391 protein-coding genes, 4 tRNA genes, 1 other RNA gene and 11 pseudogenes (1 of these 407 running past the window's edge) are annotated in these 461,373 nt (G+C 67.1%); 181 read left to right on the top strand and 226 right to left on the bottom strand.

Annotated elements, in window-relative coordinates; translation table 11 throughout:
• Window positions 1–100 precede the first annotated feature (100 nt).
• The 13 genes and pseudogenes from MTY59_RS19465 to MTY59_RS19405 all read right to left on the bottom strand — a co-directional run bounded on the left by MTY59_RS19465 (window position 101) and on the right by MTY59_RS19405 (window position 17,106).
• Complete coding sequence (locus MTY59_RS19465; protein WP_250160603.1) at window positions 101–1,099, bottom strand: cell division protein FtsQ/DivIB; 999 nt, start codon at window positions 1,097–1,099, stop codon at window positions 101–103.
• Window positions 1,096–2,580, bottom strand: coding sequence for a UDP-N-acetylmuramate--L-alanine ligase (murC, locus tag MTY59_RS19460; RefSeq protein WP_221042596.1), 1,485 nt, complete (start codon window positions 2,578–2,580; stop codon window positions 1,096–1,098). Before murC ends, MTY59_RS19465 begins: the two co-directional genes overlap by 4 nt.
• On the bottom strand, window positions 2,577–3,803 hold the full coding sequence (gene murG, locus MTY59_RS19455; RefSeq protein WP_221042595.1) for an undecaprenyldiphospho-muramoylpentapeptide beta-N-acetylglucosaminyltransferase: 1,227 nt from the start codon (window positions 3,801–3,803) through the stop codon (window positions 2,577–2,579). The genes murC and murG overlap by 4 nt, the downstream gene beginning before the upstream one ends.
• Window positions 3,800–5,488, bottom strand: a complete 1,689-nt coding sequence (gene ftsW / locus MTY59_RS19450) for a putative lipid II flippase FtsW (RefSeq protein ID WP_221042594.1) — start codon at window positions 5,486–5,488, stop codon at window positions 3,800–3,802. Before ftsW ends, murG begins: the two co-directional genes overlap by 4 nt.
• Window positions 5,489–5,495: 7 nt before the next feature.
• A complete protein-coding gene (murD, locus tag MTY59_RS19445) occupies window positions 5,496–6,965 on the bottom strand; it encodes a UDP-N-acetylmuramoyl-L-alanine--D-glutamate ligase (protein ID WP_221042593.1) in 1,470 nt (489 codons plus the stop codon).
• Complete coding sequence (mraY, locus tag MTY59_RS19440) at window positions 6,965–8,044, bottom strand: phospho-N-acetylmuramoyl-pentapeptide-transferase (RefSeq protein WP_221042592.1); 1,080 nt, start codon at window positions 8,042–8,044, stop codon at window positions 6,965–6,967. Before mraY ends, murD begins: the two co-directional genes overlap by 1 nt.
• Window positions 8,041–9,600 carry a UDP-N-acetylmuramoyl-tripeptide--D-alanyl-D-alanine ligase gene (locus MTY59_RS19435; protein ID WP_221042591.1) on the bottom strand — a complete coding sequence of 520 codons (1,560 nt, stop codon included), beginning with the start codon at window positions 9,598–9,600 and terminating at the stop codon, window positions 8,041–8,043. The genes mraY and MTY59_RS19435 overlap by 4 nt, the downstream gene beginning before the upstream one ends.
• A pseudogene (locus tag MTY59_RS19430) lies at window positions 9,597–11,185 on the bottom strand (UDP-N-acetylmuramoyl-L-alanyl-D-glutamate--2,6-diaminopimelate ligase). The gene MTY59_RS19435 and the pseudogene MTY59_RS19430 overlap by 4 nt, the downstream one beginning before the upstream one ends.
• Before the next feature lie 113 nt (window positions 11,186–11,298).
• Complete coding sequence (locus MTY59_RS19425) at window positions 11,299–13,374, bottom strand: peptidoglycan D,D-transpeptidase FtsI family protein (protein ID WP_221042590.1); 2,076 nt, start codon at window positions 13,372–13,374, stop codon at window positions 11,299–11,301.
• Window positions 13,371–14,648 (bottom strand): cell division protein FtsL, encoded by a 1,278-nt coding sequence (ftsL, locus tag MTY59_RS19420; RefSeq protein WP_221042589.1) that lies wholly within the window; start codon window positions 14,646–14,648, stop codon window positions 13,371–13,373. Before ftsL ends, MTY59_RS19425 begins: the two co-directional genes overlap by 4 nt.
• Window positions 14,645–15,898 (bottom strand): 16S rRNA (cytosine(1402)-N(4))-methyltransferase RsmH, encoded by a 1,254-nt coding sequence (rsmH, locus tag MTY59_RS19415; protein ID WP_221042588.1) that lies wholly within the window; start codon window positions 15,896–15,898, stop codon window positions 14,645–14,647. Before rsmH ends, ftsL begins: the two co-directional genes overlap by 4 nt.
• Window positions 15,873–16,304, bottom strand: coding sequence for a division/cell wall cluster transcriptional repressor MraZ (gene mraZ / locus MTY59_RS19410; protein ID WP_068072534.1), 432 nt, complete (start codon window positions 16,302–16,304; stop codon window positions 15,873–15,875). The genes rsmH and mraZ overlap by 26 nt, the downstream gene beginning before the upstream one ends.
• Window positions 16,305–16,704: 400 nt before the next feature.
• A complete protein-coding gene (locus MTY59_RS19405; protein WP_221042587.1) occupies window positions 16,705–17,106 on the bottom strand; it encodes an SCO2097 family morphological protein in 402 nt (133 codons plus the stop codon).
• Window positions 17,107–17,444: 338 nt separating this feature from the next.
• Here MTY59_RS19405 and MTY59_RS19400 point away from each other — a divergent pair, with 338 nt between their 5' ends.
• Both MTY59_RS19400 and lppM read left to right on the top strand, forming a co-directional pair.
• The gene (locus MTY59_RS19400; RefSeq protein WP_221042586.1) at window positions 17,445–18,053 is read left to right on the top strand and encodes a GNAT family N-acetyltransferase; all 609 of its coding nucleotides are present in this window, start codon (window positions 17,445–17,447) and stop codon (window positions 18,051–18,053) included.
• Between the two features lie 147 nt (window positions 18,054–18,200).
• Entirely contained in the window at window positions 18,201–18,851 is a 651-nt protein-coding gene (gene lppM / locus MTY59_RS19395) for a lipoprotein LppM (protein WP_221046533.1), read from the top strand.
• Here lppM and MTY59_RS19390 read toward each other — a convergent pair.
• Entirely contained in the window at window positions 18,848–19,741 is an 894-nt protein-coding gene (locus tag MTY59_RS19390) for a mycobacterial-type methylenetetrahydrofolate reductase (protein WP_221046532.1), read from the bottom strand. The two genes, lppM and MTY59_RS19390, sit on opposite strands and share 4 nt — an antisense overlap.
• Window positions 19,742–20,003: 262 nt before the next feature.
• Between MTY59_RS19390 and idsA2 the strand changes: the two genes are divergently transcribed.
• Together idsA2 and MTY59_RS19380 are read left to right on the top strand one after the other, a co-directional pair.
• Window positions 20,004–21,053: a bifunctional (2E,6E)-farnesyl/geranyl diphosphate synthase gene (gene idsA2 / locus MTY59_RS19385; RefSeq protein ID WP_221042585.1), complete on the top strand. Its 1,050-nt coding sequence runs from the start codon at window positions 20,004–20,006 to the stop codon at window positions 21,051–21,053.
• Between the two features lie 4 nt (window positions 21,054–21,057).
• Window positions 21,058–22,617, top strand: a complete 1,560-nt coding sequence (locus MTY59_RS19380) for an alpha-(1->6)-mannopyranosyltransferase A (RefSeq protein ID WP_221042584.1) — start codon at window positions 21,058–21,060, stop codon at window positions 22,615–22,617.
• Here the strand turns inward: MTY59_RS19380 and MTY59_RS19375 are convergent.
• Entirely contained in the window at window positions 22,611–23,015 is a 405-nt protein-coding gene (locus tag MTY59_RS19375; protein ID WP_221042583.1) for an Rv2175c family DNA-binding protein, read from the bottom strand. The genes MTY59_RS19380 and MTY59_RS19375 overlap by 7 nt on opposite strands.
• 200 nt (window positions 23,016–23,215) lie before the next feature.
• On the opposite strand from MTY59_RS19375, the gene MTY59_RS19370 reads away from it, so the two are divergent.
• On the top strand, window positions 23,216–24,421 hold the full coding sequence (locus MTY59_RS19370; RefSeq protein ID WP_221046531.1) for a protein kinase domain-containing protein: 1,206 nt from the start codon (window positions 23,216–23,218) through the stop codon (window positions 24,419–24,421).
• A gap of 148 nt (window positions 24,422–24,569) precedes the next feature.
• Complete coding sequence (locus MTY59_RS19365; RefSeq protein ID WP_221042582.1) at window positions 24,570–26,021, top strand: FAD-dependent oxidoreductase; 1,452 nt, start codon at window positions 24,570–24,572, stop codon at window positions 26,019–26,021.
• Here MTY59_RS19365 and MTY59_RS19360 read toward each other — a convergent pair.
• From MTY59_RS19360 to MTY59_RS19350, 3 genes are all read right to left on the bottom strand, one after another.
• Window positions 26,018–27,406 (bottom strand): class II 3-deoxy-7-phosphoheptulonate synthase, encoded by a 1,389-nt coding sequence (locus MTY59_RS19360; protein WP_221042581.1) that lies wholly within the window; start codon window positions 27,404–27,406, stop codon window positions 26,018–26,020. The genes MTY59_RS19365 and MTY59_RS19360 overlap by 4 nt on opposite strands.
• Before the next feature lie 84 nt (window positions 27,407–27,490).
• Complete coding sequence (locus MTY59_RS19355) at window positions 27,491–27,973, bottom strand: polyadenylate-specific 3'-exoribonuclease AS (protein WP_221042580.1); 483 nt, start codon at window positions 27,971–27,973, stop codon at window positions 27,491–27,493.
• A 22-nt stretch (window positions 27,974–27,995) separates the two neighbouring features.
• Window positions 27,996–28,865, bottom strand: a complete 870-nt coding sequence (locus tag MTY59_RS19350) for a hypothetical protein (RefSeq protein WP_415823251.1) — start codon at window positions 28,863–28,865, stop codon at window positions 27,996–27,998.
• Between the two features lie 108 nt (window positions 28,866–28,973).
• Here MTY59_RS19350 and MTY59_RS19345 point away from each other — a divergent pair, with 108 nt between their 5' ends.
• Window positions 28,974–30,254 carry a glycosyltransferase 87 family protein gene (locus MTY59_RS19345; protein ID WP_221042579.1) on the top strand — a complete coding sequence of 427 codons (1,281 nt, stop codon included), beginning with the start codon at window positions 28,974–28,976 and terminating at the stop codon, window positions 30,252–30,254.
• Here MTY59_RS19345 and MTY59_RS19340 read toward each other — a convergent pair.
• From MTY59_RS19340 to MTY59_RS19320, 5 genes are all read right to left on the bottom strand, one after another.
• A complete protein-coding gene (locus MTY59_RS19340; protein WP_221042578.1) occupies window positions 30,251–30,976 on the bottom strand; it encodes a lysophospholipid acyltransferase family protein in 726 nt (241 codons plus the stop codon). The genes MTY59_RS19345 and MTY59_RS19340 overlap by 4 nt on opposite strands.
• An 85-nt stretch (window positions 30,977–31,061) precedes the next feature.
• Entirely contained in the window at window positions 31,062–31,454 is a 393-nt protein-coding gene (locus MTY59_RS19335) for a hypothetical protein (protein ID WP_221042577.1), read from the bottom strand.
• Window positions 31,451–32,722 (bottom strand): ArsA family ATPase, encoded by a 1,272-nt coding sequence (locus tag MTY59_RS19330; protein ID WP_221046529.1) that lies wholly within the window; start codon window positions 32,720–32,722, stop codon window positions 31,451–31,453. Before MTY59_RS19330 ends, MTY59_RS19335 begins: the two co-directional genes overlap by 4 nt.
• Complete coding sequence (locus MTY59_RS19325; protein ID WP_221042576.1) at window positions 32,715–33,152, bottom strand: SRPBCC family protein; 438 nt, start codon at window positions 33,150–33,152, stop codon at window positions 32,715–32,717. Before MTY59_RS19325 ends, MTY59_RS19330 begins: the two co-directional genes overlap by 8 nt.
• 103 nt (window positions 33,153–33,255) lie before the next feature.
• Window positions 33,256–33,645 carry a polyketide cyclase / dehydrase and lipid transport gene (locus tag MTY59_RS19320; RefSeq protein ID WP_221042575.1) on the bottom strand — a complete coding sequence of 130 codons (390 nt, stop codon included), beginning with the start codon at window positions 33,643–33,645 and terminating at the stop codon, window positions 33,256–33,258.
• Window positions 33,646–33,822: 177 nt separating this feature from the next.
• On the opposite strand from MTY59_RS19320, the gene MTY59_RS19315 reads away from it, so the two are divergent.
• Window positions 33,823–35,625, top strand: coding sequence for an AMP-dependent synthetase/ligase (locus tag MTY59_RS19315; RefSeq protein ID WP_221046528.1), 1,803 nt, complete (start codon window positions 33,823–33,825; stop codon window positions 35,623–35,625).
• A 29-nt stretch (window positions 35,626–35,654) separates the two neighbouring features.
• Here the strand turns inward: MTY59_RS19315 and pimB are convergent, their stop codons facing one another.
• From pimB to MTY59_RS19295, 4 genes are all read right to left on the bottom strand, one after another.
• A complete protein-coding gene (pimB, locus tag MTY59_RS19310; RefSeq protein ID WP_221042574.1) occupies window positions 35,655–36,785 on the bottom strand; it encodes a GDP-mannose-dependent alpha-(1-6)-phosphatidylinositol monomannoside mannosyltransferase in 1,131 nt (376 codons plus the stop codon).
• Between the two features lie 64 nt (window positions 36,786–36,849).
• Complete coding sequence (locus MTY59_RS19305; protein WP_250160882.1) at window positions 36,850–37,692, bottom strand: DUF4157 domain-containing protein; 843 nt, start codon at window positions 37,690–37,692, stop codon at window positions 36,850–36,852.
• A 34-nt stretch (window positions 37,693–37,726) separates the two neighbouring features.
• Entirely contained in the window at window positions 37,727–38,863 is a 1,137-nt protein-coding gene (gene ripC / locus MTY59_RS19300; RefSeq protein WP_221042573.1) for a peptidoglycan hydrolase RipC, read from the bottom strand.
• Window positions 38,864–39,042: 179 nt separating this feature from the next.
• Entirely contained in the window at window positions 39,043–39,297 is a 255-nt protein-coding gene (locus tag MTY59_RS19295) for a hypothetical protein (RefSeq protein ID WP_221042572.1), read from the bottom strand.
• 123 nt (window positions 39,298–39,420) lie between these two features.
• Between MTY59_RS19295 and MTY59_RS19290 the strand changes: the two are divergent.
• Window positions 39,421–41,292: pseudogene (locus tag MTY59_RS19290) on the top strand (DEDD exonuclease domain-containing protein); the annotation flags it as partial.
• On the opposite strand, the gene trpD reads toward MTY59_RS19290, so the two are convergent.
• Window positions 41,230–42,309, bottom strand: a complete 1,080-nt coding sequence (gene trpD, locus MTY59_RS27440) for an anthranilate phosphoribosyltransferase (protein ID WP_250160881.1) — start codon at window positions 42,307–42,309, stop codon at window positions 41,230–41,232. The pseudogene MTY59_RS19290 and the gene trpD overlap by 63 nt on opposite strands.
• Window positions 42,310–42,454: 145 nt before the next feature.
• Between trpD and ctaE the strand changes: the two genes are divergently transcribed.
• Genes ctaE through qcrB form a run of 4 tightly spaced genes read left to right on the top strand, consistent with a single transcriptional unit; the run spans window position 42,455 to window position 46,858 of the window.
• Window positions 42,455–43,066, top strand: a complete 612-nt coding sequence (gene ctaE, locus MTY59_RS19285; RefSeq protein ID WP_064877534.1) for an aa3-type cytochrome oxidase subunit III — start codon at window positions 42,455–42,457, stop codon at window positions 43,064–43,066.
• A 29-nt stretch (window positions 43,067–43,095) separates the two neighbouring features.
• Window positions 43,096–43,953 (top strand): cytochrome bc1 complex diheme cytochrome c subunit, encoded by an 858-nt coding sequence (qcrC, locus tag MTY59_RS19280; RefSeq protein ID WP_221042570.1) that lies wholly within the window; start codon window positions 43,096–43,098, stop codon window positions 43,951–43,953.
• Window positions 43,950–45,161: a cytochrome bc1 complex Rieske iron-sulfur subunit gene (gene qcrA / locus MTY59_RS19275; RefSeq protein ID WP_221042569.1), complete on the top strand. Its 1,212-nt coding sequence runs from the start codon at window positions 43,950–43,952 to the stop codon at window positions 45,159–45,161. Before qcrC ends, qcrA begins: the two co-directional genes overlap by 4 nt.
• The gene (gene qcrB / locus MTY59_RS19270; RefSeq protein ID WP_221042568.1) at window positions 45,158–46,858 is read left to right on the top strand and encodes a cytochrome bc1 complex cytochrome b subunit; all 1,701 of its coding nucleotides are present in this window, start codon (window positions 45,158–45,160) and stop codon (window positions 46,856–46,858) included. The genes qcrA and qcrB overlap by 4 nt, the downstream gene beginning before the upstream one ends.
• A 36-nt stretch (window positions 46,859–46,894) precedes the next feature.
• Here qcrB and MTY59_RS27720 read toward each other — a convergent pair whose 3' ends face one another.
• The 5 genes and pseudogenes from MTY59_RS27720 to ctaC form a co-directional block, all read right to left on the bottom strand.
• Window positions 46,895–47,017: a hypothetical protein gene (locus tag MTY59_RS27720; RefSeq protein ID WP_284145224.1), complete on the bottom strand. Its 123-nt coding sequence runs from the start codon at window positions 47,015–47,017 to the stop codon at window positions 46,895–46,897.
• A gap of 47 nt (window positions 47,018–47,064) precedes the next feature.
• On the bottom strand, window positions 47,065–47,718 hold the full coding sequence (locus MTY59_RS19265) for a DUF2561 family protein (protein WP_221042567.1): 654 nt from the start codon (window positions 47,716–47,718) through the stop codon (window positions 47,065–47,067).
• Window positions 47,718–48,674, bottom strand: a complete 957-nt coding sequence (locus tag MTY59_RS19260) for an MmpS family transport accessory protein (protein WP_221042566.1) — start codon at window positions 48,672–48,674, stop codon at window positions 47,718–47,720. Before MTY59_RS19260 ends, MTY59_RS19265 begins: the two co-directional genes overlap by 1 nt.
• A 188-nt stretch (window positions 48,675–48,862) precedes the next feature.
• The gene (locus MTY59_RS19255; RefSeq protein WP_221042565.1) at window positions 48,863–49,282 is read right to left on the bottom strand and encodes a cytochrome c oxidase subunit 4; all 420 of its coding nucleotides are present in this window, start codon (window positions 49,280–49,282) and stop codon (window positions 48,863–48,865) included.
• Between the two features lie 8 nt (window positions 49,283–49,290).
• A pseudogene (gene ctaC / locus MTY59_RS19250) lies at window positions 49,291–50,405 on the bottom strand (aa3-type cytochrome oxidase subunit II).
• Window positions 50,406–50,561: 156 nt separating this feature from the next.
• Between ctaC and asnB the strand changes: the two are divergent.
• On the top strand, window positions 50,562–52,523 hold the full coding sequence (asnB, locus tag MTY59_RS19245; protein ID WP_221042563.1) for an asparagine synthase (glutamine-hydrolyzing): 1,962 nt from the start codon (window positions 50,562–50,564) through the stop codon (window positions 52,521–52,523).
• Window positions 52,524–52,600: 77 nt separating this feature from the next.
• Here the strand turns inward: asnB and MTY59_RS19240 are convergent, their stop codons facing one another.
• Entirely contained in the window at window positions 52,601–53,572 is a 972-nt protein-coding gene (locus MTY59_RS19240; protein ID WP_221042562.1) for a carbohydrate kinase family protein, read from the bottom strand.
• Window positions 53,573–53,755: 183 nt separating this feature from the next.
• Here MTY59_RS19240 and MTY59_RS19235 point away from each other — a divergent pair, with 183 nt between their 5' ends.
• Window positions 53,756–54,451 carry an Rv0361 family membrane protein gene (locus MTY59_RS19235; RefSeq protein ID WP_221042561.1) on the top strand — a complete coding sequence of 232 codons (696 nt, stop codon included), beginning with the start codon at window positions 53,756–53,758 and terminating at the stop codon, window positions 54,449–54,451.
• Between the two features lie 58 nt (window positions 54,452–54,509).
• Here the strand turns inward: MTY59_RS19235 and MTY59_RS19230 are convergent, their stop codons facing one another.
• Both MTY59_RS19230 and MTY59_RS19225 read right to left on the bottom strand, forming a co-directional pair.
• The gene (locus MTY59_RS19230) at window positions 54,510–54,869 is read right to left on the bottom strand and encodes a HesB/IscA family protein (protein ID WP_007770699.1); all 360 of its coding nucleotides are present in this window, start codon (window positions 54,867–54,869) and stop codon (window positions 54,510–54,512) included.
• A gap of 96 nt (window positions 54,870–54,965) precedes the next feature.
• Window positions 54,966–56,042, bottom strand: a complete 1,077-nt coding sequence (locus MTY59_RS19225; protein ID WP_221042560.1) for a glycerate kinase family protein — start codon at window positions 56,040–56,042, stop codon at window positions 54,966–54,968.
• 191 nt (window positions 56,043–56,233) lie between these two features.
• Between MTY59_RS19225 and MTY59_RS19220 the strand changes: the two genes are divergently transcribed.
• The 4 genes from MTY59_RS19220 to MTY59_RS19205 are packed head-to-tail and all read left to right on the top strand — an operon-like array spanning window position 56,234 to window position 59,315.
• A complete protein-coding gene (locus MTY59_RS19220) occupies window positions 56,234–56,926 on the top strand; it encodes a DUF3043 domain-containing protein (protein WP_221042559.1) in 693 nt (230 codons plus the stop codon).
• Between the two features lie 27 nt (window positions 56,927–56,953).
• Window positions 56,954–57,490 (top strand): bifunctional adenosylcobinamide kinase/adenosylcobinamide-phosphate guanylyltransferase, encoded by a 537-nt coding sequence (locus MTY59_RS19215; RefSeq protein ID WP_221042558.1) that lies wholly within the window; start codon window positions 56,954–56,956, stop codon window positions 57,488–57,490.
• Window positions 57,487–58,560, top strand: a complete 1,074-nt coding sequence (gene cobT, locus MTY59_RS19210; protein ID WP_221042557.1) for a nicotinate-nucleotide--dimethylbenzimidazole phosphoribosyltransferase — start codon at window positions 57,487–57,489, stop codon at window positions 58,558–58,560. The genes MTY59_RS19215 and cobT overlap by 4 nt, the downstream gene beginning before the upstream one ends.
• Window positions 58,557–59,315: an adenosylcobinamide-GDP ribazoletransferase gene (locus MTY59_RS19205; protein WP_221042556.1), complete on the top strand. Its 759-nt coding sequence runs from the start codon at window positions 58,557–58,559 to the stop codon at window positions 59,313–59,315. The genes cobT and MTY59_RS19205 overlap by 4 nt, the downstream gene beginning before the upstream one ends.
• Here MTY59_RS19205 and MTY59_RS19200 read toward each other — a convergent pair.
• Together MTY59_RS19200 and gcvT are read right to left on the bottom strand one after the other, a co-directional pair.
• Window positions 59,312–60,421: a branched-chain amino acid aminotransferase gene (locus MTY59_RS19200; RefSeq protein ID WP_221042555.1), complete on the bottom strand. Its 1,110-nt coding sequence runs from the start codon at window positions 60,419–60,421 to the stop codon at window positions 59,312–59,314. The genes MTY59_RS19205 and MTY59_RS19200 overlap by 4 nt on opposite strands.
• Before the next feature lie 55 nt (window positions 60,422–60,476).
• A complete protein-coding gene (gene gcvT / locus MTY59_RS19195; protein ID WP_221042554.1) occupies window positions 60,477–61,580 on the bottom strand; it encodes a glycine cleavage system aminomethyltransferase GcvT in 1,104 nt (367 codons plus the stop codon).
• Between the two features lie 50 nt (window positions 61,581–61,630).
• Here gcvT and MTY59_RS19190 point away from each other — a divergent pair, with 50 nt between their 5' ends.
• Window positions 61,631–63,178: a leucyl aminopeptidase gene (locus MTY59_RS19190; protein WP_221042553.1), complete on the top strand. Its 1,548-nt coding sequence runs from the start codon at window positions 61,631–61,633 to the stop codon at window positions 63,176–63,178.
• On the opposite strand, the gene MTY59_RS19185 is transcribed toward MTY59_RS19190, so the two are convergent.
• Complete coding sequence (locus MTY59_RS19185) at window positions 63,175–64,770, bottom strand: phytoene desaturase family protein (protein ID WP_221042552.1); 1,596 nt, start codon at window positions 64,768–64,770, stop codon at window positions 63,175–63,177. The genes MTY59_RS19190 and MTY59_RS19185 overlap by 4 nt on opposite strands.
• On the bottom strand, window positions 64,767–65,216 hold the full coding sequence (locus tag MTY59_RS19180; protein ID WP_221042551.1) for an SRPBCC family protein: 450 nt from the start codon (window positions 65,214–65,216) through the stop codon (window positions 64,767–64,769). Before MTY59_RS19180 ends, MTY59_RS19185 begins: the two co-directional genes overlap by 4 nt.
• A gap of 143 nt (window positions 65,217–65,359) precedes the next feature.
• Here MTY59_RS19180 and MTY59_RS19175 point away from each other — a divergent pair, with 143 nt between their 5' ends.
• Window positions 65,360–65,701, top strand: coding sequence for an aminopeptidase (locus MTY59_RS19175; RefSeq protein WP_221042550.1), 342 nt, complete (start codon window positions 65,360–65,362; stop codon window positions 65,699–65,701).
• A gap of 5 nt (window positions 65,702–65,706) precedes the next feature.
• On the opposite strand, the gene MTY59_RS19170 is transcribed toward MTY59_RS19175, so the two are convergent.
• Window positions 65,707–67,485, bottom strand: a complete 1,779-nt coding sequence (locus tag MTY59_RS19170) for an SDR family oxidoreductase (RefSeq protein ID WP_221042549.1) — start codon at window positions 67,483–67,485, stop codon at window positions 65,707–65,709.
• A 195-nt stretch (window positions 67,486–67,680) separates the two neighbouring features.
• Here MTY59_RS19170 and sucB point away from each other — a divergent pair, with 195 nt between their 5' ends.
• From sucB to MTY59_RS19145, 5 genes are read left to right on the top strand one after another with little or no spacing between them, the layout of a single operon-like run.
• Entirely contained in the window at window positions 67,681–69,492 is a 1,812-nt protein-coding gene (sucB, locus tag MTY59_RS19165) for a 2-oxoglutarate dehydrogenase, E2 component, dihydrolipoamide succinyltransferase (protein WP_221042548.1), read from the top strand.
• 16 nt (window positions 69,493–69,508) lie between these two features.
• On the top strand, window positions 69,509–70,432 hold the full coding sequence (locus MTY59_RS19160; RefSeq protein WP_221042547.1) for a TIGR01777 family oxidoreductase: 924 nt from the start codon (window positions 69,509–69,511) through the stop codon (window positions 70,430–70,432).
• Window positions 70,433–70,489: 57 nt separating this feature from the next.
• Complete coding sequence (gene lipB / locus MTY59_RS19155) at window positions 70,490–71,188, top strand: lipoyl(octanoyl) transferase LipB (protein ID WP_221042546.1); 699 nt, start codon at window positions 70,490–70,492, stop codon at window positions 71,186–71,188.
• On the top strand, window positions 71,185–72,108 hold the full coding sequence (gene lipA / locus MTY59_RS19150; RefSeq protein ID WP_221042545.1) for a lipoyl synthase: 924 nt from the start codon (window positions 71,185–71,187) through the stop codon (window positions 72,106–72,108). Before lipB ends, lipA begins: the two co-directional genes overlap by 4 nt.
• Window positions 72,109–72,165: 57 nt before the next feature.
• Complete coding sequence (locus MTY59_RS19145) at window positions 72,166–72,918, top strand: DUF4191 domain-containing protein (RefSeq protein WP_221042544.1); 753 nt, start codon at window positions 72,166–72,168, stop codon at window positions 72,916–72,918.
• 129 nt (window positions 72,919–73,047) lie between these two features.
• On the opposite strand, the gene MTY59_RS19135 is transcribed toward MTY59_RS19145, so the two are convergent.
• Window positions 73,048–73,470 carry an RDD family protein gene (locus MTY59_RS19135; protein WP_221042543.1) on the bottom strand — a complete coding sequence of 141 codons (423 nt, stop codon included), beginning with the start codon at window positions 73,468–73,470 and terminating at the stop codon, window positions 73,048–73,050.
• A 244-nt stretch (window positions 73,471–73,714) separates the two neighbouring features.
• Between MTY59_RS19135 and glnA (MTY59_RS19130) the strand changes: the two genes are divergently transcribed.
• Window positions 73,715–75,151, top strand: a complete 1,437-nt coding sequence (glnA, locus tag MTY59_RS19130) for a type I glutamate--ammonia ligase (protein WP_221042542.1) — start codon at window positions 73,715–73,717, stop codon at window positions 75,149–75,151.
• Between the two features lie 122 nt (window positions 75,152–75,273).
• Here glnA (MTY59_RS19130) and MTY59_RS19125 read toward each other — a convergent pair whose 3' ends face one another.
• Window positions 75,274–75,837 (bottom strand): TetR/AcrR family transcriptional regulator, encoded by a 564-nt coding sequence (locus tag MTY59_RS19125; RefSeq protein ID WP_250160602.1) that lies wholly within the window; start codon window positions 75,835–75,837, stop codon window positions 75,274–75,276.
• Between the two features lie 138 nt (window positions 75,838–75,975).
• Between MTY59_RS19125 and MTY59_RS19120 the strand changes: the two genes are divergently transcribed.
• The 4 genes from MTY59_RS19120 (at window position 75,976) to MTY59_RS19105 (ending at window position 79,841) form a co-directional block, all read left to right on the top strand.
• A complete protein-coding gene (locus MTY59_RS19120; protein ID WP_221042540.1) occupies window positions 75,976–76,545 on the top strand; it encodes a carboxymuconolactone decarboxylase family protein in 570 nt (189 codons plus the stop codon).
• 101 nt (window positions 76,546–76,646) lie between these two features.
• Window positions 76,647–77,627: a hypothetical protein gene (locus MTY59_RS19115; protein ID WP_221042539.1), complete on the top strand. Its 981-nt coding sequence runs from the start codon at window positions 76,647–76,649 to the stop codon at window positions 77,625–77,627.
• Between the two features lie 92 nt (window positions 77,628–77,719).
• Window positions 77,720–78,679: an NADP-dependent oxidoreductase gene (locus tag MTY59_RS19110; RefSeq protein ID WP_221042538.1), complete on the top strand. Its 960-nt coding sequence runs from the start codon at window positions 77,720–77,722 to the stop codon at window positions 78,677–78,679.
• A 148-nt stretch (window positions 78,680–78,827) separates the two neighbouring features.
• Window positions 78,828–79,841, top strand: a complete 1,014-nt coding sequence (locus MTY59_RS19105; protein ID WP_221042537.1) for a zinc-dependent alcohol dehydrogenase family protein — start codon at window positions 78,828–78,830, stop codon at window positions 79,839–79,841.
• Window positions 79,842–79,931: 90 nt separating this feature from the next.
• Here the strand turns inward: MTY59_RS19105 and MTY59_RS19100 are convergent, their stop codons facing one another.
• From MTY59_RS19100 to glnA (MTY59_RS19080), 5 genes and pseudogenes are all read right to left on the bottom strand, one after another.
• Window positions 79,932–80,423 (bottom strand): hypothetical protein, encoded by a 492-nt coding sequence (locus MTY59_RS19100; RefSeq protein ID WP_221042536.1) that lies wholly within the window; start codon window positions 80,421–80,423, stop codon window positions 79,932–79,934.
• A 107-nt stretch (window positions 80,424–80,530) separates the two neighbouring features.
• The gene (locus MTY59_RS19095; protein ID WP_221042535.1) at window positions 80,531–81,391 is read right to left on the bottom strand and encodes a TIGR03619 family F420-dependent LLM class oxidoreductase; all 861 of its coding nucleotides are present in this window, start codon (window positions 81,389–81,391) and stop codon (window positions 80,531–80,533) included.
• Window positions 81,388–82,032: a PaaI family thioesterase gene (locus tag MTY59_RS19090; RefSeq protein WP_221042534.1), complete on the bottom strand. Its 645-nt coding sequence runs from the start codon at window positions 82,030–82,032 to the stop codon at window positions 81,388–81,390. Before MTY59_RS19090 ends, MTY59_RS19095 begins: the two co-directional genes overlap by 4 nt.
• Window positions 82,029–85,053 (bottom strand): annotated as a pseudogene (locus tag MTY59_RS19085) (bifunctional [glutamine synthetase] adenylyltransferase/[glutamine synthetase]-adenylyl-L-tyrosine phosphorylase). The gene MTY59_RS19090 and the pseudogene MTY59_RS19085 overlap by 4 nt, the downstream one beginning before the upstream one ends.
• Window positions 85,054–85,103: 50 nt before the next feature.
• Window positions 85,104–86,444 (bottom strand): type I glutamate--ammonia ligase, encoded by a 1,341-nt coding sequence (glnA, locus tag MTY59_RS19080; RefSeq protein WP_221042533.1) that lies wholly within the window; start codon window positions 86,442–86,444, stop codon window positions 85,104–85,106.
• A 203-nt stretch (window positions 86,445–86,647) separates the two neighbouring features.
• Between glnA (MTY59_RS19080) and MTY59_RS19075 the strand changes: the two genes are divergently transcribed.
• Window positions 86,648–87,505 carry a class I SAM-dependent methyltransferase gene (locus MTY59_RS19075; RefSeq protein WP_221042532.1) on the top strand — a complete coding sequence of 286 codons (858 nt, stop codon included), beginning with the start codon at window positions 86,648–86,650 and terminating at the stop codon, window positions 87,503–87,505.
• A 38-nt stretch (window positions 87,506–87,543) separates the two neighbouring features.
• Here MTY59_RS19075 and MTY59_RS19070 read toward each other — a convergent pair whose 3' ends face one another.
• The 3 genes from MTY59_RS19070 to MTY59_RS19060 form a co-directional block, all read right to left on the bottom strand.
• The gene (locus tag MTY59_RS19070; RefSeq protein WP_221042531.1) at window positions 87,544–89,112 is read right to left on the bottom strand and encodes an alpha/beta hydrolase; all 1,569 of its coding nucleotides are present in this window, start codon (window positions 89,110–89,112) and stop codon (window positions 87,544–87,546) included.
• Window positions 89,113–89,203: 91 nt separating this feature from the next.
• Window positions 89,204–90,766: an alpha/beta hydrolase gene (locus MTY59_RS19065; RefSeq protein ID WP_221046526.1), complete on the bottom strand. Its 1,563-nt coding sequence runs from the start codon at window positions 90,764–90,766 to the stop codon at window positions 89,204–89,206.
• Window positions 90,767–90,818: 52 nt separating this feature from the next.
• Window positions 90,819–92,222: a WS/DGAT/MGAT family O-acyltransferase gene (locus tag MTY59_RS19060; RefSeq protein ID WP_221042530.1), complete on the bottom strand. Its 1,404-nt coding sequence runs from the start codon at window positions 92,220–92,222 to the stop codon at window positions 90,819–90,821.
• Between the two features lie 131 nt (window positions 92,223–92,353).
• Between MTY59_RS19060 and panB the strand changes: the two genes are divergently transcribed.
• On the top strand, window positions 92,354–93,202 hold the full coding sequence (gene panB / locus MTY59_RS19055; protein WP_221046525.1) for a 3-methyl-2-oxobutanoate hydroxymethyltransferase: 849 nt from the start codon (window positions 92,354–92,356) through the stop codon (window positions 93,200–93,202).
• A gap of 201 nt (window positions 93,203–93,403) precedes the next feature.
• Window positions 93,404–94,594: a glycoside hydrolase 5 family protein gene (locus MTY59_RS19050; protein ID WP_221046524.1), complete on the top strand. Its 1,191-nt coding sequence runs from the start codon at window positions 93,404–93,406 to the stop codon at window positions 94,592–94,594.
• A 10-nt stretch (window positions 94,595–94,604) separates the two neighbouring features.
• Here MTY59_RS19050 and MTY59_RS19045 read toward each other — a convergent pair whose 3' ends face one another.
• Window positions 94,605–94,985, bottom strand: coding sequence for a heme-binding protein (locus MTY59_RS19045; RefSeq protein WP_415823178.1), 381 nt, complete (start codon window positions 94,983–94,985; stop codon window positions 94,605–94,607).
• A gap of 184 nt (window positions 94,986–95,169) precedes the next feature.
• On the opposite strand from MTY59_RS19045, the gene MTY59_RS19040 reads away from it, so the two are divergent.
• Complete coding sequence (locus MTY59_RS19040) at window positions 95,170–95,415, top strand: hypothetical protein (protein ID WP_221042529.1); 246 nt, start codon at window positions 95,170–95,172, stop codon at window positions 95,413–95,415.
• Window positions 95,416–95,568: 153 nt separating this feature from the next.
• Window positions 95,569–97,107 carry a CYTH and CHAD domain-containing protein gene (locus MTY59_RS19035; RefSeq protein ID WP_221042528.1) on the top strand — a complete coding sequence of 513 codons (1,539 nt, stop codon included), beginning with the start codon at window positions 95,569–95,571 and terminating at the stop codon, window positions 97,105–97,107.
• 4 nt (window positions 97,108–97,111) lie between these two features.
• Here MTY59_RS19035 and rnpB read toward each other — a convergent pair.
• Window positions 97,112–97,511: RNase P RNA component class A (gene rnpB / locus MTY59_RS19030), an RNA gene on the bottom strand.
• A 77-nt stretch (window positions 97,512–97,588) separates the two neighbouring features.
• On the opposite strand from rnpB, the gene MTY59_RS19025 reads away from it, so the two are divergent.
• On the top strand, window positions 97,589–98,299 hold the full coding sequence (locus MTY59_RS19025; RefSeq protein ID WP_221042527.1) for a 2OG-Fe(II) oxygenase: 711 nt from the start codon (window positions 97,589–97,591) through the stop codon (window positions 98,297–98,299).
• 6 nt (window positions 98,300–98,305) lie between these two features.
• On the opposite strand, the gene MTY59_RS19020 is transcribed toward MTY59_RS19025, so the two are convergent.
• Complete coding sequence (locus MTY59_RS19020) at window positions 98,306–98,941, bottom strand: class I SAM-dependent methyltransferase (RefSeq protein ID WP_221042526.1); 636 nt, start codon at window positions 98,939–98,941, stop codon at window positions 98,306–98,308.
• 46 nt (window positions 98,942–98,987) lie between these two features.
• On the opposite strand from MTY59_RS19020, the gene MTY59_RS19015 reads away from it, so the two are divergent.
• Window positions 98,988–99,563 carry a helix-turn-helix domain-containing protein gene (locus MTY59_RS19015; protein WP_221042525.1) on the top strand — a complete coding sequence of 192 codons (576 nt, stop codon included), beginning with the start codon at window positions 98,988–98,990 and terminating at the stop codon, window positions 99,561–99,563.
• 92 nt (window positions 99,564–99,655) lie between these two features.
• Complete coding sequence (locus MTY59_RS19010; protein ID WP_221042524.1) at window positions 99,656–101,608, top strand: aconitate hydratase; 1,953 nt, start codon at window positions 99,656–99,658, stop codon at window positions 101,606–101,608.
• Window positions 101,609–101,611: 3 nt separating this feature from the next.
• Here MTY59_RS19010 and MTY59_RS19005 read toward each other — a convergent pair whose 3' ends face one another.
• The 4 genes from MTY59_RS19005 to cobC are packed head-to-tail and all read right to left on the bottom strand — an operon-like array spanning window position 101,612 to window position 105,679.
• On the bottom strand, window positions 101,612–102,751 hold the full coding sequence (locus MTY59_RS19005) for a bifunctional RNase H/acid phosphatase (protein WP_221042523.1): 1,140 nt from the start codon (window positions 102,749–102,751) through the stop codon (window positions 101,612–101,614).
• On the bottom strand, window positions 102,748–103,485 hold the full coding sequence (locus MTY59_RS19000) for a zinc ribbon domain-containing protein (RefSeq protein WP_221042522.1): 738 nt from the start codon (window positions 103,483–103,485) through the stop codon (window positions 102,748–102,750). The genes MTY59_RS19005 and MTY59_RS19000 overlap by 4 nt, the downstream gene beginning before the upstream one ends.
• Window positions 103,482–104,630: a Nif3-like dinuclear metal center hexameric protein gene (locus MTY59_RS18995; RefSeq protein WP_221042521.1), complete on the bottom strand. Its 1,149-nt coding sequence runs from the start codon at window positions 104,628–104,630 to the stop codon at window positions 103,482–103,484. The genes MTY59_RS19000 and MTY59_RS18995 overlap by 4 nt, the downstream gene beginning before the upstream one ends.
• Window positions 104,627–105,679, bottom strand: coding sequence for an Rv2231c family histidinol phosphate aminotransferase CobC (cobC, locus tag MTY59_RS18990; protein WP_221042520.1), 1,053 nt, complete (start codon window positions 105,677–105,679; stop codon window positions 104,627–104,629). Before cobC ends, MTY59_RS18995 begins: the two co-directional genes overlap by 4 nt.
• 81 nt (window positions 105,680–105,760) lie before the next feature.
• On the opposite strand from cobC, the gene MTY59_RS18985 reads away from it, so the two are divergent.
• Genes MTY59_RS18985 through MTY59_RS18975 form a run of 3 tightly spaced genes read left to right on the top strand, consistent with a single transcriptional unit; the run spans window position 105,761 to window position 107,815 of the window.
• A complete protein-coding gene (locus MTY59_RS18985; RefSeq protein WP_221042519.1) occupies window positions 105,761–106,474 on the top strand; it encodes an HAD-IA family hydrolase in 714 nt (237 codons plus the stop codon).
• Window positions 106,467–106,973: a low molecular weight protein-tyrosine-phosphatase gene (locus MTY59_RS18980; RefSeq protein ID WP_221042518.1), complete on the top strand. Its 507-nt coding sequence runs from the start codon at window positions 106,467–106,469 to the stop codon at window positions 106,971–106,973. Before MTY59_RS18985 ends, MTY59_RS18980 begins: the two co-directional genes overlap by 8 nt.
• The gene (locus tag MTY59_RS18975; RefSeq protein WP_221042517.1) at window positions 106,973–107,815 is read left to right on the top strand and encodes an SURF1 family cytochrome oxidase biogenesis protein; all 843 of its coding nucleotides are present in this window, start codon (window positions 106,973–106,975) and stop codon (window positions 107,813–107,815) included. The genes MTY59_RS18980 and MTY59_RS18975 overlap by 1 nt, the downstream gene beginning before the upstream one ends.
• On the opposite strand, the gene MTY59_RS18970 is transcribed toward MTY59_RS18975, so the two are convergent.
• The gene (locus tag MTY59_RS18970; protein WP_221042516.1) at window positions 107,797–108,753 is read right to left on the bottom strand and encodes a cobalamin biosynthesis protein; all 957 of its coding nucleotides are present in this window, start codon (window positions 108,751–108,753) and stop codon (window positions 107,797–107,799) included. The two genes, MTY59_RS18975 and MTY59_RS18970, sit on opposite strands and share 19 nt — an antisense overlap.
• A 163-nt stretch (window positions 108,754–108,916) precedes the next feature.
• Between MTY59_RS18970 and MTY59_RS18965 the strand changes: the two genes are divergently transcribed.
• Window positions 108,917–109,312, top strand: a complete 396-nt coding sequence (locus MTY59_RS18965; RefSeq protein WP_221042515.1) for a VOC family protein — start codon at window positions 108,917–108,919, stop codon at window positions 109,310–109,312.
• 5 nt (window positions 109,313–109,317) lie between these two features.
• On the opposite strand, the gene MTY59_RS18960 is transcribed toward MTY59_RS18965, so the two are convergent.
• The 9 genes from MTY59_RS18960 to MTY59_RS18920 form a co-directional block, all read right to left on the bottom strand.
• Window positions 109,318–110,436, bottom strand: coding sequence for an epoxide hydrolase family protein (locus tag MTY59_RS18960; RefSeq protein WP_221042514.1), 1,119 nt, complete (start codon window positions 110,434–110,436; stop codon window positions 109,318–109,320).
• A 101-nt stretch (window positions 110,437–110,537) separates the two neighbouring features.
• Window positions 110,538–111,551: a DUF732 domain-containing protein gene (locus MTY59_RS18955; protein WP_221042513.1), complete on the bottom strand. Its 1,014-nt coding sequence runs from the start codon at window positions 111,549–111,551 to the stop codon at window positions 110,538–110,540.
• 1,193 nt (window positions 111,552–112,744) lie between these two features.
• Window positions 112,745–113,710: a peroxiredoxin gene (locus MTY59_RS27715; RefSeq protein WP_221042512.1), complete on the bottom strand. Its 966-nt coding sequence runs from the start codon at window positions 113,708–113,710 to the stop codon at window positions 112,745–112,747.
• 144 nt (window positions 113,711–113,854) lie between these two features.
• Window positions 113,855–115,030, bottom strand: a complete 1,176-nt coding sequence (locus MTY59_RS18945; RefSeq protein WP_221042511.1) for a PP2C family protein-serine/threonine phosphatase — start codon at window positions 115,028–115,030, stop codon at window positions 113,855–113,857.
• A complete protein-coding gene (locus tag MTY59_RS18940) occupies window positions 115,027–115,827 on the bottom strand; it encodes an alpha/beta fold hydrolase (protein ID WP_221042510.1) in 801 nt (266 codons plus the stop codon). Before MTY59_RS18940 ends, MTY59_RS18945 begins: the two co-directional genes overlap by 4 nt.
• A gap of 181 nt (window positions 115,828–116,008) precedes the next feature.
• A tRNA-Val gene (locus MTY59_RS18935) sits at window positions 116,009–116,083 on the bottom strand.
• A 56-nt stretch (window positions 116,084–116,139) separates the two neighbouring features.
• Window positions 116,140–116,601 (bottom strand): peroxiredoxin, encoded by a 462-nt coding sequence (locus MTY59_RS18930; protein ID WP_221042509.1) that lies wholly within the window; start codon window positions 116,599–116,601, stop codon window positions 116,140–116,142.
• Complete coding sequence (locus MTY59_RS18925; RefSeq protein WP_221042508.1) at window positions 116,601–117,023, bottom strand: DUF3052 domain-containing protein; 423 nt, start codon at window positions 117,021–117,023, stop codon at window positions 116,601–116,603. Before MTY59_RS18925 ends, MTY59_RS18930 begins: the two co-directional genes overlap by 1 nt.
• Window positions 117,024–117,106: 83 nt before the next feature.
• Window positions 117,107–117,694: a hypothetical protein gene (locus MTY59_RS18920; protein ID WP_221042507.1), complete on the bottom strand. Its 588-nt coding sequence runs from the start codon at window positions 117,692–117,694 to the stop codon at window positions 117,107–117,109.
• Window positions 117,695–117,880: 186 nt separating this feature from the next.
• Here MTY59_RS18920 and aceE point away from each other — a divergent pair, with 186 nt between their 5' ends.
• From aceE to MTY59_RS18885, 7 genes are all read left to right on the top strand, one after another.
• Window positions 117,881–120,670, top strand: coding sequence for a pyruvate dehydrogenase (acetyl-transferring), homodimeric type (aceE, locus tag MTY59_RS18915; RefSeq protein ID WP_221042506.1), 2,790 nt, complete (start codon window positions 117,881–117,883; stop codon window positions 120,668–120,670).
• A gap of 176 nt (window positions 120,671–120,846) precedes the next feature.
• A complete protein-coding gene (locus MTY59_RS18910) occupies window positions 120,847–122,169 on the top strand; it encodes a PucR family transcriptional regulator (protein ID WP_221042505.1) in 1,323 nt (440 codons plus the stop codon).
• A 143-nt stretch (window positions 122,170–122,312) separates the two neighbouring features.
• Window positions 122,313–123,221 (top strand): ACP S-malonyltransferase, encoded by a 909-nt coding sequence (locus MTY59_RS18905; RefSeq protein WP_221042504.1) that lies wholly within the window; start codon window positions 122,313–122,315, stop codon window positions 123,219–123,221.
• 90 nt (window positions 123,222–123,311) lie between these two features.
• Window positions 123,312–123,659 (top strand): meromycolate extension acyl carrier protein AcpM, encoded by a 348-nt coding sequence (acpM, locus tag MTY59_RS18900; protein WP_221042503.1) that lies wholly within the window; start codon window positions 123,312–123,314, stop codon window positions 123,657–123,659.
• Window positions 123,656–124,906: a 3-oxoacyl-ACP synthase KasA gene (kasA, locus tag MTY59_RS18895; RefSeq protein WP_221042502.1), complete on the top strand. Its 1,251-nt coding sequence runs from the start codon at window positions 123,656–123,658 to the stop codon at window positions 124,904–124,906. The genes acpM and kasA overlap by 4 nt, the downstream gene beginning before the upstream one ends.
• A 26-nt stretch (window positions 124,907–124,932) precedes the next feature.
• A complete protein-coding gene (kasB, locus tag MTY59_RS18890; protein ID WP_221042501.1) occupies window positions 124,933–126,186 on the top strand; it encodes a 3-oxoacyl-ACP synthase KasB in 1,254 nt (417 codons plus the stop codon).
• A gap of 32 nt (window positions 126,187–126,218) precedes the next feature.
• On the top strand, window positions 126,219–127,640 hold the full coding sequence (locus tag MTY59_RS18885; protein ID WP_044486057.1) for an acyl-CoA carboxylase subunit beta: 1,422 nt from the start codon (window positions 126,219–126,221) through the stop codon (window positions 127,638–127,640).
• 21 nt (window positions 127,641–127,661) lie between these two features.
• Here the strand turns inward: MTY59_RS18885 and MTY59_RS18880 are convergent, their stop codons facing one another.
• The 3 genes from MTY59_RS18880 to MTY59_RS18870 all read right to left on the bottom strand — a co-directional run bounded on the left by MTY59_RS18880 (window position 127,662) and on the right by MTY59_RS18870 (window position 131,424).
• On the bottom strand, window positions 127,662–129,215 hold the full coding sequence (locus MTY59_RS18880; RefSeq protein ID WP_221042500.1) for an FAD-dependent monooxygenase: 1,554 nt from the start codon (window positions 129,213–129,215) through the stop codon (window positions 127,662–127,664).
• Between the two features lie 101 nt (window positions 129,216–129,316).
• Window positions 129,317–130,858, bottom strand: a complete 1,542-nt coding sequence (locus MTY59_RS18875; RefSeq protein ID WP_415822630.1) for a glycerol-3-phosphate dehydrogenase/oxidase — start codon at window positions 130,856–130,858, stop codon at window positions 129,317–129,319.
• On the bottom strand, window positions 130,855–131,424 hold the full coding sequence (locus MTY59_RS18870; RefSeq protein WP_221042499.1) for a TetR/AcrR family transcriptional regulator: 570 nt from the start codon (window positions 131,422–131,424) through the stop codon (window positions 130,855–130,857). The genes MTY59_RS18875 and MTY59_RS18870 overlap by 4 nt, the downstream gene beginning before the upstream one ends.
• A 47-nt stretch (window positions 131,425–131,471) precedes the next feature.
• On the opposite strand from MTY59_RS18870, the gene MTY59_RS18865 reads away from it, so the two are divergent.
• Together MTY59_RS18865 and MTY59_RS18860 are read left to right on the top strand one after the other, a co-directional pair.
• Entirely contained in the window at window positions 131,472–133,052 is a 1,581-nt protein-coding gene (locus MTY59_RS18865) for an FAD-binding oxidoreductase (protein WP_347881625.1), read from the top strand.
• Complete coding sequence (locus tag MTY59_RS18860) at window positions 133,049–133,987, top strand: diacylglycerol kinase (protein WP_221042497.1); 939 nt, start codon at window positions 133,049–133,051, stop codon at window positions 133,985–133,987. The genes MTY59_RS18865 and MTY59_RS18860 overlap by 4 nt, the downstream gene beginning before the upstream one ends.
• Window positions 133,988–134,051: 64 nt before the next feature.
• Here MTY59_RS18860 and MTY59_RS18855 read toward each other — a convergent pair whose 3' ends face one another.
• The 3 genes from MTY59_RS18855 to MTY59_RS18845 form a co-directional block, all read right to left on the bottom strand.
• Window positions 134,052–134,564: a DUF3145 domain-containing protein gene (locus MTY59_RS18855; protein WP_221042496.1), complete on the bottom strand. Its 513-nt coding sequence runs from the start codon at window positions 134,562–134,564 to the stop codon at window positions 134,052–134,054.
• Between the two features lie 152 nt (window positions 134,565–134,716).
• A complete protein-coding gene (locus MTY59_RS18850) occupies window positions 134,717–135,535 on the bottom strand; it encodes a serine hydrolase domain-containing protein (protein ID WP_221042495.1) in 819 nt (272 codons plus the stop codon).
• The gene (locus MTY59_RS18845; RefSeq protein ID WP_221042494.1) at window positions 135,535–136,593 is read right to left on the bottom strand and encodes a class I SAM-dependent methyltransferase; all 1,059 of its coding nucleotides are present in this window, start codon (window positions 136,591–136,593) and stop codon (window positions 135,535–135,537) included. The genes MTY59_RS18850 and MTY59_RS18845 overlap by 1 nt, the downstream gene beginning before the upstream one ends.
• 103 nt (window positions 136,594–136,696) lie before the next feature.
• On the opposite strand from MTY59_RS18845, the gene MTY59_RS18840 reads away from it, so the two are divergent.
• The 4 genes from MTY59_RS18840 (at window position 136,697) to MTY59_RS18825 (ending at window position 140,143) form a co-directional block, all read left to right on the top strand.
• A complete protein-coding gene (locus tag MTY59_RS18840) occupies window positions 136,697–137,782 on the top strand; it encodes an S-(hydroxymethyl)mycothiol dehydrogenase (protein ID WP_221042493.1) in 1,086 nt (361 codons plus the stop codon).
• Window positions 137,782–138,414: an MBL fold metallo-hydrolase gene (locus MTY59_RS18835; protein WP_221042492.1), complete on the top strand. Its 633-nt coding sequence runs from the start codon at window positions 137,782–137,784 to the stop codon at window positions 138,412–138,414. Before MTY59_RS18840 ends, MTY59_RS18835 begins: the two co-directional genes overlap by 1 nt.
• A gap of 47 nt (window positions 138,415–138,461) precedes the next feature.
• Window positions 138,462–139,556: a class I SAM-dependent methyltransferase gene (locus MTY59_RS18830; protein WP_221042491.1), complete on the top strand. Its 1,095-nt coding sequence runs from the start codon at window positions 138,462–138,464 to the stop codon at window positions 139,554–139,556.
• A 239-nt stretch (window positions 139,557–139,795) separates the two neighbouring features.
• Complete coding sequence (locus MTY59_RS18825; RefSeq protein ID WP_415822638.1) at window positions 139,796–140,143, top strand: hypothetical protein; 348 nt, start codon at window positions 139,796–139,798, stop codon at window positions 140,141–140,143.
• 27 nt (window positions 140,144–140,170) lie between these two features.
• On the opposite strand, the gene MTY59_RS18820 is transcribed toward MTY59_RS18825, so the two are convergent.
• Window positions 140,171–141,997: an Hsp70 family protein gene (locus tag MTY59_RS18820; protein WP_221042490.1), complete on the bottom strand. Its 1,827-nt coding sequence runs from the start codon at window positions 141,995–141,997 to the stop codon at window positions 140,171–140,173.
• Window positions 141,998–142,105: 108 nt separating this feature from the next.
• On the bottom strand, window positions 142,106–143,191 hold the full coding sequence (locus tag MTY59_RS18815) for an NAD(P)H-dependent amine dehydrogenase family protein (protein ID WP_221042489.1): 1,086 nt from the start codon (window positions 143,189–143,191) through the stop codon (window positions 142,106–142,108).
• Window positions 143,192–143,281: 90 nt separating this feature from the next.
• On the opposite strand from MTY59_RS18815, the gene MTY59_RS18810 reads away from it, so the two are divergent.
• The 4 genes from MTY59_RS18810 to MTY59_RS18795 all read left to right on the top strand — a co-directional run bounded on the left by MTY59_RS18810 (window position 143,282) and on the right by MTY59_RS18795 (window position 146,095).
• Complete coding sequence (locus MTY59_RS18810) at window positions 143,282–143,629, top strand: MmpS family transport accessory protein (RefSeq protein ID WP_221042488.1); 348 nt, start codon at window positions 143,282–143,284, stop codon at window positions 143,627–143,629.
• A 36-nt stretch (window positions 143,630–143,665) separates the two neighbouring features.
• Window positions 143,666–144,973 (top strand): cytochrome P450, encoded by a 1,308-nt coding sequence (locus tag MTY59_RS18805; protein WP_221042487.1) that lies wholly within the window; start codon window positions 143,666–143,668, stop codon window positions 144,971–144,973.
• Between the two features lie 91 nt (window positions 144,974–145,064).
• A complete protein-coding gene (locus MTY59_RS18800; protein WP_221042486.1) occupies window positions 145,065–145,607 on the top strand; it encodes an ester cyclase in 543 nt (180 codons plus the stop codon).
• Between the two features lie 83 nt (window positions 145,608–145,690).
• Window positions 145,691–146,095 (top strand): septum formation family protein, encoded by a 405-nt coding sequence (locus MTY59_RS18795; RefSeq protein ID WP_250160878.1) that lies wholly within the window; start codon window positions 145,691–145,693, stop codon window positions 146,093–146,095.
• A gap of 5 nt (window positions 146,096–146,100) precedes the next feature.
• Here the strand turns inward: MTY59_RS18795 and MTY59_RS18790 are convergent, their stop codons facing one another.
• A complete protein-coding gene (locus MTY59_RS18790; RefSeq protein ID WP_221042484.1) occupies window positions 146,101–147,588 on the bottom strand; it encodes a flavin-containing monooxygenase in 1,488 nt (495 codons plus the stop codon).
• Between the two features lie 278 nt (window positions 147,589–147,866).
• Complete coding sequence (locus MTY59_RS18785; RefSeq protein WP_221042483.1) at window positions 147,867–148,109, bottom strand: acyl carrier protein; 243 nt, start codon at window positions 148,107–148,109, stop codon at window positions 147,867–147,869.
• 235 nt (window positions 148,110–148,344) lie between these two features.
• Here MTY59_RS18785 and MTY59_RS18780 point away from each other — a divergent pair, with 235 nt between their 5' ends.
• Entirely contained in the window at window positions 148,345–149,103 is a 759-nt protein-coding gene (locus MTY59_RS18780) for a cutinase family protein (protein ID WP_221042482.1), read from the top strand.
• A 12-nt stretch (window positions 149,104–149,115) separates the two neighbouring features.
• On the opposite strand, the gene MTY59_RS18775 is transcribed toward MTY59_RS18780, so the two are convergent.
• Window positions 149,116–149,895: an Rv3717 family N-acetylmuramoyl-L-alanine amidase gene (locus MTY59_RS18775; protein WP_221042481.1), complete on the bottom strand. Its 780-nt coding sequence runs from the start codon at window positions 149,893–149,895 to the stop codon at window positions 149,116–149,118.
• 59 nt (window positions 149,896–149,954) lie between these two features.
• Complete coding sequence (locus MTY59_RS18770) at window positions 149,955–150,656, bottom strand: condensation domain-containing protein (protein WP_250160601.1); 702 nt, start codon at window positions 150,654–150,656, stop codon at window positions 149,955–149,957.
• Window positions 150,657–150,918: 262 nt separating this feature from the next.
• Here MTY59_RS18770 and MTY59_RS18765 point away from each other — a divergent pair, with 262 nt between their 5' ends.
• Window positions 150,919–152,088 carry an acyl-CoA dehydrogenase family protein gene (locus MTY59_RS18765; RefSeq protein WP_221042479.1) on the top strand — a complete coding sequence of 390 codons (1,170 nt, stop codon included), beginning with the start codon at window positions 150,919–150,921 and terminating at the stop codon, window positions 152,086–152,088.
• On the opposite strand, the gene MTY59_RS18760 is transcribed toward MTY59_RS18765, so the two are convergent.
• The 5 genes from MTY59_RS18760 to MTY59_RS18740 all read right to left on the bottom strand — a co-directional run bounded on the left by MTY59_RS18760 (window position 152,068) and on the right by MTY59_RS18740 (window position 155,675).
• On the bottom strand, window positions 152,068–152,604 hold the full coding sequence (locus MTY59_RS18760) for a TetR/AcrR family transcriptional regulator (RefSeq protein ID WP_221046520.1): 537 nt from the start codon (window positions 152,602–152,604) through the stop codon (window positions 152,068–152,070). The two genes, MTY59_RS18765 and MTY59_RS18760, sit on opposite strands and share 21 nt — an antisense overlap.
• A 124-nt stretch (window positions 152,605–152,728) precedes the next feature.
• Window positions 152,729–153,274 (bottom strand): carboxymuconolactone decarboxylase family protein, encoded by a 546-nt coding sequence (locus tag MTY59_RS18755; protein WP_221042478.1) that lies wholly within the window; start codon window positions 153,272–153,274, stop codon window positions 152,729–152,731.
• The gene (locus MTY59_RS18750) at window positions 153,271–153,822 is read right to left on the bottom strand and encodes a carboxymuconolactone decarboxylase family protein (RefSeq protein ID WP_221042477.1); all 552 of its coding nucleotides are present in this window, start codon (window positions 153,820–153,822) and stop codon (window positions 153,271–153,273) included. Before MTY59_RS18750 ends, MTY59_RS18755 begins: the two co-directional genes overlap by 4 nt.
• A 139-nt stretch (window positions 153,823–153,961) precedes the next feature.
• On the bottom strand, window positions 153,962–154,633 hold the full coding sequence (locus MTY59_RS18745) for a C39 family peptidase (RefSeq protein WP_221042476.1): 672 nt from the start codon (window positions 154,631–154,633) through the stop codon (window positions 153,962–153,964).
• Between the two features lie 202 nt (window positions 154,634–154,835).
• The gene (locus MTY59_RS18740; protein WP_221042475.1) at window positions 154,836–155,675 is read right to left on the bottom strand and encodes a GAF and ANTAR domain-containing protein; all 840 of its coding nucleotides are present in this window, start codon (window positions 155,673–155,675) and stop codon (window positions 154,836–154,838) included.
• A gap of 164 nt (window positions 155,676–155,839) precedes the next feature.
• Here MTY59_RS18740 and MTY59_RS18735 point away from each other — a divergent pair, with 164 nt between their 5' ends.
• Window positions 155,840–156,550: a cutinase family protein gene (locus MTY59_RS18735; RefSeq protein WP_221042474.1), complete on the top strand. Its 711-nt coding sequence runs from the start codon at window positions 155,840–155,842 to the stop codon at window positions 156,548–156,550.
• Between the two features lie 381 nt (window positions 156,551–156,931).
• Here MTY59_RS18735 and MTY59_RS18730 read toward each other — a convergent pair whose 3' ends face one another.
• Both MTY59_RS18730 and MTY59_RS18725 read right to left on the bottom strand, forming a co-directional pair.
• Complete coding sequence (locus MTY59_RS18730; protein ID WP_221042473.1) at window positions 156,932–157,564, bottom strand: DUF3761 domain-containing protein; 633 nt, start codon at window positions 157,562–157,564, stop codon at window positions 156,932–156,934.
• Window positions 157,503–157,955, bottom strand: coding sequence for a VOC family protein (locus MTY59_RS18725; protein WP_221042472.1), 453 nt, complete (start codon window positions 157,953–157,955; stop codon window positions 157,503–157,505). The genes MTY59_RS18730 and MTY59_RS18725 overlap by 62 nt, the downstream gene beginning before the upstream one ends.
• A 156-nt stretch (window positions 157,956–158,111) precedes the next feature.
• On the opposite strand from MTY59_RS18725, the gene MTY59_RS18720 reads away from it, so the two are divergent.
• Window positions 158,112–159,380: a cytochrome P450 gene (locus tag MTY59_RS18720; RefSeq protein ID WP_221042471.1), complete on the top strand. Its 1,269-nt coding sequence runs from the start codon at window positions 158,112–158,114 to the stop codon at window positions 159,378–159,380.
• A 37-nt stretch (window positions 159,381–159,417) separates the two neighbouring features.
• Here the strand turns inward: MTY59_RS18720 and MTY59_RS18715 are convergent, their stop codons facing one another.
• Together MTY59_RS18715 and MTY59_RS18710 are read right to left on the bottom strand one after the other, a co-directional pair.
• Window positions 159,418–160,842: a CehA/McbA family metallohydrolase gene (locus MTY59_RS18715; RefSeq protein WP_221042470.1), complete on the bottom strand. Its 1,425-nt coding sequence runs from the start codon at window positions 160,840–160,842 to the stop codon at window positions 159,418–159,420.
• 117 nt (window positions 160,843–160,959) lie between these two features.
• On the bottom strand, window positions 160,960–161,565 hold the full coding sequence (locus MTY59_RS18710; protein WP_221042469.1) for a TetR/AcrR family transcriptional regulator: 606 nt from the start codon (window positions 161,563–161,565) through the stop codon (window positions 160,960–160,962).
• 64 nt (window positions 161,566–161,629) lie between these two features.
• On the opposite strand from MTY59_RS18710, the gene MTY59_RS18705 reads away from it, so the two are divergent.
• Entirely contained in the window at window positions 161,630–162,058 is a 429-nt protein-coding gene (locus tag MTY59_RS18705) for a DUF1707 domain-containing protein (protein ID WP_221042468.1), read from the top strand.
• 28 nt (window positions 162,059–162,086) lie between these two features.
• The gene (locus tag MTY59_RS18700; RefSeq protein ID WP_221042467.1) at window positions 162,087–162,875 is read left to right on the top strand and encodes an SDR family NAD(P)-dependent oxidoreductase; all 789 of its coding nucleotides are present in this window, start codon (window positions 162,087–162,089) and stop codon (window positions 162,873–162,875) included.
• A 185-nt stretch (window positions 162,876–163,060) separates the two neighbouring features.
• On the opposite strand, the gene MTY59_RS18695 is transcribed toward MTY59_RS18700, so the two are convergent.
• Window positions 163,061–164,545, bottom strand: a complete 1,485-nt coding sequence (locus tag MTY59_RS18695) for a serine/threonine-protein kinase (protein ID WP_221042466.1) — start codon at window positions 164,543–164,545, stop codon at window positions 163,061–163,063.
• 260 nt (window positions 164,546–164,805) lie between these two features.
• Between MTY59_RS18695 and MTY59_RS18690 the strand changes: the two genes are divergently transcribed.
• Window positions 164,806–166,191: an FAD-binding oxidoreductase gene (locus MTY59_RS18690; RefSeq protein WP_221042465.1), complete on the top strand. Its 1,386-nt coding sequence runs from the start codon at window positions 164,806–164,808 to the stop codon at window positions 166,189–166,191.
• A 3-nt stretch (window positions 166,192–166,194) separates the two neighbouring features.
• Here MTY59_RS18690 and trxB read toward each other — a convergent pair whose 3' ends face one another.
• Complete coding sequence (gene trxB, locus MTY59_RS18685) at window positions 166,195–167,187, bottom strand: thioredoxin-disulfide reductase (RefSeq protein ID WP_221042464.1); 993 nt, start codon at window positions 167,185–167,187, stop codon at window positions 166,195–166,197.
• Between the two features lie 293 nt (window positions 167,188–167,480).
• Between trxB and MTY59_RS18680 the strand changes: the two genes are divergently transcribed.
• Window positions 167,481–169,148, top strand: coding sequence for a nitrite/sulfite reductase (locus MTY59_RS18680; RefSeq protein ID WP_221042463.1), 1,668 nt, complete (start codon window positions 167,481–167,483; stop codon window positions 169,146–169,148).
• A gap of 7 nt (window positions 169,149–169,155) precedes the next feature.
• Entirely contained in the window at window positions 169,156–169,872 is a 717-nt protein-coding gene (locus tag MTY59_RS18675) for a sirohydrochlorin chelatase (RefSeq protein WP_221042462.1), read from the top strand.
• On the opposite strand, the gene MTY59_RS18670 is transcribed toward MTY59_RS18675, so the two are convergent.
• Window positions 169,869–170,819, bottom strand: coding sequence for a LysR family transcriptional regulator (locus MTY59_RS18670; RefSeq protein ID WP_221042461.1), 951 nt, complete (start codon window positions 170,817–170,819; stop codon window positions 169,869–169,871). The two genes, MTY59_RS18675 and MTY59_RS18670, sit on opposite strands and share 4 nt — an antisense overlap.
• Window positions 170,820–170,921: 102 nt before the next feature.
• On the opposite strand from MTY59_RS18670, the gene fdxA reads away from it, so the two are divergent.
• The gene (fdxA, locus tag MTY59_RS18665; protein WP_065030936.1) at window positions 170,922–171,248 is read left to right on the top strand and encodes a ferredoxin; all 327 of its coding nucleotides are present in this window, start codon (window positions 170,922–170,924) and stop codon (window positions 171,246–171,248) included.
• 8 nt (window positions 171,249–171,256) lie between these two features.
• Here fdxA and MTY59_RS18660 read toward each other — a convergent pair whose 3' ends face one another.
• Window positions 171,257–171,613, bottom strand: coding sequence for a type II toxin-antitoxin system HicB family antitoxin (locus tag MTY59_RS18660; RefSeq protein ID WP_221042460.1), 357 nt, complete (start codon window positions 171,611–171,613; stop codon window positions 171,257–171,259).
• Between the two features lie 211 nt (window positions 171,614–171,824).
• Between MTY59_RS18660 and MTY59_RS18655 the strand changes: the two genes are divergently transcribed.
• Window positions 171,825–173,120 (top strand): alpha/beta hydrolase, encoded by a 1,296-nt coding sequence (locus MTY59_RS18655; protein ID WP_221042459.1) that lies wholly within the window; start codon window positions 171,825–171,827, stop codon window positions 173,118–173,120.
• A 2-nt stretch (window positions 173,121–173,122) separates the two neighbouring features.
• Here MTY59_RS18655 and MTY59_RS18650 read toward each other — a convergent pair whose 3' ends face one another.
• The gene (locus MTY59_RS18650; RefSeq protein ID WP_221042458.1) at window positions 173,123–173,557 is read right to left on the bottom strand and encodes a protease inhibitor I42 family protein; all 435 of its coding nucleotides are present in this window, start codon (window positions 173,555–173,557) and stop codon (window positions 173,123–173,125) included.
• Between the two features lie 102 nt (window positions 173,558–173,659).
• On the bottom strand, window positions 173,660–174,562 hold the full coding sequence (locus tag MTY59_RS18645) for a helix-turn-helix domain-containing protein (protein ID WP_221042457.1): 903 nt from the start codon (window positions 174,560–174,562) through the stop codon (window positions 173,660–173,662).
• Window positions 174,563–174,681: 119 nt separating this feature from the next.
• Here MTY59_RS18645 and MTY59_RS18640 point away from each other — a divergent pair, with 119 nt between their 5' ends.
• From MTY59_RS18640 to MTY59_RS18615, 6 genes are all read left to right on the top strand, one after another.
• Window positions 174,682–175,599 carry an alpha/beta hydrolase family protein gene (locus MTY59_RS18640; protein WP_221042456.1) on the top strand — a complete coding sequence of 306 codons (918 nt, stop codon included), beginning with the start codon at window positions 174,682–174,684 and terminating at the stop codon, window positions 175,597–175,599.
• Window positions 175,600–175,665: 66 nt separating this feature from the next.
• Complete coding sequence (locus tag MTY59_RS18635) at window positions 175,666–177,273, top strand: Na+/H+ antiporter (RefSeq protein ID WP_221042455.1); 1,608 nt, start codon at window positions 175,666–175,668, stop codon at window positions 177,271–177,273.
• A gap of 33 nt (window positions 177,274–177,306) precedes the next feature.
• Entirely contained in the window at window positions 177,307–178,497 is a 1,191-nt protein-coding gene (locus MTY59_RS18630) for an AAA family ATPase (protein ID WP_221042454.1), read from the top strand.
• 157 nt (window positions 178,498–178,654) lie between these two features.
• Entirely contained in the window at window positions 178,655–179,287 is a 633-nt protein-coding gene (locus MTY59_RS18625) for a TetR/AcrR family transcriptional regulator (protein WP_221042453.1), read from the top strand.
• The gene (locus MTY59_RS18620; protein WP_221042452.1) at window positions 179,280–180,803 is read left to right on the top strand and encodes an FAD-dependent monooxygenase; all 1,524 of its coding nucleotides are present in this window, start codon (window positions 179,280–179,282) and stop codon (window positions 180,801–180,803) included. Before MTY59_RS18625 ends, MTY59_RS18620 begins: the two co-directional genes overlap by 8 nt.
• Window positions 180,804–180,892: 89 nt before the next feature.
• Window positions 180,893–182,038, top strand: coding sequence for a glycosyltransferase (locus MTY59_RS18615; RefSeq protein WP_221042451.1), 1,146 nt, complete (start codon window positions 180,893–180,895; stop codon window positions 182,036–182,038).
• Window positions 182,039–182,059: 21 nt separating this feature from the next.
• Here the strand turns inward: MTY59_RS18615 and MTY59_RS18610 are convergent, their stop codons facing one another.
• Both MTY59_RS18610 and MTY59_RS18605 read right to left on the bottom strand, forming a co-directional pair.
• Complete coding sequence (locus MTY59_RS18610) at window positions 182,060–182,764, bottom strand: TetR/AcrR family transcriptional regulator (protein WP_221042450.1); 705 nt, start codon at window positions 182,762–182,764, stop codon at window positions 182,060–182,062.
• Complete coding sequence (locus MTY59_RS18605) at window positions 182,748–183,224, bottom strand: hypothetical protein (RefSeq protein ID WP_221042449.1); 477 nt, start codon at window positions 183,222–183,224, stop codon at window positions 182,748–182,750. Before MTY59_RS18605 ends, MTY59_RS18610 begins: the two co-directional genes overlap by 17 nt.
• A 133-nt stretch (window positions 183,225–183,357) precedes the next feature.
• Here MTY59_RS18605 and MTY59_RS18600 point away from each other — a divergent pair, with 133 nt between their 5' ends.
• The 5 genes from MTY59_RS18600 to MTY59_RS18580 all read left to right on the top strand — a co-directional run bounded on the left by MTY59_RS18600 (window position 183,358) and on the right by MTY59_RS18580 (window position 186,935).
• A complete protein-coding gene (locus MTY59_RS18600; protein ID WP_221042448.1) occupies window positions 183,358–184,212 on the top strand; it encodes a sulfurtransferase in 855 nt (284 codons plus the stop codon).
• A 205-nt stretch (window positions 184,213–184,417) separates the two neighbouring features.
• Window positions 184,418–185,146, top strand: a complete 729-nt coding sequence (locus MTY59_RS18595) for a sulfite exporter TauE/SafE family protein (protein ID WP_221042447.1) — start codon at window positions 184,418–184,420, stop codon at window positions 185,144–185,146.
• A gap of 54 nt (window positions 185,147–185,200) precedes the next feature.
• On the top strand, window positions 185,201–185,983 hold the full coding sequence (locus MTY59_RS18590; protein ID WP_221042446.1) for an SDR family NAD(P)-dependent oxidoreductase: 783 nt from the start codon (window positions 185,201–185,203) through the stop codon (window positions 185,981–185,983).
• Window positions 185,980–186,207 carry a hypothetical protein gene (locus tag MTY59_RS18585; RefSeq protein WP_250160600.1) on the top strand — a complete coding sequence of 76 codons (228 nt, stop codon included), beginning with the start codon at window positions 185,980–185,982 and terminating at the stop codon, window positions 186,205–186,207. The genes MTY59_RS18590 and MTY59_RS18585 overlap by 4 nt, the downstream gene beginning before the upstream one ends.
• Window positions 186,207–186,935, top strand: coding sequence for a hypothetical protein (locus MTY59_RS18580; RefSeq protein ID WP_221046519.1), 729 nt, complete (start codon window positions 186,207–186,209; stop codon window positions 186,933–186,935). The genes MTY59_RS18585 and MTY59_RS18580 overlap by 1 nt, the downstream gene beginning before the upstream one ends.
• A 13-nt stretch (window positions 186,936–186,948) precedes the next feature.
• Here MTY59_RS18580 and MTY59_RS18575 read toward each other — a convergent pair whose 3' ends face one another.
• Genes MTY59_RS18575 through MTY59_RS18565 form a run of 3 tightly spaced genes read right to left on the bottom strand, consistent with a single transcriptional unit; the run spans window position 186,949 to window position 189,214 of the window.
• Complete coding sequence (locus MTY59_RS18575; RefSeq protein ID WP_221042445.1) at window positions 186,949–187,362, bottom strand: ArsI/CadI family heavy metal resistance metalloenzyme; 414 nt, start codon at window positions 187,360–187,362, stop codon at window positions 186,949–186,951.
• 2 nt (window positions 187,363–187,364) lie between these two features.
• The gene (gene arsB / locus MTY59_RS18570) at window positions 187,365–188,867 is read right to left on the bottom strand and encodes an ACR3 family arsenite efflux transporter (protein WP_221042444.1); all 1,503 of its coding nucleotides are present in this window, start codon (window positions 188,865–188,867) and stop codon (window positions 187,365–187,367) included.
• Window positions 188,855–189,214, bottom strand: a complete 360-nt coding sequence (locus MTY59_RS18565) for an ArsR/SmtB family transcription factor (RefSeq protein ID WP_221042443.1) — start codon at window positions 189,212–189,214, stop codon at window positions 188,855–188,857. Before MTY59_RS18565 ends, arsB begins: the two co-directional genes overlap by 13 nt.
• A 129-nt stretch (window positions 189,215–189,343) precedes the next feature.
• Between MTY59_RS18565 and MTY59_RS18560 the strand changes: the two genes are divergently transcribed.
• Together MTY59_RS18560 and MTY59_RS18555 are read left to right on the top strand one after the other, a co-directional pair.
• Window positions 189,344–189,871 (top strand): lipoprotein LpqH, encoded by a 528-nt coding sequence (locus MTY59_RS18560; RefSeq protein WP_221042442.1) that lies wholly within the window; start codon window positions 189,344–189,346, stop codon window positions 189,869–189,871.
• 42 nt (window positions 189,872–189,913) lie between these two features.
• Entirely contained in the window at window positions 189,914–190,903 is a 990-nt protein-coding gene (locus MTY59_RS18555; protein ID WP_221042441.1) for an alpha/beta fold hydrolase, read from the top strand.
• 138 nt (window positions 190,904–191,041) lie between these two features.
• Here MTY59_RS18555 and MTY59_RS18550 read toward each other — a convergent pair.
• From MTY59_RS18550 to MTY59_RS18540, 3 genes and pseudogenes are all read right to left on the bottom strand, one after another.
• Window positions 191,042–192,399 (bottom strand): annotated as a pseudogene (locus MTY59_RS18550) (IS1380 family transposase).
• Window positions 192,400–192,533: 134 nt separating this feature from the next.
• Window positions 192,534–193,736 carry a cytochrome P450 gene (locus tag MTY59_RS18545; RefSeq protein ID WP_221042440.1) on the bottom strand — a complete coding sequence of 401 codons (1,203 nt, stop codon included), beginning with the start codon at window positions 193,734–193,736 and terminating at the stop codon, window positions 192,534–192,536.
• Between the two features lie 15 nt (window positions 193,737–193,751).
• On the bottom strand, window positions 193,752–194,402 hold the full coding sequence (locus MTY59_RS18540) for a TetR/AcrR family transcriptional regulator (RefSeq protein ID WP_221042439.1): 651 nt from the start codon (window positions 194,400–194,402) through the stop codon (window positions 193,752–193,754).
• Window positions 194,403–194,628: 226 nt separating this feature from the next.
• Here MTY59_RS18540 and MTY59_RS18535 point away from each other — a divergent pair, with 226 nt between their 5' ends.
• On the top strand, window positions 194,629–195,414 hold the full coding sequence (locus tag MTY59_RS18535) for a spirocyclase AveC family protein (protein ID WP_221042438.1): 786 nt from the start codon (window positions 194,629–194,631) through the stop codon (window positions 195,412–195,414).
• A gap of 202 nt (window positions 195,415–195,616) precedes the next feature.
• On the opposite strand, the gene MTY59_RS18530 is transcribed toward MTY59_RS18535, so the two are convergent.
• Genes MTY59_RS18530 through MTY59_RS18520 form a run of 3 tightly spaced genes read right to left on the bottom strand, consistent with a single transcriptional unit; the run spans window position 195,617 to window position 198,681 of the window.
• Window positions 195,617–196,591 (bottom strand): LLM class flavin-dependent oxidoreductase, encoded by a 975-nt coding sequence (locus tag MTY59_RS18530; RefSeq protein WP_221042437.1) that lies wholly within the window; start codon window positions 196,589–196,591, stop codon window positions 195,617–195,619.
• A gap of 45 nt (window positions 196,592–196,636) precedes the next feature.
• A complete protein-coding gene (locus MTY59_RS18525; RefSeq protein ID WP_221042436.1) occupies window positions 196,637–197,698 on the bottom strand; it encodes an NAD(P)H-dependent amine dehydrogenase family protein in 1,062 nt (353 codons plus the stop codon).
• 11 nt (window positions 197,699–197,709) lie between these two features.
• Window positions 197,710–198,681 (bottom strand): LLM class flavin-dependent oxidoreductase, encoded by a 972-nt coding sequence (locus MTY59_RS18520; protein WP_221042435.1) that lies wholly within the window; start codon window positions 198,679–198,681, stop codon window positions 197,710–197,712.
• Between the two features lie 252 nt (window positions 198,682–198,933).
• Between MTY59_RS18520 and MTY59_RS18515 the strand changes: the two genes are divergently transcribed.
• On the top strand, window positions 198,934–200,031 hold the full coding sequence (locus MTY59_RS18515) for an NAD(P)H-dependent amine dehydrogenase family protein (protein ID WP_221042434.1): 1,098 nt from the start codon (window positions 198,934–198,936) through the stop codon (window positions 200,029–200,031).
• A gap of 23 nt (window positions 200,032–200,054) precedes the next feature.
• Window positions 200,055–201,257, top strand: coding sequence for a MalY/PatB family protein (locus MTY59_RS18510; RefSeq protein ID WP_221042433.1), 1,203 nt, complete (start codon window positions 200,055–200,057; stop codon window positions 201,255–201,257).
• Window positions 201,258–201,291: 34 nt separating this feature from the next.
• Here the strand turns inward: MTY59_RS18510 and MTY59_RS18505 are convergent, their stop codons facing one another.
• Window positions 201,292–202,020: a DUF2652 domain-containing protein gene (locus MTY59_RS18505; RefSeq protein ID WP_221042432.1), complete on the bottom strand. Its 729-nt coding sequence runs from the start codon at window positions 202,018–202,020 to the stop codon at window positions 201,292–201,294.
• 111 nt (window positions 202,021–202,131) lie between these two features.
• Here MTY59_RS18505 and MTY59_RS18500 point away from each other — a divergent pair, with 111 nt between their 5' ends.
• Window positions 202,132–203,037, top strand: coding sequence for a haloalkane dehalogenase (locus MTY59_RS18500; RefSeq protein ID WP_221042431.1), 906 nt, complete (start codon window positions 202,132–202,134; stop codon window positions 203,035–203,037).
• Window positions 203,038–203,044: 7 nt separating this feature from the next.
• Here the strand turns inward: MTY59_RS18500 and MTY59_RS18495 are convergent, their stop codons facing one another.
• A complete protein-coding gene (locus tag MTY59_RS18495; protein ID WP_221042430.1) occupies window positions 203,045–204,076 on the bottom strand; it encodes an amidohydrolase family protein in 1,032 nt (343 codons plus the stop codon).
• Window positions 204,077–204,221: 145 nt separating this feature from the next.
• Here MTY59_RS18495 and MTY59_RS18490 point away from each other — a divergent pair, with 145 nt between their 5' ends.
• Window positions 204,222–204,662, top strand: coding sequence for a hypothetical protein (locus MTY59_RS18490; RefSeq protein WP_250160598.1), 441 nt, complete (start codon window positions 204,222–204,224; stop codon window positions 204,660–204,662).
• A 58-nt stretch (window positions 204,663–204,720) separates the two neighbouring features.
• Here MTY59_RS18490 and MTY59_RS18485 read toward each other — a convergent pair whose 3' ends face one another.
• Entirely contained in the window at window positions 204,721–205,449 is a 729-nt protein-coding gene (locus MTY59_RS18485) for a 3'(2'),5'-bisphosphate nucleotidase CysQ (protein ID WP_221042429.1), read from the bottom strand.
• Window positions 205,450–205,621: 172 nt separating this feature from the next.
• Between MTY59_RS18485 and MTY59_RS18480 the strand changes: the two genes are divergently transcribed.
• Window positions 205,622–206,188, top strand: a complete 567-nt coding sequence (locus tag MTY59_RS18480; protein ID WP_221046517.1) for a hypothetical protein — start codon at window positions 205,622–205,624, stop codon at window positions 206,186–206,188.
• 69 nt (window positions 206,189–206,257) lie between these two features.
• Here MTY59_RS18480 and MTY59_RS18475 read toward each other — a convergent pair whose 3' ends face one another.
• Window positions 206,258–207,433, bottom strand: a complete 1,176-nt coding sequence (locus MTY59_RS18475; RefSeq protein WP_221042428.1) for a thiolase family protein — start codon at window positions 207,431–207,433, stop codon at window positions 206,258–206,260.
• 238 nt (window positions 207,434–207,671) lie between these two features.
• Between MTY59_RS18475 and MTY59_RS18470 the strand changes: the two genes are divergently transcribed.
• The 5 genes from MTY59_RS18470 (at window position 207,672) to MTY59_RS18450 (ending at window position 213,112) form a co-directional block, all read left to right on the top strand.
• Window positions 207,672–208,064: a DoxX family protein gene (locus MTY59_RS18470; RefSeq protein ID WP_221042427.1), complete on the top strand. Its 393-nt coding sequence runs from the start codon at window positions 207,672–207,674 to the stop codon at window positions 208,062–208,064.
• 84 nt (window positions 208,065–208,148) lie between these two features.
• Window positions 208,149–209,045 carry a DMT family transporter gene (locus tag MTY59_RS18465; protein WP_221042426.1) on the top strand — a complete coding sequence of 299 codons (897 nt, stop codon included), beginning with the start codon at window positions 208,149–208,151 and terminating at the stop codon, window positions 209,043–209,045.
• Window positions 209,046–209,153: 108 nt separating this feature from the next.
• Window positions 209,154–209,906 carry a sensor domain-containing protein gene (locus tag MTY59_RS18460; RefSeq protein WP_221042425.1) on the top strand — a complete coding sequence of 251 codons (753 nt, stop codon included), beginning with the start codon at window positions 209,154–209,156 and terminating at the stop codon, window positions 209,904–209,906.
• Between the two features lie 192 nt (window positions 209,907–210,098).
• Complete coding sequence (locus MTY59_RS18455; protein ID WP_221042424.1) at window positions 210,099–211,433, top strand: magnesium transporter MgtE N-terminal domain-containing protein; 1,335 nt, start codon at window positions 210,099–210,101, stop codon at window positions 211,431–211,433.
• An 83-nt stretch (window positions 211,434–211,516) separates the two neighbouring features.
• Complete coding sequence (locus MTY59_RS18450; RefSeq protein WP_221046516.1) at window positions 211,517–213,112, top strand: NRAMP family divalent metal transporter; 1,596 nt, start codon at window positions 211,517–211,519, stop codon at window positions 213,110–213,112.
• Here the strand turns inward: MTY59_RS18450 and MTY59_RS18445 are convergent.
• Window positions 213,102–214,124 carry a TIGR03617 family F420-dependent LLM class oxidoreductase gene (locus MTY59_RS18445; protein WP_221042423.1) on the bottom strand — a complete coding sequence of 341 codons (1,023 nt, stop codon included), beginning with the start codon at window positions 214,122–214,124 and terminating at the stop codon, window positions 213,102–213,104. The two genes, MTY59_RS18450 and MTY59_RS18445, sit on opposite strands and share 11 nt — an antisense overlap.
• Window positions 214,125–214,393: 269 nt before the next feature.
• On the opposite strand from MTY59_RS18445, the gene MTY59_RS18440 reads away from it, so the two are divergent.
• The 5 genes from MTY59_RS18440 (at window position 214,394) to MTY59_RS18420 (ending at window position 219,016) form a co-directional block, all read left to right on the top strand.
• Window positions 214,394–215,158, top strand: a complete 765-nt coding sequence (locus MTY59_RS18440; protein ID WP_347881592.1) for a phosphonate ABC transporter ATP-binding protein — start codon at window positions 214,394–214,396, stop codon at window positions 215,156–215,158.
• Window positions 215,158–216,039: a phosphate/phosphite/phosphonate ABC transporter substrate-binding protein gene (gene phnD / locus MTY59_RS18435; RefSeq protein WP_221042421.1), complete on the top strand. Its 882-nt coding sequence runs from the start codon at window positions 215,158–215,160 to the stop codon at window positions 216,037–216,039. The genes MTY59_RS18440 and phnD overlap by 1 nt, the downstream gene beginning before the upstream one ends.
• Window positions 216,036–216,875: a phosphonate ABC transporter, permease protein PhnE gene (phnE, locus tag MTY59_RS18430; RefSeq protein ID WP_221042420.1), complete on the top strand. Its 840-nt coding sequence runs from the start codon at window positions 216,036–216,038 to the stop codon at window positions 216,873–216,875. Before phnD ends, phnE begins: the two co-directional genes overlap by 4 nt.
• Window positions 216,872–217,888, top strand: coding sequence for a phosphonate dehydrogenase (locus MTY59_RS18425; RefSeq protein ID WP_221042419.1), 1,017 nt, complete (start codon window positions 216,872–216,874; stop codon window positions 217,886–217,888). The genes phnE and MTY59_RS18425 overlap by 4 nt, the downstream gene beginning before the upstream one ends.
• A 132-nt stretch (window positions 217,889–218,020) precedes the next feature.
• On the top strand, window positions 218,021–219,016 hold the full coding sequence (locus MTY59_RS18420; protein ID WP_221046515.1) for a phospholipase C: 996 nt from the start codon (window positions 218,021–218,023) through the stop codon (window positions 219,014–219,016).
• Between the two features lie 119 nt (window positions 219,017–219,135).
• Here MTY59_RS18420 and MTY59_RS18415 read toward each other — a convergent pair whose 3' ends face one another.
• The 3 genes from MTY59_RS18415 to htpG form a co-directional block, all read right to left on the bottom strand.
• The gene (locus MTY59_RS18415) at window positions 219,136–220,428 is read right to left on the bottom strand and encodes an MFS transporter (protein ID WP_221042418.1); all 1,293 of its coding nucleotides are present in this window, start codon (window positions 220,426–220,428) and stop codon (window positions 219,136–219,138) included.
• 46 nt (window positions 220,429–220,474) lie between these two features.
• Entirely contained in the window at window positions 220,475–220,690 is a 216-nt protein-coding gene (locus MTY59_RS18410) for a hypothetical protein (RefSeq protein ID WP_221042417.1), read from the bottom strand.
• A gap of 68 nt (window positions 220,691–220,758) precedes the next feature.
• Window positions 220,759–222,696 (bottom strand): molecular chaperone HtpG, encoded by a 1,938-nt coding sequence (htpG, locus tag MTY59_RS18405; protein WP_221042416.1) that lies wholly within the window; start codon window positions 222,694–222,696, stop codon window positions 220,759–220,761.
• 83 nt (window positions 222,697–222,779) lie between these two features.
• Between htpG and MTY59_RS18400 the strand changes: the two genes are divergently transcribed.
• The gene (locus MTY59_RS18400) at window positions 222,780–223,400 is read left to right on the top strand and encodes a TIGR03085 family metal-binding protein (RefSeq protein WP_221042415.1); all 621 of its coding nucleotides are present in this window, start codon (window positions 222,780–222,782) and stop codon (window positions 223,398–223,400) included.
• 191 nt (window positions 223,401–223,591) lie between these two features.
• Here the strand turns inward: MTY59_RS18400 and MTY59_RS18395 are convergent, their stop codons facing one another.
• Together MTY59_RS18395 and MTY59_RS18390 are read right to left on the bottom strand one after the other, a co-directional pair.
• The gene (locus MTY59_RS18395; RefSeq protein ID WP_221042414.1) at window positions 223,592–224,434 is read right to left on the bottom strand and encodes a thioesterase family protein; all 843 of its coding nucleotides are present in this window, start codon (window positions 224,432–224,434) and stop codon (window positions 223,592–223,594) included.
• 121 nt (window positions 224,435–224,555) lie between these two features.
• Window positions 224,556–225,269, bottom strand: coding sequence for a VIT1/CCC1 transporter family protein (locus MTY59_RS18390; RefSeq protein ID WP_221042413.1), 714 nt, complete (start codon window positions 225,267–225,269; stop codon window positions 224,556–224,558).
• A 301-nt stretch (window positions 225,270–225,570) separates the two neighbouring features.
• Between MTY59_RS18390 and MTY59_RS27425 the strand changes: the two genes are divergently transcribed.
• Entirely contained in the window at window positions 225,571–226,302 is a 732-nt protein-coding gene (locus tag MTY59_RS27425; protein WP_250160596.1) for a chitin-binding protein, read from the top strand.
• 94 nt (window positions 226,303–226,396) lie between these two features.
• Here the strand turns inward: MTY59_RS27425 and MTY59_RS18380 are convergent, their stop codons facing one another.
• The 5 genes from MTY59_RS18380 to MTY59_RS18360 all read right to left on the bottom strand — a co-directional run bounded on the left by MTY59_RS18380 (window position 226,397) and on the right by MTY59_RS18360 (window position 231,560).
• Window positions 226,397–227,032 (bottom strand): class I SAM-dependent methyltransferase, encoded by a 636-nt coding sequence (locus MTY59_RS18380; RefSeq protein WP_221042411.1) that lies wholly within the window; start codon window positions 227,030–227,032, stop codon window positions 226,397–226,399.
• Window positions 227,029–227,961 (bottom strand): SAM-dependent methyltransferase, encoded by a 933-nt coding sequence (locus MTY59_RS18375; RefSeq protein ID WP_221042410.1) that lies wholly within the window; start codon window positions 227,959–227,961, stop codon window positions 227,029–227,031. Before MTY59_RS18375 ends, MTY59_RS18380 begins: the two co-directional genes overlap by 4 nt.
• A gap of 174 nt (window positions 227,962–228,135) precedes the next feature.
• On the bottom strand, window positions 228,136–228,567 hold the full coding sequence (locus tag MTY59_RS18370; RefSeq protein WP_221042409.1) for a nitroreductase family deazaflavin-dependent oxidoreductase: 432 nt from the start codon (window positions 228,565–228,567) through the stop codon (window positions 228,136–228,138).
• Window positions 228,568–228,633: 66 nt separating this feature from the next.
• Complete coding sequence (locus MTY59_RS18365) at window positions 228,634–228,987, bottom strand: STAS domain-containing protein (RefSeq protein ID WP_221042408.1); 354 nt, start codon at window positions 228,985–228,987, stop codon at window positions 228,634–228,636.
• Complete coding sequence (locus MTY59_RS18360) at window positions 228,987–231,560, bottom strand: SpoIIE family protein phosphatase (protein ID WP_221042407.1); 2,574 nt, start codon at window positions 231,558–231,560, stop codon at window positions 228,987–228,989. The genes MTY59_RS18365 and MTY59_RS18360 overlap by 1 nt, the downstream gene beginning before the upstream one ends.
• Before the next feature lie 238 nt (window positions 231,561–231,798).
• Between MTY59_RS18360 and MTY59_RS18355 the strand changes: the two genes are divergently transcribed.
• The 3 genes from MTY59_RS18355 to MTY59_RS18345 are packed head-to-tail and all read left to right on the top strand — an operon-like array spanning window position 231,799 to window position 247,305.
• Entirely contained in the window at window positions 231,799–244,953 is a 13,155-nt protein-coding gene (locus tag MTY59_RS18355) for an ATP-binding protein (protein ID WP_431190742.1), read from the top strand.
• Window positions 244,950–245,666: a Type 1 glutamine amidotransferase-like domain-containing protein gene (locus MTY59_RS18350; RefSeq protein ID WP_221042405.1), complete on the top strand. Its 717-nt coding sequence runs from the start codon at window positions 244,950–244,952 to the stop codon at window positions 245,664–245,666. Before MTY59_RS18355 ends, MTY59_RS18350 begins: the two co-directional genes overlap by 4 nt.
• A 37-nt stretch (window positions 245,667–245,703) precedes the next feature.
• A complete protein-coding gene (locus MTY59_RS18345; protein ID WP_221042404.1) occupies window positions 245,704–247,305 on the top strand; it encodes a bifunctional aminoglycoside phosphotransferase/ATP-binding protein in 1,602 nt (533 codons plus the stop codon).
• 57 nt (window positions 247,306–247,362) lie between these two features.
• Here the strand turns inward: MTY59_RS18345 and MTY59_RS18340 are convergent, their stop codons facing one another.
• Window positions 247,363–248,283, bottom strand: coding sequence for a TPM domain-containing protein (locus MTY59_RS18340; RefSeq protein ID WP_221042403.1), 921 nt, complete (start codon window positions 248,281–248,283; stop codon window positions 247,363–247,365).
• Between the two features lie 218 nt (window positions 248,284–248,501).
• On the opposite strand from MTY59_RS18340, the gene MTY59_RS18335 reads away from it, so the two are divergent.
• Window positions 248,502–249,908 (top strand): aldehyde dehydrogenase family protein, encoded by a 1,407-nt coding sequence (locus tag MTY59_RS18335; protein WP_221042402.1) that lies wholly within the window; start codon window positions 248,502–248,504, stop codon window positions 249,906–249,908.
• 89 nt (window positions 249,909–249,997) lie between these two features.
• A tRNA-Cys gene (locus MTY59_RS18330) sits at window positions 249,998–250,071 on the top strand.
• Window positions 250,072–250,094: 23 nt separating this feature from the next.
• On the opposite strand, the gene MTY59_RS18325 is transcribed toward MTY59_RS18330, so the two are convergent.
• The 8 genes from MTY59_RS18325 to MTY59_RS18290 all read right to left on the bottom strand — a co-directional run bounded on the left by MTY59_RS18325 (window position 250,095) and on the right by MTY59_RS18290 (window position 256,639).
• Window positions 250,095–250,478 (bottom strand): YchJ family protein, encoded by a 384-nt coding sequence (locus MTY59_RS18325; RefSeq protein ID WP_221042401.1) that lies wholly within the window; start codon window positions 250,476–250,478, stop codon window positions 250,095–250,097.
• 20 nt (window positions 250,479–250,498) lie between these two features.
• Window positions 250,499–251,221, bottom strand: a complete 723-nt coding sequence (locus tag MTY59_RS18320) for a hypothetical protein (protein WP_221042400.1) — start codon at window positions 251,219–251,221, stop codon at window positions 250,499–250,501.
• Window positions 251,218–252,141, bottom strand: coding sequence for a vWA domain-containing protein (locus MTY59_RS18315; protein ID WP_221042399.1), 924 nt, complete (start codon window positions 252,139–252,141; stop codon window positions 251,218–251,220). The genes MTY59_RS18320 and MTY59_RS18315 overlap by 4 nt, the downstream gene beginning before the upstream one ends.
• Window positions 252,138–253,118 carry a hypothetical protein gene (locus tag MTY59_RS18310; protein WP_221042398.1) on the bottom strand — a complete coding sequence of 327 codons (981 nt, stop codon included), beginning with the start codon at window positions 253,116–253,118 and terminating at the stop codon, window positions 252,138–252,140. Before MTY59_RS18310 ends, MTY59_RS18315 begins: the two co-directional genes overlap by 4 nt.
• Window positions 253,109–253,582, bottom strand: a complete 474-nt coding sequence (locus tag MTY59_RS18305; protein WP_221042397.1) for a hypothetical protein — start codon at window positions 253,580–253,582, stop codon at window positions 253,109–253,111. Before MTY59_RS18305 ends, MTY59_RS18310 begins: the two co-directional genes overlap by 10 nt.
• Entirely contained in the window at window positions 253,572–254,438 is an 867-nt protein-coding gene (locus MTY59_RS18300) for a DUF58 domain-containing protein (protein WP_221042396.1), read from the bottom strand. The genes MTY59_RS18305 and MTY59_RS18300 overlap by 11 nt, the downstream gene beginning before the upstream one ends.
• A 7-nt stretch (window positions 254,439–254,445) precedes the next feature.
• Window positions 254,446–255,447 carry an AAA family ATPase gene (locus MTY59_RS18295; protein WP_221042395.1) on the bottom strand — a complete coding sequence of 334 codons (1,002 nt, stop codon included), beginning with the start codon at window positions 255,445–255,447 and terminating at the stop codon, window positions 254,446–254,448.
• A 103-nt stretch (window positions 255,448–255,550) separates the two neighbouring features.
• Window positions 255,551–256,639 carry a hypothetical protein gene (locus tag MTY59_RS18290; RefSeq protein WP_221042394.1) on the bottom strand — a complete coding sequence of 363 codons (1,089 nt, stop codon included), beginning with the start codon at window positions 256,637–256,639 and terminating at the stop codon, window positions 255,551–255,553.
• A 658-nt stretch (window positions 256,640–257,297) separates the two neighbouring features.
• Between MTY59_RS18290 and MTY59_RS18285 the strand changes: the two genes are divergently transcribed.
• Window positions 257,298–257,975 carry a TylF/MycF/NovP-related O-methyltransferase gene (locus tag MTY59_RS18285; RefSeq protein WP_221042393.1) on the top strand — a complete coding sequence of 226 codons (678 nt, stop codon included), beginning with the start codon at window positions 257,298–257,300 and terminating at the stop codon, window positions 257,973–257,975.
• An 18-nt stretch (window positions 257,976–257,993) separates the two neighbouring features.
• Here MTY59_RS18285 and MTY59_RS18280 read toward each other — a convergent pair whose 3' ends face one another.
• Window positions 257,994–260,543 carry an excinuclease ABC subunit UvrA gene (locus tag MTY59_RS18280; RefSeq protein WP_221042392.1) on the bottom strand — a complete coding sequence of 850 codons (2,550 nt, stop codon included), beginning with the start codon at window positions 260,541–260,543 and terminating at the stop codon, window positions 257,994–257,996.
• 46 nt (window positions 260,544–260,589) lie between these two features.
• Between MTY59_RS18280 and MTY59_RS18275 the strand changes: the two genes are divergently transcribed.
• Window positions 260,590–260,796 carry a hypothetical protein gene (locus tag MTY59_RS18275; RefSeq protein ID WP_221042391.1) on the top strand — a complete coding sequence of 69 codons (207 nt, stop codon included), beginning with the start codon at window positions 260,590–260,592 and terminating at the stop codon, window positions 260,794–260,796.
• Window positions 260,793–261,608: an alpha/beta hydrolase gene (locus MTY59_RS18270; protein ID WP_250160595.1), complete on the top strand. Its 816-nt coding sequence runs from the start codon at window positions 260,793–260,795 to the stop codon at window positions 261,606–261,608. Before MTY59_RS18275 ends, MTY59_RS18270 begins: the two co-directional genes overlap by 4 nt.
• A 239-nt stretch (window positions 261,609–261,847) precedes the next feature.
• Here MTY59_RS18270 and MTY59_RS18265 read toward each other — a convergent pair whose 3' ends face one another.
• The gene (locus MTY59_RS18265) at window positions 261,848–262,864 is read right to left on the bottom strand and encodes an ABC transporter substrate-binding protein (RefSeq protein WP_221042390.1); all 1,017 of its coding nucleotides are present in this window, start codon (window positions 262,862–262,864) and stop codon (window positions 261,848–261,850) included.
• Between the two features lie 213 nt (window positions 262,865–263,077).
• Between MTY59_RS18265 and MTY59_RS18260 the strand changes: the two genes are divergently transcribed.
• Window positions 263,078–263,338, top strand: coding sequence for a DUF1918 domain-containing protein (locus tag MTY59_RS18260; RefSeq protein ID WP_221042389.1), 261 nt, complete (start codon window positions 263,078–263,080; stop codon window positions 263,336–263,338).
• A gap of 323 nt (window positions 263,339–263,661) precedes the next feature.
• On the opposite strand, the gene MTY59_RS18255 is transcribed toward MTY59_RS18260, so the two are convergent.
• Complete coding sequence (locus tag MTY59_RS18255; RefSeq protein WP_221042388.1) at window positions 263,662–264,462, bottom strand: SPFH domain-containing protein; 801 nt, start codon at window positions 264,460–264,462, stop codon at window positions 263,662–263,664.
• A gap of 122 nt (window positions 264,463–264,584) precedes the next feature.
• On the opposite strand from MTY59_RS18255, the pseudogene MTY59_RS18250 reads away from it, so the two are divergent.
• Window positions 264,585–264,950 (top strand): annotated as a pseudogene (locus MTY59_RS18250) (molybdopterin-dependent oxidoreductase); the annotation flags it as partial.
• Between the two features lie 4 nt (window positions 264,951–264,954).
• On the opposite strand, the gene MTY59_RS27420 reads toward MTY59_RS18250, so the two are convergent.
• The 3 genes and pseudogenes from MTY59_RS27420 to MTY59_RS18240 form a co-directional block, all read right to left on the bottom strand.
• Complete coding sequence (locus tag MTY59_RS27420; protein WP_250160594.1) at window positions 264,955–265,155, bottom strand: hypothetical protein; 201 nt, start codon at window positions 265,153–265,155, stop codon at window positions 264,955–264,957.
• 250 nt (window positions 265,156–265,405) lie between these two features.
• Window positions 265,406–265,583: pseudogene (locus MTY59_RS18245) on the bottom strand (IS481 family transposase); the annotation flags it as partial.
• 187 nt (window positions 265,584–265,770) lie between these two features.
• On the bottom strand, window positions 265,771–266,238 hold the full coding sequence (locus MTY59_RS18240; protein ID WP_221042387.1) for a glucose-6-phosphate dehydrogenase: 468 nt from the start codon (window positions 266,236–266,238) through the stop codon (window positions 265,771–265,773).
• 436 nt (window positions 266,239–266,674) lie between these two features.
• Here MTY59_RS18240 and MTY59_RS28075 point away from each other — a divergent pair.
• A pseudogene (locus MTY59_RS28075) lies at window positions 266,675–266,803 on the top strand (hypothetical protein); the annotation flags it as partial.
• Between the two features lie 145 nt (window positions 266,804–266,948).
• Here MTY59_RS28075 and MTY59_RS18235 read toward each other — a convergent pair.
• The 8 genes from MTY59_RS18235 to MTY59_RS18200 form a co-directional block, all read right to left on the bottom strand.
• On the bottom strand, window positions 266,949–267,584 hold the full coding sequence (locus MTY59_RS18235; RefSeq protein ID WP_221042386.1) for a hypothetical protein: 636 nt from the start codon (window positions 267,582–267,584) through the stop codon (window positions 266,949–266,951).
• 12 nt (window positions 267,585–267,596) lie between these two features.
• Window positions 267,597–268,325: a hypothetical protein gene (locus tag MTY59_RS18230; protein WP_221042385.1), complete on the bottom strand. Its 729-nt coding sequence runs from the start codon at window positions 268,323–268,325 to the stop codon at window positions 267,597–267,599.
• Between the two features lie 3 nt (window positions 268,326–268,328).
• The gene (locus MTY59_RS18225) at window positions 268,329–269,240 is read right to left on the bottom strand and encodes an NAD(P)H-binding protein (RefSeq protein ID WP_221042384.1); all 912 of its coding nucleotides are present in this window, start codon (window positions 269,238–269,240) and stop codon (window positions 268,329–268,331) included.
• Between the two features lie 9 nt (window positions 269,241–269,249).
• A complete protein-coding gene (locus MTY59_RS18220) occupies window positions 269,250–269,642 on the bottom strand; it encodes a hypothetical protein (protein WP_221042383.1) in 393 nt (130 codons plus the stop codon).
• Complete coding sequence (locus MTY59_RS18215) at window positions 269,642–270,028, bottom strand: hypothetical protein (protein WP_221042382.1); 387 nt, start codon at window positions 270,026–270,028, stop codon at window positions 269,642–269,644. The genes MTY59_RS18220 and MTY59_RS18215 overlap by 1 nt, the downstream gene beginning before the upstream one ends.
• Window positions 270,025–271,041: a nitrilase-related carbon-nitrogen hydrolase gene (locus tag MTY59_RS18210; RefSeq protein WP_221042381.1), complete on the bottom strand. Its 1,017-nt coding sequence runs from the start codon at window positions 271,039–271,041 to the stop codon at window positions 270,025–270,027. Before MTY59_RS18210 ends, MTY59_RS18215 begins: the two co-directional genes overlap by 4 nt.
• Window positions 271,042–271,307: 266 nt before the next feature.
• Window positions 271,308–272,273, bottom strand: a complete 966-nt coding sequence (locus MTY59_RS18205) for a zinc-dependent alcohol dehydrogenase family protein (protein ID WP_250160593.1) — start codon at window positions 272,271–272,273, stop codon at window positions 271,308–271,310.
• Between the two features lie 269 nt (window positions 272,274–272,542).
• Window positions 272,543–273,346, bottom strand: coding sequence for a helix-turn-helix domain-containing protein (locus MTY59_RS18200; protein ID WP_221042379.1), 804 nt, complete (start codon window positions 273,344–273,346; stop codon window positions 272,543–272,545).
• A 135-nt stretch (window positions 273,347–273,481) separates the two neighbouring features.
• Between MTY59_RS18200 and MTY59_RS18195 the strand changes: the two genes are divergently transcribed.
• Both MTY59_RS18195 and MTY59_RS18190 read left to right on the top strand, forming a co-directional pair.
• Window positions 273,482–273,940, top strand: a complete 459-nt coding sequence (locus MTY59_RS18195) for a hypothetical protein (RefSeq protein ID WP_221042378.1) — start codon at window positions 273,482–273,484, stop codon at window positions 273,938–273,940.
• A 38-nt stretch (window positions 273,941–273,978) separates the two neighbouring features.
• On the top strand, window positions 273,979–274,950 hold the full coding sequence (locus tag MTY59_RS18190; RefSeq protein ID WP_221042377.1) for a zinc-dependent alcohol dehydrogenase family protein: 972 nt from the start codon (window positions 273,979–273,981) through the stop codon (window positions 274,948–274,950).
• An 87-nt stretch (window positions 274,951–275,037) separates the two neighbouring features.
• Here MTY59_RS18190 and MTY59_RS18185 read toward each other — a convergent pair whose 3' ends face one another.
• The 7 genes from MTY59_RS18185 to MTY59_RS18155 form a co-directional block, all read right to left on the bottom strand.
• On the bottom strand, window positions 275,038–276,429 hold the full coding sequence (locus MTY59_RS18185; protein WP_431190725.1) for an ISNCY family transposase: 1,392 nt from the start codon (window positions 276,427–276,429) through the stop codon (window positions 275,038–275,040).
• A gap of 204 nt (window positions 276,430–276,633) precedes the next feature.
• Window positions 276,634–276,707, bottom strand: a tRNA-Ile gene (locus MTY59_RS18180).
• Between the two features lie 146 nt (window positions 276,708–276,853).
• On the bottom strand, window positions 276,854–277,228 hold the full coding sequence (locus MTY59_RS18175; protein ID WP_221046513.1) for a hypothetical protein: 375 nt from the start codon (window positions 277,226–277,228) through the stop codon (window positions 276,854–276,856).
• 377 nt (window positions 277,229–277,605) lie between these two features.
• Window positions 277,606–278,028, bottom strand: coding sequence for a hypothetical protein (locus tag MTY59_RS18170; RefSeq protein ID WP_221042376.1), 423 nt, complete (start codon window positions 278,026–278,028; stop codon window positions 277,606–277,608).
• 410 nt (window positions 278,029–278,438) lie between these two features.
• Window positions 278,439–279,296, bottom strand: a complete 858-nt coding sequence (locus MTY59_RS18165) for a carboxymuconolactone decarboxylase family protein (protein ID WP_221042375.1) — start codon at window positions 279,294–279,296, stop codon at window positions 278,439–278,441.
• 40 nt (window positions 279,297–279,336) lie between these two features.
• Window positions 279,337–280,710, bottom strand: coding sequence for a metallopeptidase TldD-related protein (locus MTY59_RS18160; RefSeq protein ID WP_221042374.1), 1,374 nt, complete (start codon window positions 280,708–280,710; stop codon window positions 279,337–279,339).
• Window positions 280,707–282,227 (bottom strand): TldD/PmbA family protein, encoded by a 1,521-nt coding sequence (locus MTY59_RS18155; protein WP_221042373.1) that lies wholly within the window; start codon window positions 282,225–282,227, stop codon window positions 280,707–280,709. Before MTY59_RS18155 ends, MTY59_RS18160 begins: the two co-directional genes overlap by 4 nt.
• Window positions 282,228–282,300: 73 nt before the next feature.
• Between MTY59_RS18155 and MTY59_RS18150 the strand changes: the two genes are divergently transcribed.
• The 3 genes from MTY59_RS18150 to MTY59_RS18140 are packed head-to-tail and all read left to right on the top strand — an operon-like array spanning window position 282,301 to window position 285,318.
• On the top strand, window positions 282,301–283,170 hold the full coding sequence (locus MTY59_RS18150; RefSeq protein WP_221046512.1) for a carbohydrate ABC transporter permease: 870 nt from the start codon (window positions 282,301–282,303) through the stop codon (window positions 283,168–283,170).
• Window positions 283,157–283,981, top strand: a complete 825-nt coding sequence (locus MTY59_RS18145; RefSeq protein WP_221042372.1) for a carbohydrate ABC transporter permease — start codon at window positions 283,157–283,159, stop codon at window positions 283,979–283,981. Before MTY59_RS18150 ends, MTY59_RS18145 begins: the two co-directional genes overlap by 14 nt.
• Window positions 283,978–285,318, top strand: coding sequence for an extracellular solute-binding protein (locus MTY59_RS18140; RefSeq protein ID WP_221042371.1), 1,341 nt, complete (start codon window positions 283,978–283,980; stop codon window positions 285,316–285,318). The genes MTY59_RS18145 and MTY59_RS18140 overlap by 4 nt, the downstream gene beginning before the upstream one ends.
• Before the next feature lie 7 nt (window positions 285,319–285,325).
• On the opposite strand, the gene MTY59_RS18135 is transcribed toward MTY59_RS18140, so the two are convergent.
• From MTY59_RS18135 to ddaH, 3 genes are read right to left on the bottom strand one after another with little or no spacing between them, the layout of a single operon-like run.
• On the bottom strand, window positions 285,326–286,780 hold the full coding sequence (locus MTY59_RS18135; protein ID WP_221042370.1) for an amino acid permease: 1,455 nt from the start codon (window positions 286,778–286,780) through the stop codon (window positions 285,326–285,328).
• Window positions 286,781–286,808: 28 nt separating this feature from the next.
• On the bottom strand, window positions 286,809–288,059 hold the full coding sequence (rocD, locus tag MTY59_RS18130; protein ID WP_221042369.1) for an ornithine--oxo-acid transaminase: 1,251 nt from the start codon (window positions 288,057–288,059) through the stop codon (window positions 286,809–286,811).
• The gene (ddaH, locus tag MTY59_RS18125; protein WP_221042368.1) at window positions 288,056–288,919 is read right to left on the bottom strand and encodes a dimethylargininase; all 864 of its coding nucleotides are present in this window, start codon (window positions 288,917–288,919) and stop codon (window positions 288,056–288,058) included. Before ddaH ends, rocD begins: the two co-directional genes overlap by 4 nt.
• A 122-nt stretch (window positions 288,920–289,041) precedes the next feature.
• On the opposite strand from ddaH, the gene MTY59_RS18120 reads away from it, so the two are divergent.
• Window positions 289,042–289,488 (top strand): Rv2324 family transcriptional regulator, encoded by a 447-nt coding sequence (locus MTY59_RS18120; protein ID WP_221046511.1) that lies wholly within the window; start codon window positions 289,042–289,044, stop codon window positions 289,486–289,488.
• Between the two features lie 85 nt (window positions 289,489–289,573).
• Here the strand turns inward: MTY59_RS18120 and MTY59_RS18115 are convergent, their stop codons facing one another.
• Both MTY59_RS18115 and MTY59_RS18110 read right to left on the bottom strand, forming a co-directional pair.
• Window positions 289,574–290,425: a CbiQ family ECF transporter T component gene (locus MTY59_RS18115; protein WP_221042367.1), complete on the bottom strand. Its 852-nt coding sequence runs from the start codon at window positions 290,423–290,425 to the stop codon at window positions 289,574–289,576.
• The gene (locus tag MTY59_RS18110) at window positions 290,422–292,467 is read right to left on the bottom strand and encodes an ABC transporter ATP-binding protein (RefSeq protein WP_221042366.1); all 2,046 of its coding nucleotides are present in this window, start codon (window positions 292,465–292,467) and stop codon (window positions 290,422–290,424) included. The genes MTY59_RS18115 and MTY59_RS18110 overlap by 4 nt, the downstream gene beginning before the upstream one ends.
• Window positions 292,468–292,575: 108 nt before the next feature.
• On the opposite strand from MTY59_RS18110, the gene MTY59_RS18105 reads away from it, so the two are divergent.
• From MTY59_RS18105 to MTY59_RS18095, 3 genes are all read left to right on the top strand, one after another.
• Window positions 292,576–293,064, top strand: a complete 489-nt coding sequence (locus tag MTY59_RS18105) for a MarR family winged helix-turn-helix transcriptional regulator (protein WP_221042365.1) — start codon at window positions 292,576–292,578, stop codon at window positions 293,062–293,064.
• Between the two features lie 117 nt (window positions 293,065–293,181).
• Window positions 293,182–295,632: an ATP-binding cassette domain-containing protein gene (locus tag MTY59_RS18100; protein WP_221042364.1), complete on the top strand. Its 2,451-nt coding sequence runs from the start codon at window positions 293,182–293,184 to the stop codon at window positions 295,630–295,632.
• A 102-nt stretch (window positions 295,633–295,734) separates the two neighbouring features.
• The gene (locus tag MTY59_RS18095; protein WP_221042363.1) at window positions 295,735–297,687 is read left to right on the top strand and encodes an acyl-CoA dehydrogenase family protein; all 1,953 of its coding nucleotides are present in this window, start codon (window positions 295,735–295,737) and stop codon (window positions 297,685–297,687) included.
• On the opposite strand, the gene MTY59_RS28000 is transcribed toward MTY59_RS18095, so the two are convergent.
• Both MTY59_RS28000 and MTY59_RS18085 read right to left on the bottom strand, forming a co-directional pair.
• Entirely contained in the window at window positions 297,677–298,033 is a 357-nt protein-coding gene (locus tag MTY59_RS28000) for a hypothetical protein (protein WP_415822657.1), read from the bottom strand. The two genes, MTY59_RS18095 and MTY59_RS28000, sit on opposite strands and share 11 nt — an antisense overlap.
• A 12-nt stretch (window positions 298,034–298,045) precedes the next feature.
• On the bottom strand, window positions 298,046–298,513 hold the full coding sequence (locus MTY59_RS18085) for an LppP/LprE family lipoprotein (protein ID WP_221046510.1): 468 nt from the start codon (window positions 298,511–298,513) through the stop codon (window positions 298,046–298,048).
• Between the two features lie 329 nt (window positions 298,514–298,842).
• Between MTY59_RS18085 and MTY59_RS18080 the strand changes: the two genes are divergently transcribed.
• From MTY59_RS18080 to MTY59_RS18030, 11 genes are all read left to right on the top strand, one after another.
• Window positions 298,843–303,084 (top strand): bifunctional nitrate reductase/sulfite reductase flavoprotein subunit alpha, encoded by a 4,242-nt coding sequence (locus tag MTY59_RS18080; RefSeq protein WP_221042362.1) that lies wholly within the window; start codon window positions 298,843–298,845, stop codon window positions 303,082–303,084.
• Between the two features lie 153 nt (window positions 303,085–303,237).
• Entirely contained in the window at window positions 303,238–303,507 is a 270-nt protein-coding gene (locus MTY59_RS18075; RefSeq protein ID WP_221046509.1) for a hypothetical protein, read from the top strand.
• Between the two features lie 210 nt (window positions 303,508–303,717).
• Window positions 303,718–304,521, top strand: a complete 804-nt coding sequence (stf0, locus tag MTY59_RS18070; RefSeq protein WP_221042361.1) for a trehalose 2-sulfotransferase — start codon at window positions 303,718–303,720, stop codon at window positions 304,519–304,521.
• Window positions 304,522–304,656: 135 nt separating this feature from the next.
• A complete protein-coding gene (locus tag MTY59_RS18065; protein ID WP_221046508.1) occupies window positions 304,657–304,809 on the top strand; it encodes a hypothetical protein in 153 nt (50 codons plus the stop codon).
• The gene (locus MTY59_RS18060) at window positions 304,803–305,933 is read left to right on the top strand and encodes a YeiH family protein (protein ID WP_221046507.1); all 1,131 of its coding nucleotides are present in this window, start codon (window positions 304,803–304,805) and stop codon (window positions 305,931–305,933) included. Before MTY59_RS18065 ends, MTY59_RS18060 begins: the two co-directional genes overlap by 7 nt.
• Window positions 305,934–306,561: 628 nt before the next feature.
• Complete coding sequence (locus MTY59_RS18055; protein ID WP_250160591.1) at window positions 306,562–306,957, top strand: hypothetical protein; 396 nt, start codon at window positions 306,562–306,564, stop codon at window positions 306,955–306,957.
• Window positions 306,958–307,890, top strand: coding sequence for a cysteine synthase A (gene cysK / locus MTY59_RS18050; protein ID WP_221042360.1), 933 nt, complete (start codon window positions 306,958–306,960; stop codon window positions 307,888–307,890).
• A 2-nt stretch (window positions 307,891–307,892) separates the two neighbouring features.
• Window positions 307,893–308,576: a serine O-acetyltransferase gene (cysE, locus tag MTY59_RS18045; RefSeq protein WP_221042359.1), complete on the top strand. Its 684-nt coding sequence runs from the start codon at window positions 307,893–307,895 to the stop codon at window positions 308,574–308,576.
• Between the two features lie 215 nt (window positions 308,577–308,791).
• A complete protein-coding gene (locus MTY59_RS18040; RefSeq protein ID WP_221042358.1) occupies window positions 308,792–309,913 on the top strand; it encodes an LLM class flavin-dependent oxidoreductase in 1,122 nt (373 codons plus the stop codon).
• The gene (locus tag MTY59_RS18035) at window positions 309,910–311,031 is read left to right on the top strand and encodes an LLM class flavin-dependent oxidoreductase (protein WP_221042357.1); all 1,122 of its coding nucleotides are present in this window, start codon (window positions 309,910–309,912) and stop codon (window positions 311,029–311,031) included. Before MTY59_RS18040 ends, MTY59_RS18035 begins: the two co-directional genes overlap by 4 nt.
• Window positions 311,028–312,413, top strand: a complete 1,386-nt coding sequence (locus MTY59_RS18030) for an NtaA/DmoA family FMN-dependent monooxygenase (RefSeq protein ID WP_221042356.1) — start codon at window positions 311,028–311,030, stop codon at window positions 312,411–312,413. The genes MTY59_RS18035 and MTY59_RS18030 overlap by 4 nt, the downstream gene beginning before the upstream one ends.
• A 23-nt stretch (window positions 312,414–312,436) precedes the next feature.
• Here MTY59_RS18030 and MTY59_RS18025 read toward each other — a convergent pair.
• Window positions 312,437–312,509, bottom strand: a tRNA-Asn gene (locus MTY59_RS18025).
• A gap of 147 nt (window positions 312,510–312,656) precedes the next feature.
• Between MTY59_RS18025 and MTY59_RS18020 the strand changes: the two genes are divergently transcribed.
• Window positions 312,657–312,935, top strand: a complete 279-nt coding sequence (locus tag MTY59_RS18020; RefSeq protein ID WP_221042355.1) for a hypothetical protein — start codon at window positions 312,657–312,659, stop codon at window positions 312,933–312,935.
• Here MTY59_RS18020 and dnaG read toward each other — a convergent pair.
• From dnaG to MTY59_RS18005, 3 genes are all read right to left on the bottom strand, one after another.
• On the bottom strand, window positions 312,919–314,874 hold the full coding sequence (gene dnaG, locus MTY59_RS18015) for a DNA primase (RefSeq protein WP_221042354.1): 1,956 nt from the start codon (window positions 314,872–314,874) through the stop codon (window positions 312,919–312,921). The genes MTY59_RS18020 and dnaG overlap by 17 nt on opposite strands.
• Before the next feature lie 29 nt (window positions 314,875–314,903).
• Window positions 314,904–315,521 (bottom strand): superoxide dismutase[Cu-Zn], encoded by a 618-nt coding sequence (sodC, locus tag MTY59_RS18010; RefSeq protein WP_221042353.1) that lies wholly within the window; start codon window positions 315,519–315,521, stop codon window positions 314,904–314,906.
• 66 nt (window positions 315,522–315,587) lie between these two features.
• Entirely contained in the window at window positions 315,588–316,853 is a 1,266-nt protein-coding gene (locus MTY59_RS18005) for a deoxyguanosinetriphosphate triphosphohydrolase (protein WP_221042352.1), read from the bottom strand.
• Between the two features lie 88 nt (window positions 316,854–316,941).
• On the opposite strand from MTY59_RS18005, the gene MTY59_RS18000 reads away from it, so the two are divergent.
• Window positions 316,942–318,933: a TPM domain-containing protein gene (locus MTY59_RS18000; RefSeq protein WP_221042351.1), complete on the top strand. Its 1,992-nt coding sequence runs from the start codon at window positions 316,942–316,944 to the stop codon at window positions 318,931–318,933.
• Window positions 318,934–318,977: 44 nt separating this feature from the next.
• On the opposite strand, the gene MTY59_RS27995 is transcribed toward MTY59_RS18000, so the two are convergent.
• From MTY59_RS27995 to MTY59_RS17985, 3 genes are all read right to left on the bottom strand, one after another.
• Window positions 318,978–319,196, bottom strand: a complete 219-nt coding sequence (locus MTY59_RS27995; protein ID WP_415822661.1) for a hypothetical protein — start codon at window positions 319,194–319,196, stop codon at window positions 318,978–318,980.
• A gap of 579 nt (window positions 319,197–319,775) precedes the next feature.
• On the bottom strand, window positions 319,776–321,002 hold the full coding sequence (locus MTY59_RS17990; protein WP_221042349.1) for a PPE family protein: 1,227 nt from the start codon (window positions 321,000–321,002) through the stop codon (window positions 319,776–319,778).
• 252 nt (window positions 321,003–321,254) lie between these two features.
• Window positions 321,255–322,646 (bottom strand): glycine--tRNA ligase, encoded by a 1,392-nt coding sequence (locus MTY59_RS17985; RefSeq protein WP_221046506.1) that lies wholly within the window; start codon window positions 322,644–322,646, stop codon window positions 321,255–321,257.
• Between the two features lie 191 nt (window positions 322,647–322,837).
• Here MTY59_RS17985 and MTY59_RS17980 point away from each other — a divergent pair, with 191 nt between their 5' ends.
• A complete protein-coding gene (locus MTY59_RS17980; protein ID WP_221042348.1) occupies window positions 322,838–323,263 on the top strand; it encodes an ArsR/SmtB family transcription factor in 426 nt (141 codons plus the stop codon).
• Window positions 323,263–323,658 carry a Fur family transcriptional regulator gene (locus MTY59_RS17975; protein WP_221042347.1) on the top strand — a complete coding sequence of 132 codons (396 nt, stop codon included), beginning with the start codon at window positions 323,263–323,265 and terminating at the stop codon, window positions 323,656–323,658. Before MTY59_RS17980 ends, MTY59_RS17975 begins: the two co-directional genes overlap by 1 nt.
• A gap of 4 nt (window positions 323,659–323,662) precedes the next feature.
• Here MTY59_RS17975 and MTY59_RS17970 read toward each other — a convergent pair whose 3' ends face one another.
• The 3 genes from MTY59_RS17970 to recO are packed head-to-tail and all read right to left on the bottom strand — an operon-like array spanning window position 323,663 to window position 325,798.
• Window positions 323,663–324,091 carry a hypothetical protein gene (locus tag MTY59_RS17970; protein WP_221042346.1) on the bottom strand — a complete coding sequence of 143 codons (429 nt, stop codon included), beginning with the start codon at window positions 324,089–324,091 and terminating at the stop codon, window positions 323,663–323,665.
• On the bottom strand, window positions 324,091–325,008 hold the full coding sequence (locus tag MTY59_RS17965; RefSeq protein ID WP_221042345.1) for a decaprenyl diphosphate synthase: 918 nt from the start codon (window positions 325,006–325,008) through the stop codon (window positions 324,091–324,093). Before MTY59_RS17965 ends, MTY59_RS17970 begins: the two co-directional genes overlap by 1 nt.
• Window positions 325,001–325,798, bottom strand: coding sequence for a DNA repair protein RecO (recO, locus tag MTY59_RS17960; protein ID WP_065027263.1), 798 nt, complete (start codon window positions 325,796–325,798; stop codon window positions 325,001–325,003). The genes MTY59_RS17965 and recO overlap by 8 nt, the downstream gene beginning before the upstream one ends.
• 61 nt (window positions 325,799–325,859) lie before the next feature.
• Here recO and MTY59_RS17955 point away from each other — a divergent pair, with 61 nt between their 5' ends.
• Both MTY59_RS17955 and MTY59_RS17950 read left to right on the top strand, forming a co-directional pair.
• Window positions 325,860–327,338 (top strand): amidase, encoded by a 1,479-nt coding sequence (locus tag MTY59_RS17955; RefSeq protein WP_221042344.1) that lies wholly within the window; start codon window positions 325,860–325,862, stop codon window positions 327,336–327,338.
• A gap of 28 nt (window positions 327,339–327,366) precedes the next feature.
• Window positions 327,367–328,536 carry an aminotransferase class I/II-fold pyridoxal phosphate-dependent enzyme gene (locus tag MTY59_RS17950; RefSeq protein ID WP_221042343.1) on the top strand — a complete coding sequence of 390 codons (1,170 nt, stop codon included), beginning with the start codon at window positions 327,367–327,369 and terminating at the stop codon, window positions 328,534–328,536.
• Between the two features lie 209 nt (window positions 328,537–328,745).
• On the opposite strand, the gene era is transcribed toward MTY59_RS17950, so the two are convergent.
• From era to hrcA, 8 genes are read right to left on the bottom strand one after another with little or no spacing between them, the layout of a single operon-like run.
• A complete protein-coding gene (era, locus tag MTY59_RS17945) occupies window positions 328,746–329,645 on the bottom strand; it encodes a GTPase Era (protein WP_221042342.1) in 900 nt (299 codons plus the stop codon).
• Window positions 329,638–330,948 (bottom strand): hemolysin family protein, encoded by a 1,311-nt coding sequence (locus tag MTY59_RS17940; RefSeq protein ID WP_221042341.1) that lies wholly within the window; start codon window positions 330,946–330,948, stop codon window positions 329,638–329,640. Before MTY59_RS17940 ends, era begins: the two co-directional genes overlap by 8 nt.
• Before the next feature lie 12 nt (window positions 330,949–330,960).
• Window positions 330,961–332,229 carry a hypothetical protein gene (locus tag MTY59_RS17935; protein WP_221042340.1) on the bottom strand — a complete coding sequence of 423 codons (1,269 nt, stop codon included), beginning with the start codon at window positions 332,227–332,229 and terminating at the stop codon, window positions 330,961–330,963.
• Window positions 332,226–332,759, bottom strand: coding sequence for an rRNA maturation RNase YbeY (gene ybeY / locus MTY59_RS17930; RefSeq protein ID WP_221042339.1), 534 nt, complete (start codon window positions 332,757–332,759; stop codon window positions 332,226–332,228). Before ybeY ends, MTY59_RS17935 begins: the two co-directional genes overlap by 4 nt.
• A gap of 20 nt (window positions 332,760–332,779) precedes the next feature.
• The gene (locus tag MTY59_RS17925) at window positions 332,780–333,838 is read right to left on the bottom strand and encodes a PhoH family protein (protein WP_221042338.1); all 1,059 of its coding nucleotides are present in this window, start codon (window positions 333,836–333,838) and stop codon (window positions 332,780–332,782) included.
• Between the two features lie 56 nt (window positions 333,839–333,894).
• Window positions 333,895–334,743, bottom strand: a complete 849-nt coding sequence (locus MTY59_RS17920; protein WP_221042337.1) for a 16S rRNA (uracil(1498)-N(3))-methyltransferase — start codon at window positions 334,741–334,743, stop codon at window positions 333,895–333,897.
• Between the two features lie 24 nt (window positions 334,744–334,767).
• Window positions 334,768–335,916 (bottom strand): molecular chaperone DnaJ, encoded by a 1,149-nt coding sequence (dnaJ, locus tag MTY59_RS17915; protein WP_221042336.1) that lies wholly within the window; start codon window positions 335,914–335,916, stop codon window positions 334,768–334,770.
• A 56-nt stretch (window positions 335,917–335,972) separates the two neighbouring features.
• Complete coding sequence (hrcA, locus tag MTY59_RS17910; protein ID WP_221042335.1) at window positions 335,973–337,004, bottom strand: heat-inducible transcriptional repressor HrcA; 1,032 nt, start codon at window positions 337,002–337,004, stop codon at window positions 335,973–335,975.
• Window positions 337,005–337,161: 157 nt separating this feature from the next.
• On the opposite strand from hrcA, the gene MTY59_RS17905 reads away from it, so the two are divergent.
• From MTY59_RS17905 to MTY59_RS17895, 3 genes are all read left to right on the top strand, one after another.
• The gene (locus tag MTY59_RS17905) at window positions 337,162–337,476 is read left to right on the top strand and encodes a type II toxin-antitoxin system VapB family antitoxin (RefSeq protein ID WP_007770254.1); all 315 of its coding nucleotides are present in this window, start codon (window positions 337,162–337,164) and stop codon (window positions 337,474–337,476) included.
• A gap of 77 nt (window positions 337,477–337,553) precedes the next feature.
• On the top strand, window positions 337,554–338,150 hold the full coding sequence (locus MTY59_RS17900; RefSeq protein WP_221042334.1) for a carboxymuconolactone decarboxylase family protein: 597 nt from the start codon (window positions 337,554–337,556) through the stop codon (window positions 338,148–338,150).
• A complete protein-coding gene (locus tag MTY59_RS17895; protein ID WP_221042333.1) occupies window positions 338,147–339,043 on the top strand; it encodes a sigma-70 family RNA polymerase sigma factor in 897 nt (298 codons plus the stop codon). The genes MTY59_RS17900 and MTY59_RS17895 overlap by 4 nt, the downstream gene beginning before the upstream one ends.
• Here MTY59_RS17895 and MTY59_RS17890 read toward each other — a convergent pair.
• The 10 genes from MTY59_RS17890 to MTY59_RS17845 all read right to left on the bottom strand — a co-directional run bounded on the left by MTY59_RS17890 (window position 339,037) and on the right by MTY59_RS17845 (window position 361,766).
• Window positions 339,037–339,561, bottom strand: coding sequence for an MTB12 family secreted protein (locus tag MTY59_RS17890; protein ID WP_221042332.1), 525 nt, complete (start codon window positions 339,559–339,561; stop codon window positions 339,037–339,039). The genes MTY59_RS17895 and MTY59_RS17890 overlap by 7 nt on opposite strands.
• A 314-nt stretch (window positions 339,562–339,875) precedes the next feature.
• On the bottom strand, window positions 339,876–340,412 hold the full coding sequence (locus MTY59_RS17885; protein ID WP_221042331.1) for an MTB12 family secreted protein: 537 nt from the start codon (window positions 340,410–340,412) through the stop codon (window positions 339,876–339,878).
• Window positions 340,413–340,631: 219 nt separating this feature from the next.
• Window positions 340,632–340,847, bottom strand: a complete 216-nt coding sequence (locus MTY59_RS17880) for an MbtH family protein (protein WP_221042330.1) — start codon at window positions 340,845–340,847, stop codon at window positions 340,632–340,634.
• Window positions 340,828–342,114 (bottom strand): NADPH-dependent L-lysine N(6)-monooxygenase MbtG, encoded by a 1,287-nt coding sequence (gene mbtG, locus MTY59_RS17875; RefSeq protein WP_221042329.1) that lies wholly within the window; start codon window positions 342,112–342,114, stop codon window positions 340,828–340,830. The genes MTY59_RS17880 and mbtG overlap by 20 nt, the downstream gene beginning before the upstream one ends.
• Window positions 342,111–346,547 carry a non-ribosomal peptide synthetase gene (locus MTY59_RS17870; protein ID WP_221042328.1) on the bottom strand — a complete coding sequence of 1,479 codons (4,437 nt, stop codon included), beginning with the start codon at window positions 346,545–346,547 and terminating at the stop codon, window positions 342,111–342,113. The genes mbtG and MTY59_RS17870 overlap by 4 nt, the downstream gene beginning before the upstream one ends.
• Complete coding sequence (locus MTY59_RS17865) at window positions 346,544–353,125, bottom strand: non-ribosomal peptide synthetase (RefSeq protein ID WP_221042327.1); 6,582 nt, start codon at window positions 353,123–353,125, stop codon at window positions 346,544–346,546. Before MTY59_RS17865 ends, MTY59_RS17870 begins: the two co-directional genes overlap by 4 nt.
• A 1-nt stretch (window position 353,126) precedes the next feature.
• Entirely contained in the window at window positions 353,127–356,168 is a 3,042-nt protein-coding gene (mbtD, locus tag MTY59_RS17860; protein ID WP_221046505.1) for a mycobactin polyketide synthase MbtD, read from the bottom strand.
• Window positions 356,168–357,487, bottom strand: coding sequence for a beta-ketoacyl [acyl carrier protein] synthase domain-containing protein (locus tag MTY59_RS17855; protein ID WP_221042326.1), 1,320 nt, complete (start codon window positions 357,485–357,487; stop codon window positions 356,168–356,170). Before MTY59_RS17855 ends, mbtD begins: the two co-directional genes overlap by 1 nt.
• Window positions 357,488–357,492: 5 nt before the next feature.
• Window positions 357,493–358,254, bottom strand: coding sequence for a thioesterase II family protein (locus tag MTY59_RS17850; RefSeq protein ID WP_250160590.1), 762 nt, complete (start codon window positions 358,252–358,254; stop codon window positions 357,493–357,495).
• A gap of 8 nt (window positions 358,255–358,262) precedes the next feature.
• The gene (locus MTY59_RS17845) at window positions 358,263–361,766 is read right to left on the bottom strand and encodes a non-ribosomal peptide synthetase (RefSeq protein WP_221042325.1); all 3,504 of its coding nucleotides are present in this window, start codon (window positions 361,764–361,766) and stop codon (window positions 358,263–358,265) included.
• A 106-nt stretch (window positions 361,767–361,872) separates the two neighbouring features.
• On the opposite strand from MTY59_RS17845, the gene MTY59_RS17840 reads away from it, so the two are divergent.
• Window positions 361,873–363,537, top strand: coding sequence for a (2,3-dihydroxybenzoyl)adenylate synthase (locus tag MTY59_RS17840; protein ID WP_221042324.1), 1,665 nt, complete (start codon window positions 361,873–361,875; stop codon window positions 363,535–363,537).
• Between the two features lie 28 nt (window positions 363,538–363,565).
• Here MTY59_RS17840 and MTY59_RS17835 read toward each other — a convergent pair whose 3' ends face one another.
• Window positions 363,566–364,627 (bottom strand): 3-deoxy-7-phosphoheptulonate synthase, encoded by a 1,062-nt coding sequence (locus MTY59_RS17835; protein ID WP_221042323.1) that lies wholly within the window; start codon window positions 364,625–364,627, stop codon window positions 363,566–363,568.
• A gap of 302 nt (window positions 364,628–364,929) precedes the next feature.
• Complete coding sequence (locus MTY59_RS17830) at window positions 364,930–365,790, bottom strand: LysR family transcriptional regulator (protein WP_221042322.1); 861 nt, start codon at window positions 365,788–365,790, stop codon at window positions 364,930–364,932.
• A gap of 107 nt (window positions 365,791–365,897) precedes the next feature.
• Here MTY59_RS17830 and MTY59_RS17825 point away from each other — a divergent pair, with 107 nt between their 5' ends.
• Window positions 365,898–366,608, top strand: coding sequence for an SDR family oxidoreductase (locus MTY59_RS17825; protein WP_221042321.1), 711 nt, complete (start codon window positions 365,898–365,900; stop codon window positions 366,606–366,608).
• A 37-nt stretch (window positions 366,609–366,645) separates the two neighbouring features.
• On the opposite strand, the gene MTY59_RS17820 is transcribed toward MTY59_RS17825, so the two are convergent.
• From MTY59_RS17820 to MTY59_RS17805, 4 genes are all read right to left on the bottom strand, one after another.
• Complete coding sequence (locus MTY59_RS17820) at window positions 366,646–367,263, bottom strand: TetR/AcrR family transcriptional regulator (RefSeq protein WP_221042320.1); 618 nt, start codon at window positions 367,261–367,263, stop codon at window positions 366,646–366,648.
• 99 nt (window positions 367,264–367,362) lie between these two features.
• Entirely contained in the window at window positions 367,363–368,109 is a 747-nt protein-coding gene (locus MTY59_RS17815; RefSeq protein ID WP_221042319.1) for a maleylpyruvate isomerase family mycothiol-dependent enzyme, read from the bottom strand.
• A 176-nt stretch (window positions 368,110–368,285) separates the two neighbouring features.
• Window positions 368,286–369,614, bottom strand: coding sequence for a PPE family protein, SVP subgroup (locus MTY59_RS17810; protein ID WP_221042318.1), 1,329 nt, complete (start codon window positions 369,612–369,614; stop codon window positions 368,286–368,288).
• 354 nt (window positions 369,615–369,968) lie between these two features.
• The gene (locus MTY59_RS17805; RefSeq protein WP_221042317.1) at window positions 369,969–371,633 is read right to left on the bottom strand and encodes an NAD-dependent malic enzyme; all 1,665 of its coding nucleotides are present in this window, start codon (window positions 371,631–371,633) and stop codon (window positions 369,969–369,971) included.
• A gap of 1,005 nt (window positions 371,634–372,638) precedes the next feature.
• On the opposite strand from MTY59_RS17805, the gene MTY59_RS17800 reads away from it, so the two are divergent.
• The 4 genes from MTY59_RS17800 to MTY59_RS17785 are packed head-to-tail and all read left to right on the top strand — an operon-like array spanning window position 372,639 to window position 378,288.
• Window positions 372,639–374,030, top strand: a complete 1,392-nt coding sequence (locus MTY59_RS17800; protein WP_221042316.1) for a condensation domain-containing protein — start codon at window positions 372,639–372,641, stop codon at window positions 374,028–374,030.
• A 36-nt stretch (window positions 374,031–374,066) separates the two neighbouring features.
• On the top strand, window positions 374,067–375,713 hold the full coding sequence (locus tag MTY59_RS17795) for an ABC transporter permease (protein WP_221042315.1): 1,647 nt from the start codon (window positions 374,067–374,069) through the stop codon (window positions 375,711–375,713).
• The gene (locus MTY59_RS17790) at window positions 375,713–377,041 is read left to right on the top strand and encodes a hypothetical protein (protein WP_221042314.1); all 1,329 of its coding nucleotides are present in this window, start codon (window positions 375,713–375,715) and stop codon (window positions 377,039–377,041) included. The genes MTY59_RS17795 and MTY59_RS17790 overlap by 1 nt, the downstream gene beginning before the upstream one ends.
• Window positions 377,041–378,288, top strand: coding sequence for a hypothetical protein (locus MTY59_RS17785; protein ID WP_221042313.1), 1,248 nt, complete (start codon window positions 377,041–377,043; stop codon window positions 378,286–378,288). Before MTY59_RS17790 ends, MTY59_RS17785 begins: the two co-directional genes overlap by 1 nt.
• A gap of 33 nt (window positions 378,289–378,321) precedes the next feature.
• Here the strand turns inward: MTY59_RS17785 and MTY59_RS27990 are convergent, their stop codons facing one another.
• Both MTY59_RS27990 and MTY59_RS17775 read right to left on the bottom strand, forming a co-directional pair.
• Window positions 378,322–378,414 carry a DUF2510 domain-containing protein gene (locus MTY59_RS27990; RefSeq protein ID WP_221042312.1) on the bottom strand — a complete coding sequence of 31 codons (93 nt, stop codon included), beginning with the start codon at window positions 378,412–378,414 and terminating at the stop codon, window positions 378,322–378,324.
• Window positions 378,415–379,041: 627 nt separating this feature from the next.
• A complete protein-coding gene (locus MTY59_RS17775) occupies window positions 379,042–380,331 on the bottom strand; it encodes a cytochrome P450 (protein ID WP_221042311.1) in 1,290 nt (429 codons plus the stop codon).
• 43 nt (window positions 380,332–380,374) lie between these two features.
• Between MTY59_RS17775 and MTY59_RS17770 the strand changes: the two genes are divergently transcribed.
• From MTY59_RS17770 to MTY59_RS17735, 8 genes and pseudogenes are all read left to right on the top strand, one after another.
• Window positions 380,375–380,902: a TetR/AcrR family transcriptional regulator gene (locus MTY59_RS17770; RefSeq protein ID WP_221042310.1), complete on the top strand. Its 528-nt coding sequence runs from the start codon at window positions 380,375–380,377 to the stop codon at window positions 380,900–380,902.
• A gap of 5 nt (window positions 380,903–380,907) precedes the next feature.
• Entirely contained in the window at window positions 380,908–381,648 is a 741-nt protein-coding gene (locus MTY59_RS17765) for a glucose 1-dehydrogenase (RefSeq protein ID WP_221042309.1), read from the top strand.
• A 28-nt stretch (window positions 381,649–381,676) separates the two neighbouring features.
• A pseudogene (locus tag MTY59_RS17760) lies at window positions 381,677–382,559 on the top strand (SDR family NAD(P)-dependent oxidoreductase).
• Window positions 382,560–383,025: 466 nt separating this feature from the next.
• Window positions 383,026–384,048 (top strand): alpha/beta hydrolase, encoded by a 1,023-nt coding sequence (locus MTY59_RS17755; RefSeq protein WP_221042308.1) that lies wholly within the window; start codon window positions 383,026–383,028, stop codon window positions 384,046–384,048.
• On the top strand, window positions 384,033–384,890 hold the full coding sequence (locus MTY59_RS17750; protein WP_221042307.1) for an SDR family NAD(P)-dependent oxidoreductase: 858 nt from the start codon (window positions 384,033–384,035) through the stop codon (window positions 384,888–384,890). Before MTY59_RS17755 ends, MTY59_RS17750 begins: the two co-directional genes overlap by 16 nt.
• A 23-nt stretch (window positions 384,891–384,913) precedes the next feature.
• On the top strand, window positions 384,914–385,834 hold the full coding sequence (locus MTY59_RS17745; protein WP_221042306.1) for a ferritin family protein: 921 nt from the start codon (window positions 384,914–384,916) through the stop codon (window positions 385,832–385,834).
• Window positions 385,835–385,836: 2 nt separating this feature from the next.
• Complete coding sequence (locus MTY59_RS17740) at window positions 385,837–387,333, top strand: flavin-containing monooxygenase (RefSeq protein WP_415822668.1); 1,497 nt, start codon at window positions 385,837–385,839, stop codon at window positions 387,331–387,333.
• Window positions 387,334–387,347: 14 nt separating this feature from the next.
• Window positions 387,348–388,262, top strand: coding sequence for a MerR family transcriptional regulator (locus MTY59_RS17735; RefSeq protein WP_221042304.1), 915 nt, complete (start codon window positions 387,348–387,350; stop codon window positions 388,260–388,262).
• Between the two features lie 35 nt (window positions 388,263–388,297).
• Here the strand turns inward: MTY59_RS17735 and MTY59_RS17730 are convergent, their stop codons facing one another.
• Window positions 388,298–389,650 carry a salicylate synthase gene (locus MTY59_RS17730; RefSeq protein ID WP_221042303.1) on the bottom strand — a complete coding sequence of 451 codons (1,353 nt, stop codon included), beginning with the start codon at window positions 389,648–389,650 and terminating at the stop codon, window positions 388,298–388,300.
• A 347-nt stretch (window positions 389,651–389,997) separates the two neighbouring features.
• On the opposite strand from MTY59_RS17730, the gene MTY59_RS17725 reads away from it, so the two are divergent.
• Both MTY59_RS17725 and MTY59_RS17720 read left to right on the top strand, forming a co-directional pair.
• Window positions 389,998–390,210, top strand: coding sequence for a hypothetical protein (locus MTY59_RS17725; protein WP_007769888.1), 213 nt, complete (start codon window positions 389,998–390,000; stop codon window positions 390,208–390,210).
• A gap of 278 nt (window positions 390,211–390,488) precedes the next feature.
• On the top strand, window positions 390,489–391,721 hold the full coding sequence (locus tag MTY59_RS17720; RefSeq protein WP_221042302.1) for a sodium-dependent bicarbonate transport family permease: 1,233 nt from the start codon (window positions 390,489–390,491) through the stop codon (window positions 391,719–391,721).
• 4 nt (window positions 391,722–391,725) lie between these two features.
• On the opposite strand, the gene hemW is transcribed toward MTY59_RS17720, so the two are convergent.
• Window positions 391,726–392,898 (bottom strand): radical SAM family heme chaperone HemW, encoded by a 1,173-nt coding sequence (gene hemW, locus MTY59_RS17715; RefSeq protein ID WP_221042301.1) that lies wholly within the window; start codon window positions 392,896–392,898, stop codon window positions 391,726–391,728.
• A 167-nt stretch (window positions 392,899–393,065) separates the two neighbouring features.
• Between hemW and MTY59_RS27985 the strand changes: the two genes are divergently transcribed.
• The 3 genes from MTY59_RS27985 (at window position 393,066) to MTY59_RS17705 (ending at window position 395,714) form a co-directional block, all read left to right on the top strand.
• Entirely contained in the window at window positions 393,066–393,191 is a 126-nt protein-coding gene (locus MTY59_RS27985) for an Ms4527A family Cys-rich leader peptide (protein WP_415822669.1), read from the top strand.
• 115 nt (window positions 393,192–393,306) lie between these two features.
• Window positions 393,307–394,974: a nitrite/sulfite reductase gene (locus MTY59_RS17710; RefSeq protein ID WP_221042300.1), complete on the top strand. Its 1,668-nt coding sequence runs from the start codon at window positions 393,307–393,309 to the stop codon at window positions 394,972–394,974.
• Window positions 394,971–395,714, top strand: coding sequence for a phosphoadenylyl-sulfate reductase (locus tag MTY59_RS17705; RefSeq protein ID WP_221042299.1), 744 nt, complete (start codon window positions 394,971–394,973; stop codon window positions 395,712–395,714). The genes MTY59_RS17710 and MTY59_RS17705 overlap by 4 nt, the downstream gene beginning before the upstream one ends.
• A 31-nt stretch (window positions 395,715–395,745) precedes the next feature.
• Here the strand turns inward: MTY59_RS17705 and MTY59_RS17700 are convergent, their stop codons facing one another.
• From MTY59_RS17700 to MTY59_RS17680, 5 genes and pseudogenes are all read right to left on the bottom strand, one after another.
• Window positions 395,746–396,843 (bottom strand): sulfate/molybdate ABC transporter ATP-binding protein, encoded by a 1,098-nt coding sequence (locus tag MTY59_RS17700; protein WP_221042298.1) that lies wholly within the window; start codon window positions 396,841–396,843, stop codon window positions 395,746–395,748.
• A gap of 8 nt (window positions 396,844–396,851) precedes the next feature.
• Window positions 396,852–397,670 (bottom strand): sulfate ABC transporter permease subunit CysW, encoded by an 819-nt coding sequence (gene cysW / locus MTY59_RS17695; RefSeq protein ID WP_221042297.1) that lies wholly within the window; start codon window positions 397,668–397,670, stop codon window positions 396,852–396,854.
• Window positions 397,667–398,490, bottom strand: a pseudogene (cysT, locus tag MTY59_RS17690) (sulfate ABC transporter permease subunit CysT). The gene cysW and the pseudogene cysT overlap by 4 nt, the downstream one beginning before the upstream one ends.
• 45 nt (window positions 398,491–398,535) lie before the next feature.
• Window positions 398,536–399,567, bottom strand: coding sequence for a sulfate ABC transporter substrate-binding protein (locus tag MTY59_RS17685; protein ID WP_221042295.1), 1,032 nt, complete (start codon window positions 399,565–399,567; stop codon window positions 398,536–398,538).
• Between the two features lie 332 nt (window positions 399,568–399,899).
• Window positions 399,900–400,103: a hypothetical protein gene (locus MTY59_RS17680; protein ID WP_250160588.1), complete on the bottom strand. Its 204-nt coding sequence runs from the start codon at window positions 400,101–400,103 to the stop codon at window positions 399,900–399,902.
• Between the two features lie 113 nt (window positions 400,104–400,216).
• On the opposite strand from MTY59_RS17680, the gene MTY59_RS17675 reads away from it, so the two are divergent.
• Entirely contained in the window at window positions 400,217–402,256 is a 2,040-nt protein-coding gene (locus tag MTY59_RS17675; protein ID WP_221042293.1) for a glycoside hydrolase family 15 protein, read from the top strand.
• 35 nt (window positions 402,257–402,291) lie between these two features.
• Here MTY59_RS17675 and MTY59_RS17670 read toward each other — a convergent pair whose 3' ends face one another.
• The 5 genes from MTY59_RS17670 to lepA form a co-directional block, all read right to left on the bottom strand.
• Window positions 402,292–403,062 carry a sensor domain-containing protein gene (locus MTY59_RS17670; protein WP_221042292.1) on the bottom strand — a complete coding sequence of 257 codons (771 nt, stop codon included), beginning with the start codon at window positions 403,060–403,062 and terminating at the stop codon, window positions 402,292–402,294.
• 168 nt (window positions 403,063–403,230) lie between these two features.
• Window positions 403,231–403,626: a sensor domain-containing protein gene (locus MTY59_RS27410; protein WP_250160587.1), complete on the bottom strand. Its 396-nt coding sequence runs from the start codon at window positions 403,624–403,626 to the stop codon at window positions 403,231–403,233.
• A complete protein-coding gene (locus MTY59_RS27405; protein ID WP_250160586.1) occupies window positions 403,623–403,973 on the bottom strand; it encodes a hypothetical protein in 351 nt (116 codons plus the stop codon). Before MTY59_RS27405 ends, MTY59_RS27410 begins: the two co-directional genes overlap by 4 nt.
• Window positions 403,974–404,009: 36 nt before the next feature.
• The gene (locus MTY59_RS17660) at window positions 404,010–404,768 is read right to left on the bottom strand and encodes a sensor domain-containing protein (protein ID WP_221042291.1); all 759 of its coding nucleotides are present in this window, start codon (window positions 404,766–404,768) and stop codon (window positions 404,010–404,012) included.
• A gap of 2 nt (window positions 404,769–404,770) precedes the next feature.
• Window positions 404,771–406,618, bottom strand: coding sequence for a translation elongation factor 4 (gene lepA, locus MTY59_RS17655; protein WP_221046503.1), 1,848 nt, complete (start codon window positions 406,616–406,618; stop codon window positions 404,771–404,773).
• A 140-nt stretch (window positions 406,619–406,758) separates the two neighbouring features.
• On the opposite strand from lepA, the gene MTY59_RS17650 reads away from it, so the two are divergent.
• Window positions 406,759–407,361 carry a type II toxin-antitoxin system PemK/MazF family toxin gene (locus MTY59_RS17650; RefSeq protein WP_221042290.1) on the top strand — a complete coding sequence of 201 codons (603 nt, stop codon included), beginning with the start codon at window positions 406,759–406,761 and terminating at the stop codon, window positions 407,359–407,361.
• 40 nt (window positions 407,362–407,401) lie between these two features.
• On the opposite strand, the gene MTY59_RS17645 is transcribed toward MTY59_RS17650, so the two are convergent.
• Entirely contained in the window at window positions 407,402–407,830 is a 429-nt protein-coding gene (locus MTY59_RS17645) for a CBS domain-containing protein (protein WP_221046502.1), read from the bottom strand.
• 167 nt (window positions 407,831–407,997) lie between these two features.
• On the opposite strand from MTY59_RS17645, the gene MTY59_RS17640 reads away from it, so the two are divergent.
• A complete protein-coding gene (locus MTY59_RS17640; RefSeq protein ID WP_221042289.1) occupies window positions 407,998–408,840 on the top strand; it encodes a ribonuclease Z in 843 nt (280 codons plus the stop codon).
• Window positions 408,841–408,849: 9 nt separating this feature from the next.
• Here MTY59_RS17640 and MTY59_RS17635 read toward each other — a convergent pair whose 3' ends face one another.
• From MTY59_RS17635 to MTY59_RS17620, 4 genes are read right to left on the bottom strand one after another with little or no spacing between them, the layout of a single operon-like run.
• On the bottom strand, window positions 408,850–409,554 hold the full coding sequence (locus MTY59_RS17635; protein ID WP_250160585.1) for a hypothetical protein: 705 nt from the start codon (window positions 409,552–409,554) through the stop codon (window positions 408,850–408,852).
• 53 nt (window positions 409,555–409,607) lie between these two features.
• Window positions 409,608–410,447: a transglutaminase family protein gene (locus tag MTY59_RS17630; RefSeq protein WP_221042288.1), complete on the bottom strand. Its 840-nt coding sequence runs from the start codon at window positions 410,445–410,447 to the stop codon at window positions 409,608–409,610.
• The gene (locus tag MTY59_RS17625) at window positions 410,447–411,424 is read right to left on the bottom strand and encodes an alpha-E domain-containing protein (RefSeq protein WP_221042287.1); all 978 of its coding nucleotides are present in this window, start codon (window positions 411,422–411,424) and stop codon (window positions 410,447–410,449) included. The genes MTY59_RS17630 and MTY59_RS17625 overlap by 1 nt, the downstream gene beginning before the upstream one ends.
• A complete protein-coding gene (locus tag MTY59_RS17620) occupies window positions 411,411–413,108 on the bottom strand; it encodes a circularly permuted type 2 ATP-grasp protein (protein ID WP_221042286.1) in 1,698 nt (565 codons plus the stop codon). Before MTY59_RS17620 ends, MTY59_RS17625 begins: the two co-directional genes overlap by 14 nt.
• Before the next feature lie 144 nt (window positions 413,109–413,252).
• Here MTY59_RS17620 and rpsT point away from each other — a divergent pair, with 144 nt between their 5' ends.
• Entirely contained in the window at window positions 413,253–413,513 is a 261-nt protein-coding gene (rpsT, locus tag MTY59_RS17615; RefSeq protein ID WP_221042285.1) for a 30S ribosomal protein S20, read from the top strand.
• A 28-nt stretch (window positions 413,514–413,541) separates the two neighbouring features.
• Here rpsT and holA read toward each other — a convergent pair whose 3' ends face one another.
• The 3 genes from holA to MTY59_RS17600 all read right to left on the bottom strand — a co-directional run bounded on the left by holA (window position 413,542) and on the right by MTY59_RS17600 (window position 416,991).
• Window positions 413,542–414,510, bottom strand: coding sequence for a DNA polymerase III subunit delta (holA, locus tag MTY59_RS17610; protein WP_284145223.1), 969 nt, complete (start codon window positions 414,508–414,510; stop codon window positions 413,542–413,544).
• Between the two features lie 64 nt (window positions 414,511–414,574).
• Window positions 414,575–416,071: a ComEC/Rec2 family competence protein gene (locus tag MTY59_RS17605; protein ID WP_221042284.1), complete on the bottom strand. Its 1,497-nt coding sequence runs from the start codon at window positions 416,069–416,071 to the stop codon at window positions 414,575–414,577.
• A 50-nt stretch (window positions 416,072–416,121) separates the two neighbouring features.
• A complete protein-coding gene (locus MTY59_RS17600) occupies window positions 416,122–416,991 on the bottom strand; it encodes a ComEA family DNA-binding protein (protein WP_221042283.1) in 870 nt (289 codons plus the stop codon).
• A 199-nt stretch (window positions 416,992–417,190) separates the two neighbouring features.
• Here MTY59_RS17600 and MTY59_RS17595 point away from each other — a divergent pair, with 199 nt between their 5' ends.
• The 3 genes and pseudogenes from MTY59_RS17595 to MTY59_RS17585 all read left to right on the top strand — a co-directional run bounded on the left by MTY59_RS17595 (window position 417,191) and on the right by MTY59_RS17585 (window position 419,899).
• Window positions 417,191–418,351 carry an acyl-CoA dehydrogenase family protein gene (locus MTY59_RS17595; protein ID WP_221042282.1) on the top strand — a complete coding sequence of 387 codons (1,161 nt, stop codon included), beginning with the start codon at window positions 417,191–417,193 and terminating at the stop codon, window positions 418,349–418,351.
• Window positions 418,352–418,358: 7 nt separating this feature from the next.
• The gene (locus tag MTY59_RS17590) at window positions 418,359–419,465 is read left to right on the top strand and encodes an acyl-CoA dehydrogenase family protein (protein WP_221042281.1); all 1,107 of its coding nucleotides are present in this window, start codon (window positions 418,359–418,361) and stop codon (window positions 419,463–419,465) included.
• A 3-nt stretch (window positions 419,466–419,468) separates the two neighbouring features.
• Window positions 419,469–419,899: pseudogene (locus tag MTY59_RS17585) on the top strand (PPOX class F420-dependent oxidoreductase).
• Window positions 419,900–419,911: 12 nt separating this feature from the next.
• Here the strand turns inward: MTY59_RS17585 and MTY59_RS17580 are convergent.
• Entirely contained in the window at window positions 419,912–430,990 is an 11,079-nt protein-coding gene (locus MTY59_RS17580; RefSeq protein ID WP_221042280.1) for a type I polyketide synthase, read from the bottom strand.
• 1,055 nt (window positions 430,991–432,045) lie between these two features.
• Here MTY59_RS17580 and MTY59_RS17575 point away from each other — a divergent pair.
• The 8 genes from MTY59_RS17575 to MTY59_RS17540 all read left to right on the top strand — a co-directional run bounded on the left by MTY59_RS17575 (window position 432,046) and on the right by MTY59_RS17540 (window position 444,897).
• Complete coding sequence (locus MTY59_RS17575; RefSeq protein ID WP_221042279.1) at window positions 432,046–433,467, top strand: condensation domain-containing protein; 1,422 nt, start codon at window positions 432,046–432,048, stop codon at window positions 433,465–433,467.
• Window positions 433,468–433,572: 105 nt separating this feature from the next.
• Window positions 433,573–436,608, top strand: a complete 3,036-nt coding sequence (locus MTY59_RS17570; RefSeq protein WP_221042278.1) for an MMPL/RND family transporter — start codon at window positions 433,573–433,575, stop codon at window positions 436,606–436,608.
• Between the two features lie 53 nt (window positions 436,609–436,661).
• Entirely contained in the window at window positions 436,662–437,789 is a 1,128-nt protein-coding gene (pe, locus tag MTY59_RS17565) for an acyltransferase PE (protein ID WP_221042277.1), read from the top strand.
• A 54-nt stretch (window positions 437,790–437,843) separates the two neighbouring features.
• On the top strand, window positions 437,844–439,583 hold the full coding sequence (locus MTY59_RS17560; RefSeq protein WP_221042276.1) for an AMP-binding protein: 1,740 nt from the start codon (window positions 437,844–437,846) through the stop codon (window positions 439,581–439,583).
• Window positions 439,584–439,613: 30 nt separating this feature from the next.
• A complete protein-coding gene (locus MTY59_RS17555) occupies window positions 439,614–440,264 on the top strand; it encodes a GAP family protein (RefSeq protein ID WP_221042275.1) in 651 nt (216 codons plus the stop codon).
• Between the two features lie 68 nt (window positions 440,265–440,332).
• Window positions 440,333–441,391, top strand: a complete 1,059-nt coding sequence (locus MTY59_RS17550) for an NAD(P)H-dependent amine dehydrogenase family protein (protein ID WP_221042274.1) — start codon at window positions 440,333–440,335, stop codon at window positions 441,389–441,391.
• A 180-nt stretch (window positions 441,392–441,571) separates the two neighbouring features.
• Window positions 441,572–442,000, top strand: a complete 429-nt coding sequence (locus MTY59_RS17545) for an MmpS family transport accessory protein (protein WP_415822677.1) — start codon at window positions 441,572–441,574, stop codon at window positions 441,998–442,000.
• Complete coding sequence (locus MTY59_RS17540) at window positions 441,997–444,897, top strand: MMPL/RND family transporter (protein ID WP_221042273.1); 2,901 nt, start codon at window positions 441,997–441,999, stop codon at window positions 444,895–444,897. The genes MTY59_RS17545 and MTY59_RS17540 overlap by 4 nt, the downstream gene beginning before the upstream one ends.
• Before the next feature lie 51 nt (window positions 444,898–444,948).
• Here the strand turns inward: MTY59_RS17540 and MTY59_RS17535 are convergent, their stop codons facing one another.
• The 10 genes from MTY59_RS17535 to MTY59_RS17490 all read right to left on the bottom strand — a co-directional run bounded on the left by MTY59_RS17535 (window position 444,949) and on the right by MTY59_RS17490 (window position 455,639).
• On the bottom strand, window positions 444,949–445,782 hold the full coding sequence (locus MTY59_RS17535) for a DegV family protein (protein WP_221042272.1): 834 nt from the start codon (window positions 445,780–445,782) through the stop codon (window positions 444,949–444,951).
• A gap of 4 nt (window positions 445,783–445,786) precedes the next feature.
• Complete coding sequence (gene octT / locus MTY59_RS17530) at window positions 445,787–446,530, bottom strand: diglucosylglycerate octanoyltransferase (RefSeq protein WP_221042271.1); 744 nt, start codon at window positions 446,528–446,530, stop codon at window positions 445,787–445,789.
• Window positions 446,520–447,194, bottom strand: coding sequence for a glucosyl-3-phosphoglycerate phosphatase (gpgP, locus tag MTY59_RS17525; RefSeq protein WP_221042270.1), 675 nt, complete (start codon window positions 447,192–447,194; stop codon window positions 446,520–446,522). The genes octT and gpgP overlap by 11 nt, the downstream gene beginning before the upstream one ends.
• Window positions 447,191–447,586, bottom strand: coding sequence for a ribosome silencing factor (gene rsfS / locus MTY59_RS17520; RefSeq protein WP_221042269.1), 396 nt, complete (start codon window positions 447,584–447,586; stop codon window positions 447,191–447,193). The genes gpgP and rsfS overlap by 4 nt, the downstream gene beginning before the upstream one ends.
• A complete protein-coding gene (nadD, locus tag MTY59_RS17515) occupies window positions 447,583–448,248 on the bottom strand; it encodes a nicotinate-nucleotide adenylyltransferase (protein WP_221042268.1) in 666 nt (221 codons plus the stop codon). Before nadD ends, rsfS begins: the two co-directional genes overlap by 4 nt.
• Before the next feature lie 107 nt (window positions 448,249–448,355).
• Window positions 448,356–449,804: a vWA domain-containing protein gene (locus MTY59_RS17510; protein WP_221042267.1), complete on the bottom strand. Its 1,449-nt coding sequence runs from the start codon at window positions 449,802–449,804 to the stop codon at window positions 448,356–448,358.
• A 10-nt stretch (window positions 449,805–449,814) separates the two neighbouring features.
• Window positions 449,815–450,690 carry an AAA family ATPase gene (locus tag MTY59_RS17505; RefSeq protein WP_007769847.1) on the bottom strand — a complete coding sequence of 292 codons (876 nt, stop codon included), beginning with the start codon at window positions 450,688–450,690 and terminating at the stop codon, window positions 449,815–449,817.
• Between the two features lie 37 nt (window positions 450,691–450,727).
• Window positions 450,728–451,987, bottom strand: coding sequence for a glutamate-5-semialdehyde dehydrogenase (locus MTY59_RS17500; protein ID WP_221042266.1), 1,260 nt, complete (start codon window positions 451,985–451,987; stop codon window positions 450,728–450,730).
• Between the two features lie 56 nt (window positions 451,988–452,043).
• Window positions 452,044–453,447, bottom strand: a complete 1,404-nt coding sequence (locus MTY59_RS17495) for a mechanosensitive ion channel family protein (protein ID WP_221042265.1) — start codon at window positions 453,445–453,447, stop codon at window positions 452,044–452,046.
• On the bottom strand, window positions 453,447–455,639 hold the full coding sequence (locus tag MTY59_RS17490) for an adenylate/guanylate cyclase domain-containing protein (protein ID WP_221042264.1): 2,193 nt from the start codon (window positions 455,637–455,639) through the stop codon (window positions 453,447–453,449). The genes MTY59_RS17495 and MTY59_RS17490 overlap by 1 nt, the downstream gene beginning before the upstream one ends.
• A gap of 155 nt (window positions 455,640–455,794) precedes the next feature.
• Here MTY59_RS17490 and MTY59_RS17485 point away from each other — a divergent pair, with 155 nt between their 5' ends.
• Window positions 455,795–456,673, top strand: a complete 879-nt coding sequence (locus tag MTY59_RS17485; protein WP_221042263.1) for a ribokinase — start codon at window positions 455,795–455,797, stop codon at window positions 456,671–456,673.
• Here MTY59_RS17485 and MTY59_RS17480 read toward each other — a convergent pair.
• Window positions 456,670–457,482 (bottom strand): GntR family transcriptional regulator, encoded by an 813-nt coding sequence (locus tag MTY59_RS17480; RefSeq protein ID WP_221046498.1) that lies wholly within the window; start codon window positions 457,480–457,482, stop codon window positions 456,670–456,672. The two genes, MTY59_RS17485 and MTY59_RS17480, sit on opposite strands and share 4 nt — an antisense overlap.
• Window positions 457,483–457,565: 83 nt before the next feature.
• Here MTY59_RS17480 and MTY59_RS17475 point away from each other — a divergent pair, with 83 nt between their 5' ends.
• The 4 genes in view from MTY59_RS17475 to MTY59_RS17460 are tightly spaced (at most 11 nt apart) and all read left to right on the top strand, a layout consistent with a single transcriptional unit that may run on beyond the window.
• Window positions 457,566–458,996: an MmgE/PrpD family protein gene (locus MTY59_RS17475; RefSeq protein WP_221042262.1), complete on the top strand. Its 1,431-nt coding sequence runs from the start codon at window positions 457,566–457,568 to the stop codon at window positions 458,994–458,996.
• A gap of 11 nt (window positions 458,997–459,007) precedes the next feature.
• Window positions 459,008–459,898: an isocitrate lyase/PEP mutase family protein gene (locus tag MTY59_RS17470; protein WP_221042261.1), complete on the top strand. Its 891-nt coding sequence runs from the start codon at window positions 459,008–459,010 to the stop codon at window positions 459,896–459,898.
• Window positions 459,889–461,136, top strand: a complete 1,248-nt coding sequence (locus MTY59_RS17465) for a 3-isopropylmalate dehydratase large subunit (RefSeq protein WP_221042260.1) — start codon at window positions 459,889–459,891, stop codon at window positions 461,134–461,136. Before MTY59_RS17470 ends, MTY59_RS17465 begins: the two co-directional genes overlap by 10 nt.
• A protein-coding gene (locus tag MTY59_RS17460) for a LeuD/DmdB family oxidoreductase small subunit (protein WP_221042259.1) crosses the window boundary here: on the top strand, window positions 461,133–461,373 show its start. Its footprint extends 320 nt past the window's final position; the window shows 241 of its 561 coding nt (coding positions 1–241); its start codon is at window positions 461,133–461,135; the stop codon falls past the right edge of the window. Before MTY59_RS17465 ends, MTY59_RS17460 begins: the two co-directional genes overlap by 4 nt.

Here is a 461,373-nt window from a genome sequence, read left to right as displayed (position 1 = left end):
CGCGCCGACACGCGTTCCGCAAATTTTGGGCAATTTTGCCGCGTCGCACGCCGTGCGCGCTGTTGACGGCGCATCGCGCGGCGCGACGTGATGAAGATCGCTACTTGACCGTCGGCAGGTCCGGGCTGGACACGTCGTAGGTCTTGCCGGGCTGGGTCAGCAGTGCCGCCAGCTTCTCGGCCTTCTCGTCGGTGCGGTCGGTGGTCCCCCAGATCACCACCCGGCCGTCGCCGAGCGTCAGGGTGATCGAGGCCACCGACGGGGCGGCGATACGGCCGACCTGGCCTGCGACCTCGGGACGCAGCGCGGTCAGCACCTGCAGGGCGGCCTTGGTCGCCGGGTCGTTCGGCCCGGGATCGGCGACGTCGAGGTACGGCAGCGCCGGCGGCGGCGGCCCGGTCGCGAAGTCCACGCCGTCGCGGTCGAAGAGATGCGGGCCATCGGGAAAGTCCTTGACCGCCACCGGGATTCGCTCAACGATGGTGATCCGCAGCGCCGACGGATACTGGCGCTGCACCCGCGCGCTGGCCACTCGCCGGATCGCCGCCACCCGGTCGGCGACCTGGTTGGTGTTGATCTGCAGCAGCGGCGTCCCGATCCGGACCCGGGCCGCGTCCAGCACCTCGTCCCGGGTCACCACGCCGGTGCCCACGACGACGATGTTGCGGGCCGACATCGCGGGGGTGAAGTAGAGGATCAGGGCCAGCCCGATGCCGACGATCACCAGCAGGATCGTTATCAGCAGCATCTTCAGGCCCCGAACCACGCCCCGCGCAACGGGTTTGGGCTCGTTGGCCAGCCGTCCCCCGGCGCGGCGCTTCGCCTCACGGCGGGCCTCTTCGATGGCGGTGGCCCGGGCCTGCGCGGCGCGGCGCTCGGCCCGCTCCCGGCGGGCGCGCCGGCGGGGCCCCTCGACCTCGGCCTGGTCGGCCTCCTCACCGTCTCCCGCGTCGGCACCCCGGCGGCCCCCACCCGTTCCGGCGGCGAGCGGTTCGGTGACCGCGTTGTCGCCGGCGTCGTCGTCAGCGTCGCCGGCAGGCCGACCCTGCGCCGGTTCGCCCACTGCGTTGGCCGGGACGGGGTGGTCCGGCTCCGTCATCGCAACGCCCCGGGGGCGCCGCGATTGGCGCGCACCCGCAACGCCGTGACGATCTCCGGCCCCAGCAGGGTCACGTCGCCGGCCCCCATGGTGACGATGACGTCGCCGGGCCCGGCGGCGGCCGCCACCTGCTCGGCGGCCGCGGCGAAGTGTGGGAGGTAGCGCACCGGCACGCTGACGTGCTCGGCGACGCTGGCCCCGCTGACACCGGCCAGCGGTTGTTCGCGGGCGCCGTAGACGTCGAGAACGAAAACCTCGTCCGCAGCGTCCAGCGCCTGCCCGAACTCCTCGGCGAAAGCCTTTGTCCGCGAATACAAATGGGGCTGAAACACCGCGATGCTGCGGCCGTCACCGCTCTGTTCGAGCAGGGTGCGGACCGCCGCCAGCGTGGCGACGATCTCCGTGGGGTGGTGGGCGTAGTCGTCGAACACCCGCACCGTGGCCGCGCTGCCGACCAGTTCGAACCGGCGGCGCACGCCCTCGAAGCCGGCCAGGCCGTCCAGCACCGCATCGACCGGGGCGCCGATCTCGATCGCCGCCAGCAGCGCGCCCATCGCGTTGAGCGCCATATGGCGGCCGGGCACCGACAACCGCATCACCCGCGGGTGCTGCTCCGGGTCCAGTTCGGGGGCCAGCTGGATTTGCGCGACGGCCTCGGTGCCCTGTTGTTGCCACGACAACAACGTCGCGGCGAGTTCGTCGCCGGCGCGCGGGGACCCGTCCGGCGCCGCGGATCCGTAGCGCAGCACCCGGATGCCCAGCTCGGCCGTGCGCCGTGCCAGCGCCTCGGCCCCCGGGTCGTCGACGCACACCACCAGCGCCCCGCCGGGCGCCAGCCGCTCCACGAAGGCGTCGAACACCGCGACATAGGCGTCGGCGCTGCCGTAGAAGTCCAGGTGATCGGTCTCGATATTGGTGACCACGGCGACGTTGGGGGTGTACTCCAGCAGCGAGCCGTCGCTTTCGTCGGCCTCCGCGACGAAGCAGTCGCCGCTGCCGTGGTGGGCGTTGGTGCCGGCCTCACCCATCTCGCCGCCGACCGCGAACGACGGGTCGCGCCCGCAATGCTGCAGCGCGACGATCAACATCGACGTCGTCGTCGTCTTGCCGTGCGTGCCGGTGACCATCAGCGTGGTGCGGCCGGCCATCAGCTTGGCCAGCACGGCGGGTCGCAGGATCACCGGGATGCCGCGCCGCCGCGCCTCGACGAGCTCGGGATTGGTCTTCGGGATGGCGGCGTGCGTGGTGATGACCGCGGTGGCACCGCCGGGCAACAGATCCAGCGAGGACGCGTCGTGCCCGATATTGATCTGCGCGCCCCGGGCCCGCAGCGCGTGAATGCCGCGGGACTCCTTGGCATCCGAGCCGGATACCAGGCCGCCGCGGTCGAGCAGGATGCGGGCGATGCCCGACATGCCGGCTCCGCCGATGCCGACCATGTGCACCCGCTGCAGCTCGGGCGGCAGCTGCTCGGTGTTCACCGGGTTCCCCCGGTCCACCGGCCGCTCGGGCGGCCCAGTTGCGCCTTCCTGGCGATGTCCAGTGCCGCCTGGGCGACCTGGCGCGCCGCGTCGGGATGCCCGACCCGCGCGGCGGCGGTGGTCATGGCCGCCAGGCGCGGCGGGTCGCCCACCAGCCCCGCCACTTCCCGGGCCACCAGCTCGGGCGTCAGGTCGGCGTCGGCGACGATCATGCCGCCGCCGGCGTTGACCACCGGCAGGGCGTTGAGCCGCTGCTCGCCGTTGCCGATCGGCAGTGGCACGTAGATGGCCGGCAGGCCCACCGCCGACACCTCGGCGACCGTCATCGCACCGGACCGGCAGATCACCAGGTCGGCGGCCGAATAGGCCAGGTCCATCCGGTCGAGGTAGGGCACCGCCACGTACGGCGGGTCGCCCGGCTGGGGTTCGCGCAGGTCGAGGGTGTTCTTGGGGCCGTGCGCGTGCAGGACGGCCACGCCGGCGGCGGCCAGCCCGGCGGCCGCCCCGGAGACGGCCCGGTTCAGCGAGGCCGCGCCCTGCGAGCCCCCGAACACCAGCAACACCCGGGCGTCGTCGGCGAAACCGAAGTAGCGGCGCGCCTCGTCGCGCAGCGCGGCACGGTCCAGCGAGGTGATTGTCTCGCGCACCGGCACCCCGACCACCTCGGCGCGCGGCAGCCCGCAGTCGGCCACCGCGGACAGCACCCGCTCGGCCGTGCGGGCGCCCACCCGGTTGGCCAGCCCGGCGCTGGCATTGGCCTCGTGGATCACCACCGGGACCCGTGGCTTGCGCGGCGAGACACCGCGAGCGGCCAGGTAGGCCGGCAGCGCCACGTACCCGCCGAAACCGATCACCACGTCGGCGTCGACCGCCCTGAGCACCGCACGGGTTTCCCGGACGGCCCGCCACACCCGCGAGGGCAGCCGGGCCAGGTCGCCGCTGGGCTTGCGCGGCAGCGGCACCGGCGTGATCAGCTCGAGGTCATAGCCGCGCTCGGGCACCAGCCGGGTCTCCAACCCGCGGGCGGTACCCAGCGCGGTGATCCTGACCTGCGGGTCGAGGGCGCTCAGCGCGTCGGCGACGGCCATTGCCGGCTCGACGTGACCGGCGGTTCCCCCGCCGGCGAGCACCACCGACAGTGGCTTAAAAGACGACAACGCGGCACCGGCGGGCGAAGGGTTTACCCCCCGCCCGCCGGTCGGCTTGTTGACCGTGTCGTTCACCCGTAACGCTGACCTTCCAGTGCGCGAGCGCGTCGTGGCTGACGCTGGCCGGCCGCCTGGCTGACGCGGCGCTGGCCAGATCCATGATGCCTCGCGCGTGATCGAGCGGTACCCCCAGTCTGGCGAGCCGGCCGCCCGCCCGTTCGCGGAAGCGCCGGCCGCAGCGGTGCGTCGGCCTTGCGGGGTGCCTTCCGCCCGGAAGCGCCGGCGCCCTTGCGCGGCGGCTCGGCCGACTTCGGGCGGGCACGCTTGCGGTCGCGGAACGCCTCCACGCGCGTCGGTGAGTAGGGCTCAGGCAGCGCCAGCCGCAGTATCCGGTTCACCTTGTCGTCGCGGCCGGCCCGCAGCGCGGCCACCGCCTCGGGTTCGTGACGAGCCGCGTTGGCCATGATGCCGATCATGAATAGCGTTGCCGCGGTTGATGTTCCACCGGCGGAAATGAGCGGCAGCTGAATACCGGTGACCGGGAGGATGCCGATGACGTAGCCGATGTTGATGAAGGCCTGGCCCAGCACCCACATGGTCGTGGTGGCGGTCACCAGCCGCAGGAACGGGTCCGCCGAGCGGCGGGCGATCCGCATACCGGTGTAGGCGAACAGCCCGAACAGCACCAGCAGCGCGAAGGCACCGATGAATCCGAGCTCCTCGCCGATGATCGCGAAGATGAAGTCGTTGTGCGCGTTGGGCAGGTAGTTCCATTTGGCCACGCCCTGGCCCAGGCCGTCGCCGAAGATCCCGCCGTGCGCGAGCGCGAATTTGGCCTGCCGGGCCTGGTAGCCGGTGTCCTGCGGGTCGTTCTCGGGGTTGATCCAGGACCGCACCCGGTCCGACCGGTAGCCGGCCGACATGGCCAGGACGGCGCCGGCGACAAAGACGGCCAGCAACGAGGTGACGAACACGCGCAGCGGCAGGCCCGCGTACCACAGCAGGGCCAGCAGGATGATGCCCAGCGACACCGTCTGCCCGAGGTCGGGCTGCGCCACGATCAGCGCCAGCGCGATCACCGCGGCCGGCACCAGCGGAATCAGCAGTTCGCGCAGGCTCGCCCGCTCCAGGCGACGGGCGGCCAGCATGTGCGCGCCCCAGATGGCGAAGGCGATCTTGGCCAGCTCGGAGGGCTGCATGGAAAAGCCCGCGATCACGAACCACTTGCGAGACCCGTTGGCCAGGTTGCCGATACCGGGAACGAGCACCAGCACCAGCAGGATGACCGTGACGACGTAGCCGGTGAACGCGACGCGGCGGATGAACCGCACCGACATCCGCAACGAGGCGTAGCAGGCGATGAGCCCGATCACGGTCCACAGCACCTGCTTGCCGAAGATCACCCAGGCCGATCCGTCGGCGTCGTAGGACCGCACGCCGGACGCCGAGAGCACCATGATCAGCCCGAGCGTGGTCAGCAGCCCGGCCACGGCGATGATCAGGTGAAACGACGTCATGGGCCGGCCCAGCCAGGCGCCGAACCGGCTGTGCGGACCGCCCTCGTTGGCGACGGCCTTGTCCTTCTTGGCCTTTTGCGGCTTGTCCGCCTTCTTCTCGGCCTTGGCTTCCGCGGACGTGGCTTGCCCGGACTTGGCTTCTTCGGTGGCGTCGGTGGCGTCGTCGGCCGGCCCCGGCTCGGCCGTGGGGGTTTCGGTGGCGTCTTTCCCCCGGCCCAGCAGCCGGGTCAGTGCGTTACCCACGCCCGCCCTACCGGAGCGCCGCGCGGACGGCGGCCGCGAATGCGTCGCCGCGGTCGGCGTAACCCGCGAATTGGTCGAACGATGCGCCCGCGGGTGCCAGCAGGACGGTGTCACCGGGCTGCGCCACCGTACGCGCCGCGGCCACCGCCGCGTTCATCACCGCCGAGCCCAGATTGTCACCCGTTTGTTTCACTTCTGTCACATCTGCCCCAAAGACCACAGCAGTCGCATCCATATCAGCATCCTCGCCTGTCACAACCTGCAGGACGGGGACATCCGGCGCGTGTCGCGATAACGCCTCTGCAACCTCTTGCCGATCTCGGCCGATCAGCACCGCTCCGACCAGCCGCGACGCCATCCGGGCGACCTCGGCATCGACCGACGCGCCCTTCAGCAGGCCCCCGGCGATCCACACGACGCGGGGGTAGGCCAGCACGGACGCCTCGGCCGCGTGCGGGTTGGTGGCCTTGGAGTCGTCGACGTAGGTGATGCCGTCGGCGACGGCCACGACTTCGGCCCGGTGCCGGCCCACCCGGAAGGAGGCGATCGCGGCCGCGATCGGCTCGGCCGGCACGTCGACGCAGCGCGCCAACGCCGCGGCGGCCAGGGCGTCGAGCACCCCGACCGGGCCCGGCACCGGGATGGAGCCGACCGGCAGCAGGGCCAGATCGTCGGCGAAGGCGCGATCGACCAGGTGGCCGTCGCGCACGCCCAGCTCCCCCGCCGCGGGTCCGCCCAGCCGGAAGCCGACCCGCATCGGCGCCCGGGCGGTGTCCAACAGGGCCGCCGCCCGGGCGTCGTCCAGGCCCACCACCGCCACCCGGCCATCGAGCACCCGCGCCTTGGCGGCCGCGTAGGCGGCCAGGCTGCCGTGCCAGTCCAGATGGTCCTCGGCGATGTTGAGCACCACACCGGCCTCGGGCCGCAGCGACGGCGCCCAGTGCAATTGGAAGCTGGACAGCTCGACGGCCAGCAGCTCGGCTGCTTGGTCGAGCACGTCGAGGACGGGGTCGCCGATGTTGCCGCACAGCAGGGCGCGGCGGCCGTCCGCGGTGAGCATGGCGTGCAACATCGACGTGGTCGTCGTCTTGCCATTGGTGCCGGTCACCACCAGCCAGCGCCGCGGCGGCCCGTACACGCCCGCCGCGTCCAGCCGCCAGGCCAGCTCCACGTCACCCCAGATCGGCACCCCGGCCGCCGCCGCGGCGGCCAGGACCGGCGCCGTCGGCTGGAAGCCCGGGCTGGTGACAACCAACGCGTAGTCGGCGATCCGCCCGATGGCGGTCGGCGGGTCGACGGTGGCGATGCCGCGCTCGGCGTACGGGCGCAGCATGGCCGGGTCGTCGTCGCACACGGTCGGTGTCGCGCCAAAGCGTGCCAGCGCGGCCTGCACCGCCCGGCCGGTCACACGTCCCCCGGCCACCAGCACCGGCGCGCCGGGCGCCAGCGGTTCCAGCGGGGCCTCAAGACCGCTCATCAGGCACCTATCGCGCCCAGCCACTCACCGTAGAAAAGGGCCACGCCCAGGCCGCAGGCGATCGCGGTGAGCAGCCAGAAGCGGATGATGACCGTGGTCTCGGCCCAGCCGGCCAGTTCGAAATGGTGATGAAAGGGCGCCATCCGGAACACCCGGCGCCCGGTGGTGCGAAAAGTCAAGATCTGCAACACAACCGAGCTGACCTCGGCGACGAACAGCGAACCCAGCACGACGGCGAGGATTTCGGTGCGGCTGGTGACCGAGAGGCCCGCGATGATGCCGCCCAGGGCCAGGGATCCGGTGTCGCCCATGAAGATCTTGGCCGGCGCGGCGTTCCACCATAAAAAGCCGATGCAGGCGCCCGCGGTGGCGGCCGCGACCAGCGCCAGGTCCAGTGGATCGCGCACGTTGTAGCAGCCCAGCCCGGGGGCGGTGACGCAGGCGTTGCGGTACTGCCAAAAGGTGATCAACACGTAGGCAGCGGTGACCATCGCCATGCTCCCGGCGGCCAGCCCGTCCAGACCGTCGGTGAAGTTGACCGCGTTGGACCAGGCGCTGACGACGACGACGCAGAACAACACGAACAGGCCCGGGGCCAGTGTGACGGTGGCGATCTCGCGGACGTAGGACAGGTCCGCGCTGGCCGGTGTCAGGCCGTTGTTGTTGTGGAAGTGCAGCGCCAGCACGCCGAACAGCACCGCGGCGGCGACCTGCCCGATGGTCTTGGCCGTCTTGTTCAGGCCGAGGTTGCGCGACCTGCGGATCTTGATGATGTCGTCGAGGAATCCGACGCCGCCGAGCACGGTCGCCAGGCCGAGCACCAGCAGACCGGAGATGGTGACGCCCTCGCCGTCGAAGGCCATCCCGGCCAGGTGCGTGCCCAGGTAGCCCGCCCAGATGCCGGCCAGGATGGCCACGCCGCCCATCGACGGCGTGCCGCGTTTGGCGTGGTGGGTCGGCGGGCCGTCCTCGCGGGTGTGATGGCCGAAGCCCTGCCGGGTGAACAGCCGGATCAGCGCCGGGGTCAGCAGGATCGATACGGTCAATGCGACGGCGACGGCGATCAGGATCTGCCTCATGCGCGCGTCCCGCCCTCGCGATCGTCACGGGCCAGCGCGTCGGCCAGCGCACCGAGCCCGGCGGAGTTCGACGCCTTGACCAGCACGACGTCGCCGGGTTGCACCTCGGCCCGCAGCAACGCCAGCGCTGCATCGCTGTCGGCGACGTTGACGGCCCCCTTGTCGGCTGCGCCCCAGGAACCCTCCATGACCGCTCCGTGGTGCATGGCGCTCATCGACCTCCCACTTCCCACGACAACGAGTCGAGACACATCTAAGCGCACCACCAGCCGGCCGATGCGATCGTGCTCGGCTATGGCGTCCTCACCCAGCTCAGCCATCTCGCCGAGCACCGCCCAGCTCCTGCGCTTTTCGGCGGGGCTTTGGCCGCCGCCCGCGCGCCCACCGTGGGCGATCCAGGCCAGCGCCTGCAACCCGGCCCGCATCGAATCGGGGTTGGCGTTGTAGGCATCGTCGATCACGGTAACGCCGTCGGCGCGGGTCGTGACCTGCATGCGGTGTCGCGACACCGGCCCCGTCCCGGCGAGTGCGGTCGACACCTGATCGAGGCCGGCACCGCATTCCAGCGCGACCGCGGCCGCGCACAGCGCGTTGCCCACCTGGTGATCGCCGTAGACACCCAGTTGCACCTCAACCTGCGTCACCCCGGACGCCTCGCGTCGGTACAGGGTGAACCGCGGCCGGGCCAGCTCGTCGAGCGACACCGGCCCGGCCCACAGGTCGCTGACGCCCGCGTTGGTGCGCTCGGCGCGGGCGACCCGGACCACCCGGGCCACGGTCACGCTCGCCATGGCCGCCACGGCCGGATCGTCGGCGTTCAGGATCACCACCCCGGACGCCGGAACGGATTGCGGCAGTTCGGATTTCGTCTGGGCAATGGCTTCGCGTGAGCCGAATTCGCCCAGGTGCGCGGTGCCGACGTTGAGCACCACCCCGATGGACGGTGTGGCGATCTCGGCCAGCGCGGCGATGTTGCCGGGATGCCGGGCCGACATCTCGAGGACCAGGTAGTCGGTGTCGGCCGTCGCGCGCAGCACCGTCCACGGATGCCCCAGCTCGTTGTTGAACGACCCGGGCGGCGCCACCACCTCGCCCAGCGGCGCCAGCCCGGCGGCCACCAGGTCCTTGGTCGACGTCTTCCCCGACGATCCGGTGATGCCGACGATGGTCAGCCCGCCGGCCACCAGTTCGACGGCCACCGCTTGGGCCAGCCTGGCCAGCGCGGCCAGCACCGCCGCGCCGGACCCGTCCGGGTCGTGCTCGAGCACCCCGGCCCGCGATCCCGAAGCCCCCTCTGGTGCCACGACGATGGCGGGGACCCCGACCGGCCGCGCGGCCAGCACCGCGACCGCGCCGGCGGCCACGGCCGAGGCCGCGTGGTCGTGCCCGTCCGAGCGCGCGCCCGGCAGCGCCAGGAACAGGCCACCGGGCTTGACGGCGCGCGAGTCGAATTCGACCGTCCCGGTGACGTGCAGTTCCGCGGCGTCCCGCGGCGAGATGTCGGCCAGGGTGCCGCCGACGATCTCGGCGATCTGGGCGACGGTCAGGTCGATCATCCGCGATCCTCCAACGCCTGCGCCAACTCGACGCGGTCGTCGAACGGGCGGACCACGTCGCCGGTGCGCTGCCCGGTTTCGTGGCCCTTGCCGGCGATCAGCACCACATCACCGGCGCCCGCCCAGCTGACGGCGTGCCTGATCGCGTCGCGCCGGTCGGCAACCTCGACAACCTCTGCCGCGCAACCACTTCCGGTTGCGCCGGCCAGGATTTCGCGGCGAATCGCCGCCGGGTCCTCACCGCGCGGATTGTCGTCGGTGACGACGACCAGGTCGGCCAGCTCGGCGGCCGTCGCACCCATCGGCCCCCGCTTGCCCGGATCGCGCTCGCCGCCGGCGCCGAACACCACCGCCACGCGGCGACCCGGACGCGCCAGCGTGGTCAGCACCGCGCGCAAGGCACCCGGCTTGTGGGCGTAGTCGACCAGAGCCAGGAAGTCCTGCCCGGCGTCGATCCTTTCCATGCGTCCCGGCACCCGGGTCTGCCGCAGTCCGGGCGCAGCCCGCTCCGGCGACACCCCCACCGCGTCCAGAAGCGCCAGCGCCAGAAGGCAATTGGCGACGTTGTAGTGCCCGGGTAACGGGATCTCGACCTGATGGGTCGCCCCGGCGGGGTCGATGACGGTGAACTGTTGTCCCCCGGCGCCCAGCGGAGCGACGTCAACGGCGCGCCAACTCGCGGGCCGCCCCTGGGCGCTGACGGTGATCGCGTTACCGGCCCGAGCCGCCATCGCCCGCCCCGCCTCGTCGTCGATGCACACCACGACGCGGCGCGCCCGCAGCGGCGAATTCGGGTCGAACAGCAAGGCTTTGGTGTCGAAGTAGTCTTCCATCGTCGAGTGAAAGTCGAGGTGATCGCGGGAAAGGTTGGTGAAACCGCCGACCGCGAAGCCGGTTCCGTCCACACGGCCCAACGCCAGCGCGTGGCTGGAGACCTCCATGACGACGGTGTCCACGCCCTGTTCGGCCATCGCCGCCAGCATCGCCTGCAGTGCGGGGGCCTCCGGAGTGGTGAGCGCGCTGGGGATGTCGGCGCCGTCGACGCGAATGCCGATGGTGCCGATCAGCCCGGCCGTGCGGCCGGCGGCGCGCAGACCGGACTCGACCATATAGGTGGTGGTGGTCTTGCCGGAGGTGCCGGTGATGCCGATGACGGCCACCCGCTCGGACGGGCGCCCGTACACCGTGGCGGCCAGGCCGCCGAGTACGCCGCGGGGGCCGGGGTGCACCAGCGTCGGCACGGTCGGGGCGCCGGCCGCGGTCATCTCGGCGACCCCGGCGGGATCGGTGAGCACGGCGGCCGCGCCGCGCTCGATCGCGTCGGCGGCGTAGCGGGCCCCGTGGGTCGTCAGGCCGGGCAGCGCGGCGAACAGGTCGCCGGGCCGCACGTCCTGAGCGCGCAGCGTCACGCCGGTGATGGTCACGTCGGGCACGATGGTGTCCTGGTCCGGGGTGTCGGCCGGCACCGCGCCGACCTGGTCGGCGAGCTCCGGTAGTCGTGCGCCCGCGGCGGCGCTGGGGCGTAACCCAGTGGGCACCGGCACCACGTCAGTCACACCTCCCTCCGACGCCGCGTTATCCTCATGATCGGCCCTGACACCCTACCTAGCCGCAACCGGCCAGGAGACGGTCCGCGCGCCGACGGGGCCGCCGGGGGCCCACGAAGGTCAGGGGCCTCGGCTGTCTGGCGGCGACCCGCTAGGTGGCCTGCAACGTCAGCGGCGGGCCGGGGTCGGGCGACAGCGGCACGTTCTCGCGCTGCATGAGCCAGCCGGCGATGTTGTGGAACAGCGGGGCCGCCGAGTGCCCGGGCGTGCCGTCGGCGTTGCGCTCCGGGTTGTCCATCATGATGCCCATGACGTACCGGGGGTTGTCCACGGTGGCCATCCCGGCGAACGTGATCCAGTAGACGTTGTCGAAGTAGCAGCCGCAGGCCGGGTTGATCTGCTGCGCGGTACCCGTCTTGCCGGCCATTTGGTAGCCCGTCACCGCGCCGGCCGAGCCGGTGCCCTGCTGGTAACCCATCGGGTCCTTCTGCACGACGGCCCGCAGCATGTTGCGCACGGTCTGCGCCGTCTGCGGCGAGACCACCCGCACGCCGTCCGGGCGCGGCTCCTCGGTACGGGTGCCGTCCGGGGCGATGGTGGCCTTGATGATCCGCGGCGGTATCCGCAGGCCGTCGTTGGCGATCGCCTGATACATCCCGGTCATCTGCAGCAGCGTCATCGAAAGACCCTGGCCGATGGGCAGGTTCGAGAAGGTGCTGCCCGACCACTGGTCGATCGGCGGCACCAACCCGGCGCTCTCACCCGGCAGGCCCACGTTGGTGCGTTGCCCCAGACCGAATTTGCGAACCATGTCGTAGAAGCGTTCGGGGCCGACGCGCTGGGCCAGCATCAAAGTGCCGACGTTGGAGGACTTTCCGAACACACCGGTGGTGGTGTAGGGCATCACGCCGTGATCCCACGCGTCGTGGATGGACACCCCGCCCATCTGGATCGTGCCGGGGACCTGCAACACCTCATCGGGATTGGACAGGCCGTACTCGATGACCGAAGACGCGGTGATCACCTTGTTCACCGAGCCGGGCTCGAACGGCGACGACACCGCCAGGTTGCCCAGCTGTTTGTCGGCCTGCCGACCGATGTCCTGGGAGGGGTCGAAGGTGTTGTCGTTGGCCATCGCCAGCACCTCGCCGGTCTTCGCGTCGAGCACGACGGCCGAAACATTATGCGCGCCAGACAAATCCTTGGCCTGCTGAACCTGCTGCTGCACGTAGAACTGGATATCGTCGTCGAGGGTCAGCTGGACCATCGAGCCGTTGACCGCCCGATGCCGGTTGCGGTAACTGCCGGGGATGACCACGCCGTCGGATCCGCGGTCATAGGTGACCGCGCCGTCGGTGCCCGACAGGACCGAGTCCATGGCCTCCTCTAGCCCGAGCAGCCCGTGACCGTCCCAGTCGATGCCGCCGACGATGTTGGCCGCCAGCGATCCGCCCGGATACTGGCGCAGGTCCTGGCGTTCGGAACCGACCTCGGGATACTTGTCCGAGATCGCGCTGGCAACAGCGGGATCCACGGCGCGCGCCAGGTAGACGAAGTTGTCGTCGGTTTGCAGCTTCTTCAAGACGGTCGCCGAGTCGGGCTTGTTGCCCAAGCGGCTCGAGACCTCCTTGGCGATATCGCGCAGCCGCTGCTGCGGATCGGGGACGGTCGAGTTCTTGGCTTTGGCCTCCTCCAGTTGCTTGCGGATCCGTTTCGGCTGAAACGTCAGCGCACGCGACTCGATGGTGAAGGCAAGCTGGTCTTTTCGGCGGTCGATGATGCTGCCGCGCACCGCTTTTTCCACATCGGTGACCTTGAGCTGGCCGGCGGCCTGGGCCCGCAGCGACGGGGCGCTGGTCACCTGCAGAACGAACAGCTGGGAGGCCGCCACCAGCATGAGCACCAGGATGACCAGGTTGCCTGCGCGGTGCCGGAAGACGAATGACCCACCGCGGCTGGTCAACTCCACGACCTTGCGGGTACGACGCTCCCGCGCCGAGTGCCCGGCCGTCACCGCCTCGGACCGCTGTGCCGCCCCGGCGCCCTTGGCCTGCTTGGCCTTCCGGAATCGCTTTGGTTCCCGCACGTCTCGGCCGACGTCGGCTTGCTGCTGTTTCGGGCGACGCTTGGGTTGCCGTACGCCCTTGCCCGCCAAGTCCTTACGGGGACCACGTTTCGGCCGTGCCGACTGTGACCGGCGTGCCCGCGGGGATTCTCCGCGGCTCACCTGGGCGCACCTGGCGGCGCGCCGACCGCCGGCCCGGGCAGGGCGTTAGCGGGCGCGGCGGGGGCCACCGGTTGGGCCGGTGCCGCCGGGCGGCCCAGCTGCAGCGGGACCGGAATCTCGGCGGGCAACGGCGGTGGCACCTGGCCAGGAGCCGGAATCGGCAGGCCGCCCAAGGGAATCGGCACCTCGGCCGGCGCTGGAGCGGTCGACGGTCCGGCCGGCATGGGCAGCCCCGGCGTCGGCAATCCCGGCAGTACACCGGGCGCGCGTCCGGTGACCGGGCCGGCGGACATACCGGGCAGCGCACCGGTGACCGGGGCCGCGGGCATGCCGGGCAATGCACCCGTCGCCGGTCCGCCTGGCATGCCGGGCAGAGTACCCGGCACCGGCCCACCGGGTGTGGCAGGCGCGCCGGGCACCGGGGACACCGCCGGCGGCAGGTGCTGACCGCCCACCGTCGACGCGCCGTCGGGAGCGCGCAGCAGCGCTTCGGGCCCGGACCTGGCCGGGGCGGGGCCACCGGGGGCGGGCTCCACCCGCATCGAGACCTCGGGCGGGGCGGCCGGCGGCTTGGGTGGCTGCGGAGCCTCGTCGGGGAGCTTGTTGTTCAGCGGCGGCGGCGGAACACCGTCGGCCGGCTTGGGGGTGCCGACCACCACCCAGTTCCCGGACGCGTCCTGGACCAGGTGTGCGGTGTCCCTGCTCGGGATCATGCCCTGCTTGCGGGCGGCCTCCGCCAGCGCCGGGGCGGCCTCGGCCTCGCGCACGTCGCGCTCCAGCGCCTCCTTCTGTTGCTGCAGCAGCCGGGTCCGCTCGCGGGCGTGGCTCAACTTGTAGGAGCGCTCGGCGGAGTCGGTGGACAGCCACAGCGTCAGCCCGAGCCCGACGCCCAGCGCGCCGATGATCAGCACGACGAACGGCACCTTGCTGGCCAACGTCCGCGGCCGCAGGTCGATCGCCGCCAGCCGGGCGGCCAGCCGTTCGGTCAGGCGAGGGCGAACAACCTTGGGCGCCTTGGCTTTCCGTGCCCTGGCCCGAGCCTTTGCCTGGCTGGTGCTTTTGGGCCGGGCCGGCCGCTCGACCGGCCGGGCGATGGGGCTGGTCTGCGGCCCGGACTTGGGCGCGCGGGCTTCACGGGTGGGCGCCGAGGACCGGGCACGCCGCGCCGAGCCGGATTCGGCGGTGGGCCTGCGGCTCCGCCGGGCAGAACCGTCACGTCCACCCCGGCGGTCGGTGCCGCCGCGCCGTTTGGACGTCTCGCGCTCTGCTCTCATGCGTCGCCTTTCCCGCTAGCCTGCTGTGATTCCATTCGTTGCAGCGCCCGTAATCGCACTGCGGCACTGCGTGGATTGCGTTCGACCTCGGTGGCGTCGGCGCGCCCGGCGCCGTGCGTCAAGGCCCGGAATCGCGGCTCGTGGCCGGGAAGCTCGACCGGCAGATCCACCGGGGTGCGCGACGCGACCGCCTGGGCGAAGAGACGCTTGACGATCCGGTCCTCCAGCGATTGGTAGGCCATCACCACGATGCGCCCGCCGACGTCCAGGGCGTCCAGGGCGGCCGGGAGCGCCCGGCGCAGCGTGTCCAGCTCGTCGTTGACCGCGACCCGCAGCGCCTGGAACGTGCGCTTGGCCGGGTGCCCGCCGGTGCGCCGGGCCGCGGCCGGAATCGCTTCGTAGAGCAGGGCCACCAGGTCCGAGGTCGACGTGAACGGCTCACGCGCGCGCCGGCGCACGATGTGCGCGGCGATGCGACGCGCGAACCGCTCCTCGCCGTAGCGGTGCAAGATGTTCGCCAGCTCCGCCTCGTCGTAGGTGTTGACGATGTCGGCCGCGGTCAGCGGCGACGAGGGGTCCATCCGCATGTCCAGCGGCGCGTCCTGGGCGTAGGCGAAGCCACGCTCGGCGCGGTCGAGCTGCATGGACGACACCCCGAGGTCGAACAGCATTCCGTCAACCGATTCGGTTGCCGCATAACCCGATTCGTCCAGCGCTGCAGCGATGCCGTCGTAGCGCGTGTGCACCAGCGTGACCCGGTCGGCGAAGCGCGCCAGCCGTGTCCGGGCGATGTCCAGCGCGCTGGGATCATGGTCCAGTCCGATCAGCCGCAGGCCCGGCAGGTCGGTGAGGAACCGTTCTGCGTGCCCGCCGGCGCCGAGCGTGGCGTCCAGCAGCGTCGCTCCCGACCCGTCGGGGTGGTGACGGATCAGTGCGGGCGTGAGCAGTTCGACGCAGCGTTCCAGCAGGACGGGGACATGCCCGTAGTCGTTGGAATTCGAATTGTCAGCCACCGCAACGCCTCCACGGATCTGCCGGCACCCGTCGGCCGCTCGGGCCCCCAAGCGACGGGCCCCCGCGCCGCTGCGGGTCTGTGCCGCCCGGACCTGCCTTAGCAGGTGCGGCGCCCCTGCATCGAGGCCTCTGACCGAAGTCGCGAACCTGGCGTTGGGGAAGTACGCCAGGGTCGGTTCGGGCAGAGGCCACGTTGCACGGGCATGCGCCTCAGATGATGTCGCCGAGTGCTTCATCGCTGGCCGCGGAGAAGTTCTCTTCGTGGGTCTCTTGGTAGTCCTGCCAGGCCTGCGCGTCCCAGATCTCGAGGTTGTCGATCGCTCCGATGACCACGCAGTCCTTGGAGAGGTTCGCGTAGCGCCGGTGGTCGGCCGACAGGGTGATCCGGCCCTGCGCGTCGGGATGCTGCTCGTCGGTGCCGGCGGCGAGATTGCGGAGAAACGCCCGGGCCTCGGGGTTACTCCGCGAGGCCTTGCTCGCGCGGCGGGCCAGTTGCTCGAATTCCGCCCGCGGGTAGACGGCGAGGCTGTGGTCCTGGCTCTTGGTGACCATCAACCCCCCTGCCAGCGCGTCACGGAACTTGGCGGGCAGCGTCAGCCGCCCCTTGTCGTCGAGTTTGGGCGTGTAGGTGCCGAGAAACACCAGCTCACCTCCCCTATGGGGTCACCCAAACACTGCAGCCACCATACCCCACAATCCCCCACTACGCCCCATTCTTTGGGTGTCGTCGTGGCGTTTTCAGGGTTATCCGTCGTCAGGACGCCGTCAGCACCCCAGATAAGGTGTGTCGAGTCCATCCCCGGGCGTGTTCCGGGCCCGCGGGCAAAGGATATCTACCAGGCAAAACGCTCGTTGTGGGCGTAGTGGGGAACTCTAGTGGGGCGCGGTGGGGCATAAATGTCGCAACGCGGCTCGGTTGGGGCTCGATTGGGCTGCAAAACGGCATCGACGGTTGCGCAGGTGTCAGCGGCTCGGCCGGCCGAACGGATCCCGGAAAAAGAAATCGGGGCAGCCGATGGCTACCCCGAGTGTGTTGACGCGCTCAGTCGTCGAAGCGGCGGCGGAACCGATCCTCCATGCGACTGGTGAACGAACCCCCGCCCTTGTTGCGGCGCTGACGCAGCGAAGTAGCGGCCGGGCCGGAATGATCGGGCCTGCCGGACAACCGGGGGCCGGTGATCGCGAAGATCACGCCGCCAAACATGACGATGAACCCGAAGACGCTGAGGATCGGGAAGTTTCCGATCATCGTCGCCTTTAACGCCACTCCGGAGACCAGCATCGCCAGACCGACGACGAACAACGCCACGCCCTGCAGCCGCCGACGGGTGGTGGGCGCGCGGAAACCTCCGCCACGGACACTCGACGCGAACTTGGGGTCCTCGGCGTAGAGAGCGCTCTCGATCTGATCGAGCATCCGCTGCTCATGATCGGAGAGTGGCATTCGTCCCTCCTTGCCGGCTGTTTGGCACGTGACTACCGGTAGCACGCGGATGCCCGTTACAGGGGCAACTAATTGAATGATACGAGGTCAATCTGCCCCATACCACTGGTTCGACGCCGATTCTATCCCGGCCGCCTTCCGACCCACCGCCAGACCGCAACGACCGTGCGCTACAACCGGCTTCCCGCACCGGACGGTGCGTCGGTCCGGTGCCACGACCGCCCGTCGGCCCGTCGCACACGGGTCCGATAATGGGCGATGGCGGCCCGGTCCACAGCTACCACATAGTGGCGAGGCGCCGCGCGAGCCTGGATCAGCGATGAGGAGGAGACCGCGAGTTGGCGATATTCCTCATTGATCTGCTTCCCGACGACATGGAGCGGCGCCTGGGTGATGCCCTGGCGGTGTACGTCGACGCGATGCGCTACCCGCGCGGCACCGAGAACCAGCGCGCCGCGATGTGGCTGGAACACATCCGGCGACGGGGCTGGAAGGGTGCCGGCGTCGTCGAAACTCAGGAAGCCGAAGACGCGGGCGCACAACCGCCCTCGGCGGAGGACCTGGCCGGCGCCCCGTTGCTCGGTGTCGCCTACGGTTACCCCGGCGCGCCAGGGCAATGGTGGCAGCAGCAGGTCGTGCTGGGCATGCAGCGCGGCGGCTCGCCGCCCCAGGAGATCTCCCGGCTGATGGACAGCTACTTCGAGCTGACCGAGCTGCACATCCATCCCCGCGCCCAGGGCCGCGGTCTCGGCGAGGCGTTGGTCCGACGGCTGCTCGCCGGTCGGGCCGAGCAGAATGTGCTGCTCTCGACGCCGGAAACCAATGGTGAGGCCAACCGCGCCTGGCGGTTGTACCGGCGCTTGGGTTTCACCGACATCATCCGCGGCTACCACTTCGCCGGCGACCCGCGGGCGTTTGCGATCTTGGGCCGCAAACTACCTCTGTAACACCCGAACCCGGCACACATCGGAAGACTCCACGAAGTGGCACATCGGATCTGGCACGATGACCTGGTGCGAGCCAGCTCCCCCCCGCCCCGCAGCCGAGGATCCCGAGCGTTTCGTGCTCGGCGGCGCCGCCTGACGACGATCGCGATGCTGCTGCTGCTGGTGCCGCTGGCCACCGGATGCCTGCGGGTCAGGGCCTCGCTCACCATCTCCCCCGACGACCTGGTGTCCGGCGAGATCGTCGCCGCCGCCAAGCCCAAGACCTCCAAGGACACCGGCCCCCAGCTGGACAGCAACAACCTGCCGTTCAGCCAGAAGGTGGCGGTGTCGAATTACGACAGCGATGGCTACGTCGGCTCGCAGGCGGTGTTCTCCGATCTGACGTTCGCGGAGTTGCCGCAGCTGGCCAACATGAACTCCGACGCCTCCGGGGTGAACCTGACACTGCGCCGCAACGGCAACCTGGTGATCCTGGAAGGCCGGGCGGACCTGACCTCGCTGACCGATCCCGAGGCCGACGTCGAGCTGACGGTGGCCTTCCCCGGCGTCGTGACCTCCACCAACGGCGACCGGGTCGAACCCGACGTGGTGTCGTGGAAGATGAAACCGGGCGTGGTGACCACCATGACCGCCCAGGCCCGCTACACCGACCCCAACACCCGGTCCTTCACCGGGGCGGTGGTGTGGCTGTGCATAGCGTCGTTCGCGGCGGCGGGCGTGGTAGGGCTGCTGGCCTGGGTCAGCCGGGACCGCTCACCGCGGTTGACCGCGCCGCGCGACCAACCGCCGCCCGACTAGTCCGGCGTCGGTGCCCAGTAGGCGAGCATCTCCGCGAACGTCTGGAAGGCCGGCCCGGAGTTCCCGTAGGTCGCCTCGAGGTGGATGCTCAGCGGGAAGCCCAGCTCGGCCACCCCGTCGATGACGCGCTTGTAGAGGTCGACCATCTGCCGGCGTTTCTGCGCCGGTTCAGCGGCGGCCAGCTCCTTGACGAACTCCTGCTCCGCGGCCACCGCCGGATTGCCCGGGTCCTGAATCAACCAGTTGATCAGTCCGACCCGGCTCTCCATCTTCGGTACGAAGCCGAACGACAGCAGGATCTCCGGCCGGTGATCGGTCTGGCGCGCGAACTCGGTCAGGAAGCCCACGATCGCGTCGGAGTACAACAGCTGGGTCATGCCGTAGGTGGCGCCCTGGTCGCACTTGAAGTTGAACCGGCCCTGTTCGCCGTCGCGGGTGGGGATCAGAATGACGCCGCGGTTGCTCAGCAGCTCGCGGTAGATCGACAGGGCGTCGGTGGGGGCGACGCCGGAGCCCTCGCCGTCGTTCATGGTGCGCGGCACGCCGACGAAGACCACGCCTTCCATGCCGGCCGACGTCAGCTCGGTCAACCGCGTGCGCAGCGACGGCTCGTCCATGAACGCGGTCACCTGCGTGCAGAGGCCGTTGATCCCCGGCAGTTCCGGCTTGACGACCGACCAGAACTCGAGCACGTCCAACTTGGGCTTCATCTGGATGGGACGGTCGTCGTCCTCGGCGATGATCCCCGGAATCATCACGTGCCGGATCCGGCCGTCCAGGCCGGCCTCGGCCGAATTCCGCACCACTTTCTGCGCCTCTTCGAGTGCCCGTTCCCGACCTTCGTCGGCGTTCGGCGGCACCAGCTCGAGCGCAATGGTGTTGAGGGTCACGCGGCTTCTCTCCATCTGACGACTGTCGGCCCGGGGGCGTCTGGTGGCCGCGCAGTCTGCGCGCGAGCCCAGCGCACCCGCCAGCATAGGGGCGGATTAGTGAGGCAGGCGAAGCAACTGGGTCCACCCGCCCCGGTCTACGTGCGGAGCGGCGCGGGTGATGCGGCGAATACACTGGTCGGGCCTGCAACACCTAGCCAGCCGAGCAGAAAGGGGAGCCGCGCTGAGCCTTGGAGCTTCAGAAGCAGCGGCAACCGTCGAGTTGACCGGCGCCATCACCGATCAATTGCGGCGGTACATGCACGACCGGCGCACCGAGACCGCGTACATCGGTGACGACTACAGCGGTCTGATCGCCGCGCTGGAAGATTTCGTACTCAACGGGGGCAAGCGGTTACGGCCCGCGTTCGCCTATTGGGGCTGGCGCGCCGTCACCACCGAAGCCCCCGATGAGCAAGCGCTGCTGCTGTTTTCGGCGCTCGAGCTGCTGCACGCGTGCGCGCTGGTGCACGACGACGTCATCGACGACTCCTCGACCCGCCGAGGCCGGCCGACCACCCACGTCCGGTTCGCGGCGCTGCATCGCGACCGGCACTGGCAGGGCTCGCCGGAGCAGTTCGGCATATCGGCCGCCATCCTGCTCGGTGATCTGGCGCTGGCCTGGGCCGACGATATCGTCTTCGGTGTCGAGTTGACGCCGCAGGCTTCCCGGCGGGTGCGGCGGGTGTGGGCCAACATTCGCACCGAGGTGCTCGGCGGGCAGTACCTCGACATCGTCGCCGAGGCCAGCGCGGCCGCCTCGATCGCCTCGGCGATGAACGTCGACACTTTCAAGACCGCCTGCTACACCGTGTCCCGGCCGCTGCAGCTCGGGGCGGCCGCCGCGGCGGACCGGCCCGACGTCCACGACGCCTTCAGCCAGTTCGGAACGGACCTGGGGGTGGCGTTTCAGTTGCGCGACGACGTGCTGGGGGTCTTCGGTGATCCCGCGGTCACCGGTAAGCCGTCCGGGGATGATCTGCGATCCGGCAAGCGCACGGTGCTGCTGGCCGAGGCGGTGGAGTTGGCGGAGCAGTCGGACCCGGTGGCGGCCAACCTGTTACGCACCTCGATCGGGGCTCAGCTGACCGACGCGCAAGTGGATCAGCTGCGCGACGTCATCGAATCGGTGGGCGCGCTGGCCGCCGCCGAACAGCGGATCGCCGCGCTGACCCAGCGGGCGCTGGCCACGCTGGCGGCCGCGCCCATCAACACCGCGGCCAAGGCGGGGCTGTCCGAATTGGCCAAGCTGGCCACGAACCGGTCCGCCTGAACCGATGACGACTCCCACGGACGCCCCGGCGGCGGATTCACCGGCCGCCAAACCCTCTCGCGGCGAATGGTTTTCCCAGCTGAGGGCGTTCGTCGCGTCCGGCGACTCCGGTCCGGCGAAGCTGGGGATGCTGGGATCGGTGCTGATCACCCTGGGCGGCCTGGGCGCGGGCAGCACCCGCCAGCACGACCCGCTGCTCGAGGCAATGCACATGTCCTGGTTGCGTTTTGGACACGGCCTGGTGCTGTCGTCGATCGTGTTGTGGACCGGCGTCGGCCTGATGCTGATCGCGTGGCTGGCCCTGGGCCGTCGGGTGCTGACCGGCGAGGCGAGCGAGTTCGTCATGAAGGCCACCACCGGCTTCTGGCTGGCGCCGTTGCTGGTGTCGGTGCCCGTCTTCAGCCGCGACACCTACTCGTATCTGGCTCAGGGCGCGCTGCTGCGCGACGGCCTCGACCCATACGCGGTGGGACCCGTCGCCAACCCAAACAGCCTGCTGGACAACGTCAGTCCCATCTGGTCGATCACGACGGCACCCTATGGCCCGGTGTTCATCCTGGTGGCGAAGGTCATCACCATCGTGGTGGGCAACAACGTGGTGGCGGGCACCGCGTTGCTGCGACTGTGCATGCTGCCCGGCCTGGTGCTGCTGGTCTGGGCGACGCCCCGGGTGGCGCGGCATCTGGGCACCGACGGCTCGACGGCGTTGTGGATCTGTGTGCTCAACCCCCTGGTGCTGATCCATCTGATGGGCGGGGTGCACAACGAGATGCTGATGGTGGGCCTGATGGCCGCCGGCATCGCGCTGACGTTGGGCGGCCGCCACGTCGCGGGCATCACGCTGATCACCGTCGCCATCGCGGTCAAGGCCACCGCCGGCATCGCGCTGCCCTTCCTGGTGTGGGTGTGGATGCGGCACCTGCGCGATAGGCGGGAATATCGGCCGGTGCCAGCCTTTTTCGCGGCCACGGCGTTGTCGCTGCTGATCTTCGCCGTGGTCTTCGCGATCCTGTCCGCCGTCGCCGGCGTCGGCCTGGGCTGGCTGACCGCGCTGGCCGGATCGGTGAAGATCATCAACTGGCTGACCGTGCCGACCGCCGCCGCCAACCTGATCCACGCGATCGGCAGCGGCTTCTTCCCAGTGAGCTTCTACCCGATCCTGCGCGTCACCCGACTGGTCGGCATCGCGATCATCGCGATCTCGCTGCCGCTGTTGTGGTGGCGGTTCCGCCGCGACGACCGGGCCGCGCTGACCGGCATCGCGTGGTCGATGCTGATCGTGGTGCTTTTCGTGCCGGCCGCCCTGCCCTGGTATTACTCGTGGCCGCTGGCGATCGTGGCGCCGCTGGCGCAGTCGCGGCGGGCGGTCGCGATCATCGGCGGCCTGTCGACCTGGGTGATGGTGATCTTCAAACCCGATGGCTCGCACGGCATGTACTCGTGGCTGCACTTCTCGCTGGCCACCGCGTGCGCGCTGATCGCCGGGTACAGCCTGTACCGGGCTCCCGCGCGCCAGCCCGAACGGGCCGACGTCACCGCCGGAATGAGCGATCGGGCTCAGTAGGCCATCGCCTGCGCCCGGCGCACGACTTCCCGCGCCTGGTGGGCGTGCAGGGCGTCGACGGGTCGGGCGTTGTTCAGGGCATCCCGGCTGCCGTCCCGGGTGACCGTCAACGAGGGGTCCCGGGTGAACAGCCAGCGCACGATCTCGGTGTTGTGATAGCCGCCGTCGTGCAGGATGGTCAGCAATCCCGGCAGGCTCTTGACCACCTCACCGGACTTGGTGAAGAACACCTGCGGTACCACCAGTCCCTCGTCGCGGCGAACTGCAACGAGGTGCCCCTCCCGGAGTTGCTGGTGCACCTTGGTGACCGACACCCCCATCAATTCGGCGACCCGCTTCAGGTCATAGATCGGCTCGTCGGGTTCTAGCACATCGTCGCCGGCAGGAATACTGCTCATCCGGGCAAGTGTAGGCCTAGATGGCCGCGTTGAGCCCGTGTTCTACCGGCCAATCACGGCCGCGCACCTACGATGGCCCGGTGGCCCAAGCTGAACCGCCCGGCCCTCCGCCGAGAGCGGGCGGGCCCCCCGCCTCGGGCGGGCCCGGCCCGCATCGTCGCCGACCCGGGGGCGGGTCGGTCGATCCGCTCGACAACACTTTGCTGGACGGTCGCTATCTGGTTCAGTCCAGGATCGCCAGCGGCGGGACGTCGACGGTGTATCGGGGCCTGGACACCCGGCTCGATCGTCCCGTCGCGGTGAAGGTGATGGATTCCCGCTACGCCGGCGACGAGCAATTCCTGACCCGCTTCCAGCGCGAGGCGCAAACCGTGGCCCGGCTGAAGGATCCCGGGCTGGTGGCGGTCTACGACCAGGGCCTGGATGCCCGGCACCCGTTCCTGGTGATGGAGCTCATCGAGGGTGGCACGCTGCGCGAACTGCTGGGCGAACGGGGACCCATGCCGCCGTACGCCGTGGCGGCGGTGCTTCGTCCGGTGCTCGGCGGGCTGGCCGCCGCCCACCGGGCCGGCCTGGTGCATCGCGACGTCAAGCCCGAGAACGTGCTGATCTCCGACGACGGCGAGGTCAAAATCGCCGACTTCGGTTTGGTCCGGGCCGTCGCGGCCGCCGGAATCACCTCAAGCAGCGTGATTTTGGGCACCGCGGCCTACCTGTCGCCCGAGCAGGTGCGCGACGGCGACGCCAGTCCGCGCAGCGACGTCTACTCCGCCGGGATCATGACCTATGAGCTGCTGACCGGGCGCACCCCGTTCACCGGTGACTCGGCCTTGTCGCTCGCCTACCAGCGGCTGGACACCGACGTGCCGCCGCCCAGCGCGGCCATCGACGGTGTGCCCGCGCAGTTCGACGAATTCGTCGAGCGTGCGACGTCCCGCGACCCGGCCGAACGCTATGCCGATGCCATCGAGATGCGCGGCGACCTCGACGCGATCGCCGAAGAGCTCGGGCTGCCGGACTTTCGGGTGCCCGCACCCCGCAACTCCGCACAACACCGGTCGGCGGCGCTGCAGCGCAGCCAGACCGCCCAGCGGCCGCCCACCGCCCAACGGCCCGAACCGGCCGGCCATGCGCCGGTGCGTCAGCCCACTCGCCAGATGACGCGGGGCCCCGAGGATTGGTCGGAGTCGGTGCGTCCGGCGCAGACCGACGACGAGGACGAGGACGATTACGAATACGAGTCGGTCGCAGGCGAATTCGCGGGAATCCCGATCAGCGAATTCGTCTGGGCGCGCCAGCACAACCGCCGCATGGCGCTGGTCTGGGTGGCGCTGGTCCTGGCGATCACCGGGCTGGTCGCCACCGCGGCGTGGACGATCGGAAGCAACCTGAACGGGTTGCTGTAGAAGGGCCGGGCGCAGGCGATGGCCCGACAAGAATGAGCCGCCCGGCGGCCGGCACCTCGGCGGGCCGGCCGCGCTCCCGACGACACGAATCTTAAAGTAATCACAAATTTCTCTTATTTTTCTTAATTTTGGTGTACCGTGCTTCTGCATGGGTTCGACAACGCATAGCGTCGACTCGCCGAACCGGCTCGGCGAGCACGCAGTCGTACTGGGTGCCGGAATGGCGGGTTTGCTTGCCGCGCGCGTACTTTCGGAGTTCTACGATTCGGTCAGTGTGGTCGAGCGAGACAGGTTGCCCGACCACCCGTGCCACCGCCGAGGCATCCCCCAGGGCCGGCACGTGCACAACTTCTACAGCCGCGGCCTGCAGGTGGTGGAGGAATTGTTTCCCGGCCTGCTGGACGACCTGGCCAGGGCCGGGGCGGTGGTCGTCGATAACGGGGATCTGTCGAATTTTTACGTACGCAGCGGGCGCTACGAGCTGAAACGTTCGGGCGCGTTCGCCGATCCGGACGCGTTGGCGCTCCATATGACGAGCCGGCCGTTCATGGAGTTTCACCTGCGCCGGCGCGTCAACGCCCTGCCCAATGTCACATTCCTCGACGGGCACGACGTGTCCGGGCTTCTCACCACCGCGGACATCGTCAACGGCGTACGAATCACCCGGCGCTACAACGGTTTTCTCACGACCCTGGACGCCGATCTGGTGGTGGACGCCATGGGGCGCGGGGCGCGCACCCCGGCGTTCTTGGAGAACCTGGGTTACGAACGGCCAACCGAGGACCGGGCGCCGGCCAGATCCGGTTACGCGAGCCAACAATTGAGCATTCCCGAGGGATCCATCGCCCAGCGGCTGGTGCTGTTCAATCCGGGGGGCGGCAGGCCTCGGGGCTTGCTGGTGGCCAACGAGCACGACACCTGGATGCTGGCGATCGGCGTGCCGACCGACACTGGCGAGCCGCCAACCGATTTCGATGCGATGCTCACGATGGCCGAGCCGTCCCTACCCACGGCAATCATCGAGGGCCTGCGCGGTGCGTATCCCATCGGGGAAGCCGTGATATATCACCACACCGCCGCAATCTGGCGACGCTACGACCAGTTGACCGAATTCCCTTCCGGCCTGCTGGTGACCGGCGACGCCTTGTGCAGTCTCGATCCCACCTACGGGCAGGGCATGACGATCGCCGCGCTGGAAGCGCTGACCCTGCGCGATTGCCTGCGCGCGGGCGATGCGCACCTGGCACAGCGGTTCTTCCGGGCGACGGCCCGGTACATCGGCGAGACGTGGGCCGCCAACCAGGCCAGAGACCGGCTCACGTCAGGCGTGCACCGCCCGGGCGGGATGCGGCAGCGGCTTGAACGCTGGATGTCCACGGCGGCACTGAACGCCTCGACTCAGGACGTCGTGTTGACCGAGCGCTTCTTTCGCGTCTCCAACTTCATCGACCCGCCGTCGCGACTCCGAGATCCCGCCCTGCTGCCGCGCATCGTGTGGGGAAACCTACGAGCCCGGTTCACGCGGCAGCGAAGCCGCGCAGCCACGGCTCCGGTCGCGCCACAGAGCCCATCAAGGGAGCGGCTTACGGTGCGCCGCTAGTCGCGCAGCATCTCGGCGACGAGGAAGGCCAATTCCAGCGACTGCTGGGTGTTCAGCCTTGGGTCGCAGGCGGTTTCGTAACGGCCGACCAGGTCGGTGTCCGAAATGTCTTGCGCGCCACCAAGACACTCGGTGACGTTGTCGCCGGTGATCTCTACGTGGATGCCACCCGGGTGGGTGCCCAGCGCGCGGTGCACCTCGAAGAAGCCCTGTACCTCGTCGACGATGCGGTCGAAGTGGCGGGTCTTGTAGCCATTGGACGACTCGTGGGTGTTGCCGTGCATCGGATCGCACTGCCAGATCACCTGGTGACCGGTGGCCTGGACCTTCTCCACGATCGGGGGCAGCAGATCGCGAACCTTGTTGTTGCCCATCCTGCTCACCAGCGTCAGCCGGCCGGGCCTGTTGTGCGGGTCGAGCCGCTCGACGTACTCGACGGCCAGCTCCGGGGTGATCGTAGGGCCGATCTTGACGCCTATCGGGTTGGCGATCACCTCGGCGAACGCGATGTGCGCGCCGTCGAGCTGGCGGGTGCGCTCACCGATCCACACGGTGTGCGCCGACAGGTCGTACAGCTGCGGTTCTCCGCTGTCGCTTTCGGACAGGCGCAGCATGGAACGCTCGTAGTCGAGCACCAAAGCCTCGTGGCTGGCGTAGATCTCGGCGGTCTGCAGGTTGCGGTCGGCCACCCCGCAGGCGCTCATGAAGCGCAGACCGCGGTCGATCTCGGTGGCCAGCGCCTCGTATCGGGCGCCGGCCGGCGAGGTCCGGACGAATTCGCGGTTCCAGTCGTGCACCAGGTGCAGCGAGGCCAATCCCGAAGACGTCAGCGCCCGAACCAGATTCATCGCCGCGCTGGCGTTGGCGTAGGCGCGCACCAAGCGCGACGGGTCGTGCTCGCGCACGGCGGCGTCCGGGGCGAAGCCGTTGATCATGTCGCCGCGATAGGATTTCAACCCCAGCGCGTCGATGTCGGCCGATCGAGGCTTGGCGTACTGCCCGGCGATGCGGGCCACCTTGACCACCGGCATGCTCGAGCCGTAGGTCAGCACCACCGCCATCTGCAGCAGGGTGCGCACATTGCCGCGAATGTGGGATTCGGTGTTCTCGGTGAACGTCTCCGCACAGTCGCCCCCCTGCAGCAGGAACGCCTCACCCCGCGCCACCTGGGCCAGCTGCTCTTGCAGCAGGACAATCTCCGACGGCACCGTCACGGGCGGCACGCTCTCCAGGACCGTGCGCATCGCCGTCGCCCGGTCGGCGGGCCAGCTGGGCTGCTGGGCGGCCGGTTTGGCCAGCGCGGCGTCCAACCGCGCCCGCAGATCGGTCGGCAGCGGCGGCAGCGGCGGCAGCTGATCGATCGGAATGTCCACGGTCCAGTTCATCGGTTCATCTTAGCTGGGGCACGCACGCCCCCGGTCGGTGTTGATCTGCGCGAACTCGACTCGGCGGCGGTCCCGCCCGCCGGCTCAATCCCCGGACATGATGAGCCGGTATCTACGGAGCTGATCGCGCGCGTCGACCAGTGCGTCGTGCGCATCGGACGGCCGCGGCGGCATCCGCGGGCTGCCCCGGTCTTCCCACAGTTGCCGCAGCTCGCGGGTGAAACGGGGGATGGACCGCGGCAACTCCGGCATGGTCCCCCACAGCTGGCACAAGGCCACGTGGTCGTAGGCCGCCACCCACGCCCACAGCTCGATCGGCTCGGCGCCGCCGATGCCGAGAAAGCCCTCCAGGTCTTCGCGGATCTGGCGGCGGGAGCGCCACAGCTGCGATGCCGGTGGCGGCAACTTGGGCAGCACGTTGGCGCGCACCCAGGGCCCGGCGCGCTCGGGATCGAATTCCGTGGACACCGCGTAGTACTCGCGGCCGTCTTCGGCGACCACCCCGATCGAGATCAGCTCGATGGTGCGGCCGTCCTCGATGAATTCGGTGTCGTAGAAATACCGCACGCGGGGAAGCTTAGGGAAAAGGTCAGCGGCCGATCAGGATGGGCCCGGTGGGCGCCGGCGCGGGGTGGACCTCCTGGTCGAGCGTGGCGTCAACCGTGCGTTGGTCGGGCAACCGCGGTGTGCCGGCGATGGCGCACTGCAGGTACAGCTTGGCCCGCACCACCGGGCGGCGCAGCGTCCGCTCGCGTTGCAGCGCGCGGCGCATCTTGTCCGGCTGCGTGGAGTATCGCCAGCGGGCCCAGGGCGCGTGCGGGCGCGACAACCGGATCGCGCCGATGACCAGCAAAATGACCAGGAACATGCCCAGCAGGCCGGTCCACACCTTGCCCTTGAGCACCACCACGACGGCCAGCGGCAGCGTCAACGCCATCGCGCCGGCCACCACCGCCCGCAGCGCCGTCGATTCGGCGTTGTGCCAGATCGGCAGGAAGAACATCAGCGGGTGCAACCCCATGATCAACAGCCCGGCCACCGCCACCGCTGCGAACACCGCGTCCACCGAGGTGCGGCCGTCCTCGGACCAGTAGACGTCGGACAGGTGCAGGATCAACGCGTACTCGTCCAGAACCAGGGCGGCGCCGATCCCGAATAAGGTTGCCGCCATGGTGAATTCGGGTTCATGGCCGTCGATGGACAGCGTGACCAGCGTCAGGCCGGACAGCAGGGTCAGCACCACCCCGAAGGTCACGTGATGAATGTGCACTCCGCCGACGTGGACGTTGCGCGGGTGCCACCACCGGGTGGGCCGGCCGTTGTCGGCGCGGTGCCGGATCAACCGCACGAAGGTTCGGGTGACGAAAAACGTCAGGATGAAGGCGACCAGGCAACACAGCAGCGGCAGGTGGCCGCGGTCATAGACGTCGTGTGCGAACCACCGGGTCACCTCGGCCACGAACGAATGGAGCACTCTTGAAACGTACGCCTGTCTGCGCCGGGCCCGTGGGACCCGCGCTGCACCAGGCGGGTCGGGGCCCGGGCACCCATTACGCTGATGTGCGACATGAGTACACGGCAGGCGCCCGGCGTGGGCAATCGACCCGGGTGGGCGCTGTGGTGGGGGCTGGCTTGGCTGCTGGCCGCCGCGGGGCTGAGTTATGCGGTGTGGCAGCTGTTCGGGCACACGCCCTATCGCATCGACATCGACGTCTATCAGATGGGCGCCCGGGCCTGGATGGACGGCCACCCCCTGTACCACGGGGATGTGCTGTTCCACACCCCGATCGTGGATCTGCCGTTCACCTATCCCCCGCTGGCGGCGATCGTGTTCTGCCCGTTCGCGTGGATGCACATGCCCACCGCCAGCGTCGCGATCACCGCGTTGACGCTGGTGCTGCTGGTGGTGGCGACCGTGATGGTGCTGACCCGCCTCGGCGTCTGGAGCACGTCGGCGACCCTGCCCGGCCCGGCCTGGGTGCGCCGATGGTGGCTGGCGATCGTCGTCGCGGCCGCGGCGACCGTCTGGCTGGAACCGATCAGCTCGAACTTCGCCTTCGGCCAGATCAACGTGGTGCTGATGACGCTGGTGATCGCCGACTGTGTGCCGCGGCGCACGCCGTGGCCGCGCGGGCTGCTGCTGGGCCTGGGCATGGCGCTGAAGCTGACGCCGGCGGTGTTCCTGCTCTATTTCCTGCTGCGTCGCGACAACCGCGCGGCGCTGACCGCGCTGGCGTCCTTCGTGGGAGCGACGCTGCTCGGCTTCGCGCTGGCCTGGAACGACTCGTGGGAGTACTGGACGCACACCGTGCTGCACACCGACCGGATCGGTTCCGCGTCGCTGAACACCGACCAGAACATCGCCGGCGCGCTGGCCCGGCTGGGGCTGGGACAGCAGGAGCGGTCCCTGCTCTGGGTCGCCGCGTCGTTGCTGGTGCTGGCGGTGACGGTGTGGGCGATGCGACGGGTGCTGCACGCCGGCGAGCCCACGCTCGCGCTGGTGTGCGTCGCGCTGTTCGGGCTGGTGGTGTCGCCGGTGTCCTGGTCGCATCACTGGGTCTGGGTGCTGCCGACGGTGCTGATCACGGCGATCCTGGGCTGGCGGCGCCGCAACGCGGCGATGATGCTGATCAGCGTCATCGGGGCGGCGCTGATGCGCTGGTCACCGATCGACCTGCTGCCCAAGCACCACGAGGCCAGCGCGGTCTGGTGGCGTCAGTTGGCCGGGATGTCCTACGTCTGGTGGGCGCTGGCGGTCATCGTCACGGTGGGAGTCACCGTCACGGCCCGCGGAGTCGCGCGCAATGCCGCCCCGCAGCAGTTGGCGCCGGTTACCGCCGTCGGCTAACCGGCGGCCGTCTCGGGAATCCGGGTGGCCTCGCCGTTCGCCGCGTCGTTACCGCCCTTTTTTAGGCTCGCCGCGTAGATGTCGACGTATTCCTGGCCGGACAGCCCCATCAGCTCGTAGATCACCTCGTCGGTGACGGCCCGCTCGATGAAGCGGTTGCCGGCCAGCCCCTCGAACCGGGAGAAGTCCATCGGCTTGCCGAAGCGGACGGTGACCCGGCCGAACCGCAGCATGTTCGTCCCGGGCGGGTTGACGACGTTGGTGCCGATCATCGCGACCGGGATCACCGGAACACCGGTCTCCAGGGCCAGCCGCGCCAGCCCCGTCTTGCCCTTGTAGAGCCGCCCGTCCGGCGACCGCGTGCCCTCGGGATACATGCCGAGCAACTTGCCCTGGCTCAGCACCTGCTGCGCGGTGTTCAGCGCGGCCTGGGCGCTGTCGGCGTCGGTTCGGTCGATCGGCACCTGGCCGACGGCGGTGAAGAACCACCGCTGGAACCAGCCCTTCAATCCGGTGCCGGTGAAATATTCCGACTTGGCCAGGAACGTGATTCGGCGCCGCACCACCAGCGGAAGGTAGAAGCTGTCCATCACCGCCAGGTGGTTGCTGGCCAGAATAACCGGCCCGGAACTGGGAACGTGTTCTAGGCCTTCAACTTTCGGCCGGCCCAGCAATGACAGCAGCGGGCCGAGGAGCACGTACTTGAATAGCCAGTACCACATGGCCCTCCCTCTCGGCTATACCGCTGATGTTCTGCGCCAACTGTACCCATCCCCACCCGAACCAACCACCTGCGACGCAGCCCGCTCACTCCTCGAGCGTGACCGGGATGGGCTGATAGCGCGTCCGCGATGCGGTGTCTTGGGTATCGCCCGGCGCGCCGGGCCCGCCGCCGGACGGACCGTCCGGCGGTTCCGGCGTCGGCTTGGCGGAGCGGTCCATGTCGTTGACGATGTCGCGAACCACTTCGAGCAAGGCGATGCTGTGGTCGGCGATCGCGGTGAGCAACGGGTGCTGGTCGCCGGTCGCCAACGCGGCCAGCGCGCACACCGGGCACCACACCTGCTGGCACTTGCCGGTGCCGACGCCCGCGCCGGCCGTCAGCGCCGCCGCCGCGCGCACCGCGGGGTCGATGCCGTCCAGGATCGTCTGAGCGAGCCTGCGCAGTTCCGGACCGATGTCGGAATGAGCCTTACTCACTTCGGCCACACCTCCGGATCTGGTCGAAAACGCACCGTCAGTTCGCTACCCCGCAGGTGTGCGTCCAGCACGGTGCACCGCCGAAGTACTGATGCCAACCTAACCCGACGCCGCAAACCCCCGGCGCTGATGATCAGATCGTCATCGACGCGGCCCAGCGTCAGGGCCGACGGATCGAGTTGCGGCAACGCTAGCCGCATTCGGTAGATGGACCCTAGACCCGTCCCGGATTCGAGGTCGACGGTGGGCCGCAGCGGGCCGGGCGGCGCCGTGCCGCCGCGCCGCCGGGCGGCGTCGAGCAACCCGCTCAGCGCCTTGGGGCCGATCGGCTCGCCGGACAGGTGCGGGGTCATCACCAGCGCCACCTCCCCGATGGTGGCGTCGAGCTCGTCGAGCACCCCCCGCTGCTCGGCGATTCGCTCGGTGTACCAGTAGAAGGCGGGGTGTTCGGGCAGGTTGCGGTACTCGTACGAGTCGTCTTGCAGCAGAACTTGATTCACGATCAGCTCTTCGACGCGCACCCCCATCAGGGCCAGCGAGCCCAGCGTTCGGGCCGCCTCGGCCGCCACCACCCGCTCGGGCGTCAGCACCAGGTGCGCGCTGACCAGATTGCCGTCGGTGAGCAACGTGCTGAGCGATTCCACGCTCGAGCTGATCCGCTCGAGCAGTGCGACCACCGCCGCCGACCGGGCGTCGTCGGCGGTGACGGACAGCCGGCGATGCCGCGGCCACGCCCGCTCGACATACAGCCCGAAGGTGGCGGGCAACGTCAACATCCGCAGGGCATCGGCGGTCGACGCGCAGTCGACCACCACGCGGTCCCATGCCCCGGAGCGCGCCAGCTCGCCGACGGCGTACAGCCCGAGCACTTCCTGAACACCCGGTAGGGCCGAAAGTTCTTCGGGCGCAATGGTACTCAGTTCCGAGTCGGGAAAGCGCCCGTCCAGCGTGGCGACGACGTCGTGCCAACGGGCCTCGAGCAGCGCCAGCGTGTCCAATGCCAACGCGTCCAGAACCCCACCACCGGCCTCGGCCTGGCCGGTTTCGAGGTCGGCGAGCACCCGCACCGGTTCGCCCTGACTGGGCGAGACGGTGATGCCCAGGACGTCACCCAGCGAGTGCGCCTGGTCGGTGGAGACCACCAGCGCTCGCTGCCCGGCGCTCGCGGCGCCGACGGCGGTGGCGCAAGCCAGGGTAGATTTCCCTACCCCGCCTTTGCCGACGAAAAGGCTGATCCGGGCCGGGGCAGGCGCAGCGGACTCACTCAGCCTCGACTCGTTTCTTGAGATCCTTCAGGGCGGTGTCGGTCAACCGGCGCTCGGCCTTGCGCTTGAGCAGGCCGATCATCGGCATGGCCAGATCGACGGAGAGTTCGTAGGTGACCTCGGTGCCGGATCCCTTGGCCGCCAACCGGTATGAGCCTTCCAGCGAGCGCAGCAGCGAACTCGACACCAGCGTCCAGCTCACCGACTGGCGATCCTTGGGCCACTCGTAGGACATCACCATCGTGTCCTTGATCACCGTGGCGTCCATGACGATCCGGGCAACCTTTGGGTAGCCGTCGGCGTCCTTCTCCTGAACCTCGGCGTCCTTGTACTCCGAAATCCACTGCGGGTAGGAATCGATATCCGCGATCACCTGCATCACGGTGGCCGGGTCGGCATCGATGTAGATGGTTTGCGTCGTCTTCTCCGCCACCTGATTGCTGCCCTCTCTCCCGCGAACGGATCGACCCCTCCGATGTGGGGGACCCCGCGGGCCTCCGGTCCGACACGGTACTCTCTGCGCGGACCTGACCCGGCTAAACTACCGGAGAAACTCCGACCGGGCGTGACCGTTCCAGTGTCGTCTTCACCTCGAACGCCATTTTCTTGCCCGCCACCCGACGGCGGTGCGTCATCTTCGCCAGATTCAGCTTGGCCAGCTGCCAGGCCGCCACCCCGGTCGGCTCGGCGTGCAGGAAGTAGTGCAGCACGACGCCGTCCAGCGACGGTTCCAGCCAGATCTCCATGGTCCCGGTCAGCGCGCCGGTGATCGACCACCGGATGCCCTTCTCCCCGCGATCCTCGACGACCTGCAGCCGCAGGTCCGGCCACCAGCGGCGCCAGCTCGACTGATCGGCGACCGCGGCGCCCACCCGTGCGCCGGCGGCGGCGACAAACGTCTCATCCGCGACCTGGATGCTGTTCATGACCACAGCTTCACACACCGGTCCGACGCGCCTCGCCGAGGGCGGGCCCGGCTCGCGGCGGGCAATAGCGGCCCCTGGCCCCACCACTCTGGCCGTGCTGGGTCAACGCGCGGATTAGGCTGGTCACCGGCAACCCGGCTCCCGGGAATCTTCACGAGGTCAATCGAGGTCATGAGAGTGCGTGAGTACAGCGTCCCCGCCCGCTTTTCCGTCGGCGAACAGGACAACATCGCCGCGATGGTCTTCGAACACGAGCGCGAAGACCCCGATTTCGTCATCTACCAGCGCCAAGTCGACGGCGAGTGGACCGACGTCACCTGCGCCGAGGCGGCCGAGCAGATCCGCTCCGCCGCACTGGGTTTGATCTCGCTGGGCGTGCAGGCCGGCGACCGGGTGTCCATCTTCTCGGCCACCCGCTACGAATGGGCGATCCTCGACCTCGCGATCCTGTCGGTGGGCGCGGTCACCGTGCCGATCTATGAGACGTCGTCGGCCGAGCAGGTGCGCTGGGTGCTGCAGGACTCCGAGGCGGTGCTGGCGTTCGCCGAGACCGACGAGCACGCGGCGATGGTCACCGAGCTGACGGCCGAGCTGCCCGCGCTGCGCCGGGTGCTGCACATCGACGGCTCGGGCCCCAAGGCGCTCGACCAGCTGGTGGAGGCCGGCGCATCGGTGGAACCGGCCGAGCTGACCGCCCGTCTCGAGGGACTGCGGGCCGCGGATCCGGCCACGCTCATCTACACGTCGGGCACCACCGGGCGGCCCAAGGGGTGCCAGCTGACGCATTCCAATCTGCTGTATGAGACCCGCGGCGCCAAGGAGAGCCTGCCGACGCTGCTCGACGAGGGGCAGCGGCTGCTGGTCTTCTTGCCGCTGGCGCACGTGCTGGCGCGCTCACTGACGTTGTCCGCGTTCGCCAACAAGGTCACGGTCGGGTTCACCAGCGATATCAAGAACCTGGTGCCGTTGTTCGCGGTGTTCAAACCAACCGTGGTGGTGTCGGTCCCCCGGGTGTTCGAAAAGGTGTACAACACCGCCGAGCAGAACGCCTCCAACGACGGCAAGGGTCGGATCTTCGCGGCGGCGGTGCAGACCGCCGTCGACTGGAGCGAGGCGCAGGACCGTGGCCGCCGCGGGCCGACGCTGCGCGCCAAGCACGCCCTGTTCGACCGGCTGGTGTACAACAAATTGCGCGCCGCGCTGGGCGGCGACTGCCACGCGGCCGTCTCCGGCGGCGCGCCGCTGGGCTCGCGACTGGGGCACTTCTACCGCGGCGTGGGCCTGACCATCCACGAGGGCTACGGCCTGACCGAGACGAGCTCGGCGATCACCGTCAACCAGGTCGGCAACGTCAAGGTCGGCACCGTCGGAACGCTGGTGCCCGGCAACAGCATGCGCATCGCCGAGGACGGCGAACTGCTGGTGCGCGGCGGCGTGGTGTTCAGCGGCTACTGGCGCAACGAACAGGCGACCGAGGACGCCTTCAGCGACGGCTGGTTCAGGACCGGCGACCTGGGTGTGCTCGACGAAGACGGCTTCCTGAAGATCACCGGGCGCAAGAAGGAAATCATCGTGACCGCGGGCGGCAAGAACGTCGCGCCTGCGGTCCTGGAGGACCGGCTGCGCGCGCATTCGTTGATCAGCCAGGCGATGGTCGTCGGGGACAACAAGCCGTTCGTCGGCGTGTTGATCACGATCGACCCCGAAGCGTTCGACGGCTGGAAGCAGCGCAATCAGAAGGGCGCCGGTGCATCGGTGGGCGATCTGACCACCGACCCCGACCTGGTCGCCGAGGTGGACGCGGCCATCAAGGACGCCAATCAGGCCGTGTCGCACGCCGAGTCGATCCGCAAGTTCCGCATCCTGCCGGTCGATTTCACCGAGGACACCGGTGAACTGACACCGACGATGAAGGTCAAGCGCAACGTGGTGGCCGAGAAGTTCGCCTCCGATATCGAGGCCATCTACGACAAGGACTAGCGGGCCCGCTCGCCGGCGCGGAGCGCCGTTCAGCCGAGCAGCGCGCCCAACCGCGCCGCCAGGGTGTCCCAGCGCCACTGGGCCGTCACCCAGTCGCGCCCGGCCGCACCCATCGCGGCGGCCCGGTCGCGATCGGTCAGCAACGCGGTGACTGCGTCGGCGATCTCGTCGACCTCGCGCCCGTCGACGACCAGTCCGGTCTTGTTGTGCTGCACCGTTTCCGGGGCTCCCCCGGATCCGCCGGCGATCACCGGCACGCCGGTCGCGGACGCCTCGAGGAACACGATGCCCAGCCCCTCGACGTCCAGCCCCGCGCCGCGGGTGCGGCAGGGCATCGCGAACACGTCGGCCAGTGCGTGGTGCGTGGGCAGCTCCGCGGCCGGTACACCGCCGGTGAAGGTGACATCGTCGGCCACCCCGCACTCGCGGGCCAGCGCGCGCAGCGAGTCCTCGTAGGGGCCGCTGCCGACGATGACCAGGGCGGCGCCGTCGACGCGTCGCCGGATCGACGGCAGGGCTTTGATGAGCATGTCCTGGCCTTTACGCGGCACCAGCCGCGACACGCATACCACGGTGGGCCGCTCGCCCAGCCCGTACCGATCACGCAGCTGCGCCCGGCCCGTCGGATCGGGCCGGAACCGGTCGATGTCCACCCCGGACGGCAGGTATTCCAGCGAAGCCTTGGGACCGAACGCGGGCGCGAACCGGGAACGGGTGTAGCGGCTGACGAAGGTGACGACGTCGGTGTCATCGCCGATGCGGCGCAGCACCGAGCGCGCGACCGGGAGCATCGACCACCCGACCTCGTGGCCGTGCGTGCTGGCCAGCACCCGGCTCGCCCCGGCCGCGCGAGCGCGTTGGGCAAGCAGCGCCAGCGGTGCGGCCGCCCCGAACCAGACGGTGTCGATGCCCTCGTCGGCGATCAGCCGCCGCATCCGGGTGTCGACGGCCGGGCCGGGCAGCATCAGGGTGCCCGGGTGGCGCACCACCCGATAGGGGGCGGCCTCGTCGTAGGCCTCGGCACCCTTCCAGTGCGGCGCGTACACCGTCACCGAATGCCGCCCGGCATCGACCAGCCGGCCGACGAACTCACCGAGGTAGGACTGGATGCCGCCCCGGCGGGGCGGAAAGTCGTTGGTTACCAGCAGGACCCGACTCACCTGCGACAGGCTAGCTTGGCGACCATGCGAACCGTGCACACGGCCCGAGCCGCGCGAGCCGGCCCTAGTGGGTCAGCCACTGCTGCCAGCGCGTGAGCAGGCCCGCCGGGCTGGCGCCCAGCACGTCCTGGCCTGCGGCGGCCATGTCGGCGTGCCTGATGCCGCAGGTGGCCAGGTAGAGCTCGCGCAGCTTGGGCGGCCCGAAGGTGTCGGCGACGAAGCGCGCGAACCACCACGCGCGGTCGTAGGCCAGCGAGCGCTGCGCCCCGGGAACGTCCAGGTCGCTGTCGGTGGGCAGCGTCATGGGTAACAACGTGTCGGTGGGCACCGGTGTGAGTGGGCGGCCGACGAAGTCGGCCACCCCCTCGGTGAGCCAGCGGGGTGCGTCCGCAACGGTGTCGGCGCGCGCGGCGTAGTGAAAAAGCTCATGGGCCAACACGATTCGCAGCGACGCGGCGCTCATCTTGGCCGCGCCCGGCGCGAACACAATCCGCTGGCCGACGGCGATCCGGCGAACGGGGTCGACACGGTCGACCACCGTCACGGCCGCGATGTCGGCCCACTGCGACGCAGGTCCCCCGCCGGCGGCGGCGCGGAACTCCTCGTCGGTGCCGGCCGCGACCACCGCGATCTCGTGCGGCCAGTCCACACCCCAGAAAGACTCCACCGCAGCGATCGCCGCGCCCATGGTCGAAGCCACCCGGGACAGCAACCGGTCGCTCGCGGCCCCGCCGAGCCCCAGCAACCGAACGGTGCGGTCACCGACGGTGATCGACTTCGTCGACGCACTCACTTGGCTGCGGGCGGGCGTGACCAGCTGGGCCGGCCGGATCCGGCTCTCGCGCACGGCATCGAACGGCACGGCCGCGGCCACCAGCAGTTCGACGGCGAATACCCAGGCCAGCAGTATCGGGAGCCGCCGGCGCCGCGGGTGAGGGTCTCTAGTAACGGCGGGCGTCGTAGATCGGACCGCCGGCGCTCATCGGCGCTACCCGGACCGGCACGCCATAGGTGGAGGAGTGGATCATCATGCCGTCACCGATGTAGATGCCGGTGTGCGAGGCATCGGAGTAGAAGGTCAGCACGTCGCCGGGCTGCAGATCCCCGAGCGAGACGGGCTGGCCGCCGTGGGCCAGCGCCTGGCTGGAGTGCGGCAGCGAGATACCGGCCTGCTGGAATGCCCACATCACCAGGCCGGAGCAGTCGAATCCGCCGGGCGCGGAGCCGCCCCACACGTAGGGCGAACCGACCTGGGTCAGCGCGGCCTGCACGACGGTGGCGCGGTCACCGCCGCCGACCCCACCGGGAGCCATGCCGGGCATGCCGGGCAGTCCACCGGGGGGCGGAGCCTCGCCCGGCGCCTGGCCGGGAGGCGTGCCCGGGGGGGCCGCTTCGGGCGCCGGGGCGCCGGGAGGCGGCGCAGGATTGGCCAGTGCGGTGCGCTGGTCGGCCGTTAAAGAAAGGTATTGCGACTTGACCACCGCGATCTGCACCTGCAGCTGGCTCTGCTTGGACTGTAGGCTGGCCCGGACCGCGGCGGCCTGCTCGGCCGCGCTCTTGGCGTCGGCGGCCGACTTGGCGGACTCGCGCTCGGCCTTGGCGGCCTGCTCGCCCGCGATCTCGTAGCTCTTCATCTGGTTGGCCATCTGCGTGGCCATCACCCGCTGCACCGCCAGCTTGTCGATCAGGCCCTGCGGTGAGCCGGCGGTCAGGATGGCCTCCATGCCGTCGACGTGACCACCCATGTAAGTCGCGGCGGCCAGCTTGTTGACGGACTCCTGATACGTCGCCAGATGCACCTTGGCGGCATCGACCGCGGCCTGGTCGTCGGTGTGCTTCTTGTCCGCGGCGCGCTGGGCGGCCAGCTTGTCGTTCAGATCGAGCTGGGCGCTGTGCATGGCCTCGGTGGTCTGCTCGGCCTGCCGGGACAGTTGGTTGAGTTTTGCCGTGGCGTCTTCGGCCGGGTCGGCCCACGCGGGGGCGGTCATGACGCCGGAGAAGATCGCGAAGCCAGCTAGTGCCCCTATGGCCGAACGTGTCAGGACACGCGCAACCGGGTACCTAGAGTCAAGCCTCAAGATTTGCTTCCTTAAACGGCCATCGACGGAAAAGGTCGTCGAGCGGGTTTAGGTCTCAAACAGGTTACGAAACGATATCGGCGTTTGTCCAAAGCGAGCGGTTAAGAAGTTAGATAGAATCCTGTCATTTCTATGTGAATCGTTTCGGGTGGCCCGAGGACCTTTGTGGGACAAGGCGATTAGGCTACACCAGAACCTCGATCCCGACGAATTGGGACAAGACGAAGTCGCGGCGCCAAGCCAACCTCGGCCAGAACTTCCAAAGCCGCCCGTTCATCTTGCAATAAAGTATCCGGGACCCCGAGTATCACGCTGACGACACAGTCGCGGCAGCCGGGGCCGCGCACCGCGCACTCGTCGCAGTCGATCACCACCGGTGGCCCCGGCTCCGGCGGCGTCGCGCCGATGTCGGTAGGTCCAGTTCTTGATGCCATTCGGGATCGGTCCTCTCGCTCTGGCCCGGCAAACTGGGTGGGCGAACATCACGCCGGACTGCCCGAACGGTAACCGCGGGCACCGACAGCTATCCGTCCCCGCATTCCGGCCCCGCGCCCGGCGTGGGAGCCGCGCGGGTGTCGGTCATCCGCCTTAACGTCACCGCCGTGGCTTCCAGGGGTGCGACTCAGCTGAGCTTCGCCGACGTGGGGTCACCGTTGACGCCCGACGAGCTCTCGCTGCGTGAGACCACCTTCGTCGTGGTCGACCTGGAGACCACCGGCGGGCGCACCAAGAGCACGGCGGGCGCCGCGCCCGACGCGATCACCGAAATCGGGGCGATCAAGGTGCGCGGCGGCGTGGTGCTCGGCGAGTTCGCCACCCTGGTGGATCCGCAGCGCAGCATCCCCCCGCAGATCGTGCAGCTGACCGGCATCACCACCGCGATGATTTCCGACGCACCGACCATCGACTCCGTCCTGCCGATGTTCCTGGAGTTCGCCGGGTTGGACTGCGGGGCCGTGCTTGTCGCGCACAACGCCGGGTTCGACACCGGCTTCCTGCGTGCCGCCGCGCAGCAGTGCGACATCGCCTGGCCGCGGCCGCAGGTGCTGTGCACGGTCCGGCTGGCCCGCCGGGTGCTCAGCCGCGAGGAAGCCCCCAGCGTGCGGCTGGCCTCGCTGGCGCGGCTGTTCGCCGTCGCCACCCAGCCCACCCACCGCGCCCTGGACGATGCGCGCGCCACCGTCGACGTCTTGCACGCCCTCATCGAGCGGGTCGGCAACCAGGGCGTGCACACCTACGCCGACCTGCGCTCCTACCTGCCCGACGTGACACCCACCCAGCGCCGCAAGCGGGTGCTCGCCGAGGGCCTGCCGCGCCGGCCGGGCGTGTACCTGTTCCGCGGGCCGTCGGGCGAGGTGCTTTACATCGGCACCGCCGTCGACCTGCGACGGCGGGTCAGCCAGTACTTCACCGGCGCCGATCCCCGGGGCCGCATGAAGGAGATGGTCGCGCTGGCCGGCGCGGTCGACCACGTCGAGTGCGCCCACCCGCTGGAGGCCGGCGTGCGCGAGCTGCGGCTGCTGGCCGCGCACGCGCCGCCGTACAACCGGCGGTCCCGGTTCCCGCAGCGCTGGTGGTGGGTGGCGCTCACCGAGGAGGCCTTCCCCCGCCTCGCCGTGGTGCGGGCGCCGCGGCACGACCGCGCGGTCGGCCCGTTCCGGGCCCGCGCCGACGCCGCCGACACGGCCGCGTTGCTGGCGCGATTCACCGGGTTACGGACCTGCACCAACCGGCTGGGCCGCTCGGCGCTGCACGGGCCGCTGTGCGCCGAGGCGGAGGTGTCGCCGTGCCCGGCCGCGCGCGGCGTCACCGCCACCCAGTACGCCGCCGCCGTGGCTCGGGTCGCGGCGCTGGTCGACGGCGCGGACAACGGCGCGCTGAGGTCGGCCGTGGATCAGGTGGGTGCACTCGCCGACCGGCATCACTTCGAGAGCGCCGCGCGCCTGCGCGACCGCACCGTCACTGCGGTCGAGACGCTGTGGCGTGGCCAGCGGCTGCGCGCCCTGGCCGCACTGCCCGAGCTGATCGCCGCCGCGCCCGACGGCGAGGGCGGCTATCACCTGGCCGTCATCCGCCACGGCCAGCTCGCCGCGGCGGGCAGCGCCCGGCGCGGGGTGCCGCCGATGCCGGTCGTCGATGCGATTGTTGCTGGGGCACAAGCGATTCTGCCCACACCTGCCCCGCTGGGCGGCGCACTGGTCGAGGAGACCGCGCTCATCGCGCGCTGGTTGACCGGGCCCGGGGTGCGCATCGTCCGGGTCGCCGAGGACGGCTGGGCCTCCCCGCTGCGGTCGGCCGGCGCCTGGTCGGCGTGGGCCGCGGTGGCGCGCTCGGCGCGACTGGCCGGCGAGCAGGCGCTGCGGGAATCAGACCTGCTGGCCGAACCGCACCCATCGCGCGAGCAGTTGTTCGGCCGCACCGGAATCGATGGCCTTGCAGGCTCGGGCCAGCCCGTCCTCCCACGCCGGCAACCATTCGGCGCGGCTGGATAACCCGGCGTGCGCGACGATCGCGCCGGCGGCATTGAGCACGACGGCGTCGCGCACCGGCCCCTTGCCGCCGGCCAGCACCGCGCGGACCTCCGCCGCGTTGGCCTGGGCGTCGCCGCCCAACAAATCGTCGAGATCGGCTCGGGGGAAACCGAATCCGGCCGGATCGAAGGTCAGCTTGTCCACGGTGCCGGCCTGCACCCGCCAGATCGTGCTGGTGGTGGTGGTCGTCAGCTCGTCGAGCCCGTCGTCACCGTGCACCACCAGCACACTGGACCGGCGCGCGGCGAAAACCCCGGCCATCACCTCGGACAGTTCAGCGAACGCGCAGCCGATCAACCCGGCCCGTGGCCTGGCCGGATTGGTAAGCGGCCCAAGGAGATTGAAGACCGTCGGCACGCCTATCTCGCGGCGCACCGCGGAGGTGTGCCGGTAGGACGGATGGAACAGCGGCGCGAAACAGAACCCGATGCCGACCTCCGCGAGGCTGCGCGCGACCTGCTCGGGGCCGAGGTCGATGCGGACGCCGAGCGCCTCGAGCGTGTCGGCGCCGCCGGACAACGACGAGGCCGCCCGGTTGCCGTGCTTGACCACCGGCACGCCCGCGGCCGCGGCCACCAGCGCCGCCATCGTGGACAGGTTCACGGTGTTGACGCCGTCGCCACCGGTGCCGACGATGTCGACCGTGTCGTCGCGGATGGCACCGGACGGCATCGGCAGCGCGTGGTTGAGCATGACGTCGGCCAGCTCGATGACTTCGGCCGAGGTGGGAACCTTCACCTGCATCGCCACCGCGAATGCCGCGATCTGGGCGGGGCTCGCGTCGCCGGCCATGATCCGGTCCATGGCCCAGGCGGCCTGTCCGCGCGCCAGGTCCTGCCCGCCGGTCAGACGGGACAGGATCCGCGGCCACGAGCATGCGGGTGCGCCGGACGGCGACGACGCCTTAGATGACATAGCCACGCGCCGATGGTCCCACGGCGACCACACCTGCCCCAACCGTCTCCGGAAGCGGCCCGCTGCGCACCCGCGCGCGACGCGCGAGACACCAAATGCCGCCCCGGGTGGAGTTCAACAACTACAAAGCGTCATACTTGCGGATGTGACCAGCGCTGCCGGGACTTCGGGTACTGCAATTACGTCGCGGGTGCATTCGCTGAACCGACCCAACATGGTCAGCGTCGGCACCATCGTTTGGCTTTCCAGCGAGCTGATGTTCTTTGCTGGCCTCTTCGCGATGTACTTCACCGCTCGCGCCCAATCGGGCGGGAAGTGGCCGCCGCCGCCGACCGAGCTGAACCTGTACCAGGCCGTCCCGGTCACGTTGGTGCTGATCGCGTCGTCGTTCACCTGCCAGATGGGGGTGTTCGCGGCCGAACGCGGCGACGTGTTCGGGCTGCGCCGCTGGTACGTGCTGACCTTCTTGATGGGCCTGTTCTTCGTTTGCGGCCAGGGCTACGAGTACTACCACCTGATGTCGCACGGGACGACCATTCCCGGGAGCGCCTACGGCAGCGTGTTCTACCTGGCGACCGGGTTCCACGGCCTGCACGTCACCGGCGGCCTGATCGCCTTCATCTTCTTGCTGGCCCGCACCGCGATGAGCAAGTTCACGCCGGCGCAGGCTACGGCCAGCATCGTCGTCTCGTACTACTGGCATTTCGTCGACATTGTGTGGATCGCGCTCTTCGCCGTGATCTATTTCATCCGATGAGCAGGCGCTGGACGAACAGGAGTGCTCGGTTGAAGAAACTGGGATCTACCCGATCCGGTGCGGCCAAGCCGTCGCAGGGGCAGCGTGATCGTTCGCGACGGCGGCTTCGCCGCCGGCTGTCCGGCGGTCTGCTGCTGCTGATCGCGCTGACCATCGCCGGCGGCCTGGCCGCCATCCTCACCCCGCGGCCGCAGGTGGCCGTGGCAGACGAGTCCAATTCGGCGCTGCTGCGCACCGGCAAGCAGCTGTTCGACACCTCGTGCGTGTCCTGCCACGGCGCCAACCTGCAGGGTGTCCCCGACCGCGGGCCGAGCCTGATCGGCGTCGGCGAGGAAGCCGTCTACTTCCAGGTGTCGACGGGCCGGATGCCGGCGATGACCGGCGAGGCCCAGGCGCCGCGCAAGGAACCGATCTTCGACGAGGGCCAGGTCGACGCGCTGGGCGCCTACGTCCAGGCCAACGGCGGCGGCCCGACCACGGTGCGCAACCCGGACGGCAGCCTGGCGATGCGCTCGCTGCGCGGCGAGGACCTGGGCCGCGGTGGCGACCTGTTCCGGCTGAACTGCTCCTCCTGCCACAACTTCACCGGTAAGGGCGGCGCGCTGTCGTCCGGCAAGTTCGCGCCGGACCTGGAGCCCGCCAACGAGCAGCAGATCCTGGCGGCCATGCGAACCGGTCCGCAGAACATGCCGAAGTTCTCCGACCGTCAGCTGTCGTTCGAAGCCAAGAAGGACATCATCGGCTACATCAAGGCGGTGACCGAGGAGCGCCAGCCGGGCGGCTACGGCCTGGGCGGATTCGGACCCGCACCCGAGGGCATGGCCGCCTGGATCATCGGGATGGTCGCGGCCATCGGGCTGGCACTGTGGATTGGGGCACGAGCATGAGCGACCAGGACGTTCGCGGCTCTGACACCGGCGGGAACCCGCACGGCACCGGCGAGAGGGAACCCGACGACGCGGCGCTGGACGCCATGTCGCAGCAGGAACTGGTGGCGCTGGGCGGCAAGCTGGACGGCGTCGACACGGTGTTCAAGGAACCCCGCTGGCCGATCGAGGGCACCAAAGCCGAAAAGCGCGCCGAGCGTGGCGTCGCCCTCTGGCTTTTGCTGGGCGGTTTCTTCGGGCTCGCGCTGCTGCTGATCTTCTTGTTCTGGCCCTGGGAGTACAAGCCGAAGGAAGAGGCCGGAAGCTTCCTCTACGACCTGGCCACCCCGCTGTACGGCCTGACCTTCGGGGGCGCGATCCTGGCGATCGGCATCGGCGTCATCCTGTACCAGAAACGCTTTATCCCCGAAGAGATTTCGATTCAGGACCGCCACGACGGCGCCTCGCGCGACGTCGACCGCAAGACGGTGGTGGCGAACCTGGCCGACGCGTATCAGGGGTCCACGGTCGGGCGGCGCAAGCTGATCGGCCTGTCGCTGGGAATGGGGCTGGGCGCCTTCGGCCTTTCCACCCTGGTCGCGTTTGCCGGCGGGTTGATCAAGAACCCGTGGAAGCCGGTCGTTCCCACCGCCGATGGCAAGAAGGCCGTGCTGTGGACGTCCGGATGGAGCCCGCGCTACCACGGAGAGACCATCTATTTGGCGCGTGCCACCGGTTCCGCCTCCACGTCGCCGTTCGTCAAGATGCGCCCCGAGGACCTCGACGCAGGCGGCATGGAAACGGTCTTCCCCTGGCGGGAGTCCGACGGCGACGGCACCACGCCCGAATCGCAGGAAAAGCTGCGGGCCATCAACCAGGGCGTGCGAAACCCGGTGATGCTCATCCGAGTTCGGCCCACCGACATGAACCGGGTGGTCAAGCGGCAGGGTCAGGAGAGCTTCAACTTCGGTGAGTTCTTCGCCTTCACCAAGGTCTGCTCGCACCTGGGTTGCCCCGCGTCGCTGTACGAGGAGCAGTCCTACCGGATCTTGTGCCCGTGCCACCAGTCGCAGTTCGACGCGCTGCACTTCGCCAAGCCGATTTTCGGGCCGGCCGCGCGGGCGTTGGCGCAACTGCCGATCACCATCGACTCCAACGGGTATCTGGTCGCCAACGGTGACTTCGTCGAGCCCGTCGGACCGGCATTCTGGGAGAGGACGACGACATGAGTCCGAAAATGAGTCCCCCGAAGATCGGCGATGTCCTGGCCCGTCAAGGCGAGGACATCGACACGCGTTACCACCCGTCCGCGGCGGTCCGTAGACAGCTGAACAAGGTCTTCCCCACCCACTGGTCGTTCCTGCTGGGCGAGATCGCGATGTACAGCTTCATCGTGCTGCTGCTCACCGGCGTGTACCTGACATTGTTCTTCGATCCGTCGATGGCCGAGGTCACCTACAACGGCGCCTACCAGCCGCTGCGCGGCGTGGACATGTCGAAGGCCTTCGCATCGACCCTCGACATCTCCTTCGAGGTTCGCGGCGGTTTGTTCGTGCGTCAGGTTCACCACTGGGCGGCACTGATCTTCTCCGCGTCGATCATGGTGCACCTGGCCCGCATCTTCTTCACCGGCGCCTTCCGGCGACCGCGCGAGGCCAACTGGGTCATCGGTTCGCTGCTGCTGATCCTGTCCATGTTCGAGGGCTACTTCGGCTACTCGCTGCCCGACGACCTGTTGTCCGGTATCGGGTTGCGCGCCGCGCTGTCCTCGATCACGCTGGGCATGCCGGTGATCGGCACCTGGCTGCACTGGGCGCTGTTCGGCGGTGACTTCCCGTGCGGCGGCGTGGGCAACGAGTGCGCCACCGTGGGCGCGATCATCCCCCGCATGTACGCCCTGCACATCCTGCTGCTGCCCGGAATCATCCTGGCGCTGATCGGGCTGCACCTGGCCATGGTGTGGTTCCAGAAGCACACCCAGTTCCCCGGCCCGGGCCGCACCGAGCACAATGTCGTCGGCGTGCGCGTGATGCCGATCTTCGCGGTGAAGTCGGGTGCGTTCTTCGCCGCGATCGTCGGCGTGCTCGGCCTGATGGGCGGTCTGCTGCAGATCAACCCGATCTGGAACCTGGGCCCCTACAAGCCATCTCACGTCTCGGCCGGTTCGCAGCCGGACTTCTACATGATGTGGACCGAGGGCCTGGCCCGTATCTGGCCGCCGTGGGAGTTCTACTTCTGGCACCACACTATTCCCGCCCCGGTCTGGGTGGCCTTGATCATGGGCTTGATCTTCGGTCTGCTGATCGTGTATCCGTTCCTGGAGAAGCGGTTCAGCGGTGACTACGCGCACCACAACCTGCTGCAGCGGCCGCGCGACGTGCCGGTGCGCACGTCGATCGGTGCGATGGCGATCGCGTTCTACATGCTGCTGACGCTGTGCGCGATGAACGACATCATCGCGTTCAAGTTCGACATCTCGCTGAATGCGACGACGTGGATCGGGCGCATCGGCATGGTGATCGTTCCGCCGGTGGTCTACTTCATCAGCTACCGGTGGTGCATCGGACTGCAGCGCAGCGACCGCGCGGTGCTCGAGCACGGCATCGAGACCGGCATCATCAAGCGGCTGCCGCACGGCGCCTACGTCGAGCTGCACCAGCCGCTGGGCCCGGTCGACGACCACGGTCACCCGCTGCCGCTGGAATACCAGGGTGCGCCACTGCCCAAGAAGATGAACAAGCTGGGCTCGGCCGGATCCCCGGGCAGCGGCAGCTTCCTGTTCGCCGACCCGGCATCCGAGGACGCGGCGCTGCGCGAGGCGGCACACGGCTCGGAGCTGCGCGCCCTGACCGCACTGCGCGAACACCAGGACGGCCTCAACGGTTCGACGAACGGTAAGACAAATGGCGAGGGCGGCGAGCACTAGCTCGCTCGACCCCTCCCGTTTTCGTCTGTGCCCGCCCTACGGACGGGCACAGGCCCGTCGCCGCCGGGCGGCCCGCAGCATCGAGCCGACCGTGACGCTGTAGGTCGCGTACGGGACGATCAGCAGGTTGACCCGGGCGGTCTCCGCCATGACCGTCATCACGTCCGCGTGGAGCCACAACGCCGGGCCTCGCACGGCAGCGGCGCCTACTGCTCGGCGACGACCCGGCGGAGCTGACGAATGTGCAGCCACTCCACCACCGGCATGGCCGCAGTGATGACGCCGGCGAATCCATACCCGATCCACGACCCGCCATCGTGGCCGATCGCCATCAGGTAGGTCGCCGTCGCGACCGCGATCAGCGCCGCGCCCATGGTGCCGGTCAGAATCACGGTGCCGCGCAACCAGACTCGGTCTACCGCCTCGCCCGACCACTCGGCGGCCTGGGCCGGTGCGGCCGATTGCACGGTGGCGGTCCGCTCGCTCCCGGGGCGCACGGCGCCGGCCCCCAGCCGCACCGAAGGCCTCGCCGGCCCGCGCGACGGCGCGGTCATCGCCTGGGCGGCCGGCTCGGCCTGCGACATCCGGCGGGCCCGCAACAGGATGGGGATCGCGCCCGCAATGATCAGCGCCGAAACGATGATGACGGCGTACAGCACCCAGGTGGTGTGCGGGCTGCTGGCCGCCTTGTGAAAGCCCCTGCCCAGATCCGCCAGCGCGACGGCGGCCGCCACGCTGACGCCCAGCAGCACCAGATAAATGGCGGCGCACGCGCCGATCAGGATGCGGTCGATGACCTCGGGCGCAATGGTGTCGTCGTCGCCCACGCCGCGCCGGTACGCCGAATATCTGCTGACCATCAGCAGCTCGTCTGCGGCAAGTCGTTGCTGTTCGACGAGAGCACCGTTCCGTCGCTGGTCGTGATCGAGCAATTGAGCCTGCTGAGCCGGAACAGGCTGGAAGCCTCCACCGAACCCACGTCGGATTGTGAGATCGGGGTGACGGTCATCGACCACGGGATATACACGTTGTGCTGCGTGCGGCGCCGGCCGGACGCGTCGACGTAGGTCACCGAAATGATGTCGCCCGGCGCTTTGGTGCCGGTCACCGAGTAGGTGACCTGGCGCGGCCCCGCCGGCGTGGTCGGCGGCGGTGGCGGCGCGGCCGCCGTGGACGTCGCGGGCGGCGGCGCCGGAGCGGGGGCGGGCGCGGGCGCGGGCGCGGGCGGCGGTGCTGGCGAAGGCGTCACCGTCACAGTCTGGGTCTCCGTTGCTGTCGGGGGCGGTGGCGGTTCGGTCGTGGTTGGCGGTGGCGGCGGGGGCGGCGGCGGTTTGGTGGTCGTGATCTCGTCCTGCAGCGGCGGCGTGGACGGGGCGATGGTGGTGCCGGGGTTGGCGAGCTTGGTGGTATCGGTGCGCGCGAACAGCAGCGATACCGACACGACGAGGGCGATCGCGGCCACGATCGCGGCGACCCCCACCACCCACGGCCAGCGCGCGGTGCTGCGCTCGTCGTCAGCATCGGCGGACTCGTCGAAGTCGTCGTAGTCGTAGAGCCCCAGATCGGCCGGCAGGTAGGGGCCGCTGGTGAAGTGCTCGGACTCCGGAGCCGAGTAGGCACGCGAGTAGGCGTCCGTCTCGTCGGCCTGGTTCGCCGCCAGTTCGGCGCTGTCCTCGAAGGGTTCCGGCTCGGCCTCGCCGTCGGCGTCGCGTTCCAGTTCGTCGTCCGGCTCGTCGCCAGGGTCCGGTTCGTGGCTGATCGGGTCGGCACGGTCGGGTTCGTCAGGATCCCATCCCGGGGGTCTCGACCCGCTCATCTCTGCCTTTGCCTACCCTGTTCGACTGCCTCACCTGCGCGCAAAAACTCCCCGATCAGATCGTTGCGGGCGCGCTGGGACGCTTCTCGTTTGCCTGGGCAAAACACTACCGAACCCCAAAGGGGCAAAGCCGTCGTCGCGAACGGCCCACCAATCACGTGATCTGATTGTGACCTTTATGCCGCGAATCAGTGCTTCTCGGGACCGAGGTAGTACTCGAAGACCAGTCCGGCCACCGTCGTCAGCACGAACATCACCCCGGCGACGATCAGCCACGGCAACCACAGGGCGATGCCCACCGCAATCACCGAGGCCGACAGCGCGACCAGAATCGGCCACCAGCTGTGCGGGCTGAAGAAGCCCAATTCCCCTGCTCCATCGCTGATCTCAGCACCCTCGTAGTCCTCGGGCCGGGTGTCCAGCCGGCGCGCCACGAAGCGGAAGAACGTCGCCGTGATCAACGCCAGGCCACCGGTCAGCACCAGCGCGGTGGTGCCCGCCCACTCCACGCCGCCGGTGGCGAAGACCGCGGTCAACGCCCCATAGAGCACCGCAACCACAATGAAAAACCCGGCAATGACTTCGAATAGCCTGGCTTCGATATGCATTTGGTGTCCTAACCTACTGGCTGCCGGCCAATTGGCCGCGCTTGGTGTCGAACGGGTGAGTGGTCACCGCGAGCGGGGGCTGCCCGATCGCCTGCAACGCCTCGGCGTTGCTCTTTCCGCCCGTCCGCTGCTGCAGGTAGGCCTTGAAGTCGTTGGGCGCCACGACCCGAACCTCGAAGTTCATCATCGAGTGATACGTGCCGCAGAACTCGGCGCAGTGGCCCACGAACGCTCCTGGCGTCTGGATCTCTTCGGTCTGGAAGACGTGCACCGAGTTGTTCGCGTCGGCGTTGGGGATCACGTCGCGCTTGAACAGGAACTCCGGCACCCAGAACGTGTGGATCACGTCCGCTGACGCCAGGTCGAATTCGATGCGCTTGCCGGTGGGCAGCACCAGCACCGGGATCTCCTCGCTGGAGCCCAGCGTCTCGACCTTGTCGAAGTTCAGGTACTGCCGGTCCGAGGTGTTCAGCCCGCGGACGGCACCCACCCGCTCCTCGCCGTGGGCGTCCTTGCCCTCCGGCTTGGACAGCATCGCCTTCTTGCGCGCCGGGTCGGCGCCGTCGTACGTCAGCGTGCCGTCTTTGAAGTTGACCTTCTGATAGCCGAACTTCCAGTTCCACTGGAAGGCCGTGACATCGATCACAACCTCGGGGTTCTTGTCCAGGTGCAGCATCTTCTCCTGCACCACCACGGTGAAGTAGAACAGCACCGAGATGATGAGGAACGGCGTCACCGTGAGCACCAGCTCCAGCGGCATGTTGTAGCCGAACTGCCGGGGCAGCACGGTGTCGGTCGCCTTCTTGCGGTGGAAGGCCGACGCCCAGAAGATCAGGCCGAACACGATGCCGCCAACGACCAGCGACGCGATCACCGCGCCGATCCACAGATCACGGTTGAGGTGGGCCTCCGGGGTGATGCCCCGCGGCCAGCCCAGGGCCAGCGCGTCCGCCCAGCTGCTGCATCCGCTCAGGAACAACGCCAGCACACCGAGCGTCAGGGCCACCGCGAAGGGCCGAAGGCGACGGGAAAGACCCTTGGCTCGGCGCCCGGAACCCCCGGAACGGCGCCGAAACCTGCCCTGCGACAAACGTTGCGAACGGTCCTGCTCGCGAGGGGTCACGTTAGCGCCTCCTGCTCGGATATCGAATACTACGCAGCGTAGACCACGCGCCTGAGCCGGGCGACGAAACCCCGGCCCGCCGGTCCGCCCGGCCATTCACGACGTGCCGGGTGGGAGGTCCACGCACGCCCCCGAAGTGCGGCATACTGGGGCGCCGTGTGTGGTCTGCTGGCGTTCGTTGCCGCCCCGGAGGGCTCCGATGATAAGGAAGCGGCAGCCGCCCGCGCCGACGATGCCATCGCGCGCGCGTCGCACTCGATGCGGCACCGCGGGCCCGACGAGCCCGGTACCTGGGTGGACCCCGACACCGACGGCTCCGTCGTCTTCGGCTTCAACCGGCTGTCCATCATCGACATCGCGCATTCGCACCAGCCGCTGCGCTGGGGGCCGCCCGAGGCGCCTGAGCGCTACGTGCTGGTGTTCAACGGCGAGATCTACAACTACCTCGAGCTGCGTGAGGAACTGGCCGGCCGGCATGGCGCCGCCTTCGCCACCGACGGTGACGGCGAGGCCGTCGTCGCCGGATACCACTACTGGGGCACCGACGTCTTGACGCGGCTGCGCGGCATGTTCGCGTTCGCGCTGTGGGATACCGTCACCCGCGAATTGTTCTGCGCCCGTGACCCTTTCGGCATCAAGCCGCTGTTCATGGCGACCGGCACCGGCGGCACGGCGGTGGCCAGCGAGAAGAAGTGCCTGCTGGACCTGGCCGAGCTGATCGGGTTCGACACCGGCATCGACGAGCGGGCCGTGCAGCACTACACCGTCCTGCAGTACGTGCCCGAGCCCGAGACGCTGCACCGCGGGGTGCGCCGGCTGGAATCGGGCTGCTACGCCCGGATCCGCCCCGACCTCCTGCAACCGGAGGTCACCCGCTATTTCGTGCCGCGCTTCGCCGCCGTGCCGATCACCCGCGACACCGAACAGGCCCGCTACGACGAGATCACCGCGGTGCTCGAGGACTCGGTGGCCAAGCACATGCGTGCCGACGTCACCGTCGGGGCGTTCCTGTCCGGGGGGATCGACTCGACCGCCATCGCGGCGCTTGCCATCCGGCACAACCCCCGGCTGATCACCTTCACCACCGGCTTCGAGCGGGAGGGTTTCTCCGAGATCGACGTCGCGGTGGCCTCGGCCGAGGCGATCGGCGCCCGCCACATCGCCAAGGTAGTCAAGCCCGACGAGTTCGTCGCCGCCCTGCCGGAGATCGTCTGGTATCTCGACGAGCCGGTGGCCGACCCGGCGCTGGTGCCGCTGTTCTTCGTCGCCCGGGAGGCCCGCAAGCACGTCAAGGTGGTGCTGTCCGGCGAGGGCGCCGACGAGTTGTTCGGCGGCTACACGATCTATCGAGAGCCGTTATCGCTCAAGCCCTTTGATTATCTGCCGCGGCCGTTGCGGCGATCGGTGGGCAAGGTGAGCAGGCCGCTGCCGGACGGGATGCGGGGCAAGAGCCTGCTGCACCGCGGCTCCCTGACGCTCGAGGAGCGCTACTACGGCAATGCCCGCAGCTTCTCCGACGCGCAGCTGCGCGACGTGCTGCCCGGGTTCCGCGAGCAGTGGACCCACACCGACGTCACAGCGCCGCTGTACGCCGAATCGGCGGGCTGGGACCCGGTGGCCCGCATGCAGCACATCGACCTGTTCACCTGGCTGCGCGGCGACATCCTGGTCAAGGCCGACAAGATGACGATGGCGAACTCGCTGGAGCTCCGGGTCCCGTTCCTGGATCCCGAGGTGTTCGCCGTCGCCTCCCGGTTGCCCGTCGAGGCGAAGATCACCCGCACGACGACCAAGTACGCGCTGCGGCGCGCGCTGGAGCCGATCGTTCCGGCGCACGTGCTGCACCGGCCCAAGCTCGGGTTTCCGGTGCCGATCCGGCACTGGCTGCGCGTCGGCGAGCTGCTGGAGTGGGCCTATGCGACGGTGGACGCCTCGCAGGCCGATCACCTGGTCGACAAGGCCGCGGTGCGCCGGATGCTCGACGAGCACCGCAATGGCGTCAGCGATCACAGCCGGCGACTGTGGACGCTGCTGATCTTCATGCTCTGGCACGCGATCTTCGTCGAGCGCAGCGTGGTGCCCCAGATCAGCGAGCCGCACTACCCCGTGCAGCTCTGACCCAGGGCTGGCGAGCGTAACGCCACTGCGAAAAGGAACGGCCAATTTCGCAGTGTGGTTACGGTCGCGGCATCAACTCAAGCCAGGACCGCGGCGATCTCGGCGGCCGCCTCGTCGCCGTAGGCGCCGGCCAACCGGCTCTTGGCGACCGCGGGGTCCCACGTCCACTCCTGGGTGCCGGTGGACTCCAGCACCAGCACCGCGACCAGCGAGCCCAGCTGCGCCGACCGCTCGAGGCTCAGCCCGGCGGTGCGGCCGGTGAGGAAACCCGCCCGGAACGCGTCACCGACGCCGGTGGGGTCGGTCTGGCTGGTCTCGGGCACCACGCCGACGTGGGTGGTGGTCCCGTCGCGCTCGACGATGTCGACACCCTTGGCGCCCAGCGTGGTCACCCGCAGCTCGACCTTCTTCTGCACGTCGGCCTCGGACCAGCCGGTCTTGGAGAGCAGCAGCTCCCACTCGTAGTCGTTGGTGAACAGGTAGGCCGCGCCGTCGACGAGCTTGTCGATCTCCTCGCCGGACAGGCGGGGCAGCTGCTGGGACGGGTCGGCGGCGAACGCCAGGCCGAGCTTGCGGCACTCCTCGGTGTGCACCACCATCGCGTCCGGGTCGTTGGCACCGATGATCACCAGATCCGGCTTACCCGCGGACGCGACATCGGCGAGCTTGATGTTGCGGGCCTCCGACATGGCGCCGGGATAAAACGATGCGATCTGCGCCATGTCCTCATCGGTGGTGCAGACGAATCGCGCGGTTTTCGCGGTTTGCGAGATCAGCACGTGGTCGCAGTTGACGCCGTGCGACTGCAGCCACTCGCGGTACTCGCCGAAGTCGTCGCCGGCCGCCCCGACCAGCGCCACGTCGCCGCCCAGCACGCCGATGGCGAAGGCGATGTTGCCCGCCACGCCGCCGCGGTGAATTACCAGGTCGTCAACCAGAAAACTCAGGGACACCTTCTGCAGGTGCTCGGCCAGCAGGTGCTCGGAAAACCGGCCGGGAAACCGCATCAGATTGTCGGTCGCAATCGAACCTGTCACCGCGATCGTCACGAAAACTCCATCCTTCGTTAGTAAGGTTATCTAGCTTACTCACGGGCCTCGACCGTCGCTGTGTGCACGGTCGGCGCAAGGCCGTGCGCTAGCCTCCCTAGGGAACTCACTCAAGTCGCCGGGATCACATTGCTCGGGCCGCAACCCGCTTGCAGTCCCGTCTACCACCGTAGGAGAACCACGATGGCAGGTCCGCACTCGCCGAACCACACCGTCGGCGGCGGCAACGGCGGACCGAACCGACGTGAGTCCCCAAGCGAATCCCAGCCAGTCGACTTCCCCGACGACGACCCCAACGCCGGTAATTCGGGCTTCGCCCCAGCTCCGCAGGCAGGGCCTGCTCCCGCCAATTATGCCGGGCAGCCTCCCGCGCCGGTCCCGTACCCGCCGCAACGGTCCAAGCGCGGGCTGATCGTCGGGGTCGTGCTGGCCATCGCGCTCGTCGCGGTGCTGACGGTGGCCATCGTCTACGGGGTGCGCACCAACGGGGCCAACACCGGCTCCACATTCTCCGAGGGCGCGGCGAAGACGGCCATCCAGGGCTATCTGGACGCGCTGGAGCACCGCGACATCGACGAGATCGCCCGCAACGCGCTGTGCGGGCTGTACGACGGCGTCCAGGACAAACGATCCGACCAGGCGCTGGCCAAGCTCAGCAGCGACGCGTTCCGCAAGCAGTTCTCCGAGGTCGAGCTGACCTCGATCGACAAGATCGTCTACCTGTCCCAGTACCAGGCTCAGGCGTTGTTCACCATGCGGGTGACCCCGGTGAGCGGCGCCCCGATGCACGGGCAGGTGCAGGGGATCGCGCAGCTGCTGTTCCAGCGCGGCCAGATCATGGTCTGCTCGTACGTGCTGCGCACCGGCGGCTCATACTGAACGCACACCGTCAGCCGGACTGCACAGCCCGGCTGACGGATTCGCGGGATTTAACCGATCAGTTGAACGAGTCGCCGCAGGCGCACGAGCCGGTGGCGTTGGGGTTGTCGATGGTGAAGCCCTGCTTCTCGATGGTGTCCACGAAGTCGATGGACGCGCCTTCGACATAGGGCGCGCTCATCCGGTCCACCGTCAGCTTCACACCGCCGAACTCCGCGGTCAGGTCGCCGTCCAGCGCCCGGTCGTCGAAGAAGAGGTTGTAGCGCAGGCCGGCGCAGCCGCCCGGCTGCACCGCGATGCGCAACGCGAGGTCGTCGCGGCCCTCCTGGTCCAGCAGGGACTTTGCCTTGGTGGCGGCGGCCTCGGTCAGGATCACGCCGTGGGTCGTCGTGGCGTTCGACTCGTTTTGCACCGTCATTGCTTCTCCTACATGCCTCATCGTTGGGTGGGGTCGATCAAGCCCGAAATCGCCGGCCTGCGCCGGGCGATCCGGACCGCCCGAAAGTCCACACCATCAACGGTACCTTGCAGGACCGCTATTCCCGAGTCGCGCCGCAACTACCGACGCCAAGCCCATGAGCTGGTTGGCCGCGTCGGCCTGGGCCAGCCGCACCGATCCGGCGTGCTCGGCGATGGATAACGCGGCCATGATGCCCGACGAGCGCACCGTCGCGTTCTCCAAGTCGACCTGGCCGGCCAGCACGACCACGGGAATCCCCCGCGGCCGGGCCGCGTCGGCGAGAAAGCCCACCACCTTGCCGTGCAGGGACTGCTCGTCGAACCGGCCCTCACCGGTGACGATCATGTCCGCCGTGTCCAGGTCGTCGGACAGCCGGGTGTGCTCGGCGATGATGGCCGCCCCGGACTCGCAGCGGCCGCCGAGCGCCAGCAGCCCGGCGCCGATGCCGCCGGCGGCTCCCGCACCCGGCTCCGCGCTCACGTCCCGTCCGGCCACCGCTTCCAGGATCAGCGCCCAGGCCTGCAGGCGAACCTCCAGCGCCGCGACGGTGGCCGTGTCGGCGCCCTTCTGCTGCCCGAACACCCGCGCGGCCCCCCACGGGCCGAGTAGCGGGTATTCGGTGTCGGAGGCGGCGATCAACTCCACGTTGCCCAGTTGCCGGCGGGCGGTGTCCAGGCCGCCGAGTTCGGCGATCATGCCCTGCCCACCGTCGGTGCAGGCACTGCCGCCCAGGCCGACCACAATGCGCGTCGCCCCGACCCGCAGCGCCTCGGCGATCAGCTGGCCCACGCCTTTGCTGTGCGACGCCATGGCGGTCTCGGGGGTCGGCGGTCCGCCGACCAGCGCCAGGCCGCACGCCTGCGCGCACTCCAGGTAGGCGGTGGCCGAGCCCCGGTCGAACACCCAATCGGCTTCGACCATGGCCTTCAGCGGTCCGGACACCCGCAGGCGCCGCGTCTCCCCGAGCCGGCTGGCGAGCACCTCGACGAAGCCGGGACCGCCGTCGGATTGCGGGGCGACAATGAACCGGTCGCCGGGACGTGACCGGGTCCAGCCGGTCGCGATGGCCGCGGAAGCCTCCTGGGCCGACATGCTGTCGGCGTAGCAGTCCGGGGCCACCAGGACCTGCATGGCGGGCAGTTGAAGGCGGCCGGGGGCTAGGGCGGGACCATCATCATCCGAGGCCATCGACCCGTCGTCCATCAAACGCTGCCGTTCATCACGTGTAAGAGTAGGGCCAAGTGCGGTACTAACGCAGGTCTAATAGCAAGGCATTCCAGGCGAATTCCGGCGCGCGTCGTCCGCGAAGTAACCTGGCCCCTGTGAAGCTGTTGGGCCGCAAGAAGGGCCAGGACACCGACCTCGACGAGAGCGCCGCCGCGTCGGGCGCCGCCGGCATAGCCGGCGCCTCGGGCGACGCGATCCGCGAGGCGCAGCGGACAGGCCCCAAGGGCCGCCCCACGCCCAAGCGCAACGAGGCCCGTCGCAACCCCAGGAAGGGACCGATCGCGCCCGCGCCGATGACCGCGTCCGAGGCGCGGGCCCGGCGCAAATCGCTGGCCGGTCCCAAGCTCAGCCGCGAGGAGCGCCGGGCGGACAAGGTCGCCGGTCGCGCCCGCATGTCGGATCGCCGGGCAAAGATGATGGCCGGCGAAGAGGGCTACCTGTTGCCGCGCGACCAGGGCCCCGTCCGCCGTTACGTTCGCGACGTGGTCGACTCTCGGCGCAATCTGCTGGGCCTGTTCATGCCGTCGACCCTGTTCTTGATGTTCGTCATGTTCGGCGTCCCGCAACTGCAGCTGTGGGTGTCGCCGGCCATGCTGGTGCTGATGGCCGTGATGAGCGTCGACGGCCTGATCCTGGGCCGCAAGGTCAGCAGGCTGGTCGACGTCAAGTTCCCCAGCAACACCGAAAGCCGTTGGAAGCTAGGCCTTTACGCCGCTGGGCGGGCATCTCAGATGCGCCGGTTGCGAGCGCCGCGGCCCCAGGTCAAGCACGGCGCCAGTGTCGATTAAAGCTCGCCAGAAAGCGGGCTGACACCGGTGCGCACCCTGGTGCTCGGCGGGATCAGGTCAGGCAAATCGCAGTGGGCGGAGCAAGCCATCACCGACGGGTTGCCGCCCGGGCAGGCGATTCACTACCTGGCGCCCGGGCCGGCCGACCACGACGACGCGGCCTGGGCGCACCGGATCGCCCAGCATCGCAGCCGCAGGCCCGGGCACTGGTCCACGATCGAAACCGACGACATCGCAACGCAATTGCGCCAGTCGCCGGGCATCCCGACGCTGGTCGACGACCTGGGCACCTGGCTGACCGGCGCGCTGGACCGCACCAACGCCTGGGATGGCGGCTCGGTCGCGGCTCCCGTCGATGACATGCTGGCCGCAGTCGGCGACTTCGCTTCCCCGCTGGTGCTGGTCAGCCCGGAGGTCGGGTTGACCGTCGTGCCCGCGACCGCCGCCGGACGCCGGTTCGCCGACGAACTCGGCGGCCTCAACCAGCGCCTCGCCCGGTTGTGCGACCGGGTGGTGCTGGTGGTGGCCGGACAGCCGGTGCCGATCAAACCGGCGGGGGCGTGATGCAATTCGCCACCGTCTCACCGCCCGATGCCCGTGTCGCCGCCGCCGCCCGCGCCCGCCAGGACACCCTGACCAAACCCCGGGGCGCGCTGGGCCGCCTCGAGGATTTGTCGGTGTGGGTCGCGTCGTGTCAAGGGCATTGCCCGCCAGAGCAATTCGAGCGCGCCCGGGTGGTGGTGTTCGCCGGAGACCACGGCGTCGCCCGGTCGGGGGTGTCGGCCTATCCGCCGGAGGTGACGGCGCAGATGGTCGCGAACTTCGATGCCGGCGGGGCCGCGATCAACGCGCTAGCCGACATCGCCGGGGCGACGGTGCGGGTCGCTGACCTCGCGGTCGACGCGGACCCGCTGACCGAACGGATCGGCGCGCACAAGGTGCGGCGCGCCAGCGGCGACATCCGGGTCGAGGACGCGTTGAGCGACGACGAGACCGCGCGGGCGCTCGCCGCCGGCGCCGCCATCGCCGACGAGGAGGTCGACGCCGGCGCCGACCTGCTGATCGCCGGCGACATGGGGATCGGAAATACCACGGCCGCAGCGGTATTGGTGGCGGCGCTGACGAACGTCGAGCCGGTCGTCGCGGTGGGTTTCGGGACCGGGATCGATGACGCCGGGTGGGCCCGCAAGACGGCCGCGGTGCGCGACGCCCTGTTTCGCGCGCGGCAGGTGCTGCCCGATCCGGTCGCGCTGCTGCGCCGCGCCGGGGGCGCGGACCTGGCCGCGCTGGCCGGCTTCTGCGCGCAGGCCGCGGTGCGGCGCACGCCGCTGCTGCTCGACGGCATGGCGGTGACGGCGGCCGCGCTGGTCGCCGAGCACCTGGCGCCGGGTGCGCGGCTGTGGTGGCAGGCCGGTCACCGGTCCACTGAGCCCGCCCACGGATTGGCGCTGACGGCGCTGGACCTGGAGCCGATTCTCGACCTGCGGATGCGGCTGGGCGAGGGCACCGGCGCCGCGCTCGCGCTGCCGGTGCTGCGCGCCGCGGTGGCCGCCCTGTCGTCGATGGCGACCTTCACCCAGGCCGGTGTTTCCGATCGCGCCGACGGCGCCAATCGGCCCGCTCCCCCGTCGTGATCCGTTCTCTGGCAACGGCTTTCGCCTTCGGGACGGTGCTGCCGGTTCCGGGCGACGCGCCGATGGGTCGGGGCGCCATGACCGCGCTGCCGGTGGTGGGCGCCGCGCTGGGGGCGCTGGCCGCGGCCGTGACCTGGGGTGGAGCGTGGGTCTTCGGCCGGTCCAGCCCGCTGCCCGGCCTGCTCGCGGTCGCGGTGCTGCTGCTTGCGACCCGCGGCCTGCATGTCGACGGCGTCGCCGATACCGCCGACGGCCTGGGCTGCTACGGTCCGCCGCAGCGGGCGCTGGCGGTGATGCGCGAGGGGTCGACCGGGCCGTTCGGCGTCGCCGCCGTGGTCGTGGTGATCATGCTGCAGGCGCTGGCGTTTTCGGCGCTGGGGGCCACCGGCCGGGTGGTCCCCGGGATGGTCGCGGTGGCCGTGGCGGTGTTCGCGGGCCGGGTGACCGCGGTGCTGGCCGGCCACCGGTCGGTGCCGGCCGCCGGCGGCAGCACCCTGGGCGTCCGGGTCGCCGCAAGCCAGCCCACTGTGGTGGTGACGGCCTGGGTCGCGGTGCTGCTGGCCGCCTCGGTGCCGACCGGGCCGCGGCCGTGGCAGGGACCGGTGGCGGTGCTGCTGGGCCTGGGTTGCGGGGCAATCCTGGTGCGGCACTGCGTGCGCCGGTTCGGCGGCATCACCGGTGACGTGCTGGGCGCCGCGATCGAGCTGACCACGACGGTGACCGCGGTGCTACTCGCGGGTGCGGTGCGGTTCTAGCCCAGCCGGGCCATCCAGCCGTGGGTGTCGGCGAAGGTGCCGCGCTGGATCCCGGTCAGCGTGTCCCGCAACGCCATCGTCACCTCGCCGGGTTGGCCGTCGGCGACGGTGAATTCGGCGTCGCCGTATTTCACGTGTGAGACGGGGGTGATGACCGCGGCGGTGCCGCAGGCGAACACCTCGGTGATCTCCCCGGCGGCGGCCTTCTTCTGCCATTCGTCGATATCGATCTTGCGTTCCTCGACGGAGAATCCGGCGTCAATTGCCAACTGCAGCAAGGAGTTCCGCGTGATTCCAGGCAACAGCGAGCCGGACAGCTCCGGGGTGACCAGGCGCGCGGATCCGCCGCTGCCGAACACGAAGAAGATGTTCATCCCGCCCATCTCTTCGACGAAGCGCCGCTCGACGGCGTCCAGCCACACCACCTGGTCGCAGTCGTTGGCCGCGGCCTCGGCCTGAGCCGACAGCGATGCCGCGTAGTTCCCGCCGAACTTGGCCGCGCCGGTTCCGCCGGGGCTGGCGCGCACATACTCCGTCGACACCCAGACGGTGACCGGGCTGATGCCGCCCTTGAAATAGGCGCCGGCCGGCGAGGCGATCACCAGGTAGCGGTACCGCTTGGACGGCCGCACACCCAGCCCGGGCTCGGTGGCGATGACGAACGGGCGCAGGTACAGCGCCTCCTCGCCGCCGGCCGCCGGAACCCAGGCGTTGTCGACGGCGATCAGCTGGCGCAGCGACTCCATGAACAGCTCTTCGGGCAGCTCCGGGATGGCGAGCCGCCGCGCCGAGGACCGTAGCCGGGCTGCGTTGGCCTCGGCGCGAAACGACACGATCGAGCCGTCGGCCCAGCGGTACGCCTTGAGCCCCTCGAAGATCTCCTGCGCGTAGTGCAGCACGAGCGCCGACGGGTCCAGCTCGAGGGGGCCGTACGGGATGACCCGCGCGTTGTGCCAACCTTCGCCGGCCTCGTCGTAATCGATCGACACCATGTGATCGGTGAAGTACTTGCCGAAACCCGGCTCGGCCAGGATGGTTTCGCGTTCAGCCTCGGTTGCCGGACTTGCCGAGCGCGAAACCGTGAACTCGAGGGAGCCACTGGTCATTGGCTGATTGTATATCCGCCTACCGAATCGGATTTCGCCCGCGCACGCGGCGCGGCTAGCGGGTTTTCACCGCGACGAACGGCGGGCGCACCACTTCGCATGCGGCGCGACGGCCGCGGACGTCGACGGTGATCTCCTGACCGTCCTCGACTCCGGCGTCGGCGTCGATGAGCGCCAAAGCGATCCCGGCCTGCAGCGTCGGCGAGAAGGTGCCCGAGGTCGTGATCCCCACCGGCGTGTCGCCGGCGAGCACCGTCAGCCCGGCGCGCAGCACGCCGCGGCCCACCATCCGCAGTCCGCGCAGCAGCCGCGCCGGGCCGGCCTCCTTCTCGGCCAGCAGGGCGTCGCGGCCGAAGAACGCGTCCTTCTTCCAGCCGATCGCCCAGCCGCAGCGGGCCTGCAGCGGCGAAATGTCGAGCGCGAGTTCGTGGCCGTGCAGCGGATAGCCCATCTCGGTGCGCAGGGTGTCGCGTGCGCCCAGTCCGGCCGGCTCGCCGCCGGCCGCGCTGACCGCCTCGGCCAGGGCGTCGAACACCACACCGGCGCTGTCCCAGGGCGGCAGCAGCTCGTAGCCGTGCTCGCCGGTGTAGCCGGTGCGGCAGACCCGCACCGGCACGCCGGAGAACGAGGTGTCGGCGTACGCCATGTAGTCCATGTCGGTGGGCAGGCCCAGCTGGCCAAGCACGTCGGCGGACCGCGGGCCCTGCACGGCCAGCACCGCGAAGGAGCGGTGCTGGTTGGTGATGGTCAGCCCGGCCGGGGCGGCGGCCTGCAGCGCCTCGACCACGGCGGCGGTGTTGGCCGCGTTGGGCACCAGGAAGATCTCGTCGTCGTCGACGTAGTAGGCGATCAGGTCGTCGACGACGCCACCGGATTCGGTGCAGCACAACGTGTATTGCGCCTTGCCGGGCCCGATCCGGTTCAAGTCGTTGGTGAGCGCGGAGTTGACGAACTGCGCCGTGCCCGGCCCGCGGACCAACGCCTTGCCCAGGTGGCTGACGTCGAAGAGGCCGACCGCGTTGCGCGTCGCGTTGTGCTCGCTGACGGTGCCGGCATATGACACCGGCATCAGCCAGCCGCCGAACTCGGCGAAACTGGCGCCCAAGCTCCGGTGACGGTCTTCCAATGGGCCGCGCAGAAGGTCGGCTTCAGTGCTCACGACTCTTCACCCTAATCAGCCGTAAAGGGTGGACCGTTAGGGTGATGCGGATGAGCACAGAACCCGGTTACGCCTCCCCCGCTGTCACCGTCGCCACCTCGCTGCCACGGCGCGCCGCCGCGTCCACCGTGCTGATCGTGCCCGTCGTCTCGACCGGCGAGGACGACAAACCGGGCGCGGCCGTTGCGGCGGCCGAGCCGTTCCTGAACTCTGACGCGGTCGGCGAGATCGAATCCGGTCTGAAGGCGCTGGAGGCCACGGGCGGCGCCGAGCAGGTGCACCGGCTGGTGGTGCCGTCGCTGCCGGTGTCCAGCGTGCTGACGGTCGGGCTGGGCAAGCCGCGACCCGAGTGGCCGGCCGACACCATCCGTCGCGCCGCCGGTGTGGCCGCGCGATCGCTCGGCAAGACCGAATCGGTGATCACCACGCTGGCCGAACTGCCCGGTGAGGGCGTCGCCTCGGCCGCCGTCGAGGGCCTGATCCTGGGCAGCTACCGGTTCACCGAATTCCGCAGCGACAAAACGGCACCCAAAGACCCAGGGCTGCGCAAGATCACGGTGCTCGCCACCGCGAAGGACGCCAAGAACGACGCCGCGCACGGCGCCGCCGTGGCGACCGCGGTCGCCACCGCGCGCGACTTCGTCAACACCCCGCCCAGCCACCTGTTCCCCGCCGAATTCGCCAAGCGCGCAAGGGCTTTGGGCGAGGCCGTCGGCCTCGAGGTGGAAGTGCTAGACGACAAGGCGCTGCAGAAGGGCGGCTACGGCGGGATCATCGGCGTCGGGCAGGGCTCGTCTCGCCCGCCGCGGCTGGTGCGCCTGACCCACCGCGGTTCCAAACTGGCCAAGAAATCCAAGCAGGCCAAGCGCGTGGCGCTGGTCGGCAAGGGGGTCACCTTCGACACCGGCGGCATCTCGATCAAGCCGGCCGCGGGCATGCACCACATGACCTCCGACATGGGCGGGGCGGCCGCGGTGATCGCGACCGTCGCGCTGGCCGCCCAGCGCAAACTTCCGATCGATGTGATCGCCACCGTGCCGATGGCCGAGAACATGCCGTCGGCCACCGCGCAGCGCCCTGGCGACGTGCTGACGCAGTACGGCGGCATCACGGTCGAGGTGCAGAACACCGACGCCGAGGGCCGGCTGATCCTGGCCGACGCCATCGTGCGGGCGTGCGAGGACAACCCCGACTACCTGATCGAGACGTCCACCCTGACCGGCGCGCAGACGGTGGCGCTGGGCGCCCGGATCCCCGGGGTGATGGGCAGCGACGAATTCCGTGACCGTGTCGCGTCGATCTCGCAGCGGGTCGGCGAGAACGGCTGGCCGATGCCGCTGCCCGACGAGCTCAAGGAAGACCTGAAGTCCACGGTGGCCGACCTGTCCAACATCAGCGGGCAGCGCTTCGCCGGCATGCTGGTGGCCGGGGTGTTCCTGCGTGAGTTCGTCGCCGACGGCGTGAGCTGGGCGCACATCGACGTGGCCGGCCCGGCTTACAACACCGGCAGCCCGTGGGGCTACTCGCCGAAGGGTTCCACCGGCGTGCCGACCCGGACCATGTTCGCGGTCCTGGAGGACATCGCCGAAAACGGCTAGCCGGTCAGCCGTTTGAGCACCGCCCGGCCCAACTTGCGCCGCGGCCAGCCCATCGCACCGTCGGCGGCCAACGCGGCGTTGGCCGCGTTGCGCCCGCACGCACCGTGCACCGAGCCACCCGGCGTCGCCGACGCGCTGCCCAAATAGAGCCGCTCGACCGGCGTTTCGGCTCGGCCCATGCCGGGCGCGGGGCGAAAGACCAACATCTGGTGCAACTGCGCGGTTCCGCCGTTCAGCGCCCCGAGATGCAGGTTGGCGTCGTTGGCCTCCAAGTCCGACGGCCGCTGCACGAACCGGCCGATCACCGCCGACCCGAAGCCCGGTGCATGCTCTTCGATGACGCGGTCCACCGCCGTCGCCAACCGATCCGCGGACGCGTCGTCGGACACATTTCGCGGCAAATGCGTGTAGGCCCAGACACTTTCGGTACCGGCTGGCGATCTGCTGGGGTCCGCCGTGGTCGTCTGGCCCAGCAACATGAACGGATGCTCGGGTATCACCCGGGTGTTCAGGTCGGCCATCCAGCGGGTCAGTCCATCGCCGTCGGCCCCCAGGTGCACGGTGCCCACCGACCCCAGGTTTTTCGCCCGCCACGGAATCGGTTCTGCCAGTGCATAGTTGACCTTCACCACCGGCGGATCCCACTCGTAGTGCTGGAGTTCGCGACGCAGCGCTTCGGGCACCGCGTCGGCGGGCAGCATGTCGCAGAACAAGCGCGGCGCCGTCACGTCGGCCACCACCGCACGGCGGGCGGTCACCGATCGCCCCTCGGCGGTGGCCACGCCGACCGCGCGGCCGCCCTGCACATGGATGCGAGAAACATTCTGATTGCATTCGATCCGCGCTCCGGCCGAGCGGGCGCGATTCACCAGCGCCGCGGTGAGCTGGCCCGATCCGCCGACCGGCACCGGCCAGCCGCCATCCTGGGCCAGCATCGTCATCAGGAAGCCCATGGCGCCGCTGATCGGTGCATCCGGGGGAACGTCGGCGTGCATTGCATTGCCCAACAACACCACTCGTGGCGCCTCGCCCTCGAACAGTTGACTCGCCATCGCGTTGGCCGGCTGCACCAGCAGACGCGCGACCCGGGCCGCTTCCGGCGTCCCGAGCCTGCGCAGCAGCGCGAGCAGGGGACGCACCGGCGGAAAGGGGGCCAGCATTGCGTCGAGCAGTGGGCCCTTGATGGTGTTCCACAGCTCCACCAGACGCCACCAGTTCTCGCCGTCGGCGGGCGTTCGCCGCGCGAATTCCGCTGCCGTCTGGGCGGGATCGTGGTACACGATGGGCGGATCGTCGTCGGCGCCGTTGCGCGGGTGCCCGACCACCGTCGGCGCATGCGACCACCGCAGGCCGTGATCTTCCAACCGCAGCGCCGTCATCGCCGGCGACGCCACCGTCATCGGGTAGTACGAGCTGAACAGATCGGTGATGTAGCCCGGTATCAGCTCGGCGCTGCGCACCGCCCCACCGGGTTCGGGCTGGGCTTCCAGCACCAGCACATCCCAGCCCGCGTCGGCCAGCATCGACGCCGCCACCAGACCGTGGTGTCCCGCCCCGATCACGACGGCGTCGGCGCTGTCGCGCACCGTCACTTCACCTGGCTCGGCTCCAGGCGCTCCGCCAACGCCGCCAGCCGCCACAGGCACTCCTTGTTCCGCGGGTAGGCCGCCGCCAGCGCAACGGAATCGGGCACGGCCGCCATCGGGCCCTCGGCGGGCACCTCGATCATCTCGATGCGGCAGCCCTGCGGAATCTCGTGCAGCAGCATGGTGATTCGCGCGGCACCCAGCGGGCCCAACCGGGCAAGCAGCACCAGCTTGTGCGGCGGTTCGCTCTCCTCCACGATGGTCGCGTCGTTGATCACCAGCGGCCAGATCCCGATCGAGTGCTTGATCGAAGACCCCGGTTCCGGCCAGTTCGGGTCCACGGCCCGCATGCGACTGTTGCCTACCACCCACTGGGTGTAGGTCCAGCCCTGGGCGAGCACCTCCCACACCCGCTCACACGATTCGGGCACCTCACGAGTTGCAGTGATCACCTCAGAAACCCTCCATATGCTTGGTTATCACGGCGGATACCCGGCAATCGGGGGGTTATGCGGCCGTACGCTCGGGTTTACCGGGGGTGAACCGCGGTTAATCTCCCTAGCGGTCGAAATGCCCGACGACGAAAGGCGAAATCATGACGGTGCGACGGTTGATCATCGGTGTCGGCGCCGTGCTGTTGTTGGCCGGAGTCATCGGACTGCTCGCGCCGGTATCGGTGTCCGACAGCAACGGCCACTCGGTCGGATGCGGGAACGCCGTGGCGACGGACCTTTCCGCCGCCCAGAGCGCAAACAACAGCAATGGGGCGAACATCCCGATCCTGAATCAGATCGTCCCCCACACCGACTATGTCGCGCAGTGCCAGTCATCGGTGGGCAGTCGGCGAGCGTGGGCGATACCGCTGGCTGTGCTCGGCGTCATCGCGATCGGCGCGACGCTGCTGACGGGACGCCGCGGGGCGGCACCGGCCGTCTAGCGGCCTCAGATCACCCGCATCCGCGCGGCGTTGCGCAGCCCCTGCGGCGCCAGGCGCGAAAGTCCGTACAGCGCATAGGCTTCCGGCGCCACCGGCCGAATCGGCTTCTTCTTTTGGACCGAGGACAGGATCGCATCGGCGACCTTGTCGGGGCCGTAGTGCCGCAGCGCGAACATCTTGCCCAGCTGCCCGCGGCGGCCGTCGACATCGTCGGACTGCTTTCCCGCGGGCGCATCGAATCGGGTGGAGTTGATGATGTTCGTGTCGATGACGCCCGGGCAGATCGTGGTCAGGCCCACCCCCGCGGCATCGAGTTCGGCGCGCAGGCAGTCGGAGAACATGTAGGTCGCCGCCTTGGAGGTGCAGTAGGCGTTCAGCGACTGCAGCGGGGCGTAGGCCGCCATCGAGGACACGTTGACGATGTAGCCGCCGGTGCCGCGCTCCACCATCCGCCGGGCGAACGAGCGGCACCCGTTGACCACGCCGCCCAGGTTGACGTCGAGCACCCGGTCGAACTGCTCGGGCGGGGTGTCCAGGAAACCACCCGCGTGCCCGATGCCGGCGTTGTTGACGACGATGTCAGGGACGCCGTGCTCGGTGCTGACCCGCTCGGCGAACGATTCCACCGCCTGCGCGTCGGACACGTCGAGCACGTAGGCGTGCGCGATGCCGCCCCGGGTGGCGATCTCGGCCGCGGTGGCTTTCACCGCCGCCTCGTCGATATCGCTGATGACCAGCTCGGCGCCTTCGCGCGCGAAGGCGAACGCGGTCTCGCGGCCGATCCCGCTGCCCGCGCCGGTGACCGACACCAGGGTGTCGCCGAACGACCCGCGGGGACGCCCCACCTGCGCGCGCAGCAGCGCGCGGCTCGGTGAATTGCCCTCGGCCTGGTCGGCGAACTCGTGCACGGCCGCCGCCATCACCTGCGGGTGCGACATCGGCGAGAAGTGGCCGGCCTGGATGTCGCGGCGCCACAGCCGCGGTACGAAGCGCGGGGTGTGGTCGTAGCCGTAGGGCCGCACGTATTTGTCCTTGGTGTTGACGATCAGCTGCACCGGCACATCGATCACCGCCACGCCCTGCTTGCGACCGGAGAACGACCGAAAGTAGTTGGCGGGATAGGTTTTCACCGAGTGGGCGGCGTCGGAGGCCAGCTTCTCGGAGTGGTGGATCTGCTCGGCGGGGATGTTGTCGACCGCGTTGCGGCGCAGCGCCGGGACCGACATGGCCAGCCGGAGGAACAACGGCGCGAGCACCGGGATCGAGAAGAAGATCATGTAGGTCAGCCGCAGCGCCTGGCTGATCGCCCGGACGAAGGTGCGCGGCTTCCACGGGGCCCGCAGGCCGCTGAAGATGTAATCGACCAGCTGGTCCTGGGCGGGTCCGGAGACCGACGTGAACGTCGCGACCCGGTCATGGGCGCCGGGACGCTTCAGGTAGTGCCATACCCCCACCGAGCCCCAGTCGTGGGCCAGCACGTGCACGGGCCCACCCGGGCTCAGCTCGCCGGTCACGGCGGCGAAGTCGTCGGCGAAGCGATCCATGCTGTACGCCGACACCGGCTTGGGCACCGAGGACTCACCGACGCCGCGGTTGTCATAGCGGATGATCCGGAACCGCTCGGCCAGCAGCGGGACGACCCCGTCCCACAGCACGTGCGAGTCGGGGAAGCCGTGCACCAGCACGACGGCGGGGCCGGCGGGGTTGCCCTCTTCGTAGACCGCGATGCGGGTGCCGTCGGCGCTGTCGACGAAACGCTGGGGTACTTGTTGTGATGGCGGCATCGGGACCTCCCCGCTCTGGCTGCAGTGGCCACACCGTAGCAAGCGTGATCGGCGTCACCTGCCCGACGCGGGGTATCTGCCCTGGATGCGTGCCGACAAGGGCGCAGTGACAGGATAGTTTTGGATTGCTACTTCGCCTTCCGCAAGAGCTGATCGACCCGCCCCGACCCACGAGCGATCGAGGAGTCAACAAAGATGGCCTTCTCCGTCCAGATGCCGGCACTCGGTGAGAGCGTCACCGAGGGGACGGTCACCCGCTGGCTCAAGCAGGAAGGCGACACGGTCGAACTCGACGAACCGCTCGTCGAGGTGTCGACCGACAAGGTCGACACCGAAATTCCATCGCCGGCCGCCGGTGTGCTGACCAAGATCGTCGCCCAGGAGGACGACACGGTCGAGGTCGGCGGCGAGCTGGCCGTCATCGGCGATGCCTCCGAGGGTGGGGCGGCGGGTGGCGACTCGCAGCCGGCCGCACCGAGCCAGCCGGAGCCGCAGGCGCAGCCCGCGGCCCCTGCCCCGTCCGAGCCCGAGGCCGAGCCTCAGCCGGAGCCGCAGCCCCAGGCCCAGCCGGAGCCCACGCCCGCGCCCGCCCAGCAGAGTTCCGGTGGTGGCGACGCGACCCCGGTGCTGATGCCCGAGCTGGGCGAGTCGGTCACCGAGGGCACCGTGACCCGCTGGCTCAAGAAGGTCGGCGATTCGGTCCAGGTCGACGACGCACTCGTCGAGGTGTCCACGGACAAGGTCGACACCGAGATCCCGTCTCCGGTGGCCGGTGTGCTGATCAGCATCACCGCCGAGGAAGACGCCACCGTGCCCGTCGGCGGCGAGCTGGCGCGCGTCGGCGCCGGTTCGCAAGCCGCCGCGCCCGCGGCTCCCGCCGCTCCCCAACCCCCATCCCCGCCCGCACCCAAGCCCGAGCCCCAGCCCACGCCGGAACCGGCACCCCAGCCGCAGGCGCAGCCCAAGCCCACGCCGGCCCCCGCGCCGCAGCCCAAGCCCGCACCGGAGCCGAAAGCCCAACTGGCGCAGGCCCAGCCGGCCGGCCCGGGCGCCGACGGTGCGCCGTACGTGACGCCGCTGGTGCGAAAGCTGGCCGCCGAAAACAACATTGACCTGAACTCGATCACGGGCACCGGCGTGGGCGGGCGCATCCGCAAGCAAGACGTGCTGGCCGCCGCCGAGCAGAAGCAACAAGCCGCTACGGCGCCCGCCGCCGCCGCGGCCCCCGCGGCCGCCGCCCCCAAGCCCGCCGCGGCGCCCACCCCGGCTCCCGCGCTGGCGCACCTGCGGGGCACCACCCAGAAGGCCAGCCGGATCCGGCAGATCACCGCGAACAAGACCCGCGAATCCCTGCAGGCGACAGCTCAACTCACCCAGACCCACGAGGTCGACATGACCAGGCTGGTCGGGTTGCGGGCCAGGGCCAAGGCGGCGTTCGCCGAGCGCGAGGGGGTGAACCTGACCTTCCTGCCGTTCATCGCCCGCGCGGTGATCGACGCGCTGAAGATCCACCCCAACGTCAACGCGAGCTACAACGAGGACACGAAGGAGATCACCTACTACGACGCCGAGCACCTCGGCTTCGCGGTCGACACCGAACAGGGCCTGCTCTCCCCCGTCGTGCACAACGCGGGCGACCTGTCCCTGGCCGGCCTGGCCAGGGCGATCGCCGACATCGCCGCACGCGCCCGGTCGGGCAACCTGAAACCCGACGAGCTGTCCGGCGGCACCTTCACGATCACAAACATCGGCAGCCAGGGTGCGCTGTTCGACACCCCGATCCTGGTTCCGCCGCAGGCCGCCATGCTGGGCACCGGCGCGATCGTCAAGCGGCCGCGGGTCGTGGTCGACGACAGCGGCAACGAATCGATCGGCGTCCGCTCGATCTGCTATCTCCCGCTGACCTATGACCACCGGCTGATCGACGGCGCGGACGCCGGCCGCTTCCTGACCACCATCAAGCACCGACTGGAAGAGGGAGCCTTCGAGGCCGACCTCGGCCTGTAAAGAAGGACATGCGAACGTGGCTCGCGCTGGTCAGAATTCCGTCGTCGCGATTGCGGGTTCGTCCGGCCTGATCGGTTCCGCGCTGGCCGCAGCCCTACGCGCCGCCGACCACCGGGTGTTGCGCATCGTGCGCCGGACCCCGGCGAACGCCGACGAGCTGCACTGGAATCCCGAGACCGGCGATCTCGATCCCGACACGCTCGTCGACGTCGACGCGGTCGTCAACCTGTGCGGCGTCAACATCGGCAAACGGCGCTGGTCGGGCGCCTTCAAGCAGAGCCTCCGGGACAGCCGCATCGCCCCCACCGAGGTCCTGGCGCATGCTGTCGCCGACGCGGGTGTGGCGACCCTGGTCAACGCCAGCGCGGTGGGCTTCTACGGCAACACCAAGGACCGCGTGGTCGATGAAAACGACCGCGCGGGAACGGGTTTCCTGGCCCGGCTGTGCGAAGACTGGGAGGCCGCCACGCTGCCCGCCCAGTACGCGGGCGCCCGGGTGGTGCTGGCCCGCACCGGGCTGGTGTTCTCCCCCGCCGGCGGCCTGTTGGGCCGGTTGCGGCCGTTGTTCCGCACCGGGCTCGGCGCCCGGCTGGGCAGCGGGCGGCAGTACATGTCGTGGATCACGCTGGAAGACGAAGTGCGCGCGCTGTTGTTCGCGATTTTCGCCCCCGAGCTGTCCGGCCCGGTGAACATGACCGGGCCCGCGCCGGTCACCAACGCCGAATTCACCACGGCCTTCGGCCGGGCGGTCAACCGCCCGACGCCGTTGATGGTGCCCGGTTTCGCCATCCGGGCCACGCTGGGCGAGTTCGCCGAAGAGGGCCTGCTGACGGGGCAGCGCGCCATCCCGTCCGCACTCGAGCGCGCCGGTTTCGTCTTCCACCACAACACCATTGGCGAGGCGCTCGCCTATGCGACCGCCCGGCGCGACCACGACTAGTCGCGGTGTATCGCCCGGGCTGTGCCCGGCCGGCCCGGGCCGAGTACCGTCGCGGACGTGATCGATTCCATCCGGTCCAGCCAGGCGTTGATCGACGTCCGCCAGCTCGGCATCGTCGACTACCGCGTGGCCTGGCAACAGCAACGCGATCTGGCCGACGCCCGGGTGGCCGGTGGCAGCGACACGCTGCTACTGCTGGAGCACCCCGCGGTCTACACGGCGGGCCGGCGTACCGAGGCGCACGAACGTCCGGTGGACGGCACACCGGTTGTCGACACCGACCGCGGCGGCAAGATCACCTGGCACGGTCCCGGCCAGTTGGTCGGGTATCCGATCATCGGCCTGGCCGAACCGCTCGACGTGGTCAACTACGTGCGGCGCCTGGAAGAGGCGCTGATCAAGGTCTGCGCCGATCTCGGCGTGGACGCGGTCCGGGTGCCGGGCCGGTCCGGGGTGTGGGTGCCCGGCGACGAGGGCCGCCCCGACCGCAAGGTTGCCGCGATCGGCGTCCGGGTGTCCCGGGCGACCACCCTGCACGGGTTCGCCCTCAACTGCGACTGCGATCTGGACGCCTTCAATGCGATCGTGCCGTGCGGCATCAGCGACGCCGGGGTGACGTCGCTGTCGGCCGAACTGCTCCGTCCGGTGTCGGTCGAGGACGTCCAGACGGCGGTCGGCGACGCCGTCTGCGACGCTCTGGACGGGGTGTTGCCGGTCCGTGAACACCCCGCCGCCCGCGTAGCATCAGCGATGTGACTGTCGCACCGGAAGGACGTAAGCTGCTGCGCCTGGAAGTGCGCAACGCCGAGACCCCGATCGAGCGCAAACCGCCGTGGATCAGGGTGCGGGCCCGGATGGGCCCGGAGTACACCCAGCTCAAGAGCCTGGTCCGGCGCGAGGGGCTGCACACGGTCTGCGAGGAGGCGGGCTGCCCCAACATCTTCGAATGCTGGGAGGACCGCGAGGCCACCTTCCTGATCGGCGGCGACCAGTGCACCCGCCGCTGCGACTTCTGCCAGATCGACACCGGCAAGCCCGCCGAACTGGATCGCGACGAGCCCCGGCGGGTGGCCGACAGCGTGCGCACGATGGGACTGCGCTACGCGACGGTCACCGGGGTGGCCCGCGACGACCTGCCCGACGGCGGTGCCTGGCTGTACGCCGAGACGGTGCGCGCCATCAAGGAACTCAATCCGACGACCGGCGTCGAGCTGTTGATCCCCGACTTCAACGGCGAGCCCACCCGGCTGACCGAGGTGTTCGAGTCGCGCCCGGAAGTGTTGGCACACAACGTCGAAACCGTGCCGCGCATCTTCAAGCGGATCCGGCCCGCCTTCACCTACCAGCGCAGCCTGGACGTGCTGACCGCGGCGCGCGAGGCCGGCCTGGTCACCAAGAGCAACCTCATCCTCGGCATGGGCGAGACCCCCGACGAGGTGCGGACCGCCCTCGCCGACCTGCACGACGCTGGCTGCGACATCATCACCATCACCCAGTACCTGCGCCCGTCGGCGCGTCACCACCCCGTCGAGCGCTGGGTGAAGCCGGAGGAATTCGTCGAGTTCGCCCAGCACGCCGAACAGTTGGGTTTCGCCGGGGTGCTGGCCGGACCGCTGGTGCGCTCGTCCTATCGCGCGGGACGGCTCTACGAGCAGGCCGCCCGCAGCCGCGCCTGACGACGCCCGGGCACGGTGGCGGCGCCCGCCCGTCGCGGCCCTACGTATTCTTTCACTATGGCTAAACTCCGCACCGCCGCTGAAAACAAGGCCGCCCGAGCGCAGGCGCAGGCCGCCCGCAAGGCCGCCGCGCGGGAGCGGCGCACCCAGCTGTGGCAGGCGTTCAACATTCAGCGCCAGGAGGACAAGCGCCTCCTGCCGTACATGATCGGCGCCTTCGTGCTGATCGTGGGCATCTCGGTGGGGGTCGGCATCTGGGCCGGCGGGCTGACGATGATCACCCTGATCCCGCTCGGGGTGGTGCTGGGCGGACTGGTCGCCTTCATCGTGTTCGGGCGCCGCGCCCAGAAGTCGGTGTACCGCAAGGCCGAAGGCCAAACCGGTGCCGCCGCATGGGCTTTGGACAATATGCGCGGCAAGTGGCGGGTGACCCCGGGGGTGGCCGCGACCGGCCACTTCGACGCCGTGCACCGGGTGATCGGCCGGCCCGGCGTCATCCTGGTCGGCGAGGGGGCTGGGAGCCGGGTGCGACCGCTGCTGGCGCAGGAGAAGAAGCGCACCGCGCGACTGATCGGAGACGTGCCGATCTACGACATCATCGTCGGCAACGGCGAGGACGAGGTGTCGCTGGCCAAGCTGGAGCGCCACCTGACCAAGCTGCCGGCCAACATCACCGTGAAGCAGATGGACACCCTGGAGTCGCGGCTGGCCGCGCTGGGGTCACGGGCCGGGGCCGCCGTCCTGCCCAAGGGGCCGCTGCCCAACTCCGGCAAGATGCGCGGCGTGCAGCGCACCGTGCGCCGCAAATAGCGGCGGTCGCAAGCGCGGCGAAGCCGGGCGCAGCGGGTCGCCGCCATCAGGTCAGCGGCGGTCGCAAGCGCGGCGAAGCCGGGCGCAGCGGGTCGCCGCCATCAGGTCAGCAGCGGTCGCAAGCGCAAATCAGCGGCGCACCACGGCCGTCGCGGTCAGCCGATCCTGCATCCCGCGGCCGTCGAAGTCGGTGAACAACGCCGGCACCACCGTCCCGATCAGCACGCCGCGCACCACCGCCCGGCCCAGGCCGACTTGCCCGCGCCCGTCCGCCGTCACCACCTGCAGGCGCAGCGCCAGCTGGCCGGGCGTGAACCCGAACAATCGCAAAAACACCACACCCAGCACGAACCAGATCACCAGGACCGCGGTGGACAGCGCCGGCTGGGACAACCAGCCGAAGCGCATGGCCAGCGCGGCCAGACCGTACGAGATCAGCCAGTCGATCATCAGCGCGCCCAACCGGCGCCCCATCGGCGCCAGCGATCCCGGCCCGCTCTGCGGGAATCCGAGCTTCTCCCCGGGGTATGCGGATGGTGATTCCGCCATCATCGGCGCGGACCGCGGTCCGAATAACCGGCCGGAACGGCCTGGTAAGGAGGGCGGACGGTGCGCCCTGCCATCGGAAAAGATACGATCTTGCGATCCATGGCCCCACAATAGAACCCGCCGCCGAAGCGGCCACTTTTAGCGTGTGGCATGGTCACGTAACGTGCGCGCAACATCGGGTTGACTGACGGGCAACATCTGCTCCATAGCGTCAGGCCGCGGATCTCACCAAGTAAAGGAGCATTCTGTGACGGAAACGACGCCCGACGACGTCTTCAAACTCGCCAAGGACGAAAACGTCGAATTTGTCGACGTCCGGTTCTGTGACCTGCCCGGCATCATGCAGCACTTCACAATCCCGATTTCGTTTTTCGACGAGAGCGTTTTTGAGGACGGTTTAGCCTTCGACGGCTCGTCGATTCGCGGATTCCAGTCCATTCACGAATCCGACATGCTGCTCCTCCCCGATCCCGCGACCGCGCAGATCGACCTGTTCCGCGAAGCCAAGACGCTGAACCTCAACTTCTTCGTGCACGACCCGTTCACCCTCGAGCCGTACTCGCGCGACCCGCGCAACATCGCCCGCAAGGCCGAGAATTACCTGATCAGCACCGGCGTGGCCGACACCGCCTACTTTGGCGCCGAGGCCGAGTTCTACATCTTCGACTCGGTCAGCTTCGACTCGCGCACCAACGGCTCGTTCTACGAGATCGACGCGATCGCGGGCTGGTGGAACACCGGCTCGCCCAACGAGCTCGACGGCAGCCCCAACCGCGGCTACAAGGTGCGCCCCAAGGGTGGCTACTTCCCCGTCGCCCCCGTTGACCACTACGTCGACCTGCGCGACAAGATGCTGACCAACCTGATCACGGCCGGCTTCAGCCTGGAGAAGGGCCACCACGAGGTGGGCACCGGCGGCCAAGCCGAGATCAACTACAAGTTCAACACGCTGCTGCACGCGGCGGACGACATGATGCTCTACAAGTACATCGTCAAGAACACCGCGTGGGCCCACGGGAAGACCGTCACGTTCATGCCCAAGCCGTTGTTCGGTGACAACGGCTCCGGCATGCACTGCCACCAGTCGCTGTGGAAAGACGGCACCCCGCTGATGTACGACGAGACCGGCTACGCCGGCCTGTCGGACACCGCCCGCCACTACATCGGCGGCCTGCTGCACCACGCGCCGTCGCTGCTGGCGTTCACCAACCCGACGGTGAACTCCTACAAGCGCCTGGTGCCCGGCTATGAGGCGCCGATCAACCTGGTCTACAGCCAGCGCAACCGGTCGGCATGTGTCCGCATCCCGATCACCGGCAGCAACCCGAAGGCCAAGCGGCTCGAGTTCCGTTGTCCCGACTCGTCGGGCAACCCGTACCTGGCGTTCTCGGCCATGCTGATGGCCGGCCTGGACGGCATCAAGAACAAGATCGAGCCGCAGGCGCCCGTCGACAAGGACCTCTACGAGCTGCCGCCCGAGGAGGCCGCCAACATCCCGCAGGCGCCCACGCAGCTGTCCGCGGTGATCGACCGGCTCGAAGAAGACCACGAATACCTCACCGAGGGCGGCGTATTCACGCCCGACCTGATCGAGACGTGGATCAACTTCAAACGCGAGAACGAGATTCTGCCGGTCCAAATCCGGCCGCACCCTTACGAATTCGCGCTGTACTACGACGTTTAGGTCGGCTTGACGAAACCACCCGCGCGGCACTCGCCGTGCGGGTGGTTCGTCTTTGGCGCGTCTCGCGGTTATCTGTGGCGATCGATCCAGGCCTTATCGGCGCAGGGTTGGGCCCACCGGCATCAGGCCGATGGTCCGAAAACTTTCTCCACGGTTCGGGGTATGCGTTTGACGGCCGCCGGTCCGGTGAGGGCCAACTGCATCAGGTAGCCGGGCAGGACACACAACAGCAGATCCGTCATCGCAGCAGCGTCGCGGGCGGCGCGCTTGGGCGATCGCAAGAGCCGGGCCGCGTCCGTGATCGAGGCGCGGAGCCGTTCCGCCAGAACGGGGTTCCGCATGGCCTCCGACCAGACAAGTAGCGCGATCGCTGCAAATCCATCCTCGGCGTGGCGGGCGGTGACGAAGTCGAGGACGGCGCCGACGGCCGCTTCGGCGGTCAAGCCGTCCTCAATCGATGCGCGGATCACGTTGACAACCTGATCAAGGTTCTCGGCGGCGATCGTCTCGATGACGGCGTCCTTACTGGGAAAGTAGCGGTATACGGCCCCTGAGGACACTCCAGCCTCGTCGACGAGATCCTGCATCGAAGTGCCGTGGAAGCCGTCGCGCACGAAGCACCTGCGTGCCGCGGCCAGGATGTGCGCGCGCCGCTCGGCGCGGTATTCGAGTGACACCTTCGGCATCGTCACACCCTACCCCAAACGCACATGAGCGTTCGCGTTTGACGCGGTCGCATGGCAGTGGCATCATAAAAATGAACGCCCATTCTCTTATTGCGACTGAATCGCATGCCGGTTCGGATTTGACGAGGAGATGAATCGATGAGTGACGCAGGCGGATTCGGCACTTTCGGCCGGTTTGTGGAGACGCCGGTGCATGCGATGTCACCGGAGATGAAGCAGGCTTATGACCTCACCCGCGAATTACGCGGGCTGGTGCCGGGTCCACACAGGATATGGCTGGCTAACCCGACGTTGTCCAAGACGATCGTGCCGACCGGGGCTTACTATCAGCGCGATTCGACGCTGACCAAGGCAGAAATCGAGATCGCGACCAACCTGGTGTGCGGCCGATGGCGCAGTGCGTACGCTGGTTCCGAGCACGAGATCATCGGCGAGCGGGACGGCCACCTCGACCCGCGGCACGTCGAAGCGTTGATCACCGGGTTGCCGACATCCTTCAGCGAGCCACGCCAGCAGGTGGTCTACGAACTTGCCTCGACATTGCTGGCAGAGCGGCTGGTTCCGATGGGACTGTACCGGCGTGCAAAAGATCTGCTCGGCGATGCCGGGATCGTTGACGTGACGGTGCTGCTCGGCTGGTTCACCATGGTGTGCCTCACGCTGGGCGCTTTCGATGTGCCCGCCGACGCTACCGGGCTGGACCAGTGAGCAGCCGCCCATTACGCGAATCCTCCGACTCACCTCGTGCCGGGCTGCGTGCCCTGCACATCGCGCTCCAGGCTGAAGACACCCCGAACATAGGACCAGACATGCCTGATATACCCCTGCCGACCGTCACGTTGACACCCGTGGCGTTCTTCCCGAAAAAGTATTTTCTGGAAAACCTGGCCGTGCGCGCTGACGGCTCCGTCTTGATCACCGCGGTGTTGCAGAAGGAGCTTTGGTATGTCCCGGCCGCCGAGAGTGATTCGCTGGTGGACCCCGTATTGCTGCATCGCTTTGACCATCCGGTCACCGGCATTGCGGAAATCGCGCCCGACGTGTTCGTTCTCTGCCTCAGCGAGGCCTACACGACCCACGAATCTCTGCTCGTCAGAATCGATCTCGCCGGTTGGGCAACGGGGGACCCCGTCCACCCCGAGACCATCTGCCGGTTCGACGACCGCGTCCGCGGACTCAACGGCGCCTGCCTGCTGGGCCCGGACGCGCTGGCGGTCGCCGACTGCTTCGCCGGCCTGATCTGGCGAGTCGACCTCGCCTGCGACGCCCGTACGGCCACAGCCGAGGTGTGGTTGACGCACGACACCATGGCCTTCGACCCCGACAGCGGCCTGCCGCCCCCGCCCCAACCGGGTATCAACGGACTGCACTACAGCACCCAGACCGGCTACCTGTACTACACCTCCACCGCGCAGAAAGTGTTCATGCGGGTCGCCGTCGACCCCTTGACACGCAACCCGGCCGGGGCGCCGGAGTTCGTCGCCGCGATCGACAACGCCGACGACTTCTGCCTCGACGAGGACGCCGGGTTCGCCTACGTCACCCGCCACCGCGCCAACACCATCGACCGGGTACCGCTGCATCCACGGCGCAGCAGCGAGGTCCGTCACCTCGCCGGCGAACCCTTCGACGAAGCGCTGATCGGACCGTCCAGCGCCGCTTGGGGACGCGGTCCCGGACAGCGAGGAAAAATCTTCTATGTCACCACCGATGGAGGCACCACCGCACCCCCACGCGGCATCGTGCGCAACGCCGCGCTGCTGCGCGTCGAACTGCATTCATCCGGATGAAATACCGCTTTGCCCTGCCCTTTTCATTTGTTGTCGGGTAACAGACGTCGATCCTCGGGAATAGGAGTGCACATGATCGGTTGTGGTCAGGTATGAAAGCGATCGGCTACACCGAATTCGGTGGTCCTGAGGTCTTGCGCCTACTGGAGTTGCCGGAGCCCCACGCGGGGCGTGGGCAGGTTCGCGTCCGCGTGCAGGCGGCGGCGGTCAATCCCGCTGACACGGCGGCGCGGTCGGGCTGGATGCAGAGGACGTATGCGCCAGATACGCTTCCGGGAGGAAGCTACCCCGAACCGCCCTACGTACCGGGATGGGACTTCTGCGGCGTTATCGACGAGTCCGCCGATGGCGCACCGATCGCGGTCGGCGAACGAGTCATCGGCCTTACGCTCAGCCCGATGGGCGATGTCGGCGCGTACGCCGAATACGTGGTCACCGACGCACGCTCGATTGTGCGGGCACCGGGTAACGTCACAGCCGTTGCCGCGTCCACTCTGCTCATGAACGCGGTGACCGCCTACGCCATGCTCGAGGCGTTAGCCGTTCCCCCCGGCGGCACGGTCGCGGTGACGGGCGCGGCCGGAGCCTTGGGCGGCTACACCATCCAACTGGCCAAATATCAAGGGCTGCAAGTCATTGCTGACGCCGCTGAAACCGACGAGCAGTTGGTGAAAGGGTTAGGGGCAGACATCGTCGTCCCCCGCGGAGACAAGCTGGCCGACCGCATTCGTGAAGCACTACCCGAGGGGGTCGACGGTGTCGTCGACGGCGCACTGTACAACGATGCGATCGTTCCCGCGGTCCGCGATGGCGGCGCCATCACCTCAGCTCGCCAGCACGTCGGCACCGCAGAACGAAACATCGTGTGGCACAAGGTCTCCGTCACCGAACACACCACACGCACCGACGTTCTCAACACCCTGCGCGATCTCGTGGAAGCCGGCGTCCTGACCCTGCGTGTGGCAGACACCCTTCCCGCCGGGCAGGCTGCCGAGACGCACCGGCGGCTGGAGGCCGGCGGTGTGCGGGGCCGTCTCGTGCTCACGTGGTAGCGCAGAGCGCCGTGTGCGAAATCGGCCCGTTGATCACCGAATCCGTCCTGATCCCCCGACCCGAGACCGCGGTGGAGGTGGTGCCGATTTCCTGACGGGCGACACCGGTCTCATCCGCGACTGACCTCCGACTGAAAGGGCTATCGCTATGCGCGCATATCGATTCGACAGCCACGGCGGGCTGGACGGCCTGCGGTTACACGATGAACCCGTCCCCTCACCGCAACGGGGAGAAGTCCTGCTGCGGATCAAAGCGGTCGCGCTGAACTACCGCGACATAGCGATCCCACTGGGCCGCTACGTGCGTGACGCCGCAATCGGTTTGGTGCCGTGCAGCGACGCCGCTGCCGAAGTCGTCGAGATAGGTGAGGGCGTCGCCGACTACCGCCCCGGCGACCGGGTGGTGGGAACATTTCAGCCCAGGTGGTTCGGTGGACCCCTGCCGGCAACCGCAGAGTCCGACAGCTACGGCAGCGGACAGGACGGATGGCTCACTGAATACAAAGTGGTATCCCAGGAAGCGGTGGTCGCCGTGCCACCCGCCCTGTCGGACGAACAGGCCGCCACGCTTCCTTGCGCCGGTGTCACCGCCTGGAATGCGCTAGGCGGTCCCGCGCCGATCCGCGCCGGCCAAACCGTATTGACGCTCGGTTCGGGCGGGGTATCGGTCTTCGCCGTGCAGCTGGCGAAACTGGCCGGTGCTCGTGTCATCGCGACAACCTCAAGTGCTCAAAAGGCGGAGGTATTGCAGTCGCTGGGCGCTGACGAGGTGATCAATTACCGTGCCAACTCTCAATGGGGCCAACGGGTCCGGGAATTGACCCAAGGTCGCGGCGTGGACCGCGTCGTCGAAGTTGGCGGGCCGGCCACCATCGAGCAGTCATTGCGGGCGGTCGCCGTGGGCGGCGAAGTGACCTTGATCGGCTTCCTGAGCGAGGACAATCCCGGGATCGACTATTTCTTGCTCAAGGGCACCGACGCAACAACTCGGTCCATCACGGTGGGCGACCGCACAGATCTTCAAAGCCTCGTGCGGGCCGTCACCACCACCGGGCTCACACCGGTTATCGACGAAATCTTCGAATTCGCAGACGCGAGAGCGGCATTCGAGCGACTGCGGGACGGAACCCACCTCGGCAAGCTCGTCATCAGGGTCAACTGAGCCGCTGCGCACAGAACGCCGCAATCCGTGCCGGTGGTGGGTAGCCCGGCGATGAACGCCACGGTCGGTTGCGCTCAGCGCGTCGCCGGATTATTCGTGCCGATCGCAGTCCTTGTCGGCGGGCGCCGACGGCCACGCGCAGGCGTCGATGTCCGTCGTGCTGCCGAAGCCCCCTCCGGTGAAGACCCCGAAGGCGTTGCCATTCCTGGCGGTATACGTGGCTCCGCCGCCGCCCGGCCCGTCACCCGCGCTGTCGACGATCAGCGTCCAGTTCATGCTCAACAGCGCGACCTTATAGGCCCTCATCACGTCGGCCGGAGACCCGTTGACGAAGAAGTGCGAACGGATGCCGCCGTCATGAATGGGATCGGGGCCGTCGGTTCTGTTCGTGGTCGCCGGCGTCGGGATCAGCGACCGCAGATAGGCGACGGCGGCGGCGGACGTGGCCTGCGGCACGATGGTCGTGGCCGTGTTGATGTGGTTCCCACCCGTGGTCGTCGAGATGCCCGCATACGGTGAACCACCGCACGCTGCCGTCACCACTCCGACGGCCGCAGCCGCAACGCACATCGTAAGGCGCATCTGGACTCCGTTCCGGGCAAGGGTTCCCGAAACATAAGCGATGTCGGGTCGCGCAAGCGTGCCTTCGCCCCCGGTTAGGTGCCCCGCTGCGCCGAATCAGGTGTCGCCTAGCCGTCGAGCGCGAGGTCCTTGCGGAAGCGCTGCATGCCGTCGATCTTGTCGTCCAGGCCGGCATCGGGACCGGCGTAGAACATCCACGGCATGGTGATGATGCCGGTGACGCCGGCGTCCTCGACGCGTTGGTAGTCGGCGGTGGTGAACGCGTCGGTAAGCGGCGTCAGGATGGTGAAACCGTCCATGGTCAAACCGTTTTCGGCGCGCATCTCCCGCAGCCGGCCGACCGCCTCGATGGCCCGCTCGGACTTGATCAGATCGCCGATCCAGCCGTCGTTGCGGGCGGCGCGCCGCAGCGCGATGTCGCTGAGCCCACCGACATACACCGGTATCGGTGGCGGAGTGGGTTGCATCTCCAGCCGCGGCGTTTGGTAGAACTGGCCGTCGAACTCGGTCCAGCCCGGCGACCACAGCGCCCGCATCAAGTCGATGATTTCGTCGGTGCGCCTGCCGCGGGCCTCGAATTGCTCGCCCATCAGCGCGAACTCCTCGCGGCACCACCCCACGCCGATACCTAGCTCCACCCGGCCGGACGCCAGAACCGCCGCGGTGCCAATGGCTTTGGCCGCCGAGTACGGGTTGCGCATCGCGGGGATGTAGACGGTGTTGACGAACCGCAACCGCGTGGTGACCTGCGCCAGCGCACCGACGAGCACCCAGGGATCGGGCCAGTCGGTGAACGGCTGCCAGCGCCGCTCCCCGTCTTTGGTGTACGGGTACGGGGTGTCCAGCGTCTCCAGGTTGACGACGTGATCGGGGATGCCGATCCCGTCGTAGCCGAGCTCGTCGGCCGCCTTGGCGAGCTCGATGATCTCGCGGGTGTTCAGGAAGGCGCTGCTGATGTAGAACTTCACTGCCCCTCCTGCGCCCAGGCCGGCTCGATGAAGACGCCGTCGGCCTCGACGGTGACGCCGGCGGCATCCGAAATGGTGCCGCGCGCAAAGACTTTGCGGCCCTCCTTGCCGTCGACCCAAGCCTCGCAGCGAAGCGGGCCCAGCGGGGTGCCACGCAGGTACTTGACGGTGATGGTGCCGGTGAAGCGTGCCTTGGACAGCCCCTCGCTGGCCGCCTCGCCGAGCATGTGGTCGAGCACCAGGGCGCTGACGCCGCCGTGCACCAGCTTGGGCGGACCCTCGTACGCCGAGCCGAGGGTGAACTCGCTCCAGCAGCGCCCGTCGCCCTCGTGGTGCACGACGATCGGCGGGGCGATGGGGTTGCACACGCCGATCGCGGCGTTGCCCAGCGGCAGCGGGCGGCCGTTGACGCGGTAGCTCACCCCGAGCGGGCGGGTGCGTTGCCGCAACGACGCGGTGACGGCTTCGATCGCCCGCTTGGCTTCGGCGACGACGTCGTCGTCGGCCTCGGTCCGGATGGTGGCGTCGACGAGCTCGCGGACCGCATCGGCCAGCGGAGCGTACAGCGCGGTCACGCGATCGGCCTCCGCCGCGCTGAGCACCTCGAATATGGCATCCAACGCGCCGGCCTCCTGACTCAACTCCCAAACACCTTGCGCACCACCGCTTTTGCTCGCCGCGTCACCCGCAGATAGTTGTCCAGGAATTCCCCGCCCTCATCGGTCGGCCAGCCCGCGGCCACGGCGACCGCGTTGAGCTGACGCCCGGGTCCGGGCAGCTGGTCGGTGGGCTTGCCGCGGACCAGCACCAGCGCGTTGCGCGCCCGGGTGGCGGTCAGCCAGGCCTGCCGCAGCAGCTCCACCTCGTCGGCGGGCACCAGGTCGGCCGCGGCGATCGCATCCAGGCACTGCAGCGTCGAGGTGTTGTGCAGCGCGCGCATCGATGCGCGATGCGCACGTGAACCGCGCAGCTGCGCGGTCGTCGACGTCGGCCAAATCGCGGCCCAACTCGCGTGCGTCGTGCGTCCGCGCCGCGCCGCGGCTAACCGCTCAGATCGACGCAGGGCGCCCGATCCGCCCGTTATCTCCTGCATCACGCCTCGGCGGATACACGCCGGCCGAAATTTTCATCAGCGTCAGCCATCAGCGGGAACCGCAGCAGTCTCCAGCGTCGCCGAAGCGCCCGAGTGCTGCGCGCAGCTTACGTGCCTGAGTCTACCCACGGCTGCTGCCACTGCTCAGTGAGTAGTGCGGCGTGGACGACGGGGTGCACCAGCGGCCCTGGCGACGTCCTCGGAGCCTACGGTTGGCGATCGACCATCCAACGGCGGGTCGACGCTGTGCGATCCAGCGCGCCCAGATCTGTTCGGCGGCGCGGTCGCGCCCAGTCAAAGCAACTGCTGCGGATATCCTCGACGCCGGCGTGCGGGTTCTGCGATGCGAACATCGCGTCGGCGTCAGGACGTGACCCGACGCGCCGCCGCCCCAGCCGACCCACTGCCAGCACTGGCCGTGTCTGGTGGCGCGACCGCGCCGCCGCCTGCGCGTCCTCAGGCGGGTTGTTGCCCGGATCATCGCGTCCAGCGCGGCCTGCAGCACCGCCACCCACACCGACGTCAGCGCCGCGCACACGTCGGTGACCTCGAGCATGCCGAGCAGGTCGGCGGAGGCGATGCGGGCCAACTCGCGCCGCCGCAGCGTGCGCGCCCCGGCGATCGCGCGCACCGGGTCGGAATAACGGCTGGCCGAGGCGACCAGCGCCCGCGCCACCGAGGCGGGGTCGGCCTCGAGCAGCCTCGGGCCGGACGGGCTGTCGCCGTAGTCCTGAATCACCCGCGGCGCACGCATCAGCAGGTCCGGCACGTACGCCGAGGTGCCCAGCACGTGCATCAGCCGGCGGGCCACCGCGGGCTTGTCGCGCAGCGTGGCCAGGTACCAGCTTTCCCCGGACAGCGCCTCGGACAGCCGCCGGTAGGCCAGCAGCCCGCCGTCGGGGTCGGGCGTGTACGACATCCAGTTCAGCAGCCTGGGCAGCAGCACCGACTGCACCCGGCCGCGCCGGCCGCTCAGGTTGACCAGGGCCGACATGTGCTTCAACGCGGACTGCGGGCCCTCGTAGCCCAGCGCCGCCAGCTGGCGCTCGGCCGCCTCGGAGGTCATGCCGCGGGCGATCTCCAGCCCTGGCGGTCCGATGGATTCCAGCAGCGGCTGATAGAAGAGCTTGGCGTGCAGCTGGGACACCCGCAGGTTCTGGTGCCGCAACTCCTCGCGCAACACCCCTGCCGCATCATGGCGCCCGTCCGGCCGGATGTGGGCCGCCCGCGCCAGCCAGCGCACCGCCTCGTCGTCGTCGGCCTCGGGCAGCAGGTGGGTGCGCTTGAGCCGCTGCAGCTGCAACCGGTGCTCGAGCAGCCGGAGGAACTCGTAGGAGGCGGTCAGGTTGGCGGCGTCCTCGCGGCCGATGTAGCCGCCCTTGCCCAGCGCGGCCAGCGCGTCCACCGTCGACGCCACGTGCAGCGAGTCGTCGCCGCGGCCGTGCACCAGCTGCAGGAGCTGCACGGCGAATTCCACGTCGCGCAATCCGCCGCTGCCGAGCTTGATCTCGCGGCCGCGGACCTCGGCGGGCACCAGCTGCTCGACCCGGCGGCGCATCGCCTGCACCTCGGCCACGAAATCCTCACGCTCGCAGGCGACCCAGACCATCGGCATCAGCGCGTCCAGGTAGCGCTGGCCGAGCTCCGCGTCGCCCACCGCCGCACGGGCTTTCAGCAGCGCCTGGAACTCCCAGGTCTTCGCCCAGCGCTGGTAGTAGGCGACGTGCGACTCGACGGTGCGGACCAGTTCACCGCTGCGCCCCTCCGGCCGCAGCCCCGCATCGACCTGGAAGAAGGCCTCGGAGGCCAGCCGCATCATCTCGCTGGCCACCCGGGTGGTGACCGGGTCGGCCTGCTCGCCGACGAAGATGACGTCGACGTCGCTGACGTAGTTCAGTTCGCGGGCACCGCATTTGCCCATCGCGATGACCGCCAGCCGCGGCGGCGTCCGCTCGCCGCACACGCTGTTTTCGGCCACTCGCAGCGCGGCGGCCAGCGCGGCGTCCGCCAGGTCCGACAGGTGGGCCGCCACCACGGTGAACGGAACCACCGGTTCGTCCTCGACCGTCGCGGCCAGATCCAGCGCGGCCAGCACCAGCAGCCGGTCGCGGTACAGGGTGCGAAGGCGCACCATCGCCGAACCCGGCGCCGCCAGCGCCTCGTCGACGCATTCGGTGAACATGTCGCACAGCTGGTCGTGGGTGGGCAGTGTGACGTTGCCGCGCAAGAGTTTCCAGGACTGCGGCTGGGCGATCAGGTGATCGCCCAGGGCCAGCGACGAGCCGAGCACGCCGAACAGCCGGCCGCGCAGCGGACGTTCGGCCAGCAGGGCCGCGTTCAGCTGATCCCATCCGGCGTCGGGGTTCTCCGACAGCCGGACCAGGGCGAGCAGCGCGGCGTCGGGATCCGGCGCGCGCGACAGCGACCAGAGCAGGTCGACGTGGGCCTGGTCGTCGTGGTCGTACCAACCCAGCTGCGCCATGCGTTCGGCCGCTTGCGGATCGACCAACCCGAGCCGGCCGACGCTGGGCAGCCTGGGGCGCTGCGTCGCGGGTTTGGTCACGCCCACGACCGTAGCGCAAGCCGCCGGCGTTCAGCCTGATCGGCGCTCGATCCGGGTCAGAGCGACAGGTAGGTGCGCAGCTCGTACGGGGTGACGTGGCTGCGGTAGTTGGCCCACTCCGTGCGCTTGTTGCGCAGGAAGAAGTCAAAGACGTGCTCCCCCAAGGTTTCCGCGACCAGCTCGGAGGACTCCATGGCGCGCAGCGCGCTGTCCAGGCTCGTCGGCAGCTCGCGGTAGCCCATCGCGATGCGCTCCTCGGCGGTCAGGTCCCATACGTTGTCCTCGGCCTGCGGCCCCAGCACGTAGCCCTTCTCCACCCCGCGCAGCCCGGCGGCCAGCAGCACGGCGAAGGTCAGGTACGGGTTGCACGCCGAGTCGGGGCTGCGGACCTCGACGCGCCGCGACGACGTCTTGTGCGGCGTGTACATCGGCACCCGCACCAGCGCGGACCGGTTGGCCGCACCCCATGACGCGGCGGTCGGCGCCTCGCCGCCGCCGACCAGTCGCTTGTAGGAGTTGACCCATTGGTTGGTGACGGCGCTGATCTCCGAGGCGTGCTCGAGGATCCCGGCGATGAAGGACTTGCCCACATCGGAGAGCTGCAGCGGGTCGTCGGGGCTGTGGAACGCGTTGACGTCACCCTCGAACAGGCTCATGTGGGTGTGCATCGCGGAGCCGGGGTGCTGGCCGAACGGCTTGGGCATGAAGGTCGCGCGGGCGCCGTTCTCGATCGCGACCTCCTTGATGACGTAGCGGAACGTCATCACGTTGTCGGCCATCGACAGGGCGTCGGCGAAGCGCAGGTCGATCTCCTGCTGGCCGGGCGCGCCCTCGTGGTGGCTGAACTCCACCGAGATGCCCATGAATTCCAGGGATTCGATCGCGTGCCGGCGGAAGTTGGAGGCCGAGTCGTGGACGGCCTGATCGAAGTAGCCGGCGTTGTCGACGGGAACCGGCGGCGTGCCGTCGTCGGGGCCCGGCTTGAGCAGGAAGAATTCGATCTCGGGGTGCACGTAGCAGGAGAAGCCCAGGTCGTTGGCCTTCTGCAGCTGGCGGCGCAGCACGTGCCGCGGGTCCGCCCACGACGGCGACCCGTCCGGCATGGTGATGTCGCAGAACATCCGCGCCGAGTGATGGTGGCCGTTGGCCGAGGACCACGGCAGCACCTGGAAGGTGGACGGGTCGGGATTGGCCACAGTGTCGGATTCCGAGACCCGCGAGAAGCCCTCGATCGAGGAGCCGTCGAACCCGATGCCCTCCTCGAAAGCACCCTCGAGCTCGGCCGGGGCGATGGCGACCGACTTGAGGAAACCGAGCACATCGGTGAACCACAGCCGAACGAAGCGGATGTCTCGTTCCTCGAGGGTGCGGAGGACGAATTCCTTCTGTCGATCCATAACCCGAACAGTATGCAACTGCTGTTAATTCTGTGTTACCGAACCGCTACCGCTATTCGGGGACCAGGCCATACTCGGAAGCACGCGAGCGGCTACGCGGACTGCAATCCCACAGTTCGCTAATCGCTGAAAAGTCGTCTTTCGTTCCGGCGGCGCGCCATAACATCAGCCGCCATGCGCCGCCGTCTACCTAACCCGACTTCGTGATGGCACTTTCGAATATTGAGCTCAGCTTCCTGTTGGAGGCGTCGCGCCGCGGCCTGCTTCCTCAGGATTGCCGCCTCCTGGAATTCGGCGAAGCCGAGACCACGATTGATGTGACGCAGGCGATCCCGCTTCTTGTTGCCGAAGGACCACGGCGCGCCGCGTTGCTGGCCGAGACGGTCCCGGACGGCATGTCCGAGGTCTATGCCGACGCCAAGCGAATCTACAAAGCTTTGTTTGACTTCCGAAGCTACAACGCCATCGATCTGCTCCCGCCCAATGATTATCGCCTGCAGCAGGATCTCAACCTGCCCTTCGATCTGGGGACAAGGTTCGACGTCTGCATCAACAACGGCACCAGCGAGCACGTCTTCAATCAAGCCAATTGCTATAAGGCGATTCACGACCACACCGCCCCGGGCGGCGTGATGATCCACTGGACGACGTGCCTGGGATGGGTCGACCACGGCTTATACAACGTGCAGCCGGGATTCTTCTACGACATGGCCACCGCAAACGGTTATGAGGTCCTGCTTGCTGTGCTGTCGAGCGACAGCGTGATGATGCCGATGATCCCCGGCCAGATCACCTCCGAGTTCGTCGCCGCGCATCCGGACATCCAGGACAGTCTCGCCTGCGCCGTCCTGCGCAAGACGACGGATGAACCGTTTCGATTTCCCTTGCAGGGGGTCTATTCCTTTCTCAAGGAACTGACCGACCGGGCAGATCCGCAACGTATCGCGGAATTGATGGCGGCGGCCCACGGCGGCCCGTCAGCAGACCAACCGCGGTCTGGGCCGCCTGACAATCCAATCCAGGACGCCTCGCCCGGCGAATTGCATCGGCCCGAGGGCTGACGCCAACACCTGGCGGCGGGCCCCGGAGACGCCCCTGGTCAGGACTGGCAGCGGTAGGCGGCCGGCGGCGGCGTGCCGGCGACGAGGTAGCGGACCACGGCGTTGTCCACGCATTGGTGGCCGTTGAACACCGCGGTGTGCTGGGTCCCGTCGTAGGTGATCAGCGGGCCGCCGAGCTGGCGGGCCAGGTTCACGCCGGCCTGATACGGCGTGGCCGGATCGTGGGTGGTGGAGACGACGACGACCTTGCCGGCGGCCATGGGCGGTGCGGCGTGCGGCGCCGACGTCGCCGGCACCGGCCACAGCGCGCACAAATCGCGCGGAGCGTTCCCGGTGAACTGCCCGTAGCTGAGGAACGGCGCCGCCTGGCGGATGAGCTGATCGGCGCTCACCCAGCTGGCCTGGTCCGTCGGGTTCGGCGCGTCGACGCAGCGGATCGCGTTGAACGCGTCCTGGTCGTTGGCGTAGTGCCCGTTCTTGTCGCGCCCGTCGTAGTCGTCGGCGAGTAGCAGCAGGTCGCCGGCGTCGGTGCCGCGCGCCAGGCCGAGCAGGCCGCTGGTCAGGTATTTCCAGTGCGCCGGTGTGTAGAGCGCGTTGATGGTGCCGGTGGTCGCGTCGGCGTAGCTCAGGCCGCGCGGGTCCGCGGTGCGGCCCGGCTTGGTCGCCAGCGGGTCGACCAGCGCGTGGTACCGGTTGACGAATTGGGTCGGGTCGGTGCCCAGCGGGCAGCCAGCCGAGCGGGCGCAGTCGGTGGCGTAGTCGTTGAAAGCGGTTTGGAATCCCGCCATTTGGTTGACGTTCTCGTCGATCGGCCCGACGGTCGGGTCGATGGCGCCGTCGAGCACCATCGCGCGCACGTGGTTGCTGAACTTCTCCAGGTAGGCGGTGCCCAGCTCGGTGCCATAGCTGTAGCCCAAATAGTTGATCTGGTCGTCGCCCAGCACCTGGCGCACGGCATCCATGTCGCGGGCGACCGAGGTGGTGCCGGTGTTGGCCAGAAACGCCGTGCCCATCCGGCTGACGCACTGCTGGGCCACCTGCCGGTAAAGCTGCTCGATATGCGCCACCCCGCCGGGGCTGTAGTCGACCATCGGCTCACGCCGGTACGCGTCGAACTCGGCGTCGGTGCGGCAGCGCAGCGCCGGGGTGGAATGGCCCACCCCGCGCGGATCGAAGCCGACCAGATCGAAGTTGCGCCGGACCGGAGAGTCCGCCAGGTTCGAGGCCATCGCGGCCACCATGTCGACCGCCGAACCGCCGGGACCGCCGGGGTTGACCAGAAGCGATCCGACCCGTTGTCCCGTCGCGGGTATCCGGATCACCGCCAGCTTGGCCTGCCCGCCGCCGGGGTTGTTGTAGTCGATCGGCACCGGCACGGTGGTGCACTGTGCGGTGGGGATTTCGCTTGTGTCGTCGACGAATTGGCCGCAACTTCCCCAACCCTGCGGCGCCGCGGCCGACGGCGGATTCGGGCCCGGCGTCTGCCCGGCGCCGGGTTCCGGCGTGGCGACGGCCGCGGGCGGCGCGAGGACGCAGGGACCACCGAGCAGCAGCCCGAATGAAAACAGCGCCGAGCTCACCGATCTCAGGCGCGACATGGCTGTCATCGTTGCAGCCGCGGGTACCCGGGACAGCGCGAAACGGTTACGCCTTGGTCTCAGAGCCTTAGGGCCACAGCTTGATTGCCGCCATGCCGCGTCAGCACTTGGCGCCGTCGGGCGGGATGGACCCGCTGACCAGATACGCGGTGATGTAGTTGTCGATGCAGCCGTCGCCCTGGAAGACCACCGTGTGCTGGGTGCCGTCGTAGGTGAGCAGCGAGCTGCGCAGCTCGTTGGCCAGATCGACGCCGGCCTTGTACGGGGTGGCGGGATCGTGGGTCGTCGACACCACCACCGTGGGCGCCAGGCCGGGCGCGGAAATGGTGTGCGGCTTGCTCGTTGGCGGCACCGGCCAGAACGCGCAGGTGCCCAGCGGGGCGTTGCCGGTGAACTGCCCGTAGCTCATGAACGGCGCGACCTCGCGGGAGCGGCGGTCTTCGTCAACCACCTTGGCGCGGTCGGTGATCGGCGGCTGGTCCACGCAGTTGACCGCCACCCGCGCGTCTGTGGCGTTGCTGTAGTGGCCGTGCGAGTCGCGGCGCATGTACATGTCGGCCAGCGCGAGCAGGGTGTCGCCGTGGTGGTCGACGAGTTCGGACAGGCCGTCGGTCAGGTGATGCCACAGGTTCGGCGAGTAGAGCGCCATGATGGTGCCGATGATCGCGTCGGAGTAGCCCAGTCCGCGTGGGTCGTTCGTCGGGACCGGACGGCCGACCATGGGGTTGTTCGGGTCGACCATCGGGTCGACCAGGCTGTGGTAGACGTCCACCGCCTTGGCCGGGTCGGTGCCCAGTGGGCAGGTCGGCTGCTTGGCGCATTCGGCGGCGTAATCGTTGAACGCGTCCTGGAATCCCTTGGCCTGCCGAAGGTCGGCTTCGATCTGATCGGCGTTGGGGTCGACGGCGCCGTCGAGGATCATCGCCCGCACGTTGTGCGGGAAGGCCTCGGCGTACGCCGAGCCGATCCGGGTGCCGTAGGAGTAGCCGAGGTAGGTCAGCTTCTCGTCACCGAGCGCCGCGCGGATGGCGTCGAGATCCCGTGCGACGTTGACGGTCCCGACGTTGGCCAGGAAGTCCTTGCCCATCTTGTCGATGCAGCGGCCGACGAACTGCTTGGTCTCGTCTTCCATGTGCGCCACGCCCGCCGGACTGTAGTCGACGTTGGGCTCCGTGCGCAGCCGGTCGTTGTCGGCGTCGGAGTTACACCACACCGCCGGGCGCGACGCCCCGACCCCGCGGGGGTCGAAGCCGACGAGGTCGAATCGTTCGCGCACCTTCTTGGGCAGCGACTGGACGACACCGAGCGCGGCCTCGATGCCGGACTCCCCCGGCCCGCCGGGGTTGATCACCAGCGAGCCGATCTTGTCTCCGGTCGCGGGGAAACGAATCATGGCCAGCGTCGCCACGTCGCCGTCGAGGTGGTCGTAGTCGACCGGCACGGCCAGTTTGCCGCACAGCGCGCCGGCCGGGAGTTTGACCTTCGGGTTCGCGGCCCGGCACGGCGTCCACTCCACCGCCTGGCCCAGCTTCGGTCCGGACATGACGGCGCGTCCGACCACAACGCGGACACACCCGGCTGCAAGCAGCGCGACGGCAGCCATCGACGTCCAGATCAGCAGCGTGCGCGCGATCCTGGCGCGACGAGACAGGCCCATGCCAATCTATGCTGCCAGAGGAAACCTGAGATCCTGATTAGCGGCACCGCCACCGGAGCTACCGCGCGAGCGCGAGCAGCTCCTCCATCGCCACCGCGAACTCGTCGGCCATCTCCCACAAGTCCGGCAACAGATCGGGGCAGGCGACCAGCCCGATGTCGAGTTTGCCCTGCAGCGACATCGCGGTGATGTTGAGTCCCGAGCCGTGAAATATCGGGCCGAGCGGATACATCGATTTGACCTCGCAGCCCAGCATGTACAGCGGAACCTGCGGCCCGGGCACGTTGGAGACCACCAAATTGTGCACGGGCATGCTGTCGGTGAATCGGGTTCTGGCGTAGATCCGCATCGCGATGCCGAAAACCGCCGGGGCGGCGAATTGCGACCAATCCTGCAGCAGTGATGCACCGATGGCTGAACTGTGTTCTTTGGCAACCGAATTCGTCCGGGCGATGGCTTTCAGCCGTTCCACCGGATCGGTGATCTGGGTGTGCAAACTCGAAAACATCGCCGACACCTGATTGCGGCCCGGCCGGTCGGATCTGCCGTGCACCGAAACGGGGACGGACGCCACCAGCGACGAATCCGGCAATTCATTTCGGTCCGTCAGGTATTGGCGAAGCACACCCGAGACCAATGCCATCACGACGTCGTTGACTTTGACGCCGAAATGGTTCTTCACCCCTTTGATGTCGTCGAGATCCAATTCGGCATAAGCGACGTTGCGGCGGTCAGTGATCTTGGCGTTGAACGCGGTTCGGGGCGCCGCGAAAGGACGTGCCATGGCGAGGCCTTCGCGCGCGCGTCGCACCGTGGCGAGCACCGACGAGACCGTGTCGGGCACCACGTTGGCCAGGTGCAGCGGCCGGGCCGCGAAGCGGACCAGGCCGCCGGCCGCGATCTGCCAGCCGTGGGCCCCGCCGACGCCCTCGGCCGGCTCAGGGGCGGGAGCGTCGGCTTCGGTCGAGCACAACTGCGACATCAGGTTGGCGCCCGTCACGCCGTCGACGCCGGCGTGGTGCACCTTGGTCATCACCGCCAGCCGCCCGCCGAGACCGTCCGAGCGGTGGCAGTCCGTGCCGGCCACGCCTTCGATGACCCACATCTCCCAGAGCGGCCGGCCGCGGTCCAACGGCCGCTCGGCGATGTGGCCGCAGATCTCGGAGAGCTCGGCCCGCCCTCCCGGCGCGGGCACCGCGATGCGGTGCAGGTGGCGATCGATGTTGAACTTCTCGTCGTCCACCCACACCGGGTGATCGAGATTCAGCGGACTGTTCGCGAGCTTTTCGCGGAACGCCGGGATCGCCTTGATCCGTAGCGCAAGGGCGTCGCGCAGCCGGTCGAAGCTGTAGCCGCCTGGCACCGTCGACGTGTCCAGCTCGATGATCGAGCACACATGCAGGGGCTGTGACGAGGTCTCCAGGTACAGGAAGCTGGCGTCCAGTCCACTCAGCCGCTGCATGCGCGAATGGTATGTCTCACACCGTCGCGGCGATGCAACTGCGCAAAAGAAATGGCAGAATCGAGTGGTCCGACGAACCCGGGGACCAATAACGGCCACGAGGATCGAACCGACCACCCTTAGGGACAATGATGTCTGAGCACAACGTTTACGGTGCCAACTCGCCTGCGCAGCCCGAAAAGCCGCGGACCAAGATTCGCACCCATCACCTGCAGAAGATGAAGGCCGAAGGCCACAAGTGGGCCATGCTCACGGCCTACGACTACTCGACCGCCCGCATTTTCGACGAGGCCGGCATCCCGGTGCTGCTGGTCGGCGACTCGGCGGCCAACGTGGTGTACGGCTACGACACCACCGTGCCCGTCTCGATCGACGAGTTGATTCCGCTGGTGCGCGGCGTGGTGCGGGGTGCCCCGCACGCGTTGGTCGTCGCCGACCTGCCGTTCGGCAGCTACGAGGCCGGGCCGGCCGCCGCGCTGGCCGCCGCCACCCGGTTCATGAAGGAGGGCGGCGCGCACGCGGTCAAGCTCGAGGGCGGCGAGCGGGTGGCCGAGCAGATCGCCTGTCTGACCGCCGCCGGCATCCCGGTGATGGCGCACATCGGGTTCACCCCGCAGAGCGTCAACGGCCTGGGCGGCTTCCGGGTCCAGGGTCGCGGTGACGCCGCCGAGCAGACGGTGCACGACGCGATCGCCGTGGCCGAGGCCGGCGCGTTCTCGGTCGTCATGGAGATGGTGCCGGCCGAACTGGCCACCCAGATCACCGGCAAGCTGACCATCCCGACCGTCGGCATCGGTGCCGGGCCCAACTGCGACGGCCAGGTCCTGGTTTGGCAGGACATGGCCGGTATGAGCAGCGGCAAGGCCGCCCGCTTCGTCAAGCGGTTCGCCGACATCGGCGGGGAATTGCGCCGGGCCGCAACGCAATATGCGCGAGAGGTGGCCGGCGGGGTCTTTCCCGCCGACGAGCACTGCTTCTGATCTGTCCGTCTCGATCGGTGGGGGTGTGTTGCCCGGTGACGTCGCCGGTCTGAGGTTCGCGCCTGGTCGACACGTTATCCCCATCGCCATGAAACCGCTGAAAAGCGTTGCGGTTCAGGGATGTACGATGGCTCGCGGGGAAGAACCGAACTCTGACGAGCAGGGGTGGACCACATCGACCGGGGGAATCGCGGTGACTTCGTGCACCGTCGAACGGTGTTGACGCTGCCGCTGCTGGTAGCGGGAGGCATGGCTTTGGCCCAGACACCACGCGCGTCGGCGCGACCGCCCAACACCTCGCCGCAAGCAAGCCGGTGGTCGCCCGAGCGGGCCAACCGCTGGTATCAGGCGCAGGGCTGGCCGGTCGGCGCGAACTACATCACCTCCAACGCCATCAATCAGCTGGAGATGTTCCAGCGCGAAACCTTCGACCCCCGGCGCATCGATACCGAACTGGGCTGGGCACGGACCAACGGGTTCAACGCGATACGGGTCTTCCTGCACGATCAACTCTGGGCGCAGGACTCCCGCGGGTTTCAGGTCCGGCTCGCCCAGTTCGTCGACATCGCCGCCCGCCACGGCATCAAACCGCTGTTCGTCCTGTTCGATTCCTGCTGGGACCCGTTCCCCCAGGCCGGTCCGCAGCGCGCGCCGCGGCCGGGCATCCACAACTCCGGCTGGGTGCAGAGTCCGGGGGCGGCGCGCCTCGACGATCATGCCTACCTGCGCACCATGCGCGGCTACGTCACCGGGGTGCTGACGCAGTTCCGCAGTGACGACCGCATCCTGGGCTGGGACCTGTGGAACGAGCCGGACAACCCGGCCGACGCCTACGCCTCGGTCGAGCGCAAAGACAAGGTGGACCTGGTCGCCCAGCTGCTGCCCCAGGTGTTCGAGTGGGCGCGGCTGGTCGATCCCTGCCAGCCGTTGACCAGTGGCGTCTGGCACGGCGAGTGGGCCGACCCGGGACGCCGCAGCGTTATCAGCGGCATCCAGCTCGACAACTCCGACGTCATCACGTTCCACTCCTACGCGGGGCCGGAGGAGTTCGAGAGGCGCATCGCCGAGCTCGTCCCGCAGGGCCGGCCCATCCTGTGCACCGAGTACATGGCCCGGCCGCTGGGCAGCACGGTGCAGGACACACTGCCGATCGCGAAGCGTTCCGGCGTCGGCGCGTTCAACTGGGGCTTTGTCGCCGGCAAAACGCAGACCTTCTTCCCCTGGGATTCCTGGGACCACCCGAACCCGGACCCCGCGATGCCGCAGGAATGGTTCCACGACCTGCTGGCCCCCGATGGACGGCCATTCCGCGACAGCGAGGTCCAGACGATTTTGCAGCTGAGCGACCTGGCGATGCATCTGCAGCCGCCGCCACCACCACCGGCCGGCTGAGGGCGATCGGTCAGCGGCACCGATTCTGGAAGTCGGTCAACGGCTGGCGAATGCCCTCGAGGTCGGCATGGGTCTGCGGGTTGGCGTCCATGTACTGCTTCAACTGCCCACGCATGTCGTCGCGCGGCTGCCCCTTCAGGCTGGTGAAGTACGCGTTGACGTCGGGGTGGGTGAACAAATACGCCGACGTCGCCGCGGCCACGCCCGACGAAACCTGGGCAAGGTCGGCCGCCGTGCAATTCGGTTGCGACGAGGGCGCCGGTTCCGGATCGTCCATCGGCCAGTCCGCGGCGGCCGAACCCGCCGTCGCGGAAAGCATTGCCACGCTGACCGCGCCGGCCGCCATTGCGCCGGCAACAACTCGGGCCGCCGGGCGAACAAAAGACCACATGGAAACGCTCCTTCGTCGGGCATCCGCAACCGCGGCCATTATCAGTACCGCAAACCATAAGGCGTTTTCTCGCCGCGCATGCGCTAATCCCCGGCAAAGGATTATGGAGCCATTCCTCGATCTCGCCCCGTCGGCCGGGCCGCGACGGCAGAATGCTTTACGAGTGGCAGGAAGGAGACCGCAGATGATTCGGCGCCGCTGGTTTGCCGCAGTGCTGGTGTTCGCGGGCTTGGCCGCAACTCCGGCAATTGTCGTTGCCGCGCATTCCGCCGATCGGGCGGAGGCGACCGTGTGTGTGGGCGCGGGCCGGCGCATCTCGGTCAGCGGGTGCACCAATATCGCCGACAACATCGAACGCTATGTCCCGCCGCCCGCCGCTTATGCGCCGCTGCCCGAGGACGACGCGCCGCCTCCTCCCCCGCCGCCGTAAGCACGGCCGCGACGGGCGCTGCACGCACCCGCCGATCCGCGGCGGCCTCGTCGTTTCGGTATGGCAGGCTATGGGTGCTCATTTCCCATCCGATCTGTTCACGGCCGCGGTGACGCGCCCAACGCGCCCGCCCAGCCCTCAGTGGAGCCGAAAATGCCTGCAAGAGCGCCGCAACCCTCGCGTCATCTCGAGGTCGAGCGCAAGTTCGACGTAGTCGAATCCACCGTGTCACCCTCCTTCGAGGGGATCGCCGCGGTCGCCCACGTCGAGAAGTCACCGATACAAACTCTGGATGCGACGTACTTCGATACGCCAATACACGATTTGGCGCGCAACAAGATCACCCTGCGCCGCCGCACCGGTGGCTCCGACGCGGGATGGCACCTGAAGCTGCCGTCCGGTCCCGACGCCCGCACCGAGGTCCGGCTACCGCTGGACGCAACGGACGGAAACGACTCCGTGCCCAACGAGTTGACGGACGTGGTGCTGGCGATCGTCCGCGACCGCCCGCTGCAGCCCGTCGCGCGCATTACCACCCGGCGCGAAAGCCAGGTGCTGTACGACGCCGCGGGCACCGCGCTGGCCGAGTTCAGCAACGACCATGTCACCGCGTGGTCGACGCGGGGATCCGACGACACCGACGCGCCGACCGAACAGGAGTGGCGCGAGTGGGAATTGGAGCTCCTCGAAGCGAGCGGGCTCTCCAACGGGACGGGCGGCGTCGAGCTGCTGAACCGGTTGAGCAACCGGCTGCTGGACGCCGGGGCCGCGCCGGCGGGTCACGGCTCCAAGCTGGCGCGGGTGCTCGGCACGCCGCCCAACGGCGCCGCGACGCCCGAGGATCCGCTGCAGCGCGCGATCGCCGAGCAGGTCCGCGAGCTGGTGGTGTGGGATCGCGCGGTACGCGCCGACGCCTACGACGCCATCCACCAGATGCGGGTGACCACCCGCAAGCTGCGCAGCCTGCTGCGGGACTACCAGGAGTCGTTCGGGCTGCCCGAGGAGGGGTGGGTCCTGGACGAGTTGCGTGAGCTCGCCGGAATTCTGGGCGTTGCGCGCGACGCCGAGGTGCTCGCCGAACGATACGAGCGCGCCTTGGACGGGCTCGCACCGGAGTTGGTGCGCGGACCGGTGCGCGAACGTCTGGTCGGCGGCGCCCAGCGGCGCTACCAGACCGGGCTGCGCCGGTCATTGATCGCCATGCGCTCGCAGCGGTACTTTCGCCTGCTGGACTCCCTCGACCTGATAGCGGCCGAAACTCCGGGCGCCGCCACGGCCGAGGAACAGCCGCCGGTAACCATCGAGGCCGCTTACAAGAAGGTCCGCAAGGCCCAGAATGCCGCCGCGCTAATCGACCGCGAGCACCCGGACGACCAACACCAACGCGACGAGGCGATCCACCGGATCCGCAAGCGCGCCAAGCGACTTCGCTACACCGCCTCCGCTACCGGCGCCGCGAAGGTGTCCGAAAAGGCCAAGGCGGTCCAGTCGCTGCTCGGTGACCATCAAGACAGCGTCGTAAGCCGCGAGCATCTGCGTCAGGAGGCCGAGATCGCGCACGCCGCCGGCGAGGACACCTTCACCTACGGGCTGTTGTATCAGCGGGAGGCCGACCTGGCCGACCGCTGCCGCGACGAACTCGACGACACCCTGCGGGACCTCGCCAAGGCGGTCCGCAAAGCGGGGCATTAGAAGGCGGACGAGTTGGCCTGTAAGCCGGATTCTGTTCCCCGCCGCCGCGCATAAGCAACGGCGGCGCGGCGGCGACCATCCATCTGGACACACCGTCACCGGGTGCCTCGAGCGGCCTACCCGCAGGCTCGGGCGAGCAGCCCTCGAACGCCTGCGCGGCCGCACCAAGGTGCGGCCTTCTTGGCCTTGCTTCGGGTGGGGTTTGCCTAGCCACCCCGGTCACCCGGGATGCTGGTGCGCTCTTACCGCACCGTTTCACCCTTACCACCGCGAGGGTGGCGGTCTGTTTTCTGTGGCACTTTCCCGCGAGTCACCTCGGATTGCCGTTAGCAATCACCCTGCTCTGTGAAGTCCGGACTTTCCTCGAACCGCTTGTGACGGTCCGCGGCCGCCCGGCCAACTCGTCCGCGACGATCCACGGTACTACCTGCGGGATGCGGGGGCCAGCAACTATGGCACGCGCGGCTCTATCGTGGACCTGATGGACCGATGGAAAAAGCGTGTCGACACCGGCGATTGGGATGCCATCGCCACCGCGGTCGACCAGTACGGCGGCGCGCCGCTGCCGCGGCTGGTCACGTCCGGTGAAGCGGCCCGGCTGCGCAAGCTCTACGCCGACGACGACCTGTTCCGGTCGACCATCGACATGGCGCCCAAACGCTATGGCGCCGGGCAATACCGCTATTTCCATGCGCCCTATCCCGAACCGATCGAAGAGCTCAAGCAGGCCCTCTATCCCCGGCTGCTGCCGATAGCGCGCGACTGGTGGGGCAAGCTCGGCCGGGACGCACCCTGGCCGGAGCGCCTCGACGATTGGCTGGCGGCCTGTCACGCCGCCGGTCAGAGCAGGTCGACCGCCCTGATGCTGAAATACGGTGCGGGCGACTGGAATGCGTTGCACCGGGATCTGTATGGTGACTTGGTTTTCCCCCTCCAGGTCGTCATCAACCTGAGCAACCCCGAGACCGATTACACCGGCGGCGAATTCCTGCTCGTCGAACAACGGCTGCGGGCCCAATCCCGCGGCATGGCAACGCAGCTGCCGCAGGGACACGGATATGTCTTCACCACGCGGGAGCGGCCGGTGCCCTCGGCCCGGGGGTGGTCCGCGGCTCCGGTGCGCCACGGCGTCTCGGTCGTTCGCTCCGGCGAGCGCTACGCGATGGGGCTGATCTTTCACGACGCGGCATAGGCGGGGCTATCCCGTTCGCCGCAACACCATGATGTTGTCGGCCATCGTTCCGACTTCCCCGTTCGGGCCGACCATTTCGCGGTCGACGGCCTCGGTCCGCAGCCGCGTCCACCCCGGTGCCTCCAGGCCCAGCGACCCGAGGACCTCCTCGATACCGGCGAAGTGGTGATCGCGATGATGCTCGGCCCACGGCGGGGGCGCCCCGTGGTCGACGATCAACAGCACCCCACCACGATCCACCCGCTCGGCCGCCCGCCGCAGCACCCCGTCGCGTTCCAGTCGCGCGGGCGAGTGCAGATATTGCGCGGACACCAGGTCGAAACTCCCTTCGGGGAAACTCTCGTTGAGATCGTGTCGCTGAAAGTCGATGTGTGCGAGCAAGTTCCGTGCCGCCGCGGCCTCGGTGGCGCGCTGCAGCGCGGTGGCCGAGATATCGACGGCCACCACCTGCCAGCCGCGCTCGGCCAGCCACAGCGCGTCGGCCCCCTCACCGCAGCCGAGGTCGAGCGCCCGGCCCGCCGGCAGGCCGGCGGCCAGCTCGGCCAGGCGGGGATTGACCCGTCCACTCCACGCTCGCTCCACCGAGCGGTAGCGCTCCTCCCAGAACCGCTGGGCGTCATCAGGTTTGCATGAATTGTCCACACCGCGAGCTTGCCTACCCCGCGCAACTTTGCCAAGCTTAATTGCCATGGAGGCAAAAACCACCCCGGACATCGACCTCCTGGTACGCCGGCGGCTGCGCGAACTGCGGGTGCAACGAGGCTTGACGCTGCAGGAGGTCGGCGAGCGCGCCGGCATCGATGTCTCGACGCTCAGCCGCCTCGAGTCCGGGAAACGCCGGCTGGCACTGGATCATCTGCCCCGGCTGGCCCGGGCCTTGTCGGTCAGCACCGACGAGCTCCTGCAGACGCCGCCCACTCCGGACCCGCGGGTGCGCGGCGCCGCGCATACCCACCACGGCGTCACCTATTGGCCGCTGACCCGCCAGGGCCCTGCCGGCGGCCTGCACGCGTTCAAGGTCCGGGTCAGCGCGCGTCGCCGCACCCCGCCGGCCGATCTGCCGGTGCACGAGGGCCAGGACTGGATGTATGTGCTTTCCGGCCGGATGCGGCTCATCCTGGGCGAGCGCGACTTCACCATCGACCCTGGGCAAGCCGTCGAGTTCTCGACGTGGACGCCGCACTGGTTCGGCGTGGTGGACGGGCCGGTGGAGGCCATCGTGATCTTCGGAGCGCACGGCGAACGGCTCCACCTGCATAGTTGATCCGCACTAGACACGCTGGCTCGTTGAGCACCGGCGACGCGCATCGGCCATCAAATCGCGCTAGAACACGCCGTACCGGGGTAATCGCGGGTATGGCCATGAACGTCGCTCACAAGCTGATCAGTTCGCATCTGGAGTCCGGGGAGATGTCCCCGGGAGAAGAGATCGCCATCCACATCGATCAGACGCTGACCCAGGATGCGACCGGCACGCTGGTGATGCAGGAACTCGAGGCGCTCGGGCTCGATCGCGCCCGCACCGAGGTGAGCGTGCAGTACGTCGACCACAACCTGCTGCAGGGCGACGAAAAGAACGCCGAGGATCATGAGTATCTGCGCACCGCGGCGCAACGCTTCGGCCTGTGGTTCTCCAAACCGGGCAACGGTGTCTCGCACCCGACCCACATGCAGCGCTTCGGCATCCCCGGCAAGACGATGGTGGGCTCCGACTCCCACACTCCGGCAGCCGGATCGCTGGGCATGCTCGCGATCGGCGTCGGTGGTCTGGAGGTGGCGCTGGCGATAACCGGGCGGCCACTGCACATCCGTATGCCCGAGGTATGGGGGGTGCGACTCGATGGTGAGCTGCCCCAGTGGTGTTCGGCCAAAGACGTGATCCTGGAGATGTTGCGGCGCCACGACGTCAAGGGCGGGGTGAACCGGATCATCGAGTATCACGGTCCCGGCGTGGCGACGCTGACGGCGATGGACCGCCACGTGATCGCCAACATGGGAGCCGAACTCGGCGCCACGACGACGGTGTTTCCCAGCGACGAGGCCGTGCGCGAATTCCTGCGCGCCGAGGGACGCGAGGACGACTGGACGGAGTTGCTGGCCGACGACGACGCGGGCTACGACGTCGAGGACACCATCGACTTGTCGCAGATCGAGCCGCTGATCGCCAAGCCGTCGTCGCCGGGCAACGTGGTACCGGTTCGCGAGGTGGCCGGCGAGGAGATCGCCCAGGCGGTGATCGGTTCCAGCGCCAACCCCGGGCTGCGCGATTTCGCGATCGCGGCCGCAATAGTGGCCGGACGCCAGACGGTCCCGCAGGTCAGCTTCGACATCAACCCGACATCGCGGGAAATCCTGGCCGATCTCACCAAGATGGGTGCGACGTTGGATCTGGTGATGGCCGGCGCGCGCATCCACCAGGCGGGCTGCATGGGGTGCATCGGCATGGGCCAGGCCCCCGCCGTCGGTCGCAACTCGCTGCGCACTATGCCACGCAACTTCCCCGGCCGGTCCGGTACCAAGGAGGATGCGGTGTGGCTGTGCTCGCCCGAGACCGCCGCGGCATCGGCGCTGATGGGCGTGATCACCGATCCGCGGGATTGGGCCGAACAGGAGCAGATGGAATATCCGAAACTCGATCTGCCCGAGCGTAACTCGGTCAACACCGCAATGCTGGTGGCTCCGCCGGACGCCGAGGAGGCACAACGTATCGAACCCGTGAAGGGGCCCAACATCTCCAGCCTGCCCGAATTGTCGCCGCTGCCAGACGAAGTCGAGGCGCCGGTGCTGCTCAAGGTCGGCGACAACATCTCCACCGACGAAATCTCACCGGCCGGCGTACAGGCCCTGCCGCTTCGGTCCAACATCCCGAAGCTCGCGATGTTCAGCTTCACCCGGGTCGACGACTCCTACCCCGAGCGGGCTCAACAGGCCGGCGACGGCGGGCACATCATTGTGGCCGGAGATAACTACGGCCAGGGCTCCTCGCGTGAGCACGCCGCGATCGCACCGCGCTACCTCGGATTGCGCGTCGTCATCGCCAAGTCCTTCGCACGCATCCACTGGCAAAACCTGGCCAACTATGGGATTTTGGCGCTCGAGTTCGAAAATCCCGACGACTACGACTCGATCGACCAAGACGACACCCTGCGCATCCAGAATCTGCACACGATCGACGAAGAGGACGTTCTGCAGGTCGACAACGTCAGCAAGGAATCGTCATTCGCGGTGCGGCATCGACTTTCGCCACGGCAAGTCAAGGATGTGTTGGCCGGCGGCTTGATTCCACGACTCAACCAAGAGCAGAAGTGACGTTTACAGATACGCCGTCTGATTGACCAACCGCACCGAAGACGCTCCGTCGGAATAGAACTCGGCGATGCTCAGCGACGCCAGGTCGAGGTGCAGGCGGTACAGGATGCCGGGTCCGGCGTCCAGCGCCTCGCGCAGCAGCATCTTGATGGGTGTCACGTGCGACACCAACAGCACCGTGGTGCCCTGGTGTGCGGTGACGATCCGGTCGCGAACCCCCGACACCCGATCGGCCACCGAGTCGAAGCTCTCCCCGCCCGGCGGTGCGGTGCTGGTGTCACGCAGCCAGCGGCCGTGCAGTTCGGGATCGCGCTCGGCGGCCTCGGCGAACGTCAGCCCCTCCCAGGCCCCGAAGTCGGTCTCGATCAGGTCGTCGTCGATGGTGACGTCCAGGCCCAGCGCCTTGGCGGCGGCCGCCGCGGTGTCATAGGCCCGTTGCAGCGGGGAGGCGAAGACCGCCGAAATGCCGCCGCGCTGCGCCAGATACCGCGCCGCAGCGTCGGCCTGCCGCCGCCCTACCTCGGTGAGCGCCGGGTTGCCGCGACCCGAATAGCGGCGGTCCACCGACAGCTCGGTCTGGCCGTGACGCAGCAACAACAGCCGGGTCGGGGTGCCGCGTGCGCCGGTCCAGCCGGGCGCCGACGGGGACGGGGACGGGGACGGGGACGGCGCAGTCTCGGGCGTTTCCACCCGGGCGGATTGTTGGGCTGGTTCGGGCTTTTCGGTCACGCCGGTGGCCTCGGCCGCGGCGTCCATCGCCTCATTGGCCAACCGATCGGCGTGGGTGTTGCGTTCCCGCGGAATCCACGAGTAGCTGATGCGCTCGAAGCGTCGTGCCCGCTTTCGGGCTTCGGTGTGCAGTTCGATCAGGTCGGGGTGCTTGACCTTCCACCGCCCGGACATCTGCTCCACCAGCAGCTTGGAATCCAGGTAAACCGCCGCCTCGGTGGCGCCCAGGTTCAGCGCGTCGTCCAAACCGGCTATCAGGCCCCGGTATTCGGCAACGTTGTTGGTTGCCCGGCCGATGGCCTGCTTGGCCTCCGCCAGCACGGTCGCGCGGTCCTCGGTCCACACCACCGCGCCGTATCCGGCCGGGCCGGGGTTTCCGCGCGATCCGCCGTCGGCCTCGATGACGACCTTCACTGATCGAACCCCTTGACCCGCAACAGAATCGCGCCGCATTCCGGGCAGCGCACCACATCGTCCTCGGCGGCCGCCGAGATGCGGGACAGCTCGCCGCGGTCGATCTCGAGTCGGCATGCCCCACACCGACGTCCCAGCAGCTGCGCGGCACCCGCGCCTCCCCCGGCACGCTGCCGTTCGTAGAGGGCGGACAGTGCCGGGTCGAGTGCTGCGCTCAGCGAGTCACGCCGCGAGGACTGCAGCTCGCGGGCCTCGCTGATCTCGGCCACCGCGGCATCGAGTGCCGCACGCGCTGCGGCCATCTCGGCCTCCAACGACGTGAGTGTCTGCTGCTCGCCGTCCAGCTGCGATTGCAGCTCCTCGCGACGCTCCATCACCTCGAGCAGGGAGTCCTCCAGGCTGGTCTGACGACGCTGCAGGGTCTCCAGCTCGTGCTGGAGATCCGACAGTTGCTTGGCGTCGGTCGCGCCCGACTGCAGCAGCGAGCGGTCGCGGTCCTCGCGCTGGCGCACCGCGTCGATCTCCGCCTCGAGCCGCGCGACCTGAGCGTCGATATCCTCCAACGCGATGCGCACCGTGGCCAGCCGGTCACCGGCGGCCTCGAATTCCACCTGCAGCCGCTCGCACGCCTCTTGCTCGGGCAAGTGGGTGGCCCGGTGCGTGATGCGGGACAGCTCGGCGTCCAATTTCGACAACTCGAGCAATGAACGCTGCTGTGGCACTTCGGCTTTCATGACCCGTCACCCCCGGACTCGTTGCCAACCCGCTCGACATTCCAAGGGTCGGTGCGTATCGAGCTCACCCGCACCGGGAGCTCCGCACCGAAACGCGACCGCAGTACGCCGGCGGCCTGTTCACACCAAGGGAATTCACTTGCCCAATGTGCCACATCGATCAGAGCCACATCGGAGGCGCGGGTATGTTCGTCGGCCGGGTGGTGGCGCAGGTCGGCCGTGACGTAGGCCTGCACGCCGGCACCGGCCGCGGCGGCCAGCAGCGAATCCCCGGCGCCGCCGCACACGGCGACCCGCGACACCGGCATGTCGGAGTCGCCCGCCGCCCGCACTCCCCAGGACGTGCGCGGCAACGCCGCGCCGACGCGGGAGACGAAGCTGCGCAACGGTTCCGGGCGTGCCAGGGTCCCGACGCGGCCCAATCCGGCGTCGCCGGGCGGGGGCACCATCGCGAAGATGTCGAACGCGGGTTCCTCGTAGGGATGGGCGGAGCGCATCGCCGCCAGCACCGCGGCCCGGGAACGCGCGGGCGCAACGACCTCGAACCGGTCTTCGGCCACCCGCTCGACCTTCCCGACGCTGCCCACCGCAGGCGCGGCGCCTTCGTGCGGCAGGAACTGCCCGACGCCGCTGACGGTCCAGCTGCAGTGCGAATAGTCCCCGATATGGCCGGCCCCGGCCGCAAACACCGCCGCCTGCACCGCTTCGGCGTTCTCGGCGGGCACGTAGACGACCCACTTGTCGATGTCGGGCGCGTCCGATGCCGGTTCGAGCACGGCTTCGACGCGCAGGCCCAGCACTTCGGCCAGCGCATCGGAGACACCCGGGCGGGCCGAGTCGGCGTTGGTGTGCGCGGTGAACAGCGAGCGCCCGCTCTGGATCAACCGGTGCACCAGCGCGCCCTTGGGGGTGCTGGCCGCCACGGTGTCCACCCCGCGCAACAGCAGGGGGTGATGGGCCAGCAGCAGGCTCGCCCGGGGAACCTCCTCGACGACCGCCGGCGTCGCGTCGACGGCGACGGTCACCGACTCGAGCTCGTCGTCGGGGTCGCCGCACACCAGGCCCACCGAATCCCAGGATTCGGCGAGCCGCGGCGGGTAGGCCTCGTCGAGCACCGCGATGACGTCGGCCAGCTTCACGCTCACCGCTGCCCCCCGATGCTCTCCGGCGTGACCGCCTCCGAAATCGCCTGCACCAACTGCGGCCACTGGGGGCGCACCGCGGCCCGCAGATAGCGCTCGTCCAAGCCGACGAACGTATCACAGCGGCGGATGGCAATTCCCCTGTCATGCAGAGTCTTTCGGATGTGGACCGCGTCGGGTGTGCGGAATAGCACGAACGGAGCCCGGCCGTCGACCACCTCGGCGCCCACCGATGCCAGGCCGGTCACCATTTCGGCGCGCAGCCGGGCCAATCGCGCCGCCCCGGCCGCCGCTTCGGCGACGGCCTGCCGGCCGCAGCAATCCGCGATGGCCGTCAGTTGCAACGTCCCCACCGGCCAGTGCGCCCGCTGCGCGGTCAGCCGCGCCAGCACCTCCGGGGAACCCAGCGCGTAGCCCACCCGCAACCCGGCCAGCGCCCACGTCTTGGTCAGGCTGCGCAACACCAGCACGTCGGGCAGCGCATCACCGGCCAGCGATTGCGGCTCACCGGGGATCGAGTCGGCGAACGCCTCGTCGACCACCAGGATCCGTCCGGACCGGCGCAACCCCAGCAGTTGTTCGCGGGTGTGGAGCACCGCGGTGGGGTTGGTGGGGTTACCCACCACGACGAGGTCGGCGTCGTCGGGGACGGCCGCACCGGCCAGGCCGAACGGGGGCTCCAGCACGACGTGGTGCACCGGCACCCCGGCCGCGGCCAGCGCGACGGCCGGCTCGGTGAACGCCGGCGCGATGATCGCCGCCCGCCGCGGACGCAGGTTGCCCAGCAGGGCGAACGCCTCGGCCACCCCGGCCAGCGGTAGCACCTCGTCGCGGCTCCGGCCGTGCCGCTCGGCCACCGCGTCCTGCGCCCGCTGAACGTCCTCGAGGCTCGGGTAGCGCGCCAGATCGGGCAGCCGCTCGGCCAGCCGTCGCAGCAGCCACTCCGGCGGTTGGCCGTGCCGGACGTTGACGGCGAAATCCAGCATCCCGGGCGCGACGGCCTGATCACCGTGGTAGCGCGCCGCAGGCGGGCTCAGGTTCAGACTCGCCATCAGTGAAACACTAGTGGGCCTCGCGGGCCGGGCGGAGCAACACCGTCACACCCGGCTGCATCCATCGAGGACAATGGTGAGGTGACAGGCACAACCTCAGCCGATCGCAGGGCCCCCGGCGACGCCACCGCTGCGGGTGGGGCGCAACTGGTGATTTTCGATCTGGACGGCACGCTGACCGACTCCGCGGAGGGGATCGTCGCCAGCTTCCTGCACGCGCTCGAGCACATCGGCGCCCCCGTGCCGCCCGGCGACCTCGTCGGGCAGATCGTGGGCCCGCCGATGGACGACACCTTCCGGGCTATGGAGCTCGGCGACGACGCCGAGGAGGCGATTGCGGCCTTCCGCGCCGAGTACGGCGCCCGGGGATGGGCCATGAACGCGCTCTTCGACGGGATCGAGGCGCTGCTGATGGACCTGCGCGCCGCCGGTGTCCGGCTGGCAGTGGCCACCTCCAAGCTGGAGCCGACGGCGCGGCGCATCCTCGCCCACTTCGGGCTTGACCAGCACTTCGAGGTCATCGCCGGCGCGAGCCCCGACGGTTCGCGCAAGGCCAAAGTCGAGGTGCTGGCCCACGCCCTGACGCAGCTGGAACCGCTGCCCGACCGGGTGCTGATGGTCGGTGACCGCAGCCACGACGTGCACGGCGCGGCCGCCCACGGCATCGACACCGTGGTGGTCGGCTGGGGCTACGGCAAGGCCGACTTTCCCCATCGCGCCGCCGGGAGCGCGGCCGCGTCCGGCGTGACGCACGCCGCGACCATCGACGAATTACGGAGGGCGCTGGGTGTCTGAGGCCGCGACGAGCGAACCGCTGCACGTCACGTTCGTGTGCACCGGCAACATCTGCCGTTCGGTGATGGCCGAGAAGATGTTCGCCGACCAGTTGCGCCGGCGCGGCCTGGCCGACGCGGTGCGGGTGAGCAGTGCCGGCACCGGCAACTGGCATGTCGGCGAGTGCGCCGACGAGCGGGCCGCCGGCGTGCTGCGCGCCCACGGCTACGCATGCGAGCACCGTGCCACCCAGGTCGACGCCGAGCACCTGGGCGCCGATCTGGTGGTGGCCCTGGACCGCAACCACGCCCGGATGCTGCGGCACCTGGGCGCCGACGAGGACCGCGTGCGGATGCTGCGGTCCTTCGATCCGCGCACCGGCGCGCACACTCCCGACGTCGACGACCCATACTACGGCGACACCGCAGATTTCGAGCGCGTGTACACGGTCATCGAGGCCGCGCTGCCCGGTCTGCACGACTGGGTCGATGAGCGGCTCGCGCAGAACGGGTCCACGTGATGCGTCGCCTGCCCTTCCCGCTGCGCCCGGGCTGGATCGTGCTGGCCCTGGTGGTCGTCGCCTTCGCCTATCTGTGCTTCACGGTGCTCGCACCCTGGCAGCTGGGCAAGCACAGCAGGACCTCGCAGGAGAACCATCAGATCGAATCCTCGCTGAACACCGCGCCCGTCCCGCTGAAAATGCTGCTGCCGCACCAGAATTCGGCAGCACCCGGTGCGCAGTGGCGCCAGGTCACCGCCACCGGGCACTATCTGCCCGACATACAAGTGCTGGCCCGGTTGCGGGTGATCGATTCGAAGCCGGCGTTCGAGGTACTGGCGCCGTTTGCAGTCGATGGCGGACCGACCGTCCTGGTTGACCGCGGCTACGTGCGGCCCCTGGAGGGGTCCCATGTCCCGTCCATCCCCCGCCCCCCGACGCAGACGGTGACCATCACGGCGCGGCTGCGCAACTCCGAGACCGCCGCCCTGAACAAGGATCCGTTCGTGGGAGACGGTGTGCAGCAAATCTATTCGATCGACACCGAACAGGTGGCGGTGCTGACCAAGATCCCACTGGCCGGTTCCTACCTGCAACTGATCGACGGTCAGCCCGGCGGCCTCGGCGTGGTCGGCGTGCCGCAGCTGGACGCCGGCCCGTTCCTGTCCTACGGCATCCAATGGATCGCCTTCGGCATCCTCGCCCCCATCGGGTTGGGCTACTTCGCCTATTCGGAGATCCGCGCCCGCCGACAGGACAAGCAAGCGCGGTCGTCGCCCGAGGCGGCGCCCACGCCCGAGGCGGGCGAAGTACCGCAGTCCGTGGAGGCCAAACTCGCCGACCGCTACGGCCGGCGGCGGTAACCCGACAGGTAAACCGCCAGCCCCGCCGACACCGCGGCGCCGGCTTGCACCAGCGACGACAGGGCCACCGCGCGCCGCAGATCGGCCACGGCCGGCGCCCGCCCGTCGCCGAGTGTGGGCCGGATCTGCAGCTCGTGGTGGTATTGCGTGGGCCCGCCCAGGCGCACACCCAGCGCGCCGGCGAAGGCCGCCTCGACGACGCCGGCGTTGGGGCTGGGATGGCGGGCCGCGTCGCGGCGCCAGGCCCGCGCCGCGCCCGAAGGTGACCCGCCGACGAGCGGGGCCAGCAGCACCGCCAGCGAGGCGGTCACCCGTGCGGCGGCGTAATTGGCGACATCGTCCAATCTCGCTGCGGCCCAACCGAATCGAAGATAGCGCTGCGAACGATAACCCACCATCGAGTCCAGGGTGTTGATGCCGCGATACACCAGCACCGCGGGCACGCCGCCGGCCGCCGCACATAGCAGCGGCGCCACCTGCGCATCGGAGGTGTTCTCGGCGATCGATTCCAGCGCGGCACGGGCCAGGCCGGCTTCGTCCAGCGAAGCCGGATCACGCCCACACAGCGACGGCAGCAGCCCACGCGCGGCGACGACGTCGCCGCGCTCCAACAGCTCCGACATGTCCAGGCCGGTACGCGCCAATGAGGTTCCGCCCAGCGCGACCCAGGTGGCCGCGCCGGTCGCCGCGATCGACCACAGCCGGCCGCGCCGCGCCGCGGGCCGTTGCACCGCCAGGCCCAGCAGGCCCAGCGCCCCGACCAGCACGCCGACGTGCACCGCGCCGGCGACCCGGCTGTCGCGGTAGGTCACGTTTTCCAGCGCGGCCGCAGCCCGGCCGAACAGCTTGACCGGGTGACCGCGGCGCGGGTCGCCCAGCGCGCGGTCGGCCAGAAAGCCGATCGCCACGCCCGCGATCCGGGTCTGCCTCGCAACCACCTCGGCAGCGTCTCACACCGGAATCCATGAGACCCACGGGGCAAGGCCCGCGGTGAAGCGGCCCGCGCGGTGTCTGGAGCTTCGGTTACCGGCTCCACCTGTCGGACATGCGATCTCGAGCAAGCTGGGGCCGGCGGATCATATGGGACTAACGTGGCAAGGCATGACCTTTCCAGCGCTCAACCACGTCGCGGTCACGGTGCGCGACCTCGAAGTCAGCGGACCGTGGTATCGCAACCTGCTCGGCGCCGACCCGATCCTCGACGAGCACACCGACGCCGGCTTCCACCACCAGGTGTGGATCCTCGACGGCGGCACCGTATTCGGCATTCATCAGCACGACCGAGCTGCCCCCGAGGAACAGTTCAGCGAACATCACGTCGGCCTCGACCACGTCGGCTTCGGCTGCGCCAACCGCGGCGAGCTGGAGAGGTGGGTCACCCGGCTTGGCGAACTGGGCATCGAGCACGGCGGCATCGTGGATGCACCGTACGGCTCGGGGCTGAGTTTCCGCGACCCCGACGGCATAGCGCTGGAGTTCTTCGCCCCGCCCGGCTGATTCGCTCAGCGCACGGTCGCGAAGAACGCGCGCAGGTCCTCGACGAACAGCTCTGGTTGTTCGAACGCCGCGAAATGCCCGCCCCGCGGCATGTCCGTCCAGTGGGTGATGTTGTAGACCGGCTCGCACCAGCTGCGCGGCGCCTTGAGCAGCTCCCCGGGGAAAGCCGCGACGCCCGTGGGCAATTCGACGCGGTCCCCGCCGCCCCACACCGCAAAGCTCTCCCAGTACAGACGGGCCGAGGACGCGGCGGTGTTGGTCACCCAATAGACCATCACGTTGTCGAGCAGCTCGTCGCGGCTGACCGCGTTCTCGGGGTGCCCGTCGCAATCGGCCCAGTCCCAGAACTTTTCGACGATCCAGGCCAGCTGTCCCGTGGGCGAATCGGCCAGGCCGTAGCCCAGTGTTTGCGGCCGGGTGGACTGTTGCTTGGAATAGCCGGTGCCCCACTTGCGGTGGTTGGCCAACCCGGCAAGCGCTCGTTGCTCCTCCTCGGTCGGGTTCGTCAGCGAGTCCTTGCTGGGCCGGCCGACCGGCATGTTCAGGTGGATGCCCACGCAGTGGCCGACATTGCGGCCGATCTGTGTCGTGACCGCGGCACCCCAGTCGCCGCCCTGGGCGCCGTAGCGGTCGTAGCCCAGACCCAGCATGAGCGTTTCCCACGCCTCGGCGATCTTTTCCACGCCCCATCCGGTGTGGGTGGGCTTGCCCGAGAAGCCGTAGCCCGGCAGCGACGGACACACGACGTGGAAGGCATCCTCGGCGCGGCCCGAGGCGGGATTGGTCAACGGCTCGATCACCTTGTGGAACTCCACGATTGAGCCCGGCCAGCCGTGCGTGATCACCAGCGGGAAGGCGTCGGCGTGCGGGGATCGCTGGTGGATGAAATGGATGTCCAGCCCGTCGATTTCGGTGGTGAATTGATCGAAGCGGTTGAGCGCGGCCTCCCTCGAACGCCAGTCGTAGCCGCTGGCCCAGTATTCGGCCAGTTCACGGGTGTAGGCCAACGGCACGCCCTGGCTCCAGTCGTTCACGCATTCGGCCTCGGGCCAACGCGTGCGGGCCAGCCGCGATCGCAGATCGTCGAGAACGTCGTCGGGAACGTCGATGCGGAACGGTTTCACGCGTTCATAGTGCTCCCGAGTGCGATCGGCGCCGCACACGCCCCCCGCAGGCGCATGCGTGAGCACGGACGGCCCGCGGGCCGCCGAGCTTAGTCACTTTCTCAGGGTGCGAGCCTGACAAAGCCCGGCGCCATAGGTGGCGGCGGTGGCGGCGGTGGCGGCGGGGGCGCCACAGGCGGTGCCGGCGGAGGGGGCGCCTCGGGCGGTGCCGGCGGCGGCGCCGCCGGAAGGTCACCACCGGTGCTTGCACCGCCGCCATTGCCGGGTGCGGCCCCGGGTTGCGGGGCGACCCTAGGACTTGGCGGCGACTGTGGTGGCGGCGGCACCCGTTGCGGCCGAGGCGGTGCCGCGACCGGCTGGGGTGGTGTCTGGTGCAGCAACGGCGGTGGTGGCGCCGGAAGCTGCGGCGGGTTCGGCTGGGTGACCTCTCCGGCAGGAACCGCTCCAATCCGCGAACCGAGCGCTGTGCCGGGCGCGCGGAAATCCGGGCGGTCGCCAAACGATCGGGCCGCCATCAGCACGTCCCGGTCCATCAAATATGGCAGTTGCACCGCACCGGTGCCCGTCGATTCCTGCCATTGTGCCCGCGTTGTGAATGCGCTTGACGCCGTGGGCGATTCCAGTTCAACGCCTCCTGAGTTGACCGCATTGTGCGCGTGCGCGGCCCCCGGGGGCATCGGCACATTCCATTCCGCGGCGGGATTAGCGACGAGGTTAGCGACCTTGCCGCGATCGTACGGGCAGTAGGCCCCCACTGAGGCAGTGACGAATCGAGCCTCAGTGCGCGCGAGGCGGCCGGGGTCGTAATTGCGCTCGGCCGGGTCCTGGCTGTACGCAAACTGCACCATCGCGTCCACTACGGCGTTCGCCGAAAAGCCGGCATCTACTGCGCGACAAACCTTATGGGCGGTATCGATGAGGTATGGAACACCTTCGAGGGCAGGGATGCCTTCTTGGTCGAGTAGCGCGAGAAACTGATCGTCTTGGTTCGAGTCGGCCGCTGCTGCGCCGCCGCGCAGAATTGCAGCGCCGGATAACACCAGGATGGCGGTAACCAGAGTGCCGACGTGGCTGTGCCTGGTGATGCCGGTGGACCTGGTGATGCCGGTAAACATGGCAGTACCTTCGTTCCGCTAGGGCCCGTCGCCTGACGAGCAGTGGATATTCATCTACGCCACGGGTGTGGGTAGCTGTGGGGTGGCGTTGCCTGACCGGACACAAAAGTTGCGGACATCCCGGGGACGGAACTGGCGGCCATTTCGGGGCGCGCCAGTCGCTGCGGGGCGACGCGGATGGTGGCGGGACTCGGTCGTTTCGCCGATGCTGTGCGCTATCGCGAGATCGCATCAGGATTCCGTAGCCGCCGCCCCCGGGTTTGATCCGCAAGATATTCGGGGGGCGCGCCCGGCGGCGGGATAGCCTACATTTCGGTAGCCGTAGAATGGCGTGTCCAGCAATTATTTCGCCGCTAATTAACGGCATGTCAATATCGTATCCCCGCAGTTTATACACGAGTTGGGCAATTCCTGGGTCCTTGCTGCGCGTTAGCTGTTATCCTGCAAGCGAAGAAATGATCCGGGATGCGAAAAACGCAGCAAAAACGGACCGTGAATCCAGCATGAACCCGCTGGTGGTAGCCCGCGAAACCCCTGCCAACCCAGCAGACGATCTACGTCGCAGCGGTTTCCCGGACCGTAGTTGGCCGTTCGAAGGCTCGTCGGTTTTCGGCACCCGCGCCGCGTGAAAAGCCTTCGAATTCTGCAGCAGCCTTTCCGGCATCGTCGGTTCCGAAGTCGGATGCCTTGGCGCTGTGGCGGAAGGCTTCATCACCCGTATCTTTTGGCGCGCCCCGATAACTCGAATTCGCAACCTCCGGTTAATTTCGCTTCGGGGTTCGCGCGCGACGGCCCGCTTCGGCCGGGTCGCCCAAGGACTGCCCGCGATCACCCATTGACACGACCACGACGACCTCGCCCGGTTCGGCGCGCTGCCGACCAAACAACGCGTCGTCACCGCTGGACGGATCGTGACCGGCGCGGCTCGGCCGACATCGACCTTGCCCGCACGATCGCCGGCACGATCGCCGGGACATGAAGCGGCGCAGGCGGAATGGACTAGATCCTGCTTGCCAACGCGACTGGATCGCGCTCTGACGGACCTGCATCAACGTTGGTCGGCGCGGACGGTAAGCCGCCGACCGCTGGTGCGCAACACCAGAGCCAAGGGGCTACCGCGTTTTATGCGGTGACGTCCCCCTGTACCTCTTGGCATAAGAGACGACGATCTTCGTCAAGCGGCGCCGGCCCTCTCAGAGCGCTCGTAGGCCACTTAGGGTCCTGCCTATCAGTTCCCGTCGCTCGTCGACCGTCATCGAGTCACCGAGGGGTGCGTGCACCCGCAGGTAACCCTGTGTCACCAGTTCGCCGACCAAGAATCGCGTCGCACCGAGCGGCAAGGACAGACGCGCGGCGATCTCCGCGACCGAGGGGCTCTGCGCGCAATACGTCAGGATCTGGCCCCGCACATCGTTTCTCGGCCAGCGCGGCCGCTTCGCTGTGGTGGTGAGCGCTTCAACCGGAGCCTCGAGTGCCAGTTCGACACCGGAGTCGGTACGACCGCCCGTCAGCGTGTATGGCCGGACCAGACTCGCCTCGTCCGCGGTTTCCCGTTCTGTTCCCTCGTCCCCCGACTGGTGATGCGGGTCGGCGTGTTTCCCGCGGACATGTGGCGAACTATGCGGTCCCTTGTGGTGCTGCAAGTACCACAAGGCCTGGTCTGCGTGCACCGATGCGCGCAGCTCGTTGGAGACCACTTTGAGTACGGTGCGATCGGTGTCGATGACGAAGGTGGTCCGTCTGACCGGCAGCAGCCGCGCCAGCAGGCCACGGCGCCGAGTGTGCCGGCCACGCCGGACCTCATCGCGCGCCACGACGGATCTACGCAGCTTCGCCAGCCTGCCTCGGCGCACTCCGAACAGCTCGGACACCACGCCGTCCGCGTCGGAGAGCAGTGGATAGTCGAACGAGCGCTGTTGGGCGAAGTGGGCCTGCCTGTCGACGGTGTCGGTGCTGATGCCCACCCGCTGGGCGCCCACCGTGAAGAATTCATTGCTCAGGTCCCGAAAATGACAAGCCTGGGCTGTACAGATCGGTGAGGAGGCCAGTGGGAAGAAGAACAGCACAACCGGCCCTTCGGACAGCAGCGTGGACAGTGCCCGAGGCCGACCCGTGTGGTCGTACAGAGTGAAGTCAGGCGCCTTCTCGCCCGCGATCATCGGCAAAGAGTAACGCCGGGAACCTCTGCGCGACGCCGACTCGGATAATTTGGTCGCGGCCGAACAGCTCATGAAGGCCGCTCGACGCTGTCCTGCACGTCTATCGATGGTCGTGCGCAGGCACGAACCGGCGTCTCCCGTGCGTCATGGTCGCTCGCGGCTTGTCAGCGAGGGCACGCCGAGCGCTAGCACAGCGGCGTCGTCCTGAACCCCGCGGCCAAGGCTGTCGAGCAACACGTGGACGGCTTCAACGATTTCTGACGCCGACGCCGGCGCGAGCGATTTCGCGAACTGCAGTAGCGCCCCTCGATCGTCATAGCGTTCGCGACCGACGCCGGTACTGGCCTCGGTTAGTCCGTCCGTGTAGAGGACCAACGTGTCGCCGGGCGCAAGGTGGAACCTGCTGGCAACGAAGCGCGGCTCCGCGACGAGGCCCACGGCGTGGCCGCCGATGCTGTCCACGTAGTAGGCGCTGCCGTCGGCCTGCAGCAACAGTGGGGGAAGATGCCCTCCGCTGGCGAGCTCGACGTCGAACCCATCATTCGGCATGGTCACATTGCCGTAGATCACGGTGCAGAATCGGCCGTGCTGGGCACCAAGCTCTTGACCGAGCACGGAGTGCAGATTGTGCAGTACTTGCACGGGATCATCGTCGGATACCGCCGCGGCACGCAGGGCATACCTGGTCAATCCGGTTACCACAGCCGCATCAACCCCTTTGCCCACGACATCGCCGATGAAGAAACCCCACTTCGTGCGGGACAGCGGGAAAAGGTCGTAAAAATCGCCGCCCACGTCATCGTCCGACGCGGTGTAGTAGTAATCGGCTGCGTCCATTCCGGCGGGAGGCGACAGCACTGGCGGGAGTAGTGAGCGACGCAGTGTCTCAGCGAATGCCCGAACGCGACCGTGCTCCATCGCGACCCGCCGTCGCTCTTCCAGGAGCTCTCGTTCATAGGCGCGGCGGTCGGCGGCATCGACCGCGGTGATTCGCAGCAATTCCGGCTGGCCGTCGGCGCCTGTCTTGACGTTGGCGGTGAGAAACATGGGCAGCCGCGCTCCGTCGGCCGTCACGAGGTCCACTGTGATGCCGTTGAGCTCGCCGCTCATGCGTAACAGTGGCCCGAAATGGGTGTCGTAGTGGATGCGGCCACCCGCGGTGAATAAATCGCTGAACAATCTGCCTTGCAATGCGTTTCGGTCATAACCCAGCCATCGGCTCAAGGTGGCGTTGACGCGGATGATCCGACGATCGGGGCGCGCAATGAGGTGGCCGCAGGGACTGTTCTCCCAGCAGTCCTCCAGGCTGAAGTCGGTCACGCCGATCGAACGAAGGCCGAGATCGCCGACGCAGTGGCGTCTGGGGCGCTTACTTGGGGGCAATGTCCGGTTGCGTCCAGGGTGACCAGTCGACTGTCCGGGATGTTTGCATGGACGTAGGCGCCGACCTCGCGCGGCGCGACCGCGTCTTGTGCACATTCGATCACCAGCGTGGGCACCGGTATCCGTGCGAGGTCGGCGCGGTTATCGGACAGGAATGTGGCACGGGCGAAAACGCGCAGATGCGCGGGATCGTTGCGGCAAAAGGTCTCGGCCAACTCGTCCTCTAGCTCGGGGCGGTCCGGGGTTCCCATGATGACCGGTGCCATCGCATGCGACCAGCCCAGGTAATTGAGCTCCAAGGATTCGAGGAGTTCGTCGATATCGGACTGCGAAAACCCGCCGCGATAAGCACCATCGTCGATGTAGCACGGAGACGGTGTCAGCATGACCAGCTTCGCGAACCTGCTGGGCTCGGCGATGACCGCCAGCGCGCCGATTATCGCGGCGACCGAGTGCCCGACGAACACGACGTCGCGCAGGTCCAGTTCACGCACCATGTCTAGGACGTCAGCGGCGTAGCCGGCCAGCGACGAGTACTTTTCTGCGTTCCAGGAAGCCGGATCCGACTCACCGGAACCGACGTGGTCGAAGAGCAGCAACCGGAAGTCGCCCTCCAAACGGTCGACGACCAGACGCCACAGCCGCTGATCACAGCCGAAGCCATGCGCAAGGACGACCATTGGACCATCGTGGGCGCCAACAATCTTGACGTTATTCCTGACACAGACGTCCACAGTCACAGCCTAAGCCGCCACTGCATCCGGGCAACACGCACCACACCTCCTGCTACCGCCACCGGCTGCGTTATCGCGTCGGCATTTCCTTCCTTCGATTTACGTTGTGCGCGAACAACTTCGTGCCACGCGAGCGCTGTCTCCAATCGTGTCGATCCGCCGGCACGATCTGCAATAACGATGGTGGGCGCGGACGGTATCGAACCGCCGACCGCTGGTGTGTAAAACCAGAGCTCTACCACTGAGCTACGCGCCCGTGCCCGGGCAGGCTACCCGCCCGAAGGCCAACTTCCCAAAATTCGAGGCCCCTCTCTAGGCCCGCAAGGCCGCCAGTGCGTCGGTCCAGAGCCGCTGGTCGCGGGACTCGCCGGGCTGCTTCATCTCGGCGAAGCGAATGATCCCGGACCGATCAACGACGAACGTCCCCCGGTTGGAGTAGCCGGCGTCGTCATTGAACACGCCGTAGCTCTGGCTGACCGCGCCGTGCGGCCAGAAGTCCGACAGCACCGGAAAGGTGAAGCCGCTGTCCAGCGACCACACCCGGTGCGTGGGCGGCGGCCCCACCGAGATGGCCAGCGCCGCGCTCTCGTCGTTTTCGAACTCGGGCAGGTGGTCACGCAACAGGTCCAGCTCGCCCTGGCAGATCCCGGTGAAGGCCAGCGGGAAAAACACCAGCAGAACGTTCTTGGCGTCCCGGTAGGAACTCAGCGTGACGCGCTGTTGGTTCTGGTCGCGCAAGGTGAAATCCGGGGCGGCTGTGCCGACGGGCAGCATCAACGCTTCCCGGCACGGGATTTGGGCTGTACCAGCCGGCTGGCGCTCCAGTCGCCCAGGTTGACCGACGAGGTCGGCATCAGACCGGCGGTGGGGGCCGCCTCGGCGATTTCGGCCGGCAGTACGTGACCCGGCTTGCCCGTCTTGGGCGTCAGCACCCAGATCACGCCGTCTTCGGCCAGCGGGCCGATCGCGTCCATCAGGGTGTCCACCAGGTCGCCGTCACCGTCACGCCACCAGAGCAGCACGACGTCGACCACCTCGTCAGTGTCCTCGTCGAGCAACTCACTGCCGCAGGCTTCCTCGACCGCAGCGCGGATCTCGTCATCGGTGTCTTCGTCCCAGCCCCACTCCTGGACGACTTGGTCCCGTTCGATGCCCAATTTGCGGGCGTAGCTCGGGGCGTGATCCGCCGCGACCACCGTGGAACCTCCTTAACGTCCGCGCGCTATGCGATTGGGGATTATCGTCGCACAGCCAGAACGTGGTCCATACTTCCGCATCCTTACGTAGCCAGGCACAGTTTCACCGCGTTCTTCTTCGTGTCGTTGAGTTGATCGACCCGCTTGTTGAATTCCCCGGTCCCCGCGTGGGTGCCGATGGCGTTCGCCACCGCGCGGGCGGCGTCGATGTAGGCGTTGAAGGCGTCCTTGATCTGCTGCGACATCGCGTCGTTGAAGCTGTTGCCCACCGTGGTGGCGCTGTCGTTGAGGGCGTCGATGGCCGGCCCTTCGGTGGGGCCGGTGCCGCGGCCGGCGTTGAACGCCTGGACGAATTCGTTGGTCTTGTCGATCGCGTTCTTGCTGGTGGTGATCAGCGTGGCGCAGGCGGTGCGCACCGCCTTGGTGGTCAGCGACTGTTGCCGCTGAGACTCTCGGACGCTCGACGTCACCGACGACGCGGACACCGACGCCGACACCGACTGCCGGTAGGCCGGCGCCACTTTGGTGTCCGGCGTTGCCGTGCCGTTGGTGACGGAGGTGCACCCGACGATGCCCATCAGCGTCACGGCGACACACCCGAGGGCCAGCGCCCCGCGCCGGGGCATGGCCTTCACCTGCGTCTGAGGGACGGCATCCCACCGGATGAGCACAAGCCTGACGTTACCGGGTGGGTTGCCCAGCTGCCCCATACACGCCGAGTTGGTGTTCGCCAGGTGCAGCCTCCGTCGGCTACCCGATGTCGGCTATCCGCACGAAACCTCGGTGCGGCACGATGGTGGGCAGGGTGCGACCCACCCGTTACGGCACACATTCCGCCACACAACAGGAGTAGTGCGTTGACAACTGAGTTCGTGCGCCACGATCTGGCCACAAACCCCACCGGCGCAACCGAACCCGACCGCGTTCGGGTGATCCGCGAGGGGGTGGCCTCCTACCTACCCGACATCGATCCGGACGAGACGTCGGAGTGGCTGGAGTCCTTCGACGCATTGCTGGAGCGCTCCGGCCCGTCGCGGGCGCGCTATCTGATGCTGCGATTGCTGGAACGGGCCGGCGAGCAGCGCGTCGCGATCCCGTCGCTGACGTCTACCGATTACGTCAACACCATCCCGACCGAGCTCGAGCCGTGGTTCCCCGGCGACGAGGATGTCGAACGGCGCTACCGGGCGTGGATCCGGTGGAACGCCGCGATCATGGTGCACCGCGCCCAGCGCCCGGGAGTCGGTGTGGGCGGCCACATTTCGACCTACGCCTCGTCCGCGGCGCTCTACGAGGTCGGCTTCAACCACTTCTTCCGCGGCAAGTCGCACCCCGGCGGCGGGGATCAGGTGTTCATCCAGGGCCACGCGTCGCCGGGCATCTATGCGCGCGCGTTCCTGGAAGGCCGCCTGACCGCCGACCGGATGGACGGCTTCCGGCAGGAGCACAGCCACGCCGCCGGCGGACTGCCGTCCTACCCGCACCCGCGGCTGATGCCCGACTTCTGGGAATTCCCCACGGTCTCGATGGGCCTGGGCCCGCTCAACGCCATCTACCAGGCGCGGTTCAACCACTACCTGCACGACCGCGGCATCAAGGACACCTCCGACCAGCACGTGTGGTGCTTCCTGGGCGACGGCGAGATGGACGAGCCGGAGAGCCGCGGCCTGGCGCACGTCGCCGCGCTGGAGGGTCTGGACAATTTGACCTTCGTCGTCAACTGCAACCTGCAGCGTCTCGACGGCCCGGTCCGCGGCAACGGCAAGATCATCCAGGAGCTGGAGTCGTACTTCCGCGGCGCCGGGTGGAACGTCATCAAGGTGGTCTGGGGCCGCGAGTGGGACGCCCTGCTGCACGCCGACCGCGACGGCGCGCTGGTGAACCTGATGAATTCCACGCCGGACGGGGATTACCAGACGTACAAGGCCAACGACGGCGCGTACGTGCGCGACCACTTCTTCGGCCGCGACCCGCGCACCAAGGCGCTCGTGGAGAACATGAGCGATTCCGAAATCTGGAACCTCAAGCGCGGCGGCCACGACTACCGCAAGGTCTACGCCGCCTACCGCGCCGCCGTCGACCACAAGGGCCAGCCCACGGTGATCCTGGCCAAGACCATCAAGGGCTACTCACTGGGTGCGCACTTCCAGGGACGCAACGCCACGCATCAGATGAAAAAGCTTGCGTTGCAAGACCTTAAGGACTTCCGCGACGCGATTCGGATTCCGATCAGCGATGCCCAGCTGGAAGAGGATCCCTACCTGCCGCCCTACTACCACCCCGGCTCCGACGCCGAGGAGATCCGCTACATGGTCGACCGCCGGCGCACCCTCGGCGGGTTTCTGCCCGAGCGGCGGACGAAGGCCAAGGCGCTGCGGCTGCCCGGCCGCGACACCTACGCCGCGCTGAAGAAGGGATCGGGAACCCAGGAGGTCGCCACCACCATGGCGACGGTGCGCACCTTCAAGGAAGTGTTGCGGGACAAGGAGATTGGCCCGCGCATCGTGCCGATCATTCCCGACGAGGCGCGCACCTTCGGCATGGACTCGTGGTTCCCGTCGCTGAAGATCTACAACCGCAACGGTCAGCTGTACACCGCCGTGGACGCCGAGTTGATGCTGGCCTATAAGGAAAGCGAAGCCGGCCACATCCTGCACGAGGGCATCAACGAGGCCGGGTCGGTCGGTTCGTTCATCGCGGCGGGCACGTCGTATGCGACGCACAACGAGCCGATGATCCCGATCTACATCTTCTATTCGATGTTCGGCTTCCAGCGCACCGGTGACGGCTTGTGGGCCGCCGCCGACCAGATGGCTCGCGGCTTCCTACTCGGTGCCACCGCAGGGCGCACCACGCTGACGGGCGAGGGCCTGCAGCACGCCGATGGCCACTCGCTGCTGCTGGCCAGCACCAACCCGGCGGTGGTCGCCTACGACCCGGCTTTCGCCTACGAAATCGCCTACATCGTGGAGAGCGGGCTGGCGCGGATGTTCGGGGAGAACCCCGAGGACGTCTACTTCTACATCACCATCTACAACGAGCCGTACGTGCAGCCGCCCGAGCCGGAGAACTTCGACCCCGAGGGCGTGCTGCGGGGTTTGTACCGCTACCACGTCGCCACCGAACAGCGGGCCAACAAGGCGCAGATCCTGGCGTCGGGGGTGGCGATGCCGTCGGCACTCAACGCCGCGCAGATGCTGGCCGCGGAGTGGGACGTCGCCGCCGACGTGTGGTCGGTAACCAGCTGGGGCGAGTTGAACCGCGACGGCGTGGCCGTCGACCGGGCGCGGCTGCGCCATCCGGACCGGCCGGCCGGTGTCCCGTACGTCACCCAGGCCCTGTCGAACGCCGTCGGCCCCGTGGTCGCCGTGTCCGACTGGATGCGCGCGGTGGCCGAGCAGATCCGGCCCTGGGTGCCGGGCACCTACGTCACCCTGGGCACCGACGGGTTCGGCTTCTCCGACACCCGGCCTGCGGCGCGGCGATACTTCAACACCGACGCCGAGTCGCAGGTGGTGGCGGTGCTGGAGGCGCTGGCCCGCGACGGCGAGATCGACCCGTCGGTGCCGACCGCGGCCGCCCGCCAGTACAAGATCGACGACGTGCTGGCCGCCCCGGAGCAGACGTCAGACCCCGGCGTGGCCTGACCCCACGCTTCGCCTCGGGCTCGCTGACGAGTGCGCGCCCAGCCGCACAGTGGTCGTCGAGCCTGCGGCTGGCCGCACGCTCGACGACCCCGCGGCCCGCTACCTTGAGGCGATCTTAAGAACGCCACGCGCCGCCTTTGGCGGAAACTTCCAGAAAAGACGCGTAGGTTTTAGGGGTGAATGACAACCCCTTCGCCGGTCCGTTCGCCAAGCAGCCCCGATCCCCGCTGGAGCTGCTGGACACCGTGCCGGATTCGGTCCTGCGGCGGCTGAAGCAGTACTCCGGTCGGCTGGCCACCGAGGCGGTCTCGGTGATGGGCGATCGGTTGCCGTTCTTCGGCGACCTGGAAGCGTCGCAGCGGGCCAGCATGGCGCTGGTGGTGCAGACGGCCATCAACAACTTCGCCGAGTGGATGCAGGACCCGCACAGCAACGTCAGCCACACCGCGCAGGCCTTCGAGCTGGTGCCACAGGACCTCGCCCGCCGCATCGCACTGCGCCACAGCGTCGACATGGCGCGCGTGACCATGGACTTCTTCGAGGAGGTCGTCCCGCTGCTGGCCCGCTCCGAGGACCAGCTGACCGCGCTGACGGTGGGCATTCTCAAGTACAGCCGCGATCTGGCGTTCACCGCCGCGACCGCGTACGCGAACGCGGCCGAGGCCCGCGGGACGTGGGACAGCCGGATGGAGGCCAGCGTCGTCGACGCAGTGGTCCGCGGCGACACCGGCCCCGAGCTGCTGTCCCGCGCCGCCGCACTGAACTGGGACACCACCGCCCCGGCGACGGTCGTGGTCGGCACCCCGGCCCCCGGGCGCGGCGGGTCGACCGGCCCCGACGACAGCGAGCGCGCGAGCCAGCACGTCCGCGATATCGCCGCACAGCACGGGCGCGCGGCCCTCACCGACGTACACGGCACCTGGCTGGTCGCGATCGTGTCAGGCCAACTGTCGCCAACCGACAAATTCCTCGGCGATCTGCTGGTCGCCTTCGCCGACGGCCCGGTGGTCGTCGGACCCACCGCGCCCATGCTGACGGCGGCCTATCACAGCGCCAGCGAGGCGATATCCGGCATGAACGCCGTCGGCGGCTGGCGCGGTGCGCCACGTCCGGTGCCGGCCCGCGAACTGCTGCCCGAACGGGCCCTGATGGGCGATGCCTCGGCAATCGTGGCGCTGCACACCGACGTGATGGGCCCGCTGGCCGACGCGGGTCCTACGCTGATCGAGACCCTTGACGCTTACTTAGATTGTGGCGGCGCGATTGAGGCTTGTGCCAGAAAGTTGTTCGTTCATCCAAACACCGTGCGCTACCGACTCAGGCGGATCACCGACTTCACCGGCCGCGATCCCATGCAGCCCCGCGACGCATATGTGCTGCGAGTGGCGGCGACGGTAGGCCAGCTCAACTATCCGACCACTCCGTCCAGCACCTCCGGCAACGCCATGCCCGCGGTTCCGCTGCCGGTCAGAGGGGCTGTTGTGGGGCAATCCGGGTGATAGTGACTTAGGCAACAGGTCGCGGCACGATATCAAACCAGTAGCTTACGGAGCCGTTTTGTAGGGTCTACACAAAAACCTAAGACGAGGTTCATAATCTGATACACCCGCCAAAACCGTTTCCACAGTGTTCTCTTAAACACGTGATTGCATTACTTGCGCCCGGACAGGGTTCGCAGACCGAGGGGATGCTCTCGCCATGGCTGGAGCTCGCCGGCGCCGCTGACCAGTTGGCGCTGTGGTCCAAGGCCAGTGGCCTCGACCTCGTGCGCCTGGGCACCACCGCATCGACCGAAGAGATCACCGACACCGCGGTCACCCAGCCGCTGGTCGTGGCCGCCACGCTGCTGGCCCACCAGGAGCTGACCAAGCGCGGCCTGCTGTCGGACGCCGACCTGGTCGTGGCCGGCCACTCCGTCGGAGAGATCGCCGCCTACGCGATCGCCGGCGTGATCGCAGCCGACGACGCCGTCGCGCTGGCCGCCACCCGTGGCGCCGAGATGGCCAAGGCTTGCGCCATCGAGCCCACCGGCATGTCCGCGGTACTCGGCGGCGACGAGAGCGAGGTCCTGGCCCGCCTCGAGCAGCTCGACCTGTTCCCGGCCAACCGCAATGCCGCCGGGCAGATCGTCGCGGCCGGCGCGCTGACCGCGCTGGAGAAGCTGGCCGAAGACCCGCCGGAGAAGGCCCGGGTGCGTGCCCTCGGTGTGGCCGGAGCGTTCCACACCAGGTACATGGCGTCGGCGCTCGACGGCTACGCCGCCGCGGCGGCCGCCGTTCAGACGTCCGAGCCGACCGCCAAGCTGCTGTCGAACCGCGACGGCAAGCCGGTCGCTTCGGCGGCCGCGGCGATGGAGGCGCTGGTCGCTCAGCTGACCCAGCCGGTCCGCTGGGACCTGTGCACCGCGACGCTGCGTGACCTGGAAGTCACTGCAGCCGTGGAGTTCCCGCCCGCGGGCACTCTCACCGGCATCGCCAAACGAGAACTTCGGGGGGTGACGGCTCGCGCCGTCAAGTCGCCCGCAGACCTGGACGCTTTGGCCGAGCTCTAAAGCCAGCTCGACCAGTTGCACAACCAGTACAACCGCATAGCACGTCGTCAATTCGACTAACACACAACACATTACGAAGGGAAGCACGCCGTGGCTGTCAGCCAGGAAGAAATCATCGCCGGTATCGCCGAGATCATCGAAGAGGTGACCGGTATCGAGCCCTCCGAGGTCACCCCGGAGAAGTCCTTCGTCGACGACCTGGACATCGACTCGCTGTCGATGGTCGAGATCGCCGTTCAGACCGAGGACAAGTACGGCGTCAAGATCCCCGACGAGGACCTCGCTGGTCTGCGCACCGTCGGTGACGTCGTGAACTACATCCAGAAGCTCGAGGAAGAGAACCCCGAGGCTGCCGAGGCGCTGCGCGCCAAGCTGGAGACCGAGAACCCCGACGCGGTCGCCAACGTCAAGTCGAGGCTGGAAGCGGACAGCAAGTGAGCAAGCCTTCCACTGCTAATGGCGGTTACCCCAATGTCGTGGTAACCGCTGTCACGGCGACGACATCGATCGCGCCGGACATCGAGAGCACGTGGAAGGGTTTGTTGGCCGGCGAAAGCGGCATCCACGTCCTCGAAGACGAGTTCGTCACCAAGTGGGATCTGCCCGTCAAGATCGGCGGTCACCTCAGGGAGCCCATCGACGAGCACATGAGCAGGCTGGACATGCGGCGCATGTCGTATGTCCAGCGGTTGGCCAAGGTGCTGAGCACTCAGCTATGGGAGACCGCCGGTAGCCCCGAGGTCGACCCCGACCGGTTCTCGGTCGTGGTCGGCACCGGGCTCGGCGGCGCCGAGCGGATTGTTGAGACCTACGACCTGATGAACGAGGGTGGCCCCCGCAAGGTGTCGCCGCTCGCCGTTCAGATGATCATGCCCAACGGTGCCGCCGCGGTGGTGGGCCTGCAGCTCGGTGCCCGCGCCGGGGTCATCACCCCGGTCTCGGCCTGCTCCTCGGGTTCGGAGGCGATCGCCCACGCGTGGCGTCAGATCGTCATGGGTGACGCGGACTTCGCCGTCTGCGGTGGAGTCGAGGGCCCCATCGAGGCGCTGCCCATCGCGGCGTTCTCGATGATGCGGGCCATGTCGACGCGCAACGATGAGCCCGAGCGCGCATCGCGGCCGTTCGACAAGGACCGCGACGGCTTCGTGTTCGGTGAAGCCGGGGCGATGATGATCATCGAGACCGAAGAGCACGCCAAGGCTCGTGGCGCAAAGCCACTGGCCCGGTTGATGGGTGCCGGCATCACCTCGGACGCGTTCCACATGGTGGCACCGGCGGCGGACGGCGTGCGCGCCGGTCGCGCCATGACCCGGTCGCTGGAGCTGGCGGGTTTGTCCCCCAAGGACATCGACCACGTCAATGCTCACGGGACGGCAACGCCGATCGGTGACACGGCCGAGGCCAACGCCATTCGCGTCGCGGGTTGCCAGGAAGCGGCGGTGTACGCACCGAAGTCGGCTCTGGGGCACTCCATCGGTGCGGTCGGAGCTTTGGAATCTGTTCTCACGGTATTGAGCCTTCGGGATGGCGTGATACCGCCAACACTCAACTACGAAACACCCGATCCCGAGATCGATCTCGATGTTGTCGCGGGCGAACCTCGCTACGGCGAGTTCCGTTATGCGATCAACAACTCGTTCGGGTTCGGTGGCCACAACGTGGCACTCGCCTTCGGGCGTTACTGAGTACGGAAGGAACGTTCGCAAGTCCCATGACGGAGTTGGTTACCGGGAAAACACTCCCAAACGTGGTCGTCACTGGCGTCGCCATGACGACCGCGCTGGCAACTGATGCCGAAACCACCTGGAAGCTGTTGTTGGACAGCCAAAGTGGAATCCGGGTCCTCGAGGATCCGTTCGTCGAGGAGTTTGACCTGCCGGTGCGAATCGGCGGGCACCTGCTGGAGGAATTCGACAGCCAGATGACGCGCGTCGAGTTGCGCCGAACAGGTTACCTGCAGCGGATGTCCACCATTCTGGGCCGGCGGGTCTGGGAGAACGCCGGCTCCCCCGAGGTCGACTCCAACCGGCTGATGGTGTCCATCGGCACCGGCCTGGGGTCCTCGGAGGAGTTGGTTTACAGCTACGACGACATGCGCCAGCGTGGTATGAAGGCCGTTTCGCCGCTCGGGGTGCAGAAGTACATGCCGAACGGCGCCTCCGCGGCGGTGGGACTGGAACGGCACGCCAAGGCCGGCGTCATCACCCCCATATCGGCGTGCGCGTCGGGTTCCGAGGGTGTGGCGCAGGCCTGGCGCAACATCGTGTTCGGCGAGGCCGACATCGCCATCTGCGGTGGCGTCGAGACCAAGATCGAGGCAGTGCCGATCGCGGCGTTCGCCCAGATGCGCATCGTGATGTCGACCAAGAACGACGACCCGGTCGGCGCGTGCCGCCCGTTCGACCGCGACCGCACCGGCTTCGTGTTCGGTGAGGCCGGCGCGCTGCTGGTCATCGAGACCGAGGAACACGCCAAAGCCCGCGGCGCCAACATCTTGGCCCGCATCATGGGTGCCAGCATCACCTCCGACGGCTACCACATGGTCGCCCCGGACCCCAACGGCTTGCGCGCCGGCCACGCGATGAGCCGCGCCATCCAGCTCGCCGGGCTCAGCCCGTCCGACATCGGCCACGTCAACGCCCACGCCACCGGCACCTCGGTCGGTGACGTCGCCGAGAGCAAGGCCATCAACAACGCGCTGGGCAGCCACCAACCCGCCGTCTACGCCCCCAAGGCCGCACTGGGCCACTCGGTGGGTGCGGTCGGCGCCGTGGAATCCATCCTGACCGTGCTCGCCCTGCGCGACCAGGTGGTCCCACCCACGCTCAACCTGGAAAACCTCGACCCCGAAATCGACCTGGACGTCGTGGCCGGCAAGCCCCGACCCGGCAACTACGAGTACGCGATCAACAACTCGTTCGGCTTCGGCGGACACAACGTGGCCATCGCCTTCGGGCGGTACTGAACCGAGCAACACCGAATATCAGGAGACCTGCGATGACTATCACGGCCCCCGAGACGGTTGGCGAGTCGCTCGACCCTCGCGACCCGCTGTTGCGCTTGAGCACCTTCTTCGACGATGACACCGTCGAGTTGCTGCACGAGCGCGATCGTTCCGGCGTCCTTGCCGCCGCGGGGACCGTGAACGGTGTGCGCACCATCGCGTTCTGCACCGACGGCACCGTCATGGGCGGCGCGATGGGCATCGAGGGTTGCACGCACATCGTCAACGCCTACGACACCGCCATCGAGGAGCAGAGCCCGATCGTGGGCATCTGGCACTCCGGCGGTGCGCGACTGGCCGAGGGTGTGAAGGCGCTGCACGCGGTGGGCCTGGTCTTCGAGGCGATGATCCGGGCGTCGGGCTACATCCCGCAGATCTCGGTGGTCGTCGGGTTCGCGGCCGGCGGCGCCGCCTACGGGCCGGCCCTGACCGACGTGATCGTGATGGCTCCGGACAGCCGGGTGTTCGTCACCGGGCCCGACGTGGTGCGCAGCGTCACCGGCGAGGACGTGGACATGTGCTCGCTCGGTGGCCCGGAGACCCACCACAAGAAGTCCGGGGTGTGCCACATCGTCGCCGACGACGAGCTCGACGCGTACGAGCGTGGTCGCCGGTTGGTCGGGTTGTTCTGCCAGCAGGGGCATTTCGACCGCAACAAGGCTGAGGCGGGCGACACCGACATCCACGCGCTGCTGCCTGAGTCGGCGCGGCGGGCCTACGACGTGCGCCCGATCGTGACCGCGATCCTCGACGACGAGACGCCGTTCGACGAGTTCCAGGCCAACTGGGCGCCGTCGATGGTGATCGGTCTGGGCCGGCTGTCCGGCCGCACGGTCGGCGTGCTGGCCAACAACCCGCTGCGTCTGGGCGGTTGCCTGAACTCCGAAAGCGCGGAGAAGGCGGCACGTTTCGTGCGGCTGTGTGATGCCTTCGGCATTCCGCTGGTGGTGATCGTCGATGTGCCGGGCTACCTGCCCGGTGTCGACCAGGAGTGGGGCGGCGTGGTGCGCCGCGGCGCCAAGCTGCTGCACGCGTTCGGCGAGTGCACGGTTCCGCGCGTCACGCTGGTCACCCGAAAGACGTACGGCGGGGCCTACATTGCGATGAACTCGCGCTCGCTCAACGCGACCAAGGTGTACGCGTGGCCGGACGCCGAGGTTGCGGTGATGGGCGCCAAGGCCGCCGTCGGCATTCTGCACAAGAAGAAGCTGGCCGCGGCGGCGGATCACGAGCGCGAGGCGCTGCACGACCAGCTGGCCGCCGAGCACGAGCGGATCGCGGGCGGCGTGGACAGCGCCATCGAGATCGGCGTGGTCGACGAGAAGATCGACCCGTCGCACACCCGCAGCAAGCTCACCGAGGCACTGGCCCAGGCGCCCGCGCGCCGCGGCCGCCACAAGAACATCCCGCTGTAACTTTTCGGCGCGTGAGCGTGTTTACGCTCGCGGAGGTGTCGGGCCCAGGATCGCCGAAAGCGCTTGCCGCAGCGCCCCTTCGGGGTCGGTGGGAAGTTCGTCGGCGCGCCACCCGACGAAATCGTCCGGGCGAATCAGCAGCGCCCCGTCCGACGGCAGTCCGGTGACCGCCGCCCACTCGTCACTGTAGAAGCGATGCGCGGCCAGCGACGCCGAAGCCGCTGCCGCACACCATCGCTCGTCCCCGGAGAGCACGGTGAATCGGGGCCCCAGCAGGTCGAGCGTCGAGACGCCCTCGCGCACCCAGACGTGCGGCACCCGGGTGCCGGGTTGGGCGCGCAGCTCGTCCACCAGGCCGTCGCCGTCCGCATCGCTTGTCACGACCGCGGTCGAGCGGTACCGGTATCCGATGAGCAGGGCGAACATCGAGCACTCCTCATCGGCCGGCAGCTGCGGCAATTCGCCGCCCGCCCGCAGCAGCGCCACCGACGGGCCGGTGAGCGACTGGCGCGCGGCGAATCGGCCCACCGGATGGCGCTCGGCGTGGTAGGTGTCGAGCAGTTCGGGACCGGCGTGTCCGCCGAGGACGGCGGCGAGCTTCCACGCCAGGTTGTGGGCGCTCTGAATGGCCGTGTTGGCCCCCCCGGCCTTGAACGGCGGCATGGTGTGCGCCGAATCTCCGACGAGAAATGCCCGCCCGCAACGGAATTGGTCAGCCACCCGTTCGTAGGGTTGCCACGCCGCCGTCTCGATGATCTCGATGTCCATCGGCTCGCCGAAGGCTTTGGTCAGCACGTCGCGGCAGCGCTTCGGGGTGAACTGCTCGGCCGTCTCGCCCGCTCCGGGAAAGTAGGTGGTGATGAACATGCCGAAATCGTCCTTGACGATCAGGAAGATCCCGTCCACGTCGTCGTTCTTCACCTGCACGCCGTCGCCGTCGTGCAACTCCGCGATGAACCGTCGCCACGGCGCCCGGAAGTAGACGAAGACGACGTAGATCGGCAGCGCGCCGTACCCGGATGTGGTGATGCCCAGCCGGTTACGGATCGGGCTGTGCACGCCGTCGGCGCCGACGAGATAGTCGGCGCGGACGGTCTCCGACTCCCCCGACTCCGTGTCGCGCACCACCGCGGTGACACCGGTCTCGTCCATCTCGATCGAGGACAGCTCCGTGCCGTAGCGCACGTCGCTGCCGCCTCGTCGGGCCGCATCGCGCAGGATCGGCTCGAGCCGGCTCTGCGGGCAATACTGTGCCGCAGGCTCGGGGCTCAGCTTGTCCAGGCCGGCGAAGATCGCCTCGACGTCAAGCGCCGGTTCTTGCACGGCGCTGTTCAGCGTGGGCCTGACCACCATCGCCGAGACATGCTCGGCGACCGCGCGCACCTCGTCGCGAAGCCCCAGCCCGCGCAGCACCTCCGAGCTGCGGAAACTCAGATTGCGGGCCTTCGGATAGAGGAAGGATTCCCGTCGCTTCTCGACCAGCAGCGAGCGCACCCCGTACTGGGCCAGCAGCGCCGACGAGGCCAGCCCACCGACGCCGGCTCCGACGATGAGCACCGGAACACGCGTAACCATTTCGCCTCCTTCCACCCCCAGTCAACGAAATGACAGTCTCTATCATTAGATACTAACTATCAATATGTGAATCCGTGGCATGGAGACACTGGGCGGGCGCTCTAGCCGAAGCGCGCCAGGAACTCCTCGGCGACGCCCATAGCCCGTTCCCGATCGCGCGACACCAACCCGATCCGGGTCCGCCGGTCCAGGATGTCGGAGGCATCCAGCGCGCCCTCATGGGTAATCGCGTAGGCGAATTCCGCTCTGCTGACGTCGATTCCGTCCACGACCGGCTCGGTCGGCCGGTCGCATGTCGCGACGGCGACAACCTTGGGCGCCTCGGCACCGTAGCGCTGCACCAGCGACACCGGCAGCTCGGTGTCGCTAACCGCGATCACCCCGGGATTGGCCGGGGCCCCGATCAGCGGCAGGTTGCCGGTCCGGCATTTCCCGGCCCGCAGTCGCCGCACCCGAATCGCGCGATCCAGCACATCCTGTGCCATGTAGCGGTATTCGGTCAGCTTGCCGCCGATCACGCTGATCACCCCGGACGCCGATTCCACGACGGCGTGCTCGCGGGAGACGTCGGCGGTGCGGCCTTCGCCGGTGTCGATCAGCGGCCGCAGCCCGGCGTAGGCGCCGATCACGTCGGTGGGGGTGAGCTCGGTGCCCACTGCGGTGTTCACCGTGTCCAGCAGGAAGGTGATCTCGTCGACCGACGGCTCGGGCACATCCGGAATCGGGCCGGAAGCCGCTTCGTCGGTCAGCCCCAGATAAACCCGGCCCAGTTGTTCGGGCATGGCGAAGACGAAGCGGTTGAGTTCGCCGGGAATCGGAATCGTCAGCGCCGCAGCAGGATTGCCGAAGGCCTGGGCATCGAAAACCAGATGCGTGCCGCGACTGGGCCGCAACCGCAACGCGCCGTCGATCTCGCCCGCCCACACCCCGGCCGCGTTGATGACCGCGCCCGCCGACACGTCGAACGATTCCCCCGCGCGCAGGTCGGTCAGCCGCACCGACGTGCCGGTGGCCCGCGAAGCCGACACCCGGGTCAGGATCCGCGCGCCATGTTGCGCCGCGGTGCGCGCGACGGCGGTGACCAGTCGGGCGTCGTCGATCAATTGACCGTCGTAGGCCAAAAAGCCACCATCCAGGCCGTCACGCCGCACGGTCGGCGCCATCTCCACGACGCGCCGGGCCGAAACCCGGCGCGAGCGCGGCAGGGTCGACGCCGGGGTGCCGGCGAGGAACCGCAGCGCGTCACCGGCCAGGAAACCGCCGCGCACCAGGGCCCGCTTTCCCGGGCTCATCGACGGCAGCAACGGAACCAACTGGGGCATCGCGTGAACCAGGTGGGGGGCGTTGCGCGTCATCAGGATTCCGCGCTCGATGGCGCTGCGCCGAGCGATGCCCACGTTGCCGGTCGCCAGGTAGCGCAGCCCGCCGTGCACGAGCTTGGAACTCCAGCGGCTGGTGCCGAACGCCAGATCGTGCTTTTCCACCAGCGCCACCCGCAGGCCGCGCGCCGCGGCATCCAGCGCGATGCCGGCGCCGGTGATGCCGCCGCCGATCACGATGACGTCCAGCGCCTCCCCGTCGGCGAGTGCGGCCAGGTCGGTGGCGCGGCGGGCGGCGTTCAGCGCGGTCGGATCGGGTATCACGACAAGTATCCGTTCAGCGAGTAGGCCAGCTCGGTGGCCAGCGCGTCGGCGTCGAGCATCGGTTCGACGATCCCCGCCGACTGAATGGTGGACTGGGCGATCAGCAACACCATGGTCGCCATCTGGACGGGGTCGCCGAGCCGGACGCTGCCGTGCCGCTGGGCCATCCGCAGCCGGGCGGCGAGCGCGTCAATCAACATGCGCTGGCTGGTCCCCAGGCGTTCGGTGATGTACGTCGACGCGAGATCCGAGTGCAGCACCGACATCACCAACTTGTCCGCCCGCAACAGATCGGTCACCGTAACTATCTGTCGCACAAGCGATTCCCGATCGTTGCCGAGCAATGGGGCGTCGCGCATCACCTCGGTGATGTGCTGGGTCAGCAACGCCGCCACGATCGAGGGCGTGTCCGGCCAGCGCCGGTACACCGTCGGCCTGCTGACGCCCGCGCGCCGGGCTATCTCGGCGAGGGTCACCCGGTCCACGCCGAAATCCACCACGCAACTGGCGGCTGCCGCAAGGATGCGCTCGCCGGTGTCCAACTCGGCGTTACGGATTGACAACATATGTAATACTGTAACGCATGACCGATCCCCAGGGGCTGTTGCCGCCGATGAAATGGAACGCGTGGGGCGATCCCGGCGCAGCCAAGCCGCTCTCGGAGGAGATCCGGTCATTGCTGCAGCAGGCCGTGGGGGTCGAGGGGTCCCGCACGGCCGAACTGCGATCCGACCAGGTGCAAGTGCGCCCGTCGGCTTTGTCGCAGTCCGATCGGGACGCACTGGCCGCCATCGTCGGCGCCGCATACTGCCGCACGGCCGACCCCGATCGGTTGCTGCACGCGGGCGGCAAATCCACCATCGACCTGCTGCGTCGCAACGACCAAGGGGTCCAGGATGCGCCCGACGCGGTGTTGCTTCCCGGCGATGACGACGCCGTTGCCGCAATCCTGCGCTACTGCTCGCAGCATCGCATCGCCGTCGTTCCCTTCGGCGGGGGCACCAGCGTGGTCGGTGGGCTCGACCCCCACCGTGCGGAGTTCGCCGCCGTCGTCTCGCTTGACCTTCGCCGCTTCGACCAACTGGTCTCGCTGGACGACGTGTCCGGGCAGGCCGTTTTCGGGGCCGGGGTCACCGGACCGGAGGCCGAACGTCTCCTTGGCGCACAAGGCTTTTCGCTCGGCCATTTCCCACAGAGCTTTGAGTACGCCACCATCGGCGGCTTCGCCGCGACCCGCTCGTCCGGTCAGGACTCGGCGGGCTACGGCCGGTTCAACGACATGGTGCGCGGCCTGCGCGTGGTCACTCCGGTGGGCACCCTGGATCTGGGTCGCGCACCGGAATCCGCCGCAGGCCCCGACCTGCGCCAGCTGTTGATCGGCTCGGAGGGCACCCTGGGCGTCATCACCCGGGTGCGGTTGCGTGTGCACCGCGCGCCGGAAGCCGTCCGCTACGAGGCGTGGTCGTTCCCCGACTTCGAGACCGGGGCCGCTGCCCTGCGCGCCGTCACCCAAAATGCCACCGGCCCCACCGTCATTCGGCTCTCCGACGAGGCCGAGACCGGTGTCAACCTGGCCACCACCGAGGCGATCGGCGAATCTCAGATCACCGGCGGATGCCTGGCCATCACCATGTTCGAGGGCACCGGGGAACACGTCGAAAGCCGGCACGCCGAAACCAGCGCGCTGCTGGCCGCCCAGGGCGGAACCTCGCTGGGCGACAGTCCGGCGCAGGCCTGGGAGCGCGGCCGATTCGGCGCACCCTACCTGCGCGATTCGCTGCTCGCGGCGGGCGCGCTGTGCGAAACGCTGGAGACAGCGACCGACTGGTCCAATGTCCCCGCGCTGAAAGCGGCTGTCACCCAAGCACTTACTGAGGCGCTCGCCGCGACCGGCACACCGGCCCTGGTGATGTGTCACATCTCGCACGTCTACCCCACCGGCGCGTCGTTGTACTTCACCGTCGTCGCCGGGCAACGGGACAACCCGATCGAGCAGTGGAAAACCGCCAAAAAGGCCGCGTCGGATGCCATCATGGCCAACGGCGGGACCATCACCCACCACCATGCGGTCGGAGTCGACCACCGGCCGTGGATGCGCGACGAGATCGGCGAGCTGGGAGTGCAGGTGTTACGCGCGGTCAAGGCGACACTGGATCCGGCCGGAATTCTCAACCCCGGCAAGCTCATTCCGTGACGGGCGAGCTGCGCCGTCGAGAGATCGGCAAGGTGATCGCGCTGACCAATCCGGTGTCGGGCCACGGCGCCGCGGTCCGCGCCGCCCAGCTCGCGATCGCCCGGCTGCACCGCCGCGGGGTGGAGGTCGTCGAAATCATCGGCGACGACGCGCAAGACGCGCGCTACCTGGTCGGCGCGGCGATGGAGAAGGGCACCGACGCGGTTATGGTGACCGGAGGCGACGGCGTCGTCTCCAACGCCCTGCAGGTGTTGGCGGGCACCGAGATTCCGCTGGGCGTGATTCCGGCCGGCACCGGCAACGACCACGCCCGCGAATTCGGCATCCCCACCAAGGACGCCGAGGCCGCCGCGGACGTCGTCGTCGACGGCTGCACGGAATCCATTGACCTGGGCCTGATCCGGGACAGCAGCGGGGCCGAGAAATGGTTCGGCACCGTGGCGGCCACCGGCTTCGATTCGCTGGTCACCGATCGTGCAAACCGGATGAGCTGGCCGCACGGCCGGCTGCGCTATTACGTCGCGATGCTCGCCGAGCTGTCACAGCTGCGGCTCTTGCCATTTCGCATGGTGCTCGACGGCAAAGAGCTCCACGCGGATATCACGCTCGCCGCCTTCGGCAACACCCGCAGCTACGGCGGCGGGCTGCAGATCTGCCCCGGCGCCGACCACACGGACGGTCTGCTCGACATCACCATGGTGCACGAGGCATCGCGCACCAAGCTGGTTCGCCTGTTCCCCACCGTCATGAAGGGCACCCACATCAACCTCGACGAGGTGCGCACGGCGCGGGCCAAATCCATCCACGTCGAGTGCCCCGGCATCAACGTCTACGCCGACGGCGACTTCGCCTGCGCGCTACCGGCCGAGATCTCGGTGGTTGCGGGCGCTCTGCAGATTCTGCGCCCGAACCGCACCACTTCGCCTCGAACGTGACGATACGGTCACGCACGACGCCGACTGTGACTGCAGCGTCACGCTGGGCTGAGCCGCCGATCGACTAACCGACGCCCCGGCTGAGCCAGGTCACCTCGCCGGCGTCGCCGCCGTCGCGGTAGGCCTCGAGCGCCTCGTCCCAGGCCGTGCCGAGCACCGAGTCCAATTCCGCGGCCAGGGTGTCGGCGCCCTGGGCCATCATCGCCCGCAGCCGCATCTCCCCGACCATGATGTCGCCGTTGGCACTCATCGCCCCGCTCCACAGGCCAAGCTGCGGGGTGTGGCTGAACCGGTGTCCGTCGAGGCCGGGGCTGGGGTCCTCGGTGACCTCGAACCGCAGCACGGACCAGGACCGCAGCGCGTTGGCCAGTTTGGCTCCGGTGCCCACCGGCCCGACCCAGTTGGTGACCGCGCGCAGCTGTCCGGGCATCGCCGGCTGGGGCGTCCAGTTCAGATTCGCCTTGGCACCCAGGGACGACGACAACGCCCACTCGACATGCGGGCAAACCGCCGCGGGTGACGCGTGCACGTACACCACGCCGGTCGTCACGTCGGCGAATTGATTCGACGCTCGCATTTCCTGCTCCTTCGGTTCCACGAGGGACGTCTTCCCCAACGACCTGCGGACCCGACAAACAGGGCAGCTTGCTTGAAATCTTCGGTTTTTTGTGTGTCGTGCGTGTCTATTGTGCCTTGTGATACCCGTGTTGCGCTAGTGTGCATTTCCCACTAGCTGTAATCGGCTATCACGGCGTCCGAAATCGCCGGCCACGGCCGCAGCGCCCACTCCCCGAAATCCCGGTCCGTGAGGACCACCAGCGCCAGGTCTTTTTCGGGATCTGCCCAGATGAAACCGCCTGCTTGGCCAAAATGGCCGTACGTTCGCGCGGAATTCTGCGCGCCCGTCCAGTGCGGCGATTTCGTGTCCCGGAGCTCGAAACCCAGCCCCCAATCGTTGGGCCGCTGCACCCCGTAACCGGGCAGGACGCCGTCCAGACCGGGAAATTGCACCGTCGTCGCGTCGGCATGCAGGCCCTGCGAGACCGTCGCCGGGCGCAGCAGGTCCCCGGCGAACGCCGCCAGGTCGGCCACCGTCGACCGCGCTCCGAAGCCGGCGGCCACCGCGCCGCCGTGCAGCTCGGTCGCCGCCATGCCCAGCGGCTCGCACACCGCCTCGGTCAGGTAGCGCGCAAACTCGATGCCGGTCTCCTGCTCCACAGTCTGGCCCAGCACGGTGAAGCCCTGGTTGGAGTAGATCCGGCGAGTGCCGGGCACGGCCAGCACCCGGTCGTCGTGCATCGACAGACCCGAGGTGTGGGCAAGCAGGTGGCGGACGGTCGCACCGGGCGGGCCGGCCGGCGTGTCGAGCTCGACTGCGCCTTCCTCGACGGCGACCTGCACGGCCCGGGCCGCCAGCGGCTTGGTCACCGAGGCCAGCTCGAACACCCGCTCGGTGTCGCCGTGGCTGGCCAGCACGCCGCCCGGGCCAACCACCGCTGCGGCGGCGGCCCCGACCGGCCAGTCGTTCAGGGCGTCAAGGGCCGCCATCACTTCCGGGCGATGTAGTAGTTATTGATCGGGTCCGACTCGATCTCGGCCACGCTCACATCACCGAACCCGGCATCGCCCAGCATCGACACCGCCAGTTGGGTGCCCCAGGCGGTGCCCAGTCCGGCGCCGTCCAGCGCCAGCGACACCGTCATGCAGTGCATCAACGACGTCGTATACAGGTAGGTGCTCATCGGGACGCCGACGTTCTCCTCGAGCCGGCTCGACGCCTTGATATCGGCCATCAGCAGCACACCGCCGGGCCGCAGCGCGCGGTAGATGTTCTCCAGGACCCGCGCCGGCTGCGCCTGATCGTGGATGGCGTCGAAGACGGTGATGACGTCGTAGGCGTCCGCCTTGTCCAAATCAGCGAGATTGTGGCTTTCGAAGCCCGCGTTGGACAGGCCCCGCTCGGCGGCTTCCCGGATTCCGGTGGCGATGGCCTGCTTGGAAAAGTCGATGCCGGTGAAGCGGCTGGCCGGAAACGCTTGCGCCATCACGTTGATGGCGTGTCCGCTGCCGCAGCCGAAATCCGCCACGTCGGCGCCGGACCGAAGCCGCTCCACCAGGCCGTCCACCAACGGCAGCACCACGTCGACCAGCGCGGTGTCGTACACGACGCCGCTCTGCTCGGCCATCAACGCGTGGAAGCGGGGAAATTCGCTGTACGGCAGCCCGCCCCCGGCGCGGAAGCACCCGATGATCTTCTGTTCGACCTCGGCAAGCACCGGAACGAGCAGCGTCACCAGGGCCAGGTTGTCCGGGCCGGCCGCACGCGTCAGCACCTTGGCGCGCTGCGTGGGCAACGAGTAGGTCGCGGTGTCGGGGTCATAGTCGACGACGCGTCCGGTGGTCATGCCGGCCAGCCACTCCCGGACGTAGCGTTCGTTGAGCCCGGCCGCCTCGGCGATCTGCTCGCTGGTGGCCGGTGCCCGCCCGGCCATCGTGTCCAGCAGCCCGGTCTGATGCCCGATGCTGAGCAACAGCGTCAGGCTGGCGCCGTCGATGGCCGCGGTGATTCGTTCGGTGAATTCTTCGGTGGTCTCCAAAGCCGTCACGCCCAGGGACGCTACACCCGGTCGATGGCCGGCCGGTTGCCAACAGCGGATGGGTGGACAACCCGCCGCGAGATGTATGGCGGCGGTCAGTAGGTTGGAGCCCATGAGTCAGACAGTGCGCGGCGTGATTTCACGCAAGAAGGGCGAACCTGTTGAGTTGGTGGACATCGTCGTCCCGGATCCCGGGCCCGGCGAGGCTCTGGTCGACGTGATCGCCTGCGGGGTGTGCCACACCGACCTGACCTACCGCGAGGGCGGCATCAACGACGAGTATCCCTTCCTGCTCGGCCACGAGGCCGCCGGCCGAGTCGAGGCCGTCGGCCCGGACGTGACCGCCGTCGCACCGGGCGACTTCGTGGTGCTGAACTGGCGCGCGGTCTGCGGGCAGTGCCGGGCGTGCAAGCGCGGCAGGCCGCACCTGTGCTTCGACACCTTCAATGCCACCCAGAAGATGACGCTGACCGACGGCACCGAGCTCACACCCGCGCTGGGCATCGGCGCGTTCGCCGACAAGACGCTGGTGGCCGCCGGCCAGTGCACCAAGGTCAATCCCGAGGCCGACCCCGCGGTCGCGGGCCTGTTGGGCTGCGGGGTGATGGCCGGGCTGGGCGCGGCGATCAACACCGGGGCCATCACCCGGGACGACACCGTCGCGGTGATCGGTTGCGGTGGCGTGGGCGACGCGGCGATCGCCGGCGCGGCGCTGGTAGGCGCGCGGCGGATCATCGCCGTCGACACCGACAACACCAAACTGGACTGGGCCCGCAAGTTCGGCGCCACCCACACCGTCAACGCCCGCGAACTCGACGTGGTCAAGACCATTCAGGACCTCACCGACGGGTTCGGCGCGAACGTGGTGATCGACGCCGTGGGCCGGCCGGAAACCTGGAAGCAGGCCTTCTACGCCCGCGACCTCGCCGGAACCGTTGTGCTGGTTGGTGTTCCGACTCCCGACATGCGCCTGGACATGCCGCTGGTGGACTTCTTCAGCCACGGCGGTTCGTTGAAGTCCTCGTGGTATGGCGACTGCCTGCCCGAACGCGACTTCCCCACCTTGATCGACCTCTATCTGCAGGGCCGGCTGCCGCTGGAGCAGTTCGTCTCCGAGCGCATCGGGCTCGGCGACGTGGAAGAGGCGTTCCACCGGATGCACGGCGGCGACGTGTTGCGCTCGGTGGTGGTGCTCTGATGGCGGGCATCGAACGGCTGGTCACCCACGGCACCTTCGAACTCGACGGTGGCAGTTGGGAAGTCGACAACAACATCTGGGTCGTGGGCGACGACTCCGACGTGGTGGTGTTCGATGCCGCGCATTCCGCCGAGCCGATCCTGGCGGCGGTGGGTAAGCGCAATGTGATCGCGGTGGTGTGCACCCACGGCCACAACGACCACGTCACCGTGGCACCCGAACTGAGCGCGGCGCTGGACGCCCCGGTGCTGTTGCATCCCGGCGACGACGTGCTGTGGCGAATGACTCACCCGGACAAGGACTTCCGCACCATCGCCGACGGTGACACGCTCGACGTCGCCGGCACCGAGCTGCTGGCGCTGCACACGCCGGGCCACTCGCCGGGATCGGTGTGCTGGTACGCCCCGGAGCTGGGCCCCAAAGGTGTCGTGTTCAGCGGGGACACCTTGTTCTCCGGCGGCCCAGGCGCTACCGGGCGCTCCTATTCGGACTTCCCGACCATCCTGCAGTCGATTTCCGGCCGGCTCGGCACGTTGCCAGGTGACACCGTCGTGCATACCGGCCACGGCGACAGCACCACCATCGGCGACGAAATCGTGCACTACGAGGAATGGGTGGCCCGCGGCCACTGATTCCTGCACGCCGAACTGTCAACCGGTTCGGCCTCTATCGTTGACCCATGCCGCCTGAACCCCGGATGCCCGAATCGAGCATTGTGGTGCGGCCCGAGCCTGCCTACACCGAGACGTCGCGGCTGCGGGCCGCCGGGTTGGCGCATGCGATCGCGGCGTTCGAGCGGGCCGCCGAACAGGTGACACTGCCCAAGGCTCCGCAGCCGATCGTCATCGCCGACTACGGCGCGGCCAACGGTCACAATTCACTCAGGCCGCTATCGGCGGGCATCGCGGTGCTGCGTCGCCGCACCCGCCACGATCACGCAATCCTGGTGGCGCACACCGATGTACCGGGCAACGACTTCGCCGCACTGTTCGAGACGGTGCATGACGACCCGGAAAGCTACCTGCACTCCGACACGGCGACGTACACCTCGGCCGTCGGCCGTTCGTTTTATGACCAGATCGTGCCGGCCAAGACCGTCAACCTGGGCTGGACGTCGTGGGCGACGCAGTGGCTGAGCCGAACTCCCTGCGAGGTGCACGATCACGTGCACGTCTCGCGCAGCAAGGACGACGCCGTGCACTCGGCCTATGCCGACCAGGCGGCGCTGGACTGGCATAACTTCGTCGCCTTCCGCGGCCGGGAGTTGGCTCCCGAGGGCCGGCTGGTGGCGCTGACGCTCGCCGCCGACGATGACGACACGGCGGGCTTCGCCCCGCTGCTCGACGCCCTCGTGGAGGCGCTGGACGATCAGGCGCGCGAGGGTCTACTACATCCGGATGAGTTGCGGCGCATGGCGATTCCCACCTTCGCCCGTGCCGAGAAGGACTTTCGTGCCCCGTTCGCGCCGAAGGGGCGGTTCGAAGGCCTGATGATCGAGCACCTCGAGATGTTCAACGCCGAGGACCGGTTCTGGGCTCGCTACCAGTTAGACCACGACGCAGAGGCTTTCGGTGCGCAATGGGCGGCCTTCGCCCGATTCGCGCTGTTCCCCTCCCTGGTGGCCGCACTCGACGGGGGGCTCCACGACGAGCGGGCGGCGCAATTCGTCGAGCACTTGGCGGGCGCGGTGGCCGAGCGGCTGTCCAGCGCGCCCGAGCCGATGCGGATCCCGCAGGCGGTGGTCGTGCTGGTCAAGCGCGACGCACGACGCTGATGAGAGTTTCGGCACATCCGCGCGGCGGGTAACCCCTTCCAATCGTCAACCTGCGACTGCAAGGGGGTAGACGCATGAGCGTGCAGGACGATAAAGGGACCGAGGACGACAAGGAGCCTAAGGACGATAGGTCGAGTGATCGAGCCGAACAAGCTGATCAAACTGGTGGAAAGGATGATGAGCAACGGCTGACCGAGAAGCCCGAGCCGGACGAGGACGCCAAAAAGAAGGCCTCCGAGATGATGGAGGCCTACAAAGAAAAGCCCACGATCGTCCTGCCCGGCACCGGCGGAAGCGTGTCCGGCACCGCGGTCAACGAGTGGCTGGACGAAGACGGCAATCCCAAGCACGAAGAACCCGAGGGCTCGGACGCCCAGGACTCGGATGCCCAGGACTCGGATGCCCAGGGCTCGGACGCCCAGGACTCGGACGCCCAGGACTCGGACGCCCAGGGCTCTGATGCCCAAGAAAAGGGCGATGGCCAGCGCGACGAAGAGGCGCTGAACGAGCAGATCGAAAAGGACAAAACCCTCAACGAGAAGCTGAGAGAAGCGGCCAAGGCCGAAAACAAGGGCGAAGACGATTGAGCTGAACCCGAATTGACGACGTAGGGCTCAATGAGCGGGTATCGGTCCTAGCGCGCTGATGCCGAGGTTGCCCTCGATCTCCTGAATGATCTGGTTGACGCGGTCGAGCCCGGGGATGGGTTCGTTCACGCCCGGAACGGGTGGGATCGGCGGGGCCGCCACTTTGCGCGGAGCCGCCGGAGTCGCCGGACGGGCGGGCGCTGCCGGTGGGGCCGCCTGAGGAGTAGCCCGGGGCGTGGTGGTCATCGGCGTCTCGGTGTCGGCGGGCGGGGTGGTGTCGGAGGTTGACGGCACCGGAACGTCGGGTGGCGGCGGCGCCGGCTCGGCGGTCGCGCTGTGGGGCGCCGGTGGTGTCGTACTCAGAGCCGGGGTTGGCGTGGTGGCCGTCTTGTTCTGCGCGGTAAGCCCGATTGCCACGGCGGTCCCCACCAACAGCACCGCCGCGACGGTGACGATGACCGCCGCCGCCGGCAGCAGATGCCGGCGAGACACCAGCCGCTTGCGCTGGACGGGTTCAGGTGCGGCCTCGGCCGACCCAGTCGCGGCCACGGCCGCTCCGGTCGCCGCATCGGGGTCCGGCCCGGAATACCCGGCGGCGGTGACCCGCGAGTTGTGCCCGGTGGCCCAGGCCCGTGCCAGCTCGGCCTGCGTCGGCTCGGCCGGCGGCGCCTGCGTGGTCGCGGTCGCTTCCGGGCGCGGATCCGGGGGAACCGATGCCCGAGCCGTCACAGGCGCGGCCGGAGCCGAGAGCGTGGCGGACGCGGCAGGCGCGGCAGGTGCGGCCGGAGCCGAGAGCGTCGCGCCCGCATCGCCGGGGCCGTGCGCGACCCGCAACGCGGCGCCGACCGCCGCCGCGAGTTGCGGGCGCGGCGTCGTGGCGACAGGGACGCGAAAGTGCCGCGACAGCGCGGTGGTGACGGTCGGCAGGTTCGCCCCGCCGCCCGTCGAGACCACCGCGACGAGATCACGGATTCCGTTGCGCGCCAAGGCTTCGTCCAATGCCGAAATCGTGCGGTTCAGCGAGGGACGGATCGCGTCGTCGAGTTCGTCCCGGGTGAGCCGGACTTCGCCGCGCGTCCCGGTCAGCCCGTCGGTGAGCGTGGCGACCGTGCCCGATGAGAGCTGTTCCTTGGCGATCCGGCATGCGCTGCGCAGCCGGCTCAGCGAGCCGATCGCCACGTTGCCGGACGGGAACGCACCAGTGGTCGGCATGTTGGCGATGACGGCGCCCAGCAGCGCCTGGTCGATCAGGTCGCCGGAGAATTCGCGGTGCCGAACGGTCGGGGCCAACGCCCGGTAGTCACCGTCGGCGTGCATCAAGGTGATGTTGGTGCCGGTGCCGCCGAAGTCGCAGACCGCGACGGTTCCGCGCGGCGGGATGCCCGGGCTGGTCCGCACGGCGAGCAACGTGGCCGCGGCGTCGGGGATCAGCAGGGTCGGACGCGTGCGTCGCGCCCATTCGGGGATCTCGCTCAGGGCGGTGCCGAGGGCCTCCACCGCGTGTGACTCCCAGTGGGCCGGATAGGTGACCGCGACGTCGTCGGGCAGGGCGCGTCCGCCGGTGGCGGCATACGCGAGCGCCCGCAACGCGTCGGCGACCAACACCTCGCTGCGGTGCACCGAACCGTCGACCGCCACGACGCCACGTGGGTCGCCGACCCGGTTGACGAAGCCGGTGATCACCACGCCGGGCCCCTGCAATCGTGGATTCTCCGCGGGGATGCCGATCTCGGCGGGCCGATCCGGATACAGCGTCAGAACGGGCTTGCGGGTGATGGCGTTGTCGGCGGTGACGGCCGCCAGGTTGGTGGCACCAATCGATAAGCCCAGCGCGGTCCCGACTCCAATGGCCATATCCCGATCCCCGTATCCGCAGCAGCGACTCGCATCCGGCTAGCCGTTATTGTGCCGCCAAAACCTGTATTCCGTGTCAGCGACAGCTATGCGCCCGCTGTGCGCCGGTCACCGGATGTTGCCTGCACCGGCGATCAGCGGAAGGTCCAGCGGGGTGACCCAGCCCGGCCGCAAATCGTTGACCGCCGGAACGGCGTTGAGTGCGCGCAGGCCGGTCGCCAGGCATCCGGCCGCGGCCGCGTCCCGGCCCGAGCCGTCGGTGAACCGGAACGCGGTCTCCTGGAAAATGCTTGGGGTCCCCTCGATGTCCACGCGGTAGACGTCGTTGTCGTGGCCCGTCGGCCAGTCCGGGGCGGCGTCCAGCCCGATGCGGTTGACGTGTTCGAGCTGGATGCGGGTCTCGCCCTGGTAGACGCCGTTGATGGTGAACCGGACGGCGGCCACGTGCCCCGGTTTGATGACGCCCCTGGCGGAGTTGCGCTCCGTGGGTGTCACCCACTTGTCCCAGGTGGTGGTGATTTCGTCGAGCATGATGCCGGCGGCGTGCGCGATCATCGGGACGGTGGCGCCCCACGCGAAGATCAGCATGTCGCGGTCTTCCAGCATCGGCTTGAACTCCGGCTCACGGCCGATGCCCATCTCGAATTCGTAGTCTCCCTCGTAGTTGGTGTAGTCCAGCAGCTCGGAGGCCCGGACCCGGCGCACCTCGGAGCACAGCCCCATCAGCGTCATCGGGAACAGGTCGTTGGCGAATCCTGGGTCGATGCCGGTGGTGAAGCAGGACGACTCCCCCAGCTCGCAGGCCTCGGTGATCGGCTGGATCCAGTTCGGCGGGTTCAGGCTCATGGTCGGCCAGACCCACGGGGTCATCGCGGTCGAACACACGTCGATGCCGGCCCGCAGGAACCGGGTGATCAGCGAAATGTTCTCCTTGGCGTGCATCGCCGTCGGGCCGTAGTGCACCAGTGCGTCGGGTTTCAATGCGATCAGGGCGTCGACGTCGTCGGTGGCGGTGATGCCGACCGGCTCGGGCAGCCCGCAGATCTCACCGACGTCGCGGCCGACCTTGGCGGGGTTGCTCACGCCGACGCCGACCAACTCGAACAGCGGATGCTTCACGATCTCGGCGATCACCATCTTGCCGACGAAGCCGGTTCCGTACACCACCACACGCTTTGAGCCGTGTCCCGCCATGCCTTGACGCCACCTTCCCGGTCACCAGCCCCCGCTTCACGCTTCACCATAAGCTTCCCTACCGCCGCTCGCGGTGACACGATGCAAATCATGACGAAGCACCTCGCCGGACCTTCGGTCCTATTGGCCGTCGGTTTCGGGTTCGCGAACGCATGCGGCGTAGCGCACGCCCTTCCCCAGATGCCGAAGGTCCGCTACGAGATCAACGGGCCCGCCGTCGCCGAGTTCATCTACTACCAAACCGACAACGGGCAGCTGCATCAGGTGAATGCGCCGCTGCCCTGGTCGACGGAGTTCACCGGCTACGGCGGCGAGGTGTTCACCGTCAGCGCGCAGGGGCCGGGCCCGATCTCTTGCAAGATCTTGCTGGACGGCAACGTGGTGAGTGCCGCGACGGCCACCACGGGTGCGCCCGCCAGGACGGTCTGCACGCACTGACCCAGCACTCCCATTTTCGCCACAAAGGAGGTCTAGATGAGCCTCAAGACCGGTCCCAGGAAAGGCCTGGCGCCGCGGACGAACGGGACGTCACCGCCGGACATTGCGCTCACCGACATCCATCTCGAGTCGCTGGACTTCTGGGCGTTGGACGACGACTTCCGCGACGGCGCGTTCGCCACCCTGCGCCGCGAGGCACCGATCTCGTTCTGGCCCGCGATCGAGTACGAGGGGTTCGAACCGGGCGGCGGGCATTGGGCGCTGACCAAACACGACGACGTGCATTTCGCGAGTCGTCACCCGGACATCTTCAGCTCCAGCCCCAACATCACGATCAGCGACAACACTCCGGAGATCAGCGAGTACTTCGGCTCGATGATCGTGCTCGACGATCCGCGGCACCAGCGGCTGCGCTCGATCGTCAGCCGCGCGTTCACCCCGAAGGTCGTGGCGCGCATCGAGGCCTCGGTCCGCGAGCGGGCCCGCCGGCTGGTCGCGTCACTGATCGCCAATCATCCCGACGGGGAGGCCGAGCTGGTCAACGAGCTCGCCGGTCCGCTGCCGTTGCAGGTCATCTGCGACATGATGGGCATCCCCGAAGAGGACCATCAGCGCATATTCCATTGGACCAACGTCATTCTCGGGTTCGGCGACCCGGATCTGGCGACGGATTTCAATGAGTTCCTTCAGGTCTCGATGGACATCGGCGCGTACGCCAGCGCGCTGGCCGAGGACCGGCGGTCCAATCACCATGACGACCTGACCACCAGCCTGGTGGAAGCCGAGGTCGACGGGGAACGGCTGTCGTCGACGGAGATCGCGTCGTTCTTCATCCTGTTGGTGGTGGCCGGCAACGAGACGACGCGCAATGCGATCAGCCATGGTGTGCTGGCGCTGTCGCGCTACCCCGCCGAGCGGGAGAAGTGGTGGTCCAACTTCGATCGCCTGACCCCCACCGCCGTCGAGGAGATCGTGCGGTGGGCCTCCCCGGTGGTCTACATGCGACGCACCCTGACCCGGGACTTCAAGCTCAGCGGCACCAAGATGAAGGCCGGCGACAAGGCGACGCTGTGGTACAACTCGGCCAATCGCGACGAGTCGACGTTTGCGAATCCCTGGGTTTTCGACGTGGCGCGCACCCCCAACCCGCACTTCGGCTTCGGCGGCGGCGGTGCCCATTTCTGCCTGGGCGCCAACCTCGCTCGTCGTGAGATCAGGGTCGTCTTCGACGAATTGCGCCGCGAGATCCCCGACATCGTCGCGACGGACGAACCCGCGCGGCTGCTCTCGCAGTTCATCCACGGCATCAAAACCCTGCCGGTGGCCTGGACCCCGCCCCGGTAATCCCGCGTCGAATTCGCCTCTCCCCGAGGGTATGTCGCTATCTCGAAACCGATAGCGCATGCGCTATCGATTCCGGGATTACGCTGACCCCGTGACCATTCCCGCGTTCCCCGCCGCCGAGGTACTGGCCGTCCGCCAGAAACTCGTCCTCGACCACTTCCACGACGAGGTCCGCGAGGCCTGGGACGACGTCTTGGCGACCTTCCCGCACCCGCGCTACGAGCTGATCCCCCAGATGCTCGTGCACGACGGCGACGCAGCGGTGCGCGACTACTACGCCTACACACGGACCGCATTTCCCGACCAGGACCACGAAATCATCGCGCTGCGCCACAGCGCCGACGCGGTGATCGTCGAATTCTGGCTGATGGGCACGCACCGCGGCTACCTGGGCAAGGTCCCGCCCACCGGCAGCCGGTTCCGCGTCCGCATGACCGCATACTTCGTCTTCGATACCACCGAAACCCTTGTCTGCGAACGCATTTACTTCGACACGCTGACCATGATCAAGCAGCTCCTGGGCGGACTGGACATGAAGAAGCCGGCGAACTGGTGGCTGGCCGCGCGGTGCCTTCGAGGGTTCATGTCGATGTCGTCGGAAAAACCGGACCCGGCGCTGACCGACACCGCCTAAACTCCACCGCTAAGGATGGAGCGAGGGAGGCTGCGATGCGGTTTTCAAGCCTTCACACGATGTGCGGCGTGACCGCCGTCGCCATGTTGGGTTCCTGCGCGATGGCCACCGCCGCGCCATTACAGCCTGGGGCGCACACCGAGAAGTGGATCGACCTGCGGGCCGGCGAATGCGTGACCGATCTGCCGCCCGCCGACGGGAGTCGCGTCAACGTCACCGTGGTCGATTGCGCGACAGCGCATTTAGCCGAGGTGTATCTCCGCGCCCCGATGGCCGTCGACGCTGCCATCGCCACCGTCGCCAATCGCGATTGCGCGGCCGGATTAGCCCCGTACACCGGTCAATCCGTTGACGGCGGCCGGTTGTCGATCACCTATCTCATCGACTCGAACCAGGACCGCACCGGCGCAAACCCCACCCCGAGCACCGTGATCTGCCTGCTGCAGTCCGCCAACGGGCAACCGTTGACCGGGTCCGCGCGCCGCTGAGGTGTCTAGGCGATGACGTAGTCGCTGAACGAGAAGGTCGCGGCCTCTCGTATCGAGTTGAGTGTTGACGTCGGCCGCAGCAACGATGCCTCACCGCTGGGACTGAAGTAATACGACCGGGACGTGGCGCAGTTGCCTGCGTAGAACACCGAATTGTCCAGCCGTTTGGTCATCCGCTCCATGAATTGATCGGTGGCCTCTTCGGTCACCTCGAAGGTCGTGGCACCTCTACGCTTGACCTCGCCGAGCAGTCGGTCCATGTGCCGCATCTGGTATTCGATGGTGTGGAAGAAGGACAGTCCGGAGAAGGCGAACGGGCTGGCCAGGCTGATGTAGTTGGGGAAGTAGGGCACGCAGACGCCCTGGTAGGCCTGGAACCGGGTCTCCCGCCACCACTTTCCGAGGTTGCGGCCTTTCCGGCCGACCACCTCGATGGCCGGAAAGTTGGCCTCCCACAGGTCGAATCCCGTCGCGAGCACCAGGGTGTCGATGACGGTCTTACGTCCATCGGCGGTGACAACGCCGTCCGCCGTGAACCGTTCGATCGCGTTGGTCTCGAGGTGCACGTGCGGCTGTGTGAAAACGCGGTAGAAGCTGTTGGAAAAGGTCGGTCGCTTGCAGCCGAGGTCGTAATCCGGCGTCAACTTGGCGCGCAGTTCCTTGTCCCGAATCCACCGGAATCGGTTGATCTTGGCCATGTCGGAGGCGGAAATGTTCCCCCGCCCCCGCGACTCCCGAAAATGCAGGGCCATGACGACCATGATGATCTCGAGAATGATGTCGCTCACCCACCGCAGGGTCCGCTGCGTCGCCGGCAACCGCGCGAACAGGCGTCGCAGGGCCGGGGAGATCGGGAAATCGAATTTGGGAATCACATGGGTCGCGGTGCGCTGGTACACGGTCAGGTCCGCGGCCCCTTTGGCCAGCTCAGGAATGACCTGCACCGCGGACGCTCCGGTCCCGATGACCGCGATACGGCGCCCCTCATAGTTGTAGTCGTGGTCCCAGGCGGTCGTGTGGACGACCTTGCCTGCAAAGCTCGCGATGCCCGGGATGTCGGGCATGCGCGGCTGGGACAGGAAGCCGGTTGCGGTGATCAACAAGCGGCAGGTCAAGCTTTCGCCGCCGGCCAGCGCCACTCGCCACACCGCGGCGTCCTCGTCCCAGTGCGCGCCCTCAACGGTGGTGTTGAACCGCATGTGGCGGCGCACGTCGTACTTGTCGGCGACGTCTACGGCGTAGCGCTTGACCTCAGCGCCGGGCGCAAACAGCCGTGACCAGTCCGGCTTGGGCTCGAACCAGTACGAGTAAGTGGTCGAGGGGATGTCGACCGCGATGCCCGGGTAATGGTTGACATGCCAGGTGCCACCCAGGTCGTCCTCGCGGTCGAGGATGATGAAGTTGTCGTATCCGAGGCGCTTGAGCTGAATCGCGGCGCCGATGCCGCCGAAACCTGCGCCTACGATGATCGCGTCGAAACGGTCTGTGTCCACAGCCTTGCTCCGTGCTACCTGTTTCCGTACTTAACGAATCATAAGCTTTCCCTAAGATACGTAACTCTAATAGGGCGCCACGCCGAGCGCACCCGAGCTTTGCCAGTATGTGACCTTGCCGACACGAGTGCGGCGACTCATCGACGGGTCTATCAGACCTGGCCATCCGGCGATCAACCTGCGGAAACGGCCGCATACTCAACGATTAGGCGACCCTCGGTCCCCGATCGGTGCCGTCGAATTAGCTCAGGGCGAAGCCATCAGCCCGCGCAGATTTCTTATCTTGTGGCCGGCCCAGCCGTCGGCGTGCCCTGCAGCCGGCCCAGGAACTCGTGGCATCGAACGGCGCGCTCGGAGTCTTGAGCCATCACGTCGCTGAAGAACGACGCGACGTCATCGAGGCCGGCGTTCTTCGCGTCGCGCACGTACTGGCCGTAATCGTGCCCCGCTTTGAGCGAGTGATATTGAAGGGAAATAAGATCAAAGGTCACGTCGTCGAAACGCGTTTCACCCGTTGCCATGTCGCCACCCCTTCGGACAGTGAGCGCCAAATCTGATACTTGCCGTCTCCGGCTACCCGGAATGGACAACATCAAACGACGGCTTAAAGTGTTTTTGTAAGCAACCCGATACGCAATGGCTGCGTCGGTCCGATGGCGGCGGCGCGGCCGCCATCCACCGCCTGTCGCTGCACCCCGGTATACAGGAAAACATCACCAAATGGTTGGCAACTTGACAGTTTTGGGAGGGGCTTGCATGGGAATCTCGGACGCCATGATGGCACGTCACATCGTTCGTTTCCTTGGTTCAGCAGCAGTTATCGCAGCGTCGGGCGTGGCCGCTTCCGCGCTGACCACCTCCGTTATCCCGTCCGCCTCGGCCCAGTGTCCGGACGTGCAAGTGGTGTTCGCCCGCGGCACCGGTGAAGCGCCGGGCGTCGGCCCCACCGGTCAGGCCTTCGTCGACGCGCTGCACCAGCGGGTCGGGGGCCGGTCCTTCGATGTGTATCCGGTCAACTACCCCGCCAGCGACCAATGGGATACCGGCATCGACGGGATCAGAGACGCGGGCGCACACATCAACTCGATGGCCCACGACTGCCCCAACACCAAGATGGTGCTCGGCGGCTACTCGCAGGGCGCGGCCGTGATGGGGTTTGTCACCTCGGCCTCGGTGCCCGACGGTGTCGACCCCAACACCGTTCCAAAGCCGCTGTCCCCCGACGTCGCCAGCCACGTCTCCTCGGTCGTGCTGTTCGGCATGCCCAACGTGCGGGCGATGAACTTCCTCAACGAACCGCCCGTGGTCATCGGCCCGCTCTACCAAGACAAGACCGTCAAGGTGTGCGCCACCGAGGACCCGGTCTGCTCCGACGGTCTCAACTTCGCCGCGCACGACACCTACGCCGACGACAACGCGATGATCGACAAGGGAGTCGCCTTCGCCTCCAGCCACCTCGGTCTGGGTGGGCCGGCTCCGGTCGCGGCGCCGACGGGTGGCGGCTTCGGCGGCTGACTGGCGCTCCCGCTAGCCGGTCACGGCTTTGGAGTTCAGAAAGGCGACAATCCCCTGGGTGACGGCCGCCGCGTATTTCGCCCGACCGTCCGGATTTTCCATTCGCGCCAGGTCACCCGCGTTTTTCATGTTGCCGAGTTCGACCAGGACCGCGGGGTACTGGGCCAGGTTCAGCCCGGCCAGGTCGTCGCGGCCGTACAGCCCGTCCGAGCCGATGTAGTCGGCCGGCTGCAATCCGGACTGGACCAAGGCATCCCGCATCGCATGCGCCAGCTGTACGGCGGGTCCGCTTTGGACGTCGTTGAGCGGCGGGCTGGAGTAATTGACGTGAAATCCGCTGCCCGACGGCGGCCCGCCGTCGGCATGGATGCTGACGATCGCGTCCGGGCGCATGGCGTTGGCCGCCGCCGCGCGTTGGTCGATGCACGGGCCGACGCCGCCGTCGCTGTCGCGGGACAGCTGGGTGTGAACGCCCATCTGGTTCAGCGAGTCGTTGATCAAACCCACCACCGCCCAGGTGAATGAGTGCTCGGCGTAGCCGTCGTCGGCGACCGCCCCCGAGGTCTGGCAGGGCTTGGTGCCGCCGCGCCCGTTGGTCACCTGCTGGTTGATCGACGCGTCGTTCACGCCGTTGTGGCCCGGATCGAGGAAGACCGACATACCGGACATGCCGGCCGTTGCGCGCGGGGCGGGCAGCACTGCGCCGGCGGTGACGATCGCCGGCAGGACACCGGCGATCTTCAGGACGTCGCGGCGGGCAACGGATCGTGGCCCACCCGGGCGATCACTCACCGCGCGATGGTAGCAATCGGCTCGGGCGTCAGGTTTCCTCGACGGCGGCCATCAAGGCGTCAGCCACGCTCTTCAAGAACGTGTCCGGCACGCTGTAGCCACACGTCACCATCCGCAACCTGCCCTCGTAGGTGGTGACTCCAGTCAGATGTTCGCCATCGGTCTGGCTGAGCCCTCAGGTCGTCGGACAGCGCGGTGGGGTCCGGCGGGTCGGCTGGATCGATCGTGTTCGCGATCAGGTTCTCTTGCGCTTGCGGCACAGGCAAACTCGACAAGGTTTGGCCGTTGAGGGCTGCGATCACGTCGGTGAGCACGACGATCGAACTGATTCCGTCGGCGATCGTGTGGTCGAAGGTGAGTAACAGCGCGCTGCGCGAAGGATCCTGCAGCAACAATGCGCGCATCAGCGGCGCGCGCGAACGGTCGAACGGTCGGCTGAGCTCCTCGGCCGCGGCGGCCTGCCACGCCAACTCCGGACCGCGGAGGACGGTCAGCTCGACGGGCGGGACGGTCTGCGCGCGATAGAAACCCAGGCGGATGCCGGGCCGGTCCTCGACGTGCACGGACAGCAAGGGATGCCGTCGCTGGACGGCGGCTAACGCGGGCCACACCCGGTTCACCCCGAGCACTTCGTCGAATTCCGCCACGATCGTGGAGTGAGAGGGATTGCGCTCGCTGTATCGGCAGAAAAGCCGCTCCGCGGCCCCCAGGGGACGAACGAGAGTGGTTGCCTGGTTGTGATGCGGGTTGTTGACGATCACCGAACCTCCAAACGCGGTAAAGCACTGCCGCACAATGCAGATGACCTCCCGGTCGCTTCGGTTAATCGGTTCGAGCGCGTTCATCGGAGATTCAGCTGCGGCAGGCTCGTAGCCCACGCGACCAGTCTGCCGCCGTCGCCTGCACGCCGGCTCCCGACGATGAGCCACGTTTCGCACAAATCGCGACATCAGCGCGGAGGCCCGTCGACGGTCTGCGCAGCACCGGAAATAGCCATACTAAAAAGTATGTTACGGTCTGAGCATGTCCGTGGTTGAAAGCCGCCCGCTGCACGGCGTTACCGACGAATTCGTTGCGCGCCTGGCCGATCGCGCCGAGGAGGCCGAACGATTGCGGCGCCTGCCCGCGGCGACGATCAGCGATTTTCGGCAGACCGAGCTGTTCCGATTGCTGCTGCCCGCCCGGTTCGGCGGCCTGCAGGCCTCGTTTCCCGAACTGCTGCAACCGATTCGGCGCATGGCACACGGCTGCGCATCGAGCGCCTGGACTCTCGGCTTCTACGCGCTGCACAACTGGATGCTGTCGCTGTTCGATCCGCGCGTTCAGGACGAGGTCTTCGCGTCCGGACCCGTGCTGGCGCCGGCTCCCCTGGCCCCCACCGGCCGCGGCGTACCGGCCGACGGTGGAGTGCGCCTGACCGGAAGGTGGTCCTGGGCGACCGGCGCAATGGATGCCGACTGGATGATCGTCGGCGTGCTGATCGAACGGCCGGACCGGATCGATCCGGCGTTGGCCGTGGTGCCCGCCGACCAGGTGGAGGTCGTGGACACCTGGCACACCGCCGGCATGCGCGGCACCGGCTCGCACGACCTCGTGATCACCGACGCGCTGGTGCCCGAGCATCGCTTGGTCGCCGTGGCCGACATTTACGGCGGCACGGCACCGGGTTCGCGTGAGCACGGGGTCCCGACCTACCGGTGGCCGATGGTTCCGGCGCTGGCGCTGACCGCGGCCATGCCGGTGCTCGGCGCCGCGGAAAGGGTGACCGAACTCTTTGCCGAACGGCTCAGCGGGCGCGTGCTGGCCTACAGCGGGGTGGCGCAGAAGGATCAGCCCGCCGCGCAGATCCGGCTGGGCGAGGCCAGGGTGCGGCTGAGTTCACTGCGGGCGTTGGTCGACAAGACGGCCGACGACATCGAGACCATCGTGGTCAGCGGCGAACGGGTGAGTCGATCGGTGCGGGCCGACGCACGGCTGGCGGCCGCGCGCACCGTGCACGAAAGCCGGGCGATCATCGCCGATGTCATGGAAGCCTCCGGCGCCAGCGCCCATTTCTTGTCCAGCCCGATGCAGCGGGCCAAGCGCGACGTGGACATCGCGGCGGGCCATGTGGTGTTCGATTACGACACGAGCCGAGAGTTGGCCGGGGCGTTGGCAATTGGCGCCAAGATCTCACCCATCGCCATGGTCTGAGCAGGCGGTCTCCCCCAACATCACGGCCAGGAATCGTTCGCGTTGCGCCACCGATTTGGCCTGCTCGGCCGAGGTGGTGAGATGCAGCAAACCGATCCCCGCGGCGAAGGTCAATTCGGCGCGCAGTTTGGCGTCCTCGTAGCCGAAACCGTAGTCGCAGTAGGCCTTGATCACGGTGCGCAGCAGCAGCCGGTCGGCTGCGCGGATATTCTCGGCCGCCACCGGGTCCAGGCGAGCCCACTCCCGCATCGCCCGCTCCAGCATCCAGTACTGGGGGCTGACCAACGTCTGCGTCAGGGCCAACAGGCGTTCCCGGGGTGGCAACGCGTCAAGCTCGGACAGCGCCTGACGGTCGCGTTCGAGGAATTTGTTCCACGATTCGACCAGCGCGGCCCGATACTGCTCGATGTCCTCGAAGTGCCAGTAGAAGCTGCCGCGCGTGACACCCGCCTGCTGGCAGAGGCGTTCGACTTTGAGTGCGCGCACTCCCTCACGGGCAAGCACGGTGTAACCCACCTCGAGCCAGTCCTCGGCCGACAGGCGGGTCGACGGCTGTTTTCGCACGTCCACCCCACGGACATTACGGGAGGCTTCCCTGGTCGGAGGGAAGATTAGGCAATCTCGGTAACTACCGTTCCCCTCACCTCGTCGGCGGAACGGGTAGCCGCGCGGTGTCGTCGAGGTCCACGTCGAGCGCGTTGAGCATCAACGCCAGGCCCGCGTATCGGCCGATGACCATCAGCGCTTCGACGGTGGCCTCCGAACCGAGAGCCTGATGTACCTGGTCGAACAGCGGGGCCGCGACGCGGCGGGTGGTCACCAGTTCGGTGGTCAGTCGAAGAATCGCCAGCTCGGTGGCGTCGAATGGCCCTGTCTGCCAATCGGAGTCGGAGGTGACGGCGTCGATGGTGGCGGCGTCGACTCCGACCGTCTGCGCGACATCTTTGTGCTGGCCGAGTTCGTAGGCGCAGTCCATGAGATACGCCGTCCGCAGGACGATCAGTTCGCGAAGCCTTCTGGGCAGCACCGGGCTGCTCAGCGCGGCGTCGCCGGCCACCATCCAGCCGGTGAACACCTTGTCGGCGTTGGCCAGTGCGCGGTAGACGTTGAGATTGCCTCGCCGCGCGGTCAATTCGCGGGCCAGTTCGGTCATGTCTTCGGGTTCGCGATACGGGATCCGGGTCACTTGGCCAGGCCTTCATCGGGGCTGGAAAAACTCGGGGTGTCGATCTCGAGGTCGACGGCGTTGAGCACGAGCGCCAGGCCGTAGTAGCAGCTGACGATCATCAGCAATTCGGTGAGCGCCTCGTCGCCCAGCAGTTGATGCGCCGTGGCGAACGAGTCGTCGCGCAGCCGGCGGGTGGTGCACAACTCGGTGACGGTGTCGATGACGGTGCGTTCGTCCCCGCTGAATCCGGCCGCATCCAGGTCTTCCTTATCGAGCAGGGCGTCGATCTCTCGGTCGGTGAGCCCGGCGGTGCGACCGAAGATGACGTGCTGGCCGAGCTCGTAGGGTGAGTCTTGCAGATGGCCGACCCGCAGGATGATCACTTCGCGCATCCGCGGGGTGAAGGTCGGGCTTTTGAACAGTTCGGCCGTCATCTGCGCCCATCCGTCAAAGATGTTGGGGGCGTTGGCGAGCAGTCGAAGTACGTTGAGCGTGTCAGGGCGTGCGATGAACTGCTGGATCCGCTCGGGTTGTCGGTCCGTGTCGACCAAGGGCATTCGCGTCATCGCCGAGTCCTTTCGTGTCCAGATAGGTTCCTCGACTGTAGTGAACACCGCTAGCCGTTTCCGACTACACCGCGAGCGGCAAACAGCGAGCTTTCGATTGTGCGTTACCGCAAGTCATTTCGGTCTCGTGTTGTGATCGCTACTTGGTCACGATTGCCGAGTTGTAATTGGGGGCCCACGCCTGCTCGAAGACGGCGACGGGAACCTGCTCGTCGCGGCCGGTGCTGATGCCGCTGTCGTTGAGGTGCACCACGCCGGCCTTGCTGTCGATGCCCGTGACAACCACGAAGTGGTTTGCGGTGTTTCGCTTCCCGGGCCGGTTCCAGATTGTTTCGGCATTGAGTATGGCTATGACCTTGTGGTTTTCCGCCAGCTTGCGTGCCAGGGCGTCGGTCTGGGTCTGGATATTGTCGGCTCTGATCCAGTAGTGCCACAGCAGGATCGGAAGGTCGGCGATATCGGTGGTGCTCGTTGGCTTCCAGATCGGCCCGTGACCCGTTGCGCTCGGCGTGTTTTCGGCCAAGGCGATCATCTGCTGCTCGGTGGGCTGGCGTCCCGTGATCTGGCCGACCACATCGGCCACCGCCATTTCCCCGCAGTCGGAGCCCTGTTGCTGGCGCCAGTAGGGCGCGGCGGCGACGGGATCGCCAGACATTCCCAACTCATGGTCGGCGTCCGGGAAGGGGTCGCCCGGGGTCGCATGTACCCCGGCGGCCAATATCACCGGCGACGCTGCGGCGGTGGCGCAGAGCAGAACGACCCGGCCACCCGTTCGTGTGGCGGCGACCCTTGCCCGCAAGGTGCTCGTCATAGGCGCCCGTTCTCGAGCCGCAGCGGCGGCGTGTAGATGTGACGAGAAAAGGCTCAGGTATGGCCTTGGACGGATTTTTAACAGAAACCCGGCGAAAATCGCGTGGCGACGCGCGGGTCGTTATCGCCATGAGATCAAGCTGCAAACTGTAACGGCCTAAACTGCGCGGCGCACCTACTGCGCCCCAGCGGCCAGTGCGAGTTCAGACGGCCTGGGGCGCATCGGCTTCCGGCTCGGAAGTCGTGCTGAGTTGCTGCACAAGATCGGATGCGACGGCACGCAGCGGGACGTTCATCTCCTGGCTTTTCCGGCGAAGCCTGTCGAAGGCGTGGTCGGCGTCGATCTGGTGGATGGCCATCAGCATGCCTTTGGCCTGTTCGATGGGGGCGCGGGTTTGCAGCGCACGCTGGATGGATTCGGCCACGTCGCGGGCAGACCGAAAGCGGGAAAAGTCGCCGATCGCGCGGGACACCGCCGTGGTGAGCATGGCGAGGATCTCGGCGTCGAAGTTGTCGAATGCCGACCGGGAGCGTCCGTAGAGGTTCAGCGATCCCAGCGTTTGTTCGTCGGTGAACAGGGGCGCGGCCAGGAAGCTCAGAATCCCTTCGTCGCGGGCGGCTGCGGCAAACCTCGGCCACGTCGCCGCGGCGTCGTCGGAGTCGACAAGCACGATGGTGCGGGTCCGGGAGGCGTCCAGGCACGGTCCCTGGCCGGCGTCGTATTGCTCGGTATCGACACGCAGCGTGCGTTGGTCGGTGTGCACCGCGGTATAGATGCGACCGCCCAGGTCGATGGTCACCCCCGTGCTGTCGGCGCCGTCGACGGCGTCGTGCGCGATCTCGCAGACATGCTGCAGCAGCGTCAGCAGATCGTCCTCGTCGGCGATGCTGCGACTGGCGCTGACCAGCATCTGACCCAGCATCGTCGGCGTGATCCTGTTGTCGGCGGTGGCCTGGATGACCAAGTCGGCGAGCTGCTCGCTGTCCTGCGCCGACGCGGCGGCCGGAAGGGAGTCGTCGGTGCGCTGATCCTGGGGAACCATCAGCACAGTGTGACACGAATTGCCGTCGGGCATGCCTGCTGAGCAGGCATTCAGGGTCTGCATCGTCGCCTTCGGGGCGTGAAGAGCGCGGTTGGTTTGGCGGGCGACTCCGCTGATATCGCAGACGACCGTTTCGGCTGCCCTACAGCGGGCATCCGCCAGCGATGAGCGCACAACGATTCACCCGTTTGCTGGGGACCGCCGTGGCAACGGCCTGGGCGTGCATGGTCAGCGCACCCGTCCCAATCGTGTCTGCCGCCCCGTGCCCTGACGTGGAGGTGGTGTTCGCCCGCGGGACCGGCGAGCCACCCGGGGTTGGCGGGGTCGGGCAGGCATTCGTCGACGCGCTTGGGTCGCGAGTCGGGGGCAAGTCGGTCGGGGTTTACCCGGTCAACTACCCAGCCAGCAGCGATTTCAATGGAGGCGTCGCTTTCGCGGCGACGGTCGTCGAAGGGATCAGGGACGCCGGCGCTCATCTGCAATCCACGGCGGCCGACTGCCCCAACACCCGAATGGTGCTCGGCGGCTATTCGCAGGGCGCCGTCGTGTCCGGCTTCGTCACTTCGGCCGCCGTGCCCAAGGAAGTTCCTGCGGAGTTTGCCTCCTCGGTGCCCCAGCCGCTCCCGCCGGAGGTGGCCCGTCACGTCGCCGCGGTAGTGCTGTTCGGCACGCCGTCCAACGAGTTCTTGCGGGACGCCGGTGCGCCACCGATCACGATCGGTCCCCTGTATGCGTCCAAGACCGATCAGTTGTGCGCTCCCGACGACACCATCTGCAATGGCGCCCCTCCGGGGCCGCCCGGCATCGCGCACACTCTTTATGCGACGAACGGCATGGTGAACCAGGGAGCGGATTTCGCCGCGAGTCATTTGTAGGTCGCGGTATTGGGTTTCGTCGTCGGGTCGGGAGCGATAATCGCTGCCGGGCCTACGACGCGTCGCGCGTCGAGCCAAACGCATTCAATTCCAATGGTTCTGGCGTTTCCACCTCAGCTGCAGTGCTGCACACGATCCGGGCAGCGGAAGGTATGTCGCATCCGGAAATCAAGTCGACTGGCAGTCCGATCTGGTGCGCTCCAACGCGCCGAAAACGTGAACGGACATGGTATTAGCTTGGGGGATGTTGGCGGCTATCGACGACCACGCAGCACTGGCCCTGGAAACTTCGACTACGTTCGTGGCGGCCGTTCCGCGCGATGGACATTGCCAACCACCTCACGGAAAAAGTATCGACAACCTGCTCCTGAACGCATTTAACTAGTTGCTAAGCCACTGCCTGACGCCTCCGTGGCCCGAGCATGTGCCCGTGTGGTGCGTGCTAAACGAGTAGTCGCCATCTCGGCAGATCGCGGTAGCCCCCGCGGGTGCCCCATTGCTACCCACGAGTCCGGGGGCACCACCTGGTGGAAGGCCCGACGATGGGTCGGGGATGCATTGCCCATCTGAGTTCTGGTAAAAGCCTTTACCACAACTAGCCAGGATGGTGATCGGCCCGCTCGCAACGGCCGACGGAACAACGCACACCGCACCTGCTGCAATAGCGGCCACGGCAACTAGAAGCTGGACCGCATACCCCACCTCGAAAAAAATGATTTTGGAATTCGCGGGTGCCCACCCCGGAACGGAGAGTAGCGGGCTGAGGCGCGGCTCGCGTGGAATTGAACAATCTGGCCGAAGACAGCACGAACTGGTTCTGCCGGACCTGCAAGTACCCCGAACGACCAACCGGGGATGGGGGCGGGCTTGAACCCGCGACCAACGGATTATGAGTCCTTGGCCATCGCGCTCCGAATCATGCGAGATGGGCCGACGAACCAGTACAACCTGACTACGGCCGCTCCGGCAACGCCGACAACCACCCCTCCGAAAGCAACTCCAGCAGCTGCCCATCCGGATCCCGGATCATCGCCATCGCCTCACCCACGGTCCCGTCAACCACCGCTCCCCCAAACTCCGTAACCCTCGCCAACACCCTGGGAAGATCCGACACCGAGAACGAGATGTGCGTCAGCCCGACCTGATCCATGGCCCGCTCCGACCCGGCGTGAACCTGACGCTTCGAGTAGTCCATCAGCTCGAGCACAACCCCATCCCGAACCAGATACGTCGCGTGCACGCCGAGCGGCTCGGGCAGCCCCACCAGCTGAGAGGTCGGGCCGTCGGGCGGGTCGAGTTCCCACCAGAACTGAAACCCCAGCAGGCCCTCGTAGAAGCGGCGCGACCGCTCACGATCGCGGACGCATAAACCAACGTGATTGAAAACCGTCCGATGGCTCGTCATGACAACCTTTCCGCAGCAAACCGGGCCTGTGCGCCCCGACGCCGCCCGACCCACAACATCACTACCTTCACCCGGCTCAAACGCGCAATAATGCAAAGATAGACCAATAAGCGCACCGCCGAAGAAGCAGATCACCTTCCGTTGGAGGGCTTTTCGATGGCCACACGTCCGAACGTCAGCGCAGACGCAATCGTTGACTTCGACCATCATTCCGACGCGTTCAACCTCAACGAGCTGGCCGTCAACGCCGACCTGCGGCAGCGATGTCCGGTGGCGTGGAACGAGAACTACGGCGGGTTCTGGTTCCTCAGCAGTTACGACGCAGTAAGCCAAACCGCCCGCGACGGCGGCACTTTCGCCCACAAATACGAACCGAACGCCGACGACGGCGTGGACTACCAAGGCGAGATGGGCGTCCCGCGCCCCGACGGTCAGCCGGCCCTGGGCATCGGCGAGGTCGACGGCCCCTACCACCAAGCCCTACGCCACGCGCTGGCGCCGTTCTTCTCCCCCGGCGCCGTCGAGAAACTCAAGCCGTTCATAGAGCAATCCGCGCACTGGTTTCTCGACCAACACATCGACGACGGGCACATGGACCTCGTGCTCGACTACGCCAGCCCGGTCCCGGCCATCCTCACCATGAAGTTGATGGGCCTGCCCTACGACAATTGGCACTTGTACGCCAACCTCTTTCACTCCGTCATGGCCGTCCCCCAGGACAGCGACGAGTACGCCACCGCGATCGCCAAAGTGCCCGCCATGATGCAAGAGGTCCTCGAGTTCGCGGCCCGCCGGCGGGCCGATGCCCGAGAAGACTTGACCAGCTTCCTGATTCAATTCGAGTTCGACGGCCACCGCCTCACCGACGAACAGCTGCTCAATATCCTGTGGAACCTCATCGGCGGCGGCGTCGACACCACCACCTCCCAGACCGCGCTCACGCTCAAGCACCTGGGCACCCACCCCGACATCAGGCAACAACTCATCGACCACCCGGAGCTCTACCGCACCGCCGCCGACGAATTCCTGCGCTACTTCTCGGTCAACCAAACCCTCAGCCGCACAGTCACTCACGACGTCGTCCTCGCCGGCCAACGCCTCCGCAAGAACGACAAAGTCGTCATCAGCTGGCTGTCAGCCAACCACGACGAAAACGAGTTCGACCGGCCAGACGAAATCATCCTCGACCGCGCCCCCAACCGCCACGTCGCCTTCGGGCTCGGCCCGCACCGCTGCATCGGATCGCACTTGGCCCGGCTGATGTCCGGGGTGATGGTCAAGGCCGTCCTCGACCGCATCCCCGACTACCAAGTCGACGTGGACAACGTCCACCAATACCTCGGCAACCCGAGCATGACCGGCCTGGGCAAGCTCCCGGTCACCTTCACTCCCGGGGCCAGTCGGCGCACGTCACGACCGTGGTAGCCACAAGGCGGGCCATCGCACGCGGCCACCACCGTCATCACCCTAGCCACACGGGGTTTATCATCGCGACCATCGCGCCGAGCGGGCGCCGTGGCGACTCTCGCACCTCCAGCCGCACGAAGCGTGCGGATGCGGCGTCGACTTCCCATCGCAACATGGTCCGTGCAGACGAGCCCACCGTCCCTCGGCCCACGCAGCCTGCCGCGGTGATCAGGGCAGCGCTGGTTCCGGCAGCTCCGGTGACCATCGCCGTGACGGTGACCGGTCCGTCGGGCGGCACCCGCAACGTCTGCCCGGGCCAGGCCACTTCTCGGGAGCCCGAGTGTGAGGCGGTGAGTTCGACTGTGACAGAGGCCGATCGGGCGATGTAGGAACAGCCGCCGCGCAGCGCGTCGACGAGCACCGGCGCCGAGAGCTCACGCGCGTGCACCACCGTCTGCGGCGAGCCGACCGGCTGGTGTTCGGTGTGCGAGTCACTGCCACCGACCGCAACGACACGCCGGCCGCCACGCAGCAGCCGGTGCCAAATGCGAAGCGATGCTTCGTCGTCGAGATTCCAGCGGCCATTCCACACCTCGAGCGCGTCCACGTGCTCAAAACCGAACTCCCACAACGAGCCCGGCACCGGTGCGGAAGGATGGGCGGCGACCACGAGACCGCCCGCGCCGCGGACTTCGGCGGCCAAGCGCGGGAACACCCCGTCGCGCGGCGCGTATCGCCAGTCAACCCATGCGCGCGGCGACAGGCCGACAGCGAGCCAGTGCCCGTGCCTGGTCGTCACCTCCTCACCGGGAATTACCAACAGCGATCCGGTACGGCATTCGGGCCATACCCGATTCGCGGAGTTCGTGTTGTGGTCGGTAGAGACGATGAAGTCCAGGCCGCCGTCGCGCGCGGCGGTCACCATTTTATGGGGATCGCGCTGGCCGTCGGAGTGGACGGTGTGCAGATGCAGGTCGCCGCGGTACCACCCCGCGCGGCCGACCGGCGGAGGCGGATATGCAACCGTGGCGTCGCTTTCCGCAGCGGTTTGACCGCGTTCCAGGATGACGCTTGCCTGCCAACCCATTCCCCACGGGTTCAGCACCACGGGCCCGAGGGCCACGGCCCAGACACCCGGCTCGATGCGGCCCGCAAGATAGCCCGGAGTGGCATAGCTGCCTGAGATCACAAAACCCTCGCGGGCCCCGCCGGACCATCCCCGAAAACCGGCCGCATTGCCCAATTCGTGGCCGGCTGGTCCAAAGATGCCTAGATCCAACACGTTTCGCACTACGCTACCGAGCGCAAAGTGGTCATGCGCTGTGGTAACCCGGATTTGCTTCACCCCCGTCGGTACCTCGAACGGCAGGTACGCCCACTGGTCGATACCGAACCCGAAGCGTCCTGAAAACGCTATGTGGATCGTCTCGTCCTCGCACTGTTCGGTGATGGCATCGGGCGCGAACATCGCGACGCTCATGGCGGCCCTCCCCTATCGGTACAGCGCCCAGGATCCGGCGTGAAGGAGTAAATATCCGTTACAACGACACGAACTCACGGCATCGCGTCGCTGTCATGTTCGCTAGCTGCCCACCGCTCAAAGCACTTGAGCCACAACGCCCGCGATCAATTCGTCGGGGGCTTGAACAATCCCGACAGCGGTCAGTTGGCCACCGATGGCGAGCGACGCGATGCCGTGCACCAGCGACCAGAGCGGCGCGGCAACCTCACGCGGATCCCGATCCTCGACGATCCCCGCCTCCTGGCACTTGGTGATCGCGTCGAGCAAATCGCCAAATGCCTGCTCGCCGGCGACCGCCACGCTCGGCTGCTCGGCCTTCAGCGACTCCGCACCGAACATCACCTGATAGTGGTCGGGATGGGCGGCGGCCCATTGCACGTAGGCACGGCCGAGCTCGATCACCCGCTCCTTCGGATCCGATGTGCGGTCCGCGGCGGCGGCCAGAGCGGCGTGCAGGTCGTGGAATCCCTGTTCGGCGACGGCGGCCAGCAGCTCGGCCTTGTCGGCGAAGTGCCGGTACGGGGCCGCGGCGCTGACGCCGGCACGGCGCGCCGCCTCGGTGAGGGTGAATCCTTTCGGCCCCTTCTCGGCCACCAGCGATAGCGCGGCGCTGGTCAACGCCCGTTTGAGATCGCCGTGGTGATAGCTCTGACGCGGCGCGGACGACCGCTTGACTGCCATGTTGACGACATTAACATCAAGGTCTATGTTAATGCTATTCACATTGGTGAACCAAGGAGACGAAATGTCGACTCTGCTTGAAACCACATCCACACTCGCCGGCACCCGCGACCGGGAGAAGACCGCCGACCTACTCGGTCAGGCACTCGCCCAGGGCTACCTGCAGGTGGACGAGTACGACAAGCGGCTGCAAACGGCGTTCCAGACGCACACAGCCGAGGAACTCCGCGCGGTCCTCGCCGGGCTGCCGCTCGATCGCATCCGGCGCCACGACCCCCGTCGACGTGCCGCTCGCATCGCCGCGGCTCGCCGCGGAGTGCGCGCTCACCTCGGCGCGTACCTCGCCATGGTCGTCATCGTGCTCACCGTCTGGGCGGCGGTCGCCATGACCACCGACGCCACCTACTTCTGGCCGATCTGGCCCATCCTCGGCGCGGGAATCGGACTCGTCAGCCACGCCGTGTCGATACCGCGCCTCAAGCAAAGCCGTTGAGAACCAACGCAACTCGTGAGGAGGAGTCATGACGAATACGGCAGTGATCACTGGCGCCAGCTCAGGGCTGGGCGCGATCTTCGCCGAGCAACTGGCGCAGCGGGGTTTTTCGCTCGTGTTGGCCGGACGGGATCAGGCCCGGCTCGAGGCGGTCAAGCAGCGGATCGGGCAGGCCACCCAGGTTGAACTGGTCGTGGGTGACCTCGGCACCAACGACGGTGTCGACTCTCTGATCGCCCGTCTGCACGGACGGGTGATCGATGTGCTGGTCAACAACGCCGGCTTCGGCACCTACGGCCCGTTCCCGGAAATCGACGCCGATCGCGAACGCGAACTGGTCGCGGTCAACGTCGACGCACCGGTCCGCCTGACCCACGCGGTCCTTCCCGGAATGCTGACCCGCGGCTGCGGCGGCATCTTGAATGTCGCCTCCACCATCGCCTTTCAGCCCGGCACCTATCAAGCCACCTATGGCGCGTCGAAAGCCTTCGTGCTGTCGCTGAGCCAGGCGCTGTGGGCCGAGACCCGCGGCTCCGGCGTCACCGTGACCGCGCTCTGCCCCGGGCCCACCCGCACCGGATTCGTCGACGCGCTCGGGTCGGACGTCTCACACACCGCCGTCTATCGGCACCTCGCCGCGCCCGGACCCGTTGTGGCCGCCGGGTTGCGCGGCCTTGACCGCGGCCGAGCGGTGGTCGTGCCCGGCTGGCGCTACCGGATGATGGCGACGGGCGGACGACTCGCGCCCGGATGGGTGTCGGCGCTGATGAGCGGGCGGATGCTGCGGCCCGCCGAAGCACCGGCGAAGACAGCGTGACGACGTTGCAACCGCGGTTTTCACCGTGCCGTTCCTCGAGGCGCTGGGGCCGACTGATAGGCGACTGTCAAAAGCGCTAGCACATCCGCTAGCGCTTTTGGGAAGCGTGTTATGGCCTGCAGACCGTTACTGATGTGACCTATGAGGCCTACGTGGATGCAGCGAAGGCGCCGCGCCCGTGGTAATTACGATGCCGTCGCGTACTGCAGCACAGGCTCCGACGAATCGACGTGCCCGAAGCTGATGATCCGCAGCCGGTTCGGCCGCACCTCGTAGACGACGCCGTCGACCGGATTGGTGACATCGAATCCGTCCTCGACCCGCTCGGCGTTGGAGAGTTCGAGGTGGGCGCCGTCGCGAATACGCTCGCCGCGGTAATAGTAAGTCCCACTGAGGTTTTTACACACCACCGCCAGTGACTTGGCGGTGCGCACCACGGCGGCCGGCGGGTTGCCCGGGTCGCAGCGGGCCGTCTCGCCGACGAACCCCAACCCGTCGGCACCCTTCACCGGACGCGACAGCGTCGGGGTCAGCGGTGGCGGCGGGGTCGTTGAGGACGGGGGTGCGGCCGCCTGTGCACTCGACAGCGGCGCGGCGCCCGAACCGTTGTGATGAGTCCCGCCAACCAAATTCACCGACAACACCAGCCCGGCGATCAATAGCACCCCAGCCACGGCGGCCACCAGGAGCGGTGTGCGGCCGATCGCCGGCCAGTGCCACGAGCTCTCGGACGCCGGAGGCGGCTCGGGGCGGCTGTCAGCGGGCTCGTCGAATTCTTCGGGCGGGGCTATCGGTAACGGGCGCGTCTTCGGGGGGCCGCTTCGGCCGGCCGCGGCACCCACCGGTTCGTAGGCCGCGAACACCGCCTCGCTGGCGGCCCTGGCGAGCTCACCCGCGGACGCGAATCGCGCGACGCGCGGCTTGGCCATGCCCCGGGTGATGATGTCGTCGTACTCGCGGCCCACGCCGCGGCGCATGATGCTGGGCCGGGGTGCCGGCGCCAGCATGTGCGCGCGCTTCAGCTCCCCCGCGTCCTCGCTCTCGAATGGCGGCTGGCCGGTGAGGCACTCGTAGAGCACACACGCCAACGAGTAGATATCGGTCTGCGGTCCGGTGCGCCCGGTGGTGAATCGCTCGGGCGCCATGTACGTCCGCGAAAGGTTCTCGTCGCCGGCCGCCTGAGCGATGCCGAAGTCGGCGAGGTAGGTGAAGTGGTCGTGGGTGAGCAGGATGTTCTCGGGTTTGACGTCGAGGTGCACCAGCCCACCGGCATGCGCGGCGTCCAGGGCGCGCGCCACCTGCGCGGTGATCGACGCCGCGCGCGACGGTTCCAGCCCGCCCTGCTCGCGCAGCAGATCCTTGAGGCTGCCCCCGTCGTCGACCAGGTGCATGTCGATGAAGGGCACCCCGTCGATCTCGCCGAAGTCATGCAGCGGGAGCACATGCGGCTCCTGCAGTCGCGTCACCTTGCGGCACTCGCGCCAAAGACGTTGCTGGAAGCCAGGGTCCGCGGCCGTCTCGCCACGTAACAGCTTGACGGCGACCATCCGGTCCTTAACCGTGTCGTACGCGCGGTAGACCTCGCCCATTGCCCCGGTGCCGATCAGTGATCGCAGCTCGTACGGCCCGAACCGGGTACCGAGCCGCGAACCGCGGGACGAGGAGGTCAAGTCAGCAATCCTTTCTCAAGACAGTCCAGCCCGCGAGTTCCCGAATCGGGCGTCGACATAACGTGCGCAGCCTCACGCGTGTCGCTACACCGAGACACCGCTGATGGCCGCTATGGTCCGCCGGCCGGCTGGCCAACAGGATCGGCTGCGCGAAACTGCGCCAGCCCCACCCTAGCGGCATCGACGCCGAACTTCTTCTCCACCGCGAGTCGCAGCACCGATACAGTAATTGTCCGGCACGTAAGAAGGTGAGGCCTTCGATGACCGACATGATGGCGCGGTTCGCGGAGATCGTCGGCGAGCACAACCTGCTTACGGGCGACGCCATTTCCGAGGACTACTCGCACGACGAGGTGCTGACCAAGCCGCCGCAGAAGCCGGCATACCTGGCCAGGCCCGCGACCGCCGACGAAGTCGCGCAACTCCTCAAGACCGCGACGGACAACGACGTGCCGGTGACGGCCCGCGGCTCGGGCACCGGGCTGTCGGGCGCAGCGATCCCCCGCGCCGACGGGTTACTGATCTCGTTCGAGCGGATGAACGCCGTGCTGGAGGTCGACGTCACCAACCAGGTCGCGGTCGTGCAACCCGGGGTGACGCTCACCGAACTGGACGACGCGACCGCCGGCACCGGGCTGCGGTACATGGTGCACCCGGGCGAGCTGTCGTCCAGCATCGGCGGCAACGTCGGCACCAACGCCGGCGGAATGCGCGCGGTCAAATACGGTATCGCCCGTCACAACGTGCTCGGGCTGCAGGCCGCGCTGCCCACCGGCGAGCTCATCCGCACCGGCGGCAAGATCGCCAAGGTCTCCACCGGCTACGACCTGACCCAGCTCATCGTCGGCTCCGAAGGCACCCTTGCCCTGGCCACCGAGGTGACCGTCAAGCTGCATCCGCGGCTGGACCACAGCGCCAGCGTGCTCGCCCCGTTCGCCGACTTCGATCAGGTCATGGAGGCGGTGCCCAAGATCCTCGCCAGCGGCCTGGCGCCCTACATCCTGGAATACGTCGACAACGTGACGATGGCCGCGCTGGTCCACACCCAGAATCTGGAGCTGGGCGTGCCGGACAACATCCGCGACAGCTGTCAGGCGTATCTGGTTGTGGCGCTTGAGAACCGGACCGCGGACCGGCTGGACGAGGATGTCGAGAAGACCGGCGAACTGCTCGCCGAATTGGGTGCCGTGGACGCCTATGTGCTCGAGGGCGGCTCGGCACGCAAGCTCATCGAGGCGCGCGAGAAGGCGTTCTGGACGCTCAAGGCGCTCAACGCCGACGACCTCATCGACACGGTCGTGCCGCGCGGCGCGATGCCGAAGTTCCTGTCCGGCGCTCGCGGCCTGGCGGCGGCGGCCGGCGCCGCGGCGGCGGGCTGCGGGCACGCGGGCGACGGCAACGTGCACCTGGCGATCTTCTGCCCGGACGCGGCGATCCGGAAGCAGCTGTTGACCGACATCTTCGCGCTGGCAATGGAATTGGGCGGCGCGATCTCCGGCGAGCACGGCCTGGGCCGTACCAAGGCCCCGTACTTCGTCGAACTCGAGGATCCGGTCAAGGTCGACCTGATGCGCCGCATCAAGACGAGCTTCGACCCCGCGGGCATCCTCAACCCCGACGTCGCATTCGCCTCGGGCGAGACGTAAAGCTCAGCTACGCAACGGCTCTCGGCCGATAGCCGGCGTGACTGAGGCGTCCACGTCGGCTTCTTCATAGTCGGTGAGCCAGCGTTCGGCGTCGATGGCGGCCGAGCAGCCGCTGCCCGCGGCGGTGACGGCCTGGCGGTAGGTGCGATCCACCAGGTCCCCGGCGGCGAACACCCCATCAATCGAGGTGCTGGTGGTGCGGCCTTGGACCAGCACATAACCCTCAAGATCGGTCTGCAGCACGTCGCGCACCAACTCCGACCGCGGGTCATGCCCGATCGCCACGAACACCCCGGTCACCGCCAACGTGGACACCTCACCGGTGCCGGTATCACGCAGCCGCACCCCGGTCACGGTCTGCTCACCCTCGACCGCCTCCACCGCCTTGTTCGTCAAGATCGTGATCTTGTCGTTCGCGCGGGCGCGGTCCAGCATGATCCGCGACGCGCGGAACTCGTCGCGGCGGTGCACCAACGTCACACTGCGGGCAAAACGGGTCAAAAACGTGGCCTCCTCCATCGCCGAGTCCCCACCCCCGATCACCGCAATGTCCTGGTCCTTGAAAAAGAACCCATCACAGGTCGCACACGAGCTCACGCCGCGGCCCAACAACTCCTGCTCACCGGGCACCCCCAAATAACGCGCCGCTGCGCCCATCGCCAAGATCACCGACCGCGCCCGCACCGTCTCACCCTCGGCGGTGGTCACCGACTTCACCGGACCCTGCAGCGAGACCGATTCGACGTCTTCCATCCGCAGATCCGCCCCGAACCGCAACGCCTGCTCACGCATCTGATCCATCAACTCCGGACCCGTGATGCCGTCGCGAAACCCCGGGAAATTCTCCACCTCGGTCGTCGTCATCAACGCCCCACCAAACGACGTCCCCTCAAACACCACCGGCGCCAACTGCGCCCGCGCCGCATACAACGCCGCGGTATACCCCGCAGGACCCGAACCAATAACGATCACATCGTGGACGTCGGAGGTGCTCATAAGCGGCCACACTACTGCGAATCCGATAAGTGCCGGCCCAATCCCTCTGGCCGCCAAAGGCAAAGACGTGAAGCAGCGCACACAACGCGGGGTTGTGCCTTCACAACACATGGCCTCTACTGACGCCGCCGTAGGTGGTGCACCATGGAAATCGCGACCCGTAGGTCCAACGACGAACTTGCGGGTGCCTACAGACCCAATCATCGCGATGCCGCGGCTCGACAGCCGCCCTGCGGCCGCACCACGGCCGATCTGAGGCCCACTCGGGCCGCCACGAGGAATCGAGAACGCACATGACCACCGCACGTCCCGTCAAGACCCGCAACGACGGTCAGTGGGCGCTGGGCGATCGCGAGCCGCTCAACCATGCCGAGCAGTTCAAGAGCGACGACGCGCCGCTCAACGTGCGCGACCGCATCATCAACATCTATTCCAAGCAGGGCTTCGACAGCATCGCCAAGGACGACCTGCGCGGGCGGTTCCGCTGGATGGGCCTCTACACCCAGCGTGAGCAGGGCTACGACGGCAGCTGGACCGGCGACGAGAACACCGACAAGATCGAAGCCAAGTACTTCATGATGCGGGTCCGCTCCGACGGCAAGGCGATGACCGCGCACACCATGCGCACGCTGGGACAGATTTCGACCGAATTCGCCCGCGACACCGCCGACATCAGCGACCGGGAGAACCTGCAACTGCACTGGGTCCGGATCGAGGACGTCCCCGAGATTTGGCGCCGACTCGAATCCGTGGGCCTGCAGACCACCGAGGCCTGCGGTGACTGCCCCCGCGGCATCCACGGCTCGCCGCTGGCCGGCGACTCGCTCGACGAAATCCTCGACCCGTCGCCCGCGATCGACGAGATCGTCCGGCGCTCGATGAACAACCCCGAGTACGCCAATCTGCCCCGCAAGTACAAGACCGCGGTCTCCGGCCTGCAGGACGTCTCGCACGAGACGCACGACATCGCGTTCGTCGGCGTCAACCACCCCGAACGCGGGCCCGGCCTGGACCTGTGGGTGGGCGGCGGCCTGTCCACCAACCCGATGCTGGCCCAGCGGCTGGGCGTGTGGGTCCCGCTGGACGAGGTGCCCGACGTCTGGGAGGGCGTCACGCAGCTGTTCCGCGACTACGGCTACCGCCGGCTGCGGGCCAAGGCCCGGCTGAAATTCCTGGTCAAGGACTGGGGCGTGGAGAAATTCCGCGAGGTGTTGGAAACCGAGTACCTGAACCGCCGGCTGATCGATGGACCGGCGCCCGCGCCGGTCAAGCACACCATCGACCACGTTGGCGTGCAGCGGATCAAGAACGGGCTCAACGCCGTGGGCGTCGCGCCGATCGTCGGACGCGTGTCGGGCACCACCCTGTCGGCCGTTGCCGATCTGATGGAGAAGGCCGGTTCGGACCGGGCGCGGTGGACCCCGTTCCAAAAGCTGGTCATTTTGGACGTCGCCGACGACAAGGTCGAGGACCTGGTCGCGGGCCTGGAAGCGCTGGGTTTGCCGTCGCGGCCGTCGTCATGGCGCAAGAACACCATGGCGTGCACCGGAATTGAGTACTGCAAGCTGTCGTTCGCCGAAACCCGGGTTCGGGCACAGACTTTGGTGCCCGAGCTGGAACAGCGCCTGGCCGACGTGGACTCCAAGCTCAACCTGCCGATCAGCGTGCACCTCAACGGATGCCCGAACTCGTGCGCCCGAATTCAGGTGGCCGACATCGGGTTCAAGGGTCAGTGGATCGACGACGGCGACGGCAACTCGGTCGAGGGTTTCCAGGTGCACCTCGGCGGCGGCGTGGGCGAACAGAGCGGCTTCGGCCGAAAACTGCGCCAGCACAAAGTCACCAGCGCCGAACTGGGCGACTACATCGACCGGGTCACGCGCAAGTACATCGACGGCCGGCAGGATGGCGAGACGTTCGCCGCCTGGGCGCTGCGCGCCGACGAGGAAGAGCTGCGCTGAGGCCGCGATGAACACACTCGTACTCACCGCGCACGGCAGCCGCGACCCACGGTCGGGCGCCAACGCCGAGGCGTTGGCCGACCGGCTGGCGCTGACGCGGCCCGACCTCGACGTGCGGCTGGCGTTCCTCGAGCTCAACACCCCGAACTTCGTCGATGTGCTGTCCGGGTTGCCGGACGCCCGCCGCGCGGTGGTCGCTCCGTTGCTGCTGGCCAGCGCCTATCACGCGCGCCTGGACATCCCCAAGCAGATCGCCGACGCCGGCGCCCACGGCATCCGGCAGGCCGACGTACTCGGTGAGGACGAGCGGCTGGTGTCGGTGTTGCGCGAACGCCTCGTCGAGGTCGGGGTCTCCCCACTCGACGACGACCTCGGCGTCATGGTGGTGGCGATCGGTTCGTCGAACATCGCCGCCAACGCGCGCACCGCGAAGGTGGCGGCCCGGGTGGCCGCCGGCACCCAATGGGTCGGGGCCACAACGGCGTTCGCCACCCGGCCGGAGGCATCGGTGGCCCGGGCCGCCGATCAGTTGCGCGGCCGCGGCGCGCGTCGGCTCGTGATCGCGCCGTGGTTCCTGGCGCCGGGCTTCATCACCGATGGGGTGTCAAAGTTCGCCCGCGACAACGGCATTACGATGGCGGCCCCGCTGGGGGCGCACCGGCTGGTTGCCGAGACCGTGCTCGATCGCTACGACGACGCGCTGGCCGAGGACGCCGCGGCCTAGCTTTTCGATGCCGTTGTGCGGCTGGTGACGTGGCTGACCAGGTCGCGGATCGCCCCCGGCGGCGGGGTCTTGCCGCCGACCCAGATCGCCCGAAACTTGCGGCGCAGGTCCAACTTCGGGATGTCGACGGCGTGCAGCCGGCCATCCGCCAGGTCGTCGGCGACGGCCAGCCTGCTCATGGTTGCCGGCCCCGCGCCGGCGAGCACGGCGGCGCGCATCGCCGCCGCGGAGGTCAATTCCAGCACGGGCGTGGCCTGTTGCATGTCCTCGCCGAGCACCTTGCGCAACGCCACCGTCAGTGAATCGCGGATGCCCGAATGGAGTTCGCGGGCCACCAGCGGCGTCTGCGCGAGTTCGCGCGCGGTCACCACCCGCCCCCGTCGCGCCCACTTGTGGTCGGGCGCAACCACGATCACCAGCTCGTCCTCCCCCACCACACAGCTACCTAAACCCTTTGGTGTACCAGGGTTTTCGACGAATCCCAGGTCGGCGCTGCCATCGCGGACCGCGGCGATGGCATGGTCGCTGTTGGTGGCGGTCAGAATCACCTGAGGCGCGTTATCGCCGCGCCGCGCCGCCTCGGCCTGCAGGGACAGCAGCCAGTGCGGCATGAGTTGTTCGGAGATCGTCTGGCTGGCCGCCACCCTAATGCGTTCGCGGCCTTCCTTTCGCAGCGAACCGAGGCCCGCGTCGATCTCGCCGGCGACCTCGAGCAGGCGGGTCGCCCAATCCGCGACGATCAGGCCCGCGGGCGTCAATTGCGAGCCGCGCGTCGTCCGGACGGCCAGGGTGACGCCGATCTGGGCCTCCATCGTGGCAAGCCGCCGGGATATCGCCTGCTGGGTCAGGCCGAGCTCGCGTGCCGCCCGGCCGAGGCTGCCGGTCTCGGCGATCGCCAAAAACGCCTCGAACGACGCGAGTTCGGGCAACCGGGGGCTCAGGGGCATGGGCGGCAGCTCACAATCAAATCGTGTGACACAACTATAGCTTGTGGCACCACAACGCCAAGCCTCTACTCACGCCCCGCCCGAGCCGGAACGATGTGACGCATGGCCTACGTGATCGCTGAGCCCTGTGTCGACATCAAAGACAAGGCGTGCATCGAGGAATGTCCCGTCGACTGCATCTACGAGGGTGCCCGGATGCTCTACATCCACCCCGACGAGTGCGTCGACTGCGGTGCCTGCGAGCCGGTGTGCCCGGTTGAGTCCATCTACTACGAAGACGATCTGCCCGCCGAGCACACCCAATACCTGCAGATCAACGCCGATTTCTTCACCGAGCTCGGCTCGCCCGGCGGCGCGGCGAAGGTCGGGCTGACCGAGAACGACCCCGCGCCGGTCAAGGAACTGGAGAGCCGGGCAGAGGCGTCGTAGCCTTCCCGCTAGTCCCATCCGGAGAGCCCGAACGTATCGCTGGGCCGTCGTCCCGAAAGCTTCTGAACCACCCACTGGTTCATCGAGACCTGTTGTTCGGCGGCTTCGACGGCCAGGCGGCTGTGCAGTTCCGGGGATGTCCTGATCACGATCGTGCCGCTGTAGCTGCGGTCCGCCATCGGGGTCGGCAGCGTTTCGCCGGTGTTCCGCATGATTTCGATGTGCCGGTCAACGGCCGCCTCGACCGCCTCGACGGCCTCTTGCGCGGTCGGCGCTTCGTAGCGCATGAACGGCAATTCCAGACAGGCGCCGACGTATTGACCGTGGTACGGCGACCACGCGACGCGATAGGTGTAGTGGTTCACGCCGGGTTGGTAGCACGGGTGCTAGCGGATTCGCGAGTCACTCATCCCCACCGGGAGAGGTGCGCCGGTACGGAGCCCCCGTCGGTGCGCCGGTACGGAGCCCCCGTCGGCGACCCGCACCACCTCTCCAGACCAATGTGGGCGTCCCAAATCCGCTAGCGCATGCGCTAGCGGATCCGAGAGTCGTCTGCCCGTTTCGTAAGGTGAGGCAATGCGGACAGCTCAAACCATCCACGTCATCCGGCAAATAGGCTCAGCCGCGGTCACAGCCCTCACCGCGGCGTCCACCCTCAACGCCTACCGGCCTTTGGCGCGCGGCGGATTCCCCTCGCTGTACTCGTGGATGTTCGGGCTCGTCGTCACCGAATTGCCGCTGCAAACGCTGCTGACCCAGCTCGGTGGACTGGCGCTGACCGGCCGTCGCCTGACCCGGCCCGTGCGAATAATCGCGTGGGTGGTCGCCGGCCTCTCGGCGCTCGGCCTGCTCAACCTCAGCCGCGCGGGCCATCGAGCCAATGTCCCGCTGGCCGAGGCGTTGGACAGCGGACTGGGAGGAGATCGGCTCACCGAGTCGGCCAACCTGTGGCGCCGCCCGGCCGGCGGCGGCACCGCCAAGACGCCTGGCCTACTAAGGATGCTGCGCATCTACCGCGACTACGCCCACGACTCCGACATCAGTTACGGCGAATACGGCCGCGCCAACCACCTGGACATCTGGCGACGCCCCGACCTCGACCCGGCCGGCAAGGCGCCGGTGCTCTTCCAGATCCCCGGCGGCGCCTGGACGACGGGAAACAAACGCGGACAAGCCCATCCGTTGATGAGCCACCTCGCCGAGCTCGGCTGGATCTGCGTGGCGATCAACTACCGGCACAGCCCGCGCAACACCTGGCCCGACCACATCGTCGACGTCAAGCGGGCGCTGGCCTGGGTCAAGGAGCACATCGCCGAATACGGCGGCGACCCAGACTTCGTCGTCATCACCGGAGGCTCGGCCGGCGGCCACCTCACAGCGCTGGCCGCGCTGACACAGAATGATCCGCAGTTTCAGCCGGGATTCGAAGACGCCGACACCAGCGTGCAGGCGGCGGTGCCGTTCTACGGCATCTACGACTTCACCCGACTCGACAAGACCCTGCATCCGATGATGCCGGGGCTGCTGATCAAGTCGATCATCAAGCAAAAGCCCTCGACGCACCTGCAGACCTTCGAGGCCGCGTCACCGGTCAACCATGTCCGCCCTGACGCGCCCCCGTTCTTCGTCCTGCACGGCACCAACGACTCGCTGGCCTACGTCGAGCAAGCCCGCACGTTCGTCGAGCAACTCCGGCAAGCCAGCACAAAGCCGGTCGTCTACGCCGAATTGCCGCTCACCCAACACGCTTTCGACATCTTCGGCTCGGTCCGCGCCGCGCACACCGCGGTGGCCGTCGAGCAATTCCTCGCCGAGATCTATGCGGCGCACCTGCGGGCCGATGTCGTTGCGGCCGAGGTGTCGCAAAGCTAGGCCTATTGCACCGTGACGGTCAGCGTGTAGGTGCACGCCGGTTTGGCGTCCTTGCCCACGAAGCTGGTGTACGCCGTGCCGATCGTGGTGCTCCCCGGCCTCAGCGCGGTGAACGTCCACTCTTCGACGCCCGGTGCGCCCAACGCGTCGGAGGTCGGCTGGATGAACCGGTGACCGAGCTGCTTGACGATCGACGAATCGCCGATCTTGGTGTCAGGGTTCCACCGGTAGGGAGTGGTGTAGTTCGAGCCCAACTGCACGACCAGGGCGTTGCCAACGGCGAGGGTGACGTTCTGGGTGATCTCGCTCTGCGTCAGCACATCGGTCATGGGGACCTGAAGCGTTTTGGTCGACGGCGGGTTCCTGGACGCGAAGTGGCAGCCCACCACCGTCGACAACATCAGCACGGCGACTGTCACCAGCAGCCTGACCTTCACCAGATCCCCCTTCGATTCCGCAACGGAGCCTAATAGGTCTCGATCCAGATCGAAGATAGGCACCGAGCGCCCTCGCCGCCTCCTCTCGCCCGAACGCAGGGCCTACTCGATTGGGGTGTTCGGGGTAGCGCGGCCGGCCCGGCCGGGGTCTGCGGCATGCTGCTCGAGGCTCCAGCTGGCGAGAATCTTCAGCGCCTGCTCGGACGGCGAATTGGGTTCCGCGGTGTAACCGACCAGGGACAGACCCGGCGCGGCGGTGACGGCTAAAACGTTGTAGGTCAACGTCGATTCGCCGAATTCCGCATGGCGAAACAGTTTCACGCCGTGCCGATGCGCGGTGACGTTGTGGGCGGCCCAGCGGCTGCGAAAGTCGTCACTGCGGGTCGCCAGCTCGCCGACTATTTGAGTGATCGCGGGCGAATGGGGAGAACGGGCGGCCTCGGCCTGCAACAAGGCGACGACCTCGTCGGCCGACCCTTCCCACTCCGGAAACACCTGCTCGGCATAGGTGTCGAAGAAGATGAATCGAGCGAAGTTCGGCACACCGGTCGCCCGGTCGAACATGGGGGCATACAACGCTCGGCCAAGCCGATTCGCTGCGACGATGTCCAGGCTTCCGTTCATCACGATCGCGGGCGAGGCGGCCATGCCGTCAATCAGAGCCTGGATCCCGTCGGGAATCGTCTTGCCGGCTTCCCGCTTCGGGCGACCGACCGTCCGGGTGCCGATCGCCGCGCGCACCAGGTCGAAGAAGTGGGTCGTCTCATCGTCGGTGAGTCGCAGCGCACGCGCCACGGCGTGCAGCACGTCATCGGACACGCCCGCAACGCTGCCGCGCTCGATCTGCGTGTAGTACTCCGTGCTGACGCCGGCCAGTTGCGCGACTTCCTCGCGCCGCAACCCGGGCACTCGACGTCGCCGGCCGGACGGCAACCCGATCTGGTCGGGGGTGATCCTCGCCCGCCGGGTCATCAAGAACTCCTTGATGTCCTTGGCGATGTCCATCTTCGCCACAGTAGGCAAACACCGGACGTGGCAGGCAGGGGCTGCCGGTACCCCCGATAACCGGCGACTCCCTGTCGGCCCGCCGCGTACGTAGCGTCGCAGGAAAGGAGGTCACTGACATGCCCAACGAAAATCAGGCACAAGCAGCATTCGACAATTTCGTCCAGTTGTGGACCACCGGTACGACAGCGGGTCGCCGCGCCCCGGTTCTGCGACGGCCCGACGAGGTCGGCCTCGACTACGAGGACGTCTTCTTTCCGTCGATGGACGGAGTGCCGCTGGAGGGCTGGTTCATCCCGGCCGACTCGGACCGGCTGATCATCCACAACCACTTCCTGCCGGGAAACCGGTACGGCTACCCAGGTCACCTCCCCGAGTTCGGCGGCCTGGGCGGATTCGAGGTCAACTTCCTGCCCGAATACAAGGCATTGCACGACGCGGGATACAACGTGCTCGCCTACGACATCCGCAACCACGGGATGAGCGGACAGGGCAACGGCGGCATCGCCGGCATCGGCCTGACCGAGTACCGCGACGTCATCGGCTCGCTGCGCTACGCGGCGGCCCGTCCGGACACCAAGACCATGAAGAAGGCGTTGCTGTCCGTCTGCCTGGGGGCCGACTCGACCGCCGTCGCCTGGTCCAAGCACCCGCAGGAGTTCTCCGAAATTCAGGCCATGGTGATGCTGCAGCCGGTCTCCGGACGCTACATCGTGGAGGAATTCGTCAAGGGCATCGGCATGGAGGACGGCTACCAGAAGTTCGGTAAGGCGGTGCACGAGCGCACCGGCTTCCATCTGTCCGAGCAGTCACCGCTCGAGCACGTGAAGGCCGTCACCGTGCCCACGCTGGTGGCCCAGGTGCACGACGACACGATGACGCGACCCCAAGACGTGCAGGACATCTACGACGCGATCCCCGTCGACGAGAAGCGCCTGTACTGGATCGAGGGCACGGACCGCCGCTTCGACGGCTACAACTTCTTCGGTGCGCACCCGGAAGTTCCGATCGAGTGGTTCGACAAACACATCACCTAACGAAGCGATAGCGCGGCAGCCACGCCCCAAGCCGCGCAAACCCGGTAGGTCCGGCAGGATGGGCGAGTGTTTGGCCTCGTTCTCATCGTCGCGCTGGTCTCCACCGTCATCGTGGGGACGGTCATCGGCCGGCGCTACCGGGTGGGTCCCCCGGTGCTGCTCATGCTGCTCGGCGCACTGTTGGGTCTCATCCCCCACTTCGGTCACGTGCGGATCAACGGCGAGCTCGTGCTGCTGCTGTTTCTCCCGGCGATCCTCTACTGGGAAAGCCTGAACACCAGCTTCCGGGAGATCCGGGCGAACCTGCGCGTCATCATCTTCCTCGGCGTCGCCCTGGTGATCTTCACCGCGGTGGCGGTGTCGTGGACCGCGCGGGCACTGGGCATGGAACCCCACGCGGCGGCCGTCCTCGGTGCCGTGCTGTCCCCCACCGACGCCGCCGCGGTAGCCGGCCTCGCGAAAAAGCTGCCGCGCCGGTCGCTCACCGTGCTGAAAGCCGAGAGCCTCATCAACGACGGCACAGCGCTGGTGCTGTTCGCCGTCACCGTCCACGTCGCAGTCGGCGGGGCCGCGATTACGCCGCCCGACTTGGTCGGCCGGTTCATCGGCTCCTACCTAGGCGGTATCGCCTCAGGGCTGCTGGTCGGCGGAGCGGTGACACTGCTGCGCAAACGCATAGACGCGCCGCAAGAGGAAGGGGCTTTGAGCCTGCTGACACCGTTCGCGGCCTTCCTGCTGGCCCAGTCGATGGAATGCAGTGGGGTGGTCGCGGTGCTGGTGTCGGCGCTGGTCCTTGCCTACGCCGGGCCGGTGGTGATCCGGGCCCGTTCCCGCCTGCAGGCCTATGCGTTCTGGGACATCGCGACGTTCCTGCTCAACGGCTCGCTGTGGGTGTTCGTCGGGGTGCAGATCCCGGCTGCGCTACGCGGCATCGCCAACGTCGACGGCGGGGTTCGGCACGCCGCCTACGTCGCCCTGGCCGTGACCGGTGCGGTGATCGTGTCGCGGATTTTCTGGGGTGAAATCACTGTCGTGCTGATCCGGCTCATCGACCGCCGCGAGGTGCAGCAGACCCGTCGGATCGGATGGCGTCAGCGCTTCGTCACCGCCTGGGCGGGATTCCGCGGCGCCGTCTCGCTGGCCGCGGCGCTCGCCGTCCCAATGACCACGCTCAGCGGCGCGCCGTTCCCGGACCGCAGCCTGCTGATCTTCATCGTGGTCGTGGTCATCCTGGTGACGGTCCTGGTCCAGGGCAGCACCCTGCCCGCCGTGGTCCGGTGGGCGAAAATGCCAGAGGACGCCACCCATGCCGAGGAGCTGCAATTGGCCCGGTGTCGGGGGACCCAGGCCGCCTTGGCCGCCCTGCCGACGGTCGCCGACGAAGTCGGTATCAGCGACGACCTGAGGCGCCGGCTGCAAAAGGAATACGAGGAGAAGGCCGCCCTGGTCCTGGCCACCGAAAACGGCTCTCCAGACAATCGCATCCTGAAGGGCCGCGAGAAGGTCCGGCGGGTGCGCCTGGGCGTGCTCGAACACAAGCGCCGCGAGATCACCGCGCTGCGCAACCAGAACCTGATCGACGACATCGTGTTGCGCGAATTGCAGAACGAGATGGATCTCGAGGAAGTGCAACTTCTCGCCGCCGCAGTCGACGACGGCGACGAGGAGGAGTAAGGCCCGTCGGCGGCCGACCGTACAGTCGGCCCCATGCTGCACACCGTCGCGATCCGCGGGTATCGCTCGCTGCGCGAGGTGATACTGCCCCTGGGTCGTCTGTCGGTGATCACCGGCGCCAACGGCGCCGGCAAATCCTCGCTGTATCGCGCGCTGCGCCTGCTGGCCGACTGCGGCCGCGGCGAGGTGATCGGGTCGCTGGCCCGCGAGGGCGGGTTGCAATCGGTGCTGTGGGCCGGTCCCGAGCAGCCGGCCGGCGCTCGACGCACCGGAAAGACCGAGGGCACCGTGCGCACCCGTCCGGTATCGCTCGAATTAGGTTTCGCCGCAGACGATTTCGGCTACCTGGTGGATCTGGGCATCCCGCAGTCGGCCGGGAAGTCGGTGTTCGCCCGGGACCCGGAGATCAAACGGGAAGTGCTGTTCGCCGGGCCCGTGCTGCGGCCGAGCTCGATGCTGGTGCGTCGGTCGCGTGTGTTCGCCGAGGCCAGCGCGGACTCCGGCAGCGGTTTCGATGAGTTGTCCCGCGCTTTGCCGTCGTATCACAGCGTGCTCGCCGAATATGCCCACCCGCACGCGCTGCCCGAGCTCGCGGCCGTGCGAGAACGGTTGCGCGGCTGGCGGTTCTACGACGGATTCCGCGTCGACGCCGGCGCCCCGGCGCGGCACCCGCAGGTGGGCACCCGCACCCCGGTGCTGTCCGACGACGGCAGCGACCTGGCGGCCGCGATCCAGACGATTCTCGAGTCGGGATTCGACGACCTCAACCGGGCCGTCGCCGAGGCATTCGACGGCGCCACCGTCTCGGTCGCCATCCACGATGGCCTGTTCGACCTCCAGCTGCGGCAGCGCGGCATGCTGCGCGCGTTGCGCGCCGCCGAGTTATCCGATGGCACACTGCGTTTCCTGCTCTGGGCCGCCGCACTGCTGAGCCCGCAACCGCCGTCGCTGATGGTGCTCAACGAACCGGAAACCTCACTGCATCCCGACCTGGTGGGCCCGCTGGCATCGCTGATCCGCACCACCGCCGCTCAGACGCAGGTCGTGGTGGTCACCCACTCCCGCTCGCTGCTGGAATATCTGGACACGACGCCGGTGGCGGACATGCAGGACGCCGCCGACGGCCAGGCCATCGAGATCGAGCTCTACAAGGACTGGGGCGAAACACGGGTCAGCGGCCAGACGTTGACGACGACACCCCGGTGGGATTGGGGCACCCGGTAGCCGCCTCTCGTCTGCGTCGAGTGTGCATCCTGGGCGGCCCCCACCCGGCGTGTCATCGCCGTGGCTGCACACTCAACGCCCTCAACGCACACTCCACGCCAAACTTGCCCGCAAGGCAATATTGCCCACTAGGCAAGTTTCGCGTATGTTGGTCGCTGTGACCGGACTCCGCGAGCGCAAGAAGGCCGACACGCGGCGTGCGCTCAGCGACGCCGCGTTGCGGCTGGCTTTCGAGCGCGGCCTGGAAAACGTGACGCGCGAAGACGTCGCGAACATGGCGGGCGTCTCACTGCGCACCTTCAACAACTACTTCAGCGGCAAATACGAGGCGCTCGCCTACCGGCAGGCCGAACGTGTGCGGCGCAGCGTCGCCGTGCTGCGGCAGCGCCCCGCCGACGAACCGCTGTGGACGGCGCTCACCCATGCCGTGCTCGAGCCGCTGGAGGCCGACTTCGGCGACGTGTACGGCGACGAGAACCGCGCACCCAGCCGCCAAGAGCTTGTCGAGGTCCGCAAACTCGTCATGCACCCGCAGGTACGAAACTCGGTGCCACACAACCTATTCGACGAATTGCTCCACGTGATCGCCGAACGTACCGGGACCGACCCCGACCGCGACCTCTACCCACGATTGGTGATGTCCGTCGTGCGCGCTGTCGGCGATGCCGCGGCCGACGCCTACGTGCGGGCCGACCCGCCGGTGGCCATCACCGCATTGATCCGCCAAGGCTTCGCCGCCGTCAGCGCGGGTCTACCCGAGCCTCCCAGAAAGAAGGCACACCATGACTGACGAACAGGCCGGCGTCGTCATCGCCGGCGCCGGGCCCAACGGGCTGCTGCTCGCCTGCGAGCTCGCGCTGGCCGGTGTCCGGCCCGTCGTGCTGGACGCCCTGCCCGGTCCCAGCTCCGAGCCGAAGGCCAACGGCCTTGTCGGACAAGTCGTTCGAATGCTCGACATGCGCGACTTGTACCGGGAGTTCACCGGAGACCTCAATCCCCCGCAACCAATCTACGGGTGGATCTTCGCGGCCATGACGCTGAACTTGCTCGGCGTGCCCGATAACCCGATGTACGCGCTGCCCATCCAACAGCCCCGGGTGGTGCGCCTGTTAGAGAAGCGCGCGCGGGACCTCGGAGTGGACGTGCGCTGGGGGCACGAATTTACCGGCATGCGGCAGGAAGCGAATTCCGTTGAGCTGACGGTGTCCTCGCCGGAGCGTGAGTATCGCATCGACGCCGGGTATCTGGTGGGCGCCGACGGCGGGCGCAGCCTGGTCCGCAAGACCGTGGGCATCGATTTCCCCGGGTACACATCGCAGACGGTCGGGCGGCTGGCCCATGTGCACATCCCCGACGGACTCCGCCTCGCCGACGGCGGCATCGACGTCCCCGGATTCGGCCGGATTGCCTTCGGCCACACGCGATTGGATCGCGGTGGGCTGATTTATGCGGAGTTCGAACCCGGCCGCTCGCTGTTCGGCACCGTCGAATTCGGGCCGCCAGTGGAGGACAAGCCCATGAGCCTAGCCGAACTACGCGAGAGCGCGCATCGCGTCCTCGGCGTGGATCTGCCGTTCGAGGAACCGAAAGGCCCGGGGCCGCACGCCCTGCGCCGGATCAACGGGCAGAACACGCGCCACGCGGAGCACTACCGCGCCGGACGAGTTCTGCTGCTCGGCGACGCCGCCCATGTGCACAGCGCCATGGGCGGGCCGGGCCTGAACCTTGGCCTGCAGGACGCGATGAACCTGGGCTGGAAGCTCGCGGCCCACTTCAACGGCTGGGCGCCCCCGGGATTGCTCGATACGTATGAGTCCGAACGACATCCTGTGGGCGCGCGCGTCATGATGCACTCGATGTCGCAAACCGCCCTCATGGCGCCGGGGCCCGAAGTCGCTGCGTTACGAACACTCATGGGCGAACTGTTCGCCATTCCCGACGTCGCCCGGCACATGGCGAAACTGCTGGCCGGTGCGGACGTGCGATATGACGTGGGCGACGGCAATCCGCTGTCGGGTCAACTGGTACCCGATTTGACGTTCGACGACGGCCGACGGGTCGCCGAACTGCTGCACGAGGCCCGTCCGATTCTGCTCGACCTCGGCGGAGGTGTCGAGGACGCGGCGCGTGGCTGGGCCCATTGTGTCGACACCGTCAGCGCGGGCATGGCCGACCGGCCCGCCGCGGCGCTGCTGATCCGGCCGGACGGCTATGTCGCCTGGGCGGCCGACGAATTCGGGCCGGCCGAAGAAACGGCCCTGCGCGCGGCGCTGCAGCGCTGGTTCGGGCCGCCGACGAGCGCATAGCGGCGCCCGGAAGCGAAGTTCACACAGAGTTCAGGCACGCGTCGGTTCAGCATTGATGCTTGCACACGCGGACCGCGTGTCCTCACGTTATGCGCGTTGTACAGGTCGCCAATTTCTACGGCCCTCGCTCCGGCGGCCTTCGCACCGCGATCGACCGGCTGGGTGCGGAATATTGCGCTAGCGGGCACGAGGTCTTCTTGATCGTCCCCGGACAGCGTGCCGAACGCGCCCAGCTGTACACCGGCGTGATCCGAATTACCCTGCCCGCCCGACTGATTCCCCTCACCGGCGGTTACCGCGCGGTGATGCCGGGCCCGGTCAAGGCGCTCCTGGCAGCGCTGCGGCCCGACGCGCTGGAGGTGTCGGACCGCCTCACCCTGCGGTCGCTGGGCCGGTGGGGCCGTGACTACGGTGCCACGACGGTGATGATCTCCCACGAGCGCCTGGATCGCCTTGTCGGACAAGTTCTTCCGCGCCGGGCCGCGCAGAAGTTCGCCGACGTCGCCAACGCGCGCACCGCCGCGAACTACGACACCGTCGTCTGCACCACCGGTTTCGCTCGCGAGGAATTCGACCGGATCGGCGCGACAAACACCGTCACGGTCCCGCTCGGCGTGGACCTTCAGACGTTCCACCCGCGCCACCACTCCCAGCTGGTGCGCGAGCAATGGGCCGCGCCGACGCAGATGCTGCTGGTCCACTGCGGGCGGCTGTCGGTGGAAAAGCGCGTCGACCGCAGCATCGACGCACTGGGCGCGCTGTGCCACGCCGGGGTCGACGCGCGGCTGGTGGTCCTGGGCGAGGGCCCGTTGCGGTCCAGGCTGGAGCGACAGGCCGCGCGGCTACCGATCGACTTCACCGGCTTCGTCTCCGATCGCAACGCCGTGGCCCAGCTTCTGGCGTCGGCCGATGTGACGCTGGCGCCGGGGCCGCACGAGACATTCGGGCTGGCCGCACTCGAGTCGCTGGCGTGCGGAACGCCGGCCGTCGTCTCGCGCACATCGGCGCTGACCGAGATCATCACCCCGGACAGTGGCGCGTGCGCCGACAACGATCCGGCCGCCATTGCAAGAGCGGTCAGCGTGATCGCCAGCCGCCCCGAGCGGCAACGCCGCATTTCGGCGCGGCGTCGCGCCGAGGACTTCACCTGGCACCGCGCCGCGACCGGCATGCTCGCGTCGTTGGGGGCGCCGGTCTTCGACGGCCCGGGCGACGATTCCGAGCAGACTGCATAAGGGCATTAGCGCCAAGCAACGTCAGTAGTTTCGCGGCAGCGCCGCGACCATCGCCTCGACCTGTGCGCGTTTCAGGGTGGTGACGCTCCCGTCCGGAAGACCGAGGACGCGGTCGACGGCAATGCCGTGCAGCCGGAATCGTGTTGTCAGACAATCGATCGCTCGTTCCCGAGCTGCTCGGTCATCGGCTCGCAACACATCGAGAATCCTCGAATTCGTCCGCGCGGCAAGGCCATAGATCATGTCAGCGACGCCCTCGGGGTCGAAGGTATCGAAGACACCTTCGGTGACCCCATCCGCGATCAGTCGCGTCAGCAGTGGCAAGAACAGTGCTTCCTCCACCGCCAGTATTCGTCCGTACAGATGCGCATTGTCCGGACGCAACAACGCGGCCATCGCGGCCAGCTGCTCGGGTCCGCCGGTGTTCATGTGCACGTCAAAGCCGGTTTGCAACACGGCATTCAGCCGCGCCAGTGCTTCCCCCCCGCACGCGGCGACAGCCCCTTCGATACCGACGAACGCAGTCTGCGCGCTGCGCTTGGCCAACTCCGCTATCAGCGCGTCCTTTGACGGAAACCAGTGGTAGAACGCGCCTTTGGAGACCCCGGCGTCGGCGATCAGATCGTTCAGACTGACGTTGTCATAGCCACGCCGCAGAAATAATTCCGCCGCGCGATCCAGCAGCTCTGCCCGGCGGATATCGGGGTGCTTAACTACTCGCGGCACCAGGGCGGTCCTCGATGGCGCCCGCCGCAGCGTCAGACCTGCGGGGTTCAGGTTTCCAGCCCACGTACGTCAGGTACAACCCGGCCGAACCCAAGAAGATGAACATCACCCATATGGCCGCGGAGGCACCCGAGCTGTAGATGGCGTTGCCGGCCGCGTCGTAGGCCCGCGGGACGGTCAACAGCAGCACCCCGCGGATGAGGAAGAACCAGCCCACGGCGGACACGATGATCGCGGCGAGGCCACGCCAGTACTGGTGAAAAGCGATGATGACCAGCCCGCCCATCAAAAGGATGGCGCCATAGAGCCAGGGCCACATTGGATTTGCCTTGAACTCGGTAAACAATTCCCGCATGTAAGAGCCGCGTATCGCAACCGTGATGGGCACGATGGTGAGATACGGGCCCATCACGCGGGCGAACATTCGCGTCCGCGTCTGCGACTGCTCTGAAGTGCTCATTGCACCACCTCCATCCGCCGCCGATCCTAACCGACCAGTGGTCGGTATACCAGACCGTCGGTCGGTTGGGTCCTGGAACGCGGTCTTACCGACGGTGCTGGCTAGGCTCGCTGGAGACCGATAAGGAGGATCCGTGGGAGCACGCAATCAGGTCCTGATCACCGCCACCGAGTTGGCGGACATCATCTCCGCTGGTGATCCGGTGACCATCCTGGACGTGCGGTGGAGAATCGACGCTCCCGACGGACGGCCGGCCTACCTGGACGGACACATTCCGGGTGCCGTCTACGTCTCGCTCGACGACGACCTCAGCGACCACACGGTCTCCGGCAAGGGCCGTCATCCGCTGCCATCGGGACGCAACCTGGAGACCGCCGCGCGTCGCTGGGGAATCCGGCAGGACGCGTTGGTGGTGGTATACGACGACTGGAACCGCGCCGGCTCCGCGCGCGCGTGGTGGGTGCTCACCACCGCGGGACTGGACAACGTACGCATCTTGGACGGCGGCCTGGCCGCCTGGCGCTCGGCCGGGCAACGTCTCGAGACCGGAGCGGTCGATCCTGTGCCCGGGAATGTGACTGTGCCACACCATGATCTGTACGCGGGAAGCCGCCGCACTCTGACGGCCGAGCGCGTCGCCGAGGACACCGTGACGCTGCTCGATGCGCGCGCACCGGAACGCTACCGTGGCGACGTCGAACCTCTCGACCCCGTCGCCGGCCACATCCCCGGCGCGAAGAATCTGCCCAGCACCTCGGTCCTGGCGCCCGACGGCACCTTCCTCGACGACGACTCACTGGCACAACTGTTGTCCGATCGCGCAATCGAGCGACACGACGCGCTGGGCGCCTACTGCGGCTCGGGCGTCACCGCCACGGTCACGATCGCCGCGCTCGCCGCGACGGGCCGGGAGGCGGCGTTGTATCCGGGCTCGTGGTCGGAGTGGAGCTCGGATCCCGACCACCCGGTGGAGCGCGGCGACGCGTAGCCGCCTTTCGTCAAGCGGCCAACAGACCATACGGATGCGGGCGTGAATCTTTGTTAGTCTGTGGTCGATAGCGCCTAGGGTTCCGACTTCATGTGCCTGGTCCGAGCGGCGCCACCGCGTCCCCGGACGGGGCGCGGTCATCTGAACGGACAAAAGCCTGGAGGACCCCGGCTGGTGCGCCTCGCGCCGGCCAAAAGGTCCTTTCATGCTGGCTCTTTTCGTCCTCTTCGTCATCGCGCTGGCCGCCGGTGCGCTCGGCGGGCTGGTAGGTACCGGATCGTCCCTGGTGCTGTTGCCCGCGCTGGTCATGATGTACGGGCCCCGAATTGCGGTGCCCGTCATGGGCATTGCGGCGGTTATGGCCAATGTCGCCCGTGTTGCCGCCTGGTGGCGGCAGATTCGCTGGCGCCCGGTGCTCGCCTACGCGCTGCCCGGAACACCCGCCGCCGTGCTCGGTGCCACCACCCTGCTGAGCATCCCGCAAGCTGTGGTCGACGGGCTGCTCGGCTTGTTTTTTCTCGGGATGATTCCGGTGCGCCGGCTCGCGCACGCCCGGCAGTGGCGGATACGGCTCTGGCACCTCGCCATCGCGGGCGTCGGCGTCGGCTTCCTCACGGGCATGGTGCTGTCGACGGGGCCGCTGAGCGTTCCGATCTTTACCGGCTACGGGCTCACCGGTGGCGCCTTCCTCGGGTCCGAGGCCGCCAGCGCCCTGGTGCTCTACATCGGCAAAATCAGCACCTTCGGTCAGCTGGGTGCGCTGAACCTCGCCGTCGTGGCCCGCGGGCTGGTGATCGGCGCCGCCTTGATGATCGGCCCCTTCGTCACGCGTTGGATCGTGCGCCGCGCCCACCCGCGGCACTACGCGATTCTGATCGACCTGGTGCTCGTCGTCGCCGCAGCCGGCATGTTCATCGCGACGGCCACTTCCTGAATCATGTTGGCGCTAGAATCTGCCCGGCATGAATCCGCCTGGGAACACGACATTATGACCGGCCGCCTCGACGGCAAGGTCGCGATCATCACTGGGGCCAGTACCGGCCTGGGACCGGTGCTGGGCTCGCTGTTCGTCCGCGAAGGCGCCAAGGTGTTGCTCGCCGCCCGACGTGAAGAGCTGGTGCACGCGGCCGCCGAGGCGGCCGGTCCCGGCGCCGTCGCCATGCGCGCCGACGTGACCGACGAGAACGACGTCGCGGCCATGGTGGCGCGGGCCGTCGTCGAGTTCGGCCATGTCGACATCCTGTGCAACAACGCCGCCGCGCCCGGACAGGACCGCTGGATCTGGGAGCAGACGCTGGACAACTGGAACGCCACCATCGCCATCGACGTCACCGCCGCGATGCTGTGCACCCGTGAAGTGCTCAACCAGTCGATGCTGCAGCGCCGCCGCGGCGTCATCCTGAACTTCTCCTCCACCGTCAGCTACACGGGGATGGTCCGCAAAACCCACTACGTCACCGCGAAGGCGTCACTGCGGGCGTTCACCAAGGCCGTTGCGCTCGAGGTCGGCCCGCATGGCATCCGGTGCAATTGCATCGTGCCCGGGGCCATCGACACCGACCTCTGGCGCAAATGGGTGCAACGCACTGCGGACGAACAGGGCGTCGACGTCGAAACGGTTCGCAAGAGGCAACTCAAAGGCGTTGCTTTGCAAGATATCTCCTCGACCGAGGACATCGCCAACCTGGCGCTGTTCCTCGCCGGCGATGAAAGCCGCACCATCACCGGCCAATCGATTCCCGTCGATGCCGGAGGGTACCTGCAGGGATGAGCTGCCGCTTCGACCTTCATCCCGGATTCGACGTCGTCCTGCCCGCTCCCGCATTTTTGGAGCCGATCGGCCGGCCGGAGCGAACCCGCGACCTGTTGGGCGAGACGACGGCTCACGGCGCGACCATCGTCAGCGCCGCCCTCCGCCACACCTCGCTGCAGCATTACCTGGAGAATCTGCAGGCACTGGCCGAGCTCCATCCCCCCGCCGGCGGTCCCGCGTGATCCGGGTCAAGGCAGGCATATTCAGCCTCACCGCCGCGCCGCCCGCCGACGACGACAGCAGTTACCTGCGCTGGCACCTGCTGGATCACATGCCCGAGCAATACCAGCTGCCGGGCATCGTGCACGGGCTGCGCTGGATCGCCGACGGCGATTACCCCGACCACCGCCTGGCCGCCAATGGTCCCCTGGGAGAAATCGGCAACGCGGTGCACTACCTGGTCGGCGATCCCGTCGAGCAGACCTTCGACGACTTCGTCACGCTGGGCCGCGCGTTGCGCGACAACGGTCGCTTCCCGGTCGTGCGGCCGTCGCTGCAAGTGGCCGGCCTGCGCCTCCTACAGTGGCAATCCTCGCCGCACGCCCTGGTTTCGCCCGAGGTGGTGCCGTTTCGGCCGCACCGCGGCATCGTGCTGATCGTCGAAGAACCCGCCGGCGGCCGGCCCGACGACTGGCTGCAATGGTTGCATGCCGAGCACTACCCGGCCCTGCTCGCGACGCCGGGCACCGCCGGCGCGTGGACGTTTGGTTCCAGCGCCGGTTGGAGCCACCTGCCGCGCGGCTGGCGAACCGATCACCAGTACGTCACCGTCGTCTACCTCGACGAGGATCCACTGACCGCCATCGGCGCACTGACCCCGATCATCGAAGAGCGTTGGCGTTCAAGCGCGGTGCGGCCGATATTCGCCGGCCCGCTGCGCAGCATGATCAGTTGGGAAGCCTGGCAGTAACCGCGCACACCGCCTAGGAAGCGCAGCAGGTGCGCTCCGATTGGTCGGCAGGTCCGAACGTCTCTGAATCGGCTTTGACCGCGTAGATCTCCCAACGTTCACCGCCCGGACCGCTCACCCACACTTTGTCCTGGGTGGCGAAGCAACACGTCGTGTCGATCTCGTCGTCGGTCAGCAAGCCCGCCCCGGCGAGCCGTTGGCTTTCGTCGTGCACGGTGTCGGTGGAGGCAACCTCGACGCCGAGGTGATTGAGGGTGCCCCCGTGGCCTGGGTTCTCCAGCAACACCAGTTTCAGCGACGGCTCGGCGACGGCAAAGTTGGCGTAGCCGGGTTTGACCTTGGCCGGCTCGACGCCGAACAGCTTGCTGTAGAACCCGATTGCCTCGTCGAGATTGTCGACGTTGAGGGCGAGTTGGACACGCGACATGGTTATCTTCCTTTCCCAGTGGGTATCTCGATCGTCATCGTGGTTCCGAGCAGTTCCTCGATGAGTGCACGGACATGCTCGGCGATGTCCTCGCGAATTGCCCGTACCGTCTCGACCGGCTGGCCGGCCGGATCCCGAAGGCGCCAATCTCGGTACGCGACGCCCGGGTAATACGGGCAGGAATCGCCGCAGCCCATCGTGATAACGATGGCACTGCTCTGAACCGCGGCGACGGTCAGAATTTTCGGAACGTCGGTGATATCAATCCCCCATTCGGCCATCACCGCCGTCGCAGTCGGATTGATCTGGTCGGCGGGCTCCGTTCCGGCGGAGCGGACTTCGATGCGGTCGCCGGCCAAATGACTCAACAGCGCGGCGGCCATCTGCGAGCGACCGGCATTGTGCACGCAGACGAAGAGAACGCTGGGTCTCTCGGCTCCGGCGCCACCAAAGAGGCGCGGCCGCAGGGCCAGCGAGACATAGACCAGCGCGACCAGGACCGGGACTTCGATCAGCGGTCCGACCACACCGGCCAGGGCCTGCCCGGACGCGGCGCCGTAGGTGGCGATCGCCACCGCGATCGCGAGTTCAAAGTTGTTGCCGGCGGCGGTGAATGCCAGGGTGGTGGTGCGGGCGTAGCCGAGGCGCAGAAGGACTCCCAGCCCGTATCCCCCGGCCCACATGATCGCGAAATACACCAGCAGTGGCAGCGCGATTCGCGCGACGTCCCACGGCCGCGAGGCGATCTGGTGACCTTGCAGCGCGAAGAGGATGACGATGGTGAACAGCAATCCGTATAGCGCCCAGGGCCCGATCCGGGGTAGGAAACGACTCTCGTACCAGCCGCGGCCTCTGGTGCGCTCACCGAGGCGCCGCGACAGGTATCCGGCCAGCAGCGGGATGCCCAGGAAGATGAGCACGGATTTCGCGATCTGCCAGGCGGATACGTTGATGCCGGTCGTGGCCAACCCCAGCCACCCGGGCAGCACCGACAGATAGAACCAGCCCAGGGCGGCGAACATGACGACCTGGAAGATCGAATTCAGCGCGACCAGAACCGCGGCGGCTTCGCGGTCCCCGCACGCGAGGTCGTTCCAGATGATGACCATGGCGATGCAGCGCGCCAAACCCACGATGATCAGCCCGGTGCGGTATTCCGGCAGATCCGGCAGCATCAGCCAGGCCAGAGCGAACATCACGGCGGGTCCGAGCAGCCAGTTCAGCACGACGGACGCCACCATGAGCTTGCGGTCACCGGTGACGCTGTCGAGCCGGTCGTAGCGCACCTTTGCGAGCACCGGGTACATCATCACCAGCAGGCCGATCGCGATGGGCAACGAGATGCCGTCGACCTCAACGGCGCCGACCGTCCGCCCCAGGCCGGGGACCAACCGGCCGAGCAGCAGGCCCCCGACCATGGCGATCGCGATCCACCCCGGCAGGAACCGATCCAACGTCGAAAGCCGGGCGCCCACCGCCGTGTCGATCGAGTTCATGACCCGCATTCCTCGGCCACGCGTGCGTCGACGCTCAACACCGACGAAAGTTGTTGCAATGCAGCGGGAATCACCCAGTAGTAGACCCACGTGCCGCGTCGTTCACAATCCAACAGCCCGGCCGACCGCAGCGTCTTGAGGTGATGGGAGATCGTCGGCTGTGACACGTCGAACGTCTGGGAGATCTCGCAGACGCAGGCCTGGCCGCCGGGATGGCTGGCAACCAGACTCAACAGTCGCAGCCGCACCGGGTCGCTGAGCGCCTTGAACATCGCGGCCAGTTCAGCGGCCTGCGGCTCGGCCAACGCGGCCGCACCCAATGCCGGGCAACACTCCGTCAATACCTGCTTCGACATCCATCTATATAAACATGTATCAAATCAACGCGCCAGCGGTGGAGTTTTGCCCCGTGCTCCGACCTAAGTCAGGCAGGGGCAACGAACGAGACCTATAGTCCTCGTGACGGCCTAGCCCGAGGGGGTGCCATGACCAATCCCGGCAATCGCCGCGGCCAGCGGTGGGTCGTTCGCGCAGCCGCCGCGCTCGGCGTGGCGGTACTGGCTGCCGGCCCGCCGGCCTGTTCCAGCAAGGGGGATCACCCCACCGCCGCTCGTAGTTCGGGCCCGCCTTTGGCAAGCACCACCGTCATGATCGATGGGAACAAGCACACGATGATCGCCGCGGTGGACTGCACCCGCTCGGCGGCGCAGCCGAGCGCCTCTCCCCCGGAATCGGGCGACCTCACCACCCGGATCAGCGTGCACGACGATTCCGCATCGGTGTCGCTGGCCGTCTCCGATGAGCAGCCGCCCAACATCGACGGCTTCGCCATCTCGCTCAAGCTGGACAGCGGCCTGTACCAATTGCCTTATCAGGGAACCAAATCACCGACCCAGGTGCAAGCGACCAAGGACGGCACGAGCTACACGGTCACCGGGACCGGCCAGGCCACCACGCCCAGCCAAAGTGGCTCGCGGGATGTGACTTTCGGAGTCCACGTGACGTGCCCGTAAGCGCATATTGTCTGCCGCGCCCACCTCTGCGATGCTGACAGCTTGGACATCTTTGCGCAGTGGCAAGACGGCGGCACCGAGCTTCGTTGGCGCTCGACTACCGCCGCCAACGACGGCCGAGAGGTCGCGGTGTTCAGCCGCCGATGCGGCACTCCCGGTGCGCCCGCCTTGGTGTTGGTGCACGGCTTTCCGACCAGCAGCATCGACTATTTCGGGTTGGCGGGTGAACTGAGCGCGGAGTTCGACATTTACCTGCTCGACTTTCCCGGCTACGGACTCTCCGACAAACCACCCGAGCCCTACGTGTACTCGCTCTACGACGACGCACGCCTTCTCGTCCACGCGATCACTCAGGTGTGGGGGCTCACCCAGTACCGCATGCTCACCCACGACCGCGGCAGCAGCGTGGGCATGATCGCGGTGGGCATGCTGGCCGCGCAAGACCCGCCGACCGCACCGGTCGACCTGATTTTGACCAACGCCAACATCTATCTTCCGCTTTCCAACCTCACCGCTTTTCAGAGCGCGCTGCTCGACCCCGCGACGGCGCGGGCCACCGCGGCGGCCACGACACCGGAGATGCTCGCGGCCGGCATGGGCGCGAGCACGTTCATGCCCCGGCGCACGCTGGAGGATCCGGAGATCGCCGCGCTGGCCAAATGCTTCGCCCACAACGACGGAATTCGCGTGCTACCGGACACCATCCAATACCTGCACGAGCGAGCGGCCGACGAAACCGGTTGGCTGGAAGCGCTTTCCACGAGCGACGTCAACACGACGGCGGTGTGGGGAGTCCACGACAACGTGGCACCGTTGCGCGTTCCCAATCACGTCTGGCAGACGTATCTGAAGCACAAGCCGGGCCGCAACCGCTACTGGGTGGTGCCCTGCGCCGACCACTATCTGCAGTGCGACGCCCCCGGGCAATTAGCGCAGATCGTCCGCCTCACCGCCCGGGGTGACGATATTCCGTTGCAGACGTTGGGAAATCAGCCCGACGGCGCGGTCTTGGTGGACCAGAGCGACACCTAGCCTCGATCTTTCGTGAGTGGGTTCAGCGGTGGTTGGTTCGGTTGGTTGCCGTTGGTGTGGGTGATGGTCGCGGTGGTTTCCCGGCGCTGGGTCCGCCGGTTCTCCTGGGTCCTTGGTGGTAGGGGCTGTGGGTCGAGATCAGTTGAGCGCTATGAGGTTTCGTTGGCCGGTGATCAGCAGGTCTGACCATGGCCATCCGCGGCTGATACGCAAGAAGCGCCGCCGCCCGCACGTGATGACGCGTGCGGCCACGCTGAGCAGGCGCAGGCGTAGTCGTTTGGGTTCCCAGCCGCGGGCGGGGTGATTGGGCCAGGCCAGCAGTTGGGTCCAGGTCAGCAGTTCGTAGGCGAGGGCAGCCAACTCGAGCCAGATCTCGTTTTTGCCGAAGGCCTGCAGCGGAAGGTTGGCCAAGCCGGTGTCTTTGAGGGTGCGGATGCGGTCCTCAGCGCGGGCCCGTAGCCGGTGACGTACTTCGAGATCAGCGAGGCGACCGCCGATGGTGTTGGTGGCGAACAAGGTGATGCGCCAGCCATCTGCATCGGTGATGCGCAGCTGGGCGCCCGGATGCGGGCGTTCCCGACGGGCGATTACTCGCATCCCGGGTGGCGAGCCAACGAAGGTCGCGGGAAGCCAGCGGGTCAGCTCGGCCACCTGGGCGCCCTCGCGGCGCCGGCCGTCGGCATCCAGTGCCCGACGCCAGGCTTGGCGCGGCAGGGCGGCCAATGCGTCGAGCACGGGTTGACGGCCATAGACGCCCACCGAGTACGACAACCCGAGGTTGTGGATGTGCCAGAGGAACTCTTTGACTCCCGAACCGGTATCCCCACGCACCAGCACCCGGCGGCGGGCCTGTTCAGGCAATTGAGCCAGCGCGGCGTCGAGCACCGCGATCTGGTCGGCGGCGTCACTGGCGTTGGCCCGGCCAGCACGCAGCATCGCCGCCAGCGGCTCCCCGGTACCGCCGGTGCCGTGATCAACGAACGCCATCATCGGGTGAAACCCGAACCCCCGTTTGAAGTTCGGGGTCGCACCCTCTTTCTCCGAGTGCGCCCCGATCAAGGTCGCATCCAGATCGATGACCACCTCGGTATCGGCAGCCACCGGGCAGTGCTGTTGCCACACCACCTCCCGGGCGGCCGCCCGTGCCTGCCGGATCGCCGCGATCGCAGCACCGGGATCCTCGCCGAGGGCGTCGATGAGCCGGCTGATCGTGGGATCAGAAGCCACCGCCCCGAACAACGCGGGCTGAGCCCGCACCAACGCGGCATCAGCCAGGCAGAGTCACCACCGAGCCCGATCGCGACGGCCAAATCCAGGACCGTCTTGCCCGGATCGTGGATCGACCGTGGAGTCCGCCACGGCTTGAGCACCCTCGACAACTCCTGCGCCAACCCGCTGACCTGCGCAGTCTGCACAAGCAGCGACCCGCCAGTCGACGAAATCAACGACTCGCGACCAGACTCCACCCGAAACCCACCACAGCGGCTACGCTTCACCTACGGAGTGCCTTCCCGCTCACAGAGAATTGACCTTAGACACGCCAATTTTCTCAAGCAGGACAGGCACTTCCGTGCATTACACGCCCGCCAGCCCTAGACCATCACGAAAGATCGAGGCTAGCCGCGACGACCTAACCCGTGACGACGGGCAGGCGCGCCCACCCACGCACGCTCGCGGTATGCGCCCGTCGGGCGTTCGCATAGTCGACTTCCCAGTCTGGCCATCGCTTCAACACTTCTTCGAAGGCCACCCGCGCCTCGAGCCGCGCCAGCGCCGAGCCCAGGCAGAAGTGCAGGCCCTGCCCGAAGCTGAGATGGCTGCCGCAGCGGTGGATGTCGTAGCGATCCGCATCCGGGAAGTGGCTTTCGTCCCGGTTGGCCGAGGCGTTCAGCAGCAGCATGAACGATCCCTCGGGCACCTTAAGGCCATAGTGCTCGGCATCGCGCGCGACGTAGCGGGCCTGCACCGGTGACGGCGGCTCATACCGCAGGGTCTCCTCGATCGCGCCGGGGATCAGCGACGGGTCCGACACCAGTTCGCGGCGTTGATCCGGGTGGTCCGACAAGAGTTGGCCCATGAAACCGATTAAGCGAGCGGTCGTTTCGTTACCGGCCCCGGCGATCATCGCGGTGTAGGCCAGCACCTCGGTCCGCGTCAGCGGACGCCGCGTACCGTTTGGCTCATCGATCTCGGCCCGCAACAGTTCGGTCATGAGGTCGTCGGAGGGATGACCGGCCCGCCACTCGATGTACTCGGCGAACAGTGCAATCGAATTCGCGAAGACATTCGCATCGACCGCGGCCGGGTCGCTGTCCTTGGACAATTCGATGTTGGCGACGCTGCGGTCCCGGATCTTTTCTTGATCGGCTTCGGGAATGCCCAACAGGTAGCCGATGGTCCGCATCGGCATCATCGCGCCCAGATCCGCGATGAAGTCGAAGCCGCTCCCGCCGACCAGCGGGTCAAGCTCCCGGACACAGAACCCGCGCACCAAATCTTCAACCGCCAGCATCCGCCGGGGCGTGAAGACGCGGGACAGCAGCTTGCGGTGCAGGTCGTGCAGCGGCGGATCCTCGAACAGCAGAATGCCCGGTGGCACTTCGATGTTCGCGAACAGAATGTCGGCCGTGGTGCCCTTGCCGGAGCGGTAGGTCTCCCAGTTCGGCAACTCGCGCACCACGTCGTCGTATCGACTCAGCGCGTAGAAATTGTACTTCTCGTTGTAGTACAGCGGCGCTTCTTCGCGCATCCGTTTCCACACCGGATATGGATTCGAGTCGATCTCGACATCGAATGGGTCGTAATACAATTCGACGGCGCTGCGGCTTGTCATTGTCGGATCCCTATCTCAGTCGTTGCGGTGCAAGAAGCCATGCAAGAGGGCTTGGACGAGTTCCTCAACGATCACCTCCCGCGGCGGTGGATTGTTCCCGAAGTAGGTCGACCGCAGCGCGGCCATGCCGGCGATCATCGACACGGTCGAGTGGGCCGGCAGATCAGGGTGATCGGACCGCAACCCGCGCAATTGCATGCCTTCAACGCTTATTTGGCCCAGCACCGTGACCGCCCGGCGGATCTCGGCGATGCCGGCGTCCGCCTTCTCCTCGTCGCTGAGACTCTCGGCGGCCATCAGGGTCAGGAGCAAACCCTGGTGTTCGACGAACACGTCGTAGAGCTTCGAGACGAACAGCCGAGTCAACTCCTGCTCGTCGGTCTCCTCGGGAACCACCGACTGCCAGGTCTGGCCGAATTCGTCGACGAAGCTCACGAAGGGCACGACGAGCGCCTCGCGGAACAGCGCGGCCTTCGAACCGAAGTTGCGGAACAGCAGATGTTCGGTGACCCCGGCAACCTGGGCGATTTCCCGTGTCGTGGTGCTGCGATAGTCCCGGCCGGCGAAGAGCTTCCGGGCGGCGTCGAGCAGAAGCCGGCGCGGCTCGCCACGGGGCCGACGCGCCACCGCCGTCGGCGTCGGCTGCTTAGTTGCTCGCTGGGGCACTGATGTCCACTCCTCCGAACGGCCTTGGGTCGGCCGCCTTGGGGATAGTATCCGCTATCCCCCATAGGATAGTATCCACTACCTTAAAGGCGAAACCATCGGAAGGTGACACCATGGGCGCTGTCATCATGCTCGGTACGCTGTTCGGGCTGATCGTCCTGATATTCGGGCTGGTACTCGGCTTCGATCCCGAAGCCCGGCGCGCGCCGAGCGACGAGGGCCGCCAGTGAACACCCAGATGACGCCGGTGATGGCCGGGGCGCAGTACTTTTCCTACGCCGCGAGCATCGCCTTCCTGATCGCGGGGATGTATCTGAGCTACCGGCGGCGCCGCATCCATCCGCTGTTGCTGCTTGGCATCTCGGCGATCTCGTTCTCCTGGATCGAGTCACCCTACGACTGGGCGATGTACGCACAGTTTCCGCCCGCGCTGCCTCGCATGCCGTCCTGGTGGCCGTTGAACGTGACGTGGGGCGGGTTGCCATTAGCGGTGCCGATCGGCTACGTCTCCTACTTCATCATTCCCGCCGTGGCCGGAGCCGCCCTCGGACGATGGCTGAGCGCAAAGTTCCAGTGGCGCAGGCCGATTACCCTGCTCGTGGTCGGCCTCGTCGTCGGTATCTGCTGGGCATTGTTTTTCAACGCCTACACCGGGGCCCAGCTCGGCAACTTCTACTACGGCTACGTGATTCCCGGCCTCGCGATCTTCGAAGGCACCAAACACCAGTACCCGCTCTACGACTCGCTCGCCATGGGCATCCAGATGATGCTCTTTACCTACCTGCTCGGCCGCACCGATGCCGAAGGACGAAACGTCATCGATATGTGGGCGGACAAGAGGTCAAAGAGCAGGGGCCAGTCGGCGGTGCTCTCCATCGTGGCCGTCATCGTCGTCGGACACCTGGTGTACGGCGCGGTCTTTGCACCGCACCTCATCACGAAGCTGGGCGGCTACGTCACCGCAGGACCGACAGAGCAGCTATATCCCGGCGTCCCCAACCAACCCAAGTAAGGCAGCGGTCACATGGGTTACCAGAGCACCGCCGAGCCGATCAAGGTCGGCTACCTGATGGACTTTCTACTGCCGGAGGGCTTTCCGCGAACGTAACTGGTCTCGCCGTGCCTGGATGGGGGCGGGCTATCTGGTGGCGCGGCGACTCGACGCCGACGGTGTCAACTCGCACCTCGTCGATCGGTTCGGCGAGGAGTAGCGGTCAACCGAGCGCCTCGGGCAGCACCACTTCGCCCACACGCTTGAGGTACGGCCACGCGATCTCCGGTGGCAGTCCGCCGCAGAGCGGCGACAGGTTGAGCACCTGGCCGGCCTTCACCCGCGAAATCGCTTCCGGCACCGAGATAATCACGTGCGACGTCCCCGTCTCTCGCAGCTCGTCGATGGTGTTGACGTGACTGAATCCCGCCGTCGTCTCGTCCCCGGGATTCCACGCGGCGTAAGTGCGCACGTCGTGCAGCAGGTGCTCGCCGATCTCTTTCCACGCCTGGTCCACGTCCTCGGCGACGAACACGACCGAGGGCGTGTTGCGGTCGGGGAACATCGTCGGCCCGGGCGTATGCCCGTGCTCGCGGCACGCCTCCTCGTACGCCTCCCGCATGCCCGGCGCGTTGGCGTTGCCCAGCATGCCCAGGCCGTACCGGCCGGCCCGACGGGCAGCGGCGACCGTTCCCCCACCCCACATCAGACCCGGGCCGCCGGGAGTCAGCGGGCGAGGCGTCACACTGATCCGACGCCCGTCCTCGACGACAGTTTCGCCGGCAAGCAGTCGCCGCAACAGTGCAAGTTTCTCGTCGCAGACGCGACCTCGCTTTTTGATCGGCAAGCCGAAGTGCTCGAACTCCTCGGGCCGGTAGCCCAGGGCCAGGATGTAGGAGGCCCGCCCATTGCTGATGATGTCGAGCACCGACATGTCCTCGGCGAGACGCACGGTTTCGTAGAACGGCAGGATCAGGATCAGGCTCAGCGCCAACCGCTGCGTCCGCGCCGCCACCGCCGAGGCCAGCAAGAACGGCGACGGCAGGTAGCCGTCCGCGGACCCGTGATGTTCGCACAGGACGGCGGCCAGACCGCCGTGTTCCTCGGCCCAGGCAGACATTTCGGGCGCCGCGGCGTACAGATCGGCTGGTGGCGCGGCCCATTCGGGATCGCGCATGTCGAAGCGCAGCGTGTACACGGCAAACTCCTAGGTGGCCTAATCTTGCTGATGCACGTTACACCTTTAGTCGAAGGCGTAAAGCGGCAGCGTGGTCGGGAGGTCCAGCGAACTCAGCAGGCCCGGGGGCGCGTTGACGACATACGGGATCGCGTTGATGACGCGCATGGCCGTGGACGCCATCGCGGCTCGCCCCGCGCCATGACCCGCCGTCGCGCCCAGCGTCATCTCGCAGTGGATGTCGGGATCTCCTTCGATGTCGACCCGATACGTGGCGTCGCGGTCCGAGGTGGGCCAATCGGGTGCGACGTCGCGCGCCATCCGGATGACGTGCTCGATCACGATGGCCTCCCGGCCATTGACCACTCCCGCCGCCCGGGTCCGCACCGCACCGCAAGTGCCGGCCTTGACGGTGCCGAAGGCCACCTCGATGTCCCGGTCCGCCGGCTCGCGGTCGAGCGAACCGCGTATTTCCTCCACCTCGACACCGAGCCCCTCCGCCATCAGGTAGATCGGTGCCTTCCAAGCCATTTCGATGAAGCCGGGCGTCTTCAGCATCGGCTTGAAGTCCAGCGGCCGGCCGAAGCCCATTCCGTCCATCATCACGTCAGCCACCGGGTAGTGGTCGTTGAGCGCAACCTCGCTGGCCGTGATCCGGCGGATGCTCTTGGACTGTGTCGTCATGAGCAACGCGAGCTGATCGGAAGCGAAGCCGGGGAAGATGCCCGATACGTAGAACGAGGCCTGGCCGGCTTTGGCCGCCCCTTTCAGCTCGTCGCGCCAGCGGGGCGCGAAGTAGGACGGCGGGTACACCAGGCTCGTCGACGACGTCGATACCACGTTGATGCCCGCCGCCAGCAGACGCACGTAGTCGGGCACGGCCGCGCCATCGCGGTCGGGACCGCTGGCCGCGTAGACCACACAATCGGGCTGCAGTGCGATCAGCGCGTCGGCATCATCGGTGGCCGTGACGCCCAGGGGCTCCCCGCCCGCCAGCTCGCCGGCGTCCTTGCCGACCTTGTCCGGTGAATGTACCCACACGCCAACAAGTTCCAGGTCCGGACGGCGGCGGATGGCATCGATCGCGTTCGAGCCGACTCCCCCGGTCGACCACACGACAACACGCATAGGCACCCTCCTCACTGGTTGTCTGCAAAGGCGGCCGCGGCACGCTCGAGATAGGGCCACGCCACGTCCGGTGCAACACCGCCGCAGAGCGGGTGCAAGGGCAGCAGTTGGCCGCCGCGCACATAGTCGACCGCCTCGCCGGGGGTGAAGATGCGGTACGGGCCGCCGCCCTTCCGAAGCTCCGCCACGCTGTCGGCGCGGGTGATGCTGGCGACCGAGTCGTCGTGCGGCCGGTACGACGCCGCCGTTTTCGCGTCGTGCAGCAAGTGCGGCCCCAGCTCATCCCAGGCCTCATCAACATTTTCGGCCACGAAAACCGCTGTCGGAGCGTGCGGTTGGGGAAACTGGATGATTCCGGGTTCGTGCCCGTGCGCACGGCACTGCTCCTCGTAGTACTCCATCAGGCCGGGCGACGCGGTCTGCGAGATGAACCCCAGTCCATGACGGCCCGCCCGCCGCGCCGCGGCCTTGCTACCGCCGGCGATCAGCATCATCGGCCCGCTGGGTGATCCGCACGGTGGGGTGACGCGGACCGTACGCCCCCGATATTCGACGGGGTCACCTCGCACCAGCGGCCCAAGGACGTCCAGCATCTCGTCGGCCGCGCGACCGCGCGTGCTCATGTCGATGCCGAAGTGCTCGTACTCCTCATGCCGATGTCCCACGCCGAATGCGTAGGACACCCGTCCGCGACTGATCAGGTCCAGCACGCTGATCTCCTCGGCGAGCCGGACGGGATCCCACAACGGAATCGGCACCGCGGCCAGCAGGATCGCCAACGTGCGTGTCCTGGCCGCTATCGCCGACGCCAAGATGAGCGGCACCGGCAGATGACCGTCGTCGGCGCCGTGGTGCTCGGAGAGCACCGCCAGCACGGCGCCGCGCGTTTCGGCCCACGCGCACATGTCGATGGAAGCGGCGTACAGATCGGTCGCCGGTGCGCCCCCGTCCGGGGCGCGCATGTCGAACCTGAGCGTGAACATCAGCGCCAGCCGCCCCGAATCGTTGCTCGGAGCCGGGCGAAACGCTGGTCCGCTTGCACAGCTGCACCCTAACCTAAAATTTGTTCGTTAAGATAGTGTCCGCTTTCTTAAAGCCTTGACCGCGCGCATTCGCGGCGGTAGTTTCCAACTCGAACGTCGGGGCAGTCACGGTCGCCGCTGTTGACGTAAGGGCAACGGCCATAACGGATTTCGTTGTGTTGCGCGCCGCGCACGCAGTTGAGGAGGAACACGATGACGGCTCATCGCGTGGTGGTGTGGGCGACAGGCGGCATCGGCTCGATCGCCATCCGCGCGATCCAGCGGCGCCCGAATCTGGACCTGGTCGGCGTGTGGGTGCATTCGGACGACAAGGTCGGCAAGGACGCGGGCGAGCTGGCCGGCGGTGGGCCGGTTGGCCTGAACGCCACCAACGACGCCGACGCGCTGATCGCGCTCAAGCCCGACTGCGTCATCTATGCGGCCAGCGGTCCGGAGCGGGACGCGCTGGCCATCCCGGACTACGTCAAGCTGCTCGAAGCCGGGATCAACGTCGTGACGACCAGCACCACCCGATTGGTCAACCCGCATGCCTACGAGCCCGCGGAGTGGCGCGACCAATTGGTCGCCGCGGCCAAGCAGGGCCAGGTGTCGCTATACGCCTCTGGCATCGAGCCGGGCTTCGCCGCCGATTATCTGCCGCTGGTGCTGTCCACCCAGTCGTCGTCCATCGACAAGATTCACTCCTTCGAGATCGGTCTGTACGACGACTACGGAGTTCCCGACATCATGAGCGACGCGCTGGGCTTCGGCCGTCCGCTCGACTACCAGCCCTGGATCAGCTTCCCCGGCGCCATCGCGGGCGAATGGCAGGGGCAAATCCGGTTGATCGCCGACGCGTTGGGGGTCCAAGTTCAGGCCGTGCGCGAGGGTTTCGACCGCGCCGTCACCAACCGGACGCTGGAGGTCGCGATGGGCACCGTCGAGGCCGGAACCTGCGGTGCGCTGCGAATGCGGGCGATCGGCGTGGTCGACGGCCGGGAGGCCATCGTCATCGAGCACGTCACGCGGCTCGCGCACGACGTCGCCCCCGACTGGCCCACCGGGATCGGCGATCTGTCCTATCGCGTCATGATCTCCGGCGATCCGGACATCGACTGCACGCTGGCTGCGACGCTGAAGGATCCCGCGAAGGCCGGCATCGGCGGGATGACCTCCGGGGCGGGCGCGATGGTCGCCACCGCGATGCGTGTCGTCAACGCCGTGCCGTATGTCGTTGCCGCCCAGCCGGGATTGCTGAGTTCGGTGGACCTTCCGCTGACCATCCCGCAAAATGCGTTTGTCGGGGGGTAGGCCGCGCCCGTTACTCTGCGGGCGTGACGGTTAATCCGCTCGAGGAATTGACGCTGCGGCAATTGCGGGTTCGCACCAGCATGAAATGGGGGGCGCACCCCGCCGACGTCCTGCCGATGTGGGTCGCCGAGATGGATGTCAACCTGGCACCGACGGTGGCCGACGCGCTGCGGAGGGCCATCGACAACGGCGACACCGGATATCCGTGCGGAACCGCGCTGGCGGAAGCGGTCAGCCAATTCGCCGCGCGGCGCTGGCAGTGGCACGACCTGGACGTGGGCCGCACCGCGCTGGTTCCCGACGTCATGCTCGGGATCGTCGAGGTGTTGCGCCTGCTCACCGATCGCGGTGACGCCGTCGTCGTCAACCCGCCGGTCTATGCGCCGTTCTACGCATTCGTCACGCACGACGGACGCCGCGTCATCGAGGCCCCCCTCACCGACGGGCGAATTGACTTGAACACCTTGGAAAATGCCTTCGCCCGGGCTCGCGCAGCCGCCGGGAGGGACGCGAAGGTCGCCTATCTGCTGTGCAATCCGCACAACCCGACCGGATCGGTGCACACCACCGACGAACTCCGCGCGGTCGCCGAGCTCGCCCGGCGGTTCGGCGTGCGGGTGGTGTCCGATGAGATTCACGCCCCCGTCATTCTGGCGGGATCGCGGTTCACTCCCTTCCTCACCGTCCCGGGCGCCGAGAACGCCTTCGCCCTCATCTCCGCGTCGAAGGCCTGGAATCTGTCCGGGTTGAAAGCCGCGGTGGCCATCGCCGGACCCGAGTCGGCCGCCGACCTGAACCGGATGCCGGAGGAGGTCAGTCACGGAGCCAGCCACCTCGGCGTCATCGCCCACGCCGAGGCATTTCGGAGCGGCAGCGACTGGCTCGACGCGACCTTGCGGGGGCTGGACGAGAACCGGACACTGCTGGGCGAGTTGATCGCCGAGCACCTTCCCGGTGTGAAATACCAATGGCCGCAAGGCACTTACCTGGCCTGGCTGGATTGCCGGGAGCTCGGCTTCGACGAAGAAGTCGCCGATGGCCTTGCGGTGGTTGCCGATCTGTCCGGGCCGGCCCGCTGGTTCCTCGATCACGCGCGGGTGGCGCTCAGCTCCGGCCACGTGTTCGGCACCGGCGGAACCGGGCACGTGCGATTGAATTTCGCCACCTCGCGGGCCATTCTCACCGAGGCGGTCTCGCGGATGGGACGGGCCCTGGCCGAAGCTTGATCGTGCAGCGACGCCGGGCCGCAGGGGTTTTCGGCTACGCGGAGACTTCCTCGGCGCCCCGGCCCAGGTTGCGGAACCCCTGTGCGGGCTCCTTCATGCCGAGCGTGAAGGGCAGGGCGTCGATTTCGAACCTCGTCGTCGCGCCAAGCCGGCGGAGAAAGCTGCGGCGCGGCGACGCGACGGGAACCTGCACCGCCGCAAGGTCGATGTAGTGCGTCGACGTTTCTCCGATGCCGTCGAAGACGTGCACCAACGGCATGCAAAGCTGGCGCATAGGCTCGTCGAGGCATGCCGCGACGGGATCGGTCATCAGCACGTATTCGGCTACCGGCACCAAGTTTTTCAGCATGCGGTGCACCAGAATGACATCGAAACCGGCCAGCTCGACGTGGCGTTTCACCTTCTGATCCGCCACCTCGCCCACGTGCACGACGAACTTGAGCGACAGTTTCTCCAGCTGTTCGCAACTCGCGCATTGGCAGGCGATGTCGTTTTTCATCCGCTCGCGCCGCTCCAGGAACGACGCACGCATCCTTGACAGGCGGTCGCACACCACCTCTTTGGCGTGGCTGTCCGGTGCGCAGAAGAACGCGGCGTCACCCTCGAGTTTGGCCAGCTTCAAACCCTTGCCCGCGTTGATGACCGACTCCAACAGGCCCGCAACCGTCAGCTGGGCATGCGCAAGGTGCGTCCGGTTCCACTGCATGTAATGCGTGTACCCGCCGATGTCGGCGATGAGCAGAACCGCGCGCCGAATTGCCATGAGTAAACCAGTTTAATAGTCCTTGGGGCCCAGCTCAATGAATCTCCCACTAGACGAATTCGCGCGGGCGCGAGAGGCTAACAGGGGTGCCGGTTCACCGGAGGAGCTGATATGCATGTGCTGCGAACCCCGGACTCCCGATTCGAAAACCTGGAGGACTACCCGTTCGTTGGGCACTACCTTGACGTAACCGCGAGCGACACCCGGCCGCTTCGCATGCACTACCTCGACGAGGGCACGATCGAAGGGCCGCCGATCGTTTTGCTGCACGGTGAGCCCACGTGGAGCTACCTGTACCGCACGATGATCCCGCCCCTGACCGATGCCGGAAACCGCGTGCTCGCGCCCGATCTGATCGGTTTCGGCCGATCGGACAAGCCCAGCCGGGTCGAGGATTACTCCTACCAGCGCCACGTGGAGTGGATGGTCTCGTGGTTCGAGCATCTCAACCTCAGGGATGTCACGCTGTTCGTGCAGGACTGGGGATCGCTGATCGGGCTGCGCATCGCCGCCGAGCAGTCCGACCGCGTCGCGCGGCTGGTGGTGGCCAACGGTTTCCTCCCGACGGCGCAACGGCGCACCCCGCCGGCTTTCTACGCCTGGCGCACCTTCGCGCGCTACTCCCCCGTCCTGCCCGCGGGCCGCATCGTCAGCGCCGGGACCGTTCGCCGGGTGCCGTCGAAAGTCCGGGCCGGCTACGACGCGCCGTTCCCCGACAAGACCTATCAGGCCGGGGCCCGCGCGTTTCCTCAGCTGGTGCCCACCTCACCCACCGACCCGGCGATTCCGGCCAACAGGAAAGCCTGGGACGCCCTCGGCCGCTGGGAAAAGCCGTTTCTCGCCATCTTCGGAGCACGCGACCCCATCCTCGGGCGGGCGGACAGCGCCCTGATCAAGCACATCCCCGGCGCCGCGGGCCAGCCACACGCCCGCATCAACGCCAGCCATTTCATTCAAGAGGACCGCGGACCCGAACTGGCCGAACGCATCCACTCGTGGCAGCAGGCCTGGCTCTGAGCGCCCGTCAACGGGTGTTGACCAGCCGTACGACCCCACGCATGACCCTCCGGCTGGCGCCGCGGCGCAACTTGTCGAGCGGCGAGCCGGGCTTGGGCGGCGCGACTGCGCCGAGCCGCGGGAACAGCGCGAGCGCGTTGTCGCGCTCGATCGCCGCGCGGGCGTCCGGGCGCAGCCCCGGGTAGGTCTCCAGGCCGGCGGCGAAGAGCTTCCCGGCCGCCACGGGCGCGAAGGGCCAGTCCGAGCCGAAGGTCACGTGGCCGGGCTTGGCGAACGCCAGCAGGCTCGGCAGCGCGGCGGCGCTCGAGGACAGCGCGGTGTCGAAGTAAAAGCCGGCGAAGTCACCCAGGCTGTCGCTCGGGCTGCGTCCGGTGTCGCCAATGATGCTGACCGCCATCCGGTGCGAGGCATAGGGGACGAACCCGCCCGCATGGCTGAGGATGAACTTGATGTTGGGGTATCGACGGCAAATACCATTGCGCACAAGCAAATACGCGGCGCGGGTGGTGTCGAGCAGGAAGTCGACGGCAAACGGCGCGACGCCGTCGATTACCGGTCCGGGCAGCTCGCCGGGATGGATGAATGCCACCGCCGCGCGCGCGTCCAGCGCGGCGAACAGGTCGTCCTGGCCGTCTTGCCCGAGGTAGGTCCCCGCGCTGTTGGCGAGCAGCACCACCCCGTCGGCGTGCAATTCGTCGAGCGACCTGGCGGCCTCGCCGACGGACTCGCGCAGGTGCGGCATGGGGAGGGTCGCGAAGAATCCGAATCGGTTGGGTTGGTCAGCGACGAGCCCGGCGAGGTAGTCGTTGAGGTCGCGGGCCAGCGAGGCCGCGTCAGCCGCGCTCGGCAGGAACGTGGTGCCCGGCGTCGACACCGAAAGGATCGCGGCGGCGACGTTCAGTTCCGCCATGGTCTGCAACGACCCTTGCGGGCTCCAATTCGGCAGCGCCCGGCCGCCCGCTTCGTCAATCCTCGCTTTTCGCAGCATGTCTCGATAGAAAGACGGGATGGCGTGGTGATGCGTGTCGATCCGCGACATCGTTGGCTGCTCCTCGGGAGAAGGTCGACCGTCCGATTCCCGCGTCGGCGCCTGCGGCGCGACGCCTTCATCATGTAACAGCACGGTAGCGCCGTTGTGCGCCGGGTGGGCGGCGGGACCTCGACAGATATGCCACGATCAGCGGGTGGATGGTGCATTGATGGGCCTGATGGGAATTGTCGTGGGCGCCTCGGCGGCGGGAACGGCGGCCGAGGCGAGGTCGGTCTCCGACGCGGTGCTGCCCAGGGTGATGGGGCATGCAGACCACAAGCACCAGCTGAGCATGCAATTGCACGCGCAGCGCTGCGAAGCGATTCACCGGTGGCGAACGGGCCTGGCGGGCGCGCGAGATGCATACCGGCAGTGGGCAAGTGGGCCTCGTGATGGAGATCCACCCAATATCGTCGGCGACGAGTGGTTCGAGGCCATGCGCCCGCAGCTGCCTGCCACCGGCGAAGCGGCGAAGTACCGCACGGCCCACGAGATCAGTTGCGACAATCCGACCCTGACGTTGCTCTCACTCGAGATCGGGCGAATCGAACGGGAATGGACCGACGAGGCAAAAGGCAACCGCCGACGCCGATAGGCCAAGACGGCTGCCCATCCCGAAAAGAATTGGCAATCCTACAGTTTGACCAGCGAGGTCAGCGCGTAACGGCGAGTACGGCTTCCGCCAGTTCGGGCCGGCAGACCACGAGATCGGGCAGCTTCGGGTCGGGTTGGTTGTACGCCAGCGCGGAGCCGTCAATGCGAGAGGTGTGCAGCCCCGCGGCCCGTGCCACCGCCACCGGCGCGGCGGAGTCCCATTCGAACTGGCCGCCGGCGTGCACGTACACATCGGATAACCCTTGAACGATCGAGGCGACCTTGGCTCCGGCCGACCCCATTTCCACCAGGACTCCGTCCAGCGCATCCCGCACGTTCAACGCGACGGCCGGTGGACGGGTGCGCGACACCACGATGCGCGGCTTGCCCGGCGCGGCAGGAGGCGAATCCAAGTCGGGAGTCGCCAGCGTAATGCCCTGGGCGGGTAACGCCACGGCACCGGCAACCAGCTCGCCGGACTGCCAGAGTGCGACGTGCACCGCCCAATCGTCGCGTCCCAGCTCGGAGAATTCCCGCGTACCGTCCAGCGGATCGACGATCCAGACGCGGTCAGAGCGCAACCGCACCGGGTCGTCGGCGCCCTCTTCGGACAGCACCGCATCACCGGGCCGCTCGGCGGCAAGCGCCTCCATCAAGAAGTCATGGGATCGCTTGTCCCCCGCCGCTTTCCGGTCGCCCGGTTCCGCGTCAGCGAACTCTTCTCGCACCCCGAGCAATAGCCGACCAGCCTCGGTGGCCAACCGCGCGGCCAGATCATGGTCATTCATCGGCAGCTTCACGGAATCCTCAATATGTTGGTAGCGATGACCAACTTTACCCTGACATGCCGGTCGGCGGGCACCGCCCCGGAGGAAACGTTTCACCCGTAATCTGGTCACCGTGAGCGGCAACGCCAACGTCCCATTATTGAGGCGGCTGCGCCACACCTCGCGGGGGCGATTGATCGGGGCCGGCATTGTCGTGGCGGTGGTGCTGGTCGGGGTCCTCACCGTGGTGGGCGTGCAGCTGACCCGCAGCCAGCAGAGCGCGACGGCACCCAGCACCCAGCCGGCGCCGTCAGCGCCGGAGAGCTTCGCGATCCCGGGCTGCTACAACCCGTCCGTCCCGCCGGTTGCCCGGCCGAAGCGCCTCAACGTGTTGGGCTGCGCCAGTGTGGCCGTTGCGCTGCAGGACATGTCGTGGAGTTCCTGGGGGCCGCAAGGTGCCGACGGGACCGGCACGGCGGTATTCAAGCTCTGTGATCCGAATTGCGCGGCGGGATCTCAGCTGACCGAACCGGTAATCGTGCACGCATGGAATCCACAGCAGCCGCGGCGCGAGGCCATCTGCCAGGTCGGCCTGGAGATTTTCGCCGACATGATCCTGGCCTTCCCCAAAGGCACTCCACCACCGAACGTGCAGAAGATGAACACTCAGTACAACGGAGTGCCGGCCGTGCACTTTGCCAACTACTCGAGCGGCGACACGCGCGGCACGCAATTCATCGGCTACACGTTCTGCAACTAGCCGGTGCGAACTACGTTGCGGTGGCTGACACTTGATGGCGGCGACCGGCCGCTGACCTCGCGATCGCCGCTAGACCTCGATGACGACAGCGCCGCCCTGGCCGCCGCCGGCGCACATCGCGGCGACGCCGATGCCGCCGCCGCGGCGGGCGAGCTCGTAGACCAGCGTGGTCACCATGCGCGCGCCCGAGGCCGCGATCGGGTGACCGAGGCTGCAGCCGCTACCGGAGAAGTTGACCTTCTCCTCGTCGATGCCGTATTCGCGGCACGCCGCGATCGGGACGGACGCGAATGCCTCGTTGATCTCCCACAGCGCCACGTCGCCGGGCGACAGACCGGCCCGCTGCAGCACCTTCCCGATGACCTTGACGGCACCGAGGCCACAATCGCGGGCCGGTACGCCCGCGGCGGCCCAGGCCTTGACGGTGCCCATGACGTTGAGCTTGTTGGCTGCGGCGTAATCGCGATCGACCAGGGCCACGCCTGCGGCTGCGTCGTTGGTGCCGCTGCTGTTACCCGCCGTGATCGAGAAGCCCTCGATCTCGGGGTGCAGAACCTTGAGGCCGGCGAGCTTCTCGACGGTGGTGTCGCGGCGCGGATGCTCGTCCACGGCGAACTCGGTGACCGAGCCGTCGAACTGGGTGATCTTCAGCGGCAGGATCTCGTCGGCGAATTTGCCCGCGTCCTGGGCCGCAACGGCGCGCTGGTGCGAGCGTGCCGCCCAGGCGTCCATCTCCTCACGGGTGATGCCGACCGCCTGCGCGGTGTTCCAGCCCACCGTGATGGACATGTCCTTGGCGGGCGCGTCCGGCGTCTCCACGTGCGTGGGCGGCATCCAGCGCTCCTCGAACTTCAGCTCGGGGCCGGGGATGCGCCAGTTGGTCAGTGGCGTCATCGACAGCGACTGCACACCGCCGGCGATGAGCACGCGCTCCATGCCCGAACCGATCTGCGCCGCGGCGTTGCCGATGGCCGTGAGGCTGCCCGCGCAGTGCCGGTTGACCGACTGCCCCGGAACGTGCTCCAGGCCCGTCGCGGTCGCCGCGTAACGCGCGAGATCCCCACCGCCGTAATGTGATTCGGCGAAGATGATGTCATCGATGTCGGCGGGGTCGACGCCCGACCTGCGGACCACCTCGGGCAGCACGGCGGTGATCAGGGTCTCGGGCGGCGTGTTGACCAGCGTGCCCTTGAACGAACGGCCGATCGCGGTCCGGGCGGCTCCGACGATGACGGGTGTTCCCATGTTCTCAACCTCGTTGTTGTGGGCGGTCAGACGCCGCGAATCGTATCAAATACTGTATAGGCAATAGTAACGGTCTAAATTCAGAAAGCCGGCTCCTGTGACGGCGCTTACAGTTAAGCGGTTCGGGTAAATACGGAGGCCAAGCCGTTGAAGACCAAAGGTGCGCTGGTCTGGGAACTGGATGAGCCATACTCGCCGACCGCGCGTAAGCAGTGGCCCCGATGGGCACAATGACTTCATGACCATCAGACCCGTTGCCGTCCGTGACACGACGCAGCCGCTCGCCTACCGTGTCGCGGCGATGCTGCTCGGCATCGGCACCCTGCACTTCGTTGCGCCCAAACCGTTCGACTCCATCATCCCGGCCGAGCTGCCGGGGAGCCCTCGGCTGTACACCTACGGGTCGGGCGTCGCCGAGCTGGCGATCGGGGCACTGCTGGTGCCGCGGCGCACCCGGCGGGCCGCCGCCCTCGCCGCGGTCGCGCTGTTCGTCGGCGTCTTTCCGGGCAACGTCAACATGTGCCGGTTGTGGTGGGACAAGCCGTGGCCGATGCGGATCGTCGCCCTGGCCCGGCTGCCGCTGCAGGTTCCCATGATCACCACCGCGCTCAAGATTCGGCGCAACAGCTGACGTTCCGCGTAGTTCGGGGCGCCCTTGCGCGCAAAGCTGTTGCGTCACACACGGAATGTCCCACCAAGTGCCTAGGAGACCGGCGTGAGTAGAACAGCCATCACCGTCGTTCTCGCCTTGGCGGCCGCTCTGATGGTCGGCGCCGGCGACGTCGTCCAGCAGCGATCCGCCCAACAGGTCACCGATGAGCCAGTCGGCACCTTCACCCTGTTCCGCCGGCTGCTGCGCGACCGGCAATGGTGGACGGGCAGCCTGGTGGCCGGCGCCGGGTTCGGGTTCCAGGCCGCGGCGCTGGGCCTGGGCTCGGTGGTACTGGTGCAGGCGCTGCTGGTGACGTCGCTGCTGTTCGCATTACTCATCAGCGCCAGGACAAACCACCGTAAAATTACACGGCCACAAGGCATTTGGGCTACGTTGCTTGCCGTCGCGGTCGCGGTGGTGGTGACGGTCGGTGATCCCCAGCAGGGAGCCCCGCGCGGGTCGGTGCAAACGTGGACCATCGTGGCGTTGGTCATGGGCCCAGCGCTGATCCTGTGCGTGATCGGCGCGCGGATGTTCCCCGGTTCGGTCGGCGCACTGCTGCTGGGACTGATGTCCGGCTCGCTGTGGGGACTGTTTTCGGTGTTGACCAAGGGTGTGGTGGACCAGCTCGACCGCGGCATCCCGGCGCTGTTGCGCGCACCCGAGTTGTATGTGTGGGTGGTGCTGGCGATCGCGGCCACCGCCTGGGAGCAGTCGGCGTTTCGGGCCGGCCCGCTCACCGCGTCGCTGCCGGCGGTCACCGTCGCCGAGCCCATCGTCGGCTCGCTGCTCGGTATCACTGTGCTGGGTGAGACGCTGCAGACCAACCACCTCGGCTGGGTGACCTTGGGCTTGTCGGTGGGTCTGATGGCGGCGGCGACGGTGGCGCTGGCCCACAGCCAGGCCAGCTATGCCCCATCGTCTGACCAAAAACCCTCTCCCGCAACGGGGAAGGCCTGAGGTCAATTCAGCCGCGAGCCGACGCGGTGCGCGGTGCCGTCGGGATCGGCGTCGCACATCTGGCAAATCCGCGTGCGGCGCGGTGCCGCTGTCGTAAGCTCCATGCGCATGAGGAGCCAGCTGACCGCGGCAGTTGTCGTTGCTGCCGCGGCCACACTGGTCGCCGGGTGCGGCGGTGCCAACAAGGGCGACAGCGCTTCGTCGTCGGCCGCCACCACGACGGCTTCGTCGAAGACTCCCCTGGCGCAGGGCGCGTTGCCCGACCTGATGCTCTCACCGAGTGACATCGACACCGTGCTGGGTGCCACGGGAACGTCGAGCGATCCACCAATCACCACGTTGTTGGAAGATCCGTTCAAGCGCCAGGACTACACATTCCCCGCTGAATGCCGGTACACCGTGCACGCGGCGTTGGCCTCCGTGTACGCCGACAGCGGGAACACCGCGGTTTACGGCTATCACGACCAGGCGCCGGCGCCCCCGGGGGCAGACCAACTGGAAAGCCCTGAGGTATACCAGGTCGTGGTGCTGTTCCCATCCCCCGAGCAGGCGAGCGCGTTCTTCACGACGTCGGCCCAGCGCTGGCCCGCCTGCGCCAACCGTCAAGACACCGTCCCCGCCGCCGACGGCAAACCGGAGCTTCAGTGGAAGGTGGGCCAGGTCTCCAAGGCCAATGGAGTTTTGAGCGTTCCGGTGACCCTGACCGTTGTCGGAAACGGCCCGAGCGTGACCGTGCCCTGCCAGCGCGCGCTGACCGTCCGCAACAACGTCGTCATCGATATCGACGCGTGCCGCAAGGACGTCGGGGACCTCGGCGTCAGCATCGCCAACCAGATCGCCGGAAAAGTCGACAAGCAATAGTGTGATCGGGGCGCGGCAAACCCAATAGCCTTCCGCCGTTTACCTATTGGCGGTAGTCGTTCTCGGCAACAGGAGCGTACGATCTGGCCGCCGAGACGGTCCAACGATCGATTTCAAGCCGTAGATGGCGCCGCGACGCCTAATTCGGGTACTTTGGCCGCGGGTTCGGTCGTACCGCCTTGAGGAGGGAAAATGGCCCTATCGGAGAAGGCGACCAAGCGGCGCGCCGGGCAGCAGGTCATCCATCTCTCGCAGTTGTTGCGCGCCCCCGTGTTGGCCCGCGCCGGCGAGACCGTGGGGCGTGTCGAGGACGTGATCGTGCGGCTGCGCGGCGCCGAGGAGTATCCGCTGGTGGCCGGGATCGTGGCCGGGGTCGGCGGACGCCGGGTTTTCATCGGCGACAAATCCATCGACGAGTACTCGGCCGACCGAGTTCTGTTGACCAAGAACAAGGTTGATCTCCGCGGGTTCGAACGCCGCGAGGGCGAGGTGCTGTTGCGCACCGATGTGCTGGGCCACCGATTGATTGACGTGGCGACCGTCGAGCTGGTGCGCGCCTACGACGTCGAACTGGAAAAGACCGGCGAGGGCTGGATGGTCACCCGCCTGGATACCCGCCGTCCCCCACGATTGTTCGGGCTGATCAAGCATTCGGGCGGGCACGCATCCCGCGATTGGAAAGCGTTCGAGCCGCTGATCGGCCACGCGCGCTCCGACGCCGTGCGGCGTCTGTCGGATCGATTCGGTGAACTGAAGGCCGCCGAGATCGCCGACCTTCTCGAGGAAGCGGACAAGGCCGAAGGCGGCGAGATCCTCGATCGGGTGCACAGCGACCCGGAGTTGGAAGCCGACGTCTTCGAAGAGCTGGATCCGGAAAAAGCCAGCCGACTGCTCGACGACATGCCGGACAGCGAGGTCGCCGCGCTGCTGGGCCGGATGCGCGCCGACGACGCCGCAGACGCGATCGCCGACCTGCGCCAGTCACGGCGCCGCCGTGTCCTCGAGCTGATGCCCGCCCCGCAACGCACCAAGGTCATCACCTTGATGGGGTTCAACCCCGAAAGTGCCGGCGGGCTGATGAATGTCGACTCCGTGACATGTTCACCGACCGCCACTGCGGGCGAGGCGTTGGCGTTGATTGCCGCCTCGCGCAGCATCCAGCCGGAAGCGCTGATCAAGGTACACGTACTGGACGAGGACAAGCGTCTCGACGGCGTGGTTTCAGTGATCACCCTGTTGCAGGTCGATCCCGCCGAAAAGCTGGAAACCCTAATGGATTCCGACCCGGTGCGGGTGAACGCCGTCGCGGACTTGACCGATATCGCGCTGCTGATGGCCGATTTCAACCTCTACTCCATCCCCGTCGTCGACGAGCAGGACCGCCTACTCGGGGTGGTGACCGTCGACGACGTGCTGGAGGCGACCATTCCCGAAGACTGGCGACGCCGCGAGCCCGCGCCGCGCCCCATCCGCGAGATCGCCACCGACGACCGTGACACGCCGCCCACGGGAAGTTCCCCGCAGTGAGTTCCGGAGAGAACACCACCCAGGCCGACGCACAGGGCGTCGACGCGCAACGCTCCGAGCCGGCACCAACGCGGCGCACCGCGGTGCTGGACAGCGCGCATCTAGGTGATATCGAGGGTGCGTTCGGGCGCATCAGCGTCGGGGAAACCGAGCATGCCCGCACGTGGCGGACGCGGCTGCTGACCCTGCTCGCGATCGTCGGACCCGGCATCATCGTGATGGTCGGCGACAACGACGCGGGCGGGGTGGCCACCTACGCCCAGGCAGGCCAGAACTACGGCTACTCGCTGCTGTGGGTGCTGCTGCTGCTGATCCCGGTGCTGATCGTCAACCAGGAAATGGTGGTGCGGCTCGGCGCGGTCACGGGGGTCGGGCACGCCCGGCTGATCAACGAACGTTTCGGCCGCGGCTGGGGCTGGTTTTCGGTCGGCGACCTGTTCCTGCTCAACTTCTTGACGATCGTCACCGAGTTCATCGGCATCAGCCTGGCCGCCGAATACATCGGCGTCTCCAAATACGTTGTGGTACCGATCTCGGCGGTGGCGTTGGTGGCGATCATGGCCAGCGGCAGCTTCCGACGCTGGGAGCGGGCCATGTTCATCTTCATCGCCGTCACGCTGCTGCAGATCCCGATGCTGCTGATGTCAAATCCGCAGTGGGGTCACGCGGCGAAGTCTTTTGTGGTGCCCAGCATTTCGGGCGGCATCAGCTCGGACGCGGTGCTGCTGATCATCGCCATTGTCGGCACCACCGTGGCGCCGTGGCAGCTGTTTTTCCAGCAGTCCAATGTCGTCGACAAGCGCATCACCCCCCGGTTCATGGGCTATGAACGCGCAGACACCGTGCTAGGCGCCTTCGTGGTGGTGGTCGGCGCCGCTGCGCTGATGATGACCGGCGAGTGGGCGGCGCGCTCCACCAACACCATTGGCGGCTTCACCGACGCCGGCGCCACAGCGCATCTACTGGGCGCACACCGCCCGATACTCGGTTCGATCTTTGCCATCGTGCTGATGGACGCCTCGATCATCGGGGCCGCCGCGGTGACCCTGGCCACCAGTTACGCCTTCGGAGACGTGTTCGGCCTCAAGCACTCGCTGCACCGTGGCTTCTCCGACGCCAAGCAGTTCTACCTGTCCTACACCGCGATGGTGGCGCTGGCCGCGGCCGTCGTGCTGATCCCGGGTGCCCCGTTGGGGTTGATTACCACCGCCGTGCAGGCCCTCGCCGGGCTCTTGCTACCCAGCGCCAGCGTGTTTCTGCTGCTCCTGTGCAACGACCGAGAGGTGTTGGGGCCGTGGGTGAATCGGTCCTGGCTGAACTGGGTCGCCGGGCTGATCGTGGGCGTCCTGCTGCTGCTGTCCGGAATCTTGATGGCTACCACCCTGTTTCCCGACCTCAACGTCCTCGCCGTCGCGGGCTACCTGACGCTGGCGCTGGTCATTCTCGCGGCGGCCGCCGCGCCGGTGCTGCGCTGGGTGGCTCGCCGGCAGCCGTCGCGGCCCCTGCCTCAACTTCCGGCGCGCGGCGTCGACCGCAACACCTGGCGCATGCCACCGCTGGCACTGCTCGAGCCGGTGACCTGGTCACCCGGAACCCGGCTCGCGATGATCGCGTTGCGCGCCTATTTGGTGGTCGGGGCGTTGCTGTTGGTGGTCAAGGCCATTCAGCTCAGCCGCTGACCGCTTGTATCCGGCGGGCCACCTCGCCGTACCGCTCGAAGCGCTCCTGATCGGCGACGGAGTTGTACATCACCAACCGCGTTGCCGTTCCGGCGTATTTCGTGGTCAGCGCGTCGGCCAGCCCGTCCCAGGTCGACTCGGTGGCGAAAAGAGCGATGTGCTCGTCGCTGACCTGGGCCGCCATCCCGGCGTAGTCTCCGGCCTTCTGCTTCTCCCGGATCCGGGCGGTCGTGCCCTCGAAACCCGCCTCGTCCCAGATGAATGCATAGTTGGGTGTGCTGCCGTAGAAGGCCATGCTGGCGCGCACGACCTCGCGCTGCTGGTCGCGCTCTTCGTCGCTGTCGCCGACGATGGTCATGACGGGCACGATGACCGCGATGTCCGACGGTGAACGGCCCGCTTTGGCCGCGCCTTCGGCGACCGTCGGCAGCACGTGCCGGGCCAGGTAGCCCGGTTCGCCGATCGGGTGGACGTGAACACCGTCGGCCACCTCGCCCGCCATCCGCAGCATCCACGGATTGACCGCTGCGATATCGACTTTGGGGTCCGGAGCGTCGATGGGCCCCGGGCTCCACTGTGGGGTGATGAAGTCGAGATCGTAGAAGTCGCCGTGGTGGTCCAGGGTCCCCGAGCGAAACGCCGCGAAGCACGCCTTCACGGCGAGCAAGTAGTCGCGCAGCCGGGGCCCGGGCCGCTCGAAAGCCGTGCCGTAGCGCCGCACCACGTGGGTGCGCACCTGCGTGCCCAGGCCCAGCCGGAATTTCCCATTGGTGGCCTCCTGCAGTTCCCACGCCGCGGCGGCGGTCACGAACGGACTGCGCGGAAACGCAACCGCGACGCCCGTCGACAATTCCAGATCCGGCGCGGCCTGCGACGCCACGGCGGCATTCAAATATGCGGTGCGGCCCGTCTCGGTGAACAACAAACCGGAGAACCCGGCGGATTGCGTCCGCCGGGCAAGATCACCGATTTGGCCGAGTGGCTGGGGAATCGTCATCGCGTCGACATGCATGGTGGGAGCGTACGTCGGCCCCCCGCGTCGACTGCGTGGTATCCCGCGCAAAGGCGCGGAAGCGTACCGTCCAGAGGTGTACGTCAACCGACCCTCAAGCGATCACTGCATGAACAATATCGAGGCTCTCGACGTACAGATGCTAACTTCTCGCTCACTCGAAAGTCTTTTGGCAAGAGGGTGTTTCGGGCCGGACTCGTCGAGTAGCGTAGGCACGTCGCCCGGTTCGGTGTCAATACCCGCGCGCTCGATCGGGGTCTTGGAGGACTGTGATCCAGCTATACGACGTGAGTGTGCGTTATGAGGCCACGATCGCGCTGCACCCGCTGACTATCGGATTCCCAGCGGGCAGCTTCACGGTCTTGCTTGGCCCGTCAGGAGCCGGAAAATCGACTCTGCTGCGGTGCACGAATCACTTGGTCGTCCCCACCAGCGGATTCATTGAAGTGGCCGGCATCGGCCCGCTCAACAGCAGCTCAAGTGTTCGTGCACATCGGCGACGTACCGGCATGATCTTTCAACAACATCAGCTGATCGGTCGTCACACGGCGTTGCGCAATGCCCTGCTCGGGTGCGTCGCGTCAACCAGTGTCCTGCAGGGATTTTGGCGGGCGAACCGCACTGAAACGTACCGCGCGCTGGCGGCGCTCGATCGCGTCGGACTGTTGTCGAAAGCCATGGTCCGCGCGGATCGGCTCAGCGGCGGCGAGCAACAGCGGGTCGGGATCGCCCGCGCGCTGACCCAGCAACCCCACATTGTCCTCGCCGACGAGCCGGTGGCCAGCCTCGACCCGGAAACCGCGATCGTTGTCTTGAGCATGCTGCGCGAAATCTGCCGGCAGGACGGCATCACCGCCGTGGTCAGTCTGCATCAGGTCGAGCTCGCCCGACGCTTCGCCGACCGCATAGTCGGCCTGTCCGCCGGCCGCCTGATCGCCGACGCGCCGCCTCGCCAGATCGACTCCGCCCAGATCGACCGGATTTATCGCCACACCGACAACTCCCCGACAGTTCCGACGACAAAGGAATCCTGATGAAGGCCGCACGCATCTTGATAACCGCACTGTTGGCGATCGTTCTCGCCGCCTGTGGGAGCTCCCACAGCCAGACGGCGCCCAACCCGTCATCGCTGCGAGTTGCGTTGCTGCCCGACGAAAATGCCAACACGGTGATCCAGAACAACCAACCGCTCAAGCATTACCTGGAATCGAAACTCGGTAAGCAAATCGAATTGGTGGTGACCACGGACTACTCGTCGATGATCGAGGCCATGCGGCATGGACGACTGGAGCTGGCATACTTCGGCCCCTTGTCCTATGTGCTGGCAAGATCGAAAGATGCCGGCATTGAGCCCTTTGCCGCAGTTGTCGAGGAGCGCGGCGGGCCGCCGGTGTACCACGCGCTGGTGATCGGCAATGTCAACCAGGGCATCAACACAATTGCCGACCTGAAGGGCAAAACGGTGGCCTACGGGGACCCCGCGAGCACCTCTAGCCACCTCATTCCGAAATCGATGCTGGCAGACCAGGGATTGCGAGCCGGGCAGAACTATCAGGAGCAGTTCGTCGGCGCTCACGACGCGGTCGCTTTGGCGGTGCAGAACGGCAACGCCGCGGGCGGCGGTATCAGCAAACCGATCTTCCAGACCTTGGTGCAGAAGGGCACGATCGATCCGGCCAAGGTGAGGGTAGTCGCCGAGTCGAAGCCATACCCGAACTACCCCTGGACCATGCGAAGCGACCTGGACGCGGGGCTGAAGGCCTCCATCACGAATGCCTTTCGGAGCCTTCAGGATCCCGCGGTACTCAAGCCGTTCAAGGCAGTCGCCTTCGCACCGGTGACCGATGCGGATTACAACGCGGTCCGGCAGCTGAGCACCCAGCTCGGGCTCGACCTCAGTTCACTCAGCCGATGACGGTCGCTGCCCGGGGCGCTCGGCTGAACCCCGAGGTCGTGAACACCGAGTATGCGGCAATCGTGCGCCTTGAGCAGCGCCGGCGCGTCCGCGTCATCCTGTTTTTCGCGGCAGTCGTTGCGGCCGTGCTCGGCTGCTGCGCCTATGTCGGACTTCTGGATGCTCGCCGGCTGACCGACGGGGTCCCGGCCCTGTTCTCGCTGATCGGTGAGATGTGGCCCCCCGACTTCAGCCGCGCCGGTTCCTGGCTCGCGCCGCTCCTGGACACCGTGGCAATGAGCGTGGCAGGAACCTTCATCGCGATAGTGCTGTCATTTCCGCTTGGCCTGGCTGCCGCGCGCAACACGACGCCGCACCCAGTGGTCTACCACGTCGCCCGAACGATGCTGAATGGCCTTCGCGCGGTACCTGAACTCATCATGGGGATCGTGTTCGTGGCCGCCGTCGGCTTCGGGGCGTTGCCCGGGGTGCTGGCGCTAGGGCTCCACTCGGTAGGCATGGTGGGCAAGTTCTATGCCGAAGCCATCGAACATGTCAACCCAGCCCCGGTTGAAGCCGCACGCGCGGTGGGAGCGCGTCCGGCCCAGGTCATCGCGCACGGGTTTCTGCCGCAAGTCCTGCCGCAATTGGCTGACGTGTCAATTTACCGCTGGGAGTATAACTTTCGAGCCTCGACCGTGCTGGGACTGGTTGGAGCCGGCGGCATTGGCTTCCAACTGATGGCCGCGTTGCGGGTGCTGGAGTACAGGCAGGTTTGCGCCATCATGCTGGTCATCTTGGCGACAGTCACCATCGTGGACAGCCTCAGCGGCTGGTTACGAAGGCGATTCGCATGAATCCGTCTCACTCACAGCCCTTTCGGGTCGTTATCACCCATCGTGTTCACGCCGAGGTGCTTGACCTGTTGGGCCGATCGTGCGAGGTGTCGGCGAATCAGACACCGAACAGCCTCACCCGAGACGAATTGTTGAGCAGATGCCGCGATGCTGACGCGCTGGTGGTGTTCATGCCGGACCACGTCGACGAGCAGTTGCTGCAAAACAGTCCCTGGCTGCGGATAGTGGCCGGTGCGCTCAAGGGCTACGACAACATCGATGTCGACGCGTGCACGGCGCGTGGCATCTGGGTCAGCTATGTCGAAGACTTGCTCACCGGCGCGACTGCCGATCTTGCGGTCGGGCTGTTGATCGCGTTGGACCGCCACCTCATCGCCGGCGATAGGCACGTCCGCTCGGGTCTTCATCGGGGCTGGCGGCCCGAACTTTATGGCGGCGGATTGGCCGGCAGGCAGGTCGGGATCGTGGGCATGGGGGCGGTGGGACGTGCGGTTGCTCGTCGGCTGCGCGCATTCGACGCGGAATTGCTTTACACCGACCCTAATTCGCTTCCGGCCGCTGACGAACTGCAGTTGGGCGCGCGAGCGGTGCCGCTTGAAACCCTTCTGAATCGCAGCACCGCCGTCGTGCTCACGGCACCCCTCACCGCGCGGACGCGCCACCTCATCGGACCGGACGCGTTGCGGCAGTTGCCCGACGGGGCGCTGCTGGTCAACGTGGGCCGTGGTTCGGTCGTCGACGAAAATGCCGTCGCCGACTCGTTGGCAGCCGGCCATCTTGGCGGTTATGCGGCCGACGTTTTCGCTTTCGAGGACAGGTCGGATCAAGACCGACCCCGCGACATTCCGCCCGGGCTTCTCGCGCACGACCGCACATTGCTCACCCCACACCTGGGTTCTGCTGTTTCCGACGTCCGCCGGCAGATCGAACTCGCGGCGGCGCAGAGCATCCTCGATGTTCGCGCCGGAAAACCACCCTCAGCGGCGGCGAACACCATCGAGATGTCTGGGTAGCGGCCCGCTGTCCAACGAAGACAGACTCTTTGGCGATCGGATCCGGTTCGACGGATGTTCACCTCTCGTTCTGGCGGGCCGACGAAACTGGTCATCTGACACCCACCGAAGGGCAGAGAGGACCGCGTCGCTATGGCCGGACGGATCGAGCATGTCGTGATGATCATCAAGGAAAACCACACGTTCGACAACTACTTCGGCAGGTTCCCCGACGCCGACGGTGTGACGCTGCAGCCAGCACAGAACCCGCCGCCGGACGACCCCGACCATCGTCATGAGGCGTGGATGAACCGTGGCACAGACACCGCACACCGAGTGCAATACACCCAGTCCGACATCCCCGGATATTTCGACCTCGCCCGGCGTTTCACGTTGTGTGACAACTACTTTTCCGAAGTAGCCGGCCCCTCGACTCCCGACCATCTCATGCTGATCTGCGCTGACTCACCGGTGATCAACAATCCGCATCACCAATACCGCCCCACACCGGCTGACCGATTCCGGCTGCCAGCGCTCCCAGTCTCGCTGGAAACGGCCGGGTTGTCCTGGGGCAACTACGGCGGATACGCCTTCGCCTACATTGACGGGCTGCACACCCATAGCCACAACCATGGTCGCGACAAGTTCGCCGCTGACGCGCGCGCCGGCCAGCTACCCGCGGTGTCGTGGGTGTACGGCGACGGCAGACCCGATCTGTCCGAACACCCGAAACAGAACGTCACCGACGGGATGACGTGGACGCTCAACCAGATTCAAGCTGTCGTCGACGGCGGTCTGTGGGATCAAGTAGCGATCTTTGTCACCTGGGACGACTGGGGTGGCTGGTATGACCACATCGACCCCCCGGTGGTGGAAACCTGGGACCACACCCACGCGCAACGACCAGCCGACGAATTCCAGCAGTTCGATGGGCAACCGTTCCGGTACGGGTCACGTGTCCCGTGTCTCGTCGTCGGCCCCTATGCCAAACCCGGCCACGTCAGCAAGCAGCTCAATTCGCATGTAAGTCTGCTGAAGTTCTGCGAGACCACCTTCGGCCTGGACCCGCTCACAGATCGTGATGCATCCGCCAACGGCATGAGTGATTGCATCGACCTTTCTCAAACACCGGTTGCTCCAGTCAGCTGAAAACTGCAAATCCACTTGGTCACAGATCATCTCGTTTCATCAGCCAGACGGGTCTCTGCCGAGAAGGGGTACTCGTTGCGCCCGCCTCTCAGCGACAAATCCGCTCGCCGAGGGCCGACTTATTGGGGCAGCGCCTGGCCCTGAGTCTCGGGCGCCAATGGGATGACGAAAAGCCCGATCACGAAAGCGACGGCCGTCAGCGCAACGGGCAATCCCAGAGTGTGCGTGTGCAGGACCGCCGCGCCGAGCAAGAAGTTCACGCCCGCCCCGACAAAGCGGCCGACCGACGTGCAGAAGGCAAACGCCGTCGCGCGGACCCGCGTTTCGAACTGCTCGGGCAGCCACAGGCTGAATAAGGCGAAGTTGCCGCCAAAGAAACCCAGCACGAACAGCCACGCGATAAACGGCGCGAGCCCGTTGGGCAGATAGAACGACCAGCCGAAGCTGCCGATGATCGATACCGCCATCCCGGCGAAATAAATCGCAAGGGTCTTCCTGCGTCCGATGCGCTCCGCGACGACCGGCAGGATCAGACAACCGAGTATGGTGCCGATGGACAACAGGCCGGTGGCCCACGATGCGGTTCTGGTCGCGCCGCTCTTGTCGAATCCCGCTTGCTGCGCCAATTGGATTACGGCCGACGGCTCGTAGACCGCGCCGGCCCACAGGCCCACGATCGCGATCGTCACCAGGGCGCAGGCCACCCAGGTGCGTCGCCGGTAGCGCGGGGCCAGGATTTCGCGCAGCGGCTTCACGGGCGGCGCGGCGCTGGCCTCGGCCTGCTGAAACTTCGGGGTTTCCTGCACCCGCGTCAGAATCAAGATGGCGACGACGACCGGCACCGCGCCCGTCAAAAACATTGCGCGCCAGCCGAAATGCACGCCGATGGTGTAATTCAGCGCTGCCGCCAGGAAGAAGCCGGCGTAGTAGCCGGTCTGCAGATAACCGGCTCCCATCTTTCGCCGGTCCTCCGGCCACGCCTCGGCGACGTAGGTGCCCGCGAGTGCCCATTCGCCGCCGATGCCGACGCCCGCGATGAAGCGGAAGGCGGCAAGCTCCCAAACGTTCTGCGCCGCCGCCGAAAGCCCGGTGAAGACTGCGAAGGTGAAGATCGTCGCGGCCAGCACCTTGGTCCGCCCGAACCGGTCGGCGATCGGCCCCCAGATGAAGGACAAGCCCCAACCCACCAGAAACAGGGCAAACAGGATCGATCCCGCCAGGCCGACATGGGCCTGTGTTGCGGCGAAGCCCGAACGCGGCAGCAGTTCGGTGAGCGCCGGCGTGAGCACCAGCGCGTAGATGAACGAATCCATCCCATCGAGCGTCCAGCCCGTCCATGCGCCCCAGAAACCGGCGATCTGGGAACGGTTGAGCGGTGTGCGATGTTTTGCGAGCTTCGGCGGCTCCAACACCAGATCAAACTAGCGCCTCTGAGCCGATCCGGCTGGGCGGGGCGAATCAGCGCCTTTCTGGCCGGTGGCTCACCGGCGCGGTGAAGCCCTCGGTGTCATCGAAGAATGCCCATTGCCCGTCGTCGTTGACCTCCATGCGCCAACCCAGCTCGGTATTGCCGCCAACCGAGTTGACGAACCAGGCGTACGCGGCCTCTGCGCTAACATAATTCTTCGTCGCGACGACCCGGCCACGTGGGTCGATAACGCGAAACTCAGGCATGGGATCTAAGTATCCCTGCCAGCGAGTTTTCAATCCCGAAAATCGCCTATTTGCCGGTAAACGCCGGGTTACACCGTGCGGGCCAGCCGATCGGCGAGCATCTCGGCAAACCTGGCCGGATCGTCGAGCGCGCCGCCTTCGGCAAGAAGCGCTGTGCCGTAGAGCAATTCCGCGGTCTCCGCGACCGAGGGGTCGTCGCTGCGGTCCTGGTGCGCCTGGCGCAGGCCGGTGACGAGCGGGTGGTTGGGATTGAGTTCGAGGATCCGCTTGCCCACCGGAATGTCCTGCCCGGAAGCGCGGTACATGCGCGCGAGCGCCGGTGTGATCCCGAAGGCGTCGGTGATCAGGCACGCGGGTGAGTCCGTCAGGCGGGTGGACAGCCGAACTTCCTTGACGTGGTCGGTCAAGGTCTCCTTCAGCCAGGTAAGCAGGTCGGCGAATTCCTTCTGCTGCTCCTCGCGCTCGGCCTCGCTCTCGTCGTCGTCGGCGCTGAGGTCGACCTCGCCCTTGGCGATGGACTGCAGCGGCTTGCCGTCGAACTCCGTCACGGTCCCCACCCAGACCTCGTCGACCGGGTCGGTGAGCAGGAGCACCTCGTAGCCCTTGGCCTTGAACGCCTCGAGGTGCGGCGACTTCAGGATCTGCTGACGCGACTCCCCCGTGGCGTAGAAGATCTGCGTCTGGCCCTCCTTCATGCGCTCGACGTATTGGGCGAGGGTGGTGGCCTCCTCCTCGCTGTGTGTCGAGGCGAATGAGGAGATCTGCAGCAGCGTCTCCTGGTTGTCGAAGTCCGACAGCAGGCCTTCCTTGACGACCCGGCCGAATTGGGTCCAGAAGGTGCGGTAGTCCTCCGGGCGCTCGGATTGCAGATCCTTGATCGTCGAGAGCACCTTCTTGGTCAACCGCCGCCGGATGGCCTTGATCTGTCGATCCTGTTGCAGGATCTCGCGCGACACGTTGAGCGACATGTCCTGCGCGTCAACGACGCCCTTGACGAAGCGCAGGTATTCCGGCATGAGCTCGTCGCAGTCGCCCATGATGAACACCCGCTTGACGTACAGCTGGATCCCGGTCTGGGCGTCGCGGTTGAACAGGTCGAACGGGGCGTGCGACGGAATGAACAGCAATGCCTGGTACTCGAAGGTGCCTTCGGCCCGCATCGCGATGACCTCGAGCGGATCGTCCCAGGCGTGCCCGATGTGCTTGTAGAACTCCTTGTACTCCTCCTCGGAGACCTCTTCTTTGGGCCGGGCCCACAGGGCCTTCATCGAGTTGAGGGTCTCGGTATCGATGACGACCTCTTCGCGGGTCTCCTCGGAGCCCTCCTCCACCGGAACCTGGATCCGCCGCTCGACCTCCATCCGGATGGGCCAGGCGATGAAGTCGGAGTATTTCTTGACCAGGCTCCTGATCTTGAAGTCAGCGGTGTAGTCGTGCAGCTCATCCTCGGCGTCTTCGGGCTTGAGGTGCAGGATGACCGACGTGCCCTGCCCAGCACCCTCGACCGACTCGATGGTGTAGGTGCCCTCGCCGCTCGATTCCCATTTGGTGGCTTCGCTCTCCCCTGCCTTGCGGGTGAGCAGTTCGACCTTGTCGGCGACCATGAAGCTCGAATAGAAACCGATGCCGAACTGGCCGATGAGTTCCTCGGAGGCGGCTTCATTCTTTGCCTCGCGCAGCTGCTTGCGCAGCTCGGCGGTGCCCGACTTGGCCAGTGTGCCGATCAGGTCCACCACTTCGGCGCGGGTCATCCCGATGCCGTTGTCGCGGATGGTCAGGGTGCGCGCATCCTTGTCCACGTCGATCTCGATGTGCAGGTCGGAGGTGTCGACGTCGAGGTCCTTGTTGCGAAACGCCTCTAGCCGCAACTTGTCCAGCGCGTCGGAGGCGTTCGAGATCAGCTCCCGCAGAAACGAATCCTTGTTGGAGTAGACCGAATGAACCATCAAATCCAGCAGCTGCCGGGCCTCCGCCTGGAATTCCAACTGCTCGACACGTGCATTCATGACATTCCCTTCGACGACACGACGATTCAAATTTACCGAGAAGCGGATGGCCCACGACGAGGGGCTGGTCCTACCCTGAACCCATGACCGTTGCCCAACGCGAACGTGCCGCCCTTGTCGAAACGATGCGCGGCGTCGGGCCAGATGCGCCCACCCTGTGCGAGGGATGGAAGACGCGGGACCTGGCCGCCCATCTGGTGATCCGTGAGTACCGTCTCGACGCCGTGGCCGGCATCGTGATCCCTTTCTTGGCCTCCCATACGGAGAAGGTGCAGAACGAGGTGGCCGAGCAGAACGACTGGGACGAGCTCGTCGGCAAGCTCGCCGCCGGACCGCCGGTCTACTCGCCGCTCAAATTGCTCGACCCGGTGGCCAATGTTGCCGAGATGTTCATCCACCACGAGGATGTGCGCCGCGCGCAGATGGGCTGGCAGCCGCGCTCCCTGGAACCCGACCTGGGCAAGATGCTGCGGCGCACCCTGCCGTTGATGGCGCGGCTCACCCTCGCCAAGGTGCCCGGCCGGGTGGCGTTGCGCACGCCGGAGGGCAAGACGGTGCTCACCGCCGGTCAGGGGCCGGCGGTGACGGTGACCGGGGCGCCCGAGGAGCTACTGCTGTTCGCGGTGGGGCGACAGGCGCAGGTCGAATTCGACGGCGACGCCGCCGCGGTGCAGGCCGTGCGCGATGCGCCCAAGGGGCTGTAGGCGTCCGGGCTGCCGCCATGCTGGCGTCGTGAAACTTGCCCGCGCATGCGCTATCAAGTTTGAGCGGACGTCAGTCACCTAAAAGCCTCGCGCGTACCTGAAGGCGCCGCCGCTACCCGACGGTCTCGCGCCAAAAGTCATACGCCACAACGAATTCGGTGCCCAGTGGTCACCGTGCCTACCTATCGACCTCACCCGGCTGATGGATCCGTGGCGGGCGGACGAAATCCCGAGTGCGCGATCGCCACGGACACGCCGGTGCCGATCGGGCCCTTCGCGTCCACCAGGACCGCCGAGCCGCTAGCAACCCCGTCGTGACTGTGATGCGTCAGCGAGGCGAGCCCGATGTGGTCGCCCTCGGGCAGTCGGCTGAGCGTGAGCGTGTAGTCGACATTGATGAACTGCAGGGAGTTGGTGCCCCAGTTGGCAATCGAGGCCGTGATGTCACCGGCCATCGCCACGCGGGTGAAGGCGGTGAGCGGTTCGTCGTCGATCAAGGGGCGCGTCTCGTGTATCCACGTGTACTTCGGGCCGTCGGCCTGGGGCCAGTCCGGATCGGGGTTCTGCACATCGGCGCCCCAGCCGTAGGTTCGCATGAACAGCGTCGAGTAGGCCTCGTCCAGCGGGATCGGGGGCATCTGCACCGGTGGTGACCAGACGTGCCCCTCGGGCTGCGCGCCGCGCCGCAGAAACAATGCGCTCGCCTGCGACACCGGAGCTCCGTCCTGGACGATCACGGTCTCGACCAGCCGCAACCGACGTCGGTCCTGTCGCACCTGCGTATGCACCTCGAGCGGCGCCAACGCCGTTGGCCGGGGCAGATCGACGGTCAACCGCGCCGGTTGCAGTTGCGGATCCTGAGCCGCTTCCTCGACCGCCCACGCCAAGAGTCCGCCGACAACATGGCCGCTGAGCGATGGGCCCCATCCGCCGCGCGCGATTTTGGTTGGCACAAAGTATTTTTCGTCGCGCTCAAAGTACGGCACCGATCCCGCCCATTGGGCTTCGTCCGGCACGATGTTGGGCTCGGCCACTGCATGACCCTCCGCGTGATGGGATACGCGGGCTCTGCTGAGGACCGCAACTGTCGATGTTACAGTTGCGCTTCCAGTCGCTGGACGCGCACCGCACCGCACCGCCCCTAAGCTCCGGCGGTCAGCCGAGTGCGGCACCCACCAGATGACCGATCACGTACGTGACCGCCAACGCAAGACTGCCGCCAATGGCGTTGCGCAGCACCGCGCGGCCCTTCGGCGCTCCGCCCAGACCGGCCGAGACCGCACCGGTGATCACCAGCGCGATCAGTACCGCGGTGACGGTAACCGGAACCCGCCACGTCGTGGGCGGAACCAAAATCGCGACCAACGGCAACAGGGCACCAATCGCAAATGAGAGCGCTGACGAGGATGCCGCATGCCGGGGGTTCGTCAGCTCCTCGGGGTTGATTCCCAATTCGACCTCGGCGTGGGCGAGCAGCGGGTTGTGGTCGGTGAGTTCCTCGGCCACGGTGCGCGCGGTCGCCGGCGTCAGACCCTTCGCCTCGTACAACGTGGCGAGCTCATCCAGTTCGGCGACGGGATCTTCGCGCAGTTCGCGGCGTTCCTGACTCAACATCGCCTTCTCGGTGTCGCGCTGGGTGCTGACGGAGACGTATTCGCCCAGCGCCATCGACACCGCACCCGCGACCAGTCCGGCGCTGCCGGCGGTCAATATGGGGGCGCGTTCGGCGGTGGCCGCCGCGACCCCGACGACGATGCCCGCGGTGGAAACGATTCCGTCATTGGCGCCCAGGACGCCCGCGCGCAGCCAATTCAGCTTCGACGACACCGAACCAACGTGGGGTTCGTGTGGATGTGGGGCACTCAACACGGCCGCAACCATATAAAGGAAAACCCTGCTCGACTAGCCAACATAGCCTTCCCAAACCGTCCCTCGCGCCGGCTGAAAAACGCCTCGATCCGGGGTCAAAATGCCTGGTGTCAACGGGCGCGGCAGCCGCTGCGCCGCGGCGGAGATGTGTGGCAAACCACCGGGGTCGGGCGCCCAGCCAGAAGTTCTGCATGGGCGAGTCACAGCTAGTCCATAGGAAGGCTATTTAGCGTCGGGGGGTGTAACGGGGGGTGTTCCAAGGAACTTCCTTGCAAAATCCCTAGTGGATAGGTGAAGCAACATGAAGTTGAAGCAACTTGTCGGAGGGGTGACCGTCGCCGGAGCGCTCAGCGCTGCGGCGCTGGGAATGGGCGCCGGGTTTGCCAGCGCTGCTCCCGGGGCGCCACAGCCTCCGGGTGATCATGGCGCGCCCGCGGCGCCTGGCGGTGGCCACGCGCCCACCGGTCCCAACGATCCGGGCGGCCCTGGCGGTCCTGGTGGTCCTGGTGGCCCCGGTGATCACCCGGGCGGTCCGGGCGGCCCCGGTGGTCCGGGTGGCCCCGGTGATCACCCCGGTGGTCCTGGCGGCCCCGGTGACCACCCCGGCGGCCCTGGCGGCCCCGGTGGTCCTGGCGGCCCCGGTGATCACCCCGGTGGTCCTGGCGGCCCCGGTGATCATCCCGACCACCCCGGTGGCCCGGGTGGCCCCGGCGACCACCCCGGCGGGCCTGGCGGCCCCGGCAATCACCCCGGTGCTCCGGGCGGATTCGGTGGACCCGATCCTCACCCCGGTGGCCCGTGGCATGGCGACGCTCAGCGCGGCTACTTCCATGGCGCCCCGTGGGGCGACGGACCCGGACCCTGGGGCGCGGGCGAGCCGCCGCGGCCGGCATGGGATCGACCGCTTCCCCCGCCCGGTGGGCGCTGGGACTACGGCCCGATCAACTACTGGGGCTACCAGGAAACCCCAATGTGGGATCCCGGTTTCAACCAGTGGGGATTCTGGCTCTTCGGAGTGTGGATCCCGCTGTGATCGATAGCTGACAAGACGCCCGCTTCGCCTATTGGCGAAGCGGGCGTCGTCGGTTACGCGTTGGCGCCGAGCGGTTTTCAGCCCGGCGCTGCACTCAACTTTTCGTGCCGACAGTCAACAGGTCGGACACGAGGGCCGTCCACACCGGTCGCGGGATCCGGTGTTGATCGGTGATCACGAACCCGGCGTTTTCGAACAACGTCCGCATCTCGGGCGCGGACGCATTGTGTTGCGGCTTCCACCGAGAGTCCGCGGAGGACTGCAGCCGCGCTTGGCGAGTACTCAGCGCCGAGACGGCCACCAGGCCGCCGGGGGCCAGCACCCGATGGAACTCACGCAATGCCGCCGGCTGGTCGAAGAAGTGGAAGGCCGAGGTCGTCACGACGGCATCGAGAGCGCCGTCGTCAAACGGAAGCTGCTCGGCCGGGCCACGCATCCACTGCACCCGATCCGACCTGGCACGAGCCTGACCGAGCATGCCGTCGGACATGTCGACGCCATAGATCTCGTCGGGCTGCAGTTCACGCTGGATCCGGTCGCTCAAAATGCCGGTGCCGCAAGCGATATCGGCAATCTTGCGCGCACCGTGGTTGCGCAGCTGGGCGATCACCTCGTTGTGCGGAGGTCGGTACACCCACCGCTGCAGGAAGGGCAGATCGTATGCCGGCGCGAGGAAGCTCCACATCCGCGTGACCGCCTCGTTGAGCCCCCGCCGCTGCGGTGCCGTCATTTGCTCAGCACCGAGCTGTAGTAGATGGTGTCGGCCACCGACACCGAGTCGTTGGTCTGCGGGATCGCATCGACACCGGAGTCGGCCAACAGCTCGGCCATCCGGGTGCCGTCCGACTGCCATCCCAGGTTGTCCAGATAGGCGGCGACGTCATTGCGCTCGCCCTGGTAGCCGAGCTCGCCGAATTCCAGGTCGAAGCCATGCTCACGCCATTTCGCGGTGGCCCGTTGCATCATCTCCTGGGCTTTCTCCGTGTCTACCTCCGACATGTCCGGAATAGCTTCGCACGCCAGCCGACTGCCGTCAGCGCTGAGTGCGGTGATGTTGTCCAGCAGGCGATCTTGTGCCTCCGGCGGCAGGTACCCGAAGAGCCCCTCCGCGATCCATGCGGTCGGGCGACTCTTCTCAAAGCCGGCTTCTACCAACGCCTTTGGCCAGTCATTGCGCAAGTCGACCGCGACCGTGCGCAGCTCGGCCTGCGGGGCGGCGCCCAGCTGGACCAGCGTGGCGGCCTTGAATTCGATCACCTGCGGCTGGTCGATCTCGAACACGGTCATGTCGGCCGGCCACGCCAACCGGTAGGCGCGCGCGTCGAGGCCCGATGCCAAAATCACGGCCTGCCGGATCCCGTCCTGCGTCGCGGCCTGGAAGAACGAGTCGAAGAATCGGGTCCGCGCGGCCATCGCGGCGGGCATGTGTTCGAGCTTCCAGCCCGACTCGTGGTCGTCGACGTCGGCGGCCACCAGGTCACCGGAGACCCAGCGAGTGAAGAAGTTCACCCCGACGGCGCGAACCAGCGGCTCGGCGAAGCGGTCTTCGATCAGCGGGTTGTCAGCGTTGGTCGCGATGGCTCGCGCGGCTGCGACCATCGTCGCGGTCGCGCCCACACTGGTCGCCAAATCCCAGGTGTCGTTGTCTGTGCGTGGCATGCGGCTGTTGTCTCCCTCGGAATCACAGGTTACTTAGCCGGTATAACGACCGGCGGACACGTGGAGTTCCCACGCCCCGCCGACCAGCCAGTTCGCCATCCGCGGGTCGCGCTGCCGCAGCCAGACGTGATTTCTAGTGTGGTCCGGGACGCCCGGGTCCACCCGGCCGTGTCTTCAGTCGGTCACCAATTCGAAGACCGGGATGAGCCGATCGGTGCGCTGCTGGTATTCGCTGAACCCGGGGGCGCGCTCGACCACCACCGGATAGATCGAATCCCTTTCGTCGCGCGGTAATTCGCGTGCAGTAGCGGGCTTAGCGGGCTCCGAGCCAATCTCGATCGACACCCGGGGGTTGGCCCGAATGTTGTGCACCCACGCCGGATTGTTGTCCCGGCCCGCCGCGGAGCCGACGACGTAGATCTTGTCGTCGATATCGAAGTACGCGACCGGGTTGACCCGCTGGGCGCCGCTTCGCGCACCGGTCGACGTCAAAAGCAGCAGCGGAAAACCCTCGAATTGCCCGCCCACCTTGCCGCCATTGCGGCGAAACTCTTCGATGTTCTGTTCGTTGAACTCCCGCTCCGAGCTCAGCGCGTCGTCAGCCATTACGCCATCGTGGCATGCGGCGCGGACCTCGGCCAAGGGCGGCCGAGATTACGCTGTGCCGCAAGATCATTCGGAAGTTGATGTTTTTGGCGCGGCGCCGCCCGCTGGCGGTGGTGCCGCTTCGACGGTCGTCAGTTCGGTGAGGCCACTGATCCTGAGGACGGACATCAGGATGGGGTGCGCGACGAGCTCGATCCGATCGGCATTGGCGGCCAGAGTGTTGATGGCGGCGCTGTCCAGGTACTCCACCGCGCTGAGGTCGACGAGCAACGCCCTGTCGCCGCCGCTGGCCTCGGTCGCGGCGCTGGCCAACGCAAGATTGAACGCATCGATATTGCTCAGGTCGATTTCCCCCGCGGCGACGAGCATGAACTTCCCGTCGTTGCCGCGCGCGGTGTCGAGCGTGAGCGGGGTGGTCATCAGATGATCCTCGTGGATAGGTGAACTGTGGTGCCGTTGGTGTCGGGCCGGATGTCGACATCCTGCATCAGGCTGCGCATAAGCGGAATACCGCGACCCCGATGCGGGCGGGAAGCCGGATGCGGCGCCTTCCACGAGCCCGTGTCGGTGACGGTCAACTGGACCTCGTCGCCGAGCGCGACCGCTCCCAGGCGAATCATGCCCTCCGGTCTATGACGGTGACCGTGCTCGATGGCGTTGGCGACGGCCTCCCCCGCGGCGACGAGCACGTTCAGCGCTTGGTCGGGGTTTAACCGGGCCTGGGTCAGCCAGTTACGCAGGGCAGTACGGGTGGGCGCGAGTTGGCTGACTTCGGCGGGAAAATTCAGCTCCAACGGGGCGGGGTGGCGGTAGAGCAGCAGCACGACGTCGTCCTGGTACCCGCCGCGCGGCGCGAGGCGGGACATGACCTGGTTCGCCAGATCCTCCAACTGCAACGCGCGCGAATCTTGGGCGACGCCGGCGACGCGGGAGATGCCGTGGTCCAAGGGAACCCGGCGGCGTTCGACCAGACCGTCGGTGTAGAGCAGCAGCGTCGAACGCGCCGGGATGGTCACCCGGGCCTCCGGTCGAATCCAGTTGCCCCGTATCCCCAATGCGATCGTGTGACCCTCATCGAGCATCTGGGTGCTGCCGTCACCGTGCACCAGGATGGGCGGCGGATGACCGGCGCTGGAGTAGACCAGTTCACCGGTCTCGGGGGTGAGCACCGCACAGACCGCGGTGGTGCACTGCGCGCCGGGCAGCCGCGCGGCGAAGCGGTCCATCCCCGCGAGAGCTGCAGCGGGACTTGGGTTTTCGAACAGTAGCGCGCGACAGGCGCTGCGCACCTGGCCCATCACGGTGGCGGCGGCAAGGCCATGGCCGACGCAGTCACCGACGATCAACGCGATGCGCCCGTCTTCCAAATCGACGATGTCGTACCAGTCACCGCCCACCTGGAGGGGTCGTGTCGCGGCCTGATAGCGCACCGCGAACCCGTTGGGCAGATCCGCAGGCCCCAGGATTGCGTGCTGTAGGGCCAGCGCGGTCTCGCGCTGCTGATCGACCTGGTGCACCCGCTGCAAACCCTGGCCGAGGCGGCCGGCCAGAACGGTGAGCAAGGTCTGATCCTCGAGGGTGAACGGGCGCTGCGCGGTCAGGTCCATCCAGACCACCAGCACACCGTCCGGGTGCTGCAGCGCAATGCCCGCTGTCCCGGGTTGCGTCGCATTGGCGGTCAGCAGATCGCCGTCCCGCAATGAGCCGAGTGCCTGCTGGGTCTCCGATGGCAGGTCGGCCCACTGCGCGGGTTCACCGACCGACACCACCTGCGGTGCACCAAAGCTGCTTTCAACGGTGGACGACGTGTGCGTCGGGAAGGTTACGGCCAGAACGCGGCGCGCCCGCCAGAGCCGGCGCAGTTCCTCCGCTGCGGCTTGCACCGCTTCATCGACGGTGTCGGCCTCGGCCAGTTCCTGGTTGAGCGCGTGTTCGCGGCCGGCCGCCAACGCCAGGGCGATCGCCGCATGCCGGGCGAAATCGCTGACCAGATCGAGATAGTCGTTGCCGAACGCGGGCTGGTGCGGGTCGCGCGCGACGGCGATGACGCCGAGCACTGCGTCGTCCGCAATCAGCGGCATGACGATCGCCGATCGTTCACCGACATCGGTGAAGCCCTCGATCGGATATTGGAAGGAATCGGTGATCAACGGCTGGCCGCGGCGAGCCACGCCGCCGGTGGTCGACCCGTCCATCGGAACCTGCCGGCCGATCACCTCGGAGGCGTACCGGCCCGCCGTCGCGGCCACGACCAGGGTGTCGACCTGGTCGACGGGCAAATCGGGCTCCCGGGGAACCAGCAGGATGGCCTGCTCGGCACCGGCCAGCTCCAGCGCCCGGTTCACGATGAGCTGCAACGGCCCCGTCTGCGGGTCTCCGGAGAGCAGCGCGGTGGTGATCTCGCGGCTGGCCTTCGTCCATTTCGCCGATTCACGCTCGCGCTCGAAGAGTCGGGCGTTGTCGATGGCGGCGGCCGCGGCGGTGGCCATGGCGCGCACGGCGCCTTCCTGTGTGTTGGAGAAGACACGGCCGGGCCGGTCGTCGGCCAGGTATAGGCTGCCGAAGTTGGCCGCCCGCACGGTGATCGGGATGCCGAGCAGCGCATACATGGTCGGCTCGTGTCCGGCCAGCGCGCGGGTCGCGGGATGGGTGTTCAGATCGTCGACGCGCAGGCCGTCGCCGAGCGGAAGGTCGCCGAGCCGCCGTGCGGTGTCAGTGTCGATCCCAGCGTGCACAAAAGAAACGAGGCTGCCGTCGGCTGCGCGGATCCCCAGGGCTGCGTAGCGGGTGCCGGTCAGCTCCATCGCGGCTTTGATGACGCGTTGCAGCGTGACGTCCAGGTCCAGATCGGAGCCGATCTCGACAATGACCCGCACCAGTTGTTCCATCTGGTCGCGCGCCGCGACCAGCTCATCGAGCTGGTCATGCATCCGGCTCACCAGGTCGCGCCGGCCCTGCCAGGTGAAGGCGGAGTCACTCCGGTCGCTGTCCATAGGTACCAACGTTAAACGGTCGCGTGAACGCGGATGTTCGGTATGTGGATGAGCCCAGCATCAGGCTGGGCTTCTCGGAAGGCCGGGCGAAATCGAGGGTCAGTAGCTGGCCAACATTCAGCAGGCTCACAGGACATTGTGCGCGGTCAACGAACTGCAGGCAGCGCGGCTTTACTCGATCTTGACCGAGTATTGAATTGTCGCGCCGAAGATAGCTGACATGAGTACGCTTTCATCGGTGGAACTGGGGGTTTTGGGGCCTCTCCAGGTCCGGCAAGGCGGAGCGTCCGTCGTCATACCGGGCGCGAAACCGCGCGCCATCCTCACGATGCTCGGACTGCATTGCGGGTCCGTCGTGCCGGCCGACACCCTCGTCGAGCTGCTCTGGAGCCAGGACCCGCCGCGCACCGCCGCTAAAGCCCTGCAGACCCACATCTCTTCGCTGCGTCGCACCCTCGGCGACGGCTTCGTCCTGACCCAGGGCGCGGGCTGGGTCCTCGCCCAGAGCGAGGTTGACGCGTCGTGGTACAAATCGGCGGCTCGACTCGGGCGCGATGCCGCCGCCGCCGGCGAGACCAGTCAAGCGCTGGCCCGCTTCGAGGAGGCCCTTGCCCTGTGGCGTGGGATCCCCGAACTGCCCGATGGCCGGCGCGGAACCTCCGAGAAGACGCGATGGGTCGAGGGCCACGCCGCGCTGGTCGAGGACCGGGCGGACGCGCTGCTGGCTACGGGTCGGGCCGCGGAGGTCATCGGTGATCTCGAAGCCGCGGTGGCCGACGCCCCGCTGCGGGAGAGGCGTTGGGGCCAGCTGATGCTCGCCCTGTACCGCGCCGGCCGACAAGGTGAGGCCCTCGGCGCTTATAAACGGGCCCGGTCGCTGCTTGCCGACGACCTGGGGGTCGATCCGGGGCCGGAACTCCGCCGGCTCGAAGCGGCGATCGTCGCACAGGACGCCTCGCTGGATGTCGTTGTGGCACAACAAGCTCCGTCGGTGACACGCGCCGTGACTTTTCTGCTCACCGACATCGAGGGGTCGACGGCCGCGTGGGAGGCCGATGCCGATGCGATGGCGGTGGCGCTCGCGCGCCACGATGAGCTGGTCGAACAGGTCGTCACGTCGCGGGGCGGTCGGCTGATCAAGACGCGCGGCGAGGGTGACGCGACGTTTTCGGTCTTCGACCGGCCTTCAGCGGCCGCCGCGGCGGCGATTGAGTTGCAGGACGCGATCACTCACGAGCCGTGGGCGTCGCAAGACCCTATCCGTGTCCGCATGGCGCTGCACACCGGCGAGGTCGAACTTCGCGACGGCGACTACTACGGCAGGGCCGTGAACCGCGTTGCGCGCCTGCGGTCCCTGGCCGAAGGCGGCCAAATCCTGTGCTCCGGCGCGACCGCTGAGCTCGTCATCGACTCGTTGGCCGACGACGTCGCGCTGACCGACCTCGGGATGCGTCAGCTCAAAAACCTCGCGCGGCCCGAGCATGTCTTCGAGCTGCGACTGGAAACCGGTGCCGAACAACCGGAAGCGCAGGCGCCCGAAGCGCCGATGGAGCGGCCCACCTTTCCCGCGGTGCTGGTCGGCCCGGGACCCTTCGTGGGACGTGGCCGCGAACTGGAAGGGCTGCTCTCGGCGTGGCAGACCGCGCTAGCCGGCGGTGTGCGCACGGTACTGATCGCCGGTGAACCCGGAGTCGGCAAGACACGTCTGGCCGGTGAATGGTCGCAACAGGCCTATGCGCAAGGAGCGGTCGTGTTGTACGGGCGTTGCGACGAGGATCTCGGAGCGCCCTACCAGCCGTTCGCCGAAGCGCTACGTTCGCTGGCACCGTGCATGGGCGCTGACCGGCTGAGAGGCCTGCGCGGCGTCGAGGCCTTGCTGGCACTCGTGCCCGGCCTGGCCGATGCCATGCCCGATCTCGCGCGCCCGGCCCACGCGGACCCCGACACCGAACGCTACGCATTATTCGATGCCGTCGTCGCGCTGCTGCAAACCGCGTCGAAGAGCGCGCCTGTCGTTCTCGTCCTCGACGACCTGCACTGGGCAGCCAAACCGACCCTGCTCCTGCTACGGCACCTGCTGCGCTTCGGGGAACACGCCCGTGTGCAAATAATCGGCACCTACCGCAGCACCGACCTCGACCGCTCCCATCCCCTTGCGGCGATGCTCGCCGACCTGCACCGCGACGGGACAGCCAACCGTCTTGCCCTCGGGGGACTCGACGAGGACGAGGTAACGGCATACGTCGCGGAGTCCGGCTACGACGACGAGGAACTCGCTCACGCACTGGCGTCTGTCACGGGCGGTAACCCCTTCTTCCTGATCGAGGCCCTGCGCCATGTCGACGAGAGCGGCGGCGTGTGGGACCAGAGCACCCTGCCCCAGGGGGTACGGGAAGCGGTGAGCCGCAGGCTTTCCCGGCTACCAGCCGAGACCAACAAAGCCCTGGCAGCTGCCGCGGTGGCGGGCAGCCGGTTTGCGTTAGAGCTGGTCGAACAAGTGGTCGGAAGCGACCTTGTCGACGCGTTCGACGAAGCACGCCAAGCCGGCATCGTGATCGAAGAGCCCGGCGGGTACTACCGGTTCAACCACGCCCTCGTCCGACAGTCACTGCTGGCCGAGCTGGCGTCCGTGCGGCGCATGCGATTACACCAGCGCATCGCCACAACCCTCGAGACGCTGCCCGGTGCCGAGGACGAGCTGCTGGCCGAGCTGGCTCACCACTATTTCGAATGTGCTTGGGCCGGAAACGCGGCCAAGGCGGTCTTCTACTGCCGCCGCGCCGCCGATCAGGCGATGGCACGACTCGCCTACGAGGGTGCCGCCGACCTGTACCACCACGCCCTGCACGCGCTCGAGGAGATCGACGACGAACTGCCCGACCGCGACGAGCAGACCGCCGAGCTGTTGATCGCCCGCTGCGAGGCCTTATTGGCCGCGGGCGACGTCGCGTCTGCGGCGGGTGCGGTATCTAAATTGCAAGTGGCGACGGTTGATTCGGCCCGGCTCGCGGCGTGGGCGACATGTTTCGACGGCCAACTCTCGATGTTGGTACACCCCGAGCGGCTCGACGAGGTCGAAGCCGCGTTGGGCGCGGCCGCGGCCAAACTCGCCGAACTGGACGACGCCGCCGGCGAAGCCAAGGCGCACACCGTACGCGCCGGGTGCCTCGCCCGTCTCGGGCGAATCGGTGACTGCGAGGTCGCGCTGGACGACGCGCTGACCGCAGCGCGACGGGCGCGTGACCATCGCCGGGTGAACGCGGTTTTGGCGGGTGCACCGCTCGCGGCGCTGTGGGGCCCGAACCCGGTTCCGCGCGCCGGCGGGCGGTGCCTGGATGTGGTGCGGCTGCTGCGGATCACCACCGACTCCCCCGCCGTCGAGGCCACTTCGACCCGATGCCAGGCCGTGCTGGAGGCCTTTCGCGGTCGCGCCCCCGCCGCCCGGCGGATGATCGACTCGGCCCGGCGCACGGTCAGCGAGCTCGGCCTGCGCCATGCGCTGCTCGAGGTCGAGCAGTTCGCCGGCATCGTCGAACTCATCGTCGACGACCCGGCCGCCGCTGAGCCGCATCTACGTAAGGCCTACAACGGCTTTCGCAGGATGGGACTGGAGGCTGATACCGCCGAGACCGCCGCGCTCCTGGGCCGGGGATGTCTTGCGCTCGACCGAGATGACGAAGCTGGTGAATTGTGTGCGGAGAGTCAGCGTCTCGCCGGGCACGCGCTGAAGGCCTCGATCGCGTGGCGGACGCTTCGGGCGCAGCTGCTGGCGCGGGGTGACGACCACGACGGGGCCCGACGGATTGCCTCAGAGGCAGTCGCGTTGGCCGAGCGCACCGACGCCCTGGTCGATCACGGCGACGCATGCCTGACGCTGGCAACGGTGTTGAGCGCAGCCGGCGATGTGGCCGGAGCTCGAGCCGCCGCCGAGCAAGCGGTCGACTTGTATGAGCGGAAAGGCGCTGTGGCACTTGCGGAGACGGCACGCCGCATAATTGGCGAACGCACCGTTGCGCCTGCACCGGCGCCGCCCGAAGGGCCGGTTGTCGCACTCGATAATGCCTGCGCCCGGGTCGTTTGCGAGATCGACGCCGCGACCGATCGTGAGGCCTGGGACGAGACCGAGCGGCATCTCGCAAACCAAGTCACCCTCGAGAGCCGCCGGAGGGTCGTCGGCTTCCCGCGCATCATCGTTTCGCCCAGCCAGTGGATCCGCGACGTCGTAAGAAGTGCGCGGGACATGGGCGGTGTGCGGTACCGTCACGTCGTTCTGGCCGTGCGAGGCGAGCGCCTGGCTCTTACTCGGCTGGAGATAGGCACTGCAGATGCGAGTCCCGGGGCGCCGGAAGACGAGATGATTCAGTTGGTCGGCCTCGACGCGGACGGCCACCTCGCACTGCATGTGTGGTTCGACGTCGAAGACATGGACGCCGCGATCGCCGAACTCGATGCGGCGTATGCGCGGCTCGAGGACGAGCGTCCGAAACCGCGAAGGCTCGAAAACGCGGCGACGCGCGTATACGAACGCCTGCATGCGTATTTCGCGGCCCGCGACTGGGACGCGATAACCGAGCTACTCACCGACGACTACTACGGCGACGATCGTCGTTCGGTGGTTGGTGCCGGGATCCGAAGCGGCCCAGATGCTGCGATCCAAGACTACCGGTCGGCCGCCGACATCGAAGTGACGGACGCGAGATCAGACACCGTTGCAACCCGTGGAGCGCGCCTGGCCCTCACTCGTGCCCGCTACTCGCGAAGTGGCAGCGAATCAGAAGCGTTCCGCGTCGATTTCCTACAATTGGTCGAAATCGATACAGACGAGCGGATCGCGGCGATGGCCGCTTTCGATCTCGACGACTTCGACGCCGCCCTCACCGAACTCGACGCCCGGTACCTCGCCGGCGAAGCGGCTCCGCACGCGCGCACGTGGTCGGTTATCTTGCGGGCTTTCGCCGCGTTCAACGCACACCAGCTCCCCTCGGCGACGCCAGACTGGTTGACGCTCGACCACCGCCGCGGAAGAGGGTTCTCCCCCGGCGATTTGGTTCCATACATTCATGCCGCGTGGGAACTCGCGCCGCAAGCCAGGATCTACGTCGAGGCAGTGCATCGGCTGAGCAACCTCGGAGCGGTTGTCACCGACGTGTTGCCTGGAACGTCACCAAACGGCTTCGATGCCGAGTGGCTAGAGGTCAACCTGTTGACTGTCCAAGGCGACCTGATCGACCGCAGCGAGCTGTTCGACGAAGCAGACCTCGATGCCGCGATCGCAAGATTCGAACAGCTTGGTCGACCGGCACCGCAGCTCGAAAACGCAGCAAGCCGAGCGACCGAGCGATTTCTGACGCACTTTGCGGGAGGCGATTGGGAAGCGATGGCGGAGATACTGGCCGAAGATTTTTCCCTCGACGATCGCCGTCGCGTGGTCGGCGCGGGAGTCCGACATGGTCGAGATGCCCAGATCACGGACATGCAGGCTATCTCGGACCTGTGGATCACTGACGTTACGCCGACCGTCATCGCAATCCGTGCGGATCGCCATGTCCTCATGCATGTTCGACATTCAAATCGCGATCAAGGACCCGCGGTGTTCCACACCGAGGCGCTAGTAGTCGGCGAAATCAATGCCGACGAGCGGATCGTCGCTGCCGTCTCGTTCGACCCCGACCACTTCGACGCCGCCATAACCGAACTCGATGCCCGATACCTCGCCGGCGAAGCGGCACCGTATGCGGAAACGTGGTCGACCGTGGCGGAAAGTTACGCCGCGCTCAACCGACACGAGCAACCATTGACCAGCCCGGACTGCGTCAACGTCGACCACCGACGGGAGACAGCGTTCGGCCCTGGTGACGTGACCGCATACATCCACGCCGGGTGGGACTCCCAGGAAAACATCAACATCTATGTCGAGCAAGTGCATCGGCTTAGCGACATCGGAACGGCCATTACTTACGCGGCACATGAGGTCTCGCAAGAGGGCATGACGGCTGAGTGGGGCGGGATCGCGCTATTCGCGGTCCGGGGCGGCAGGATAAACCGGACCGAGGTCTTCGACGAGACCGACATCGACGCGGCGATCGCAAGATTCGAACAGCTCAACCGTCCGGCACCACGGTTGGACAATGCGGCGGCGCGCGTATTCGAACGCGTCTGGTCGCAGTTCGCCGCTCGCGATTGGGACGCTATGGCGGAAAAGGTTGCCGACAACTATGTCGGAATCGATCACCGACGAATCGTGAGTGCCGATACTCAGCATGGTCGGGACGACGTCATCAGAGACCTGCAGGCAGCGGCCGGAGTCGGATTTACGATTTCGATGGTGAGCGCCATGGCGATTCGTGGAGACCGCCTGGTCCTCGCACGGACTCGCGCCGCGGGCCGCGACCCCGGCGCGGCCCAAAACGATGCCCTGAACGTCGTCGCGATCGACGACGACGAGCGGATCGCGCGTGTTGTCTCGTACGACCTCGAAGACATCGACGACGCCATCGCCGAACTAGACGCCCAATACGCCACCGGCGAAGCGGCAGCCCACGCGCGCACGTGGTCGGCAATCGCGCGAAGCACTGTCGCTCTAAATCGCCATGACCCACTGCCTACAACGCCAAATTGGGTCAATATCGATCACCGGCGCGGGGTATCGATTGCACCCGGTGAAATGTCTGCGTGGGTCAGCGCCGCCCGAAACCTCGGGTCTGACCTGAGCGTCTTCATCGAGTCAGTGCATCGATTGAACGGCCTTGGTGCAGCCGTCACTCATGTCGCGCATGAAACTTCGCAAGACGGTTTCCGCGCCGAATGGCGCGTGATCAACGTCCAAACGGTCAGTGGCGATCTGATTGATCGTTTAGAAATGTTCGACGAGACAGACGTTGGACGTGCGCTCGCGCGATTCGACCAGCTGACCGCTCCGGCACCTAAGCTGGGAAACGCGGCTAGCCAAACGGCGCGCTTCTTTGCGTACTTCGCAGCCCGCGACTGGGATTCGATAGCAGCAACACTGGCCGAGAATGTTTATCACGACGATCGCCGGCATGTGGTGAATGCTGGCGTCCTACACGGTCGCGATGCCCAAATCGCGAACCTGCGAGCCATCGCTCAGGTCGGGGTCGCGAGCTTTTCTTCCACAGTCAATGCGACCCGCGGCACACACCTAGCCCTCGTCCACACCCGTTCCTCGGGAGACCAGGCGACCGAGAGGTCCCTAACGGAGGAACTCGGCGTCGTCGAGATCAACTCCGACAACCGAATGGCGGCGTTCGTCGCCTTCGACGTTGACGATTTCGATGCCGCCATCGCCGAGCTTGATGCGCGATACCTCGCCGGGGAGGCGGCCGCCCATTCTCGGATCTGGTCGCTCGTGACCGAGGCGTTCGTGGCGCTGAACCAACGGAGAATCCCTGCGACGACGCCTGACTGGGCCAACATCGACCACCGACGACCGGCACCGATCGACGCGGGTGACCTGGGCGCGTTTCTGGTTGCGACTTGGGAACTCTCGCCGCAGGCTCGCATCTACGTGGCGGCTGTGCATCGGCTGAGCAGCATCGGCGCGGTGATCACCCATGTGGCAGTCGGGACTTCGCCGGACGGGTTCGACGCCGAGTGGCGGGTGGTCGACTTCGTGACATTCGAGGGCGATTTGATCGACCGCACAGAGCTTTTTGATGAGTCAGACCTGAATGCCGCCCTCGCCCGCTTTGATGCGATTCGGGCGCCGTCGCGACAGCTGGAAAATGCGGCAAGCCGCGTGACAGAGCGCTTTGTAGCGCTGTACGCCGCACGCGACTGGGTCACCATGGCCGAAACACTGGCCGACGACTTCGTCAGTAACGATCCGCGTCGGGTGGTGGGGGCCGGAGTTCGGAATGGTCGAGATGCCCAAATCGCGGACATGCGGGCGATTGCCGACCTGGGCCTGACGAACATGACGTCGACTCCCTTAGCGATCCGTGGGGAGCGCCTTGTGCTCTTGCGTGCCTGCATGCACTTCTCAGCCACCGATCAAGGCCCATCCCTCACAAACCTGCTTGCCATCGTTGAAATCAACACCGACGGGCGGATGGTCGCGCTCGAGTCCTTTGACGCCGACGACTTCGATGCCGCCATCGCCGAACTCGACGCCCGTTACGTCGCAGGCGAAGCGGCCGCTTATGCAGACACGTGGGCGGTGGTAACGGGCGTGCACGCAATGTTCAACCGGCATGAACTTCCCCCAGAGGACTGGGTGACCATCGACCACCGGCGCGGCACACCATTCGCCGCAAACGAGATGACTCCGGCCATCCACACCCTCTTCGATCTCACGCCGGACTTCCATGTTCATATTGACACGGTGCATCGGCTCAGCAGTTTCGGGGCGCTGATCACCAACAACGCACACGGGTCCTCACCCGATGGCCTGGGCGTGGAATGGCGCATGGTGATGCTTCTCATCGTCGATGGAGGCCGACTCACCCGTTGTGAGGTATTCGACGAGAACGATTCGGACGCCGCACTTACGCGATTCGAGGAGCTCCGCCCGGAGGCACCGCGGTTAGAGAACAGGGCAAGTCGAGCGGTCGAGCAATTTCTGGCGCACTTTGCGGCCCGCGACTGGAATGCCATGGCGAACCTCATCGACGAGGATTTTCGCTCTGACGACCGCCGTCGAGGCATAAATGCCGGAATCCGACACGGTCGGGATGTCGAGATGGCGAATTGGCATGCCACCGCCGAGGTTTGGAAATCTGACGCGAGGGCGGCCGTCGTTGCGACCCGCGGGCAGGGCCTCGTGCTCTTCCGCTTCACCTTCGCAAGCCAAGATTCGCTGCCCGCGGCATTCCAAGCCGCGGCGCTTTCCGTCGTGCAGGTCAACGACGACAACCGATGCGCGGCTGTGGTCATTTTCGACCCCGACGACTTGGAGACCGCCTTCGAGGAACTCGAAACGCGCTATCTCGCAGGTGAAGCGGCTGCCCATGCGCACACGTGGTCGACTCTGGTGCGAGATTTCACCGCGTTCAATGAGCACAAGCTTCCCTTGACGACGCCAGACTGGGTAAATCTTGACCACCGGCGAGGACGAGCGTTCTCGTCGGGCGAACTGGTTCCGTATATCCACGCCACCTGGCAGCTGACGCCGCAAGCCAAGATCCACGTCGTTGCCGTGCATCGACTGAGTAATCTCGGAGCGGTCGTCACCCAGTCGACGCACGGGACATCGCCGGATGGCTTCGACGCCGAGTGGCTCGAAGTGACCCTTGTGACTGTAGACGGTGACCTGATCAACCGTATCGAGGTCTTCGATGAGGCGGACCTCGATGCCGCACTCGCTCGCTTTGAGGAGCTCCGTCCGCAGGCGCCGCGATCGAAAAACCCTGTGATGGAACGTTTCTTGGCGTCCTTCGCCGCACGCAACTGGGATGCCATGGCGCAGGTGTTCGCCGCGGATTACTACAACGACGACCGCCGGCGGGTCGTGAACGCAGGGGTACGAAACGGTCGCGATGCCGCGATCGAAGACATTCGGGTGTCTGCTGATGTCGGGTTACTGACGAACATCACAGCGGAGCTCATCGCGTCCCGCGGCGGACACCTCATTCTCGTCCGCTTTGGCGCCTCCGGGCGCGACCACCCGGCGATTCAACTCGACGTACTTCAGGTTCTTGAGTACAACGCCGACGAACAGATCACAGCAGCCGTCCTCTTCGATCCCGAAGACATCGATCTTGCATTCGAGGAACTCGAAACACGTTATCTCGCAGGAGAAGCAGCGGCCCATGCGCACACGTGGTCTGTGATCAGGCAGGGCTATGCCGCGCTCAACCGGGCCGAAATACCAGTGACTTCCGACATGGTCGATGTCGACCGCCGGAGTGGGGCGGCCATGGCACCCGGTGACTTGATCGGTTACCTACGTGCAGCTTTCGACGATACGGCCTTCAACGCCCTGTACGTTGAAGTCGTTCATCGGCTGACCCACGGCGGCGCGGTCGTCACGCATGTGGCGAAGGGGACGTCACGAGGGGGTTTCGACGCCGAGTGGCGCATGATCGTCGTCATCACCGTTGAAGGCGATGTGATCAGCCGCGGTGAACTCTTCGATGAGACAGACCTCGACGCCGCGCTGGTGCGCTTCGCGGAACTGCAGCCCCAGCCGCATCGACAAGAGAACGCTGCAAGCCAAGTGGTCGAACGCTTTTGGACCTGCTTAACGACCCGGGACTGGACCGCGATGGCCGAGACTATGGCCGGCGATTTTTCATCGCATGATCACCGTAAGGTCGTGAACGCCGGTGTTCTGCGCGGTCGTGATGCCAATATCGCAAACATGCGAGCGGTCGCCGAAGTCGGCTTCGAGGGCCTGACGTCGACAGTCGTCGGGACCCGCGGGCAGCGCCTCGTCCTCAATCGTATTCGGTCCTCGGCGCATGGCTTTAACGCCGGGGAGATCAGCGCCGACATGCTCGGCGTGCTTGAGATCGACGCCGACAACCGATTCACCGCTGGCGCCATCTTCGACTTCGACGACATCGACGCCGCCTTTGCGGAACTCGACGCTCGGTACCTTGCGGGCGAAGCAGCCGCACATGAACACACATGGTCGCGTATGCAGCGGACCTACGCAGCATTGAACCGGCACGAGATACCCACCACTGCACCCGACTTCGTCAACGTTGACCACCGGCGCGGCATAACGTTCGAGCCAGGCGAAATCGTCCCGTACGTCCAGGCCACATGGGACGTCGCGCCGGACCTCAAAATGTTTATCGAGACGGTGCATCGTCTCACGGACACTGGATGCGTCGTCACTCATACCGCTTGCGGGACCTCCCAAGAAGGCTTCGATGCCGAGTGGCGTGAGACCGTCTTCTTCACATTCGATGGTGACCTGATCAAACGTTGCGAGATGTTCGACCAGACAGACGTCGACGCCGCGCTGGCACGGTTTGACGAGCTGCACCGCCCAGTGCGGTGGCTGGAGAATGCAGCAAGCCGGGCGGAACACCAACTCTTTGCGCACTCGGCGGCCCGCGATTGGGCGGCGGTAGCCGAGACCCTCGCAGGCAATAGCTACGTCGACGATCGCCGTCGAGTGGTGAATGTCGGCATGTGGGACGGCCGCGATGTCGTGATAGCGAACATGCGCGCCCTGGAAGAGGGCCTTGCGCACGTGACGTTGGCGGTCATCGCGACCCGCGGCGAACGCCTCGCCCTCATTCGCATCCGCTCCTTTAGCCCCGACCCACAGCGCGGGGAATTCGCCGTCGAGATGCTGGGAATCGCCGAGATCGACTCTGACGGGCGGATCGCGGCCCACGTGTTTTTCGACCTCGACGACATCGACACCGCCTTTGACGAACTCGAAATCCGTTACCTCTCCGGCGAAGGGGCCGCGCACGCGCACGTATGGTCGGTCATCACGCGGGAATGCGCCGCGTTCAACCGGCATGAACTTCCGACGGCGGACTGGGTCACGGTCGACCACCGTCGGCTCGTAACGATCGACGCGAGTGATCTGCTCCCAAACATCCGCGCCACTTGGGACCTCATGCCAGATATCAGGGTTTACATCGAATCGGTGCATCGTGTCAGCAGTTTGGGCGCCGTCGTCACTTACACCGCTACCGGGACCGCACACGAGGGCTTCGTTGCTGAGTGGCGGATGATCCATCTCCTGACCGTAGAAGGCGACCGGATCAATCGGTCCGAGCTGTTCGACGAGCCAGACATTGATGCAGCCCTTGTGCGCTTTGAAGAACTGCAACCACAGGCCCGACGACTCGAGAATGCGGCGAGCCGAGTAATCGAGCTCTTCTGGAGCTATTTCCTGGCTCGCAACTGGGACTCAATGGCCCAAGTCCTGACCGACGACAGTTTCGTCGATGATCACCGTCGAACCGTGAACGCCGGACTCTGGCGCGGTCGCGATGCCGTCGTCACGAACATGCGAGCGCTCTCCGAGCCGGGTTTGGACATAACGTTGACCGTGATGGCAACCCGCGGGGAGCGCCTCGCGCTGTATCGCGAGTCGACGCGCGACCTGGGGCACAAGGAGTTTGGGGTGGAGCTGCTCACCATCGTCGACATCAATGCTGATGCTAAAATCGCCGCGCACATCGCGTTCGACGTCGATGACGTCGACACTGCCTTCGAAGAACTCGACGCTCGATACCTCGCGGGCGAAGCGGCAGCCCACGCTCACACGTGGTCGGTGATCACAGCGGGCTACGCCGCGCTAAACCGGCACGAACTCCCAGCAGCGGCGCCGGATTACGTGATCGTCGAACGACAGTTGCACGCAACGATAGAGGCGGCCGACCTGTCCAAAAACCTCGGTGCCGCTTGGGATCTCACGCCAGACCTCAAGGGTTACGTTGAGGCCGTGCACCGATTAAGTGACCGGGCAGCGGTCCTAACCCATGTTGCGGAGGGGACCTCGAACGAGGGTTTACACGCGGAGTGGCGCGGCGTCCACCTTTTGACACTGGAGAGCGGCATGGTTGACCGCTGCGAAATGTTCGACGAGGCCGACCTCGATGCGGCTATCGCCCGCTTCGACGAATTGCACATGCAAGCAAGGCAATTGGAAAACGCGGCCAGCCGGGTGGACGGACGCCTGATCGCGTACTTCAACGCCCACGACTGGGCAGCGATGGCAGAGACCATGCTCGACGATTTTTGCAGCGAAGATCGGCGTCACGTGGTGAATGCCGGGCGCACGCAGGGGCGCGAAGTTGCGATTGCAAACTTCCGGGCGACCGCCGAGCTCGGTGTCACGTTGGACAAGTCAGACCTGGTCGCTACCCGGGGAGAACGCCTGGTCCTTAGTCGTGCCCGCTGGTCCGGCGCCGACCAAGGGCCGGACGCGTTCCACAGCGAGGTGCTCAATGTCGTCGAGATCAACACCGACGAACGGATCGTCGGACACGTCATGTTCGACCCCGATGACGTCCATGCCGCGATCGCCGAGCTCGACGCGCGCTACCTCGCCGGCGAAGCGGCCGCCCACGCTCACACGTGGTCGGTAATCGCGCGAGCGTACGCGGGGTTCAATCGGCATGAGCTTCCCGCGACAACGGCGGACTGGGTCATGGTCGACCGTCGCCCGCTTGTAACGAGCGAGACAGTTGATTTGGCCGCATCTATTCGCGGGATATGGGACGTCATTCCAAGCATCAACATCTACGTCGAGGCCGTGCATCGGCTGAGTAAGCTCGGGGCCGTCGTCACCCAAACCTTGAAAGGGACCTCGCACGAGGGCTTCGATGCCGAATGGCGGATGATCGATATTTACACGGTCGATGGTGACCTTCTCAGCCGCTCCGAACTATTCGACGAGGCGAATCTCGACACCGCGCTGGCGCGCTTCGACGAACTCACCGGCAAAGACCAGCCAAAGTGACGGCGCCACAACCCCAACCGCACTATCTACTGGCGGACAGCCAGCTGCTGTTCTGGAAGCGTGACGGCAAACTGCTTCTCGAAGCGGCCCTCGATAAATCGCCTCGGGACGAGCCGCCGAGCGCGGCGTACATCGGAGCCTCCAACGGGGATCGTCCGGAATTCTACGAAATCTTCGAGGCCGCAATGGATGCCGTCGGAATCACCGATCGTCGGATGATCGGTTCGGCGTTCGGCACGGACGACCGCGCCTTCCTGGAGCGTGCTCAGTTGATCCTCCTGGCGGGCGGCGATGTGCGCCGCGGCTGGAACACATTCGAGAAAACCGGCATGAAGAACGTGATTCTGGACCGGCACGCCAAAGGGGCGGTTCTGATGGGCATTTCGGCCGGCGCGGTCCAGCTCGGACACTGCGGAATCGTCGAGGCACTGGGTGCCGAGGAAACGGAGTTGCTCGACATGTTCGATCTCGTCCCCCTGGTTATCGACGCGCACGATGAGCGAGCCGAGTGGGGGCGGCTGTCGCGAGCGATTCAGACGCTCGGCGGGTCTGTCACCGGCCTCGGAATCCCCACCGGCGGTGGGGTTATCGCGCACCCAGACGGCACGATCGAGGCCTTGCGCCATCCCGCGCACAGATTGACCTTCGAGGGCGCGGGTGTCACACACTCGCTGTTGCCCGCCGACGTTCGGCCAGGATACGAAAGCCCTTGACCGCTACCCAAACCGCCTGCAATCGTTCGGCGAGACCATGACGCACGCCTTCGACCCAGCCGGACCCGACGGCCACCCACGGATCGTCGCCGATTTACTACGACCCGATGCCTACGACCCCCCGGCCGACGACGTCCGTCTCCACGAGACGCACAGCTCGTGGGTCCTGCTCGCCGGCCCCTATGCCTACAAGCTCAAGAAGCCGGTGAACCTGGGTTTCCTCGATTTCACCAGCATCGAGCGGCGTCGCGCCGACTGCGAAGAGGAGCTGCGGCTCAATCGGCGGTTCAGTCCACAGATGTATCTGGGAGTCGTCGAAGTTACCGAGCAGGATGGCCGTTACCGGATAGGCGGCGAACCCGGGTCGGGCGAGCCGGCGGTGTGGATGCGGCGTCTGCCTGACGAGGGCATGCTGCCGGCCAAGCTCGCGCGCGGCGACGTCGACATGCGTCTCGCGCGACGAATCGGCCGGTCGCTGGCCAAGCTGCACAGCCGGACCGAAACTGGTCCCGACATCGATGTGCACGGGCGCCCCTCCAGTGTGATCGCGAACTGGCGGGAGAACTTCGACCAGATAGTTCCCTTCGTCGGTCGAACCATTTCGAGCGACGTCAACGAGGACATCCGAACCTACGTCGACCGGTTCGTGCACGAGCAGGCGTGGCTGCTTGAGCGGCGCGTGGCCGAGGGCCACGTGCGGGACGGCCACGGTGACCTACACGCCGCCAGCATCTGCGTCGTCGACGGCCAGATCCTGCTGTTCGACAGCCTGCAGTTCGCGCCGCGCTATCGGTGCGCCGACCTGGCCTCGGAAGTGGCTTTTCTGGCAATGGATTTCGAGTACCACGCTCGGACGAACCTGGCCTGGGGGTTCGTCGATTCCTACGTGCGCGCCAGCGGCGACGACGGACTGGTCAGTCTGCTCGACTTCTATACCTGCTACCGGGCCTACGTGCGCGGCAAGGTCCGCAGCCTGCGTCTCGCACAGGCCGAACAGGCATCCGGTGGTGAAGCGCGTCAGCTCATCGCCGAATCGCGGGCGTATTTCGATTTAGCGTGGGCGCACGCGGGTGGCCTACCCCACCGACCGATGGTGGTCACCATGGGCCTGCCGGCGAGCGGCAAGACCACCCTGGCGCGCGCGCTGGCCGGCCGATTGGGCCTGGTGCACCTCTCGTCGGACGTGGCGCGCAAGAGAATGGCGGGCATCGAGCCCACCCGGCGCGGTGACGATGATTTTCGCTCGGGGCTCTACGATCCGGCCATGACGCGGCACACGTACGCCGCGCTGCGTCGCGACGCGGCGCGCTGGTTACGCCGCGGCCGCGGCGTGGTCGTCGATGCGACATTCGGCAATCCGCGCGAGCGGTCCCGGCTGCAGCAACTGGCGCACCGGCTGGGAGCCAACCTGAACGTTGTGCTGTGCGAGGCGGACGACGCCACCCTGATCGCACGACTCGAGCGGCGCGCCACCGAGCAAGGAGTTGTCTCGGATGCGCGGATCGAGCTGTGGCCCGAGCTGCGGGCCGCGTTCACGCCTCCCGATGAGCAGCCGTCCCTTCTGCGGGTCGACGCGACGCGGGATATGGAGGAGACCGTCGAGCAGACCCTGACGCTGCTGCGTGCCGCCTACCGCTGACGAAGGTGTCCGCCACCAAATGATCTGCGCGCCTTTATATTTGGCCGATCTGGCCGATCACCGGGTAGACGCGCTGCCTCGTCGCCGTGGCGTGCGGTGCGCTTCGAGAACGTCGGCGTTGGCCAGGCTTTGCGCCTGAGCGGCCAGTGTCGATGCTCTGTTGGCATACGCAACGGCGTCGCCGTCGTTGCTTGTTGCCACACCGTGCGCGGCCGCCAAGTGCCGTTTCGCGTCGTCGAGCCGCGCCTGGGCCTCGGAACCGATGTTGGAGCGATAGCTGGCGACATAGTCGGAGATTTGACGCACTCTGGAATCCGCGACGGACAACGCCTGCTGCACCGGATGATCGCCGCCGCCAACATCCAGCTGTCCACCACTGCGGGCGGCGCGCCGACGGCGGCGTGCACGCAACAGCACCAGAAGCGATGCGGCCAAAAGCACGACCACGATGACGCCGACAGCGATCAGCGGCCAGATCGGCTTCGACGAGCTCGCCGGCTTTGCTGAGCTCGTCGATTTGTCCAACCCATCGGCTGCGGCGACCGCGGCGCCGCCCCAATTCTTCGCGCCCAGTACCGGTTCAATCTGGTTGGTTTGCAAGCTGTTCAGCTCGGCCGGCGTCAGGACCTGCACCTGCGGCGGCACGCTGAACGCGTACAGCTTGGTGTTCGTGGCCACGGCCAGCAGCGCGTCATGGTCGCCCAACCCGCTGACACTGCGGGTCCGGTCGGCCCAGTTGTCGGGTTTGAACCGGTTGAAGTTGTCGACGTAGACCACCCACAGTTGGATGTGGCGGTCGCGGTTGAGCCGGTCGATGGCAGCGCTGACCGCCGCCCGGTCGGACGCCGTCAACACCCCGGTGCTGTCAGTGATGTGATCGGTGAGCTTGGACGGCGGTTGCGCCCCGGCGGGAGATGCCCACAGCAGACCCGCCGTGAGAATTGCCAGGACTACGCCGAACAGGCGAAAAACCCGCATATGGGTAATCTAGCCGCCTATTCATGGCGGCGTGGGCCGGCTACAAACCCGCAGCCAACAAATCGTCGGTCCGGTGCCGGCACCCCGATGACCAGCGCAATTCGTCCGCATCTGACGCGCCACGGGACACCCACGCGTACTGGACACCCTATGGTTAAGCGCGTAACCTCTGTCGCGCGACGACAGCATTTCCCGCGAGTGAAGGGCCATGAGGAACATTGAGCAACACCATTGCGGTCTTTAACCCGTCCAACGAGGAGCAGATCGCGGAGGTCCCCGATTCGGACCAGGCGGCCGTCGACGCGGCGGTGGCCCGGGCACGCGAAACCTTCGAGTCGGGCGTGTGGCGCAAGGCGCCCGCGTCGCACCGCGCCAACGTCCTCTTCCGCGCCGCACGCATCATCGAGGAACGCACCGACGAACTCGCGGCGCTCGAAGCCCAAGACAACGGCATGAACACGACGGCCGCGCGTCACATCATCCCCGTGTCGGTGGACATGCTGAAGTACTACGCCGGCTGGGTCGGCAAGATCCACGGTGAGTCGGCCAACCTCGTCTCCGATGGCCTGCTCGGCACCTGGGAGACCTACCACACCTTCACCCAGCTCGAGCCGGTCGGCGTCGTCGGCCTCATCATCCCTTGGAACGGGCCGTTTTTCGTCGCGATGCTCAAGGTCGCGCCCGCACTCGCGGCGGGATGCAGCGCCGTCCTGAAACCCGCCGAAGAGACGCCGCTCACCGCGCTGAAACTGGAAGAGATCTTCCGCGAGGCGGGTCTGCCCGACGGCGTCCTGAACGTCATCACCGGCTACGGCGAGACGACGGGTGCCGCACTGACCGCGCATCCCGACATCGACAAGATTTCGTTCACCGGGTCGACGGAGGTCGGCCGGCTGATCGTGAAGGCGGCCGCGGGCAACCTCAAACGGCTGACGCTCGAGCTCGGCGGTAAGTCGCCGCTGATCATGTTCGACGATGCCAACCTCGACAAGGCCATCATGGGGGCCGGCATGGGTCTGCTCGCCGGCTCCGGCCAGAACTGCTCGTGCACCTCGCGCATGTACGTGCAGCGCGGCATCTACGACCAGGTGGTCGAGGGCCTGGCCGGGTTCGCGCAGATGCTGCCGATGGGCGGCAGCGACGACCCCGATTCGGTGCTGGGCCCGCTAATCAGCGAGAAGCAGCGCAAGCGCGTGGAAGGCATCGTGAACGACGGCGTGGCCGGCGGCGCGCAGGTGATCACCGGCGGCAAGCCGATGGACCGCAAGGGCTACTTCTACGAGGCGACGATCGTCACCAACACCACCCCGGACATGCGGCTCATCAAAGAGGAGATCTTCGGCCCGGTCGGCTGTGTGATCCCGTTCGACGACGAGGACGAGGTGATCGCCGCGGCGAACGACACCCACTACGGGCTGGCGGGCTCGATCTGGACCGAGAACCTCAGCCGCGCCCATCGCATGGTGAATGAGCTTCGCGCCGGCCAGATTTGGGTGAACTCCTCGCTGGCGGCCGATCCGTCGATGCCGATCAGCGGGCACAAGCAGTCGGGGTGGGGCGGCGAGCGGGGCCGCAAGGGCATCGAGGCCTACTTCAACACCAAGGCCGTCTACATCGGCCTGTGATCGAGGTGGCGCGCAGCCGCTCGACGAAATGATCGGGCCGAGTTAAAGACTGGGCTGCGCCCATGTCGGCTGGCATGGTTGCGAGTTGTGCGGGTGTGGCTGAGTGGTTAGGCAGCGGCCTGCAAAGCCGTATACACGGGTTCAAATCCCGTCACTCGCTCCAAGGCAGACCGAGCTGGAGCGCCGCTACGAATCGTCCACGGCGTCGAGGTAGAACCATCGGCCGGCGCGACGCTCGAAGCGGCTGCGCTCATGCATGCTGCCGGCCCGGCCCGCGGACTCGTATCGGGCCGTGAATTCCACTTCCCCGGCATCATCGCCAGGCCCACCCGCCAGGGTGTCGATCACCTGTAAGCCGGTCCAGGTGATGCCCGGGTCGACGGTCACGTCGGCCGGGCGGGTGCGCGGGTGCCACGTGCGGAACAGGTAGGCGGCGTCACCGTAGGCAAATGCCGAGTACCGCGACCGCATCAATTCCTCGGCCGTCCGGGCCTGGGACTCACCCTCGTGAAGCGGGCCGCAGCAGGCGGGATAGCTGTTATCGCTGCCACACGGGCACGGTTCGTTCATACCAAAAGCCTGACAGAACGTTACGGGGACGCGGCGTCCTGCAGCACCTGCTGCAGCTTGTCGAGCGGATCGCCTCCCGAGGGATCAAGCCGGCGTGGTGGGATCTCGCGGTCGTCGGGCGCGACGGCGGCGACCGGCGGCGGTGGTGGAGGTGGCGCCGCCGGGGGCGGCGGCGGGGGCGGTGGCGTTGCCGGGGGCGGGGCGTTAAGCGCAGTCCTCTTGGCCGCCAATCGGTTTGCGGCATCGTCACGGATGGCATGGCGCTGTGGGTCCGGGTCGGTGTTGCCGGCGAAGCACGCTTGCGGCGCGGCGTCGACGATGGCCAACGCGCTCGCGTAGCGCTCGTCAGCGCGTGTGCGGTCCCCTGCCGCCGCGGCCCGGTCGCCCTGGGTTTCGCGGACCAGTTCGAGGTTGACGCGCACCGGGCAGGAGCCCGCCACGTCGGTTCGGGCCAGCGCGTCGGCGAAGTGCGCGTCGGCATCCTCGAGCCGGCCGTCGAGCACGGCGGCTGCGCCCGCGGCGAACGGCGCCCTGGCAGGTTCCACCACGTTGGCGAAGCCGAGGATCGCCGCGTCGGACCGCACCGTGTCTCCGTCGCGGCTCGCGAACGCGTGGGTCGCTGAATTGCCCACCAGCACAACTGACAACAGCTTGATAGCGACCAGCAGCGCGACGCCGGCGACCGGCGCCGAGTAGATGAGCAGCCGCCGTCGCAGCCGCAATCGAGCAGGTCTGCGCGTCATGATGCCAGGTCCCGTCGGGCAATGCGGCCGCGCCGGAACTCTCGGACCGACAGGTAGATCTCAGCGAGCAGCAGCGCCGCCGCGAGCAGCGCGGGCAACCAGTACAGCTCGGTCCGATCGGCGGAATCCCCGCTGCTACCCGGTGTGTGAGGCAGTCCAATCTGGAAGGGTTGACCGAGCTCGCGGTGTACGTACGGGACGCCGAGTTGTGCTGCGATTCTGTGCAATTCGGCTTCATCGATCGCGTCGCCGCTGCCGTAACCCAGCACCGCTCCCCCGGCAACCGAACCTGCCATGAGGTTGAAGTCACCCTGGGGGGCGCGCGAGCCTGGCGCCCCGGAGCCGAAGTAGAGCACCACGTTCCGCGAACCCGGATATTGTTGCGTCGCCTGGATCAGCTGGTATCGCAGCACGTTGTCCGCCGCGCCCGCGTTCGCGTCAAACGCCGCGTTCTGCGAGCCGAGCGCCGCAACGGTTGGACGCAGGCTCCAAACGTCCTCGGACAGCGGCCAATCCAGGGAGGCTTTCGAGGTGAAGCCGATGAGCGCATATCGTGCGGCGGGGTACTGCTTGATCACCGACGCGATGTCGTCGCGCATGCCCGCGATCCGCGGTTCGCCGTTGCCGTAGACCTCGGCGTTTGCGCCTGCCGAACGGTCGACGACCAGGAACACGTTGAGATTGGCGCCGGCTGCGGCCTTTGCGCCCTGGCTGTTTTGCTGGTCAAGAAGTGCCGGGCGGGTAGTCGCCGCGATGAGCAGCAGCACAGTCAACGTCACCCCGCCCCAGCGCAGTACCGCGCGACCCCGCCGGTGGCCCGCCGAGAGCAGCACCTGGCGCAGCGCCACCACCCGCGCCAGCAACAGCGCCCCGGCCACGACCGCAAGGATCGGCCAGGGCAGTACTGGTTGAAACGTCATCGGCGCAACACCAAGAGGGCCACCGACAGCACGGCCGCCGACAGCAACGCGATGACCAGCGGTGCCACCGGTGCGTCCCGGAAGTCCGCGGTCACGACCGTGCCATCGGCACGGCGCGCCGGTGGGGCGTGTGCGCGAATCTCGTTGAGCGCCGCGGTCACCGATTCGGCTCCGGGGGCGACGTACCGGCCACCGGTCTGGTTGGCGAGCGTGACCAGCGCAGCGCTCGCGGGTGAGGCGGCAGTGTCGATCACGTTGACTTGGGCCCCGACCCGCTCGACCAGGGACCGGACGCTGCCGTCGGTGAACAATGCGGGACGCGGCTCCCCCGCTGCGCGGAGACCCGACGGCCCGAGATAGATCACCGAGCGTCGGTGGGTGGTGCGCTGCTCGGCGGTAGGAAAGCCGGAGAGGCACAACGCAAGAACGTCATTCACGCTAGCGGCGTAGTCGGTGTACGGCACCGCTGGGGCGAACGACGCCGAAGGCGCCTCGTGGGCGGCGCCCGTGTAGTCGCCGAACCGGCCGGCGGCATACTGATGGTCGCGCGTCAGCGGCACCAGGCGGCGGTTGGCCGACGTCAGGCCGATGCGTTGGGCCTGAGGGGAATTCGTGGTCTGGCGCGCGAAGTAGTCGAGCAGGTCCGCCGTCGACGCGTCGGCCACTGGCTGCCCGACGCACAACATGATGTCCTCGGGGTGGGCGGCGTCGAAATCATTGGTCGCCACGCTCGGACGGGCGGCCGCCCACGTCGCGGCGGCGAACATGACCGTCAGCACCACCAACGTCACAATCGTCGACAACGTCCGCAGCCGCGCCACTTTCGCGTACTCGGGCAACCGGATCAGTCGTGCGACGTTGGCCAGCGGGCGCAGCTGCCGGCGGGTAGCGGTCATCGACAGCAACGCCGCCAGGGCGACAACTGCGACCAAACAGGTCAATCCGATGAGCGCGACCGGCCACCACCTCAGGTCCACGAGCGGATCAACTCCTGCGCCCGAGCGCTCGCGTCGTCGACATCGACCTGCGTCTCGGCGTTGAACTGCCCGTCACCAAGCCGGGCGAGCAGCGGCGCGGCCGCAGCCAGCTCCCCATCGGCCATGGCGGCGATCTGCAGATACTGCACCCGCGTGCCGGTCGCTTGATGCAGAAAACTGCGCAGTGTCCGGCTGATCGCCGCGCACGCAGCCGGAGCCGACATGCGGCCGGCAGTGTGCTCGTCGGCGATACCCTGCACACAGCGGGCGAATCGGTTGCGGATCAGCCAGGCATGCACTCGCCGCGCAACCGGGATGCGTCGTAAACGGTCGGATGGCAGCGTCCACACGAAAACACCCGCATACCAACCGAACACGCCAAGGATCACTAGCACGGCCAGCCACAGCCACCACGACGAGTACGGCTGCGGACCGAACACGTGGCGCAGCAGGTCATCCGGCACGGGCGGCCACCTCGGTCAGGCGAACCAGCTCGCCCCGAATGTCCTTGCTACCGGCGATAGTCGCGTACGGAATGGCGTGGCTGGTCAGGAACGCATCGAGGCTGTTGCGCCGCGCCTGCTCGGCACGGCGGTACGCGGTGACCACCCGGGGCCCGAGGTCGGCTCCGTTCAGGACGAAGCGACCGGTGGCGACGTCGTATCCGTCGGTGTTGTCGGGACCCACCGCGGGCATGTCGGACACCATCGCCCACATGATGTCGTGGCGCCCGGTCAGTCTGGTGAGCACTTCGCTGAGCCGGTCATCGACCTCCGGTTCGTCGGAGACGACGATGATCAGCATGGTGTGCCGGTAATGCGTTGCGACGTAGTCGAGTTGGGCGGTGATGTCGCTGCGACCGGGGCCGGTCGTGGTGTGTTGATACCAGCGGTGCAGCAGTCCCTCGATGTGCGACTCGCCGCGCCGCTGGGGGATGTTCACGCTGCCGCGGCGGTCGCCGTAGACCATGCCGATCTGGTCGGACCGCCGCAGGCCGATCAATCCCACCGCACCCATGATTTGCGCGGCGATGTCGCGTTTGCACTCCCCGCTCGGGGCGAGCGCCGACATGTTGCGACCGGCGTCGGCGACGAGCAGGATCTTGTGGTGCTTTTCGGACACGAACCGTTTGATGAGGACGCCGCCCGAGCGTGCGGAAGCCTTCCAGTCGATGTCTCGGACGTCGTCACCGGGAACGTACGGGCGTAGATCGTCGAATTCCATGCTGCGCGTATGCAATAGCGCGTAGCGGCCGCCTTCGAGCAGACCGCGGGTGTCGGTGCCGAAGTGCGCCTTGGCCCGGTTGAGGTGCTTACCCACGATGACCTCAGGGCACGCGAACGGCCCGCAGCGCGGCGTCGACCACGACCTCGGCAGTGATGTCGGCGCTGGCCGCTTCGAAGCCGAGGATGAGCCGGTGCCGCAGCACCCGGTGCGCCAGGTTCGCGATGTCTTCCGGAAGCACGTGTGCGCGCCCGGCCAGCACCGCCTGCGCCCGGGCCGCCTTGCAGAAGGCGATCGTGGCACGCGGGCTGGCACCGTACTCGACCAGGCGCGCGATCTGCTTGGGCAGCGCCCGCGCGGGGTGGCGGGTCACGTCGACCAGTTGGCTGGCGTAAAGCATCAGCGCACGGTCCATGTGGACGTGACGCACCACCTCCTGCAAGCGCAACACGTCGTCGAGGCTGACCACCGGCGCCGTCGGCTGCCCCCTGTCGTAGATGCCGGCGTCGATCCGCGTCATGACTTCCACCTCCTCCTGCGGGGAGGGGTAGCGCACGATCTCCTTGAGCAGGAAACGGTCGGTCTGCGCCTCGGAGAGCGGATAGGTGCCTTCCTGGTCGACGGGATTTTGGGTGGCGATGACCAGAAAGGGATCCGCAAGGGGGTGGACCTGCCCGGCGATCGTGGTCTGCCGCTCCTCCATCGCTTCGAGCATCGCGCTCTGTGTCTTGGCGCTGGACCGGTTGATCTCGTCGAGCAGCACGATGTTGGCGTGCACCGGACCCAGTTGGGTGACGAAAGAGTTGGTCGCCGAGTCGTAGATCTGGGTGCCGATGATGTCGCTGGGCAGCAGGTCGGGTGTGCACTGAATGCGTTGAAAGCGGCCATGAATCGACTCGGCGAGCACCTTGGCGGCGGTGGTCTTGGCCAGACCCGGCACGCTCTCGAGCAGGACGTGACCGCCCGCGAGCAGACCGATGAGCAGCGACTCGCGAAGGTCACGCTGCCCGACTATCTTGGCGGCGAACGCCTGGGAGATGGCGTCGACGATCCGTTGGACGCCGTCGAGTTCGCGCTGATCAGGTTGTATCCGTGCTGTAGACATACGCCCGCTGGGATACCCAGGTGCCGTTTTTCCACACTTCCGGCCGCACGACGCTGCTCGCGTCCGTTCCGCGTGTTCGCGAGCGCTGGACGACCGGCTACGGCTAGTTCTCTTGCGGGGGCCGCTTGATTTTGGCTTCAGCCTCGAGCCGCAGCCAGATTGCCTTCGCCCGTGCCTCCGCGGCACGAGCTTGGGCCTCGGCGGCTTCTGCTCCCGCCCAAACCTCGGCGGCCCGAGCGCGAGTTTCGGCCGCTTCCGCGCGCGCCCGCGACTCGGCGGCGAGGGCTTCGGCTTCGGCGGCTTCCGCGCGCGCCCGCTCCCGCGCCCGCGCCTCGGCGGCCAGCGCCTGGGTCTCGGCGGCTTCCGCGTGCGCCTGCGCCTCGGCCACCAGCGCTTCCGCTTCGGCGGCCTTTGCCCGCTTCCGAGCTTCGGCCGCAAGGGCCTCGATTTCGGCGGCTTCTGCCCGCTTCCTCGCCGCGGCGGCCACGGCTTGCGCTTCGGCGGCTTCCGCCTGCTTCCGCGCCTCGATGGCCAACGCCTCGGCTTCGGCAGCTTTTGCGCGTGCCCGTTCCCGTTCCCGCGCCTCGGCGATCAAGGCTTGAGTTTCGGTGGCTTCTGCCTGCGCCCGCGCTTCGGCGGCCAAAGCTTCGGGTTCGGCGGCTTTTGCCCGGTTCCGGGCTTCGGCGGCCAGAGCCTGGGCTTCGGCGGCTTTTGCCTGCTTCCGGGCTTCGGCGGCCAGGGCCTGGGCCTCGGCGGCTTCTGCCCGCTTGTGCGCCTCGGCGGCCAGCGCTTCGGCGGCCGCGGCTTCCGCGCGCGCCCGCTCTCGTGCGCGCGCCTCCGCGGCCAGGGCTTCCGCCGCGGCGACCTCCGCCTGCGCCTGAGCCTCGGCGGCCACCGCCTCGGGTTCGGCGGCCAGCGCTTCGGCGGCGGCGGCTTCGTCCCGCGCCCGCGCCTCGGCGGCCAGCGCTTCGGCTTCCGCGGCCAGCGCTTCCGCTTCCGCGGCCAGCGCTTCGGCGGCGGCCGCGTCTGCCCGCGCCCGCGCGGCGGCGGCCACCGCTTCGGCTTCCGCGGCCAGCGCCTGGGCGGCGGCGGCTTCTGCCTCCGGCCCCGCGTGAGCTTCCACCTTGAGTCGCGGCGGCTTCTGCTTGGACGGCGGCCTGGGTTTATTGACGAGCGGCTGACGGTTCCGCATCGGGGCGCCGCCCGCTGCCCGCGCCTTTTGCTCAGCCACTCTGTATGGGCCCGCTAGGAAATCGGTCAAGACCAAGGCCACGCCGACTAGCAATACCAGCGGCAGTGCCAAGGATGGGCGGGTGACCATTCCCCAGATACCGGCGACTGTCAGCGGCGCCGCGAGCAATACTGCGGCCCCTGGATACCGACCGCCTAGGTCGAGGATTGTTGCGGGCACTGCGGACGCGCGAGCGGCCAACGGGAGCCGATCCGGCCGACTGACGACGACTCTCTGAGACCCCAAGATCCCGCTCCTTTATGGAGATGCTGGCACATAAGACTACTGCGCTGTCGGCCGTTTCGGTGACTCAAATTTTCGTGTCGGAGTAGCAATGTCGCCGCAGTACCGTGGCCGGGCAGGGTGACTTGAGGGGTGACGGTAGTTTCGCGGCAAGGCGCGCGTGGGTGTGGCCGTCGAACGCTGGGATCTGGACGATCTGGCAGCGGTGCCGATGGGATGTCACAATCCGTCGTGAATTCCGTGCCAAGCCTCTACGCTGCCGATTAATCATGCTGCGTCTTCCGGCGAGGAGGTTGAGCGCATGGAGCCGTCGATGGCGTCAGATTATCCGTGTAGCAACGGATTCAATTGGGCTCAATTGGTGGAGATGCCGATCGTGAGCGATGAGTGGCATCATGGGCATCAAGTCCTCAATTTCTACCCGATGGACAAAGACTATCGAGAATCGCCGGCGGCGCTTTCGATGGTGACCGAGCACTTCGGCGATGCGAAGGCTCTCGACACCGATGCGGAATTGCTCAAATTCGGTTCTGACCACGTTACGGTGCGAGGCGCGTTTTTGGAGATGGGAGTTTGCACCGGCAGAACCATCAACTTCATTGCCGCGCTCAATCCTCGGCAACGTATCTGGGGATTCGATTCCTTCGACGGCCTTCCCGAACGGTGGGCGCGCACCGATATCACCGTCCCCCAAGGTACTTTCCGGGCGAACGTCGACGGGTGGATGCCACCGGTGCTCCATAACGTGGCTTTGGTCAAGGGCATGTTTCACGAAACCCTTCCGGAGTTCAAAAAGCGAGTCCTGAAATCCACTCCCATCGCTTTCCTACATGTCGATTGCGACATTTACACATCGACGAAAGAGATTTTCAACCAGCTGGTCGACAACATCGTGGCAGGTACCGTAATCGTATTTGACGAGTTTTATAATTACCCGGGCGCCGAGGAACAGGAGTTCAGGGCATTCCAGGAGTTTCTGGACCGGACCGGGAAGAAACCGGTCTACCTTGCCTACAATCAGTACTTCGAACAAGCGGTTGTCCAGATTGCCTGATTCGAATCGCGATGGCGCTCAAGCCGGCAAGCACTCGGCGTGCGCCAACCGCTTCGCCAGATACGGCGCCGTGCGGCTGTGTTTCGCACGTGCCACCTTCGTCGGCGGCCCCGCAGCGACGACCCGTCCGCCGTCGCTGCCGGCTCCCGGTCCCAGGTCGATCACCCAGTCCGCCCCCGCGACCATCCGCATGTCGTGTTCGGCCACCACGACGGTGTTGCCCGCGTCGACCAGGCGGTGCAGTTGACGGTCGAGCAGATCCACATCGGCGGGGTGCAGCCCGGTGGTCGGCTCGTCGAGCACGTACAGGGTGTGCCCTCGTCGGGGTCTCTGCAGCTCCGCGGCGAGCTTGATCCGCTGCGCCTCGCCACCCGACAGCTCGGTCGCGGGCTGTCCCAGACGGAGATACCCCAATCCGACCTCTTGCAGCGTGGTCAGGCTACGCGCTGCGCTGGCGACGTCGGCAAAAAACTCCGCGGCCTCATCGACGGTCATCGCCAGGACGTCGGCGATCGTACGGTCGCGGTAACGCACCTCGAGCGTCTCGTCGGAGTAGCGCGCCCCTTGACACTCCGGACATGTGGCGTATGTGCCTGGCAAGAACAACAATTCGACCGAGACGAATCCCTCCCCCTGACAGGTGGGGCAGCGCCCTTCGGCCACGTTGAACGAGAACCTGCCCGCTGTCCAGCCGCGGCGACGCGCCTTCGGGGTCGCGGCGAATTCACGGCGCACGGCGTCGAACAAGCCGGTGTAAGTCGCCAGCGTCGAGCGCGGCGTGCGTCCGATCGGGCGCTGGTCGACGGATACCAGCCGGTTGATCTCCTCGGCCCCCTCTGCCGTCACACCGACACTCGCGTCGTGATCGAGATCCAGGATCCCACTGTCGGTTTCGTCGTCATTGGATTCGGCCGGCTCGGCGGCTCGTCCAGTGCCGAGATGGCTGTGCACGACATCGCCGAGCACCTTGACGACGAGCGTCGACTTGCCTGAACCGGACACTCCGGTGACCGCGGTGTACACGCCAAGTGGCAGGTCCACGTCGAGGTCTCTCAAATTGTGGAAGCAGATCGCGCGCAGCCGCAGCCACCCGGACTGCGTGCGCGGTTGACGGGGTGGCGGCCCGGCTCCCTCGAAAAGGTAGTTGCGAGTGATCGACCCCTCGATGTCGGCGAGGCCCGGCACCGGCCCGCTGTAGAGCACGCCCCCGCCAAACTCTCCGGCCCCGGGTCCCACGTCGACTATCCAGTCGGCACGGCGTACCACGTCCATATCGTGCTCGACCACGAACAGCGAGTTGCCCGCGCGCCGCAGCCGATCGAGCACTTCGAGTAGCGGTTCGGCGTCGGCGGGGTGCAGTCCGGCCGACGGCTCGTCTAACACATAGAGCACGCCGAACAAGCCGGCGCGCAGTTGAGTGGCCAGCCGCAACCGCTGCAGCTCGCCGGGCGACACGGTCGGCGTGCGGCGACTCAACGTGAGATAGCCGAGGCCGAGATCTATGAGTACCTGCAGGCGTGCGACGAGGTCGGCGGCGATCATGGTCGCCACTTCCGTCAGCTCACCGGATTTCGTTGACTCGTAAGCGGCGGCGGCATCGGTCCGGGAAGCCGTCGGGCGCAACGTGTCAGCAAGGTCGGCCAAGGGCATCGCCACGTAGTCGGCGATGGTGCGTCCGGCGAATGTCACCTTCAGCGCCTCCGGCCGCAACCCGGAACCGTCGCAGACCGGGCACTCGACGCTGTCGACGAATTGCAATACGCGGCGCCGCATCATCGCGCTATGGGAGTTGGCCAACGTGTGGCGGACGTGGCGTTCGGCGCTGGAGAACGTGCCGTTGTAGTAATAGTCGGCCTGCACGGGGTGCTGGCTCGGATCGATTTCGACTGTGGGTTGCTCATCGGTGAACAGAATCCAATCCCGTTGACGCTTAGGGAGTTTCCGCCATGGCTTGTCGATGTCGTAGCCCAGTGTGACGAGGATGTCGCGTAGGTTTTGGCCCTGCCACGCACCCGGCCATGCGGCAACCGCACCTTCGCGGATGGTCAGCGACGGGTCTGGTACCAGTGTCTCTTCAGTCACCCGATGGATTCGTCCCAGCCCGTGGCATTCGGGGCACGCACCCACCGCGGTGTTCGGGGAGAACGCATCGGAGTCCAGTCGTTCCGTGGCTCCCGGCGGGTAGGTTCCGGCGCGGGAGAACAGCATCCTCAGCAGGTTCGACAGGGTGGTGACGGTGCCGACCGTCGACCGCGACGTCGCCGAACCCCGGCGCTGCTGTAATGCGACGGCGGGCGGTAGCCCGGTGATGTCATCTACTTTTGGCGCGCCGGTTGGCAATAGCAGGCGACGGGCGTACGGTGCGACCGATTCGAAGTAGCGGCGCTGGGCCTCGGCATAGATGGTCCCGAAGGCCAGCGACGATTTGCCGGATCCCGAGATTCCGGTGAACGCGACCAGCGCGTCGCGCGGCGCTACGACGTCGACGCCCCGCAGATTGTGAACCCGCGCCCCGTACACACGCACGCAAGGGTCGATTTCGTCCGTGCTTCGATCGGGTTGGGTCATCTTGCTCAACCGGATACCCCCAGTTGCGGCCGCACAAGCGCGATGCTTGCTGCTCGACACCGACTGGCCGGATCAGGTGTGCAATCGTTTTAACGCCTCGCCGGCCGGGAATTCCGCCGTGGCCATGACGGAGACATCCCCAAGCCGCATCCGCCTGAGTCATCACGTCGTGGAACTCGATGACGGGCGCCGGATCGGGCTGTCGGTATCGGGCAGGCGTTGTTCGTCGGCCATTCGATGGGCGGGCGAATGACCATCCAGCTGGCCGCACGCGCGCCCGAGCGGGTACTCGCCGCCGTGCTGTTCGACCCGGCGGCCGGAGCCCGGTTCGACACGACCATCCCCAAACTGGTGAAGTACCCGACCAAGGCGTTGGGCGCGGCCTACACGGCGTTCCGCGACACACTGGGTGACCCGACGCAGCTCACACCCGGCGAGCAACTCGGATACTTCCGCGTGCTGGCCGCGGTGGCGGTGCCCAACCTGCGGTATCCCCTTGGGGCCGTCCGAACCATCAAGGCCATCATCGAGTCCGGTGATTACACGCCGATGCTGCACACCATGCGCGACGAGGGGATGCCCACGATGGTGGTGCACGCCGAGAAAGACATGATCGTGCCGTTTTTACACGCGCGCGAACTCGCCAACGAGTCCGACGCCACGCTGTACAAGGTGCCAGAGGCGTACCACTCGTGGATGATCGCGAATCCGCGGCAGGGCGCCGACGCGTTTCGTCAACTGCAGGACGGCGAACTGGGCGTGGTGCTTCGCAACGCCGCCGACACGATGGGCATCGCCGACGTCGATGACCATGAGGCGTGGGAGCGCGAATTGCTGGACCCCGATGCGCTGGTGTTGAAGTTCATCCGCGGCCGCGACCGAATCGAGATCGGGCCCGAGGAGCTTGACCACGTAGACCTCGAGCTGGTGCGCCGTACCGAGCGTTCGCAGGAACGGATGTCCTGGGCTCGACGAACCTATCGCAGGTGCGCGGCCAAGCACCTGCATCAGGCGCGATCCCTGATTCGGCAGAACACCCGGATCGAGCCGGAGCACGGCGAATAGCTACCGGCGTCTGGCAGGGCGGGCGGGCTCGAACCCGCGACCAACGGATTATGAGTCCGCGACCAGCGTGACCGCGACCAGGAGAAATGGTTCTCTGAGACAGCTCAAATCGCCTGTAACACAGTTAAATTGACCGTTCCCGGTGCGGTTACGGTACGGCCTTGGTACGCCTACGAATCGCCCTCGGACGCCGCGACGACGCCGCGATGAGATGCGGCAGGGCGGTGTTAGCTCGATGCTCAGGTCCGACGATGCGGCCGATCAACCAGCACCCGCCGTCCGTCTCGCCACTGGACGACGCGAATCTGATGGCCGGTTTGCACGCCGGTGACCGGGTCGACACGAAAGCGACCGAACAAGGTGGTGGTATCGAGTCGTTGTGACGCGGCCAGCACCGGCAAGGATTCAACAGTGCCGGCTTCCTTCACACAGCGCTCCCAAACGACACCCGCGGCGAAGGCCGCAGCAGCCGGATAGGGCGGCTCAGTACTGTTCGCGCCCCGGTAACAACGGCTGAACCACTCGCTGTTAGGCCCGTCCACAGGATCATCTGTCCCGTCGTCAAACCACTGGCACGGTCCGTAAAACCGCTCAACGAGCTTACCGAGGGCATGCCGGAGCTCATCGACCCCCGCGGCGACCAATCCAACTGCACGCCAACGGCGTTCGCTTCCCCACTGTGCGATGGCGACGTCGTCGTCGAAGGAACCGGCCGATAACAGCACATCACCCGCCGGGACTTGCGCCAGCACGTCTCTCGCCCGGCCTGGCCGAAAAGTGACCGCCCGCCGCCGCAGACCAAGTCGCCGCGCAACCGTCGCCGCCCCTTCGGCCACCTCGCGACCAAACCCCGTGTCGACGTGCACTATCACCACCTCCGACCCCTTCCCAAGGCCGTCGGCGACAAGGGTTTCGAGCACTGCGGCGAGATAGCGGGAAGCGGGAGACTCCACGTTGACGACACGGGGATACGCCGGCCGCGCGAGCCGGGCGGTGGCGCCACCGTGGTTCCAGACGACCCCTTTGCTGGCGGCCGCGGCCGCGAGCGCGGGCCCCGAACCGTAGGGCCCGAACACCACGTCGGGCCGGCTAGCCTCGGCCGCCCGTATCGCGGACGCCGCGGAGGGGTAAGCGTCAATCACCTCCAGACTTACTCCGGAACGCTCGGCCCAGAGAGCAAGAGCGCTCGCCCCTGCTATCCCGAATCTGACCAGCGGCCCCGACAGTGGGGTAACTAGGACGGCGCGCGCTGCCACGCGCACAATTTAAACAGTGTGGCGAAACCGAGCGCGAGCTTCGCGCGGCTGCCGCGTCGGAATTCAGCCACGGGGGGCGGGGCTACGCGCCGAACTACAAGCGCGGACTTCGTCGCCGGAAAGCTGTAGTAGTTACTCACGCTTCCGTTAAGTGACGAACGCGCGCACTATGGAGGGGTCCGCGGTCTCACCAGGACGAGAAGGGGGCGGGCGATGAAGGCGCATGTCGGCGACTACCTCGTGGTAAAGGGCACAACCGCGGAACGGCATGATCAACATGCTGAGATCATCGAGGTGCGCTCACAAGACGGCTCTCCGCCATACGTGGTGCGTTGGCTGGTGACTGGGCACGAGGCGACGGTGTACCCCGGGTCTGACGCGGTGGTCGTCACCGCCGCCGAGCACACGGAGGCCGCACGACGCACTGCCGCGCGGGCCCGCCACGCGGCCACAACCCGCACAACGGTTCCGTGAGATTTGTTGGGCCAAGAGTAATTCGACGAGAGTCAGGTGTGTTGGCAACATGGCCAGCTCGCCTGGTTTCGGCCGCGCATCGCGCACGACGGCGCCTCCGGTGTGCATGTAGTGAAAGAGTCACGCGCACAATGATTTCGGGCAGTCGCCGAGCACCGCTCAGGCCACCGTTGGACACCGACGAACCGCCCGAAGACAGCTCTAACGAATACTGCCTCAGCTTAGTCTGACGCCTGAGCCCGCCCGCCGGGCGCCGCGACGGCACACCGTCTCGGTGATCTAGCCCTGTCCAGCTTCGACATCTCGGTCTTCGAAGCCGCAGCTCAGGTGGAGGGCATAGCGGCTTCGTCGTCCCGAGTCCCGGATGCTTGCGGTGTTGCTCGTTCCAAAAACCGGAGCAGTTCGACGGGGAAGGGAAGCACCAGGGTCGAGTTCTTCTCCGCGGCGACCTCGACCACGGTTTCCAAGAGCCGCAACTGAAGCGCAGCCGGGTGCACGGCCATCGTCTCGGCCGCTTGGGCCAGTTTTTCAGACGCCTGTAGTTCACCGTCAGCGGTGATAACCCGAGCGCGCCGCTCACGCTCCGCCTCGGCTTGGCGCGCGATCGACCGCTTCATCGAATCCGGCAGTACTACATCCTTAATTTCCACGCGGTCGATGTGAATACCCCAGCCCACCGCGGGGCTGTCGATCATCAACTCCAGTCCCTGATTGAGACCCTCGCGGTTGCAGAGTAGGTCGTCCAGGTCGCTTTTGCCGATGATTGAACGCAGCGATGTCTGGGCGACCTGGCCAATAGCGGACACATAGTCCTGTACGTCGACAACCACACGCACCGGATCCGCAACCTTGAAATAGATGACAGCATCCACACGCACGGTCACGTTGTCGCGCGTGATGCCATCCTGGGCCGGCACCGGCATCGTAATGATCTGCATGTTCACCTTCTTGAGGCGATCCGCGATTGGAATCAGCATCGTGAGCCCCGGTCCACGGACCCCGGTTTGCGCACGTCCGAAACGAAAGACGACGCCTTGTTCGAATTGCTTGACGACCCGAACGTTTGTGCCCAACCAGAGCACACCAAGGCCGAGCGCTGCGGCCAATGCGTAAAGGATGATCATTATGTCCACTTCCACCCGGGCAAGACCGTCAGTGCTTCTCGGCGAGTGCGGGCGACTTACAGCCGATGAAACGTCGAGACCCCTCCAGTATGGGCCGATCACTGCAGACGTGCTGGGACCTGGGCTGGGCACCGCGTGGGCCCATCAAGACCGAGTCGCGGGTCGACGTGCCGAAAAGTGGTCAGAAAGTGCCGATGGGGCCCGTCGTTTTTGGCGGTGTCGCGTGGGCAAAGAATCGCGGCGTGCGGGCCGTAGAGGTCCTCATCGACGACGGCGTGTGGCAGCCCGCTGGACAGGGCGCGAGCTATTCCAACGAGACGTGGCGGTTGTGGAGGTTCCCATGGCAGGCGAAAAGCCCAGGGAAACACACCATCACCGTGCGCGCCACCGACAACACCGGAGGCACCCAAACGGCAGATCAGGTTGGTACCGTCCCCGACGGCGCCACCGGCTGGCACACGGTGGACTTCACGGTGGTGGAGACATGAAGCGCTATTTTGACGAGAGTTTCCGCCAACTGAATAGCGCAATCACGATGCCGATCAGCACCGTGATCGGACCAATGATGGACCAGGTCGTGGTGTTGCTCATCGGGCTCCCACCAAGCACTCCATATCCCTGGAGCGCCCAGATCAGACCGAACACTGCGACAATCAACCCAACCGCGAATGTAACGACGAAAGCCCTTCGCATACAGGGATCTACGCGCCGGAGAGGGGATGTCGCGCCCTTGACCCAGCAGACCGCGCAGGCCATGGCTGGTTTTGCCCCAACCACTTCGACAACACCTACATAAAATGCGCTAAATACGAATATTGCTGCGCCGCAACAGATTTGCGTAGTCCGTGCAGCCTGAGACCTTCAACGGCTGGCACGCGGGTGCCATGCCTCAGGGTTGTGGCCGGCCGGCTCGCGGGGAGGCACACTAATAGACAGCCAGGCCTGCGCGGGTGCGCTTGGCGGCCATCAACCGGGCACAAACACATCCGGGAGTAATCGTCGACCCCGGTCAGCGCCTTGGCGCTGGTGCCATCGGCCAGCGCGAACCCGCCCACGATTTCCATCGCCACAGCTCCATCGGCCGCGCCGCGTTCCCCGCGTTTCGACTTGCGCGAGCGCGGTCGCGCACACTGGGGCCGAGCTTGAGCCGCACTCGCTCGATGCGAGCCGTCTGACAGCGCTGGTCGTCGTGCCGGCGGCGCTGTCGTCGCCGACCTGTGCCGGCCCAGGCTTCTCTGATTCTCGGTGGCCGACCACACCCACCAGTGTCAGCAGATCCGAAGGCGGACCACCTCGACGAAGTGATAGCTACGAGGGCAGATCCACCCGCAGCGCCAGGTGCTCATCGAGTATCCGCCGCAGCGCGACGTCCATCGGATGAGCGGATGCGAGGTCGCGGCCGAACCGGCTGTCCACTACGACCACCGCGCCATCACGCAGTTCGGCGGTGTCGACCTGGTCGACGAACGGGTCGAACAACGCTGTCGGCGTGGCCAGGTAATACAGCGCCCGGCGCGACTCGCTCAACCCGGCGGCATACATCAGTCCGTTTTGGGTGATCACGAATGTTTCCGAGGTGATCGTGGCGGTCGGGGTCTCGGCTTTGCCCCAAGCCATTGCGGCGCGCCGGGCTTGTGCTAAATGATCCGGGACGTCGTCAGTCAGCGCGAGCCACCGTTCGACGAGTCCTCCGCCCGTTCGCCGATATGCGCAGGTGGCGGGTCTGAAGTACCGCTGGAAGATCTCGCCGAAAAAGTCGTACAGTTGCTCGCGCATCGCGCCTCCCCAGGTTTCAGACGCACACCTCAATTGTGCGCCCGAATTGTCAGCTGAGCACGAGTTTGGTTAGACCGGCTGCCTCGCGGGTGTCGACGTCCCTGGTCGCGGGGAGCAGGGTCAGCATCTTCTTCCGGGGTGCGAGCTCGCGCAGGTGCGCCATTATCCTCGTCGAAGTTGCCCGGCTGCACCACGAACTGACGCCGTCGCTGAGGGCGGATGCTGCCCCAGTCGCGGAGGGACTTGACACATACAGGGCCAGGGTAAAAGGGTCCGGAGTCTCCGGACTCACCGGGGCGGTTCACCTCTTGCCTCAGGTTCAACTGGCCTCAGTCGGCGCCGCTACTGGAGGACCCGCCGCAACCCGCGTCGACACTGAACCTGCCGACCCCTGAACAGTTTGACCGACATCCTCAACAACCTTTCCAATCCGGGCGTGTCATATCGGACCAAAGATGGTCTCGTCGAAGGCGGCATCGGTTCGGGCGAGGGCCACGAGTTGCATCACGAGCTGAGAGTGGCCCACCGAAACGGGCAACTCCCGTTGTCGTTTATCGTCTCCAACATCCAACAGAACGGTCCGACTACGGTCATGTCCGACGTGACCACCTCGGGGCCAAAGCTGAGTTCACGCCTCCTTGGCTCGGTAGTAGTACCGCAGCTGCAGGGGCGCGGCGAGGGGTACGCGCGAAACCTCCGACGGTCCGCGGTTAGTTTTCTGTCGGCGCGCTATATCGCATCGTCCAGACGGGTGCCTGGCCGGGCGTGTACTCATTGCCCGCCCAGGGCGTGCCGCAGATATGCAGATATGCATAGGGCGTGCCGTCGAACATCACCCAGGCGCCGGCATCACGCACGGTGTTCGGGAGGCCATCACGCGCCGCGCTGTAGGGCCAAAGGATCATCCAGTGCGGGCCGATCGGAATGGCGGGGCTGGTCTTGTCGAACAGGTCGGTATTGCTGTGTTGTGTTGCACCGCAGAGCATGTAGATGATTCCGGGGGCAGTGTTGGTCGGAGCCGGCTTGCTCGCCATGATGTCTAGCATCCATTGCAGCCCCATGGGATCCGCGCACATGGGCACGTCGCCGATCTTGTTCTCATCACCGGGGAAACACACCCACTGGTTGGTTCCCTGGCGTAGCACGACAGGATTGCCGTGCCCATCCATCTCTGCGATCGTGGCGTCGCGGGTGATGTGCAGCGGACCCGACGACATCGCGCGCGATATTTTGGCGGCGAGTACCTGTTCGTCCCTGGATGCCGCGTGGAGTTCTCCGGCGTGCAACGCTGTGATCGCGCTGTTGCTATAGCTTCCCGATGCTCCATGCGGTTCGATGTCGGCCATGATGCGCTCCTCTCAGATGTTGTTTCGGCGCAAGGTGATCTGACTCATGTCGATCGCGATCAGCAGCGGCTCCGGGACCAGCTGATAGTCGCCCTCCCAGCTGTAGACCCGCCGCTTGGTGGGGATGATGATCCCGTCGACATCGCGAAAGTCGCTGGCGTAGTTCAACCCGGCTGCGCCACCCAGGATGTCGACCGTGTAGTCCTGACGGCGCAGCAGCCCGTCCGGGCCAAAGCAGAAGATCTGTTCGCGGGTATGGCTTTTGATGTGATCGGGAAACGTCGCCCTTAGCCGCCGGCACGGTTCACCGTCCACCTCGATGGGGCTGATCTCGTCGGTGACGAATTCGGGCCAGGTGAAGACGAATGGCGTGTTCAGATACGTCCAGAGCGCCTCCCCGCTGAAGTAGGCGACGTGCAGGTCGTCCCACGGGGTGGCGAGCACGTGCCCGTCAAACGACCGCTCCGGGTCCGCACGTGACTGCACGGTCATGCCGTCAGCGCGTTGCATCGCGACGCGGGAGGGCTCGAAGATCGAGCGCTTGTCTTGACCGACGAAGTCCATCGTCAGCAGCTCGCGCGTGGTGTCGACCTGGAAGCGGACGTCCTTGAGCGCATCGCCTTTGCCCTTGACGAACCAGGTCGCCCCGGTGATCGACGCGGCGACGTTGACCGATGTCACACTGTTCCAGCGCTCCATGCCGCCGTGCGCCGCGACCACCTCGGCGAGCAGATCGCCCATTAGCTATGAGAACAGCTCGGGATGTTCGGCGACGTATTCGCCAACCGTGGAAGCCTGCTGCCCCGTGAGCTTTTCGACGTCATCGGTGGCTCGGTCGTAGCGTCCGGCCCGGTGCAGGAGCGCCATCGTGGTGAGGTGCTGCTGCAGGTGCTCGGGCAGGCCGAGCGGTTTGAGGACTTCCTGGACCCAGGTCTCATGCGGAATGTCGGAACCTTGTATCGGCCGGTGCAGTCCCCGTGCGTATTCGGCTGCCAGCCCGTCGATGTCCAGGCTGGTCGGTCCGGTCAACTCGTAGATATTCCCGATACGGTCGGCGGGGTCGACGAGCACTGCCGCGACCGCGCGGGCCACGTCGCTGGTGGCAATCGGCGAGGTTCGCCCGGTTCCGAAGGGCAACACCAACAGATTTCGTTCCCGCAGCGATGGCGCGGCGAACCAGGTAAAGATCGGATTATCCAAAAACGCCGTCGGTCTGATGTGCACCACCGGTATTCCCGACCAGTTTAAGACGTGCTCTGCGAGGTAGTGCAGCCGATGTTGGTGAGACTCCCCCTCGCTGGTCAGCGTCATCTGCGACACCGTCATCTGAGACATGTTCACGACCACCTCCAGGTGACCGTATTCCAATGCAGCATCACAGATTACGGCTGTCGCCGTCAGGTAGTCCGGCGAAACGCTCATCGAAAAGAACATGCGATCGACGCCGGCCATGGCGTTGACGACATCTCGCGGTTCGGTCAGATCCCCGATGACCACTTCAGCGCCGAGTTCGCGCAGCGGATCGGCACGAGCATCGTCTCGATGGACCAACGCGCGCACCTGGTTTCCACCCGCGCGCAGTTGCTCGATCACTTGTCTGCTGACCCCACCGGTGCCCCCACCCGCGCCGGTGATCAGATACAGGGGCGTACTCATTCGCGCTCCTTACGGTGTGCCTTCCCAGTGTTTGGCAAGGGGGGTGCCGGCGAATCTCTCGAGCATCGCGCGTGACATCTCCAGCACAGAACTGCGCGGGCGGTGATTGACCACTAGGCGCTGGGCCTTCCCGTCGGCATTAAAGGCGACCAGAACGATGACGCGCAGCGGCACACCGCGAACCGATGATGTGTAGTCCTCAAGGAAGCTGTTGTCCCCGCATGGCCCGGCGTAGTGGAACTCTTGAAACTCGTAGATCTCTTTGGCGGCGACCACGACTTCATGGACGGCCGCAGCGCCCTGGATGGCGCCGTCCCATGCCGGCCCCTCCCCCGTCACGTCGTCGGCCAGATTGTCCAACCACGCCGGGTAATAAGGCTTTCCCAGATATGTCGATGCCATTACGGGGTGCCTTTCCAATGCTTGGCATGCGGGGTGTCGGCGAAGGTTTCGAGCATCACGCGGGAAAAGTTCAACATCGCGCTGCGCGGCCGGTGGTTCACCACGACGTGCTGGGTCTGCCCGTCGGTGTTGAAGGTGACCAGCACGACGACGCAGGTCGGCACCCCGCGAACCGAGCTCGAATAGTCCTCGACGTAACCGCTTTCGCCGCAGGGACCGGCGTAGGTGAACTCTTGGTGCTCGTACTGTTCGCGAGCTTTGCCCAAGATGAAGCGGACAGCCTCGGCACCGTGCGCGGTGCCGTCCATCGCCGCGGCCTCGAGGGTGACGTCGTCGGCCAGGTCGTCCAACCACAATGGGTAGTAAGGCTTTCCCATGCATGTCATACGGCGCCTCCGTCAACCGACGTCGTCACCGGATCCGTGAGTACCATCACGCTCTCCTCAGTGCCAGGCACGATAGACGATCCCGGAAACCGTCGATGAATGTAGGCGCTGGGAGTGTGATCGATAAGGAGACTTAGCAATTCGGGTCGGCTGTAGTGCCCGACGGAGTCCATGAAGGCCTTGCGTTTGTCGATCAACGTAAAGTCCAGATCCCCGATCACCTCGCCTTCACCGGAACGCAGGGGCTCACTGAGCGGCTCGCCTTGCGGTGTGATGATCGCGGTGAAGCAGCCACCCGAGATCGGCCCTATCGGGCAACCCGTGTCCGCCATGAGCTGCGCCTGCTGATCGGGATCGAGCCAGGCGGTTGCCACGACCACGAAGACACCCGATTCGAGCGCATGGTTGCGCACCTGGACTTCCGCCTGCCGGGCAAACAGGTCGCCGAAAATGGATCCCGGAAACATCGCCGAATGAATTTGCTCGCCGTCGGCGATCAGCGCGTAGCGGGCCAGCGGGTTGTAGTGCTCCCAACAGGCCAGCTGGCCAATGCGACCCACTGCGCTGTCGACGGCTCGAAGTCCGCTGCCATCGCCTTGGCCCCAGATGATGCGTTCGTGATAGGTCGGAGTGATCTTTCGGCGACGCTGGATCAGTGCTCCGTCCGCATCGAAAAGCAGCTGGGTGTTGAACAGTGAGCCGCCGTCGCGCTCGTTCACACCTATGGAGACCACCATTCCGGCGCGGCTTGCGGCGTCGGCGATTGCCTGTGTCGCCGGGGATGGCACGGTGACGGCCTCCCGCATGAGCCGTATTTGCTCGGGCAGCATTTGGTACGGGGGCTGCACAAACGAAAAATACGGATAATAGGGAACGACAGTCTCCGGAAAAGTCGCGAATTGCACGCCACGCGTTGCCAGTTCGTCGATCTTCGCGACGACGCGCTCGACGGTCCCGTCCCGGCTGTACAGCTCAGGACGCAGTTGGACTGCCGCTGCCCGGATTGTGGTCACCGCGCCCATCCTCACCTCGAATTGCGTTCTACTGGCAGACAGGACGGCGCGCCTTTAGAGGCGTTCTGCGGGTTGAGTCCATCGCGACGGCGGCCGAGGCTGGGTCGTCGGCAAGCAAATTCCGAGGTGATATGGCTACTGAAGCGGTGACCGATATCAACCCAGTTGATCACGGGTGTCCCGATGGGCTCAGCGTAGTGGTTAAACGACCACGGCAAAAGGAAAATTATTTGCCAAGTGGCAGGCGCGCGTCGCGCCTCGCGTTTTTACGTTTCGAACACCAGCAGCGGTTTGCCCCCGTGTGCGGGCGCTTCGGCCAAATAAACCGCCTCACTGAACTTTTCGGCGGGGATCGGCTGCCCCTCGGGCACCCGTAGCGCACCACTGTCGACGAGCTGAAGTGTCCGGTCGATCGTTGCCGCCATCCGATCCTTCGGGGTTTGGTTGAACCAGCGGAACAGCCAGAACCCCCGAACGGTCTTGGTTTCGTAGATCAGCGAGCGGGCGAAGATGGGGATGGTGAGTTTGTCGGGTTCGGTTTGCCGATGCGTGGACAACGCACCCGCGCCCACCTGACCGCTCACGCAGTCGATCGCCTTGGACACGCCATCGGCGCCGGCGATCTCGGCCACCCGTTCGCGCAGGTCCTCGTCTTCGGTGCAGATCACCGCGGTGCCGCCCAGCGCGAGGACGTCCTCGACAGCCGAGCGACGACGGACCACGTTGAGGGTTTTGAAGCCGACGTGGGTTCCCAGTTGGATGACCGACTGGCCCACGATTGAGCCGGCTGCGGTCTGCAAAAGCCATTCACCCGACCGAACATCGAGCTTTTCACTGGTCAAGATGACGGCGGTGAGCGGATTGCTGAGAATCTGGGCGGCGGTGGAATCGCTCATGCCCGCGGGTACAGGCAGCACTCGCTCGGCATCGGCAACGACGTATTCCTGCCAGGTGCCCGTGACTCCGATTGTGATGACGCGCTGCCCGATGGTCAATCCCTCTGCACTGCTCCCGATTTCGTCGATCACACCAACGGATTCGATTCCGGGCACGGTGGGAAACTCCGGGGTAAATCCGTATCTGCCGCGGACGGTGTGTAGATCGCTGGCCTCAACCGGTGCAGCTGTTACCCGGATCCGGACCTGGCCGATGCCAGGCTCCGGGATTGGCCGGGCCTGTAGCTGCAGGACCTCGGACGGTTCGCCTACCTTCTCGGCAACGACAGACCGCATGGTTGCCATACTGGCCCCTCCATCGGGTCCACTGGATCGGAGCGGCCAGCTCCAATGCCATCACGGCGGGCGTGTTGAGACCTTCTGATTTGAGCACTCAGCCGGCGGCTGGCCTCAGGCGTTGAGCGTAATAGGCCGGCTCCAGCGGCCGGTGGGACGTCAGGCAGTTCGCGCTCGAACTCCGAGTCCAGACGTCCTTGTCCGAGGTCACCACCAGTTCGTGGCCACCCTCCTCGAAGAACTTCCGTAACCCCAGCGCCCTTACGGGTTTATGAGGCTGCGAGTGCCTCAAGCGCTTTTGCCGAATCACTGCCCGGCTCGGGGTGGTAAATGAACACCTGAGTGTCTGAGTCGGGGACGCTGAGCCTCGTGCGGCGAAGGTAGAGATCACCCACCAGGGGATGTCGCAGGTGGAGGATGCCGCTACGGTATCCGACATCTGCGCGTGCCCAGAGTTCGCGGAATCGGTCGCTGGCTGCCGAAAGCTCGTCGATCAAGGCGCGTAAGCGAGGATCACCCACATTGCCGGCCGCGGATTCCCGTAAGCCACTCACCGCGACCTCGGTTGCCTCGTCCCAGTCGACGAAAAAATCGCGAGCAGCCGGTGTCAGCAGCCGCCACCGCAAGAAGTTCTCGCCGGGCGCGAACCCTGGTGACAACGCGCAGGCAATCGCATTGGCGGCCAACACATCCTGGTATCGGTTGGTGACGATCGCAGGAAGCGAGATCTGCTCGATCAGTTGATCGAGACCGTCAGCCGCTGCCTCTGCAACAGGCCGAGGGCTATGCGCCGCTTGTAAGCCCGCAAGCCGATGCAGATGTTCTGTGGCTTTGATATCCAGTCGCAGCGCCCGGGCGAGCGCATCGAGCACCTGTGAGGACGGGTGCCGGTCACGACCTTGCTCGAGTCGCAGGTAGTAGTCGACGCTAATGCCCGCGAGCATCGCCAACTCTTCGCGGCGCAATCCCCGGACGCGCCTGCGAGGTCCGGAATCCAACCCGACATCCTCCGGGCGGAGTTGTTCGCGGCGCGCGCGCAGGAAGTTACCCAGCGCGCTGACCGTTGGCGTCATCGCCCGATCTTAAGGCTGTCCCTCCCAACACCAGGATCAATGAGGCATGGCTGCCGAGGTCCAAGCGGGAATTCGGATTGGCGGCGGTGCGCTTCCCGGGAACGAAGGATCAATCGATCAAGTAAGGAGGACGCGATGTCCACGATTCATTTCCACCGGTCCACCGCATCTACCCCGGAGCAGTTCATCGCCGGGCTCACTGACTTCGGACCGGGCCGTTCCGAGGTCTTTCCGGATAGCGCGGACGCCGACCTCATAGTGCACCACAAGGGCGCGCGTGACGCCGATGTCACCGAAGGCTCAGGCGGCATCTGGGAACGGCTGCACTACGACTGGTCCGATCCCAACCACGTCACGCTTACGACCACCGACTCGAACACCTGGGGAGGCGCGTCGGGCTACGTCTACACCCTCAGCCCGCGTCCCTACGGCACCACGAACGTGGACGTTGTCATTGTCCGGGAGGGCAAAAACCTCAAGGGACGCGTCCTGGCGGCCGTACTCGGCACCATCGGCAAGGGAGTCTTAAGGAAGGCGTTCGTTCACAGCATCAAGGCCATCGAGACGCGCAGCGACGCCGAAATTCGGCGATAACCGCCGTTTACATAGCCCTTCGATCGAAAGGAATTGTCATGCGCGCCATCCAGATTGAACGGTTCGGCGACCCCGCGGAGGTGCTCCGCGTCGTCGACATAGAGGAGCCGCCGCCACCGGGTCCGCACGAGGTTCTGCTGAGCGTTGAGATCTCGCCGTTGAACAAACACGACCTCCTGGTTGTCATGGGCGCGCTCGCGCGACCATCGCTGCCCCACATACCAGGTGCAGAGGGGGTCGCCCGCGTGCTTGCCACTGGTGCCGAGGTCGATGGACTTCAAGTCGGCGATCTGGTCGTGCTACCCCTGTATGCCGGTGCGTGGCGTGAGCGGCTCGTCGTGCCCGCCGACGGCCTGTTCGCACTCCCCGCCGACGGTGACATCGAGCAGTACTCGATGCTGGGCAGCAACCCCCCGACAGCAGGCTTGATGCTCAGTGAATGCACCACCCTGCAGCCCGGCGACTGGGTGGTTCAGAACGCCGCGAACTCCGGTGTGGGACGGTCAATGATCGCGCTAGCCAAACTTCGTGGACTGAAGACGATCAACCTGGCCCGCGACGACACAACGTTCGCCGAGCTCACAGCAGCCGGGGCCGACGTCGTCCACCTCGACGACCCCGATGCGGTCAGCGATGTTCGAGCAGCGATCGGCGACGCGCGAGTGGCGCTGGCAGTGGATGCCGTCGGGGGTCCGGGGGTAGCGCGGTTGCTCGAATTGCTGTCCGACGGTGGACGGTTGGTCAGCTATTCCTGGGCCAGGAACGAACCCATGTGGGTCGACACCTCGACACTGGTCGGCAAACACCTCACCGTCCGCGGATTCTTTGTCGGCGACTTCGACTACCGCAACAAAGTGCTGCCGGTCATTCGTGAGGCGACACCGCTGGTGGCCGACGGCGCCCTCGCTGTCCCGGTGGGGGCCGCGTACCCCCTGGAGCATATCCAGGACGCGGTGCAACATCTCCTCCGTGGCGGCAAGATCCTGCTCAAAGTGGCGGCTGACGGTTAGCTACTTCGACCTGAAAAACGGTTGATGGTCTGAGGGCGCTCGAGCTGACGGCCGAGGCTGGTCGATCGGGCTGCTGGTCTGCGCTGTTCATGCGGCCAGGGCGCTGATCTTGACCAGGTTGTGGGCGAAGACTCCGTGTCCGCACCAGGTTCGAGCTCCCGTCAGGGTGGTCAACTCGGTGCGGTTCCAACCGTAGCTGCGTTTGAGGTGGTTGATCCGGCCTTCACATCCGGTTCGCCATTTGATCTTGGCGCGGAATGCTCTTCGGTGTTCGAACTCCCGGCGGGTGGCACTGGGCTTATTGGCACGCGGGATCGCGACGCGGCGAACCCCGAGGTCGTGCAGTTCGGTTTCCACCGACGCGTATCCATAGCCGCGATCAGCAGTCACCGCTGTTGGTGCACCACCGGTGCGTTCTGTTATGCGTGCGATGGCCGGCACCAATTGCGGTGCATCAGCAGGGTTTCCGGTCTCGACGGTGTGGTCGAGGATGACCCCGTCGGCGTTGTCTACGACCTGGGCTTTGTAACCGAACTCCACCGGCTTACCGAGCCGACCCTTGCGGATGGGGCGGGCATCGACGTCATGGAAACTGACCATCCGGGTCGCTGAATCAGGCATCACTCCGGCCAGCCGGCTGCGGGTCTGAGCCACCACTAGAGCGGTGCGTTGCAACAGCGTATCGAGGTCATTGATCGCTCGGCGCAATTGGCCGCAACGCCGACCGGTCGCGGTGGGCAGACTCCGTCGGGCGTTGCGCAGCACCGCCTGGGCATCACGCACCGTCGATTCGGCGATACCGGCCAGATCCCCGGTAATCCGCAGCACCGCAGCCTGGCCCTCCTCGCGCGCCGCTGCACCGCGCAGACGCAGCTTGGCCGCGATCGAACGGGCCCGCTGCCCCGCGGAGCGACTGCGGTCGCGCACCCGGGTGCGCGTCGCTCCGCCGGCGGCTTGAATACGCGTGATCGTGCCAGCGATGCTGCCCACGGCCTTGGCCAACAAACCCGAGTCGGTCGGATAGGCCACCGCCGCTGGCACCACGGTGGTATCCGCACGGACCTTGTCGGTTCGCAGCAATTTGCGCTCGGTGGCTTTGGCCAACAGCGCATCGTTGAGCCCGGCCACCGCAGCATCGCCGCACCGGCGGGTCAGCTTCATCAACGTGGTCGGATGCGGGACCCGTGTGCCGAACGGGATTCGGCAAAACCGTTGCCAGGAAATCGAATCACCCACCTCACGACACAGCGACTCATAACCCAGCCCGTAACGGAACTTCAGGAACATCATCCGCAGATAGGTCTCCATCGGTACCGACGGACGCCCCATTCGTGCGTCGAAAAACGACACGAAAGGCGCGAAGAACGCTGGGTCGTCGAGCAGCCTGTCCACCCGCGCCAATTCGTCGGGCAACACCAGCAGCTCCGACGGCAGTATCGCGTCCCACAACGACGGCTGGTCGTTTAAAGTTCTCAGCACGATGGCCTCGATCCCTTCTTGCCCAAGGGTTCGAGGCCATCATCTCGTCAAACAACGGCCACTTCAGCCACCGCCACACCCCGACTTTTTCAGGTCGAAGTAGCTAGCGCGCCGACCCTTCCACCGCGATCCGCCGCGCGCCGCGACCGGAGGCCCGATCGAACCAATCTGGCGGCCTAGAAAGGCTCTACCAGGCCTTTTAAGTGGGGCGGGCGGGGCTCGAACCCGCGACCAACGGATTATGAGTCCGCGGCTCTAACCAACTGAGCTACCGCCCCGACAGGGTTGTCCGTAGGAAACCGTAGCCGAAGGCTGAAGTCAGGGTGTGTCGGGCGGTGCCGCCGCCTTCACCTGATGCCGACTTTTGCGGTGGGCGCCCCATATCGGCAGCACCCACCGCCGTTGCGCCTCGATGTTCTCGAGGTCAGGCGGGAGCCGGCCCCGGCGCTTGAGACTTGATCTTGGGAATCATGTCGGGCGCGTAGACGAAAATCGCCGACTCGACCTCCCACTCGGCCTGGGCCTGGCTCATCGGCGTAGTGCGGGTGATCATGTTGATCAGCTCCTGGCCCTCGCCGTACGGATTAGGGTTGGCACGAACCTGATCGGCGAACCAGCGTCCCTCGGCTGCCTCGCTGCAGTCGTTGAAGTCGGCGTTGTGCACCATCTTGTTCTGCGCCAGCAATTTGATGTACTGATCGTCGGCGGGAGACATGTTGCACGACGCCGAGGCCTGCGGCGCTGACGCCACAGCACCACCGAACATCGCGGCCCCCAGCGCCAGGCCCGCGGCCCCCACCGCCAGCACCTGCACGCGCGATCGTGTCGTTCTCACTTCTCTCAGACCCCCTTATCGTGGAATTTGCTACCTTCCCTTTCGCAACAAAGTTCGGGTACCACCGCCGATAAGCGCGGCAAACGATGATCGTTTCGAACAACGCGTGAACAGCAATTAGCTAAAATTACTGTGCGTGAAACTATTCGGGTCTAAAGCGGTAACGGAGCCGACGCTATGGGGGCAATGCGGCGCGGTCGAATTGATCGCCGTCACCCAGCGGTTACGGTGCCCGACCTTGAGTTAGCTGCAATACGAACACGAAAACGGCCGGAGGGCAACGCCTCACGGCCGCTTACGTTCTCAGCGCAACACAATCCGTTGCGCCCCAATTGCTCTCGCTACGGAGTCGGCCAGTTTGCGTTTGCGGCTTGGTCTTTGATCTTGGGGATCAGTTCGGGTGCGTAGACGTAGATCGCCGACTCGACCTCCCACTCGGCCTGCGCCTGAGTCATCGGGGTGGTGTTGGTGATCATGTTGATCAGCTCTTGGCCCTCACCGAACGGATTGGGGTTGGCCCGAACCTGATCGGCGAACCAACGACCCTCGGCGGCCTCGTGGCAATCGCTGAAGTCGGCAGTGTGGACCATCTTGTTCTGCGCGAGCAGTTTGATGTACTGATCGTCGGCCGGACTCAAATTGCAGTTAGCCGAGGCTAACGGAGCCGACAGCACCGCGCCGCCGAGCATCGAGGCACCCAGCGCGACGCCGGCAGCCCAGACCGACGACACTCGAACGCGCGAGCGTGTACGGGTGCTTGTCATTTCCGAACCTCCCTCTGCGCGGGAACGCTGCCGCGTTCGACGCAACCCAAGCTAAAAATCCTGCAAACAAACTGACCGGCAAAGCCATCCGGACCGCGCGCCAATGACGCACGATCCGTGGCCACCCGGCTCGGGCCACGCTGCCATCTCGTTACCGCCACTTCTCGGTGTCGTATCAGTGTCGGCGAACGCGCTAAAAGTAGCGAATGACCCCCACACACAGCGGAAACGGGGGCTTGCGCGTCAGTGTACGAATGGTTAACATTTCGTGCTCTCGCCGCCGCGTCGACGGGCGTCTGAGCCCTCAACCACTCGGCGGCACAACCCCGGTGGCCAGCTACTACCGCCCCACACCGCGCCGTCAGCTAAGACCGGTCCGGCCCGGCGGCACCGCGCGGCGTCCGCAAACGTCAGCTGAATACCGTCTGGCCGTCGGCGTCGAGCAAGTACCGCTCGGTGCCGGTCTCGACGCGCGGTGTGTCGGCGCCCAATGACACGGCGACTTTGTTGCTGGCATTTCGCATGATGTCGAAGGTGAGCTCCACGGCCTCCGACTCGGAGAACCGGGAGCGCACCTCGGCGACGTCGTCGGCGACGAGGTGCGCAGGCGTCCAAATTAACGCATCGGCATAACGCAGCGCTGCTTTAGCGCGGTCATCGAGCAAACTCGATGATTCGAAGCGCGCGATCTCCTCGTACAGCGTTTCCGAGCCACCAGCATCGAGCGCGCCGCCCTCTCGCAGCGAGTTGCACAACCGGCAATTGTGCTGTGCCGCCCCGCGTAGCCGAACCAGTTCGGAGGTGACGGGGTCGAGGGCACGCATTCGCGCCACCGCGATTAAAAATTGGTTGAACACCGCATACGCCGGATCGGTGGTGTGATCCCAGGTGATCGCTTGACCGACCCAGCCGAGGTATTGCGCGCCGACGCCGAGCGCTTCCAGCCCGGCCCGCACCCGGGGGATGAAGTCGGCGATGTACATCTGCACGACGACGCCAAAAGTGCCGTCCCCTAGCTGCTTCCACAACCGCGACCGCTGTTCGGCGGTGACCGACGCGACGTCGGCGCTGAATTGTTCGGCGAATTCGGCGACCGCGGCCTCGGTTTCCGATTCCGGCTCGCCGACCTCGACGCTCGCGGGCAGCGGCGGCAGCGACATCGTCTGCGCACATACCCGGCGAACCAGCGCCGCCAGACGACTGTCGCCCGGAGCCAACGACACCAACCGCATGAGCTGGTCTTCTCGAACAGAAACCGGAGCCGTCATTCGTCACACGCTAGAACGCCCGCCGCCCGGCGGCAATGAATTACTGGGCCTGGCTCACCGACGACATGTAGAAGTCGGGTATCCGCAGCGACGGCATCGCGGCGCGGGTGGCCCAATCCCCCCATTCGCGCGGCAGGGTCTTTTCACTGACGCCGGCTTCGGTGGCCCGCCGCAGCAGGTCCAGCGGACTCTCGTTGAATCGGAAGTTGTTGACCGCCGCGGTCACCCGGCAGTCCTCGATGAGGTAGACGCCGTCGCGGGTCAGCCCGGTGAACAACAGGGTGGTGGGGTCGACGACGCGGATGTACCACAGCGTGGTCAGCAACAGACCGCGCTCGGTGGCCGCGATCATGTCCTCCTGACTGGCCGTCCCACCGGTCATCACCAGGTTGTCGGCGGCCACCGCGACGTCGACGTCGTATTTGGCGGCGGTGGCTCGCGGATAAGCCAGCGCGTTGATCACTCCCTTGCGGATCCAGTCCACCTGATTGATCTCCGCACCGTTGTCGAACACCGACACCGTCTCGGAGGAACTGCTGACCGCGACGAACGGCGTACAAGTCAGTCCGGGCGCCATCGGATCGGAGTAGAGCGTCAGCGGCAGATCGGTGAGCCGCTCCCCCACCCGGGTTCCGCCGCCGGGCGCCGAGAACGCGGTCCGGCCCTCCTGGGCGCCGCGGCCGGCCATCGACCACGCCATGTAGATCATCATGTCGGCCACCGTCGACGGCGGCATGATCGTCTCGTAGCGTCCCGCCGGCAGCTCGACGCTGCGCTGCGCCCAGCCCAGCCGCGTCGACAGCTGCTCGAGCAGCGAATCGGTTGGCACATCGACGAAGTCGGGTGTCCCGACCCCCGCCCAGGCGCTGGCGTCGCCGCGTTTGGCGTTGATTTCCACCGCCCCGTTGGGCTGAGTGAAACGTCGCCGCAATCCCGTCGACGATGCCAGGAAGGTCGTCGAAACACTGTGGTGGGCAAAGCCATACAACCGGTCTTCGCCGCGGAAGCCGCGGGTCAGTGAGCCGGCCACATCGGAGAAGACCAATGGCCCGGTGCCGGGCACCGGCGCGTCCCAATCCACGGGCACCCCGGTATCGCTCAGCAGCGGCGCGGCGTCACCGGCCTCCGGCGCCGCGCTGGCCGCCTCCTGCGACGCGGCCACCAGCCCGGGCAGCACCCGCGGGTCGGCCTCAGCGGACACCACCGTGCCGATGCGCGCGCCGGACCCGCGACGCACCACCGAAATCACCGACACGCTGCGGCTCACCGAAACCCCGTTGGTGGTCATCGAATTGCCCGCCCAACGCAACGTCGCCTCGACCTTGTCGGTGACCAGCACCATGGTCTCGTCGGCGCGGCCGAGCTTGGCCGCCTCATCGAGCACGATGTTGACGACATGCTGCGCGGTGATCACTGGCGCCCGCCCTCGGTGCGGGTGTTGAGCACGTTGATGCCGCGGAACAGCGCCGACGGGCAGCCGTGGCTGACCGCCGCGATCTGTCCGGGTTGGGCCTTGCCGCAATTGAACGCACCACCCAGGCGCCAGGTCGACGCTCCCCCCAAAGCCTCCATCGAATTCCAGAACTCGGTGGTGGTGGCCTGATAGGCCACGTCACGCAGCTGACCGTCCAGCCTGCCCTCGCGGATCTGGAAGAAACGCTGGCCGGTGAATTGGAAGTTGTAGCGCTGCATGTCGATTGACCATGACTTGTCGCCGACGATGTAGATGCCGTCCTCGACCCGGCTGATCAAGTCGTCGGTGCTGATGTCGTCGGGCGCCGGCTGCAGCGACACGTTGGCCATCCGCTGGATCGGCACATGGTGCGGCGAGTCGGCATACGAGCATCCGTTGGAGCGCGGCTGGCCCAGTCGCTGCGCGAATACTCGGTCGAGCTGGTAGCCGGTGAAGATTCCGTCGCGCACCAGATCCCAGCTTTGCGCGGCCACCCCCTCGTCGTCGTAACCGATGGTGGCCAAGCCGAATTCGACGGTGCGGTCCGCGGTCACCGTCATCACCGGCGACCCGTACCGCATGGTGCCCAGTTTGTCCGGCGTGGCGAACGACGTACCGGCGTAGGCCGCCTCGTAGCCGATCGCGCGGTCGTATTCGGTTGCGTGCCCGATTGATTCATGGATCGTCAGCCACAGGTTGGTCGGGTCGATCACCAGGTCTTTGGGCCCCGGAACGACGGTGGGCGCCTTGATCTTCTCGGCCAGCAATGACGGCAGCTGCGCCAGCTCGTCGGTCCAGTTCCACACCTCGTCACCGGCCAGGACCTCCCAGCCACGGCCCATCGGCGGCGCCAGCGTGCGCATCGAATCGAAGCTGCCGGCCGCGGGGTCGACCGTCACCGCCTCCAGCGAGGGCAGCACCCGCACCCGCTGTTGGGTGATCGAGGATCCGAACGTGTCGGCGTAGAACGTCTGCTCCTTGACGGCGGTCAGCAGCGCCGACACGTGGTTGATGCCGTCGGCGCTCAGCAGCCGCCCGGAGTAGTCCTCCAGCACGGCGATCTTGTCGGTGGTCGAGATGTCGAACGGGTCGATCCGGTAGTCCGACACCCAGGCCGCGTCCGCGTACACCGGTTCGGGCGCCAGCTCGACGCGCTCGCTGCTCAGCGTCGCCAAAGTGGTGGCCACGTGCACCGCGCGCCGCGCCGTCTCGGCCGCCACCGACGGCACCAGCTCCGCATGCGAGGCGAATCCCCAGGTGCCGTCGACGATCACTCGCACCGCCAGGCCCACCTCACGATTGATCACCGCGGTCTCCAGCTCGCCGTCGCGCAGCTGGATGATTTCGGTAATGATGCGATGAACCCGCAGGTCGGCGTGCGTCGCCCCGGCCAACTTGGCCGCCGAGAGCGCGGCATCGGCCAGGTCGTGGCGCGGCAGGTCCAGGAAGTCGGCATCGATCCCCCGGTTCGGTGTCACGCTTCCACCGTAACGGCCGCTCACCCCAAACCCCGGCGGCGCCCGCTTTAATAACCCCATGGCCAGCGCGGTGCTGAGGAAACAACCTCGATCCACGGCGCTGGGCTACGCGCTGCTGGCGCCCAGCCTGTTCGGCGTGCTCGCCTTTCTACTGCTGCCCATCCTGGTCGTGCTCTGGCTGAGCCTGTGCCGCTGGGATCTGCTCGGCCCCCTGCACTTTGTGGGCCTGTCCAACTGGCGGTCGGTGCTGACCGACGCGGGTTTCGGCAACTCGCTGATCGTCACGGTCATCTTCGTCGCGATCGTGGTGCCGGCGCAGACCGCGCTGGGACTGCTGGCCGCGACCATGCTGGCCGGCCAGCTCCGCGGCACCAATGTGTTTCGCACCCTGTTTGTGCTGCCGTGGATTTGCGCGCCGCTGGCCATCGCGGTGCTGTGGCGCTGGATCCTGGCTCCCACGGACGGCGCGGTGAGCACCGTGCTCGGGCACAGCATCGAGTGGCTCTCCGATCCCAGCTTTGCGTTGCCGCTCGTTTCGGCCGTGGTGGTGTGGACGAACGTCGGCTACGTCTCGCTGTCGTTTCTGGCGGGCCTGCTGGCCATTCCCGACGACATCCAGGCCGCGGCACGCACCGACGGCGCCACCGCGTGGCAGCGATTCTGGCGCATCACCATGCCCATGCTGCGGCCAACGACCTTCTTCGTGCTGGTGACCGGGATCGTCAGCGCAGCACAGGTTTTCGACATGGTGTACGCGCTGACCGACGGCGGACCGGCCGGCAGCACCGACCTGGTGGCCCATCGCATCTATGCCGAGGCGTTCGGTTCGGCGTCCATCGGCCGGGCCTCGGTGATGGCGGTGGTGTTGTTCGTCATCCTGATCGGCGTCACCCTGGTCCAGCACCTGTACTTCCGGCGACGGATCAGCTATGACCTCACCTAACCGCACCACCAGCATCGTGATTTATGCCGGGCTGTCACTGGGCGCATTGATCACGTTGGCGCCGTTCGCACTCGGATTGATGACGGCATTCACCTCGGCCCACCAATTCGCCACGGGCACCCCGTTGCAACTGCCGCGGCCACCCACGCTGTCCAACTTCGCCAACCTGGCCGGAGCCGGATTCGGCCGGGCGGCCGCGGTGACCGCATTAATGACGGCGGTGATCCTGGTGGGCCAGTTGACCTTTTCGGTGCTGGCCGGATACGCCTTCGCGCGCCTGCAATTCCCCGGCCGTGACGCGCTGTTCTGGGTGTACATCGCGACGCTGATGGTGCCCGGCACCGTCACGGTGGTGCCGATGTATCTGATGATGGCCCAGCTCGGCCTGCGCAACACGTTCTGGGCGTTGGTGCTGCCGTTCATGTTCGGCTCGCCCTACGCAATCTTTCTGCTGCGCGAGCACTTCCGCATCATTCCGAACGACTTGATCAACGCCGCCCGGCTGGACGGGGCGAACACCCTCGACGTCATCGTGCACGTGGTGATCCCGTCCAGTCGCCCGGTCCTTGCCGCACTGGCACTGATCACGGTCGTCTCGCAATGGAACAACTTCATGTGGCCGTTGGTGATCACCAGCGGCCACAAGTGGCGGGTGCTCACCGTCGCAACCGCCGAGCTGCAGTCGCGGTTCAATTCCCAGTGGACGCTGGTGATGGCGGCGACCACCGTCGCGATCGCCCCGCTGATCGCGCTGTTCGTGATCTTCCAGCGCCACATCGTCGCGTCGATCGTCGTCTCGGGACTAAAGTGACCCGGCCCCGCTTTTCCACACTGATCGCGGGATCGGTTGCGCTGGTGGCCGTGCTGCTGGCGGCGATGGCCGTACTGCTGGATTACTCCGGCCAGCCCCATGGCGGCAAGACCGTCGTCACGGTACGCATCTGGGGCGATCAGATCGGCGCGGCCTATCGGCAATCCTTCGAGGCGTTCAGCCGCGCGCATCCCGACATCGACGTGCACCTGAACTTGGTGGCCTATTCAACGTACTTCAACACCCTGCGCACCGACGTGGCCGGCGGCAGCGCCGACGATATCTTCTGGCTGTCCAACGCCTACCTCGCGGCGTATGCCGACAGCGGCCGGTTACTGAACATCGGCGAAGTGCTCGGGCCCAAAGCCGCCGCGGAGTGGGAGCGGCCGGTGGTCGAGCAGTTCACCCGTAACGGCACGTTGTGGGGCGTGCCCCAGCTGACCGATGCAGGGATAGCGTTGTACTACAACGCGGATCTTCTTGCCGCGGCCAGCGTCGAACCCGCCCAGCTGAACACCTTGCGGTGGAGCCCCGACGGCGGCGACACGTTACGTCCCCTGCTGCGCCGGCTTACCGTCGACTCCGACGGAAACCGCGGCGACACAGCACGTTTCGATGCTGGACGGGTGCGTCAGTGGGCATACAACGCGGCCAATGACCCCCAGGGCATCTACCTGAACTACATCGGTTCGGCCGGCGGCGTGTTCCAGCGAGACGACACGTTCGCGTTCGACAACCCCGCAGCCGTGACGGCCTTTCAGTATCTGGTCGACTTGATCAACCGCGACCACGTCGCGCCGCCCGCCGCCGACACCAACGACAACGGCGACTTCTCCCGCAACCAGTTCCTGGCCGGCAGGATGGCGCTGTTTCAGTCCGGCACCTACAACCTGGCGCCGGTGGCCCGCGATGCCCGCTTCCACTGGGGCGTGGCGATGATGCCCGCCGGGCCGGCGGGCCGGGTCAGCGTCACCAACGGCATTGCCGCGGCGGGCAATGCGGCGACGAAGCACCCTGATGCGGTCCGACAGGTGCTGGCCTGGATGGGCAGCAAGGAGGGCAACGAATACCTCGGGCGTTACGGTGCGGCCATCCCGGCGGTGTCCTCGGCTCAATCGGTCTACTTCCAATACTGGGCCGCCCGGGGTGTCGACGTCACACCCTTTTTCGCCGTGCTGAACGGTCCGCGCATCGCGGCGCCCGGCGGTGCGGGCTTTGCCGCCGGCAACGACGCCCTGCGGCCGTACTTCGACGAAATGTTCTTGGGCCGCAGCGATGTCGCGGCGACATTGCAGCGGGCTCAGGCGGCGGCCAACACCGCGGCGGCGCGCCAGTAAGGGCCCGTCACCGGACGTCGTACGCCGACCGCTCGACCGTCTCGTCGTTGAGCGCGCTGTGGTGGCGACCCCAGACGAAATAGAAGATCAACGCCAATGACACCCAGCCGCTGAACGCGATCCAGGTGTACCAGTGCAGGCTGGCCAGGATGTAGCCGCAGGCCGCCACCGAAAGGATAGGCGTGACAGGATAACCCGGCACCTTGAATCCACGCGGCAGGTCGGGCTCGCGCACCCGCAAGACGATCACCCCGACGGAAACGACGACGAACGCGGTGAGCGTGCCGACCGACACCATGTCGGCGAGCTTTTGCAGCGGGATGAACGCGGCCAGAGCCGAGGCGACGACGGCGACGATTACCGTGTTGTTCACCGGCGTCATGGTGCGTGCGTTCACCGTCGCGAACCTCGCGGGCAGCAACCCGTCGCGGCCCATGGCGAAAAGGATGCGGGTCAGGCCGTACATGGTGACGAGCGTGACACTGAAGATCGAAATGACCGCCCCGGCAGCCAGGATCGTGCCCGCCCAGCCGCCGTGGGTGACGTTGTCGAGAATGACGGCCAGCCCGGCTTCCTGCTGGCCGCCGAAGTTCTGCCACGGCTGAGCGCCCAGCGCGGCCACCGCGACGAGGACGTAGACGCCGGTGACGGTCAGCAGCGCGCCGATCAGTGCCCGCGGCATGGTTTTCTGCGGATCCTTCACCTCGTCACCCGCGGTGGACACGGCATCCAGACCGATGTAGGAGAAGAAGATGGTGCCCGCGGCCGAACCGATACCGGAAACACCGAAGGGCGCGAAGTCACGGAGATGGCTCACGTCGAATGCCGTGAAAGCGACTACCGCGAAGACGACCAGCACGCCGAGTTTGATCATCACCATGATGGCGTTGACCTTGGCCGACTCGCTGGCGCCGCGGATGAGCAGCAACGCGCACATCACGATCAGCAGGACCGCCGGCACGTTCACGTACCCGGGTTGGGAATCCCACGGCGCGGCCGATAAGGCTTGCGGCAGCTGGAATCCCAGGACATTGCTCAGCAGCTTGTTCAGATAGCCACTCCAGTTGACGGCGACCGCGGCGGTGGCCACGCCGTATTCCAGAAGCAGGCACGCCGCCACGCCCACGGCCACCACCTCACCGAGCGTGGTGTACGCATACGAATACGACGACCCCGAAACCGGTACAGCCGACGCCAATTCGGCATAGCAGACGGCCGCCAGGCCGGCGGCGATGCCCGCGAGAAGGAAGGAGACGATCACTCCTGGCCCGGCCTCGGGCACGGCCTCGGACATGACGAAGAAGATGCCGGTGCCGACCGTCGAGCCGATCCCGAACATGGTCAGCTGGAAGGTTCCGATACCGCGCTTGAGGTGATCGGCGGTCCCGTGTGCGGCGTGCGCGCCCACCACCGGGCGCCGCCGGAGCATCTGCTCTTTCAGGCTGATCGACGTGGCTGGCAAGCGCCCCTCCTATGGCCGGATCAGCTGATTATGAAGCAGCCTCCCGTAATACCGCAGCAAGCCGCCCGACTGCCCACTCGATCTCCTGGGCGGTGACCACCAAAGGCGGAGCGAAGCGAAGCGTCGAACCGTGGGTGTCTTTCACCAGGACACCGTGGCCGGCCAGCAGCAGGCTGATCTCCTTGCCGGTGCCCAGTGAGGGGTCGATATCGACACCGGCCCACAATCCCAGGCCCCGTATCTCCTGGACCCCGTGGCCGAGCAGCTGTCGCAGCCGCCGATGCAGGTGCGCACCCAGCGCGGTCGCCCGGGCCTGGAATTCGCCGCGCGCCAGCATGGACACCACCGTGGTGCCGATGGCGGCGGCCAGCGGATTTCCGCCGAAGGTGGAGCCATGCTCGCCGGGGTGCAACACGCCCAGGACGTCGCGGTCGGCCACCACCGCCGACAGCGGAACCACTCCGCCGCCCAGCGCCTTGCCCAGCAGGTAGACGTCCGGGGTCACTCGCCATCGATCGCAGGCGAATGTGTAACCGGTGCGCGCCAGGCCCGACTGGATCTCGTCGGCGATCATCAGCACGTTGTGCTCGCTGCACAGCGCGCGGACCGCTGGCAGGTAGTCGTCGGGCGGGACGATGATCCCGGCCTCGCCCTGGATGGGCTCCAACAGCACCGCGACCGTGGTGTCGTCGATCGCCTGCGCCAGCGCGGCGGCGTCACCGAACGGCACGGAACGGAATCCCGGCGTGAAGGGTCCGAACCCATTTCGCGCGGCGGGATCCGAGGAGAAGCTGACGATGCTGATCGTGCGGCCGTGAAAGTTGTTGTCGGCCACGATGATGTTGGCCTGATCGGCGGGTACGCCCTTGACGTCGGCGCCCCACTTGCGGGCGACCTTGAGGCCGCTTTCGACGGCCTCGGCGCCCGAGTTCATCGGCAGCACCATGTCCTTGTCACACAGGTAGGCAAGTGCCGCGCAGAAGGGTCCGAGCTTGTCGGAATGAAATGCGCGGCTGACCAACGTCACGGCGTCGAGTTGCGCATGCGCGGTGGCGGTGATCTCCGGGTTGCGGTGGCCGAAGTTCACCGCGGAATAGGCGGATAGGCAATCCAGGTAGCGGCGGCCGTCGATGTCGGTGATCCACGCGCCTTCGGCGCTTGCGGCGACCACCGGGAGCGGCGAATAGTTATGCGCTGTACGCCTTTCCGCCAACCTGATCGCGGTGTCGATCCGGTTGGCGGCGACCTTCTGCGACGTCTGCGCATCGAGGATCGTCATGGGTATACCTCCAGGGTGCAGCACTTGACGGATCCGCCGCCCTTGAGCAGCTCGGACAAATCGACGCCGATCGGCTCGAAGTCGGCTCGGCGCAACTGGGCGCCGAAACCCGTTGCCGCGCTGGGCATCACCACATGCAGGCCGTCGGAGACGACGTTGAGACCAAGCACGTAGGCATCGGCCGTGTCGGCGATGATGGCGTCCGGGAACAGCGCGCCCAGCTGCTCCTGGGCCTCGGCGCTGAACGCCGGCGGGTAGAACGCGATGGTGTGATCGTCGAGAACGGCCAGGGCGGTGTCGAGGTGGTAGAAGCGGGGGTCCACCAGCTGCAGGGAGATCACCGGCGCGCGCAGCGCGCGGGAGATCTCCGCATGCGCGCGCCGGTCGGTGCGAAATCCCCAGCCGGCCAACACGATGTCGCCGACCTTCAGCAGGTCGCCTTGCCCTTCGTTGACGTGGCGGGTGCACACCGGCCGGTAACCCAGCGACGACATCCACTGGGCGTAGGCGCGCGATTCGCCGGCCCGCTCGGCGAACCGGAACCTGGCGACGATCGCGACATCGCGCGTGACGAACCCGCCGTTGGCGGCATAGACCATGTCCGGAAGGCCGGGCACGGGTTCGATCACCTCCACGTGATGCCCCAGCCGTAAATAGGTCTCACGCAAGCTTTCCCACTGCGCTTGCGCGAGGCCGACATCGACGGGCGTGGTGGTGTTCATCCAGGGGTTGATCGCGTATTCGACCGCGAAGAAGGCCGGCGGCGTCATCGCGTACCGACGGACGCTCGGCATGCGACCGAGCGCGACGGGCCCGGCTGACCTGACGGTTCGGGACGCTAGCAGATGTTGTTCCGTCATGAATCAACGATATTTGCGGCACTGTTGTTAATCAAACCGCGCATATTGCGTGTCTATGGTCGATTTATTGCGCTACAGTGCTGGAATCGACGATTTGTTGTTTATCGCCGGGAGGGCCCGCCGTGGACCGCTTGGATGAGACCGACGAGCGCATCCTCGCCGAGTTGACCGAACATGCGCGCGCCACCTTCGCCGAAATCGGCGAGAAGGTGAATCTGTCTGCGCCGGCGGTGAAGCGGCGCGTGGACCGGATGCTGGACAGCGGCGTGATCAAGAGCTTCACCACGGTCATTGACCGCAACGCGCTGGGTTGGAACACCGAGGCTTACGTACAGGTATTCTGCCACGGCCGGATCGCACCCGATGAGTTGCGAGCGGCCTGGGCGGACATCCCCGAGGTGTTCAGCGCTGCGACGGTCACCGGCACCCCCGATGCGATTCTGCATGTGCTGGCCCGCGACATGCGGCATCTGGAGGCGGCCTTGGAGAAAATTCGGTCCAGTGCGGACATCGAACGCAGCGAAAGCATCGTCGTGTTGTCCAACCTGATCGATCGGATGCGGCCGTAAAAGTCAGCGCCGGCCGAACAACCGGGACGGCCGCGGGCGGGCCGGTGTCGAGCGACGAGAGGCATACAGCCGGGCAACGGGTTGCCTAATGGACCAATAGCGAGTCGATCACGACTCCGATTGCGCCGGCCGCGGTGGTGATGCCGAGCGTCACCCAGTCTGCCAACTTCGGTCGCGCCGGTGCGGCCGACAGCTGGCCGATACCGCCCCGGGCGGTGATCGCGTCGCCCATCTCGTCGGCCCGTCGCAGCGTCACCACGATTGCCGCCGTGAGCAAATCAATCATGTCGCGGGCCTGCTGCCGGCGGCGGGCCCTGCGCTTCCGCTGCGCCTGGTTGGGGCGCAGTCGCCGGGCGGCGTAGAGCACCTGGAATTCTTCGATCAGCATCGGGAAGGCACGCAACGCAAGCGCCAGGGCGACGGCCCATTCGTCGCTCGGGATCCGCAGCCACCGCAGCGGTCGGCCCAAAGCCGCCAGCGCCGGCCCCATTTCGGCGACGTTGGTGGTCCACGACAGCATGGCGCCGAGCCCGATCAACACGATCGACAGCGCGGTGACCCGCACGAAATGCAGCGTTCCGCCCAACCCGATGTGAACTCCGGCTATCTCGATCACCGGACTACCGGCGCCGAGCGCGGCAGTTATGGCGCCCACCGCCAGAATGATCCAGATCCAGCGCCGCGGCGACGGCACCGCACCACGGGGAATGTGGGCGAGCCGCGCCGCGGTGATCAGCAAGACCAACATCAACCCGATGGTCGCCCAGCCCGGGTAGAAGGTCAGCAGTATCGAAACACCCAGCACCACCAGCAGTTTGGTGCCGGCCCACAACTCGTGGATCTTCGACGTACCGGGCACCGGCACCAGCAGCACCACCGGACGGTGCGTGCGCCGGGTGCGGTTCGGTGCCCGCTTGGTGTCCGCGGGTGCGGTCACGACATACCCCCCGCCGCGGTCGACGCCGCTTCCAGCATGCCGTCGCGCAGGAACAGCACTCGCGGGCAGAGCTCCTCGAGTCCGACGATGTCGTGGGAGATCACCACGACCGTCAGGCCTCGTTCCTTGCGCAGGTTCTCCAGCAACCGCAGCAGGCCGCGCTGGCTGCCAATGTCCAATCCCGCCAGCGGCTCGTCGAGGACCAACGCTCGCGGGGAGCGAGCCAGCAGCCCGGCCAGCACCACGCGGCGCATCTGGCCGCCGCTGAGTTGATCGATTCGGCGCTTGCCCATCGCCGGGTCCAGCCCGACCGAGATCAGCGCCTCGGCCACGCGATCGGTGTCGCGATGCGAAAAGCCCGCTGCGGATGCGACTTCGGCGTCGACGTGATCGCGCATCAATTGCAACCGGGCCGACTGGAACGACAGCGCGACCTCGCCCACGCGCTCGTGGGTGGGCTCGCCGTCGATCAGGCAGGTGCCGGCGGTCGGCGTCGTCAGGCCGGCCATGATCCACGCCAGCGTCGACTTTCCCGAGCCGTTGCCGCCGTGGATCAACACGCCGTCGCCCTGTTCCACCACAAAGCTGATATCGCGCAGCGCGACCTTGGACCACGGTGTGCCGCTGGCATATTCGTGGCTGACATCGACGAGTTCCAGCACCGGCGTCTGCGAGCTGTGACCGACGGCGGCGGCGGTCAGGGCCGGTGCGGTCGCGGTGTCGCTGGTCACCGTGTTGTCCGGCGAATCGCTGAGTTCGATGATGCGGTCGGCGGATGCGGCCTCGTTGTCGTAATGGGTGATGTGCACCAACGTCGTCTGGTGCCGCTTGGCAAGGCCAGAGAGCACGCCCAGCAAGGCATCTCGCCCCTGCTGGTCGACCATGGTGGTGACTTCGTCGGCGATGAGCAGCGCCGGATCCCGCGCCAGCGCGGCCGCGAGCGCGAGACGCTGCAGTTCCCCGCCGGACAGACTTCCGGTGTCACGTTCGGCCAGCCCTTCGAGGCCGACCTCGTTCAGTAGTTGGTTGACGTCGATCTCGGCCTCCGGTGGCAAACCCCACACCACGTCGTCGGCGACCCGGGTGCCCAGGACCTGGCTTTTGGGGTGCTGCAACACAATCGCCGTGCCGCCCATCTCGCCGAGCCCCACCGTTCCCGGGCGCTCGACGCTGCCCGCCGTCGGTGCCCGGCCGGCCAAGATCAGCATCAACGTCGTCTTGCCCGAACCGTTGGCGCCGGTCACCGCGATGTGTTCACCGGCCTGGACATCGAGACTGACCTCGCGCAGCGCGTCCCGCTCGGCGCCGGGGTACCGGAACCGCACCCTGTCCAACCGCACCGGCACCGGCCCCACCGGACTGCCGTGCGCCTGCGCATCCTCGGAGCTGTCCAGCTTGTGGACGTCAGGGATTTTGCGCATCCGCTCCAGGAGGCGGGACAGCGCCGACCAGCTGATGAACGCAACGATGACGACCAACAGGACCATGTAGGGGAAAATCAGCAACGGCCAATGCTGTATGCCGTCGGCGACATACCGCTTCAGGCCCACGCCGACACCCCGCAGGTGGACCCAATTCAGAAATGCCGCGACGCCGTTGGCATTGGCGGTGATGACGTCGAAGAACAAGTGCCGCAGCCGGGTCAGCACCGCCAGCACCGCGACCCAGCCGGCGCCCCAGAGGACTCCGGCGGCCAACGACAACAGGGCGACCGTCGGCAAGCCGCGGCCTTTACGTTTGACGATCCCGCACAATCCGCCGACCCAGGCGCAATCGACGAGCATGAACAGACTGCCCAGTCCGGCAATCAAAAAGGCGATCACCCCACCGGCCACCGTCGCGGCCACCAGCGCCCGGGGGCGGTAGCGGTAGGCCAGCAGTCCCATCGGCACGGTGCCCAGCACGCCCAGTCCCTGAGCGAATGGGATTACCGCGGCCAGGATCTCGATCGCCGCGCAGAGGGCCCCCATAACCGCGGCCTGTGCCAACTCATTTGGCCGCAGCGCCCCTTCCTTCGATCGCCGGAAACGCAGCAAGGTCACTTGGGCGATTCTGCCAGCCGCCAGCAGGAGTGTCCGCTGAAGATGGGTTTTGCGCGGCACGCGTCGTCTTTTAGGCCTCGCTTAGCAAAGCTATGCAACCATGGAGACATGGACAACGATGTCGACGCCGCAAAGCTCAAGGGAGCGCAGGGCTTGGGAGCTGACCTGCTTGCCGTGGTCGCGCGGCTCAACCGCATGGCCACCCAGCGCATCCAGATGCCCTTGCCGGCGGCGCAGGCCAGGCTGCTGGCCACCATCGAGGCTCACGGCGAAGCCCGCATCGGCGACCTGGCCGCGGTCGACCACTGTTCGCAACCGACGATGACGACGCAGGTGCGCCGCCTCGAGGAGGCGGGCCTGGTGACCCGGATGGTGGACCCGGGGGACGCGCGTGCGGTCCGAATCCGCATCACGGCCGAGGGCCGGCGCACACTCAACGCGGTTCGGGCCGACCGTGCCGCCGCGATCGAACCGCAGTTGGCGCTGCTCGACGACGCGGACCGCCAGGTTCTGGTGCAAGCGGTGGAGGTGTTACGTGGGCTGCTCGACAACGCCTCGCTCACCACCTCCGCTGCGGGCCGCCGCAGCACGCTCTGAACGGGGCGGCGCTGGTGATTGGACCGCGGGCAAGAGTAGACACTTAATCGGCGCCGGAGAGCGGGCGGTCCTGACGGCGCGACCGAATCGAGCTGACCGGAACGAAAGGTGGCGGCCATGCCGACCGAGGCTTCGGCCCTTCCGGCCTCGCTGACCGTATGGGCCGGACCGGCGAAGTATGTCTTTACCCCAGGCCGCGACGTGCTCGCGGGCTACGGCCCGGGTTGTGACATTCCCCTGGAGCGTCTCGGCCAGCCTTCCCAGCACCCGCGGCCGCCCCGGGTGGACGTGATCCTGCGGTTCACGGGAACGCAATGGGTGGCCATCGATCTGAGCCGCCGCGGCATCTTCGTCAACGGATCCCGGGTGGCGACCGTCGAGATCCGCGACGGTCTGGGGATCGCTATCGGCGATCCCCAGCACGGTCCGCGCCTCGTCTTTCAAACCGCACGCTCGGCCGCACCGCCCGGACCTCCCCCGCCCGCCGGCCCGGCGTATCCACCCCAGGCGCCTTCGGTTCCGCCGGGCGCGCCGCCGCCGGGCGGTCGTCCAAGCGAGCCCGACCCGCGGGATCCGACGCAGAGCGCCACCCAGCGGATGCGCGTGGTCCCGCCCCCACCGCCCACCGCCCAGCGGCCTACCCAGCCCAGCCCACCGCCACCACCGCCGCCCGGCGGGGCTCCCCCGCCCGCGGCACCGCCGGCTCCGCCGGTCCCCCCGCCCGCCGCGGAGCCCGAGCAGCACAAGGGCCCGAGCCTGATCGAGCGGATGGTGACCAGCAAGCTGCGCGTCCAGCGCCCCTCCTTTCGCACCGAGGAACCCAACTCCACCTTTCGGCTGCCGCTGCTAACCGCGTCGCGCACCAGCGGCGTGACGGCCTACCAGCTGGGGCTGGCGGTCGATGGTCGCGAGACCCTGTCGGGCATCTCGTTCACTGCGCGTCCCGGCACCATGACCGCGGTCATCGGGCCGTCGGCCGCACGCAATTCCGCGCTGCTCGCGCTGCTGGCCGGCACCAGAGAACTGAGCGCCGGGCGCGTCATCGTCGACGGACACGACGTCCACGCCGAGCCGGAGTTCATGCGCACCCGCATCGGTGTGGTCCCGCGCGACGACCGCCTGCACCGGCAGCTCACCGTCGCAAAGGTGGTGGAGTACGCCGCCGAACTCCGGCTGCCACCGGACACCACGGCCGAGCAGCGGGAGCGGGTGGTCAGCCAGGTTCTCGACGAACTCGAGCTGACGCCGCACCGGGACACCAGAATCCGCAACCTCTCACCCGAGGCGCGCCGGTGCGCCGCCCTGGCTGTCGAGCTCGTCAGCCGGCCAAGCCTGCTCGTGGTCGACGAACCCACCGCCGGACTGGATGCAGCGCAGCAGCGGCACGTCATGGCGATGCTGCGGCACCAGGCCAACCTCGGCTGCGTCGTCGTGGTCGCGATTTCGGCGCACGGGTCGCTCACCGACGTCAACGCGTGCGACCACGTGTTGGTGCTCACCACAACGGGCAAAGTCGCCTACCTGGGAACGCCCCTGCAGGTCGAGTCCGCGATGGGCACCAACGACTGGTCGAGGGTGCTCGCGCAGGTCGGCGAGGACCCCGAGGGGGCCCATCGCGCCTTCCGGGTGCGGCCGCAGACAGCGGCACCGACCACCCCACCCGAAGTCGCGGCAGCGGCTCCGCCGCCACCCGGGCGGTCCAGGAACCGGCAGATCCGGTTGCTGGCCCGGCGCGAGGTTCGCATGCTGCTCGGCGATCGCATCTACTGTGCGTTCCTGGTGATCCTGCCGTTCGTGCTGGCGGGGTTCGCGTTGCTGATCCCGGGTGATTCCGGCCTGACGCGGCCCGACCCGGGCAGCACCAACCCGCACGAAGCCATCGAGATCCTGGCCGCCCTCAACATCGCCGCGGTGATCATCGGCACGGCGCTGACCATCCGCGCGGTGGTGTGCGAGCGTCACGTCTTCCGCCGCGAGCAAGAGGTCGGCTTGTCGGCGCCGGCCTACCTGACCGCCAAGCTCACCGTCTACGGCCTGACTGCAGCCATCTGGACGGCCGTCGTGTTCGCGATCGTCATCGCGGTCAAGGGCGAGCCGGGACGCAGCGCCGTCCTGCTGCACAACGCCACGGTCGAGCTCTACGTGAGCGTGGCGGTCACGGCGATCGTCTCCGCGATCATCGGCCTCGCGCTGTCGTCACTGGGCAAGTCGCTGCGGGAGGTTCTGCCGCTGGTAATCCCGGTGATCCTGGCGTCCGCGCTGTTCAACGGCAGCCTGGTGCAGCTGGTAAGCGTGCTGGGCTTACAGCAGATCAGCTGGTTCGTCCCGGCCCAGTGGGGGTTCGCGGCCGCGGCGTCCACCGCGAATCTGCGCAGGGTCGACTCGCTGGCCGCCAACGCCGTCACCTGGACCCACTACAGCGGCTGGTGGGTGTTCGACATGGGGATGCTGGTGTTGTTCGGCGTCATCGCGGCCGGGTTCACGCTTTATCGGCTGCGGTCGCCCCTCGGCCAAAGTCGCGGCCCTTTTCCCGATCCCGAGCCGCAAGCCCCTCATCCCGAGCGCTGAGTTTCCGGCGCCGTCGGCTCGCGACCGCCGGGAAGTTCCGTTCGGCGACATGAACTGTCGTCGATGTTCGCCGCGACGCGAACCGCCCATTACTGTCGGCTTATGGCGCCTGAAACGACTACCACTGCCGATCATCTACGCAACGCCTTGGACGGGCGCTGGCGCGATGTCAGAAACCGGATGCGGGACACACTCACCGAGGATCTCTTCCGCCCGCACTACACCCCGAACACCATCATCGCCCGCACCAAGGTGGCTGAGCAGATGCGAATCATGGCGGCGTTCGGCGCGGCCGCCGACAGTTTCAAGAAGGAGCACGGCGGGACCGGCGACGTCGGTGCGGCGATCACGATGATCGAGATGCTGGCGATGTCGGACCTGTCGCTGATGGTGAAGGCCGGCGTGCAGTGGGGGCTGTTCGGCGGGGCCGTGGAGAACCTGGGCACGGAGCGCCACCACGAGATCTACGTGCCCAACATCATCAGCCTGGAGTTGCGTGGCTGTTTCGCGATGACCGAGACCGGACACGGCAGCGACGTGCAGTCGTTGGAGACCACGGCGACCTACGACCCTGAGACCCAAGAGTTCGTCATCGACTCCCCCACCCCGTCCGCCCGCAAGGATTACATCGGCGGTGCCGCCGAAACCGCAACCATGGCAGCAGTTTTCGCGCAACTGATCACCACCGAGGACGGCAAGCCGGTCAATCACGGTGTGCACTGCGTCCTGGTCCCGATCCGCGACGAGGACGGCAACGACCTGCCCGGCGTCACCACGTCGGACTGCGAATACAAGGGCGGGCTGCCCGGCGTCGACAATGGGCGCATCGTGTTCGACCATGTCCGCGTCCCGCGGGTCAACCTGCTGAACAAGTACGGCGACGTCGCGGCCGACGGCACGTACAGTTCGCCGATCGAGAACCCCAACCGCCGGTTCTTCACCATGCTGGGCACCCTGGTCCGCGGCCGGATCACCGTGGGCGGCAGCGCCGGCGCCGCCGGCCGGGTGGCCTTGGACATCGCCACCCGATATGCGTTGCAGCGCAGGCAGTTCAGCGCACCCAATGAGGATTCCGAGGTGCTGATCATGGATTACCTGGTGCACCAGCGGCGACTGTTTCCGTTGATCGCGAAGTCATACGCGCTGCAGTTCGCCCAGAACGAGCTGGTCGGCAAGTGTCACGACGTGCAGAGCGCGGACGCCCCCGACGCCGACGAGCAGCGCGAACTGGAAGCGCGTGCCGCCGGGCTGAAGGCCGCCAACACCTGGCACGCCAGCCGCGCGATCCAGGAGTCCCGCGAGGCGTGCGGCGGCGCCGGCTACATGGCCGAGAACCGGCTGATCGGGCTACGGGGTGACACCGACGTCTTCACCACGTTCGAGGGCGACAACCACGTGCTGACCCAGCTGGTGGCCAAGGAGCTGCTGACGGCCTACGCCGACGACATCAAGAGCATGAGCCCGGTCGAATGGGTTCGCTTCGCCGCCAACACCGTCGGTGAACGCGTCGTCAAACGCACTGCGGCAGAAACGATTATCCAAACGATCGTGGATGCCCGGCAGGACAGCGAAGAAGAGGGCAGCCTGTTCAACCGCGGTACCCAGATCAAGATGTTCGAGGACCGCGAGGAATATCTGCTGGCATCCGTGGCCCGCCGGCTGCAGGCCAAATCCAAAGAGATGTCGGCATTCGACGCGTTCAACTCGGTGCAGGACCACGTGCTGCATGCGGCCAGCGCGCACATCGACCGAGTCATCCTGGAGGCGTTCGTCGCCGGGATCGACGCCTGCCCGGACGAGCAGGCCCGCGAACTACTCGGCATCCTGTGCGACCTGTACGCGCTTTCGGTGATCGAGGACGACAAGGCCTGGTACATCGAGCACCGCTACCTGTCCACCGAACGCGCCAAGGCCGTCACCCGCGGCATCAACGACCGGTGTCGCGCGCTGCGACCGCACGCCGAGACCATCGTCGACGGGTTCGGCGTCCCGGAGCGGCTGCGTTACGTCGAGATGCTGCACCCGGAGAACTTGTCCGAGGCACTCACGAGCTGACGGGCTGTTCGGCGATCGCCTCCAGGTCCGGCGCCCCGGCGGGGCGTTGCGGCCGCACGTACCTCGCCCAGGTCAACAGCGCCGCGGCGACGTAGCAGCTCATGAACGCCCAGGAGGCCGGCGTCTCGGTGCCGGTGATGGTGTAGGACTCGCGCAGTGCCAGGTTGATCAGGTCGTCGTGGAGGCTCACAGCGACCAGGAACCCGCCGGCTGCGATCATTCCGGCCAGCACGGTGAGCGTGACGCGGCCACCGTGGCCAGAGTCGTGCGGCCGCGCTGGCGTGATCAGACTGTTACACAACGCGATTGGTTCTCCTGCGAAGCCTTGGGTGTGCAGGGAAGTCATTGGCGTGGAACGTTATTGATTCGGGACCTTGCCAAGGGTCTGCAGCTTGCCGTCCGGGCCGATCCGGAACTTCACCGTTCCGATCCCGGTGGGACAGCACAGCTGATCGTTTCCCTTCTGCCACTGGTATTGAACGGTGACGGTGTCATCCGAGGGCGGTAGCACGGTTATATACGGCTTCGGGTTGGAGGTGGGGCTGCCGAGCGGCGTGTTGTGGTCGAAGAACAGCAGTTGTTGCGGACTTGATTCGCTGGCGATCGTCGGGATGATCTGCACCCAGTGCAACCGGCAGTTTCGCGTGTGCCCCCGCCCCATCTCGACCCAGATGGTGCCGGGGATGGCGATGGGAACCGCGGTGATCGCCCGGCGCACGGTGTCGGCCGTGGGCCCGTCGGAGTCCTTGCAGGTGTCGGGTCGTGCCTGCGGTGGCGCGGTCGGCTTCCAGCCGCAGCCGGAGGCCAGCAAAACCAGAAAGATCACAATGAGCTGACGCACGCGGTGAGCTTAGCGAAGACTGTGAATGTCCCGCCGGTTTGGTCAAAAACCCCGTTCTGAGAAGCGTTTCGAGGCTCGCGCTGCGTAACCTCGAGCGGGGCGGGCGGTCAGCGGTGACCTGCGCTAACGCGATCCTGAGCCGTGAATTCCCCCAGCGGTTTCACAACGGCCCGTTGGCCGTTGAGAGGAAGAAGTAAACCGGGGGAAATTTCGAGCAGCGATGCCGAAACATGCCTGCTCCACAATGAACTCACCCGATACGGAGCTAACCCGTACGCACTCGACGGAGGGACGTAAGCGTGGCAAGGGAGTCCATGGCGCGTGAGAACGCCGTGAACACCATGTGCGCTTACTGCGGCGTCGGCTGCGGCATGGTGTTGCAGATCACAACGGACCCGAAAACGGGCCGCGATCACGTCGCCAAGTCGGTTGGGAACAAGGAACATCCGGCGAATTTCGGCCGGTTGTGCACCAAGGGCGCCACCACCGCGGACATGCTCGGCGCGCCGGGCCGGATGGAATCGGCGCATGCGCGGGCCGACCGGGGTGAACCACTCGAGCCCATCTACATGGACCGGGCGATCACCCAGTGTGCGAAACGGTTACGGGCGATCATCGATCAACACGGCGCGGACGCCTTCGCGATGTACGTGTCCGGCCAGATGTCCATCGAGGCGCAGTACCTGGCGAACAAGCTGGCCAAGGGCTTCATCGGCACCGACCAGATCGAGTCGAATTCGCGTCTGTGCATGGCCAGCGCGGGGTCCGGTTACAAGCTCTCACTGGGCGCCGACGGACCGCCCGGGTCCTACCAGGACTTCGAGCGTGCCGACGTCTTTTTCGTGATCGGCGCCAACATGGCCGACTGCCATCCCATCCTGTTCCTTCGCATGATGGACCGGGTCAAGGCCGGCGCAAAGCTGATCGTCGTCGACCCGCGCCGCACCGCGACCGCCGATAAGGCCGATCTGTTCCTTCAGATCGCGCCGGGATCGGATCTGGCACTGCTCAATGGACTGCTGCACCTGATCGTCGAAAACGGCCACACCGACGCCCATTTCATCGCCGAATTCACCGAAGGCTGGGAGGTGATGCCCAGTTTCCTGGAGCAGTACACCCCCGACATGGTCAGCGCGGCGACCGGCATCCCCGAAGAGGACATCCGCGCGGCGGCTCAAATGATTGGCGAGGCCGAGAATTTCATGAGCTGCTGGACGATGGGCCTCAACCAGAGCACCCACGGCACCTGGAACACCAACGCCATCTGCAACCTGCACCTGGCCACCGGGGCGATCTGCAAGCCGGGCAGCGGCCCCTTCTCCCTCACCGGACAACCCAACGCGATGGGCGGTCGCGAGATGGGTTACATGGGTCCGGGATTGCCGGGTCAGCGTTCGGTGGCATCCGACGACGACCGCGAATTCGTGGAAAACCTGTGGGGCATTCCCCGCGGCACCCTGCGCACCGAGGTGGGCAGCGGGACCATCGACATGTTCTCCCGGATGGCCGACGGCCAGATCAAGGCCTGCTGGATCATCTGCACCAATCCCGTTGCCTCCGTTGCCAACCGAAAGACGGTGCTGGCCGGACTGGAGCGCGCCGAATTGGTGATGGCCCAGGACGCGTTTTTCGATACCGAGACCAACGAATACGCCGACGTGTTGTTGCCGGCGACCCTGTGGACGGAGTCCGAAGGGGTGATGGTCAATTCCGAGCGCAACATGACATTGTTCCAGCCCGCGGTCCAGGCGCCGGGCCACGCCCTGCCCGACTGGCAGATCATCGCCCGGATCGCCTGCGAGATGGGCTTTTCGGAGGCGTTCAGCTACGACTCCGCCGAGGAAGTTTTCGAAGAGATCAAGCGGTTCTCGAACCCGAAGACCGGTTATGACCTGCGTGGCGTCAGCTACGAGCGGTTGCGTCAGAGCCCGCTGCAGTGGCCGTGCCCACCGGAGGGCGACGGTGACCGCAACCCGATCCGCTATCTCAACGACGGCGTCAGCCAGACGCAGTTCGTCCGCGAGGACGGCAGCGTACCGCGGTTGGCCTTTCCCACGGCGACGGGTCGCGCGGTGTTCTTCGCCCGCCCGCACCTGATGCCCGAGGAAATGCCCGACGACGACTACCCGTTCCTGCTGAACACCGGTCGCCTGCCGCACCAATGGCACACCATGACCAAGACCGGCAAGGTCGCCAAACTCAACAAGCTCAACCCCGGGCCATTCGTCGAGATCCACCCCGACGACGCCGCGCGCCTGCAGATCGCCGACGACGATCAGATCGAAATCGCTTCCCGCCGAGGCCGTGCCGTGCTGCCCGCCGTCGTCAGCGACCGGGTGCGGCCCGGTAACTGCTTCGCGCCCTTCCACTGGAACGACGCTTTCGGGGAATACCTGTCTATCAACGCCGTCACCAACGATGCGGTCGACCCGATCTCGAACCAGCCGGAATTCAAGGTGTGCGCCGTCACGCTGACGAAGATCGCCGTTTATCAACCCGTTTCGGGAACCGAGACGCCGGCGCCCACCGACACACCAGAACCCGCGCCCACGGAGGTACGAGAAATCAGCGTGTCACAAGTCGACGCCCTCGGCGAATTGCTGGGTGTGGCAACACAACCCACGCCTGAATTCACCGAGCTCGGCCGCTCCTACCTGGCCGGGATGCTGTCCGGGCTTCGCTCGGACGCGGGACGCCGCGCCGGCGGGGTGCCCACCCTGCCGCTGAGCGCGCCGTTCGATTCCAGCACCCGGCTCTGGGTGGATGGCCTTCTGGCGGGGCTGTTCTCGCGCATCGATGGGCCCCAGCCGGTCGCGCTGCCCGAGGGGGCCCAACCGACGCCGCAGCAGGCCGCTCAGCAACCGCCCGCCGCCCCGGCTGATGCGAAACCCGCGGCCGAGCGCGCTCCCATCGTGGTGCTATGGGCATCGCAGACCGGGAACGCAGAGGAACTCGCCGCCGAGATCGCCGCACAATTGGGTGCCGCCGAACTTCCGGTCACGCTGCGGAGCATGGACGACTTCCCTGCGGCCGAGTTGGCGACGACGAAGGAACTGTTGTTGGTCACCAGCACCACCGGTGACGGCGAAGCGCCCGACAACGGCGCCGGCCTCTGGCGGGCACTGACCGGCGAGGGTGCGCCGCGATTCACCGACACCCGCTACGCCGTGCTCGCGCTGGGCGACTCCAATTACGACGATTTCTGCGGTCACGGCCGCAATCTGGACGCGCGGCTGGCGGAGCTGGGGGCGAGCCGCATCGCCGATCGGGTGGACTGCGAACCCGACTACGACGACACCGCGGCGAAGTGGCTGGGCGACGTCATCGACGCGCTGACCAAGACGCCCACGGCCGTCGGCGGCGACGGAGCCGCGGTGGCGAAGGCCCGCACCGCCCCTGTAGCGGCACCGTCCCGCTCCAATGGCCACGCGACGAGCGCCTACAGCAAGAAGCACCCGCTGATCACCGGCATGGTCCGCAACACCGTGTTGAGTCAGCCGGAATCGACAAAAGACGTGCGGCACTTGGTGTTCGACCTGCCGGAGGAATCCGTGACCTACGAGGCCGGCGACGCGCTCGGCGTGTGGCCGCGCAACAGCGACGAGTTGGTCGACGAATGGCTGTCGGTGACCGGACTGAACGGCCAGACCCCGGTCGAGGTCGGCGAGCACGGCCTGATGTCGTTGCGCTCCGCGCTCACCGAGCGCATCGAGATCGCCCACATCAGCCGGGACCTGGTGCGGTTCGTCCAGGAGCGCACCGGTGACTCGACGCTCGCCGAGCTGCTAAAGCCGGAAAACAAGCGCGCACTGGCGGATTGGACGTGGGGACGCCAGTCCATCGACCTGCTGTCGAAGCTGCCGGTGTCCGCGTCGGCCCACGAGTGGCTGCGCGTCCTCAAGCGCCTTCAGCCGCGGCTCTACTCGATATCGTCGAGCCCCAAAGCGTGTCCGGGGGAAGTTCACCTGACGGTCTCTCCGGTGCGCTTCAACTTCCAGGGCGTGCCGCGCCGTGGGGTGTGTTCGACCTACCTGGCCGACCGCTCCCCCGGCGATCGCGTCGCCGTCTATCTGCAGCAGTCGAGCAACTTCCGGCCGCCGAGTGACTCGGACACGCCGATGATCATGATCGGGCCCGGCACCGGTATCGCGCCCTTCCGCGGCTTTCTGCAGGAACGGCGCGCGCTCGGCCACACCGGACCCAACTGGCTGTTCTTCGGCGAGCAGCACGCCGCCACCGACTTCTACTACCGCGACGAGCTCGAGCAGATGCGTGACGACGGGTTCCTCACCGAGTTGGACCTGGCGTTCTCCCGTGACCAGCAGCAGAAGGTTTACGTGCAGCATCTGATGCGCAACCGCGGGGCGCAGCTGTGGAGCTGGCTGCAGGACGGCGCCCAGCTGTACGTCTGCGGCACCGCCGATCCCATGGCCAAGGACGTCGACCGGGCGCTCTGCGAGATCGCGGCCGAATTCGGCAAGCTCGACCCGGACGCGGCCAGGGATTACGTCCAGTCGTTGAGCGCCGACAAGCGCTACCACCGCGACGTCTACTAGCGTCGATCGGCCGCTGCCGCCGAAGCCGTAACAGGGCGGAAACATCGCACAACCGCAGCCGAAACTTCTGCGTCGCACGATGCACTCACAAGGTCGCGCACCTGGAGGAGTGACGTCATCGTGGCTCGGGAGTGTGAGGGACCCGATCGGGTCATCAAGAACGGCTGCCCGCTGCAATGCCGGCTGCGGTACGGCGGGACGGCCGACGAACTGGTCAGTGACCAGGTCGACTGGGCGGGGCTGCCCGTCAACCTGGACTTCGCGTTCTCACGCGATCAACGCGACAAGGTCTTGGCGCAGCATCTGCTGCGCAGGCGCGGTACGCAGTTCGGCCCGTGGCGACACGGCGCCGTGGTGTGCGTCTGCGAGGCCGACGAGCGTGACGGCGCGGAAACGCTGCAGATCTCCTCTGATTCACTCTGATCAGACGCCGTATCGTTGTCCGGCCGGCCTTGGACACCAAAGCGTCGAATGTTCCCTAGTTACTTGCACGCTCACGGCCGCGCGGCGCCAACTGCTGTCGCTCAAAGCGCGCCACGCGGGTAAATCCGTTTCGACGCAAGGATTTCCTTCAGCCTGACCGTAATCGCACGGCCCCGGATAGAAACCGAAAGTTCTGGATACACTCTGCCGGTGACAGATAGCCCGTCGTCATATCTGGTGTTGGCGTCGCAGCGCAGCGGCAGCACGCTGCTCGTCGAGTCGCTGCGCGCCACCGGCGTGGCCGGCGAGCCACAGGAGTTCTTCCAGTACCTCCCGTCCACCAGCCAGTCACCGCAGCCACGGGAGTGGTTCGCCGGCGTCGAGGACGAGTCGATCCTGAGCCTGCTCGACCCGCTGGACGTCGGGACGCCGGACCTGGCGCCGCCCGAGATCTGGCGCGCATACATCCGCACGGTCGGACGCACACCCAACGGGGTGTGGGGCGGCAAGCTGATGTGGAACCAGACGCCGCTGCTGCTGGACCGTGCGAAGAACCTGCCGGATCGCAGCGGCGACGGCCTGCTGGCGGCGATCACCGACGTAATAGGCGAGCAGCCGCTGCTGATCCACGTTTACCGGCCCGATGTGATTTCGCAGGCGGTGTCGTTCTGGCGCGCGGTGCAGACGCGGGTCTGGCGGGGCAGGCCCGATCCGGTGCGCGATGCCCGCGCCACCTATCACGCAGGAGCGATCGCCCACGTCGTCACCATGCTGCGCGCGCAGGAGGAGGGCTGGCGAAACTGGTTCGCCGAAGAAGGCATCGAGCCGATGGACATCTCGTATCCGGTGCTGTGGCGCAACCTAACTCAGGTGGTGGGTTCCATCCTGGAGGCGTTGGGGCTGGACCCTCAGCTGGCGCCGCAGCCGGTGCTGGAGCGCCAGGCCGACCAGCGCTCCGACGAGTGGGTGGACCGCTACCGCGCCGACGCCGAGAAGCACGGCCTGCCAACCTGATCGGCCGGCAGAGCTAAATTCAGCCCGAGCCAATCACTTGGATGTGGCGCGCGCGGACGCCACCATTCGGATCGACGGGTGCGGCTGGGAGACGCCGCCATGGGCGCTTGAGGAGCGGTCATCGTGGGTGAAGGCGTGCCAACTGACGGAAGAGACCCCGACGCTTCGCCGCGGCCGGATTGGGCGGCCCGGCTCGGTTCGGTGTCGGTGGACTGGTGGGCGACCGCGGTGGCGGGTGTGATCGTCGCGTTGGCCGTGGCCAACGTGCTCCCGAAGATCCCCTGGTGACGGGCGTGAGCACGGTTCAGGTGGAGCCCGACGAAGCGTCGGATGAAGCCGCCTTCACCAGCACCCGTCCACTCGACTATGTGCCCGGCATCCTGCTGCTGATCGGCGTGGGCGTGTTGGGCAAGTACGCCCAGATCTGGTGGAACGCGCTGGCCAAGCACCAGCACTGGACGGTGCCCGACATCGAATACGTGTTGTGGGCGATCGTGATCGGGTTGCTCATCACCAACACCGTCGGCCTGCACCCGATATTTCGCCCGGGCGTGCTGACCTACGAATTCTGGCTCAAGGTCGGGATCGTGGCGCTTGGTTCGCGCTTCGTGCTGGGCGATATCGCCAAGCTCGGCGGGATCAGCCTGGTGCAGATCCTGGTGGACATGACCATTGCCGGAACGATCATCATCGTCGCGGCCCGCGCGTTCGGGTTGTCGGGCAAGCTCGGTTCGCTGTTGGCGATAGGCACGTCGATCTGCGGGGTGTCGGCCATCGTGGCGGCCAAGGGCGCGATCCGGGCCCGCAACTCCGATGTCAGCTACGCGATCGCGGCGATCCTGGCACTGGGGGCGGTGTCGCTGTTCGTGTTGCCGCCGCTGGGCCATGCGATCGGTCTCACCGACCACGAATTCGGTTTGTGGGCCGGGCTTTCGGTGGACAACACGGCCGAGACCACCGCCACCGGATACCTGTACTCGGACCATGCCGGCAAGATCGCGGTGCTCGTGAAGTCGACCCGCAACGCGCTGATCGGGTTCGTCGTGCTGGGCTTCGCGCTGTTTTGGGCGGGTCGGGGGCAAGCCGACGAGATCGCGCGCGGCGCCAGGGCCAAGGTCGCGTTCGTCTGGAACAAGTTCCCGAAATTCGTGCTCGGCTTCCTGGTGGTCTCGGCGATCGCCACCGCCGGCTGGCTGACGAAGGGTCAAACCGCCAACCTCGCGAACGTCTCGAAATGGGCGTTCCTGCTGACCTTTGCCGGGGTGGGGCTCAACACCGACATCCGTCAGATCGCGCGCACCGGGTGGCGCCCTTTGGTGGTCGCGGTCATCGGACTCACCGTCGTCGCCACGGTCTCGCTGGGAATCGTGCTGCTGACGTCGCGCGTATTCGGTTGGGGCGCAGGTACTTAAGGGTTTTGCGCCCCGCGTCGCATTGTCTTGTACCCGATTCCGACCGTAATTCAGGATGCCAACGTCGGCGCCGCCTTCGGCGATCCGGCACATCGCCTCCGGGAACACGTCGATCTCTTCGAATGTCTTGTAGCCCGCTCGCGCCGCGATGCCTTCGGCGTTGAGCGTGCTGACCGAGCCGCGGCGTCGCGTACTCGAGCAGGGCGTGCTCGTGGGCGGCGCGCTGCGCTCGATGCCCACCCGCTCGACGGAGCGCAGCACCTTCCTGGCCCGACGGCGTCGGCGATGTTCCCCGTGCCGGCCTCGATCGGTGCGCTTCGTCTAGCGACTGCCGGTCGCGCCGATCGGAGGTCAGGGTAAGGCCTGGCCAGAAGGCCTAATGCCGGGCTGAGCCCAACGATCGACCACGGCCGGTGCCCTATAGTGGTGATATGCAACACCCCGTACAGCTGCGCTTTGTCCCGTCGCGCTGCATCGTCGTGGACTGTTGTTGCTGTTGTTGTTGATTTCCTCAGGCGCTCTGACGTTGTAGAAATCCCCGTCGCCCATGTCAGGGCGGTATCGCCGGGTCCGCCGGCGGAATGATGACGCGGGTTCGCGAAAAGCCTTTCAGGAAGACCACCCACCCATGACCGTATTGTCCGATCCCGACGGTGCCCTGGCGCCGGTGGCGCGCACAACGGCGGACCCGGGGCTCGTCGGACCGTTTCAGGTGCGAACCCCGCTGATATCCAGCGCGAACAACGGCCGCGAACTTGTCGACGCGGACGGCTTCGCCGTCACCGGAGTGATCGAACCCGGCACGGACTTCTACCTACGCCAGGCGCCCGACACCCCGGGAATAACACTCACCGCGAAAACGGTTGGCGATCTGCATGGACGCGTGCTCACCGGGGTGGCGCTGGACGAAGCGTCGCACCGCTCTATCTCGGTGGCGCTAGCCATCCCCACCGAGATGAACATAGAGTTCGAGATTAGCTGGCAGGCAAAGGCCTGGTCCTACGTCGTTGGAGACAATAGGTAGATGAGCATCGCGGAGAACGTCACGGAACTGATCGGTAACACCCCGCTGGTCCGGCTGAACCGGGTCACCGAAGGTGCGGTCGCCGACGTCGTCGCCAAGCTGGAATTCTTCAACCCGGGCAACAGCGTCAAGGACCGCATCGGGGTTGCGATGATCGACGCGGCCGAGCAGGCGGGTCTGATCAAACCGGACACCATCATTCTCGAGCCGACGAGCGGAAACACCGGCATCGCCCTGGCCCTGGTCGCCGCGGCCCGCGGCTACCGTTGCGTGCTGACCATGCCGGAGACCATGAGCGTCGAGCGACGAATGTTGTTGCGCGCGTTGGGCGCCGAGATCGTTCTGACGCCGGGCTCCGACGGCATGCCCGGCGCCATCGCCAAGGCCGAGGAACTGGCCAAGAGCGACCAACGGTATTTCGTGCCACAGCAATTCGAGAACAAGGCCAACCCCGCGATCCACCGCGCCACCACCGCGGAGGAAGTGTGGCGCGACACCGACGGCAAGGTCGACATCTTCGTCGCCGGCGTGGGCACCGGCGGCACCATCACCGGCGTCGCTCAGGTGATCAAGGAACGCAAGCCCTCGGCACAATTCATCGCGGTGGAGCCGGCCGCGTCCCCGGTGCTGTCCGGCGGACAGAAGGGACCGCACCCCATCCAGGGCCTCGGCGCCGGGTTCGTCCCGCCGGTGCTCGCGATGGATCTGGTCGACGAGGTGATCGCCGTCGGCAACGAGGAATCCATCACCCTGGCCCGGCGGCTGGCCGCGGAAGAGGGACTGTTGGTCGGCATCTCCTCGGGCGCGGCCGTGGTGGCGGCCCTGCAGGTGGCCCGCCGGCCCGAGAACGCCGGAAAGCTCGTCGTCGTGGTGCTGCCCGACTTCGGCGAGCGGTACCTCAGCACGCCATTATTCGCCGACCTGGCCGATTAACCATGCTCGAAGCCATCCGACGTGACATACGAGCGGCCCGGGAGCGCGATCCGGCCGTTCCGACGACGCTGCAGGTGATCTTCGCCTACCCGGGCGTCCATGCCATCTGGGGTCACCGCATCAACCACTGGCTCTGGCAGCGCGGCGCAAGGCTGATCGCGCGCATCACCGCCGAAATCACCCGGATCCTGACCGGCGTCGAGATCCATCCCGGTGCCGTCCTGGGTCCCGGCCTCTTCATCGACCACGCGACCGGGGTGGTGATCGGCGAGACCGCCGAGGTGGGCGAGGACGTGACGCTCTACCACGGCGTCACCCTCGGCGGGAGCGGCAGGGACACCGGAAAACGCCATCCCACCATCGGTGATCGGGTGACGATCGGCGCCGGGGCGAAGATATTGGGCGCGATCAAAATCGGTGACGACAGTCGCATCGGTGCCAATGCAGTGGTGGTCAAAGAGGTTCCGTCGAGCTCGGTAGTCGTCGGGGTGCCCGGACAGGTCATCAGCCGCAGCCGTCCCGGCAGTCCGGACGACTCGATGATGCCCGACCTCGTCGGCGTCAGCCTGCAGTCGCTGCTGACCCGCGTGACCAAACTCGAAGCCCGGGCGGACGGCCCCCAGAGCAATCACGTCATCAGGCCGCCCGAGGCCGGTGTGTGGCACGGCGAGGACTTCTCCATCTGATCTGTGAAAGATCGTGGAGCCCAGCCGAACACGCCGTGATCTCCGGAATTCGCCACGCTGCACCGAATCCCCGTCCGCGCGTCCCCGCGGCATTGAGCTCGGCGAAGTATTACTCACGCTGAACTTAACCCCGTGATGGAATGCACCACCGTCCGCAGCGTTGCACAGTGAGTTATGACCACGACGCGCGACGGCGACATCATCGGGGCCCGATCATGACCGAGCTGCATCTGGCCGTGGGCCTGGATGGCTACGGTTGGCACCCACAGGCGTGGCGATACGCGTTCGCACACAACGCGACCGGCGGCGGGCAACTCAGCGGTCGCTACTGGGCCGCGCTGGCCGGCACCGCCGAGCGCGGGCTGCTGGATTTCCTGACCATCGACGACAGCCTGGACGTGCAGCCGGGCCGCCGAGCCGAAATCTCCCCGCGGCGCCTATCGGGGCGGGCAGATGCCACGCTGGTGGCCGCCCGGATCGCGCCGGTCACCAAGCACATCGGCCTGATTCCCGTTGCTACAGTGACCCATACCGAGCCGTTCCACGTCTCCAAAGCGATTGCGACGCTTGACCATATCTCCCATGGCCGGGCGGGCTGGCAGGTGCGGGTGAGCCCGACCGCGCACGAAGCGGCGCTGTTCGGCCGTCGGGCCGCCCCCGCCGCCGACGAACTGTTTGACGAGGCCGCCGACGCCGTCGAGGTGGTGCGCCGCCTGTGGGACAGCTGGGAGGACGACGCCGTCATCCGCGATGTCGCGACCGGTCGCTACATCGACCGCGACAAGCTGCACTACATCGACTTCGCCGGCGAGCACTTCTCGGTCAAGGGGCCCTCGATCACCCCGCGGCCACCCCAGGGCCAGCCGGTGGTGGCGGCGCTGGCACACGCGCCGCGGGTCTACGAATTCGCCGCCGCCAACGCCGACCTGGTGTTCGTCACCCCGCACGACGAACACTCGCTGCGTGCGATCCTGGCCGACGTCAGCCACGCCCAGCGCGCCGCGGGCCGCGAAATTCAGGTCTACGGCGACCTGGTGGTGTCGCTGGCCGACGATCCATTGGCGCCGGCGGCCGCCATCTCCTCCGATGCGCACGTATTCACCGGCAACACAAGCGATCTGGCGGAACTTCTGCTCGCCTGGCAGGACGCCGGGGTCGACGGCGTGCGGCTGCGGCCCGCGATCAACGCCATCGACCTGCCCGCCATCGTCGATGACCTGGTGCCGCGACTGCAGCACGCCGGCCGATTCCGCGCCGGCTACCGCGACGGCGAGACGCTGCGCGAACGCCTGGGCCTGGCACCCGCACCCAATCGCTACGCGGCGGTGCCGTCATGACCGTCACTCCCCTGTCGATCCTCGACCTCGCGCCCATCAGCGCCGGCAGCGACGCCCCGACGGCACTGCGCAACACCATCGACCTGGCCCAGCACGCCGAGCGCTGGGGCTACCGGCGCTACTGGCTTGCCGAGCACCACTTCGTCGCGGTGGCCAGCTCGTCACCGGTGACGCTGATCGGCCAAATCGCCGCGGCCACAGAACGAATCCACGTCGGATCGGCCGCGGTGCAGGTCGGCCACACAACGGCGCTCGCGGTGGTGGAAAGCTTCGGCATCCTCGACGCGCTCTACCCCGGCCGCATCGACATGGGGCTGGGCCGGTCCGGGCAGCGGCGCCAAGAGGCGGCCACATCGCCTACGGCCGTACCCGAACGCGCACCCACGCCGTGGCGCGAGGTGGCCGGCGTCCTCATTCCCACACCTTTTGACCAGACCCCGCTGATGAAAAGCGACCGGATCCGGGCTCAGGCTTCGGTGCTCGCCCAGCCGTGTGCGCAACCCCCCGACTTCGCCGAGCAGCTGGCCGACATCGAGGCGTTGCTGGACGGCACCTACGCCGTCAACGGCCATGAGCTGCACGCCGTTCCGGGCGAGCACGCCCAGTTGACACCGTGGATCTTCGGCAGCACCAGAGGCCAGAGCGCCGAGGTGGCCGGTGCCCGTGGACTGCCGTTCGTCGCCAGTTACCACATCACCCCCGGCACGGCGCTCGACGCGATCACCGCGTACCGCAACGCGTTTCGGCCGTCCGCCCGGCTCGCCGAGCCGTACGTGGTGGTGTCGGCCGACGTCGTGGTGGCCGAGGACAACGCAACCGCACGCCACCTCGCGTCCGGCTACGGCCGCTGGGTGCATTCCATCCGCAGCGGCCACGGTGCGGTCCCCTACCCGGACCCCGACTTCTGCGAGCCGTTGACCGAGGAGCAGCAGGCGCTGGTAGCCGACCGCACCGCAACACAATTCGTCGGCAATCCGGACGAGGTCGCCGACCGGCTCGAGCTGCTGCGCCAGGCCACCGACGCCGACGAGCTGGTGATCACCTCCGTGACGCACCGGCACGTCGACCGGCTGCGCTCGCATGAACTGATCGCCAAGCGATGGGGATTAACCGGATGAGCGTTCGAGAACCGGCCCGCCGCAAGCAGATACATCTGGGCGCGCACTTTCCCGGGGTGAACAACACCACGGTGTGGTCCGACCCCAGCGCGGGTAGCCAAATCGCGTTCGAATCGTTCGTGCACCTTGCCAAGACCGCAGAGCGGGGGCTGTTCGACTTCTTCTTCCTGGCCGAAGGCCTGCGGCTGCGCGAGCACCGCGGCAAGATCCACGACCTCGACGTCGTCGGCAGACCCGATACCTTCACCGTGCTGGCCGCGCTCGCCGCCGTCACCGACAGACTCGGCCTGGCCGGCACCATCAACACCACCTTCAACGAACCCTACGAGGTGGCAAGGCAATTCGCGACGCTGGACCACCTGTCCGACGGGCGGTCGGCCTGGAACATGGTCACCTCCTCGGACGCGTTCACCGGAGAAAACTTTCGCCGCGGCGGATTTCTCGCTCACGCCGAGCGCTACCACCGGGCCGAGGAATTCATCACGGTGGCGCGAAAGTTCTGGGACAGTTGGGCGGCCGATGCCGTCGTCGCCGACGTCGACGCGGCGATCTATGCCGATCCGGCCCGCATCGGCAGCGTCGAGCACCGCGGCCCGCAATTCGCCGTCCGCGGCGCCGCCTCGCTGCCCGCCGGGCCGCAAGGCCACCCGGTGCTGCTGCAGGCCGGCGACTCCGACGACGGCCGCGACTTCGGCGCCCGGCACGCCGATGCCCTGTTCACGCTGCACGGGTCCCTTGAGGCGGGCCAGCGCTACTACGCCGACGTGAAGAGCCGCGCCGCGGCCCACGGGCGGGACCCCGACCAGCTCAAGGTGCTGCCCGGCGCGACGTTCGCGCTGGGTGACACCCCCGCCGAAGCGCAGGACAACGCCTGCCACATCCGCGAGCAGCAGGTCAGCGGCCCGACCGCGATCGCATTCCTCGAACAGGTGTGGGGCGTGGACCTGTCGGCCTACGACCCCGACGGGCCGCTGCCCGACATCGACCCCGTCGAGAACCCGAGCATCACCCGAGGACGGGTTCGGCACGGCGACCCCAAGACGGTCGCCCAAACCTGGCGGGCGCGAGCGGAAGCCGACAACCTGTCGATCCGCGAGCTGATCATCGAAGTGACCAGCCGCCAGCAGTTCGTCGGCACTCCGCAGCAGGTAGCCGAGGAAATCGACCGCTACGTGCAGTCGGATGCGTGCGACGGCTTCATCCTGGTGCCGCACCTGACGCCGCACGGCCTCGACGAGTTCGTCGACAAGGTGGTGCCGCTGTTGCAGGAACGCGGTAGCTTCCGCACCGAATACCGCGGCCACACCTTGCGCGAGCATCTGGGCTTGTCACCCACGCCCGGGTGGGCGGGAAATCCAGCCGGCATCGCGATCGGCCAATGAGAGCCGGCGGAGCGTGAATTCTGCTCCCCCGCCTGGACTCGAACCAGGAACCCTTCGGTTAACAGCCGAATGCTCTGCCAATTGAGCTACAGGGGACTAACCCGATCGCGGGACGACTCTAGCGTACTGGCACGACCGCACCCAACTGCGGACCAGTGGCGATCGCCGGCACGGCGTGGCCGGGCGCAGCGGGTCGCCGGGCGGTGAGGCAGGATGGAGCCATCGATAGTCGGGAGGAACGTTTTGATCCGGTATGTCGTGGTGCTTGGACTGGGTTACGTGCTGGGTTCGAAGGCCGGGCGTCGCCGATACGAGCAGCTCGTCGGCACTTATCGCGCGCTGACCAGCAGTCCGGTGGCCAAGTCGATGATCGAGGGGGGACGCCGCAAGGTCGCCAATCGGATCTCCCCCGACGCCGGTTTTGTCACGCTGACGGAGATCGACGACCAAACGGCCATCATGGAACGCGACGTCGAGGGCTCCGCCGACGACGCGCTCGCGCCGTCTAATCGTCGCCGCTAGCCTGCTCCAACAGGCTGCGCCGGTAGGACTCCATCGCCACCAGGTCGCCGAATAGGGCGTGATACTCATCGCCCTGCTCGATCGGCGACATGCGCTGCAGCTTCGACTTCACCTCGGCGATCTGCCGGCCCATCCACACCTCTTGCAGCCGGGCCAGCACGCCGCCGATGTAGCGCGGCAGCTTCTCCTCGTCGACCTGGATGGACTCCACACCCAGCTCGCTGGCCAGACCGGCCGTCAGGGGCGAGGAGGCCTGGTCACGCACCGCCTCGATCCACTGTGCGCCGGTGGCCCCGCTCGACGTGCCACCGGCGGTCTCGATGGCGGCGCGGATGGCCGCATACCCGGGATGGGTGAAGCTCTCGACGGTCAGCGTGTCGAACACCGGCCCCGCGAACGCCGGGTACTGCAGGGCCGCCTTGAGCGCCTCCCGCTGTGGCCACAGGGTGGGGTCGCGCGGGTCCGGACGGGCGGCGGCGGCCTGGGCCGCGGCGGGCGCGGGCTCGGCCGCGCGGCGGGAGGTCTTAAGCGCGGAACCGCCGCGGGCCTGAGCGTTGGAGCTCTTGGCCTGCCTGCGCACCCGATCAATCACCTGCGCGACGTCGTCCCAGCCGACCCACCCGGCGAGCTGGCGGGCGTACTCGTCGCGCAGCGTGGGGTCCTTGATCTGGCTCACCATCGGCACGCAGCGGCGCAGCGCGGCTACGCGCCCCTCGGCGCTGTCCAGGTCCATCTCGGCGAGCGCCGAACGTATCGCGAACTCGAACAGCGGGGTTCGCCGCGCCACCAGGTCGCGCAGCGCGCCATCGCCGGACTTGAGCCGCAGATCGCACGGATCCATGCCGTCCGGCGCGACGGCCACGAATGACTGCCCCGCCAGGTTCTGCTCGCCGCCGAAGGCCTTGAGCGCGGCGGCCCGCCCGGCCGCGTCACCGTCGAAAACGTAGATCAGCTCGCCGCGAAAGAAGCTGTCGTCCATCATCAGTCGGCGCAGCATCGACAGGTGCTCGTCGCCGAACGCGGTGCCGCACGAGGCGACGGCGGTGGTGACCCCGCTCAGATGCATCGCCATCACGTCGGTGTAGCCCTCGACGACGACGGCCTGGTGCCCCTTAGCGATGTCACGTTTGGCCAAGTCGATGCCGAACATCACGTTCGACTTCTTGTACAGCAGCGTCTCGGGCGTGTTGATGTACTTGGCTTCCATCGGATCGTCGTCGAACAGCCGCCGGGCCCCGAAGCCGATCACCTCACCGGACGAACTCCGGATTGGCCACAACAATCGGCGGTGGAAGCGGTCCATCGGTCTGCGCCGCCCCTGCCGCGACAGGCCGGCCGCCTCCAGTTCTTTGAACTCAAAGCCCTTGCGCACCAAATGCTTTGTCAGCGAATCCCAGCCCGACGGTGCGAAGCCGCAACCGAAGCGCCGCGCCGCCTCGGCGTCGAAGTTGCGCTCGGTCAGGTACTGCCGGGCCGGTGCGGCCTCGGCGGATTCCAACGCCGCCGCATAGAACTCCGCCGCGGCCGCGTTGGCCGCGACGAGCCGGCTGCGACTGCCGCGGTCGCGCTGCACGCTGGTCGCCGGGCCGGAGTAGTTGATGTTGTGGCCGATCCGGTCGGCGAGCAGTTCGACCGCCTCGACGAAGCTGACGTGTTCGATCTTCTGGATGAACGCGTACACGTCGCCGCCCTCACCACAGCCGAAGCAGTGAAAGTGGCCGTGATTAGGGCGGACGTGAAACGACGGGGACTTCTCGTCGTGGAACGGACACAGGCCCTTGAGCGAATCGGCGCCGGCACGCCGCAATTGGACGTAATCACCGATGACTTCGTCGATGCGCACCCGTTCGCGGATGGCCGCGATGTCGCGGTCGGGAATCCGGCCGCGACCCCGGGCACGGCCATCGCCCTCCGCGCGTGAACCTGCCGGGCTTGACATCGGCTCAGTCTAAGGCGCGACGGCGAAAGCTAGCCGGTACCGATGACGCCGCAGGCGACCCGGTCCATCGCGTTCTCGGTGTCCTGGGCGCCGTGCAGCATCAGCGCGGTCTTGTTGCCCGCCAGCAGGTCGTCCCGGTTGAACGAATCGGTGGTGGTGACCAGGTACGCCGAGCCGTCCTGACGGACCTCGAGCGACGTCAGATCGCCGCTTTCCGGCTTCCCGGTGTGGCCGGGGGCCTGGTAGTGACCGCCGGCGGACAGGAAGTTCCCGGGTGCACCGCCGGTGGGAGCCACCGAGTTCGGCTCGCACTTGCCGATCTCGTGCACGTGCAGGCCGTGGATGCCGGGCGTCAGGATGCCGGGCGCCGACGTCTTCACGGTGACGGTCACGTAGCCGCCGGTGAAGTCGAAGGTCGCGGTGGCCGCCGAGCGGCCATCGGGCGTCTTCAGTTCCGCGCTGAGTGAGCCGCCGGCCGGTGCCGGGGTCGTCGTCTCAGCGGACGACGTCGGAGCGGCACTCTTCACCGGCGGGGTGGTGCCCGACTGGGTGCTCGCATGCTGCGGTGAACTGCAGGCTGTCATGGCGACGACCGGCAGTCCCATCAAGAAGGAGGCCACAAAGGGCGAGCCGCTGAATTTCTTCATGTCGGGCAGCCTAACTCGCGGCGGCCCCGCCGATCCCCGGACCGGACGACTTGATGCCCGCGGCGACTACGGTGCGGCCTGGTGGACGTCGATCCGTTCGAGCCGGCCCTCGGTGAACGAGGCGATCTGATCGACGATGACCCGCCATCTCGCACCGTCGTCGGCCGCGGTGTTGAAGGCCGCAGCAAAGACTGGATCAAGTGTCCGGGGCGCGCCGGCATACAGCCAGTGCGCGACCCGGTGGACGCGTTCGCGCTGCCCGGCCTGGGTTTCCTGATGCCGCGGATCGGACATGATGAATTGCAGCGCCAGGATTTTCAGCAAGGCGACCTCGGCACGCACCAGGTCGGGAACTTGCAGCTCGGCCCGGTAGCGCACCAGGGGCCCGGGGCCGGCCGCCGCGCGGGTGGTGGCGATGGCGGCCGAGGCGAACCTGCCGACCAGCTCACTGGTCAAGCGCTTCAGCGCCACCGATGCGGCGAGCGTGGCGTCGTACTTGCCGACGGCGGCGACCACCGGCAGGGCGGCGAGCCGTCGCGCGGCCGCCATGAAGTCATCGGCACGCACCCGGGAGAATTCGGTCTCGCCCAGTTTTGCCAACGCGGCGGCCTCGTCGTCGTCGGCGAGCACCCGCAGGTCGATGCGTTGGGACACCACACCGTCCTCGACGTCGTGTACCGAATACGCCACGTCGTCGGCCCAGTCCATGACTTGCGCCTCCAGGCACATCCGGCCCTCCGGCGCGCCCGCCCGAACCCAGGCGGCCTGCTCGCGGTCGTCGTCGTAGAACCCGAACTTGCGTTGTCCTTCGCCGCGGGGCCACGGATACTTCGTGACCGCGTCCAGCGACGCGCGAGTCAGATTCAGTCCCGCGCTATTGCCTTGTTCGTCAAGGACTTTGGGCTCGAGGCTGGTCAGGATTCGGAAGTTCTGGGCGTTGCCCTCGAAGCCGCCATAATCCGTCGCGACCTCGTCGAGCGCCCGTTCACCGTTGTGGCCGTACGGCGGGTGGCCGATGTCGTGGGCCAGTCCCGCCAGCTCGACCAGGTCGAGGTCGCAGCCCAGCCCGATCGCCATCCCCCGCCCGATCTGGGCGACCTCGAGCGAGTGCGTCAGCCGGGTGCGCGGCGTGTCCCCTTCGCGGGGCCCGACCACCTGGGTCTTGTCGGCCAATCGGCGCAGCGCAGCGCTGTGCAGAACGCGCGCGCGATCGCGGGCGAAGTCGGTGCGGTGCTGACCCTCGGTACCCGGCAGACCCGCAGTCTTCGGCGCTTCGGCCACCCGTCGCTGACGGTCGAAGTCGTCATATGGGTCGTGCTGATTCCTGGTCACCGACGCACAGTCTGCCAGGGAATGCCCGCCGAAGTCTGGCTCGACTCAGGCCTACTGGCGTGTGTCGTCGCGGGGCTAGATTGGCCCTATGCGTCGCACCGCTCGCCTGATCGCCGTGATCGCGACGATCCTCACGGTCGGCTTCGGCGGCAGCCTGCTGCTGACACCGTCCGCCGGCGCGCAACCACCATTCCGGTTGGCCGACTACATCACTGATCCCGCGGGAGCCTTGTCGAATTCCGGGCACAGCGCGGTCAGCTCCGCCCTCAACAAGCTGTACACCGACCGCCACATCCGGCTGTGGGTGGTCTATGTCGACAATTTCTCCGGGCAGACCCCGGTCGAATGGGCACAGCGCACCGTGAGCAGCAGCGACCTGGGCGACTACGACGCGCTGCTGGCCGTGGGCACCACCAGCCGTGAATACGCGTTCCTGGTGCCCTCCACGATCAAGAGCATCAACGCAAATCAGGTCGACAAGTTGCGGCGCAACAAGATCGAGCCCGCCCTGCACAACGGGGATTGGAGTGGGGCCGCCGTGGCGGCGGCCAACGGGCTCGACACCTCGCCCGGTTCGTCGGGCCGGGTGGCACTGCTGGCCGTGCTGGCGGGCATTCTCGTCTCGTTGGCGGTCCTGTTGCTGGTGATGCGTTATCGGGGCCGGCGCCGCCGCGCCGCGGCGTTGGCCGCGGCACGCCGGGTCGACCCCACCGACGCCGATGCGCTGGCCGCGGTGTCACCACAGGCACTCGACGACCTGTCCCGCGCGCTGGTGGTGGACGTCGACAATGCGGTACGCACCAGCGCCAATGAATTGGACCTGGCAGTCAGCGAATTCGGCGAAGACCGCACCCAGCCATTCACCCAGGCGGTGACCAACGCGAAAGCGGCTCTGTCCCAGGCATTCACGATCCGCCAGCAGCTCGACGACGCGTCGCCGGAGACACCGGCGCAGCGCCGCGAGTTGCTCACCCAGGTGATCGTCTCGGCGGCGCGGGCCGACCGCGAACTGGAGTCACAGACCGAGGCATTCGAGAAGCTGCGCGATTTGGTGATCAACGCCCCCACCCGGCTGGACTCGCTGACGCAGCAGTACGTGGAACTCACCACCCGCGTCGCACCGGCCGGGGAACGACTTGCCGCGCTGCACAAGGAATTCAGTGCCGCCGCACTGACTTCGGTGTCCGGCAATGTCACGGCGGCCAAGGAGCGCCTGGCATTCGCCGACCGCAACATCGGCAGCGCCCGTGAGCTTGCCGCCCAAGCCGTCAGCGGGCAGCAAGCCGGTCTAGTCGATGCCGTCCGCGCCGCAGAGTCGGCACTGGGCCAGGCGCGCGCGTTGCTCGACGCGGTGGACAACGCGGCCAACGACATTCAGCACGCCATTGACCGGTTGCCGTCGGCGATGACCGACATACAGAACGGGATCGAGCGTGCAGACCAACTGCTGAAGAAAACAGCGAACACCAAAGCCGCGCACCGCGGTGATCTGTTCGCGGCGCGCGACGCGGCCGTCAGGGCCGTCGAGAGCGCACGAGCCGGCGCATCCGACGATCCGCTGGGCGAATTCAGTCAGCTGACCAAGGCCGACGCCGCCCTGAACGGCCTACTGGCCACGCTGGCCCAGGAGCAGGCCGCCGCCGAGCAGCTGAACCGGTCGCTGGAGCAGGCGTTGTTCACCGCGCAGTCGAGGGTGCGCGCGGTGTCGGACTACGTCGACACGCGTCGGGGCAGCATCGGCCCCGAGGCGCGCACCCGGCTGGCCGAGGCCAGACGGCATCTCCAAGCCGCGGAGGACAAACGGTCGACGCTGCCGACCGAGGCGATCGCCCACGCCAATGCGGCGTCGACGCTGGCCGCCACGGCGCAGTCCCTGGCCAACGAGGACGTGCAACTCGCGCAGCGCGCCTACATGGGCCGCGGCGGCAGCGACATGGGCGCGATGCTCGGCGGGATCATCATCGGCAACGTTCTCGGCGGAGGAATGCGGGGCGGATTCGGCGGCTGGAGCCCGACCTCGTTCGGCGGCAGCCCAAGTTCGTCCGGCGGCGATTTCATGGGCGGCGGCGGCCGATTCTGAGCAGCGCACGACGCCGACCATCGGCTGTTGGGTTTTCTCCGGTTTCAGCCGGCCGCCGGGGAATGCGGTATCACGCCCGGGCTCCGTGGGACGGCTTCATCCCACCCGCTCCACACACCGTCTGCGACGGCTGTCGGGCGGGGAACGTCGGCCCTCTCCTCGGAAGCTTCGGCACCGACGTCCGACTTCGGCGCCCAGTGGTCATAGTCATCTGGTGGGACGACCACGCCCCACTTGAGTGGAACCGACAGGCCACCGAGCATGCCGGATTCACCTCGAACTGCCGACACCGTGTCATCCGGCAACGGCGAACCGAGAGGCAAAAGCACCCCTGCCCCCTTCCACAGCCGATAGTGCGTTCGGGCGCTGTGGCGAGTCTATTTACACCAACCGGTCACATCGTAAGACAAACTCAAGAAAATATGCGGGAATTGCCAATTTTGATTTTTCGGGACGTGCTCGACAGCGGACAACTCGTCGCCGTTCCGCGACGGCCGCCGCGGCTCACCGTCGCCGCATCAACAACGCCGTGCGCCGCCGCTCGACGCGAAGTGTCATGCGACGGATTTTCGAAACATATTCGTTGACGCGCAACGCATTAGGACTATCAGCGAGGGCAGACCCCGACGGGCGGACAAGGTTGTGCGGCGCGTCGCGGGAGTCGGTTCGGCCCAGTTCATCCACCAAACGCGTAGACCGGCTCGAGTTTCTACTAGGTGCAACAGATAAAATCGCGTGCCGCGGTACAACGCCCGTTGCCGCGCATGCCCGCATGACCAAAAGTATTGAATTCACACACCCTTTGCACAATATTCACGTGTGCAACAGCAGCACCGCCGCCGCTATCCCGGACGGTTGCGCGGAACCACCTTGGGACGAGACCTCACCACCTGAGCGCGGGTCCCGCGGTCCTCGCCCTCGGGGCTCTTGTCGCCCACCGGCATCGCGGCCATCGGCACGCCACTGCCCGACCCGGTAGCGGCCGAGGCGGGCGGGGCTCCGGAGCCCACGCCCGACATCGCCGGGGTGGCGATGTACGCCGGCATCGATCCTTCCCAGGCGGCGGGCACCGACATCGACCCGATGAACCGCGCGCTCCCCAGGCCCGCCGTCGCAACGCCCAAGGCGCCCAACCCCCCACCGGCCAGCGGCTGCAGGTCGGATAGCGGGCTACCCGCGCTGTGTGGCGCGTTGAGGGGCGCGCTGGTGGCGCCGACGAACGCCGGTGCCAGTGCCGGCGCGGCAGCGGGCACCGTAGTTGGGCCCGCAGGTCCGGCACTATGGGCGAGCGTCGCCATGGGCGTCATCAATGCGGTGGCCGGGTACACCCCGGCCTGCGCGACCGTGGTCAACGTGGCCACCGGCGTCGACGTGAGCACCGAGACCGCCGGCGAGAGTGCGCCGAACACCGACTGCAGTTCGGAGACGAACGCGGTCCCCAGTGAGGACAGTCCCTGGAAGAACTGCGACGCGAAACTCAGCGGAGCCGTCACCAATCCCGCCAGGCCCGTCAGGTCCGCGGACGGTGCGCTACCTCCCAGGGCCGCGGGCGGCACGCTGAACTCCGGCAATGCCTGCGCCATCGATTGAGCCCCGGCGTGATAGCCCAACATCGCCGCCACATCCTGCGCCCACATCTCGACGTATTCGAGTTCGGTCTGTGCGATGGCCGCGGTGTTGATGCCGAAGAAGTTCGTCGCAATCAGCACGAGCAGCCGGGCCCGGTTCGCCAGCACCTGCGGCAGCGGCACCGTCGCCACCAGAGCTCCCTCGAAAGCTAGCGCCGCGATCCGGGCCTGCAGGGCCGCCACCTCTGCTTGCGCCGCGGCGATAACCAGCCATTCCACGTAAGGCGCCGCGGCGGCGGTCATCGACATCGACGACGGACCCATCCAGGCGCTACCGGCCAAATCGGAAACCGTGGTGTGAAACGACGACGCCGAGGATGACAGCTCAACCGCCAGCCCATCCCACGCCGAGGCCGCCTCGAACAGAGGTCCGGCCCCCGGACCGCCAAATATCAAGGCCGAGTTGATCTCAGGAGGGAAGAACACAAACGCGGGAATCATTGCAACCCCAACTGACCGAGTCAACGGCTCCTACCCCGGACGGCGCGACATCCGCCCGTGGCCATTAGCTATCTACTTATGCCCCAAAAGGGGATCCTAAGGCACCGTCACCGAGAAAGGCCGAACTTTAAGCAAACCTTATTCCGAAATTCCGGCGTCGGTGTGGGCTCATCGGCACCCGCGCGGGCCCATCAGACGCGCGAGGGCGGAACGGGACGGACAATATAACAAGGCCGCGCCGCAACTGGCCGATTAACAGCCCTTCAGGCGCGCCGCCAGATAGTCGGACACGGCATTCATCGGGACACGCTCCTGGGACATGTCATCGCGCCGGCGCACCGTCGCGGCGTTGTCCTCGAGTGAGTCGAAATCGACCGTGACGCAGAACGGCGTACCGATCTCGTCCTGGCGCCGGTAACGTCGCCCGATCGCACCGGCGTCGTCGAAGTCGATATTCCAACACTTGCGCAACTCGGTGGCCAAGTCCCGCGCCTTCGGGCTCAAGTCGGCGTGACGGGAAAGCGGAAGCACCGCGGCCTTGACCGGAGACAGGCGCGGGTCCAGGCGCAGCACTGTGCGTTTTTCCATCTTGCCCTTGGCGTTCGGGGCTTCGTCCTCCACGTAGGCGTCGATCAAGAACGCCATGAACGACCGCGTCAGGCCTGCGGCCGGCTCGATGACATAGGGCGTGTACCGGGTATCGGTGACCTGGTCGTAGAACGACAGGTCGACGCCGGAATGCTTTGCATGCGTCGACAAGTCGAAATCGGTGCGGTTGGCGACCCCTTCCAACTCGCCCCAGGGATTACCGGCGAACCCGAACTTGTACTCGATGTCGACGGTGCGATCGGAGTAGTGCGACAGCTTGTCGGCGGGATGCTCGAATAACCGTAAGTTCTCTTGATCGATGCCCAGGTCGACATACCATTGCAGCCGGGTGTCGATCCAGTACTGATGCCATTCCTTCGCGGTCGACGGCTCGACGAAGAACTCCATTTCCATTTGTTCGAACTCGCGGGTCCGGAAAATGAAGTTGCCCGGAGTGATCTCGTTGCGAAAACTCTTGCCGATCTGGCCGATACCGAATGGTGGCTTCTTACGGGCGGTCGTCACCACGTTGGCGAAGTTGACGAAGATGCCCTGCGCCGTCTCGGGGCGCAGATAGTGCAGGCCCTCCTCGGTCTCGATCGGACCCAGGTAGGTCTTGAGCATCATGTTGAACTCGCGCGGCTCGGTCCACTGGCCTGGCTCGCCGGTCTCCGGGTCGCGGATGTCGGTCAGCCCGTTGGGCGGCGGGTGTCCGTGCTTGGCTTCGTAGGCCTCGATGAGATGGTCGGCGCGGTAGCGCTTGTGGGTGATCAACGACTCGACCAGCGGGTCATGGAACACCTCGACGTGGCCGGAGGCTACCCACACCTGGCGCGGCAGGATGATCGACGAATCCAGGCCGACCACGTCGTCGCGACCGCTGACCACCGAGCGCCACCACTGCCGTTTGATGTTCTCTTTGAACTCCACACCCAGCGGGCCGTAATCCCACGCCGACCGGGTGCCGCCGTAGATCTCCCCCGAGGGAAAGACGAAGCCGCGCCGTTTGGCCAGGTTCACTACGGTGTCGATGACGGACGCCACGGGGCGGTGCACTCCCTTTCCGGGTTGGGGCGGGCACGCGCGGCGGTCAACCGCGGTGCGCAGAGCATCAGTCATGGTAGCGATCGACGCCGCGCTCTTTGACATGCGTCATCATGCATGTGACAGTGGATGGCAGCCGATAACGATATTCAACGGCGGATACTTTCCCACTACCTGGCACTTCTCGAGGTGATGCCGCTCTCATGATGACGTCCCCGTCGCCTTCTGCATCGATGCCGGCCGCCGACGACGGCGATTCGGACCCCGGCGTCGTCGCCCACGACCACGACGCGCTCGGCGCCGCCGGGCACTCCGGAGTCGCCGCCTACCCCGTCCCGCCGCCACGCGACATCCTCGATGCCGCCGGCGAGTTGTTGCGCGCGCTGGCCGCGCCAGTGCGGATCGCGATCGTGTTGCAGCTGCGCGAGTCCCACCGCTGCGTGCACGAGCTGGTGGATGCGCTGGGCGTGCCCCAACCGCTGGTAAGCCAGCACCTGAAGATTCTGAAGGCCGCCGGGGTGGTCACCGGGGAGCGGTCCGGTCGCGAGGTGCTCTACCGGCTCGCCGATCATCACCTCGCGCACATCGTGGTGGACGCGGTCGCGCACGCCAGTGAGGAGCCGCGCTGATGACCGGAACCAGCGTCCGATCCACCCGGCAGCGTGCGGCGATCTCCACGTTGCTGGAGACGCTCGACGAGTTCCGCTCGGCCCAAGAGCTGCATGACGAGCTGCGCCGCCGCGGCGAGAACATCGGCCTGACGACCGTCTACCGGACGTTGCAGTCGATGGCCGCGGCCGGGATGATCGACACGCTGCGCACCGACACCGGTGAATCGGTGTACCGCAGGTGTTCTGAGCACCATCACCATCACCTGGTGTGCCGCAGCTGCGGCGCCACCATCGAGGTGGGCGATCACGAGGTCGAGCAGTGGGCGGCGGAAGTGGCTGCCAAACATGGCTTCTCCGACGTCAGCCACACCATCGAGATCTTCGGCACCTGTTCGGACTGCAGGGGCCGATAGCCGGTCAGGCCGTCAGCTTCCGACGTATCCCGGCGCCGGTGTCCAGCACCAACAGGATCAGCGTCCGCAGGGCGTCGTCGGTGAGTCCGCCGCCGGGGAAGTTGTAGCGCAGCATCACGTCGGCGGTCTTCGACGCACTCTTGCTCGAATTGCGTTGCACCGCCTTCGCATTGACCTTCTCGATCAGGCTCACGCTGCCGAAGTTGCTGTCGCGGGCCTCCTTGGCCACCTGCTCGCTGATTTTCTTGGTCAACGGCAGATCCCACGCCAGTATCTGGGTGAGCGACACCAGATCGAGACCCTCGGCGATGTTCACCACCCGCAACGAGGCGATGGTGCCGTCGTGGCGCACCGTGACCGCGCCGTCCGCCTCCTCCTCGAGCGGGAGGACGTCGCCGAGTATGGACGCCAGGCGTTCCTGCAGCGATGGCACTATGCGCTCCCGAATCTACGGTTGCGGGACGCGTATTCCTCACACGCAGCCCACAAATCGCGGCGGTCGTAGTCGGGCCACAGCTTGTCCTGAAAGACGTATTCGGCGTACGCCGCCTGCCACAACATGAAATTGCTGGACCGGTGCTCCCCCGAGGTCCGCAGGAACAGATCGACGTCGGGGATGTCGGGCCGCTGCAGGTGATGCGACACCGTCGACTCGGTGATGCGTTCCGGGTTCAACCGGCCTGCGGCGGCCAGGCGCGCGATTTCCTTTGTGGCCTCGGCGATTTCGGCACGCCCACCGTAGTTGACGCAGTAGTTGACGGTGATGACGTCGTTGTTCTTCGTCATGTCCTCCGCGATCGCCAATTCATTGATCACGCTGCGCCACAGGCGCGGCCGCGAACCCACCCACCGGATCTTGACCCCGATCGTCTTGAGGTTCACCCGGCGCATGCGCACCACGTCGCGGTTGAATCCCATCAGGAAGCGGACCTCGTCGGGGGAACGCTTCCAGTTTTCCGTGGAGAAGGCATACAGGCTGAGCCATTTGATGCCGAGTTCGATTGCGCCGCAGACGATATCGATGACCACCGCCTCGCCCGCCTTGTGGCCGTCGGTGCGGCTCAGCCCCTGCTGGGTGGCCCATCGGCCGTTGCCGTCCATCACGATGGCGACATGGTTGGGCAGTCGATCGGCCTCGATTTTGGGCGGGGCCGCCTTGGAGATGTGCTGCGGTGGCCGGGACGGCCCGCCGTCGGGGGACGGCGGCAACTCCGGAAAGACGACGGGCCAGGTCGACTTGTCGGGAAACACCGGATAGTCGTCGGGCGCGGGGGGCAGCTGCGGGAAATCGGCTGACGCCGTGGCGCGCTCGGCCTTCCGGCCCGAGCCGCCGGCCCAGAGTTTAGCCACAGTCCATATCCTGCCCGATCAGCGCCGCGCGCTGGTCGGCGATGGTCCGGTCGACGTGATACGTCCGTTCCACGAGCGGCAACGTCTTGAGCTGTCGCTCCAGATGCCACTGCAGGTGCGCGGCCACCAGGCCGCTGACGTAGTTGCGGTGCGATTGCGGCGTCTGCTCGGCGAAGTCCCAATCGCCGTCGTGCAGCGCGGACATCAGATCCAGCACCCCCGGCGGCGGCGTCGTCGAACCGGCCGGGCGGCAGTGTGTGCAGACGCTGCCGCCGGCGCCGACGTGGAATGCCCGATGGGGACCGGGGGTGGCGCAACGGGCGCACTCATTGAGCGCGGGCGCCCATCCGGCGATGCCCATCGCGCGCAGCAGGTAGGCGTCCAACAGGAGGTCCCGGGATCGGCGGCCGTCGGCCACCGCCCGTAACGCGCTCACCGTGAGCCCGTGCAGGGCCGGGGCGGGCGCCCGCTCCTCGCCGGCGAGGCGCTCGGCGGTCTCCAGCATGGCGCAGCCGCAGGTGTAACGGCCGTAGTCGCTGACGATGTCGGTGGCGAACGCGTCAATGGAGACGACCTGGGTGACGATGTCGAGGTTGCGGCCGGGATGTAGCTGCGCGTCGATATGCGCGAACGGCTCCAGCCGCGCACCGAATTTGCTGCGGGTGCGGCGCACGCCCTTGGCCACCGCGCGGACCAGCCCGTGATCACGCGTCAGCAGGGTGACGATCCGGTCGGCTTCGCCGAGCTTGTGCTGGCGCAACACAACAGCTCGGTCTCGGTATAGCCGCATCACAATAGTTTTGCACCCCGCCGCGACATTACGGGTATCCGCGCCGTTAGTCTCGTACCCCGTGATTGGCGCTTCTGGGTCGGGTCCCGGGTCCATTTCCGGATCCGGCCACCGGCGCCTGCCCACACTCACTGACCTGCTGTATCAGCTGGCCAGCCGCTCAGTGACATCCACCACACTGGTGGGCCGCTCCCTGCACGCCATCCACGCCAGCCAGCCCACGCTGAACGCCTTCCGGGTGGTGCTCACCGAGTCGGCGCTGGCCGACGCGGCGGAGGCCGACCGGCGCCGCGCGGCCGGTGACCCCGCCCCGCTGCTGGGGGTCCCGATCGCCGTCAAAGACGATGTCGACGTTGCCGGTGTGCCCACCGCCTTCGGGACCGAGGGGTCGGTAGCCCCCGCCACGCACGATGCCGAGGTGGTGCGCCGCCTCAAGGCGGCCGGCGCGGTGATCGTCGGCAAGACGAACACCTGTGAACTCGGGCAATGGCCGTTCACCAGCGGGCCCGGGTTCGGGCATACTCGCAACCCCTGGTCGCGTCGGCACACCCCCGGCGGATCGTCGGGCGGCAGCGCCGCCGCGGTGGCGGCCGGACTGGTCACCGCCGCGATCGGCTCCGACGGCGCCGGCAGCATCCGGATTCCGGCGGCGTGGACGCACCTGGTGGGCATCAAGCCGCAGCGCGGACGCATCTCGACCTGGCCGTTGCCGGAGGCGTTCAACGGCATCACGGTCAACGGCGTGCTGGCCCGCACCGTGGCCGATGCGGCGCTGGTGCTCGACGCCGCGTCGGGCAACGTCGAGGGCGACCGGCACAAGCCGCCCCCGCTGATCGCGTCCGACTATGTGGGCAAGGCGCCCGGCCCGCTGAACATCGCGCTGTCCACCCGATTCCCATACACCGGCTTCCGGCCGAAGCTGCACCCGGAGATCCTGGCCGCGACGCGGGCCGTCGGCAAGCAACTCGAGCTGCTCGGACACACCGTGGTGCCCGGCAACCCCGACTACGGCATGCGGCTGTCGTGGGACTTCCTCGCCCGGTCCACCGCTGGCCTCCGCGATTGGGAGGAGCGGCTGGGCGACGGCGTCGTACTGGACCCCCGCACCCTGTCCAACCTGCGCTTGGGTGCGCTGCTGGGACAGGCCATCCTGCGCACCGCGCGCCGCCACGAAGCGGCCGACCAGCGCCGAGTGGGGTCGATCTTCGACATCGTCGACGTGGTGCTGGCACCGACCACGGCCCAACCGCCGCCGCTGGCGCGGGCCTTCGACCGCTTGAGTGGCTTCGGCACCGACCGCGCCATGATCGCGGCGTGCCCCCTGACGTTCCCGTGGAACGTGCTGGGCTGGCCGTCGATCAACGTCCCGGCGGGCTTCACGTCCGAAGGCCTGCCGATCGGTGTGCAGCTGATGGGTCCGGAGAACAGCGAGGGCATGCTGATTTCGCTGGCCGCCGAGCTGGAGGCCGTCTGCGGCTGGGCGAGTCAACAGCCCCAGTCGTGGTGGGACCAGACCACCGATGCGCCCGGCGCCAATTAGCCGCTGACAACCCGGGTATCCGTCCGTCGTGGACCAGTCGACCGCTCCCCTGCTCGATGCGCTGGCCGATTATCGCGACAAGAACCGGTACGGGTTCACCCCGCCGGGCCACCGGCAAGGCCGCGGCGCCGACGACCGGGTCCTGGCGGTCCTGGGCCGCGAGCCGTTCCTGGACGACTTGCTGGCCAGCGGTGGCCTGGATGACCGCAGAACCAGCAACGGATACCTCGAGCGCGCCGAAGACCTGATGGCCGAGGCCGTGGGCGCCGACATCGCCGACATCGCCGAGGTGTGCCACCGGCGGGGAAAGCCATTGATCCTGGACGAGGCGTGGGGAGCGCACCTGCCGTTTCACGAGGACCTGCCGACCTGGGCGATGGATGCGGGCGCGGACGTCTGTGTGGTGAGCGTGCACAAGATGGGCGCGGGTTTCGAGCAGGGCTCGGTGTTCCACGTGCAGGGCGACCTGATCGATCGGGACCGCCTTTCGGGTTGCGCTGATCTGCTGATGACGACCAGCCCCAGCGTGCTGTTGTATGCGGCCATGGACGGGTGGCGCCGGCAGATGGTGCAGCATGGTCACGAATTACTCGGCGCCGCGTTGGATTTGACACGGCAGGCGCCCGAGGAGATCGAACTCATTCCGGACGTGGAGGTACTCGACGAGGAACTGCTCGGCGTGCAGGCCTCCCACGACCTGGACAGGATGCAGGTGCTGATCGACGTATCGGCCACGGGCACATCGGGTTACCAGGCCGCCGACTGGTTGCGCGCGAACGCGCACATCGATCTGGGCATGAGCGATCACCGTCGCATTCTGGCCACCTTGTCCATGGCCGACGACAAGGAAACCCTGGGACGTCTCACCGATGCGCTGCGGGCATGGCGAACCGCGGCCAACGATTTCGAGCCGGCGCCGCGCATCGCGCTGCCTTCGCCGGCGGACCTGCAACTGGAAACCGTCGAGCTGCCGCGGGATGCGTTCTTCGGGCAGGTCGAGGCGATACCCACCCAGAGCGCCGGCGGGCGGATCGCCGCCGAACAAATCACGCCCTATCCCCCGGGCATTCCCGCCGTCGTCCCCGGCGAACGTCTCAACGATGCTGTGCTGGACTACCTGTGCTCGGGCGTCAACGCCGGCATGAACCTGCCCGACGCGGCCGACCAGTCGTTGCAGACCATCCGGGTGCTGGCCTGACGAGTCGACCCTCCGCAAGTCACACGAGCCACTTGCGTAGCCTCTGCCTGGCATATGGCCTTTCCCATATGCGCTAGCACCGGCGCTAGCGCGAATGAAACTCACCTATTAGTCGGGCGTGCGGCGACGGAAAGTGCGCCGGGCGTGCGCCCGTGGAAAGTGCGCCGGGCAGCGTGCGCGGGCAGCGTGCGCCGGTCAGGCGGTGATCGCTAAAAACCTAGTCGGCCAAGCTGTTTGGGGTCGCTCTGCCAGTTCTTGGCGACCTTGACGCGCAGGTCGAGATAAATCTTGGTGCCCAGCAGTTTCTCGATCTGGGCGCGCGCGGCGGTACCGACCTCCCGCAGCCGGGCACCACCCTTGCCGATGATGATCCCCTTCTGGCTGTCGCGTTCGACGTAGAGCAGGGCGTGCACGTCGATCAGGTCGTCGCGATCCTCCCGCGGACTGACTTCGTCGATGACCACCGCGAGCGAGTGCGGCAATTCGTCGCGAACGCCCTCCAGTGCCGCCTCCCGGATCAGCTCGGCCATCAAGACCTCTTCGGGTTCGTCGGTCAGCTCGCCGTCGGGGTAGTACGCCGGGCCGGGCGGCAGCGCGGCGGCCAGCACGTCGATCAAGATGTCGACCTGCGCGCCGGTCACCGCCGACACCGGCACGATTTCGGCGGCGTCACCGACCAACTCGCTGACCGCCACCAACTGCGCGGCCACCCGGTCCCTGGGCGTCTTGTCGATCTTGGTGACGATGGCGACCAAGGTCGTCTTAGGCGCGGTCGCGCGGATCTGTTCGACGATCCACCGGTCTCCCGGACCGATCGCCTCATCCGCCGGGATGCACAGCCCGATCACGTCGACTTCGGAATAGGTGTCGCGCACAAGGTCATTGAGCCGCTTGCCGAGCAGGGTGCGCGGCCGGTGCAGACCTGGCGTGTCGACCAGGATGATCTGGAAGTCGTCCCGGTGCACGATGCCGCGGATGGTGTGCCGGGTGGTCTGTGGCCGCACCGAGGTGATCGCGACCTTGGTCCCGACGAGCGCGTTCGTCAGTGTCGATTTCCCGGTGTTGGGACGGCCGACGAAACATACGAAGCCGGAACGGAATTCAGTCATGCTGTTCGTAGTCCTCGCGATCGGATGAACCGTCGGATTCGATCGGGCTGAGCAGGACGGTGTTGATCCGTACCCTGCCCCGGTGATCGGTGCCGCCCTCGGCCTGCAGCCGCAGACCGTGTGACACCACCTCGGCGCCCGGCAGCGGAACCCGGCCCAGTTCCAGGGCGAGCAGGCCGCCGACGGTGTCGACGTCGAGATCGTCGTCGAATTCGACGTCATACAGCTCGCCCAGGTCCTCGATCGGCAGCCGCGCCGACACCCGGAAGTGCTTGTCGCCCAGTTCTTCTATCGGCGCCGTCTCCGCCTGGTCGTACTCGTCGGCGATCTCGCCGACGATTTCTTCGAGCACGTCTTCGATGCTGACCAGGCCGGCGATCGCGCCGTACTCGTCGACGAGCAGCGCCATGTGGTTGCGGTCGCGCTGCATTTCCCGCAGCAGCGAGTCCAGGGGTTTGGAGTCGGGCACGAAGACCGCAGGCCGCATCACCTTCGACACCGGCGGGGTCCGGCCGCCGTCACCGGATAAAACCGTCTGCTGGACCAGGTCTTTCAAGTACACGACGCCAACGATGTCGTCGACGTTCTCGCCGATTACCGGGATGCGGGAATGCCCGCTGCGCACCGCCAGGTTGATGGCCTGGCTGGCGAACTTGTCGCTTTCGATCCAGATCATCTCGGTGCGCGGCACCATCACCTCACGGGCCGGGGTGTCACCAAGTTCGAAGACCGACTGGATCATCCGGCGCTCTTCCGCGGCGACCACGCCGCGCTGCTGGGCCAGGTCGACGACCTCGCGCAGCTCGATCTCGGAGGCGAACGGCCCGTTCCGCAGGCCGCGCCCGGGGGTGACCGCGTTACCCAGCACCACCAACAACCGGCTGATCGGCATCAACAGCCACGAGATCGCCTGCAGCGGAAGCACTGTCGTCAACGCGATGGAGTAGGCGTTCTGCCGGCCGAGGGTGCGCGGCCCCACCCCCATGACGACGAAGCTGGTCACCACCATGATGGTCGCGGCGCCGAACAATCCCCAGCGCAGCCCGAAGTTGTCGTAGAGGAACACCACGAGCAGGACGGTCGCGGTGATCTCGCAGGTGATCCGCAGCAGCACCACCAGGTTGATGTAGCGCGGCCGCTCCGACATCACCTTGGACAACGCCACCGCGCCGGGTCGCTCGTCGCGCACCAACTCCTGCACCCGGGCCAGCGACACCGTGCTGATGGCCGCATCGATCGCCGCGAACAGTCCGCCCAGCGCAATCAGCGCGACTGCGCCGAGCAGCTCAGACCAGCCCGTCAATGGTCGACATACCTAGGTGTCAGCGTCCTGCTCCTCGGTCCGGCTCCGGCGAGCGAGCAGCCAGGCGATCAGGCACACCACGACCGCGAATCCACCGTAGCGCAGCGCCAAGGTCCAGCCGGATTGGTTGGGTTGACCGGGCTCCTGATGGTGGACGGCGAGCAGCACCAAGAAGCTGCCATCGTCGGTCGGGCCGACGCCCGGCGTCGGCTGGGTCTTGATCACCCGGATCTGGGCGGGGGCGCTAGTGGAATTGTCGGTCTGCCCCCAGGCCAGGGTGGAGTCGTCGAGCAGGAAGGTGTCCTGGCCGCCCGCGGGTTGGCTGCCGTCGTGACCCACCACCGACACGTGGCCCACCTCGACGGTCTCGCCCTTGGCGGGGACGAATACGGTGACGTTCTCGTACAGCTTCGGGGGCGCCGGCGGCTTGTAATCGGGTGGCGGCGGGCCGTTGTACCCGTTCAGCGGTATGGACCCCCCGCCGTAGAAGCTGCCGGCCGCCACATAGCTGTCGCCGACCGCGGTGAACGGCACCACGCCGACGGCCGTCGCGTCGAGCACCATCCGCGCTCCGCGCGGCAGATACGCCTGTTGGTAGGCGCCGTTGTAGAAGTAGCGGAACGTGATCGGCTGATTGAGCGGGTTGTAGATGGTCGGTCGGCGGTAGACGTCGTCGTAGTCGAGGTAGTCCCAATGGCGCGGACGGACGAACTTCTGGTCGTCAACCTTGAGGACGTCGACGTTCTCCCGATGCGAACTGACGACGTTCTGCACCTGCTGATTGAAATCGATCTGGGTTGGCGGCTTCGGCGGGTTGGCGGGGTCGACGCGCGTCACCGGCGCGGCCTTGGCCGCCGCGATCGCCAGCGACGGCGCATCCAGCCCGCGCGGCGGTGCCACCACCGGGGCGTTGCGCGGAGCGTCGGGGCCCGGCGGAGGGATCTCCAGCACCGGCACGTTCTGACCCGAGTTGGGCGGCGGGAGAACCAGCGGGTTTTGCGCCGGCGGCGGCATCGGCGGCGGCTCGTACACCGGAATGGGGACTTCCGGGGCCTGCGTCGGCGCGTTGCTCGGGGGCCCCTGCACCCCGCGGCGGTCCTCGTTGCACACGTTCGCCGTGTGATAGGCGTTCACGTAGAACATGCAGTGCTGGCAGGAGACGGGGTTGGATCCCGCTCCGGCACACGGGGCCGCCCGCGCCACCGGGGCGGTGGTGGTGACCAACACCGACAACGGCGCGAACGCGATGGCGGCTGCCGCCAAAATCTTGAGCGCCCTCAATTGTCGAAATACCTTGACTTGTCGAGCAATCGGCGGTCCCGCTCCTCCTGGCGGTCCTGGCGGTAGGCCTCGACCTGATCGGCGACCCACTCTTCGAGCAGCCGGTCCTGCAGGGCGAACATCTCCTTCTCCTCGTCCGGCTCGCCGTGGTCGTAGCCGATCAGGTGAAGCACGCCGTGGATGGTCAGCAAAGCCAGCTCGTGCCCCAGGCTGTGCCCCGCCGAGGCGGCCTGGCCGGCCGCGAATTCCGGGCACAGCACGATGTCGCCCAGCATCGAGGCGCCCGGCTCGGGGGCGTCCGGGCGTCCACCCGGCTCGAGCTCGTCCATCGGAAAACTCATCACGTCGGTCGGGCCGGGCAGATCCATCCAGCGCATGTGCAGGTCGGCCATCGCGGCGGTGTCCAGCAGCACCATCGACAGCTCGGCCGCCGGGTTGACGTCCATTTTGGCGATGACGAACCGCGCAACGCTGATCAGCTCGGCTTCGGAGACGTCGATACCCGATTCGTTGGATACCTCAATGCTCATAAAACCCGCTCACCGCACCATCATCGACGACCGCGCGAGCCCGTCGCCCGCCGCGACGCCCGATTCATCGTCAGACCGGGCTCTTCAAACTTCGCATAGGCGTCGACGATCTCCGAGACCAGCCGGTGGCGAACCACGTCCACGCTGGTCAACTCGGCCACGTGAATGTCCTCCACGCTGTCCAGGATTTCCATCGCCGAGCGCAGGCCCGACTTGGCGCCGCCCGGCAGATCGACCTGCGTGATGTCGCCGGTGACAACGATCTTCGATCCGAAGCCGAGTCGGGTGAGGAACATCTTCATCTGCTCGGCGGTGGTGTTCTGCGCCTCGTCGAGAACGATGAACGCGGAATTGAGGGTGCGGCCGCGCATGTAGGCCAGCGGCGCCACCTCGATGACCCCGGCGGTCATCAATTTGGGGATCAGCTCGGGATCCATCATCTCGTACAGCGCGTCATACAACGGCCGCAGATACGGATCGATCTTCTCGCTGAGCGTGCCGGGCAAAAAGCCAAGGCGCTCACCGGCTTCCACGGCCGGGCGGGTCAAGATGATGCGGCTGACCTGTTTGGTCTGCAGGGCGTTGACCGCCTTGGCCATCGCCAGATAGGTCTTGCCGGTACCCGCCGGGCCGACCCCGAAGACGATGGTGTTGGCGTCGATGGCGTCGACGTAGCGCTTCTGGTTGAGCGTCTTGGGCCGGATCGTCTTTCCGCGCCGCGACAGGATGTCCAGCGTGAGGACTTCGGCCGGTGACTCGTTGTCGGTGCCGGCCAGCATGGCGACGCTGTGCCGAACCACCTCCGGGGTCAACGACTGACCCCCGGCGACGATGGCCACCAGCTCGGAGATCACCCGCTCGGCGAGCGCGACATCGGCGGGCTCGCCCGCCACGGTGACCGCATTGCCACGCACGTGCAGATCGGCATTCAGGCTGCGCTCCAGTGCCCGCAGGTTCTGGTCCGCCGAACCCAACAGGCCCATGACGACATCGGGCGGAACGTCGATGCTGCTGCGAACCTGAGCGGTGGCCGGGACGGCTCCGGCTGCGTCAGCAGCGCTGGTCTCGCGGGGCGTCACGTGGCTCTCGATGCCTGCTTTCTCGGCTTGTCGGTGGGTTGCTGGGCCGTCTCAGTCTACGCCGAGGGCCCGGGATGGTCAGCGTTCAGCAACGTACTCGACGACGGACCGGTGTCGCGAACCTGCAGCGTGAGGCCGTTTGCCGGGATGTCGCCACGCCGGTCCCAGCGCGGGGTCAGCACGCCGAGCGCGCCCAGGGCCACCGCCGCGGCGGTCGACGTCCGCAGCACCTGGGGACCGAGCCGCACCGCCGCCGCGCCCGCGTCGGACAGCGCCGCCATCTCGTCGTCGGCGATCCCACCTTCGGGGCCGACGACGAGCAGTAGTGATTTCGCTTGTGAAAGCTCGATGTCCGCGAGTCGTTGGGTGGCCGACTCGTGCAGGGCCAGCGCCGTCGCGCCGGCGGCCACCTCGTCACGGATCCGCCGCGTCAGCTCCGCGGTGGACAGCACGCCGTCGACCGGTGGGATGTGCGCCCGTCGGGATTGCCGGGCCGCAGAACGGACGACTGCGCGCCACCGGCGCAGCCCCTTGTCGACCCGGTTGCCCTGCCAGTTGGCCACGCACCGCGCGGCCTGCCACGCCAGGAACGCGTCGGCGCCGGCTTCGGTGGCCAGCTCGATGGCCAGCTCCGAACGCTCCGACTTGGGCAGCGCCTGCACGACCGTCACAGCCGGCGATCCGGGCGGGACGCTCCAGCGCTCAAGCACCCGCGCGCGCAGCCCGTCGCGCCCGGCGTGCTCCACCTCGCAGTGGGCCAAAGCTCCGGCGCCGTCGCCCAGCACGAGCCGCTCGCCGGGACGGATCCGCCGCACGGTGGCGGCGTGAAAGCCCTCGTCACCGCCCAGCACGGCGAGCGAGCCGGGCTGCGGCAGAGCGTCGAGGTAGAACAGGGTCGCGACCATGTGCGCGCCTTCTCAGGCTCCCGACTAGCGTCCGGTGAAGGTTTCGCGGAGCCGGCTGAACAGGCCGCCGCCGGCGTGGGTCGAGCGGACCTCGGGTACGTCGCGGCTGCGGCGCATCTTGAGCTCGCGCAGCAATTCGGTGTCGCGGTGATCCAACCGGGCCGGAACCACGACCTCGACGTGCACGTGCAGATCGCCCCGGGTGCCGGACCGCAGGTGCGGCATGCCGTGGCCGCGCAGCGTGATGACCGATGCCGGTTGGGTGCCGGGCGGGATGGTGATCTCGCTGACGCCGTCCAGAATGGCGTCGACGGTGACGGTGGCGCCCAGCGCCGCGTCGACCATCGGCACCGAGACGGTGCAGTGCAGGTCGTCGCCTTCGCGGACGAAGACGTCGTGGGGCTGTTCGTGTACCTCCACATAAAGGTCCCCGGCGGGGCCGCCGCCGGGCCCGACCTCACCCTGGGCCGCGAGCCGCACGCGCATGCCGTCGCCGACACCGGCGGGAATCTTGACGCTGATCTCACGGCGGGCCCGCACCCGGCCGTCACCCATGCACTGGTGGCACGGGTCGGGGATGACGACGCCGACGCCACGGCAGGTCGGGCACGGCCGAGAGGTCATCACCTGGCCCAGCAGCGAGCGCTGCACCGTCTGGACCTCGCCGCGGCCACCGCAGGTGTCGCACGGCACCGGCGCCGAATCGCCGTTGGTGCCCTTGCCCTGGCATCGGTCGCACAGCACCGCGGTGTCGACGGTGACCTGCTTGGTGACGCCGGTGGCGCATTCCTCGAGGTCGAGCCGCATCCGCAGCAGCGAGTCCGAGCCCGGCCGCACCCGTCCGATGGGGCCGCGGGAGGTCGTGCCGCCGCTGAAGCCGCCGCCGAAGAAGGCCTCGAACACGTCGCCCAGCCCGCCGAATCCGGCGCCGAAACCACCGCCCGCGGCGGCGGCGTTCTCCATCGGATCCCCGCCAAGGTCGACGACCCGCCGCTTCTCGGGGTCGCTCAGCACCTCATAGGCGACGCTGATCTCCTTGAATTTCGCCTGCGCGGCCTCGTCGGGGTTGACGTCCGGATGCAGTTCGCGCGCCAGCTTGCGATACGCGCGCTTGATCTCCGCGTCGCTGGCGTTTCTGCCCACGCCGAGCATCCCGTAGTAATCGCGTGCCACGCTTGACTCTCCTATACCTGGTCTTTCCCGCGCCTACCCACCCTGCGGGTGCGCGTTCATCGAGCACCCAGGACTTCGCCGATATAAAGAGCAACCGCAGCAACGCTGGCGATAGTTCCCGGATAGTCCATCCGGGTGGGCCCCAGCACACCCATTCCCCCGTAAACGGTGTCGGAGGTGCCGTAGGCGGTGGTCACCACGGAGGTGCCCAATATCTGTTCGGCGGCCGTCTCATGGCCGATGCGCACCGTAACCTTACCGGCTTCCTGTTGGGCGGCCAGCAACCGCAACACCACCACCTGCTCCTCCAGCGCCTCCAGGATGGAGCGCAACGAGCCACCGAAATCGGCCGCGTTACGGGTCAGGTTGGCCGTACCGCCCAGCAACAAGCGCTCTTCGGTGTGTTCGACGAGGGATTCCAGCAACACCGTCGCCGACCGGCCGACGGCGTCACCAAGGCCGTCGGGGCTGCGCAGCTGTCCGGCCAGGTCGGCCACCGCGACCGAGGCGGCCGACAGCTTCTTGCCGACCAGCGCCTGGCCGAGCATCTCCCGCAGCTGAGAAAGTTCGTGGTCGTCGATGACGTCACCGAGTTCGACGACCCGCTGGTCGACCCGGCCGGAGTCGGTGATGACGACCATCAGGAGCCGGGCCGGGGTCAGGGCGATGACCTCCAGGTGACGCACGGTTGACGACGACAGCGTGGGGTACTGCACCACGGCCACCTGCCGGGTGAGTTGCGCGAGCAGCCGCACCGCCCGGCGCAGCACGTCATCGAGGTCGACCCCGGACTCGAGGAAGCTCAGGATCGCGCTCCGCTCGGCCGAGGACAGCGGCTTGACGTCATCGAGCCGGTCGACGAATTCGCGGTAGCCCTTCTCGGTGGGCACGCGTCCGGAGCTGGTGTGCGGCTGAGCGATGTAGCCCTCGGCCTCGAGCACCGCCATGTCGTTGCGGACGGTGGCGGACGAGACGCCCAGATTATGGCGCTCCACCAACGCCTTGGAACCGATCGGTTCTTTGGTGGCGACGAAATCCGCGACGATGGCACGGAGCACCTCGAACCGACGGTCATCGGCACTTCCCACCGGCTGCCACCTCCTTCGATACCGCCTTGACCGAATTCATTTTACGAGCGCTCGGACGACTTTCTGCGCACGCATCGGTGCTGACGAAAGTCGCCCCGGCTAGCCTTTCCAGAATGAACCGGTCGGGCCGCAGCAATGAGTCGGGAAAGGTCGGCCGATGATTTTCAAGGGCGTACGCGACGGCAAGCCGTATCCCGAACACAACCTGTCCTACCGGGATTGGTCCCAGATACCGCCGCAGCAGATCCGGCTCGACGAATTGGTCACCACCACAACGGTGCTCGCGCTGGACCGCCTGCTCTCCGAGGACTCCACCTTCTACGGCGATCTCTTCCCGCACGCGGTGCGGTGGAAGGGCATCACCTATCTCGAAGACGGCCTGCATCGTGCGGTGCGCGCCGCGCTGCGGAACCGCACCGTGCTGCACGCCCGCGTGTACGACATGGATATGCCGCTGGGCGCGCCCGGGTAATTGTCACGTTCGGACCTCGCCGCGTGTCGACCTAGTAAGGACGTTGGTTAACAACACAACTTGCCAGGAGGATCGCCATGCCACGGCTGCAAGGAGTCTCCGACCGCGACGCCGGCCTCGGCGCCAAGATCGCTTTCTTTTTCACCAAGCGCAAGCTCGCGCAGATGACCGGGCTGGAAACCGCGGGGATGCTGGAACCGCTGCGGATGTATGCGCACATCCCGCGGTTGCTCAACGCCTACGGCAAGTTGGAGCAGGCCGAGTCCAAGCTGGACGTCCTCAGTCCCCGCCAGCGGGCGCTGGCCGAGCTCAAAGCGGCGACGACGGTGCGCTGCGAATACTGCATCGACCTCGGCTCACAGATCGCGCGCCGCTGGGGCATGAGCGACGAAGAGCTGTTGGCCCTCTCCGATTATCAGAACGCGCCGTGCTTCTCCGACGTCGACAAGCTGATCCTGCGGTACGCCACCGCGATCAGCCGCACCCCGGTCGAGGTGAGCGATGAACTGTTCGACGCGCTGCGCACGCATTTCGACGCCGCCCAGCTCGTCGGCCTGACCCACGTGATCACGCTGGGCAACCTTCGGGCCCGTTTCAACATCGCGCTCGACATCGGGTCGTCGGGTTTTTCCGGTGACCGGGTGTGCGCCTTGCCTGAGACCGATCGGCCGTGACGGCGCAGGGGGCACTGGCGGCGCGCTTCGAGGCGGCCCGCCCGCAGCTGGGCGCCATCGCCTACCGCATGCTGGGCTCGATCGACGACGCCCAGGACGCGGTGCAGGAGGCGTGGCTGCGGTTGAGCCGCAGCGCCGAATCGGGCGGCGGGGAGGGCATCGCCAACCTGGACGCCTGGCTGACCACGGTGGTGGCACGCATCTGTCTGAACATGTTGCGCGACCGCCGGACTCACGGCGGCGATGAACTGATCGGTCACCTGCCGGATCCGATCGTGGACGCAGAGGGTGAATTCGACCCCGAGCACCGCGCGATGTTGGCCGACGCGGTGGGGCTGGCGCTGTTCGTGGTGCTGGACACGTTGCCGCCGGCCGAGCGGCTGGCGTTCGTCCTGCACGACGTCTTCACCGTGCCGTTCGATCAGATCGCGCCGATCGTCGACCGGACGCCGCAGTCGGCCCGCAAGCTGGCCAGCCGGGCACGACGCCGGATCGAGCAGGCCGATCCGGTTCCCGACGGCACGTTGGCCGCGCAACGCGAGGTGGTCGATGCCTTCTTCGCGGCGGGGCGCAGTGGCGACTTCGACCGCCTGGTCGCGGTGCTCCATCCCGACGTGGTGCTGCGGGGTGATTTCGGCGGCGCCGCGCCCGTCTTCCGCGCCGAGGGCGCGGCCGCGGTGGCCGAGCTGGCCCGCGGCTACGCGGGCTCGGAGCGCGAGGCGCGTGCCGCGACCATCAACGGTGCCGCCGGCGCGGTGATTTTCATCGCCGGCCGGGCGGCATCCGTGATGGGTTTCGTGGTGCGCGACGGCCGGATTCGAGCGATCGATGTACTCGCGGATCCGGCGCGCATCGCCCGGTTAGACCTGGGCGCGCTGGGCGCCGATCACTGACCGGCGGCCTGCAACAGCTCCATCGCCGACGACCGCGACAGCACCCAGCCGCCCTGATTGACGAAGGTGACGTTCTGCGTGACCGGCGACGTCAGCTTGGGGCCGGAGACCGCAACGTCGGCGGTCGCCGAACCGGCCGCCGCGGCCGGCTGGATGTTGGTGACGTCGAACGACAGCGGCAGGTCGCCGTTCTTGGCGGCCTTCTGCAGCTTCTTGTCCGCGACGTGCGCTTCCATGCCACTGATGCCGCCCTGCACCAGATTGCCCTTGCTGTTGAACGACACGTTCGGGTCGGCGAGGCTGTTGAGCACGCCTGTCAGCTGATCCGGAGTCGGCACGTCGGCACCGGCGACCGGCTGTGCCGGCGGCGGATCCTGCGGAAGCGGCGCACCGACGGTGGCCAGCCGCACCCCGGCGGCCAGCGAACTCGGTGTCGCGACGGAAGCCACGCCGGCGGCGGCGCCCCCGACGATGGCCAGCGCTGCCACCGCGGTGGCAAGGGTCTTGACGGTCTTCATGGTTCCCCCTTCGGTGGGCACAAAATTCGACGCACAATCCGCCCCGCCTATCGTGGCGGCTCAGATGGTGTAGGCGTGCCCGTTGCGTCTGGGTATGTCGTGCCTCGGCACCGATACGTTACGGCGAGCCGATGTGGGACAAACAAGAGCAAACTGTGCGCCGGCTGTGCGAAGACGTGCCTCGGTCCGCCACCGGGGCGACCGTGATTGCGTACCAGGGGCATTGAAAGAGGCGAAACCCATGCGCCGCCGCACGGAGGCGCATGGGTTTCGCTTGAAACGTCGGTGTCGCTCGACGAAGTCGCCGAACTGTTTTAGTTGGTCGCCGTCGCCGCCTGCACCAGAGCAAGCGCCGCGTCGTGCTGCAAGACCCAGTTTCCGTTCTGGTTGACGAACACAAGGTGCTTGTTGACCGGTCCGGCGAACTTCGGCCCCGTGATGGCCACATCGGCCTGGGCCATATTCGGGCCCGCCGGCGCGATGTTCGTCACGTTGAACTGCTCGGGGAAGTTCCCGTTCCGGTAAGCCTTCCGCAGGTCGTGGTCGGCCACCATACCCTCGTTTTGGCTGACGCCGTTTTCAACGAGGTTGTTCTTGTCCCGGTAGTTGACGCCGGGATCGGTGGCCTGCGTGCAGAGGTTGGCCAACTGATCCGCCGTCGGCAACTGCCCCGGCGCTCCCGGCGGCGGGGGCGGAGGCGGCGGCGGGTCCTGCGGCAGTGGCGCGCCGACCGCAGCCAGTTGCACCTGATCCAGGCCGATCGGTGCTGCAATGGAAGCCACGCCGGCGGCGGCGCCGCCAATGGCGGTCAGTGCCGCCACGCCCGTGGCAATGGACTTCACGGATTTCACAGGTCCCCCTTCGATGCACATGGACCGTGGCGGAAATCCTGCGGATCGCCGCACACGGTCACACGTCTCCATGGTTGAAGATGGTGTAAGTGTGCCCTGTGACTCGGGAATTTGTGTCTCAGGTCGGTCACGTTACGACGACGCTACGGACGCTACGGACGAAAACACGCTCTGTGCCGTAAGTGTGTAGCGGCAAAAATCTCGCCGCCGCAGACCCTGCTACTCCCCGGCGAGCGCCTCGATCAGGCTCTTGGGCCGGATGTCCGACCAGTTCTCTTCCACGTACTGCAGGCATTCCGCGCGACTGGCCGCACCGAACACCACCCGCCAGCCGGCCGGTGTGTCAGCGAAAGTCGGCCACAGGCTGTGCTGGCCTTCGTCGTTGACCAGCACCACAAAAGTCGCGTTGTCGTCATCAAACGGGTTCGCGCTCATCGTGTCTCCTCCCCACGGGATACTTGGACGGGCTGACGGTGGATCCCAATACCCGGTCGGATAGCAGCCCAAGGCAGCTCAGGTTGGGAAATCCGGGCCCCTGGGTGAGTCCTGACAGGTTTGGCAGGAACAACTTGGGTGTCACGTCGGTGACGGCCAGGTCATAACCTATCGCCTCCTGCAGCCGCTCCGAAGTCAGGGGCCCACCGAGAGCGAGTTCTAACAGATCAAGGGCTTCCTGGCTGAATAGCGGTGCGAACCAAAGCGAGTCAGCGCCGGAACCGTCGATGACGAGATCAAATCCGTGTACCGTCTCGAGATTCTCGCTGCCGCGGTTGGTGGACAGCGTCAACCGGATCTGCCCCTCCTTGCCCACCGCGTGGGCGACGCGGCCACGCAGGTGGTGGATGCGATCGTCGGCCAGCAACGCTTCCTGCACGTGGGACGAAAACACCCCACGGTCGGTGCGCGCCAACGCATCACGGCGTTCGGCAAGCGTCAGGGCCGGCCAGTTGGTGGGATCGGAGAACAGTGAGTTCTCGAAAAACCCCTCGCCGCGGGTGAACAACGTAGCTTGCGGCGAAATCACAGTGATGCTGGAAACCCGGTGCCGGAACAGCTCATAGAGCATCGCCGCGGCCGTCTCGCCACCGCCGATCACGGCCACCCGCTCCGCATGGATCCGGTCGTGATTGGCGGCGCGGTCCCAGAACTGGGCGATCGACAGCACGCGCGGATTGCCTGGAAGCAAAGACTTTTCGGCCTGGCCAGGGCCGGTGATCATCAAGGCGTCGGCGTGCACGGTGGTCTCGTGGGTGTCCAGCGCCCAGCGGTCTCCGGTGATCGCCAATCGCTCGACGCCACCGTGCACCACATTCATGCCCACGTGATGCGCGACCCAACTCAGGTACTGGCTCCATCGGCGATGCGTCGGCGCCGGCCTGCCGCGGTCGATCCACTCCGCGAACGAGGCCGTCGCGATGAGATAGGACTGCCAGCTGTAGCGGGTCATCCGCTCGTCGAGTTCGGCGTTGCGGCGCGGCACCAGCGCCGAGCGGTACGGAAACCCGACGTCCTTTTCGGGGCTGGTACCCAACCGATGCGCGCCATCGGTCCAGCCGCCGCTGGCCTGCCAGTTCGCCGCGACGCCGATCCGCTCCACCGCCACCACGTCGGGAACCTCGACGCCCATTTCGCGCAGCGCGAAGGCCTTGGCTGCCACAGCCACCGCCTTGGCCCCAGCGCCCACGATCGCAATTGTGCTCATTTCACCATCTCCCGCAGCGAATCAACCCAAAGTTCTTGCAGCGCAGCAATATCTGCGCCATCGAGAATGTCGGGCAGGGCGCGCCACTGCGCGGCCAGAACCCGCTCCCCGTCATAATTCAGCACCAGCGCGGCGATGGTCAGTTCGTGGCGCACCGCCAGTTCCGGCTCCGGGACCGGCGACGACCCGGCGAGTAGCTCGCGCTCGAGCCGGAGTCCGGTGCCGCCGCCGGTGTGCGCGGCGCCGAGATAATTCAGCAGCAGCTGCGGTGGTGAATAACCGGCGAGCCGCTCGGCGGTGTCGTCGCGCAAGTAGCGCAGCAACCCGTAGTCGAGTCCATCGCCGGGGATGGCCGCCAACTTCTTCCCCACCTCGCGCGGATCCGTCGAGTCGAGCCGCACCGGATAGATGGAGCTAAGCAACCCGACCGTGTCGCCGGTGTCGATGGTGTGTACGCCCGGCCCGTCCACCAAATCGTCCGCGCGGCCGTGTGTTTCGAGTGCCAACAGCGGGGGCGGGGTGGCCTGGCCGCGCATCTCGCGCCAGCGCGTAACCGTCGTCGCGGTCGCGGCGATCAGCAGCGTGGGCAATGGCAGCCCCGACTCCAGCAGCCGGCGGGTGACGTCGGCGTCGGTGGCGGCGTTGCGGACGATCAGGTCGCGAGCGCGATCGCGGCTCGGATCGAGCCTCCTGGCACCGAGGTCGGGATCGTCGCCGTCCAGTTGGGACGCCCAGAATCGCACCGTGTCCAACCGATGCGCCCGCGCGGTCAGCGCGTCCGCCCAGCGGCGATAGCTGGTGTGCTCGCGGACGGGCGCCGGCGAGTGGCCGGTGGCCGACGCCGTCAGCGCGGCACCGAGTTCGCCGAGGATCACGCGCCACGACGCCGGATCCAGCGCGACGACGTGCGCGGCCAGCAGCAGGACGCTCTCCCCCGCCGGCGGTCGCAACCACACGGCGGACAGCAGCCTTCCGCGTTCGGGATCCAGGCGGTCGACGGCCTCGGCGACGTGGGCGGCTACCACCGCGGCCAGATCGCCGACCACCTCAACCTCTTTGACCACGTCGACGATGTCTGCGGCGGGCACCGGCACCAAGGTCATGGTGGAGCGGTCCACCCGGGTGTGCAGCACCTCGTGACCCTCGATGATGCTTGCCAGGGCCGCATCCAACTGCTCGCGGCGCAGGGTCTCGGGCAACCGGATCGCTTCGGTCTGCGCGAGCCGGCGCGGATCGCCGAATTCGTAGAGCCATCGGCCGTTGGGCAGCAACGGCATTGGTCCAAATTCGGTGTCCGCCTGCTGGGCGGCGGCCGTGGTTTCCGAGTCGATCGCCCCGGCCAGTTCGCGGACGTTGCTGCATTCGAGGATGAGCCTGGCGCGCAGCGCGATTCCGCGTGCGCGAGCCGCTTGTACCACCGACAACGCCATGATGCTGTCCAGGCCCAGCTGCAGGAAGTCCGCGGTGACGTCGACGCGCGGCTGCCCGAGCAGCTCGGCCAGCAGCTCGGCCAGCGCGGATTCCATGGCGGTCTCGGGCGTCGCCGCCCCGACCTCCGACTCGGCGTGGTCGAAGGCGGCCAGCGCGTTCTCGTCCAGCTTTCCGTTGGGGGTCAACGGGATTTCGTCCACCAGGATGATGCGCTGCGGAACCATGTAGCGCGGCAGCCGGGTGCTGAGCATGCCCCGCAGCTTCGCCGTCGTGGGCCGGTCGGCTGCCGAGTCGGTGGCGACGTACGCGGTGAGCCGTGCGACGGCCCCGCGCTGCTGCACCAGCACCCCCGCGTGCCGCACGGCCGGGTGCGATTCGAGGGCGGCCGCGATTTCGCCGGGTTCGACGCGGTGGCCGCGGATCTTCACCTGGGCGTCGGCGCGGCCCACGTATTGCGCTGAGCCGTCGGGCAGCCGTCGCACCAGATCGCCGGTGCGATACATCCGTTCGGCCGCCGCAAACGGGTCGGCGACGAAGCGCGCCGCGGTCTCCGGAGCGCGACCCAGGTAACCACGGGCCAGCTGGGCACCGCCCAGATACAGTTCGCCCGTCGCCCCGCACGGCACCGGGCGCAGCGCGGAATCCAGCACGTAGCCGCGGGTGTGCCGGGTCGGCCGTCCGATGGCTGGTTCATCGTGCTCGGCGATGGCGGCGACCACCGCCTCCACCGTGGTCTCGGTGGGTCCGTAGCAGTTGTATGCCGCCATCGACGAGGTGCCGCAGGTGTTGCGGATCCGGGTCCAGGCCGCACTGCCGACTGCCTCGCCGCCCAGCGCAAGCACGGTCAGCGGCGCCTCGGTCAGCAACCCGAAAGCCTGCAGTTGGGCGAACATCGACGGCGTAGTGTCGATCATGTCGATGCCGTGCGCGGCGATCAGCGCGACGAGCGCCTCGGCATCGGTCTGGGTCTGCTCGTCGACGACATGCACGCCGTGCCCGTCGAGCAGGCCGACCAACGGTTGCCACGCGGCGTCGAACGCGAACGACCACGCGTGGGCAATGCGCAGCGGCCGCCCGAGTTTGCTTGCCGCGGGCCGCAATACGCGGTCCAGATGATCGTCGGCGTAGGCGCCCACCGCGCCATGGGTTCCGATGACGCCCTTGGGTTCTCCCGTCGTGCCGGAGGTGAACACGACATACGCGGCCTGCGCCGGTGGAACGTCGACGGGGTTGAAGTCGTCGTGCGGTTCGCCGGCGTCCAGCAGCTCCGCGATCAGCTGCTCGTCCAACACGATCGACGCGCCCGACTGGCGCAGGATCGAGTCCACCCGTTCGGGGGGCATTCCCGGCTCCATCGGCACGCACATGCCGCCGGCCTTGAGCACGGCGAGTATCGCGATGATGTATTGCGGGCCGCGGGACAGCCTGATGCCCACTGGAGTTTCGCACTTGACCCCCTGGTGGGCGAGTCGCGCCGCCAGCCGGGTGGCATGAAGATCGAGTTCGCGGTAGCTCAGTGTGCCGCCGGCCCAGCTCACCGCCGGGCTGTCCGGTGTCCGGGCCGCGGCCTCGGCGAACCGGGCGTGAATGCTCAACCGCGACACCGGTGTTGGCGCACCGGCGGCCCGCAGCGGGTCGGCTTCATCGCCCAGCAGGACGCTGACGTCGCGCAGCGGACGCTCCCAGTCCTGCAGCAGCCTCTCGGCGGCGGTGAGCACCCGCTGCCCGAATGCTTCGGCGGGAATGGCGCCCAGCGCTCCGTCGATCGCTTCGATCAGCACGACCAGTTCGCCGGCTTCCATGTGGGCGGCGATCGCGATCGGGAAATGCGACAGGGTTTGCAGGGCTGACGGTCGGAAAGTGGCACCGCCGGCGGTCAATTCGCCACCCGCGGTCAGCCCGTCCATCGGGAAGTTCTCGTAGACCAGCAGGGTGTCGAACATCTCCCCGACCCCGCCGAGGGCGCGGAGTTGGGCATGCCCGAGATGGCTGTGCTCGCGCAGCAGCGCCGCGTCGCGCTGCACGGCGCGGCACTGTTCGCCGGCCGTCGCGGCCGGGTCGAGCCGCACCCGCAGCGGCACGGTGTTGATGAACAGACCGACCATGGTCTCGACGCCGGTCAGTTCGGGCGGCCGACCGGAGACCGTGACCCCGAAAACCACGTCGCGGGTGTCGGTAAGCCGCGACAACACCAGCGCCCACGCCATTTGCATCAGGGTGTTGACGGTGATGCCGCGCGATCGGGTGTCCTCGACCAACCGCCCGGTGGCGTCGGCCGGCAGTCGCAGCTTGGTGGTGCGGGGCAGCGCCGTCTGCTGCCCGTCAGTCGTCTCGATGGAGCCCAGCGAGGCGGCGAGCAGAGTGGGGCCCGGCAGCCCGGCCAGGTGCTCGCGCCAAACCCGTTGGCTGGTTTCCGGGTCGCGGCTCGCCAGCCAGCCGATGTAGTCGCGGTAGGGCCGAGGCGCCGCGGGCAGCGCCGACGGGTCGCCGCCGGCCTGATAGAGGATCATCATCTCGTTGACGAACACCGGCAACGACCATCCGTCGATCACGATGTGGTGGGCGGTGAGCACCAAACGCCAGCGCGCGCCGGGCAATTCGATTAACAGGAAGCGGATGGCCGGCCCGCGTTCCAGGCCGAACGGTCGTTGGCGTTCGCCGGTTTCCAGCGCCGGCACATCGTCGGGTGCGGCAGCGACCAGTCGCCAGGGCAGCTCGACGCGGGACGGCACGATCTGTACCGGTCGCGGGATTCCCCGGCTGAAGAAGCTGGCCCGCAGATTCGGGTGCCGCACCAACATCTGCTCCGCGCACTCACGTAACAGTGCGACATCGAGTTCGCCGGAGATATCCGCCGCTATCCCGATGACGTACGGGTCGTCCGCCGCTTCACCGTCGGCGAATTCCGCGAGTGTGGTCAGCGAATACAGGCCCTCCTGCAGCGGGCTCAGCGCCATCACGTCCTCGATGTCGGGCGCGACATCGGTTTGGGCAGCGGTCATGTCGTGCCTTCGCGCGACGATGAGAAGAGTTGCGTCACGGCGGCCAGATCCGAGGGGGACAGTCCGGAAGTGCTCATCGGCTCGAAACGGGTGTCGGCCGGCCGCTCGCCCTGTTCGGTGACGGCCCCTTCGTCGCCCAAGGCATCGAGCGCGGCGGCCAGCTGCTGCACTGTCGGGTTCTCGAAGATCATCCGTGGGCTCACGGCCAGGCCGGCCGCCCGGGCGCGCGAGGCGAGCTGCACGGACAGGATGCTGTCGCCGCCGAGGGCGAAGAAGTCGTCGAAGCGCCCGACGTCGGGGGTGGACAGCAGTTCCGCGAACACCTTGGCCAACGCCCGTTCGGTGTCGGTGCGCGTCGGTTCGGTCTGCCCGCCGGTGCTGACCGCCGGCCGCGGCAGCCCGGGCCGATTCAGCTTCCCCGATTCAGTTTTCGGGAGTGCGTCGAGCACGGTCAGCGATGACGGCAGCATGTAGCCCGGCAGGGTCGTGGCGATCGCCGCGCGCACCTCCCCCCCGAAGGTCGCCTTCGCGGCGTCGTCGGTGAGTGGGCGTTGCGGCACAACGTATCCGGCCAGCGAGGTGCCGCCGTGCACCTCCCACGTGCGGGCCGCCGCGGCGGCGACGCCATCGGCGCCCGCCAGGGCGGCCTCGACCTCGGCCAGCTCGACGCGGAAACCGCGGACCTGCACCTGGTGGTCGGAACGTCCGACGAATTCCAGCCGACCGTCGTTGGTCCACCGGGCCAGGTCGCCGCTGCGGTATAACCGCGAACCCGCCTCGGCACCATAGGGATTGGCGATGAACCGCGTCGCAGTCAGGCCGGGGCGTTTCCAATATCCCCGAGCGAGCTGGTCACCGGCGTAATACAACTCGCCCACGACGCCGACCGGCACGGGACGCAGCCCGTCGTCGAGCAGGTAGGCCTGCGCCCCCGGGACCGGCCTTCCGACAAGCGGATTCGGCAGACCCAGCCGCCCGCGGGACACGGCGCCGGAGGTCTCGGTGGAACCGATGTTGTTCAGCAGCTCGGTGCCGGCGCCGTCCTGGCCGGCGCACACCGATACCAGCCGCTGCAGCAGCGCCGTGCTCACCGGTTCGCCACCGCACACCAGCCGCGACAGCGAGCGCACGGCGTCGGGCCGGCTGTCCACCAGCGCCGACACCAGGCTGGGCACCGCGGTCACCTGGGCGACCGAATACCGGTTCATCAAGTCCCCGAGGGCCTCCGGGTCGCGGTGCTCGGCGTCGTCGGCCAGGATCATGGTCGCGCCGGCCGCCAGTCCGGCCAACATCTCCATGCCGCCTTCGAGGAAGGTGATCGAGGCCTGCGCCAGTCGAACATCGTCGGTTCGCGGCGGGTAGTGCCGCAGCTGCCAGTCGAGCCGCGCAGCCATCGAGCGATGCGTTCCCACCGCACCTTTCGGCTTGCCGGTGGACCCGGAGGTGAATACCAGGTACATCGGGTCATCGGGGTGCGGAAGTCGCACCTGCCTCGACACCGGATCCACGTCCTCACTGTCGACCAGCGCGCGTACCTGTGGATCGTCCAGCGAGATGAGCTCGACCCCCGGCACCTGCGGCATGGTGCCCACCGCTTCGACCGTCGCGACCACGACCGGCGGTTGCACGTCGTCGAGCATGAATTGCTTTCGCGCCAGCGGATATCCGGGATCGATCGGGAAGTAGCCGGCGCCGGCTTTCATGATGGCCACCAGCGCCACCACGAGCTCGGTGCTCCGCCGGGTCGACAGCCCGACCAGCGACCCGGGGCCCACCCCGTTGTTGACGAGCAGCGCGGCCAGGTTGTCCGAACGGCGATGCAGCGCAGGATAATCGATGCTCTGCTCGCCGCAGCGCACCGCGACGCGGTCGGTGTCCCACGCCCGGCTGGGTTCTAGCAGTTCCGGAATGGTGCGCGGCCGGTCGTGCGGCGCCTGCTCGCCGCGGCTCCAGTCCTGCAGAATCCGGTCCTGTTCCGCGGCATCGATCAACCGAACGTCACGCAGGGTCTGATCGATGTCATCGGCGAACTCGGTGAGTGTCCGGGACAGCCATCCAGCCAGTCGCTCGATGGTGGCTCTGGCGTAAAGCTCGGTGCGGTAGATGACATTGCAGTTGTAGCCGATGTCGCCGGAGCCGTCGGTGCCGAAGAAGTTGACGCTCAGATCGGCGTGCGCCATGTCGAAGATGGGGTCCAGCGAGGTGCACACGGTGTCCTGCTCGCCGCTGCCCGCGGCCGCGGCCTCGATGACCCGGGTGGCGGACAGGTGATCCCGGACGTGCACGACGACCTGGAACAGCGGGTTGCGTGACAGTGAGCGCACCGGGCTGACGCTGTCGACGACGCGGTCGAACGGCAGGTCCTGGTGGGCGTAGGCGGCCAGCGCGGTCTCCCTGGCCCGCTTCAGGAGTTCGCGCAGCGTCGGGTTGCCGTCCATGTCGTTGCGCAGCACCAGGATGTTGACGAAGAATCCGATCAGCTGGTCCAACTCGGCTTCGGTGCGGCCGGCGACCGGGGTGCCCAGCGGAATGTCCACTCCGCCACCGGCTTTGTGCAAGACCACGGCGACGGCCGTTTGCAGCAGCATGAATTCGGTGATGCCGAGCTCGCGGCACACCTCGCCGAGCTTGGCGCGGGTGGCCGAGTCGATCTGGAAGTCGACGGACTCCCCTTCGCCGCTGGGCACCGGCTGGCGCGGGAAGTCCGGCCGCAGCCCGGTGTCCTCCGGCATCCCGGCCAGCTGACGGGTCCAGTACTCCCGCTGGCCGCCGACGATGGCGGACTCCTGGCCGCTCTCGTCACCCAGGAACTGGCGCTGCCACGCCGCGTAGTCGGCGTACTGCACACGCAGCGGGGCCCAGGACGGCGCCTCTCCGCCGCGCCGGGCCCGGTAGGCCGTCATCACGTCGGAGAAAAGCACGCCCGCCGACCAATGGTCGGAGGCGATGTGGTGCACGACCAGCGACAGCACGTGCTCCGAGGTGTTCTCGGTGCGCAGCACCGCGACCCGGATCGGCAATTCAGCATCCAGTTGGAAGCAGTGGCACCGCTCGACATCGAGTTGCTGTTGCAGCCAGTCCTCGTCGGGTCCCTCCTCGCGGCGCACCGTAACCTCGACGCCGGCCGGTTCAACGACCTGATAGGGCACGCCGTCCAGCTCGACGTAGCGGGTGCGCAGGATTTCGTGCCGGGCAACGACATCGCCGATGGCGGCGATCAACGCATCGATGTCCCACGGCCCGGTCAGCTTCGCCGCGAAGGGAATGTTGTTGACCCGGCTGGGCCCGTCCACGCGGTAGGCGAACCAGCTGCGCAGCTGCGACGCCGACAGCGGCATGGGTTGGTCATGGGCGGTGGTGATCAGCCTGGGCCGCGACCGCGTCAGTCCGCCCGAAACCAGATGGTCGATCCGCTCGGCCAACGCCCCGACCGTCGCAAGTTCGAACACGTCGCGGATGCCGATTTCCACGCCGCAGTCCGCGCGGATCGCGGTGACAAGTTTGGTGGCGACCAGCGAGTGGCCGCCCAGATCGAAGAACGAGTCGTCGATGCCCACCCGTTCGTGGCCGAGCAACCCGGAAAACAGTTGCGCGACGCGCCGTTCGGTGGGGGTGCTGGGGTCGCGGTATTCGGCGGCGGCCGCGATCTGCGGTTGCGGCAGCGCGGCGCGGTCGATCTTCTGGTGCGCGGTGATCGGGATTTCGTCGACCACCACGTAGCCGGCCGGGGTCATGTAGTCCGGCAGCGCGGCGGCCACCCGGGCCCGGATGCGCTCGACGTCAACCGATTCCGTGCCGGCGCCCTGGGCCGGCGTCACGTATCCGACCAGGCTCTTGCCCAACTGGGGCAGGTCCATGGCCAGCACGACCGCTTGCCCGACGCTGGGGTCGACCGAGATGGCGGCCGCGATTTCGCCCAGCTCGATGCGGAAACCGCGGATCTTCACCTGCTCGTCGGCGCGGCCGACGAACTCGATCTCGCCGTTGGCGTTACGGCGGGCCAGGTCACCGGAACGGTACATCCGGCCACCGGGCGTGAACGGGTCGGCGACGAAGCGCTCGGCGGTCAACTGCGGCCTGCGGTGATATCCGTGCGCGACATGTGTTCCGGCGATGTAGATCTCACCTATAACGCCGACGGGGACCGGCTGCAGCGCGTTGTCGAGCAGATACACCTGTGTGTTGATCTTGGGTCGACCGATCGGCACCACCCGGGTGCCCTGGGTGCCCTCGACCGGGTAGCTGGTGCAGTTCACCACCGTCTCGGTCGGTCCGTAGAAGTTGTGCAGCGACGCGTCGAAGGTGGCGTGGAACTTGTCGGCGATCTCGCCGGGCAGAGCTTCCCCGCCGATGGGCACGCGTCGCAGGGTCCGCCACTGGCTGACGCCGGGCAGCGACAGGAAGAGCCCCAGCAGCGACGGCACGAAGTGCATCGACGTGATGCCCTCGCGGGCCAGCAGGCCGGTGAGGTAGCCGATGTCGCGCAGCCCGTCCGGCCGCGGAATCACCAAGCGGGCGCCCATGATCAGCGTGCCGAAGATCTCGCCCATCGACACGTCGAAGCTGGGCGAGGCGACCTGCAGCAGCCTATCGGTGTCGTCGATCCGGTATTCGTCGCCGAACCAGACGAAGTACTCCGCGATGGGTGCGTGCGGCACCGGAACGCCCTTGGGCAGTCCGGTGGAACCCGAGGTGTAGATCAGGTAGGCGGTGTTTTGCGGGCTCAGCGGCCGGTTCAGCTTGGGGGGTGCGCCGGCCGGATAGCGCGCGACGTCGGTAACCGGTTCGCGCAGCACCAGTTTCGCGTCCGCGTCCTCGAGGATGAAGCTCAGCCGGTCCTCCGGGTAGGTGGGATCCACCGGCAGATAGACCCCGCCCGCCTTGAGCACGCCCAGCGCGGTGATGACCAATTCGGGAGACTTGTCCAGCAACACCGCGACGCGATCCTCGGTGCCGATCCCGTGTTCGACCAGCCAGTGCGCCAACCGGTTCGACTCTTCGTCGATTTCCCGGTAGGAGTAGGCGCGCCCCTCGTAGACCACGGCGACGGCATCGGGAGTGAGCCCCGCCCTCCGGCTGACCAGCTCGGGCAAGGTGCTCGGCGGGGTGACGAATTCCTCGCCGGTCGACACCGCGCGCAGCCACTTGGCGTCTTCGTCGCTCATCAACGCGCACGCCGACAGCTTCACGTCGGGGTCGGACAGCAGGCCGTCCAGCAAGGCGGTGTAGTGACGCAGCAATTGCTCGACCAACTGCTGATCCAACACCTCGACCAGATACTCGGCCTCGACCACGCCGCCGCCTGAGCCGTCCGGCGCCCGGTCCAGCTCGACCATCAGGCTCAACGGCAATTGATTGAAATGGCCGCGCAATTCGCCGCGCTCGCAGCGCACGCCGGGCGGGCAGAAGCCGGCGCCGTCGGGCTCCCGTTGCCCGAAGCTCACCCGGGTCATGCGGTCCGCGCCATGCCGGCGATCGGGATTCGACTCGCGCACCAGCCACTCCAGGTCGGCACGCGAATGAGCGAAGGCGCCCACCGCGTCCTCGCGGGTTTGGGCCAGCAGCTTGCGGAACGTCTGGTGCGACCGCGGCTGCAGCCGGATCACCACGGTGTTGCCGTAATACCCGATGACATGCTCGGTGCCCAAACCGCGGTTGAGCACCGGGGCCGCCACCAAGAAGTCCGTCGACTGGGTATACCGGTGCACCAGCGCGGCGAACGCGGCCATCAACACCATGTACGGGGTGGCGCCGGTCTCGCGGGCCAGCGCGGTCGCCCGCTCGACGGTGTCCGGTGACAACTGCGCGAACGTGCGCTGTGCGCGCCAGGTGCTGGGCACCACCGAACCGTTGGCCCCGGGCAGCTCGAGGGGTTCCGGGAGGTCGGCCATCCGCGGCCGCCAGTAGTCCAGGTCCGCCTGACGAACGGCGGTCGCGTCCGCCGCAACGTCCCTGAGCACTTGCCCATCGGCGAACTGGGCCGGGTCGGTGTATGCGCGGGTCAGATCGGCGAAGAAGGGTGCCCATGATCCGTCGTCCCAGGCGATGTGATGCGCGGTGATCAGCAGCATGAGTTCGTCGCCGGCCAGCCGTGCCGCCGTGACTCGTAGCGGTGAATCCTTGCTCAGGTCGAATGGCCGGCGAAAGTCCCGCTGCGCCAACACATCCAACCGTAGCCGGCGCGCCTGATCGGTCAACCCGGTCAGGTCGTGTTCGGCCCATTCGGGCCGCAGGTCCTCGCGGATCACCGGGTACGGGTCGCCCGCACCGACGGTGGCGTACGTCGTATGCAGCACCGGGTGTCGCGCGGCGACGGCGTCGACCGCACGGTGCAGCCGCCCGGTGTCGACGGTGCCGGACAGGCGGTAGGAGACGCAGATGTTGAGCAGCGCGCTGCCGGGATCGACGGACTGCACGAACCACATCCGGTGCTGGCCGACCGACATGCGTGGTTCGCCGTCGGTCGCGACGGGCGCCGCGCCCGTCGTCTTGGCCAGGCCTCGTTCAGCGAGCTTGCGGCGCAGTAGTTCCAGCCGCTCATCGTCGAGACGGGTGCCGATGCCGGTGGTGTCTGTCACGCTAGGAGTCCAACCTTTCTAGCATCGCGAGCATTGAGTGGTGCGCACCGTTGGCGGCTCCGGCGCGCTCGAACGACGGCGGCACCGCGGGTCCACCAGAGTCGGCACGCAGCGCCTCGATCAGCTCAGTCACCGTGATGCCGCCGAGCATGCGGGACACCGGAACCGAGTTGCCTACCGTGCGGCGCAGCCGCTTACGTAAATCGAGTGCGAGTAACGAGTCCACACCCAGGTCGATGAGCGGCCTGGCCGGGTCGATTGACAGCGAATCACTTAGGTGCAATGTCGCGGCCAATTCGGCCCGCACGATCTCGGCGAGGGGCTTCTCTCCCGCAGCCTCGCGGTCGTGGTCCTCGCCGGTGCGTGAGACGGTGAACGGCATTGGCATTCCCTGGCTTTCGAAGAAGACTTGCAGCCGCTCGAAGTCCGCGTCGAAAATCAGTGGATCGTTCTCGTAGCGATACAGGCTGGCTTCGATGGCCTGTTCCGGCTCCATCGCCACCAGACCGGAGCGCTCGGTGCGGGTGATCTCGTTGCCGACCACTACCCCGGCGCCTTGCCACAGGCCCCAGCGGATCGCCGTGCAGTCGCGGCCCGTGGCGCGCAACTGGGCGGCCAACACGTCGAGCATCCGGTTGGACGCCGCGTACGCCGCGTGGGTATAGCCGCCCCAGGCGCCGAATACCGAGGAACAGGCCAGGATCCGGCAGTCCGGCCGCAGCGGCCACACGTCGGCCAGCATCGCCAGTCCGCGGACCTTGGCCGCGCAGACCGCCGCCACATCGGACCCGGTGAGCTCGGCACGCGAACGTGTCCGCGCGATCCCAGCGGTGTGGATCAGCAAGGACGCGCCCGACGCGTAGTCGGCGGCCACGGCGGCCAGTGCGGCCCGATCGGTGATATCGCATTGCGGAGCATGCACTTCCGCGTCGTACCGGTCGACGAGTTCACGCAGCGTGGTCGGGTCAACGCCGTTGCGGCTCAACAGGGTGATGTTCCGGGCGCCGCGTTCCAGGCAATACCGGGCGTACTGCAGTCCGATGGCTCCGCTGCCTCCGGTGATCACCACGTCGTCCAGGGCGGCGGCGTCGAGGGGCCGCGGGGTCGCCGGTTCGCGGCACGCGCGGAACGTCCGGACGTGGCGTCGAGGCGATTCGGTGCCCCGCAACGCGACCTCCGCCGCCTCGCCGAGCAGCACCTCGACGACGGCTTGTGCGGTGGCGGCATCGACGTCGCGGTGCGCGAGGTCCAGATGCCCGAATGCCTGGTCCGGGAATTCGAAGCCGACGCTGCGATGCATGCCCGCCAGCGCCGCCTGTGCCGGAGAGACGTTGGCGTCATTGCGGTCGACCTGTTCGGCACCGGCGGTCAGCAACCAGACGGCGCGGCATCGTGGGCCGATGAGCGCGGGGTAATCGGGTAGGCCCGCATCGGGCCGGCCGGCGATCTGCTCGATCGCGGCGGTGACGTCGAGCTGGTCGAGTTCCGGGGCGACCACCACGACGATTTCCGCCTCAGTCGGTGACACTGCTCGGCAGCGGCCCTGTGCCGCAACGACCTCGACGAGGCGCTGCGTCAGCGGGCCCGCACCGAAGAAGCCGATGTCAACGGGGCTTGCGCTCGGTGTGATCGGCGCCGTCGCCGGCTGCCAGTCCTCGACGGCCACGGTGAGCGCAGGCGTCGGCGCCGCCTCGGTCGCTCGTTCGGGCGCCGCCCATAGGTGCACCGCCCGCATCGGCGCGTTCGGAAATCCCCGCAGCGTTGGCCCGTCGGCCATCGGGACCGCGTCGGCCCACCTGCAGCCGGGGTCAGCGGTCGCGAGCGCGGCGATGCTCTCGGACAGCGAATCGGTGATCGATCGGTCGCGATGCCCCGAGCCGACGATGACGGTCGACTCGCCGTCGACGATGTCACCCAGCGGGTACAGCAGCGACGGGTGCGCGGAGATCTCCACGAACGCGTCGGCCCCGCAGGCACGGGCATGCTGCACGGCGAGGTCGAACCGGACCGTGCCACAGAGGTTTTCATACCAGTAGCCGGAGAAGTCGGTGGTGCCGGTTAATTCGGTGCCCAGCGTGGAGCCGATGAACCGCACCGGGCCGTCCCGGAACGCCGACTTCGGGGTCAGCTCGGCCAGGTTCGCCCGCAACGCTCGTAGCGCACTGGTGTGGCCGGGATAGTCGACGGACAGTTGCTGGCCGAAGATCCCCCGCTGTTGAGCCAGCCCCACCGCGGCGGCCACGGCCTCGTGGTCGCCGGCGACCACGGTCGACGACGGCCCGTTGACCGCCGAAACTTCCAGCCAGCCCGCTGTCTCGGCCAGCAGAGCCTCCGCGACGTCGAGGCCGGTGCCGAGCACCGCCATCGCGTAGCGGCCGGTCAGCCGGTCGACGACAGTCGCGCGGGCCACCACCAGAGCGACCGCGTCCGGCAGCGAGATCGCTTCCGCCACATAGGCCGCCGCCACCTCACCGAGGCTGTGCCCGATGGTGATGTCGGGCAGCACCCCACAGAATCGCCACGCTTCGGCCAGGCTCACCGCGTGGGTGAACTGCGCGCCCTGGATCTCGGGGCGCGACCAGTCGCGCTCCTCGTCGCCCACCAGATACGGCAGCGGAGAGGGAAATCCATTGGATGCGAACGCTTCCGCGCATCGGTCGGCCGCTTCACGGTAGGCCGGAAGTCGCCGGTAGGCGTCGGCTCCCATCGCCTGCCATTGATTGCCCTGGCCCGGGAACACGAACGCGATGCGCGGCGGCGTCGCCTTGTCGGAGTGCGAGACCAGCTCGTGTTCGGCGCCGCGAGCGATCGCGGACAGCCCCGCGAGCAGTTCGGCGCTGTCGGCGGCTCGCAGCACTGCGCGGTGACGCCGCACCCGCCGCAACCGCAGCAGGGTGGAGGCGACCGTCGCGGTCGGGTCCGGCGCGTCATCGATGCGGCCCAGGTAGGCGGCGATCGCCGCGGCATCTTGGCGGATCAGCTCGGGGTCGTGGGCGCTGAGCAGCACCGGGACGCGCCCGTCCGGCAGTCCATGGTTCAGCATCATGCGACCTCGGGGACGGAGACGATCAGATGGGCATTGGTGCCGGCGATCCCGAACGCGGAGGCCGCGGCGATGCGCTGCCCGTCAATGGCCGGCCACGGTGACAGAGTCTGCGCCAACCGCAAACCCTGGTTCTCCCAGTCGATTTCGGGGCTGGCATCACCGGCGTGCAGCGTGGCCGGCACGGCACCGTGTTCGGCGGAGACCAGCACCTTGGCCAGCCCCAGCGCGCCGGCGGCGGCCAGCGAGTGACCCACGTTGGATTTCACCGAACCCAGTAGCGCGCCGGCGCCGGGTTCGGTATCGCCGTATGTCTGGGCCAGCGAGCGCAACTCGGTCCGATCGCCGAGCCGGGTGCCCGTGCCGTGCCCCTCGATCATTCCCACCTCGTCGGGCTTGATCCCGGCCTGGCTGATGGCCCGCTGGAACAGCCGCACCTGGGCGGCGCCGCTGGGCGCGCTCAGACCGGCGCTGCGGCCATCCTGATTCATGGCGGTGGCCCGCACCTCGGCCACGATCTGCCGGCCGGCACGCAGCGCCCCCGACTTCCGTTGCAGCACAAACATCGCCGCTCCCTCGGCCCACACGGTTCCGCTGGCCTGCGCGCTGTAGGGACGGCAGTATCCGTCGTCGGAGAGCGCGTGCTGTTTGGAGAACTCGACGAAGAAGCCCGGCGATCCCAGCACGTTGACGCCGCCCGCGATGGCCAGATCGCAGTCGTCGTTCTGCAGGGAGCGCACCGCTACATGGAAGGCCACCAGGGCCGAGGCGCACGACGAATCCAGGGTCAGCGCCGGCCCGGTCAATCCCAGGGTGTAGGCGATGCGGCCCGAGATCACACTGAGCGCGGTGCCGGCCAGCAGATGACCGCTGTGATCGGAGAACTTGGCCATCTGGGGCCCGTATCCCGTGGCCGAGGCGCCGACGAAACAGCCCACGTCGTGCCCGGTCAGGTCGTCGGGATTGATGCCGCTGTTTTCACATGCGCGCCAGGCCACCCGAAGCGCGACCCGCTGCTGCGGATCCATCACGACGGCCTCGCGGGGCGAGATGCCGAAGAACTCGGGATCGAATGTGGTTGCCCCGGTGAGGAAACCGCCGCGATCGTGGATCTCTTTGAAACCGCTGCGGCGCGAGCCGGTGAGCAGCTCGCGCACCGCCCAACCGCGGTCGGTGGGAAACGGGCCCAGTGCCTCACGGCCGTGTGCCAGCAGATCCCAGTAGCCGTCGGCGGTTTCGATGCCGCCGGGCGCTTCCACGCCCATGCCCACGATCACCACCGGGTCGGCGCGTTCGGCGTCGAACCGGTCCTCAGACATTGGTATCACCCGGCATTCACCTGCGCGGCGATCGCATCGACATGGTCATAGACGTAGAAGTGGCCGCCGTCATACAGCGACATGGCGAAGGATCCGGTGGTGTGTCTTTCCCACTGCCGCAGCACGCCGGTGGCGATGCGGTGGTCGTCATGGCCGCCCAGTACGTGAATGTCGGCGCGGAGGCGGACGTCGGGGCTGGGGCTGTACCCGTTGAAGGCCCGGTAGTCGGCGCGGACCGCGGTGGTCAGTAGTTCGGAGAACTCTTCGTCGGCAAGCAGTTCGGGGTCGGTCCCACCCAAATCGGCGATATCGGCCAGCAGCCCGTCGTCGCTGGTCGGCAGTTCAGGCATGTCGGCGACGACGCATGGCGGCGGACCGGCCGACACCCATAGTTTCTGCACGGCCGTGCCGTGGGTTTCGGCGACGCGGGCGAACTCGAAGGCGACAACGGCGCCCATGCTGTGCCCGAACAGCTTCAGCGGCGCGACGCTGGGCCATGGCGCGGCCTGGAAGAGGCTGGCGGCCAGGTCGTGCACGCTGTCGTGAGCGGGTTCGCCGAGGCGGTCCGCCCGCTGCGGGTACTGCACGATGTACGTGTCGCCGCCGGCTGCCAGCGCCGCTGCCAGCACTCGATAGCTCGCTGCGGCGGCGCCGGCGTGCGGAAAGACCACGGCGGCACCGGTGGATGACGCGTTGTTGCGGCCCGCGGTCAATTTGATCCAGGACGGGAACGTGGCAGGCACGGTGATCAGATCATTCAATGGCATTGCGCTACCTACGATTTCGCGGTTCGCTGGGCGCCGGCCAGAACCGATTCGGCGTCCATGCCGATCACTTCCAGGTACAGCTCGGCGACCTGGTCGAGCCGGTCGGGGTCGTTCTCGGCGGCGCTGAGCACCGCGGCCAGCGCCGCCACGGTTCGGTTGGCGAAGATGTCGGCGACCATGATGTCCGGCGCGTCCAGCCAGGCCCGAATCCTCGCCACCGCCTGGGTGGCGAGCACCGAATCGCCGCCGAGCGCGAAGAAGTCGTCGTCGGCACCGACGTTGTCCCGGCCGAGCAGGTCGCCGACGATCTTTGCCAGTGCGGATTCCACCGGCGACGATGGTGAGCGGTGACCGGGCCGCTGTGCCTGCGAGACAGCGGTTTCCAATTCGCGTGCGGCGACCCGGCGGTCGAGCTTTCCGGCATCGGTGAATCCGACCCGCTCCACCACCGTGATGTGGCGCGGGATCATGTGTGCGGGGACCAGGTCGCTGAGACGCTGCCGAATCCGCTCGGCGGTCAAAGTCGTGTCATCGGTGCACACCTGCGCGGCCAGCACGTCGGATTCCCCGGACACGGCGATCAACGCGGCGACCGCCGTCCGCACCCCGGGCACGCGCCGCAACGCGGTCTCGATCTCGCCCAGCTCGACGCGATACCCGCTGATCTTGACCCGGTGGTCGGCACGGCCGACGAATTCGAGGGTGCCGTCCGGCCAGTAGCGCACCAAATCGCCGGTGCGGTACCAGATTCGGTGGTCATGCTCGACGAAGCGTTCGGCGGTGAGATCGAGACGGCCGCGGTAGCCGCGCGCGATGCCGCGCCCGGACACCCAATATTCCCCGGCGACCCAGTCGGGGCAGTCGGCACCGGAGTCGTCGACGACGCGGCACGCGTTGTTGGGCAGCGGGATGCCGAACGGCAGGGCCGTCCAGTCCTCCGGTATCGACTGGGTGACCTCGAAAATGGTGTTGTGCACCGGGGTTTCGGTGGCACCGCCGAGTCCCGCGAAGCGCAGGTTGGGCGCCTCGGCTTGGAGGCGCCGTACCACCTCGGGCCGCACCCAGTCGCCTCCGGTGGGGATCACCCGCACCGAAGACAGCCGGCCGCGGCCGACTTCGATCAACATCTCCAGCCAGCCGGGCATGAAGTGGAGCACCGTGACTTTGTGAGCGTCGATGAGCCTGGCCCAGGCGTCGGGATCACGCCGCTGCGCCTCGTCCACCACCACGATGGTCCCGCCGGTGCGTAAGGTGACAAACACGTCCATCACCGAGATGTCGCCCTCCAGGGTCGACAGGGCCAGGCATCGATCCGCGGGGCCGATCTCAAAGTGGCGGCCGATGAATTCCACCGTGTTCATGGCCGCGTCGTGGGTGACCTCGACGCCTTTGGGCTCGCCGGTGGATCCCGAGGTGAACAACACGTAGGCCAGCTCGGCGGGATCGACTCTCGCTGAGGCGGTCTCGTCGCCTGCGCGGACGTCGCGAAGCACCTCGGCGACGACAAGTTCGGGCACCGGCAACGAGAGCCGTTGTCCCCCGCACACCAGGGCCAGGCTCACCCGACCGGTGTCCAGGATGCGCTCGGCGCGATCCCGCGGCTGGTCGACGCCGATCGGCAGATACACGGCGCCGACGGACAGGATGCCCAGCAACGCCGGAATCTGCTCGGCGGTCTTCGGGCCCATCACCGCAACGGTGTCGCCGGCCGTGATGCCGGCGGTGCGCAGCGCCGCGGCCACGGTCAGCGCCTGGTCGCGCAGTTGCGCGTAGCTGAGCTCACCCGAACTCGCGAGCACCGCGGGGGCGTCGGGCCGCCGCTCGGCTTGCCGAAAGAACCCGTCGTGCAAGGCTTCTCCGCTGGGTTCGGTGGTGCGAGCGTTGGCGGCCTCGCGCACCGCTCGCTGTGCTTCCGGCAGCGCCGCGAGGCCGGGCGCGTCCCAGGAATCGTCGCCGTAGGCCAACTGGAGCAGCTCGTCGATGTGGTAGCCGAACATGGCGTCGATGACCCCGGGTGGGAACATGCCTTCGCGCACATCCCAATTCACCAGGACACCGCCGTTGAACTCGGTGACCTGCGCGTCGAGCAGTACCTGCGGTCCTTGGGAGATGATCCATCCCGGGGTGCCGAATTGGTCGGTCACGTCGCGGCTGAACAGGTCGCCGAGGCCCAGCGCGCTGGTGAAGACCACCGGCGCGAGCACCTGGGTCCCGCGATGACGGCTGAGGTCGCGCAGCACCGACAGCCCGGGATAGGCGGAATGGGCGGCGGCCGTGCGCATCGCGTCCTGCGCCACCTGTGCCCGCGCGGTCGCGGTGTGCGCGCCGGCGAGATCGATGTCGAGCAGCAGCGAGGAGGTGAAGTCGCCGACCAACGAGTCGACGTCGGGGTGCAGGGCCTGACGCCCGAACAGCGGGACGTTCAGCAGAAAGCGCGAGGCGGTCGACCAGCGCGCCAGGGTGTTGGCGAATCCCGCGGCCAGCGCCATGGCCGGGGTGATGCCGCGCGCCTGGGCGCGGGCAAACAGCGCATCGCGGGTTTGCGGATCCAGCCAGTGCCAGCGCCGGGTGCTGTGGTTCGAGCCCCGGCCACCGGTCGACGGCAACGCCGGCGGGTCCGGCAGCTCCGGGAGGCGCTGCGCCCACCACGCCTGGTCCGCATCGCGCGCGGCGTTCGGCTGTGCGTCTTCGGCCTCGATGGCTTGGCGGTACTGCCGGTAGGTGTAGCGCAGCTCCGGGAGGTCGCGGCCGCCGTAGATGGCCGCGAGGTCGGCCATCAGGGTGCGATAGCTCATCGCGTCGGCGGCCTGCATGTCCAGATCGACGTGTAGCCGCGACCGCTCGGCCGGTAGCAGCGTCATGGCCAGTTCAAATACCGCATCGTCCAGCTGCTGGTGCGATTTGACAACGCGGATCGCGGCGAGCCGCTGCTCGACCTCATCAGCGCTCAGCGAGCGGAGGTCCTCGATGGTGACCGGGAAGTCGCCGGCCTCGTCGGCCGGGGTGATGCGCTGCGTGCCGTCGGGCAGGAACCGAGCCCGGAGCATCGGGTGGCGCCGCGCCAACGCGGTGGCCGCCGCGCGCAGCCGTTCGGCATCGATCGGGCCACCGTCGAACTCCACGTAAAGGTGCCCGGCAACCCCGCCCAGCTGCTGGTTGTCTTGGCGACCGACCCACATGGCGTGCTGCATCGGGGCCAGCGAAAACGGCTCGTCCTCGCCGGACTGCGCGGCGTCGCCGAGCGACCCGGCGGGCATGGTTTGCCGGTCGGCGTCCTGCCCGCCGGCGGGGACCAACCCGGCCCAGGCCTCAACCGTCGGATTTTCGGCGAGCGTCGCGAAGTCGATGTCGATGCCCTGGCGGCGCCAACGGCCGGCCAACGTCATGATCCGGATGGAGTCCAGGCCCTGGCCGATGAGGTTGCTACCCGGCTGAACTGCATCGACATCGACGCCGAGCAATTCGGCCACCTCCGCCCGGATGTCCTCCGAGCGTGCCGAGGCGTGCACCACAGACCCTCCCTGAATTAGCACAGGCTGCCCTAATTTTTTGGTTACCCTATCCTTACTCCCTACGTCCCCGCTACTAGCCCTGTTCGAAGTGCCCGTTAGAGGAGCCATGAGCCCGAACACACCGCCGCCGCCGGCCGGAGTCCTCGACGGGTTCGTGCCGTTCCCCGCAGATCGGGCCGCCGCCTACCGGGCGGCCGGCTACTGGACGGGACGGCCCCTGGACGCGATCCTGGCCGACGCTGCCCGGCAATGGCCCGGCCGGACTGCCGTCCTCGACGCCATGGGCGACACCGGCCTCAGTTATGTGGACCTCGACGACCAGGCTGACCGCGCGGCCAGTGGCCTGCGGGGCGCGGGTGTCGCGCCCGGCGACCGGGTGTTGCTGCAGCTGCCGAACGGCTGCCAGTTCGCGGTGGCGCTGTTCGGGCTGCTGCGGGCGGGGGCGATCCCGGTGATGTGCCTGCCCGGCCACCGGGCCGCCGAACTGGGGCATTTCGCCACGGTCAGCGAGGCCACCGCACTGCTGATCGCCGATGCCGCAGCGGGTTTCGACTACCGCACGATGGCGCAAACGCTCGTCGCGCAACACGCCACGCTCAAGCATGTCATCGTCGACGGCGAACCGGGACCGTTCACCTCGTGGACACAGCTGTGCGACCGGGCGACCGCCGACACGCCACCATCGGTGCCTGACCCGGGATCGCCTGCGCTGCTGCTGGTTTCAGGTGGCACCACGGGCACACCCAAGCTCATCCCCCGTACCCACGACGATTACGTCTTCAACGCGAGGGCCAGCGCCGAACTCTGCGGGCTCACCTCCGACGACGTCTACTTCGCCGTGCTGTCGGCCGGCCATAACTTCCCGCTCGCCTGTCCGGGTCTGCTCGGCGCGATGACCGTCGGTGCCACCACCGTTTTCGGCACCGATCCCAGTCCCGAAGCGGCCTTTGCCGCCATCGCACGCCACGGCGTCACGGTGACCGCCCTGGTGCCGGCGTTGGCAAAGTTGTGGGCGCAAGCCTGCGACTGGGAACCCGTGACACCAAAAACATTGCGCCTCTTGCAAGTTGGTGGCGCCAAGCTGGAACCCGAGGATGCCCGCTTGGTGCGCGGCGCCCTGACCCCGGGGTTGCAGCAGGTCTTCGGGATGGCCGAGGGGCTACTGAACTACACCCGGCCCGACGATCCTCCCGAACTCACCGAACACACGCAGGGGCGACCGATGTCGGCCGCCGACGAATTGCGCGTCGTCGACGCGGCGGGCGAACCGGTGGACCCTGGCGAGGAGGGCGAACTACTGGTCCGCGGGCCGTACACCTTCAACGGCTACTTCCGCGCCGAGCGCGACAACGAACGCAGCTTCGACCCCGACGGCTTCTTCCGCAGCGGTGACGTGGTCCGGCTGCGTAAGGACGGCTATCTGGTGGTGACCGGTCGCGTCAAAGACGTGATTTGCCGTGGCGGGGAGACGATTTCCGCGGCCGATCTCGAGGAGCCGATGCACAGCCACCCGGCGATCTTCTCGGCCGCCGCGGTCGCGCTGCCGGACCCCTACCTGGGCGAGAAAGTCTGTGCGGCCGTCGTTTTCAACGGCCCCGAACTGACGCTGGCGGAGTTGAACGGCTATCTGGACTCCCGTGGCGTGGCCGCGCACGCCCGCCCGGACGTCCTGGTTGCGATGCCCTCACTGCCCACCACCCCGATCGGCAAGATCGACAAAAAGGCGATCGCCGGCCGGGTTTCGGCGCAACAGACATCAGCGCGTCGGTAAGGCCACGCGCTCCTGCTGTGGTCCGCGATCAGCCCATCGCCGCGTAGAGGTCGGCGAGCAAGCCCGCCGTGGTCTGGAAGTCCATGCACTGATCGGTCACCGATTGGCCATAGGTCAGCTCGCCGCCGAGCGATTGGGCACCGGCCACCAGGAAGCTCTCCAACATCAGGCCGGCGATACCGCGCTCGCCGGCGCCGATGCGCGCGGCCACCTCGGCGGTCACTTCGGCCTGCCGCACATGGTCTTTGGCAGAGTTGGCGTGTGAGCAGTCGATCATGACCTGACCGGATAGCCCCGCCTTGCTCAGCCGTTCGATGGCAGTGGTCACCGAGGCAGAATCGTAATTGGGCCCGGCGGTGCCGCCCCGAAGGATCACGTGACAATCAGGATTGCCCATGGTCTGCACGACGGCGGCGCGACCGATGTTGTCGGTGCCGAAGAAATGGTGCGGTGCCGCAGCGGCTTTGACGCCGTCGATGGCGACTTGGATGTTGCCGTCGGTGCCGTTCTTGAATCCGACCGGCATAGAAAGCCCGGACGCCAACTGGCGGTGCACCTGCGATTCGGTGGTCCGCGCGCCGATTGCGCCCCAGGCGACGGCGTCGGCGATGTACTGCGGGCTGGTGGGCTCAAGGAATTCACATCCCACCGGGAGGCCGACGTCGATGACGTCGAGCAGCAACCCACGCGCGATGCGGATGCCGCGTTCGACGTCGAAGCTGCCGTCCATGCTGGGATCGTTGATGAGGCCCTTCCAGCCGATGGTGGTGCGCGGCTTCTCGAAGTAGACCCGCATCACGATCTTCAGCCGGTCCGCGTACTCGGAGGCGAGCGGCGCGAGCCGGCGCGCGTAGTCGAGTGCGGCGACGGGATCGTGCACCGAGCAGGGGCCGACCACCAATAGCAGCCGGTCGTCACCACCGGCCAGGATTGCCGAGATCTCGTCGCGATCGCGCTGCACGGCCTGGGCGCGCCGCGCCGTCAACGGCAGCTCGGTGCGGATCGCGGCGGGAGCCGAGAGTTCCCGGAACGAAACGATCCGATGATCGGACGTATCGATGGTCGCCGTCTCGCAATTGATGATGGACATGAAGGGTGTGTGCCTTTCTCTGCTGGCTCCCAGGGCACGCCCGCTGGTTCCCGATGCCCTGAAAAACGAAAAGCAGCGACCTTGTGGTCACTGCCGGGCTCCGGGTATCAGTCGTGCGGTTGCGTCAACCAGACGCTGCATCGCTGACTCCACCCGGAGCCACGATAAAGCGCCAATACGCGCGCACGCCGATGTTCACGTCGGCGAAGATACCACGCCGGTCCGGGACCGGTGCAAACGCGTCGCGGTTACCGACCGGCGCACGCGAGTCAGGGATCCAAAACCGTGGTCGCCGAACCGAATCAGTTCAGAGCGAGCGCGGCTATCTGATCGAGGAACGCGCGCGCGGGCGCCGACGCGCTCGCGGAGACGGCGAGGCCGAGGCGCCGCACGGTCTCGGGCAGCAGCGGCCGCACCGCGACACCGTTCGGCTCGGGCAGGCCGGCGCTGGGCAGGATGCTCACCCCGAGCCCGGCGCGCACGATCTCGAGCGTCGCGGCGATCTCGCGCGCTTCGAAGGCCAGGTCGAATTCGATCCCGGCGCGCCGCGCGATCGGCATGAACACCTCCGCACAACCACCGGTGCCACGGACGAACGGTTCCTTGGCCAGGTCGGCGTAGGTGATGGTGTCCTTGGCTGCCAGCCAGCTGTCGGCCGGTACCACCGCAACCATTTGTTGGTCGCCGAGCACCGCCACGTCGAGTCCCTTGACCGGCAGGCTGACCACGCCGGCCTCGGCCGCCCCCTGGTCGAGCCAATCCAAGATCTCCCCCTCGCTTCCCTCCAACAGCCGGATGGTGGCGGCCGGGTGCCGCTGGGCGAATGACCGTAGCTGCGGAGCGACGAGCGAGGCGGTTGCGGACGGCAGGCTGGCCACGCTCAGCGTCCCGGTGATGTCGCCCGCCAGATCCGCGACCTCGGTACGCATCAGCGTCAGTTGGCGGACCGCCTCTCGCGCGTGCGTCACCGCGACGGCACCCGCCTCGGTTAGCGACAGTGCGTCTCGGCGACGGAGGAACAGCGGCAGACCCAGCTCTTTTTCCAGTGCGGCGACGGTGCGGCTGACGGCCGGTTGGGATAACCCGAGTCGCCGACCCGCGGCCGTGAACCCGCCCTGATCGACCACCGCTATGAACGTCTTGAGCTGCGACAACGTCGTCATCGATCCTCCATAAGATCAATGTCATCCAACATATCAACAATGTTATGAATTGTTGGCTTTCCAAAACGTTTAAGTCATCATACGAAACGCCTTCGAAGGAGGACATCATGACCACACGGCGAGTACTGATCACCGGGGCATCAAAGGGAATCGGCCGCGCGGTCGCCGACCGAGTCGCGAAGTCCGGCGACATACCGCTCGGCCTGGCACGCACCCGACCCGACGACTTCCCGGGCGAGTTCTACGAGGTGGATCTCACCGACAGCGCGGCCACCGACGCCGCGCTCCAGCGGGTCCTGGCGAACGGGCGCGTGGACGCGGTGGTCAACAACGTCGCCGTCGCCCGGTTCGGCCGCATCGGCTCGATCGACGTGGACGACCTGTTCACCACCTACGACCTGAACGTGCGCACCGCCGTACAGGTCGTCCAGGCGGTGCTACCCGGCATGCTGGCAAGCGGGTGGGGCCGCATCGTCAACGTCACCAGCCTGACCACGCTGGGCACCCCGGAGCGCACGCCCTATGCGGCGACGAAGGCGGCCCTGGAGGCATGCACCCGGATCTGGGCCGGCGAACTCGCGCAGTCCGGCATCACCGTCAACGCGGTGGCTCCCGGACCCATCGAAACCGAGATGTACCGCGAACTCAGCCCGGCCGGATCCGAGCGCGAATCTCGTGTCCTGCAAACCATTCCGATGCGCCGTGTCGGCACACCGCGCGAGATCGCACACGCGATCTGCGCGCTGCTCGACGAGGACGCGGGCTACATCACTGGCCAGATCATTCGGGCGGACGGCGGCGGAAGCATCGCCGCGTGATAGGCCCTCCTAGTCAAGGATCCGATGACGCCACGAATTAGCCGGAAGTGTTGGCGCGCAACGCCTCGAGCAGTCTATCCATCACCGCGCCAGCGTCCGCCCGGGCCTGACGATGGTCCTTGGCGCGGGCAATGTAGAGCGTTGCCTCGCGCAGCGCGCCCATGATCGTCAGCGCTGTCGCCTCGACGGGCTGACGGGGGATGCTGCCGGACTCGATGGCCTCGGTGAGCAGCCCGGTCACGAATCCGATGTTGTAGCGGTGCCCGATGTCGCTCCAGCGTTCCCATCCCAGCACCGCCAGCGCCTCGAGCAAGACGATGCGCTGAACCTCGGGTTCGGCGCACGCGTCCAACCAGAGCCCCGAACACAGTCGCATGATTTCGACCGGATCCGAGTGCCCCGCCGCGGCGACGGCCTCCCCCATCCGCGCGGCCATCTCCCCCTCCACCTGCTCGAAGACCGCCGCGAACAGCTCTGTCTTGTCGGCGAAATGGTGGTACAGCGCTCCGCGTGTCACCCCCGCGTCGCGGACGATGGTTTCCAGGGACGCGTCGGCGAATCCCACCGACGCAAACAGCGGCCGCGCGGCGCCCATCAGCGCATCGCGCGTCTCGGCCGCGCGTTCGGCCTGCGTGCGGCGACCGCCCTTCGCCATCAACCCTTACCTTTCACACCGCCCGATGCATTGTCATGCATACCGTATGCAGGTCGTGAATTGTGGCACCGCCGAAGTGGCGTCGCGGTCTGCGTCTCCTCAGAACACCCTGAGCCGACGAATGATATCCAGCGCTGCCGGGTCACCCTCGGCCTGCACACCCAAGCCCTCCCAGGTGCCGCGCTGGGTGATCCACCGCACGAAGGCCTGGGAATCGGACGTGACGCGCGCCGCGGCGTCGGACCGGCCACCGAGACGCAGGGTCCGGGCGCACAGTCCGTCGAGGCGAATCTCCACGCCCGCGGGTAAATCGTTGAGCAGATTGACATTCTGCTGTGGCAGTGCGGCTTCGATCCAATCGAGCGTGGGGGCGAGCCGCAGCTCGTCGACGGGTGGCGGGTCTCCCTCCAACGGCCCATCCGGAGGAAACAGGTCGTACCGAGTGTGGATGAAAGCCTCGAAGACGAACGTTGTCGGCACCACCGAGGCCGGGTAGGTTCCGACGTCGCCTATGGGTATGTCCACGTCCTGGGTCTCGACTGCCGCGAGCACCTCCAGTCCCCGCGCGCTGACCGATTCATAGTCGGCGACAACCTCTTCGGGGGTCATCGAACGTCGCGAGTCGACGTAGAGGTCCGCCGCGCGTTCCGCGGGTATGCTGCCGGGACTGGGCAGCGTCGACGGATCGACCGCCAACCAGAAGCTACACGCCATGTGCGACACGAGGTCCTGCACGGACCAGCCGGAGCAACCACTTTCCTTCGCCCACAATGGATCCGGCATCTGCGAACAAAGTTCCAACACGATTCTGCGTTCTTCCGCTATAGCGTCGAGCGTGGCACTCATAGGGGCCGTTCCCTTCTAGATACATACCGTATGTATTAACATACACACTGTATGTATGAAGTCAAGGCCGCAGGTCGGCGGAAGCCGACGCCCAGGACAAGCGCCCGTGAACCGCGGGCAGTAGGACATGCACCGCAATCAGGCCGATCCGACGAGTACCGGCGGGCAGGACTCGGCTAGCCGGTGCCGAGCAGTCGTTGCTTTTGTTCGGCGAATTCAGTGTCGGTCAGCGCGCCGGTGGCTCGCAGTTCCGCGAGTTTGCCTAGCACGTCGGTGACTTCGCGCAGTTCGGCGGCGGTTCCGGTCGAGGCGCTGCGCGGCGACTGTCCGCGCTTCTGCAGAGCCGCCGCGGCGGGGACCTGGCGGCCGGGCGCGTCGCTCGTGTCGGCCGGTTGGCGACCCCGGCCATCAGGTGTGCCGCGGCCGGGCATCGCCATCAACGGCGCACCACCGAACAGCGGCATCTGGCCACTGAACAGGCCAGAACCCGCGCGGCTCGCCGGAAGAGCACCAGCGTCGGGCGACTCGAGTGCGGTGAGGCGCACTTCCGGTGCCGCCGTGGACCAACCCTGCGGCACCGACATGCTGCCCAGCGAGTTCGCACGCCCCATTCCCGCGGACACCGTCGTCGCTTTTCCGGGCGAGCGCGAAACTGCCGGCTTTTCCGGCACGGCCTTCGATTTCGTGCCCGGTTCTACAATCTTGTGTTCGGTGTCCGAAATGAACCCCGCGGCTCCCGATACCCCGATCAGCCCGGTGCCATTGCCGAGGAATGCAGACCCGAGGGACACCAAATTGTATGGGTTCATGAAGCTTGAGAGGTCACTCAGTCCCGAGGACGCCGTCGACGAAGTTGTGAGGTTTTGCAGCGCGTTCGGCACCGCGGACATCGTGTTGCTCGAAAGCGCCGATTGCACGTGTCCGGCCGAGGTACCGGCGGCCTGTGTCGTCGCAACAGTCTGCGCGGCCAGCCCGCCCTGATTGGTCGTCCGCTTGGGCGGGGTGAACGGTGTCACCTGCGAGGCCGCGTGCGACGCGCCCGCATAGCCGTACATCGCGGCGACGTCCTGGGCCCACATTTCGCCGTAGGCGACCTCGGTGGCGGCGATCGCCGGGGTGTTCTGACCCAGGAGGTTCGTGGCGACCAGGGACGACAACTGGGAGCGGTTGGCTGCGATCACCGACGGGTGCACCGTCGCCGCATACGCCGACTCATAGGCCGTCGCAGCGGCTTTGGCCTGAGCACCGGCTTGCGTGGCCTGCTCAGCGGTGGCGGTCAGCCAGGCCACCTGCGGTGCGGCCGCGGCCGCCGTCGCCACCGCGGACGGCCCGTGCCACGGCTCACTGGTAAGCCCGGAGATCACCGACTCCATGTTGGCCGCCGTGGTGTGCAGCTCATTGGCGAGCTCATCCCACGCCGTCGCTGCGGCCAAGAGCGACCCCGCGCCGGGGCCTGCGTACATGCGGCCGGAATTGACCTCCGGCGGCAATACCGCGAAGTGCATTGAGTTCCTTTGAGATTGTGGGGGCATCGGTCATCTAACCCCCGCTCACGTTCCCTTTGGTACCACGCGCTCTCGATTCTCAATCCTGCGCGCGTACGTCCGCGCGGGGAGTGTCGGCCCGCGGTCGTGTCGTGCAGATCCGCTGTAGCGCAGGCGTTTCCGTGCATCCTCCCAGCCCGTTGCCCACGGACAATATTGCCTTGAAGGCCGAAAGTGAACATACTCACACCGCGGTCCCCGATACCCATAACCGGCGGTACGTCGCTTCGACAGCCGAAGTGATGCCCCAGAAAACCTGGAGGCGGCAAAGTGCAACCAGCTCGGGTCGACCCACCGCTACCTGCGCGACGTCTACTAGGCCGTGGTGTCCGCCGAGGCAGGATAATCGGGGAGCCAACGCACCTGCGCGATGCGTTCGGTGAGTTCTTCGTCGCTGCGCGTCGGGGCGACGCCGTCCGCGACGGCCTGCACGGCGACGGCGTGCGCGATGCGCACCGCAATATCGGGCACGTCCGACCATGCGGGCAGCAGCGGCTGGTCGGGGTCGGCGAGGGCCGGCGACGCCTCGCCCAAGGTTTCGGCGGCGACCCGCATCATCTCGTCGGTGACCCGCGTCGCCTGAGCCGCCGTCACGGCCAGTCCCATCGCGGGGAAGATGTAGACGTTATTGCATTGGGCCACTGGGCGTTCCACACCGTTTCGGTGTAGCGGCGCGAACGGTGAGCCGGTGGCGATCAGGGCGCGCCCGTCGGTCCACTGGTCCAATTCCGCGGGGTGCGCCTCGGCGCGGCTCGTCGGGTTGGAGAGCGGGAAGATGATCGGCCGCTCGGTCTTGTCGGCGACCTCGCGCACGATGCTCTCGGTGAAGGCACCCGCCGCGGTCGACAGGCCGAGCAGCACACCCGCGTCGACATGGTGGACGACGTCGGCGAGCTGGGCGGGCCCTGAAAGATTCCAATCCGCAACGCGACCGGCCGGCTGGGCGAATCCGCGCTGCGCGTCGGACAGGTCGGTGCGGTCGTCGGTGAGCAGGCCGACCACGTCGACAACCCAAATGCGCTGCGAGGCCTGCTGTTCGGACAGGCCTTCGGTCATCATCTGCCGGCGAATCATGTCGAGCACTCCGATACCGGCCGAGCCGGCGCCGAGCATGACGACCTGTTGCTGCGAGAGCGGGCGGCCGGCGACTTTGGCGGCGCCGTGCAGCGCTCCCACGGTGACGGCGGCCGTCCCTTGGATGTCGTCGTTGAAGGTGAGCAGCTTGTCGCGGTAGCGGGCCAGGATCGGCAGCGCATGCGTCGTGGCGAAGTCCTCCCACTGCAGCAGCACATTGGGAAGATGGTTGCGCACCGCGGTGACGAACTTGTCGATGAAGGCGTAGTAATCGTCGTCGTCGATGCGCCGGTGCCGCCAGCCCAGGTACTGCGGATCGTCGAGAAGTTCGCTGTTGTCGGTACCCACGTCGAGCACAATCGGAAGGGTGCGGGCGGGATCGATACCGCCAATGAGCGTGTAGAGGGACAGCTTTCCGATCGGGATGCCCATCCCGCCGATGCCCTGATCGCCCAGGCCGAGGATGCGCTGTCCGTCGGTCACCACGATCACGTCGACGTCGCGCTGCGGCCGGTTGTCCAGCACCTCGTCCAGACAGTGACCCTCGGCGTAGGAAACGAACAATCCTCGCGGCCGCCGGTAGATCTCACTGAAACGCTGGCAGGCCTCACCCACGGTGGGGGTGTAGACGATCGGCAGCGCCTCGGGAATGTGGTCACTCAACACCTTGTAAAACAACGTTTCGTTGCGGTCCTGCAATGCCCGCAGATAGATGTGTTTGTCGAGATCATCTCGCCGAGTGGAGAATTCGTGCCAGCAGTGCTCGGCTTGCTGCTCCAGGGTCTTCACCGTCGTCGGCAGCAGACCCAAGAGCCCCAACCGCTGGCGTTCAGCTTCGGTGAAAGCGGTGCCTTTGGTGGTCAACGCATCGAACAGCCTGGCCGTACCACGAAGCTCATCGGGCATCGTCAACATCCGTTCTCTGGAAGGTTCACGGTGACGAGAAACGACGGGTTGTCCCGACCATCATCGACCACCCCGGACGCTTTGTCTGCGCGAGCAGCCGTCGGGTGCGCCGCCCGTGGGCGACGCCGCCTCGGGCAACTTGAGACCGACTGCCAGTCGGCGCGTCCTGCAACTTACTGGGCGGTCTGCGCTCACCATGGCGAGAACCACCCGCTGAATAGTCGCCGTCGGCGCTTATCCACCTGGCGCGCAAAGATTTCCCCTGCGCTGCGAATTCGGGCTCGTGGTTGCGCACGCTGCGCCCACGTGACAAGGTTCACCACGCCGACTCGATCGAATCACAGTTTGCTGTCGGTGCGCAGTTCGGCTCCCGATTTGTGCACCTAGGCTGGCATTAGCAGGGCCATCTGGCCTAGTGCTGTGGCCCTGTTAAGAATCGATTGGTTGTTTGCCCGGAGCATCGGCGCGAGGAATCTTTCGCTGACACTATTCCAATACGACCATACATCACGATATGGTAACCGAGGCGCCGTTTGGGCAGGCCCACCAGCATCTGGCGAGGTCTCCCCGATATAGCGCTTGCTGCATGGGTGGGAATCGACAGGTTGGGTCATCTGGTCGAGATAAATGCTTGTTTGACTGGTAGTTCCATGTTAACGAAGCGCGAATTAAATGGCCCTGCGTTGTCGACTACCTCACATGAGCACACATTTGGTTGACAGAACTTTCCATGCGATAGCTCAGGCCCGAAAGGGGAATTACATGATTGCGCCGCGGGATCGCCGGCGAGTCATTTATTTGCGCCGCTTGCCAACACGTGGACCGTCAACTCAAACCCCAACCAGCCCAATCACCGGCCTGCATTGCTCGCCGCGGCTCGCCGTAAGCGACTTGCCAAGCCTACGGAACCGGACCGCCTCGGCAACCGACTTACTCAGCAATTCATGCGCCGTGCCATTAAGGTCATCCAAACCGGCGTCGCAGCTGACGGACGAAAGGTAGCGCATGTTCTTGGGCACGGTTGAGGACTGGACGGCCGAGGGCACCGTCGTATCCTGGTACCCCACGGCCGCCACCTATCGGCGCGCCGCCGAAGCACAGCACCACCCCGCCCCGGTGAGCTATCAGCAGGCGCAGCATCTCCGCTATTACCGACGCCAGGTTAACCGCGGCCGTGATATCCCCCGGTTGTGCATCGGGGCCTGGGAAATCAGCGGCATCTGCGATATCGATGCGATGACCCAAGCCGTGAACGGTCACCTGCGGCGACACGACACTTACCACGACCGCTTCGCCTTCGGGGATAACGACGAGATCCTTCGCTATGTCATTCCCAACCCGGAGGTCATCACCTTGGCGCCGGCGGACCTCGGGCGGATGACGCCGAACCAGATCCGCAAACTGCTTCTCGATACGCCCGACCCGCTCCAATGGGACTGCTTCACCTTCGGCATCATCCAGGCCCAAGACCGGTTCACCATCTATATCGCCGTCGACCACTTGCGCGCCGATGGCATGTCGGCGGGGGTGATCTTCCTCGACATCCAGACGATGTACTTCGCCGCATTGCAGAGGGCGGAAAACCCGCTGCCGTCCGCCCCGAGCCATCGCGAATACAGCGCGAATCAGCACGCGTACACCCGGGGCCTGAACGAGGAGTCGCCCGAGATTCAATCGTGGCGCGCTTTTCTCGCGGCGAATAATGGGGCACTCCCGAAATTCCCGCTGGAACTGGGTGACTCGAACGCGGACACCCCGGGAGCCATCGACGTATTCGACCTGCTCGATGACGACCAAGGCCGACGGTTCGAAGCGGTGTGCCGTGCGGCGGGCGCGCGTTTCAGCGGTGGCGTGTTCGCCTGCGCCGCGCTGACCGAACACCGGTTAACCGGCGCCGCAACGTATTTCGGGCTCACGCCATTCGACAACCGGCGGGAGCCCGCGTACGCCACCGCGGTCGGTTGGCTGGCCAGTTTCGTCCCGTTGGCGATTCCCACCGCCGGTGCGTCGTTCGATGAGGTGGTCAGCGCCGCCCAGGCATCTTTCGACGGCAACACCGCCCTGGGCGCCGTGCCCTACTACCACCTGCTCGAATCCACCGACCCGTCGTCGAACCCGATCGAGGTCCCGGACCGTCCCGTCCCGATGCTGTCCTACATCGACATCCGCAAGTTGCCGTTCGGCGATTACTTCGACGGCCTGCGCGCCGGCGTGTGGGGCGATAACCGGCTGTCGGAGACGGTGTGCATGTGGGTCAATCGCATGCACGACAAAACGCAGTTGGTGGTCGCCTACCCGGGCACCGACGTCGCCCGCAGGTCCGTCCTGCACTACGTCGAGACGATGCGAGCCGAGTTCACCCGGGTGTCCGATGCCGGACTCCGTATCCATGCGTGATGTGGTTCCCTTCGTGGCGTCGCCGGAGGCCGCGGTATGAGTGCCCTGGTGGCACTCACCTTGCGGACGGTGTCAGCGTCCCGGCGCGACGCTGACCTGCTTTTCGCCGCGCTGGCACCGGTGGGCTGTTTCCTGGGGTTCACGCTGGTACTCGGCGGCCTCATCCACACCGGCCCGATGAGCTATCCGCAGTATGTCGTTCCGGTCGTCATCGTGCAGGCGATGCTGTTCGGGGCCATGACCACGGCCGATCGCGCCGCACGAGACCGGTTGTCCGGCTTCGGTTCGCGGCTTCGCACCCTGCCGGTTTCCGCGGTGGTGCCGCTGGGCGCGCGGATGCTCTATTGCCTGACCCGCGCGATCATCGCGTTGGTCGCGGCCATCGCGGTCGGATGGTTGTTTGACTTCCGGATGGAGGGCGGCCCCGGTGACACGGCCCTGTTCGTGCTCACCGTGGTGGCGTTCGCGATGGCGGTTTGTCTCGGTGCCGATGCGCTGGGCTCCCGGGTCGGCTCCGTCGAATCGTCGAGCCAATTACTGCTTCTCCCCCAACTGGTCCTGATCTTGTTGTCCACCGGAATCGCTCCGGCGGAATCGTTTCCGGCATGGCTTGGACCGTTCATTCGCAACCAACCGGTGTCTCAGGTCACCGAGACGCTGCGCGGCCTTACCACTGGCCACGTCACCAGCAGGGATCTGACGGTGACATCGACGTGGTGCCTTGGCTTGCTCGCACTTTTCGGCGTTCTCGCGGTGCGGATGCAGCGCCGTGTCAGCGCGGGAAGTTCGGGCGCGCCGCTGATCGTTCGCAGGGCAGCTCGGGACGAGTCGCCGGCGCACGATGCGTCCACCGATCGGGCCCAGGTGGCCGTTTGTGCCGCTGCACGGCAAGAGATTCCGTGCGCGACATCGCTGACAGCCTTCGTCAGTCAAAGCACTTCGGAGGCGGGACGGCTGCTGCGCCGCTGGCGCCGCGACCCGATAGTCGCGGTACAGGCGCTGTTGTTTCCGACCTTTCTCCTCGTCATCTACAAACTGCTGGTAGGCAAATCCGTCCTGGCCGCCACCGGACACGACAGCCTGTACGGGCTGGTCCCGATGTGCGCGGTGGTCGGCGCGGTGTTCGGAACCCTCGGCACCGGTCTGGCTTTGCCGTCCGAGCGCGAGTCCGGTGTACTCACCAGGCTGTGGGTGCAGCCGGTTCATCGGGCCAGCACCGTGGCGGGGCGGCTCGTCGCTGAGGCGGCCCGAACCATCACGTCCGCCCTTGTGCTCACCGTCTTCGGAATCGCTATGGGTCTGCGATTCAACTACGGCTGGATCGCGATGCTGGCTTTCGTCCTGATGCCCGTGGCGATTTCGGCCGGAATGGCGACATTGGTCATCGCCATCGCTGCGCGCGCGGACGGCAAAGCGATGGTGACCTGGCTGGGCGCGGGGTGCATAGTGTTGCTGTTCCTGAACACCGGTGTGGCGCCCGCCGAGGTGTTTCCGGGCTGGCTGCAACCGGTGGTGCGATTTTCGCCAATCTCCCCGACGATCGAGGCGATGCGCGCGCTCGCGGAGGGCGGTCCGGTGCTGTCGCCGCTGTGGCAGGCGGGCCTCTGGGGCGGCGTGCTGGTCGCAGTATTCGCACCGGTGGCGGTGCGCGGGTATCGCGCTGCGGCCGAGGCGGGGTGCTAGTGGCGCGGCTGGCGCTGCTGGACCAGGCCGCCTTCCTGCGGCTGCGCGCCACCGGTCAGGGCAGCACCGTGCAGTCCACGTGGATCTACGACCGCGACGTGAACATCGACGAATTGCGGGCCTTCAACGACAATCTCGGTGCCGGCTTGCTCGGACGCCGGATCGAGCGTTCGCCGTTGCCGTTCGGGCGTCATCGCTGGGTGCTCGACAGCCGCTCGCCCGACATCGCGTGGGAACCGCCGCGACCCCGGGACGAGATCGGTGCGTGGCTCGAACGACGCGCCCGGGTGGACGTCGATCCCGAGCACGGCCCGACGTTTCATCTGGGCGCGCTGCCGTTGGACGACGGCGGCGCGGCGGTCACCCTGGTGGCGTCGCATTGCGTGGTCGACGGCCTCGGGCTGGTGTTGGCCGTCGCCGAAGCGGTCAAAGGAGAACGACGCAATCTTGGTTATGCACGGCCAAATTCACGCCAGCGGGGCCGCGCGATCTTGGCAGACCTGGCCGATGCCCTTCGTGCTCTGCCGGCGGCGATTCGCGCGCTCATCGCGACCCTGCTGATTTTGCTCAGGGTCTCGTCCGATCAGCGGCGTCAGTCGCCGGCGCGGCGGCCCGGAGGCCCGAGTGACGACGACCAGAACACCTCCCCGTCGGTGACGATCCAAACCGACGCCGCGGCGTGGGAGGCGCGAGCGCGCGCCCTCAACGGAAGCGGCAACGCACTTTTCGTGGCGTTCGCCGTTCGCCTGGCTCACCGGATGGGCAGGGTGCTGCCCGACGGAAACTCCGTGACGGTGGTGCTTCCGGTCAGCGACCGCACCCCCGACGACGACCGCGCCAATGCGCTGACCTCGATCACACTGGCCGTCGACGGCGCCGCGGTGGCTGGCGATTTGAGCGCCGTGCGCGCCGACGTCAAGAGATCGCTGGCGGCGCTCGAGCAAGAGCCCAACGAGATGCTCGCCGGACTGCCGCTCATTCCATTCACGCCGCGCTGGCTGGTGCGCCGCGCCGAAGGCATCGCCATGTCGTCCGGCCAGCTTCCGGTGGGGTGTTCCAACCTCGGGAGCCTTGACGGCGCCGTCAGCCGCATCGATGGCGCGGATGCGACCGAGGTCTCCATGCGGCTCGCCGAGCAGGGCCTCACTCAGGCCCGCATCGAGCAGGCGCAGGGCCAATTATTTTGTGGCACAGGCACCGTCAACGGCAGCCGGTTTCTCACCGTCGTTGCGTATCAGAGCAGCGCCACAGCCACGCGCGAGTTCGCGTGCGCCGCGCTGGCCGACCTGCAGCTGTCCGCCACCAGCGTGTACGAGGGCCGGATCTGATGGTGGATCTGAGCATGCGGGCGTATCCACGTGCCCGGAATCGCCTCGTGGGTATCGGCGCCGCAATCGCGGCGTGGACGGCACTCGTGCTGTGGTTCGCGATCAAGGTCGTTCCGCTCGACGTGTACTGGATGTCGTATTACGCCGCCGACTACACGCACGGCTTCGTCCGCCGCGGGCTGGCCGGCGAACTGGTGCGGTTGGCCCCCAACCACTACTTCGGGGCCACGCTCGGTCTGCGCTGGCTGTCGACCGCGGTCTACCTGTGCGGCCTGGCCGCGGTCGCGGGTGTGATGCTCGTCGGCCGCTATCGATCTGAGCGCCGGCTGATGGTTGCGATGGTGATTCCGTTGCTGCCGTTCGGTGTTCCATTCGCGGCATTCTCGGCCCGCCCCGACCTCTTCGGCGGGGCGGCCCTGGCGCTGTTCAGTTCGGCGCTGGTGCTGACGCGTTCCCGCGCCCTCGCGATGGGCTGGTGCGCGGCTTACGGCGCCGTGATCGCGGTGCTGACACTGGTCCACGAGGCGATAGGGCTGCAGTTCGCGTTGGGTGCGGTGCTGGCGATCATCGTCCTCGGCGGTGCGCTGGAATCCACTCAACGTCTCGGCATGCTCGTTGCCGTGACACCGGGAGTTCTCATCACGGCTGTGGTGGCGGCGTTCGGTCGTCACGACATCGCCTCGCAGCTGTGTGCAGCCGTACCGCATCACCTGATGCCCAACCCCTTCGCCACGGTCACGTCGCCGGAGACGCTGATGCGCTTCGTGATGAACGGGCAGTCCGGTCAGACCGACTACCACGACTGGGTGTGCCGAAACGTCATGCCGCACTACGACCAGGGAGTCGCCGACGCCGTCCGCACGGTCGGCGACATCGGCATACTGGGTCTCACCGTCTCGTTGATCTTCGGCGCCGCTGCGCTTGCGGTGACGCTGTGGGGACTCAGCGGACTCTCCGGTGTACCGCTGCGCGCATTCGTCGAGGCGCTGTCAGGCCGAACGGGCTGGGTTATCGCCGGCCTGTTGCTGGTCGCCCCGGTTTTCCTCACCGGCTACGACTGGACCCGCTGGCTGACGATCGTGGCATTCGACGTCGCGATCGTGTTCATCCTCTTCGCCGCACGTCGACCGGAGATCGAACAAGCGCCCACCCCAAAGACGTTGCGATTGTTCATCAGTATCGTCATCGTCTTCGCACTGATCCCGGTGGGCGCCGTTCCCGGGTTCGGCGGCCCTCGCATGGTTTGACCGACGCATCGCAGCTAGAAACCGACGGTCGCATTAACCGCGAGTCTGGTTAGTCCATTGGGTCCCGTCCCACCAACGCGCAAAAGCGTGACCCCACGGGTCCTCGTACCATCCCGCTACGGGCATAGCGCTCGATGTAGCTGGTGCGTTAAGGCGAGCGGCGCGCTCGGCTTCCCGTTGACTACCACTTCGCGAAAGGCCCTGAGACGAGGCGATTTGTCGTCGTTGGCGCGCGTGGCGGTTTCGCTCACTAATCTGGCGGTTTCGCTCAGTGATTTCGCGATGTTGTGCCACCGTCTTCTGATGAATCTCCTGGTACCGCTTCGCTGCCTGTTGGTACGCTTGTTCATGCCATGCGTCCACTTCTGATCACTCCTGTGGGTTTCTGATTCTGCGTTTTCGTACAGGGGTCACCTTGAATTGACGGCAGACGATGAGAATGCTGACATGGCGAACCCCCTCCCCGGCGCCGTTACACTGGGCGACTAGCCAAGTTTTGGCTCGTCTCGAAAAGGCCGCATAGCGTAGTGGGCTACTCGACCTGATTCGGCCCGCTGCGCGGCGCAGACCCGACGGTCACCAAAGTCTGGATCGCGCAGCGTGGTTCCGGGTGCCGCCCGGATACCGATTACCGTCGACCGACGTACTCGCGCGGGGGTCTGTTGCCGGCGGCCTCTGACACCGGTGATGGCCGCGATGACCTTTTGGAGATCTGCTAGGTGGTGCGCTGTGGCGCAACGATAATGCCGCTGGTCATCGTGGGCTGTACTCGAGGTGCAGGGCGGACAGCCCGCGCAGGATCCACAGCGGCACATAGTCGAACCGACGGTTTCCGGGCGGCCCGTGGTGCGCCTCGTCGAGCCGAATGTCCTTGATTCGGTCCAGGACTCGCTGAATCGTGACCCGGCCCTCGATCCGGGCGAGCGGTCCCCCCGGGCAACTGTGTACGCCACGCGCGAATGACACGTTCTGCCGCGCATTGGGCCGGCCGACGCGCAGGTCGGCCGGGCACTCGAAATGCGCAGGATCCCGGTTTGCCGCGCCGGGCAGCAGCATGATCTTGGTACCGGCAGGCAGGCTCACCCCGCCTAGGGTGGTGCTCACCCGGGTAAGCCGGAAGTCGCTTTTGATCGGGCTCTCCAGCCGCAGCACCTCTTCGACGAATGTCGGGATGTGATCGGGGTTGTCGCGCAACGCATCCTGCAGTTCGGGACGCTCGGCCAGAATATGAAAGGCGTTGGCCAGCAGTCGGGCGGTGGTCTCATGGCCGGCGATGAAAAGGAAGGTGGCGACCCTGACCACGTCGACCACATCGGGCTGGCTTCCGTCGGGGAATGTCTGAGTAGCGAGTTCGGTCAGGATGTCAGACCGTGGTGTTTCGCGCCGGTCACTGATGTAGCCGGTGAACCATCGATCCAGATACGCCAGCGGATTGAGGTCGGTGGCTCCGTCATCGCCGATCCTGGCCCATGGTTCATCCTCGGTCGGGCCGGTTCCGGCCAGCAGGGCGCGAAACATCGCGTGGTCCTCTGCCGGCACGCCCAGCAGGTCGGCGATGACCAGAAGCGGAAACGGCTGACCGTACGCGGCGACGAATTCGCATTGGCCAGTGTCGACGAACTCGTCGATCAGACGGTCGGCGAGCTCCCACATGAATGCCTCGTTCTCCTTGAGCCGCTTCGGCGTGAACAGACCGCTGAGCAGCGCACGGTGCGCGGTGTGGGTGGGCGGGTCGAACGACACAAGGTGCTCGTTCATGGGGAACTGCTCGCGGTGACTGTCGATCAGTTCAGAGATGTCGTCGCCGACGACGTTGAACGGTAAGGGGAACGGGCCCGACGAAGAGTTGATCGCCGAGAAATGGTCGCTGTCCTTGTACACCGCGACCAGTTCGTCGTATCCGGTCACCGCGACGACGCCACTCCTGGCGATCGGGCACACCGGACCCTGCGCCCGCAGGTACTCGTAGTAGGGGTACGGATCGGCGATGACACCCGGATCGCTAAAGAAGTCGACGTCGGCGAAAGCACTATCGGACTGCATGCGGCGACGCTAACATTGCTTACAAATACTGTAAAGGATGTCAATGCCCCCGCAGATCTACGATGATCCCGCCACCCGCGAGCGCATCCTGCGCGCCTGCTTCAAAGTTCTGTGCCGCCACGGGTACGGGAAGTTCACCTTGTCAGATGTCGCAGCGCAGGCCGGCATCTCGCGGCCGACGCTTTACAAGTGCTTCGCCTCTAGGGACGAGCTACTTATGGCGTTCAGCGAGTTCGAGGTGCAGTCCTTTGAGGAGGACCTCGCCCATGCACTCGTGGGGCGCAAGGGTCGCAAGCGACTCGACGCCATCGTGGAGTTTCTTGCCGACTTCTACCGCTCGTATCAGATGCGCGGGCTCATCGAGATCGAGCCCGCGCTGGTTTTGGCGCAAATGAGGGGCGCGATCCCAGTACTTTCCGAGATCATCGCCCGCGAACTCGGCAGCAGGGTCGGCGATCCCGTACTCGTCTCCACCACACTGGTTCGCATCGGGATCTGCCACTACCTACTGCCCAGCAGCGACGACGACCTTTTGCTCGCCCAACTCCGCGCCGCCGTCGGCCTACGGTGACGTCGATGGGACGTGTGGCAGACAAAGTGGTGCTCGTCACCGGGGGTGCTCGGGGCATGGGAGCCGCTCACGCGGCGGCACTGGCCGCCGAAGGGGCGAAGGTAGTGATCGCCGACGTACTGGAAGATGAAGGTCGCGCAGTCGCCGAAACGCTGGGCGAGGCTGTGCATTTCGTGTGTCTCGACGTCACCGACGTTAGCCAGTGGGAGACGGCAGTCTCGGCGTGCATCAACGTATTCGGAGGCTTGGACGCACTAGTGAACAACGCAGGCATCGTCAAGCTCGGCTCGCTGCGGAAGCTGGCGATTGCCGATTGGCAGCAGGTCCTCGACGTCAACCTCACCGGCGCTTTTCTGGGTATGCGCGCCGTGGTCGAGCCGATGATCGCTCGCGGCGGCGGCTCGATTGTCAACATCTCCTCCGTCGAGGGTTTGGCAGGCAGCTCCCATCTGCACGCGTACGTCGCAGCCAAGTTCGGCCTGCGCGGCATCACCAAGTCCGCGGCCGTCGAGCTGGCGAGCCAAGGCATCCGAGTGAACTCGATCCATCCCGGTCTGGTCCACACCCCGATGAGCGACGGGGTTACCGAGGACTTCATGGCCCCTATCCCGATGCGACGCGGCGCCGATCCCGCTGAGGTGTCGAGCTTCGTGGTGTTCCTCGTCAGCGACGAGTCGACCTACGCTACCGGCGCCGAGTTCGTCGTCGACGGCGGTTTGATGAGCTATGTCCCGACGAAAGTCTGACGCCCACCGCTCCCAAGGAAGCGCGCCCGTGCAACCTCACAATCTCGTCGCCGTCGTCACTGGCGCCAGCCGTGGCGCCGGGCTCGGCATCGCTCACGCACTCGGCAGCCATGGCTGCACCGTGTACGTGACGGGCCGCACCCGCGAGCCCGGCCAAACCCCACTCACTGGAACAATTTACGACACCGCGGCTCTGGTTACCGCCGCTGGCGGTATCGGCATCCCCATCGCAGTGGACCACTCCAACGACGACCAGGTACGCGCTATTCGAGACGATCGAACGCGATCACGGCAAGATCGACATTCTGGTCAACAACGCAGCCTTGATTCGCGACGAGATGATGGGCCCTACCAAATTTTGGGAGGAGCCGCTCAACGTCATCGACACCCTCGACGTAGGTCTGCGCAGTAGCTACGTCGCCAGCGCGCTGGCGGCGCCATTGATGATCTCTCAGAACAAGGGGTTGGTGGCGTTCACCTCGGCATCAGGCGCGGCGCACTATATGTTCGGGCCCGCCTACGGCGTCGCCAAGGCCGGCACCGACAAGATGGCTGCCGACATGGCGGTGGACTTCAAGTCGTACGGCGTCGCCGCCGTATCGATCTGGATGGGTACCCTACTCACCCAGCGCGTGCGACAGATTGTGGCCGCCGACCCCGAGAAGCTCGGCTACATAATCGACGACACCGAAACTCCGGAATTCACAGGCCATCTCATCTGGGCACTGTACAACGACCCCCGCCGTATGGAGCTCAGCGGCCGGACCCTGATCGGTGCTGAACTCGCAAGGCGGTACGGCATCGTCGACGACTGCGGCCGCACTCCCCCGTCCTGCCGAGATCGCTACGGAGTCCATCCGCATTCCCAGTTTGAGATCCACCTCGACCGCGCTAGGCGTAGCACTGATTAGGTAGACCAATGGCAGAAGGTTTGGGGCAGTCCTCGTCGTTGAACGGATCAACCGACGACCCAGTGGGCGTACGTACCGGTCGCACCGGCCACCAGGCATGACCTTGCACCGGAATGGGTGGCTAATCCCGGAGTGATCAGGCTAGTAGGTGTGACACGAAAGCCGGGGAATCGGGCCGCGATTTCGAGGAGTCGAGAATATTGTCGACTCGGTAGCGTGGCAGTAGCTCTCTTACAGGCGATTTCGTCAGATTGGGATGCACTGACTGTCCGCAGGGCCGCGGGGGCCGGCGAAGGGCTAGACGGTGGTATGTCTCAGGTTCGTGTCAGATATGACATCCATATGACATCTCAACTGAGAATGTGACACCGGATTTCACACCCGCCAGGTCGAGCGGGCACGGCGTTCGCATCGCCCCAGAAAGCTGCCATTGACCAATGTCACCATTTGGTGTTGACTGCGTTGTATGACGGACGGCGTTCCGGCTCGCGGATCGTTGCGATCCCGCGGCGCGGCAGCGGTAAGTACGTACACCCTTCGGCCGATCACCAGCGTGATTCCGCCCGAACGGGCCTGGGGTCTGTGGTTATCGCGCCAGATCATCGCCAGGATCATGGGCACGTTCGGGCCCTCGCTCGCGGGCACCCGCGTCGAGTCGGTCGACGTCAAGCTGCCCGATGGCCGTCGGGTCAAGGGTGAATGGGTATTCGGACCGCGAACGCCCACAAGCGAAACCGAGCGGTCCTCACTCAGCGAGGGTGCGATCTACCACGTGCACGGCAGCGGATACGCCGTGTGTTCGCCAAAAACGCACCGCCGCTTGACATCCTGGCTGTCGGCCCTGACCGCCCTACCGGTGTTCTGCATCGATTACCGACTCGCACCGCGTCACCGCTTCCCCACCGCGGCCGACGACGTCCGCGCGGGCTGGGACTGGCTGGTCGACACCTGCGGCGTGCCGCCGAAACAGGTAGTGATCGCCGGTGATTCGGCGGGCGGTCACCTGTCGGTGGACTTGCTGTTGCAGCCCGAGGTCGATCACCCCGCCGCCATGGTGCTGCTCTCCCCCCTATACGACCTCACGTTCGAGCTGTCACTGGCGCGCGAGCGGATTCGCCCCGATCCCGCCACCCGGGCGGCGAACGCGGTCCGCCTGGTCGGCCTCTACCACAGCGGCATCGAGCTCACCCACCAACGGCTGACGCTCGACGTCGCCGGCGGCGCCGCGCTTCCCCCCACCCTGATCCAGGCGGGTGGGGCCGAGATGCTGCAGGAGGATGCGCGCCAGCTCGCCGCCGACATCCGCACCGCCGGCGGCCGATGCGAACTGCAGATCTGGCCGCACCAGGTGCACGTCTTCCAGGCGTTGCCACGCATGACACCCGAGGCCGCCAAGGCCATGGCCTATGTCGCGCGATTCATCGCCCACGCCCTGCAGGATGCACGCGCCGTCACCGAGGAGATCCACCGATCATGTTCGGCCCCGTAGACAGACTGCTCAACCGGTCGAAAACCAGCCGCGGCGCCTCGGCGGTGGTGACCGGTGCCGGAAGCGGCATCGGCGCCGCCTTCGCCGTCGAACTGGGCAAGCGCGGCGGCGCGGTGGTGTGCAGCGACATCGACGAGGCGGCCGCGCAGCGGACGGCCGACACCATCACCGAGCACGGCGCCAAGGCGGTGGCAATCCGTTGCGACGTATCGCGATTCGAGGACGTGCAGGCGCTGGCCGAACAGTCGCAGGCCTGGTTCGCGGCGCCACCCACGCTGGTGATCAACAACGCCGGCGTCGGCGCGGGCGGTGCCGCCATCGGCGAGGCGCCGCTGGACGACTGGCTGTGGACCTTGGGCATCAACCTGTGGGGTCCCATCCACGGCTGCCACGTGTTCGCCCCGATCCTGCGCGAGGCCGCGCCCTCGCACGCGCCGCGGGGCATCATCAACGTGGCCTCGGCGGCGGCGTTCGGTGCGGCGCCCGGCATGGCCGCCTACAACGTCAGCAAGGCCGGTGTGCTCTCACTCTCGGAGACCCTCGCCGCCGAACTGGCCGGCACGCCGGTGCGCGTCACCGTGCTGTGCCCGACCTTCGTCAAGACCAACATCCTCGAATCCGGCCGCATCAGTGAACAATCCAGCGAGCTGGCCGGAAGATTGATGCGCTGGACGGGATTGTCCGCGGACAAAGTCGCGCGCACCTGCTTGGACGCCCACGACCGTGGTGAGCTGTACTGCATGCCCCAATACGACGCCAAGATCGGATGGAACATCAAACGGCTTGCCCCGCAGACCTATACCCGTGCGGCCGGCCTGGTGTCCCGCATCAACTTGCCCTGATCACCCGACGAAAGGAGCCACCGGTGGCCATCGACATGGAAGCCATGCTCGCCAAGATCAAGGATCGACAGTGGGCCCTTGCCGACATCGATTGGGACGCGCCTGGTGCCGACACCATCCGGCCCGAGTTCCGTCCCAAGCTCAAGGCGTTCATGGCTGACCTGTGCTGGATCGAAAACGTCGGTGCGCGTGGGTTCGCGGCGCTGGCCAAGAAGGCACCCGACCCCACGCTGGCCGAGATCTACCGGTACTTCCATGCCGAAGAACAGCGCCACGCCAACGCCGAGATGGCCCTGATGAAGCGCTGGGGCATGCTCGACGACGGCGAGGTTCCCAAGCCCAACGTCAACATCCGGCTGGCCATCGAATGGCTCGACACCTACTCCGACGACATGCCGCTGTCGGTGCTGGGCACCGTCATACCGATGCTGGAGGTCGCCCTCGACGGCGCGCTGCTGAAATTCTTGCTCGACACCGTGGAAGACCCGGTATGCCATCAGGTGTTCGAGAAGATCAACAATGACGAATCACGGCATATCGCAGTTGATTTCGAGGTGCTCGACATGATCGGCCACGCCACGGCGCGGCGGCTCGCCATCGAGTTCATCGGGACCATCGCCACGCCCGGCCTGATCATCGGCGCCCTGATGTACATCCCGCTGCTCAATCGCGTGCGCAACGAGATGGCTGGCATGGGCATGGAACCCGAGCGGCTGTACAACGCGGTCAAGCGCTTCAAGCAACTGGGCGAGCGCGGCGAACGCACCCGGCGGGTGCCCGCCTACCGGGTGCTCAAGCGACACGCCGGCTGGGTGGTCAACCCCGGTCACCCCTATCACCTGCTGGCCAATTCCATGGTGTGGCTGTCCGACCGGTACCCCAAACCGTTACTCAGACCGGTACCCAGCTGGTTCAAGGAACTCACCTACCGGCCGGCGGCGTGATCATGGCGAACAACCGCGCCCATGCGGCGCTCATCATCGGGGCCGGCTTCACCGGACTGGGAGCAGCGATCCGCCTGGCCGAAGCCGGAGTCGACGACATCGTGATGCTGGAGCGCGCCGACCGCGTCGGCGGAACTTGGCGTGACACAACGTATCCGGGTGCCAGCTGTGACGTCCCGTCGCTGCTGTACTCGTACTCCTTCGTCAAGAACCCGACCTGGTCACGCACCTACTCCCCCGCGCCTGAGATCTACCGGCACCTCGAGGACATGGCGAACAGGTTCGACATCCGCAGCCGCATCAAGTTCGGCCACGAGGTCAAAGACTTGACCTTCGACGAGGAAGCCGGCATCTGGACCGCGACCACCAAAAACCGCAAGAAGTTTCGCGCCCGCACCGTCGTGCTGGCCTCCGGTCCGCTGTCCGACGTCAGCTTCCCCGACATCCGGGGCTTGGACAGCTACCGCGGGCACAAGATCCACAGCGCACGCTGGGATCACGACTACGACTTCACCGGCAAGCGCGTCGCGGTCATCGGTACCGGCGCCAGCGCCATCCAGATCATCCCCGAACTGGTCAAGCAGGCCGGGTTCGTCAAAGTATTCCAGCGCACGCCGTGCTGGGTGCTGCCGCGGTTGGACGTTGCCACCCCGCCGGCCGTGCAATCCTTGTTCGCCAAAGTCCCTGCCACCCAACACCTTGCGCGCCAAGCGCTGTACTGGGGCCACGAAGCCAGCGCGACGGCGCTGGTGTGGGACACCCCGTTGACGTCGCTGGTCGCCCGGCTCGGCCGAGCGCACCTGCGCGCGCAGGTGAAAGACCCGTGGCTGCGGCGGCAGCTGACGCCGGACTTCCGGCCCGGGTGCAAACGCATGCTGGTTTCCAGCGAGTACTACCCCGCGCTGCAGCGCGACAACTGCAAGCTGATCGACTGGCCGATCGCCACGTTGAGCCCGGCCGGCGTTCGCACCAGCGACGGCATCGAGCATCACCTCGATTGCATCGTGTTCGCCACCGGTTATGACGTGCACCTGACCGGTCCGCCCTTCCCGGTCACCGGACTGGGTGGCCGGTCGCTGGCCGCCGAATGGGCCGATGGCGCACAGGCTTACAAGAGCATCAACGTGCACGGCTATCCGAACCTGCTCGTCATGACCGGCCCCAACTCCGGACCGGGCCACAATTCGCTGCTGGTGTACATCGAGGGCCAGCTGGACTACGCGGTACGCGCGATCACTACCGTCCTCAACGACGACCTGCGTTACCTCGATGTTCGCGAAGAGGTCCAGCGTCGCCACAACGAGGGCCTGCAACGCCGGCTCACCAAGACGACCTGGATGTCGGGGTGCCGCAGTTGGTACCTCACCAAGGACGGATTCAACGGGTCGATGTACCCCGGGTTCGCCACGCAGTATCTTCGCCAGATGAGGGATTTCCGGTACGAGGACTATCAGGCGGTTGCCCATCACGCCCAGACGCAGGCCACCGCGTCGGCCTGAGAGGCCGCATCGACATGGCCACCGAGCGCGCGTCGCGACCCGAACCCGGCACCATCGCCAGCGTGCTGCACAATGTGCGGCGCGCACCCAAACGCGTGCGGCGCCAATCGCGGGAATACCGCCAACTCATCGAGGGGGCGGTGTCGCAGCTTTTCGAGTCGGCCGCCCGGCACCCGAACGGCGACGCGAATTCCGGTGAGTACCGGATCGATGACCTGGCCCGGCTGGCCGGCACCACGACGCGCAACATCCGCGTCTACCGGGACCGAGGGCTGCTACCGCCGCCACTGCGAGTGGGGCGGATCGCCCTGTTCAACGACACCCACCTGACGCGGCTGCGGCTCATCACCTCGATGCTCGACCGCGGCTACAACATCGCACACGTGCGAGAAATGCTCAGCGCGTGGGAGGAGGGCAAAAACCTCGGCGACGTGCTGGGCCTGGAAACCGCCATCGTCGGCACCTGGACCACCGAAAAGCCGGAGACGGTGACGCTCGCCGAGGCCCAGCGACTCGTCGACGATGCGCAAGCGTTCGAGCGCCTGGTGGCGCTGCAGGTGATCCGGATCGATGGGAAGCAAGCGACCATCACCCGCCCGAAACTCATTGAAGCGTTCAACGAAATCCGGGGCTACGGCGTCAAATTCGACAAGCTCATCGACCTCCACGAACAGATCGTCCCGGAGATCGACAAGATCAGTGAGATGCTGGTGCGCGCAGGTGCCGAACACGTGCTGGATCGCATCAAGCCCGGCGAACCGCTGCCGGCCGACGCCGAAATCGCCGAACTGATCACCATGCTGGTGCGCTTCCGAACCCAAGCCGTGGCGACCGTCACCGCCACTCTCGCATCGTCCATCGAATCGAATATCGAATCGCTTGTCGGCCGTATCCTGGCCGACTATCTCGAATCGAGCTCTTCGGTCTGACTCTGGGTCAGCGCGCAGCCAAAGAGATCAGAAACTTATTGGCGCGCAATCAGATAGGGGGCGAGCGTGGACAGCTTTTCGCAGGTCTCTTCGAACTCGCGGTCCGGTGTCGACTCTTCGATGATGCCCGCACCGGCCCGCAGCCAGGTCTTCCCGTCACGTTCGTACGCCGACCGCAGCGTGAGCGCCGCATCAAGCCCGCCATCGGCCGAAAGCATCACGACCGCACCCGAATACAGCCCGCGCGGCCCCTCGTCGAGGCGCATGATCGCTTCGACGCCAACGGCTTTCGGAATGCCCGACGCGGTGACCGCCGGGAACAGCGCCTCGAGCGCATCCATCCGGTCATTGGATGTGCCCAGCCGGCCGCTCACCGTGGAGCCCAGGTGCTGCACGCTCCCCCGTTCCCGCACCGTCATGAAATCGGTGACGACAGCGGTGCCCGGCTCGGCGATCTCGGTCATTTCCTGCAGCGAGCTTCGCACCGAAATGGCGTGCTCGACAATCTCTTTGGAGTTCGACTCCAGGTCGTCGCGAGCCTGGCGGTCGCGCACCTCGCCGCGCCCGAGCGCGCGGGTGCCCGCCAGCGGCTCGGTCACCACGACGCCGTCGCGATGAACGGCCGCGACCAGTTCGGGACTGTAACCCACGGCGCGAATTCCACCGAGCCGCAGCAGGAACGACCGCACCGGGGTGTTGTGCCGACGGGCCAGCCGGTAAGTGGACGGGAAATCGAGCGCGAAAGGCACTTCGATAGAGCGGGAAAGAATCACTTTGTGGTAGCGGCCCGCCGCGATCTCAGCGACGGCCGACGCGACGCGACCACGGTAGTCGGACGGGTCGGCGATTACGTCGACCGCCGAGGCGTCGCGCACATCGGGCACGCCGTCGCCCAGTACACCGAGGACTTCGTCCCGGTGCCCGGCCGAGGTACCGAACAGCCGGACCTCCTCCCGGGTCACCACGATGCGGCCATGCGGCCAAAAGACTCGGGCCAGTGGGGTTCCCGGCGCCAGCCGCTGCTGCAGCCCGTAGCGGTACACACCGAATTCGAAGGCGACCCAGCCGAAGAGCTGATCGGTCTCCAGCAACAGCCGGTCGATGGCTTCACCGAGCACCGGGCCGGGCCCGCCCGACCATTGTTGACTCTGGGTCACCCCGTCGCGGATCACTCGCAGCTCGTCGCTGTCGAGCTCGACCATCGCGCGCACACCGGTGGCCAGCACCCATTCACCGCCGCGCTCGTAGAGCAGATACTGTTCCCCGGCGCGCTCGGACAGCACCACGGCCAGCTCGGCCGCCACGTCCGCCGGGTCGAGGTGCACGGGAAGCGGCATCGACGGCGACTCACAGCCGGCGGAACTTGTCTCGACGCTGACCTCGGTCACGGTTAGTAAATGTAGCCTAACCTATGTACCTGTGCGCAACCGATCCCAGGAACTGCCGCCTCGATTGCCGCATTCAGCTAAAACTCCCGCGGAGTTAAACCGCCAACCGGCCGGACGCTTCTGCTCGAAGCCTGGCAAAGCCCCGGCGATCCCGGCGTGTTTGCGCAGGTAAGGCGGTTTGAACTCCGCCCTCGAGGGGGAGATCTGGCCGGCGGCCGTGAAGATCGCCACTCCAAAGGTTTCCCAACCGTTTACGTTGCGGCCGCACAACAGGCGGCTTCGGGAGCCAGACTTTTCCTAGCGCCCACTGCCCGCCTTGGCCGAGTCCGCCGGATTGGAGGAACACCGTGTTCATAATCCGGCTCTTCAACGGCGAAGAAGTGCACGCAAGCGAAGGCGACGAGCTCGAAATCAATCCACAGACCGGGGTGCTTTCGGTTTCCCGGGTCGACGGTTTCGAGGAAATCACCACGCATTACTCGCCGTCGGCGTGGCTCTCGGTAACGCACCGCAAAAAAGGGGCCGGCGTGAGGCCCTCGCTCGTCCCTTCTGCGCGCTGACGCTGTATTAACTCCACAGTAAATACACAGCACCTTCACACCAAACTAGCGGTAGCGGTAACGGCGCCGCGCACGGTATTTCGCTTCGAGAATTTCGCTCTGACCAGCATGTTCATCGGCTATCACCAGCCGCGCGGGCGTCCGACACCCGGTGTGCTGCCAACTGGCGGCGGGCCAGCGGTGGGGATAAATTCTTGACGGTCGTCGCGATGTTTCGTGGTTGCTCCGCTTGCGGACGGTGCTTCCCCAGATCAGCGCTCTAACCTACGGAGGCATCGATGCTGCAAGAGTTCTGGCACAACTTCACCCATAACTTGTTCAAACCGCTTTTGCTGTTCTTTTACTTCGGGTTTCTGATTCCCGTCATGAAGGTGCGGTTCGAATTCCCCTACGTCATCTATCAGGGTTTGACCATGTACCTGCTGCTGGCCATCGGCTGGCACGGCGGGGAAGAACTCGCCAACGTCAAGGCCTCCAGCATCGGGGCCATCGTCGGGTTCATGGTGGTGGGCTTCGTGCTCAACTTCGTGATCGGTTGTATCGCCTACCTGTTGCTGACTTGGCTGACGTCGCTCAGAAGCGTCGATCGAGCGACGGTCGCCGGTTATTACGGCTCGGATTCGGCTGGAACGTTCGCCACCTGCGTGGCCGTCTTGGCCACCGTCAACATCGTGTTCGACGCCTACATGCCGGTCATGCTGGCCGTTATGGAGGTTCCCGGCTGCCTGGTGGCGCTCTACCTGGTGGCTCGGCTGCGGCATCGGGGCATGGACTCGGCGGGCAATATGCCAAACGAGCCCGGCTACACGCCACCGGTCAAGGTCGGAGTCGGTCCCGGCACCGCCGCTAAGCCCCCGCATGGCCAGAGCCTGGAGGCCGAGCGCCAGCGCGGCATCGAGCAGGAGCTGGAGCTCTCGATGGAAAAGCTGGATCAGGACTGGGAGCCCGAAGAAGCCCTGGAAGGCAAGAAACCGCCCTTCTTCTCCCGCGAGCTCCTGCGAGAGGTTTTCCTCAACCCCGGGCTGGTCCTCCTCTTCGGCGGAATCGTCATCGGCCTCGTCAGTGGTCTGCAGGGGCATAAGGTCGTTGCGGACGATGACAAGTTCTTTGTGATCGCGTTCCAGGGCGTGCTCTGCCTGTTCCTCCTCGAGATGGGCATGACGGCCGCCCGCAAGCTGAAGGACCTGCGCACGGCGGGTCCTGGCTTCATCATCTACGGCCTGCTGGCGCCGAACATCTTCGCGACGCTGGGGATCATCGTCGCCCATATGTACGCCGCCCTGACCCACACCGATTTCAAGCCGGGGACCTACATTCTGTTCGCGGTACTGTGCGGTGCGTCGTCCTACATCGCCGTCCCGGCGGTCCAACGCCTGGCAATACCAGAGGCCAGCCCTACTCTGCCCTTGGCCGCCTCGCTGGGTCTGACGTTCTCCTACAACGTCACCATCGGAATCCCGCTCTATATCGAGATCGTCCGCCTCGTCGGGCACTGGTTCCCGAGCACCTAGCGACTTACCCCAACAGGGTGCGCACCACCCCGTCGGCCAGCAGCCGGCCGCGCGGGGTGAGCACCAGCCTGTCGCCGTCGGGCACCAACAACCCGTCGGCAACCACGCCGTCGGCGCGCTCCCGCTCGGCAGGACTCAGCAATTCAACTGGGAGTCCTTGGCGCAGACGGGTTTTCAATAACACGTCCTCGGTGTGCAAGGCTCCGGCATCCAGCTGCTCGAATCCCGCCACCGGCAGCGCCGCCGCGCCCAGCCTCTCCGCGTAAGCGTTGGGGTGCTTGACATTCCACCACCGTGTTGCGCCGACGTACCCGTGTGCACCCGGTCCTGCGCCCCACCATTGTCCGCCATCCCAGTAACCGAGATTGTGGCGACACTCACCGCCGGGCCGCGACCAATTGGACACTTCGTACCAAGACAACCCTGCCTGTGACAGCCGCGCGTCCACCAATTCGTAGCGGTGGGCCAGCACGTCGTCGTCGGGGGTGGCGAGTTCCCCGCGCCGGACGCGCCGGGCCAGCGCGGTGCCTTCCTCGACGACCAGCGCATAGGCGGACACGTGATCCACACCGGTCTCGATCGCGGTGTCGACCGAGCACAACAGGTCGTCGTCGGACTCCCCTGGAGTTCCGTAGATCAAATCGAGGCTGACGTGCTCGAAGCCGGTGGCCAGCGCCTCGCGGGCAGCCGCCGCGGACCGGTTCGGCGTGTGAATGCGGTCCAGGACGCCCAGCACCCTCGGCGCCACCGACTGCATCCCCAGTGACACTCGCGTGTAGCCGGCCGCGCGGATGGCGTCGAAGAAGTCCGGCCATGCCGACTCCGGGTTGGCCTCGGTCGTCACCTCGGCATCGGGGGCCAGCGTGAAGTGCTGGCGCACCATGCCCAGCAGCGTCGCCATCCGCGGGCCCCCCAACAGGGAGGGCGTCCCGCCACCGACAAACACGGTGTTCACCGGCGGCGCCTGCAGCCTCGCCGCCGCCAGTTCCAATTCCGTTCCCAGTGCGCTGAGCCAGGCGTCCGGATTGACGCCACCCAGCTCGGCCGGTGTGTAGGTATTGAAATCGCAATAGCCGCAACGGGTTATACAGAACGGCACGTGCACATAGATGCCAAACGGCTGCCCCGCAACCATCCCGACGTCGGGCAGGTCGACCGGTTTTTTGCGAATGGCCATGCCAAATGATCCCACGGTGGGCCGGGCGACGCCGGGCGTCGATGCCGGCCGCAAAGACGACCTGTTCGGCCGGGAGCGGTCTCATCAATTTCCCGGGCTTCGCGGGTGGATCTCAAAGAGTCGCCGGGTAGTTTTAATCACCGTGAGCCAAGATTTGACCTGCTCGCATGGCCCTTCGGCATCCGTGGCACAATGGGGGCGTGACTGTCGACCGGCCCAGCCCGCACATTGTGCTCGTGGCGCGACGGCACATTGATCTCAAGCGCGTTTGCAGCTGTATCTGTCTGCCTTGACGTGGTAGACCCAGGCCCCCTGTGTCTCCAGCTGGCCGACGGTTCCGCGCCGCCCGAAAGTGCCGGTGAACTGTGCTGGCCGCGCTGGCGATCTTTTTAGAGGAGAGAACTTCCGATGACCACCGCCCGAGCCGCAAAGCCCCGTAACGAGGGCCAATGGGCACTGGGAAATCGTGAGCCGCTGAACCCGAACGAAGAGATGAAGCAGGCCGGCGCCCCGCTGGACGTACGGGAGCGCATCGAGACCGTCTACGCCCAGAATGGGTTCGACAGCATCGACAAGAGCGACCTGCGCGGCCGTTTCCGCTGGTGGGGCCTGTACACCCAGCGCGAACAGGGCTACGACGGCACGTTCACCGGCGACGACAACGCCGATTTGCTGGAAGCCAGGTACTTCATGATGCGGGTGCGGTGCGACGGCGGCGCGCTGTCGGCGGCCGCGCTGCGCACCGTGGGCCAGATTTCCACCGAATTCGCCCGCGACACCGCCGACATCACCGACCGCGAGAACGTGCAGTACCACTGGATCGAGGTGGAGAACGTCCCCGAGATCTGGCGCCGGCTGTCCGAGGTCGGACTGCAGACCGCCGAGGCGTGCGGTGACTGCCCCCGCGTGATCCTGGGCTCGCCGCTGGCCGGCGAGTCGCTGGACGAGGTGCTCGACCCCAGCTGGGCGATCGAGGAGATCGCCCGCCGCTACATCGGTCAGCCCGACTTCGCCGACCTGCCGCGCAAGTACAAGACCGCGATCTCCGGTTTGCAGGATGTGGTGCACGAGGTCAACGACATCGCGTTCATCGGCGTCGACCACCCCGAGCACGGCCCGGGACTGGACCTGTGGGTCGGTGGCGGGCTGTCGACCAACCCGATGCTGGCCCAGCGGGTGGGCGCCTGGGTGCCGCTCGAAGAGGTGCCCGAGGTGTGGAACGCGGTGACATCGATCTTCCGCGACTACGGCTACCGGCGGCTGCGGTCCAAGGCGCGGCTGAAGTTTTTGATCAAGGACTGGGGCATCGAGAAGTTCCGCAAGGTCCTGGAAACCGAGTACCTCAAGCGCCCACTGATCGACGGCCCGGCTCCCGAGCCGCTAAAGCACCCGATCGACCACGTGGGCGTGCAGCGGCTCAAGAACGGCCTCAACGCGGTGGGCGTCGCCTCGATCGCGGGCCGGGTGTCGGGCACCATCCTCACCGGGGTGGCTGACCTCGCCGCGCGGGCCGGCTCGGACCGGATCCGGCTCACCCCCTACCAGAAGCTGGTCATCCTCGACGTGCCCGACGACAAGCTCGACGAGCTGATCGCCGGCCTGGAGGCGCTGGGCCTGCAGTCACGGCCGTCGCATTGGCGGCGGAATGTGATGGCTTGCACGGGGATCGAGTTCTGCAAGTTGTCCTTCGCCGAAACCCGGGTCAAGGCGCAGTCTTTGGTGCCCGAGCTGGAAAACCGCCTGGCGGACATCAACGACCAGCTCGACGTGCCGATCACCGTCAACATCAACGGCTGTCCCAATTCATGCGCCCGCATCCAGGTCGCCGACATCGGGCTCAAGGGCCAGATGGTCGACGACGGAGAGGGCGGCTCGGTGGACGGTTTCCAGGTGCACCTGGGCGGCAGCCTGGGCCTGGACAGCGGCTTTGGTCGAAAACTGCGTCAGCACAAGGTCACCACCGACGAGCTCGGCGACTACATCGAGCGGGTCACACGCAACTTCCTGAAATATCGCGGCGAGGGTGAACGTTTCGCACAGTGGGCTATGAGGGCAGACGAGGACGATTTGCGATGAGCGAACGAACAACCAAACTTCCAGAAGCCGAACTGCGGGCGCTTGCCGCCCGCGGGGCGGCCGAGCTGGAGGGCGCCAGCGCCGCCGATGTATTGCGTTGGACTGACCAGACATTCGGCGGCATCAACGGACCGCGCGGCTGGGCCACCTGCAACTACGTGGTGGCTTCGAGCATGCAGGAGGCCGTGTTGATCGACCTGGCGGCCAAGGCGCGTCCGGGCGTTCCGGTGGTATTCCTGGACACGGGTTATCACTTCGTGGAGACCATCGGCACCCGGGATGCGATCGAATCCGTGTATGACATCCGGGTGCTCAACGTCACGCCCGAGCAGAGCGTCGCCGAGCAGGACAAAATGCTGGGCAAGGACCTGTTCGCGCGGGACCCCGGTGAGTGCTGCCGGCTACGCAAGGTCGAGCCGCTGGGCAAGACGCTGCGCGGATACTCCGCCTGGGTGACCGGGCTGCGCCGCGGTGAGACCGCCGCGCGCGCCAACGCCCCAGTGGTCGGTTTCGACGAGGGCTTCAAGCTGGTGAAGGTCAACCCGCTGGTCGAATGGTCCGACGAAGACGTACAGAATTACATCGACGAGCACGGCGTGCTGGTCAATCCGCTTATGTACGACGGCTATTCATCGATCGGTTGCGCCCCCTGCACGGCCAAGCCGCTGGCGGGCGCCGACCCGCGCAGCGGACGCTGGCAGGGACGGGCCAAGACCGAATGCGGGTTGCACGCGTCGTAGCTACAGACGTGCGACAGGACGAATCCGGCCGTCAGGCCGACGCCAGCGTGTTCTCGTCCTCATCGGCCTGATCGGCGCGGCGAGCCTCGGCTGCGGCCTCGAGGGCGATGGGCGGGACTCGGGTGGCACGCACGTAGACGGTGTCCCCCTCGCGCAGCGCCAGCGCCTCGGCGTCGCCGCGCGTGATCTGGGCGGTGAAGAAACCGCCGGTGGCGGCGCTGGTCAACTCGACGCGCACCTCGAAACCCAGCGTGACCACGCGGTCGACGACGGCGCGCACCACCCCGACGGACTCGGCGGTGCCATCCCCGCCGGCGATCGCCATGTCCGGATTGCGCCCCACCCGGATATCGTGCGGCCGCACTAGGGTTCCGTTCAGGGTGGACACCGCGCCGAGGAACGACATCACGAACGCGTTCGCCGGGGCGTCGTAGACGTCGGTCGGGGATCCGATCTGCTCGATGCGGCCCTGATTGAGCACCGCGATCCGGTCGGCGACGTCCAGCGCCTCGGCCTGGTCGTGGGTGACCAGCACCGTGGTCACGTGCACCTCGTCGTGCAGGCGCCGCAGCCACGCCCGCAGGTCCTCACGCACCTTGGCGTCCAGCGCACCGAACGGCTCGTCGAGCAGCAGCACCTGCGGATCGACGGCGAGCGCGCGCGCCAGCGCCATCCGCTGCCGCTGACCGCCGGACAGCTGGTTGGGGTAGCGGGCCTGAAACCCGCTCAGCCCCACCACTTCCAGCAGGTTGTCGACTTTGGCTTTGATCTCGGCTTTGGGCCGCTTGCGGACCTTGAGCCCGTAGGCCACGTTGTCGCGGACGGTCAGGTGCTTGAACGCCGCGTAGTGCTGAAACACGAACCCGATGCCGCGGCGCTGCGGCGGCACCCGCGTCACGTCACGACCGTAGATCGTGACAGTTCCGGTGTCGGGCTGGTCGAGTCCGGCGATGGTGCGCAGCAGGGTCGATTTACCCGAACCGCTGGGACCCAGCAGGGCCGTCAGCGAGCCGGTGGGCACGACGAAGTCCACATGGTCGAGGGCGACGAAATCGCCGTAACGCTTGTTGGCGTCACGCACGATGATGGCGAGGTCGTCGCGGTTGGTGCCGGCGTCGGTCACGGTCATTCCCCTCGTCAGGCCTGTCTGGCCGCTCGTGCGCGCCGCGCGTCAAGCGCCACCTGGAAAACCAACACCAGCACGGCAACTCCCATCAACAGCGTGGACAACGCGTAGGCGCCGTACTCCGCGCCGCGGTTGTAGCGGTCGGAGACAAGTAATGTCAGTGTCTGCGACTTCCCCGGCAGGTTCGACGACACCATCAGCACGGCACCGTATTCCCCCAGGGTACGTGCGATGGTCAACACGATGCCGTATGTCAGACCCCACCGGATGGACGGCAGGGTGATCCGCCAGAAGGTCTGCCACCAGCCCGAACCCAGGGTGGCCGCCGCCTCCTCCTGGTCGGTACCCAGCTCGTGCAGCACCGGCTCCACTTCGCGCACCACGAACGGCAGCGTGACGAAGATGCTGGCGAGCACGATCCCGGGCAGGCCGAAGATGATCTTGAACCCGAGGTCCTGCTCCACGAACCCGAGCGCGCCGGCCGACCCCCACAACACGATCAACGCGACGCCCACGATGACGGGCGAGACCGCGAACGGCAGATCAATGACGGCCTGCAGCACGCCCTTGCCACGAAACCTGTTGCGCGCGAGCACCAATGCCGTGGGGATCCCGAAGACGACGTTGAGCGGCACCACGATGGCGACCACCAGCAGGGTCAGGTTCAGCGCCGATATCGCGGCGGGGGTGCTCACCCAGGCGTAGAACTGGCCCAGTCCGGGCTGGAATGTCCGCCACAGGATCAACGCCACCGGAATGACCAGCAGCACGAAGATGTATCCGAGCGCGATGAACCGCAACCAATAGCGCACTCCCGCAGACGATGTCATGCGGACAGCTCCTCTCGCTTGGCCGCGTGCCCGCCCACGATCCGCAGGATGAGCAGCACGACAAACGAAATGGCCAACAGCACAATCGAAATTGCGGCGGCGCCGGTGCGGTCGTCGTTCTCGATCAGCGTGCGTATCCACTGCGACGACACCTCGGTCTTGCCCGGTACCGCGCCGCCGATGAGCACCACGGAGCCGAACTCGCCGATCGCCCGTGAGAACGCCAGGCCCGCACCGGATAACAACGCGGGCAGCAGTGACGGCAGCACCACGGAGGTGAAGATCTTCGCTCCGCCGGCACCCAGCGACGCCGCGGCCTCCTCGGTTTCGCGATCCACTTCGAGCAGCACCGGCTGGACGGCGCGCACCACGAACGGCAGCGTGACGAAGGCCAGCGCCACCGCCACACCGCATGACGTGTGCTGCAAATGCAGGCCGACGGGGCTGTTGTTGCCGTACAGCGCCAGCATCACCAGGCTGGCGACGATGGTGGGCAACGCGAACGGCAGGTCGATGATCGCGTCGACGAGCCGCTTGCCCGGGAAGTCGTCACGCACCAGCACCCACGCGATCACCAGGCCGAAGACCAGGTTCAGGACGGTGACCCCGGCCGAGATCGTCAGGGTCACCCGGAATGACTCGAGCGCGGCATTCGAGGAGACCGCCAACCAGAAGGCGTGCCAGCCGCCGCCCGCGGATTGCCAGGCGATCGCGGCCAGCGGCAGCAGCACGATCACCGACAGCCACACCGTGGCCGCCCCGACCCGAAGGGCGGTGGTCGGCCGGCCGCGCCCGGGAAGCGGTCCCGGTGGCGTGTCACCGCTGAGTTCGGGCCGGATTGCCAGCGGGTCCGGCGTGATGGCCGTCATCCGGTGGCCTTCGTGTAGATCTTGGTGATGCTGCCGGTGTTCTTGTCGAACAGCTGCGGATCCGCGGTGGCCCAGCCGCCCAGGTCGGCGATGGTCCACAGCTTGGCCGGCACCGGGTACTGGCTTCGGAAGTCGGCGGCGACGGCAGGATCGACCGGGCGGAAACCGGCCTGCGCCCAAACCTTTTGGGCCGCGGCCGCGTATTGGAAGTTCTTGAAGGCGACGGCGGCATCCAGGTGCGGGCTGGTGTTGACCACGGCCACCGGATTGTCGATCCGGAAGGTCTGCGGCGGGTTGATGTGCTCGACCGGCTTTCCGGCCCGCTCGGTGGCGATGGCCTCGTTCTCGTAGCTGATCAATACGTCACCGCTGCCCTGCACGAAGACGTCGGTGGCTTCCCGCCCCGATCCGGGACGCAGCTTGACGTGCTCGGTCACCAGCTTTTTGATGAAATCCACACCGACGTCACTGTGTGCGCCGCCTTCACTCTTGACGGCGTACGGCGCGAGCAGATTCCATTTGGCCGATCCGGAACTCAACGGGCTGGGCGTGATGACCTCGACGCCCGGCCGCAACAGGTCATCCCAATCCTTGATGTTCTTCGGATTACCCTTCCGCACCACCAGTGTGACCACCGAGCCGAACGGAATTCCCTTGGTGGCGTCGGTATTCCAGTCCTTGGAAACCTTGCCCGCCTTGACCAGTCGAGCGATGTCGGGTTCCACGGAGAAGTTGACCACGTCGGCCGGCTTGCCATCGACGACGCCGCGGGACTGATCGCCGGAGGCCCCGTAGGAGGTCACCACCTGCACGCCCTTGCCCTCGTCGGTGGCATTGAACGCCGGAATTATCTTGCTCCACCCCGGTTCTGGGACCGAGTAGGCGACCAGGGTGATGCTGGTGCGCGCGTCGGACAGCCCACCGCCGCCGACGGCGTCGCTGGCCCCGCCGTGGCAGCCGGCGACGAGGCCGGCAATCATGGCAAGGGTGAGGACGGGCCGCCAGTGCGATGCGGTCCTGATGTCCATTGAGGGCCTTCCGATGCAGAACGTATGGGATTTCGGTCCCGTTTCTGCGGATAGGCACCTAGAACTTCAGGAGAATTCGAAAACTCCAGACCAGACCGCGCACGGGTTTGGGAGTCAGCGACAACAGTGCACGAGGGCATAGCAGCCGGGAATGCCAAATGCCACGCGCATGGCGGGAAGCCTAACAGGAATCGGGGTTGCCGCCACCGCGACGGTGGCCGAGCAAACCGGCGACGCCGGCTAGTGCATGAAGTGGGTCACCAACCAGGTGACCACCACCAGCGCCACCAGGATCGCGAGAACCAGCGTCACGTGAGACCGGGGCATGGGCGTTACTCGGGGGTCCCGTCGGCGTGGCGAGCACGTCGCATCAGTTCGATGCCCTTGCCGAGCACGCCATCCAGCACGGCCGCTGTGGCGTAGGCCACCACCAGCACGACCGGCATCACCACCATGGCCTGCAGGACGAAAGGGAGTCCGGAAAGCCACAGCTCGTTGCCGTCCCACCAGTTGAGGAACGCGTTCACCGGGCTCACCCTATTCGGCAAGGCTGTCGAAGACCAATGTGTGAAGATCGGCCGCTGGGCGCGCGCCACGCCACCGAGCCGAAACGTTGGACGCGAGATCGCTGAGCAGCGATGATGGCCAGATGGTTCTGCATGCCCAACCCGAAGACCAGCCGGCCGATGCCATGCCCGAGGACGCAAATCAAGCCGCCTCCGCAGCGTCGATGTCGTCGTCCATCGATTTGCGCACGGCCGGGCCCCTCGCTCCCAGCGCCGCCTTACGGAACCCTTTCCCGCCGATCGCCGACTATGCGTTCCTGTCGGACTGGGAAACCACCTGCCTGATCTCCCCGGCCGGGTCGGTGGAATGGCTGTGCGTGCCCCGGCCGGACTCCCCCAGCGTGTTCGGCGCGATCTTGGACCGCAGCGCCGGTCATTTCCGGCTCGGGCCCTACGGCGTCTCGGTGCCGTCGGCCCGCCGGTACCTTCCCGGCAGCCTCATCATGGAGACCACCTGGCAGACCCACACCGGGTGGCTGATCGTGCGTGACGCGCTGGTCATGGGCCCCTGGCACGACCTGGAGCGGCGGTCGCGGACGCATCGGCGCACCCCGATGGACTGGGATGCCGAGCACATCCTGCTGCGCACCGTGCGCTGCGTCAGCGGCACCGTCGAACTGATGATGAGCTGCGAGCCGGCGTTCGACTACCACCGCGTCGGCGCCGCCTGGGAATACTCCGCGAACGCGTACGGCGAGGCCGTCGCACGCGCCACCAGGGAACCCGACGCACACCCGACGCTGCGGCTCACCAGCAATCTGCGCATCGGGCTGGAGGGCCGCGAGGCACGCGCGCGTACCCGGATGAAAGAGGGCGACGACGTGTTCGTCGCCCTGAGCTGGACCAAGCACCCGGCGCCGCAGACGTACCAAGAGGCCGCCGACAAGATGTGGCAGACCACCGAGTGTTGGCGGCAATGGATCAACATCGGCAACTTCCCCGATCACCCGTGGCGGGCGTACCTGCAGCGCAGCGCACTCACGTTGAAGGGCCTGACCTACTCGCCCACCGGCGCGCTGCTGGCGGCCAGCACCACCTCGCTGCCGGAAACGCCGCAGGGCGAACGCAATTGGGATTACCGCTACGCCTGGGTGCGCGACTCGACGTTCGCGTTGTGGGGTCTGTACACCCTGGGGCTGGATCGCGAGGCGGACGACTTCTTCGCGTTCATCGCCGACGTCTCCGGCGCAAACCACAACGAACGGCACCCGCTGCAAGTCATGTACGGCGTGGGCGGCGAACGCAGCCTCGTCGAAGAAGAGCTGCATCACCTGTCCGGCTATGACCACGCCCGCCCGGTGCGGATCGGGAACGGCGCCTACGACCAGATCCAGCACGACATCTGGGGCTCGATCCTGGATTCCTTCTACCTGCACGCCAAGTCGCGCGAGCAGGTTCCCGAGACGTTATGGCCGGTGCTGAAAAAGCAGGTCGAAGAGGCGATCGAGCACTGGCGCGAGCCGGATCGCGGCATCTGGGAGGTGCGCGGGGAGCCGCAGCACTTCACCTCCTCGAAGGTGATGTGCTGGGTGGCGCTCGACCGCGGGGCCAAGCTGGCCGAGCGGCAGGGCGAAAAGAGCTACGCCCAGCAGTGGCACGCCATCGCCGACGAGATCAAGAACGACATCCTTGCGCACGGTGTGGACTCGCGCGGGGTGTTCACCCAGCGCTACGGCAGCGACGCGCTGGACGCCTCGCTGCTGTTGGTGGTGCTGACGCGGTTCCTGCCGCCGGATGATCCGCGGGTGCGCAACACCGTGCTGGCGATCGCCGACGAACTCACCCAGGAAGGCCTGGTGCTGCGCTACCGGGTCGAGGAGACCGACGACGGGCTGTCCGGCGAGGAGGGCACCTTCACGATCTGCTCGTTCTGGCTGGTGTCGGCGCTTGTCGAGATCGGAGAGGTGCGGCGCGCCAAGCGGCTGTGCGAGCGGCTGCTGTCCTACGCCAGTCCGCTGCACCTCTACGCCGAGGAGATCGAACCGCGCACCGGCCGGCAGCTGGGCAACTTCCCGCAGGCGTTCACCCACCTGGCGCTGATCAACGCCGTGGTGCACGTCATCCGCGCCGAGGAGGAAGCCGACGGCTCCGGGATGTTCCAGCCCGCGAACGCGCCGATGTAGGGGATTGCGGCGCAAGGCAACCGCGCGGCATCGGCCTAGCGCAGCGCGCCGACTTTGTCCCGCATGACCTGCGCAATGTCGAGCGCGCTGGCGTCGACCTCGTCTGGTTGCCGCAGCGGCCGAGTGGGTGTGTTCGCAAAGTCGACCTCGACTTCGATGAGGCAATTGTCCCGCACGCCGATGGCCCGGCCGGCCGGTAGCGAGTCCTCGAGAAGCGGGTTCGGCGAATCGAGCTCGATCGACGTCGTCGCCGCGAGAACCGAAGCGGCGACTTGCACGCCGTCCACCTTCGCCTTCAGCCGGAACGGGGCACCGGTCAGGGCAACCGTCTTGCCCTGACATCGTTGCCACTGCCGAGAGAACGTCACGAACAGCGCCTCGGCGTCGGCGTTCGTCGGCAAGTCGACCACCGCCTCTTGGACGCGGATTACGACGGCGGGCGTGGAATCGGGCCGCCACGTCTCCTGCGCGACGTCTCTGACCTTTTGGTGACGGTAGGCGCTTTGCTGCAGCATCACCGCGACTCCGATGCAGTCGTCGGGCGACGTGGCTCTGTCGCCCTGCAGCGATTCGGGACCCGCGAAACTCGGTGGAAATCCGGGATCAATATTCAAGGGCTGCCTGACAATTCGCGATAATGCACTCTTGCCCAGCAGCACCCGCTTGATGGTCGGCCCACTGAGCGATCGCGGTGCCGCGCCGGGCACCGGCCGCGCCGTGCCGTCGACCGCCACGGAGCAACCCGAGGCCAGCACCACGATGACCATCAGGGCGCCGACGCACCAGGGGCTTCTCGTACCGGCCATCACACTCGTTACCGCGCCTCCCCGGGTCGGTCGATCTACGCCACAACCCGCTTCTTACCGCCTTGACCAGCAGTTTACGGTCGCCGGCGAGGTGGACACACGCGCCACACCGAGGACACAGCGCAACGTCAGGCATGTCTCAGGTTCGGGTGGCGACGCCCCATCGGCTCAGCCGCGGGCGCTGAGTTTGTCCATGAGCGCGTGGGTGAGATCGATGGCGGTGGTGTTGATGTCGGCGTTCCCCGCATCCGCTGGGGTATAGATCGGAATGAACTCGACCGTGACCTCGACCAAGTAAGGACCCTTGACGCCAAGGGCCCGAGCCGTGGGGATCGCGTTCAAACCCCCGTGTGGGCCGGATTCCATCGAAACCGTCGCCGCGACAACCGAATCCAGTACGCGCACGCCGGAAATGGCGTCCGAACCCCACACATCGATGGGCTCCACGGTCAGCGTGGTCCCATCGCACTTCTGCCACTGCGCGGCGAACTTGGCGAACAACGCGTTGGCGTCCGCGTCCGTCCGCAACGCGACGATGCCCTGCTGGACGCTGTCGACCTTCACGGATCACCCTTGTGCACCCACATTTCGGAGGCCGTCTGTTGTATCGGTGCTGAGGCATACGTGCCCCGCTGCATCAGGTGAACGACTCCGATGCAGTCGGCGGGCTGCCCGTTATCCCAGTTGGTTCCCAATTTGTCGGTGCCGCCGAACTCCGAGTAGTGCGGGTAGGGCTGGAACGGCTGGTTGAGCAGCCTTGCCAGCGCGGTACCGTCGAACAAGGCCCGCTTGATGGCCGGCACCCGCCCCGCGTTTTGCGCCAGACTTGCTGTGCCAGCGGTGGTTTCGGTGCATCCGCCCGCCAGCACCACCGCAATCAATGCGGCCAGCGCTCGCCGGCTGCTTTTCACTTGGCTCCTTTGCCCTTCCCCGGCGCCGGCCTGACGTCAGCCCAGGGCGCTGACTCTGTCCATCAGCGCGTGCGCGACGTCGATGGCGCTGGAATCGATGTCGGCCGATCCCGGGTCGGAGGACCGTCGCCCGCCGAAGAACACCACCTGAACCTCGACGAGGCAGTTCGACCGGATGCCGATCGCGCGCGCCTGCGGGGTGGGCCGCAGGGGCGGCATGTTGGGCAGGACCGACGTCGCGGTTTTGGTGGCCGCGATGGTGGAATCCGTGGTGCGGACGTCGCTGATGACGTTCGTGGTGCTGATCGGGCCGCTCTGTTCCGACGTCGTCATGCCGTTGCACTGCTGCCATTGCTGGGAAAACTGTGCGAACAGCGCCTGGGCCTGTGCGGGCGAGGGAAGGGTGACCACGCCCTCCTCGACAACGATCACCTGCGCCGGCTCGCCGTTGTTCCACCACGATTCCGACGCAACGTCTTTCACGTCGGCGGACTGGTACACACCCTGCTGCAGCATCGCCGTCACGCCCAGACAACCGGCCTGCGACATCGATCGCTTGACCTGATACAGCTTTTCGGGCCCGCCGAATTCGGCCGGGTCCCGCGCCACGAACGTCTGATTGAGCATCCGCGACAACGTCGGGCCGTCGAGCAACACCTGCCTGACCGTCGCGCCGCTGAGCGGTCGCGGCTTCAGATTCGGCGCCGGCTTCGCCGTGCCCGCCACGACCCCACCGCAGCCCGTCACCAACGCGGCGACCGCCATCAGCGTCGTCGCCATCCCCCGTATCCGCATGGCTACTTCTTGCCCTTGTCCCCCGCGGCGTCGGCCGACAGCGCCGCCACGAACGCCTCCTGCGGCACGTCGACGCGCCCGATGGTCTTCATCCGCTTCTTGCCTTCCTTCTGCTTTTCCAGAAGCTTGCGTTTGCGGGTGATGTCACCGCCGTAGCACTTAGACAACACGTCCTTTCGGATCGCGCGGATGTTTTCGCGCGCAATGATTTTCGATCCGATGGCGGCCTGGATGGGAACCTCGAACTGCTGGCGCGGGATCAGCTCTTTGAGCTTGGTGGTCATCTTGTTGCCGTACGCCGATGCCCCGTCCTTATGGACGATCGCGCTGAACGCGTCGACCGCCTCGCCTTGCAGCAGGATGTCAACCTTGACCAGTTGCGCCTCCTGCTCGCCGGCCTCCTCGTAGTCGAGGCTCGCGTAGCCGCGGGTGCGCGACTTCAGCGAGTCGAAGAAGTCGAAGATGATCTCGCCCAGCGGCATGGTGTAGCGCAGCTCGACGCGTTCGGGTGACAGGTAATCCATGCCGCCCAGCTCACCGCGGCGCGACTGGCACAACTCCATGATGGTGCCGATGAACTCGCTGGGCGCGATGATCGTGGTCTTGACCACCGGCTCGTAAATGGTGCGGACCTTGCCCTCGGGCCAGTCCGACGGGTTGGTCACCACGATCTCGGTGTTGTCTTCCTTGACCACGCGATAGACGACGTTGGGCGACGTCGAAATCAGGTCCAGGTTGAACTCCCGCTCCAGGCGCTCGCGGGTGATCTCCATGTGCAGCAGACCCAAGAAGCCACAGCGGAATCCGAAGCCCAGCGCCACCGACGTCTCCGGCTCGTAGGTCAGCGCCGCGTCGTTGAGTTGCAACCTGTCCAGGGCGTCGCGCAGAACCGGATAATCGGAGCCGTCGACCGGATACAGGCCCGAATAGACCATCGGCCTGGGTTCGCGGTATCCGGTCAGCGCCTCGGTGGCGCCGTGCCGGGCCGTCGTCACCGTGTCACCGACCTTGGATTGGCGCACGTCCTTGACGCCGGTGATCAGGTAGCCCACCTCCCCCACGCCCAGGCCCTCGCTGGCCTTGGGCTCGGGCGAGACGATGCCGACCTCGAGCAGTTCATGCGTGGCGCCGGTGGACATCATCGCGATCCGCTCGCGCGGCGTGATCTTGCCGTCGACCACCCGGACGTAGGTCACCACGCCGCGGTAGATGTCGTAGACGGAGTCGAAGATCATCGCGCGCGCCGGCGCGTCGGCGTCACCCTGTGGTGGGGGCACCTCGCGCACCACGTGGTCGAGCAGGTCGGCGACGCCGTCCCCGGTCTTGCCCGAAACGCGCAGCACGTCGCCCGGCTCGCAGCCGACGATGTGGGCGATCTCGGCGGCGTAGCGGTCCGGGTCGGCGGCCGGCAGGTCGATCTTGTTCAGCACCGGGATGATGTGCAGGTCGCGGTCCAGCGCCAGGTAGAGGTTGGCCAGGGTCTGCGCCTCGATGCCCTGCGCGGCGTCGACCAGCAGCACCGCGCCCTCGCAGGCCTCCAGCGCTCGGGACACCTCGTAGGTGAAGTCGACGTGGCCCGGGGTGTCGATCAGGTGCAGCACGTAATCGGTGTCGCCGACCCTCCACGGCAGGCGCACGTTCTGGGCCTTGATGGTGATCCCGCGCTCGCGCTCGATGTCCATCCGGTCCAGGTACTGGGCGCGCATGGACCGCTCGTCGACGACACCGGTGAGCTGGAGCATCCGGTCGGCCAGCGTGGACTTGCCGTGGTCGATGTGGGCGATGATGCAGAAATTCCGAATCTGCGCCGGCGCAGTGAAGGTCTTGTCGGCGAAACTGCTGATGGGAATCTCCTGGTGCCTGAAGCTTGACGGGGTGCGTCGCGGCCGTTTCCGGGCCGGTTCGCGGGTATGTCCAGCGTATCCAGACAGGGCCGCCGCGACCTACTTGGACACAGTCGCGGTCCGCCGCTCGCGTCTATGCTGCGAATATGCCGTCTCCCCGGAAATCCCAGTGGAAGACGTTCCAGCGGTTCGCGGAGAATCTGGTGTTCAACGGGGCTCCGCGGCTGGTCCGGCAGGTGCAGAATTCCCAGACCATGCTGCGCGAGTTACAGCAGGCCGTGCGGATCACCGCGAACGTCATCGCCGCGGTCGCGCCGCCCCCCGCCGAGGCGCCCGTCACCGGCCGGCCGGTGACCAGCGGCAGCCTCCCGACCGCGCATCGCGCTCGCAAGCTGGTGTACGCGCCGAGCCTGGACGGCCGGGCCGATCCCGGCGAGATCGTCTGGACATGGGTGGTCTACGAAGACGACCCCACCCGAGGTAAGGACCGCCCCGTCCTGGTGGTGGGACGGGACCGCAGCGTCCTGCTGGGGCTGATGGTATCCAGCCAGGAGCGTCACGCCGCGGATCACGACTGGATCGGAATCGGTTCCGGTCCTTGGGATTACGAGGGCAGGCCAAGCTGGGTCCGGCTCGACCGGGTGCTCGACGTGCCCGAAGAGGGCATTCGTCGCGAGGGCGCCATCCTGGATCGCGAGATCTTCGATGCGGTCGCCGCCCGGCTGCGGGCCGAATACTCCTGGCGCTAATGCGCCGACGAGGCGAGTGGCGCTGGCCCCCGCCGCGCACTCAGCCCTGGGTGATGTAGGACTGCAGCTGCTGCTGCTCGGCCTCGAGCTCTTCCAGCCGGGACTTCACCACGTCACCGATGCTGACGATGCCGATCAGCTTCTTGCCGTCCAGCACCGGCACGTGCCGCACCCGGTTCTTGGTCATCAACACGCTGATCGCGTCGACCTCGTCGGCCTTGGTGCACGTGGCCAGCATCGACGTCATGATCTTGGACACCGGGCGGGACAGCACGCTGGCGCCGTGGGTGTGCAGCTGGCGAACGACGTCGCGCTCCGACACGATGCCGACCACGCCCTCGTCGCCGACCACGACCATGGCGCCGATATTTTGCTCGCTCAGCCCCGCGAGCAGCTCGCGAATCGTCGCGTCCGGGTTGATGGTCACCACCGCCGCGCCCTTGTTCCGCAAGACGTCCGCTATCCGCATCGAGGCCTCCAGCCGGGTTGTGATCCGCTTCACATCAGGCTACGGCTAACTCGCGCGGCGGAAAAGCCACTAAGAGAACCTGCAAACAGATCGTTGCCAAACGGTGAACGCCGCGCGGATCGGCCGATTGGGCCACTACGGCCACCGCGGGCTTGCAAGATAGGCCCATGATCGAGGTCACGCTGCTGGGAACCGGAAGTCCGATCCCCGATCCGAACCGAGCCGGACCGTCCACGCTGGTGCGCGCGGGCGGGCAGACGTTCCTGGTCGATTGCGGGCGCGGCGTGCTGCAGCGCGCGGCCGCGGTCGGGGTGGGCGCGGCCGGCTTGACGGCCCTGCTGCTGACCCACCTGCACAGCGACCACATCGGCGACCTCGGCGACGTCCTCATCACGCGGTGGATCAGCACCTTCACCCCCGAACCCGCGCCGCTTCCGATCATCGGACCGCCCGGCACCGCCGAGGCGGTCGCGGCGACGCTGAACGCGTTCCGGCACGACATCGGCTACCGGATCGCCCACCACAGCGACATCAATGAGCCGCCCGCGGTGGACGTCCACGAATACACCGAGGGCGCCGCATGGGACCACGACGGTGTGGCAATCCGGGTAGGTCCCACCGATCACCGGCCGGTCGCCCCGACCATCGGCTTTCGGATCGATTACCAGGGCGCCTCGGTGGTGATCGCCGGCGACACCGTCCCGTGCGCCGGCCTGGACGAATTGGCGGCGGGTGCCGGCGCGCTGGTGCACACCGTGATCCGCAAGGACGTCGTCGCCAACATCCCCCAGCAGCGGCTGCAGGACATCTGCGACTACCACTCGTCGGTTGAGGAAGCGGCGGCCACCGCGGCCCGCGCGGGGGTGGGCACCCTGGTCATGACGCACTACGTGCCGGCACTGGTCCCCGGCCAGGAAGAACAGTGGCGGGCCCTGGCGGCCGCTCAGTTCAGTGGGCGCATCGAACTCGGTGACGACCTGCACCGGGTCCAGGTCGACGCGCCTTCGTGACGCCGCGGCTCACCGGGCCGTCGAATTTCGTTGCAGCACTGGGGATAGCGCAACCGCTGCCACCATCAGCCAGGTCAGCGCCAGTACCCGCGCGATCGGCAGGATGACGCCCAGCGCCGGCCAGACCAGCACCGCCGTCGTCGCTTCGGCGAGGGCGGCCGTCGCCACACCGATCCAGACGATCGGTCGGGGCAGCAATCTGTTGCCGGGCGCCGCGAGGGCGCCGACCAGCAGGCCCAGCGCCACGATGTGCCCCGGGCCGCCGGTGAGAAACACCAGCAGGTACAGCGCCCTGACTACCGCCGCATTCGCCGCCACGTCCCGTACCGACAACGCCCAACCCAGCAGTCCGGCCAGGCCGAGCGCACCGGCGGCCAGGGCGCCGCCGGTCAGCGTGATCGCGATCGATCCGGCGCAGGCCCCGAGCCGGCGCAACCGGGCAGCCGCGACCGCCGCGTAGAGCGCCAGCGGCACCGACGAGGCGAACGTCGCAACCGCGATGATGCGCACGGCCGTCGGCTGGGCGCGCACGTAGCCCACGACGGCGCTCGGTGGCCCGTAGGGCAACGGCATGACGCCGCCCACGGCGACCCCGATCGTGATGCCGCCGATGAGCAACGCGATGCAGACCAGGGACAGCACCGCCAGGGGCGACCCGCCACCCCTCGGGCGGATCGCGTCGCGCCGGGCCCCGCCGGCGGCTGAATCGTTCATCCCTGCAACGGTATCGCCGCGCCGGCTCACCGAGGACGGCTTTTGCATCCCGGCTAGGCGAGCCGGGTAACCTCCACGATGACGTCGAGGTCGGTGGCGCCCTCCCCGGAGTAGATGCCCTTCAACGGGGAGACGTCGGCGTAATCGCGACCCGCGCCCACGCCCACGTACTGCTCGGTGATCTCGGTGTCGTTGGTGGGGTCATAGCTCCACCACGCTCCCGTCCACGCCTCGATCCAGGCGTGGCTCCGCCCGTCCACGGTGTCCCCCACGACGGCTTCACGTTTGGGATGCAGGTAGCCCGAGACGTAATGCGCCGGAATTCCCATGCTGCGCAACAAGATCAGTGACAGGTGGACGAAGTCCTGGCAGACGCCCTTGCCCTCTTTCAGCGCGTCCAATCCCGAGGAGGCCACGCTGGTGGTCCCGGGAAGGTATTCGAGTTCGTTGCGCACCCAATTGGCTGCGGCGACAACGGCTTCCGCCGGCTCGTGGGTCTTGCGGATCTTTTTGCCCACGGACGCCACCCGTTTGCTCGCCGGGGCGTGCTCGGTGGGGCGCAGCAGGTCGTCGTAGCGATCGAGCACGGCCTCCGACTGCAGGTCGCCCCAGCCCACCTCCGTCGAGAGTGGTTCGGCCCGTTCGGTTTCGACGACGGAGGATGACATGACCGTGAGATCGGTGTGGGGAGCGTGCAGGTCGAACGCCGTGACCGCGGTACCCCAGTAGTCGATGTAGCGATAGGACCTCGTCGCCGGGATGGTCTCGACGCGGTTGAGGATGACGTTCTGCCGGGTGTTCGACCGCGGGGTCAGCCGAGCCTCGTTGTAGGAGGCGGTCACCGGCGACTGGTAGGCGTATCCCGTGGTGTGCACCACCCGCAGCCGCCACATCAGCCGTCCCCTTTCCTGCTGACCAGTCGGGCACGCTGGCCCGCATCCGACCATGCCACCCAGGGCGTCACGTGGAAGTACTGCAGCGCCAACGCTTCTCCGACGTCACGGCAGGTCCTCTGCAGTCCCGCCAGGCGGCTCTCCAACGATTCCAGTAGTACGCCGGGCTGAACGAATTCCAGCTCGCTGCGCGCCTGGCCGAGCAGCCGCTGCGTCTCGGCGGTGGCCCCGATCCGGCTCTGCCGGTTGCGCACCAATTCGTCGAGGTTGTGTTCGGCCAACCGCAGCGAGTAGAACACCGACCGCGGAAAGAGCCGGTCCAGCAACATGAATTCGACCACCCGGCCCGCGTCCAGCACACCGCGGTAGGTCCGCAGGTAGGTGTCGTGTGCGCCAGCCGAACGCAGCAGCGTCACCCACGCCGGGGACGAGGCGCTGTCCCCGACCCGGGACAGCAGCAGCCGCACCGTCATGTCGACTCGTTCGATCGCCCGGCCCAGCACCATGAACCGGTAACCGTCGTCGCGGGACAATGTCGAGTCGGCAAGGCCGGCGAACATAGCCGCGCGGCGTTCGATGAACGACAAGAAGTCATGTGGCCCAAGGCGTTTGGCGGCACGCTCGCGTTCGGACAGGGCGTGATAGGTGGTGTTGAGGCACTCCCAGATTTCGCTGGAGGTCACCTCGCGCGCCGACTTCGCATTCTCCCGCGCCGAAGTGATCGCGTCGACGATCGAGCAGCCGCCCTGCGCGTTGGTGCTGTAGGCCACCAGGTCGGTCAACGACCACACGTCCAGGTCGTGATCCGGCGGATCGATGCCGAGCACCCGCAGCAACAGGCGCGACGCCTGGTCGGGGTCGACACTGGAATCCTCGAGCAACTGGTGCAGCGCGACGTCCAGGATGCGTGCGGTGTCGTCGGCGCGCTCGACGTAGCGGCCGATCCAGTAGAGCGCCTCGGCATTACGTGCCAGCATCGTCCACCGCCCTTTGCTGCTGTTGCTGCTCGAGTTGCTCACGCCGGGGCGGTTCGGTGGGCTGCGCCTGCTGAGGCGGCACCGACGTCAGCCGCGGCGTGTCGTCGACCATCGGGTCCGGCATGGACGTCGGCAACGAGCGCACCACCTCCGCCGCCTCGAGCTCATGGTCACCGGCCGCCGCCCGCGACGCCAGCACCCAGGTGTCCTTGGAGCCACCGCCCTGGCTGGAGTTGACCACCCGCGATCCCTCGACCAGGGCCACCCGGCTCAGCCCGCCGGGCAACACCCACACGTCGTCACCGTCGTTGACCGCGAACGGCCGCAGATCCACGTAACGGGGCGCCAGCGTGTTGCCGATCTGCGTCGGCACCGTCGAAAGCTCCATCATCGGCTGCGCGATCCAGCTCCGCGGATCGTCGCGCACCTTCTTGGAGATGGCGGCCAACTCTTTCTCCGAGGCCTCCGGACCGAACACGATGCCGTAGCCGCCGGACCCCTCCACCGGCTTGATGACCAGCTCGTCGATGCGGTCCAGCGCTTCTTCACACTCGTCATCAAGCCAGCAGCGCAACGTCTCCACGTTGGCCAGCAGTGGCTTCTCGCCCAAGTAGTACTCGATCATGGTGGGGACGTAGGTGTAGACGAGTTTGTCGTCGCCGACGCCGTTGCCGATCGCGCTGGAGATGGAGACGTTGCCGGCGCGGGCCGCGTTGACCAGACCAGCCACGCCCAGCATCGAGTCGGCGCGGAACTGCAGCGGATCGAGGAAGGCGTCGTCGATGCGCCGGTAGATGACGTCGACCTGACGCTCGCCCTCGGTGGTGCGCATGTACACCTGGTTGTCGCGACAGAACAGGTCGCGCCCCTCGACCAGCTCGACGCCCATCTGGCGGGCCAGCAGCGAATGCTCGAAATAGGCCGAGTTGTAGACGCCCGGGGTCAGCACCACCACCGTCGGGTCGGCCTCGTTGGTGGCCGCGGAGTTGCGCAGCGCCCGCAGCAGGTGCGAGGCGTAATCGTCGACCGCGCGCACCCGATGGGTGGCGAACAGGTTCGGGAAGACGCGGGCCATGGTGCGCCGGTTCTCCATGACATAGGACACACCCGACGGCGAGCGCAGGTTGTCCTCGAGGACACGCCAGACGCCCTTGTCATCGCGGATCAGATCGATGCCGGCGACGTGGATCCGCACGCCGTTGGGCGGGACGATGCCCATCGCCTGGCGGTGGAAATGCTCGCAGGAGGTGATCAGGCGGCGCGGGATGACGCCGTCGTTCAGAATTTCCTGGTCACCGTAGACGTCGTCGAGATACATCTCGAGCGCCCTGACCCGCTGGGTGATGCCGCGCTCCAACCGGGCCCACTCGGCGGCCGAGATGACCCGCGGCACCAGGTCCAGCGGAAACGGCCTTTCCTGGCCCGATAGCGAGAATGTGATCCCCTGGTCGAGGAAGGCGCGCGATAGCGCTTCGGCGCGAGCTTGCAGTTCCGAGGCGTCCGACGGCGCAAGCTCGGCGTAAATGCCCTTATAGGGGCCGCGCACAGCGCCCTGGGCATCGAACATCTCATCGAACGCCAGCTCGTAGGCGTCCGAAGACATGTTGTAGCCGCCGAAAATGCGCTCAGAACGCGCAGCGCGAAAACCCCGCTTGCTGTCGTCAAGCTGGTTGGTAAGACTCACTGTTCAGATGCTGCCTCAGGTCGACGTTCTGGCAGCCCACGTGTTCCCGTTTTGGGAGAAAACGTAACTCACTGATAACCTGGGCAATCGCTGTGGTGATATCCGGCGACCCACAAAACGTCTAATCGAAGAAGGAACTCCAGCGTGGCCAACATCAAGTCGCAGCAGAAGCGCAACAAGACGAACGAGCGCGCTCGCCTGCGCAACAAGTCGGTGAAGTCGTCGCTGCGTACCGCTGTCCGCGCGTTCCGCGAGGCCGCCCACGCCGGCGACAAGGAGAAGGCCGCCGAGCTGCTGGTGTCGACCAACCGCAAGCTGGACAAGGCGGCCAGCAAGGGCGTGATCCACAAGAACCAGGCCGCGAACAAAAAGTCGGCGCTGGCGCACGTCCTCAACAAGATCTAACGGCCTGCCGGTCGACGCCCGGCCGCCCCTAGTGACCGCGCTGGGCGGCTAGTTCGGCGACCTGTCTGACCGCGGATTCCAGGGCGTAGTCGGCGTCCACCACCGCCCCCTTGACGTTCGCGTTGAGCGCGGCGACCACCTTCATCGCCGTCGCCACCGAGTCACGCGACCAACGCCGGGCCTGTTTCTGCGCCTTCTGCACCCGCCAGGGCGGCATCCCGAGCTGCGACGCCAGCCGGTAGGGGTCTCCCGAGAGGGGCCCGACCCGGCCGATCGTGTGGATCGCCTCGGCCAGCGCATCGGCCAGCACCACCAGCGGCTCCCCCCGCATCATCGCCCACCGCAGCGCCTCGGCGGCTCCCTCTATGTCGCCGGCCACCGCCTTGTCCGCGATGTCGAACCCCTTCACCTCGGCCTTGCCGCTGTGGTATCGGCGCACCGCGGCGGCGTCAACCACCCCGCCGGTGTCGGCGACCAACTGCGAGCAGGCAGAGGCCAGCTCCCGCAGATCGGAACCGACCGAATCCAGCATCGCGGTCACCGTCTCCTCGTCGGCCTTGACCCGCAGGCCGCGAAACTCCTTGCGGACGAAGTCGATGCGTTCGCTGAGTTTGGTGATCCGCGCGCACGCATGCACCTCGGCGCCGAGGGACTGCAGCTCGGTGGCCAGCGCCTTGGCCCGGCCACCGCCCGAGTGCACCACCACCAGCACCACACCCGTCGGCATGTCGTTGGCGGCCGAAACAATCACCGCGGCAGCGTCTTTGCCCGCTTCGCCGGCGGCCTCCAGCACCACGATGCGCTCGTCGGCGAACAGTGACGGACTCAGCAGCTCGGCGAGCTCATACGTGCTGACGTCGCCCGCCCGCATCCGGTTGACCGGAACGTCGTCGGTGCCTGCCCGTTTCCGCGCCGACCGCAGCACATCAGCCACCGCCCGCTCGACCAGCAGTTCCTCGTCTCCCAGGACCAGGTGCAACGGCGAAACCTCGCTCACCCCACGATGGTGTCACGCCGCACCGACCAGGCCGCTCGGGGATCCGGCGAGACGACGACCCGCCCTACCCGAGCCCGGACAGCGCCCAGGCCAGCCCGGCCAGCGCCGCCACTGCGGCCGCGAGGCGGAACGGTCGCCACCGCCACAGCACCATCGCCAGCACCGTGACACCGCCGACGATCAGCGTGCCGGGCATGCCCTCCGGGACCGGCAGGGTCGCGCCGGGCAGGTTGGCCGCACAGCGGGCTACCCGGTCGACCCACCACAACTCGGGGCCGGTGAACCGGATCAGCAGCCGCGCGGCGGCCGGCCATACCGTGCAGAGCGCCGCCGCGGCGGTGCCGAGCACCGTAATCGGTGCGATCACGGCGGCCACCACGAGGTTGGCGAGCGCGGCGACCACACTGAATCGGCCCGAGATCGCCGCCACCAGAGGCGCGGTCACCACCTGCGCGGCCCAGGCGACGGCGAGCGCGTCGGCTAGCGGCTTGGGCCACCCCATCCCCACCAGGCGCCGCGACCAGACCGGCGCGACGACGATCAGCGCGGCGGTGGCGATCACCGACAGCGCGAACCCCACGTCGACGGCGAGCGCCGGGGCGACGGCCAGCAGCACCAGCACGGTGGCGGCCAGGGCCGGAATGGCTTGGCGCCGACGCGAAGACAGCATCCCCGCCAGTGCGATGGCGGCCATCACCGCCGCCCGCACCACACTCGCCGTCGGCTGCACGACGATGACGGAGGCCACCAGCGCCAGCGCGGCAAGGGCGACCGCCGCGCGGGGACCGATCAACCGGGCCGAGAACAGCACCGCGGCGCACACGATCGTCACGTTGGCGCCCGACACGGCCATCAGGTGCGTCATCCCGGCCGCGCGAAAGTCGCGGCTGGTGTCGCTCGGCACCGCCGAGGTGTCGCCAAGCACCAGCGCGGGCAGCATCGCCGCCTGCTCGCCGGGCAGCGTGTCGCGGACGGCGGCGGCGAATCGGCTGCGCACCCCGTGCGCGGCGCGCTGCACGGCGCTCGCGGTGCCCATGGTCGGCCGGCCCGACGCGTTGAGCACCGCGACCGTCAGGTCGCGACGGGCCGGGCGGGTGATGCGCGCGGTGAACTGCACCGGCTGGCCCACCATCACGGCGCCGAAGTCCGAGGCACGCGCGAAAACCACGACCCGGCCCGAGGTTTGGGCCTCGCGCAGACGTTGCAGGGAGGCCTTGAACATCAACCGGGCGGCGCCCAGCGACACCGGGCTCTCGGTAGGCGTGACGGTGACCGCGGCGCTGCCGCCGAACGCCGCGGTGATCGGGTGGTGAACCACAGCGTCGGTGCGCAGCCCGATGGCGAAGCCATATCCCGCCCCCACCACGCCGACCGCGGCCAGGCCGGCGCCGAGCGCCCGCAGCCGCGCGGTTCGGCCGGGCCGGTGCGCGGCGCGCCATGCCAACGCACCGGATGCGGCGACGAGCGCGAGGCAGCACCAGGCGAGGAGGCGGCCGGCCGGCCACCAGATCCCGGCGGCAGTCACCGCCCAACAGGTCAACGCCGCGGGCACCAGGCGCACATCGACATGCCCGGAAGGCGGAACGCCCGGCCCGGAAGGAACCACCGGGGTCAGACACGGACCAGGGCGCGCAGCTTCTCCAATCGCGCCGGCCCGATGCCCTCGACGTCGGCGAGCTGGTCGACGCTGGTGAATTTGCCGTTGGATTGGCGCCACGCCACGATCGCGGCGGCGGTGACCGGGCCGACGCCGGGCAGCGCGTCGAGTTCCTGAACGGTCGCGGTGTTCAGGTCTACCGCCTGGGCCGGCTTCGGCTTGACCGATCCCGGCGTCGGTGTCGGCGCCTTCGATGTCGGCGTCATTCCGCTGGCCACCGAGCTGCCCAGCGCCGTCGGCTGTCCGGGAGCGGGAGCCAGACCGACCACAATCTGTTCGCCGTCACCGAGCGGTCGGGCCATGTTCAGGCCGATGGTGTCCGCGCCGTTCACCGCGCCGCCGGCGGCCTGCAGCGCATCGGCGATGCGCGCGCCCGGCGCGAGGGTCACCAGGCCCGGGGTATGCACCAAACCGACCACGCTGACCACCACCGGGCGGTCGGGGCCCGGCGCTGGCGCGGCACCCGGACTTGCCGACGACCTCGGCCCGCCCGTCGACACCTTCTCCACCGGCGGCAGCTTGGCCGACATCACCGGCGCCGGCCGGTCGCGCAGCAAGGTGAAGACCGTGACCAGCACCGCCAGCGCCGCCACGATCGCGAGCCCGACGGCGCCGGCGCGTCCGGGGTCGGCGCGGACCCTGGCCAGCCAGCCCCGGTCCCCCGACGCGTCGGGAAGCCACCGCGGCAGCAGCGAATTCTGGTCGTCGTCCGGGGCGTCGTCCGTCGACGCGGACCCTGCGTCCGCGGGACCGGCGTGCGCATCGGTCTCCGGTTCGGCGTTGAGCCGTCGCTGCAGGCGCTCCGCCGGAAGTTCTGTTCGCATGGGCCGACGGTAGGCCGCGGACCGCCACAACGGCCCCGCTCAACGGCTCCACGGGGCCGATCTGTGGATTAACCCGAGGCTGTGCACGGGGTCCGCGAGGGATGGGTCAAGATGGAAGTCGAGCGAACGACCGGCACCGCCAGAAAACAGCTCTGGGCGCTGCGTCGTCACGGTCACCCCGAAACGACAGGAGGCTGCCATGCAACTGGCGCTCACGCGCGAGGAAGCCGCGTTCCGCGACGAACTCCGCACCATCTACACGACCAAGATTCCCGAGGAGCTGCGCGAGCGGGTGCGCCGCGGCTCGGCGGAGGTGAACCACGACGACATCGTCGCCAGCCACAAGATCCTGCACGAGCACGGCCTGGCGGTACCGAACTGGCCGGTCGAGTGGGGTGGCAAGGACTGGACGCCGACCCAGCATCAGATCTGGGCCGACGAGATGCAGCTGGCGTGTGTCCCGGAGCCGCTGAACTTCAACACCAAGATGGTGGGCCCGGTGATCGCCGAATTCGGTTCGGAGGAGGTCAAACAACGCTTCCTGCCCCCGACGGCCAGCCTCGACATCTGGTGGTGCCAGGGATTTTCCGAGCCCGAGGCGGGGTCGGACCTGGCGTCGCTGCGCACCACCGCGGTCCGCGACGGCGACAGCTACGTCGTCAACGGCCAGAAGACCTGGACCACGCTGGGGCAGTATGCGGACTGGATCTTCTGCCTGGTCCGCACCGACCCGCAGGCGCCCAAGCGGCAGGCCGGCATCTCGTTCTTGCTGTTCGAGATGAATACGCCGGGCGTAACCCTGCGGCCTATCAAGACGATCGACGGCGGCCACGAGATCAACGAGGTCTTCTTCGAGGACGTCCGGGTGCCCGCCAATCAACTTGTCGGAGAAGAGAACCAGGGCTGGACCTATGCGAAGTTTTTGTTGGGCAACGAGCGTACGGGTATTGCCGGGGTGGGGCGGACCAAGGTGCGCCTCGCCGAGGTGAAGAAGCACGCGGCGGCCACCGGGGTGCTCAACGATCCGCTTTTCGCGGCGCGGCTAGCCGAGGCCGAAAACGAGCTGCTGGCACTGGAACTCACGCAGTCGCGAGTGGTCACCGACTCCGCGGACGGCCAGCCCAACCCGGCGTCGTCGGTGCTCAAGCTGCGCGGCAGCCAACTGCAGCAGATCGCCACCGAACTGCTCGTCGAGGTGGCCGGGCCGGATGCGCTGCCGGCCAACGGCGAAGACATCTCGTCGCCGTCCTGGGCCCAACACAGTGCGCCGCACTACCTCAACTACCGCAAGACGTCGATCTACGGCGGTAGCAGCGAGGTGCAGCGCAACATCATCGCGTCGACGATTCTGGGATTGTGAGGCAGCCATGGACTTTCAATTGAGCGACGAGCAAGCCCTGCTCCGCGACACCACCCGCGACCTGTTGTCGCGCACCTATGACCCGGAAAGCCGCAACAAGATCATCGGCTCCGATCTCGGCTGGAGCCGGGAGGTGTGGAACCAGCTCGCCGACACCGGAATTCTGGGTCTGGGTTTCGAGCCGGAGGAGTCGGGCCAGATCGAGATCGTGGTGGTGCTCAACGAGGTTGGGCGCCGGCTGGCCCCCGAACCGGTGCTGCACGCCGCGCTGGGGCCCGGTGCGCTGATCGCCGAGCTGGGCAGCGCCGACCAGAAGCAACTCCTCGACGAAGTCGCGGGCGGCCAGCGGCTGCTGGCGTTCGCCCACCTCGAGCCGGGCCAGCGCAAACCGTCCGCCGAGGTGAGCACCAAGGCTGAGCAGCAAGGTGATTCGTGGACGCTGAGCGGCCGGAAGAACCCGGTGCTCGCCGGGGACTGCGCCGACACCCTGGTGGTCAGCGCCGCCCTGCCGAACGGCGGCACCGGGCTGTTCCTGGTCGACGCGACAGCGGTGACCAGGCACCCGTACCGGACATTCGACGGACAACGCGGCGCCCAGATCGATCTGGACTCCACCGCCGCCGAACCGCTGGGCGAGGCGGTCGACGCCTCGGGCGCCATCGGCGACGCACTCGTGCGCATCCAGTCGGCGCTGTGCGCCGAAGCGCTGGGCGCCATGGAGGAATCGCTGCGCCTGACCACCGATTACCTCAAGACGCGCAAGCAGTTCGGCGTCACCCTCAACAAGTTCCAGGCGCTCACGCAGCGCGCCGCCGACATGTACGTGTCGCTGGAATTGGCCCGCAGCATGACCCTGTACGCGGCGATGTCGATCGCCGACGGCAACATCGACCCGGTGATCGCCTCGCGTGCCAAGCTGCAGATCGGCCGCTCGGGCCGGCACATCGCGCAGGAGTCGGTGCAGATGCACGGCGGCATCGGCGTGACGGCCGAATACCCGGTCAGCCACTACGCCGCCCGGCTCACCGCGATCGAAAACACCCTCGGCACCTCGGGCGAGCACCTGCACAACCTGATCGATCACCTCGGCGACTACGACCTGGCCCGTCTGTAACGCATGGCCGAGCGCGCGGAGCTGACCGAGAAGGTCATCGCGTTCCTGTCGACCGGCACCCGTACCGGGATGCTGGGCTACCTCGCCGCCGACGGCCGCCCGCTGGTCGCCCCGGTGTGGTTCGTCGTGGACAACGGTGAGCTGGTGTTCAACACCGGGCGCGACACCGCGAAAGGCCGTGCGCTGGCCCGGGATCACGCGTCGTGATCTGTGTCGACGATCCAACCCCGCCCTACTCGTTCGTACAGGTGCAGGGCATCGCGACGACGCAGGACGGTGCGGAGGACCTGCTCGACATCGCCACCCGGATCGGGGGGCGCTACATGGGACCAGATCGCGCCGACGAGTTCGGCCGGCGCAACGCCGTTCCCGGAGAGCTGTTGGTGCGAGTTCGGCCGACGAAGGTGAACTCGGCCTTCAATATCGCCGACTGAACCCGCCGAGTATCAACTCGACCCTGTCGACACAGGTTCTGGGTTTAACTCCGGTGCCGCAACCGATTCCGCTTCGTTGGACTGCGAGTCCGACTCCGATTCCGCGTCGGGTAGCTGACTTGCGAGATACTCGGCGAGGCCGCCGATCGTCGGGTAATCGAATACCGCGGTCGCGTTGATCGTGAACGCGCCGCCGAATTGGCTATGCAGCCGGTTGCGGAGTTCGACGGCCATCAGGGAATCCGTGCCCAGGTCCAAGAACCGACTGGTCGCGGCGGGTGGTTGCGCGAGCCTCAGGAATCCCTGCACTTCGCGCTGCAGGAATTCGGTGATGAAACTGGCGCGCTGCGCCACCGGTATCTCCTGCAGTTGCCGCAGCAACTCGCTATCGCCGGTTGGCTCGCCGACGGCGCTCGGTAAGACGAGGTCGAGAATCGGTGGCCGAGAAGCGCCCAGCAGCTTCGCGGCACGTTGCCAATTGGCCTTGATGATGGTTGCCTGGCCGGTTCCGTTGGCGACAACCTCGACCAGCGCGTTGAGGGCGGCCGTCGGTTCCAGCGGAATCAACCCCTGCGCACCGATATTGGCGCGCGCGGCCTCCGAGGAGGCCATGCCCCCTTGGGCCCAGGGACCAAAATTGACCCCGGTTGCCGGCAAGCCTCGCGCCGTTCGTTGTGCGACCAGCCCGTCGAGCAACGCATTGGCCGTCGAGTAATTGGCCTGGCCGGGGGAACCCAGCAGGCTGGACACCGAGGAGGACACGATGAAGAAGTCGAGATCGTCGTTCTTCGTCATCCGGTCCAAATGGCACGCGCCGAACGCCTTGGGAGCCAATGTCGTCCGGAAACGCTCCAGGCTTTGCTGGGACAGCAGCGCGTCATCGAGGATGCCCGCCAAATGTGCCACTCCCGCGAGCGCAGGCAACTCCGCGCGGATCCGCGTCAGCAGCTTTTCGACTTGCGCCTCGTCACCGACATCGGCCGCGAAAGTGTGGATGCGGCACCGGTAACGCTCGACGATGTCGTCGATCGACCGCTGCGCATCGGCGTCGGGTGCACGCCGGCTGGTCAGCACGATGTCCCCCGCTCCGAGCTGGGCCAGATAGGCCGCCATGTGCAGGCCGATTGCACCGAGTCCACCCGTGATGAGATAGCTCCGATCACCACGCGGCTGTAATGGGGTCGGCATCTGCAGCACGATCTTTCCGATATGGCGCGCTTGCTGCATCCGACGAAACGCCGTCTTCGCCTCGGACAGCGGGTAGATCTCGGCGGGCAGCGGCGTCCACTCGCCACTGGCCAAACCGTCCGACACCTCGGTCAGCAGCCGATGAATGTGCTCTGGCTGTTGCACGCAGGCCCAGTCCAACGCGACGATCTCGTAGGCGATATCGGGCCGGGCCGCCGTCATCTGCTCGCGCGTCCAGATGTCTCGCTTGGCGATCTCTACGAATCGACCGTTTTGGGCGGTAGCCCGTACGGTCGCCTCGATGAACCCCTCGTTGGTCAGGCTGTTGAGCACCACGTCGACGCCCGCACCACCGGTGTCGGCGAGGATCTGGTCGGCGAAATCCGTTGTGCGCGAGTCGTAGACATACTCCACACCCAGCTTGCGCAGTGTCGCACGTTTGTACGTGCTCGCCGTGGCGAAGACGATCGCACCGTGTCGCTGCGCCAGCTGGATGGCGGCCAATCCGACACCACCGCTCGCCGCATGAATGAGCACTCGGTCACCGGGCCTCAGCTCCGCCCAGTCAAACGCGAGCCGGGCCGTCAGCGCCGCGGCGGGAATGGTGGCCGCCGCGACCGCGCTCACCCCGTCGGGTATGGGCGCCAGCAACTGGGCCGGCACATTGAACCGGCTGGCGAACGCACCCTGCATGAAGCCATAGACGCGTTGGCCCACCTCGAGTCCGGTGACACCATCACCCAACTGTGTGACGGTGCCGGCGAAGTCGCCGCCGAGCGGGCCGGGATCGCCCGGGTAGAGGCCCAGCACATTGAGCACCTCTCGGAAGTTCAACCCACCGGCCTCAACCCGGACCTGCACACAGCCCTCGGCCGGTGGCGACGCTTCCTTCTCGATCAGACGCAGGTTGTCGATCGCGCCCCGTTCAGTGGGCGTCAGCACGTAATCGGTGCCACGCGGTACCGCGAGATGACCGCTGCGCGCCCAGGGCAGTAATCGGGACGCCAACAACTTTCCTTGCCGCAGGGCGAGTTCAGGTTCGTCGAGCGTCGCCCTGACAAGACCGGCCAGCGAGTGCACAGCCTGCTCCGAGCCGTCGCAATCGACCAGCCTGCAACGCAGGGCCGGTTCCTCGTTGAGGATGGTGCGCCCGAGGCCCCACAGCGCCGCCTGCACGGGATCGACGGCCTCACCGGATTCGGTCGCCACTGCCCGTTCCGTGATGATCCACAACCCATCGGGAAGTTTGGCTGCCTCATCGGTCTGCAAGGTGTGCACTGCACTCAGCAGATGGGCGATCTCGGTTTCCAGACGCCGTGCGGAATCAGCGCTCGACTCTTCTGCACTAGGCCTGGAGGCACGCCAGACGATGCCGGCGAACGGCACGTCGCGCTCTCGAGCCCGTGTCAACAGCTGCCCCAACGACTCGGGCTCCGTAATCCGGTCAAAAGTGGTGCAGCCGGGCAGTTCGGCCGCCAGTTCGTCGAAGCCGGCAATCAGCCAGGTGCCGTTCGCGTTTCCGGCGCCCTCGGCATCGTCGCTCGGCGGCTGAGGCGGCACCTCGTGCCAGCCGAGGGTATAGAGCAGCCGGGTGGCATCGCCGCCGAGTCCACGCAACAGCGCCTCCCGGGGCGCGCGCTTGACCGTGAACTCGCGAATCCCGCCCAGGTGGCGACCATCGCGATCGACGAAATCGAGGTCAAAGACTTGGGTTTCGCTGTCGAGGGCACTGGCACGCCACTTGCCGCGGCAATAGAACCGTCGTGGCATCTTCTCCCGGAGTGACACTTGCCCGTACCGCAACGGCAGTAAGAGATCGTTGATCCCCTGTTCGGCCGCGAGCAGGGCCGGGAACGCCGGGAAGGTGATGCCGGTGCACAGATCGAGCAGCACCGGATGCATCGGCTCGGTTCCAAGGTGCTCGGCGAGTTCCTCGCCGACGGTGACATCGCCGATCGCCTCACCCTCGCCGAACCACAGCGATTTGAGGGACGTCGACCAGGTGGTCCCCCATTCCAGCTCGCTTTCAGCGAAGCTCTCGAACAGCAGCTGGGGACGACTGCGGTCCAGCCGCTCGATCGCCGCGTCGATGGAGTCCGCCGGATCAGCCGCCGGCTCGTCATCGACGCCGGCGACGACGGTGCCGTCGGCGTTCAACGCCCATTCGGCATCGGCGACGCCGTATGAGCGGCTGTCCACCCGGAAGCTCCAGCCGCCACCGTCCTCCAGCGGATGCAGACTCAGCTGCACTTCGCGAGAAGCCTTTTCGGGCAGGATGATCGGTTCATAGAAATAAACGTTCTGCACGCGCCCCGGCGGCCCGATGGCGGCCAGGGCCATCGCCGCGTACGTTGCGCCCGGGACGACGACGGTGCCATAGATGACGTGGTCGGCGAGCCAGGGCTGCGACTTGACCGACAACCGGCTGGTGTAGACGCGGTCGCCGGAGGCTAGCTCTTTTGCACTGCCCAGGAGCCCGGATGCCACAGCACCTTGACCATCGATGCCGGCGATGCCGGAAGCCTTGGGCCAGAAGCGCCGGTGCTGGAACGGATAGGTGGGCAGTTCTAGCCTGAGGCGCGGCTGACGATGCAGCACAGTGAAATCGGGCCGGTGACCGCTGACGTACCCCGCGGCCAGCGCCTCGGTGATCTGCCGCCGGTCGCTGACGCCCTTGCGCAGAGAGACGATCGCGCGCGGCGCCGCCAGATGTTCCGGCCAGACCTGCACCGCGGCCCCGGTCAGAACCGGTTGCGGTCCAATCTCCATCAACACCGAGCACCCCAGCGCCGCCACGGTCCGTATGCTTTCGGCGAACTGCACCGGCTGGCGGGAATGCCGCCGCCAATACCGGGCGTCCAACGGGGTTTCGGCGGTGAGCACCGCGCCGGTGCGGTTGCAGACCAGCGGCAGCGTCGGTACAGCGAAATCCAAACGCGCTGCATATGATTCGAATTCGCCGAGCACCGGCTCCAGCAACTCAGAGTGGAAGGCGTGGCTGGTTTCCAGCCAGCTGCAGCGAATCCCGTCACTGCCACCGCGAGCGACAATTTGTTCCAGATCCGCGCCGGGACCCGACAGCACCGTGTTGGGGCCGTTGTAGGCGGCGACAGACACCCGGGGGAAGTCGTTGGCGATCTCCTCGACGTATTTGGCGTCGGCGAACACCGCCACCATTCGGCCGCCGTCAGGCAGGCTGCCGAACAGACGGCCCCGCTCGGCCATCAGGCGCGCCCCGTCCTCGAGGCTGAAAACCCCCGCCACACACGCCGCCGCATACTGGCCCACGCTGTGCCCCAGCACCACGTCGGGCTCGACGCCCCACGACTGCCACAGCCGGGCCAGGCCCATTTCGACGGCGAACAGCGCGGGCTGCGCAAACGAGGTGTGCCGCAGTGTTTTTCCGGCTTCACCACCGGAGTCGCGGTCAGTCGCGAAGAGCACCTCCAACAACGGACGCGGCAGCATCGCGCTGACTGCATCCGCGCAGCGTTTCACCGTGTCCGCGAAAACCGGCTCGGCGTCGAACAACTCGCGCGCCATCCCCGGGTACTGGCTGCCTTGCCCGGTGAACAACCATGCCGTCGTCGGCGGGTCCATGCATTCGCCGCGCACCACTCCCGGCCGCATCCGGTTCTCGGCCAGGTCGGCCAGCGCCTCGCGGGCGCTCTGAACCGAGTCCACGACCAGCGCGGCCCGGTGTTCGAAATGCGAACGCCCGGCCCCGGCCGTGAAGCACACATCGGCGATATCGGCGTTCGGGTGGGTGTCCAACCATTCCTGGTAGCGCCGCGCCAATGCCACCAGTGCCTGCGGCGACCGCGCGGACAGCGGCAGCACGTCGGCCGGCCCATCATGAACCTTCGTCTCCGCTGGCGCTGCGAGGTCGCCCGTGGGGTTTTCGTCACCGGTCGCGGATGATGGCGGCGCCTCCTCGATCAGCACGTGTGCGTTCGTGCCGGTGAACCCGAAGGAACTTATGCCGGCACGGCGCGGTCTGCCGTTGGCCTGCCACGGAATCGCTTTGTCCACGACCCGTACCGGCAGTGAGTCCCACGGGATATGTGGCGACGGTGTCTCGAAGTGCAGGCTCTGCGGCAGCACTTGGTGCTGTAGCGACAACACGACTTTGATCAGACCAGCGACTCCTGACGCCGACTCGAGGTGGCCGATATTGGTCTTCACCGAGCCGATCAGCAACGGCCGGTCCACATCACGAGCGGCACCATAGGCGGCCCCGGCGGCCTGCACCTCGATTGGATCGCCCAGCGCTGTGCCCGTCCCGTGTGCCTCAAGATAGTCGACATCCCCGCCGTCGAAACCGGCGCGATCCAGCGCCGCGGCGATAAGCCGTTGCTGCGCACCACCATTGGGCACCGTCAAACCACTGGAAGCGCCGTCTTGATTGATCGCGCTGCCCGGGATGACCGCACAAACCCGATCGCCGTCACGCACTGCGTCGCTCATCCTTTTGAGCACCAGGATCCCGCAGCCTTCGCTGCGCACATAGCCGTCCGCGGAGGCGTCGAAGGTCTTGCATCGCCCGACAGGCGACAACATCCTGGCGCGTGACGCCGCGATGGTGGACACCGGACTCAGCAAGACATTCACGCCACCGGCCAACGCCAAATCGCAGTCACCGGAGTGCAATGCATGGCAGGCCTGATGGACGGCCACTAATGACGAACTGCACGCGGTGTCGAGCGCCACCGCCGGTCCTTCCAGCCCGAGTGCAAACGCAACCCGGCCCGAAATGGCATTGAGCGCATTGCCCGTGATGAAGTGGGGTTCGATCTTCTCGACGGAGTCGGCGGACAGCAGATGCGAATACTCGTTGGAGCCCACCCCCACGAAGATCCCGCTTCGGCTGCCGCGCAATTCCCCCGGCGAGTACCCGGCACGCTCCAAGCCCTCCCACGCGGTTTCCAGCATCAGCCGTTGCTGCGGATCCATCCAGACAGCCTCGCGCGGGGAAATACCGAAGAATTCCGGATCGAAACCGTCTATTCCGTCGAGGAATCCACCGAAGCGGCTGTAGACCTTGCCCGGAGTATCTGGATCCGGATCGTAGAACTCGTCGATGTCGTATCGGTCATCCGGGACTTCCCGGATCGTATCGACACCACCGGACAGCACCTCCCAAAAAGCTTCGGGATCGGCCGCGCCGGGAAAGCGACAGGCCACTGCGACGATCGCGATCGGCTCGTCCGTGCGCGTCCTCACCACCGAGGCCGGCTGCGGCCGCGCATCGGCGGACGGCTGTTGGCTGAGCCCGAGCACGTCGCCGAGCAGATAATCCGCCACGTCGGACAGACGTGGATAGTCCATCGCCAGGGTCGCCGGCAACTCCTTGCCCACCCCTTGCTCCATGCGGCGCCGCAGTTCGACGGCCATCAGCGAATCCATGCCGAGATCGAAGAATCCGGCGTCCCCGCGGATCTCCGCGACATCGACTCGGGTCACCTCCGCTACCGCGTCACGCAGATAATCCGTGACGAGCTTCTTGCGCTGCTGCACCGGAGCGTGAGTGAGCTGCTCGACCAGTGGTGTCCTCCCGGACGTGGTTGGCGCGGGGGCGAAATCGGGAATTTCACCTGCCAACTCCGCCAGCAATGACCGCTTCCCGGCTTGCTGGTAAAGCGGCAGGAAACGGGCCCAGTCGATCCGGGCCACGACCCCTTGTGCAACGCCCTGCGCGGCAGAAGCCGCGATGACATCGGCCATGCCCGCCAGCGCATCGGCAGGTGACAATGTCCGGACACCGCGTTCAGCCAGTCGCGCCCGAGCCTCCTCGTCGGCCATACCCGCCGACCACGGACCGAAATTGACGCTGATCCCGGACACGCCCTGCTCGCGCAGCCGCCAGGCCAGCCCGTCGAGGAAAGCGTTAGCCGCGCCGTAAGCCGTCTGACCGAGCCCGCCCCACACCGAAGCGATCGAAGAAGTGCTGAGGAAGAAGTCTAGCTGCAGGTCAGCGGCCGCTTCGCTCAAATGCCAAGCGCCCCAGACTTTTCCAGCGAACACTCGATCTACCTCAGCGTCGTCCAGGGCGCGCAGCGGGGTGGTCCCGATCTCACCCGCCGCATGGACGATGCCTGCCAACGGCGGCAGTTCGGCCCGCACAGTGCCTAACAGGCGCGCGACGTCGTGGGCGTCGCCGACATCGGCGGCGACAACTCGAACCTCGCATCCCTGCTGTTCGCGTAGGGCATCGATGCGCTGTCGGGCGGCCTCGCTGGGCGAGCGTCGGCCGGTCAGCACCAGATGCCGGGCACCGTGCGCTGCCAGGTATCCGGCGATTTCCAGTCCGATCGAACCAAGCCCACCGGTCACCAAATACGTTGCATCACCACGCAATGTCAGCGGTGTTGCGGCAGGCCGCCCGATTCGCCGGACCAGCCGGGGAACATAGACCTCTTGACCACGCAGCGCGATCTGGTCTTCCCTGACAGCCGAGTCGCGCGGTGCCAACGCCATCTTGATCAACCGCGACCATTCGTCGGTACTACCTTCAGCGAGGTCCGCCAGGCCGCCCCACAATTGCGGATGCTCCAGCGAGGCGGCGCGACCGAATCCCCATAGGCAACTCTGATCCGGCAAGACGGTGTCGGCGTCAGTGACTCGTTGCGCACCACGGGTGACCATCCAAATGGGTTGGCGCAGTTCGGCGGCGGCCGCGACACGAAAAAGCCGCCGCGTTCCGGCCAGTACCCGATGTTGCATCCGCAGCAGCGACCGCATCGATGGTGCGGTGCCGGAATCGAGGGCCGCGACATGCACGATGCGTAGCGGCGCATCATCTGCTGCCGCAGCGCGCAATACGATCTCGAGCCGTTCCTCGTCCGCGTCGGTCGCGGGCAACGCCAGAATCCGAGACTGCTGCCCCTGCGCGGTGAGCGCATCGACCAGGGGCTGGACGGCATCGTCATCGCCAACGACAAGCCAGGTGCATCCCTCGCCGGCTTCCGTATCGGAAAGTCGCGCAGTGAACTCCTCCCAGCGAATCTCGTAACGATCATCGGAGATGGACTGGCTCATACGCTGTTGATTGTGTTGCGCGGCCAGTTTTGTCAGCACATCCAGGGTGTTTTGATCACCGCTCGCACCATCGAGTAGCGCGGCGAGCTCCTCGATCCGGTCATCCTCGAGGAGCCGGACGGCATCGCTACGCGCGACGGTGGTCTCGCGGGCAGTGGGCCGGACCCTCTTCTCGCGGAACCAGTACTGGCGATGCTGGAACGGATAGGTGGGCAGGTCGAGCTTTCGCGCCGGTTCCTGCCGCACAGCATCGAATTTGGGCAGGTGGCCCAGGACGTACGCGTCGGCGAGGGCTTCGGTGATCTGGCGATGGTCGGCGGTGTTTCGACGCATCGACGCGATCGCCCGCGGTGCAGTGGTCGGGTCAGGCCATGCCCGCAGGGCCGCGGCGGTGAGAACCGGTTGCGGGCCGACCTCTAACAACACTTTGCAACTCAGGTCGGCAAGGGTCTGTACGCTCTTAGCGAATTCGACCGGTTGGCGCGCGTGGCGACGCCAATAGGAGCCATCGAGTTTCACGCTCCTGCCGAGCGCGGCTCCGGTACGGTTGCACACCAGAATCCGTTGTGGGGAACTGAAATTGAACCGGTTCGCATATGACTCGAACTCGTCGAGGATGGGATCCAGCAGCGACGAGTGGAACGCATGGCTGGTGTCCAGCCAGTCACACCGGACACCGTCGGCCATCAACTCGGCCACCGCCTGGTCGAGAACCTGCGCGGGCCCGGACAATACGGTGTTCGCGCCGTTGTAGGCAGCGACCGACAGGCTCGGGAACTCGGCGGTCAGGACCTCGACGCGTTCGGCGGCGGTGAACACCGCGACCATCCGACCACCCGCAGGCAAACTGCCGAAAAGACGGCCGCGCTCTGCCATCAGCAGCGCGCCGTCCTCGATGCTGAACACACCCGCGACGCAGGCCGCCGCATATTGGCCGACGCTGTGGCCCAACACCACGTCGGGTTCGAAGCCCCAGGACTGCCAGAGCCGGGCCAAGCCCATCTCCACCGCGAACAACGCGGGTTGGGCAAAGGCGGTCTGTCGCAACGCCTCTTCGCAGTTTGGGCCATCCGTATCGAAAACGACTTCCAGCAAAGGCTTTTCGAGAACATCGGCGACAACTGCAGCGCAGTGGGTCAGTGTCTCGGCGAACACCGGCTCGGTGTCGAACAGCTCTCTGGCCATGCCGGCGTACTGGCTGCCTTGACCGGTGAACAGCCACGCCGTCTTCGGTGTGTCATCGGATACGCCGCGAACCAAACCGGGTCCCGGGCGGTCGTCGGCGAGCGCGCCGAGTAACTCGCTGGCAGATTCCCTCGAATTCACCACCAACGCGGCCCGGTGCTCCAGGTGCGCTCGCCCCACTCCGGCGGTAAAGCGCAAATCGGCGAGGGTGGCCTCGGGGTTTGCGCTCAACCAACTTCGGTATTGATCGGCGATCTGCACCAGCGCGGCGGGCGTCCGCGCCGACAGCGGAAGGATGCTGAACCGTCGGTCTTCGGCCTGGCCGGCGGACCGCGGGGCCGCAGCAACCTGAGCCACTTCCTCGGGAGCTTCCTCGAGGATGACGTGCGCATTGGTCCCGGCGAACCCGAACGAACTAACTCCGGCAATACGCGGCCGACCGTTTCGTTCCCAGGCAGTCGCTTTTTCGACCACCTGCACCGGGAGGCGGTCCCATGGAATGTGCGGAGACGGATTGCGAAAGTGTAAGTGCTGCGGCAGTAACCCGTGTTCGAGCGACAGGATGACCTTGATGACGCCCGCGATCCCCGCGGCCGCTTCCAGGTGCCCGATGTTGGTCTTCACCGAGCCGATCAACAGCGGCCGGCTCGCCTCGCGCCCGGTGCCGAGCACCGCGCCGGCGGCCTGGGCCTCGATCGGATCGCCCAGCGACGTCCCGGTCCCATGTGCCTCGAGGTATCCGACGTCCCCGGGTGCGATGCCGGCGCGCTGCAGCGCGTCGGCGATAACCCGTTGTTGGGCAATGCCATTCGGCACGGTCAATCCGCCCGATGCGCCGTCCTGGTTAATTGCGCTGCCCCGGATCACGGCCCGAATCCGGTCACCGTCACGGATCGCGTCTTCAAGCCGCTTCACGACAATGACGCCACAACCTTCGCCCCGCACGTAGCCATCCGCGGCCGCATCGAAAGTCTTGCACCGGCCGTCGGGCGCGAGCATGTGCGCTTGGGAAAAGGTGATCATGGTCGCTGGGGTAAGCAGGACATTTGCACCGCCGGCGAGCGCAAGGTCGCATTCCCCCAACCGCAGCGCTTGGCATGCCTGATGGATCGCCACCAACGACGAGCTGCAGGCCGTGTCGACGGCGACCGCCGGACCCTGCAGCCCCAATCGATAGCTGATCCGGCCCGCTGCCGCAGCAGATGACGTCCCGATCGCCATGTACGCCTCGATCTCGGCGTAAGTTAGTTCGTCGGAAGCCATTCCGAGGTAATCATGGGTGGACATCCCGACGAAAACACCAGTGTTGGTGTTCGCCAATGCCGTTGGCGCGGTGCCCGAATGTTCGACCGCCCGCCACGCCGTCTCGAGCAAGATCCGATGCTGCGGGTCCATCGACCTGACCTCGCGCGCCGACATACCGAAAAACGGCGCGTCGAAACCCGTTACATCATCAACGAAACCTGCCCGACGGGTTACAACCTTCCCGGGCGCATCGGGATCCGGGTCGAAGAATTCGTCGGCATCCCACCGGTCCTGGGGCACCTCCGATATCGCATCTCTACCATCTCGCAGCAGCTGCCAGAATTCGTCAGCGTCCGAGGCGCCGGGAAAGCGCGCCGCGTATCCGACGATTGCAAAACCGGATGGCGGCTCCATGACACCTTCGGCGGTTGACATGCGGTTGTCCTCTCTGCTTCGGCTCGCGAGGGATTCCATCGCCGTGCGCGTTTCAGCGCCGCGGCGGTGGTGTTCCGTACCAGATCTGGCCACACACTGCGCACCCCCGGAGCAGACAGTGTGCCGAAGTTTGCTGGTGCACTGCCTCCAGCAACCGTCGTCAGCTCAATTCACTTCACCACCAAACCAGCCCGCGTTCGGAGAGCACCCCGACTCGCGGTACCGCAGTTATCCTCAAGCACCGCATTCGAATTCGCGTTTCCAGCCAGTCACCGACTGCGGGAAGGCTTCCGGTATAGGCGACGACAATACACCCGGCAGGAACGGTGGGGGACCCCGCCGCTGCGGCAAGACAGCCACTGCCTCGACGTGCTGCACGCATTGCGTCCTCAGAATGCGAACGAACCCCATCCCTAACCATCCGCGGTGGCCGGCTCTGCTGTCCTGAGCTGCCTCATCTACCGTCCGTGATGACAATCGACCCTACGGAATATGCGGCTACGGTGGCCGGCAACGACACGCCGGATCGGGCCGATCGCCCGATCGCATGCGATCGATTCCCACCTTCGCGCGGGATCTTGTGTCCCGCAACGTGGTCTAGCTGTCGAGATACTTCAGGGCGCGCGATGACTGCTGCTCTCAAGGGGCCTTGATCCGACATTCCGACGCATGGCCCATCTCGACACTCCTAGCAAGATCAGTGGTTCCCCGCCAGCTCAGCCATCGCTGACTGACCGACAAAGATGCGCGGCGGCGAAACCAGTCCGTCAGTCAATGTACGCATGCCGGTCCGATTGTGCACGTGTATAAGAATCAAACGAGTATGGCTCTTCTCCGCGGCACGTTGCATGAGTATCGTCGGTTGACCGCCCGAGTATCGTCAACTGACGGCGCGGGCCTGCGTCCGGTGCGGGACCGTTCCACCCTCACCACCGCTGCCGTGTCGGTGAGCTGTCGCACGCCGCGCAGTCCGGCGTCGGTCACTCCGGAGAGGGTTATCTTGGTGCCGCGGCCAGCGGGCCCGGAACGCGGCCGTCCAGACCGAGGAGAATAGATTGCGCATCGGGAAAATCACGATCGGCTCGCTCGGTGATTGGACGCCTGCCCCAGGGTCGGTCATCTCCTGGCACCCGACGGCCGCGGCCGCCGAGAAGGCGCGACAGGCGCCGGCCAGTTCTGTGCCGGTCAGCTACATGCAGGGCCAGCATCTGCGTAATTTTCACGAGCGGACGTCCGCCGGACTCGACTTTTCCCGGCAAATCATCGCTACCTGTGACGTGCCCGGCCAATGCGACATTTCCGCCATGAACTATGCCGTCAACGCGTATCTGCGCCGGCATGACACCTTCCGCAGTTGGTTCCACCACACCACCGACGGAGAGTTCGTCAGGCACACCATCAGCAACCCCGCCGATATCGAATTCGCTCCGATTGATCACGGCGAAATGACAATTGACGAAATGCGCGCTCATGTCGTGGCGATACCGAATCCGCTGCAGTGGGGCTGCTTCACTTTCGGGATTGTCCAGAGCGATGATTGCTTCACTTTCTTTGCCGCTATGGATCATGTCCACGGGGACGCGACGTTGATCGGCACAACGATGCTCGAGGCCAACGGAATGTATGCGGCGGCGAGCGCAGGAGATGAACCCCTTGCGCTTCCCGATGCCGGCAGCTTTGACGATTTCTGCGCCGGCGAGCGCCAGTACACGTCAACGTTGACCATGGATTCGCCTGAGGTACGCACTTGGATTGACTTCGCCGAGAACAACAATGGCAGTTTTCCTGAATTTCCGCTGCCATTGGGCAACCCGTCGGGGGCGAGTGCAAGCGCCATGGTCTCCGAACTCCTCATAGACGCAGAACAGACGGAGCGATTCGAATCAGCCTGCACGGCGGTCGGCGCGCGTTTCATCGGTGGCCTATTCGCGTGCATCGCCTTGGTCGAGCACGAATTCACCGGTGCTCCAACGTATTACGGCCTGACTCCCAGGGATACACGCAGAACTACGGATAATTTCATGACACAGGGATGGTTTACCGGCCTGGTACCGATCACTGTGCCGATAGCCGCAGCCACTTTCGCCGAGGCCGCGTGGGCTGCGCAGACTTCCTTCGATTCCGGTCAGCACCTGGCGAAGGTCCCGTATTACCGCGTTTTGGAATTGGCGCCGTGGCTGAAGTGGCCGCAGCCAAACTTTCCGGTGTCGAATTTTTTCCACGGCGGCGCCGCTCCCCTCAACGCTGTACTTGCGGCAGCTGACCTCGGTTATGCGAACAACATTGGAATCTACTCGGACGGCCGGTACTCGTATCAGCTGACCATCTATCTATTTCGGTACGGGGAAGGCACGGCAATGGCGATGATGTTCCCCGAGGATCCGGTCGCTCGGAAATCGGTTGTCCGCTACCTGGAAGCGATGCGGTCCGTGTGCGGGCGGGTCGCCGACACCGGACATTGGGGACGCGTTGGGTAGCGTGGAGTAGTTCGATGACTCGTGGGAAATTGCGCGGCTTGACCACAGCGTCGGCGGCTGCCATCGCAGGACGCAAACAACTGCGCCGGCCGGGATGAGGCCGATATGCGACGAATAGCCAATTTTGTGGTGCGGTGGCCCTGGGTAGTAATAGGGTTCTGGGCCGCCTTGGCGGTCGCCCTGCCACTGACATTCCCATCCCTCAACGAGATGGCGCAAAAGCATCCGCTCGCTATCTTGCCGAATAATGCACCGTCCAGTGTCACCGCCCACAAGATGACCGAGGCGTTTCACGAATCGGGCTCCGACGACCTCCTGTTGGTGGCCCTGAGCGATGAGAAGGGCCTAGGCCCCGCCGACGAGGCCACTTACGGCAAGTTGGTGACCGCGCTGCGCGCGGACACGCGAGACGTCGTGATGTTGCAGGATTTCATCAGCGCGCCGCCTTTGCGTCCGGTCGTGACCAGCAAGGACCACAAAGCTTGGGTGCTGCCGGTCGGCGTTGCGGGCGAGCTGGGCACCCCACAGTCGTACGCCGCCTTCAACCGGATCAGCGACATCGTCAAACGAACGCTGCAGAATAATCCGACCGGAACACCGCTGACTGTGAACCTCACCGGTCCCGCTGCGACCGTCGCCGATCTTACCGTCGCGGGCGATCGGGATCGGCTTCCGATCGAGCTGGCGATCGCTGTTCTGGTGCTCATCGTCCTGCTGCTGGTTTACCGCAGCGCGGTCACGATGCTGCTGCCGTTGATGACGATCGGGTTGTCCCTGATTATCGCCGAGTCCGCGGTGGCGGGCTACTCGCAACTGACCGGCTCGGGGGTCTCGAACCAATCCATCGTGTTCCTGAGCGCGATCATGGCTGGCGCCGGAACCGACTACGCCGTCTTTCTCATCAGTCGCTACCACGACTATTTGCGGTCGGGAGACGATTTCGATCAGGCGGTGAAGAAGGCTCTGATCTCGATCGGGAAAGTGATCACTGCGTCGGCCAGCACCATGGGCATCACCTTTCTCCTCATCAGCTTCGCCCGGATGGGCGTGTTCAAAACGGTCGGAATCTCCTCGGCAATCGGGATCGGCGTCGCATTTCTGGCCGCAGTGACGCTCTTGCCGGCGATCATGGTGCTCGCCGGACCACGTGGTTGGATCAAGCCCCGACGTGAACTGACCGCTCGGTTCTGGCGGCGTTCCGGCATACGCATTGTGCGCCGGCCGAGGGCACATCTGGTTGCCAGTGTGCTTGTCCTGATCATCCTGGCCAGCTGCGCGAGCTTGGTGCGCTACAACTACGACGACCGCAAGGCCCTGCGGCCGTCTGCGCCGAGCTCCATCGGCTACGCCGCGCTGGATCGCCATTTTCCCGTGAATCAGTCCATTCCGGAATACATCCTGGTCCAGTCGCCGCATGACCTTCGCACGCCGCAGGCCCTTGCGGACTTGGAACAGATGGCGGATCGCGTCAGCCAGCTGCCGAATGTCAGTGCCGTCAGCGGCATCACCCGCCCCACCGGAAATGTGCCGGAACAATTCAGAGCCACCTATCAGGCAGGCGCAATCGGCAGCCTTCTGGCCGGCGGGTCCAAGATGATCAACGACCAAACCAATGACCTCAACCGGCTGACCGAGGGGGCCGGCACGCTGGCCGACAACCTCGGCGATGTCCGGGGCCAGGTCAACCAGCTCGCCGCGAGCGTGCGCGAACTGGAGGGTGCCTTCTCATCGACGAAGAACCAGTACAGCGGCAACGCGCTGGTCGAAGAGGTTGATATCGCAGCCCGACTCGTCGACCACGTCAACTCGCTCAGCAATGCGATGGGTTGGAATTTCTCGGCCGCCAAGAACATGTTTGCCTGGATAGGCCCGGTTCTGACAGCGCTGCAGGGCAACCCGGTCTGCGATGCCGACTCGTCGTGCAGCGCCACGCGGGGGACGTTCGAGCAGCTGGTAGGTGCGCGCGATCAAGCAGACCTCGACGCGATCAATGACTTGTCTCATCAACTGCAGGAGTATCCGGACAAGCGGGCCCTGAAAGCGTCGACAGACCGCCTGCGTAGCGCATTCGCGAAGCTCAGCGACGTGCTGCATTCCATGGGGATGGACCGACCCGGCGGCCTGCAGACAAATCTGAACACGCTGCAAAGCGGCGCAGACCAGCTCGCCGGTGGGAGCCGGCAGGTGGCCGACGCGGTGGCTCAACTCATCGACAAGGTCAAGCAGCTGGGCGCGGGGCTCAGCGAGTCGGCCGCGTTTTTGTTGTCGCTGAAACATGACGCGGCGCGTCCGGCGATGGCAGGGTTCAATATCCCGGCTCAGCTGCTGCATCTGCCGGGATTCCAGGAGGCGGCCAAGGTGTTCATTTCACCAGACGGCCACTCGGTGCGGTACCTGGTCCAGACCAAACTCAATCCCTTCAGCACCGAAGCCATGGATCAGGTCAATGCGATCACCGCGTCCGCCCGGGGAGCCCAACCCAATACCGCGTTGGCGGACGCCACCGTATCGATGGCGGGATACACCGCCGGGCTCAAGGACACGCGGGACTACTATCAACACGACATCCGGTTCATCATCGCGGTAACCCTCCTCGTCGTGCTACTAACGTTGATCGCGCTGCTACGCGCGATTGTCGCGCCGCTGTATCTCGTTGCCACCGTGGTCATTTCGTATCTGTCGGCGGTGGGCATCGGCGTTCTGGTGTTTCAATTCCTGCTCGGCCAGCAATTGCATTGGAGTGTGCCGCCACTGGCATTCGTGGTGTTGGTCGCGGTGGGAGCCGACTACAACATGCTGCTCGTCTCGCGAATGCGTGACGAGTCTCCGCACAGCATGCGTTACGGCATCATCCGCACCCTGAGTTCGACAGGGGGCGTGATCACTGCGGCGGGTCTGATCTTCGCCGCGTCCATGTGCGGCCTCCTGTTCTCCAGCATCGGCACCGTGATCCAAGGCGGTTTCGTGATCGGTGTGGGAATTTTGCTGGACACCTTCTTGGTGCGCACCATCACGGTTCCCGCCATCGCTGCGCTGGCGGGGCGGGCGAACTGGTGGCCGTCACGAATGAGCCGAGGGCGGGCCTCGAGGCGGGCACCGTCGCGAACAGCGGTCGGACACACCGAACCAGAGCCCTGTTAGCACACACCCATGTTGTATGTGAGACTAGAGAAGCCGAAGGGTCAGGAGTAGGGATGAAGCAACTACTCGCAGGAGTTACGGCGCTGTTAACCGTAAGTGGCGCAGGGTATTTCGGCATCGGCACTGCGACGGCTGACACGCCAATCGGCGGACCGCCGACTCCCGGGGCGCCGGGCGACCAGACCGCCTACGCCCTCGGAGGCGCTCATGTACTGGGCATCCCCTACGACCAATACATCCGGATGGAGGGCGCGGAGTGGTTCCCGGGCCAGCAGCGCCAAATCGTTCGCTACCCGGCCGGTCAGGTGCAGGGGCACGTCCTGGAGCGACTCTTCCCGGGCATCGGCAAGCTCGATGAATCCTTCCCCGGCCTGGGGATGGACGGCCCCAGCGTGGGCGAGTCGGTCGACGAGGGCATCAACAATCTCGACGCGGCGATCCGCACCACCGGTCGCCCCGGCACGGCGATCGGCTTGTCCGAGGGCGGGTTCGTGGTCGACGGCGAGCAGGCCCGACTGTCCAATGACCCGACCGCTCCCCCGCCGGACAAGCTGAACTTCGCAACATTCGGCGACCCGATCGGGCAGCACGCCTTCGGCCAGAGTTTCCTGAGCGCTATGTTCCCGGTCGGCAGCGTTGTCCCCGCACTCGACTACCGCATGCCACCGCCGTACGAGAGCCAGTACGACACCGATAAGTTCGTGGCGGCGTACGACTCGATTGCGGACTTCCCCGACCGGCCCGACAACTTGTTCGCTCTCGCCAACACGCTGCTGGGTCTCGCCACAGGTCACACCGCGGTGGCCTTCACGAACCCGAGCATGGTGCCGCCGCAAAACATCAGAACAACGGTCAACTCCCGGGGCGCCAAAATCACCACGATCATGGTCCCGGAAAAGCACCTTCCGCTGGTCATGCCGCTGGCCTACATCGGGATCCCGGAGGACACGCTGAACAAGCTCGACGCGATCCTGACTCCCCGGGTGAACGCCGGCTATTCGCGAAACGACGACCCGGCGACCGCTCCGGTTCAGGTGGACCCCGTGCACGGCTTCGACCCAGCGGCCGTCACCGCGCCGGCCAACCAGGCGACCTTCGGCGGCGGCGCTGATCCGTTCTCACAGATCCTCAGCGGTGCGATGTCCGTGATTTCGCACGGCGCAGGCGAAGCCGCGCCCTGATCCCGAGCCCGCAATCGACTAATCGACTATCAGTACGGACGTGAAGTGACGCCTATGCCCGAGCCCTCCGTTCTCTCGATGCTGCACGGGCGTGCCAGCCTGCGGCCCAACGACATAGCGTTCACGTTCACCAATTACGACGACGCGTGGGAGGGTGTTCCTGAGAGCCTCACGTGGGCGCAGTTGTCGCGCCGAACACTGAACCTGGCACGCGAACTTCGCCTGCACGGGTCCGTCGGAGACCGGGCGGTGATCCTGGCTCCCCAGAGCCTCGACTACCTCGTGGCCTTCTTGGGATCCATGCAGGCTGGGCTCATCGCCGTGCCGCTTCCGTTGCCGCACCGGGGCTCGAGTCATGAGCGGGTAAGCGGGGTCCTCGCCGATACGTCGCCCTCGGTTGTTCTCGTAACGTCCGAGGTCGCGGAAGATATCACCGAATACGTTGATAAAGCACGCCTGGACGCTGTTCCCAAGATCGTCGAAATCGATTCACTGAACCTGGACGTCGATGGCGGAACAAGCGTTCGGACGGCCGGTTTGCCCAGCACGGCGTATTTGCAGTACAGCTCGGGATCAACACGGCAGCCAACCGGCGTGATGATCTCACACCGCAACCTGCGGGTGAATTTCGAGCAGTTGATGCGGGGCTTCTTCGCGGATTCCCAGGTCAAAGCCCCATCAGATTTGACGATTGTCTCGTGGTTGCCGTTTTACCACGACATGGGTTTGGTGCTGGGGGTCTGCGCCCCGATCCTGGGCGGCTACCGCGGCGAGCTGAGTAGTCCGATCTCGTTTTTGGAGCGGCCGGCTCGATGGGTGCGATCGTTGGCCGGCAGCCCTCATGCGTGGTCAGCGGCGCCCAATTTCGCCTTCGACTTGGCCGCCCGCAAAACCACCGACAACGACCTGGCCGGGCTCGACCTCTCCGGTGTGCTGGGCATCATCAGCGGTGCCGAACGGGTCGAGCCGGCCACGCTGCAACGTTTCGTTGATAGGTTTGCGCACTTCAACTTTCATGACCATATGGTGCGTCCGTCGTACGGCTTGGCGGAGGCAACCGTCTTCGCGGCGGCCGGCACCTGGAGCGATTCATCGGGCACGGTTCATTTCGATGTCGCGGCGCTTGCCGCCGGCCGCGCTCAGCGATGTGCGGCCGGGACCGGCAGCGCGCTGGTCAAATACAGAGTGCCGCACTCACCGACGCTGCGGATCGTCGACTGCGACACAAACCGTGAGCGCCCGCAGGGCTCGATAGGCGAGATATGGCTGCATGGCGATAACGTGGCCGACGGCTACTGGCGCAAATCGCCGGAGGATCAGCGCTGCTTCGGCGCAACACTCGTCGACCCGTCGCCGGGCACGCCCGAAGGGCCCTGGCTGAGAACCGGCGACCAGGGCTTCATCTTCGAGGACGAGCTGTTCATTGTCGGCCGCATCAAGGATCTGCTGATCATCCAGGGGCGTAACCATTACCCCGAGGACATCGAGGCGACGATCCAAGAGATCACCCGCGGCCGGGTCGCGGCGATATCGGTTCCGCTGAACAGTACCGAGAAGTTGGTCACCATCATCGAGGTCAAAAAGCGAGGCGACTCCGACGAGGAGACGACGCACTGGTTCACCGGCGTCAAAAGCAATGTCACCTCCGCGATAGCCAATGCGCACGGCTTGAACGTCGGGGACCTCGTCCTGGTGCCGCCCGGATCGATTCCCACCACTACAAGCGGCAAGATCCGCCGCGCCGCCTGTATCGAGCAGTACCGACAGGAGCAGTTCGTCCGGCTGGATGCCTGACCAGCCAGTGGCGGGGATGCGGCCGTATCAATGTTGATCACTGTCCTGGTAATGGCCGTCGCGGTCAGTGTCGAACCTTTCCGCATCGGCATGACGGTGCTCATGCTGAACAGGCCCCGACCGGTGCTGCAATTGCTCGCGTTCCTGTCGGGCGGTTACGCGATGGGAATGACGGTGGGCCTGGTGGTCTTGTTCTTGCTTCGGCGCGGACTGACCGGGTCCACCTACTTCACAGTGCCGAGGGTTCAGATCCTGATCGGGTTGCTGGCGCTGGTGGTCGCTGTGGCTGTGGCCGTGGACATCCCCGGACGATTGGGCTCGCGCCCGGCAAGATTGGCGACGCCGGGCCGACGGTTTCTGCGGGGGCACTCGCTGTCGGTCGCGGGGATCGCCGGACTCAGCATCGCGCTACCGTCGGTCGATTATCTTGCCGCGCTAGCCGTCATACTGGCCTCGGGCGCTGCGGCCCTGACGCAGGTCGCAGTGCTGTTGATGTTCAATATCGTGGCCTTCGCGCTCGTGGAGGTTCCGCTGTTGGCCTATCTACTGGCGCCCGAGGTAACCGCCAGGTCGATGAAAGCGTTGCACAACTGGATTCGATCGCGTCGCCGCCGCGAAGTCGCGCTTTCGCTTGCCGCGGTCGGCTGTCTGTTCCTCGCGGCCGGCACGGCCGGGCTTTGACTCCCGGTTCGCGGGCACGTGGGCCGGGGTTGAACATAATGAGTCAATCGCACCGCAAAGGAGCCCGCATGGAAACGACCAGTCCAGACCGTCCGCTGCGGGTGATCCAGTGGACGACCGGCAACATCGGTCGTCGTTCGCTGCACGCCATCATCGGACGGCCCGACCTCGAACTGGCCGGGGTGTATGCGCACGGCGCGGACAAGGTGGGCGTCGACGCCGCCGACCTGGCGGGCTGGCCCGAGCCGACCGGGGTGCGGGCGACGAACGACATCGACGCGCTGCTGGCCCTGGGCGCCGACGCGTGTTGCTACAACCCGTTGTGGCCCAACATCGATGAATTGGTGCGGCTGCTGGAATCGGGAGTCAACGTGTGCACCAGCGCGGCGTGGATCACCGGCGGCAAGCAGACACCGCAGGATCGCAAGCGCATCGAGGACGCCTGCCAGAAGGGCAATTCGACGATCTTCGGCAGCGGCGCCCACCCGGGCATGACGAACATGGTGGGCATGGTGCTGTCCGCCTCGTGCGAGCGCGTCGACGAGATCCGGATCACCGAATCCGTCGACTGCTCGACCTACGAGTCGGCGGAAACCCAGACGGCCATGGGGTTTTCGCAAGATCCCGATACCCCGGGCCTGGCCGAAAACGTCCGGAGGGAAAGCGAGGTCTTCGCCGAATCGGCCGCGATGATGGCCGACGCGATCGGGGCGAAGCTGGACAAGATCACCTTCGATGTCACGTTCACCGCGGCCACGGGCGATTCCGATCTGGGCTTCATGAAGATTCCCGCCGGAACGGTCGGCAGCGTCTACGGGTACCACCGCGGCTGGGTCGGCGATCGCAACGTCGTCAGCGTCGGGTTCAACTGGACCATGGGCAGTCACGTCGTCCCACCCAAACCACTCGAGCATGGCCACGTCATCCAGGTGTTCGGGCTGCCCAACATGCGCACCGTGTTGCACTGCCTGCCGCCCAAGGATTGGACGGAGCCCGGGTTCATGGGACTGGGAATGATTTACACCGCGATGCCGGTTACCAACGCCGTCCCGGCGGTGGTGGCCGCCGCACCCGGGATCGTGACACTGGCGGATCTGCCGCCGGTCACCGGTCGCCTCGCTGACTAGCGGCTATGCCGTTCGCCACAACTTGTCGGGCCCCGGGAGGAACGCTTGCGTGCACTAAGGTTAGTATCCCTAACTGAGCAAATGTTCCGTTGACATTGGTGTCGTCGGCGACGGTTGGTGAGCTTTGCGGAAGGCGGTCAGGTGGTGGCTAGTCTAAACTCAGGTCCCCGCCCCGGCCTGTTGATCCGCGTGTTGAAACAAGGATGGATCCCGCTGCTGCTGGTGGTCGTATTGGCGCTGTCGGCACTGATCGTGTCGCGGCTGCACAGGATTTTCGGCTCGGAGGATCTCAACGCGAACGCCGGCAAGGGTATCGAAATCGTGCAGTTCAACCCGAAAGTCGTCGTCTATGAAATCTCGGGCTCGCCGGGCACCACGGCAAACATCAACTACTGGGATGAGAACGCCAACACGCACCAGGTCAACAACGCCCCGCTGCCCTGGTCGGCCACGATCTCGACCACGTTGCCCTCGGTGAGCGCCAACATCATGGCGCAGAGCGATGGCAGCACGATCGCCTGCAAGATCACCGTGGACGGCGTCGTCCGCGAACAACAAAACTCCGACGGCCATAATGCCCAGACCTTCTGCCTGGTGAAGTCCGCATGAGCGACGTGAACAAGACCGAGCGCGACCTGAGCGCGGCCGACACCGGCCCGATCACAACCCGGGGGTTGCCTAAGGCCGAGCGCGGCCACCGGCCCTACCTTCCGCATGCGATCCGCATCTTCGCGATACCGGTCATTCTGGGCTGGGTCGCCATCACCGTCCTGGTGAACGTCATCGTTCCCAGACTGGAGGTGGTCGGCGAGCAGCACTCGGCGCCGATGACACCGCTGGACGCGCCGTCGATGAAGGCGATGATGCGCCTGGGCCACAACTTCCACGAATTCGATTCCAACAGCACCGTCATGATCGTCCTGGAGGGTCAGCACCCCTTAGGCCAGGACGCGCACCAGTACTACGACAAGCTGATCCGAGAACTGCGCCAGGATCCCAAGCACATCCAGCACATCCAGGACTTCTGGGGTGACCGGCTCACCGCCGCGGGCGCGCAGAGCGCCGACGCCAAGAGTGCGTACGTACAGGTGAACCTCGCCGGCAATCAGGGCACCACGCAGGCGAACAACTCCGTGGACGCCGTCCACAAGGTGATCGACGAGAACAAGCCGCCGCCCGGCGTCAAAACCTACGTCACCGGGCCCGCGGCGCTCTCCGACGACATGCACATCATCGGCAACGCCAGCCTGGCCACGATCACGCTGTTCACCCTGGGTGCCATCGCGATCATGTTGCTACTGGTCTACCGGTCCATCTCCACCACCCTGATCCAGCTCTTCATGACCTTAGTGGCGCTGGCGTGCGCGCGCGGCGTCGTCGCGGTTCTGGCCTACAACAACGCATTTGGCCTCACCACCTTTGCCGCCAACATCCTCACCATGCTGGCGATTGCCGCCGGAACCGACTACGGCATCTTCCTCGTCGGCCGCTATCAAGAAGCGTTGGCCGCCGGCGAGGATCGAGAAACCGCCTACTACACCACATTCAAGGGAGTCGCCCCGGTGGTCCTGGGCTCCGGCCTGACGATCGCCGGCGCCACCTACTGCCTGAGTTTTGCTCGACTGCCCTGGTTCAACACCATGGGTGCACCGGTGGCGATCGGCATGCTGGTCGTGGTGGCTGCCGGACTCACCCTGGGCCCCGCGGTCGTATTCATCGGCAGCCGCTTCCACATGTTCGAAAAGCGGGCCAAGCGGGGGCGGCTGTGGCGCCGGGTGGGAACCGCCGTCGTGCGTTGGCCCGCACCGATTTTGGCCGTCAGTGCCGCGATCGTGATGGTCGGCATGATCGCCCTGCCCAGCTTCAAGACGAGCTACAACGACCGCCATTACCTGCCGCTGTCAGCCCCGTCCAATCAGGGGCAAGAAGCCGCGAATCGGCATTTCTCCGAAGCACGGATGAACCCCGACCTGCTGATGGTCGAGTCCGACCATGACATGCGCAACCCGGCGGACATGTTGGTGCTGGACCGGGTGGCCAAGAATGAGATGCGCACGCTCGGCATCGCCATGGTCCAGGACATCACGCGGCCACTGGGCATTCCAATTCAGCACAGCTCGATTCCGTTCCAGAACAGCGTGCAAAGCCAGACGACGATGCAGAACATGGCCTTCCTCAAGGAGCGCATCGCCGACATTCTGAGGATGGCGGACGACCTGCAGACCCAGATCGAGACCACGCAACGCCAGTACGAGGTGTCACTGGATCTGGCCCACGCCGCCGACGACAGCGCGAAGACCACGGCGGTCACCTCGCAGATCACCGACACCCTGCGTGACCACATCGCGGACTTCGACGACACATTCCGGCCGATACGCTCTTACATGTACTGGGAGAAGCACTGCTACGACATTCCGGTGTGCATCGGGCTGCGGTCCCTCTTCGATACGTTCGATGGGTTCGACCAACTCGCCGAACAGTTCCACTACCTCACCGCTGACATCCAGCACACCGCCAACGCCACCCATGACCTGAACGCGCTGTTTCCGCCGCTGATCACCACACTGAAGACCACCAGGGGCATCACGCTGACGCTCTACCAGACGTTCAAGGCGATGATCAACCAGATGGAGGCGATGAGCAACACCTCGATCGTGATGGGTCAAAGCTTCGACAACTCCAAGAACGACGACTTCTTCTACCTCCCGCCGGAAGCCTTTGATAATCCCGACTTCCAGACGGGTCTTCGCATGTTCCTGTCGCCGGACGGTAAGTCGGCGCGGTTCTTCATCACCCACCAAGGCGATCCGATGTCGCCGGAGGGCATCGCGCGCGTCGACGCCGAACGCACCGCCGCGCAGGAGGCGCTGAAGCAGTCCTCACTGTCGGACGCCCGGGTGTATCTGGGCGGAACCGCCGCGACCTTCAAGGACATGGCCGACGGCGAGAAATACGACCTGATGATCGCGGTGGTGTCAGCCCTCACGCTGATCTTCATGATCATGCTGCTGTTGACCCGTAGCGTGGTGGCGGCACTGGTGATCGTCGGCACGGCGGCCAGTTCGATCGCGGCGTCTTTCGGTCTGTCGGTGTTGATTTGGCAGGATCTGTTCGGCATCAGGATCCACTGGATCGTGTTGGCGCTGTCGGTCATCATCCTGTTGGCCGTGGGATCGGACTACAACCTGCTACTGGTGTCCCGGTTCCGCGAAGAGATCCATCGCGGGCTCAAGACGGGCATCATCCGGTCGATGGCCGGCACCGGTGGTGTGGTGACGGCCGCGGGTCTGGTGTTCGCCTTCACCATGGCGTCCATGCTGGGCAGTGATCTGCGGGTGCTCGGGCAGTTCGGGTCCACTGTGTGCATCGGTCTGCTGCTCGACACGTTGATCGTGCGCACGTTGCTGATGCCCTCGATCGCCACCCTGCTCGGACGGTGGTTCTGGTGGCCGCAAGTGGTGCACCCGCGCGGTGACAACGCGCGACGGCCGGTGAGCGCCAGCTAATCCGGCGGTGGCGACCCGCCGCGCCCGGCTACGCCGCGCTTGCGATCGCGACTAGCTATCGGCGAACGCCACGCACACCGCGACCGCGCCCGCGCCGACATGCAGCGCGAGCACCGGTCCCAGCTCGGTGATGATCGCCGGCTCGCACGCCGGCAACCGCTCGCCCAGCGCCGTCGCCACCTCACGCGCACCGTCCGGGTTGTTGACGTGGTGCACCGCCAGGGCGGCGGCGTCGTTGCCGACTACCTGACAGACCCGGTCGATCATCGCCTCGGTCGCATGGCTGACCGTGCGGACCCGTTGCGCCAGAACGAGTTTGCCGTCATCGATGCGCAACAGCGGCTTGAGTGCCAGCGCGGTGCCCAGCCACGCCTTCGCCCCGCCGATGCGTCCGCTGCGGCGCAGGTTGTCCAGCCGGTGCACCACGATGAAGGCATGTCCGCGGTCCACGGCCGCGCGCGCGGCGTCCGCGACGGCGTCGACGTCTTTACCGTCGGCCGCGGCCCGCGCGGCGGCCAGCGCGACGAAGCCGGTCCCCATCGCCGCCGACTTGGAATCGACGACGCGCACGCTCGGATCGAGGTCGGCGGCGGTGCGTTGGGCGGCCCGGTAGGTGCCCGACAACGCCGACGAAATATGCACGGCCACAACCCCGTCGGCGCCGCTATCGGTCAGCGCCTGCTGGTACACGTCGGCCAGTTCGGCCGGAGTGGCCGCGGCGGTGGTGGCCGCGAGTTTGTGGACGTCGCCGGGGACGTCGTCGACACCGTCGCGCAGATCGTTGCCGTCGAGCAGGATGTGCAGCGGAACGACGCGTATCCCCCACTTTTCGAGCAGGTCGGCGGGCAGACGTGCCGACGAGTCGGTCACCACCACTACGGTCATGGCGCTACCCGCGGGGCTTCTCGTTGGGTACCCCGGCCTCGGCCAGCGCCTTGAGCATCAACTCCGCGACCGCCTGGTGAGCCTCGAAATTCCAGTGAATGCCGTCGGGGTTGCCGCGGCCACTCATAACCTGCTCGGCGACAGCGGCTTTGAGGTCGACCAGGGGCACCTGGTGGTTCTGCGCCCATTCGGTGATCGCGGCCACCGTCCCGGCGCGCCCGTGGTGCGCCCGGCCGTAGGTGTCGGCGATGTGCACCGATGGCAGCGAGGCCACGATCGGGATGCCGGGGCGGTTGAAATCGATTGCGCCACGGGTCTGTTCGAGGTAGTCCGCACTCAGGTGCGGAGGCAGCGCCGATCGGGCCACCGGCGAGAGCCGGGGCTGCAGCCAACCGTAGCCGTCGCGGACCCAGCGCCGCAGCCAGGGCGGCCGTACATAGCGGATCAGTTCGCGCAGCGCGGTCGGCAGCACCGACGGCAGTGAATCCATGCCGCCGGTGGCGAAAATTACCGCGCCGGCCCTGGGCAGCGCCGCCCAGGCCCGGGGGTCCTGAGTCGCCGCCCACCAGATGTCGCGGCACGTCCACCCGATGCGGCCGATCAGCTCGACGTCCCAACCCAATTGCGCCGCAACGATGTTCGGCCAGATACGGGGATCGTCGGCGGGCAGCCCTCCGGTCGGCCCATAGTAGGCCAACGAGTCGGCGAAAATCAGCAGGGTGGGCGTCGGCGGCCGTTCAGAGGACATCGTTGGACACCTGCGCCGAAGCGTTCCACACATCCAGACGCCAACGGATGCTGTCGAATTCGTCGGCGGGATCGTCGTTGTGTCCGGACAGTTGCACCCAGCTGGCATTGCCCATGCCGCCCAGGATCGGCCAGTTGGCGACCGGAAGCTTCAGCAGCGCGGCCGACAGCGCGGCGATCAGGCCCCCGTGGGCCACCAGCACCACCGGGCGATCCGGCCCGTCGGGATCACCCCATTCCGGCTCGCCGGACACCAGTTCGGCAATCAGCGGCACGCTGCGGGCCGCGACGTCGACCCTGCTCTCACCGCCGTGCGGCGCCCAGGTGGCGTCCTCGCGCCAGGCCAGCCGTGCACCCGGGGCCTGCGCGTCGACGTCGGTGTGGGTCAGGCCCTGCCAGTCGCCCAGATGGGTTTCCCGCAACCGCTGGTCCACCCGTATCGGCAGACCGGTTACCTCCCCCAGCCTGATCGCCGTGTCATAGGCACGATGCAGATCCGACGACACGATCAGCAGCGGCTGCAGCTTGCCCAGCACCTCGGCGGCGGCGATCGCCTGCGCCCGCCCGAGTTCGCTCAGTTCGGAATCCAGCTGGCCCTGCATCCGGCTACCGGCATTGAACTCGGTTTGCCCGTGCCGCAACATGATCAGACGCCGAATGCTCATGGCGCGCCCGAGTCTTCAGAGTTCTCGGGACTCTCGTCCAGCTCCACCGGCACCGTCGGGCAGTCACTCCACAGCCGGTCCAGGGCATAGAAGTCGCGGTCTTCCTGGTGCTGAATGTGAACGACGATGTCGCGATAGTCCAGCAGCGTCCAGCGGCCTTCTCGCGTGCCCTCGCGGCGCGCCGGCTTGTAGCCCGCCTTACGCATCTTCTCCTCGACCTCGTCGACGATGGCGTTGACCTGTCGCTCGTTGGACGCCGAGGCGATCACGAAGCAGTCCGTGATGGCGAGCTGGGCCGAGACGTCGATGACGACGACGTCGTCGGCCAGCTTCGCGGCGGCCGCGCCCGCGGCCACCGTTGCCATGTCGATGGCCTCCCGGGTGGCGCTCATGGGCGTTCCCCTGTGCTCAGGCGTGCTTCGTTGACGATCACCGGCGGCCCCTCGTCGCGGTACAGCCGGCGCTTGGAGACGTACTGCACGACGCCGTCGGGCATCAGGTACCACAGCGGCCTGCGCTGCGCGGCGCGTTGACGGCAATCGGTCGAGGAGATGGCCAGCGCCGGGATCTCGACGAGCGTCAGGGCGTCGTCGGGCAGCTCGCCGAGCACGCCGGTGATGTGTTCGCGGCGCAGCTCGTAGCCGGGCCGGCTGACCCCGATGAAGCGCGCCAGGTCGAACACCGTTTCCCAGCCCTGCCACGAGAGAATGGAGGCCAGCGCGTCGGCACCGGTGATGAAGTACAGCTCGCAGTCCGGGTTGAGGGCGCGCAGATCGCTCAGCGTGTCCTTGGTGTAGGTGGGGCCGCCGCGGTCGATGTCGACCCGGCTGACCGAGAAGCGGGGATTGGACGCCGTGGCGATCACCGTCATCAGATACCGGTCCTCGGCGGCGGAAACGTGCCGCTCCTTCTGCCAGGGCTGCCCGCTGGGCACGAACACCACCTGGTCGAGGTCGAACAGGTCGGCGACCTCACTGGCGGCAACCAGGTGGCCGTAATGGATGGGGTCGAACGTCCCACCCATCACCCCTAACCTGCGAAGCTGCTTTTGCACGATTTGCCAGCTTACTTGAGCCGGTGTTACGGCCCGATTTCCCAGGCGTTGGTCACACGGGCCACACCAGCCTCTGCGTCGGGAGGCACGACACCGTGCCCGCGCCCCTACACCGGCAACAGCTGGTCGATCACCGCGGCCAGCTGCTTGGCGGACCGGCACTCGTGCATCGGGATGACCTCTTGATAGCGCGGCACCGCCGAGTCGCCGCTGCCCCACAGGTGCTTCGGCTCGGGATTGAGCCAGTGCGCGTGCCGGCTTGCGCTCACCATGTGGGTCAGCAGCTCAATCTCCGGATTGCGGTAGTTGGTGCGGCCATCCCCGAGGACCAGCAGCGAGGCGCGCGGTGACAGCACATTGGGGAACGCCTGCACGAACGACGCGAACGCGTTGCCGTAATCCGAATGGCCGTCACGGCTGTACACGCCGGACTCGCGGGTGATCCGCTGGATGGCCACGGCCAGGTCCGCCTCCGGTCCGAACATGTGGGTCACCTCGTCGGTGGTGTCGATGAAGGCGAACACGCGCACCCGCGAGAACTGTTGGCGCAGAGCGTGTACCAGCAGCAGGGTGAAATGGCTGAACCCGGCGACCGAGCCGGACACGTCGCACAGCACCACCAGCTCCGGCCGTGCCGGGCGCGGCTTGGCCAGCACCACGTCGATCGGCACCCCTCCGGTGGACATCGACTTGCGCAGCGTCTTGCGCAGATCGATCGTCCCGGCACGGCTGCGTCGCCGGCGGGCCGCGAGCCGGGTCGCCAGCGTGCGGGCCAGTGGGGCCACCACCCGGCGCATCTGGCGCAGCTGCTCGCCGGAGGCGCGTAGAAATTCGACGTTCTCGGAAAGCTGTGGAATGCCGTACATCTGGACGTGATCGCGGCCCAGCTGCTCCGCGGTGCGCCGTTTGGTCTCGGAGTCGACCAGCTTGCGTATCTGGGAGATCCGCTGCGCGGCAAGCGCTTTGGCGATCTCCTCCTGACTGGGAGTGGGTTCCTCGCCGTACGAGGCGAGCAGCCCGGCCAGCAGCTTGCCCTCGAGCTCGTCCAGCGCCATCGCCTTGAGTGCCTGATACGACGAGAACGACGGGCCGCGGCTGGAGCTGTATTTGCCGTAGGCCTCCACGATTTGGGCGATCATCGCCACCAGGCGCTCGTCCATCTCGGCGAGATCGGGGTTCTCGGTCAGCAGCTCCGCCAGCATCTGACGCATCGCCTCGACGTCGTCGGCCGGCAACGCGTCGTCGTCCGGCGAATCGTCGGCCTCGTCGTCGGTGACCACCGCGCGAGCGCCCAGCGCCGCGGGGAACCACAGGTCGAACATCGCGTCGTAGGTCTCGCGGTGATCCGAGCGGCGCAGCACGGCGCATGCGAGGCCCTCGCGCAGCACCTTCCGGTCACCCAGGCCGAGCGTCGCCATCACCCGCCCGGCGTCCACTGTCTCCGACGGACCGACCGAAATCCCTGCCCCGCGAAGCGCTTCCACAAATCCCACCAGGTGGCCCGGCAGCCCGTGCGGGGCGAGCGGCCGGGAGGGTCGGATACGGCGGGTGGCCATCTCAGCAGTCCTAGTTCAGCCGCAGCTCGCCGGTTGCGCGCTGCTGGTCGGACTGGTGTTTGAGCACCACCCCCAGCGTGGCGGCGACGACCGCGTCGTCGATGGTGTCCAGGCCCAGCGCGAGCAGCGTGCGGCCCCAGTCGATGGTCTCGGCGATGGACGGCACCTTCTTGAGCTGCATGCCGCGCAGCACGCCGATGATGCGAACGAGCTCCTCGGCCAGGTGCGCCGGCAGCTCGGGGACCCGGGACAGCAAAATGCGGCGTTCCAGGTCGGGACTGGGAAAGTCGATGTGCAAGAACAGGCACCGACGCTTGAGCGCCTCAGAGAGTTCGCGGGTGGCGTTGGAGGTCAGTACCACCAGCGGAGTGCGCTCGGCGGTGATCGTGCCCAGCTCGGGAACGGTCACGGCGAAGTCCGACAGCACCTCCAGCAGCAGGCCCTCGATCTCGATGTCGGCCTTGTCGGTCTCGTCGATGAGCAGCACCGTGGGCTCGGTGCGCCGGATCGCGGTCAGCAACGGACGCTGCAGCAGGAACTCCTCGCTGAACACGTCGTCCTTGGTCTGGTCCCAGTCCCCCGAACCGGCCTGGATGCGCAGGATCTGCTTGGCGTGGTTCCACTCGTACAGCGCGCGCGCCTCGTCGACGCCCTCGTAGCACTGCAGGCGCACCAGGCCCGAGCCGGTGGCCTGGGCGATGGCGCGGGCCAGCTCGGTCTTGCCCACGCCGGCCGGGCCTTCCACCAACAACGGCTTGCCGAGCCGGTCGGCCAGGAACACGGCCGTCGCGGTGGCGGTGTCGGGCAGGTATCCGGTCTCGGCCAACCGCCGCGAGACGTCGTCGATGTCGTCGAACAACGGCTTGGACCGGGCGGGCACACTCACAATCGATTCTCCTAAAACACTTGCTCCACGCGGGGTATCAGGCCGGACGAGTTTGTCCGTCTCCCCACGCAATCCATTTGGTCGAGGTCAATTCGGGCAGTCCCATCGGGCCGCGGGCATGCAGCTTCTGAGTGGAGATGCCGATCTCGGCGCCGAAGCCGAACTGCTCACCGTCGGTGAACGCCGTGGACGCGTTCACCATCACCGCGGCGGCGTCAATGCCGTCCGTAAACTTGTGCGCCGCAGCCATATTGGTGGTCACGATGGCCTCGGTGTGTCCGGTGCCGTACTCGTTGATGTGAGCGATCGCGGCGTCGATACCGTCGACCACCGCCACCGCGATGTCCATCGACAGGTACTCACGACGCAGGTCGTCCTCGTGCGCGTCCTTGGAAAATCCACCGTGCACCGTCACACCGGCGTCCTGCAGGGCGGTCACCAGCCGGGGCAACGCCTCCTCGGCGATCCCGACGTCGATCAGCAGTGTCTCTGCGGCGTTGCAGACACTGGGCCGACGGGTCTTGGAATTCAGCAGGATTCGCTCCGCCACATCCAGGTCGGCTCCCTCGTGCACGTAGACGTGGCAGTTGCCGACGCCGGTCTCGATGGTGGGCACCTGCGCGTCGCGGACCACCGCGTCGATCAGGCTCGCCCCGCCGCGCGGAATCACCACGTCGACCAGGCCGCGGGCCTGGATCAGATGCGTCACCGTGGCGCGATCATCGGCCGAAAGCAGTTGCACCGCATCGGCCGGCAGGTCCTCGCTGACCAGGGACGCCCGCAGCACCTGCACCAGCGCCTGGTTGGACCGCGAGGCCGACGAACTTCCGCGCAGCAACACCGCATTGCCGGACTTCAGCGCCAAACCGAAGGCGTCGACGGTCACGTTGGGCCGGCCCTCGTAGATCATGCCGACGACGCCCAGCGGGACGCGCTGCTGGCGCAGCTGCAGCCCGTTGGGCAGGGTGTAGCCGCGCAACACCTCACCGACCGGGTCGGGCAGCCCGGCGACCTGACGCAAGCCGGCGGCGATGGCGTCGACGCGCTTGGGGTCCAGGGCCAGCCGGTCGAGCATCGCGGACGGCGTGCCGGCGGCTCGGGCGGCGTCGAGGTCTTCGGCGTTGGCCGACAGGATCAAGTCGGTGTGGGCGGCTATCGCGTCGGCCGCAGAACGCAGCGCCTGATCCTTGGCAACCGTCGGCAGCAATGCCAGGACACGTGACGCGACCCGGGCGCGGCGTGCGGCGTTGTGCACCTCCTGGCGCAAGTCGGGAAGCGATGGTGCTTGCAGACTCATTGAACCAGGGTATCCGGCGGCAAAACCCCGGGTGAGGCGACCCGATTGGGGGTTGGTTATCCCACCCGCTCGCCGCGCCGCGCGCTGCGCACCTTGCTGCGCCGCTCTTCGATGATGGTGCCGAAGTTCTGCAGCAACAGGGGCGCACGCGTCACCAGGTGCTCGATGTGCTCTCGGTCGATCTCCAGCGCGGTGACCTCTTCCAGCGCGTACGCGCTGGCCAGGTTCGGTTGCCGGGTCAGCGCAGTGAGTCCCAGGAACGACCCCTCGAGCAGCGTGCTGATCGGCACCATCGATCCGTCGTCGGCGGTCGCGGTCAACTGCACGCGCCCGGAGACCAGGAACGTCATGGTCGTGGGCACCTGGCCGGCGTACTCCACCACCTCGTCGGCGCCGTAGCGGACGATCCGCGCCGCCGACCGCAGCGATCGCTGCTCCTCGGCGCCGATCCGCAACGCCGGCGCCACCACCGTGTGCAACGCGTGCTCCACCCGTTCGATGGTGGAGAAGTCGTCGTCGGCGTCGTCGAGGTGCAGATCCTCACGTCGGGCCGCATACCAGGTCCAGCGCAGGAAGGTGGCCTTGGCGGCGCCGGCGTCCGCCGGTGAGTTCACCCCGATGGTCGTGCGGTACTCGCCCGCGCCCACCGCGACCGACCGCGGCACGCTGCCGGCCTTGAGTTGCGGCAATCCCTGGGCGATACGCGACAGCAGCGCACACACCCGGTCCGGCGGGTCGACGCTGGAGAACGTCGTCGTCACCGACAGCTTGTGCGGGCCCGGCGGGCGGCTGAGATTCGTGAACGCGGTGCTGGCGAGCATCGAGTTCGGCATCACCCGAATTCCACTGCCGGTGTCGATGTGCACGGCGCGCCAGTTCACCTCGATTACGCGTCCGCGCGCGGTGCCGGTGTCCAGCCACTCGTCGATGCGGAAGGGCTGCTCGAACAGCATGAACAAGCCCGACACGATCTGGCCGACGGAGTTCTGGAGCATCAGACCGATGACGACCGACGTGACGCCCAGCGCGGTGAAGATACCGCCGATCCGCACACCCCAGATGTAGGAGGACATCACCGCCAGGCCGACGCCGATCACCGCAAACCGGGCGCAATCCAGAAAGATGGTGGGTAGCCTTTTGCGCCAACTCTTTTCGGGTGCGCCTTCGAACATCGTCGCGTTGAGGCCGGACAGCACGAGGACCAGCACCAGCAGGCCGAACACCGTGGTGAGGACGCGCACCGGAACGTCACCGGCCGGAATCTGCGAGGCCTGGACCAACAGCAGCAACAGCGCACCGAGCGGGAGCAGGTAGTTGCGCAGCAGGCTCACCTGCCGGGCCAGCGGGCTGTTCCGGCGCAGCAGCGCGTCGTGCAGCTCGGTCAGGGCGATCAACCCGAGCGGCAGTCCGACCGCGATGCCGATCGCCCAGTAGAACCATGTCGAGTTGAAGAGGTTCATCAGCGCTCCTGCAACCGGTAGATGACCTGGTCGGCGCCGCCAACGGAGATGGTGCCCGCCGGCGTGAACTGCCGAACGTCCCGCATCGCCTCGTACACTTGCGAACTGACGTAGATTCCCGGTTGCGGTGCGCCACTGTGCATTTGGTAGGCCAGGCTGACGGCGCCGCCCCACATGTCATAAACCAGGCTGGAGCGGCCGACCAGCCCGCTCACCACGTTGCCCGTGTTGACGCCGACTCGTAGGCCCAGCTGGTGCACCGATTGGCCGTTGAATCGATCGATGATGCGACCGACCTCGAGGGCGAAGTCGACGGCACGGTGAATGCTGTCCAGCCGGGGGGTGACCATCCCGCAGCTGGCGAGATAACCGTTGTGGAAGGTGCGGATCCGTTCGACGCCAAGGGATTCGGCGGCGGAATCGAATTGCCGGAAGAGATCGTCGATGGTGGCGACCAAATCGTCCTCCGGCACGTCGCTGGAGATCTCGTCCAGGCCGACGATGTCGGCATAGATGATGGCGACGTCCTGATGTTTCTGGGCGATGGTCTCCTCGCCGTCGCGATAGCGTTGCAGCACCGACTCGGGCATCAGCGCCAGCAACAGGCGGTCGTTTTCCCGGCGCTGCTCGTCGAGCAGCTCCTCCTTGATCGCCAGACTGCGGCTCATCTCGTTGAAAGCCGCCGTGAGATCGCCGATCTCATCACGCCGTCGGACCGGGATGTTCATCTCGTAGTCGCCGGAGCTGATCTTTCGGGTGCCCTCTTCGAGGCGCCGGACCGGACGCACCGCGGCCTGCGCGACGAACATCGAGGCCACACAGATGGCGAAGATCATTGCAGCGACCGCGATCACCAGCGTCTTGCTGAACCTGCCAAGCCGGGCGAACGCGTCGGAGTTGTCCCGCGTCGCGAGAATCGACCAGTGCAGATCGGAGTTGGCGATGTTCAGCGGGGCATAGGCTTCCAGCTCCCTGTTGCCCAGGTAATCGGTGGCGCTGACCACTCCTGTCTCGCCGCGTTGGGCGGCGCGAAGACCCGCGGTGTCAACCGGCTGCACCAGGGTGGTGGTACCCAACCGGATCGCCCGGTCCACCACGTCGGGCGGCGTGCCCGCATCGATCGCCGAGCGGCGGTATGCCTTCGGGTCCTCGATGAAATCTCGCGAATCGGAACGCATCAGGTCGTCGGGGCCCGCCAGATACGTTTCGGTCGCGGGCCCCATCCCGGCGGCGTCCCAGTGCTTGTCGGCGGTCATGATCTTGTTGATCTTCGCGACCGGAACCGGCAGCGCCATCACGCCTTCGAACTTGCCGTTCATGCCGACAGGTGACACCACCCAGGCCGTGGGGGTGTCGAGTGCCGGCTGGTACTGCTGGAAATCGGTGATCCAGACGAAGTCGACGTCGTTGGAGGCCAAGGCTTTCTGGTACGCCTCCCGCAGCTTCGACTCTCGGTACGGGCCGGTCAGGATGTTGGTCCCGAGATCGGGACCCTTCAGCACGCTGTAGACGACATTGCCCTGCATGTCCAACAGCAGCGCATCCCGATAGTCGAAGCGGGTGACGATGCCGCGCATGTAGAAGTCGAAGCGCGCGTTGGCGGCCGACCAGGCGCTGCCGTCGCCGGCGTCCTGGACGGGGAGCGCGTCGGGGTTCGCCCGGGGCGCAGCGGTGTAATGCGCCTGAACGTACTTCTGCGCGTTGGAACTTGGCAGGACAGCCCGAATATCGATGGTGTCCCCGGTGATTTGCTTGATCGGTTTGATCATGTCGTTGTCGTAGTAATTGACCAGCGACTGCTGTTGGTCCGGCGTGATCGTCGCGTTGTTCAGTTGGGCGAAGTCCGCCGTGAGGGCCGTCGTCGCCTCGTTGACGCTGAAGCCGCCGCTGTAGACGATCAGCGAATTCGACACCTCACGAAACAACGCCTGAACGGCACGCTTCTGGGATTCACGCATCTCGATCAGGCGTTCGGACTCGACCTGCCGCAAGGCGTTGCGCCCGGACGCCGCCCCGATGGCGCCGATCACCGCCACGCCCAGGATGCTCGACAGGAGCATCGTGATCAGGATCTTGGACTGGATGCCGAACCGGAACCGGGCCAGGGCACGCTGGCGCGGACGCTTGGTGGCCGGTTGAGCCGGGCCGGGATCGATTTGGGGTTCAGCGTCTGTTAACTCGCTCGTGGTCAATCGCTTGCCCCTTTTCTTGGGATCCAGCACCCCTAACGCAGCAGAATATCGCGCGGATATCGAGTTATTCGGCGTTTGCCGTGACGCGATTCGGCGTCGAAAGTGCCGGTGCCCCTGGTGTGCTTCGCCATCCCGTCGCGACTAACGTCGCCGTCATGGCTGGGGTTTGTGTAGTGGGCAGCGTGAATCTCGATCTGTCGTTGGGTGTCGACGCCCTTCCGCGGCCTGGCGAAACGGTTTTGGCGTCGTCGTTGACCCAGGCGCCCGGCGGCAAGGGCGGCAATCAGGCGGTGGCGGCAGCGCGCGCGGGCGCGCAGGTGCAGTTCGTCGGCGCGGTGGGCGATGACGCGGCCGCCGAACAATTGCGCGCACACCTGGAGGCCAACGGGGTCGGACTGGACGGAGCCGTCGAGATTCCAGGCCCCAGCGGCACGGCCATCGTGGTGGTCGACGCGAACGCCGAGAACACCATCGTCGTCGCGCCGGGCGCCAACGGTCGTTTCACGCTGACCGACGACCGTGCGCGCGGGGTCGTCGCGGACTGCGATGTGATGTTGACCCAGCTGGAGATTCCGGTGGACACGGCTGTCGCGGCGGCGCAACACGCGCGTTCGGCGGGGGCGATCGTCGTCGTGAATGCCTCGCCGGCCGGGCAGGACCCCCGCTCGTTGGGCGAATTGGCGGCCGCGGCGGACGTGGTGATCACCAACGAAGACGAAGCCGACGAATGGCCTTGGCGCCCAGAGCATTTAGTGATCACACTGGGCGCGCACGGCGCCCGCTACGTGGGCACGGACGGCCAGTACACCGTGCCGGCCCCGACAGTGGATCCGGTGGACACCACCGGGGCCGGCGACGTGTTCGCCGGCGTGCTGGCCGCGAATTGGCCGTCCAATCCGGGCTCGCGGGATCAGCGGCGGCTCGCGTTGCAGCGTGCGTGCGCGGCGGGTGCGCTGGCGACGTTGGTCGCCGGCGCCGGCGATTGCGCACCCGACGTCGGTGCAATAGACAAGGCGGTCCGCGACGCGTCCTAGCCGCTCCGCCCGCCGACGTCGTGGGCGATTCTCAGACCGTCGCCGGTCTCCAACTCGTCGGCCGCCTGGGTGAGCAGCACGCGACTTCGGCTCGGCGATAGCAGGGCCGAGAGATAGTGATGCGGTGCGTCGGCCGCATAGACGAGCCGGTTGACCCGCAACAGGGCCGCGCCGATCGGCATGTCGAGCAGATGCGCGTTGCGCGGGCCCGCGATTTCGGCCGTGATCTCGTGCCGCACCCGGTTCATGGTGATGCCGCCGTCGGACAACAGCTCGTAGAGGGGTGCGCGCCGCAACGCGGCCTCCGTCAGCACCGGGGCCAGTTCCAGCGGCAGCCAGGCGTCGGTCACCAATAGCGGCTCGCCGGTCCTGCGCTGTCGTCGCACCCGCACGACGTGCAGCAACTCGCCGGTGCTCCCGAGGCTTTCGGCGACGACCCGGGTGGGCGACCGCGTGCCAAGTTCGACCACCTCGACCTCGGTCTCGAATTGGGTCTGGCGCAGTTCTTGCAGATACGAGCGCCCGGTCGGCACATCGGCCGGATCATGTTGGCGCACAAACGAACCGATGCCATGCCGGCGTTCGATGTAACCCTGTTCGGCGAGGTCGGCCAGCGCGCGCCGCACGGTGATGCGAGAGACCCCGAACTGATCGCACAGGGTCTGCTCGGTGGGCAGCGCCTCGCCGGGGGCGATCACCCCGCGGTCGATCTCGTCGTGCAGCACCAAGTACAGCTGCCGGTGCAACGGCACACCGGCGGTGACGGACACCGGCCCGGCCTTCTCGCTGCGCTGCTGCACGGTGCTCAATGCTGTCACACCGCCTCCCTTGCACGATCCGATCAGTTGTTATAAACATATAACAACTATCACCCGTCGACTAGGGGGTCGCGATGACCGCGGTGCAGCAGGGGGCCGCCACCGATCCGACCGGGCCGACCGGGCGCCTTGCCACCTGGGTCGCCGGGCTCACGCTCGACGATGTCCCCGCTGCCGTCGTCGATCGCGCCAAACACCTGCTGCTCGACGGCATCGGCTGCGCCCTGGTGGAGGCCCAATTGCCGTGGTCACGCGTCGCCACCGACGCCGTGCTGGGCTTGGAGGGCCCCGGCGACTGCGCCGTCATCGGGACCGGCCTGCGGACCAGTGCGCCCGCGGCCGCGGTGCTCAACGGCACGTTCATCCAGGGCTTCGAACTCGACGACTTCCACCCGCTGGCCCCGCTGCACAGCTGCTCGCTGCTCATCCCGGCGCTGCTGTCGACGGCGTCGACACGTCCGGCGCCGACCGGCGGCTCCGAACTGCTGCTCGCGGCCATCGCCGGGTTCGAGGTCGGGCCCCGCGTGGGCTACACCCTGCACGGCACCCAAATGCTGGACCGCGGATGGCATTCGGGCCCGGTCTTCGGCACCCATTCGGCGGCGATGGCGTCCGGCAAGCTGCGCGGACTGCCGCCGGCGCAGCTGGAAGACGCGCTGGGCCTGGCCGCAACCCAATCGGCGGGTCTGATGGCCGCGCAGTACGAAGCGATGAGCAAGCGCATGCACCACGGCCTGGCGGCGCGCAACGGCTTCTACGCGGCGGGTCTGGCGGCCGCCGGTTACACCGGGATCAAGCGCGTGTTCGAACGTGAATATGGCGGCTTCCTCAGCGTTTTCGGCGAGGGGCACGATCCGGATGCCGCACCGCTGACCGGCGAACTCGGCCACCGCTGGGAGACCTCCCTCATCATGGTCAAGTCCTATGCCGCGATGGGTGGGCTGCACGGTGCCATCGACGCCGCCCGACAGTTACGGAATTCGGTCGCACCCGAAGACATCTCGTCGGTCGACATCACCGTCGGAGAGACCGTGTACAAGCATGGTTGGTGGCCGCCGGAGCGCCCGCTCACCCCGATCGGGGCACAGATGAACATCGGGTACGCCACCGCGGCCGCGTTGCTCGACGGCGACGTGTTGCCCGAGCAGTTCACCCCGGCCCGGCTCGATTCCGACGACATCTGGTCACTGATCGCGTCCACCACGGTGCATCTCGACGAATCACTGGCCGGCGCCGGCATCGCCGAGAGATTCCGCACCGACGTCGCGGTGACCACCCGGGACGGAACCGTGCACCGCGCGCGAGTCGCCCTGCCGCACGGCGCACCCGACGATCCGGTCACCAACGACGAATTGGTGGCCAAGTTCCACGCGCTGGCCGACCGGGTCACCAATCACGGCCGCGCCGCGGCAATCGAGCGGGCGGTGATCGGGCTCGACGACCTGACCGACATCAACAACCTGATCGACCTGCTCGCCGGCCCCGTCGCGGGCGCACTGGACTGAAAGGACGCACGATGGCAACAACAACTCCGGCCCGCTCTCGGCTCAAAGCATTGCTGGACAAACGCGAACTCATCGTCGCGCCAGGCGTTTTCGACGGCATCTCCGCGCATCTGACCAGACGCACCGGGCACGTCGCCGCCTATATGACGGGCGCCGGCGTGGCGGCGTCGGGCTTTGGCTTGCCCGACATCGGCCTGGTCACCGCGACCGAGATGGCCGACCGGGTCGCGATGATCACCGGCGCCCTCGGCGACGTCCCACTCATCGCCGACGCCGACACCGGGTACGGCGGACCGATGAACGTGGTGCGCACGGTTCGTTCCTACGATGCGGCCGGGGTGGCCGCAATCCAGCTGGAGGACCAGGTGTTCCCCAAGCGTTGCGGCCACCTGCCGGACAAGCAGGTCGTCGACGCGGCGGTGTTCGAACAGACGCTGGCGGCCGCACTGGACGCCAGAGCCGATGACAACCTGCTGGTGGTGGCCCGCACCGACGCCCGCGCACCACTCGGTCTGGATGCGGCGATCGAGCGCGCCAACCGGTACGCGCAAGCGGGCGCGGACATCATCTTCGTGGAGGCGCCGCAGGACGTCGGCGAAATCGAGCGCATCGCACACGAAGTCGACGCTCCCCTGCTGATCAACCTGGTGCTCGGCGGCCTGACCCCGCTGCAGTCGGCGGCACGACTGCAGGAATTGGGTTACGCGATCGCCATCCACCCCAGCAATTTGCTGATGCAGACGACGTTCGCCATGCTGCAGAGCCTGTGCGAACTCAACGGTACCGACCTTGCCGCCCAGCTGCCCACCTCCCCGGCTGACTTCTTCAACCTGGTGGGCATGTCGGAATGGCGGGCGCTCGACGACAAGTACGCACACACCGAGGACCGCACATGGGCATGACCATCATCGAAAAGATCTTCGCGCGCAAGGCCGGGCTGGACTCGGTGGCACCGGGTGACACGGTCGTGGTCGACGTCGACATGACCGTGCTGATCGACCTGCAGTTCGCCACCATGTGGATACAGCCCAACAGGATTCACGACCCCGACAAGCTCGCGGTGATCATGGATCACGCCGTGCCCGCCCCGACGATCAAGGATGCCGAGGGCGGCCGCCACGCCCGCAAGTTCGTCGCGGACTTCGGCATCGAGCGCTTCTACGACGTCGGCCGGCATGGCATCTGCCATCAGGTGATCGCTGAGAATGGGCTGGCCCGCCCGGGAGAAGTGCTGGCGTGCACCGACTCTCACACCTGCGCGGCGGGCGCATACAACACCGCGGCGCGCGGGCTGGGGCCCGCCGAGATCTATTCCATCATGTGCACCGGTTCCACCTGGTTCCAGGTCGCGCCGACGATCCGCTACGAATTCCACGGCGCCAAACCGGACGTGGTGAGCGGCAAGGACATTTTCCTGCACATCGCCAACGAATACGGCGATGCGCCGAATCGGAACCTCGAGTTCGGCGGGGGCGGCCTCGCCGGCATCCCGATGCACGATCGGCGGACCATCGCGACCCAGGGCGCCGAGGTGTCGGCCGACTTCAGCACATTCGAGCCCGACGACGTGTTGGCGTCGTTTCTCGACGAACGCGGGGCCACCGGATTCGACGCCGTCACACCGGATTCCGACGCCACCTACCAGGACATCCGGCGCATCGACCTCGCGGCGCTGGAACCCTATGTGGCACGGCCGGGCACCGTCAGCCGCAATGGTTCTCCGGTATCGCAATTGGGCAAACAGAAGATCGACCAGGCCTTCATCGGCTCCTGCGCCAACGGGCAACTCGAGGACCTGCAGATCGCCGCGCAGTTGTTGCGCGGCAAGACCGTCGCACCGGGCGTGCGACTGCTGGTGACGCCCGCCTCGCAGGCCGTGTACCGCGAGGCCATGCGGCGTGGCTACCTTCAGGATCTCGCCGACGCCGGCGCCGTCGTCACCAACTCCACCTGCGGAGCCTGTTTCGGCTACCACATGGGCGTGGTGGGCCCCGGCGAGGTGTGCATCACGGCCAGCACCCGCAACTTCACCGGGCGTATGGGCAGCACCGAGGCCGAAATCTACATGGCCTCCCCGGCCACCGTCGCCGCGTCCGCGGTCACCGGCTACATCAGCGACCCGAGGAGCGTGATCGCATGACGCTGCGTTTCAGCGGCAAAGTCTGGGTGTTCGGCGACAACCTGAACACCGACGCAATGTATCCGGCGTTCGCCATGAAGATGGAACCCGCCGAGGCCGCCAGGCACGTCTTCTACGAGGTGCGGCCGGGCTGGACCGACGAGGTGTCGCCGGGCGATATCGTGTTGGCAGGCAAGAACTTCGGGCTCGGCTCCTCGCGGCCCGTGGCGGCGTTGTTCGTCGAGCTCGGCGTCGCCG

The organism is Mycobacterium senriense, from assembly GCF_019668465.1.
GTDB classification, from domain to species: Bacteria; Actinomycetota; Actinomycetes; order Mycobacteriales; family Mycobacteriaceae; genus Mycobacterium; species Mycobacterium senriense.
This window is presented reverse-complemented; position numbering and strand designations above follow the sequence as displayed.

What these genes read in the sequence shown, in the direction of transcription:
- MTY59_RS19465 (WP_250160603.1), bottom strand. Translation starts at nt 1,099, where the DNA reads ATGACGGAGCCGGACCACCCCGTCCCGGCCAACGCAGTGGGCGAACCG.
- murD (WP_221042593.1), bottom strand. Translation starts at nt 6,965, where the DNA reads ATGAGCGGTCTTGAGGCCCCGCTGGAACCGCTGGCGCCCGGCGCGCCG.
- mraY (WP_221042592.1), bottom strand. Translation starts at nt 8,044, where the DNA reads ATGAGGCAGATCCTGATCGCCGTCGCCGTCGCATTGACCGTATCGATC.
- MTY59_RS19435 (WP_221042591.1), bottom strand. Translation starts at nt 9,600, where the DNA reads ATGATCGACCTGACCGTCGCCCAGATCGCCGAGATCGTCGGCGGCACC.
- ftsL (WP_221042589.1), bottom strand. Translation starts at nt 14,648, where the DNA reads ATGAGAGCAGAGCGCGAGACGTCCAAACGGCGCGGCGGCACCGACCGC.
- rsmH (WP_221042588.1), bottom strand. Translation starts at nt 15,898, where the DNA reads ATGAAGCACTCGGCGACATCATCTGAGGCGCATGCCCGTGCAACGTGG.
- MTY59_RS19405 (WP_221042587.1), bottom strand. Translation starts at nt 17,106, where the DNA reads ATGCCACTCTCCGATCATGAGCAGCGGATGCTCGATCAGATCGAGAGC.
- lppM (WP_221046533.1), top strand. Translation starts at nt 18,201, where the DNA reads ATGCTGCTGCTGCTGGTGCCGCTGGCCACCGGATGCCTGCGGGTCAGG.
- MTY59_RS19380 (WP_221042584.1), top strand. Translation starts at nt 21,058, where the DNA reads ATGACGACTCCCACGGACGCCCCGGCGGCGGATTCACCGGCCGCCAAA.
- MTY59_RS19375 (WP_221042583.1), bottom strand. Translation starts at nt 23,015, where the DNA reads ATGAGCAGTATTCCTGCCGGCGACGATGTGCTAGAACCCGACGAGCCG.
- MTY59_RS19365 (WP_221042582.1), top strand. Translation starts at nt 24,570, where the DNA reads ATGGGTTCGACAACGCATAGCGTCGACTCGCCGAACCGGCTCGGCGAG.
- MTY59_RS19360 (WP_221042581.1), bottom strand. Translation starts at nt 27,406, where the DNA reads ATGAACTGGACCGTGGACATTCCGATCGATCAGCTGCCGCCGCTGCCG.
- MTY59_RS19345 (WP_221042579.1), top strand. Translation starts at nt 28,974, where the DNA reads ATGAGTACACGGCAGGCGCCCGGCGTGGGCAATCGACCCGGGTGGGCG.
- MTY59_RS19340 (WP_221042578.1), bottom strand. Translation starts at nt 30,976, where the DNA reads ATGTGGTACTGGCTATTCAAGTACGTGCTCCTCGGCCCGCTGCTGTCA.
- MTY59_RS19320 (WP_221042575.1), bottom strand. Translation starts at nt 33,645, where the DNA reads ATGAACAGCATCCAGGTCGCGGATGAGACGTTTGTCGCCGCCGCCGGC.
- MTY59_RS19295 (WP_221042572.1), bottom strand. Translation starts at nt 39,297, where the DNA reads ATGGCATCAAGAACTGGACCTACCGACATCGGCGCGACGCCGCCGGAG.
- trpD (WP_250160881.1), bottom strand. Translation starts at nt 42,309, where the DNA reads ATGTCATCTAAGGCGTCGTCGCCGTCCGGCGCACCCGCATGCTCGTGG.
- qcrA (WP_221042569.1), top strand. Translation starts at nt 43,950, where the DNA reads ATGAGCGACCAGGACGTTCGCGGCTCTGACACCGGCGGGAACCCGCAC.
- qcrB (WP_221042568.1), top strand. Translation starts at nt 45,158, where the DNA reads ATGAGTCCGAAAATGAGTCCCCCGAAGATCGGCGATGTCCTGGCCCGT.
- MTY59_RS27720 (WP_284145224.1), bottom strand. Translation starts at nt 47,017, where the DNA reads ATGACGGTCATGGCGGAGACCGCCCGGGTCAACCTGCTGATCGTCCCG.
- MTY59_RS19265 (WP_221042567.1), bottom strand. Translation starts at nt 47,718, where the DNA reads ATGGTCAGCAGATATTCGGCGTACCGGCGCGGCGTGGGCGACGACGAC.
- MTY59_RS19260 (WP_221042566.1), bottom strand. Translation starts at nt 48,674, where the DNA reads ATGAGCGGGTCGAGACCCCCGGGATGGGATCCTGACGAACCCGACCGT.
- MTY59_RS19255 (WP_221042565.1), bottom strand. Translation starts at nt 49,282, where the DNA reads ATGCATATCGAAGCCAGGCTATTCGAAGTCATTGCCGGGTTTTTCATT.
- MTY59_RS19235 (WP_221042561.1), top strand. Translation starts at nt 53,756, where the DNA reads ATGGCAGGTCCGCACTCGCCGAACCACACCGTCGGCGGCGGCAACGGC.
- MTY59_RS19230 (WP_007770699.1), bottom strand. Translation starts at nt 54,869, where the DNA reads ATGACGGTGCAAAACGAGTCGAACGCCACGACGACCCACGGCGTGATC.
- MTY59_RS19225 (WP_221042560.1), bottom strand. Translation starts at nt 56,042, where the DNA reads ATGCAGGTCCTGGTGGCCCCGGACTGCTACGCCGACAGCATGTCGGCC.
- MTY59_RS19200 (WP_221042555.1), bottom strand. Translation starts at nt 60,421, where the DNA reads ATGACCAGTGGCTCCCTCGAGTTCACGGTTTCGCGCTCGGCAAGTCCG.
- MTY59_RS19190 (WP_221042553.1), top strand. Translation starts at nt 61,631, where the DNA reads ATGAGCACAGAACCCGGTTACGCCTCCCCCGCTGTCACCGTCGCCACC.
- MTY59_RS19175 (WP_221042550.1), top strand. Translation starts at nt 65,360, where the DNA reads ATGACGGTGCGACGGTTGATCATCGGTGTCGGCGCCGTGCTGTTGTTG.
- MTY59_RS19170 (WP_221042549.1), bottom strand. Translation starts at nt 67,485, where the DNA reads ATGCCGCCATCACAACAAGTACCCCAGCGTTTCGTCGACAGCGCCGAC.
- sucB (WP_221042548.1), top strand. Translation starts at nt 67,681, where the DNA reads ATGGCCTTCTCCGTCCAGATGCCGGCACTCGGTGAGAGCGTCACCGAG.
- MTY59_RS19145 (WP_221042544.1), top strand. Translation starts at nt 72,166, where the DNA reads ATGGCTAAACTCCGCACCGCCGCTGAAAACAAGGCCGCCCGAGCGCAG.
- MTY59_RS19135 (WP_221042543.1), bottom strand. Translation starts at nt 73,470, where the DNA reads ATGATGGCGGAATCACCATCCGCATACCCCGGGGAGAAGCTCGGATTC.
- MTY59_RS19125 (WP_250160602.1), bottom strand. Translation starts at nt 75,837, where the DNA reads ATGCCGAAGGTGTCACTCGAATACCGCGCCGAGCGGCGCGCGCACATC.
- MTY59_RS19120 (WP_221042540.1), top strand. Translation starts at nt 75,976, where the DNA reads ATGAGTGACGCAGGCGGATTCGGCACTTTCGGCCGGTTTGTGGAGACG.
- MTY59_RS19115 (WP_221042539.1), top strand. Translation starts at nt 76,647, where the DNA reads ATGCCTGATATACCCCTGCCGACCGTCACGTTGACACCCGTGGCGTTC.
- MTY59_RS19110 (WP_221042538.1), top strand. Translation starts at nt 77,720, where the DNA reads ATGAAAGCGATCGGCTACACCGAATTCGGTGGTCCTGAGGTCTTGCGC.
- MTY59_RS19105 (WP_221042537.1), top strand. Translation starts at nt 78,828, where the DNA reads ATGCGCGCATATCGATTCGACAGCCACGGCGGGCTGGACGGCCTGCGG.
- MTY59_RS19100 (WP_221042536.1), bottom strand. Translation starts at nt 80,423, where the DNA reads ATGCGCCTTACGATGTGCGTTGCGGCTGCGGCCGTCGGAGTGGTGACG.
- glnA (WP_221042533.1), bottom strand. Translation starts at nt 86,444, where the DNA reads ATGGATCGACAGAAGGAATTCGTCCTCCGCACCCTCGAGGAACGAGAC.
- MTY59_RS19070 (WP_221042531.1), bottom strand. Translation starts at nt 89,112, where the DNA reads ATGACAGCCATGTCGCGCCTGAGATCGGTGAGCTCGGCGCTGTTTTCA.
- MTY59_RS19060 (WP_221042530.1), bottom strand. Translation starts at nt 92,222, where the DNA reads ATGCAGCGGCTGAGTGGACTGGACGCCAGCTTCCTGTACCTGGAGACC.
- panB (WP_221046525.1), top strand. Translation starts at nt 92,354, where the DNA reads ATGTCTGAGCACAACGTTTACGGTGCCAACTCGCCTGCGCAGCCCGAA.
- MTY59_RS19045 (WP_415823178.1), bottom strand. Translation starts at nt 94,985, where the DNA reads ATGTGGTCTTTTGTTCGCCCGGCGGCCCGAGTTGTTGCCGGCGCAATG.
- MTY59_RS19040 (WP_221042529.1), top strand. Translation starts at nt 95,170, where the DNA reads ATGATTCGGCGCCGCTGGTTTGCCGCAGTGCTGGTGTTCGCGGGCTTG.
- MTY59_RS19035 (WP_221042528.1), top strand. Translation starts at nt 95,569, where the DNA reads ATGCCTGCAAGAGCGCCGCAACCCTCGCGTCATCTCGAGGTCGAGCGC.
- MTY59_RS19025 (WP_221042527.1), top strand. Translation starts at nt 97,589, where the DNA reads ATGGACCGATGGAAAAAGCGTGTCGACACCGGCGATTGGGATGCCATC.
- MTY59_RS19015 (WP_221042525.1), top strand. Translation starts at nt 98,988, where the DNA reads ATGGAGGCAAAAACCACCCCGGACATCGACCTCCTGGTACGCCGGCGG.
- MTY59_RS19010 (WP_221042524.1), top strand. Translation starts at nt 99,656, where the DNA reads ATGGCCATGAACGTCGCTCACAAGCTGATCAGTTCGCATCTGGAGTCC.
- MTY59_RS19000 (WP_221042522.1), bottom strand. Translation starts at nt 103,485, where the DNA reads ATGAAAGCCGAAGTGCCACAGCAGCGTTCATTGCTCGAGTTGTCGAAA.
- cobC (WP_221042520.1), bottom strand. Translation starts at nt 105,679, where the DNA reads ATGGCGAGTCTGAACCTGAGCCCGCCTGCGGCGCGCTACCACGGTGAT.
- MTY59_RS18975 (WP_221042517.1), top strand. Translation starts at nt 106,973, where the DNA reads ATGCGTCGCCTGCCCTTCCCGCTGCGCCCGGGCTGGATCGTGCTGGCC.
- MTY59_RS18965 (WP_221042515.1), top strand. Translation starts at nt 108,917, where the DNA reads ATGACCTTTCCAGCGCTCAACCACGTCGCGGTCACGGTGCGCGACCTC.
- MTY59_RS18955 (WP_221042513.1), bottom strand. Translation starts at nt 111,551, where the DNA reads ATGTTTACCGGCATCACCAGGTCCACCGGCATCACCAGGCACAGCCAC.
- MTY59_RS27715 (WP_221042512.1), bottom strand. Translation starts at nt 113,710, where the DNA reads ATGATCGCGGGCGAGAAGGCGCCTGACTTCACTCTGTACGACCACACG.
- MTY59_RS18930 (WP_221042509.1), bottom strand. Translation starts at nt 116,601, where the DNA reads ATGCTGCCCGTCGGCACAGCCGCCCCGGATTTCACCTTGCGCGACCAG.
- kasB (WP_221042501.1), top strand. Translation starts at nt 124,933, where the DNA reads ATGACGGAGTTGGTTACCGGGAAAACACTCCCAAACGTGGTCGTCACT.
- MTY59_RS18885 (WP_044486057.1), top strand. Translation starts at nt 126,219, where the DNA reads ATGACTATCACGGCCCCCGAGACGGTTGGCGAGTCGCTCGACCCTCGC.
- MTY59_RS18880 (WP_221042500.1), bottom strand. Translation starts at nt 129,215, where the DNA reads ATGGTTACGCGTGTTCCGGTGCTCATCGTCGGAGCCGGCGTCGGTGGG.
- MTY59_RS18870 (WP_221042499.1), bottom strand. Translation starts at nt 131,424, where the DNA reads ATGTTGTCAATCCGTAACGCCGAGTTGGACACCGGCGAGCGCATCCTT.
- MTY59_RS18865 (WP_347881625.1), top strand. Translation starts at nt 131,472, where the DNA reads ATGAAATGGAACGCGTGGGGCGATCCCGGCGCAGCCAAGCCGCTCTCG.
- MTY59_RS18855 (WP_221042496.1), bottom strand. Translation starts at nt 134,564, where the DNA reads ATGCGAGCGTCGAATCAATTCGCCGACGTGACGACCGGCGTGGTGTAC.
- MTY59_RS18850 (WP_221042495.1), bottom strand. Translation starts at nt 135,535, where the DNA reads ATGGCGGCCCTTGACGCCCTGAACGACTGGCCGGTCGGGGCCGCCGCC.
- MTY59_RS18840 (WP_221042493.1), top strand. Translation starts at nt 136,697, where the DNA reads ATGAGTCAGACAGTGCGCGGCGTGATTTCACGCAAGAAGGGCGAACCT.
- MTY59_RS18835 (WP_221042492.1), top strand. Translation starts at nt 137,782, where the DNA reads ATGGCGGGCATCGAACGGCTGGTCACCCACGGCACCTTCGAACTCGAC.
- MTY59_RS18830 (WP_221042491.1), top strand. Translation starts at nt 138,462, where the DNA reads ATGCCGCCTGAACCCCGGATGCCCGAATCGAGCATTGTGGTGCGGCCC.
- MTY59_RS18825 (WP_415822638.1), top strand. Translation starts at nt 139,796, where the DNA reads ATGATGGAGGCCTACAAAGAAAAGCCCACGATCGTCCTGCCCGGCACC.
- MTY59_RS18820 (WP_221042490.1), bottom strand. Translation starts at nt 141,997, where the DNA reads ATGGCCATTGGAGTCGGGACCGCGCTGGGCTTATCGATTGGTGCCACC.
- MTY59_RS18815 (WP_221042489.1), bottom strand. Translation starts at nt 143,191, where the DNA reads ATGGCGGGACACGGCTCAAAGCGTGTGGTGGTGTACGGAACCGGCTTC.
- MTY59_RS18810 (WP_221042488.1), top strand. Translation starts at nt 143,282, where the DNA reads ATGACGAAGCACCTCGCCGGACCTTCGGTCCTATTGGCCGTCGGTTTC.
- MTY59_RS18805 (WP_221042487.1), top strand. Translation starts at nt 143,666, where the DNA reads ATGAGCCTCAAGACCGGTCCCAGGAAAGGCCTGGCGCCGCGGACGAAC.
- MTY59_RS18795 (WP_250160878.1), top strand. Translation starts at nt 145,691, where the DNA reads ATGTTGGGTTCCTGCGCGATGGCCACCGCCGCGCCATTACAGCCTGGG.
- MTY59_RS18785 (WP_221042483.1), bottom strand. Translation starts at nt 148,109, where the DNA reads ATGGCAACGGGTGAAACGCGTTTCGACGACGTGACCTTTGATCTTATT.
- MTY59_RS18780 (WP_221042482.1), top strand. Translation starts at nt 148,345, where the DNA reads ATGGGAATCTCGGACGCCATGATGGCACGTCACATCGTTCGTTTCCTT.
- MTY59_RS18765 (WP_221042479.1), top strand. Translation starts at nt 150,919, where the DNA reads ATGTCCGTGGTTGAAAGCCGCCCGCTGCACGGCGTTACCGACGAATTC.
- MTY59_RS18750 (WP_221042477.1), bottom strand. Translation starts at nt 153,822, where the DNA reads ATGACGCGAATGCCCTTGGTCGACACGGACCGACAACCCGAGCGGATC.
- MTY59_RS18745 (WP_221042476.1), bottom strand. Translation starts at nt 154,633, where the DNA reads ATGACGAGCACCTTGCGGGCAAGGGTCGCCGCCACACGAACGGGTGGC.
- MTY59_RS18740 (WP_221042475.1), bottom strand. Translation starts at nt 155,675, where the DNA reads ATGGTTCCCCAGGATCAGCGCACCGACGACTCCCTTCCGGCCGCCGCG.
- MTY59_RS18735 (WP_221042474.1), top strand. Translation starts at nt 155,840, where the DNA reads ATGAGCGCACAACGATTCACCCGTTTGCTGGGGACCGCCGTGGCAACG.
- MTY59_RS18730 (WP_221042473.1), bottom strand. Translation starts at nt 157,564, where the DNA reads ATGGGCAGCTGCTGGAGTTGCTTTCGGAGGGGTGGTTGTCGGCGTTGC.
- MTY59_RS18725 (WP_221042472.1), bottom strand. Translation starts at nt 157,955, where the DNA reads ATGACGAGCCATCGGACGGTTTTCAATCACGTTGGTTTATGCGTCCGC.
- MTY59_RS18720 (WP_221042471.1), top strand. Translation starts at nt 158,112, where the DNA reads ATGGCCACACGTCCGAACGTCAGCGCAGACGCAATCGTTGACTTCGAC.
- MTY59_RS18715 (WP_221042470.1), bottom strand. Translation starts at nt 160,842, where the DNA reads ATGAGCGTCGCGATGTTCGCGCCCGATGCCATCACCGAACAGTGCGAG.
- MTY59_RS18710 (WP_221042469.1), bottom strand. Translation starts at nt 161,565, where the DNA reads ATGGCAGTCAAGCGGTCGTCCGCGCCGCGTCAGAGCTATCACCACGGC.
- MTY59_RS18705 (WP_221042468.1), top strand. Translation starts at nt 161,630, where the DNA reads ATGTCGACTCTGCTTGAAACCACATCCACACTCGCCGGCACCCGCGAC.
- MTY59_RS18700 (WP_221042467.1), top strand. Translation starts at nt 162,087, where the DNA reads ATGACGAATACGGCAGTGATCACTGGCGCCAGCTCAGGGCTGGGCGCG.
- MTY59_RS18690 (WP_221042465.1), top strand. Translation starts at nt 164,806, where the DNA reads ATGACCGACATGATGGCGCGGTTCGCGGAGATCGTCGGCGAGCACAAC.
- trxB (WP_221042464.1), bottom strand. Translation starts at nt 167,187, where the DNA reads ATGAGCACCTCCGACGTCCACGATGTGATCGTTATTGGTTCGGGTCCT.
- MTY59_RS18680 (WP_221042463.1), top strand. Translation starts at nt 167,481, where the DNA reads ATGACCACCGCACGTCCCGTCAAGACCCGCAACGACGGTCAGTGGGCG.
- MTY59_RS18675 (WP_221042462.1), top strand. Translation starts at nt 169,156, where the DNA reads ATGAACACACTCGTACTCACCGCGCACGGCAGCCGCGACCCACGGTCG.
- MTY59_RS18670 (WP_221042461.1), bottom strand. Translation starts at nt 170,819, where the DNA reads ATGCCCCTGAGCCCCCGGTTGCCCGAACTCGCGTCGTTCGAGGCGTTT.
- fdxA (WP_065030936.1), top strand. Translation starts at nt 170,922, where the DNA reads ATGGCCTACGTGATCGCTGAGCCCTGTGTCGACATCAAAGACAAGGCG.
- MTY59_RS18655 (WP_221042459.1), top strand. Translation starts at nt 171,825, where the DNA reads ATGCGGACAGCTCAAACCATCCACGTCATCCGGCAAATAGGCTCAGCC.
- MTY59_RS18645 (WP_221042457.1), bottom strand. Translation starts at nt 174,562, where the DNA reads ATGGACATCGCCAAGGACATCAAGGAGTTCTTGATGACCCGGCGGGCG.
- MTY59_RS18640 (WP_221042456.1), top strand. Translation starts at nt 174,682, where the DNA reads ATGCCCAACGAAAATCAGGCACAAGCAGCATTCGACAATTTCGTCCAG.
- MTY59_RS18630 (WP_221042454.1), top strand. Translation starts at nt 177,307, where the DNA reads ATGCTGCACACCGTCGCGATCCGCGGGTATCGCTCGCTGCGCGAGGTG.
- MTY59_RS18620 (WP_221042452.1), top strand. Translation starts at nt 179,280, where the DNA reads ATGACTGACGAACAGGCCGGCGTCGTCATCGCCGGCGCCGGGCCCAAC.
- MTY59_RS18615 (WP_221042451.1), top strand. Translation starts at nt 180,893, where the DNA reads ATGCGCGTTGTACAGGTCGCCAATTTCTACGGCCCTCGCTCCGGCGGC.
- MTY59_RS18605 (WP_221042449.1), bottom strand. Translation starts at nt 183,224, where the DNA reads ATGAGCACTTCAGAGCAGTCGCAGACGCGGACGCGAATGTTCGCCCGC.
- MTY59_RS18595 (WP_221042447.1), top strand. Translation starts at nt 184,418, where the DNA reads ATGCTGGCTCTTTTCGTCCTCTTCGTCATCGCGCTGGCCGCCGGTGCG.
- MTY59_RS18590 (WP_221042446.1), top strand. Translation starts at nt 185,201, where the DNA reads ATGACCGGCCGCCTCGACGGCAAGGTCGCGATCATCACTGGGGCCAGT.
- MTY59_RS18585 (WP_250160600.1), top strand. Translation starts at nt 185,980, where the DNA reads ATGAGCTGCCGCTTCGACCTTCATCCCGGATTCGACGTCGTCCTGCCC.
- MTY59_RS18575 (WP_221042445.1), bottom strand. Translation starts at nt 187,362, where the DNA reads ATGTCGCGTGTCCAACTCGCCCTCAACGTCGACAATCTCGACGAGGCA.
- arsB (WP_221042444.1), bottom strand. Translation starts at nt 188,867, where the DNA reads ATGCGGGTCATGAACTCGATCGACACGGCGGTGGGCGCCCGGCTTTCG.
- MTY59_RS18565 (WP_221042443.1), bottom strand. Translation starts at nt 189,214, where the DNA reads ATGTCGAAGCAGGTATTGACGGAGTGTTGCCCGGCATTGGGTGCGGCC.
- MTY59_RS18560 (WP_221042442.1), top strand. Translation starts at nt 189,344, where the DNA reads ATGACCAATCCCGGCAATCGCCGCGGCCAGCGGTGGGTCGTTCGCGCA.
- MTY59_RS18545 (WP_221042440.1), bottom strand. Translation starts at nt 193,736, where the DNA reads ATGACAAGCCGCAGCGCCGTCGAATTGTATTACGACCCATTCGATGTC.
- MTY59_RS18525 (WP_221042436.1), bottom strand. Translation starts at nt 197,698, where the DNA reads ATGCGTGTTGTCGTGTGGTCGACCGGGGGAGTCGGCTCGAACGCGATC.
- MTY59_RS18520 (WP_221042435.1), bottom strand. Translation starts at nt 198,681, where the DNA reads ATGTTCACGCTCAGGTTCGACATGCGCGCCCCGGACGGGGGCGCACCG.
- MTY59_RS18515 (WP_221042434.1), top strand. Translation starts at nt 198,934, where the DNA reads ATGACGGCTCATCGCGTGGTGGTGTGGGCGACAGGCGGCATCGGCTCG.
- MTY59_RS18505 (WP_221042432.1), bottom strand. Translation starts at nt 202,020, where the DNA reads ATGGCAATTCGGCGCGCGGTTCTGCTCATCGCCGACATCGGCGGGTAC.
- MTY59_RS18500 (WP_221042431.1), top strand. Translation starts at nt 202,132, where the DNA reads ATGCATGTGCTGCGAACCCCGGACTCCCGATTCGAAAACCTGGAGGAC.
- MTY59_RS18495 (WP_221042430.1), bottom strand. Translation starts at nt 204,076, where the DNA reads ATGTCGCGGATCGACACGCATCACCACGCCATCCCGTCTTTCTATCGA.
- MTY59_RS18485 (WP_221042429.1), bottom strand. Translation starts at nt 205,449, where the DNA reads ATGAATGACCATGATCTGGCCGCGCGGTTGGCCACCGAGGCTGGTCGG.
- MTY59_RS18475 (WP_221042428.1), bottom strand. Translation starts at nt 207,433, where the DNA reads ATGGGAACACCCGTCATCGTCGGAGCCGCCCGGACCGCGATCGGCCGT.
- MTY59_RS18470 (WP_221042427.1), top strand. Translation starts at nt 207,672, where the DNA reads ATGACCATCAGACCCGTTGCCGTCCGTGACACGACGCAGCCGCTCGCC.
- MTY59_RS18460 (WP_221042425.1), top strand. Translation starts at nt 209,154, where the DNA reads ATGAGGAGCCAGCTGACCGCGGCAGTTGTCGTTGCTGCCGCGGCCACA.
- MTY59_RS18455 (WP_221042424.1), top strand. Translation starts at nt 210,099, where the DNA reads ATGGCCCTATCGGAGAAGGCGACCAAGCGGCGCGCCGGGCAGCAGGTC.
- MTY59_RS18445 (WP_221042423.1), bottom strand. Translation starts at nt 214,124, where the DNA reads ATGCATGTCGACGCGATGACGATTCCCCAGCCACTCGGCCAAATCGGT.
- phnD (WP_221042421.1), top strand. Translation starts at nt 215,158, where the DNA reads ATGAAGGCCGCACGCATCTTGATAACCGCACTGTTGGCGATCGTTCTC.
- phnE (WP_221042420.1), top strand. Translation starts at nt 216,036, where the DNA reads ATGACGGTCGCTGCCCGGGGCGCTCGGCTGAACCCCGAGGTCGTGAAC.
- MTY59_RS18425 (WP_221042419.1), top strand. Translation starts at nt 216,872, where the DNA reads ATGAATCCGTCTCACTCACAGCCCTTTCGGGTCGTTATCACCCATCGT.
- MTY59_RS18420 (WP_221046515.1), top strand. Translation starts at nt 218,021, where the DNA reads ATGGCCGGACGGATCGAGCATGTCGTGATGATCATCAAGGAAAACCAC.
- MTY59_RS18410 (WP_221042417.1), bottom strand. Translation starts at nt 220,690, where the DNA reads ATGCCTGAGTTTCGCGTTATCGACCCACGTGGCCGGGTCGTCGCGACG.
- htpG (WP_221042416.1), bottom strand. Translation starts at nt 222,696, where the DNA reads ATGAATGCACGTGTCGAGCAGTTGGAATTCCAGGCGGAGGCCCGGCAG.
- MTY59_RS18400 (WP_221042415.1), top strand. Translation starts at nt 222,780, where the DNA reads ATGACCGTTGCCCAACGCGAACGTGCCGCCCTTGTCGAAACGATGCGC.
- MTY59_RS27425 (WP_250160596.1), top strand. Translation starts at nt 225,571, where the DNA reads ATGAAGTTGAAGCAACTTGTCGGAGGGGTGACCGTCGCCGGAGCGCTC.
- MTY59_RS18380 (WP_221042411.1), bottom strand. Translation starts at nt 227,032, where the DNA reads ATGACGGCACCGCAGCGGCGGGGGCTCAACGAGGCGGTCACGCGGATG.
- MTY59_RS18375 (WP_221042410.1), bottom strand. Translation starts at nt 227,961, where the DNA reads ATGCCACGCACAGACAACGACACCTGGGATTTGGCGACCAGTGTGGGC.
- MTY59_RS18370 (WP_221042409.1), bottom strand. Translation starts at nt 228,567, where the DNA reads ATGGCTGACGACGCGCTGAGCTCGGAGCGGGAGTTCAACGAACAGAAC.
- MTY59_RS18365 (WP_221042408.1), bottom strand. Translation starts at nt 228,987, where the DNA reads ATGACCACCCCGCTCACGCTCGACACCGCGCGCGGCAACGACGGGAAG.
- MTY59_RS18360 (WP_221042407.1), bottom strand. Translation starts at nt 231,560, where the DNA reads ATGGACAGCGACCGGAGTGACTCCGCCTTCACCTGGCAGGGCCGGCGC.
- MTY59_RS18345 (WP_221042404.1), top strand. Translation starts at nt 245,704, where the DNA reads ATGACGCACGCCTTCGACCCAGCCGGACCCGACGGCCACCCACGGATC.
- MTY59_RS18340 (WP_221042403.1), bottom strand. Translation starts at nt 248,283, where the DNA reads ATGCGGGTTTTTCGCCTGTTCGGCGTAGTCCTGGCAATTCTCACGGCG.
- MTY59_RS18325 (WP_221042401.1), bottom strand. Translation starts at nt 250,478, where the DNA reads ATGAACGAACCGTGCCCGTGTGGCAGCGATAACAGCTATCCCGCCTGC.
- MTY59_RS18320 (WP_221042400.1), bottom strand. Translation starts at nt 251,221, where the DNA reads ATGACGCGCAGACCTGCTCGATTGCGGCTGCGACGGCGGCTGCTCATC.
- MTY59_RS18315 (WP_221042399.1), bottom strand. Translation starts at nt 252,141, where the DNA reads ATGACGTTTCAACCAGTACTGCCCTGGCCGATCCTTGCGGTCGTGGCC.
- MTY59_RS18295 (WP_221042395.1), bottom strand. Translation starts at nt 255,447, where the DNA reads ATGTCTACAGCACGGATACAACCTGATCAGCGCGAACTCGACGGCGTC.
- MTY59_RS18290 (WP_221042394.1), bottom strand. Translation starts at nt 256,639, where the DNA reads ATGCGGAACCGTCAGCCGCTCGTCAATAAACCCAGGCCGCCGTCCAAG.
- MTY59_RS18280 (WP_221042392.1), bottom strand. Translation starts at nt 260,543, where the DNA reads ATGACCCAACCCGATCGAAGCACGGACGAAATCGACCCTTGCGTGCGT.
- MTY59_RS18270 (WP_250160595.1), top strand. Translation starts at nt 260,793, where the DNA reads ATGACCATCCAGCTGGCCGCACGCGCGCCCGAGCGGGTACTCGCCGCC.
- MTY59_RS18260 (WP_221042389.1), top strand. Translation starts at nt 263,078, where the DNA reads ATGAAGGCGCATGTCGGCGACTACCTCGTGGTAAAGGGCACAACCGCG.
- MTY59_RS18255 (WP_221042388.1), bottom strand. Translation starts at nt 264,462, where the DNA reads ATGATCATCCTTTACGCATTGGCCGCAGCGCTCGGCCTTGGTGTGCTC.
- MTY59_RS27420 (WP_250160594.1), bottom strand. Translation starts at nt 265,155, where the DNA reads ATGCGAAGGGCTTTCGTCGTTACATTCGCGGTTGGGTTGATTGTCGCA.
- MTY59_RS18240 (WP_221042387.1), bottom strand. Translation starts at nt 266,238, where the DNA reads ATGCGCGAGCAACTGTACGACTTTTTCGGCGAGATCTTCCAGCGGTAC.
- MTY59_RS18235 (WP_221042386.1), bottom strand. Translation starts at nt 267,584, where the DNA reads ATGGCCGACATCGAACCGCATGGAGCATCGGGAAGCTATAGCAACAGC.
- MTY59_RS18230 (WP_221042385.1), bottom strand. Translation starts at nt 268,325, where the DNA reads ATGGGCGATCTGCTCGCCGAGGTGGTCGCGGCGCACGGCGGCATGGAG.
- MTY59_RS18225 (WP_221042384.1), bottom strand. Translation starts at nt 269,240, where the DNA reads ATGAGTACGCCCCTGTATCTGATCACCGGCGCGGGTGGGGGCACCGGT.
- MTY59_RS18220 (WP_221042383.1), bottom strand. Translation starts at nt 269,642, where the DNA reads ATGGCATCGACATATCTGGGAAAGCCTTATTACCCGGCGTGGTTGGAC.
- MTY59_RS18215 (WP_221042382.1), bottom strand. Translation starts at nt 270,028, where the DNA reads ATGACATGCATGGGAAAGCCTTACTACCCATTGTGGTTGGACGACCTG.
- MTY59_RS18205 (WP_250160593.1), bottom strand. Translation starts at nt 272,273, where the DNA reads ATGCGGTCTGTCGTTGCCGAGAAGGTAGGCGAACCGTCCGAGGTCCTG.
- MTY59_RS18200 (WP_221042379.1), bottom strand. Translation starts at nt 273,346, where the DNA reads ATGACGCCAACGGTCAGCGCGCTGGGTAACTTCCTGCGCGCGCGCCGC.
- MTY59_RS18195 (WP_221042378.1), top strand. Translation starts at nt 273,482, where the DNA reads ATGTCCACGATTCATTTCCACCGGTCCACCGCATCTACCCCGGAGCAG.
- MTY59_RS18190 (WP_221042377.1), top strand. Translation starts at nt 273,979, where the DNA reads ATGCGCGCCATCCAGATTGAACGGTTCGGCGACCCCGCGGAGGTGCTC.
- MTY59_RS18170 (WP_221042376.1), bottom strand. Translation starts at nt 278,028, where the DNA reads ATGACAAGCACCCGTACACGCTCGCGCGTTCGAGTGTCGTCGGTCTGG.
- MTY59_RS18165 (WP_221042375.1), bottom strand. Translation starts at nt 279,296, where the DNA reads ATGACGGCTCCGGTTTCTGTTCGAGAAGACCAGCTCATGCGGTTGGTG.
- MTY59_RS18145 (WP_221042372.1), top strand. Translation starts at nt 283,157, where the DNA reads ATGACCTCACCTAACCGCACCACCAGCATCGTGATTTATGCCGGGCTG.
- rocD (WP_221042369.1), bottom strand. Translation starts at nt 288,059, where the DNA reads ATGACGATCCTCGATGCGCAGACGTCGCAGAAGGTCGCCGCCAACCGG.
- ddaH (WP_221042368.1), bottom strand. Translation starts at nt 288,919, where the DNA reads ATGACGGAACAACATCTGCTAGCGTCCCGAACCGTCAGGTCAGCCGGG.
- MTY59_RS18105 (WP_221042365.1), top strand. Translation starts at nt 292,576, where the DNA reads ATGGACAACGATGTCGACGCCGCAAAGCTCAAGGGAGCGCAGGGCTTG.
- MTY59_RS18100 (WP_221042364.1), top strand. Translation starts at nt 293,182, where the DNA reads ATGCCGACCGAGGCTTCGGCCCTTCCGGCCTCGCTGACCGTATGGGCC.
- MTY59_RS18095 (WP_221042363.1), top strand. Translation starts at nt 295,735, where the DNA reads ATGGCGCCTGAAACGACTACCACTGCCGATCATCTACGCAACGCCTTG.
- MTY59_RS28000 (WP_415822657.1), bottom strand. Translation starts at nt 298,033, where the DNA reads ATGACTTCCCTGCACACCCAAGGCTTCGCAGGAGAACCAATCGCGTTG.
- MTY59_RS18080 (WP_221042362.1), top strand. Translation starts at nt 298,843, where the DNA reads ATGGCGCGTGAGAACGCCGTGAACACCATGTGCGCTTACTGCGGCGTC.
- MTY59_RS18055 (WP_250160591.1), top strand. Translation starts at nt 306,562, where the DNA reads ATGACCGTATTGTCCGATCCCGACGGTGCCCTGGCGCCGGTGGCGCGC.
- cysK (WP_221042360.1), top strand. Translation starts at nt 306,958, where the DNA reads ATGAGCATCGCGGAGAACGTCACGGAACTGATCGGTAACACCCCGCTG.
- cysE (WP_221042359.1), top strand. Translation starts at nt 307,893, where the DNA reads ATGCTCGAAGCCATCCGACGTGACATACGAGCGGCCCGGGAGCGCGAT.
- MTY59_RS18040 (WP_221042358.1), top strand. Translation starts at nt 308,792, where the DNA reads ATGACCGAGCTGCATCTGGCCGTGGGCCTGGATGGCTACGGTTGGCAC.
- MTY59_RS18035 (WP_221042357.1), top strand. Translation starts at nt 309,910, where the DNA reads ATGACCGTCACTCCCCTGTCGATCCTCGACCTCGCGCCCATCAGCGCC.
- MTY59_RS18030 (WP_221042356.1), top strand. Translation starts at nt 311,028, where the DNA reads ATGAGCGTTCGAGAACCGGCCCGCCGCAAGCAGATACATCTGGGCGCG.
- dnaG (WP_221042354.1), bottom strand. Translation starts at nt 314,874, where the DNA reads ATGTCAAGCCCGGCAGGTTCACGCGCGGAGGGCGATGGCCGTGCCCGG.
- sodC (WP_221042353.1), bottom strand. Translation starts at nt 315,521, where the DNA reads ATGAAGAAATTCAGCGGCTCGCCCTTTGTGGCCTCCTTCTTGATGGGA.
- MTY59_RS18000 (WP_221042351.1), top strand. Translation starts at nt 316,942, where the DNA reads ATGCGTCGCACCGCTCGCCTGATCGCCGTGATCGCGACGATCCTCACG.
- MTY59_RS27995 (WP_415822661.1), bottom strand. Translation starts at nt 319,196, where the DNA reads ATGCTCGGTGGCCTGTCGGTTCCACTCAAGTGGGGCGTGGTCGTCCCA.
- MTY59_RS17990 (WP_221042349.1), bottom strand. Translation starts at nt 321,002, where the DNA reads ATGATTCCCGCGTTTGTGTTCTTCCCTCCTGAGATCAACTCGGCCTTG.
- MTY59_RS17980 (WP_221042348.1), top strand. Translation starts at nt 322,838, where the DNA reads ATGATGACGTCCCCGTCGCCTTCTGCATCGATGCCGGCCGCCGACGAC.
- MTY59_RS17975 (WP_221042347.1), top strand. Translation starts at nt 323,263, where the DNA reads ATGACCGGAACCAGCGTCCGATCCACCCGGCAGCGTGCGGCGATCTCC.
- recO (WP_065027263.1), bottom strand. Translation starts at nt 325,798, where the DNA reads ATGCGGCTATACCGAGACCGAGCTGTTGTGTTGCGCCAGCACAAGCTC.
- era (WP_221042342.1), bottom strand. Translation starts at nt 329,645, where the DNA reads ATGACTGAATTCCGTTCCGGCTTCGTATGTTTCGTCGGCCGTCCCAAC.
- ybeY (WP_221042339.1), bottom strand. Translation starts at nt 332,759, where the DNA reads ATGAGCATTGAGGTATCCAACGAATCGGGTATCGACGTCTCCGAAGCC.
- MTY59_RS17920 (WP_221042337.1), bottom strand. Translation starts at nt 334,743, where the DNA reads ATGGTCGCGACCCTGTTCTACCTCGACGCTCTGCCGCAGCCCGGCTCG.
- MTY59_RS17905 (WP_007770254.1), top strand. Translation starts at nt 337,162, where the DNA reads ATGATTTTCAAGGGCGTACGCGACGGCAAGCCGTATCCCGAACACAAC.
- MTY59_RS17900 (WP_221042334.1), top strand. Translation starts at nt 337,554, where the DNA reads ATGCCACGGCTGCAAGGAGTCTCCGACCGCGACGCCGGCCTCGGCGCC.
- MTY59_RS17890 (WP_221042332.1), bottom strand. Translation starts at nt 339,561, where the DNA reads ATGAAGACCGTCAAGACCCTTGCCACCGCGGTGGCAGCGCTGGCCATC.
- MTY59_RS17880 (WP_221042330.1), bottom strand. Translation starts at nt 340,847, where the DNA reads ATGAGCGCGAACCCGTTTGATGACGACAACGCGACTTTTGTGGTGCTG.
- mbtG (WP_221042329.1), bottom strand. Translation starts at nt 342,114, where the DNA reads ATGAGCACAATTGCGATCGTGGGCGCTGGGGCCAAGGCGGTGGCTGTG.
- MTY59_RS17870 (WP_221042328.1), bottom strand. Translation starts at nt 346,547, where the DNA reads ATGACCGCTGCCCAAACCGATGTCGCGCCCGACATCGAGGACGTGATG.
- mbtD (WP_221046505.1), bottom strand. Translation starts at nt 356,168, where the DNA reads ATGCTGAACCATGGACTGCCGGACGGGCGCGTCCCGGTGCTGCTCAGC.
- MTY59_RS17855 (WP_221042326.1), bottom strand. Translation starts at nt 357,487, where the DNA reads ATGTCTGAGGACCGGTTCGACGCCGAACGCGCCGACCCGGTGGTGATC.
- MTY59_RS17850 (WP_250160590.1), bottom strand. Translation starts at nt 358,254, where the DNA reads ATGCCATTGAATGATCTGATCACCGTGCCTGCCACGTTCCCGTCCTGG.
- MTY59_RS17840 (WP_221042324.1), top strand. Translation starts at nt 361,873, where the DNA reads ATGAGCCCGAACACACCGCCGCCGCCGGCCGGAGTCCTCGACGGGTTC.
- MTY59_RS17835 (WP_221042323.1), bottom strand. Translation starts at nt 364,627, where the DNA reads ATGTCCATCATCAATTGCGAGACGGCGACCATCGATACGTCCGATCAT.
- MTY59_RS17830 (WP_221042322.1), bottom strand. Translation starts at nt 365,790, where the DNA reads ATGACGACGTTGTCGCAGCTCAAGACGTTCATAGCGGTGGTCGATCAG.
- MTY59_RS17825 (WP_221042321.1), top strand. Translation starts at nt 365,898, where the DNA reads ATGACCACACGGCGAGTACTGATCACCGGGGCATCAAAGGGAATCGGC.
- MTY59_RS17820 (WP_221042320.1), bottom strand. Translation starts at nt 367,263, where the DNA reads ATGGCGAAGGGCGGTCGCCGCACGCAGGCCGAACGCGCGGCCGAGACG.
- MTY59_RS17815 (WP_221042319.1), bottom strand. Translation starts at nt 368,109, where the DNA reads ATGAGTGCCACGCTCGACGCTATAGCGGAAGAACGCAGAATCGTGTTG.
- MTY59_RS17810 (WP_221042318.1), bottom strand. Translation starts at nt 369,614, where the DNA reads ATGCACTTCGCGGTATTGCCGCCGGAGGTCAATTCCGGCCGCATGTAC.
- MTY59_RS17805 (WP_221042317.1), bottom strand. Translation starts at nt 371,633, where the DNA reads ATGCCCGATGAGCTTCGTGGTACGGCCAGGCTGTTCGATGCGTTGACC.
- MTY59_RS17800 (WP_221042316.1), top strand. Translation starts at nt 372,639, where the DNA reads ATGTTCTTGGGCACGGTTGAGGACTGGACGGCCGAGGGCACCGTCGTA.
- MTY59_RS17795 (WP_221042315.1), top strand. Translation starts at nt 374,067, where the DNA reads ATGAGTGCCCTGGTGGCACTCACCTTGCGGACGGTGTCAGCGTCCCGG.
- MTY59_RS17785 (WP_221042313.1), top strand. Translation starts at nt 377,041, where the DNA reads ATGGTGGATCTGAGCATGCGGGCGTATCCACGTGCCCGGAATCGCCTC.
- MTY59_RS27990 (WP_221042312.1), bottom strand. Translation starts at nt 378,414, where the DNA reads ATGCCCGTAGCGGGATGGTACGAGGACCCGTGGGGTCACGCTTTTGCG.
- MTY59_RS17775 (WP_221042311.1), bottom strand. Translation starts at nt 380,331, where the DNA reads ATGCAGTCCGATAGTGCTTTCGCCGACGTCGACTTCTTTAGCGATCCG.
- MTY59_RS17770 (WP_221042310.1), top strand. Translation starts at nt 380,375, where the DNA reads ATGCCCCCGCAGATCTACGATGATCCCGCCACCCGCGAGCGCATCCTG.
- MTY59_RS17765 (WP_221042309.1), top strand. Translation starts at nt 380,908, where the DNA reads ATGGGACGTGTGGCAGACAAAGTGGTGCTCGTCACCGGGGGTGCTCGG.
- MTY59_RS17755 (WP_221042308.1), top strand. Translation starts at nt 383,026, where the DNA reads ATGACGGACGGCGTTCCGGCTCGCGGATCGTTGCGATCCCGCGGCGCG.
- MTY59_RS17750 (WP_221042307.1), top strand. Translation starts at nt 384,033, where the DNA reads ATGTTCGGCCCCGTAGACAGACTGCTCAACCGGTCGAAAACCAGCCGC.
- MTY59_RS17740 (WP_415822668.1), top strand. Translation starts at nt 385,837, where the DNA reads ATGGCGAACAACCGCGCCCATGCGGCGCTCATCATCGGGGCCGGCTTC.
- MTY59_RS17735 (WP_221042304.1), top strand. Translation starts at nt 387,348, where the DNA reads ATGGCCACCGAGCGCGCGTCGCGACCCGAACCCGGCACCATCGCCAGC.
- MTY59_RS17720 (WP_221042302.1), top strand. Translation starts at nt 390,489, where the DNA reads ATGCTGCAAGAGTTCTGGCACAACTTCACCCATAACTTGTTCAAACCG.
- hemW (WP_221042301.1), bottom strand. Translation starts at nt 392,898, where the DNA reads ATGGCCATTCGCAAAAAACCGGTCGACCTGCCCGACGTCGGGATGGTT.
- MTY59_RS27985 (WP_415822669.1), top strand. Translation starts at nt 393,066, where the DNA reads ATGGCCCTTCGGCATCCGTGGCACAATGGGGGCGTGACTGTCGACCGG.
- MTY59_RS17710 (WP_221042300.1), top strand. Translation starts at nt 393,307, where the DNA reads ATGACCACCGCCCGAGCCGCAAAGCCCCGTAACGAGGGCCAATGGGCA.
- MTY59_RS17705 (WP_221042299.1), top strand. Translation starts at nt 394,971, where the DNA reads ATGAGCGAACGAACAACCAAACTTCCAGAAGCCGAACTGCGGGCGCTT.
- MTY59_RS17700 (WP_221042298.1), bottom strand. Translation starts at nt 396,843, where the DNA reads ATGACCGTGACCGACGCCGGCACCAACCGCGACGACCTCGCCATCATC.
- cysW (WP_221042297.1), bottom strand. Translation starts at nt 397,670, where the DNA reads ATGACATCGTCTGCGGGAGTGCGCTATTGGTTGCGGTTCATCGCGCTC.
- MTY59_RS17685 (WP_221042295.1), bottom strand. Translation starts at nt 399,567, where the DNA reads ATGGACATCAGGACCGCATCGCACTGGCGGCCCGTCCTCACCCTTGCC.
- MTY59_RS17675 (WP_221042293.1), top strand. Translation starts at nt 400,217, where the DNA reads ATGGTTCTGCATGCCCAACCCGAAGACCAGCCGGCCGATGCCATGCCC.
- MTY59_RS17670 (WP_221042292.1), bottom strand. Translation starts at nt 403,062, where the DNA reads ATGGCCGGTACGAGAAGCCCCTGGTGCGTCGGCGCCCTGATGGTCATC.
- MTY59_RS17660 (WP_221042291.1), bottom strand. Translation starts at nt 404,768, where the DNA reads ATGCGGATACGGGGGATGGCGACGACGCTGATGGCGGTCGCCGCGTTG.
- MTY59_RS17650 (WP_221042290.1), top strand. Translation starts at nt 406,759, where the DNA reads ATGCCGTCTCCCCGGAAATCCCAGTGGAAGACGTTCCAGCGGTTCGCG.
- MTY59_RS17645 (WP_221046502.1), bottom strand. Translation starts at nt 407,830, where the DNA reads ATGCGGATAGCGGACGTCTTGCGGAACAAGGGCGCGGCGGTGGTGACC.
- MTY59_RS17640 (WP_221042289.1), top strand. Translation starts at nt 407,998, where the DNA reads ATGATCGAGGTCACGCTGCTGGGAACCGGAAGTCCGATCCCCGATCCG.
- MTY59_RS17635 (WP_250160585.1), bottom strand. Translation starts at nt 409,554, where the DNA reads ATGAACGATTCAGCCGCCGGCGGGGCCCGGCGCGACGCGATCCGCCCG.
- MTY59_RS17630 (WP_221042288.1), bottom strand. Translation starts at nt 410,447, where the DNA reads ATGTGGCGGCTGCGGGTGGTGCACACCACGGGATACGCCTACCAGTCG.
- MTY59_RS17625 (WP_221042287.1), bottom strand. Translation starts at nt 411,424, where the DNA reads ATGCTGGCACGTAATGCCGAGGCGCTCTACTGGATCGGCCGCTACGTC.
- MTY59_RS17600 (WP_221042283.1), bottom strand. Translation starts at nt 416,991, where the DNA reads ATGCGAACAGAACTTCCGGCGGAGCGCCTGCAGCGACGGCTCAACGCC.
- MTY59_RS17595 (WP_221042282.1), top strand. Translation starts at nt 417,191, where the DNA reads ATGCAACTGGCGCTCACGCGCGAGGAAGCCGCGTTCCGCGACGAACTC.
- MTY59_RS17590 (WP_221042281.1), top strand. Translation starts at nt 418,359, where the DNA reads ATGGACTTTCAATTGAGCGACGAGCAAGCCCTGCTCCGCGACACCACC.
- MTY59_RS17580 (WP_221042280.1), bottom strand. Translation starts at nt 430,990, where the DNA reads ATGTCAACCGCCGAAGGTGTCATGGAGCCGCCATCCGGTTTTGCAATC.
- MTY59_RS17570 (WP_221042278.1), top strand. Translation starts at nt 433,573, where the DNA reads ATGCGACGAATAGCCAATTTTGTGGTGCGGTGGCCCTGGGTAGTAATA.
- pe (WP_221042277.1), top strand. Translation starts at nt 436,662, where the DNA reads ATGAAGCAACTACTCGCAGGAGTTACGGCGCTGTTAACCGTAAGTGGC.
- MTY59_RS17560 (WP_221042276.1), top strand. Translation starts at nt 437,844, where the DNA reads ATGCCCGAGCCCTCCGTTCTCTCGATGCTGCACGGGCGTGCCAGCCTG.
- MTY59_RS17555 (WP_221042275.1), top strand. Translation starts at nt 439,614, where the DNA reads ATGTTGATCACTGTCCTGGTAATGGCCGTCGCGGTCAGTGTCGAACCT.
- MTY59_RS17550 (WP_221042274.1), top strand. Translation starts at nt 440,333, where the DNA reads ATGGAAACGACCAGTCCAGACCGTCCGCTGCGGGTGATCCAGTGGACG.
- MTY59_RS17540 (WP_221042273.1), top strand. Translation starts at nt 441,997, where the DNA reads ATGAGCGACGTGAACAAGACCGAGCGCGACCTGAGCGCGGCCGACACC.
- MTY59_RS17535 (WP_221042272.1), bottom strand. Translation starts at nt 445,782, where the DNA reads ATGACCGTAGTGGTGGTGACCGACTCGTCGGCACGTCTGCCCGCCGAC.
- octT (WP_221042271.1), bottom strand. Translation starts at nt 446,530, where the DNA reads ATGTCCTCTGAACGGCCGCCGACGCCCACCCTGCTGATTTTCGCCGAC.
- gpgP (WP_221042270.1), bottom strand. Translation starts at nt 447,194, where the DNA reads ATGAGCATTCGGCGTCTGATCATGTTGCGGCACGGGCAAACCGAGTTC.
- rsfS (WP_221042269.1), bottom strand. Translation starts at nt 447,586, where the DNA reads ATGAGCGCCACCCGGGAGGCCATCGACATGGCAACGGTGGCCGCGGGC.
- MTY59_RS17510 (WP_221042267.1), bottom strand. Translation starts at nt 449,804, where the DNA reads ATGGCCACCCGCCGTATCCGACCCTCCCGGCCGCTCGCCCCGCACGGG.
- MTY59_RS17500 (WP_221042266.1), bottom strand. Translation starts at nt 451,987, where the DNA reads ATGAGTCTGCAAGCACCATCGCTTCCCGACTTGCGCCAGGAGGTGCAC.
- MTY59_RS17495 (WP_221042265.1), bottom strand. Translation starts at nt 453,447, where the DNA reads ATGAACCTCTTCAACTCGACATGGTTCTACTGGGCGATCGGCATCGCG.
- MTY59_RS17485 (WP_221042263.1), top strand. Translation starts at nt 455,795, where the DNA reads ATGGCTGGGGTTTGTGTAGTGGGCAGCGTGAATCTCGATCTGTCGTTG.
- MTY59_RS17475 (WP_221042262.1), top strand. Translation starts at nt 457,566, where the DNA reads ATGACCGCGGTGCAGCAGGGGGCCGCCACCGATCCGACCGGGCCGACC.
- MTY59_RS17470 (WP_221042261.1), top strand. Translation starts at nt 459,008, where the DNA reads ATGGCAACAACAACTCCGGCCCGCTCTCGGCTCAAAGCATTGCTGGAC.
- MTY59_RS17465 (WP_221042260.1), top strand. Translation starts at nt 459,889, where the DNA reads ATGGGCATGACCATCATCGAAAAGATCTTCGCGCGCAAGGCCGGGCTG.